The organism is Nitrospira japonica (assembly GCF_900169565.1).
Lineage (GTDB): Bacteria > Nitrospirota > Nitrospiria > Nitrospirales > Nitrospiraceae > Nitrospira_C > Nitrospira_C japonica_A.
On the sequence record NZ_LT828648.1, the window covers coordinates 3312365 to 3773737 of the forward strand.

Annotated in this window: 409 protein-coding genes, 6 tRNA genes, 5 pseudogenes and 4 riboswitches (2 of these 424 only partly in view); of the genes and pseudogenes, 153 read left to right on the plus strand and 267 right to left on the minus strand. The window is 58.5% G+C overall.

The window, feature by feature from the left end; all coding sequences use genetic code 11:
• The 20 genes from NSJP_RS15755 to hisH form a co-directional block, all read right to left on the minus strand.
• Positions 1-668: the 5' portion of a WecB/TagA/CpsF family glycosyltransferase gene (locus tag NSJP_RS15755; RefSeq protein WP_080887810.1), read on the minus strand. 91 nt of this gene lie to the left of the window's left edge; 668 of the gene's 759 nt are visible here — the first part of the coding sequence; its start codon is at positions 666-668; its stop codon lies beyond the left edge, outside the window.
• Complete coding sequence (locus NSJP_RS15760; protein WP_080887811.1) at positions 665-1867, minus strand: glycosyltransferase family 4 protein; 1203 nt, start codon at positions 1865-1867, stop codon at positions 665-667. The genes NSJP_RS15755 and NSJP_RS15760 overlap by 4 nt, the downstream gene beginning before the upstream one ends.
• Positions 1864-3243, minus strand: a complete 1380-nt coding sequence (locus NSJP_RS15765) for an O-antigen ligase family protein (RefSeq protein WP_080887812.1) — start codon at positions 3241-3243, stop codon at positions 1864-1866. Before NSJP_RS15765 ends, NSJP_RS15760 begins: the two co-directional genes overlap by 4 nt.
• A 27-nt stretch (positions 3244-3270) precedes the next feature.
• The gene (locus tag NSJP_RS15770; protein ID WP_172834391.1) at positions 3271-7467 is read right to left on the minus strand and encodes a glycosyltransferase; all 4197 of its coding nucleotides are present in this window, start codon (positions 7465-7467) and stop codon (positions 3271-3273) included.
• An 8-nt stretch (positions 7468-7475) separates the two neighbouring features.
• Positions 7476-8864, minus strand: a complete 1389-nt coding sequence (locus NSJP_RS15775; protein WP_080887814.1) for a nucleoside/nucleotide kinase family protein — start codon at positions 8862-8864, stop codon at positions 7476-7478.
• A complete protein-coding gene (locus tag NSJP_RS15780) occupies positions 8861-9559 on the minus strand; it encodes a class I SAM-dependent methyltransferase (RefSeq protein WP_080887815.1) in 699 nt (232 codons plus the stop codon). Before NSJP_RS15780 ends, NSJP_RS15775 begins: the two co-directional genes overlap by 4 nt.
• A 6-nt stretch (positions 9560-9565) precedes the next feature.
• On the minus strand, positions 9566-10903 hold the full coding sequence (locus NSJP_RS15785) for a lipopolysaccharide biosynthesis protein (RefSeq protein WP_080887816.1): 1338 nt from the start codon (positions 10901-10903) through the stop codon (positions 9566-9568).
• Between the two features lie 130 nt (positions 10904-11033).
• The gene (locus tag NSJP_RS15790; protein ID WP_080887817.1) at positions 11034-11549 is read right to left on the minus strand and encodes a tetratricopeptide repeat protein; all 516 of its coding nucleotides are present in this window, start codon (positions 11547-11549) and stop codon (positions 11034-11036) included.
• 247 nt (positions 11550-11796) lie between these two features.
• Positions 11797-12768: a GDP-L-fucose synthase family protein gene (locus NSJP_RS15795; RefSeq protein WP_080887818.1), complete on the minus strand. Its 972-nt coding sequence runs from the start codon at positions 12766-12768 to the stop codon at positions 11797-11799.
• On the minus strand, positions 12765-13775 hold the full coding sequence (gene gmd, locus NSJP_RS15800; protein WP_080887819.1) for a GDP-mannose 4,6-dehydratase: 1011 nt from the start codon (positions 13773-13775) through the stop codon (positions 12765-12767). The genes NSJP_RS15795 and gmd overlap by 4 nt, the downstream gene beginning before the upstream one ends.
• A gap of 131 nt (positions 13776-13906) precedes the next feature.
• Positions 13907-14683: a zinc ribbon domain-containing protein gene (locus NSJP_RS15805; RefSeq protein ID WP_080887820.1), complete on the minus strand. Its 777-nt coding sequence runs from the start codon at positions 14681-14683 to the stop codon at positions 13907-13909.
• A 76-nt stretch (positions 14684-14759) separates the two neighbouring features.
• Positions 14760-14836 (minus strand) — tRNA-Ile (locus NSJP_RS15810).
• A 146-nt stretch (positions 14837-14982) separates the two neighbouring features.
• Positions 14983-16791 carry an RNA polymerase sigma factor RpoD gene (gene rpoD / locus NSJP_RS15815; RefSeq protein ID WP_080887821.1) on the minus strand — a complete coding sequence of 603 codons (1809 nt, stop codon included), beginning with the start codon at positions 16789-16791 and terminating at the stop codon, positions 14983-14985.
• A gap of 2 nt (positions 16792-16793) precedes the next feature.
• Entirely contained in the window at positions 16794-18599 is a 1806-nt protein-coding gene (gene dnaG, locus NSJP_RS15820; RefSeq protein WP_172834393.1) for a DNA primase, read from the minus strand.
• Between the two features lie 204 nt (positions 18600-18803).
• Positions 18804-19148, minus strand: a complete 345-nt coding sequence (locus NSJP_RS15825) for a histidine triad nucleotide-binding protein (protein ID WP_080887823.1) — start codon at positions 19146-19148, stop codon at positions 18804-18806.
• Entirely contained in the window at positions 19141-19830 is a 690-nt protein-coding gene (hisIE, locus tag NSJP_RS15830; RefSeq protein ID WP_080887824.1) for a bifunctional phosphoribosyl-AMP cyclohydrolase/phosphoribosyl-ATP diphosphatase HisIE, read from the minus strand. The genes NSJP_RS15825 and hisIE overlap by 8 nt, the downstream gene beginning before the upstream one ends.
• Positions 19830-20615 carry an imidazole glycerol phosphate synthase subunit HisF gene (gene hisF, locus NSJP_RS15835; RefSeq protein WP_080887825.1) on the minus strand — a complete coding sequence of 262 codons (786 nt, stop codon included), beginning with the start codon at positions 20613-20615 and terminating at the stop codon, positions 19830-19832. The genes hisIE and hisF overlap by 1 nt, the downstream gene beginning before the upstream one ends.
• A 42-nt stretch (positions 20616-20657) precedes the next feature.
• Positions 20658-21398: a 1-(5-phosphoribosyl)-5-[(5-phosphoribosylamino)methylideneamino]imidazole-4-carboxamide isomerase gene (gene hisA, locus NSJP_RS15840; protein WP_080887826.1), complete on the minus strand. Its 741-nt coding sequence runs from the start codon at positions 21396-21398 to the stop codon at positions 20658-20660.
• A gap of 3 nt (positions 21399-21401) precedes the next feature.
• Positions 21402-22118: a hypothetical protein gene (locus NSJP_RS15845; RefSeq protein WP_080887827.1), complete on the minus strand. Its 717-nt coding sequence runs from the start codon at positions 22116-22118 to the stop codon at positions 21402-21404.
• Between the two features lie 29 nt (positions 22119-22147).
• Positions 22148-22756, minus strand: a complete 609-nt coding sequence (hisH, locus tag NSJP_RS15850) for an imidazole glycerol phosphate synthase subunit HisH (RefSeq protein WP_080887828.1) — start codon at positions 22754-22756, stop codon at positions 22148-22150.
• A 200-nt stretch (positions 22757-22956) separates the two neighbouring features.
• Here hisH and NSJP_RS15855 point away from each other — a divergent pair, with 200 nt between their 5' ends.
• The 9 genes from NSJP_RS15855 to NSJP_RS15895 all read left to right on the plus strand — a co-directional run bounded on the left by NSJP_RS15855 (position 22957) and on the right by NSJP_RS15895 (position 38110).
• Positions 22957-23841: an OmpA family protein gene (locus NSJP_RS15855; RefSeq protein WP_080887829.1), complete on the plus strand. Its 885-nt coding sequence runs from the start codon at positions 22957-22959 to the stop codon at positions 23839-23841.
• Positions 23838-25163: a hypothetical protein gene (locus tag NSJP_RS15860; protein ID WP_080887830.1), complete on the plus strand. Its 1326-nt coding sequence runs from the start codon at positions 23838-23840 to the stop codon at positions 25161-25163. Before NSJP_RS15855 ends, NSJP_RS15860 begins: the two co-directional genes overlap by 4 nt.
• A 170-nt stretch (positions 25164-25333) precedes the next feature.
• Positions 25334-27673, plus strand: a complete 2340-nt coding sequence (locus NSJP_RS15865) for a putative Ig domain-containing protein (RefSeq protein WP_172834394.1) — start codon at positions 25334-25336, stop codon at positions 27671-27673.
• 194 nt (positions 27674-27867) lie between these two features.
• On the plus strand, positions 27868-29946 hold the full coding sequence (locus tag NSJP_RS15870) for a putative Ig domain-containing protein (RefSeq protein WP_231989408.1): 2079 nt from the start codon (positions 27868-27870) through the stop codon (positions 29944-29946).
• 204 nt (positions 29947-30150) lie between these two features.
• The gene (locus NSJP_RS15875; protein WP_080887833.1) at positions 30151-31386 is read left to right on the plus strand and encodes a putative Ig domain-containing protein; all 1236 of its coding nucleotides are present in this window, start codon (positions 30151-30153) and stop codon (positions 31384-31386) included.
• Between the two features lie 177 nt (positions 31387-31563).
• On the plus strand, positions 31564-32148 hold the full coding sequence (locus tag NSJP_RS15880; RefSeq protein ID WP_080887834.1) for a putative Ig domain-containing protein: 585 nt from the start codon (positions 31564-31566) through the stop codon (positions 32146-32148).
• 152 nt (positions 32149-32300) lie between these two features.
• Positions 32301-33554 (plus strand): Ig domain-containing protein, encoded by a 1254-nt coding sequence (locus tag NSJP_RS15885; RefSeq protein WP_080887835.1) that lies wholly within the window; start codon positions 32301-32303, stop codon positions 33552-33554.
• Between the two features lie 67 nt (positions 33555-33621).
• Positions 33622-37077 carry a DNA polymerase III subunit alpha gene (dnaE, locus tag NSJP_RS15890; protein ID WP_080887836.1) on the plus strand — a complete coding sequence of 1152 codons (3456 nt, stop codon included), beginning with the start codon at positions 33622-33624 and terminating at the stop codon, positions 37075-37077.
• 64 nt (positions 37078-37141) lie between these two features.
• Positions 37142-38110 carry an acetyl-CoA carboxylase carboxyltransferase subunit alpha gene (locus NSJP_RS15895; RefSeq protein WP_080887837.1) on the plus strand — a complete coding sequence of 323 codons (969 nt, stop codon included), beginning with the start codon at positions 37142-37144 and terminating at the stop codon, positions 38108-38110.
• Between the two features lie 114 nt (positions 38111-38224).
• Here NSJP_RS15895 and NSJP_RS15900 read toward each other — a convergent pair whose 3' ends face one another.
• From NSJP_RS15900 to NSJP_RS15940, 9 genes are all read right to left on the minus strand, one after another.
• On the minus strand, positions 38225-39178 hold the full coding sequence (locus tag NSJP_RS15900; protein ID WP_080887838.1) for a 3-keto-disaccharide hydrolase: 954 nt from the start codon (positions 39176-39178) through the stop codon (positions 38225-38227).
• Between the two features lie 30 nt (positions 39179-39208).
• A complete protein-coding gene (locus NSJP_RS15905) occupies positions 39209-40345 on the minus strand; it encodes an SGNH/GDSL hydrolase family protein (RefSeq protein WP_080887839.1) in 1137 nt (378 codons plus the stop codon).
• 6 nt (positions 40346-40351) lie between these two features.
• Entirely contained in the window at positions 40352-41251 is a 900-nt protein-coding gene (locus NSJP_RS15910; RefSeq protein WP_172834395.1) for a phytanoyl-CoA dioxygenase family protein, read from the minus strand.
• Positions 41241-42347, minus strand: a complete 1107-nt coding sequence (locus NSJP_RS15915; protein WP_155970302.1) for a glycosyltransferase family 4 protein — start codon at positions 42345-42347, stop codon at positions 41241-41243. The genes NSJP_RS15910 and NSJP_RS15915 overlap by 11 nt, the downstream gene beginning before the upstream one ends.
• A gap of 335 nt (positions 42348-42682) precedes the next feature.
• Positions 42683-43060, minus strand: coding sequence for a response regulator (locus NSJP_RS15920; protein ID WP_155970304.1), 378 nt, complete (start codon positions 43058-43060; stop codon positions 42683-42685).
• Positions 43057-43308 (minus strand): hypothetical protein, encoded by a 252-nt coding sequence (locus tag NSJP_RS15925; protein ID WP_080887843.1) that lies wholly within the window; start codon positions 43306-43308, stop codon positions 43057-43059. The genes NSJP_RS15920 and NSJP_RS15925 overlap by 4 nt, the downstream gene beginning before the upstream one ends.
• A 22-nt stretch (positions 43309-43330) precedes the next feature.
• Complete coding sequence (locus tag NSJP_RS15930) at positions 43331-43750, minus strand: cupredoxin domain-containing protein (RefSeq protein ID WP_080887844.1); 420 nt, start codon at positions 43748-43750, stop codon at positions 43331-43333.
• A 166-nt stretch (positions 43751-43916) separates the two neighbouring features.
• The gene (locus NSJP_RS15935) at positions 43917-44621 is read right to left on the minus strand and encodes a response regulator transcription factor (RefSeq protein ID WP_080887845.1); all 705 of its coding nucleotides are present in this window, start codon (positions 44619-44621) and stop codon (positions 43917-43919) included.
• A gap of 16 nt (positions 44622-44637) precedes the next feature.
• Positions 44638-46041: a sensor histidine kinase gene (locus NSJP_RS15940; protein ID WP_080887846.1), complete on the minus strand. Its 1404-nt coding sequence runs from the start codon at positions 46039-46041 to the stop codon at positions 44638-44640.
• Positions 46042-46173: 132 nt separating this feature from the next.
• On the opposite strand from NSJP_RS15940, the gene NSJP_RS15945 reads away from it, so the two are divergent.
• Genes NSJP_RS15945 through NSJP_RS15955 form a run of 3 tightly spaced genes read left to right on the plus strand, consistent with a single transcriptional unit; the run spans position 46174 to position 49405 of the window.
• Positions 46174-47262, plus strand: a complete 1089-nt coding sequence (locus NSJP_RS15945) for a saccharopine dehydrogenase family protein (protein ID WP_080887847.1) — start codon at positions 46174-46176, stop codon at positions 47260-47262.
• On the plus strand, positions 47259-48794 hold the full coding sequence (gene amaB / locus NSJP_RS15950) for an L-piperidine-6-carboxylate dehydrogenase (protein ID WP_080887848.1): 1536 nt from the start codon (positions 47259-47261) through the stop codon (positions 48792-48794). The genes NSJP_RS15945 and amaB overlap by 4 nt, the downstream gene beginning before the upstream one ends.
• 14 nt (positions 48795-48808) lie before the next feature.
• On the plus strand, positions 48809-49405 hold the full coding sequence (locus tag NSJP_RS15955) for a VOC family protein (RefSeq protein WP_172834396.1): 597 nt from the start codon (positions 48809-48811) through the stop codon (positions 49403-49405).
• Positions 49406-49417: 12 nt separating this feature from the next.
• Here NSJP_RS15955 and NSJP_RS15960 read toward each other — a convergent pair whose 3' ends face one another.
• The 9 genes from NSJP_RS15960 to trmL all read right to left on the minus strand — a co-directional run bounded on the left by NSJP_RS15960 (position 49418) and on the right by trmL (position 56426).
• Positions 49418-49837, minus strand: coding sequence for a hypothetical protein (locus NSJP_RS15960; RefSeq protein ID WP_155970308.1), 420 nt, complete (start codon positions 49835-49837; stop codon positions 49418-49420).
• The gene (locus tag NSJP_RS15965) at positions 49834-50319 is read right to left on the minus strand and encodes a GNAT family N-acetyltransferase (protein WP_080887849.1); all 486 of its coding nucleotides are present in this window, start codon (positions 50317-50319) and stop codon (positions 49834-49836) included. Before NSJP_RS15965 ends, NSJP_RS15960 begins: the two co-directional genes overlap by 4 nt.
• A 143-nt stretch (positions 50320-50462) precedes the next feature.
• On the minus strand, positions 50463-50831 hold the full coding sequence (locus NSJP_RS15970; RefSeq protein WP_172834397.1) for a response regulator: 369 nt from the start codon (positions 50829-50831) through the stop codon (positions 50463-50465).
• A 91-nt stretch (positions 50832-50922) separates the two neighbouring features.
• On the minus strand, positions 50923-51783 hold the full coding sequence (locus tag NSJP_RS15975) for an aldo/keto reductase family protein (RefSeq protein WP_080887851.1): 861 nt from the start codon (positions 51781-51783) through the stop codon (positions 50923-50925).
• A 27-nt stretch (positions 51784-51810) separates the two neighbouring features.
• Complete coding sequence (locus NSJP_RS15980; RefSeq protein ID WP_080887852.1) at positions 51811-52539, minus strand: oxygen-binding di-iron domain-containing protein; 729 nt, start codon at positions 52537-52539, stop codon at positions 51811-51813.
• A 24-nt stretch (positions 52540-52563) separates the two neighbouring features.
• Positions 52564-52860, minus strand: coding sequence for a DUF202 domain-containing protein (locus NSJP_RS15985; protein ID WP_080887853.1), 297 nt, complete (start codon positions 52858-52860; stop codon positions 52564-52566).
• Positions 52861-52907: 47 nt separating this feature from the next.
• Positions 52908-54506, minus strand: a complete 1599-nt coding sequence (locus NSJP_RS15990) for a peptide chain release factor 3 (protein ID WP_155970310.1) — start codon at positions 54504-54506, stop codon at positions 52908-52910.
• A gap of 39 nt (positions 54507-54545) precedes the next feature.
• The gene (locus NSJP_RS15995; RefSeq protein WP_080887855.1) at positions 54546-55955 is read right to left on the minus strand and encodes a patatin-like phospholipase family protein; all 1410 of its coding nucleotides are present in this window, start codon (positions 55953-55955) and stop codon (positions 54546-54548) included.
• Positions 55956-55961: 6 nt separating this feature from the next.
• A complete protein-coding gene (gene trmL / locus NSJP_RS16000) occupies positions 55962-56426 on the minus strand; it encodes a tRNA (uridine(34)/cytosine(34)/5-carboxymethylaminomethyluridine(34)-2'-O)-methyltransferase TrmL (protein ID WP_080887856.1) in 465 nt (154 codons plus the stop codon).
• Positions 56427-56614: 188 nt separating this feature from the next.
• On the opposite strand from trmL, the gene NSJP_RS16005 reads away from it, so the two are divergent.
• On the plus strand, positions 56615-57940 hold the full coding sequence (locus tag NSJP_RS16005; protein ID WP_080887857.1) for a hypothetical protein: 1326 nt from the start codon (positions 56615-56617) through the stop codon (positions 57938-57940).
• A 125-nt stretch (positions 57941-58065) separates the two neighbouring features.
• Positions 58066-59898: a tetratricopeptide repeat protein gene (locus tag NSJP_RS16010; RefSeq protein WP_155970312.1), complete on the plus strand. Its 1833-nt coding sequence runs from the start codon at positions 58066-58068 to the stop codon at positions 59896-59898.
• Positions 59899-60152: 254 nt separating this feature from the next.
• Here the strand turns inward: NSJP_RS16010 and NSJP_RS16015 are convergent, their stop codons facing one another.
• Both NSJP_RS16015 and NSJP_RS16020 read right to left on the minus strand, forming a co-directional pair.
• Positions 60153-61304, minus strand: coding sequence for an ATP-binding response regulator (locus NSJP_RS16015; RefSeq protein WP_080887859.1), 1152 nt, complete (start codon positions 61302-61304; stop codon positions 60153-60155).
• A 293-nt stretch (positions 61305-61597) separates the two neighbouring features.
• Positions 61598-62239: a hypothetical protein gene (locus tag NSJP_RS16020; protein WP_080887860.1), complete on the minus strand. Its 642-nt coding sequence runs from the start codon at positions 62237-62239 to the stop codon at positions 61598-61600.
• 302 nt (positions 62240-62541) lie between these two features.
• Here NSJP_RS16020 and NSJP_RS16025 point away from each other — a divergent pair, with 302 nt between their 5' ends.
• The 4 genes from NSJP_RS16025 to NSJP_RS16040 are packed head-to-tail and all read left to right on the plus strand — an operon-like array spanning position 62542 to position 68844.
• Positions 62542-62985, plus strand: a complete 444-nt coding sequence (locus tag NSJP_RS16025) for a response regulator (protein ID WP_172834398.1) — start codon at positions 62542-62544, stop codon at positions 62983-62985.
• Positions 62979-66242 carry an efflux RND transporter permease subunit gene (locus tag NSJP_RS16030; protein ID WP_080887862.1) on the plus strand — a complete coding sequence of 1088 codons (3264 nt, stop codon included), beginning with the start codon at positions 62979-62981 and terminating at the stop codon, positions 66240-66242. Before NSJP_RS16025 ends, NSJP_RS16030 begins: the two co-directional genes overlap by 7 nt.
• 4 nt (positions 66243-66246) lie before the next feature.
• Entirely contained in the window at positions 66247-67461 is a 1215-nt protein-coding gene (locus tag NSJP_RS16035; RefSeq protein WP_172834399.1) for an efflux RND transporter periplasmic adaptor subunit, read from the plus strand.
• 21 nt (positions 67462-67482) lie between these two features.
• Positions 67483-68844: a TolC family protein gene (locus NSJP_RS16040; protein WP_080887864.1), complete on the plus strand. Its 1362-nt coding sequence runs from the start codon at positions 67483-67485 to the stop codon at positions 68842-68844.
• Between the two features lie 95 nt (positions 68845-68939).
• Here the strand turns inward: NSJP_RS16040 and NSJP_RS16045 are convergent, their stop codons facing one another.
• Positions 68940-69155 carry a cold shock domain-containing protein gene (locus NSJP_RS16045; RefSeq protein ID WP_080887865.1) on the minus strand — a complete coding sequence of 72 codons (216 nt, stop codon included), beginning with the start codon at positions 69153-69155 and terminating at the stop codon, positions 68940-68942.
• A 334-nt stretch (positions 69156-69489) separates the two neighbouring features.
• On the opposite strand from NSJP_RS16045, the gene lptF reads away from it, so the two are divergent.
• From lptF to lpxD, 5 genes are all read left to right on the plus strand, one after another.
• A complete protein-coding gene (gene lptF / locus NSJP_RS16050) occupies positions 69490-70581 on the plus strand; it encodes an LPS export ABC transporter permease LptF (RefSeq protein ID WP_080887866.1) in 1092 nt (363 codons plus the stop codon).
• Between the two features lie 2 nt (positions 70582-70583).
• A complete protein-coding gene (gene lptG, locus NSJP_RS16055; RefSeq protein WP_080887867.1) occupies positions 70584-71675 on the plus strand; it encodes an LPS export ABC transporter permease LptG in 1092 nt (363 codons plus the stop codon).
• A gap of 133 nt (positions 71676-71808) precedes the next feature.
• A complete protein-coding gene (fabF, locus tag NSJP_RS16060; protein ID WP_080887868.1) occupies positions 71809-73065 on the plus strand; it encodes a beta-ketoacyl-ACP synthase II in 1257 nt (418 codons plus the stop codon).
• Positions 73066-73112: 47 nt separating this feature from the next.
• Positions 73113-73412 carry an acyl carrier protein gene (locus tag NSJP_RS16065; protein WP_080887869.1) on the plus strand — a complete coding sequence of 100 codons (300 nt, stop codon included), beginning with the start codon at positions 73113-73115 and terminating at the stop codon, positions 73410-73412.
• Positions 73413-73421: 9 nt separating this feature from the next.
• Positions 73422-74534 carry a UDP-3-O-(3-hydroxymyristoyl)glucosamine N-acyltransferase gene (gene lpxD, locus NSJP_RS16070; RefSeq protein WP_080887870.1) on the plus strand — a complete coding sequence of 371 codons (1113 nt, stop codon included), beginning with the start codon at positions 73422-73424 and terminating at the stop codon, positions 74532-74534.
• Positions 74535-74540: 6 nt separating this feature from the next.
• On the opposite strand, the gene NSJP_RS16075 is transcribed toward lpxD, so the two are convergent.
• The 24 genes from NSJP_RS16075 to NSJP_RS16190 form a co-directional block, all read right to left on the minus strand.
• Complete coding sequence (locus NSJP_RS16075; RefSeq protein ID WP_155970314.1) at positions 74541-75062, minus strand: hypothetical protein; 522 nt, start codon at positions 75060-75062, stop codon at positions 74541-74543.
• Positions 75063-75403: 341 nt separating this feature from the next.
• A complete protein-coding gene (locus tag NSJP_RS16080; RefSeq protein ID WP_172834400.1) occupies positions 75404-77509 on the minus strand; it encodes an HD domain-containing phosphohydrolase in 2106 nt (701 codons plus the stop codon).
• Between the two features lie 105 nt (positions 77510-77614).
• Positions 77615-78535, minus strand: a complete 921-nt coding sequence (locus NSJP_RS16085; protein ID WP_080887873.1) for a hypothetical protein — start codon at positions 78533-78535, stop codon at positions 77615-77617.
• A gap of 54 nt (positions 78536-78589) precedes the next feature.
• Complete coding sequence (locus NSJP_RS16090; protein WP_080887874.1) at positions 78590-79930, minus strand: response regulator; 1341 nt, start codon at positions 79928-79930, stop codon at positions 78590-78592.
• Between the two features lie 43 nt (positions 79931-79973).
• Positions 79974-80420: a chemotaxis protein CheW gene (locus tag NSJP_RS16095; RefSeq protein ID WP_080887875.1), complete on the minus strand. Its 447-nt coding sequence runs from the start codon at positions 80418-80420 to the stop codon at positions 79974-79976.
• A 20-nt stretch (positions 80421-80440) separates the two neighbouring features.
• Positions 80441-80935 carry a chemotaxis protein CheW gene (locus tag NSJP_RS16100; protein ID WP_080887876.1) on the minus strand — a complete coding sequence of 165 codons (495 nt, stop codon included), beginning with the start codon at positions 80933-80935 and terminating at the stop codon, positions 80441-80443.
• 57 nt (positions 80936-80992) lie between these two features.
• Positions 80993-84403 carry a hybrid sensor histidine kinase/response regulator gene (locus tag NSJP_RS16105; protein WP_080887877.1) on the minus strand — a complete coding sequence of 1137 codons (3411 nt, stop codon included), beginning with the start codon at positions 84401-84403 and terminating at the stop codon, positions 80993-80995.
• Between the two features lie 51 nt (positions 84404-84454).
• A complete protein-coding gene (locus NSJP_RS16110; protein WP_080887878.1) occupies positions 84455-86329 on the minus strand; it encodes a HAMP domain-containing methyl-accepting chemotaxis protein in 1875 nt (624 codons plus the stop codon).
• Between the two features lie 61 nt (positions 86330-86390).
• Entirely contained in the window at positions 86391-86912 is a 522-nt protein-coding gene (locus NSJP_RS16115; RefSeq protein ID WP_080887879.1) for a chemotaxis protein CheW, read from the minus strand.
• A gap of 4 nt (positions 86913-86916) precedes the next feature.
• On the minus strand, positions 86917-87279 hold the full coding sequence (locus NSJP_RS16120) for a response regulator transcription factor (RefSeq protein WP_080887880.1): 363 nt from the start codon (positions 87277-87279) through the stop codon (positions 86917-86919).
• Positions 87280-87341: 62 nt separating this feature from the next.
• Entirely contained in the window at positions 87342-88079 is a 738-nt protein-coding gene (locus NSJP_RS16125) for a Tll0287-like domain-containing protein (protein WP_172834401.1), read from the minus strand.
• A gap of 462 nt (positions 88080-88541) precedes the next feature.
• On the minus strand, positions 88542-89294 hold the full coding sequence (locus NSJP_RS16130; RefSeq protein WP_080887882.1) for an adenosylcobinamide amidohydrolase: 753 nt from the start codon (positions 89292-89294) through the stop codon (positions 88542-88544).
• A complete protein-coding gene (cobD, locus tag NSJP_RS16135; protein ID WP_172834402.1) occupies positions 89284-90402 on the minus strand; it encodes a threonine-phosphate decarboxylase CobD in 1119 nt (372 codons plus the stop codon). The genes NSJP_RS16130 and cobD overlap by 11 nt, the downstream gene beginning before the upstream one ends.
• Positions 90393-91343, minus strand: coding sequence for an adenosylcobinamide-phosphate synthase CbiB (gene cbiB, locus NSJP_RS16140; protein ID WP_172834403.1), 951 nt, complete (start codon positions 91341-91343; stop codon positions 90393-90395). The genes cobD and cbiB overlap by 10 nt, the downstream gene beginning before the upstream one ends.
• Positions 91343-92107 carry an adenosylcobinamide-GDP ribazoletransferase gene (locus NSJP_RS16145; protein WP_080887885.1) on the minus strand — a complete coding sequence of 255 codons (765 nt, stop codon included), beginning with the start codon at positions 92105-92107 and terminating at the stop codon, positions 91343-91345. Before NSJP_RS16145 ends, cbiB begins: the two co-directional genes overlap by 1 nt.
• Positions 92104-93159 carry a nicotinate-nucleotide--dimethylbenzimidazole phosphoribosyltransferase gene (gene cobT / locus NSJP_RS16150; protein ID WP_080887886.1) on the minus strand — a complete coding sequence of 352 codons (1056 nt, stop codon included), beginning with the start codon at positions 93157-93159 and terminating at the stop codon, positions 92104-92106. The genes NSJP_RS16145 and cobT overlap by 4 nt, the downstream gene beginning before the upstream one ends.
• 7 nt (positions 93160-93166) lie before the next feature.
• On the minus strand, positions 93167-93703 hold the full coding sequence (gene cobU, locus NSJP_RS16155; protein ID WP_197685437.1) for a bifunctional adenosylcobinamide kinase/adenosylcobinamide-phosphate guanylyltransferase: 537 nt from the start codon (positions 93701-93703) through the stop codon (positions 93167-93169).
• A 337-nt stretch (positions 93704-94040) separates the two neighbouring features.
• Complete coding sequence (locus NSJP_RS16160; RefSeq protein WP_080887887.1) at positions 94041-95654, minus strand: cobyric acid synthase; 1614 nt, start codon at positions 95652-95654, stop codon at positions 94041-94043.
• Entirely contained in the window at positions 95654-97021 is a 1368-nt protein-coding gene (locus tag NSJP_RS16165) for a cobyrinate a,c-diamide synthase (protein ID WP_080887888.1), read from the minus strand. Before NSJP_RS16165 ends, NSJP_RS16160 begins: the two co-directional genes overlap by 1 nt.
• Before the next feature lie 284 nt (positions 97022-97305).
• Positions 97306-97510, minus strand: a riboswitch (cobalamin riboswitch).
• 52 nt (positions 97511-97562) lie between these two features.
• Positions 97563-97844 carry a MoaD/ThiS family protein gene (locus NSJP_RS16170; RefSeq protein WP_080887889.1) on the minus strand — a complete coding sequence of 94 codons (282 nt, stop codon included), beginning with the start codon at positions 97842-97844 and terminating at the stop codon, positions 97563-97565.
• 39 nt (positions 97845-97883) lie between these two features.
• Positions 97884-98552: a TIGR02466 family protein gene (locus NSJP_RS16175; RefSeq protein WP_231989409.1), complete on the minus strand. Its 669-nt coding sequence runs from the start codon at positions 98550-98552 to the stop codon at positions 97884-97886.
• Between the two features lie 165 nt (positions 98553-98717).
• Entirely contained in the window at positions 98718-99188 is a 471-nt protein-coding gene (locus tag NSJP_RS16180; RefSeq protein WP_080887891.1) for a hypothetical protein, read from the minus strand.
• Positions 99189-99251: 63 nt separating this feature from the next.
• Positions 99252-101567, minus strand: a complete 2316-nt coding sequence (metE, locus tag NSJP_RS16185) for a 5-methyltetrahydropteroyltriglutamate--homocysteine S-methyltransferase (RefSeq protein ID WP_080888635.1) — start codon at positions 101565-101567, stop codon at positions 99252-99254.
• A 375-nt stretch (positions 101568-101942) separates the two neighbouring features.
• Positions 101943-102148: riboswitch (cobalamin riboswitch) on the minus strand.
• 305 nt (positions 102149-102453) lie between these two features.
• Entirely contained in the window at positions 102454-103722 is a 1269-nt protein-coding gene (locus NSJP_RS16190) for an FAD-dependent oxidoreductase (protein WP_080888636.1), read from the minus strand.
• Between the two features lie 385 nt (positions 103723-104107).
• Between NSJP_RS16190 and NSJP_RS16195 the strand changes: the two genes are divergently transcribed.
• A complete protein-coding gene (locus NSJP_RS16195; RefSeq protein ID WP_080888637.1) occupies positions 104108-105106 on the plus strand; it encodes a methyltransferase domain-containing protein in 999 nt (332 codons plus the stop codon).
• Between the two features lie 464 nt (positions 105107-105570).
• On the opposite strand, the gene NSJP_RS16200 is transcribed toward NSJP_RS16195, so the two are convergent.
• The 7 genes from NSJP_RS16200 to NSJP_RS16230 all read right to left on the minus strand — a co-directional run bounded on the left by NSJP_RS16200 (position 105571) and on the right by NSJP_RS16230 (position 112745).
• Positions 105571-106164: a cob(I)yrinic acid a,c-diamide adenosyltransferase gene (locus NSJP_RS16200; protein WP_080887892.1), complete on the minus strand. Its 594-nt coding sequence runs from the start codon at positions 106162-106164 to the stop codon at positions 105571-105573.
• 9 nt (positions 106165-106173) lie between these two features.
• Positions 106174-106383: a cysteine-rich CWC family protein gene (locus tag NSJP_RS16205; protein ID WP_172834404.1), complete on the minus strand. Its 210-nt coding sequence runs from the start codon at positions 106381-106383 to the stop codon at positions 106174-106176.
• Positions 106384-106391: 8 nt separating this feature from the next.
• Positions 106392-108503 (minus strand): TonB-dependent receptor plug domain-containing protein, encoded by a 2112-nt coding sequence (locus tag NSJP_RS16210; RefSeq protein WP_080887894.1) that lies wholly within the window; start codon positions 108501-108503, stop codon positions 106392-106394.
• Positions 108504-108527: 24 nt separating this feature from the next.
• Positions 108528-108700: riboswitch (cobalamin riboswitch) on the minus strand.
• 118 nt (positions 108701-108818) lie between these two features.
• Positions 108819-109601 (minus strand): carbon-nitrogen hydrolase family protein, encoded by a 783-nt coding sequence (locus NSJP_RS16215; protein WP_172834405.1) that lies wholly within the window; start codon positions 109599-109601, stop codon positions 108819-108821.
• Positions 109598-110488, minus strand: coding sequence for an ABC transporter ATP-binding protein (locus tag NSJP_RS16220; RefSeq protein ID WP_231989411.1), 891 nt, complete (start codon positions 110486-110488; stop codon positions 109598-109600). The genes NSJP_RS16215 and NSJP_RS16220 overlap by 4 nt, the downstream gene beginning before the upstream one ends.
• Positions 110485-111537, minus strand: a complete 1053-nt coding sequence (locus NSJP_RS16225) for a FecCD family ABC transporter permease (protein ID WP_231989412.1) — start codon at positions 111535-111537, stop codon at positions 110485-110487. The genes NSJP_RS16220 and NSJP_RS16225 overlap by 4 nt, the downstream gene beginning before the upstream one ends.
• 98 nt (positions 111538-111635) lie before the next feature.
• The gene (locus NSJP_RS16230) at positions 111636-112745 is read right to left on the minus strand and encodes an ABC transporter substrate-binding protein (RefSeq protein ID WP_231989413.1); all 1110 of its coding nucleotides are present in this window, start codon (positions 112743-112745) and stop codon (positions 111636-111638) included.
• A gap of 88 nt (positions 112746-112833) precedes the next feature.
• Positions 112834-113025: riboswitch (cobalamin riboswitch) on the minus strand.
• Positions 113026-113211: 186 nt separating this feature from the next.
• On the opposite strand from NSJP_RS16230, the gene NSJP_RS16235 reads away from it, so the two are divergent.
• Positions 113212-114618: a hypothetical protein gene (locus tag NSJP_RS16235; protein ID WP_155970316.1), complete on the plus strand. Its 1407-nt coding sequence runs from the start codon at positions 113212-113214 to the stop codon at positions 114616-114618.
• Positions 114619-114862: 244 nt separating this feature from the next.
• Complete coding sequence (gene rpmB / locus NSJP_RS16240; protein ID WP_080887898.1) at positions 114863-115054, plus strand: 50S ribosomal protein L28; 192 nt, start codon at positions 114863-114865, stop codon at positions 115052-115054.
• Positions 115055-115138: 84 nt separating this feature from the next.
• Here the strand turns inward: rpmB and NSJP_RS16245 are convergent, their stop codons facing one another.
• The 22 genes from NSJP_RS16245 to NSJP_RS16350 form a co-directional block, all read right to left on the minus strand.
• Complete coding sequence (locus NSJP_RS16245; protein ID WP_155970318.1) at positions 115139-115453, minus strand: hypothetical protein; 315 nt, start codon at positions 115451-115453, stop codon at positions 115139-115141.
• 271 nt (positions 115454-115724) lie between these two features.
• Positions 115725-115799 (minus strand) — tRNA-Gly (locus NSJP_RS16250).
• A gap of 53 nt (positions 115800-115852) precedes the next feature.
• Entirely contained in the window at positions 115853-117064 is a 1212-nt protein-coding gene (gene tyrS / locus NSJP_RS16255; RefSeq protein WP_080887900.1) for a tyrosine--tRNA ligase, read from the minus strand.
• Positions 117061-117519, minus strand: coding sequence for a ComEA family DNA-binding protein (locus NSJP_RS16260; protein ID WP_080887901.1), 459 nt, complete (start codon positions 117517-117519; stop codon positions 117061-117063). The genes tyrS and NSJP_RS16260 overlap by 4 nt, the downstream gene beginning before the upstream one ends.
• Complete coding sequence (gene lpdA / locus NSJP_RS16265; RefSeq protein WP_080887902.1) at positions 117516-118943, minus strand: dihydrolipoyl dehydrogenase; 1428 nt, start codon at positions 118941-118943, stop codon at positions 117516-117518. The genes NSJP_RS16260 and lpdA overlap by 4 nt, the downstream gene beginning before the upstream one ends.
• Before the next feature lie 10 nt (positions 118944-118953).
• Positions 118954-119340: a glycine cleavage system protein GcvH gene (gcvH, locus tag NSJP_RS16270; RefSeq protein ID WP_080887903.1), complete on the minus strand. Its 387-nt coding sequence runs from the start codon at positions 119338-119340 to the stop codon at positions 118954-118956.
• 16 nt (positions 119341-119356) lie between these two features.
• Positions 119357-119779, minus strand: a complete 423-nt coding sequence (ndk, locus tag NSJP_RS16275; protein ID WP_155970320.1) for a nucleoside-diphosphate kinase — start codon at positions 119777-119779, stop codon at positions 119357-119359.
• 95 nt (positions 119780-119874) lie between these two features.
• Positions 119875-120903, minus strand: coding sequence for an S-methyl-5-thioribose-1-phosphate isomerase (gene mtnA, locus NSJP_RS16280; protein ID WP_080887905.1), 1029 nt, complete (start codon positions 120901-120903; stop codon positions 119875-119877).
• A 133-nt stretch (positions 120904-121036) separates the two neighbouring features.
• Positions 121037-121222 (minus strand): ribbon-helix-helix domain-containing protein, encoded by a 186-nt coding sequence (locus tag NSJP_RS16285; protein WP_080887906.1) that lies wholly within the window; start codon positions 121220-121222, stop codon positions 121037-121039.
• 204 nt (positions 121223-121426) lie between these two features.
• Positions 121427-123955, minus strand: coding sequence for a DNA internalization-related competence protein ComEC/Rec2 (locus tag NSJP_RS16290; RefSeq protein WP_080887907.1), 2529 nt, complete (start codon positions 123953-123955; stop codon positions 121427-121429).
• Positions 123956-123997: 42 nt separating this feature from the next.
• Positions 123998-125347 (minus strand): phosphoglucosamine mutase, encoded by a 1350-nt coding sequence (gene glmM / locus NSJP_RS16295; protein ID WP_080887908.1) that lies wholly within the window; start codon positions 125345-125347, stop codon positions 123998-124000.
• A complete protein-coding gene (gene folP / locus NSJP_RS16300) occupies positions 125340-126203 on the minus strand; it encodes a dihydropteroate synthase (RefSeq protein ID WP_080887909.1) in 864 nt (287 codons plus the stop codon). Before folP ends, glmM begins: the two co-directional genes overlap by 8 nt.
• A gap of 206 nt (positions 126204-126409) precedes the next feature.
• Positions 126410-128221 carry an ATP-dependent zinc metalloprotease FtsH gene (gene ftsH, locus NSJP_RS16305; protein WP_080887910.1) on the minus strand — a complete coding sequence of 604 codons (1812 nt, stop codon included), beginning with the start codon at positions 128219-128221 and terminating at the stop codon, positions 126410-126412.
• Positions 128222-128322: 101 nt separating this feature from the next.
• Positions 128323-128862, minus strand: a complete 540-nt coding sequence (gene hpt / locus NSJP_RS16310; RefSeq protein ID WP_155970322.1) for a hypoxanthine phosphoribosyltransferase — start codon at positions 128860-128862, stop codon at positions 128323-128325.
• A gap of 1 nt (position 128863) precedes the next feature.
• Positions 128864-130315 carry a tRNA lysidine(34) synthetase TilS gene (gene tilS, locus NSJP_RS16315; protein WP_080887912.1) on the minus strand — a complete coding sequence of 484 codons (1452 nt, stop codon included), beginning with the start codon at positions 130313-130315 and terminating at the stop codon, positions 128864-128866.
• A 1-nt stretch (position 130316) separates the two neighbouring features.
• A complete protein-coding gene (locus NSJP_RS16320; protein ID WP_080887913.1) occupies positions 130317-131258 on the minus strand; it encodes a bifunctional riboflavin kinase/FAD synthetase in 942 nt (313 codons plus the stop codon).
• A gap of 4 nt (positions 131259-131262) precedes the next feature.
• On the minus strand, positions 131263-132234 hold the full coding sequence (hemB, locus tag NSJP_RS16325; RefSeq protein WP_080887914.1) for a porphobilinogen synthase: 972 nt from the start codon (positions 132232-132234) through the stop codon (positions 131263-131265).
• Positions 132235-132238: 4 nt separating this feature from the next.
• A complete protein-coding gene (locus NSJP_RS16330; RefSeq protein ID WP_080887915.1) occupies positions 132239-132631 on the minus strand; it encodes a CBS domain-containing protein in 393 nt (130 codons plus the stop codon).
• Between the two features lie 39 nt (positions 132632-132670).
• Positions 132671-134233: a uroporphyrinogen-III C-methyltransferase gene (cobA, locus tag NSJP_RS16335; protein WP_080887916.1), complete on the minus strand. Its 1563-nt coding sequence runs from the start codon at positions 134231-134233 to the stop codon at positions 132671-132673.
• Complete coding sequence (hemC, locus tag NSJP_RS16340) at positions 134230-135177, minus strand: hydroxymethylbilane synthase (protein WP_080887917.1); 948 nt, start codon at positions 135175-135177, stop codon at positions 134230-134232. The genes cobA and hemC overlap by 4 nt, the downstream gene beginning before the upstream one ends.
• Before the next feature lie 103 nt (positions 135178-135280).
• Complete coding sequence (hemA, locus tag NSJP_RS16345) at positions 135281-136645, minus strand: glutamyl-tRNA reductase (protein WP_080887918.1); 1365 nt, start codon at positions 136643-136645, stop codon at positions 135281-135283.
• 2 nt (positions 136646-136647) lie between these two features.
• Positions 136648-137448, minus strand: a complete 801-nt coding sequence (locus NSJP_RS16350; protein WP_080887919.1) for a cytochrome C assembly family protein — start codon at positions 137446-137448, stop codon at positions 136648-136650.
• 63 nt (positions 137449-137511) lie between these two features.
• On the opposite strand from NSJP_RS16350, the gene rsmI reads away from it, so the two are divergent.
• Positions 137512-138315: a 16S rRNA (cytidine(1402)-2'-O)-methyltransferase gene (gene rsmI, locus NSJP_RS16355; RefSeq protein ID WP_080887920.1), complete on the plus strand. Its 804-nt coding sequence runs from the start codon at positions 137512-137514 to the stop codon at positions 138313-138315.
• Here the strand turns inward: rsmI and NSJP_RS16360 are convergent.
• The 3 genes from NSJP_RS16360 to NSJP_RS16370 form a co-directional block, all read right to left on the minus strand.
• Positions 138312-138554 carry a sulfurtransferase TusA family protein gene (locus tag NSJP_RS16360; RefSeq protein WP_080887921.1) on the minus strand — a complete coding sequence of 81 codons (243 nt, stop codon included), beginning with the start codon at positions 138552-138554 and terminating at the stop codon, positions 138312-138314. The genes rsmI and NSJP_RS16360 overlap by 4 nt on opposite strands.
• Positions 138555-138756: 202 nt before the next feature.
• Positions 138757-139518 carry a hypothetical protein gene (locus NSJP_RS16365; RefSeq protein WP_080887922.1) on the minus strand — a complete coding sequence of 254 codons (762 nt, stop codon included), beginning with the start codon at positions 139516-139518 and terminating at the stop codon, positions 138757-138759.
• 208 nt (positions 139519-139726) lie between these two features.
• A tRNA-Leu gene (locus tag NSJP_RS16370) sits at positions 139727-139813 on the minus strand.
• Positions 139814-139997: 184 nt separating this feature from the next.
• Here NSJP_RS16370 and NSJP_RS16375 point away from each other — a divergent pair.
• From NSJP_RS16375 to alr, 12 genes are all read left to right on the plus strand, one after another.
• Positions 139998-140279, plus strand: coding sequence for a Fe(2+)-trafficking protein (locus NSJP_RS16375; RefSeq protein ID WP_172834406.1), 282 nt, complete (start codon positions 139998-140000; stop codon positions 140277-140279).
• Positions 140280-140430: 151 nt separating this feature from the next.
• Complete coding sequence (locus tag NSJP_RS16380) at positions 140431-140898, plus strand: bifunctional nuclease family protein (protein WP_080887924.1); 468 nt, start codon at positions 140431-140433, stop codon at positions 140896-140898.
• 1 nt (position 140899) lies between these two features.
• Entirely contained in the window at positions 140900-141400 is a 501-nt protein-coding gene (locus NSJP_RS16385; RefSeq protein WP_080887925.1) for a bifunctional nuclease family protein, read from the plus strand.
• 34 nt (positions 141401-141434) lie between these two features.
• Positions 141435-141863, plus strand: a complete 429-nt coding sequence (rplM, locus tag NSJP_RS16390) for a 50S ribosomal protein L13 (RefSeq protein WP_080887926.1) — start codon at positions 141435-141437, stop codon at positions 141861-141863.
• Positions 141864-141917: 54 nt separating this feature from the next.
• Positions 141918-142310, plus strand: coding sequence for a 30S ribosomal protein S9 (gene rpsI, locus NSJP_RS16395; protein WP_080887927.1), 393 nt, complete (start codon positions 141918-141920; stop codon positions 142308-142310).
• Positions 142311-142391: 81 nt separating this feature from the next.
• Entirely contained in the window at positions 142392-143456 is a 1065-nt protein-coding gene (argC, locus tag NSJP_RS16400) for an N-acetyl-gamma-glutamyl-phosphate reductase (protein WP_080887928.1), read from the plus strand.
• Between the two features lie 17 nt (positions 143457-143473).
• Positions 143474-144697 carry a bifunctional glutamate N-acetyltransferase/amino-acid acetyltransferase ArgJ gene (argJ, locus tag NSJP_RS16405; RefSeq protein ID WP_080887929.1) on the plus strand — a complete coding sequence of 408 codons (1224 nt, stop codon included), beginning with the start codon at positions 143474-143476 and terminating at the stop codon, positions 144695-144697.
• Positions 144698-144926: 229 nt separating this feature from the next.
• Positions 144927-145700 (plus strand): 30S ribosomal protein S2, encoded by a 774-nt coding sequence (gene rpsB / locus NSJP_RS16410; protein WP_080887930.1) that lies wholly within the window; start codon positions 144927-144929, stop codon positions 145698-145700.
• Between the two features lie 196 nt (positions 145701-145896).
• Positions 145897-146493 (plus strand): translation elongation factor Ts, encoded by a 597-nt coding sequence (gene tsf, locus NSJP_RS16415; protein ID WP_080887931.1) that lies wholly within the window; start codon positions 145897-145899, stop codon positions 146491-146493.
• Complete coding sequence (gene pyrH, locus NSJP_RS16420; protein ID WP_080887932.1) at positions 146490-147215, plus strand: UMP kinase; 726 nt, start codon at positions 146490-146492, stop codon at positions 147213-147215. Before tsf ends, pyrH begins: the two co-directional genes overlap by 4 nt.
• Before the next feature lie 15 nt (positions 147216-147230).
• Entirely contained in the window at positions 147231-147794 is a 564-nt protein-coding gene (frr, locus tag NSJP_RS16425; protein WP_080887933.1) for a ribosome recycling factor, read from the plus strand.
• Positions 147795-147839: 45 nt separating this feature from the next.
• Positions 147840-148952 (plus strand): alanine racemase, encoded by a 1113-nt coding sequence (alr, locus tag NSJP_RS16430; RefSeq protein WP_172834407.1) that lies wholly within the window; start codon positions 147840-147842, stop codon positions 148950-148952.
• Positions 148953-149009: 57 nt separating this feature from the next.
• Here the strand turns inward: alr and NSJP_RS16435 are convergent, their stop codons facing one another.
• From NSJP_RS16435 to NSJP_RS16450, 4 genes are all read right to left on the minus strand, one after another.
• The gene (locus NSJP_RS16435) at positions 149010-150395 is read right to left on the minus strand and encodes an OmpP1/FadL family transporter (RefSeq protein ID WP_231989414.1); all 1386 of its coding nucleotides are present in this window, start codon (positions 150393-150395) and stop codon (positions 149010-149012) included.
• Positions 150396-150487: 92 nt separating this feature from the next.
• Positions 150488-153163: a hybrid sensor histidine kinase/response regulator gene (locus NSJP_RS16440; protein WP_080887936.1), complete on the minus strand. Its 2676-nt coding sequence runs from the start codon at positions 153161-153163 to the stop codon at positions 150488-150490.
• Between the two features lie 344 nt (positions 153164-153507).
• Positions 153508-153816: an MTH1187 family thiamine-binding protein gene (locus tag NSJP_RS16445; protein WP_080887937.1), complete on the minus strand. Its 309-nt coding sequence runs from the start codon at positions 153814-153816 to the stop codon at positions 153508-153510.
• A gap of 19 nt (positions 153817-153835) precedes the next feature.
• Positions 153836-154489, minus strand: coding sequence for a precorrin-2 dehydrogenase/sirohydrochlorin ferrochelatase family protein (locus NSJP_RS16450; RefSeq protein ID WP_080887938.1), 654 nt, complete (start codon positions 154487-154489; stop codon positions 153836-153838).
• Positions 154490-154755: 266 nt separating this feature from the next.
• Here NSJP_RS16450 and NSJP_RS16460 point away from each other — a divergent pair, with 266 nt between their 5' ends.
• On the plus strand, positions 154756-155199 hold the full coding sequence (locus NSJP_RS16460; RefSeq protein ID WP_080887940.1) for a c-type cytochrome biogenesis protein CcmI/CycH: 444 nt from the start codon (positions 154756-154758) through the stop codon (positions 155197-155199).
• A 167-nt stretch (positions 155200-155366) separates the two neighbouring features.
• Here the strand turns inward: NSJP_RS16460 and NSJP_RS16465 are convergent, their stop codons facing one another.
• Entirely contained in the window at positions 155367-155912 is a 546-nt protein-coding gene (locus NSJP_RS16465) for an HNH endonuclease (protein WP_080887941.1), read from the minus strand.
• 173 nt (positions 155913-156085) lie between these two features.
• Between NSJP_RS16465 and NSJP_RS16470 the strand changes: the two genes are divergently transcribed.
• Positions 156086-156418 (plus strand): Rieske (2Fe-2S) protein, encoded by a 333-nt coding sequence (locus NSJP_RS16470; protein WP_080887942.1) that lies wholly within the window; start codon positions 156086-156088, stop codon positions 156416-156418.
• A 1-nt stretch (position 156419) separates the two neighbouring features.
• Here the strand turns inward: NSJP_RS16470 and NSJP_RS16475 are convergent, their stop codons facing one another.
• Positions 156420-156881 carry a hypothetical protein gene (locus tag NSJP_RS16475; protein ID WP_080887943.1) on the minus strand — a complete coding sequence of 154 codons (462 nt, stop codon included), beginning with the start codon at positions 156879-156881 and terminating at the stop codon, positions 156420-156422.
• 477 nt (positions 156882-157358) lie between these two features.
• On the opposite strand from NSJP_RS16475, the gene NSJP_RS16485 reads away from it, so the two are divergent.
• Both NSJP_RS16485 and NSJP_RS16490 read left to right on the plus strand, forming a co-directional pair.
• A complete protein-coding gene (locus tag NSJP_RS16485) occupies positions 157359-157802 on the plus strand; it encodes a gamma-glutamylcyclotransferase family protein (RefSeq protein WP_080887945.1) in 444 nt (147 codons plus the stop codon).
• A gap of 92 nt (positions 157803-157894) precedes the next feature.
• Positions 157895-158221, plus strand: a complete 327-nt coding sequence (locus NSJP_RS16490) for a (2Fe-2S) ferredoxin domain-containing protein (protein WP_080887946.1) — start codon at positions 157895-157897, stop codon at positions 158219-158221.
• A 134-nt stretch (positions 158222-158355) separates the two neighbouring features.
• Here NSJP_RS16490 and NSJP_RS19885 read toward each other — a convergent pair whose 3' ends face one another.
• The gene (locus NSJP_RS19885) at positions 158356-158490 is read right to left on the minus strand and encodes a hypothetical protein (protein WP_269457728.1); all 135 of its coding nucleotides are present in this window, start codon (positions 158488-158490) and stop codon (positions 158356-158358) included.
• On the opposite strand from NSJP_RS19885, the gene NSJP_RS16495 reads away from it, so the two are divergent.
• Positions 158429-158884 (plus strand): MogA/MoaB family molybdenum cofactor biosynthesis protein, encoded by a 456-nt coding sequence (locus tag NSJP_RS16495; RefSeq protein ID WP_231989544.1) that lies wholly within the window; start codon positions 158429-158431, stop codon positions 158882-158884. The two genes, NSJP_RS19885 and NSJP_RS16495, sit on opposite strands and share 62 nt — an antisense overlap.
• 140 nt (positions 158885-159024) lie before the next feature.
• Here NSJP_RS16495 and NSJP_RS16500 read toward each other — a convergent pair whose 3' ends face one another.
• Positions 159025-159459, minus strand: coding sequence for a CBS domain-containing protein (locus NSJP_RS16500; protein WP_080887948.1), 435 nt, complete (start codon positions 159457-159459; stop codon positions 159025-159027).
• A gap of 162 nt (positions 159460-159621) precedes the next feature.
• Positions 159622-160554, minus strand: coding sequence for a PhzF family phenazine biosynthesis protein (locus NSJP_RS16505; RefSeq protein WP_080887949.1), 933 nt, complete (start codon positions 160552-160554; stop codon positions 159622-159624).
• 247 nt (positions 160555-160801) lie between these two features.
• Between NSJP_RS16505 and NSJP_RS16510 the strand changes: the two genes are divergently transcribed.
• Entirely contained in the window at positions 160802-161638 is an 837-nt protein-coding gene (locus NSJP_RS16510) for an aminoglycoside phosphotransferase family protein (RefSeq protein ID WP_172834408.1), read from the plus strand.
• A 104-nt stretch (positions 161639-161742) separates the two neighbouring features.
• Here NSJP_RS16510 and NSJP_RS16515 read toward each other — a convergent pair whose 3' ends face one another.
• Positions 161743-162981, minus strand: a complete 1239-nt coding sequence (locus tag NSJP_RS16515; protein ID WP_080887951.1) for a hypothetical protein — start codon at positions 162979-162981, stop codon at positions 161743-161745.
• A gap of 183 nt (positions 162982-163164) precedes the next feature.
• Here NSJP_RS16515 and NSJP_RS16520 point away from each other — a divergent pair, with 183 nt between their 5' ends.
• Positions 163165-163425 (plus strand): hypothetical protein, encoded by a 261-nt coding sequence (locus NSJP_RS16520; RefSeq protein WP_080887952.1) that lies wholly within the window; start codon positions 163165-163167, stop codon positions 163423-163425.
• Here the strand turns inward: NSJP_RS16520 and NSJP_RS16525 are convergent.
• From NSJP_RS16525 to NSJP_RS16540, 4 genes are all read right to left on the minus strand, one after another.
• Complete coding sequence (locus NSJP_RS16525; protein WP_080887953.1) at positions 163422-165383, minus strand: B12-binding domain-containing radical SAM protein; 1962 nt, start codon at positions 165381-165383, stop codon at positions 163422-163424. The genes NSJP_RS16520 and NSJP_RS16525 overlap by 4 nt on opposite strands.
• A gap of 154 nt (positions 165384-165537) precedes the next feature.
• Positions 165538-167439: a B12-binding domain-containing radical SAM protein gene (locus tag NSJP_RS16530; protein ID WP_080887954.1), complete on the minus strand. Its 1902-nt coding sequence runs from the start codon at positions 167437-167439 to the stop codon at positions 165538-165540.
• Between the two features lie 549 nt (positions 167440-167988).
• On the minus strand, positions 167989-169260 hold the full coding sequence (locus NSJP_RS16535; RefSeq protein WP_080887955.1) for a serine/threonine-protein kinase: 1272 nt from the start codon (positions 169258-169260) through the stop codon (positions 167989-167991).
• Between the two features lie 589 nt (positions 169261-169849).
• Positions 169850-170626, minus strand: coding sequence for a class I SAM-dependent methyltransferase (locus tag NSJP_RS16540; RefSeq protein ID WP_080887956.1), 777 nt, complete (start codon positions 170624-170626; stop codon positions 169850-169852).
• 208 nt (positions 170627-170834) lie between these two features.
• Here NSJP_RS16540 and NSJP_RS16545 point away from each other — a divergent pair, with 208 nt between their 5' ends.
• The 5 genes from NSJP_RS16545 (at position 170835) to NSJP_RS16565 (ending at position 174996) form a co-directional block, all read left to right on the plus strand.
• On the plus strand, positions 170835-171224 hold the full coding sequence (locus NSJP_RS16545) for a VOC family protein (protein ID WP_080887957.1): 390 nt from the start codon (positions 170835-170837) through the stop codon (positions 171222-171224).
• A 133-nt stretch (positions 171225-171357) separates the two neighbouring features.
• Positions 171358-171888, plus strand: coding sequence for a dihydrofolate reductase family protein (locus NSJP_RS16550; protein WP_080887958.1), 531 nt, complete (start codon positions 171358-171360; stop codon positions 171886-171888).
• A gap of 552 nt (positions 171889-172440) precedes the next feature.
• Positions 172441-173274, plus strand: a complete 834-nt coding sequence (locus tag NSJP_RS16555; protein ID WP_080887959.1) for an SdiA-regulated/phytase-like domain-containing protein — start codon at positions 172441-172443, stop codon at positions 173272-173274.
• Positions 173275-173487: 213 nt separating this feature from the next.
• Positions 173488-174516, plus strand: a complete 1029-nt coding sequence (locus tag NSJP_RS16560; protein ID WP_080887960.1) for a methyltransferase — start codon at positions 173488-173490, stop codon at positions 174514-174516.
• A gap of 180 nt (positions 174517-174696) precedes the next feature.
• Positions 174697-174996 carry a YdhR family protein gene (locus tag NSJP_RS16565; protein WP_080887961.1) on the plus strand — a complete coding sequence of 100 codons (300 nt, stop codon included), beginning with the start codon at positions 174697-174699 and terminating at the stop codon, positions 174994-174996.
• Here NSJP_RS16565 and NSJP_RS19775 read toward each other — a convergent pair.
• Both NSJP_RS19775 and NSJP_RS20165 read right to left on the minus strand, forming a co-directional pair.
• On the minus strand, positions 174993-175277 hold the full coding sequence (locus tag NSJP_RS19775; protein ID WP_231989415.1) for a hypothetical protein: 285 nt from the start codon (positions 175275-175277) through the stop codon (positions 174993-174995). The two genes, NSJP_RS16565 and NSJP_RS19775, sit on opposite strands and share 4 nt — an antisense overlap.
• Positions 175278-175328: 51 nt before the next feature.
• Positions 175329-175706, minus strand: a pseudogene (locus NSJP_RS20165) (transposase); the annotation flags it as partial.
• A gap of 288 nt (positions 175707-175994) precedes the next feature.
• Between NSJP_RS20165 and NSJP_RS16575 the strand changes: the two are divergent.
• Both NSJP_RS16575 and NSJP_RS16580 read left to right on the plus strand, forming a co-directional pair.
• On the plus strand, positions 175995-176810 hold the full coding sequence (locus NSJP_RS16575; RefSeq protein WP_231989416.1) for a hypothetical protein: 816 nt from the start codon (positions 175995-175997) through the stop codon (positions 176808-176810).
• A 104-nt stretch (positions 176811-176914) separates the two neighbouring features.
• Positions 176915-177673, plus strand: a complete 759-nt coding sequence (locus NSJP_RS16580) for a hypothetical protein (protein ID WP_080887964.1) — start codon at positions 176915-176917, stop codon at positions 177671-177673.
• A gap of 137 nt (positions 177674-177810) precedes the next feature.
• Here NSJP_RS16580 and NSJP_RS16585 read toward each other — a convergent pair whose 3' ends face one another.
• Complete coding sequence (locus NSJP_RS16585) at positions 177811-178158, minus strand: hypothetical protein (protein WP_080887966.1); 348 nt, start codon at positions 178156-178158, stop codon at positions 177811-177813.
• Positions 178159-178639: 481 nt separating this feature from the next.
• Between NSJP_RS16585 and NSJP_RS16590 the strand changes: the two genes are divergently transcribed.
• From NSJP_RS16590 to NSJP_RS16600, 3 genes are all read left to right on the plus strand, one after another.
• Complete coding sequence (locus tag NSJP_RS16590) at positions 178640-180145, plus strand: sigma-54-dependent Fis family transcriptional regulator (RefSeq protein WP_155970330.1); 1506 nt, start codon at positions 178640-178642, stop codon at positions 180143-180145.
• A 355-nt stretch (positions 180146-180500) separates the two neighbouring features.
• Positions 180501-181424 carry a hypothetical protein gene (locus NSJP_RS16595; protein ID WP_080887969.1) on the plus strand — a complete coding sequence of 308 codons (924 nt, stop codon included), beginning with the start codon at positions 180501-180503 and terminating at the stop codon, positions 181422-181424.
• Between the two features lie 94 nt (positions 181425-181518).
• Entirely contained in the window at positions 181519-182643 is a 1125-nt protein-coding gene (locus NSJP_RS16600) for a FecR domain-containing protein (RefSeq protein ID WP_080887970.1), read from the plus strand.
• Here NSJP_RS16600 and NSJP_RS16605 read toward each other — a convergent pair.
• The gene (locus tag NSJP_RS16605; RefSeq protein WP_080887971.1) at positions 182588-184459 is read right to left on the minus strand and encodes a CHASE2 domain-containing protein; all 1872 of its coding nucleotides are present in this window, start codon (positions 184457-184459) and stop codon (positions 182588-182590) included. The two genes, NSJP_RS16600 and NSJP_RS16605, sit on opposite strands and share 56 nt — an antisense overlap.
• 146 nt (positions 184460-184605) lie before the next feature.
• On the opposite strand from NSJP_RS16605, the gene NSJP_RS16610 reads away from it, so the two are divergent.
• A complete protein-coding gene (locus NSJP_RS16610; RefSeq protein ID WP_080887972.1) occupies positions 184606-184950 on the plus strand; it encodes a hypothetical protein in 345 nt (114 codons plus the stop codon).
• A gap of 59 nt (positions 184951-185009) precedes the next feature.
• Here the strand turns inward: NSJP_RS16610 and NSJP_RS16615 are convergent, their stop codons facing one another.
• Positions 185010-185549 (minus strand): DUF4136 domain-containing protein, encoded by a 540-nt coding sequence (locus NSJP_RS16615; RefSeq protein WP_172834410.1) that lies wholly within the window; start codon positions 185547-185549, stop codon positions 185010-185012.
• Between the two features lie 201 nt (positions 185550-185750).
• Between NSJP_RS16615 and NSJP_RS16620 the strand changes: the two genes are divergently transcribed.
• The 3 genes from NSJP_RS16620 to NSJP_RS16630 all read left to right on the plus strand — a co-directional run bounded on the left by NSJP_RS16620 (position 185751) and on the right by NSJP_RS16630 (position 187121).
• Positions 185751-186098: a 4Fe-4S dicluster domain-containing protein gene (locus tag NSJP_RS16620; protein WP_080887974.1), complete on the plus strand. Its 348-nt coding sequence runs from the start codon at positions 185751-185753 to the stop codon at positions 186096-186098.
• Positions 186099-186165: 67 nt separating this feature from the next.
• Positions 186166-186468, plus strand: coding sequence for a hypothetical protein (locus tag NSJP_RS16625; protein ID WP_080887975.1), 303 nt, complete (start codon positions 186166-186168; stop codon positions 186466-186468).
• A gap of 92 nt (positions 186469-186560) precedes the next feature.
• Positions 186561-187121, plus strand: coding sequence for a lipocalin family protein (locus NSJP_RS16630; RefSeq protein ID WP_080887976.1), 561 nt, complete (start codon positions 186561-186563; stop codon positions 187119-187121).
• A gap of 87 nt (positions 187122-187208) precedes the next feature.
• Here NSJP_RS16630 and NSJP_RS16635 read toward each other — a convergent pair whose 3' ends face one another.
• Together NSJP_RS16635 and NSJP_RS16640 are read right to left on the minus strand one after the other, a co-directional pair.
• Positions 187209-187931: a class I SAM-dependent methyltransferase gene (locus tag NSJP_RS16635; protein WP_080887977.1), complete on the minus strand. Its 723-nt coding sequence runs from the start codon at positions 187929-187931 to the stop codon at positions 187209-187211.
• Between the two features lie 125 nt (positions 187932-188056).
• Positions 188057-188260, minus strand: coding sequence for a hypothetical protein (locus tag NSJP_RS16640; RefSeq protein ID WP_080887978.1), 204 nt, complete (start codon positions 188258-188260; stop codon positions 188057-188059).
• Between the two features lie 220 nt (positions 188261-188480).
• Here NSJP_RS16640 and NSJP_RS16645 point away from each other — a divergent pair, with 220 nt between their 5' ends.
• Positions 188481-188906, plus strand: a complete 426-nt coding sequence (locus NSJP_RS16645; protein ID WP_080887979.1) for an FKBP-type peptidyl-prolyl cis-trans isomerase — start codon at positions 188481-188483, stop codon at positions 188904-188906.
• Positions 188907-189237: 331 nt separating this feature from the next.
• A complete protein-coding gene (locus NSJP_RS16650; protein WP_172834411.1) occupies positions 189238-190932 on the plus strand; it encodes an MASE1 domain-containing protein in 1695 nt (564 codons plus the stop codon).
• Here NSJP_RS16650 and NSJP_RS16655 read toward each other — a convergent pair.
• The 3 genes from NSJP_RS16655 to NSJP_RS16665 form a co-directional block, all read right to left on the minus strand.
• On the minus strand, positions 190929-191453 hold the full coding sequence (locus NSJP_RS16655; RefSeq protein WP_080887981.1) for a Slp family lipoprotein: 525 nt from the start codon (positions 191451-191453) through the stop codon (positions 190929-190931). The two genes, NSJP_RS16650 and NSJP_RS16655, sit on opposite strands and share 4 nt — an antisense overlap.
• 66 nt (positions 191454-191519) lie before the next feature.
• Positions 191520-191819: a putative quinol monooxygenase gene (locus tag NSJP_RS16660; protein WP_080887982.1), complete on the minus strand. Its 300-nt coding sequence runs from the start codon at positions 191817-191819 to the stop codon at positions 191520-191522.
• A 193-nt stretch (positions 191820-192012) separates the two neighbouring features.
• Positions 192013-192267 carry a hypothetical protein gene (locus NSJP_RS16665; RefSeq protein ID WP_080887983.1) on the minus strand — a complete coding sequence of 85 codons (255 nt, stop codon included), beginning with the start codon at positions 192265-192267 and terminating at the stop codon, positions 192013-192015.
• Between the two features lie 192 nt (positions 192268-192459).
• On the opposite strand from NSJP_RS16665, the gene NSJP_RS19890 reads away from it, so the two are divergent.
• Together NSJP_RS19890 and NSJP_RS16675 are read left to right on the plus strand one after the other, a co-directional pair.
• The gene (locus NSJP_RS19890) at positions 192460-192852 is read left to right on the plus strand and encodes a translation initiation factor (protein WP_080887984.1); all 393 of its coding nucleotides are present in this window, start codon (positions 192460-192462) and stop codon (positions 192850-192852) included.
• A 47-nt stretch (positions 192853-192899) separates the two neighbouring features.
• A complete protein-coding gene (locus NSJP_RS16675; RefSeq protein ID WP_080887986.1) occupies positions 192900-193574 on the plus strand; it encodes a dihydrofolate reductase family protein in 675 nt (224 codons plus the stop codon).
• A 41-nt stretch (positions 193575-193615) separates the two neighbouring features.
• Here the strand turns inward: NSJP_RS16675 and NSJP_RS16680 are convergent, their stop codons facing one another.
• Positions 193616-194275, minus strand: a complete 660-nt coding sequence (locus tag NSJP_RS16680) for a class I SAM-dependent methyltransferase (protein ID WP_080887987.1) — start codon at positions 194273-194275, stop codon at positions 193616-193618.
• Between the two features lie 256 nt (positions 194276-194531).
• Here NSJP_RS16680 and NSJP_RS16685 point away from each other — a divergent pair, with 256 nt between their 5' ends.
• Positions 194532-195602 (plus strand): cytochrome-c peroxidase, encoded by a 1071-nt coding sequence (locus NSJP_RS16685; RefSeq protein WP_080887988.1) that lies wholly within the window; start codon positions 194532-194534, stop codon positions 195600-195602.
• A gap of 111 nt (positions 195603-195713) precedes the next feature.
• Here the strand turns inward: NSJP_RS16685 and NSJP_RS16690 are convergent, their stop codons facing one another.
• Entirely contained in the window at positions 195714-198032 is a 2319-nt protein-coding gene (locus NSJP_RS16690; RefSeq protein WP_155970334.1) for a YncE family protein, read from the minus strand.
• 631 nt (positions 198033-198663) lie between these two features.
• On the opposite strand from NSJP_RS16690, the gene NSJP_RS16695 reads away from it, so the two are divergent.
• Together NSJP_RS16695 and NSJP_RS16700 are read left to right on the plus strand one after the other, a co-directional pair.
• Complete coding sequence (locus NSJP_RS16695) at positions 198664-198924, plus strand: hypothetical protein (RefSeq protein WP_155970336.1); 261 nt, start codon at positions 198664-198666, stop codon at positions 198922-198924.
• 209 nt (positions 198925-199133) lie between these two features.
• Positions 199134-199613 carry a nucleoside deaminase gene (locus NSJP_RS16700; protein ID WP_080887991.1) on the plus strand — a complete coding sequence of 160 codons (480 nt, stop codon included), beginning with the start codon at positions 199134-199136 and terminating at the stop codon, positions 199611-199613.
• A gap of 13 nt (positions 199614-199626) precedes the next feature.
• Here NSJP_RS16700 and NSJP_RS16705 read toward each other — a convergent pair whose 3' ends face one another.
• The gene (locus NSJP_RS16705) at positions 199627-199920 is read right to left on the minus strand and encodes a GYD domain-containing protein (RefSeq protein WP_080887992.1); all 294 of its coding nucleotides are present in this window, start codon (positions 199918-199920) and stop codon (positions 199627-199629) included.
• Between the two features lie 328 nt (positions 199921-200248).
• Between NSJP_RS16705 and NSJP_RS16710 the strand changes: the two genes are divergently transcribed.
• Both NSJP_RS16710 and NSJP_RS16715 read left to right on the plus strand, forming a co-directional pair.
• Positions 200249-200587 carry a DUF6010 family protein gene (locus tag NSJP_RS16710; RefSeq protein WP_080887993.1) on the plus strand — a complete coding sequence of 113 codons (339 nt, stop codon included), beginning with the start codon at positions 200249-200251 and terminating at the stop codon, positions 200585-200587.
• Between the two features lie 6 nt (positions 200588-200593).
• On the plus strand, positions 200594-201055 hold the full coding sequence (locus NSJP_RS16715; RefSeq protein WP_080887994.1) for a methyltransferase family protein: 462 nt from the start codon (positions 200594-200596) through the stop codon (positions 201053-201055).
• Between the two features lie 170 nt (positions 201056-201225).
• On the opposite strand, the gene NSJP_RS16720 is transcribed toward NSJP_RS16715, so the two are convergent.
• The gene (locus NSJP_RS16720; RefSeq protein ID WP_155970340.1) at positions 201226-201429 is read right to left on the minus strand and encodes a hypothetical protein; all 204 of its coding nucleotides are present in this window, start codon (positions 201427-201429) and stop codon (positions 201226-201228) included.
• Between the two features lie 1115 nt (positions 201430-202544).
• Here NSJP_RS16720 and NSJP_RS16730 point away from each other — a divergent pair.
• Together NSJP_RS16730 and NSJP_RS16735 are read left to right on the plus strand one after the other, a co-directional pair.
• On the plus strand, positions 202545-202784 hold the full coding sequence (locus NSJP_RS16730) for a hypothetical protein (RefSeq protein WP_080887997.1): 240 nt from the start codon (positions 202545-202547) through the stop codon (positions 202782-202784).
• Between the two features lie 53 nt (positions 202785-202837).
• Entirely contained in the window at positions 202838-203413 is a 576-nt protein-coding gene (locus NSJP_RS16735; protein WP_155970342.1) for a hypothetical protein, read from the plus strand.
• A 14-nt stretch (positions 203414-203427) separates the two neighbouring features.
• On the opposite strand, the gene NSJP_RS16740 is transcribed toward NSJP_RS16735, so the two are convergent.
• Positions 203428-203640 (minus strand): hypothetical protein, encoded by a 213-nt coding sequence (locus tag NSJP_RS16740; RefSeq protein WP_155970345.1) that lies wholly within the window; start codon positions 203638-203640, stop codon positions 203428-203430.
• A gap of 374 nt (positions 203641-204014) precedes the next feature.
• On the opposite strand from NSJP_RS16740, the gene NSJP_RS16745 reads away from it, so the two are divergent.
• Positions 204015-204395 carry a VOC family protein gene (locus tag NSJP_RS16745; RefSeq protein ID WP_080888000.1) on the plus strand — a complete coding sequence of 127 codons (381 nt, stop codon included), beginning with the start codon at positions 204015-204017 and terminating at the stop codon, positions 204393-204395.
• A 177-nt stretch (positions 204396-204572) separates the two neighbouring features.
• Positions 204573-205412 carry an alpha/beta fold hydrolase gene (locus tag NSJP_RS16750; protein ID WP_080888002.1) on the plus strand — a complete coding sequence of 280 codons (840 nt, stop codon included), beginning with the start codon at positions 204573-204575 and terminating at the stop codon, positions 205410-205412.
• Here the strand turns inward: NSJP_RS16750 and NSJP_RS16755 are convergent.
• Positions 205409-207073 carry a DEAD/DEAH box helicase gene (locus NSJP_RS16755; protein WP_080888003.1) on the minus strand — a complete coding sequence of 555 codons (1665 nt, stop codon included), beginning with the start codon at positions 207071-207073 and terminating at the stop codon, positions 205409-205411. The genes NSJP_RS16750 and NSJP_RS16755 overlap by 4 nt on opposite strands.
• A 149-nt stretch (positions 207074-207222) precedes the next feature.
• Here NSJP_RS16755 and NSJP_RS16760 point away from each other — a divergent pair, with 149 nt between their 5' ends.
• Positions 207223-208287 carry an adenosine deaminase gene (locus NSJP_RS16760; protein WP_080888004.1) on the plus strand — a complete coding sequence of 355 codons (1065 nt, stop codon included), beginning with the start codon at positions 207223-207225 and terminating at the stop codon, positions 208285-208287.
• A gap of 26 nt (positions 208288-208313) precedes the next feature.
• Here NSJP_RS16760 and NSJP_RS16765 read toward each other — a convergent pair whose 3' ends face one another.
• The 4 genes and pseudogenes from NSJP_RS16765 to NSJP_RS16780 all read right to left on the minus strand — a co-directional run bounded on the left by NSJP_RS16765 (position 208314) and on the right by NSJP_RS16780 (position 211940).
• On the minus strand, positions 208314-209507 hold the full coding sequence (locus tag NSJP_RS16765) for a cation:proton antiporter domain-containing protein (protein WP_080888005.1): 1194 nt from the start codon (positions 209505-209507) through the stop codon (positions 208314-208316).
• A 7-nt stretch (positions 209508-209514) separates the two neighbouring features.
• Positions 209515-210960: a cation:proton antiporter gene (locus NSJP_RS16770; protein WP_080888006.1), complete on the minus strand. Its 1446-nt coding sequence runs from the start codon at positions 210958-210960 to the stop codon at positions 209515-209517.
• A gap of 196 nt (positions 210961-211156) precedes the next feature.
• A pseudogene (locus tag NSJP_RS20170) lies at positions 211157-211512 on the minus strand (DUF1801 domain-containing protein).
• Positions 211513-211547: 35 nt separating this feature from the next.
• Positions 211548-211940 (minus strand): YciI family protein, encoded by a 393-nt coding sequence (locus tag NSJP_RS16780; RefSeq protein WP_080888007.1) that lies wholly within the window; start codon positions 211938-211940, stop codon positions 211548-211550.
• Between the two features lie 198 nt (positions 211941-212138).
• Between NSJP_RS16780 and NSJP_RS16785 the strand changes: the two genes are divergently transcribed.
• Both NSJP_RS16785 and NSJP_RS16790 read left to right on the plus strand, forming a co-directional pair.
• Entirely contained in the window at positions 212139-212558 is a 420-nt protein-coding gene (locus NSJP_RS16785) for a hypothetical protein (RefSeq protein WP_080888008.1), read from the plus strand.
• 145 nt (positions 212559-212703) lie between these two features.
• Positions 212704-213717 carry a glycosyltransferase family 2 protein gene (locus NSJP_RS16790; RefSeq protein ID WP_080888009.1) on the plus strand — a complete coding sequence of 338 codons (1014 nt, stop codon included), beginning with the start codon at positions 212704-212706 and terminating at the stop codon, positions 213715-213717.
• A 17-nt stretch (positions 213718-213734) separates the two neighbouring features.
• Here the strand turns inward: NSJP_RS16790 and NSJP_RS16795 are convergent, their stop codons facing one another.
• From NSJP_RS16795 to NSJP_RS19550, 3 genes are all read right to left on the minus strand, one after another.
• Positions 213735-214193, minus strand: coding sequence for an SRPBCC family protein (locus NSJP_RS16795; RefSeq protein WP_080888011.1), 459 nt, complete (start codon positions 214191-214193; stop codon positions 213735-213737).
• Positions 214194-214325: 132 nt separating this feature from the next.
• On the minus strand, positions 214326-214676 hold the full coding sequence (locus NSJP_RS16800; protein WP_155970348.1) for a hypothetical protein: 351 nt from the start codon (positions 214674-214676) through the stop codon (positions 214326-214328).
• 145 nt (positions 214677-214821) lie between these two features.
• Positions 214822-215046, minus strand: coding sequence for a hypothetical protein (locus tag NSJP_RS19550; protein ID WP_172834412.1), 225 nt, complete (start codon positions 215044-215046; stop codon positions 214822-214824).
• Positions 215047-215280: 234 nt separating this feature from the next.
• Here NSJP_RS19550 and NSJP_RS16805 point away from each other — a divergent pair, with 234 nt between their 5' ends.
• On the plus strand, positions 215281-216351 hold the full coding sequence (locus tag NSJP_RS16805) for a serine hydrolase domain-containing protein (RefSeq protein ID WP_172834413.1): 1071 nt from the start codon (positions 215281-215283) through the stop codon (positions 216349-216351).
• A 38-nt stretch (positions 216352-216389) separates the two neighbouring features.
• Here the strand turns inward: NSJP_RS16805 and NSJP_RS16810 are convergent, their stop codons facing one another.
• The 3 genes from NSJP_RS16810 to NSJP_RS16820 all read right to left on the minus strand — a co-directional run bounded on the left by NSJP_RS16810 (position 216390) and on the right by NSJP_RS16820 (position 218741).
• Entirely contained in the window at positions 216390-216959 is a 570-nt protein-coding gene (locus NSJP_RS16810; RefSeq protein ID WP_080888016.1) for a 2OG-Fe(II) oxygenase, read from the minus strand.
• 572 nt (positions 216960-217531) lie between these two features.
• Complete coding sequence (gene tmpT, locus NSJP_RS16815) at positions 217532-218170, minus strand: thiopurine S-methyltransferase (RefSeq protein WP_080888018.1); 639 nt, start codon at positions 218168-218170, stop codon at positions 217532-217534.
• A 181-nt stretch (positions 218171-218351) separates the two neighbouring features.
• Positions 218352-218741, minus strand: a complete 390-nt coding sequence (locus tag NSJP_RS16820) for a response regulator (protein ID WP_172834414.1) — start codon at positions 218739-218741, stop codon at positions 218352-218354.
• Between the two features lie 298 nt (positions 218742-219039).
• Here NSJP_RS16820 and NSJP_RS16825 point away from each other — a divergent pair, with 298 nt between their 5' ends.
• Genes NSJP_RS16825 through NSJP_RS16835 form a run of 3 tightly spaced genes read left to right on the plus strand, consistent with a single transcriptional unit; the run spans position 219040 to position 221147 of the window.
• The gene (locus NSJP_RS16825; RefSeq protein ID WP_080888022.1) at positions 219040-219474 is read left to right on the plus strand and encodes a VOC family protein; all 435 of its coding nucleotides are present in this window, start codon (positions 219040-219042) and stop codon (positions 219472-219474) included.
• Positions 219475-219481: 7 nt separating this feature from the next.
• Positions 219482-220090: a GNAT family N-acetyltransferase gene (locus tag NSJP_RS16830; protein WP_080888024.1), complete on the plus strand. Its 609-nt coding sequence runs from the start codon at positions 219482-219484 to the stop codon at positions 220088-220090.
• A 43-nt stretch (positions 220091-220133) separates the two neighbouring features.
• Entirely contained in the window at positions 220134-221147 is a 1014-nt protein-coding gene (locus NSJP_RS16835) for a zinc-binding alcohol dehydrogenase family protein (RefSeq protein WP_080888026.1), read from the plus strand.
• Between the two features lie 24 nt (positions 221148-221171).
• On the opposite strand, the gene NSJP_RS16840 is transcribed toward NSJP_RS16835, so the two are convergent.
• Positions 221172-221867 (minus strand): hypothetical protein, encoded by a 696-nt coding sequence (locus tag NSJP_RS16840; protein WP_080888028.1) that lies wholly within the window; start codon positions 221865-221867, stop codon positions 221172-221174.
• Between the two features lie 263 nt (positions 221868-222130).
• Here NSJP_RS16840 and NSJP_RS16845 point away from each other — a divergent pair, with 263 nt between their 5' ends.
• Positions 222131-222457, plus strand: a complete 327-nt coding sequence (locus NSJP_RS16845; RefSeq protein WP_080888029.1) for a YnfA family protein — start codon at positions 222131-222133, stop codon at positions 222455-222457.
• 20 nt (positions 222458-222477) lie between these two features.
• Here NSJP_RS16845 and NSJP_RS16850 read toward each other — a convergent pair whose 3' ends face one another.
• The gene (locus tag NSJP_RS16850; protein ID WP_155970351.1) at positions 222478-222813 is read right to left on the minus strand and encodes a hypothetical protein; all 336 of its coding nucleotides are present in this window, start codon (positions 222811-222813) and stop codon (positions 222478-222480) included.
• 214 nt (positions 222814-223027) lie between these two features.
• On the opposite strand from NSJP_RS16850, the gene NSJP_RS16855 reads away from it, so the two are divergent.
• A complete protein-coding gene (locus NSJP_RS16855; protein WP_080888031.1) occupies positions 223028-224044 on the plus strand; it encodes an AraC family transcriptional regulator in 1017 nt (338 codons plus the stop codon).
• Positions 224045-224081: 37 nt separating this feature from the next.
• Here NSJP_RS16855 and NSJP_RS16860 read toward each other — a convergent pair whose 3' ends face one another.
• On the minus strand, positions 224082-224684 hold the full coding sequence (locus tag NSJP_RS16860; protein WP_155970354.1) for a hypothetical protein: 603 nt from the start codon (positions 224682-224684) through the stop codon (positions 224082-224084).
• A 309-nt stretch (positions 224685-224993) separates the two neighbouring features.
• Here NSJP_RS16860 and NSJP_RS16865 point away from each other — a divergent pair, with 309 nt between their 5' ends.
• Complete coding sequence (locus NSJP_RS16865) at positions 224994-225173, plus strand: hypothetical protein (protein WP_080888033.1); 180 nt, start codon at positions 224994-224996, stop codon at positions 225171-225173.
• 111 nt (positions 225174-225284) lie between these two features.
• Here the strand turns inward: NSJP_RS16865 and NSJP_RS16870 are convergent, their stop codons facing one another.
• The 3 genes from NSJP_RS16870 to NSJP_RS16880 form a co-directional block, all read right to left on the minus strand.
• Positions 225285-225827: a P-loop NTPase family protein gene (locus NSJP_RS16870; protein ID WP_197685441.1), complete on the minus strand. Its 543-nt coding sequence runs from the start codon at positions 225825-225827 to the stop codon at positions 225285-225287.
• 73 nt (positions 225828-225900) lie between these two features.
• Entirely contained in the window at positions 225901-226398 is a 498-nt protein-coding gene (locus NSJP_RS16875) for a methylated-DNA--[protein]-cysteine S-methyltransferase (protein ID WP_080888641.1), read from the minus strand.
• Positions 226382-227842, minus strand: a complete 1461-nt coding sequence (locus tag NSJP_RS16880; RefSeq protein WP_155970357.1) for an Ada metal-binding domain-containing protein — start codon at positions 227840-227842, stop codon at positions 226382-226384. Before NSJP_RS16880 ends, NSJP_RS16875 begins: the two co-directional genes overlap by 17 nt.
• Before the next feature lie 436 nt (positions 227843-228278).
• Here NSJP_RS16880 and NSJP_RS16885 point away from each other — a divergent pair, with 436 nt between their 5' ends.
• The 5 genes and pseudogenes from NSJP_RS16885 to NSJP_RS20175 form a co-directional block, all read left to right on the plus strand.
• The gene (locus NSJP_RS16885) at positions 228279-229334 is read left to right on the plus strand and encodes an NAD(P)-dependent alcohol dehydrogenase (protein WP_080888642.1); all 1056 of its coding nucleotides are present in this window, start codon (positions 228279-228281) and stop codon (positions 229332-229334) included.
• Positions 229335-229352: 18 nt separating this feature from the next.
• Positions 229353-230357, plus strand: coding sequence for a catalase family peroxidase (locus NSJP_RS16890; RefSeq protein ID WP_080888038.1), 1005 nt, complete (start codon positions 229353-229355; stop codon positions 230355-230357).
• A gap of 26 nt (positions 230358-230383) precedes the next feature.
• Entirely contained in the window at positions 230384-231061 is a 678-nt protein-coding gene (locus NSJP_RS16895) for a hypothetical protein (protein ID WP_080888040.1), read from the plus strand.
• Between the two features lie 11 nt (positions 231062-231072).
• Positions 231073-231474, plus strand: coding sequence for a hypothetical protein (locus NSJP_RS16900; RefSeq protein ID WP_155970360.1), 402 nt, complete (start codon positions 231073-231075; stop codon positions 231472-231474).
• A gap of 35 nt (positions 231475-231509) precedes the next feature.
• Positions 231510-231644: pseudogene (locus NSJP_RS20175) on the plus strand (nuclear transport factor 2 family protein); the annotation flags it as partial.
• A gap of 20 nt (positions 231645-231664) precedes the next feature.
• On the opposite strand, the gene NSJP_RS16910 reads toward NSJP_RS20175, so the two are convergent.
• From NSJP_RS16910 to NSJP_RS16935, 6 genes are all read right to left on the minus strand, one after another.
• Positions 231665-232345 carry a hypothetical protein gene (locus tag NSJP_RS16910; protein ID WP_080888044.1) on the minus strand — a complete coding sequence of 227 codons (681 nt, stop codon included), beginning with the start codon at positions 232343-232345 and terminating at the stop codon, positions 231665-231667.
• Positions 232332-233588 (minus strand): hypothetical protein, encoded by a 1257-nt coding sequence (locus NSJP_RS16915; RefSeq protein WP_155970362.1) that lies wholly within the window; start codon positions 233586-233588, stop codon positions 232332-232334. The genes NSJP_RS16910 and NSJP_RS16915 overlap by 14 nt, the downstream gene beginning before the upstream one ends.
• A 111-nt stretch (positions 233589-233699) precedes the next feature.
• A complete protein-coding gene (locus NSJP_RS16920) occupies positions 233700-234575 on the minus strand; it encodes a lipase family protein (RefSeq protein WP_155970365.1) in 876 nt (291 codons plus the stop codon).
• Between the two features lie 23 nt (positions 234576-234598).
• Entirely contained in the window at positions 234599-235825 is a 1227-nt protein-coding gene (locus tag NSJP_RS16925; protein WP_080888050.1) for a hypothetical protein, read from the minus strand.
• A gap of 88 nt (positions 235826-235913) precedes the next feature.
• Complete coding sequence (locus tag NSJP_RS16930) at positions 235914-236522, minus strand: Tll0287-like domain-containing protein (RefSeq protein ID WP_080888052.1); 609 nt, start codon at positions 236520-236522, stop codon at positions 235914-235916.
• A gap of 208 nt (positions 236523-236730) precedes the next feature.
• Positions 236731-237981 (minus strand): PepSY-associated TM helix domain-containing protein, encoded by a 1251-nt coding sequence (locus NSJP_RS16935; protein WP_080888053.1) that lies wholly within the window; start codon positions 237979-237981, stop codon positions 236731-236733.
• Positions 237982-238250: 269 nt separating this feature from the next.
• Between NSJP_RS16935 and lspA the strand changes: the two genes are divergently transcribed.
• Together lspA and NSJP_RS16945 are read left to right on the plus strand one after the other, a co-directional pair.
• Positions 238251-238742: a signal peptidase II gene (gene lspA / locus NSJP_RS16940; protein WP_231989418.1), complete on the plus strand. Its 492-nt coding sequence runs from the start codon at positions 238251-238253 to the stop codon at positions 238740-238742.
• Position 238743: 1 nt separating this feature from the next.
• Positions 238744-239223, plus strand: a complete 480-nt coding sequence (locus NSJP_RS16945) for a hypothetical protein (RefSeq protein ID WP_080888055.1) — start codon at positions 238744-238746, stop codon at positions 239221-239223.
• A 34-nt stretch (positions 239224-239257) separates the two neighbouring features.
• Here the strand turns inward: NSJP_RS16945 and NSJP_RS16950 are convergent, their stop codons facing one another.
• The 4 genes from NSJP_RS16950 to NSJP_RS16965 form a co-directional block, all read right to left on the minus strand.
• Positions 239258-240049: a DUF72 domain-containing protein gene (locus NSJP_RS16950; protein ID WP_197685443.1), complete on the minus strand. Its 792-nt coding sequence runs from the start codon at positions 240047-240049 to the stop codon at positions 239258-239260.
• Between the two features lie 60 nt (positions 240050-240109).
• Complete coding sequence (locus NSJP_RS16955; RefSeq protein ID WP_080888057.1) at positions 240110-240373, minus strand: hypothetical protein; 264 nt, start codon at positions 240371-240373, stop codon at positions 240110-240112.
• Between the two features lie 335 nt (positions 240374-240708).
• Entirely contained in the window at positions 240709-241017 is a 309-nt protein-coding gene (locus tag NSJP_RS16960) for a carboxymuconolactone decarboxylase family protein (protein ID WP_080888058.1), read from the minus strand.
• 77 nt (positions 241018-241094) lie between these two features.
• Complete coding sequence (locus NSJP_RS16965; RefSeq protein WP_080888060.1) at positions 241095-241916, minus strand: class I SAM-dependent methyltransferase; 822 nt, start codon at positions 241914-241916, stop codon at positions 241095-241097.
• 218 nt (positions 241917-242134) lie between these two features.
• Here NSJP_RS16965 and NSJP_RS16970 point away from each other — a divergent pair, with 218 nt between their 5' ends.
• The 4 genes from NSJP_RS16970 to NSJP_RS16985 all read left to right on the plus strand — a co-directional run bounded on the left by NSJP_RS16970 (position 242135) and on the right by NSJP_RS16985 (position 244701).
• The gene (locus NSJP_RS16970) at positions 242135-243160 is read left to right on the plus strand and encodes an AraC family transcriptional regulator (RefSeq protein ID WP_080888062.1); all 1026 of its coding nucleotides are present in this window, start codon (positions 242135-242137) and stop codon (positions 243158-243160) included.
• A 37-nt stretch (positions 243161-243197) separates the two neighbouring features.
• Positions 243198-243506, plus strand: a complete 309-nt coding sequence (locus tag NSJP_RS16975; RefSeq protein WP_080888644.1) for a DUF1272 domain-containing protein — start codon at positions 243198-243200, stop codon at positions 243504-243506.
• A 150-nt stretch (positions 243507-243656) separates the two neighbouring features.
• The gene (locus NSJP_RS16980; protein ID WP_080888063.1) at positions 243657-244391 is read left to right on the plus strand and encodes an MBL fold metallo-hydrolase; all 735 of its coding nucleotides are present in this window, start codon (positions 243657-243659) and stop codon (positions 244389-244391) included.
• 124 nt (positions 244392-244515) lie between these two features.
• Positions 244516-244701, plus strand: a complete 186-nt coding sequence (locus NSJP_RS16985) for a hypothetical protein (protein ID WP_080888064.1) — start codon at positions 244516-244518, stop codon at positions 244699-244701.
• A gap of 14 nt (positions 244702-244715) precedes the next feature.
• Here the strand turns inward: NSJP_RS16985 and NSJP_RS16990 are convergent, their stop codons facing one another.
• The 4 genes from NSJP_RS16990 to NSJP_RS17005 are packed head-to-tail and all read right to left on the minus strand — an operon-like array spanning position 244716 to position 248393.
• Complete coding sequence (locus NSJP_RS16990; RefSeq protein ID WP_080888066.1) at positions 244716-245858, minus strand: ABC transporter permease; 1143 nt, start codon at positions 245856-245858, stop codon at positions 244716-244718.
• Positions 245855-246784, minus strand: a complete 930-nt coding sequence (locus NSJP_RS16995) for an ABC transporter ATP-binding protein (protein ID WP_080888068.1) — start codon at positions 246782-246784, stop codon at positions 245855-245857. The genes NSJP_RS16990 and NSJP_RS16995 overlap by 4 nt, the downstream gene beginning before the upstream one ends.
• A complete protein-coding gene (locus NSJP_RS17000; protein ID WP_080888070.1) occupies positions 246781-247770 on the minus strand; it encodes an HlyD family secretion protein in 990 nt (329 codons plus the stop codon). Before NSJP_RS17000 ends, NSJP_RS16995 begins: the two co-directional genes overlap by 4 nt.
• Positions 247767-248393, minus strand: a complete 627-nt coding sequence (locus NSJP_RS17005) for a TetR/AcrR family transcriptional regulator (RefSeq protein ID WP_080888072.1) — start codon at positions 248391-248393, stop codon at positions 247767-247769. The genes NSJP_RS17000 and NSJP_RS17005 overlap by 4 nt, the downstream gene beginning before the upstream one ends.
• Before the next feature lie 121 nt (positions 248394-248514).
• Between NSJP_RS17005 and NSJP_RS17010 the strand changes: the two genes are divergently transcribed.
• Positions 248515-250008 carry an RNB domain-containing ribonuclease gene (locus tag NSJP_RS17010; protein ID WP_080888074.1) on the plus strand — a complete coding sequence of 498 codons (1494 nt, stop codon included), beginning with the start codon at positions 248515-248517 and terminating at the stop codon, positions 250006-250008.
• Between the two features lie 226 nt (positions 250009-250234).
• A complete protein-coding gene (locus tag NSJP_RS17015) occupies positions 250235-250828 on the plus strand; it encodes a tetratricopeptide repeat protein (RefSeq protein ID WP_080888075.1) in 594 nt (197 codons plus the stop codon).
• A 6-nt stretch (positions 250829-250834) separates the two neighbouring features.
• Here the strand turns inward: NSJP_RS17015 and NSJP_RS17020 are convergent, their stop codons facing one another.
• From NSJP_RS17020 to NSJP_RS17040, 5 genes are all read right to left on the minus strand, one after another.
• Positions 250835-251665 carry a nucleotidyltransferase family protein gene (locus tag NSJP_RS17020; RefSeq protein ID WP_080888076.1) on the minus strand — a complete coding sequence of 277 codons (831 nt, stop codon included), beginning with the start codon at positions 251663-251665 and terminating at the stop codon, positions 250835-250837.
• Between the two features lie 54 nt (positions 251666-251719).
• Positions 251720-252112 carry a hypothetical protein gene (locus NSJP_RS17025; protein ID WP_080888077.1) on the minus strand — a complete coding sequence of 131 codons (393 nt, stop codon included), beginning with the start codon at positions 252110-252112 and terminating at the stop codon, positions 251720-251722.
• Positions 252113-252193: 81 nt separating this feature from the next.
• Positions 252194-253369, minus strand: coding sequence for a class I SAM-dependent methyltransferase (locus NSJP_RS17030; RefSeq protein ID WP_080888078.1), 1176 nt, complete (start codon positions 253367-253369; stop codon positions 252194-252196).
• Positions 253370-253546: 177 nt separating this feature from the next.
• Complete coding sequence (locus NSJP_RS17035; RefSeq protein WP_080888079.1) at positions 253547-254911, minus strand: glutamate-5-semialdehyde dehydrogenase; 1365 nt, start codon at positions 254909-254911, stop codon at positions 253547-253549.
• Positions 254912-254984: 73 nt separating this feature from the next.
• On the minus strand, positions 254985-256280 hold the full coding sequence (locus NSJP_RS17040; protein ID WP_172834416.1) for an NTP/NDP exchange transporter: 1296 nt from the start codon (positions 256278-256280) through the stop codon (positions 254985-254987).
• A 107-nt stretch (positions 256281-256387) separates the two neighbouring features.
• Here NSJP_RS17040 and ltaE point away from each other — a divergent pair, with 107 nt between their 5' ends.
• The 5 genes from ltaE to zwf all read left to right on the plus strand — a co-directional run bounded on the left by ltaE (position 256388) and on the right by zwf (position 261109).
• Positions 256388-257422 (plus strand): low-specificity L-threonine aldolase, encoded by a 1035-nt coding sequence (gene ltaE, locus NSJP_RS17045; RefSeq protein WP_172834417.1) that lies wholly within the window; start codon positions 256388-256390, stop codon positions 257420-257422.
• A gap of 37 nt (positions 257423-257459) precedes the next feature.
• Positions 257460-257771, plus strand: coding sequence for a hypothetical protein (locus NSJP_RS17050; RefSeq protein ID WP_155970368.1), 312 nt, complete (start codon positions 257460-257462; stop codon positions 257769-257771).
• 19 nt (positions 257772-257790) lie between these two features.
• The gene (locus NSJP_RS17055; RefSeq protein WP_080888082.1) at positions 257791-258576 is read left to right on the plus strand and encodes a lyase family protein; all 786 of its coding nucleotides are present in this window, start codon (positions 257791-257793) and stop codon (positions 258574-258576) included.
• A gap of 82 nt (positions 258577-258658) precedes the next feature.
• Positions 258659-259552: a phosphogluconate dehydrogenase (NAD(+)-dependent, decarboxylating) gene (gene gnd, locus NSJP_RS17060; RefSeq protein ID WP_080888083.1), complete on the plus strand. Its 894-nt coding sequence runs from the start codon at positions 258659-258661 to the stop codon at positions 259550-259552.
• 12 nt (positions 259553-259564) lie between these two features.
• On the plus strand, positions 259565-261109 hold the full coding sequence (gene zwf / locus NSJP_RS17065; RefSeq protein ID WP_080888084.1) for a glucose-6-phosphate dehydrogenase: 1545 nt from the start codon (positions 259565-259567) through the stop codon (positions 261107-261109).
• Positions 261110-261124: 15 nt separating this feature from the next.
• Here zwf and NSJP_RS17070 read toward each other — a convergent pair whose 3' ends face one another.
• Positions 261125-261472, minus strand: coding sequence for a thioredoxin family protein (locus tag NSJP_RS17070; protein WP_080888085.1), 348 nt, complete (start codon positions 261470-261472; stop codon positions 261125-261127).
• Positions 261469-262110 (minus strand): GDSL-type esterase/lipase family protein, encoded by a 642-nt coding sequence (locus NSJP_RS17075; protein WP_080888086.1) that lies wholly within the window; start codon positions 262108-262110, stop codon positions 261469-261471. Before NSJP_RS17075 ends, NSJP_RS17070 begins: the two co-directional genes overlap by 4 nt.
• 131 nt (positions 262111-262241) lie before the next feature.
• Between NSJP_RS17075 and NSJP_RS17080 the strand changes: the two genes are divergently transcribed.
• The 3 genes from NSJP_RS17080 to NSJP_RS17090 all read left to right on the plus strand — a co-directional run bounded on the left by NSJP_RS17080 (position 262242) and on the right by NSJP_RS17090 (position 266266).
• Positions 262242-264038, plus strand: a complete 1797-nt coding sequence (locus NSJP_RS17080) for a HEAT repeat domain-containing protein (protein ID WP_155970371.1) — start codon at positions 262242-262244, stop codon at positions 264036-264038.
• 13 nt (positions 264039-264051) lie between these two features.
• Entirely contained in the window at positions 264052-265614 is a 1563-nt protein-coding gene (locus NSJP_RS17085) for an HD-GYP domain-containing protein (protein WP_080888088.1), read from the plus strand.
• Positions 265615-265705: 91 nt separating this feature from the next.
• Positions 265706-266266, plus strand: coding sequence for an OmpH family outer membrane protein (locus NSJP_RS17090; RefSeq protein ID WP_080888089.1), 561 nt, complete (start codon positions 265706-265708; stop codon positions 266264-266266).
• Between the two features lie 55 nt (positions 266267-266321).
• Here the strand turns inward: NSJP_RS17090 and NSJP_RS17095 are convergent, their stop codons facing one another.
• Positions 266322-266690, minus strand: a complete 369-nt coding sequence (locus NSJP_RS17095) for a rhodanese-like domain-containing protein (protein ID WP_080888090.1) — start codon at positions 266688-266690, stop codon at positions 266322-266324.
• Between the two features lie 28 nt (positions 266691-266718).
• The gene (locus NSJP_RS17100) at positions 266719-267732 is read right to left on the minus strand and encodes a PA0069 family radical SAM protein (protein WP_080888091.1); all 1014 of its coding nucleotides are present in this window, start codon (positions 267730-267732) and stop codon (positions 266719-266721) included.
• 146 nt (positions 267733-267878) lie between these two features.
• Here NSJP_RS17100 and serS point away from each other — a divergent pair, with 146 nt between their 5' ends.
• Entirely contained in the window at positions 267879-269165 is a 1287-nt protein-coding gene (gene serS, locus NSJP_RS17105; protein WP_080888092.1) for a serine--tRNA ligase, read from the plus strand.
• A gap of 466 nt (positions 269166-269631) precedes the next feature.
• Positions 269632-270447: an alpha/beta fold hydrolase gene (locus NSJP_RS17110; RefSeq protein ID WP_080888093.1), complete on the plus strand. Its 816-nt coding sequence runs from the start codon at positions 269632-269634 to the stop codon at positions 270445-270447.
• A 37-nt stretch (positions 270448-270484) separates the two neighbouring features.
• Here NSJP_RS17110 and NSJP_RS17115 read toward each other — a convergent pair.
• A tRNA-Ser gene (locus tag NSJP_RS17115) sits at positions 270485-270574 on the minus strand.
• 26 nt (positions 270575-270600) lie between these two features.
• Complete coding sequence (locus NSJP_RS17120; protein WP_172834418.1) at positions 270601-271905, minus strand: OmpA family protein; 1305 nt, start codon at positions 271903-271905, stop codon at positions 270601-270603.
• Positions 271906-272520: 615 nt separating this feature from the next.
• On the opposite strand from NSJP_RS17120, the gene NSJP_RS17125 reads away from it, so the two are divergent.
• The 4 genes from NSJP_RS17125 (at position 272521) to NSJP_RS17135 (ending at position 273532) form a co-directional block, all read left to right on the plus strand.
• The gene (locus NSJP_RS17125; protein ID WP_155970374.1) at positions 272521-272721 is read left to right on the plus strand and encodes a hypothetical protein; all 201 of its coding nucleotides are present in this window, start codon (positions 272521-272523) and stop codon (positions 272719-272721) included.
• Positions 272722-272749: 28 nt separating this feature from the next.
• On the plus strand, positions 272750-272956 hold the full coding sequence (locus NSJP_RS19380; RefSeq protein ID WP_155970377.1) for a hypothetical protein: 207 nt from the start codon (positions 272750-272752) through the stop codon (positions 272954-272956).
• A 266-nt stretch (positions 272957-273222) separates the two neighbouring features.
• Positions 273223-273316: transfer RNA gene (locus tag NSJP_RS17130), tRNA-Ser, on the plus strand.
• Between the two features lie 140 nt (positions 273317-273456).
• Positions 273457-273532, plus strand: a tRNA-Phe gene (locus tag NSJP_RS17135).
• A gap of 160 nt (positions 273533-273692) precedes the next feature.
• On the opposite strand, the pseudogene NSJP_RS20180 reads toward NSJP_RS17135, so the two are convergent.
• Together NSJP_RS20180 and NSJP_RS20185 are read right to left on the minus strand one after the other, a co-directional pair.
• Positions 273693-274820, minus strand: a pseudogene (locus tag NSJP_RS20180) (tyrosine-type recombinase/integrase); the annotation flags it as partial.
• Entirely contained in the window at positions 274705-274971 is a 267-nt protein-coding gene (locus NSJP_RS20185) for a helix-turn-helix domain-containing protein (protein ID WP_080888096.1), read from the minus strand. The pseudogene NSJP_RS20180 and the gene NSJP_RS20185, both read right to left, overlap by 116 nt.
• A gap of 225 nt (positions 274972-275196) precedes the next feature.
• Between NSJP_RS20185 and NSJP_RS19385 the strand changes: the two genes are divergently transcribed.
• Positions 275197-275709, plus strand: a complete 513-nt coding sequence (locus NSJP_RS19385) for a JAB domain-containing protein (protein ID WP_155970380.1) — start codon at positions 275197-275199, stop codon at positions 275707-275709.
• 3 nt (positions 275710-275712) lie between these two features.
• Here the strand turns inward: NSJP_RS19385 and NSJP_RS19895 are convergent, their stop codons facing one another.
• From NSJP_RS19895 to fabD, 9 genes are all read right to left on the minus strand, one after another.
• Positions 275713-275841 (minus strand): hypothetical protein, encoded by a 129-nt coding sequence (locus NSJP_RS19895; protein ID WP_269457698.1) that lies wholly within the window; start codon positions 275839-275841, stop codon positions 275713-275715.
• Between the two features lie 73 nt (positions 275842-275914).
• Entirely contained in the window at positions 275915-276115 is a 201-nt protein-coding gene (locus NSJP_RS19390) for a major capsid protein (protein WP_155970383.1), read from the minus strand.
• 134 nt (positions 276116-276249) lie between these two features.
• Positions 276250-277401, minus strand: coding sequence for a zonular occludens toxin domain-containing protein (locus NSJP_RS17155; protein ID WP_080888097.1), 1152 nt, complete (start codon positions 277399-277401; stop codon positions 276250-276252).
• Positions 277401-277676, minus strand: a complete 276-nt coding sequence (locus NSJP_RS17160; RefSeq protein ID WP_080888098.1) for a hypothetical protein — start codon at positions 277674-277676, stop codon at positions 277401-277403. Before NSJP_RS17160 ends, NSJP_RS17155 begins: the two co-directional genes overlap by 1 nt.
• Positions 277673-278896, minus strand: coding sequence for a hypothetical protein (locus NSJP_RS17165; RefSeq protein WP_080888099.1), 1224 nt, complete (start codon positions 278894-278896; stop codon positions 277673-277675). The genes NSJP_RS17160 and NSJP_RS17165 overlap by 4 nt, the downstream gene beginning before the upstream one ends.
• A 125-nt stretch (positions 278897-279021) precedes the next feature.
• The gene (locus tag NSJP_RS17170; RefSeq protein WP_080888100.1) at positions 279022-279312 is read right to left on the minus strand and encodes a hypothetical protein; all 291 of its coding nucleotides are present in this window, start codon (positions 279310-279312) and stop codon (positions 279022-279024) included.
• Between the two features lie 120 nt (positions 279313-279432).
• Entirely contained in the window at positions 279433-280782 is a 1350-nt protein-coding gene (locus NSJP_RS17175) for a replication initiation factor domain-containing protein (protein WP_172834419.1), read from the minus strand.
• A gap of 1522 nt (positions 280783-282304) precedes the next feature.
• Entirely contained in the window at positions 282305-282697 is a 393-nt protein-coding gene (locus NSJP_RS20190) for a JAB domain-containing protein (protein WP_080888103.1), read from the minus strand.
• 628 nt (positions 282698-283325) lie between these two features.
• Positions 283326-284186, minus strand: a complete 861-nt coding sequence (gene fabD, locus NSJP_RS17190) for an ACP S-malonyltransferase (RefSeq protein WP_080888104.1) — start codon at positions 284184-284186, stop codon at positions 283326-283328.
• A gap of 200 nt (positions 284187-284386) precedes the next feature.
• Between fabD and NSJP_RS17195 the strand changes: the two genes are divergently transcribed.
• From NSJP_RS17195 to NSJP_RS17240, 10 genes are all read left to right on the plus strand, one after another.
• Positions 284387-285004, plus strand: a complete 618-nt coding sequence (locus tag NSJP_RS17195; RefSeq protein ID WP_080888105.1) for a DUF1579 family protein — start codon at positions 284387-284389, stop codon at positions 285002-285004.
• A gap of 56 nt (positions 285005-285060) precedes the next feature.
• A complete protein-coding gene (locus NSJP_RS17200; RefSeq protein WP_080888106.1) occupies positions 285061-286707 on the plus strand; it encodes a class I adenylate-forming enzyme family protein in 1647 nt (548 codons plus the stop codon).
• Positions 286708-286928: 221 nt separating this feature from the next.
• Positions 286929-300005 carry a non-ribosomal peptide synthetase gene (locus NSJP_RS17205; RefSeq protein ID WP_172834422.1) on the plus strand — a complete coding sequence of 4359 codons (13077 nt, stop codon included), beginning with the start codon at positions 286929-286931 and terminating at the stop codon, positions 300003-300005.
• Positions 300002-305431, plus strand: a complete 5430-nt coding sequence (locus NSJP_RS17210) for an alpha/beta fold hydrolase (RefSeq protein ID WP_080888108.1) — start codon at positions 300002-300004, stop codon at positions 305429-305431. Before NSJP_RS17205 ends, NSJP_RS17210 begins: the two co-directional genes overlap by 4 nt.
• A 24-nt stretch (positions 305432-305455) precedes the next feature.
• Positions 305456-306181, plus strand: coding sequence for a type I 3-dehydroquinate dehydratase (locus NSJP_RS17215; protein WP_080888109.1), 726 nt, complete (start codon positions 305456-305458; stop codon positions 306179-306181).
• Positions 306182-306256: 75 nt separating this feature from the next.
• Positions 306257-306898 carry an SAP domain-containing protein gene (locus NSJP_RS17220; protein WP_080888110.1) on the plus strand — a complete coding sequence of 214 codons (642 nt, stop codon included), beginning with the start codon at positions 306257-306259 and terminating at the stop codon, positions 306896-306898.
• A complete protein-coding gene (locus tag NSJP_RS17225) occupies positions 306895-307689 on the plus strand; it encodes a thioesterase II family protein (protein ID WP_080888647.1) in 795 nt (264 codons plus the stop codon). The genes NSJP_RS17220 and NSJP_RS17225 overlap by 4 nt, the downstream gene beginning before the upstream one ends.
• On the plus strand, positions 307686-308933 hold the full coding sequence (locus NSJP_RS17230) for an NAD(P)/FAD-dependent oxidoreductase (RefSeq protein WP_172834423.1): 1248 nt from the start codon (positions 307686-307688) through the stop codon (positions 308931-308933). The genes NSJP_RS17225 and NSJP_RS17230 overlap by 4 nt, the downstream gene beginning before the upstream one ends.
• A gap of 173 nt (positions 308934-309106) precedes the next feature.
• Positions 309107-309595, plus strand: coding sequence for a GyrI-like domain-containing protein (locus NSJP_RS17235; RefSeq protein WP_080888112.1), 489 nt, complete (start codon positions 309107-309109; stop codon positions 309593-309595).
• A gap of 6 nt (positions 309596-309601) precedes the next feature.
• Positions 309602-310285, plus strand: coding sequence for a DUF2461 family protein (locus tag NSJP_RS17240; RefSeq protein WP_080888113.1), 684 nt, complete (start codon positions 309602-309604; stop codon positions 310283-310285).
• 31 nt (positions 310286-310316) lie between these two features.
• On the opposite strand, the gene NSJP_RS20195 is transcribed toward NSJP_RS17240, so the two are convergent.
• From NSJP_RS20195 to NSJP_RS17255, 3 genes are all read right to left on the minus strand, one after another.
• Complete coding sequence (locus NSJP_RS20195; RefSeq protein ID WP_080888114.1) at positions 310317-311051, minus strand: 4'-phosphopantetheinyl transferase family protein; 735 nt, start codon at positions 311049-311051, stop codon at positions 310317-310319.
• A 730-nt stretch (positions 311052-311781) separates the two neighbouring features.
• Complete coding sequence (locus tag NSJP_RS17250; RefSeq protein ID WP_080888115.1) at positions 311782-312333, minus strand: YajG family lipoprotein; 552 nt, start codon at positions 312331-312333, stop codon at positions 311782-311784.
• A 474-nt stretch (positions 312334-312807) separates the two neighbouring features.
• Positions 312808-314790: an AIPR family protein gene (locus tag NSJP_RS17255; protein ID WP_080888116.1), complete on the minus strand. Its 1983-nt coding sequence runs from the start codon at positions 314788-314790 to the stop codon at positions 312808-312810.
• Positions 314791-315168: 378 nt separating this feature from the next.
• Here NSJP_RS17255 and NSJP_RS19555 point away from each other — a divergent pair, with 378 nt between their 5' ends.
• Entirely contained in the window at positions 315169-316824 is a 1656-nt protein-coding gene (locus NSJP_RS19555; protein ID WP_172834425.1) for a trypsin-like peptidase domain-containing protein, read from the plus strand.
• Positions 316825-317110: 286 nt separating this feature from the next.
• Here NSJP_RS19555 and NSJP_RS20200 read toward each other — a convergent pair whose 3' ends face one another.
• The 15 genes and pseudogenes from NSJP_RS20200 to NSJP_RS20215 form a co-directional block, all read right to left on the minus strand.
• Positions 317111-317356, minus strand: coding sequence for a PRC-barrel domain-containing protein (locus NSJP_RS20200; protein ID WP_172834426.1), 246 nt, complete (start codon positions 317354-317356; stop codon positions 317111-317113).
• Between the two features lie 93 nt (positions 317357-317449).
• Positions 317450-319717, minus strand: a complete 2268-nt coding sequence (locus tag NSJP_RS17270) for a GumC family protein (RefSeq protein ID WP_172834427.1) — start codon at positions 319715-319717, stop codon at positions 317450-317452.
• 125 nt (positions 319718-319842) lie between these two features.
• The gene (locus NSJP_RS17275; RefSeq protein WP_080888119.1) at positions 319843-322449 is read right to left on the minus strand and encodes a polysaccharide biosynthesis protein; all 2607 of its coding nucleotides are present in this window, start codon (positions 322447-322449) and stop codon (positions 319843-319845) included.
• Positions 322446-323603, minus strand: coding sequence for a DegT/DnrJ/EryC1/StrS family aminotransferase (locus NSJP_RS17280; protein WP_080888120.1), 1158 nt, complete (start codon positions 323601-323603; stop codon positions 322446-322448). The genes NSJP_RS17275 and NSJP_RS17280 overlap by 4 nt, the downstream gene beginning before the upstream one ends.
• 175 nt (positions 323604-323778) lie before the next feature.
• Positions 323779-325284, minus strand: coding sequence for a VanZ family protein (locus NSJP_RS17285; protein ID WP_172834428.1), 1506 nt, complete (start codon positions 325282-325284; stop codon positions 323779-323781).
• Positions 325281-326255, minus strand: coding sequence for an exosortase A (gene xrtA / locus NSJP_RS17290; protein ID WP_172834429.1), 975 nt, complete (start codon positions 326253-326255; stop codon positions 325281-325283). The genes NSJP_RS17285 and xrtA overlap by 4 nt, the downstream gene beginning before the upstream one ends.
• Before the next feature lie 267 nt (positions 326256-326522).
• The gene (locus NSJP_RS17295; RefSeq protein WP_080888123.1) at positions 326523-326813 is read right to left on the minus strand and encodes a PEP-CTERM sorting domain-containing protein; all 291 of its coding nucleotides are present in this window, start codon (positions 326811-326813) and stop codon (positions 326523-326525) included.
• Between the two features lie 127 nt (positions 326814-326940).
• Positions 326941-327462: a helix-turn-helix domain-containing protein gene (locus NSJP_RS20205; protein ID WP_080888124.1), complete on the minus strand. Its 522-nt coding sequence runs from the start codon at positions 327460-327462 to the stop codon at positions 326941-326943.
• A 208-nt stretch (positions 327463-327670) separates the two neighbouring features.
• Positions 327671-328741: a GNAT family N-acetyltransferase gene (locus NSJP_RS17305; RefSeq protein WP_080888125.1), complete on the minus strand. Its 1071-nt coding sequence runs from the start codon at positions 328739-328741 to the stop codon at positions 327671-327673.
• Positions 328742-328815: 74 nt separating this feature from the next.
• Entirely contained in the window at positions 328816-329442 is a 627-nt protein-coding gene (locus tag NSJP_RS17310) for a hypothetical protein (protein WP_155970386.1), read from the minus strand.
• A 455-nt stretch (positions 329443-329897) separates the two neighbouring features.
• Positions 329898-330905: a right-handed parallel beta-helix repeat-containing protein gene (locus NSJP_RS17315; RefSeq protein ID WP_231989419.1), complete on the minus strand. Its 1008-nt coding sequence runs from the start codon at positions 330903-330905 to the stop codon at positions 329898-329900.
• A gap of 66 nt (positions 330906-330971) precedes the next feature.
• A pseudogene (locus tag NSJP_RS20210) lies at positions 330972-331223 on the minus strand (hypothetical protein); the annotation flags it as partial.
• Between the two features lie 50 nt (positions 331224-331273).
• Complete coding sequence (locus NSJP_RS17320) at positions 331274-332179, minus strand: polysaccharide deacetylase family protein (protein WP_080888128.1); 906 nt, start codon at positions 332177-332179, stop codon at positions 331274-331276.
• Complete coding sequence (locus NSJP_RS17325; protein WP_080888129.1) at positions 332164-332820, minus strand: class I SAM-dependent DNA methyltransferase; 657 nt, start codon at positions 332818-332820, stop codon at positions 332164-332166. The genes NSJP_RS17320 and NSJP_RS17325 overlap by 16 nt, the downstream gene beginning before the upstream one ends.
• Complete coding sequence (locus NSJP_RS20215) at positions 332804-333838, minus strand: glycosyltransferase family 2 protein (RefSeq protein ID WP_080888130.1); 1035 nt, start codon at positions 333836-333838, stop codon at positions 332804-332806. The genes NSJP_RS17325 and NSJP_RS20215 overlap by 17 nt, the downstream gene beginning before the upstream one ends.
• Positions 333839-334046: 208 nt before the next feature.
• Between NSJP_RS20215 and NSJP_RS17335 the strand changes: the two genes are divergently transcribed.
• Positions 334047-335492, plus strand: a complete 1446-nt coding sequence (locus tag NSJP_RS17335) for a right-handed parallel beta-helix repeat-containing protein (protein WP_080888131.1) — start codon at positions 334047-334049, stop codon at positions 335490-335492.
• 130 nt (positions 335493-335622) lie between these two features.
• Here the strand turns inward: NSJP_RS17335 and NSJP_RS17340 are convergent, their stop codons facing one another.
• The 30 genes from NSJP_RS17340 to NSJP_RS17485 form a co-directional block, all read right to left on the minus strand.
• Complete coding sequence (locus NSJP_RS17340; RefSeq protein ID WP_080888132.1) at positions 335623-336339, minus strand: class I SAM-dependent methyltransferase; 717 nt, start codon at positions 336337-336339, stop codon at positions 335623-335625.
• A gap of 86 nt (positions 336340-336425) precedes the next feature.
• Positions 336426-337487, minus strand: coding sequence for a lipid II:glycine glycyltransferase FemX (locus NSJP_RS17345; RefSeq protein WP_080888133.1), 1062 nt, complete (start codon positions 337485-337487; stop codon positions 336426-336428).
• A gap of 76 nt (positions 337488-337563) precedes the next feature.
• On the minus strand, positions 337564-338340 hold the full coding sequence (locus NSJP_RS17350; protein ID WP_155970389.1) for a hypothetical protein: 777 nt from the start codon (positions 338338-338340) through the stop codon (positions 337564-337566).
• A 200-nt stretch (positions 338341-338540) separates the two neighbouring features.
• Positions 338541-339677: a glycosyltransferase gene (locus NSJP_RS20220; RefSeq protein ID WP_080888135.1), complete on the minus strand. Its 1137-nt coding sequence runs from the start codon at positions 339675-339677 to the stop codon at positions 338541-338543.
• A gap of 89 nt (positions 339678-339766) precedes the next feature.
• Positions 339767-341719, minus strand: a complete 1953-nt coding sequence (gene asnB, locus NSJP_RS17360) for an asparagine synthase (glutamine-hydrolyzing) (RefSeq protein WP_172834432.1) — start codon at positions 341717-341719, stop codon at positions 339767-339769.
• 1 nt (position 341720) lies between these two features.
• Entirely contained in the window at positions 341721-342851 is a 1131-nt protein-coding gene (locus tag NSJP_RS17365; protein ID WP_080888137.1) for a glycosyltransferase, read from the minus strand.
• 21 nt (positions 342852-342872) lie between these two features.
• Complete coding sequence (locus tag NSJP_RS17370; RefSeq protein WP_155970392.1) at positions 342873-344105, minus strand: O-antigen ligase family protein; 1233 nt, start codon at positions 344103-344105, stop codon at positions 342873-342875.
• Positions 344102-345289, minus strand: a complete 1188-nt coding sequence (locus NSJP_RS17375; protein WP_080888139.1) for a glycosyltransferase family 4 protein — start codon at positions 345287-345289, stop codon at positions 344102-344104. The genes NSJP_RS17370 and NSJP_RS17375 overlap by 4 nt, the downstream gene beginning before the upstream one ends.
• A 6-nt stretch (positions 345290-345295) precedes the next feature.
• The gene (locus NSJP_RS17380) at positions 345296-346519 is read right to left on the minus strand and encodes an SGNH/GDSL hydrolase family protein (protein ID WP_155970394.1); all 1224 of its coding nucleotides are present in this window, start codon (positions 346517-346519) and stop codon (positions 345296-345298) included.
• Positions 346520-346523: 4 nt separating this feature from the next.
• Positions 346524-347615 (minus strand): glycosyltransferase family 4 protein, encoded by a 1092-nt coding sequence (locus tag NSJP_RS17385; RefSeq protein WP_155970397.1) that lies wholly within the window; start codon positions 347613-347615, stop codon positions 346524-346526.
• Entirely contained in the window at positions 347612-349465 is a 1854-nt protein-coding gene (gene asnB, locus NSJP_RS17390) for an asparagine synthase (glutamine-hydrolyzing) (RefSeq protein WP_172834434.1), read from the minus strand. The genes NSJP_RS17385 and asnB (NSJP_RS17390) overlap by 4 nt, the downstream gene beginning before the upstream one ends.
• Position 349466: 1 nt before the next feature.
• Positions 349467-350294, minus strand: coding sequence for a DUF2334 domain-containing protein (locus NSJP_RS17395; protein WP_080888143.1), 828 nt, complete (start codon positions 350292-350294; stop codon positions 349467-349469).
• An 18-nt stretch (positions 350295-350312) separates the two neighbouring features.
• Positions 350313-351104, minus strand: coding sequence for a class I SAM-dependent methyltransferase (locus tag NSJP_RS17400; RefSeq protein ID WP_080888144.1), 792 nt, complete (start codon positions 351102-351104; stop codon positions 350313-350315).
• A gap of 18 nt (positions 351105-351122) precedes the next feature.
• Positions 351123-352586, minus strand: coding sequence for a glycosyltransferase (locus NSJP_RS17405; RefSeq protein ID WP_155970400.1), 1464 nt, complete (start codon positions 352584-352586; stop codon positions 351123-351125).
• Positions 352587-352684: 98 nt separating this feature from the next.
• Positions 352685-353593, minus strand: a complete 909-nt coding sequence (locus NSJP_RS17410) for a glycosyltransferase (protein WP_080888146.1) — start codon at positions 353591-353593, stop codon at positions 352685-352687.
• A gap of 56 nt (positions 353594-353649) precedes the next feature.
• Positions 353650-355794: an FG-GAP repeat domain-containing protein gene (locus tag NSJP_RS17415; protein ID WP_172834435.1), complete on the minus strand. Its 2145-nt coding sequence runs from the start codon at positions 355792-355794 to the stop codon at positions 353650-353652.
• Positions 355795-356040: 246 nt separating this feature from the next.
• Positions 356041-357393, minus strand: a complete 1353-nt coding sequence (locus NSJP_RS17420) for an ABC transporter ATP-binding protein (protein ID WP_080888147.1) — start codon at positions 357391-357393, stop codon at positions 356041-356043.
• A gap of 28 nt (positions 357394-357421) precedes the next feature.
• Entirely contained in the window at positions 357422-358678 is a 1257-nt protein-coding gene (locus NSJP_RS17425; RefSeq protein ID WP_080888649.1) for a class I SAM-dependent methyltransferase, read from the minus strand.
• Between the two features lie 38 nt (positions 358679-358716).
• Complete coding sequence (locus NSJP_RS17430; RefSeq protein WP_407938660.1) at positions 358717-359976, minus strand: DUF4910 domain-containing protein; 1260 nt, start codon at positions 359974-359976, stop codon at positions 358717-358719.
• Positions 359977-360073: 97 nt separating this feature from the next.
• On the minus strand, positions 360074-361333 hold the full coding sequence (locus tag NSJP_RS17435; RefSeq protein ID WP_155970406.1) for a class I SAM-dependent methyltransferase: 1260 nt from the start codon (positions 361331-361333) through the stop codon (positions 360074-360076).
• Positions 361334-361337: 4 nt separating this feature from the next.
• Positions 361338-361994 carry a PIG-L deacetylase family protein gene (locus tag NSJP_RS17440; protein WP_080888149.1) on the minus strand — a complete coding sequence of 219 codons (657 nt, stop codon included), beginning with the start codon at positions 361992-361994 and terminating at the stop codon, positions 361338-361340.
• Between the two features lie 5 nt (positions 361995-361999).
• Positions 362000-362782 carry a sugar phosphate nucleotidyltransferase gene (locus tag NSJP_RS17445; RefSeq protein WP_080888150.1) on the minus strand — a complete coding sequence of 261 codons (783 nt, stop codon included), beginning with the start codon at positions 362780-362782 and terminating at the stop codon, positions 362000-362002.
• 89 nt (positions 362783-362871) lie between these two features.
• Positions 362872-363597, minus strand: coding sequence for a hypothetical protein (locus tag NSJP_RS17450; RefSeq protein ID WP_155970409.1), 726 nt, complete (start codon positions 363595-363597; stop codon positions 362872-362874).
• Between the two features lie 281 nt (positions 363598-363878).
• Positions 363879-364139 carry a hypothetical protein gene (locus NSJP_RS17455; RefSeq protein WP_080888152.1) on the minus strand — a complete coding sequence of 87 codons (261 nt, stop codon included), beginning with the start codon at positions 364137-364139 and terminating at the stop codon, positions 363879-363881.
• Positions 364140-364163: 24 nt separating this feature from the next.
• Positions 364164-365015, minus strand: a complete 852-nt coding sequence (locus tag NSJP_RS17460; protein WP_231989421.1) for an ABC transporter permease — start codon at positions 365013-365015, stop codon at positions 364164-364166.
• 157 nt (positions 365016-365172) lie between these two features.
• The gene (locus NSJP_RS17465; RefSeq protein WP_155970411.1) at positions 365173-366312 is read right to left on the minus strand and encodes a porin family protein; all 1140 of its coding nucleotides are present in this window, start codon (positions 366310-366312) and stop codon (positions 365173-365175) included.
• A gap of 212 nt (positions 366313-366524) precedes the next feature.
• Positions 366525-367556: a Gfo/Idh/MocA family protein gene (locus NSJP_RS17470; RefSeq protein WP_269457699.1), complete on the minus strand. Its 1032-nt coding sequence runs from the start codon at positions 367554-367556 to the stop codon at positions 366525-366527.
• 179 nt (positions 367557-367735) lie between these two features.
• Positions 367736-368362 (minus strand): polysaccharide biosynthesis/export family protein, encoded by a 627-nt coding sequence (locus tag NSJP_RS17475; RefSeq protein WP_080888156.1) that lies wholly within the window; start codon positions 368360-368362, stop codon positions 367736-367738.
• A gap of 24 nt (positions 368363-368386) precedes the next feature.
• Positions 368387-369151: a polysaccharide biosynthesis/export family protein gene (locus NSJP_RS17480; protein ID WP_172834437.1), complete on the minus strand. Its 765-nt coding sequence runs from the start codon at positions 369149-369151 to the stop codon at positions 368387-368389.
• A gap of 22 nt (positions 369152-369173) precedes the next feature.
• Entirely contained in the window at positions 369174-369809 is a 636-nt protein-coding gene (locus NSJP_RS17485) for a UpxY family transcription antiterminator (protein ID WP_080888158.1), read from the minus strand.
• 694 nt (positions 369810-370503) lie between these two features.
• Here NSJP_RS17485 and NSJP_RS17490 point away from each other — a divergent pair.
• On the plus strand, positions 370504-371208 hold the full coding sequence (locus NSJP_RS17490) for a response regulator transcription factor (protein WP_080888159.1): 705 nt from the start codon (positions 370504-370506) through the stop codon (positions 371206-371208).
• A gap of 763 nt (positions 371209-371971) precedes the next feature.
• Positions 371972-372841: a hypothetical protein gene (locus tag NSJP_RS17495; RefSeq protein WP_155970417.1), complete on the plus strand. Its 870-nt coding sequence runs from the start codon at positions 371972-371974 to the stop codon at positions 372839-372841.
• 78 nt (positions 372842-372919) lie between these two features.
• Here the strand turns inward: NSJP_RS17495 and NSJP_RS17500 are convergent, their stop codons facing one another.
• From NSJP_RS17500 to NSJP_RS17510, 3 genes are all read right to left on the minus strand, one after another.
• Entirely contained in the window at positions 372920-373642 is a 723-nt protein-coding gene (locus NSJP_RS17500) for a hypothetical protein (RefSeq protein WP_080888161.1), read from the minus strand.
• A 136-nt stretch (positions 373643-373778) separates the two neighbouring features.
• A complete protein-coding gene (locus tag NSJP_RS17505) occupies positions 373779-374582 on the minus strand; it encodes a TrmH family RNA methyltransferase (protein ID WP_080888162.1) in 804 nt (267 codons plus the stop codon).
• Positions 374583-374605: 23 nt separating this feature from the next.
• Complete coding sequence (locus NSJP_RS17510; RefSeq protein WP_080888163.1) at positions 374606-374947, minus strand: hypothetical protein; 342 nt, start codon at positions 374945-374947, stop codon at positions 374606-374608.
• 176 nt (positions 374948-375123) lie between these two features.
• On the opposite strand from NSJP_RS17510, the gene NSJP_RS17515 reads away from it, so the two are divergent.
• Complete coding sequence (locus NSJP_RS17515; RefSeq protein WP_080888164.1) at positions 375124-375579, plus strand: helix-turn-helix domain-containing protein; 456 nt, start codon at positions 375124-375126, stop codon at positions 375577-375579.
• 199 nt (positions 375580-375778) lie between these two features.
• Here the strand turns inward: NSJP_RS17515 and NSJP_RS17520 are convergent, their stop codons facing one another.
• Complete coding sequence (locus NSJP_RS17520) at positions 375779-376972, minus strand: class I SAM-dependent rRNA methyltransferase (protein ID WP_080888165.1); 1194 nt, start codon at positions 376970-376972, stop codon at positions 375779-375781.
• Between the two features lie 243 nt (positions 376973-377215).
• Here NSJP_RS17520 and NSJP_RS17525 point away from each other — a divergent pair, with 243 nt between their 5' ends.
• The 5 genes from NSJP_RS17525 to NSJP_RS17545 all read left to right on the plus strand — a co-directional run bounded on the left by NSJP_RS17525 (position 377216) and on the right by NSJP_RS17545 (position 383313).
• Positions 377216-378877 carry an alpha-keto acid decarboxylase family protein gene (locus tag NSJP_RS17525; protein WP_155970420.1) on the plus strand — a complete coding sequence of 554 codons (1662 nt, stop codon included), beginning with the start codon at positions 377216-377218 and terminating at the stop codon, positions 378875-378877.
• A 254-nt stretch (positions 378878-379131) separates the two neighbouring features.
• Positions 379132-380376 (plus strand): glycosyltransferase family protein, encoded by a 1245-nt coding sequence (locus tag NSJP_RS17530; protein WP_080888651.1) that lies wholly within the window; start codon positions 379132-379134, stop codon positions 380374-380376.
• Positions 380373-381704 (plus strand): glycosyltransferase, encoded by a 1332-nt coding sequence (locus NSJP_RS17535; protein WP_080888167.1) that lies wholly within the window; start codon positions 380373-380375, stop codon positions 381702-381704. Before NSJP_RS17530 ends, NSJP_RS17535 begins: the two co-directional genes overlap by 4 nt.
• On the plus strand, positions 381701-382405 hold the full coding sequence (locus NSJP_RS17540; protein WP_080888168.1) for a mechanosensitive ion channel family protein: 705 nt from the start codon (positions 381701-381703) through the stop codon (positions 382403-382405). Before NSJP_RS17535 ends, NSJP_RS17540 begins: the two co-directional genes overlap by 4 nt.
• A 23-nt stretch (positions 382406-382428) precedes the next feature.
• Positions 382429-383313 carry an HAD-IIB family hydrolase gene (locus NSJP_RS17545; protein ID WP_080888169.1) on the plus strand — a complete coding sequence of 295 codons (885 nt, stop codon included), beginning with the start codon at positions 382429-382431 and terminating at the stop codon, positions 383311-383313.
• A gap of 40 nt (positions 383314-383353) precedes the next feature.
• Here the strand turns inward: NSJP_RS17545 and NSJP_RS17550 are convergent, their stop codons facing one another.
• The 3 genes from NSJP_RS17550 to proC form a co-directional block, all read right to left on the minus strand.
• Positions 383354-384208, minus strand: coding sequence for a TylF/MycF/NovP-related O-methyltransferase (locus tag NSJP_RS17550; RefSeq protein ID WP_080888170.1), 855 nt, complete (start codon positions 384206-384208; stop codon positions 383354-383356).
• A gap of 230 nt (positions 384209-384438) precedes the next feature.
• Positions 384439-384633, minus strand: a complete 195-nt coding sequence (locus tag NSJP_RS17555) for a cupin domain-containing protein (protein ID WP_080888171.1) — start codon at positions 384631-384633, stop codon at positions 384439-384441.
• Between the two features lie 73 nt (positions 384634-384706).
• Entirely contained in the window at positions 384707-385621 is a 915-nt protein-coding gene (gene proC, locus NSJP_RS17560) for a pyrroline-5-carboxylate reductase (protein ID WP_231989423.1), read from the minus strand.
• On the opposite strand from proC, the gene NSJP_RS17565 reads away from it, so the two are divergent.
• On the plus strand, positions 385620-386699 hold the full coding sequence (locus NSJP_RS17565) for a HEAT repeat domain-containing protein (RefSeq protein WP_080888172.1): 1080 nt from the start codon (positions 385620-385622) through the stop codon (positions 386697-386699). The two genes, proC and NSJP_RS17565, sit on opposite strands and share 2 nt — an antisense overlap.
• A gap of 14 nt (positions 386700-386713) precedes the next feature.
• Complete coding sequence (locus NSJP_RS17570) at positions 386714-387232, plus strand: hypothetical protein (protein WP_080888173.1); 519 nt, start codon at positions 386714-386716, stop codon at positions 387230-387232.
• A 114-nt stretch (positions 387233-387346) separates the two neighbouring features.
• Here the strand turns inward: NSJP_RS17570 and NSJP_RS17575 are convergent, their stop codons facing one another.
• The 7 genes from NSJP_RS17575 to NSJP_RS17595 are packed head-to-tail and all read right to left on the minus strand — an operon-like array spanning position 387347 to position 391885.
• Positions 387347-387790 (minus strand): type II toxin-antitoxin system VapC family toxin, encoded by a 444-nt coding sequence (locus tag NSJP_RS17575; protein ID WP_080888174.1) that lies wholly within the window; start codon positions 387788-387790, stop codon positions 387347-387349.
• Positions 387791-387794: 4 nt separating this feature from the next.
• On the minus strand, positions 387795-388058 hold the full coding sequence (locus NSJP_RS19395) for a hypothetical protein (protein WP_155970423.1): 264 nt from the start codon (positions 388056-388058) through the stop codon (positions 387795-387797).
• A gap of 22 nt (positions 388059-388080) precedes the next feature.
• Complete coding sequence (locus NSJP_RS19400) at positions 388081-388227, minus strand: hypothetical protein (RefSeq protein WP_155970426.1); 147 nt, start codon at positions 388225-388227, stop codon at positions 388081-388083.
• Entirely contained in the window at positions 388224-389162 is a 939-nt protein-coding gene (locus NSJP_RS17580) for an LPP20 family lipoprotein (RefSeq protein WP_080888175.1), read from the minus strand. The genes NSJP_RS19400 and NSJP_RS17580 overlap by 4 nt, the downstream gene beginning before the upstream one ends.
• Complete coding sequence (locus NSJP_RS17585) at positions 389159-390634, minus strand: COG3014 family protein (RefSeq protein WP_080888176.1); 1476 nt, start codon at positions 390632-390634, stop codon at positions 389159-389161. The genes NSJP_RS17580 and NSJP_RS17585 overlap by 4 nt, the downstream gene beginning before the upstream one ends.
• Positions 390635-390648: 14 nt before the next feature.
• Positions 390649-391281: a penicillin-binding protein activator LpoB gene (locus tag NSJP_RS17590; protein ID WP_080888177.1), complete on the minus strand. Its 633-nt coding sequence runs from the start codon at positions 391279-391281 to the stop codon at positions 390649-390651.
• A gap of 37 nt (positions 391282-391318) precedes the next feature.
• Positions 391319-391885 (minus strand): hypothetical protein, encoded by a 567-nt coding sequence (locus NSJP_RS17595; RefSeq protein WP_080888178.1) that lies wholly within the window; start codon positions 391883-391885, stop codon positions 391319-391321.
• Between the two features lie 151 nt (positions 391886-392036).
• On the opposite strand from NSJP_RS17595, the gene NSJP_RS19560 reads away from it, so the two are divergent.
• The gene (locus NSJP_RS19560; RefSeq protein WP_172834438.1) at positions 392037-392207 is read left to right on the plus strand and encodes a hypothetical protein; all 171 of its coding nucleotides are present in this window, start codon (positions 392037-392039) and stop codon (positions 392205-392207) included.
• On the opposite strand, the gene NSJP_RS17605 is transcribed toward NSJP_RS19560, so the two are convergent.
• Positions 392204-393589, minus strand: a complete 1386-nt coding sequence (locus NSJP_RS17605) for a caspase family protein (protein WP_080888180.1) — start codon at positions 393587-393589, stop codon at positions 392204-392206. The genes NSJP_RS19560 and NSJP_RS17605 overlap by 4 nt on opposite strands.
• A gap of 202 nt (positions 393590-393791) precedes the next feature.
• On the opposite strand from NSJP_RS17605, the gene acs reads away from it, so the two are divergent.
• From acs to NSJP_RS17620, 3 genes are read left to right on the plus strand one after another with little or no spacing between them, the layout of a single operon-like run.
• On the plus strand, positions 393792-395681 hold the full coding sequence (gene acs / locus NSJP_RS17610; RefSeq protein ID WP_080888181.1) for an acetate--CoA ligase: 1890 nt from the start codon (positions 393792-393794) through the stop codon (positions 395679-395681).
• Positions 395682-395726: 45 nt separating this feature from the next.
• Positions 395727-396191, plus strand: coding sequence for a hypothetical protein (locus NSJP_RS17615; protein ID WP_080888182.1), 465 nt, complete (start codon positions 395727-395729; stop codon positions 396189-396191).
• 40 nt (positions 396192-396231) lie between these two features.
• A complete protein-coding gene (locus NSJP_RS17620; protein ID WP_080888183.1) occupies positions 396232-396453 on the plus strand; it encodes a hypothetical protein in 222 nt (73 codons plus the stop codon).
• A 110-nt stretch (positions 396454-396563) separates the two neighbouring features.
• Here the strand turns inward: NSJP_RS17620 and NSJP_RS17625 are convergent, their stop codons facing one another.
• The 9 genes from NSJP_RS17625 to NSJP_RS17665 form a co-directional block, all read right to left on the minus strand.
• Positions 396564-397283, minus strand: a complete 720-nt coding sequence (locus tag NSJP_RS17625; RefSeq protein WP_231989424.1) for a riboflavin synthase — start codon at positions 397281-397283, stop codon at positions 396564-396566.
• A 282-nt stretch (positions 397284-397565) separates the two neighbouring features.
• A complete protein-coding gene (locus NSJP_RS17630; protein WP_080888185.1) occupies positions 397566-398735 on the minus strand; it encodes an MFS transporter in 1170 nt (389 codons plus the stop codon).
• Complete coding sequence (locus NSJP_RS17635) at positions 398732-399535, minus strand: hypothetical protein (RefSeq protein ID WP_155970428.1); 804 nt, start codon at positions 399533-399535, stop codon at positions 398732-398734. The genes NSJP_RS17630 and NSJP_RS17635 overlap by 4 nt, the downstream gene beginning before the upstream one ends.
• A complete protein-coding gene (locus tag NSJP_RS17640) occupies positions 399532-400815 on the minus strand; it encodes a carboxylesterase family protein (protein ID WP_155970431.1) in 1284 nt (427 codons plus the stop codon). The genes NSJP_RS17635 and NSJP_RS17640 overlap by 4 nt, the downstream gene beginning before the upstream one ends.
• The gene (gene ribD, locus NSJP_RS17645) at positions 400812-401933 is read right to left on the minus strand and encodes a bifunctional diaminohydroxyphosphoribosylaminopyrimidine deaminase/5-amino-6-(5-phosphoribosylamino)uracil reductase RibD (RefSeq protein ID WP_080888188.1); all 1122 of its coding nucleotides are present in this window, start codon (positions 401931-401933) and stop codon (positions 400812-400814) included. Before ribD ends, NSJP_RS17640 begins: the two co-directional genes overlap by 4 nt.
• Positions 401934-401990: 57 nt before the next feature.
• Positions 401991-404804 (minus strand): pyruvate, phosphate dikinase, encoded by a 2814-nt coding sequence (gene ppdK / locus NSJP_RS17650; RefSeq protein ID WP_231989425.1) that lies wholly within the window; start codon positions 404802-404804, stop codon positions 401991-401993.
• 38 nt (positions 404805-404842) lie between these two features.
• On the minus strand, positions 404843-405289 hold the full coding sequence (locus NSJP_RS17655; RefSeq protein ID WP_155970434.1) for a hypothetical protein: 447 nt from the start codon (positions 405287-405289) through the stop codon (positions 404843-404845).
• Positions 405290-405378: 89 nt separating this feature from the next.
• The gene (glyS, locus tag NSJP_RS17660; protein WP_080888191.1) at positions 405379-407556 is read right to left on the minus strand and encodes a glycine--tRNA ligase subunit beta; all 2178 of its coding nucleotides are present in this window, start codon (positions 407554-407556) and stop codon (positions 405379-405381) included.
• A 10-nt stretch (positions 407557-407566) separates the two neighbouring features.
• Entirely contained in the window at positions 407567-408478 is a 912-nt protein-coding gene (locus NSJP_RS17665) for a glycine--tRNA ligase subunit alpha (protein ID WP_080888192.1), read from the minus strand.
• A 260-nt stretch (positions 408479-408738) separates the two neighbouring features.
• On the opposite strand from NSJP_RS17665, the gene NSJP_RS17670 reads away from it, so the two are divergent.
• Together NSJP_RS17670 and NSJP_RS17675 are read left to right on the plus strand one after the other, a co-directional pair.
• Complete coding sequence (locus NSJP_RS17670; protein ID WP_080888193.1) at positions 408739-409173, plus strand: RrF2 family transcriptional regulator; 435 nt, start codon at positions 408739-408741, stop codon at positions 409171-409173.
• Positions 409174-409176: 3 nt separating this feature from the next.
• Positions 409177-409404: a hypothetical protein gene (locus NSJP_RS17675; protein ID WP_080888194.1), complete on the plus strand. Its 228-nt coding sequence runs from the start codon at positions 409177-409179 to the stop codon at positions 409402-409404.
• On the opposite strand, the gene NSJP_RS17680 is transcribed toward NSJP_RS17675, so the two are convergent.
• A complete protein-coding gene (locus NSJP_RS17680; protein ID WP_080888195.1) occupies positions 409385-409717 on the minus strand; it encodes a hypothetical protein in 333 nt (110 codons plus the stop codon). The two genes, NSJP_RS17675 and NSJP_RS17680, sit on opposite strands and share 20 nt — an antisense overlap.
• A 262-nt stretch (positions 409718-409979) precedes the next feature.
• On the opposite strand from NSJP_RS17680, the gene NSJP_RS17685 reads away from it, so the two are divergent.
• From NSJP_RS17685 to NSJP_RS17705, 5 genes are all read left to right on the plus strand, one after another.
• Entirely contained in the window at positions 409980-410384 is a 405-nt protein-coding gene (locus NSJP_RS17685) for a fibronectin type III domain-containing protein (protein ID WP_172834439.1), read from the plus strand.
• 131 nt (positions 410385-410515) lie between these two features.
• Positions 410516-412381, plus strand: coding sequence for a transketolase (locus tag NSJP_RS17690; RefSeq protein WP_080888197.1), 1866 nt, complete (start codon positions 410516-410518; stop codon positions 412379-412381).
• The gene (locus NSJP_RS17695; protein ID WP_155970437.1) at positions 412350-413078 is read left to right on the plus strand and encodes a Crp/Fnr family transcriptional regulator; all 729 of its coding nucleotides are present in this window, start codon (positions 412350-412352) and stop codon (positions 413076-413078) included. The genes NSJP_RS17690 and NSJP_RS17695 overlap by 32 nt, the downstream gene beginning before the upstream one ends.
• A gap of 137 nt (positions 413079-413215) precedes the next feature.
• The gene (locus NSJP_RS17700; RefSeq protein WP_080888199.1) at positions 413216-414202 is read left to right on the plus strand and encodes a multicopper oxidase domain-containing protein; all 987 of its coding nucleotides are present in this window, start codon (positions 413216-413218) and stop codon (positions 414200-414202) included.
• Between the two features lie 106 nt (positions 414203-414308).
• Positions 414309-414707 (plus strand): hypothetical protein, encoded by a 399-nt coding sequence (locus NSJP_RS17705; RefSeq protein ID WP_080888200.1) that lies wholly within the window; start codon positions 414309-414311, stop codon positions 414705-414707.
• On the opposite strand, the gene NSJP_RS17710 is transcribed toward NSJP_RS17705, so the two are convergent.
• Together NSJP_RS17710 and NSJP_RS17715 are read right to left on the minus strand one after the other, a co-directional pair.
• Complete coding sequence (locus NSJP_RS17710; RefSeq protein WP_155970440.1) at positions 414701-415000, minus strand: hypothetical protein; 300 nt, start codon at positions 414998-415000, stop codon at positions 414701-414703. The genes NSJP_RS17705 and NSJP_RS17710 overlap by 7 nt on opposite strands.
• A gap of 46 nt (positions 415001-415046) precedes the next feature.
• Entirely contained in the window at positions 415047-415562 is a 516-nt protein-coding gene (locus tag NSJP_RS17715) for a hypothetical protein (protein ID WP_080888202.1), read from the minus strand.
• Positions 415563-416007: 445 nt separating this feature from the next.
• On the opposite strand from NSJP_RS17715, the gene NSJP_RS17720 reads away from it, so the two are divergent.
• From NSJP_RS17720 to NSJP_RS17745, 6 genes are read left to right on the plus strand one after another with little or no spacing between them, the layout of a single operon-like run.
• Positions 416008-416880 carry a formate/nitrite transporter family protein gene (locus NSJP_RS17720; RefSeq protein ID WP_231989426.1) on the plus strand — a complete coding sequence of 291 codons (873 nt, stop codon included), beginning with the start codon at positions 416008-416010 and terminating at the stop codon, positions 416878-416880.
• A gap of 33 nt (positions 416881-416913) precedes the next feature.
• Positions 416914-418524: a DHA2 family efflux MFS transporter permease subunit gene (locus NSJP_RS17725; protein WP_080888203.1), complete on the plus strand. Its 1611-nt coding sequence runs from the start codon at positions 416914-416916 to the stop codon at positions 418522-418524.
• Positions 418521-420032 (plus strand): efflux transporter outer membrane subunit, encoded by a 1512-nt coding sequence (locus NSJP_RS17730; protein ID WP_231989427.1) that lies wholly within the window; start codon positions 418521-418523, stop codon positions 420030-420032. The genes NSJP_RS17725 and NSJP_RS17730 overlap by 4 nt, the downstream gene beginning before the upstream one ends.
• 16 nt (positions 420033-420048) lie before the next feature.
• Positions 420049-421548 (plus strand): efflux RND transporter periplasmic adaptor subunit, encoded by a 1500-nt coding sequence (locus NSJP_RS17735; RefSeq protein WP_080888204.1) that lies wholly within the window; start codon positions 420049-420051, stop codon positions 421546-421548.
• A 27-nt stretch (positions 421549-421575) separates the two neighbouring features.
• Positions 421576-423612, plus strand: a complete 2037-nt coding sequence (locus NSJP_RS17740; protein WP_080888205.1) for an ATP-binding protein — start codon at positions 421576-421578, stop codon at positions 423610-423612.
• The gene (locus tag NSJP_RS17745) at positions 423609-425000 is read left to right on the plus strand and encodes a sigma-54-dependent transcriptional regulator (RefSeq protein WP_080888206.1); all 1392 of its coding nucleotides are present in this window, start codon (positions 423609-423611) and stop codon (positions 424998-425000) included. The genes NSJP_RS17740 and NSJP_RS17745 overlap by 4 nt, the downstream gene beginning before the upstream one ends.
• A gap of 199 nt (positions 425001-425199) precedes the next feature.
• Here NSJP_RS17745 and NSJP_RS17750 read toward each other — a convergent pair whose 3' ends face one another.
• Positions 425200-425982: a hypothetical protein gene (locus NSJP_RS17750; protein WP_080888207.1), complete on the minus strand. Its 783-nt coding sequence runs from the start codon at positions 425980-425982 to the stop codon at positions 425200-425202.
• Positions 425983-426022: 40 nt separating this feature from the next.
• The gene (locus tag NSJP_RS17755) at positions 426023-426340 is read right to left on the minus strand and encodes a cupin domain-containing protein (protein ID WP_080888208.1); all 318 of its coding nucleotides are present in this window, start codon (positions 426338-426340) and stop codon (positions 426023-426025) included.
• Between the two features lie 205 nt (positions 426341-426545).
• Between NSJP_RS17755 and NSJP_RS17760 the strand changes: the two genes are divergently transcribed.
• Complete coding sequence (locus NSJP_RS17760; RefSeq protein WP_172834440.1) at positions 426546-428171, plus strand: tetratricopeptide repeat protein; 1626 nt, start codon at positions 426546-426548, stop codon at positions 428169-428171.
• 63 nt (positions 428172-428234) lie between these two features.
• On the opposite strand, the gene NSJP_RS17765 is transcribed toward NSJP_RS17760, so the two are convergent.
• From NSJP_RS17765 to NSJP_RS17785, 5 genes are all read right to left on the minus strand, one after another.
• Complete coding sequence (locus NSJP_RS17765) at positions 428235-428597, minus strand: PilZ domain-containing protein (protein WP_080888210.1); 363 nt, start codon at positions 428595-428597, stop codon at positions 428235-428237.
• A gap of 159 nt (positions 428598-428756) precedes the next feature.
• Positions 428757-430208, minus strand: a complete 1452-nt coding sequence (locus tag NSJP_RS17770) for an RtcB family protein (protein ID WP_080888211.1) — start codon at positions 430206-430208, stop codon at positions 428757-428759.
• A gap of 21 nt (positions 430209-430229) precedes the next feature.
• Positions 430230-430664: an archease gene (locus tag NSJP_RS17775; protein ID WP_080888212.1), complete on the minus strand. Its 435-nt coding sequence runs from the start codon at positions 430662-430664 to the stop codon at positions 430230-430232.
• A 258-nt stretch (positions 430665-430922) separates the two neighbouring features.
• Positions 430923-432068 (minus strand): M24 family metallopeptidase, encoded by a 1146-nt coding sequence (locus tag NSJP_RS17780; protein WP_080888213.1) that lies wholly within the window; start codon positions 432066-432068, stop codon positions 430923-430925.
• A 42-nt stretch (positions 432069-432110) separates the two neighbouring features.
• Entirely contained in the window at positions 432111-435455 is a 3345-nt protein-coding gene (locus NSJP_RS17785) for a DUF3971 domain-containing protein (RefSeq protein ID WP_080888214.1), read from the minus strand.
• A gap of 238 nt (positions 435456-435693) precedes the next feature.
• Here NSJP_RS17785 and NSJP_RS17790 point away from each other — a divergent pair, with 238 nt between their 5' ends.
• A complete protein-coding gene (locus NSJP_RS17790) occupies positions 435694-436995 on the plus strand; it encodes an MFS transporter (RefSeq protein ID WP_172834441.1) in 1302 nt (433 codons plus the stop codon).
• Between the two features lie 39 nt (positions 436996-437034).
• The gene (locus NSJP_RS17795) at positions 437035-437640 is read left to right on the plus strand and encodes a peptidylprolyl isomerase (protein ID WP_231989428.1); all 606 of its coding nucleotides are present in this window, start codon (positions 437035-437037) and stop codon (positions 437638-437640) included.
• Here NSJP_RS17795 and NSJP_RS17800 read toward each other — a convergent pair.
• From NSJP_RS17800 to NSJP_RS17825, 6 genes are all read right to left on the minus strand, one after another.
• Positions 437612-440713, minus strand: coding sequence for an efflux RND transporter permease subunit (locus NSJP_RS17800; RefSeq protein ID WP_080888216.1), 3102 nt, complete (start codon positions 440711-440713; stop codon positions 437612-437614). The two genes, NSJP_RS17795 and NSJP_RS17800, sit on opposite strands and share 29 nt — an antisense overlap.
• A 60-nt stretch (positions 440714-440773) precedes the next feature.
• The gene (locus NSJP_RS17805) at positions 440774-441826 is read right to left on the minus strand and encodes an efflux RND transporter periplasmic adaptor subunit (RefSeq protein WP_172834442.1); all 1053 of its coding nucleotides are present in this window, start codon (positions 441824-441826) and stop codon (positions 440774-440776) included.
• Between the two features lie 190 nt (positions 441827-442016).
• Entirely contained in the window at positions 442017-442787 is a 771-nt protein-coding gene (locus tag NSJP_RS17810; protein ID WP_080888218.1) for a class I SAM-dependent methyltransferase, read from the minus strand.
• 65 nt (positions 442788-442852) lie between these two features.
• Positions 442853-450058 carry a non-ribosomal peptide synthetase gene (locus NSJP_RS17815; RefSeq protein ID WP_080888219.1) on the minus strand — a complete coding sequence of 2402 codons (7206 nt, stop codon included), beginning with the start codon at positions 450056-450058 and terminating at the stop codon, positions 442853-442855.
• Positions 450059-450117: 59 nt separating this feature from the next.
• A complete protein-coding gene (locus NSJP_RS17820; protein ID WP_080888220.1) occupies positions 450118-459072 on the minus strand; it encodes a non-ribosomal peptide synthetase in 8955 nt (2984 codons plus the stop codon).
• A protein-coding gene (locus NSJP_RS17825) for a non-ribosomal peptide synthetase (protein ID WP_080888221.1) crosses the window boundary here: on the minus strand, positions 459062-461373 show its final stretch. 5602 nt of this gene lie beyond the right edge of the window; the window shows 2312 of its 7914 coding nt (coding positions 5603-7914); the start codon falls outside the window, past its right edge — the gene reads right to left on this strand; the stop codon is at positions 459062-459064. Before NSJP_RS17825 ends, NSJP_RS17820 begins: the two co-directional genes overlap by 11 nt.

Below are 461373 nucleotides of genomic sequence, written 5' to 3' on the forward strand. Positions count from 1 at the left end.
ATGAACCGATACATCCATTCGAATCCCATCCGGCACACCCAAGAGGGCGCGCGTTGGTACGTTCCGGCATAAAAGTCAAAGACCGCGCCAATGGACCCGATAACCGGCACCCGGAGTTGCCGCCTGTTTCGCTCGACCCATTTTTCCTGCTTCGGCGCGGTCATCCCGACCCATAGCACGTCCGGCCGAGCCTCGTTAATGTGACGGATCATCTTGCTGTTTTCGGCTTCATCCCATTCGCCGAATGGCGGAGAGAGCACCCCGCAGAGCGTCAGAGATGGAAACTCCATGACGAACCTGGCGGCGATCAAATCAAGTACCCGCTGTGAAGAGCCGAAAAAAAAGACCCGCCCTGCCCCGCGGGCTTGGAGGGCGTTTAACACGGCGGCGAAATAATCCAATCCGGCAATTCTGGGACCGATCTGGAGACCGGTGACGCGTGCCATCAACGATACCCCGACTCCGTCCGCCACGACGAACTCCGCTTGAACCAACGCCCGCTGAAAATCAGGATCATCGTGGGCCACCACCAGGGAGTGAGGATTTGCGCAGGCGAAAATCCGTTGCGATACGGACCCGTCGATCGCTTGCACGGATTCTTCGGTCAGCGCGGGGAGCGCTTTCCGATCGATGGGAACCCCCAGCAATACTCCGGCTTCTCGATTCATGACGCCTTCCTTGAGAGTTGAGTGTGCTCCCCCATCGCCGCCTCATAGACCGCTATCAGCATTTCGAAGTTCCGTTCTGCCGAAAACTTCGATTCATAGGCATGGCGTGCTCCCTGACGGAGCGTGGCACGATGGGAATGATCATGCCAAAGCGCCTGCACTTTCGCTGCCAGATCGGCTGCATTTCCTGCTTCAAATCGTGTTCCTGTGACGCCCTCCTCGACAATTTCCTCCAAACTTCCAATACGGGACGCAATGATCGGTGTCCCAAGAGCGTAGGCATCGGCAATCACCATGGGAAAGCCTTCGTACCATTCTGACGGCACGATCTGAAATGCCGCGCGACTGACCGTATCGATGACGGTTCGCCGGTTGCAAAAACCGAGAAATTGGATCGGCAAATTCTCTCGCGAGACATATTCCTCCAAGGACTTTCGCAAGGGACCGTCTCCGAGAACTCTCAATGGTACGCCCTGCACCGTCTTCCAGGCAGACAGGAGCGTATGAACGCCCTTCTCTTGGCTCAACCGGCCGACGTAGACGGCAAATCCTCCTTGGCCGTCACCCGGAACATGGATGTCCGAGACAAAGTTCGGCTTGATTGCGACTCGCTCTCGCGGCAAGCCGCCGGCGATCAGACGTCCGGCAGCGAACTCCGTGAGCGCAATGTAGCGATTCACGAGCGACCCGTACGTGTCTCGCCATCGATTGAAAAGCAACATCCAGACCAGGGCGCCCGTGGCGGGCAGCGATCCTCTGTAACATCGGTGACGCAGCGCAGAGAAGAGGCCGCCGCCTATACACTTTTCACAGGGAGTTCCGTTGCGAAGCAGAAGTCCCCCGGGACAGATCAACCGGAAATTGTGAAGGGTTTGCACGACAGGCACACCGTTGTCCCGGCAAGCGGCATAGGCGCTCGGGGAAATGATGGGGAACGTATTATGGAAATGGACGACATCCGGTCGGCTCTTGCGCAGAACCCATTCGAGGTCTTGATAGCTCCGGTCCGACCAGGCTGTTTCATGAGCCACTCTCAGCCTGCCGGCCAGACTGGAATCGTCGATGTCGTCGTTGAAGCGCTCGAAAATGGTCACGTCGATTCCATGTCGTCTCAGCAACGTCACCTCATTCTGGAACACTTGATCTTCGCCGCTTGGCGCACTCGACCGGTAGTGGTTATGCGCGACCAACACTTTCATGATTTCTCACCTATTGGATATAGCGTGTCGGCTGAAACCTGCACCATTTGGCTGGCGATACGTTTGGCCGTGGCGGCGCAGACCGTGATGGCGAGAAAGATCAGGAGGTTCGGATGCAAGACCTGAAATGTCGGACCGGTGAGACTTCTGATGCCCAGCAGCAGCAGCGCGCTCATCAATAGCAGCCAGGTCGGTCTCCACCATTGGCTGTCTTGGTGACCGAGTATCGAAGGACGGCACGCATACAGCGAGAAGCACGAGCAAATGAGCGCCGCCATCAATAGGCCGAGTCCGATCACACCGAGATCCACCAAGACCTCCAGATATGTGTTATCCACCGACGACACGTTCGCCAGCGCATCGATCGAGAGAGACCGGTGTCCGGCATAGTAGCCGTGGCCGACGAGCGGCGACGTGGTGAACGCACGCCAAATTTCAGGCCAGAACTCCGTCCGTCCGGACATGCTGACGAATACGGCCTTGGATTGACCGCGCAGGACGTACGCCTCGACATAGGTATAGGCTGCCAGGGCGACCAGACCGGCCGCCGAGATCATCATCAGCCCCAACACACGCTTCTTTCCAAACCAAAAGATCGCGACTGCTGCAAGCAGAAACCCAAGGAGCGACGTACGGCTGTGACCCAGATAGATCGTCAGCGCCCCCAGGCCCAACAGACATAGGGAACTCAGCACGCCGATGCCTCGCCCGTAGAGAAACGCCACCAGCCCGCCGACGCCGACCATGGCGCCGAATTGAGTCAGGGAATTCGGGTTAATTCTGGGGAATTGCCCCCAGTACTCATACGCCTGACTGCCTCGGCCAAACGTTTGTCTGACAAATGCGAGCTTCGGCTGTAGTACGCCTCCGACCAGAGCCGTGAGCACCAGAAACAAGAGAATCAACCACAACACCTGCAGGGCGCCGTCAATATCATCAAACGTGTTGAGGCTGACCGCGATGGCAAGGAACACCGACGCTGCCGCGAAGACCTCGAATCCTTTCCACAAGCTCAGCAACGGATTCACAGAATAGATGTACGAGCTCATGGCGAACAGGGAGAAAAAGAACATCATGGTCAGTGCGGCACAGCATCGAGAAAATGGAAACCCGCGGACGCTGAAAATCACCCACGAGACGAGACAGAGGACGATCAGGAGGCAGATCCGGATCACACGGCTCTCGTCGATCGCGTCAACCGAAAGAGTCGCTTGACTCTGCGCAGTGAGCAATACGGATGTGAAAAGACCGATCAACAGGAGGCTGACCACAGGAAGACGTTTGACGGAACACACCCACTCGTTCACCGGATGAAACACGGCCAATGAACCGACCATGACGAAGGAAATGGCAAAAATTGCAATATTGATAAGCATTGGATGACGTGCAGGGGCTTGGTTGCGCTATGAAGAGCCTGTGGTGTCCTTGCGCAGACGATCCCGGATTACTTGAATAAGCCTCTGTCGCACATCTCGGGGCGATTCAAGTTCGACGCCCCCGGTCTCATCCGCCAGAAGCTTCCGCCGCTGTTCTGCGCCGATGGCAAGGCGGATTCGCTCTACCCCGATCGCCGTAGCCAAATACCGGCTGTCATCGATCCCTTCCCGAAATCCCTCCCACTGCAGCGTCGGGATGGGATATGACAACGTCGGATAGGTCATGTTATGGGCTCGCCACTTCGGATCGGCCCAGTCATCCCAACCAAACGATCCTGTCTGGTACGCGTAATCACACGCGCCGTCGAATCCGTCGAGCCAAAGGGAGATGCCGTACCGTTCCCGATAGGTGAACGGCTTTTCTTCGCCGGCTTGAGGATCTCCGTAGGCCCAGGGCGTGATACCGACCCTCTTGCCGACTTGGGACGTCTTCACCGTTCCGCGCGGCAACACCGCAACGTCGAGCAGGCCGCTCAATGCCTCAAGGTTGCCGGAATTGAATGCGACGAAATTCTTGGCGCCCAGCTCATGGGCGATTTGAAACGCCTGCCGATTCTTCAGAAGTGTTTTCGCATCCTTCTCATCCAGATTGTAGACGTACAGATCGGAAAACCCGAAGGTATGGGCGGCCGCGAGCACCGCCATGAGCTTCCGCGAATACGATTGCCTGTCGGCAGCTTCCGTCACCTTCCAGTCGACATAGAGCAAGTCCCTTCCCTTGAAATCGGCTGCGCGCATCCGCTCCAGCGCGATAGACAGACTTCGCAGGTCGCGATCCGTCGCATAGTCGTGATCAATCGCGATATTCGTCAGGCCGTGTGCGCGCATATCGGAAAACTCGGCCTGGAGCTGCCCGACCGTCTTGGCTCTGGCATCCAATCCCGGCTGCCCCCTGTTCAACCAGGCGAGGTAATACAAGGCATAGTCGATAACCGGCTCGGCAAGTCGAACCGGCAGCACGTCAACCGTCAATCTTAGCTGCGTGGCAATCTGATCGTTCCCGCTTCTGAACGTAATCGTGACGTCCCCATCGTAGCGTCCGCCCGAGGCGTCCGGCGGCACCGTAATGCTGAGCCATACCTGCTGATTGGATCGGGCGGGGACGGTAAAAGGAAGCAGGCGATCGGCATCCTGCAGCCGGTCCACATTCTTGATCAGGTTGACCTGCTCCTGGTGGTCGACGCGCACAAGATCCGGGTCATGGAGCAGCAGCTCGGGAACCAGGATTTTTCCGCCTCCATGCTGTCGATGGATCGAGTCACTGGCCTGATACCACGCCTTGACCACTCGAATGTCGATAGCCGCAGGAGGGAGGCCATCCGCTCCCCCCGCCTTCTTCAGCCCGGTTGTCGCAATGGTGACCAGTTCCAACTCCCGGTCACCGGAACGGATCACGAAGCTGGCCGGTTCCGTTTCTCCACGAGCGGCCGTGACCATCAGACTTGTGTCGGGAGACGTATTCGGTACGGGATCGGAATACGGCAGGATGTACCCGTTGCTGATGGGTTCCGTCACCGTTAAGAGTTGATACTGGCGCGCCCCGACCGACCAGGCCTTGGGCCGAACGTGGGATGCCGTGTTGTCCTGGGTCGCTCCCACTATGGTCCACGTGGCACGGCCGTCGTAAAACTCTCCCCGATTCCCCTTCACGGTCAGCGGGTGGGATCCGGCCACGTTCTTGTATCGCTGCATCAGCCCGATACTGAGCGCGTCGGCAAGCGGCAATATTGGGAAGCATAGCAAGATCCCGATAAGAATTCCCAACAACCTGACTCTTCCAAGCGTCGCGGCTCGACGCGGGTCTGTCGCAAGCCGAAGGTCGCTCGAATCTACGCTGGGTGGCGCCTGAAGCGCACAAGACCGATACCATTCTTGGATGGTTTTCCACCTGTTATCCCAAAGATAGTGTTCGGCCACGCGCTTTCTGGCCTGCGCCCTCAGGTGCGAATACACTCTGGCGGTGCGGCATACGTCGTCGAGCGCGGCGGCCAGGTTACGCACCGTATCATCCGGATCCCCGACCGTGATCACACGGCCGCACTCGTTGGAAACCATTTCACCTGGTCCCCCATAGCCGAGGCAGACGACCGGAAGCCCATGCGCCAACGCCTCTAGAACAACCATCCCTCCACCCTCAAAGCTCGGGAAGAGAAACAGATGGGCCTTCTCCATTTCCTTCAGCGCAAGCGCGCGAGGCAGCCAATCGATGAATCGCACGCGATCGCCTATGCCGAGGGTTCGGGCCAGCTCTTGGAGAGCCGGGCGCTGCGGCCCCTTTCCGACAATCACGAGCACGGCCTTGGGGCGCGAATGAGCAAATTGTGCAAAGGCTCGCATTGTGAGGTGGAAGCCTTTCAACGGAACAAGACGCCCTATGCTGAGCACGCGAAACTCTTCGGTCGTATCTTTATCGACCTCAGCGCTATCCGGTATGGACTCGACGCCGATCGCCGGATGCGCCACGAATTTTCCCCGTCCCAGCAGCGACAAGGGGAACCGGGCGCCGACCGATCGATCGATCCCGACGATGAGCGAGGCACGCATTGCCGACAGGGCGAAACACGGATCCACCGACCGCATGAAGGACTGGAATGCCCTTCGGAGACGATCGCTTGCCAATGCGTCCCAGCTGAATGACAGCCTGGATGGAACCGTCGGATGGCTGCCAATTGGTCCCCACACGAATGGGAGCGGCAAAAAGGCGAGAAAGGTAAACAGCCAATCGTTGACGAACGTCACATGATGCGCCAAATCGAAGCGGACGGTTTTACAGAGACGCCGTGCAGCATGCCAGGCTGCGAATTGCCACAGATAATAATAGGTCCTCACTCCCCGTTGGCCTCTTTTCCAGAAGCTCGCCCAACGAGGCAAATCCACATAGACGAAATGCAACGCAGGATTTGGCAAAGCAGCCAGCGCCTGTTCGATCTTTTCGCGGTTATTGGCGCGAGTGATGACCCACACGTCGTTGGTTCGACTGATCGCCTGACACATGTTCCAACCCACGCCCGGCTCCGATCCAGCGTCCGGTTCGCACGCGTACGCCGCCACGAGAACTTTTTGCGGATGGGCTGCATGTCCCGCTTCCGTCAGCACGTGCTGGACACACTCGCGCAAGTATGCGGAGAGCCCCGATGATCCGGCGGATTCACGCGTCGACAGCATGGCCAGGTACAGCAGTGCGTACCCCTGCACGTCCCTGGAGGACACGCGAACGCTGCGGACCAGTGATCCGAGCATGGGATGACTGGACACGTTCAAGATCCGCCGCATCGCTTCCTTCGGAGTTGTGCGTTTCAACAGCCGTTCCACCATGAAGATTCGATGAAAGACATCCGCAAACAGCGGCCGTTCTGCGGATCCATATTCCCAATCGAAGACGTACAGGGATCCGTCGGCCAATGTCAGGGTATTCCACGGTGCATAATCACCATGGCTGTACGCGACCTTTGCGGTACGGTCGCTGAAAATCTCTCTCCACGCTTGCATGGCATGATGGAGAACGGCCTCGCTCTCCGGATCATTCATACCTGCGGCAAGTTCCATGAGCCCAAACGCCCGCTCGATCTGATGGATCGGCCGCTCTGCCCGATCCACGTCGCTCAGTTCCTTGAGAAACTGCGCCTCTTGATGCGAGATCCCGACGGGACTTCGACGTCCTGGGGCCGATGGTGCGCTCACGATGAGCAGGGTACTCTCGGGGCCATCCTCGATGGCCAGTACGTTCGGGATGATTGCGTTGGTAAAACCCACCCGCTTTAATTTCGACAGCATCGCCGCTTCACGGCGAAGAAGCGCTGCGACCCGATTGTTCGTACCCAGCTTGACATACGCCGTCACTCTGCCGGATTCCGTCACTTGGGCGGTCATCTTTCGATGAGGTCCCTTGGTGCCAGGAGAAAAAGACACAGTGAGACGGGAATTTCCCAACTTCGCCCGAATGATCTCTCTCACGGTGTTCAATTCAACCGATTGCTCCGCCGTTTCGGGAGCCGTAAATACGGCGCGTCCGATGGCGTCGGGCATGACCTGGACTATCTTCCTGACAAGACGACCGGGGAACGAAAACGGATGGTAGAGATGAAACGCATTCGCCAAGGTATCGTCATCCCCGACCCAGAGCTTCGGATCGGAGGAATGGGGAAAGCATCGCCATGACTGCATGATTGACATTAGATGTTACGCAATCGTGTTGCGCACTCCTGTACGAGCACATGTGAGATCCGAAGCACGACGTCTTCCGGGGTACCATCCGTTCGAACCGCGCACATATGCCCCCAACGAGGCAACTCTTCCTGATACTGGCGCATCTGCTCGGATATGGATTCAGACGACAATTCCGGTTTCCGTGCATGGACGACGTCCGGCTCGTTCACGAGTAGAATCGTGACATCTGGGTTCGGAACCAGCCTGGCCCCCAGCCTCAACAGCCAGGACGGCAGCGCGAAACCATACCGCTGCGGATTGACCACAACGTCGGCGAAATACCGCTCCCCGACAATCAGAGTCGTCCGGGCTTTGCGGGGATAGATGACGAGCCAGTATCCGACTGCGAAATCCATCAGGTAATACAGAAAACGAACACAGGACGTGACCCGGCCATACGCGGCATCCTGGGGCGGGGCAATGCCTTCCGATCCTCCTGCACTCCGGTCTGTGTCCCGCCTGCTGAGCTTGGGAAACAGGTTCGGACGCCAGTGAAATCGCCAGGTAGCGCGAAACGCCCGCTCAAGCTCTATGGGCAAGAGGCCGGCCACCGTTGATTTCCCGCTCCCGTCAGGTCCGATCAACACCACAAACAGACCGCTCGGCCGCAGGAATCTCCGAAAACGTCGAACCCATGAGAGCAGTTTCCCTCCCAGATAGGAAAGCAGGTGCGCCCGTCGAAATCGACTCTCCAATCCAGTTCGCAGCTGATTCAGTAGATCGGTGGCTGACTGGACGTCCTCGGTTCGGCACAGACTGTCCAATTTCTCGCGCCCTTCAACTCCGAACCATTCCGTAAGCGGTCCTTCGAGCTGCTTCGCGCAGTTCACGAGGCCCTGTTGCAGCCCCATGACCTTTTGTTGTGCGAAAGCTCCCTTCATTACCCGTTTGATCAGGGTGTACAGAACCTCCTTGTCGGCAGATAATCGAACGACACCGGAGATCCTGGCTCGCCCGTCAAGGAGTGCCGGAATTGGGACATGGTATCGGTTCACTCCAAATGGATCGCATAAACAGTCCAGGTGCAGGTACAGCCCGCGACGATCGGTAATTTTGAGAATATAGTAGTACCCGTGCAGGACGTCATAGTGGAGACAATGGACGATCTGAAGCCATCCTTCCGCTTCCATTGCACGCAGGATCGGGGTCACGACGGTCCGTGGATCAGCTAAGAAACCGATATCGACGTCGCCTGCGATCTCTCCCTCTCCATACCTGACCGGATGAAGGAGCGCGTACTCGACTCCGTCACGGTCGAACCTCGCCAGGATTTCGCACAGCGCTTTACCGCTCTCACCGGCGGGCGCCGCACTTCCCAACGTCATAGGAGCTTGGACTTGAACGGCGGTCGTCATGAAGCGATCTTGGGCGTTGCAACCACGATGATGGTGCCGGCCAACACCGGCACGAGTTTGAACAATGGCTGGCCGATCGCAAACTTGACCTTCTGTTTCCAACTGTAGGGAGGCTCCGTATAGGCCCCGTACATTTCCGCGATGTCGTACCCGTGACGCTCGAACAAATGGAGAAGCGTCTCCGGCGAATAGAAGCACACATGCTCGACATGCTCGACATATTGGCCGCTCCAGCGACGGAGCTGATAGTGCAGTCCGAAGGCGTTGTTGGTAGAGACGATGAAGCTTCCCGTCGGCTTCAGAAATCGCCTGACTCCTTCCAACATGGAACCGGGCTTGGTGATGTGCTCCAGCAGGTCTCCCGCCAAAACGATGTCGAAGGTCTCCTTGAGGTCGAGTTTTTCCAACTCTTCGGCATTACCCTCGTGGAGATGGCGGAAGCCCATCTCGCGCATGGTATCGAGACTCTTCCCGTCGAGGTCGACGCCGTGCAGTTCACCGGCCTCGTCACGCAGCATCCAATGGAGAAGACTCCCTCGCATGAGCCGATCCTTGAGATACTGTCCTGAGCTGCAACCCAAATGGAGCACGCGCCGACCGCGGCACCTTTCCTGGAGCAATTGGGTCCGAGACAGATACTGAGACAATGTGGTCATACGATTTTCACTCCTCTCGATAGCCCTTGCGATCTTCATGCGCCCTTATTCATTGGCATGCGCCAGTCGCGGCTTGTGTTCCTCACTTGCCGTGTGCATATAGCGAATTCGCAGGCTGCACAGCACGAAACATTGCGTCAGACAGAGCACGAGCATCGCACCGCCAAGGCCGTAGTGCTTAATGACGGGATAGCCGAGCACCATCGTGGCCAACGCACCCATCGAGCTGGCGAGATAGATGGACTTGGTATCCCCCACCACTCTCAACGCCGCGGTCGTCGGCCGCTGCAACATGCCCAAGAGGTAGTACCCTCCCCACCACCAGACGATCCATCCATATCCTCGATATGTCTCGCCGAAAAGAAGCGATAACCAATACTCCGACCACAAGCCGGCAATGGCGGCGAGAATGAGTACCGCCAAGGAACCGACGAGAAGAGCGCGGCGAAGATACCCGTCAAGCCCGGCACGGCCAAACCTGGCATACTCGGCGGCGGCCCGGACCGGAATGAGCGTTTCCATCGAGAGGAAAAGAATGTTGGCAGCACCCAGAATGGCGAGGGTCGCATTGAGTGCACCGACGGCAGAAACCGAGAGAACTGCGGCGACGACGTACAGGACCGACTGGCTTCCGAACCAATACGCCACATTGTTGGCAACCAGCCATTTCCCAAATTCCCAGTGCTGCCGTGCGACCGTCCCGGCAGTCTTCAACTGCGTGATCCTGAGTCTCATCACTCCTTCATGCTGGAAAATCCCGATGAAGAGGGCGGCTGCCGAGGCCGCGCTAACCATCCACAACGCCCCGGCGGCACTCAAGGTCGACGTCGTGGCGAGTAGGAACAATGCGCACAGACGGAACCCATGAGTGCAGAGGTCATTGAGGAGCGCGGATCCCGTGCGACGCACCGTCAGAAAATAGCGTCTGAGATAGTCCTGCGCGAGGACAAACAGGGCGGCGATGCCAAGAGGTACGGCCAGAGATCCCAGGGTCCAGTCGGGAATCGAGAGGGACAACAACACTCCCGGAATGGCAATCACGCCCACGCAAGCCAACCCGAATAGCAGTGCGACTTGCAGCACGCGGTCATAATAGGGCGCGGAGTCTTCGCACCCCAACCGCGGTCCACGAACCTGCATGGGAGAGACTATGAGCGCCATTTGAATTCCGGCCAGGAACACCAACACCCCCCATGCCAATACGAATCCACCGAAATCTTCAGGATTGAGATACTTTGCAAGGATCAGCGTTGTAAGAAAATTCGACGCGCTGACGAGGACTTGGTCGGCCAAGACCATGACACTCTCGCCGCGTCCGACTCCTGACACCGCATGGGGAATTCTCCGAACCGTCTCGGCCCACGAGCCCAATCGTGAAACCACCTACATGCTCCTCACTTTCCGTCATAGACGGCCGTTCGATACGACGGTCATCACCCCATCGATTGATAAGAGTCCGCACCGGCGAAGAACTTCGCGGTTGATTCGGCGGCACATGTGAATGGGAGACCGTTTAGCGAGTATGCCGCAGGAAACCTTCCCAGACCTGCAAGGCCTGTTTTGCCCAAGGATTGCCGCGACGAGACCGGTCGGTCGGATCCGACGGCTTCCTGACACTCAGCGCTCCGATTCGCTCAGCGACATCTCGAAATCCTGGATCCTCGCGCCGAAGCCACCGGTACGCTTCGAGCGCGTCGTCGGCCCGACCGAGCGATTCCAATGTCCGTCCGAGGACATACAGTAATTGCACGGTCTCCCGGGCCGAGGCGGTGGGCGATTTCAACGCCCTGCGGAAGGACGTGACGGCCTGTTCATATTGCCGAATCGATTTATGACACAATCCTATTTGAGCATAGGCTTTAAGTGCATATTGAGAATCGGCGGCGGCACGTTCGAACTGATCGATGGCTCGTTTGAAAAGACCGGCCTTCTTGAGCGCCACTCCGCGCTCGTACCATTCCGCGGCCTCGCCGGTTGCTTCGTTTAAGATTCCAGTCGTCGTTCCTTCGGGCGTCGTTGGTTCCAACATAGATATACACTCCGCGATATCCACTCCGCTGCTGGCATCTGTGTTCACAACAAGACAGATAGAACTCAGCAAGAGTCAGACCACGGCGCATAAAAGAGAAGCAGTGATGCGTCAAGGAGTTAGCCACCTATTTGCTTAGTGAAATGGCACGACTGAAGGGCAAATCGTACAAAGTTTGCCGAAAGTGTGCAGGAGAGAGGGGGAGACTCTGGACTCTGGACTCTGGACTTTGTCCTGACGTGGATCGCTAAAACTGAACTTCTCGGAGCGCGTGACGATTGTCAAAGAACCAGCGGATCGTCTTACGGAGTCCGTCACGAAGATTGTGTCTGGCTTGGAACCCAAAGAGTTGCTTCGCCCGGTTCACATCGAGACATCGCCGAGGTTGCCCGTTCGGCTTGGTCGTGTCCCATTCGATTCGTCCCTTAAACCCGACTTCATCGGCGATCAACTCGGCGAGATTACGAATCGTCACTTCCTCTCCCGTTCCCAAATTAACCGGCATGTCTCCGTCGTACGTTTCTGCGGCTGATAGAATGCCTTCCGCGGCATCCTCCACGTACAAAAATTCCCTGCTGGGAGATCCGTCTCCCCACAACGTAAAGGAGCTCCCGCCTGCCTCCTTGGCCTGGGCACATTTGCGAATGAGTGCCGGAATGACATGGGAGGTTTCAAGGTCAAAATTATCCCGCGGACCGTACAGATTCACCGGAAATAATACGATTGAATTGAATCCATACTGCTGCCGATAGGCTTGCGATTGAACCAGCATCATCTTTTTGGCAAGACCATAAGGGGCGTTCGTCTCTTCAGGATATCCGCTCCAAATGTCGTCTTCTTTGAACGGAATCGGCGCAAACTTCGGATACGCGCAAATCGTCCCAAGCGCGACGAACTTCTTAAGCCCTCGCTGGCGACCAATTTCAATGAGCTGGGTCCCCATCATGAGATTGTCGTAGAAAAATCGACCCGGGTTAGCCTGATTCGCACCGATGCCTCCCACGCGTGCGGCCAGATGAATCACCACATCCGGTCTGGCATCGGCATACAACTGCTGCACCGCGGCCATTTGAACGAGATCATACTGTCGGCTCCGTGGAACGATCACCTGCGAGCATCCCCGCTCCTGCAGCCGGCCTACGACGTATGATCCGAGGAAACCGGCGCCGCCTGTAACCACCACACGCTTGTTGTCCCAAACGCCCGACGACTCACTCATTGTTTTCTGGGCCTCACGCCTTCCAATCGTTCTTTTTCCGCAGCCAGATCGGCATCCACCATCATCGCCACCAGTTCGTCGAATCCAACCTTGGGTTCCCAACCCAACTCGCGCTTCGCTTTGCCGGCATCGCCGATGAGCAGGTCCACTTCCGTAGGACGATAGTATTTCTCGTCGATCTTCACGTGTTTCTTCCAATCGACACTCACCCGATCAAACGCCAGTTCAAGCATTTCCCGCACCGTGTGGGTTTCGCCGGTGGCGATCACGTAGTCATCGGGACTCTTGGCCTGCAGCATCATCCACATGGCCTGGATGTAATCGCCCGCAAAGCCCCAGTCTCGTTTGGCTTCAAGATTTCCAAGAAACAAGTCGTGTTGGATGCCGAGTTTGATGCGCGCCGCGGCTTTCGTAATTTTCCTGGTAACGAAAGTCTCCCCTCGTCTCGGTGACTCGTGATTGAACAAAATCCCGTTACAGGCAAATAAATTATACGCCTCACGATAATTGACCGTGATCCAATAGGAATAAACTTTGGCTGCCCCGTAGGGACTCCGTGGATAGAACGGGGTGGTTTCCCGCTGAGGAACCTCTAGAACCTTTCCGAACATTTCGCTCGAAGACGCTTGATAGAACTTCGGCCTGAGACCGGACTCGCGGATGGCTTCAAGAAGTCGAATGGTGCCCAACCCCGTAACCTCTCCCGTATATTCGGGAATATCGAAGCTAACCCGCACATGGCTTTGCGCCCCTAAATTGTAGATCTCGTCCGGTTGCACCGTCCTTAATATGTGATTCAGGGAACTGGCGTCGTTGAGATCGCCGTACACAAGGTGGAGCCGACGGTGCGGGACGTGAGGATCTTCATAGATCCCCTCGATACGACCTGTGTTGAACGAACTGGAGCGGCGGATGATGCCATAGACCTCGTACCCCTTCGCCAGCAGAAACTCCGAAAGATACGATCCGTCCTGGCCGGTGATACCGGTGATGAGCGCTTTTTTCACGAGTGAACTCCTGGGTTATGCCGGATTATTGATCGAATGATTCCCAAAGTCCACAGATAGAAATTTTGTCACGAAGATGACGACCGTCGCTGAGACGCTCGTTCATCATGCGGGCGGCAACGGATTCGCCGTCAGACGGATTCGCCGACTTCCAATGAATTATCTTTGGCGGATTCAGCCGGAGGCTTGCTGTCCGTCGTTGGCTCTGCTTCCCAGTAGAGCATCCGATGACAGTAGGGGCAGGTATGAAGGCCTTGGGAGCGCTTGACCTCCGCCACTAACTGGGGAGGAATTTGAAGTCGGCATCCCGCACACATGCCGCCCTTGATCGCGGCGAGAGCCTGGTCCTTCCTGGCAGATTTTAGCTTGGTATAGCGGTCGAGAAGCCCTCGCTCCACATGCGTCGCTTGTTGACGTTGTTGAATTTCGAGTTCGGCAAGTTCATGTGAAAGCCGCCCCTCAAGCTCATCAAGCACGCGCTTTTCTTGTTTGAATGTGTGTTCCACCGCTTCGACACGTTCCTGCGATTCCTTTATCGTCCGTTGCAGTTGCTCGATCTTCTCCATGCAGGCCAGCACCTTGTCCTCGATTTCGGACTTCTTCTTATTGGCCATCTGCAATTCGAACAAGTGCGCCTGATACTCCTTATTGGTCTTGATCTCGGACAGGCGCGCACGCATCTTATCATTGTGCGCGTCTTGAACCTCCACGTCGCGTTCGTATCCTCGACGCTCCTTGACCACGGCCTCCATCGAAACCATCGTCTCTTGGAGCACCTGGCGCGCATCGCGCAACGGCGTTTCGACCTGATGCATTCGATCGGGGATTTTTCGGCGTTGTTCGCTGATCTCCATGATGCGGAGATCCAGCTTCTGCAATTCGATGAGCGGGGAAAGATGCTGGTTCAATGCACTCCTATTTTCTTGTCTCTCTTCTTAAGAATAGCCAATCGACACCCCTATGTTTACCGGCCGCTGATCCTCTTGGTGGGCCCACTAGGACTTGAACCTAGGACCAGCTGATTATGAGTCAGCCGCTCTAACCACCTGAGCTATGGGCCCATGCCAACAGGCCCGGACAGAAGCCGGTCTCAGAAGCCCTCTGGTCGGCGAGATGCTCGGCCTCCGCATAACCCATCAGGACATCTGCCTTGCTCGATTCTAGGCCGCAGCGGAGGCGGAGTCAAATTAATGACGGCGCCATACCTCTACAAACTTTCGACAAAGCTTCGCAACTTCTTACTCCGACTCGGGTGGCGCAATTTCCTCAGGGCCTTGGCCTCGATCTGGCGGATGCGTTCCCTCGTCACCTCAAAATCCTGACCGACCTCCTCGAGGGTGTGGTCCGTCGCTTCGCCGATTCCAAACCGCTTTCTGAGCACCTTCTCCTCTCGCGGCGTCAGCGTTTCCAATGCGCTGTTGATCTGACGTTGAAGATCGTAGCGGATGGCGGCTTCCAATGGGGAAATCGCTTTCTTGTCCTCGATGAAATCGCCCAGGTGGCTGTCCTCCTCCTCCCCGATCGGCGTCTCGAGTGAAATCGGCTCCCGAGCGATCTTCAAGATCTTGCGTACCTTGTCCAACGGCAGATCCATTCGCTCGGCGATTTCCTCCGGGGTCGGTTCTCGTCCGAGCTTTTGCACCAAGTGACGCGACGTGCGGATCAGTTTATTGATGGTCTCGATCATGTGCACCGGAATCCGAATGGTCCGCGCCTGATCGGCAATCGCACGCGTGATTGCCTGCCGGATCCACCACGTGGCGTAGGTGCTGAACTTATACCCGCGCTTGTATTCAAACTTGTCCACCGCTTTCATCAAGCCGATATTGCCTTCCTGGATCAGATCCAGAAATTGCAGCCCGCGATTGGTGTACTTCTTGGCGATGCTGACGACCAGGCGCAGATTGGCTTCAACCAGCTCCGCCTTTCCGCGTTTAACCTTCTCTTCAGCAACGTCGAGGTGCTTGACGGCATCCTTAACCTCTTCACCGGATACAAGCGCTTCCTCCGTTTCCAGTTGACGTATTCTTGCCCGTGCCGCCTGGTAGACTTTTTTGACGTCCTGCAGGACTTCGTCCGATACACCCGTCTTGCGCTTGACCGTCAAGAAATCTTTGCGTTCTCGACAAAGCTTCCGCAGCAATTCCGCGCCGGGCTCACCACCCACGCCCAAACGCCGTTGACAGCTGACGATTTCCCGCTCGGCCGTGCGGATCTGAATGGCCATCTCACGGACGCGCTGGACCATGCGATCTTTGAGCACTCCGTGCAGATTGACGGCCTCCATCTTGTCGACGACCTGTTCACGAATGGCATCGATCTGTTTCTTGAATTTCTTCAGCTTGGCGGCATCCTTGGCCACCTGCCTTGCCTTCTCGTAGAGGCCCTTCAATGAGGTCGACACCTTACGGACGGCGTTCAAACCGTCCAGCGTCTTGACCCGCAACTCTTCATAATCCTTTTCTACCTCTTCTTCCTCGAAATCCTCTTCCGTTTCGACGATCGGCACGATTTCGCGGACGTCGATCTTGCCCGTCTTCAACTGTTCACGGAGGGAGAGGATGAATTCGATGGTCATAGGCATGCCATAGATGACAAAGGCGATGTCCCGCTTGCCCTCCTCGATCCTCTTTGCGATTTCGATCTCCCCTTCGCGACTCAGGAGCGCGACGCTGCCCATCTCCTTTAGGTAGAGGCGCACCGGATCGTCCGTCCGGCTCAGGGCGCCTGGCGTCAAATCGATTTCCTTCTCGTTCTCTTCGCCTCCGTCGCCTTCCTCGACCTCATCGCTCCCTTCCTCGCGATCTCGGCCTTTGGCCTGGCGCTCGCTTCCCTCCGGAGCGTCGACGATTTCGATGTCCATTTCTCCGAACATCGTCATGATGCTGCCGAACTGCTCCGATGACACGACCTCAGCCGGCAGCGTGCTGTTCAGCTCGTCATAGGTTAAGAATCCCTTTTCCTTTCCAATGGAAATGAGTTTCTTGACTTCTACGAGCAATTCTTGTTTCGCCATGCTTACTCCTTGACCAATGACAGAACAGGCGGCTGTCCGGCTTTCCGCAACCGCAGTTCGTTGACTTGCACATTGAGTGCCCGCGCCTCTTCCGTTCGTCCGTCGCGCTCCGCGACCTTGAGCCGTGCGATCAACTCCCGCAATGCTGATTCCGCATGTTTTCGATCGAGCCGATCCAGACAATCCTGCAGGTGGGCGCGCACGTCGTCAAAGTGCTGCTCCAACATGGATAGCTCCGTCGCCAGCGGACCACACTCGGGGTCCTCGACGACCGTGTCCAGCAGATGCCGCAATCCCACCCGGCCATCTTGACCGACATGCGTCAAGGCGCGCTCGACCAACGTTCGGCAGGCCGATACCGTAAATGTTTCCGGTCGGAGTCGTCTCACATCAAGGGGGGACAGCTGCCCCTGCAGAAGCAAATATACGACGTCGCGTTCTTCAGGGGCGCCCCTCCAGAGGGATGAAGGGCGCACCTGCGTTTTGTCGCTGGACGGCCGCCGTTTGTCCTGCGATGCCAATGCAGGATATCGGTCGATCAAGTGCTGTTGATTGATGCCAAGGCGCTCGGCCACGATTCTCATGCGTTCTTGACGCTCGATCGGATGTTCGCTTTTTTGTAAAATGCGCAGAACCTCGTCGACGCTGCGGATACGTCCTTCCACCGTACCGCCCTCTGCGGACTGCAGGCTGTGTTCCAGCGCAAAATCCAAAAGACTCGGAGCTCGTTCCTCCAGCCGTGCGAATGCCTCCGGACCAGACGATCTGACGAACGTGTCCGGGTCGTCGCCTACGGGAAGCGAAACGACTTTGACGCCGAGCCCGCTGTTCACGAAGAGATCGAGTCCTCGAAGAGCGGCACGGACACCTGCCGGATCGGGATCGAAGAGCAACACGACGTTCGACGCGAACCGACGCAACACGTGAATGTGATCGATCGTCAGAGCGGTTCCCAACGTGGCCACGGTGTGGGTCAATCCCGCCTGATGCAATGCGATCGCATCAAAATACCCTTCGACCACGATGACCGTTTTTGTCCGGGTGATGGCCTCACGCGCCAGGTCCAAAGCAAACAGCGTGTGCCCCTTCTTGAACAAGGGGGTATCGGGTGAATTCAAATATTTTGGAACTCCATCGCCAAGAACCCGGCCCCCGAATCCCACAATGCGTTTGCGAAGATCGGAAATCGTGAACATCACGCGTGCACGGAATCGGTCGTAAAAGCCCGACCCGTTGTCTCGAGCGATGATCAATCCGGCGGCGGCAAGTTCGGCTTGTTGGAATCCTTCCTTGGTCAGAGCCTTGAGCAGGCCATCCCATTCCCCCGGTGCCACGCCGATCCCAAAACGATCGATTGTGGGTTGTTCAATTCCTCGCGTGCGAAGATATTGGCGGGTCTCCGCACCTAAACGATCATCGCGAAGATTCCGCCGAAACCACTCGGCGGCGCTTCTGTTCAGTACCTCGAGTCGCCCGTTTTGAGCTTGGGAAGGTCCCGGAAGGTCGGTGTCCGGAATGTCGATACCCACCTTGTGCCCGAGGTCCCGAACCACCTCCGGGAAGCTTGCGCCTGTGATGCGGGTCAAAAAGGTGAAGACGTTGCCGCCGGCTCCGCAGCCGAAGCAATGAAAAATTTGCCTGGAGGAACTGACAGTGAAGGAGGGAGTCTTTTCTTGATGAAAGGGACACAGCCCTTTCAAATTCTGACCGCCTCTGACCAAGCTCACGTGCTGCCCGACAATCTCCGTGATGTCGACCCGGTCCCTGATTTGATTGATGATGTCTTCAGAAATCAGGCCTCGGCCCACGGGAGTCGCGGCTCCAGTTTCCCGCCTCAAGCCGGCGGGTCGTTCGAACGTAAGTGATCGAAAAAATTGACCGGTTACCCTAACAGACAGGAAGGAAATCTGTCAATGTCCGAGGACGGCAGTGAGGAGATCCCTCCAGATCCCTTTCGTCCCCCAGCATTATCATTAATAGTGATGTCCCGTGAGCCGGCGGTGAACAGGTGATCAACCGGGTGGCCAAGTCATGCGTCGTCCGCCCATCACATGAAAATGAAGATGCGGCACGGTCTGACCGCCGTCCTTTCCAGCATTGGTAACGAGCCGGAATCCCGCTGCCGTCAACCCTTTGAGGCCCGCGACCTGATTGCAACTTACCAAGAGCCGTCCGAGTAATGCCTCATCCTTCGCGTCGAGGACATGAACCGAATCAACATGCCGCTTTGGAATCACCAGCGTATGAACGGGAGCCTGAGGATTGATATCGTCGAAGGCCAAGGTATGATCGTCCTCATAGACCACCGCCGTCGGGATTTTCTTGTCGACGATCTTGCAAAAAAGACAATCACCCATGTTCTGCCCCTCCTGAATTCGCCGTTCTGAGCCCCGGCTTGCCGAAACGCCTCCCCAATTCTGCCAAAATCTCCTGCAGCGTGATGTCGTGATACCCGAGAACCATCAGCGCATGAAAGAAGAGATCCGCCGTCTCGTAAATAATCTCCTCTTTCTTCCCCCCTTTGGCCGCAAGGAGTACCTCGCCCGCCTCCTCCGCGACTTTTTTCAAAATCTTGTCCTGTCCTCCTTCAAACAGCTTCGACGTGTAGGAACCTGCTTGTGGATGGGCCCGACGCTCCTTGATGGTCCGTAATACCGCGTCCAAAATTCCGCCGGACGCCTCCGTCGTTCTTGCCTCTTGAGGACGCCCCTGCGAATCAAGCCTGGAAAAAAAACAGGCGCGCTCTCCTGTGTGGCACGTCGGCCCTACCTGTTCTGCTTTGACCAAAATCGTATCCCGATCACAATCGATAAACAAATCCTTCACGATCAGTTTGTGCCCGGAGGTTTCACCTTTTTCCCACAGTGACCGTCGGGAACGGCTCCAGAAATGGACCGATCTTGTCGCAATCGTCTTCCCAATCGCCTCCTGATTCATATAGCCCAACATGAGCACCGTTCCGTCCAGCCAATCCTGGATGACGGCGGGGAGCAATCCCTGCTCATCCAACTTCAAGCCCGTCATTGAATTACTGTCCATCACCGTCCGTCTTCCTCTCCCGAAACGATCCGTACGGAAACGCCCCGCTCTCGCAAAAACGCCTTGGCTTGAGGGATCGTGAACGTGCGAAAGTGAAAGATCGACGCGGCCAGCACTGCATCGGCTTTGCCGCTGACGAACCCCTGATACAGATGTTCCAGCGTCCCGACGCCGCCGGACGCGATGACGGGAATCGACACGGTCCCGGAAACCGCGGCGGTCAATCCCAGGTCATATCCGCTTTGCCGTCCATCCTGATCCATGCTGGTCAACAGAATTTCCCCGGCTCCGTAGTCTTCCATCCGCTTGGCCCATTCGACGGCGTCGAGCGCCGTGGCGTTTCGACCACCGTGCGTAAAGACTCCCCAACGAGTGCCGTCAGGATCGTGTTTCGCATCGATCGCCACGACGATGCATTGCGTACCGAACCGTTGGGCGGCCTCCTTCACGAACTCCGGCCGTTGAACTGCGGCCGTGTTGATGCTGACCTTGTCTGCACCCGCATTCAACAACGCCCGAATGTCTTCGATCGTCCGCACGCCGCCTCCGACCGTCACCGGCATGAAGACGCGCGCGGCCGTGCGCTCCACGACGTCGAAGATCGTCTTTCGGTTCTCGTGCGAGGCCGTGATATCGAGAAAACAGAGTTCATCAGCCCCTTCACGATCGTAAGCGGTGGCGACTTCAACCGGATCGCCGGCATCGCGAAGAGCGACGAAACTGACGCCCTTGACGACGCGCCCATCCTTGACGTCCAGACATGGAATGATGCGCTTGGTCAACATGCCGCCTCGGCCATTTTTCAAAAACCCGTCATGCCGGGCATGTCAGCGTCGATCTTGGCCGTTCGTGGCCGTTGCGGCGATGGCGGCACGAAGATCCAGCTTGCCATCATAGAGAGCTTTCCCGACGATCGCTCCCTCAATACGTGGCCCAAGGGTTTGGACCGCCCGAAGATCCTCGAGTTTGCTGATACCGCCTGACGCAATGACGGGAAAGGAGGACCGATCAACCACTTCCTGAAGTGCTCGAATATTGGGCCCGGCCAACATGCCATCGCGGGCGATATCCGTATAGATCACGGCGCCGATTTCGCAGCCCGACACCTCTTTGAGCACGTCAACGGCCAGGCGATCGGAAACGGCCGTCCATCCTTTGATGGCCACTTTCCCGTCTCGCGCATCGAGACCGAGAAGGATGCGCCGGGGGAACTCCTTGCACGCCTGCTCGAGGAAGGCACGGTCTGTCAGCGCAGCGGTGCCAAGTACGACGCGCGATACGCCGGCCTTCAAATATCGACGCACGGTCTGAATATTCCGAATGCCGCCGCCCACTTGTACCCTGACATCCACATGTCGCATCACCTGCTCGATCTGCGGAAGATTCCTCGGCTCTCCATCCACGGCACCGTTCAAATCGACGACGTGGATGACCTCCGCCCCCTGTTCCTGCCATCGACGGGCAACGGTAGGAATATCTTCCGAATAAACCGTCTCGGCCGCCATATCGCCTTGGCGCAAACGGACACAGCGTCCGTCCTTTAGATCGATGGCTGGAATGACGATCATGTCCTAGTCCCCCGTCGATCCGAACGGAAACACCTTCATGAGTTCCTCCACCCCGTAACGTGTCAGCTCATCAACGGTCACAAACCCCCAGCCATGATGGATGAAACCGGAGAAATCTTCCGTCATCGGCTTTTGACGTTCAAAGTAATTCCCCGCCCACAGCACATGTCCGTCCGCCGCGACCGCCTTGATCTCGAAGCCGACCGACGCCGGAGGATTCGCGCCAAGCCGGCTGCCTACCCGCTCTTGATACACGGACACCTGCCCCACTACTGCGGCGTCCGCGCCGACCTTTTTGGCCGCATCCGCGGCAGCCTGCTCCGGCAGAACCTGCGGCAGATCGCCTGCCTGATGCGTCGACGTTTTGGAGCCGGAGCTTGGGGCCGGCGAGAGAATCGTCACGCCCTTCAAATTCCGCAACCTGACCCAAAATAATTGCGTGATCTTGTCGGCCGCATAGGCCGGCACCACCATCGTTTGGTGTAATTGCGGTTCCGCGCTCATGGGAACACCGACCGAAATGTCGGAAGCTTGAGCGCCCCGCGGCGTCGACATGTATCGATTGCCCGCATCCCTGATCTGTGGCGTGTTCAGCGTTTCGAATGGAAGCAGCACCAGCGTGCGGACCTGATATCGCGGCAGACTGCCCGACTTCTGCGTCGTCACCTTGGCCCCGCTGCAGGCCGACCCGATCACAAGCGCCACCGCCGCAACCACCATCAGTATCCATGACCGACCGCAAACCCGCGTCACAGCCAACCCCCGAAATTCCTCATCAAACGCAACCCGACGGATTGGCTCTTCTCCGGGTGAAACTGGCATGCCACCACATTGTCTCGCCAGATGCTCGACGCAAAAGAGATCCCATATGTCGTCGTCGTTGCGATGATCGACGGATCCACCGGTTCGACAAAATATGAATGGACAAAATACCAATCGGCCCCGTCCCCAACTCCATCGAACAGGGGACAATCGGTCCGAAGAGTGACCTGGTTCCATCCCATGTGCGGAACTTTGACGGCCGGGCCGGCGGCAAACCGCCTCACTCTGCCGGGAATGATGCCAAGCCCTTCATGCCGGCCGAACTCTTCGCTCTCCGTGAACAGTAATTGCAGTCCCAGGCAGATCCCGAGAAAAGGCTTTCCCGACTGAACGCTCTTTCGAATGCTCTGCACAAGACCGTACCGTTCGAGGTTCGCCATGCAATCCCCGAACGCGCCGACACCGGGTAAAACGACCCGGCTGGCGTCGTCGATCACCCTGGTATTGCGTGTGACCACAGCCCGGTGTCCGACAGCCTCGAAAGCCTTGGAGACACTGCGAAGATTACCCATGCCATAGTCGATGATGGCAATCATGATTTCAGCCTCACCGCAATAGTCGACTCGTCAGCCGCAAAGGGTCTGTACCATACCGCAATCGTCCCGATCGTGCCACTCCCATACCCTTGGGCTTGCGTCGGTCCTTGCCTGCCTCGAACCCAATCCTAAGGCTGACTTGCCCCCTCATTGTATGGTACTGTCCGGTTTCATGTAAGGGACAAGGAAGCACTATCATCATGATCCGCGCAGCGATTCTCGGCGCAGGTGGGATTGCGCTCCTACTGCTGGCCGTAGTGTGTATCCCTCGCCATTTTCCACAGAATCCCGCGCCGCCGATGATTCCCGCCAGTTTTCACGCGAGAATCGAAAATGGGACGCTGACGCTCCGCGGCACACTTCCCACTACGTCCAGCTTGGGAAGAATCCTCCAGGGTGCGCATGCCCGATACGACGCCGCTCATGTTCAGATCGTTGATCAATTGACCGTGGACAGCAAGGTGTCGTCCGCGCGTTGGATCGATCCCTTACCCTCGGTGCTTCCCGTTCTCCAGCAGATGAACGGACGCGGCTCCATGATCATCGATGGTCGATCTCTGGTCATGAGCGGAAAGGTAGCGAGCGAACAGGCGAAGGCCAGCGTCCTGCGGGCTATTGCCCCGATCACCGCAACAGGCCTCGAATTGGAGGATCACATTCTAGCGGCCGCGGCACCTTCCGCACCCCCGGGTCCCGCTCGGCCGCCGCGAGCTTCGCTTCAATCGCGTCTGAACGCCGTCCTCTCTCACAACCGGATTGAATTTGAATCCAACCAAGCGAGCCTGACCGCCACCGGACGGGCGACGTTGGATGTCCTCGTGCCCATCCTGCGTGACGCACCGCCGCAAGCCGAAATCGAGATCGCGGGACACACCGACGGGTACGGCGCACCTGACTATAATTTGACCCTCAGCCGCCGTCGCGCCGAGGCTGTCCGCGACTATTTTGTGAAGCATGGACTGACGCAACACTTCACGCCCGTCGGATACGGCTCGACCAAACCTCACTCCAATGAGCGCACACAAGCCGCGCTCAAGAAGAACAGACGAATTGAACTGCAGGTGAAAGGGAACGGTGACGCATGATGACGCTCATCGGCCAGATCGCAGGATGCCTGATTATCGCGGCCGGAATCGGCGGCCTTGTCGGATGGTTCTTGCGTCAGCATTCCGTCCGTTCGCTCGATCAGCAGATCTACGATCTCATGACCGCCTTGCGGGTCAAGGAGCAAGCCGTGACCGCAGCCCAACTGGAACTCAAATCCAGGACCTCGACCATGCAAGGCTATGAGGGAAAACTCGCCGCAACCGAGGTCCTCTTGCAAACCGCCCAGGAGGAGGCCGCCGCACACAGCGAACGGATCAAACAGGTACAGGCCGAGTCATCCGCCGCGATTCAACGCGTCGCCTCCCTGGAATCCGACCTGGCCTCGTCTCTTCAGCGCTCCGTCGACAGTGAAAAGATGGTCCTCGCCTTCGAACAGGAAGCGCGTCAGGCCAATGCGGCCCGCACTGCGGCGCAACAGGCCTTGAGTGTTAAGGATGAGGAATTGTCCGAATTGCAGAACCGAGTGGCCGAACTGCAAGGTCTTTCGGCTGAGGCAGATCAGCTGCGGTCTCATGTGGCGGAGATCGAACCCGCTCAAGGCCGTCTCCATTGGCTGGAGGTACAGCTGAGCGAAAAAGAAAGCCACCTCCGAACGGCATCCCATGACGCCGAAGAACAACGCGCCGCCGCGGCCCAACGCGGGAGCGAACTGGACGTCTTGAAGAAACAGCTCGAAGAACAGTCTCAACTGCTGCGCGATTGGGAATCCAGACACGATAAGACTCTGCGGCAGCGTGCAACGGATGCGAAACTGATCGAGACACATCGTGAGACGATCGAGGAGCTGCAGTCCACCCTGGCGGAACGCGAACGGAGCGCGGAGACACAAGCCGAGAAAATTGCGGCACTCCAGCGGCAATTCGACGAACTGAGTCTGCTCTATACCACCCTGACCGAATCCCAAACAAAAGGAAAGCAAGACGACGCCGATCGATCCGGCACACGCAAGCGTCAAGCCGAAATGCGTGCGCCCCGGAAGGTGAAAGGACCATCGGAATCCATTGGGCGGCAACCGCTTCCCGCTGAGAATGACCAACTCACGTTGGAAGTCTCCTCGGGAGTGCAAGCGACCGAATCACGGAAGGACGATCTGACGAGAATTCGGGGCATCGATCCTGCCCTTGAGCAAGCTCTGAATAAATTGGGTACTCACAGCTTTATCCAGATTGCACGATGGACGAGCACTGATATGTCTCGTGTCGCCAAGCAACTCGCCACCCCATTGGATCAATCCAAGAGGCGCAATTGGATCGCCGACGCCAAAAAGCAACATCGTGAGAAGTATGGCGAACATCTCTGACCGGCCTGCTACTCGGCACATCAAACCCTTGCGAAATGTCCGTCAGCACTAGGAAATCCATCAAAATCGTGGGATTTCCCTTACATCTGTAGGGGTAGACCGCCTACGAACCTTCCCGTAATATTACGTCCATGTCATCTAGCTTACCTTCACGAATGAGGCAGATCTCAATGTCAGCATTCCAAGCATTTTCCGATCTTCGAACGATCACGTTTCTTTTTCTCGCCCTCATCTTCAGCTTAAATGGTTGCAATGACGTGTCAGAGGCACCGGCTCCACCTCCGGGGCCTGCCGCATTAGAAATTGCCTCGGGTTCCCCACTTCCCAATGGCAGCACGGGGATCCGCTATAGCACGACCTTGGCCGCTTCAGGCGGAAATCCTGCTTATTCATGGAGCTTAGCTGCTGGCTCACCTGCATTGCCCAATGGTCTCAGTTTGAGTCCGACTGGTGTAATCAGCGGCACTCCGACGACAATCCAAACCGTCACACCAAAATTCCAGGTGGTGGATTCTTCAGCGCCAACCCAGCAAATTGCGCAGAAATCTCTCACGATTTCGATCAATGCAGTGCCACAACCTACTATAAGTGCACCAGCCGTCCTCCCAAATGGCATCGTTGGACACGCGTATCCGCAGACACAATTGACGGCTTCAGGAGGAACTCCCCCCTATACCGGATGGACAGTGAACCCCGCATTGCCGGGCGGACTTGTTTTTAATACCTCCACGGGAACGATCAGCGGCACCCCAACAGCAACGAACAATCAATCGCATACTTTTACCGTCACGGACTCTTTTTCTCCGACTCCTCAGGATGGGTCGAGACAATACACATTGACGATCAGTCCAGCTCCACTGCCTTTAACGATCACCACGAACTCTCCGCTTTCGAATGGCACGGTGACCGTGGCATATGGCCCAGTGCAACTGGCAGCAACAGGCGGTACCCCACCGTTAACATGGAGTATCGCCAGTGGCTCTTTGCCTCCGGGTCTTCAATTGAATCAGAACACAGGCACGATTTCCGGCACCCCAACAACAGCTGGAACCTCTACTGCCACTATCCGGGTACAGGATGCGGGATCACCGCAGCAATCAGCTCAGAAGCCATTCTCGATCACGGTAGGCCTTCCAGGTCCACCGATTATCACTACGACATCGCTTCCCAACGGGACGTTCAACAATACGTACAATCAAACATTGCAAGTTACGGGAGGAGTATCTCCTCGAACATGGGGCGTTACCTCAGGATCTCTGCCTCCTGGCCTCGGCCTGAATGCATCCACGGGTGTGATTTCTGGCACAGCAACGCAAACAGGCACTTTTAGTTTTACGGTGCAAGTCACTGACGTCATTCCCCAGTCTGATTCCCAATCCTTATCCATTACGATCACCGCTCCGGCCCCTCCGCAAATCACCACGTCGTCGCTCCCGAACGGCACAGTGACCCAAACGTATCCAAGTACGACCTTGCAAGCGTCCGGTGGTACTGCGCCTCTGGTATGGGACCAAGTGGTTCAACCAGCCCTTCCGAACGGATTATCGTGGAGTGCAGCAACGCATACCATTACTGGCTCACCTCTGAATGGAAGCCAGGGCACGACCTCACATACGTTTTCCGTAAGAGATTCGACAAATCCATCTCAGACAGCGACCAGGACGTTGTCGATTACAATCAATCTTCCCTCGCCGCCCAACATCACGACAACCTCGGCTTCACTCCTGCCAAATGGAGTGGTAACGAATGCGTACAGTCGTACCATCCAAGCCAGCGGCGGAACTGGATCATTGAAATGGAGCATACAATCAGGTTCGCTCCCCACCGGCCTGAATCCGATTAACGAGTCGACGGGCGTGATTTCTGGCACTCCGTCCGCCCCAGGAACCTTCAATTTTACCGTGAGAGTGACGGACACTTTGAATCAGACTGATGACCAACCTCTTTCAATTGTGATTGGTCTCCCGGCCCCGCCCAACATCACAACGGCATCCCTGCCGAACGGCACCATGCTATCCGCTTATAATCAAACCGTGCAGGCAACCGGGGGAACCGGCGCCATCACGTGGAGCATTAGCACCGGTTCATTACCCACCGGATTGAACCCCATTAATCCCGCGACCGGTCTGATTTCCGGCACGCCACTGTTGGCTGGCACTTCAAATTTCACGGTCCGAGCCACCGATACATTGAATCAATTTGATGACCAACCCCTTTCGATCACCATTGATCTTCCTGCGCCGCCCAATATCACCACCACTTCGCTCCAGAATGGGATAGCCGGTCAGATATACAGTCAGCAGGTGCAAGCTCACGGAGGGATCGGAAATTTGACCTGGAGCATCAGCGCGGGAGCTCTACCGCCAGGTCTCGATATTGACCAAACGACGGGGGTCATCTCCGGTACACCGACCGACCCGGGAGTTGGACCCTTTAGCTTCACAGTACAAGTCACCGACACGGTTCCACAATCCGATACCCAGGCCCTGTCTATCACAATTAACCCCTGACCAATCTCCGTTCTACAGAAGTCACCTAATTCCTAGAACTTGGGAAAGGGCGAAGACATCACTTCGCGCCCGTCTTTTTTACGTCGGATATCGTGCGTCAACGACGACCTAGGGGTTTCTCTAGGTGCCTTAGGCATTCCCCTAGGGTACCGTCACGTCCATCCTGTACGTCCTCATCCACTGGAGTTGGGTTTGTGGGGCAACGAACCCGCCATATATTCCATCATCGAACTGATTCACCCCTCAGTACGTTGTTCTCGCTAGTTTTCTTTCTCTGCGTACTGACCTCGTGCAACGACGTATCCACAGCACCTGCTCCTCCGCCGGAGCCTGGCGCGCTCGCGATTGCATCGGACTCTCCGCTTCCCAGCGGCAGCCTCGGCGTCACCTACAGCACGACTTTGGCCGCTTCAGGTGGAAATCCCGGGTATGCATGGAGCCTCGCGGGGGGGTCACCATCACTACCCAGCGGGCTTGCCTTGAGTTCAACCGGAGTGATCAGCGGTAGGCCGACAACCATCCAGACGGTGACTCCCAAATTCAGAGTGGTGGACAGCACGACTCCAGCGGCCCAGGCAGCGGAAAAAGCCCTGAGTATTTCGATCAATGCGGTACCGCAGCCGACAGTGTCCTCCCCGGCTACGCTAGCCAACGGTATCGTGAATCAGCCATATCCCCTGACGACCTTGACCGCCACCGGCGGCACACCGCCCTATACCAAATGGTCGGTCAGTCCCGGATTGCCGAACGGCTTCGGCTTCAATGCTACCACAGGGACGATCAGCGGCACCCCGACAACCGCAAGCAACACGACGCATACGTTCACCGTCACCGACTCATTTTCGCCGACGCCTCAAGACGGATCACGACAATACACACTGATCATTACTCCGGCCCCGTTGCCCTTGACGATCACCACGACGTCCCTACGATCCGGAACACAACTCCAGACGTACAGCGATAATGTGGTGGCGGCGGGAGGTACCGCACCCTTGGCGTGGACTGTCGTGAGCGGGGCACTGCCCCCCGGGCTGCAACTGAACCAGAGCAACGGAGCGATTTCAGGCACACCGACGACTTTTGGAACGTTCACACCGACATTCCGAGTGCAAGACAGCGGCACTCCACAGCAATCGGCGCAAAAACAACTCAGCATAACCGTCAACCAACCGGCTCCGCTCAGTATCACGACCGGATCCCTCAGCAACGGCGTGCTGGGTCAACCCTATGATCAGACCCTTCAGGCCACGGGCGGTTCCGGAACCAGAACGTGGAGCTTTCAAGGCGGTAACATTCCCAATTTGAGCATCAGTTCCTCGACGGGCAGGATCACGGGAACTCCGACGCCGACGGGTAACTTTACATTTACGGTCCAGGTCGTCGATGCGCTGTTTATCGCGACAAAACAATTCACGATAGCCGTAACCCCGCCGCCGCCCCCAAGTATCATCGCTCCCACGGCCCTTTCAATCGGCACCGTCAATGTGCCCTATCCCAGTACGACTCTTCAGAGCAGTGGAGGCGCGCCTCCCTTGTCTTTCCAGCCGGTAGGTATGCCGTTTGGCCTATCATTCGATCCAACCACGGCGACGATCAGCGGAACTCCGACAAGCCCCGGCGCAACGGACGTCACGTTTACAGTTCATGACTCCACCATCCCCTTCAACCAAACCGGGAGCAGGTCGTATACTCTACGAGTCAATTCGGCCCTCACGATCAATAGCGATGACTCCACGTCGCCGCTTCCCGTCGGCACGACCAGTCGCCCCTATACCACCTCTCTCACGGCATCGGGAGGAACAGGACCGTCGACGTACTCCTGGTCCATAACCGGTGGGGGTCCCACGCCGGCTCCGGGGTTATCACTCGGCACAAACGGTACGATCAGCGGTCAACCGACGACGACTGGATCTTTTGCTCGAACATACCGTGTGCGGGACGGAAATGGAGTGACCGCCACAAAAACTCTCACGGTAAAGATCAGCACTGCACTGACGATCGAATCCGATGACGTGACCAAGCCTCTCGCCGTCGCCATCGAGACCAATATCTATGCGACAACGTTGTCCGCCTCTGGCGGAGTGCCTCCATACAGATGGGCGGTGAGTCCCACGTTGCCGCCCGGGCTCTCGCTGGAGCCAATTGCCGGTGTCATTGCAGGCATACCCGAACAGGGCACGGCCGTAACTCCACCCGCCAAATTCATCTTTACGGTGACGGATTCACTCGACCAATCGTCCCAAAAGACACTCACATTGATCATCGTTCGTTAGACCTCCGGCATCTGTGCTCCACATGCTGATCGGCATTGGCGTATCGTGTCGCAAGTGAGGCCCGGGGTTTCTCCAGGTATTCAAGGAAAGACCACCGGGGTAACGCGATCTCTGGCCATTCCTATTTTACCGACTAACTTTCCAGCTTGATCTGGATCCCGTAATCAGACTATGAATATGAGTTTGATCTAAGAAGGAGTTTGTATGACTGCGCTTATAGCCTCCGCACCGCGGCCCTCATTCCGACTACTCCAGCGGTCCCTCAGACTTGTTCTAGGAGTGCTGTCGCTGTCAGTCATGGCCGGCTGTAACGATGTATCGGAAGCCCCGGCTCCGGATCCGGGCCCCGGCGCCCTAACCATTGTTACCGCTTCGCTCCCGGACGCCACCGTCAGACAACCCTACTCCATCACAATAGGCGGCTCGGGCGGCATCACCCCCTATTCATGGGGCGTGACTCCTCCGTTGCCGGCCAATCTCTCGTTCAATGGAGCCAGCGGTGCGATCAGCGGCATGCCGGCCGCACAAGGTACAAGTTCACATACCTTTACGCTTCAAGACTCTTCGGTGCCTCCCCAAACGACCCAGAAGACCCTTTCATTGAAGATCAATCAGGCCCTGGTTCCACCGGCGATCACCACGCTGTCGTTGCCGGCCGGAACCGTGAACGCGCCCTATCCGCAGACGACACTCAATGCGACCGGAGGAGTTCCTCCCTTGGTCTGGCAGCCGGTCGGCATGCCCTTCGGATTGACATTCGACGCGGCCAGCCACTCCATTAGTGGAGTGCCCACCAGCAGCGGTACAGCAAACGTCACCTTTACGGTGAACGATTCCGCAGTCCCTTTCAATCAAACCGCAAGCGGGACACTCTCCATCACCGTCAATGTGGCCTTGAAGATCGACACGACTTCGCTCCCGGAAGGTTCGGTCAATCAAGGTTACGGACCGGTTCAACTGAACGCCTCGGGGGGCGGACAACCCTATTCTTGGACCATCGTCGGAGGAGCGCCGCCGGCTCCGGGCCTCACCCTCAGCTCGGGCGGCGTAATCACCGGTCAACCGACGACCAAGGGAGCATTCACCAATACCTATCGCGTGCAGGACAACAATGGAGCGGCCGTGACGCAGTCGCTGACCATTACTGTGGCCGAATTGATCATCGACACCACCGGACTGCCGACCGGGCGGGTTGGCGTGGCATATGGACCGGTGGCGCTGACTGCATCGGGCGGCACGCCACCTTATGTCTGGTCATCTTCAGTCGTCCCGGTCCTGCCATCTGGATTGCTGTTCGATCCCAATTCAGGAACAGTCAGTGGGGCTCCACTGGTTCCACAAATTAATGGAAGCCACACATTTTCCGTGCGCGATGCCGCCAATCGTACGGCGACGAAAGCGCTTGGACTAACCATCTTGGACTCGTTGACGTCGAGATAGGCAAAACAGAAAGGAGTCGTTCATTCCACTATGAGATCTGTGCGAGCCAACCACTTGAAATATTGGCCGGTTGGTGCGCATAACCTATCCGTGCACGATCGCGCATACAGGATATCCAGGTTGGGCATCGCGCTAGCGGCGACCGCTGCCTTCTGTAGTCTTCTCGGCTGTAACGACATGTCCAAGGCTCCACCGCCTGATCCGGTCCCCGGAGAACTTGCCATCGCGACCACATTTCTTCCCGATGGCGACGTGGGGGAACCTTACGTGGCTGCAGTAGGAGGATCCGGAGGCATTACACCGTATAAGTGGTCGGTATCTCCGGCGCTTCCCCCGAGTCTCACGTTCGACCAGACGAGCGGTTCAATCAGCGGAACGCCGACGACGGCTGCCACTACCACTCACACCTTTACGCTCCAAGATTCTTCCAATCCCGCCGACACCGTGCAGAAATCGCTCTCCCTTACCGTCGAACCTCCCCTGTTGGTCAACACCACGTCTCTTCCGGTCGGACGAGTGAACGTGCCGTATCCGGTTACCACATTAACCGCGGTGGGAGGCTTGCCTCCCCTAGTCTGGCAGCCGGTGGCCATGCCCTTCGGACTGACCTTCGATCCGGCTTCCCACAGCATTCTCGGAACGCCACTGACGAGTGGGACAACGAGCGTGACTTTTACGGTCCGCGATTCAAGTTCGCCGTTCAACAAGACAGCTTCCGCTACGCTCGGCTTGACGATTGCCCCCTCATTGACCAGCCGGTAGACCGTCGCATATGACTGCTCGCCTCGGTTGAGTCGCCTCTCCCTTCCTATACCTTTGTAGGGGAGACCCCATCCCGATCCATCCCGTAAGATGCACTCCTCAGAAAGGCATGGGGTCCTAACCCCGCCACTCCAGCATTGCGCTGAGAGACGATGGTTTTTTACTTGCTGGGTATCACCGTGCCATTGACCGATCGGCCGCACAAGATTCACATTACGCCCCCCGCGCGAACTGCAAGGGGCTTATGGGCGCCCTTCCTGTCCGTGGTCTGCCTGTCAGGACTGATCGGCTGCAATGACGTCTCCAAAGCTCCTGACCCGGCCCCCGGTCCCGGCGCATTGGCCATCGTGTCGCTTTCTCTGCCCGACGGCGTCGTCAATCAACCCTATGCGACCACTGTGGGTGGATCCGGCGGAATCACTCCCTATCAATGGTCGGTAAGTCCCCTCCTCCCCCGCAGTCTGACCCTCGATCCTTCGACAGGAGCAATCAGCGGCACACCTGAGATCGTCGGGACAACGAGCCATACCTTCGCCCTGCACGACGCGTCCAATCCGGCACAGTCGACGCAAGTCACTCTCTCTTTGACCATCAACGCAGCGCCGGCAGTACTGGCCATTACCACCACGTCACTCCCGAGCGGTACAGTCGGCCAACAGTACAGCAGGACGATCCAGGCCACGGGTGGAACCGCCCCGCTGTCCTGGAGTATTGTGGCGGGCGCTCTGCCTCAAAATGTGGCGTTCAATTCCCAGACAGGACTTGTGTCCGGCACGCCGACCGCCGTCGGTACATCCAACTTCACGGTGCGCGTCGTGGATACGACCGGACAAGCCGACACGCAATCCCTGTCGATCCTGATCAACCCATCGGCACCGCCCAACATCACCACGGCTTCGGCCCTACCGGGAGGCACGGTCGGCTTGCCTTACAGTCAAACCCTGGCCGCTTCCGGTGGAACCGGCACCCTGGTCTGGAGCCGGACGGTCGGATCACTCCCGGCGAATTTGGCACTCAATCCCGCCGGGATCATCTCAGGTACTCCGACCAATACCGGCACCTCCACCTTCACGGTGAGGGTAACTGACGCCCTATCACAGTCCGATTCCCAACAGTTCTCACTGACCGTGAGTGCCGCGCTGACAATAACCACCACTTCACTTGATAATGGCCGCGTCCGACGATCCTATGATGAGACATTGCGGAGTTCGGGAGGAACGGCTCCGTTTACCTGGACCGTGTCGCCGCCGCTTCCGGCCGGGCTTGTTCTGAACGCGGCCACCGGAAACATCTCTGGAACCCCTTCTTCCACCAGCAATGTGGTCTACGATTTCACCGTCCGGGACTCCACGACACCGACGAATCAGACCTTTACCAAATCCATCCGCCTCAGAGTCACCAACTAATCGAGCGCTTCTATCGATACCCGAGATCGGGTTTGACATCGACTGCTCCCGCTCATAGAATCCGCGCATGTCGTTCGTGCACCTCCATCTCCATACACAATTCAGTCTTCTCGACGGGGCCAACCAAATCGGTCCTCTCGTGCAACAAATTAAATCGTTCGGCCAACCGGCCGTTGCCATGACCGACCATGGCAATATGTTCGGAGCGATCGAATTTTATCGAAAAGCGAAAGAGGCTGGAGTCAAACCGATCATCGGATGCGAAGCCTACATGGCCCCGGGCAGCCGGCTCAACAAGGACGGAAGCCAACTGGCCCACAACGACTACTATCATCTCATTCTCTTGGCTCGGAACCTGACGGGCTATCAAAACCTGATCAAGCTTGTCAGTAAAGCATATCTTGAGGGGTTCTATTATAAGCCTCGGATGGACAAGGAGATTCTTAAGCAGCACCACGAGGGAATCATTGCCCTTTCAGGCTGTCTCAGCGGAGAGATTCCGTACCTGATCGGCCAGAAGAATATGGCTGAAGCCATGGCGGTGGCCGGTGAATTTCAAGAGATCTTCGGCCGTGATCACTTCTACTTGGAAGTGCAGGCGAACGGACTCGACCACCAGCGCATTGCCAATGCGGGCCTGATTGAGATTCACAAAAAACTGAATATCCCGCTGGCCGGCACCAACGACTGCCACTACCTCAAGAAAGAGGACTCCCGGCCGCACGATCTGATGCTCTGCCTTCAGACCGGCAAGACCATCAGTGATCCGAATCGTATGAAGTTCGACACGGACGAACTCTACGTGAAGTCCACCGAGGAGATCGCTCCCGCGTTTGCGGAATTTCCGGGAGCCGTCGCAAACACCTGCCGCATCGCCGACCACTGCGAACTGGAATTAGCCCTCAACAAAACCTATCTCCCGCAGTATACCGCTCCCGACGGGTATACCCGCGAATCCTATGTCGAACACCTCGCGACGGAGGGGCTCAATATTCGGTTGAACGATCGGCCGAGCCCTATCGCCCGAGCGCTCTATGAACAACGGCTGCGGGAGGAGCTCACCGTCATCTGCTCGATGGGGTTTGCCGGTTATTTCCTCATCGTCTGGGACATCATCCGGTTTGCCAGATCCCGCGGCATTCCCGTCGGACCTGGCCGCGGCTCTGCGGCCGGAAGTTTGGTGGCCTATGCCCTGCGGATTACGGATCTCGACCCCTTGGTCTATAGCCTACTGTTCGAGCGATTCTTGAATCCCGAGCGCGTCTCGCTTCCTGATATCGACATGGACTTCTGTATGGACCGCCGCGGTGAAGTGATCAATTATGTCGTCGAGAAATACGGATCCGACCATGTGGCGCAAATCATCACGTTCGGCACACTCGGGGCCAAGGCTGCCATCCGGGACGTGGGCCGGGTACTGGAAATGCCCTATGCCGACGCGGACAAAGTGGCCAAACTGGTTCCCAACCAGCTCAATGTGACCTTGCAGCAGGCCCTCGACACCGAACCGCGACTCCGCGAGTTGGTCGAAACTGATCCCAGAGTCAAGGAACTGATGTCGGTCGCCCAATCGCTCGAAGGCCTCGCGCGGCACGCGTCGACCCATGCGGCGGGAGTCGTAATTTCCGAAGGCCCATTGACCGACCATGTGCCGCTTTACAAGGGTGCCAACGACGAAATCGTCACCCAATATTCCATGGGAGACGTGGAAAAAATCGGCCTGGTCAAATTCGACTTCCTCGGCCTCAAGACATTGACCATGATCCGTCGGGCCGAAACTTTGATCAACGGGAGTCGTCCGGATCGTGCGCCGCTCGTGGTGGACCGACTGCCGTTCGACGATGCCGAGACCTTCGCGCTGCTCTCGTCGGGCAAGACCACCGGCATCTTCCAATTGGAAAGCTCCGGCATGCGGGATCTCTTGACGGGGTTCAAGCCTGACCGATTCGAGGACATCATCGCGATCATCGCGCTCTATCGACCCGGCCCGATGGATCTGATTCCGGACTTCATCAAGCGCAAACAGGGCAAGGTGCCGATTACCTATGAAACGCCGGAACTCGAGCCGATCCTCAAGGACACCTACGGCGTCATCGTCTATCAGGAACAGGTCATGGCGATCGCCAATAAGGTCGCCGGCTTTTCACTGGGACAAGCCGACATTCTTCGCCGGGCCATGGGCAAGAAGAAGCCCGAGGAAATGGAGAAACTTCGGGTCAAGTTTCTGGAGGGTGCCAAGCAGAACAGGATCTCGGAAAAGAAAGCCGAGAAGCTGTACGAGTTGATTCAGAAGTTTGCCGGATATGGCTTCAACAAATCGCATGCGGCCGCCTATGCCGTCGTCTGTTATCAAACGGGATATCTGAAGGCCCACTATCCGACCGAATTCATGGCGGCACTCATGACCAGCGACATGGGCAATCAGGACAAGATCGTGGGGTATTTCACGGAATGCCGGGATCTCGACATCAAAGTCCTGGGTCCCGACGTCAACGAGAGCCAGAAGGACTTTGCGGTGGCCGACGGAGCCATCCGCTTCGGGCTCGCCGCCATCAAGAACGTGGGGGAAGGAGCCGTCGAATCCGTTCTGGCAATCCGGGACGAGAGCGGCCCGTTCGCGTCGTTCTTTGACTTTTGTCGGCGGGTCGACCTGAGAAAAGTAAACAAGCGGATGCTGGAAGGGCTGATCAAGACCGGCGCGTTCGATTCGACCGGAGCGAAACGCGCGCAACTCGTCGCGGTGCTGGACCGGGCGGTCGAAGACGGCGCGGCGGCCCAGCAGGAGAGAGAACTGGGCCAAACGAACATATTCGGAGCGGAATTCCAACCCCAAGGCCAGCCGGCTCATTCAGCCAACCCCATATTGCCTTCGGTTCCCGAATGGGATCAGACAACGAGGTTGAAGTACGAGCGGGAACTCACAGGCTTCTACATTACCGCACATCCGCTCGCCCGCTATGAGGCCACGATCGGCGCCCTCGCGACCACGACGACAACGGGACTCACGGAACTGTCGGACGGCAAAGAAGTCAAGCTCTGCGGCATCATCGCCACCGTCAAATCCATGCTGACCAAGAAAGGTGATCGCATGGCTTATCTGTCGTTGGAAGACCTGCAAGGAACGGTCGAGGTCATCGCATTCCCCGACCTCTTCAAATCAGCGGGCGACTTGATCGCGCCGGAACGTCTGGTCCGAATCACCGGCACCATCGACCGAGGCGACAAAGGCACGAAGATCCGCGGTAGTCATATTGAACCCCTGGCCGAGGTCCAGACTCAAACGGTGAAGCGCGTACGCATCAGGCTGACCGACCGTCCGGATACCCAGGACCAACTGCCTCGATTGCTGGAGGTCTTCAAGCGCCACCCTGGAGGCGCCACCATATCACTGACGTTCCGGACTGAGGAATCCCTAGAAGCCGATACAGGCCCCCTTCCCAACCTTACCGTCACCGCCAGCGAACACTTCGTGGCGGAGGTCGAAGAAGTGCTAGGCAAAGGGGCCCTATCTTTGGTATCGTAACATCCGACGAGCAGGCCCGGGGGGATCGCCCTCCTGGCGAATATCCACAACCTCTTATCCGTTTATGCGCGACTATCTAGAATTTGAGAAGCCCCTCCGCGAAATTGAAGAAAAAATCGAAAAATTGGTGACGTCCGGCAGCACCAAAGCCAGTCACCAGGAAGAAATCCGCAAGTTGCGGATGAAATTGGCCCAGGTCGAGCATGACCTCTATAACGGCCTGACCCCCTGGCAACGCACGCAGTTAGCCCGACATCCGCAACGTCCCAGCACCCTCGACTATATCAATGAAATTTTTCGAGACTTTCTGGAGTTCCACGGAGACCGGTCGTTCGGCGACGATCGCGCCATCGTCGGAGGGTTCGCCCGGTTCAACGATCGCTCCGTGATGGTTATCGGCCACCAAAAAGGCAAGACCCTCAAGGAACGGATGCAGCGGAATTTCGGTATGCCGAATCCGGAGGGGTACAGGAAGGCCTTGCGCCTCATGAAGATGGCCGAGAAATTCAACCGCCCGATCGTCACCTTTATCGACACTCCCGGCGCCTACCCCGGAATCGGCGCGGAGGAACGAGGCCAAGCCGAGGCGATCGCCAGAAATCTCCTGGTCATGTCGAGACTGAGCGTCCCCATCGTTTCCATTGTCATCGGCGAAGGCGGCAGCGGAGGCGCACTGGCTTTGGGCGTGTCGGACCGGGTTCTCATGCTGGAGCATGGCGTCTATTCGGTGATTTCCCCCGAGGGCTGCGCGGCTATCCTCTGGGATGATCCGGCCAAAGTGCCGGATGCGGCCTTCGCATTGAAGATGACAGCCCAGGATCTTCAGGGTCTCGGGATCGTCGACGACATCATACCGGAGCCCATCGGCGGGGCCCACCGAGAGCCAAGAGCAGTCACGGACCGGGTCGCCAAAACTCTGACCAACTACCTGTTCCCGCTCACCGAGTGCTCGATTGCCCAACTGCTGGCTGAACGCGAGCAGAAGTACCGGCGCATCGGGGCGGTCAACGGGCTCGAAGCCAAACCTTCATAAGTTCTTCCTCTTCGTCCACTCTCCGGTGGGCTGATCTCGCTTGCTGAAAACGCTCGGTCGGACGGGCTTCCCATCACAGAATGGTGCCGACCGAGTGTGCAGGCCATTGATCGATTATCGCGCGGGGGTCAGCAAGATATTGCGGAAAGCGACGCGGCCGTGGTCTCCCTGAAGCATGATGGGGCCAGGCAGTTCTTCATGACTATCCAGAGCAGCGCCGGTAATCCCCGGGATGTCCGATTCTGAGATCACGCGCCGCCCATTCACCGCGACCGTGACATTCCGGCCTACGATCGTCACATCGAGTGCCTGCCATTCTCCCAATGGTTTCGCTTCCGAACTCGACGGACTCAATTGACCGAAAATGGCACCCGTCGTTCGAGAGGTGGCCGGCATTCCGGCATCGTTTCCGATCTGGACTTCGTATCGTCCTCGAAGATAGACGCCGCTTCCTCCTCCATCACGTAACTGAAATTCGACGTGGAGTTGGAAGTCGCTGAAGCGCAGTTCGCTGACCAAGTCAGTGCACGGACTTTCGTTGAAGAGAATTTCCTTTTCGACTCGCCAGCATCGGGGATCCCTTCCGCTTCGCGGGACCCAGCCAGACAAATCCCGACCATTCATCAGGGAGCGGGGATACTCCCAATCGGATTGTCCGGACGCATGAAGGTCCGGAGCCCGGATTCCAGTCCACTGTACTTGCGAGCGCGCTCCGCTTGCGACGCCCTCCAGCCGGTCGTCCACGAGCCGTGCTGTAAAGATGAGATGTTCTCCGGTGCCTGAGTGATGGAACGTCACGGTTCGGTCGTCAATGATGATATCGTAGATCGGGTCGGCGCCTCCGTAGAGCCAGACAAGACGGCCTTGGATCTTGTCGGCCGTTGTTGCGTCGATTTCCAACCAGGCCGAGGACAATCCGTTCGCTCCACGTGTCGTCAGGTCCCAGCGTCCCGTAAAGTCGACGCTTGAAGATGTCTGCGTCGGCGCCGCAGGCACGCGAATCGGAGAGAGCAGCTCGGCGATAACGCACGCCACTCCAAGGACTCCGATGCCAAGAAGTCGAATCATCGGGTCTGAAATCTCCTCCCAATAACGCGCCTACCGAACGAGCGGTGGCGAACCGGCCAGTTCGGCGGTGCGCCCGGGTCGTTTCGCCGTACCGACATCGAGCGAGGCGGCAGCCATGTAATCTCGAACCGCAGGAAGCAATGCCGCGCTCTGAACGCGGTACCCATTTCCATTCGCGTGTCCATCGTAGGGCAAATGGTAGAGTTCTTCCTTTGCGTATCCGGAACGCACGAACCAGGGAAGCGTCTCAACCGTCGGAATACCGATTGATCTGGCAAGATCCTGGATCCGTTGCACCTGACTCGATTGTCCAGGTTCCATCGGAGTTGGAACGCCGATACGTTGATGTGTGGGGTACACGTTAAACAGGAAGCGCACTCTTCGGTCGGCCAAGAAACGTTGCATTTTCCTTAATGTATCGGCGTAAAGACTCCACCGGGATTCATATACTTCTCGCTCGACATCCGGAGCAGGTGATATTTCCACCGTCTGCGACGGCGCGCGGGCATGGATCGCCCAGGCGGCCCTGACCTTCAACATGTAGTTAAACAAGGCGGTGTCACGCAACAGACCATACACCAACTTGAATCCGGGTTTGGACTTGAGAAGGCGGTTGCGTTCCAGTGCGACGTATTGCGGCACTGCTGCACCCAGATCGCCAATGTCGTTTTCACTGAATGTCAAGATGACCATATCCGGATCCAGCGCCATTCCGCGCCGCACAAACTGCATCTGATCGACGATTGTTGTTCCGGGAACCCCTCCATTGACAACCTCGACTTGGAAACCTTCCTTACGCAACTTCTGCTCAAGCAGCACGGACAACGTGTCGGAGTCATCGACGAATTCTCCGTACGTGCCGGAATCGCCGATGCAGAGGATGCGAACCGTATCGCTGGACTTTCGCCGATCGATCTCGGGCCCGCGATAACCGAGAGAATTGATTGTGACACGATAGTGCAAGCGAGGATGAGGTTTTTCGATAAGGCTTTGATTCGGCTCGAACATACCGGGCACACGGTCATATTCCGCCGCGGAAACCGTATGGACGCTTGCAACGGACACGTACCCGGAAAGTCGCAAAGCCCCCTCTGCCGCAAGGATCGTCACCAACGAAAGGCCGATCAGAAGAATGGCATAATGCGCGGCGGTCCTGAGAGCTCGCATGCCCGGTCAGACCATCCCCATCACTGATCGCATTTTTGCCACGATGCGGCGCGGGTAATGCATCATATGATTCATTTCCATGACCGCTTCGACCAACGAACGATTCATTATCTCCAAAGCAGGATGCCTCCGTTTTCTGACAAACCCGTGCTGGTAATTTCTCTTGTCCCCGAATCCCAACATCCGCTGATCTTCTTGAGTCAGATTGCCTAAAAACGCGGCATTGAGCACTAAGGGATGATAGCGATAATACTCGATGTCCTCGCGTTGTAACGCTATGGCAGGATCGTGATAATTCAGAAACACGGCCTGTCGGCTCTCTAAAACCGGCGTAGCCTGCCGATGGATACCAGACGTATCGAAAAGAAATGCGGATCCGGCCGGTCCGGTCACCTGGACAATCCGATCCGCTGCAATGCCGGCGAGTTCACGGTCGGGAACGAGCCGGGGATGCTGTTGTCGATGACTCCCCTTGATATAGGAGAAGGCACCCGACGAAACGTCCGTCAAATAGACGGCCAGCTTGATCTCTCGCGGAATATCCGAATTCATCTGTTGGTCGTACCAGGCATCTCCGTGCCAGCCGTGAAAGTCCGTTTTGGTCGGGAGCGACAACCACCCCTTGGCTTCCACGAGTTGTGTTCCCGGACCGATGTACTCATAGAGGATTTGTTTGACCAGGGGGTGCAGGGAGACATCTACAAACCCTTGGTCCAACGTCAAAACGTCCTGAATCATATGTCGAAACTTCTCCGTCCGCTCAAATCCCGGCACGTCGTTCCACGACATACGTTGAAGCCTGGTCTCGAAAGCCTGCTGCATCGATAGCAACTGTGCCGGCGGGATGATCACCGGAAGGCGAACAAGCCCATCACGCTCTAGGAGCGTCGTCAATTCATGTGCCATGTTCAACCTTGCCCGCATCGGACGTCTGCGTATCATACAGTGAAAGGGCCTGTGGCACGCGGGTCTCGTGAGAAAAACGCGCGACCGCGTCACCTCTGGCCGCAAGGGCAATCTCATTCAGGAGTGGCCGGCACTCAGCCAACGCGGCGACATGCCGCGCCACAGCCGAATAATCCCCGGCGGCGACCAAGAATCCGTTTTGTCCCGATCTCACGAACTCGGGAATTCCGCCGACGTAACTGGCGATCACGGGCAGCCCGCTGGCCATCGCTTCCAGAATCACCAATCCTGCCGCCTCCTCCCACAGCGACGGGCAGATCAGGCAATCCGCAGCCTGCATGTAGCGGCACACGTCGGCACACAGCCCAAGAAATGTCGTCCGTTCGCCAACGCCCAATGATTCGACCAATTGCTCCAACTTCTCTCGCTCGGGACCGTCGCCAACGATCCAGAGCGAGACATGCGAGGGGAGCAGTGCCAAGGCGCGCAGTGCCGCATCGACTCCCTTTTCAGGAATGAGATGCGCGACGACGAGCATGACAAATCGACGCTCGCACCCCAAGGACGCCCGTACGACCTTCTTGGTTTCCACGTCCGGCTTGAACCGATCGGTGTTGACAAAATGATAATACCGACGGGGATTCTTCCAAACCTTTTGGTTCAGGAGATCGGAGTGAACATAGTTGCTGACCGCAAAGACGTCTGAATAGGCCGAGGCGAACCATTTGTGGCTCAGCCGCTTCAGCACATTTGTGGATCGCACAAAGGAGCGAGGACGGGAATTGTGATCGGTCAGGATATGCCTGATCTTCGGCCTGAGGAGCTTGAGAAGCGGCACATACGGATTGATCGGAGGATACAAATTCCAATGGATGACTTGGACACGATGATCATCGGCCAGGCGAAGCAATCGCGCGAGCGCCGAAGCGCGGAATCTCCCTAAGCGAAGAGACGCCACCGGAAGGCCAGCCTTGCGGTACCGCATGCCATGGCTCTCGTTAGGATCGCGGGAGAAAACGGGAACCAGCAGTCCGCCGCGATTGGACAATCCCTCCGATAAGAGAAAAATTTGCTCCTCCAAGGAGCCGAATTTCATGGAAGGATTGAGATTGACGAGATAGAGCACCCTGGCGGCACTACGACAGGGATCACTACCTCGCTCACTCGCAATAGTAGCTTCACAGTTGCTGTTACCGTTCACCAAACGCCACTCCCATTCAAGACAGCACTATCTTTCTCCAGGCATGACGAGAGCCTGTGGAAGCCAGGAAAACCCTAACGATGGGATTCAAGCATCTCAGGTTGAAAGTTTCAAGACGCCAGAAGGGGGATACTCATTTTTTATGGGAGACTGTATACAATCGAGGACAGGAAGAATGGCATTTAGTGTAATCTCAATGGCTTATATCTCTAGCGTAATTGGAGTGACCATTAATACAGCATTTTTCGGCACTTCTCTTCGAGCATTCTCGGGTCGATCGGCTTGGCCAGAAAGTCTTGTGCACCAGCCTTGATGGCTTCCAACGAATCCGCCCGTTCAGCGGTCGCAGACATCATAATCACCGGAATCTCGGGATAGATCTTGCGGAGCTCTCCAAGTACCAACATTCCGTCCATCCCAGGCAGCCTCAAGTCCAAGAGCACAAGCTGAACAGGAGAACGGTGATGCTCCAGAGCCATGGTCGCCAACGCCGAATATCCGTCGGTCATCAAGACTGTGTCGTACCCCAAGGACTGAAGACGGTCCTGCATGCTCTCGCCGATACACCGGTCGTCTTCGACGATCATAATTCGAGCCGATTTACTCACTCCGACTCCATGGCCGCCGCCCGCACTCTCTTGAGCGTGTAGGTGAACCCCCGGCGACGAAGTTCGACATCCCCGCGACGGCTCAGGATATCCATGGCCAAAAACAGCTGCGCCCAACTCAGCTCCGGTACTTGGACGAGCATCTCTTCTATCGTAAAGCGGCGCCCGTCTTGGAGTCGGTCGAGGATCAAATCTTCGGGAAGACTATGATCGGCGTGTTCATAGGCGGCTGTCGATAAGGTGATCATGCCCCTCCCTCCCTGCTGCAGGTTATTTCACCGAGTGAGCCGACGGTCCGGACATCTCCGTGGCCGCCTGTGACTCTACAACCACCAGCGTCCCCCGCATCACCGGATGCAATTCGCAATGATACGAGTACCGGCCCGGCGGCAACGGCGCGATGGCAAAACTGTTCTCCGGTGGCACAGCCAGCGACTGAAAGACGCATTGCCCGTCTTCCTTGAGGCACTCGTCGTGCCGAATGCTGTGCGGCGAGGCAGTCGCGTTGGACCACCGGACAGGTATTCCCGCAGACACCACCGCCAATGGCGGCTCGTAGTAGGGAGCCGAAGATTCAAAGAGGATCTCGACGATTCCCGTATCGCCGGGACCGGTTCCTCCGATCACCGGATCCGAACCGATCAGAAATATGCCGGCCAGCAGCGTCAGACTGCGTAGATGTGCGTTCATGGCTGACTCCCTCTCTTGATTGAATCGGTGCAACGGCTGCATCGGCTGGAATAGAGTCTAGCTCTGGAGCAATAAAGTCTCGATATGTGAAGGATTCATTCCCCATAAGGAATGCATAAATATTGCGTTGATGCGATGAATTAGGAGAGAGAGCGGCAAAATAGGATCAGGATGATGCGTCCCCATCCTGGCAAAACCGATATCCGACACCAGGATCGGTAACGATGAAGCTGGGACGGGCGGGAACGAGTTCTATTTTCTTCCGAAGTTGGCCGATAAATACCCGAAGGTACTGCGCCTGATCCAGATAACCCTGCCCCCACACCGCCTGAAGGATCATGCGGTGCGTCAAAACTTTTCCTGCATGCTCGATCAGATATTTCAAGAGATCATATTCCGTCGGCGTCAACTTCACAGGTTGGTCGTCCAACAGAACTTCCCGTCGATCGAAATTCACACACATCCTGCCGGCGATGAATACCGGTCTTGCACTATGTGCGCCCGCAGCCCGTCTGAGCACCGACCGGATCCGGGCCAGCAGTTCTTCGGTCCCGAACGGTTTCGTCATGTAGTCGTCGGCACCGGACTCGAGGGCTTCAACCTTTTTGGACTCATCGCCGATCGCAGACAGCACGATAATCGGCACGGTTGCCGACGAGCGGATGCGCCGTGTCACCTCGACTCCGCCGATGTCGGGCAGGAGCAGATCCACGATCACTACGTCGGGTCGTCGGTAGGTGAAAGACCGCAGGGCTTCCTCGCCGCTCACGGCCGTCTCGACCGCATATCCCCTATTCTCCAAATTGACCTGCAATGACCGACGGATTTGAGGTTCGTCATCCACGACCAGAATGCGCGCCCCCTGCGCCATAAGATCTCCTATCGCATCAGGTCTCTGTCGATCCCGACGGTCCTCGAAGCGGATCCCTCGAAGTCGTCAGGGTAAACATGATCGTCGTCCCCTCAGCCGGCACGGATGTCGCCACAATTCGACCACCGTGAGCTTCCACGATAGCTTTGCAAATGGCCAGCCCCAAGCCGGTTCCTGGAATCCCGCCGTTCCTTGCGGACTGCGCGCGATAGAAACGTTCGAAGATCCTGGACAATTCGTCTGCCGGGATGCCCGCTCCGGTATCGGAAACCGATACTTCTATCGTATCCCCCGCAACAGCCGCCGCCAATCGAACCGAGGAGGAAGGAGCAGAAAATTTCACCGCGTTCTCGAGCAAATTGATGAGCACCTGCTGAATCTGCATCCCGTCGACGTATACGGGCGGAATATCGCTCGCCAGTTCGATCTTCAATACCCTCCCTTCCAGCACCGGGGCAGCCACCCGGATGGCCCCCTCAGCCAATTCGTCCAGCACGTGCCATTCGCGGCGGGACGGCAGCCCCCCGGATTCCAGCCTGGACATGTCGAGCAGATTGCCGACGAAGCGATTCAGATGATCCAACTGCTTGTCCATGCTGCGAACAAATTCTTGTCGCACGGGGGATGACTGTGCGCCGGGATCATCGCGAAGGCTGAACAACATCGATTTGATCGCCGTTAATGGCGTCCGCAGTTCATGGGACACCGACGAGAGCAGCGCCGACTTCATCGCGTCGCTCTGGCGCAAGGCTTCCACGATGGCTCTTTCGCTTCGTTGTAGCGCCTTCTCCGTCTCGATAAATCGCCAGATCAGTAGAGACGTCACCGTCACCACCAGTAAGACTGTCCACGTCTCCCATTGAATCAATCGTCGGGAACGTGCCTCGGAGTAACGCGTCAGCAGTTCGACCGCCGCATTGGCCGTTTCCAAAAGCACGGCATTGTCAGCGAGCAACTCGTCTCGTGCGGCCGCCCGTTCGGGCGAAGCCGTTTGAGTCCGGAAATATCGATCCGCCTTGGCTTCGAAGGACTCCAGCAGCCGGCGTTGGTCCAGGAGTCGCTCACGAATCTCGGCAGTCGGCGCGCCGCTCAAGATGACAGCTTGCCGGTCACTGCGCACGATCACCGTCCCCCCGTTCAGCAGCGTATCCAGTCGCTCCCCAAGAGTTCGACGCGTTTGATCATAGGTCGACGGAAGTTCCTGTGCCGAGAGCAGGAGTTCCTTCATGTGCCGTTCGAGCAGCATCCGCTGACGGCCGGCCAAGTCGATCAACAATGCATCGGAATCGAGGCTCTGCAGGAACGTCATCGTCAGCGGGACAAAAGCGAGCAGCGTAATAACCAATAACCCGAAGATGCCGGCGACGGTCCATTTGGCGGGGCGCGCGTAGTCAGCCGGAGCAAGCACGATATCGGCCATCCCGACCTCCAGATTGCCTATTGTAGCAGCGATATGAACCGGTTCACCACGCCCGCGCTGAATCCTGCATCAGGATCGATCCTGCGTGATGCCACAGATGAAGAGGAGTATACTTGAGAGCAGGAGGGCACTGTGCACCACGTGCTTGTCCTGGGCGCCGGCAAAATCGGATCGTTGATTACCTGTCTGCTGGCGGGACGTGACGATTATACGCTCTCCCTCGGAGACGTCACCCTAGACAGCCCAAAACGTCTCGTGGAAGACCTGGAACTTCCGCGGGTGACTCCGTACCTTCTCGACGCGCGGCATCCGGATAGTATCGGCGCATTTCTAAAGACGCATCCCGTGGATGCGGTGGTGTCCAGTCTTCCCTACTTTTGCAATCCACTCATCGCCGGACTCGCTCGCACCCATGACGTACATTACTTTGACCTCACCGAAGACGTCGAGGTCACTTGCCAAGTCAAGAGTCTCAGTGCGGGAGCGACTCGCGCCTTCGTGCCGCAATGCGGACTGGCCCCCGGCTTCATCAGCATCGTGGCGCACGACCTGATGACCCATTTCGAGAGTCTGGACACGGTCAAGATGCGAGTGGGAGCGCTGCCCGTTCATCCCAGCAATGCGCTCAAATATTCCCTCACCTGGTCCACCGACGGGTTGATCAACGAATATGGCAATCTCTGCTATGGCATCGAGCAGGGCGAGCGCATACCGCTTCAGCCCTTGGAAGGTTATGAGACCATCGAACTCGACGGTTTGCTGTACGAAGCGTTCAATACTTCCGGAGGGTTGGGCATGCTGGCCGACTCCTATGCCGGAAGGGTCCGCACTATGAACTACAAAACCCTCCGTTATCCTGGTCACTGCGAAAAGATCCATCTCTTGATGAAGGATCTCAAGTTGAATGAGGACCGCGACACTCTGAAACGCATACTTGAGCGGGCAATACCCCAGACCCTGCAGGATGTCGTCCTCATCTATGCTTCGGTGACAGGCACCAGGGAGGGCGGATTTTTTGAGGAGAACTACGTGAAGAAGGTCTATCCGCAATGCATCGTGGGGAGACCCTGGTCAGCCATTCAGGTCACCACGGCCTCAAGCGTCTGCTGCGTCGTCGATCTTGTCCTGCAACACCCCGATTCCTATGCGGGATTCGTGACACAGGAAACATTCGGCCTGCAGGACTTCCTCGCCAATGACTTCGGAGCCTGCTTCCGGTGAGTAATGCGCAAGACATACTGAGAGAACTGGGCATTCAGGGCACCAATGCCGGCGGCAGCACTGGAAGCGGCCGCTGGTGCGGCCCGGGCAATGCGCCGCTGCTTCAATCGATCAATCCCGCCACCGGAGATCCCATTGCCGGCATTCATCCCTGCAGGCTCCCCGACTATGAACGCATTCTCAAGGATTCCCTGGAAGCCTTTCAGCGGTGGCGGCTGGTGCCGGCTCCCAAACGCGGCGAGGTGGTCCGACAGATTGGCCAGATGCTGCGGGACAAAAAAGACCCGCTGGGTACCCTCGTCTCGTTGGAAACGGGAAAGATCAAGGCGGAAGGCGAGGGCGAAGTCCAGGAGATGATCGACATGGCCGACCTCGCCGTCGGACAGTCGCGTATGCTCTACGGCGCAACGATGCCGTCCGAGCGCCCGGCTCATCGACTGTCCGAGCAATGGCACCCGCTGGGGCCGGTCGGCGTCATTACCGCGTTCAATTTTCCCGTCGCCGTTTGGGCGTGGAATGCGTTTCTGGCAGCCATCGCCGGGGATACGATCGTCTGGAAACCCTCCCCGAAAGCGCCGCTGTGCGCCATCGCCGTACAGCACATCTGCAACCGGGTCATGGAACAACAGGGCTTGTCGGGCATCTTTTCACTGTTCGTCACGGATCAGCAGTCCCTCGCGGAAACGATGGTGCAGGATCGTCGCCTGCCGCTGATTTCTTTCACCGGCTCCGTCACGGTGGGACGGCACGTGGCCTCCCTGGTCGGTCAACGGCTGGGCAGAACCCTGCTGGAACTCAGCGGCAATAATGCCGTCATCGTCGATGAGACGGCCGATCTCGACTTGGCCACGCGTGCGATCGTGTTCGGAGCCGTCGGAACCGCCGGACAACGATGCACCACTACTCGCCGATTATTCGTACATGAGTCGCGAGCGGACGAATTGATCGCCAAGCTCGTCAAGGGCTATGGCCAAATCCCCATCGGCAATCCGCTGGAACCGAACGTGCTGATGGGCCCCGTGATCGATCGGACCGCCGTCGAGGCCTATCGGCAGGCGATCGAGGAGATCAAGACCGAAGGAGGCCAAATCCTTTATGGCGGGAAGGTCCTGCCTCGAGCCGGTCATTTCGTCGAACCCACCATCGTCCGCGCGCACAATCACTGGCCGGTCGTCCAGCGCGAGACTTTCGCACCGATTTTGTACGTCATGTCGTTCCACTCGCTCGATCAGGCCATCGAACTGCAGAACAGTGTCCCTCAAGGATTGTCGTCCGCCATGTTTACGACCAATCTTCGCCATGGCGAACGATTTGTCTCGGCTGCCGGCAGCGATTGCGGGATTGCCAATATCAATATCGGCACATCAGGCGCGGAAATCGGCGGAGCCTTCGGAGGTGAAAAAGAGACCGGAGGCGGCCGGGAAGCGGGATCCGATGCTTGGAAAGCCTATATGCGACGGCAGACCAATACGGTGAACTGGGGCACCGATCTGCCGCTCGCGCAAGGAATCAAGTTCGGCTCGTCGTCCTGAACAAAGAGGTGAGCATGGACCGGAATCTGGAACTGGACCGCCTGCTGGAAAAAATGGTCGCGGCCTACCTCCAGCGCAACGTGGCAGCCGCGACTCTGAAACAGATGTTGGATCGTGTCGGAGTCGGGTTTACGCCGGTCATCGATCATCTCACGCTCCGAACTGCGAACATCGACAAACGAGCCACCCCGTTCGTGGCCCTCGGTTATGCGTACGACGAAACGCTCGAATTCGACGACTGGTATGCCAAGGTCTATAGAAAGGACGGCTATCCGGCACTCTTCGTCGATCAGGCCTATCCCGACGGACGGGGGAAGACCAGCATCATTCCCGGATGGGTCGATCAGTTCGGAGACGAGCATTTCCACCACATTGCCGTGAGGGTCGAAGACATCGAAATCGCGATCGAACGGCTGAAAAGCCAAGGCATCGTCTTCGCCGGGAAAATCGTCGGTGCACAGGGAGAGCAGCTGCGCCAGATTTTTTCGGCGCCTGAAATGGTCGGTGGGCATCCCTTTTCGGTGTTGGAGCTGGCCGAACGCCACCGTGGTTACCGGGGATTTCTGCCGCCCCAGGCGGACAGCTTGATGAAATCGTCCACCGGACGCTAACCGTGCGTGCGCTCAGCTTCGCGAGCGACGCACCGGCAGAAACCACTTGGGCTTCATCCGGCCGAAATCCCTTCGGACGTGCGTCTTCAATCCTCTCTTGGAATCCAGCACGTAGGTTCCGTGTTCATCCGCCACGTAGACAGTCCAATGCCAGGAGGGGTGTCCGTCCTGAAGGCGCCATTTAATGGCCAGCAGCGCACAGGGAGGCAAAGCATTCCATGAGCGAAACGGCTGGGGAGACCGACCCGAACGCATTCCGAACCGGGAAAGCAGGCGACGGACGTGACCATGATCCGACCACAGGCGGGGATCGGCGGCGACGATGCCGGCGGAGCCGGCTACCCGTTTCGCCCGCCCATAGGATACCCCTGCGATCGCCGCCACGGCGGCAATCCCGCATCCGGTCGGCTCCTCTTGCATCACCGGTTTCACGACAGGTCGACCTTGAGCTTTCTTCCCCCTGACAGCTGAAATCCCCGGCTCGTATAGAATTTCATCGTCCGGTCAAACTGCGGCAGCGGAGGCGTGGTCACTTCGAGCCTGGTCCATCTCCTTGCTTCGCCATAGCGTTTGACCTCGCTCAGGAGCTCCGCGCCTATTCCCCGTGAACGATAGCCCGCGCGCACATAGAATTCAGGGATCGTTCCGAACCGTCCTCCCGCATAAAGTCCGTAGCTCTCATAAACAGTCACAAATCCCATCGGGTGACCGACCTCGGAACTCCGCGCCAGGAAGATCGCATAGGACCGGTCAGCCAACCACTCTCGTGTGCGAAGTTCCGTCCCCGCTCGATCGAATTCAAACACGGCCTCGCCGATCGTGGACATGATTTCACTCAGCAATTCGCCCACCATCTTGGCGACGTCTGCCGCATCAGCCTGATCTGCTCGCACAATAGATGCGTTCAACGGCATAGGGATCGCTGTCCGTCAGTCGGCCCCTACCCTAACGATACTTCCGACGAGGAGCAAGGTCGATTCAACAGGCCACCCGGCGGACTCTTTCAGCGCCGCAGTCGAGGATGGACGAGTGGAAATAGAAGCGCGCAGGAGGGAGGTCAGGAAGCGGGGTCGGTCAACCGACCAACGGTTTCGAGCAGACGGGGAACCGCGACGGGTTTGCTCAGCGTTTCATGCGCACCAAAGAATCGGGCCACATTACAGTGATCGGTATCGTGAGCGCCACTGGAGACGGCGACGACCTTGACCCGAGGGAATTTTTGATGAAGCATCCAGGTGAGTTCGAGAATGTCCATGTCCGGCATCAGGATATCCGTGATGACCAGATCGACCGCATGCCGCTGGAGATGAGCCAGCCCTTCCCGTGCTGAGGAGACCTCATTGACGGCATACCCGGCTCCTTCCAACGTCCGCCGGAAAAACTGTCTGGTCGCGGCTTCATCGTCGATCAGAAGAATGTCAGCCAAAGTGCCGTTCCTCACCTTGGCCGTTGTATCAAAAATGGAGTCTGACTGATACTGGCGGAGACGCCAGGTACCAGGATGGAGGGTAAAAACACTAACGATTTCCGATGGATTCGATTTCTCTGAGATCCGGATCCGTGAGCGTAAAATTCCGGCAGGCCAGGTCTTCCGCCATGTGTTGAAGGTTAGTCGTACCCGTCAGCGGCAACATCCCGATCTGCATGGCAAATCGAAATATCAACTGAGCCAATCCCATGCCGTAACGCCCGGCCATCGCCCTGATGTCAGGATCGATAGAAACCTCACGATTGGCCGTCAGGAGGGAAAAGCCTTGGTAGACGATATCCTGAGCCTGACAAATCTCCCGCACGCCCTTGTCCCAACCGAAGGCCGCATAGCAGCGGTTTTGTACCACCATCGGCTTGACCTTGGCTCGCTCGCATAGAAGAGCCAGTTGCTCGGACGTCACGTTGCTGATTCCGATCATTTTGACCTTCCCGGCTTCGTAGAGCCGCTCGAAAGCCGCCCAGACCTCCCAATCCTCCGGCCCCAGTCCTCGCCTCCCGTAGGGTCCGTGCAGAACATACGAATCCACGTAGTCGGTGCGCAGGTGCTGAAGCGAACTTTCAAATGATTGCTCCACTTGGACACTCACGGCGGCGCGCGGATCATAAGGGGTACGATGGTCCTGACCGTTGAGCGGCGTGAACTTTGTCTGGACGAACAGGCCTTCGCGAGACACGCCTTGCTCGGCTAACAGACCCAGCGCCTCTCCTACCCGCGCTTCCTCATAGTGAATGAGCTGATTGGCCGTATCGATTGCCCGGAAACCGGCTTGCACCGCCGTCACGACAAGCTGCGTGGTGGCCTCCTTCTTCCACGCAGTGCCATACATGAACGAAGGCAGGCGTATGCCGTTGTGCGCAATAACCGTGTCTTCAGAATTCTCCATCATGACAGCGCTCGGTGCCGCATTGCGGCGTCAGGGAGTGGCGAGTACGTCCTTCCATATCGCAGCGAGTTCACGCAATGCGCCCGCACCGTCGCCCGCCAAGGCGGAGCCGTGCATCGCTGCCAATGTCTTGGGGTTGAGCTCGGCCAACCGGTAGAGCGTCGGTTCCGTCAATGTCGAGTACGGAATATAGTTTGCCAGAGGTCCCTGCTGATACTCGACCAGTACTTTTCGGCACCGCTCAAGTACTTCCACGCCGGCCACCGGTTCCACGTTGCCGCTTTGATGGAAAAGGTCGGAGCAAAACAGGGTACGATTGACTTCCTCGAACAGGAGGCCGGCCTCCCAACAATGTGGGACATGAGGCGTACTGAGGAAGCGGAATCGGTATTTTCCGGTGCTGAGCACCTCTCCATCGCTCATACCTCTCGCCGGTCTGACGGCGAGGCAGTCGTCGACGCTGACCAGCTTGCCGACCATGCTGCACACAGCGGTTGCCTCGGAGGCGATTCCTTGCCACTCCGGCAACGTCCCGCACTCATCCGCTTCGAAATGACTGAAGCCAATCCAACGAAGAGCAGCCGGGTCGATGAGCGAGGCGACAGCCTCTTTCACCATGGGGAATAAGGCCCGAGGCCCCGTATGAAACAATAGCGGTTCCTCGTCCCGAACCAGAAATTGGCTGAACTGCAGGTCGAACGCCTCAATGAACGTCGTAAGCCGGAACACATCCGGAGCGATTTCCGTCACCTGAGCCATGGTTCCCTCCCGACAAGATATCCGTCAGCCGGTTCTTTCAATGCTCTGGGAAACGGTCGACGATTCCACCTCGCGGATCATCATCCGTTGGAACGTGAAGAACCGATGAATTCCGATGCCCAGGCACATGACTCCCGCGGCCAGAGAGACGCCACCAAGAACGTGGATGGCGGGTTGATCGGGCCACCACACGGCGGGAATACCCGCGATAAAAAACCCGAGCGCGGTTCTGATATACGCCAGGAGCGTCCGCTCATTGGCCAAGACCGTTCGCTGCCATGCCAGCCGGTCCCGCACTTGCGTCTCGGTTCCACCAGCCATTCCCCCTCCGACCCACCAAAGTCGCCGCCGCCTTCCTCCGCCCGCGCTCACCCCATCTCCCGCAAAATGTGTTCGGGATTGCGATCCCGACCGATGGATTTCATGAGAGTATCGCCGAACAGAACGACCACTCGATCGCGTTGGTCCTTTACCATCATGGAGGCGGACGGAGCCTTGAATGTCGCCGGATCACCCTCCAGCCAAGCGCTGCACGTGTAGGGCAACTGGTCGAGAATGGTTTCCACCCGGTATTCGTGTCTGAGCCGGTATTGTAAAACGTCGAACTGGAGACGGCCCACCGCGGCCACGAGTTGATCCCCTTCGTTGAGACTTCGCATGATCTGAACGGTCCCCTCTTGGGCCATCTGGGTCATACCTTTGTCGAAGGTCTTGCGTTTGCCGACGTCGGTCGGACGAATGCGGGCGAAGATTTCCGGTTGGAACTGCGGCAATGTCTTGAAATTGAATCCTCCGGACGTCGAAATGGTGTCGCCGATCGCGAAGATTCCAGGGTTGATGATGCCGATGATGTCGCCAGGGAAGGCCTCCTCGACCGTGCTGCGCTCCTGCGCCACCATGCTGTGGGGACGAGAGAGCCGGATCTCACGGTTCAGACGATGATGCTTGACCACCATGTCGCGCTCGAACCGACCGGAGCAAATGCGGAGAAAGGCCGTACTATCACGATGTTTCGGGTTCATGTTCGCCTGAAGCTTGAAGACATACGCGCTGAACGGGGCCTCAATCGGATCGACCGATATTTCGCCACCGCCGTCCAGGTCCGCCGGTCGCGCTCCCGGAGCGGGAGCCAGATCCACGAACGCATCCAAGAAGCTCTCGATCCCAAAATTCGTCAGCGCCGACGCAAAGAATACCGGCGTCACTAAGCCCTTAAGGAACCGCTCGCGGGAAAACTGGTTGCCGGCGATGTCCAGCAATTCCAAGTCATGCTCCACTTGCATCAGCGTCTCTTCGGAGACCCGGCCGCTCGCCCCCAAGTCTGCGAGCCCCAACTCGCTGACCGTCACCTTGGTGGCTCCCCCGTGCGCCGTTCTGCCGAACAATTGTATCCGGCTGTCTTCACGATTCACGATCCCGACGAAATCACTTCCGGATCCGATCGGCCAATTCACCGCGCTAGCTTGAATATCCAATGCCTGCTCCACCTCCGTCATCAGATCGAGCGGTTGACGGCCCGGTAAGTCCATCTTGTTGACGAGGGTCAGGACCGGAATGTTCCGCATGCGGCAGACCGCGAACAATTTCCTGGTTTGCGCTTCGACGCCCTTGGCCGCATCAATGACCATGATGGCGCTATCCGCGGCCGTGAGCGTGCGATATGTATCTTCGGAAAAATCCTGGTGTCCGGGCGTGTCCAGGAGATTGATGACCGCCTCCTTGTAAGGGAATTGCATGGCCGAGGCGGTGATCGAAATACCGCGTTCCTGCTCCATTCCCATCCAATCCGACGCGGTGACCTTCCCGCCTTTGCGGCCGCGTACCATCCCCGCCGTGCGGATCAACCCCGAATACAGCAGGAGCTTCTCCGTCAGCGTCGTTTTTCCCGCATCGGGATGGCTGATGATTGCGAAGGTCCGCCGTTGCGAGGTCGCGGCGGCCAAGACATGTTGAAGCGTCGATTCCATAGGTATGAATTGGATCGGCAGCATACCACACTGGCGGGGTTACTGCTCCAGGAAGGCGCGGATCATCGGCTCCTTTTGCATGACCACTTTTCTCGCGGCAGTGACCACCAAGTCGCGTTCACAGGGTGAGTCCAGCCACAATCTGGTGACGATCTTCCCCAGTCGTTCCACCACTGCGCGCGACGTCGTCAATGTCGGGTCTTCTTTCCGACAGCTCTCGGGGAGATCGCTCAGATCATCGCTCCACTGCGCGTCGGTATGACGGACCCTGACGAGCAACAGCTTTTCGACGCCAGGCAACAATCCTTCGCGCTGGGCGCTGTTCAGGAACAAAGCCCGGTAGGCGGCAACGCGTTCTTCCATGATCGTGGGAATACGTGAATAGTCGTAACTGAACAGGGAGAAACCTTCCCCAAAACTATTCAACCGCTCCCCGCCCACGTCGAATGGGAACGAACTGTCCAGCGCGATGATGAGTCCCCTGCGTATTTTTCCAGCCCGAATCTTCTTCAGAAAGACCATCGCCAGGGATTCGATCCCGGTGTTGTCCGAGAGGCCTCCGTCCCCCGCATGCCAATACAGATCCTGACCCTCTATCCGAAAGGTAATCGGTCCGATGAGCGGTGGGAAGGACATCGACGCGGCCACCGCCGTCGCCACCTGAATCTGGCAATGATCGAGTTCCAAGTCCTGGGGAGTGACCGATATGAGTGACTCCCACCGTGCCTTGAGGGCATCGCTCACCAATGGAGACTCGCGTTGGCTGTCCTCCGGCAACGCCAACGAATGGAACAGGTCATAGCGGGAATACTCCGCCGGCAGCGTGGATAGAGTGAACCGTCGTCCACTGTTATAGAGCGTCGTGTTCAGAATGAGGTACGGGACGTCCCCCTGGACTTGCCGATGCATGAGATCTTGAAACGTGGCGTCTCCCAAATAGTCCTCCCGGAGGATTTCACCCAGGGATTTGGCGGCCCATGCCGGATTGAACCACCTCAAACGGAAAATCTGGCGGCGAAGGAGCGGCCCCTCGAAATCCAGGCTCATGATCTTTTCAAATTGAGTAAAGAACTGCTGGTACTCCGGGGACAATTCGCCGTCGGGAGCCAGAATGGGAAGATCGCGCGGCGGTTTCTTCAACGTGTAGTATGCGGAAGCTAGGCTGCCGCCGGAGACACTGGATACATAGGAAATGTGCTTCAGAAGCGATTGCCGATCGGAACCTACGCGCAATTTCGCCAAGGCTTCCATGCCGCCGGCTGCAAACAGAGCGGCGCGACTTCCTCCCCCCGATACGGCCAGGCCGACCAATTGCTCCGTATCGGCCGGAGCCGACAAACAGGAACTCGCCGTGAGGCTCCTTGGGGCCGTGTAGACGGGTGAGCCGAAGCATCCGCCCGCAAGCGAGGCTACCGCCACACACAGTACCGCCGAAAACCTTCTGGTCATCGTAGCCTATTGTCCGCCGTGAAATCCTGCCTGCTTCCACGCTTCATATACGATCACCGCTACCGCATTCGAGAGGTTGAGGCTGCGACTGTCCGGCATCATGGGCAAACGAAGCCGCTGGGATTCGCCCACGCTCTCCAACACAGGTTCCGGCAGTCCCCTGGTTTCCGCTCCGAACAGGAACGCATCGCCCTCGACATACTTCACGGCATCATACCGTTGCCGCCCCTTCGTCGTGATAGCGAACAGGCGTCGACCTTCGAAACGTGCTCGACACTCCGTCCAATTAGCATGAACGCTGATCGATGCCCATTCATGGTAATCCAACCCCGCCCGTCTCAGTTGCCTGTCCTCGAGCGAGAATCCCAACGGCTCGACCAAATGAAGCCGTGCGCCAGTATTGGCACACAGCCTGATGATGTTGCCGGTGTTCGGGGGAATTTCCGGCTCATAGAGGATCACGTCAAACATGCTCGTGCCTTTCTGGCAATGGACACCAACCGGACATCAAGGAATTGTGGCTAGGGTATGCGACCCCCGCGGGCCAGGGCCATTCCGAGTGCCTCCTGCTCTTCCACACCGTCATGCTGCAGCGTGAGGAACATGCTGTCCCCGAATCCGCCAGTTGGAAAGATCAGGGGTCATGTTGATGACACACGATGAGCGGTACCGGACGAGCACCCAACTATCATGTTCCCCAGTTCATGACGCTTGCCGTCGCTCTGCTTCTCCTGCTCTCGGACGCCACGATATCCGGGGTCATGGCCGCGGACGAGGAGCCGACTCCCCTGGCCGGCGAGCCCTTCCACACCGAAGTGCTGGGCGAACCGGTCAAGGTGCCGCCGCGGGATCGTAAAAAGGTCACTGCGGCGAGCTTCGGCATATCCGTCCTGCCGGAGGGCCCGAAGTTCTACCAGGTTTTGCCGTTCGGCGCCATGTATCTATGGCGCAATTCCGACGACATGAAGCAGCGGTTCAGGGCAACCCTTTCCGGCCCGGTCAATGACATGACCATGAACGTCGGGTCCCATTCATCCAGCGGGTGGGAACTGCGACTCACGTTCCAAAACATGATCATCCCCGTGGGGCGCTCCGAGTATGTCGAAGCGCAGATCATCCGAGATGTCGAGGTGGAGTGGAACTATGTCTTCGGTGGAATCGGTTTGGCCTATCGAAAGCTTCTGGACCCGGGCCACCAGGACAATGCCTTTGAAGTTTCGCTGACATATGAGCCCGGCTACCGATGGTTCAAAGGAACCTCGAAAACCTCGTCGAACTTCATCGTACCGACCGACACCTATGAGGGCCGCGTCCATGCCAGGCTTCGTAATGATGCGTTGGAACGCAACCTCATGGAACTCCCTCATCGTGGCTACTCATTCGGCGGTGATTTCTATTACGGAAACCGGGCGCACTGGAACGATTGGGGCGGAGGACTGTTCGGTGTTTCGAGCGGACAGCAGGGAAAACAATACCTCATGGGCAGTGTGTTTGCGGTCAGCGCCACCCCCGTCCCGTTCATCGACAGTGAAAAACACCGCCTCATCGGCTCAGTCTATGGCGGAATCGGACAACATCTCGACCGTTTTTCCACCTTCCGCCTTCCCGGCAGGCCAACCGGCTATGAGTGGGAGGCGATTGCCTTGCCCATGCTTCCCAGTGTGGCGTTCAACGAGTTGTTTCCAACCCGCTACGGCATCGCTCACCTGGAATATCGGTACGAACCCATCTTTTTCATATATCCCTATGTCCGGGGATCATGGGGAATCGTCGAGCAGCCTCGCTTCAACCCGGACGGCACCGTCCGCAACATCATGGGATCGATGCCGGCGGTGGGAGGAGGTGTGGTCAGCGGTGCACCCTGGAGTTCTCAGATCGAGATCAACTATAGCTACAACTTCGGCATCTTTCGAGACCAGGGAAACGGTCAGTCCGCGCAAGGACGCAACGGATTCTTCATCTTCTGGTCCAAAGAACTCTCGTAGGGATCCAACGGTCGATACCGGCCGAATCCTTCCGATTGGTCGTGCCTCTCACTGCTCCAAGAAGGTTTCCGCAGAGCCAACCGGCGCGCCTCATCTGGTTTCGGTTGCCGCGGCTTCTTGCTATCATGAATCAAATGGACCGTAATCCGACTGAAATTTGCCCCTTACCCGCCGGCAACTCCGGCATTGCACACCAGCCGTTGCCCCGCCGCGCGATCGAAGCATCCTTCGTGATGGGATTGCTCGCCACGATGTGGACTTTCCCCGCCTGGGGGGAGCAACCCCGGACTCCCCCCGAGACGGGTATCATCGAACAAGCGCACGTCATATGGGAAAGTGGAGCCGTCGAACCGGCGCTGGATATCGTGGAACAAGGCATTCAGGATCATCCGGAAGCCATTACGCTTCAAAAACTTCGCGGGGATATCCTCGCGACTTCTCGCGGACCGCAAGAAGCCATTGAAGCGTATGATGCCGTTCTCGCAAGCGCACCGCATGCCCTCGACGTCAGATGGGCGAAGTGGGGGGTACTGGTACGATCCGGCCAAAGCGAAGCTGCCATCCAAGAATTGCAGTTCATCGCGGAAGACGACCCGCAGAACCCCTTGGTGCATTTGCGCCTCGCGCAAGAGCTCAGAAAGCTCGATCGGCTCGAAGAATCTCTGACCTCGTATCAGAAAGCCGTTGCGCTTGTCCCCTCGCTGCTCAGCTGGCGGCTGGCCTTGGCCCGGGCGCGTTTCGACCTCTTGGACTATCCGGGCGCCGAAGCCGACGTGCAGTATGTGTTGGAACGGATTCCCGCGGGATCCTCTTTGGAGCCCCCGGCCAAGACTCTGCTCTCCATTATCCACGGGACATCACAAGAGCGTGGCAGACGATACGACCCGGCGCTGGCCCCGAAGGAGATCGCCCCGGAACGCCAGAAGCAATGGGCGATGATTCGGGCTGACGCCTGGAGATTATACGTCGACGGCCACTACGCAGAAGCTGAACCGATCTATCGTCAACTTCTGACGCTCAACCCCAACGATCCTTCAGCCACCCATCAATTGGGACTCACCCTGATGCATCTCGGCCGATGTCGGGACGCGCTGACCGTCTTCGGTACGATGTTTAATTTGGACCCGAGCAACGAGGACTATGCCGATACGGTCTACCGCATGGGGCAATGCATGGTCGAGCTCGAACAATGGGAGGAAGCCTTCGCCCATTTTCAAACCTTGTACGATGCGGCCGTCGAATCCGAAGAGAACAACAAGGGCGCCGAACTCCCGCCCGACATGCGTGTGCTGGACAAGAACAAGATCAACCGGTGGCTCGACAAAGTACGTCCTCACGTTCCCGAATTGGCGCGGCAGCAGGTCGAGGAGGCGGTCGCTCATCGCCGTGCCCGTAAAGAGGCCCCACCCGGTCCATCCGAGGAGGAACTCTATACGAAGGTCATCGAACGGGCGAAACCGATCAAACCCTTGGAGATTCATGCCTCGCTGGTCGGTCGCGATGCGGATTTTAGCTGGTTCCGATTCGTCATACCGGCCGGGAAAGTCATGCGGGATGATTTTCCGACCGGGGCGCACGAATTTATCCCTTTGAATCCAGGAGACAGCTTCCTCGCCGTACAACAGGACATTTATCTGGTGTTCGGACTGGTATCCGCTTCATACGATGCAATCCCGCTGGCCGCACGATGCTTTATCGAAACATCCGAAATGACGAGTGAACAGCGGGCGATTACGCAAGACCGTGTCATGATGGCCATGAACGATCAGTCAGGCTACTTCAGGCTGCCGTCTCCGGCGTCCGGCTGGATGCCGGGACTGTACCGTTGCGGCCTGTTCGAAGGCGAACATACGTCGGCCGACACGCAGGTGGATGAGGTTCGGTTTCGGATCCTGCAGCCGTTGCAAATTTCACAGCCTGTCGAGCCGCTTCTCCGCAAATCGAACCAGCCTGGTTAATCACGGTCTGCCAGCCGTTCTCGCGACTCGAGAAGGCCGAGAGCCAGGCCACGTAACTCACACCGACTGGCAACGCTCATCTCAAGGCGCCGCCGACGCATCGCACGGCACGCTCGACAGCTGATCCTCGACTTATTCTGCTGGAGTTCATGAGTCAGACCGAGAGGAGAAACCGCACGGATGGGCCGACGGCACGCCCATCGGCAATACAGTGGAGCGATCTCGTACGTCTGACGAAGAATAATTCGAGACGGTTAGAATCGCGTCCCGCCGAGTTCCGGGGTATTGGGCGGAACGGACTGGGTAGCCGGGGGAAATGCCGGCGGATGAATCGGCAACGTAATGACGAAGGTGGTTCCCAGCCCCTCTCGACTCCCGACCGAAATGTGACCGCCGTGCGCATCGACCACGTCCTTTACGATCTTGGTGCCGAGTCCGGTTCCACCCGCCTTCCTGCTGATCACCCGGCCGGTGAAGAGCGTTTGCCTCACCTCTTCGGGCATCCCCTTCCCAGTGTCCTCAACCATGAGCACGATCGACTGAGTCCCGGAATCATGGCGTCCGCGGATGGTGATCGATCCGGAGGGAAGAACCTCCGGAACGGCATTGTGCACTAGATTGTAGAGCAACGAGTATAATCGGTTGGCGTCACCGATGATCGTCGGCAATGACTCGAGATCCTCGAGCCGAAGCGTAATTTGCTTCTGCTGAACCAACACCCGCAGTGTTTTCGCGACGCCGTCGGCAATCTTTCCAATGTGGCAGGGCTCGAGCCGTTGCGGCGCACTCGCAACCGCGACGTAGTCGGCGATTTCCTTCATGCGATCTTGGATCCGCCTGGAGGTGTTTCGCAGAAGCTGGAGTACTTCTTCGCACGTCTGATGGTGGCCGTCCAAGCGGATCGACGTGTGTTCCGGAAGCGACTTGAACAGGTCGTCGATCTCCTCCGCGAGCAAATCGGTGCCCGTGACCATCGGCATCAAGAGATTCTTCACATCATGGCTGATCTCTCCCAGCAGTTGCGTCATGTCACCGGCCTGCTCTCGACGCTCCAGCGCCAAGGCGAGAACGGAATCGATCTGTCCCGGCTCGAATGGCTTGGTGACAAAATCGACCGCGCCCTCCTTCATGGCCTCGACGGCTCGTTGAATGCTGCCGTATGCGGTCAGCATCACAACCGGAAGTGTCGGCCATCGCTTCTTGATTCGCTTCAGCGCGTCCATCCCGCTCAACTTGGGCATGGTAATGTCCAGGAATACGACATCCACCAACGCGGATTCCACCGCCGTCACCGCCGCCTGCCCGTCACCAGCGGTGATCACTTCATGCCCCATCCAGCGGAACCGCTCGGCCAGGCTCAACAGGATATCCGGTTCATCATCCGCTACCAGGATTCGAACGGGCATCGTCTCTCTTCACCTCCTTCACAACTAAAACACAGATGTGTGCCGCGGTCTCCGGACTTATTCTGGTTTTGAGGGATACAGCAAGACGCACGCCACGATCAGACAAGTCGATATCTCAAGCGCTTAGAGGGAGGTGAAAGAGAGAACGAGGCATTGATGAATCCGATCAGACTCGGGCGGAATCACTTTCGATCCAGCCATGGTCTGCATGAAACCGAGCAGAGACTCAGGCTCTTGAACCCGAGGTCATCCCGGAGAACGCGTTCGGCATGAGCGGCTTTACGCGTCGCCCGCTACTGTTTTCCGAATAGGGTGGTCTTGAATGGCCGGAACTGCATCGATTCCACATCCAGGAGATCGTATCGCCGCTTGATTACGGCCTTGTACTGGTCAAATGTCCCTGGATCGTCTGGGTAATCACGCCAAAACGATGGCTCGCCATTGCACGATAATCCAAAATGTCCGATGTAGACGAGTTCGCCCTGCTTGACATCGAACGTGCCACCGATCACCGCCCCGTTTTTCATGAGAGCGCTAGGACCCACGGTCCCGATCTTCACGTTGAACGTCGAAGCGGCTACCTCAATCGCATAATGCGTCAATGCATAGATCCCTGGTTCGATCGCCAACAGGTAGTTTACCGGCTCCGACTCTTTGAAATAGGGAGAACCTTCGATGAAAACATCCGGAACATCCCCGTCCACCACCGCCTGTAACGGGATCCGGTCGAATCCGAAACCTCGTAATTGCGCATAGCGATACGATCCGCACTTTAAGGCTCGTCCCCAGTTCACCGAGAGCACCACCGCTCCCTTGCGAGGATCCTGTGGATATGAACCCACCGGAACAGCCTGCTTTGGTTTCGGAAGAAGCGCCGGCGACGTACAGGCTGCCAAGAGCGCAATGACCGTGAGAGCGATCGCACGTCGAATCATCCGTCCTCCCTAAAATGAACGTTCCAAGACAACCGCATGGACGGGTGATTGTACCCTAGTGGGCGAAGCGGGTCGCGCTAAGGAAACAGCAGCCAAAGCACGAAGAGGACATCTCCAGATATCAGACGAACGCCTCTTGTTAGGGAAAATCTCCAGACACTCAGGAATTTTTCCCTAAATACCGTTCTTCCAATACTTCATCATTTTAATTCTGTACTGATCATAAGTATATGTTATGCATGCATTTTCATGGCAAGAATCATGTTGGCACCAATGGCATATTCCCTGCGTATGGTTGCAGCATGCCCCCTACTCCATCGCTCTTGTTGATCGACGATAGTTCGGGTGAACGCGAGCTGTTTCGTGAAGCGTTGCTCCGAACCGAACTCGAGGTCATGCTTTTCGCCGAACAGGACGCAGAGGCCGCCCTTCGCTTCCTCCTACATCGTGCAAGTCTCGGGGTTCCCCCTTCCGTCGTTCTGCTGGATTGGCATCTTCGCCGCTGGGGCGGCCAGGAGTTCTTGCGGCAGCTTCGGGCGCATCCCAGCATCGCGACGACCCCGGTCGTCGTACTCAGCACCTCGGACTCCGTCGTCGATGTCTCCGCAGCCTACGCGAACGGTGCAAACGCGTATGTCGTCAAGCCCAACACATTCGACGAACTGGTCCGATGCATCCACACCATGTGCCGGTTCTGGGTCAGCTGCAACGTATCGCCGCGCCTGGTTGAAGAAAGCCGATGCTGACCCGCGCCGCCCTCAAGAACCCCTACGCGGTTTTCGCCGTCTGCATGATTGCGCTCGTGCTTGGCGCGGTTTCCTACAAGAAGATGCGCGTGGACATCTTCCCCGAGATCAAGATTCCGACTATTCTCGTGACCACCTTCTATCGGGGCATGAGCCCCAGCGAGATGGAAGGCGCCATCACCCTTCGCATGGAGCAACGGTTCGTCGAGGCCAGTTACGTCGAACACATCGAGTCTCAGTCGCTGGCCGGCATGAGCTACATCAAGGTCTTCTTCCAGCCGGAGTACGGCATCGATGCGGCCCAATCGGAGCTCACGAGCCTCGCATACAGCATCATCAGATTGCTGCCACCCGGAGTGTATCCGCCTTCCGTATACAAATTCGGCGTTGCCAGCTTGCCGATTGGACTCTTATCCATCAGCAGCGAGAATCTCGGGCCGAAGGAGATCCGCGATCTGGCGTATTTCACGGTGCGAAATCAAATCGCCAATATTCCGGGCATCTCCTTCGGACCGCCGCTGGGGGGCAAAGTCCGACAGATCACCATATTCATGGATCAGCAGCGAATGCTGGCGAGAGGAGTATCGCCCTCCGATGTGGTGAAAGCGGTCAACGCCCAAAGCGCGATCATCCCGGCCGGCGACATCAAGATCGGCGACCTGGACTATTACGTCTACAGCAACAGCCTCGTGGACGTGGTGGAGAAAATCAACGACATTCCGATCAAAGTGGTGAACGGCACACCAATCCTCGTGCGCGACATCGGAACGGCCGCGGACAGCACCGCCATTCAGACTTCCGTCGTGCGGGTGAACGGTCATGAGGCGACGTATCTGCCGATCACCAGACAGGAAGGGGCCAATACCCTCGAAGTGACCGACGGCATCCGTGCCAAACTTCACAAGCTCACCGAAATCCCGGCCGGCGCGACGGTGAAATTCATCTACGACCAGTCGCTCTATATCAGACAAGCCATTGCCAATCTGCAAAAAGAAGGCTTGCTCGGCGCAGGGCTCGCCGGCTTGATGATTTTTCTGTTCTTGCACAGCATCAAAGCGGCGCTCGTCGTCGGCCTGGCCATTCCTCTGTCATTGACCGCCGCCTTGGTCGCGCTGTACCTGACGGGACAATCCGTCAACATCATGACATTGGGCGGTCTGGCGTTGGTCATCGGAACCCTGTTGGACAACAACATCGTCGTGCAAGAAAACCTTCACCGCCATCTGGAGATGGGCAAAGACGGACGTTCTGCGGCCGAGGACAGCGCCACGGAACTTACTCTGCCGATTTTCGTCGCCACCGTGTGCATTCTGATCGTGTATCTACCGATCATCTTCTTCTCGGGTATCATCAAATATCTCTTTGTGCCTCTTGCCATGACCGTGGCCTTCGCCATGCTGGCGGACTATGCGGTCTCAATGTCCGTCACACCGGTGGTGCTGGCCAAACTCTACTCCGGTGGCCATGAGAGCCATTCCGAGGCCGGTTCGGCCGGCGAAGGATGGTTTCGCTATATCCTCGCCGGCTATCTACCTCTGCTCGGCGCCGGACTCCGCTTTAAATCCGTCCTGCTGGGAGGGGCCCTCGCGGCGCTGCTGGCGGCCGGACTGCTGATCGTTCCACGGCTTTCGACGGAATTCTTCCCCAGAGTCGATGCCGGCAACTTCACGATGATCGTCGTGGCGCCGGAGGGATCGAGGATCGAGAAAACGACCGCGATCGTGGCCGATATCGAGCGATTGGTGCAGGAAACCATCCCTCAACACGATCTGGAGGAGGTCATTTCGAATATCGGCCTCTACTTCGGGGACGCAGCCCGCTTCGCGCCCAATACGGGCAGCCACACCGCCTTTATCCTGGTCAATCTCGTCACCGGCCATGAGGGGGCGACCGACGACTACATTGCGACGTTGCGGAAGAAGCTCGGGCAGTCCCTTCCCGGAGTAGAGGTCAGTTTTCAGACGGGGGGCATCATCAGTGACGTGCTCAATTTCGGCCTGCGCGCGCCGATCGACATTCAAGTGAAGGGACCGAAACTGAACGTGATCCGACCGGTCGCGGAAGAGATCCGTGAGCGGATTACTGAAATCCCCAATACCACCGACGTCCGCATCAAGCAGGGTAAGAGCTACCCCGAGCTTCACATCAACGTGGACCGCACGAAGTCCGCCTACTACGGTCTTACTCAGGATCGTGTGATCGTCGACGTTATTACCGGTATCAGCTCCAATCTGGCGTTGAGTCCCAACTACTGGCTCGATCCCAAGACGTCCAACGGCTATTACCTGCTAGCGCAATATCCTGAACAGTCTCTGACCGAAACGGAGGATCTCCTAAACATTCCGGTCATCGGCGCCCGGACGCCGCTGAATGCGACATCGGCCCTGACCACGGCCGGCTCCAGCGGCTCGACGATCGCCCTGCAGAATACGCCCTTCGCCGGGCGCAATCTCGACCTGTCGGCCGGATTTTATTCAACGGATGAGCGGCGGGGCCCTCCGGTGCTTCTGCGGGATGTCGCGGGACTCGAGATACGAACCGGGCCCGACAGCGTGGATCACTATGACTTGTCTCGCCTGGTCGATGTCCTGGTCACCCCGGTCGGCAACGACCTCGGGCGCGTCGCGGCCGACATCGAACGTGTGCTCGCCTCGGTCAAGTTGCCGAAGGATGTGACGATCGACATCAAAGGGGAAGTGGCCAATATGCGAGGGGCCTTTAGCAATTTCGCGCTGGCCCTGCCGCTGGCCGTTCTGCTGATCTATCTGGTAATGGTCGGACTGTTTCGCTCCATGATCGATCCGCTGATCATCCTGGTCGCAGTCCCCCTGGGATGGATCGGCACCGTGATGCTGTTGTTTTTGACCAACACGTCCGCAAACGTGGAATCCATGATCGGAACGCTCATGATGATGGGGATCGTGGTATCGAATAGTATCCTGCTCGTCGATTTCGCCAACCAAATGGTTCGGGCTGGCGCGACCGCCGAACAAGCGGTCCTGGAAGCGGGTAAACGCCGGATTCGTCCGATTCTGATGACCGCGCTGGCGACGATTCTCGGCCTGTTGCCCCTTGCCCTGGGATTCGGCGAAGGCAATGAAACGATGGTGCCATTGGCTCGGGCGGTCGTCGGTGGCCTGGCCGTCTCCACCGTCATGACCCTGCTGGTTGTGCCGGTGATGCATGCGGTGGTTCTCGGCCGCCGCGTACATCCGATCGTGTCGCCGACACCTTCCGCGACAGGAGAGGAAATCTGACGCTATGAGGTTTGTCTCGCTGAGCCTGTGCGTGTTTTCGCTGTTCCTGGTCGTCACCGCCTGCGGACGGGAGGAAGCGGCGCACAATCCCAAGCCGGCTTCCGGTAATTCCTACGAGCCGGATGCTCCAAACGCCGATGAGAACAAGCCCGTGGACGTACAGGTGACCAAGCCGTCCAAACAACTCTTGGTCTACTCGATTACGCTGCCGGCGAACATCGCTCCGCTGTATCAAACGACGCTGTACGCCAAGGTGTCCGGCTATCTGAAATGGATCGGGCCGGACAAGGGCGACACGGTCAAGAAAAATCAGGTGGTCGCCGTGATCGATGCGCCGGAGGTCGAAGAACAGTATCTGCAGGCGATGGCGGACTACAAGATCAAGAAAATCACGTTCGACCGCCTCATGAAGGTCTGGAACGAGGCTCCGGATGTCATTGCCAAACAGGACGTCGATGTGGCCGAGGCGGCGTATGAAGGCGCGAGAAATCTCATGCAGCAGCGGGCGGTGCTTCGAGACTACACGAAGGTCCGTGCGCCGTACGACGGCATCATCACCGCCAGATTCGCCGATCCCGGCGCGCTGATTCAAGTTGCCACGTCGTCGGCGACGACGGCCATTCCCCTCTTTACGATCATGGATCTGGATACGGTCCGTGTCTATGCCAGCGTTCCCCAAGACGAGTCGCCGTGGGTGGTGGCTGGAAAGACCAAGGCCTCGGTTACGGTCACGGAACTTCCGGACCGTTCATTCTCCGGCACCGTGACCCGGTCCACCCTGGCCCTTGATCCCTCGACCCGCAGTCTGCTGATCGAGGTGGACTTGCCCAACGGCGATCATGCGCTCAAGCCGGGAACGTATGCGGAAATGACCGTTGATCTCAGAGAAATTCCGGACGCGTTGGTACTGCCTCCCCTGGCCGTCACCAGCGGCCCGAGCGGCCACTCGGTCTTTATTGTGGAACAGGGCAAAGCCACGTCGGTCCCCATACGCACCGGCATTACGAGCGGCAAATTCATCGAGATTGTCCAGGGTCTGAATGCAGACGACGAGGTTGTCGTCGTCGGAAAGCGTCGGTTGCTGGAGGGCTCGCCGGTACACGCGAGCCCCTACCATTTGCCGGAAGCGGTGCCGGCACGACAGCGATTCGAACGCAAGTCGGCAGGGCTACCGCCGGCCGAATCAGCCACCGTCGATCAGGACAAGCGTCGTCCCTAGAACGAGCACCAAGGAGGCACCATGCGAACAGCATTTATCAGAAGGACCGGGCCGTTAGCCGTGCTGCTCATGTTTGGCATGTCCGCAACGGCGTGGAGCCAATCGTCGACCGAGCCATTTGAGCAAGGCAGTTTCCTCGCTCTGCAGCAGGCAATCGAATTGGCCTTGAAACATCACCCGGTCGTGCAAGAGGCGAACGCCAATTTGAAAGCATCGGAAGCCAGAACACAACAGACTCGCTCCATGTATTACCCACAAATCTTTGCCAATGCCGACACGGTGGCGGGGGCCGGACGGACGAACCCTCGCTTCCTAGTCGGAGGCGCGCTGCTACAGGAGAATCAGACCATTTTTACCGGCGGTGTGGTCGCCAATCAGCGACTCTACGATTTCGGATTTACCAGCAATTTAGTCGATTCGGCGAAGCTGGCGGAACGGGCCCAAGGCCAAGACGTCAACGCCAGACGGGCGTTGGTCATCGTACAAGTACAGCGCGCCTATCTCATCAGCCTGAAGCGGCAGCGACTCGTCCGCATTTCGGAAGAACGGGTCAGAGAACGAGGAATCATCACGGGCCAAATCGAAATCCTTCATCGACAACAACTGAAATCCAAGTTGGATCTCGATTTGATGCGGGTCGAGCTGGTCAATGCGGAATCGTCGCTGATCCGCAGCCGAAACGACCTCAAGTCCAGCTTTGCCGATCTGAACCGTGCGATGGGAGTCGCCGGCCGTGAGGACTATGTCCTTGAGGATCTTGCCGTCACGGTCACACCGCCGAAGCCGCTAGAATCACTGGTCAGCGACAGCCTATCCCACCCGGAAATTCAACGGCTCAAAGAACAGACCGCCTCGGCCGAGGCGAAATTGGTCGCGACGAAACGCCAATACCTGCCGACCATCAATGCCATCGGCAGCGGAGGTGCATTCGAACCTTTTGATCCGAGACAGAACCAGCAAACCGGCGGCTGGTGGATGGCAGGCGCCCTGATTTCCATGCCGCTCTTTACGGGATTCCTGATCGAAAACCAGGTTGTGGAAGCCACCGCGCAGAAGGAGGCCGCCGCAGCGGCGAGCATGAATATCGAGCAGGCGCTGACACAGCAGGTCACGAACTCCTACTTGGACACCATGACCTTTTCCCAGCAAATCAAGTTGGGCGAGGAATTGGTCAAAACGGCACAGGAAGCCCAGCAGTTGTCCAAGCAACGGTACAAGCTGGGCTTGGGATCAATCGTGGAGGTCACGCAAGCGGAGGTCGCCCTGACGGCCGCGCAAACACGCTTGGCCGAATCCCAATATGACTACAAGATTGCTGAGGTCACCTTGGCCTATGCGTCCGGCGGCAGCGCACAGCTACAAATCGATCCGACCGTCCGGTGATCAGGACCGGAACGAACCCCGCGCAAAAAAGGCCTGCCGGATAGCCGGCAGGCCTCGTCCAACATAATCCGAGAATCGAGTAAAGAGGTGCCGCGCTAGGATGCCACGGCCTGCTTCGCCACGTTGGCAGCCTGTGGTCCTTTGGCGCCCTGCACGATGTCAAATTCGACGTTTTCTCCCTCTTTCAGGGTTTTGAATCCTTCCCCTTGGAGTGCGGAGTAGTGGACGAATACGTCCTCTCCGCTATCAAGCCGGATAAATCCAAAGCCTTTACGGTCGTTAAACCACTTCACGGTACCTTTTGTCTTCACAAAACCCTCCTTTCCTCAACGGCTACGTAGGCTTACGCTGCCGTGCCACGACACGGTTAATACTTGCACCAAATAGGAATGATAAAAATAAGATGAAGAGGAAGGGACGGGGTCTTTGCCGAGAAAAGACAAATCGCTCACGAGACCCATCTTGGTTACAAACCGCGGAGCATGTACCATATGATTTTTGAACTTGTCAAGATAATCTTTACCGTCGTCCCCACGACGACATGGTCATCGGACTCGTCTTCCACCGGTCCTTCGCCGGTCCTTCGATAGACAAGCCCCAGCAAGTCGCCTATAGTGTCTTCCCATTTCGGGAATTTCGGCATCCATGCTGCTGTCCAAGCTGCTCGACCGCTACATTTTTACCGAACTCCTGTCTCCATTTTTGGTCAGTCTGGGCGCCCTCTGCTTCGTCATGTTAACGCGCGAATTGCTCCGCCTGGTCGAACTGCTCGTGTCCAAAGGCGTCGGCCTATTGGCGGTCTTAAAGGTGTTCGCCAACCTTCTTCCCTCTTTTCTCGTACTGACGCTGCCGATCGCGGGAATCATCGCTTCCATTACCGCCTTCGGTCGATTGTCCTTCGATAAGGAACTGGTCGCCATGCGCGCCGCGGGTCTCAGCCTGCTTCGGCTGGCGCGTCCCGTGTTTCTGTTCGCCTTTTTGGTATTTGTCCTGACCCTCTGGCTCGCCCAATGGGGCCAGCCCTGGAGTTCCACCAATCTCAAGAAGGTCGCGCTCAACCTCCTACGCGATCAACTGGTGCTCGCTCTGGAACGAGGGACGTTCAATGAGCCGATTCCCAAGATGATGATTTACGTATCGGATTTGGGAGACGACGCCTCGACGACCGGCATTTTCGTGTCGGACGAACGCAATCCGGACGACCCACGGGTCATCGTGGCGCGAGGGTACCGTGTCTTCGTCGATATGAAGACCAGCCAGGTGGCCCTCCAACTGCAGGATGGAGTGATTCACAGCCAACCGGACACCATCGATGAATATCAGCAGGTGGGATTCTCCAGTTATGACTTGAAACTATCCCTCAATCAAAGCGGCTACGCTTCTACCGAAGAACGCCCGTCCTACGAAACGATCATGGCACAACTGCGGGAGTCACAAGGACGCGACCCGTCGGCTCGGCGCCGGCTCATGGAATACTACAAGGATCTGGCGTTTCCGACCGCTTCCCTGGTCTTTTGCATCCTGGGAGTGCCGGTGGGCATCGTCTCCAAACGCTCCGGACGCATCGGAGGCTTTGCGGTGGGAGTCCTGGTCGTCATCATTTACTATGTGCTGAACGTCGGCTGCGAATTTCTGGTCACGACCGCCACCTTGTCCCCCTTCGCAGGCGCCTGGCTCCCGAATGGAATCTTCGGGCTCGTGACCGTGTTGTGGTTCTACAAGATGAGCCGGGAATAGCGATGACCATCCTGTTTCGTTATCTCCTACGCGAGTATGCCAAGATTTTCGGCATGTGCTTCGCCGGTCTCATGACCATCTACCTCGTCATCGATTTTTTTGAAAAGGTCCGGCGCTTCCTCCGCTATGACGCGAGTTGGCTGGACGTGCTCAGCTACTTCGCTTTGAAAGTCCCGGGGATTTCCTATCAGATCGCCCCGCTGGCCATCCTCATGGCCACCTTGCTCACGCTCGGCTTACTGTCTCGCAGTCACGAGATCACCGCCATGCGGAGTTGCGGCATCAGTCTGCCGAGGATCACCTCGCCCTTTCTCACACTGGCCATGGGGCTGGCCATGGTGCTGCTGCTGTTCAGTTCAACGGTCATCCCGCTGGCATCGAACAAAGCCGAGGAAATCCGCGCAATCCGCATCGAGAAGAAATCGCCGGCGACCGCCTTGAGACTGCCTCAGCCATGGGCCAGGATGGGAGCCGATACCATTCTGCAGGTGAAAAGTGTCGCCGTGGGCGGCGGCAGTCTCAGCGGTGTTCGACTGTTCCACTTTGACCCTCAATTTCACCTGATCGACATGACGGAAGCGCAAGAGGCCCGGTACGTCGATCAAGCCTGGACCTTGCATCAGGGGTTCCGTCGAATATTTCATCCCGACGGCGCGATCGTTCTGCAACCGTTTGAGCGCATGCCGGTCCCATTGACGCTGATTCCCGAGGATTTCACCACCTGGCTCGCGAGCGATTCCGAATCCATGACCTTCCGGGACATTCGCGAACACATCACGCGCCTGTACCACAGCGGCTCACAGATCACTCGGTTGAAAACCGACTATTACGGACGGATCGCCTTCCCGTTCGTGACCATTATCATGGTCTTGGTCGGCATCGCGTTGAGCCTCCGCCGCAGCGGCACGCGAGGGGGCAGTATGGCGATCGGCATCGGACAGGCTTTGGTCATCGGATTTCTCTACTGGACCACCCATTCCATTTCCATCGCGTTTGGACGAGGGGGCGCCATTCCTCCAATCCTAGCTGGATGGCTGACGAACGCCTTGTTTCTGAGCTACGGGCTGTATCTCATGCTCAAGGTGCGCTATTGAAGAGACAGCCGTGTTCTGCCATCTCTGGGAGATGGGAAATGGAGCCGGGCCGACCGTCGCCAAGGCAGGTTGACTCATCGTACCGCTTCCGGTAAGAACTGAGGCGACCGACGCGCTGAATGAAGGGACCTGCATGAAATCTCGCGTAGTTGTGACAGGACTGGGAATCGTCTCTCCGATCGGGATCGGAGTCAGCGAATTCTGGAAGTCCGCCCTCGACGGCCGATCGGGCATCTCGGCTATTTCCGGATTCGACCCGTTTCCGATGGACGGCTATCGTTCAAAGGTCGCAGGACAGGTGCGGGAGTTCGATCCGGAGCGCTATCTGGAACCGCAGTACGCCGATCGGGTCGACCGCTACGCGCAGTTTGCACTCGTCGCTGCCAAGGAGGCCCTGACCGATTCCGGGATAGCCATGAGCAAGGAAAATCCCCATCGGGTCGGGGTCATTGTCGGCGCAGGGATGGGCGGTATGGTCATGGGAGAGCGGGAGATCACTCAACTGTACCAGCACCAGCGCCCGCATCGGGTCCATCCAAATTTTATCCCCGTCATCACGCTCAACAGCGCGTCGGGAATCGTCGCCATGGCCACCGGCGCAAAAGGTCCGAATGTGACGATCTCGACGGCCTGTTCATCCAGTGCCCACGCCTTGGGACAGGCCTTGCATTGTATCCGCGAGGGCCGGGCGGACGTCGCCATTGTCGTCGGCGCCGACGCGAGTATCACGCCGCTCGTCTTCGCCGGATTCTGCTCGCTCCGGGCCCTCTCGACCAAATACAATGATCAACCTGAAAAAGCCTCGCGCCCGTTCGATTCGGGGCGGGACGGCTTCGTCATGGGCGAGGGAGCGGGCGCCCTCATTTTGGAGTCGCTGAGTCACGCCAGAAGGCGCAAGGCCAGGGTGTATGCCGAAGTCGCAGGCTACGCCGCAACCAGTGAAGCCTATCATATGGTGATCCCGCGCGAGGACGGCGAGGAGGTGGCCGCAACCATGCGCCTCGCGCTGGCGGACGCGGGAACGACTGTGGCCCAGGTCGATTACATCAACGCCCATGCCACCTCAACGTCGATCGGCGACGCCGTAGAATCCAAAGCCTTACGCCAGCTGTTCAAGTCACGAGCTGAGAACATCACCATCAGCGCCACCAAGTCGCTCGTCGGCCATACACTGGGTGCGGCCGGCGCGATCGGAGGGATCGCCACTGTCCTGACCCTTCACACAGGCCAGATCCATCCCACCGCAAACTACGACGACCCGGATCCGGCTTGCGCATTGCCCGGTATCAGCCGCAATCCGCAAGAACGGAAGGTCAAGACGGCACTGCTCAATGCCTTTGGCTTCGGCAGCAACAATGCCGCCGTGGTACTCAAACGGTATGCCGCCTAGGACGATCGCAAGGCACAAGCGATGTCGAACCTGATGGAGTGACGGACATGACTGACCGTGTCGTAATGGAGAAAATCATTGCCGCTTTGGCTGAGTATTTGCGGCGAGACCCCCTGACCATTCAGGAAAACTATCATCTCCGGGACGATCTTGGACTGGATTCCATGGCGGTCATTGAACTGCTGTACAAGATTGAAGAAAACTTCAACATTCAGATTCCCGACGAGGATCTGGTCGGGTTGACGACAGTCGGTTCCGTTGCCGAGTACGTCCAACATCGTCTGGCTCCCGCCAAACCCGTCGCCTCGGGGCCGGGAAAAGCCAAGACGAAAAAGAGCAAAGGCTGACGCAGGCTCATGGCTGTCCCGATCGTGTCGAATCCGTGCTCGCTCTCCGAGATTCATCAAGTCATCGGCGGAACCCTCCATGGCGATGGAGCCGTTGCATTGTCGGTCCTCACCTCGCTGAATGAAGCCACCCCGCACGCATTGTCTTTCGTCCTCAATGATAAAGCACTGAAAGGCACTCCGGAGATCCGTGCGGGAGCGCTTCTGGCGCATCGACACATTCCGGAACTGCCGATTCCCCATATCGTTGTGCCCAATCCCATGCTGGCATTGGCCCAGGTTGCACAGCGATTTTTTGTCAGACCATATAAGGCCCGGGGCGTCGCAACCGAAGTCATCCGTGGAACGGACGTCCGGATCGGGGCAGATCCCTCCATTTGGCCCTTCGTCACGTTGGGAGACGGGGTCACGCTGGGAGCACGGGTCACGCTGTACCCGGGAGTCTTCATCGGCGCGGGATCCAGCGTCGGCGACGACAGCCTCATCTACCCCAATGTGGTGATTCGCGAGGGGTGCACGATCGGGAACCGAGTGATCGTTCACAGCGGAACGGTCATCGGATCGGACGGCTTCGGTTACGTCCAACACGAGGGGCGGCACCACAAGATTCCCCAGCTTGGAGGAGTCACCATCGAAGACGACGTTGAACTCGGCGCTAACGTCTCGATCGATCGTGCGACGCTGGGCCAGACGATCATTCGGAAAGGCACCAAAGTCGACAACCTGGTCCAGATAGCCCACAACGTGACGATCGGTGAACATGCCGTTCTGGTCGCTCAGGTGGGAATCGCCGGGAGCACGACGATCGGACGCCACGTCATGATCGGCGGGCAAGCCGGTCTCGCAGACCACATTCAAGTGGGTGACCAGGTGATGATCGCCGCTCGAGCGGGAGTCAATCGCAATCTCGAGCCCAATCAGATCGTATCAGGCGCGCCGGTTATGCCCCATGAGACCTGGATGAAGGCCCAAGCCGTGATCCCTCGCCTGCCGGAGCTGCGTCAACTGGTACGAAGTCTTGAAGCGCGTGTCGCGCTCTTGGAAACACAAGTGGCGAAAGCCGGAACCGCTCGGACCAAAGGCGCGTCTCCGCGCAAGCCGGTCCGCCGGACAACTCGCTGACGCGGTCTAGTGGACGATTCCCCGCCAGAGCAATAGCTTTCCCCAATAGAACCCGGCCCACGGCATGAGCACCGCCGGAATCGCCTCAACCCATCCGCTCTGAAACGCCCAGATCGAACCGGCAAACAGCGATCCCGCACCGATGACATACGCAAATGGAACCAGCGCGCGCCCTGTGTGCCGGACCTCCTCGTGCTGAGGATCAGCTTTCCCCTTCTTGCCCGGCCTACTGACAATAGCCCGCATACGCGCGGCAAAAACCTCCGGAACCGTGGAGAGCAAATGGCGATGATATACGGTCTGCGCCGCCCCGCAGAGGCCTCCGAGGATCAAGAGCCCGGAACTGGCGACAAAGGTATTCCAGGTGTAGGACCCGCCGGTGACGAACTGATAGCCGAGTCCGCCGATCCCACCGAGCATGCAGACCAGCCCGAGAATGCCGGATGGAAGAAGAATATAAGACCGAACATAGTGTTTGGCCTGGGATAAAATGTCATCCTTTCGCCACACGGTCACAAGTTTTGGCACGCGCGGATACTCCTTTCTCTGACCGACACGAGATCATAGGAAGCAGTGCATCATAGCATTGCCCGTGTGATCGATGCATGACCGTGCCGCTGTCATCCATCCGTCTGATGAAAAATCATCGCGAACCCCGATCACTCAGACAAACGATCCGACCGACCGATCGATCGTCAACCCGGATCGAGGAGCTTGATGATAGAGAAGTCCGCGGACATGCGCACTATGCATGAACATAGCCTGTCGGCTATGGATGGGGGAAAAACCGCGAGAATATTAAGACGGCGTGGAGAGAGGCAGCGATGAAGGTTGCGAACTGCTTAGGCCGGGTGGATGAGAAGTGCGACTCATCCGGGAAGAATGTCCGCGATCGCCGCACGCCCCACCCGTCCGATGGTCACCCATTGTTCCGCCATCGGCACCAATGCGCAGATACGCCTGTCCAGGGCGGTCAAGCGCTTGGGGAGACTTTCGGCCTTGCGATAGGCGGCCACCAAGAGGAGGGATCGCAACCCCTGGAGGATCATCGTCATCATCCCCGCTTGGACACGATCCGCAATGTCATGCAATGCCTCGACCTGTTCGATAATGGGATCGAGCTTGGATGCGACGACAAACTCTTCCGAACCCGTCGGTTGGAGATCAGTCAGGGTCCGGCTTATGACGGGAACGCGGCACCGCACTTCCTCCAGAAACGATTCATCGACACGGTCCTGCTCGGTCAGAATTTCGCGCAGGACCTTCACCGTCAATTCGCCTCCCTTGGCCTCAGCATCATGAATGATAGCGTCCAGCACGTCCCTTGTCGGTTGAATCGAGCGAGACCGGACGCGCTGAAGATCCCGCAGTGCGGCCAGAAGCGCATCGCCTGATGCAACTGCTCCGGCCATCCGTCCGATGGCCTCGGATTCTGCTTCTCCCCGCTCTGACTCCTCTTGTGCGGGAATTTCTCCGACAAAAGAAGGCTCCTTCCTCTCATTCGGAGATGATGCCAGAGGCTCACGCGTTCCGGACGGCGCCGTACCCGCAATCTGACGTACCGCGTCGGCTATCCGATCAAGGCCCGTTTGCAGAGACACCAGGGCCGTTTGCATCGATCGGGGTTCCCGCCTCCCGGCCTCGTGAAGGATCGGTAGCAGGTTCATCGCCATGCGCTCGATCGAGCGCTGATGAACAGTCGCAGCCGACTTGGCGAGGTTCGTTAACGCCTGCAGAACAATCCCGTACAGTCTCGACTTGATCTCTTGGCTGGGTCTTCCATCCAATTGACGGAATGCCGCATGGATTTGCGCGAGCCATTCGCGTGCTTCCAATGCAAAAAGACCGATCATCTCATTGTCGAGCGAGACATCCGTTGACGGGGCGATATCGGGCGATGTCGGCGGAGGTGCAGGCTGTTCGATCGTCCCGGCCCGGCCCGGTACCACCCGGGTGGCCACCACCCCTTGAATGGCATTCGCAATGGCATCCAGACTCTCCAACAACGAGGAAAATTGAGTGGAGACTGACGGAACTGATTGAGACCGACGCTCCTCGGTACGGCCTGGCGGAAACTGAATTCGCGCCACATCCGGCGGTTCCACCGTTTCAATGACCGAGACCAACGGAAGTCGACTAAGATCCAGAAGCCGGTGATCAATCCCGCCGTCCTGTGCCGCCGTTCCCCTTCCAATCTCAACGACGGGGCGAAGGGGAAACTGCGCATTGATCTGCACGACGGTACCAACCTCTCCCGTAGTCAAACGAACCAGTGTTCCAAGCGGATAGGCCGATAGTTGTTCGACCAATGCTTTGACGACCTCGCGGGGGAATGCCGTTCGCTCGGCCACGATTAATTCCCTCACCGCCTCGTGCGGAAAGAATCGTCGACGATAGGGCCGGGGCGTCACCAGTGCATCGAACACATCGAGCACACCGATGATCTGAGCGAGCTCGCTGATGTTTCTGCCTTTCAGTTTGTTGGGATAGCCTTTCCCATTCCAACGCTCATGAGCTTGCCGGACGACCAATGCAAGCCATTCCCACTCGGCGCCGACCTTGCGAATCAATTGATAACCCAATTCAGGATGTTGTTCGATCAACGTCCGCTCGTCGCCGGTCAGCCGACCCGCTTTGGCAACGACGGATTGTGGAACCGCGAACAGCCCGATGTCGTGAACCAAGGCGGCGAGTACCAGTTGCTGTAGTTCCTTCCCGTAATAACCGAGTCCGGCCCCGACTTTCGCGCTGAGGATGCTGACGTTGATAAGATTGGTAACCAGGGGGGGACCAACCGGTCCGGCGAGAGCATGAATGACCAACTGGTCGTCGTCGCTCACGGCCTCGGCAATGGCATCCGCCAACGTTGAAAGCCGTGTGAGATCAAGTGCTTCATCCCGCTGTATTGTGGCCGCAATGGCGCCCAGTTGTTGCTCGGCGCTTTGGTACAGATCTGCACTGCGACGTTCTTTCATGCTGCGCATTTTAGCGGAGGGTTGCCGCACCTGTCTCTCGCGAGCCGCGACGAAACCGGATGGGAACTGCAGGGTTTGCGCCGCTTCCTATGAACAACGGAATGATCACGACAACGCCTGCCCGATAGCGGCTCGTTCCATTCTCCTCTGATCCGACCATCGATGCACGATCGCTCTGACAACGTCCAACCGGGCCGCGATCGCCTCGACCCGCACGGCGGCCAACCGGACGTGGTACTGTGCGGACACCGAGAGCAAACTGTGCAAACCGGAAAAAAACGAGGCCGCCAGCACGGCATTGAGATTCTGAGCCTCTATGCGCAATGATGCCACGCCCTGTAGACAAGGTTCCAATTCCGCACCCGGCGCCGATTCCGCCATCGACGAGATTTGAGCCGTCAAGCCGGGCATAGACTTGTCCAGGGCGCGAAGAAAGGCCTCTTCCGAATCGGACAGGCGCTGCAAATAATCCCGGACGGCCTCAACTCCGACCTGCTGCACCCCGGCTGTGATCTGAGCCTCCATTTGATCGATCATCGTCCTCACAATATTCCGCTCGGACGCGTTGCCGTCCTCTTGGGCAGACTGGAGTTGGCACAACGCTTGGAGAAATTCTTCCGGCGAGACGGTTCGTTGCGTTGCTTCATTGCTCTCTGACGTATCCTGGGCCTCGAACGATACGCCCGTCGCGTGCGTCAATGCGACATGAATTTGCCCCAATTGTTTGCACAGGGAAAGAAAATCCTGAACCGAGAACGACTTGAGGGGATCCTTGAGTGCTTCAATGAAGGGAATCGCGGCAAAACTGGCTTGTTCGACCTCGGGAAGATTGATCGTCGCGGCGGAGCCGCCCAGATTGGTCACTCCCCCGGCGAGAATCCCGATCAGCGCTTCGTGGCGTTCAGGAGCCGGCCCCTGTTGAAGTTCATCCAGAGCCACATGGATGTTCTGAAGCCACTCCTGAGCCTCTTGCACAAACAGATCGACGAGTTCTTTCTGGAAGTCGTCCGAGGTATCGCCCGCCATGAATCCAGCCTCTCACGCATATTGCCGGTCACCATCGATGAGGATTGCGTGCGATCAAGACCGCCGTACACTGTTTCCAAGTTGTGAGGCCAGCCCGGCAATCTCTCCCAACTTCTTGGCCATCTCTTCAAACCGCTTGGTTGCCTGCTGGGCGGATTGTTCGGTTTCCGACACGTGCCGGGTCAGCACCGCATTCCGCTCACGTTCCGTTTGCAGCAGGTCCTCCAGCTCTTTGGCCTTCGTGACGACTCCCCCGATTTCATGTAATTGTTGCGAGAGTTCTTCCGACCGCTGCTGTTCCCGAGCAAGCTGCTGCGCCGTTTCTTGTGAACGAGCCAGTGCCTTTTCCATGGCATTCATTTGTTCCACAAGTTGGGTTGCGGCTTGCCGTTCCGCCTGCAACGCCGACTCGAATTCCCGGGCTCGTTCGGCCGCCTTCTGCAACTCGGCTATGCGCTGCGTGTGCTGCTCCGCACGATTCTGCTCCTCATGCAAAGCGGCCTCGAGTTCATGAACGCGTTTGGCCGTCCCCTGCAGCTCCTCGGCCGTTCGCCTCAATGCAGCCGACTGCTCTTGCTCGGCATGCAGTCGCGCTTCCAGTTCGCTGACGCGGCCGTTGGAGAGCTGTAATTCGTTCGCCACGTGTTCAGCCTGAGCCGCACGCTCGTGCTCGACCGCCAGCTTGGACTCCAATTCCTGCAGGCGCGCCTGAAGTCGTTTCGCCTCTTCCTCTGATCTTCTGGCGTCCTCCGACGATTGCCGGGCTTGCTTTTGTCGCTCTTCGTCTTGGGCAGCCAGAACCTCCAACTCTCGAAGGCGCCCCAACTGGCCGTCCAGTTGGGCAAGCTTCTCTCCAAGCCGGGAGGTCTGATCGCGTTCCTTTCTGAGGTCGTCTTCCGCCTGCTTTAGTTGCGCCGCCATCCGGCGATAGGTTTCAAGTTGCTCTTGGCTCACGCGTGTCGCTTGGTCGGCCTCCGGGGAAGGTGTCGGCTTGACGGCTGGTTGAGGCGTTCCGGAGCTCGGTGCCTGCCGCTTGGCCAGCAGCTCAAGCACACGATCTTTCAAGGACGTTCCTTGGAACGGCTTCTTGAGCACACCGTCTGCTTTACACGATTCAGCCTGCTTTGCAACCTCATCGTTGACGATCCCGGAGATCAGAAGGACCGGTGTGCCGGCCAACGACGTCTGGGCTCGGACAAAGGCGCATACTTCGTACCCGCTTTTGTCCGGCATGATGACATCCGAAACGATGAGGTCCGGACATTCCTTGGATAGAAATGCCAATGCCTCTTCTCCATTCGCGGCGAGAGTCACACCCAGCCCGGCCTCTGTGAGCAGGCGTTCGGCTACTTTCCGAACCGCGATGCTGTCATCGGCCACCAACACTTTCGGCATGTCCCCATCCTTTCGCCCATCCGCTACGACTCAATACCGCCCTTCACGACTGTCCCAATCGTCTCAGAGCAACGATGTCGATGTCCAACCCGTCCCGCACAAAGCTTCCGATCGTTTCGATGTCGTTCCTGCGGCTCGGCCGAACTTCCGACGCGTCCACCGTGTGCAGAGAGGGGATTTCGGCGTCAATACAAATGGCCATCGGACCTTCGGCGTGGCGAGTAACCAGGCACAATGTAGACTCCGTCTCCCGCTGTCGATTCAACCGAGCTGCCAAATCGTACACCGGAAGCACGTCTTTGTCCCGTTTTACAAGAGAACCGACAAAGGGAGTTCGGCTCGGAACAGGCACGTCGCTTCCCCACGCGGAGATGCCGCCGACGTCCTCGGCTTTCGCCGCAAGCTTCATTCCGCCGACGGAGAACACGACGATGCTCCATGACTGCCTGGTCGCAACGGCCCGTTCTTGTTGTCGTGCGGCTCTCAGCATAGACTACGATCCTCCAGCAGTCAGGCTGCGAGACTGCGACCCGTCACCGGTCTGGACGGGAGCGTCCCTTCAGTTCCAAGTTCGCCCAGCACCCATTCCGGGTTCAATACAATCGCCAAGTCATTCCGATAGAAAATCATTCCCGTGACCCACGACCGCTCCTCGCAACGAAAATGGGGCGGAAGCGGCATGCAGTGCTGCCGATCCACGTCGATCAGTCCCACAACTTCATCGACGTGAATGGCACCATGCGAGTGCCCGTTGGAGAACAGTACGATCCGAAGATCAAGACTGGCGACATCTAATTTGGTGGAGAGTCGGGCGGCGAGATCTACGCGCCGATACGTCATGCCGACCCAATTGACGGTTTCCCCATGGCCGGCCTGCTCCTTGGTCAGAACGCCGCGCACCTCATCGGACGGCAACGCACAATACCGGATGCCGTACCGCACCACCAACAAACTGGCGACCTGCACGTTTGTGGTGGCCGCCTTGTAATGTCCCCTTAAACTCATGCGTGCAACATCTTTCTGATGGGAGCGGACAATTCCCCGGACCAAATCCGCCGTTGGTCATGTCTTTCTCGGCGAAATCTCCTGTCCGATCCACCGCTCCAATTCCTGAATCAGGGCCCGTTCTTCGACAGGCTTCGCGATATAGGAACTGGCCCCGATATTGATTGCCATCTGCCGGTGCTTGTCGCCGGCGCGAGTGGTCATCACGATGATCGGCGTCTGCTGGGTCTGAGGCCTACTGCGCAGCGCTTGAATCACCTCATAGCCGTTGAGCTTGGGCATTTCGAGATCGGTGAGGATTAACCGGAACTGTTGGGCCGAGGCCTTTCGAAGTCCTTCCTCCCCGTCCACGGCGGTCTCGACTTCATATCCGGCGGTTTCCAACATCCGGCCGACGAACTTGCGAATACTGAGAGAATCATCGATCAACAAAATGTGTTTGCTGTCGGATCGGGATTCAACCGTCTCTTCATATGGCGTTTCCGGCTCATGAATCCCGGATTCTGCTGTCGAATCCTCGAGCGCGGCACCTGCCTGGGCTCCGCCTGACACCAGACGTGCCGGATCGAGAACGAGGATGACCCGGCCTTCCGGATCGATGGTGGCTCCTCCAAAAGTCGATTGCGCCAGCGACTTCAGCGAAGCGATCGGTTTGATGACGATTTCTTGGCGGCCGAGCAATTCATCCACCATCAGGCCGACCGGTCCCACGCCGGTGCGGACGATGACGACGGGCTTGCCCGCTTCAACCGGACTGCCGGAACCATGGACCAACATGCGATGAAGAGGCTGAACCTCTATCGCTTCCTCTCCAATCTGTATGATCGTGCGATCCCCGACCTGCTGAAGAGAGCTCCCCGTCAACATGGTGACTTCCCGAACGCTCGGCAGCGGAATACCGTATCGCTCGCTTCCCGTCCGCACCATCAATGCCGTGGCAATCAGCAATGTCAGCGGGAGGTGAAGCGTGAACTTGGTTCCGATTCCGCGAACCGACTCCACGTCGATGTGACCGTTCATGCTTTCGATGACCCGCTTGACGACATCCATCCCCACGCCACGGCCGGCCTGATCACCAATCTGATCCGCCGTTGAAAAGCCCGGCATGAAAATGAACTTGATCGCTTCGGCATCGGACAGGCTTCTCGCCACGTCGGCACGAACCAATCCGCGTTCCACCGCCTTGGCGCGAATCTTGTCGATGTCCAACCCCGCCCCGTCGTCTTCGACTTCGATCAACACCGCGTTCCCTCGATGAGACGCATGAAGATAGATCGATCCGGCCGCGGGTTTCCCCTTGGCGACTCTGGCAGCGGCCGGTTCGATGCCGTGAAACACCGCGTTCCTGACCAAATGCACCAAAGGATCGACGAGCCGCTCGACCACGCCGGTATCGACTTCCGTGTGTTCGCCGGACGTAACGAGAGTGACTTCCTTCCCGGTCGCCCTGGCCATCTCCCGCGTCGCCCGCCGAAACCTCGTGAAGGGCGTTCCGATCGGCACCATGCGCGCCCGGGCAATTTCATCCCGCATGGCCAGTGTCAATTGCTGAAGTTGGCTCATGTCTTCATGCGACCGGCGGATGGATCCGCTCAGTTGGGACATTGATTCGGAAATATCCGCCGTCACTTCGCTGATCCGGCGAGCGAGAATGTTGAAATCATCGTATTTATCGAACTCCAGACTTCCGAAATCGCTCAGGCCCGGGAACAGCGATGTCCCGGTCCGTCCAATCCCGGATTCTGCACCGGCTGATCCCGATGAAGGCAGTGTGAACGTATGTTTTTCTTCAAACGAGCGGACCGAGTCCATCAATCGTCCCTTGAAGGCCAGCACCTGTTGCGACAGCTGCTCCAAGACACGAAGCCGCTGTTCGAGTCTTCCACGGCCGATGACCAGCTCACCGACGAGATTCAACAGTCGCTCCAACCGATCCCGGCTGACTCGAATGACCTCCCGATCCTCTGATCCTGCCTCCTTGCTCTTGCCTTCCGCCACCCGTGCCGTTTCACTCTCCGCCTGGTTGCTCTGCTCAGGAGACGGCATCATCGCGGCCGCTGTCTGCGTGACGGGAGCCGACACGGCAGAGCCCGCCGTGATCGGCTGTTCCAACCGCTTCAAGCCTTGCATGGCGAGTGTAAACCGCTGACGCACCATTTCGGCCAGAGTCGGATCACGTCGCATGAGCAACCGGACGACATCTACCGCCTTCAACAACATGTCCGCGTGACCGGGAAGAACCCTTACACGCCCCTCCCGAACCGCACCCATGAAATCCTCGACGTAATGGGTCAGGTCTCCGATGGATTGAAATCCGACTGTATAGGCCGATCCTTTCAGTGTATGTGCCGTGCGAAACAGCTGATTGATGAGTTCCGGGTTGGTGGGCTCTTTTTCGAGCCGAAGAAGCTGCGCCTCCAGGGACTCCAGATACTCCTGCGCTTCAGGTGCAAAATAGGACAGAACCTCCGGATCCAATTGCGGCAGGAGGTATTCGTCCGTCAGCTGCGGAGCTTCTTCTACAGCCTTCTCCACCGCCTGGGCCGGTTGCATCTCCATGACCGCCGTTGCAGTGTGGAGTTGTGGAGCCACGACGGCCGGGGCAGAGGTTGTTTCGATTAATGGTTTGCCTAGGCAGATGCAGCTCAGCGCCTCGGTAACGGCGGGAACATCTCGCTGAAGCTCGGCGATTCTCCCTTCATCACGCCGCATGAGCGTGCGAACGACGTTCATCGCTCTCACGACCGCGTCCATCAGAGCGGGAGAAGAAACGATCTTTCCCTCCCGCACGGCGATCAGGCACTCCTCGACATGGTGAGCGACGTCTCCGACCACTTTGAAGCCGATCGTGTGCGCTGAACCCTTCAATGTGTGCGCCGTTCGATACAGCGAAAACAACGCGTCCTGATCTTGAGGGGATTCGTCCAGGCGTTGAACGAGAGTATCGATGGTCTGCAGATATTCATCCGCCTCAGGAGCGAAATACGACAGGACATCCGCATCGATCGACGGCACGAGATATTGAGGTGACATCGGAGGCTGGCCATCCCCGCGCTCCGCCGCATTCTCCGCTGACTTCGGAATAAGACTTTCCACTTCCGATCTCCATCGTTCGCTGACGCTCAGGTCCTCTTGCCCACCCTGTTTGACGACGTCCAGCTGGCCTTGAAACGTTTCAATCATGCCTCGCAGCATGCCAACCGCGTTCGGCCAGGAGGATTCAGCAATCCCCGTCGACTGTTCGAGCACCGATTCGAGCAGCGCGCCGAGTGTCGCAAGTCCGGAGAATCCGTAGATCCCGGCGGCACCCCGAACCTTGTGAGCCCAGACGTATTGATTCTGAAGTTCCTGCGCCGTTGGAAGGGCGTCTCCCGGGGGATTCACGGCCGTCGCCAAAGCCAGTGCGGCTTCAGAGGCTTCCATGACGAAAATATCGATAAGGGCCTGTCGGTCCAGTTCGGAACTCATCCCGATCCTTTCTGACCCGGAGCGCCTGACGACGCTCCGGGATCCAGACGATTAGGCCAGTTTGAACTGTGCGACCGAAGAGGTCAGTCCGTCGGCGAGTTTGGCCATATCTTCGACGGTCATGCGCGCCGCATCAGTCGCTTTTTGAGTGGCCACGGCGCCTCCGGTGAAGTCCTTGATCGACCGACCCACCTGATCGGTAGAAGCGGTTTGGCTGGCCGCTGAACTGGCGATGGTTTGAGCCAATTCGGCGGAGCGCTGGGCGATGCCCGAAATTTCGTTGAACACTTCACCGGTCCGGAGTGCGGAAGCCGATCCTGCTTCCACCGCCTGAGTTTCCTGTTCCATCGCCACCACAGCATCCTGTGTTTCGGACTGAATGACTTTCACGAGATCGGCGATCTCACGCGTAGCCTGCGTCGAGCTTTCAGCCAACTTTCTCACCTGATCGGCGACGACGGCAAATCGGGCTCCTGCCTCGCCTGCTCCGGCCGCCTCGATGGCGGCGTTCAAGGCAAGCAGGTTGGTCTGATTCGCAATATCTCGAATCGTCGACACGATCTGGGAAATTTCCAGCGATCGGTCGCCGAGCGCCTTGACCTGTTTCGACATGCGTTGCACGGCTGATCTGATGCTCTGCATGTCCTGCACCGTCTCCTGCACCGCGACTCGGCCTCGTTCAGTCGCTTGCAACACCTGCTTCGCGGACTCGGACGATGCACCGGCTGTTTCTGCGACCTGACGCATTTGCGCAGCCAACTGTTCGACCGCGCTCAGGGTACGCACCGACTCGTCCGCTTGGTGCTTGGCCGTGCCGGCCATCTGTCCGGCGCTATCTCGAAGCGCGCCAGCGGACTTGTTGACGCGCTCGGCCGCTTCACGAACTTGTTTCAGCAGCTGTCCGAACCTCGCGATCATGAGGTTGAAACCGTCGGCAAGGTTGCCGAACATATCCGCCGTGACCTCGCCGCGCTTCGTCAGGTCGCCTTTTCCGACGTCAGACACCAGAACGAGGAAACTCATCAAGCGTTTCTGCATCTCATTGCGCTCGTCTTCCGACGTCACGAGCGCCGTAATACGGTCCAACATGGCATTGAACGACGACGCCATCTGTCCCAATTCGTCCTTTGATGCGATCTTTGCACGAGCTTGGTAGTTGCCGTTCGCGGCCAACTGGGCCACGCTGGCCACCTGACCGAGACCGAGCGCGAGTTTGTGGGCAACCCAATACCCGAGGCCCAAACCCAACGCCACGGCCACGAGACCACCGAAGACCAATACCATTGTCCCGTTCCACGCAAGGGCTTTTGCCTCGTCGTTGAGGTCGCCGGAGATCGCCTGCATGGTCTTGATTTGGTCCGCATGGCGATTGGTGACGACGTCATAGGTAGGCGCGATGCTGACCGTGAGCGCCAACTGACCCAACTCCCGCATCTGTTGCGCCTGGCTCTGCGTCAAAGACTTCGACTCGAAGCTCTCGGCGATGGCCGCGACACCCGCGTCCGCCTGCGAGAAGAACGCCGTGAGCGCTTCTTTCAGATCGCTCAATCCTTTGGCCTCATCGAGGCCGGAATTCGACACTCGCAGGGGCTTACCCTCATATGCGGCAATCAGGCTGTTCATCTGCTGCTTGTATGGGCTCAGCTTTCCCACGTCGGATTTGAAGTCTGCGGCGCGGGGCGCCTTCGACAACTCCTGAAGCGTCTCGTGATACTTGTTGACGTTGAACAACAACTGGTTGAAGTCGATCAGCGCGACCGTGTAATCGGTATAAATCTCGTCGGCTTGCTGACTGAGCTTTTTGTTCGTCCACACGCCGAGCGACGCCATGATCAAGATGATGACGCCGATGACGCCGAACGTCATCAGGAGCTTCGATTGTGTTTTCAGGTCCTCGAACCGCTGCATCACGCTAAACCGTGCCATGAGAACTCCTCCTTCTCTCCGATCCGTGTCCGCGGCCCCGCTCGGGGCCTGGTGCCCTGGGTTATCTCGCACTCTCGAAATGCGAGAGCACAGCCGAAGTTTCCAATACGCCTCTGAGTCGATCCTCCAGTTTGACGACCGCCGACACGAATGGGTTGGCCTCCCGTCCCGTATCCCTCGGCGCCGGCATGAACTGATCCCTGGAAAGAGTGCGAATTTCAGGAACTGAATCAACGAGCACGCCGACTTGCCAGGCGCCATGCTTCAACACGACGGCATACCGCAATGTGGCTTCGGTACCCAACCCGAACATCTGACGGAGATCGAGCAGCGGGATGACCGTTCCGCGCAAGTTGGTGACGCCGACCAAGCCGGATGGCATGCCGGGAACCGGGGTCACCGATTCCACGACAAAGACCTCCCGCACGTGCTGCAGATCCACCGTAAACATCTCTCCCCCCAGCGAAATAATCGCGGCCCGTACGCTGGGCGACCCGGCCGGCTGAGCAGCAGCGGAACCGGCCGGAAGGATTCCGGCCAGTGGCTGCCCCTGACTCGTGTTCGTCGAGGAGGACGTCGACATGGGGTTACCCGAGGACCCGCTTGACCGCGGCAAGGAGTTCCTCGCCTTTGAACGGCTTTACCACGTGAGCGTTGGCGCCCTGCTGTTGTCCCCAAAACTTGTCGCTCTCGTTGCCCTTCGAGGTACACAGAATGATCGGAATGTTCTTGGTGCGATCATCGTTCTTGAGATCCCGGCAGGCCTGGAATCCGTTGCGGCCCGGCATGACGACGTCCATGACGATCAGGTCCGGCTTCTCGTTGAGAATCTTTTCTTCCAACTTTTCCGAATTCGGATACGAGACGACGGTATGATTGGCTCCCTTCAGATATCCCTCGATCACCTGAAGTTCGGCGTACGAATCATCCACCACGACGATCTTGCTCATCTTGTGTTCTCCTTAGTGTTGATTACAGTTTACTGAACGTGATGCGTTGCTGCGGCAGGCCGTTACTTCAGCGGCAGCACGACGCTGATCGCTCCGGCCAACTCCCCTTCCTTCCAGCCTTCCTTCTTATGACCCGATACATCTCGCTCACCCTTCGGCGCACCGTGGCAGTTCAAGCAGGTGACTCCCGCATACTCCGGGTCCATCATGCGAAGAACCGGACGGCCGTCGACCATGGTGTTGCGAACGTACGTTTGCCCCTTGGGGTGACGGGGATCGCTGAACATCCGGAGCACTTCCGACTCGAAATCATCCGGCCTATTGGAGGGATTCCGGTAGTCAATCCCGGTCAGTTTCATGCGAACGCCGGATTTCTTGTAGAACTGCTCTCCGGTTCTTCGCGCGAAGACGGCGGGAATGAAACCTTTGAACGCGATACCCTGTTTATTGATGATCGGCTGTGCTTCGTTGATCACTTCTTTTTCCGCCTCGACGAGGGCAAGATACAAATTGGCCTGCGGAACGACATTGGGAATTCTCAGGTCGATTTTCGTCCGCTTCTTGAAGCGATCGATGACCTGCGCTCCCATATAGTCGCCGGTGAAGCCCTTGTCTGCCTTGGAGGCATCATTGATGTTCGCCATTTGCTCCGACACGACTCCGCGACCGATTTTCACCAGCTCGATCAAATGCTCGGCAATTTCTGATTCGTTTGCCGCCCAGGCGGATCCGCCGAAGAGGGTGACGGCCGCCGCAGCAACAAGGCACATAGTCCGACCACGGAAACATCTCGATTCCATACCGCCCCTCCTTGATTGGTTCATTGATTCAACGAATCCGGTTGAAACTTTCAGCGCTCCTGAACGACGTCGACAGGTCGCCGCAATTGTTGAAGGCAATCTAGAAATCCAAGATAAATTCTTGGCACTCGGGGGCCGTTTTGCAAAGACTATGCTTACGGGGACCCGGCTGAACTTGCCTTCCTGACTCAAGCTGGATCACCCGTCTTATCAATCACTTAAGACTCATCACGAGTGAGATGATCGAGGTGATTCGCCGCAAGTCGATTCATCTTGTGACAAAATGATGCCAATCTGGCAAAAAATGATCACCGAGAACGGCTCCGACATCGCTCATGGGAAAAAGTGTAGCAGACGCTTTCGATGCGTCAGTTCCGTGGGGGAGGTAAAAATGGACCCGGGGGAAAATACCTGAGGAGAGCCCGCACACGTCGTCGCACAATAGGCTGGTTCAAGCCCGGATCACGGAAGGGATGTCCGGCGCCACCGGAACCATCGGGTGAGTCCTTCCTCGACGCACCGAGCAACGAGGCGACCGATCATCGAACCGATCTGAGTATGGGTACCGCTGTAGCGGATCTTGTGCCCACCGAAACCATTAGAGGCCACCACGACCGCATCCGTGCCTGTGCCGGTGGCCGTGCCATGGCTGGCTGCGCTGGGGATGCATCGCCTGATCAGGACAGCCGTTTTGCTTTCCGTGGCGACTTGGACGGCCCCCACCATTGCCGACCCCGTCAACGTCGCATTTGTCACGAGAATGATATTGATCGTACCGTCACGTCTACGCCCGCGCGTGTTGGCGTCACGTCGTACCGGCTCCCCGGCTCTGACGGCGTTCGCAACTCCGACCGTACAAAAACATTCGACCCATATGCCCTCCTTCTCCTCTCGCCGGTGCACGAGCCGTGTCATCGGCACCGCGGTCATGAGTCCGACTACCGGCCGTTCCACACCCAATCGGTCCGCCAGGGCACCCAGAAACCGTGCCGGATCTTGCCAATCCGACATCGCCTTCGAAGCCCAAACCGTTCGTCTTCCGCTGGTCATCGGATTGGCAGCCACTTGATGGTTCAGAATGGAGCGAGCTCTCACCAACCCCCCTCCCCCCGGAGCAGATGACAGGACGCGATACATGCCGCCGAGACGGAGCACCAACGTGTCCAACACTACGCGATGCCTCACCGCCGATTGAGCAGGCTTCTTACCGGTCACGACCTGTCCCCAACAGCCGTCGCAGGGCCACTACCATTCGATCGTTTTCGGGTTCCGTTCGGATGGCAACCCTGATCGAACGGGTCGTGAGCCCCGGCACGCGAGAACAGTCTCTGACCAGAAGACCCTGTTGCCTCAACACCGCCGCCACGCCGGACGCCTGATGGAGATCCGGCAGCTCGAGCAGGAGAAAATTTGCCCGTGAAGGAAACACCCTGAGTCCGGGAATACCGGACAGACGCATCGACACGCGTTCGCGCTCGGCCTCCATGAATGCCAGCGAGCGCCGGACATATGGCCGGTCATTCATCGCGGTTTCCGCCGCCGCCTGCGCATAGCCATTGACCGACCATGGCGGCTGATGGCGTCGTAACACCTCGGCCAACGAAGGTGCGCAAACCCCGTATCCGATTCGAAGACCGGGCAGTCCATAAAACTTCGTGAAACTCCTCAGCACAATCAATCGCGGATATCGATGCAACACGGGAAGCAACGACAGGCTCTCACAGTATTCCATGAACGTTTCGTCGAGAATCATCCAGACACCGGACTGGCCTGCCTGGCGGACGAGTTCCTCCAGGTCGCCGGGTTCGCAGGCCTGACCCGTCGGACTGTTCGGATTGCAGAGGAACACCGCGGAGGCCCCTTGAGCCCGCCTGGCTGCCGACTGAATCCATTTCCCGGCTTTATCGAGCGGCGGTCGATAGCCGTCTCTTTTCCGTGCCGACAGCAGCTGCGCCTGCGCTCCCGCCAAGCTCAATGCGGCACCGTATTCTGAAAACGTCGGCCCCACAATCAGCGCCGAGCGACACTGCAAAACGCGAGGAAGAAGATGGATCAGTTCGATCGATCCATTTCCGATGACAAAGTGCCGTGGAGACAATCTCCATCGGGATGCAAGCGCTCGTCTGAGATTCCCGCATTCCGGGTCAGGGTAGTGCCTGATCAAACCCTCCGCTTCACGAGCCAACAACCGACGCACTTTTGACGAGGGCCCGAGCGGATTGATGCTGGCGCTGAAATCGAGCAACGAGGACGCTCGTCGTCCCAGCTCCATCGCGACGGCGTGGATGTTGCCGCCGTGTGTATCCGCGGCCTTTAAAGCCATAGGAATCCACATGCCGCAGCGAAGCCAAACAGATAGGCGACAGTCATCACATATTTGGCCTGGGTAATGTGCCTCACGGCCAACGGCTCGATGGCAGTACCCAAAAATGGCCGGGTCTGCGGAATGCCGTCGTAATAGTTGGTGCCGCCGAGTTGAATGCCGAGCGCACCCGCCATCGCCGCTTCCGGCCGACCGCTGTTCGGGCTGGGATGTTTATGGCCATCTCGCCAAAGCACCCCGACGCTCCGTCTCACTGGACCGGGACGTCGAAACACCACGGCGGTCGCGAGGATAATGAGCGCCGCCGTGATGCGTGCAGGAAGCCAATTGACCAGATCGTCCAATCTGGCCGAGGCCCAACCGAACTCCCGATACCGTTCGTCTCGATGTCCTATCAGGGAATCCAAGGTCGAGACCGCCTTATACGCCAACGCGAGCGGAGCACCGCCCAGGATCAAATAGAACAGCGGAGCGATAATCCCGTCAGATGCGCTTTCTGCAACCGTCTCCACCGTGGCTCTTACGATTTCGGGTTCCGATAGATGATCGGTATCGCGTCCCACGATCCGGCTCAGCGCCGCGCGGGCCTCCTGCCACGACCGGATTTTCAGCGGGTTGCTTACGCGAATGACATGATCGGTAAGATCACGCCAGGCAAGCGTGGTAAAGGCCATCCAGATTTCCAAACTTCGTCCGAGCCATTCGTGTACAACCGTTGCCGCCGTGATCATCGTCCAGGCGAGACCAAAAGTCAGAGACGGAAGGGCGCAGGCCAACAGCACGCCGGCCAGGCTGAGAGAGCCTCGTGCCTTGCACCATGGCCGGATGGTTGTTTCAAACGCTCCGATGAGACGACCCATGCCGCGGACGGGATGGGGCAACCATGGTGGATCGCCCACAAGGGCGTCAAGCAGACCAGCCAGCAGAAGATCGCTCGGCATCACGGCAGCTGCCATAGGAGAGGAAGCAACACGAGCATGCACAGTTCCACCAGCTCATTGGTCGTCCCCAGCGTGTCTCCAGTGATGCCGCCGAAAGCACGGCGATAGCTCCACGTCAACAATCGGCTCGCCATTGCGCCGACTCCTAACATGACCGCTGCGGGGTACAGACCGACGGCCCAGCTCAGAGAACCGGCCGCCAGGATGGTTGCGCCTGATGCCTGCCTCCAGGAAAGATGGGCCAGAAACGGCGCAGCTAGCCCTCCTTCGGCTCTGGCGTGGGTCGCTCCCCAGGCCCCGACAACCATCGCCCAACGTCCCATTACGGGCATGCAGAGAAGAGCCGGCAATCGTGCCGCATCGGGTAAGGCGGCTACTGCGGTGCAGCGCAGGACGAGCGAGAGAGCAAGACCCGTTGCGCCGAGGGCACCGATGCAGGGGTCTTTCATGATTGCCAATCGATCCGCGGGAGTGCGGCCGCCCGCAAGCCCGTCGAGCGTATCGGCCAGTCCATCCTGGTGAAGTCCCCGCGTCAAGGCTACCAAGAGGATCACACACAGAACCGCGGAGACGTCGCGGGAAAGCCGCTGCATCAAGAGAACATTCGTAACGGCGAGGATCGCCCCCAGGATAATCCCAACGAAGGGATACCAGACCATTGACCAAGCCAGCTCAGCCGGGCTGGGTTCATGATGGCGCCGGCTAAGAGGGACCGACGTCAGGAACTGCCATGCGATGATCGGCGACCGCAGGCCCGCCGTCATGAACTCCGCTCCGAGACGCCGGCTTCGCCGAACGTGGCCATTTCGGTGAGGATCTTCACGGACGCCTGAACCAGTCCCATTCCCAAACAGGCGCCAGTCCCCTCTCCCAGCCTTAATTCCAGATCAAGGAGCGGATTCAACTGGAGATGTTTCAGCAGCACGTCATGACCTTGCTCGACCGAACGATGCGCGGCAATGAGATATTGGCGGCACCGAGGCTGCAATCCGCACGCGATGAGTGCCGCTGCTCCCGCAATGAACCCATCGAGTACGACCGGCACGCGGAAGGCAGCGCATCCGACGATGAGTCCGGCCAAACCGGCAATTTCGAGCCCTCCGATTTTAGCAAGTACGTCCATCGCATCGGTCGGATCGGGTCGGTGGAATGCCAGAGCGCGTTCGATTACTTCGACCTTGGCCTGACGAGCACGCTCGTCGATACCTGTCCCCCGTCCCGTCACAGAGTCCGCCACGGATCCGGTCATGACCGCCGTGATCGCCGCGCTCGCGGTGGTATTCCCGATTCCCATTTCGCCCGTCCCGATCAATCCCGCGCCCTCACCGGCCGCTGCGGCAGCCAAGTCGACACCGATCGCGCAAGCTCGTTCCGCAATGTCCCGAGGCATGGCGGCTTCCCTGGCCATGTTGCGAGTGGACTTCATGAGTTTTCGGTCGAGTAGCCCCGGCAATACTTCGAAGTCATGGGCCACTCCGATGTCGACGACACGTACTTCGATGCCTGCATGTCGAGCCAGTACGTTGACACCGGCACCGCCACGGAGGAAATTTCTGACCATCTGAGCCGTCACGTCCCGCGGATACGCGCTCACGCCTTCATCCACCACACCATGGTCCGCGGCAAAGGTATAGAGAATCCCGCGCGGCACGGCAGGCTTCCGTTCTCCGGTCATCGCACAATACCGGACGGCCAATTCCTCCAGACGCCCCAAGCTTCCCTGAGGCTTAGTCAAACGATCCAACCGACGTTGCGTCTCGGCCGCGGCCGAATCGTCGATGTTTCTCACCGAGGCGATGGCTTCCTGGAGCGTCATAGATCCTTTATTTCAATCGAACACTGAGTCCGCTTACCACGAGATGCGTTTCGTCGGACTCGTCCGCGATCAACTGATTGATCGTGCCGGCGACTTCTCTAAACCGGCGGCTGACTGCGTCCCCGGGGACGATCCCCATTCCCAACTCATTCGCCACCAGTACGATCCGCGCTCTCGTCCGCCGCGCAGCACCGAGAACGCCTTGCATGTCCTGAACGATTCCGGCGTCCACTCTTCCCTGTCCGAACTGGTTCGACAGCCACATGGTGAGACAATCCACGACGATCACTCGGTGCTCCCGGCCATGCCTCTCAATCCACCCGGTCAAATCCAAGGGCACCTCGGCGGTCACCCATGACGCCGGTCTTGAAGACCGATGACGGGCAATCCGTTCCGCCATCTCTTTATCCAAGGCCTGACCGGTTGCGACGAACGCTCGAGATACCGTCGGTCTGACTCCCTTCGTGGCAAGCCGGAGGGCTGCCTCACTCTTACCGGATGAGGCGCCACCGAGAACAAAGATGAGTTGAGATTTACACCTCACCGTCATTCTCATCGGATACCGCAATGCTTTGTGCATCGGGCCAGCCGCCGGAGGCGAAGGGAATCGCACCATTGATCGTCAGTCTATGCATATGAACCGATCGAGAGGCTCTCCTATCAGTCAATGGGATCTGAGATCCGAGGTCCTAATTCACCCGTACTGACCTTTTTGAGACACACAGGACACAAGCAGTCCCGAAACCGTTCCGCGATCCACTTCATCTGCGACCTAGTAATTTCCAACCCGCCACACCAGCACTGATATCCGCCGCAAGCAAATATGGCACTGCAATTCTCGCAGACCTTGTCAACCAACCCTCTCAACACTCGACCTCCGGCTATCCCGTGATGCCGTTTCGAAATGGATCTGTCAATTCCCCGCTCTCCCTCCACGTCCTTCGGTGCCTAGACACAGATGCCGAATGGGTAATACGTGCAATGCGCCACAACAGTTCGCAATCGAGATGCTCGCGAACCATCGTCGCGAGCCGGTCGTATTCCTCCTGCTTCGTCGAAACGCGTCGCGCGTTGGTTGGTTGGGCCAGTCCTCTCCGGCGTCGCAGAAAATCCAGCATCCGCGCCCGAATCACTTCGTTGTCGAATACACCGTGCAGCATGGTGCCCACGATCGCGCCGCCGGCGCCGATCGCTCCATCGGCAGCCGCCTCCCTCCGTCCATTTCGAGACACAATTTCAAACGCGCTCGCACCAGAACGCGTCGGTTCGATCATCCCCATGTGGATTTCGTATCCCGCCACGTCCCGGTCGTCCATCGTGCCATCGGTCAGGAAGGATGGGGTCAGGATACGAGCCCGAACCTGCGCAGTCATCTTCTCTCGTTCGAATCGCGTCCGAAGAGGGAGAAGTCCCAACGCCGACACCCGCTGTTCACCGGACTCGACCCCCTGGAGATCCTCGATGGTCTCCCCGAGCATTTGACAGCCCCCGCAGATCCCCAAGACCGGTGCGCAACGATCGGCGCGCGCCTTGATCGCCTCGGCGATCCCGCTTGCTCGAAGCCAGGCCAGGTCGAAGACCGTGCGCTTCGAACCGGGCACGATCGCCAAATCAGCTCGTTCGACGTCCTCGGGCTGATCGACGAATCGCACCACGACACCGGCCTCATGCTCCAGACTCAAGACGTCGTCATAGTTGGAAATGCACGGCAGACGAACCACGACGATATCGAGTTCGTTGTCGTATGGCCTGCGACGAGCGGCGCGATCTTCGAGCGAGACTGAATCTTCCTCGGCAATACGGAGGTTGGGAACATGGGGCACGACTCCCAGCACCGGTTTCCCGGTACGTTCGACGAGAAAGTCCAACCCGGATTCCAGCAGCGACACGTCGCCGCGAAACTTATTGACGATAAAAGCAGCTACCCTCGCGCGCTCGTCCGGTTCCAGCAGTTCCATCGTCCCGACAAATGAAGCGAACACGCCGCCCCGGTCGATGTCGCCAACCAAGAGCACAGGCGCGTCGGCCAGTTTGGCCACGTGCATATTGGCGATATCGCGAGACTTGAGATTGATCTCGGCCGGACTCCCCGCCCCCTCGATGACCACCACGTCGTAGCCCGCCCGCAATCGGCCGAGCGACTCTTGGATCACGTCCGAGAAACGGGGTTTGTACTCGTGATACTCGGCGGCTGTTAGGCTGCCAATCGACCGGCCGAGCACGACCACCTGGCTCTTCCGCTCTCCTTCCGGTTTGAGCAAAATGGGGTTCATGTCCGCTGTGGGCATTATCCCCGCCGCCTCGGCTTGCACGGCTTGGGCGCGGCCGATTTCACATCCATCGGCCGTGACAGCGGAATTGAGCGCCATGTTCTGGGCTTTGAATGGAGCCACCCGCAGCCCTTCGTTGCGGAAGAGGCGGCACAGGGCCGTAACGAGGAGGCTCTTCCCGACCGAGGAGGCAGTCCCTTGAACCATGATCGTCGAGGCGTTCATCACGTCTTCCCGGCATGGGCGAGGCACGCGCGAACGAGGCCCTGCGCGGCTTCAGGATTGGAAGCCCAGTGGGCGTGTACGTAGGAGGCAAGCGTATTGCCAATCCGATATCCTTCACGCAACACCTCACCGCCATAGCGGGGACGAAGCACGTATGACCGATCGACGGTCGAATCGAGATGAAAATCCGAATAGCGAAACTGATGTCCTCGAAACCGCAATCCGGCAGCACCCAACGGCGTCGCGTCCTGCGTTTCCACATCAACGTAACCGAGCGCTTGGAGACGATCGCACATCACGGCCTCACCAGGAATCAGTCCGACCATGTCATGCGGCCGACCGTCGAGGGTACGAATGCGGTTCGACAGGTACATGAGCCCGCCGCATTCGCCATACACGGGCTTTCCGGACGACGCAAAGACGGCGATGTCCTTGCGCATCGAAGCATTCTTGGAAAGCGTATCGGCAAAGACCTCCGGATAGCCCCCGCCAAAATAGAGGCCGTCGACGTCGGGAAGCCGGTCATCATGGATGGGAGAAAATCGGACGAGCTTGACACCGAGACGTTCCAAGCGTCGGAGATTATCCTCATAGTAGAAGTGGAAGGCTTCGTCAAACGCGAGTCCGATCCGGCAACAAGGGGCCGGCCCAGAATCGCCTAGCCTTTCAGTGGACTCACAAGGAGGCGCGTCTTGGGCGAGGGCCACGATGGCATCGAGGTCGCACCAGCTTGCAGCCTGTTTGCCCCAGGCCTCCAGGATGCGGTCCGGCACCGCTCCTTCTTCGGCCGTTTTCAGACCAAGGTGCCGCTCAGGAAAGGCCAAGGCACCATCATCCGGCAACCCTCCGATGATCGGCAACGAACCATCCATTGCGGCGCGCAACATTTTCAGATGACCTCGGCTGCCGATGCGATTGGCAATCACCCCGGCCACGCGAAGCGCTCCATCGTAAGTTTGAAACCCGCGGGCCAAGGCGGCGATGCTACGAGCCATGCCGGATGCGTCGCAGACGAGTAGGACCGGAGCCTTCAGCCATTTGGCGATTTCCGCCGTCGATCCTTCATCATGGATCGGCGAGGCGCCATCGAACAACCCCATCATGCCTTCGATTACCGAGATGTCGGCGTCTTGCGAGGTGCGCACGAACGTATCGATCACCGCCTCACGTCCCATCATCCACCCGTCGAGATTGTGGCAGGTGACGGCCGCGGCACGCGTGTGATAGGTCGGATCGAGATAGTCCGGTCCGCACTTGAAGACGGCGACGCGAAAACCCCGTGCACGCAAGGCCCGGATGAGTCCCACCGTCACGGTGGTTTTTCCGACATGGCTCGCGGTGCCTGCAATCACGAGTCGCGGTATCATCAACTTGTCACTCCCCACGAAGCCCTGCCTTCCAAGCCTGAACCGCCTGCGAGTCTCCTTCCACCCCGACAGTCACTGATGCGGCCGACGAGATGGCCCGGCGAGCACATCAACGTGTCTCGGGCGATCGAGGTCGCCGAAGCCCAATCGCCGGACACTCGGACGCTGGTGTGAGATCGTAACGGCTTGATCGGATGTCGGCATCAGTACCTCCCATTCCCGCACGGGAACAAGAGGTCACATGCCCGGAGGCAGACGTCATCTCCGTTACCGCGCGGAGAACCATAGCCTTGGATGCTTGGGTAGGTCTCCTGGCTCGTGAGTGTCGAAAGGACGGCCCTTCAACACGGCCCTCAACCTTCCTCAACGCGCATGTTGAGTGGTTAGGAACGGAGGGCGGCTCCTCACATACAGTGGCGGGTCCGCGCCGGTCTTGCACCGGACTTCCCTGTTACGCCCTTGCGGGGCACCCAAACACGATTCAAATCGGTTCTGTAGCACCGGCGGGAAACCGTTGTCAAGGCAGGAACACCGCCCCTGACTATACCGGAATGTCCCGCACGCCGTCATGCGTCGAGTATCGCGACTGGTAGGACAACTTCACCACATCGCCGTCCTTTACGGGCGAATCTTCCGTGCCGATCCGCCTGTTGACGATGATCACTACCTCCCGATTCATCATGAACGGCAGCACGGCTCCGAACCGGTCCTGATTGGACTCCAGCAATTGTTTCACCGTCGCCGCTTGAGAAGCTTCGACGTCGATGTCCTGCTTACCCACTGCGTCGCGCAACGTCAACCCGAACAGCAAGACTTTGATCATGGACGCCTCGGTTCTGGTTCACGCCGCCGAACGGGCTCATCACGCTTCACGTTTGCTCAGAATTGGATCGAGGTTGAAGGCGATGCTAATACGGGGCGTGTGTCCCGTATAGACGTTCACTGCGTGAAACAGCCATCCGGGGAACAACAGGCATTGGCCGGCCGAGGGAGCCAACGACACACTCGTTCCCGCGTCATGGAGTTCGGGCACGCTGTATCGAAGATACGGCGCCAGCATGCGCGGCAGGCATCCCCTCGGATCGAAGAGTCTCAATTCTCCCCCGCATGGTTCTTGGGGGATATCTCCGGTGTCGACATAGTACACGCCGGACCAGAAACTCCCGGGGTGCGGATGAAATGCATTGCTCCCTCCCTGCCGCTGCACGTTGGCCCAGACCTCGGCCACTTGCCAGCCGAGCCGTTGCTCCCCGTGACCGGACTGTCTCGACAACTCCGTCATATGTGCAGCGATCTTCAGCACCGGATCAAACAGCTTGCCGAGCATCTCTCCAGCCCAATCCAGCATCGACAGATCGTGAGGAGAGGACCAACCCACCACCTCGGAATCCCGATGCGCCGGTCTTGAAGCCTCTCGTTCAAGAATCACGCGCGCGAGATCAGCATTGAGACAGTCGTGTTGGGCGACCGTGAACACCAATACCGGTGTTGCGAACAGCGGTTTGATGGCGATTTCGAGTTCAGTGGACATGCCGACAACCGATCCCATTTAACGATCGTGGCCAACGGCTCGATCAACCGGATGCCGAGAATAGGTCCGGCATCCGGACAGACCATGTTCACGATATGGGCAGGTCCATACCCAACAGCCCCCCCACACGTCCCAAATCGTGTTCCCCGCTCGCAACGCTTTCGTTCAAAATATGTAAGGATTCCTTTCGGCTTCATCAATGATTCGATGCGCCAACACGAATCCTTCGGCATGCGCTTCTTCGATGGTCGTATACCGAGACTCATGCTCATGGACGATTCGTCGTGTCCAGGTTCGTTGCTGGTTTCTGATCTTCACCACGCGCAGATACGTGCCATCCGAGTCGAATTGGGACGGGCTGGACCACACGTCATAATTCTTGTACCGCCGATGAAGAACCGTCTCCGGCATGGCTTTCCGAAAAACCAACTGTGGGGGAACGACGGTGCCATGGTTGATATGGTCAAGCTCCCACCCGGGACCGAGCTTGTTCCGGGCTGACTGAACGGCCTGTTCGACCGCGGCGTCCCGCCCGGGACCGCCAAGACTCAGTCCTTCCGCTTTCCAAACATGATAGTCAAAGCGATCTTCATCCAGCGGTTTGGCACCATACGTGGACTCATCGATCGGCATCATGCCCCCCTCTCGGCCTCGTTACTTTTCATGGCTCGTGCGCGCAAACGATCGCGGAACAGCCTTTCAGCCGACGCGCTCCTCGCCGAACTGCCGACGAGCCACTCGCGCGGCCTCAACCATATTGCGGAGCGCCGCCTGGACTTCCGGCCACCCTCGCGTCTTGAGCCCGCAGTCCGGGTTCACCCAAAGCCGCGTGGCAGGGAGCACCTTGCCCGCGCTGATCAGCAGATCCGCCATCTCCTCTTTCGTCGGCACTCTGGGTGAATGAATGTCATAGACGCCCGGACCGATCTCATTCGGATATTGATAGCGGACAAAGTCGCCGAGCAGTTCCATTCTCGAGCGCGAAGTTTCGATCGAGATGACGTCGGCGTCCATCTCGGCGATCGCCTCCAAGATGTCTCCGAATTCCGAGTAACACATGTGGGTGTGAACCTGCGTGTCGTCCCGCACCCCGCTCGTGGCCAACTTGAAAGCGTCGACGGCCCAGCGAAGATAGTCTTTCCATTCCCGTCGTCGAAGAGGGAGACCTTCGCGAATGGCCGGTTCATCCACCTGGATCATTTTGATACCTGCTTGTTCCAGATCGACGACTTCCTCACGAAGAGCCAGTGCGATCTGCAGGCACGTATCCTGCCGCGGTTGATCATCTCGGACGAACGACCACTGAAGGATGGTGACGGGCCCGGTGAGCATCCCTTTGACCGGACGTTTCGTGAGAGTCTGGGCATAGGTGGACCATTCCACCGTCATCGCGCACGGTCTCGAGACATCTCCGAAAATGACTGGCGGTTTGACGCAGCGCGATCCGTAACTTTGCACCCAACCGTTCTCGGTGAACGCGAAACCGTCGAGTTGCTCGCCGAAATACTCGACCATGTCATTGCGTTCGAATTCACCGTGCACGAGGACATCCAGTCCGATGGCTTCCTGTTTGGCGATGCAGGCACGAGTCTCTTCCTTCAGGAATTTGTCGTAGTCCGGGACCGGCAATGTCCCAGCCCGCCAGGTGGCGCGGGCGCTGCGGACGGCGCCGGTCTGGGGAAACGATCCTATGGTCGTAGTCGGAAACAGCGGCAATCGAAATCTCGCCCGCTGCCGTTCGGCTCGCGCCGGAAACGGCGACGTGCGCCTGAACAATGCTTCCGTGATCCCCCTCATTCGCTCGCCTACATGGCTGTTGCGAACCATCGGGGACGCCAACCTGTTTGCTCGCGCGGCTCGGCTGTCGAGAAATGGTTGTCCGGAAGGGGTCAAAGATCCCGCCGCATCGGCAAGCACGCGCACTTCGTTCAGCTTTTGAGCGGCGAAGGCCAGCCAGCTTTTCATCGTGCTGCCGAGCTTCTGTTCGCCGGCCAGATCCACAGGCACATGCAGCAATGAACAGGACGGCGCCACCATGACACGATCCGGCCCGATCATCTCAACGGCCTTCCGGATCGTCGCGTGAGCGGCATCGAGGTCCGTGCGCCAGATATTCCGACCGTCAACGAGACCCAATGACACATGCATGGTTGCCGGCAAGGCACCGAGCACGGCGTCGAGCTGGTCCGGCGCTCGAACGAGATCGACGTGGAGTGCGTCGAAACCGGATCCCGCGGCAAGCGGCAGGTTGTCCTCCAAGGCTCCAAAATAGCTTGCGAGGAGGAGGCGGGGCCGTCCCGGACATGCCGCGAGCCTGGTCAGGGCCGTCCGATAGGCCGCCTTTGCCTGATCATCGAGTTCAAGGGTCAAACAGGGTTCGTCGATCTGAACCCACTGAATCCCCTTCTCCGCCAGGAGAGCGAGCAACTGCTCGTACATCGGGATCAGTTGGTCGAGGAACGCCAATGGGGTGAGTCCCTTCGTTTTCCCCTGTTCCATTTTAGAAAGCAGGAGAAACGTCACGGGACCAAGGAGGACGGGACGGAGGCCGCCACCTGTCGTTTCCGCTTCATCGATCTCGCCGAGCAGTTTCGAAGCGTTGAGAGCAAACGTTTGTTTGGATGCCAGTTCCGGAACGATGTAATGGTAGTTGGTATCGAACCATTTCGTCATTTCGAGCGCGGGCACGTCCATCCCCTCGCCACTCTCCTGTAATCCTCGAGCCATCGCAAAATATCTGACCAGCGGATCTTTGATCGCCCGGTAGCGTGCGGGGATGGCGCCGACCATCACGGCCGTGTCCAGCACCTGATCATAGAGAGAGAAATCTCCCACAGGAATGTGGTCGATGCCGGCCTGTTTCATGAGGGACCAATGTCGGCGCCGGAGACCGGCGGCACATTGCTGCAAATCCGCCGCGGACGTTTTCTTCGACCAGAACGATTCGAGCGCTTTCTTCAGTTCACGTTCAAAACCGATACGTGGGTACCCAAGACAGGTCGCGAGCACAGACATCATGACGGCTCCTTTCGGAAACGCTGAAGGTTGCGGTTGTGCGGCACCACGGATGGAATCGGCTTCCTGGGCATCGAAGGGCGTTCGACATGCTCGGCAGATTCAACGCGCATCACGGACTCCTCCATTCGGCGCCTTACGGCGGACCTAACGGACCCGGATGCATGACGCAGGGAGGAGAAGACGTATGGCAAGACGAGATCTGCCGCGAAATGGGCAGACGCGCAGGCGACCGTCACCCCCACGGGCGATCATCAAGGAGGCACTATAGGGAAGTGGTCGTGAACCAAGAACGGAAGGAAGGAAACGATCCGAACCAGCTCAGACCTACGGTCCTCCCTCGAGGCATCCAGGTCAAACCGACATCGGTTGTCTCTCCAATGTCAGACGCTGGCAGGTCTTCGGGCTTGCGAGCATGTCGGCTAGTTGCCGATTCCCTACTCTCCACCGCTTCCCAACTCCCGAGAGTCAGTGCGAAGGTGGAGTCGTTCTCGCTTACCGCTGCGGGGCAGCCCCGGATTCACACCGGGTTCCCTTTTGATCCCTGACATAATCAGAGAACCAGCATGGTCGGCAGTCTATAGTCGCGCGGAGACGATGTCAAGAACGGCAACGGACAGATTTTCTGACGACCTATCGGCCGAACACCGCAGTTCATCGGCGGCGTGTATACGATAGCGGATCACCGTCCGCTGCAACTGCGTGTGGGAGGAGACCATGAAAGAACGTGTATCGAGGCAATTCCCACCAAGCTGATCACAATGTGGACAGGAGCGACGTACTACAACGCCATATTGCTTACCTGAATCTAGAATTCTTGGGTGGAACGTCAAGCTTGAGCCGAACGCCGCGATGACATTGCTCACACGGGATCATGACAGATCGACTATTGAGATCGTTCGTGCGACCGGATATCGGGAAATAGCCCCGCCGCAATCAAGCGATCAATCCCGCTAAACGGCGATACAGTGCGCAACCCTGCCGTTGTCGATAAAACCTGATAGCGTAGCCGTGCGTTTCGATCTAGAGTCTGAAACACACGATCGCGGAGGCGGGCCACCACCGGATTCCCGGTATTCCAATAGAACACTTGTTGATCGGCCAAGCGTTGCAGCATGTTCACTTGCGGTCGCCTGGCACGTTCAAATGCACTCAATCTGGCGGCCGAATAGTCCTTGTCAGCAAGACAGCTTGGGATGAGATCGGCTAGCGTCATGGCATCGACCATGGCCTGCATCCGCCCCTGCGATGCGTGGGGATTCATCGCATGGGCGGCATCACCGATCAGGACGGCTCCATTGGCCACCCATCTCGGCGTGCGCACCCGACAAGTCGGCAGATATCCGACCTGACTCCACTCGTTCAAATTCCGAAAGAGCCTGCTAAACTGCGGTGCGATCTGGCTCCAGGTCTGCTGGAGCGCAGGGATACCACGCTGTTTCACGGCTTCCATCGAATCTTTGGGAATCATGTATAAGATGTATGCCTTCTTTCCAGTGACCGGAAACAGTCCCAAGATGGTCTTATTCCCAACGTAGTAGGACGTGTCCGCGATCTGATCGTCCGACTCCAGTATCGCAATCAGATATCCATCCCCATAGAGATGCAGATCGACGGGGATCTTGAGAGCTTCTCGCACTTTCGAAAACGCTCCGTCAGCACCGACGACAACCTTTGCACGAATCGTGAGTGGGCCATCCCGTCCTTCAGCCGATATTCCGACAACCCGCTCGTCCTCGCGTATGAGTCCCGTGAAGGAGGTTCCGTAGTGAAGTGCCACGCTCTTCTGTTGCTGTATTGCCGCGATGATCGCATGGTGTGCTACGTTGGCAAGGGTCACGATGGCGCGGTTATACGGTGGCGGCAAGTCGCCATAGTCAATGCTGCAAAGACGCGTGCCCCCGGCTCGGCAAAAATGAAACAGCCGCACGGACAGCGTAGCATCGGCCGGCAGTGACGATAAGACGCCCAAACGGTCGAGAACCGCTTGCCCGTTTGGTTGGATAATCTCACCCCGCAAACTCTTGGATGGACTGCCTGCCTGATCGACCACCACTGTGCGAATGTTTTGCTTTGCCAGTGCCAGGGCTAAAACGGCACCGCCGCCACCCGCACCGACAATCGCTACGTCCGTTTCGATCATTCCCTTATTCATGGCGAGATGATACTCCACGGGCCGGAACTCGATATCTTTTCTCGTTTCTCATGGCAGCGGCGTTCGCGAACAACTACCAAATACCACACTCCAAATACCTTGCGCAGCTCTATTCAAGGCTACCATCTGAAACATACCGTCGAACGGATCGGTCTCATTAGGATCTGCTCCGCATCTTTGAGGACTCCTTGAAATGAGGAACTCAGCCAGCTTCCCAAACCCTTCGCTTTGACTTAACCGCTCTGCCGAGGCTAATCTACACCACTTTTCGCCTCTGTTGGCACATCAATAATAGGGACGGGATAGGTGTTCTTTAGATTGCTCCCGCCACTCTCTTGCACTGTGAGTGGACGTGAATGACATCACGCTTCTTGAGACATTCGACATGATGAACATGTTCATATTGGTGATCGTCTCTCTTCTGGTCTTATTGCTGATCGGACTCGTGCTGTACTTGCTGTTTCCTCGCAAGTATCACTCCGCCGATTCTGTCGCCAATTCTTATGATGACTGGACCAATGACGGCATTCTGGAGTTCTACTGGGGCGAGCATATTCACCTGGGGCACTATGGCTCTCCGCCCCACAAGAAGGATTTTCTCAAAGCCAAGTCAGACTTTGTGCATGAAATGGCACGTTGGGGTGGGTTAGACAAGCTTCCCGCCGGCACGACGGTTTTGGACGTGGGCTGCGGCATTGGCGGAAGCAGCCGCATTCTAGCACGGGACTATGGCTTTGCCGTGACAGGAATCACCCTCAGCCCTCAGCAAGTCAGGCGCGCTCAAGAACTGACCTCCCCGGAGGTGAACGCCCACTTTCAGGTCGATGATGCGCTGGCCCTTTCGTTCCCTGATGCCAGTTTTGATGTGGTCTGGTCGGTCGAGGCAGGACCGCACATGCCGGACAAGGCACGGTTTGCGCGAGAGTTATTGCGCGTTCTGAAACCGGGTGGAATTCTGGTTGTTGCCGATTGGAATCAGCGGGACGACCGCCGGGTTCCACTCAACTTCTGGGAAAAGCCAGTGATGCGGCAACTGCTGGATCAGTGGTCTCATCCGGCGTTTTCCAGCATCGAACGGTTCTCAGAATTATTGGAGGAAACCGGACTGGTGGCGGGTGAAGTCACCACGGCAGATTGGACTGCCGAGACCTTACCCTCCTGGGTCGATTCGATCTGGCAGGGAGCTGTCCGCCCGGCAGGGCTCGTTCGGTTTGGCATGGTCGGGGTAATTAAATCATTGCGAGAAGTGCCTACGTTCCTGTTGATGCGTCTGGCATTTGGGACAGGGTTGTGTCGCTTTGGCATGTTTCGGGCCGTGCATGCCAATGTCCCTGCGAGTGAGATATTGTCTACACAGACGGGCAACAGGTGTGTCCGATCATAACTGGCGTTTGATGCCCCAAGAAACTCATCACTGAGCTCAGGTTCTTACAGGACCCGCGAAGGCTCCATTCTCGGCACAGTCAAAAGTGTTTCGTCGCGGCGGCTCCGGTTCGCAGCATTGAACAACTAGACCAATAATATCCAGATCTATTTCCTCTCCCTCTCTCAGATCCGGGTGTGCTTCCAGAATGCCATGAAGGATCAATGCCGGATGCTCTGATAACTTCATCAAGGTCGGTCATCGCGTGATCATCCATCGCCCGAAACTCACCCTCGCACTCATCGACACGCCGCAATACAGAGGCCCGCGCAGTCGGATCCCATAGCCGATCCTCCCACAGTCAATCACTCGGGCCGAGAATGTTTCATCTCCGACTGCAGTCGGATACCAACCCCTATTCGTCAGACCGATTTCTTGGAGTGGCAATTCTTCCCACGTCATGCCTGAGGGGATGCTTTTGCTTTCTAGTCCGTCTCATCGGCATTGCGCTGCCAGAGGAATTCAGGCTCTCCGCGCTGTTTGGCCGCCCATCGAGCCAGCACGAACAGGGCGTCGCTCAGGCGATTCAGAAACTTGTTCATTTGCGGATCGACGGCCTCTTCTTTGGCCAAACGAACACCGATGCGCTCGGCCCGCCGGCAGATCGTTCTGGCCTGATGGAGCGTCGCCGAGACCTTTCCCCCTCCGGGCAGGATAAACTCCTTGAGGGGGGCCAGGTCTTTCTGACACCGGTCGATCATCCGTTCAAGCCGCACCACATCCGGCGCGGTGATGGTCGGCATATTCTTGAATGACTGACCGGGGGCCGTCGCCAGAATGCTGCCGAGATCGAAGAGCTTGTTCTGTATCCAACGAAGGTCTTCTTCAAGCTGCCTGGCCGAATCCGTAGCGCCGCTCGATTCGTCGTTCATCGCTCGGACGAGACCGACCGATGCGTTCAACTCATCCACCGTGCCGTACGCCTCCACGCGCAAGCTGTCTTTCCAAACCTGCTGACCGCCGGCCAGCCTTGTCTGCCCCGCGTCCCCCGTTCTCGTATACACCTTGGTAATTCGCATTCGATATCCTCATGTGGGTGAGGAAGGATCGGACACCGATCCCTCCTCACCGGCCACGACGTTCGTCAAACACTCACGGCAGAGGCAGTCCGTAAACGCCCGCTCGATCCGAACCATCTGCCGGTCGGTGATGCCCATCTGCCCGCACCAACAGCCGTATTGCCCGCACTCGAAGGAGCGGCCACAGCGTTCACAGATCTTCCAGACAGGACCTCGCACAGCCCCCTCTAGAGCGGGACGTCGAAATTCACCCTGACGCCTCCGAACACCGATCGGATCGGAGTTCCGAAGAACAACACTTCTTCGTACTTCTGATTGAAAATATTATCGGCCCTTCCATACACTTGAATGCTCTTCGTGACATTATAGGTCGCGGAGGCGTTGAAGACATAGAACGAGGGCACGGACTGTTGATTGCTCACGTCGTTGAAGCGTTGACCTGCGTACCGCCCCTCCAGATTGGCTCTGAACGCTTCGACCGGCTGGTAGCTCAAAATCGTGGACCATTGATGCAACGGCCACTGTGGCAAGCGGGTATCGGCATTGTTCGTCAAATTTTCCGTGCTCGTGTAGGTATATTGGAACTGCAAATCAAGACTCTTGATCCACGGCCGGTCGCGCACGAGCTGCAGCTTCGCGCTCGCCTCGACACCTTCCGCTCTGGCTGCGCCGATGTTCTGAGCACAAAATCCAAACGTCGTAAAGCCACATCCGACCGGATCGAAAACCGACAGAATCAGATTTTGATAGCGGTTCCAAAAGTATCCCGCACTGAGGACTACACGATCGTTGAACAGATACTGCTCGAGGGCCGCATCCATGCTTTTGCTCTTCTCCGGCTGTAGATTGGGATTCCCGAAATCCGGAAAGAACAGTTGATTGATGGTCGGCGCCCTGAATCCTGTCCCATAGCTGCCGCGCAGCTTGGTACCAGTTTCCTTGATCAAATAGCCTCCCGTGAAGCGGTAGGTCGTCGCGCTGCCGAATACATTGTATTCGTCCTGCCGGATGCCCGCCGTTCCGAACAATCGATCCCAGAGATTCAATTTAGCCTCGGCAAATCCGGCGTTGCTACTGATGTTCTTGCTCGGGATCGTCGTGGTGCCGGCCAGCGTATCGAAATTTTCTCCGATCTGTTCGCGGAATTGATACCCCGCGGTGACGGCGAGGGGTTTGGCTATCTGGAAGTCATGCTGCCATTCGATGCGGTTGCTGGTCGTGTTGATTTGAGAGTTGAACGGAAAGGGCACGCCCTCTGCCCCTGTTACGAGATTGCGCTCGACCGTCCCGGACACGGTACTGAGGCTTTCGGTGGCCCGCGCCAACGTCAGTTTTTGGGACCACCAATTCGTAATAGGCTGCATATAGCTGCCCGAATACACATACTGCTGACTTTGCGTCTTGGCACCGAGTATGTCGGCAGGGTCCGAACCGAAGGTACTCGGGTTGAAGGCAAATCCGTCCAGGTTGGTGATGCTGTTCATCCAACGAAAATTGAACTCCAATCGGCCGTCTTTTGGCAGATCGACGCCGAGCCGAACGGACCCTTGCCAATTGTGAAATCCGTCCCGCTCGCTTGCTCCCCGCCGATAGTTGATGGCCGAGAAACTCGCTGCATCCCAGCGGGTCAGCGCCGCCGCGACATCGAACGCCCCTTTCTTTCCTGAAATGTTGGCACCCTCACGAATCGTCGTAAACGAGCCGTACTCGACGAACGCGCCGATGTTCGGCGTGTCGCGCCCTCGCTTGGTAGTAATGTTGATCACGCCGCCCATGGCATCTGAGCCCCACATCATGCCCTGGCTGCCTCTCAAGATTTCAATCCGCTCGATGTTGTCGCTCGTCAGGTTGGCAAAATCATACGAGCCGAGCGTCGCGCTATTGACGATCGCTCCGTCGATCAACACCAGCGTTTGCTCGGGTGTCCCTCCACGCATCCGCACGCCGACGGTGGTCCCAGGACCTCCGCTTTGAAAGACGGCCAGTCCCTGCGCCCAGCGTAACGCTTCCGCGACGGTTCTCACTCTGCGTTGTTCCATCTGCTCGCCGGTCATGACTTCCACCGCGCTGGTGACTTGCTTGACGGGCACTTCCGTCTTCGTGGCACTGACGATGACTTCCGGAGCTTCGAGAACCGTTGATCGATCGACTGGCATACTTTCAGGAGGCGCAGCAGCGGGTTCCCCGGCTTGGTCAGGTACCGGTGACTCGGCGGAAATAGGACCTGCCCCCTGGCCAGGTATTGGCGCTTCTTCGGCGGAAGCGGCATGGAGGGGAACGAAAATGCCCAGTGCAAACACGAGCGCTCGAAACCCGAACGAAACGGAACACGGCGACATGAGAACCTCCCTTTGGCTCGAAGGGTGCTACTTCCTCCGTCAGTTGGGTCTCCTGACTCACGGATCGACGTTTCCCTGCGCCTTCCCATGGAACGACGTCCACAGTGGCGTTGCGGCAGGGTCACTCCCCGTTTACAGTGGCGGCACCGTGATGGATTCTCACCATCTTCCCCGGCGCTGACGGCGTATGTTCGACTGGTCCCTTCTTAGAATACTGTTACGCACCCACACGTTTTTGCAGAAGGAGCGGGTGCAACGTCCTCCTGCGCGCATGCAAACGATCTTCTCTCCAGGATTCTCACGTGCTCCATGTGATCAGCCCGGAAGATAGACTGTTTGATATGCGGCTGACAGCGGTTTCATTGCGACGAAGTCCCATTCACACGTCAGGACGGCGGAACGATCGGATGTATAGGACAAAATTCGCTTCCCGTTCTTCACGGCAAGACTCGGGGCTTTCAAAAAATCGAGGGTCCGCTCCGTACCGGTGCGGTTGCAAACAATCAAAGGAAGGCCGGTCTCTTCGGTTCGTGCTTCCCATTCACCGTTCGGACCATGGATGCCCGGACCCCACGAAGCAGGTGAAATGATCATTTGCGCTCCGTCCGTCTTGAGTGCATCCGTCAGATGTCTCGTATAGACATCGCTGCAGATCGGGAGACCGACCTTGACGCCGTCGCATTCCACTGCAGCGACGCGGTCGCCGGGCATCGACCACGATAGAGAGTCACTCTTGACGTTGATCTTGCGATGCCTGCCGATAATCCGACCGTCCGGGTCGATGACAAACACGGAGTTGTAGAGCTTCCGCCCTTCTCGCTCCGGAATCGCGAGAAACACCGTACAGCGGAGTGTTTTCACGAGCTGGCAGAACCGCTGCATCCATGGATCCGGCTGCGGTTGAATCCACTCGGTTCCGACGACCTGTGGAAACTGCAGCCCGCACACCGTAAGCTCGGGCGTCACAATCCACTGTGCACCGGTCTTAGCCGCGAGTTTCACGGCTTCGACGGTGACAGATCGATTGCGCTCGATGTCCCCCGGTACCAGGAGAAGATGGAGCAATGCGATCTTTCGACGATCGATTCCAATCATCATGTCACCATGTCGCGGCTGGGCAGCGTGACGCGTGGCAGCCCTGAAACAGGGTGGCAATCCACAAGAACCCGGCATCGATACACCGCTTCCAGCACGTCCCGCTGAACCACCTCGGAGGGAACGCCAAGCCGGACGACTTGTCCCCGATCAAGGAGCAGCACCCGGTCGCAATACTGGCTGGCCAAGTTCAGATCGTGGGACACCAGCACGATCGTCAGACCCCGCTCCTGTTTCAGCCGGTGCAGCAGGACGCAGATGCCGACCTGATGCTGGAGATCGAGAAAGGCCGTGGGTTCGTCCAGCAACAGCACACGCGGCTCTTGGGTCAGAGCTCGGGCAATCACCACACGCTGCCGCTCCCCGCCGGAAAGTTCCGTCACCCGTCGTGTCGCCAGTTTCCAAACATCCATTGTCACCATCGCCTGCTGCGCGATGGCGCGATCGCCCGGACTATCCCATCCGAATCCCAGATCCCAGGGCGCCCGATGCCGATGAGGGAATCGTCCCATCAGGACCGTCTCGGTGACGGTAAAGGGAAACGTCTGAGACGTGTCCTGTGGGACAAATCCGACGTCCCGCGCCACGTCTTCCTGCCTCAACTCAGTCAGCCGATTTCCAAAGAGTCTGATGGTGCCCTGTTGCTCCGGAATAATCCGGGCAAGCAACTTCAGCAACGACGTCTTACCAGATCCATTCGGCCCGACAATGCCCAGCATTTCACCAGGCTTCACAGAGAAGCTGACATCGCGCAAGGCCCACTGGGGCGCATCTGGGTCCATGCGGCCGTAGTGAAACCGGACCGAGCGGGCGTCATACACCGGGAACGGCCCTCTGTCGACGGACTCCGACGGCTCGCTGCTGAGATCATGTCCCGGATACGCAGTCACGACATTCGATCTTTCCGCCAGGCCAGAAGATAGACGAAGAACGGTCCGCCGACCAATGCCGTCATGATGCCGACCGGCAACTCCGAAGGCGACACGACCGTCCGAGCGAAGGTATCCGCAACCATCAAAAACGTGCCGCCGATCAGGGCGGAGGCCGGCATGACGAGACGATGATCCGCCCCGACCATTAGACGTACGGCATGGGGAATCACCATGCCAATGAAGCCCACCATGCCGCTGACAGAGACGACGGCCCCGGTCATCAGAGCCGAAAACAGGAGAATACGCCGCTTCGCCAACTCCGTGTCGACCCCCAGCGATCGGGCCGGTTCTTCCCCGTATGCCATGACGTTCAGCACGTTGACCTGCCCAAACAACAGAGTCAAACAGACCGCGGCGTAGAGAGAGAACACCAGCAGCGTCGGATATGCCGGCGCCATGAGGGACCCCATGAGCCAGATCATCATGCCGAAGGAACGGTTGGGATCCATGATCGACGTAATGAACATGATCAGCGCCGAAAAAATCGCATTGAGAATGACGCCGGCCAACAACACACTGTGGATGGGCAACCGATCGTAACTTGCGGCCATCCGATACATCAGGGCCAGCGCCACCACGCTGCCCGCGAATCCACAGAGCGGCAATGCCGACATGGCCATCACGGTCGTCCCAACGCCGAACAGAACGGCGACGGATACGCCGAGCGCGGCGCCGCTCGAGACACCGAGCACGTACGGATCGGCCAACGGATTGCGCAGCAGCGCCTGCAGAGCCACTCCGACCGCCGCCAGGCAACCACCGACGAGAAACCCCAGGAAGATTCTCGGCAGACGCACCTGCAGCAGAATCGTCGCCATCACATCCGACTCGCTCCGACGATCGCTCGTGGCTTCGACCATTCGGGCAAAGATGCGCGCCATTTCGTTGAGACCGACAAACTGCGTTCCAAATTGGAGACACAGCAGGGCCAGGAGCGCGGCCAGCACCAGCAACATTCCAATGACCGCCGTCCAACGGCCTGCGCCCAGTGTCGACTTTCGAAACACTTCATCGTCGGCGAACGCGGCGGGTGCCGTCTTCGGTTCTGGTACTGGAGGAGGAAGGCCAACCGATGCGGAGGGCGAAGAATGGTCGGATGGCGACATCATGGCAAGGGAGCGGCGTTGTCCGAGAGAGAAACCTCGGGATGAATCGCTCGCGCCAGGAGCTCCAACCCTTCGACCACACGAGGGCCGGGACGGTTGAGCGCATCCGACGACACCTCACGCAATTGCCGGTGTCGGACGGCAGACAGACTGCTCCAGCGGTTCCATTCGTTCTGCTCGCTCTTTGGAACGCTTTCCACAGGACCGACGGGAAAAATGATGACCTCCGGGTCTTCCTGCAGCACCGTTTCAATGCTGAGCGTCGGATAGGGGGACGCAGCGCCATGCGCCACGTTGATCCCGCCGGCCAATCCGATCATCTGGTGAATGTAACTTCCGGGACCGACCGTGATGAGCGGATGACTGTTCAGCACGTACAGCACGCGCTTCTTGTTCGATGCCGCGATCTGTTTCGCAACTGCGGCAATGCGTTCTCGCATCCGACCCGTCACCTCATCGGACACCTTCGTCTTATTGAATATTTTCCCCAAACTTTGAATCTGCATCAGGATGTCGTCGACGGTCTTCGCGTCCATCAGAAACACGGGAATTTTCAACTCTTCCAGCTTGGCGACGACATCGGATCGGAGAAACTCCTGCGGCGCGACGATCATGTCCGGCCGAAGCGCGATGAGCGCTTCAAGATTGTGTCGCGCATAACCCACCTTCGGTTTCGACAGGGCGGCTGCCGGGAAGTCACACAGTTCCGTGACGCCGACGATTTGCTCGTCAAGACCGAGGGCAAAGAGCATTTCCGTAATGCTCGGTGCGAGCGAGACTACCCTGCTCGGCGCCTTTGCAATGTAGAGTTTCCGTCCGGCGTCATCCACAAACGTTCGCGGCGTGATATTCGCCATGAACGGCATACCGGTTAGGATCCCTTGCTGGCGGCGCGGCATCATCGCACTCTCGGCTTCCTGAACATCGACGACTCCAAAGACGAAGAGAACCAGGCACAGCCCGAACAGGAGGCAGGACCTGAAGACTCCGGCTTGGCCAAACAGTCTTTGTGCGACGGCCTTGGCGGGCGAGCAGACCGTGCGCTCCGCGTCCAAGACACCAGAGGATGACCGCGAGGGCCGGCAGGTTCGAAAGGTCCGTCGTGGCAAAGTCAAAAAAAATCCTCAAGGTCTAATGATGACCCTGAGGACTGCACCCGCTTCTTCATCCTCGTCTGCGCCCCAGCCCACGAGGGAACAGTTGGTATTCCTCCAAGCAGGTATTCTGGCTCATGGTTCGCCCTACTCCCCGCGCCTTCCCATCCGATGAATCGGACAGTGGTCTTGGCGGGTTTCGTCCCCACTGACAGCGGCGGGACCGCGAGGGATTCGCACCCTCTTCCCTTACCCGGAGGCTATGTGAGCGGGCACTCTAGGAGACAGGGACAAAACTTGTCAAGTTCATTATTGTCCGCATGATGAGCGGCAATTAGCTCCCGGCCCTAGTCAGGAACGAATCTACGCCGAAATAGCCAACAACCAGAGCAATTCTTGTGGGATACGGCCGGGCATGAGCCTTGCTGTTTGGGGAATGTTCACCAGAAACGGTCTGAAACCATCCTCTGCAGGCGACTCGATGAAACACCTCCTGATTGCACTGGCGACTCTCTGGATTCTCTTCCAAATCACCTCATTGATCGGACTCTCGAACAATCCGTCGGGGGTGACTCCACTAACCCGCCTGGCCGAGCCTCCCGCGGTCCACCTGACCGACCCCTATCACAACGCCTATTTCTTCCTCTTGGGACTGGCCTCGTCCGCTGGACTCGATCCGGGGAAGGTCGGTTATGAAATATGGGTCGAAGCACGCGAGACGTCGGACGGTCGTCGGTTCGATTACGACAAACCGGAACGACTCGACTTACAAGTGTCGCATCCTCTCGGACAAGCGTTTCCCAACTGGGACACAGAGGATCCGATCATGGCATTTCGCGACAAGAACGCTCCGGTCAAGGCTTGGACGTCGCAGCATGGTCTTCTCCTGGAGCGATACGAGCATTGCCTGGACATGTCGTTTGAGGATCGGGGGTTCGGCCAGCGGGCAACGCCCAGGTTCGCAGAAGTCATGCTCGCCCACCGACTGTACATTGCCGATGGATTCTCACGCTCCACGACTGCCGGATTGGACCGTTTGAACAAGGAACTGACGTTCTGGCGAATGGTGTTGCGCGAGGCCACGACGCCCGACATGACGGTCGCCGCACAATTCGTCGTTCAAGACGACGCCAAATTGATTTCGAGGATGGTTTCACGACCAGCCGTAGACAAGACCCTTCTGCTGACCGCTTTACAACTCATGGTTCCGCTGACGTCGTCCGAATATTCCCTCCGTTGGCCGATTCGTCATCAACTGGCTGTCGCCGGCCGCGAGACGCAAGGTCGACTCGCTCCGGCAAAGGATTCGCTGGTCTCGAGCAATCCGGAACGTGATTGGCTTATTGCCACCACACAGCTCCCGGACAATGCCTTCGCCAAGATCGAGCATCCCCGGCCACCCTCTTTTCTCGGTTATTCTTTGGGCAGCCGACAGACGGATGAAATGTATGCGGGATACTATGAAGCGATCACGAAAGCCTCGGGGACCGGAGAGGGATCGCTGCCGACCTTGCATCAAATCTCCGGCAACGTCCATCGAGGGTTTCTGGAGAGCCTGGTCAATCCCGCACCGGTCGAACCCGATTGGAATATCTTCCGCCATCAATTGATGGAAACCGACGCCAGGCTTCGTCTCGCATCGTTGCAGATCCAATTGCGACGGCCGAGCGGCACGGCCGCGGTCCCGACCAGACTGGCGGAGGTCGGGTCGCAATACTTCGATCCCTTTACGGGACTACCGATGCTGTGGAGTCAGACGCAGCAAAAAATCTACAGTGTCGGGAAAGACCGGCTTGACGACGGGGCGGATGCGTCGTTTGACATCACGGCTCCTGCGCTCGTCGGCCTGTCACCCAAGAGCTCCACGGGAAAGGATCCGCAACTGTAATTCCCCTCCATCCACTCTCCGACCGTATCCCGCGCAACGCGGATCAGTGAGCGCCATCAAAAGCGGGAATCCAGACAAGGGCTTCCTTTGCGTATTGAGTCTCGATGATGGGGATCCGCTTTCATAGGCATGACGCAAGGTGAAACTGACTCACGACCCACCGCTGCACAGACTTGTCACATCCATCGGCTCTGTGGTAAATTCCCTGCTTGTCTGTCACTTGACTTAGCCCAAGGAGCCTCCCGTGGCATTTGCATGCGATATCTGCCTCAAACGGCATCAGACCGGTAACAACGTGAGCCATGCGAACAACAAGACGAAACGTTCGTTCAACCCCAATCTTCAACGGGTGAGGGCCATCGTCGACGGATCGACGAAACGCATTCGCGTCTGCACTCGCTGTCTGCGGAGCGGTTTGGTCAAGAAAGCCGTCTAGCCGCCGATCTCGAACCCTCCGAGGGTCCCCGTCCCGTCCCTGATCTCAAGACACTTCGGGTTGGCCTCTAGGACTGGTCCCTCCCTACGGAGCGGACCAGAGCACGCGGCCGGAACGGTCGCTGAGCTTGATCGCAAGGGGCTCGTCGGGCGAGAGCGCCAGCTTCTTGCTTCCATCTCTACTGGTAAGGATGAACCCGACTTCTCCTTGAGGATCGAGTCCAAGACCCGCCCGTGCCTTGCCGCTTGAATCCAGGAGAAGAAACTCTTCCGCATTAATGCCCTTCGCCTTCTCGGCACCAGCGCTGCTCGAATCGAATATGATCCCGGTCAACGCCGATCCCACGACATTTCCCAAGAACACCACTGCAAGTAGAAGGAAGTATTGACCACGGGTCACGGCAAATCCTTTCTGTGACAGGGACATGTCGGCTGAGACAGGGAGTTGATTGGCCATGGAGACGGCTGGAACAGGCCCGGGGATCAGAAGTAAGTACGGTTGGAGCGGGCGATGGGATTTGAACCACACTCCGTCGCCGGATCGGCTCTGATGCCTGCCTCCCGGCTCCCACTGAGGGGGTCATCCCCCTCGTGCACTCCCCACGAAAGGGGCGCACCCCTTTCGAAATCCCCGTCGTGGGTCCAAATCCTTCGAAGCGCTGGAACACGTTTGGAGCGGGCGATGGGATTTGAACCCACGACAACTAGCTTGGGAAGCTAGGACTCTACCACTGAGCTACGCCCGCTCGCTGCCTCAGATCCTACGCCGCGGCGGAGATTTAAGTCAAGGAAGCCGCTTCTATGGCAGGACTTCAATCAGCGCAAACTTTCTCTTTCCCACTTTGATCCGGTAGGTGCTCCCGGGATTGAGCGTCAGCACGGCATTCGCATCGCTCTGCTTGACTCCCTCGACCTCGATCCCGCCCTGGATGACGAGGCGGCGCGCTTCGCTCTTGCTCGCCAACAGCTTGGTCATGGCAACGAGATCGACAAGGCCGATCGTGCCGCTTGCGCCAAGGTCATCTTTAGCGACCTTCACACGCACATCCGGTTCGCTGGGAAACTCCCGCTCCTGAAATTTCAGTTGGAACGCTTCGCGGGCCGCGCGCCCCGCCTCCTGTCCGTGATAGAGCGTGACGATATGCTGCGCCAGGCTCTGCTTGGCTTCCATCGGATGCGACGTCTTCACCGAGGCCAGATCCTCGGTCGTCAGCACCTCATAGTACCGGATCATCAGTTCGTCGCTGACCGACATGATTTTCCCGAACATTTCGCTCGGCGGATCCTCCAATCCCACATAGTTGCCGAGACTCTTGCTCATCTTCTTGCCGCCGAAGATTCCTTCAAGCAGCGGCATGGTGATCACGGCTTGAGGTTCCTGGCCATAGTCACGCTGCAGATCTCGTCCGACGAGCAGATTGAACTTCTGATCGGTTCCTCCTAATTCCACGTCGGCCTTCAGAACGACCGAATCATACCCTTGAACCAGGGGATAGAGAAATTCGTGGACGCTGATGGGCTTTTGCTCCTGATACCGCTTGTGAAAATCGTCTCGCTCCATCATGCGGGCGACGCGATAATGTGACGCCAGCTCGACCAATTCCGCCGCGGACATCGTGCTCATCCATCGACTGTTGAATTCGATGGTTGTCCTCTTGGGATCCAGCAGCTTGAAGATCTGCCTTTCGTAGGTCGTGGCGTTGTCCCGAACCTGATCCTTGGTCAATGCCCTCCTCGTTTCTGACACCCCGGTCGGATCCCCGATCATCCCCGTGAAGTCGCCGATCAAAAAGATCACCTGATGTCCGAGGTCCTGAAAATGCTTCAACTTGTGAATCAGAACGGTATGGCCGAGATGCAGATCGGGCGCGGTCGGATCAAAGCCGGCCTTGATCCGCAGCGGCCGATTGGCCGCCAACGCGCGGCTGAGCTTGGATTCCAATTCGGCCTGTTGAATCACCTCGACCGTCCCGCGAAGAATCAAATCGATTTGCCGGACCAATTCACTCATGCGGAAACCCTTCCGTCACCATCCGGCGGCCAGATGGTCACCTGGATCAGATTCTTGATTCTGTCGAACTTCTTTTTTCCGATGCCTTTCACGTCGCGCAAGTCCTCGACGCGGCTAAACGGCCCGACATCTTGCCGATATTTCATAATCCGTCCCGCCAGAACCGCTCCGATACCCGGAAGTGATTCCAGATCCTTCTCCGTTGCCCGATTCAAATCGATCTTCCCGACTCCCTTCGTCGGCGAAGTCCGTTTGACCGGTTCGGCGCCCTCCGTGATCGGTACCGGAATCGGAGCCGCACCAACCGGTCCTTCGACATGGAGCGCCGGTGCAGCCTCGTCCGGCAGGACCCGCACGCCATCGGGCTCTGGCTGTGGGAGCGTCCATCCGATCCAAAAAATCACGCCCATGGTGAGCGCAACCATGGCGCACTTGATCAAGAACGAGACAATCATCGATTCGCCCGCTTTCGGACCTGATGAATCGCTCCGCGCCCCGAATCCTCCGCCGCCTCCATCATGCCTTCCGCCATCGTCGGATGCGCGTGGATCATGTCGGCGATCTGATTCACATTCGCGCCGATCTCCATGGCCAGCGCAGCCTCATGAATGAGATCCGCGGCATGGGATCCGATGATGTGGGCCCCGAGTATCCGGCCCGACTCGCTTTCGGATATGATCTTGCAGAATCCGGTCGTCTCTCCCGTTGCTTGAGCCTTTCCCGTCGCCACAAACCTGAATCGTCCGACTTTGACGGCGGCATCTGCGTCCAGTCCATTCGCCCGCATCCGTTCTCGCGCCTGCGCTTCCGTCAGTCCGACTCGGCCGATTTCCGGCAGCGTGAAAATACCGGCTGGAATGACCTCATACCGAATCGTCGACCGATGGCCCATAATGTTCTCGACCGCCACCTTGCCCTGCGCCGAGGCCACATGGGCCAGCATTGCTTTCCCGACTACGTCGCCGATCGCATAGATGTCGGACACAGTGGTCTCCATGCGCTCGTTTACCAGAATCTCGCCACGACGACCGAGTTCCACTCCGGCCTCCTCAAGCCCGAGGCCGCGGCTGTTGAAACCCCGTCCAACGGACACCAGAAACATGTCCGCGACGATCTTCTCCCCGTTCTTGCAATGAACCGTGATGGCAGATTCCCCTCGCTCGACTGAATCGACCGTCGTCCCGGTCATCACCGTCACGCCGCGCTTCTTCAGCTCTCGCGCCATCGTCGCGGAAACTTCCTCATCTTCGAGCGGCAAAATGCGATCCACCAACTCCACCACGGTGACTTCCGTCCCAAGTCCACTATACAGGGTGGCGAATTCACAACCTTCAACTCCGCCTCCCAGAATCAGCAACCGGCGAGGAATGGTCGAAAGATCCAGCAGTTGCCGGCTGGTGACGATCACTCTTCCGTCTATCGGAAACTGGGACGGATTGGGCCATGAGGAGCCGGTGGCAATCACGACGGCGTCGGCCTCGAGCGTCTGTTCAGTCCCGTCATTGAGGGCAACATGCACCATGCCCTTGCCCCGTATCGTCCCGACTCCTTCCAGATGCCGAATATCCCACGACTTGAAGAGTGTAGCGATCCCCTTCACCAGAGTCTCCACGACCTTATTCTTTCTCGACACCATGCGGGCCAGGTCGTACGCGACGTTCCCCTCGAGGACCAATCCCATCGACTCGGCATGTTTGAGCTTGTCGCCGAGTTCCACGACGGCCAACAGCGCTTTGCTCGGAATACACCCCCAATTCAGGCAAACGCCGCCAAGCGCCTGAGCCTCCACGACGCTCACACGGGCGCCGAGCTGGGCCGCGCGGATTGCGGCCACGTACCCCCCGGGGCCGGCGCCGAGGATCACGATGTGCTTGGGCATGAGAGAAAACTTAGTGTTTCTGGCTTGCGAGATATGATTCGTACTGGGACGAGGTCATGAGCGATTCGACCTCATCCGAGTTCGAGAGGTGCACGACAATCATCCATCCCTTGCCGTACGGATCACTGTTGACCAGCTCGGGATGATCTTTGAGGTCGGCATTGACCTTGGCAATCGTCCCGCTCACCGGGGTGTAGATCGTCGACGTGGTTTTGGTCGACTCTACTTCCCCGATCTGTTGGCCGGCGGTAACGACCGCTCCGGCTTTGGGCAGATCGACAAATACGATGTCGCCGAGGGCATCTTGCGCGAAATGGCTGATCCCGACCGTACCGTCGGTCTCTTTCACGCGAACCCACTCATGCTCTTTATGGTATCGAAGATCAGGCGGTATCATTGGTTTCCGAATCCGGTTATCCCACCACGCTCATTTCGGGGAAAAAGTAGGCGATTTCTACCCGAGCCGTCTCAGGAGAATCCGAGCCGTGCACCGCATTGTACTCAATGTTGGTCCCGTGCTTCGCGCGAATCGTGCCCTTGTCGGCCTTCGCCGGGTCGGTCGCGCCCATGAGCTCCCGATTCTTCTTGATGGCATTTTCGCCCTTCAACACCAGCACCACGACCGGACCGGACGACATGAACGTGCAGAGGCTGTCGAAAAAGGGTCTGGCACGGTGCACCGCGTAGAATCCTTCCGCAATCCCTTTTCCCATGACCAGCATTCGCATCGCGACCGGGCGCAATCCGGCTTGCTCATACTGCGAGATGATGTCTCCAATCGCCTGTTTTTTCACCGCATCGGGTTTGATGATTGCCAGTGTTCGCTCGCTCATTATGAAACGTCTTCCTCCGGTCTAATTGTGGCGAAGTTGAAAATTTCTGCGCCATTATAGGGGCGCTTCCGGTCAGTTTCAAGACGTGACGCCGCACATCAGGAAAAGTGGCGGAGCACCTCGTGAGGCCTGAAGACCCCTCGCTCCGTGATGATGCCGGCGATGAATTCAGCGGGGGTCACATCGAAGGCGGGATTGTACACCGATACACCCTTTGGAGCGATGATGCGATCGCCAAGCATGGTCGTCACTTCCTGCGGGTTCCGCTGCTCAATGGCGATGTCGTTCCCGGAAGGAGTCTTGAGATCGATGGTCGAATAGGGGGCGGCCACATAGAAGGGAATACCATGCGCCCGAGCCAGCACCGCGACCGAGTACGTCCCGATCTTGTTGGCTACGTCTCCGTTGGCCGCGATCCGATCCGCGCCGACGATACAAAGTTGTACTTTTCCCTGCCGCATCATGATCCCGGCCATGCCGTCCGTGATAAGGGTGACCGGAATACCATCCTGCATCAACTCCCAGGCGGTGAGTCTCGCCCCTTGAAGAACCGGCCTGGTCTCGTCGGCGATGACTTGAATGCGCTTTCCCTCCTCCCAAGCAGCCCGAACGACGCCCAGAGCTGTCCCGTATCCGGCTGTCGCCAGCGCCCCGGCGTTGCAATGCGTGAGGATCGTCTGTCCGTCCTCAATCAAGCGAGCACCGTGCCGGCCCATGGCTTTGCACAGCGCGATGTCCTCTTCCAAAATACTCTGAGATTCGCGAACCAATCCGGTCTTGATGGCGGAAAGCGGCTGGGACCGAAGCTCATGGAGCGTTCGCTTCATTCGCTCGATGGCCCAAAAGAGATTCACGGCAGTGGGCCTGGTGGCAGCAAGGAGTTCGCAAACTCCGCTAAGATCGTTTTCAAGCTGGAAATAGTTCTCGGCTTCGCTCAATTGGGCCCCAAGGGCCACCCCCATGGCAGCCGTCACGCCGATGGCCGGCGCCCCTCGAACCTTCAGTTCTCGGATGGCCCGGGCAACCGATTCGACATCCCGGCATTCGAGAATCTCGACATGCTCGGGCAGTCGACTCTGGTCGAGCAATCGGATCGCTCCCTCGTGCCAGCATACGGTTGGAACCATGACCTCTTGTAGCGAGAACGATGTCCCAGTGCAAGAGGCACGCGGTTTTAACAATATGGCTCGTCAGAAATGCGGATCGGCTTGTCTGGAAATCAGGACCGCGGGGGGGACGCTAGGGGGAAAGACCTGAGACCTAACGGCTATTGACCTTCTTGACCATAGGAAGGACGTTACTGGCGTCGTCCTCGGGCTTGGTCAATTCACGTTCCAGCATAGCTCGAATGAACCCGCTGGTGGTGTATCCCTGCTGTTTGAGGGCATCGAGCTGGGCTTTCAATTCAACCGGTAACTGGATGACGATTCGTACGAGTTTCGGCATTGCTCACTCCTTGAAAGAGATCCCGCCCCCGGAAAATCATCTCCCGGAGTGCACACGCTATGCCTTGATGGGGTTATTATCGCCACGAATGAAATTGAGGACTTATAGCAAATGGCCGATTTTTGTCTCTCCAAGGAGGCAGCCAATTTCGTCAAGTCAACCACGGAAGTGTACGGTGATGTACGTGAACCTTTGCAATTCCGTTCAGATCCGCTGGCCCCACTGATTCCACAGGCGGTTCCAGTTGGCCTCTTCAGAACCCCACAATAGGTTCGGGGTTACGCGTTGAATCCGACCAGCCTGCGTCGTTCGCACGACGAGGCCTGCCTCTTTGGTATTGCCCGTAATCCACACGCCCCCATCCCGATCCGTACGAAGGATCGGAATGCCCTGCGCGCGATACGAGTCAAGCACCGCGGCAGCCGGATGGCCGTAAGAATTATATCGTCCCACGGAAATTACGGCATACCTGGGCCGTAAGGACCTGATCCACTCACGATTCAACGAGCTCAGGGCTCCATGATGCGGCACTTTCAACACTTCCACCGGATTCTGGTACCCTGCGTGCATTCTGGACAGCGCCTCCTGTTCGACGTCGGCCGCAAAGAGGAAAGAATGCCCCTTACAGTCGAATCGCGCGACCACGGAATCGTTGTTGAGGCGTTGACCTTCTTTCCGTCCGTGTAACATCCAAGCAGGCGGCGCCGATTTGGGAGGATTTTCGATCGAGATCTGACAGCCGTCGGAAAACGGGAATTCTTCTCCCGCATGCGCACGCCGCTCCGACAAACCCCGTGCGGCCAGCGCCTGTTCCAAGCGCCGGTAAAATGTTTCCTCGCGGGCGACTCCCGTCCCCCAATATTGTCCCGCGGAAAAGTGCCGGAGGACCCATGCCAACCCTCCGACATGATCCAATTGAGGATGTGTGGCGATGACATGATCGATCGTTCTAATACCTCTGTTCCATAAGTACGGTCCCACGATCGCGCGTCCCATATCGAATCGCTCAAAGCTGGCCCCGCCGTCGATCAATACGACTTCCCCGTCCGGAAGCTCGAGTACGGTGCTGTCCCCCTGCGCCACGTCTAAAAACATGACCCGAAACCCGTCACCCGTCCACGCAAGGCGCGGAGACCACACCCACCACAAGATGAGCATCGCCATCGCCCAACAAGCCGCTCGCCGCATAGGAAACCGATTCTTCGCAATCAACATCGCCATACATCCGTAAAACAGCAGCATGGACGGGGCGAAAGGAGCCGCAACGTGCCAGTCGGCGAACGGCACCCCGGCCGTCCACCGCAGCCCGTCGACAAACACCTCCATCACACGTTGAAGGATCGACGCCAATGGCAGTTCAGTCCCACCCATGAGGAGGTACCCAACCGCCGAAACCAATCCGATGGGGACTAGGACGAATCCCATCACGGGAACCGCAACGAGATTCGTGACGACACCCAGCCAGGGGAATTGATTGAAATAGAATGCAACGAGAGGAAACGTGACGATGGTCACCACAGCGCTCATCACGACGGCGTCTCTTCCCCATCGCAGTCCGGCCCGGATCGGTGTCCGGTCAGCCTCGACAGGTGGTTCCTCGGACTCCACCCATCCCAACCACCAGGCGATTGCCAGGACGGACAAGAACGAGAGCTGAAATGAGATGTCGTAGATCGTTTGGGGATCGTGCAGGACGATCAGCAGCGCCGCGAACGCCAGAGCATGAAAGACCTTGTGGTCGTATGCCAGCCATCTGGCCAGCAAGGCCACGAGTACCATCACCAACGAGCGCACCGTGGCGAGTTCGGCGCCTGCAAGGCCGGCATACCAGACGACGGGAGGAACGGTGGCCGCGGCGGCAAGGCGCGTCGGAGTGGCGTGCCGCGATAGTCTGAGCAGCCACTCCGAGGGTAGCCATAGCAATGCCCGTCTCACCGACACCAATATCAGGAGGGCGACGAGCCCGAGGTGGCTGCCAGAAATGGAGAGAAGATGCACCGTTCCGGTGGCCATGAACTGATCGCGGAGATCGTCGTCGAGATACCCGCGATCACCCAGAACGATTCCCAGGAAGATTCCCAACTCAGGTTGCGTGAGGCTATGGATCGCGGATGTCCGAACATCTGCGCGCCATTGATCGAACCGGTTTCCGATTCCCCACCATCCGTGCGAGCGTCCGGACTCGACCAGAACGACCCCGTCCGTTCCGGACACCGAGGCGACCGCCTCGATCCCGTGCTGTTCCAAATACGCGCCGTAGTCGAATCCTCCAGGATTCAGCGTCCCATGCGGAGGTCGGAGCTTCGCGAGAAAACGGACTCGGTCGCCACAGAACATCTTGCGATCGGGGCCTCGCCAGGTCACTCGGATCCTGGCAGGCATTGAGCTCCCGATTTCCGTGTCGTCGGGCTGCACCATGAGCACCGAACGATCGGGCCCCTGTTGGACTGGCGCAACGATCCTTCCGGATATTTCCCGCGCCTGGTCGCTCCATCCGGAAGTCAGGCCGGTGTGTGTCGCGCCCTCGACCATCACGGACCAATACATCATTCCGGTCAGCAATGCTGCGAAGAGAGAGGTCAGCTTCCGGCCGAGAACGGGATCAGTCCGGCCATGCAGTGAGGCGGCGATGGCCAGCAGAATCAAGAAGCAGGAAATGGAAAGAGGGAAGTAGGAGACCACCGATCCGAGGGCGAGACCCGCGATCAACGCGGCGGTCAGTGCTGGCAGCATGAACTCCCGTCAAGGACAGGCAACCCTGCCCGCCAAGAGCGACTATCCGATATGCGTTTTCACCATCTGGGCCAATCGATCCGCCTCTTGCCGGATGAACCCGTCCTGCTCGCCTTCGATCATGATTCTCAGCAGCGGTTCTGTTCCGGAGTATCTGACGAGTATGCGGCCGTTTCCATTGAGTTTTTGTTCACTTTCGCCGATCGCACGCTGCAACTCAGGTATCGAATCCAACTCCGGTTTCTTCGAAACCTTGACATTGAGCAGGACCTGAGGAACCGCTGTCATCGCCTTGGCCAGTTCGGATAGAGGCCGTTGCGTGCGTTTCATCAGCGACAGTACCTGCAAGGCGGAAATGAGGCCGTCTCCGGTCGTATTGTGGTCGAGGAAAATAAAGTGGCCCGACTGCTCCCCGCCGAAGTTATAGCCGTCCGCCAACATCCGCTCGAGGAGATACCGGTCGCCCACGGCAGTCCGAATCAGGGTGATCCCCGCTTGGGCCATGGCCTTTTCCAGTCCAAAGTTGCTCATGACCGTTCCGACGACGGTCTTCTTGGCCAGGGCGCCGTGTCGGTGGAGATCCAGGCTCAAAGCGGCCATGATGTGATCGCCGTCGATGACCTTGCCTTGCTCGCAGACGAAGATGGCACGGTCGGCGTCTCCGTCGAGCGCCACCCCGAGATCCGCTCCATACTGCAGCACCGCCTGTCGGAGCGAGTCCGGGTGAACGGCCCCGCACCCGGCATTGATATTCATTCCGTCCGGCTTGTTGCCGATCACCTCGACCTTTGCGCCGAGTTCTCGGAGCACCGTCGGAGCCACTTTGTAGGCCGCCCCATTGGCGCAATCGACGACCAGCTTGATACCCTGAAAATCCAATTCCTTGGGCAACGACCGTTTGACGAATTCGATATAGCGCCCCTCGGCGTCGTCGATGCGAAAGGCTTTGCCGATCGCGTCGGCGGTCGGGCGCAAGTGGGCGATCTCGTTGGAGAGAATCAATTGTTCGATTCGGGCTTCCATGTCGTCCGGCAGCTTCAACCCGTCGTTGGAGAAGAACTTGATGCCGTTGTCCTGATAGGGGTTGTGTGACGCGGAGATCATCACCCCGGCATCCGCTCGAAGGCTTCGGGTCAGGAATGCGATGGCCGGCGTCGGCATCGGCCCGACCAACAGGACATCCACGCCCATGGAGCAGATGCCGGACGTCAAGGCAGATTCCAGCATATACCCCGATACTCTCGTATCCTTGCCAATGACGATTTGATGACGGCCGGCCCGCCGCATGAACAGGTGGGCGGCCGCCCGCCCCAACTGCATGGCCGTTTCACTGGTCATCGGCTCGAGATTGGCGACCCCTCGAACTCCGTCTGTGCCGAAGAGTTTACGCATGTTGTTCCCGTAATGATGCGTGCGGCCGTCTGGCTATCGCCGTGGCGACTTTCACCACATCCCGCATCGCCTGAACGTCATGAACGCGAAGGATCCGAGCGCCGTGCTCTACCGCTAGGGCCACCGCCGCCGCCGTCCCCCACACACGATCGTCCACCGGACGATCGGTGAGCTTGCCAAGGAACGCTTTCCGAGAGACGCCGACCAACACCGGACAATCGAACTGTGAGAAGGTCCGGAGCCCGGCCAGCAGATCCAGGTTATCCAAGAGGAGCTTACCAAATCCGATGCCTGGATCAAGAATGATGCGGCTTCTGGAAATCAGCTTGTCGGCCGCGCACCGCAGTCGTTCCTCAAAAAAGGCCGACACGTCTTCGACGACGTTTCGATAACCAGGCGCCTGCTGCATGGTTCGAGGAGTGCCTTGCATGTGCATAAGGACCACGCCGGACCGGTTTCGTGCAATCACGTCCGGCATGGCCGGATCACCGCGGAGCGCGGTCACATCATTGACAATGACCGCCCCGGCGTCGATCGCTGCCTGCGCAACCGCTGCTTTCGACGTATCGACCGAGATCGGAATCGCCACCACTTTTGCTACTGCGGCAACGACGGGAATCAGCCGGCGCCGTTCTTCCGCTTCGTCAACGGGGTTCGATCCCGGCCTGGTCGATTCGGCCCCGATGTCCAATAGGTCAGCCCCTTCCTCGACCATCTGGACGGCATGAGCCACCGCAACCTGCGGATCGATGAACCGGCCTCCGTCGAAGAAGGAATCGGGCGTCACATTGAGAATGCCCATGACCAGGGGATGTTCCCGCCACCGGATTACCCGGTCTCCCGCATGCAATTCCATAGTCTCGTTTACCTGCCGGCAAGATTCTGACGATGTGGAACCGTGCAAAACCGTCGCATGCACAGCCTTGCACATCGGGTCATGAAATACAATCGTGCGACATCATGGTGGACATGATCCGCCCACCACCAGCGTATTGATTCCGCCGGTCGATCGTTTTCGGCTGCCCCAGTGCCCCTGAAGCAGCCAAAAAACGTCGGCGGAGTTTAGGCAGGAACCGTCTGCGAAGAAGACTGCATCAGAATGTGGTCGATCTCGGGCGCGTCGAGCACCTCTTTTTCCAAGAGCGCTTCCGCCAGCGCTCTGAGACTCGACATATGCTCGGTCAAAAGCCGCTTGGCACGCTCGTAGTTTTCGGTGACGAGCCGCTTGATCTCGAGGTCGATTTCCAATGCCACTTGATCGCTGAAATCCCGTTTCGTCGTCAATTCCCGGCCCAGGAAGATTTCCTCTTCCTTGCGGCCGAACGTCAGAGGTCCGAGCTTTTCGCTCATTCCCCATTCGCAGACCATCTTTCTGGCCAAATCGGTCGCCCGCTCGATGTCGTTGCCGGCGCCGGTCGTCACATGCTTCAAGATCAGTTCTTCCGCAACGCGGCCCCCCATGAGAATGGCCAGGTTGTTGTAGAGGAACTCCTTGGAATAGTTGTGACGGTCGTCGGTCGGCAACTGCATGGTGACGCCCAACGCCCGGCCCCGAGGAATGATCGTCACTTTGTGCACGGGGTCGGTCCCGGGCAGGAGTTTGGCCATCAACGCGTGGCCGGCTTCATGGTAGGCCGTCGTGCGCTTTTCTTCGTCGCTCAAGATCATGCTCTTGCGCTCCGCGCCCATGAGTACCTTGTCCTTCGCCATTTCAAAATCGACCGTCGCGACTTCTTTCTTATTCTGTCGAGCCGCCCAGAGCGCGGCCTCATTGACCAGATTTTCCAGGTCGGCGCCGGAGAAGCCCGGAGTGCCCCTGGCGATCTTCTCCAGTTCGACATCTTGGGCGATCGGAACTTTCTTCGTATGCACCTTGAGAATTTCGCTCCGTCCCCTCAAGTCAGGACGATTGACCACGACCTGGCGATCAAATCGGCCCGGCCTGAGCAGCGCGGGATCCAACACGTCCGGCCGGTTCGTGGCGGCAATGAGGATGACGCCTTCCGTCGTATCGAAGCCGTCCATTTCAACGAGCAACTGGTTGAGAGTCTGCTCCCGCTCATCGTGACCGCCGCCCAAACCGGCTCCTCGGAGCCGGCCGACCGCGTCGATTTCGTCGATAAAGATGATACACGGCGCGTGCTTCTTTCCCTGTTCGAACAAATCCCGAACCCGTGATGCGCCCACGCCCACGAACATTTCTACAAAGTCCGACCCGCTGATGCTGAAGAACGGCACCCCGGCTTCCCCGGCGATCGCCTTGGCCAACAAGGTCTTCCCGGTACCGGGAGGCCCGACGATCAGGACGCCTTTGGGAATACGGCCGCCGAGTTTCTGGAACTTCCTCGGGTCCTTGAGGAATTCGATGATTTCCAGCACTTCTTCCTTCGCCTCATCGATTCCCGCCACATCCGAGAATGTGACCTTTTTTCGCTCTTCCGTCAGCATCCTCGCCCGGCTCTTGCCGAACGACAGCGCCTTGTTGCCGCCGATTTGCATCTGGCGCATCAAGAAGAACCACAGACCCAAGAACAACACAAAAGGCCCCCACGTCACGAGAAACGTGATGTACCAGGGACTTTCGTCGGGCGGCTTGGCCTCGATTTGCACGCCCTTTTCCCGCAGAACCTTCACGAAATCGGGGTATTCCGCCGTATAGGTCCTGATGCGGGTCTTGTCCTTCAGCACGGCGCTGACATGGCTGGACTTGATGATGACTTTTTCGATGTCACCCTTGTCGAGTTTCGCCATGAAGTCGCTGAAAATGACTTCTTCTTCCGGCGCATGGGTGGGCACACTGAACAGATTAAACAGCAGAATCATGAACAGGCCGACTACGACCCAAAAAAGAAGATTCTTCGCCCTGGAGTTCATCCGGTACTCCTTGTGGGATCACCGTCAAGTGGTGAGAAATACTCTGAACTTTTGAGATGTTACCATAGGGCTGCCGAGAGTGACAACCGCCGGCGGATTCCCTATTCCTGCTCTCCTTCCATGTCCAGGACAGCCAGGTAGGGCAAATTCCGATATTTCTGTTGGTAATCCAGCCCGTACCCGACCACGTATCTGTTGGGAATCTTGAACCCGACATACTCCAATGCCACATCAACCGTCCGGCGCTCGGGCTTGCTCAACAACGTGCACACCTTGATCGATTGCGGCTTCTTCTTAGCCAGCGTCTTGATCAGATATTGGGCGGTAAGTCCCGAGTCGACGATATCTTCCACCAACAATACCTCCTTGCCCTTGATGTCTTCGGTCAATTCCGTGACGATCTTGACCTTGCCGGAGGTCTTTGCCCGGGATCCATAGCTGGTCACGACGAGAAAGTCGACGCGCATCGGGATTCGGATGGCTCGGGCCAGGTCCGCATAGAACGCATAGGCCCCTTTCAGGACCCCGACCAGCACAAAATCCTTTCCGGCGTAGTCGGCCGTAATCTGTTTGCCGAGTTCCTTGATGCGCGCCCGCATCTCTTCCTGGGTCACGATCGGCCGACCGAAGATTCGCTCCATCCTATCGCTCTCCTTTTTCATTACCCCCGCCGATCATAGTGACCAGAAGACAGCGTGTCGACCGATCTCGAACCAGGAACCGCTCATCCCGTCGAATGCCGGGGATCCATACAATGCCGTCGGGGGCCGCCAGTACAGGATGGACGGTCCTCTTGTCCCTCGGAAGTTTCACGTCGGTGAACAAGTCCTGGAGTTTCTTGCTTTTGCCCTTCATGCCGGCAGGCTTGAACCGATCGCCGGGACGCCACCCCCGTAGCACGAGAGGGGTTCCCACGAGATCCGCGTCGAACACGGCCCGGTTCGCCATTTCAGCTCGAAGAAACGGTTCGGCTTCCTGCCTGCTCAGGAGTTGTACATGAAATTGCGTATTGGTGCCAGCCCAAGCCACGACGGACGGCACCGCAACGGGCACTTCGATGGCTTGAAGCATGCCGGGCGCCGAATGCGTTCCCCGTGCGATTGAAAACCAGTGTCCCTGACGCATGAGACGAACATTTCGGTGTGGCACACAGACCGGGCGCCGGCCACTCAGAACGAATCGCCTGGCCGCTTCGACCACGCGAGCACCGGGTGCCCGCCGGATATCATCGAGGTTCCGCAACACCATCCGCAGGACACGCCGCTGCAACGCAGGATGCAGGAGCGCAAAGGCTCGCCCGTCCATTCGAACTCCGCCATTGTCGGGCGAGGTGACGAGGGCGGACAGATGTTCGCGGGTTACCTGATCCAGGTACCGCTCATCTTCCCGCAACAATTCAGCCGATTGCTGAAGATGCGTGACGATCTTGGGAGACAGGCTCGACAAGATCGGCATCAGCTCGTGCCTGATGCGATTGCGCTTGTAGCGCTCCGTGGCGTTGCTGGAGTCCTCCCGATAGCTCAATTTCTCCTGCTTGAGATAGCTCAAAACCTGTTTACGCGTCACCGCAAGGAGCGGTCGAATGACGGTGGAATCGCGGACAAACGGCATGCCCGCCAATCCGGTCAACCCCGCTCCGCGCAACATCCACAGCAGCATCGTCTCCGCCTGGTCATCGGCGGTATGGCCGACGGCAATCCGGTCGGCTTCGATCTCCTCCGCTAACCTCTTCATGGCGTCGTAGCGGGCCTCGCGGGCCAGCGCCTGCAATGAGGACTGGCCGGACCGCTTCGCGACGGCAAGCCGTAGGACCCGCAACGGCAATTTCCGACCTTTGCAGAATGAGATCACACTGGCTTCGTCTTCGTCGGACTCCGCTCCACGAAGCCGATAGTTGACGTGGACTGCCGTGAGCCGCAGCCGCCATTTCGGCGCCAGCCGCGTCAGGACCGAAGCCAATGCCGTGGAATCGGGTCCGCCGGAAACGGCAATCAACAGGTGTTGTCCCGGAGAAAAGAGTCGCTGTCTGCGAATGGCGAGAATGACATGCTTGAGGAAGGCCGTCCTGGCCGGTCGAACCGACCGCACCGCCACGTTACGGTACCTCTTCCGCGCGTTTCAGCCGTTCCCTGGCCCGCGCGGCATCCTGATCGATCTGTTCTACCAGCGCCTCCGCCGTGGCGAAGCTCCGATCTTCCCTTAGATGCTCCACGAATGCCACGGTAAGCGGACGCCCGTACAAGTTCCGGTTTTGATCCAACAGATTGACCTCGAGCAGCCGCTCGCCTCCGCCGAACGTCGGCCTGGTCCCGATGTACGCGACCGCATCATAGGTCGCGCCGTCCTGCATGGCACGAGCCGCGTAGATGCCGTCCGGTGGAACGACCCGGTGCGCGGGAAGCCGGAGATTGGCCGTGGGCCATCCGAGCGCCTGTCCGCGCTGCGATCCCGGAATCACATCTCCAGTCACGGCATACCACCGGCCCAACAACCTGGCGGCTTCCTCCATCCGACCGGTTTGAATCAACTGTTTGATCCTTGTGGAACTCACGACCCCACCGTCCGACGTGACGGGCGTAAAGGGATGAACGGTAAATCCGAACCTCTTTCCATAGTGTTCCAGATCGGCGATCCGACCAGCTCGCCCCTTGCCGAATGCAAAATGTTGCCCGACGAAGATTTCGGAGACCTTCAGCCGCCGGTACAGCACCGACTCGGCAAACTCCTCCGGACTCATGGAGGCCAGCGAGGGACTGAACTCGACGAAGACCACCTCATCGATTCCGGCAGCCTCCAGCCGAGCCAATTTCTCCTCGGGGCTCGTCAGGAACCGTAGATCGACGTGGGGAGCCAGGACCTTCACGGGATGCGGATCGAACGTCAGAACCATCGCCGTGCCGCCGGCCCGTCGTGCCGCGTCCACCACCGTCCGAAGCAGGGCGCGATGCCCAAGGTGATGACCGTCGAAATTGCCGATCGTGGCAACGGGATACGGCCTGGGCTGCGCGTCGCCTAATCCCCGCGTCACCATCAACATGGCGTCAGTCAAGCAACCTGACGGCGTCTTTTGCGAAATACGTGAGGATCAGATCGGCCCCCGCCCGCTTGATGGCCAGCAACGATTCCATCATCGCGCGGCGCTCATCGAGCCAGTCGGCCTTCGCCGCCGCCTTGATCATGCTGTATTCGCCGCTGACCTGATAGGCGGCAATCGGAAGATCGGTGAAGGCCCGTGCCGCGGCAATGATATCGAGATAGGGCAGCGCCGGCTTGACCATGACGATGTCCGCGCCTTCTTCGATGTCGAGCGCGATTTCCCGCAAGGCTTCGCGGCGGTTGGCCGGATCCATCTGGTAGGACTGGCGGTCGCCGAACTGGGGGGACGAGGCCGCCGCGTCCCGAAACGGCGCATAGAAGCACGAGGCGAACTTGGCCGCATAGGCCATGATCGGCGTATCGGGAAAACCGGCTGCGTCAAGTTCCGTTCTGATGGCGGCCACGCGCCCGTCCATCATGTCCGACGGCGCCACGATATCGGCCCCGGCCTGTGCGTGAGTCCGCGCCATGGCCCGCAGACAGTCCAAGGTTTCGTCGTTGACGATCCGCCCGTCCTTGACGATGCCGCAATGGCCGTGACTCGTATATTCGTCGATGCAGACGTCGGTCACCACGATCAGATCCGGCACCTTGTCCTTCACCGCTCTCACCGCCCGTTGCACGATGCCGTCGGGATCGAATCCCGAACTCCCCCGCTCATCCTTGCGGTCGGGAATCCCGAACAGGATGACCGCCGGAATGCCCAATCCGAAGATCTCACCCGCCTCCTTGATCAGGAGATCGATCGAGCAGCGGAACTGACCCGGCATCGAGGCAATCTCCTCGCGCCGTCCTTGCCCCTCGACGATGAACATGGGGTAGATGAGATTGGAGGGGGACAGCGATGTCTCGCGGACCATCCGCCGGAGCCCGTCGCGCTGCCGAAGCCTGCGCAGCCGCTGGATGGGAAATGCCATCGTGTTATTTCCTCGGCAGGTTCGTCAGGAAGACGACCAGATCGCGCACGGAGATCATGCCGACCAGTTTCCCCTCTTTCGTGACGCCCAAATGTCGAAGATGGCTCTGCGCCATCAGATCATTGGCATCGAGCAATGTCTTGCTCTCTTCGATCGTCATGATGGGCGCCGACATGATCTGCTCGACGGTGGTCTTATGCGTGTCCGCCCCGGCCGCCACCACCCGGCGCACCATGTCGGTGTCGGTGATGATCCCGATGATTTCTTTCCCGTTCGTGACGAAGAGGCTGCCAATACCGCGGTCTCTCATGATGCGCCCCGCGGTTTGTACGTCGGTATCGCGCTCCACGGTCACGAACTTGTCCTTCGGCACCATGAATGATTTAACCGGAACCATAAAGAAAGCCCTCCCAATGAAAATTAACGATCCATACCATTATGGCGACGCCGAGGCGACCTGCGCAGAGCCGGCGAAATGCCGCACGATCGCCTCTGCCAATGCGGGCACCGTATTTTCCTCCGGAACGACGGCGACGGAAAAGCCGTATTCTGCGGCGGTATCGGCAGTGATTGGCCCGATGCATCCTATCGGAACAGGCTCCATCAGGCGCTTGGCCGCCGCGGCCCCTCCCATGAGATCCACAAAATTGCGGACGGTGGACGAGCTCGTGAACGTGACCATGTGAATCCTGCCGCTTTCGATCTCCTCCTTGAACCAATCCAGCGCCGCAGTAGGAGCAACCGTCCGATAGACGGGAATGACGTCGACCCGGGCCCCCATCTCCGTCAACCGCTCCGGCAGAATTTCGCGCGCGGCTTCCGCCCGGGGGATCAGCACCCGCGTCCCGCGGATCGCCTCCTTGCCGAGCGCGTCCAGAAGGCCTTCCGCTTGGTACTGTGCCGGAATCAGATCCGGCACGATTCCATGGACTTCCAACTCGCGCGCGGTTCTCGGACCGATCGCACAGACGCGAAGATGGGACAGGGCGCGCGCATCCTTGCCCGCCGCGCGCAGACGATTCATGAACGGAGCGACTCCGTTGACGCTGGTCAGAATGAGCCAGCGATAGTCCCCCAAGCGGCGGATCGCCTCATCCAACGTCTTCCAACTATCCGGCGGCACGATTTGAATGGTCGGTACGACGACCGGCTCCGCTCCGTAGGTGGACAGCACCTGCGTGAATTCGCCGGCTTGGCTTTCTGGACGAGTGACGGCGATCCGCTTCCCGAACAGCGGCCGTCGCTCGAACCAGTTTAACCGGTTGCGCAATCGCACGACGTCACCGATGACAATCACGGTCGGCGGTTCAAACTTCGCCGCCTCCGCCTTCGCCACGATGTCACGGAGCGTGCCGCTGATCGTGCGCTGATCGGCTCTCGACCCCCATCGGATGGCGGCGACGGGCGTATCCGCCGCGCGTCCTTGTTCCATCAACCGTGCAACGATCGCCGGAAGTGTCTTCATCCCCATCAGGAACACGAGCGTGCCCGGGAGCATCGCCAGCTTCGTCCAGTCCAGATCCGTCTCAGGCTTGGAGGGATCTTCATGGCCGGTAACGACCGTGACCATCGACGCCAGCGTGCGGTGCGTGACGGGAATGCCGGCATAGGCCGGCACGGCAACGGCTGCACTGACCCCCGGCACCACCTCAAAGTCGATCCCGGCGGCCGCCACCGCTTCGGCCTCCTCCCCCCCACGGCCGAACACGAACGGATCTCCTCCCTTCAGACGGACAACGACTTGACCCGCCTTCGCCCGCTCGATGAGAACACGGTTGATGTCCTCTTGTTTCTGATAACGCCCGCGACCTCTCCGACCGACATAAATGCGCTCGGCCCGTTCGGAAACAAACCGGAGCAAGGCGGGGTTGGCGAGATAATCGTACAGAACCACATCGGCCTGCTCAAGACACGCTTTCCCTTTGATCGTCAACAGGCCGGGATCCCCCGGACCGGCGCCGACCAAGTAGACTTTTCCCGATGACGCGCCGCTCGTCATGCTTTGCCGTAAATCGACTGGAGGATTCTGTCGCCTCCGCGAGCCAAGACCCGTTCCCCCACGCGAACTCCGAGAGACTCCGCCTCTTCCGCCGCACCCTCGGCTCGTTCACGGACGATTTCCTTTCCGTCCAGACCGGCTACGAGCGCGTCGATCGACACTCGGGCCCCGTGCATCGTCGCGTACGCGGCGATCGGAACCTGGCAGCCCCCCTGCAAGCGGCGAAGGAGCGCCCGTTCAGCCATGACGGTCGTCCTGGTTTCCCGATCTTCCATCCCGCTCAACAACGAACGGACAAAGTCGTCATCCTCCCGGCCTTCGATACCGAGCGCGCCTTGCCCGATGGCCGGAAGACAGGTCTCAAAATCCAGGAGTTCGGTGATTTCTTTCGCCCATCCCAAGCGCCGGAGTCCGGCCGCCGCCAATACGATCGCGTCATACTGGCCTTCGCGCAGTTTTCGCAACCGCGTATCGAGATTCCCTCTGAGCATCTCGATCGAAAAATCCGGTCTGACCCGCAGCAATTGCGCTTGGCGGCGGAGACTACTCGTTCCGATCCTCGCCCCATGCGGCAGATCCTTGAACGACCGGCCATCGCGGCTGATCAACGCATCTCTGGGATCTTCCCGACGCGGAACGCACAGCAACGCCAAACCGGGCTGCAATTCGGCCGGAACGTCTTTCATGCTGTGTACGGCCAGATCGATCTCACGGTGCAGCAGCGCTTCCTCGATCTCTTTGACGAAGAGTCCCTTGCCGCCGATCTTGGCCAGAGGCACATCGAGGATTTTGTCTCCGGAAGTCTGAATGCGGCGCAACGTGACGTCGACGTCCGGCGCGAGTTCCTTCAACCTCGCTTGCACCCATTCACTCTGGCAGACGGCCAATTTGCTGCCTCTGGTACCGAGCACGAGTCTCGACCGGGCCTGCGTCAGGGGCGTCATACCTTCCGCTCGCGGCTGCCCGGCGTAACTCCAGGCCCCGTCCTTTCCGCCGCTCCATCCGGCGCGGGCTTACGCCGGGAGTTCTCCTGTTGTTGTCGGCGGATCACGGCGTATTCCTCCCCGTCCGTTGCGTTGGCTCCGTTTCCTCGCCGGCCTCCTTGAGCAGAGTGGAGGCCGAACCGTTGACTCCCTGCAATTCCGCGTCGGTCAAGTTGAAGAACCGCCTGGCCGCTTCGACGAATGCGGCCCCGTCGGCGGATGCGACCTCCGTTTTCAACGTGACCATGGTATGGTGAATGAGCTTGTTGACGATGGACGAGGCCATGCCCTCGACCAATTCTCGCTCCTGCGGCGACAGGTGCGCGAGCCGGCCGATGGCCTTCTCGACCTCCGACCGCCTGATATCCTCCGCGCGCGTCCTCAGCGCCACGATGGTCGGCGTCACTTCGAGCGAGCGAAGCCACTGCTGGATGATTCCGACTTCATCGACGACCATGCGCTCGGCCTTCTCCGCTTCCTGGACCCGCTCGCCTTTGTTGCGCTCGACGCGCAACTTCAGATCGTCGATATCGAAGAGAAACGCATTGTCCACATGACGTACGGCCGGATCGATATTGCGCGGGACCGAAATGTCGATGAGAAACATCGGCCGGTTCATTCGCTGCTTGACCGCCCGCTGCACGTCCTCGGCGCCGATCAGATAATGCGCGGCTCCGGTCGATACGAGCACGATGTCCGCGGAGGCCATGTCCTCCCGAAACTGCTCGAACAGGATAGCTGTGCCGCCGAAACGGTCGGCCAGCTCGATTCCATGCTGCGGATTCCGGGTGGTCACGCACACGTTGCGGACGCCGTTTGCGATGAAATGCCGGGCCGCCAGTTTCGCCATTTCTCCGGCGCCGACCAACAGCACCGTCTTGTCGCTCAAGTCGGAGAAGATTTTCTTCGCCAACTCGACCGCCGCGTAGCTGACGGACACGGCCATTTCCGAGATCTTCGTCTCCGTCCGTACGCGTTTCGCGACGGAAATCGCCTTCTTGACCACTTTGTTCAGAATCAAACCCGTGGCCTTGTGGGCAAGAGCGGCATCAAACGCGTCCTTGATCTGCCCGAGAATCTGGGATTCCCCCACGATCATGGAGTCCAGACTGGACGCAACGCGGAACAAATGAGCAATCGCACGGTCCCCGGTCTGCCAATAGAGATGCGGCGTCAACTGCTCCGACGACAAGGACATGTGCGCATCGGCCAGAAACTCTTGAATGCGGCCGTAGCCCACGTCCAATTCATCGACGACGGCATACACTTCGACGCGGTTGCAGGTGCACAGCAGCATGCCTTCGCGCACGCCGGAATAGGAACACAATCTCCCCAGCGCTTCGCCGAGCCGGCTTTCCGGAATCGCGAGCTTTTCCCGGATCTCCACCGGGGCGGTCTTGTGGCTGAGTCCGACGACGACGATATGCATGGTCAGGACACGGCTCCGGAACTCTTGATGGCCACTCCAACCAACGTCAGAATCACGCAGGCAAATCCGATGATCGTCAAATACGCCGCCCGCTTGGCCCGCCATCCCACGGTCAACCGGCCCACGAGCACCACGAAATAGAACAACCAGGTCACGATGGCCCATGTCTGCTCGGGATTCCAATTCACATACGCTCCGCGGGCGAACTCGGCCGAGATGGCGCCGGTGACGATCCCGAGCGTGAGCAGCGGGAACCCGAACACGATCGACTGTTGATTGAGTTCATCCAGAAAATCCAAGGCGGGCAGCTTGCTGTAGAGTACGTTGAAACGCTTGGACTTGAGAAGTCCGTCTTGAATCAGATACATGACACCCGCGACAAAGGCCACAGCGAAACCGACCGTTCCCAGCATGCTGAGAGTGACGTGCACCCACAAGGTCCGGAATACCGGCTGTAGCGTGGGAGCAGTTTCCGGCAAGGCAGCGGCGGAAACCAGCGACACCAGCGCCAGGGGGAGAATGAAGGACCCCAGGACATGTAATCGATGCCGAAACTCGACGACGAGGAAAACCAGGATCAGCATCCAGGAAAAGAACGACAAGGCCTCCTGAAAACTTGGCGGCGACGCGGTTGTCCCGACCATCCTGGCCACCAACGCCAGCGTATGGGTGACGAAGCCCGTTGCCGTAATGCTGAGCGCGACCGTGGACAATGCTTCAGAGCGCCGCAACAATAGGGCGAGAAATACCATCGTCGCCGTAAAGTACAGCGCCATGGTGACCATGAAAAACACGGCGGCCATAGCGGAGCTATCCTCGCAACTTGTAAGGGCAAAACCCTGACTTTTAAACGGAGAATTATATCGATGAGGGCAGAAGGGAGTCAACCAAAGAGCTCGCGGATAAGCCCCGCCCCGGCAACTCCGAAACCGGGAACCCTGTATGTTCTCGGCACTCCCATCGGTGATCCCGACGACATTACCATCCGCGCACTGCGTGTCTTGAAGACGGTTCCGATCATTGCGGCGGAAGATCCTCGGGCTACCCAGGCGCTGTTGGCGCACCACGGCGTCACAGACGGGATCGCCGGTACCGTCACGAGTTATGGGCCGGGAAACCTCGAAGAAAAAATCCCGCTGCTTCTTCGCCGGCTCGAATGCGGAGAGGACGTCGCGTTGGTTTCAGATTGCGGAATGCCGGTGATCCACGATCCCGGCTGCAACCTGATTGCGGCAGCCCAGCAAGCCGGGATGCCGGTAACATGTCTTCCCGGACCGTCGGCGCTCACGGCGGCAGCTGCTCTGTCCGGATTCTCCGCCGACCGTCTCGTGTTCGACGGACGTCCGCCGAGGGCCCGGCGGCAGCTCATACCGTTTCTTCGGCAGCGGTGTAGGGATCGAAGCGCCTCGATCTTCTTCGTCGAGGAACGGGACCTCGCACCCATGCTCGAAGTTCTCGCCGCCATATGGCCGGTCAGGATGATCGTCCTAGCGCAGAACCTGACGATGGAAGACGAATCGATTCGACGAGGAACGGCGCGCTCGCTGCTCGAATTGGGAATTCCCATACTTCGGGGAATACACAGGAAACTGAACACGACCCTCGTCGTGGAAGGCACGACAACCACGCTGCGGCCGGCAGGCCGGCGGAAGGCCGGGAGGTCCGCCTAGTCGTCTCCGCCTTTGCGGATGACGACACGATGCATCTGCTCGGTCTGCTCCTGTGAGACGATCGTATGACCTTCGTTGCGAAGGCTTTGAGGAACGTTTCTGATCGGCTCACCGTCATCCAGGAGGATGGCCAGCACCTCGCCCTCCTCCATGGTATCCAGCTTGAGCTTGGTCTTGACGAAATTAAACGGACAGCTTACGCCTCTGAGATCCAGTTCCGCATCCGGCCGCACTGTCATATCGACCTCGCTTCGCGCAACTCAGTCATCATTCGTTTCACAGCACGGTGATCGGCGTCGCATCCCCAAAGAGGATGCCCGTCTCACTGAGCCTGTTCCATGGAGTTGAACGAGGCCACGTTGTCGTCGGGTCACTTCCAGGAAATAAAAAGGGGCAGCTTGCGCTGCCCCTTTCGACTTGTACGACTCGGCTCGAACCGGTTTACTGCAGACCCTTGACGAGGTTCGGCTTGGCCACATCCGTTCCGTAATCAGACTTGTTCGGCATCTTGGTCTCAGGAGCCACGGTGTTGTAGCCCCAGCCCGGCTGTGGTTCGCAGTTCCAGCAGGGCGCCGCACCGGTGAACTCGCTGACGCCAGTGGTCACGGTGCCGGTCGCAGTGCCGGGCAACACACCACCCACCGGTCCTCCGGACACGCTTCCGCTGTTCGTATTGATCCCGCGCTCGGTCATCGGATTCGGGCGCTGCCCGAGTCCGCCGAAACCGGCCAGCTTCTCATTGCCGCGAAGCACGGTGACCTCACGAACCAACTTGCGACCAGTGCCGTAAGGCTGGTTCGCACTGGTCTCTTCAACGGCCATGATCATGACGTCGTCCCCGGTCTCGATGGTTCGCATCTGATCCATGTTCGTCCGGTCATCGAGATAGACCGTCCGATACACCATGGATCCTGCGCCAGCGCGTCCCTCATCGTGAGAGCTCCCGCCGCTTTCCAGATGCAGCTTCTTGCCGGGAATATCGATGCCCAATATCCGGCCATACACCGTTTCAGGCTGCGACAGCCGATCAAGGAATTGCTGACGATCGAACGTGGTTACGCGGGTGCTGGACCCTGACACGTCACCCACTCCTTCGCCGACGCCCATACCGGACTGGTTGGACTGCAAGCGTTCCTGGGCCATGGATACACTCACGGAGCCGACAAGAAGAACTGCCGCTCCTAGTGCCAACACGTTACGCATGTGCTGCCTCCTTGGTGAGTTAGAGATAAGTAATGAAGTAAATGACGGACGCAAAGGACGAAAACTCTCGAAACATGAAGATGTTGAAATACGTATGATCATATCCCTAGCGGGCGGACTATAGGCCACATCCGAACACAAGTCAAGGGGGATCTCGTTCCTTGGAACGCGAGATGTAGCGTATTGAGCCTCACTGCTCCCGTCCATCTGGTGCCCGGAGGGAGGGTCGAACTCCCACTCTCTTGCGAGAACCGGATTTTGAGTCCGGCGCGTCTGCCAGTTCCGCCATCCGGGCATCACGTGTCTGCAACAAATCGAAGGGCGCCTCTTCTAACATGACGCCATCCAAGGGTCAATCATCCGTTATCTGTCTCTACACATAGTCGGCCCGTGCACCGCGTCCCTCTTTCATCCGATCAACTCGGATGCTAGAATCTCTCACGAGGGCCGTTTCTTTTTTTGAGGAGGATGTTGCGATCATGACCGAGGTGCAATGCGTCACGTGTGGACAAAGCGGAGAAGCGATCACCGATCCCCTGTTCATGGGGAAACTCGAAACGGAAATCAAATCCAAGGTGTGCAAGCCCTGCTGGAAAAAGTGGGAGGCCATGCGAGTGATGGTCATCAACGAATACCAGGTCAATCTCGGGGACGAGAGCGGCCGCGAGCTGGTCAAGAAGCAGATGAAGGCTTTTCTGAAAATCGGCGGCGAGCCGACGGACACGAGCAAGTTGGACCAGAATTATCGACCGCAATCGTGAAGCGATCTCCCGACTCTCCTCGACGATCGTTCCGCCGTGCTCGCCGGATTCTTCCGAGATCCGGCCGACTTCGTTGACAGGCCAAAAACGGAAATGATAAAGTCCCCTGCTTCTTGTCCGTTTTCGGAATCGAAAACGGCGGGAGGTCATTATGATCACGCAAATGCACCTCAAAGGGTTGATGTTCGACCCATATAATAACGCCTACATCGTGGTGCTCCGCGATGAGGACGGTTCCGAGATGCTGCCGATCTGGGTCGGAAAATCCGAGGCCAACTCGATCAGCATGGCCTTGGAAAACGTGGGCCCGCCCCGCCCGATGACTCATGACTTCATGAAATCGTTTCTCGATGCCTACGATGCCAAACTTCTGAGCGTCGTCATTACCGATCTGGCCGACCACACGTACTTCGCCAAGATTCACCTGATGTATGGCGATTCGGAATACACGGTCGATGCGCGCCCGAGCGATGCCATCGCCTTGGCCCTCCGTTCCCAGGCCCCGATCTTCGCAAAGGAATCCGTGCTGACGAAACAGAGTTCCGAGGAACTCGAGCAATGGCTGGAAAATCTGAAGCCGGAAGACTTCGGCAAATTGGACTCCGGAGAAGAGAAGTGAGATGAGCCAGAGCGACGTGCCGCAGAACCAGCCGCTCGTGGAGTATCAGATCGACCGCGTGGTCGACGAGACCAGCACCGAAACCAGGATCGTGGTCCTCTCCCGAAAGGACGGCGATCCCGACGCGTTTCCGATCTGGATCGGCGCAGCCGAGGGTCACGCCATCAAGCTGGCATTGGACGCCACCGTCACCCCGCGCCCGATGAGCCACGATCTGATCAAGAGCTTCGCGGGGCACCTGGGCGTCACGGTCCACCGCGTGGTCATCTCGGACGTCCGGAACAGCACGTACTATGCCTCCGTCCATCTGGGCAACAACGGAGTGGAGCGTACGCTCGACGCGCGGCCGAGCGATGCCCTGGCGTTGGCCGTGCGGGTGCAATGCCCCATTTATATCGCGCAGGATGTCCTGTCGCGGCGGAACACGGCCAACCTGGACGCATGGCTCGTAAAGTTGGAGTCGAAGCGCATCGGTGCGCAGCCCGAAGTCCGCGAGATCTGAATCATTACTTCGACCTGAAGGAGCGAAACGAACAATGTCGACGTATCTACAAAATCCGATGGACGTGCAGGAAAAATGGTATCTGGTCGATGCGGAAGGTAAGACCTTGGGACGCTTGGCGGCTCGTGTCGCGGCCATCCTCCGCGGCAAGCATCGCCCTACGTTTACGCCCAACGTGGACATGGGCGACCACGTCGTGATCGTGAACGCGGAGAAAATCCATCTCACCGGCGACAAGCTGGAAACGAAGCTCTACCGCACGCATTCGGGCTACCCCGGCGGTTTGAAGACGTCGACGGCCAAGCATGTGTACCGCAAAGACCCCACGCGGTTGCTGACGTCGGCGATCGAAGGCATGCTGCCGAAGACGCCGCTGGGCAAGCATATGGCGAAAAAGCTCCGCGTGTATGTCGGCACCACGCATCCCCATCTAGCTCAGCAGCCGGAGACGATCACGCTCTAACCCACATGGAAACGACTTCGATATTCTGCTAACTCAAGAAGGAGGCACGGCAGTATGGCAGCGGCAATGCAATATGCGACGGGACGGCGGAAATGCGCGATCGCGCGCGCCTGGGTGACAGGAACCGCCGGCGATATTACGGTCAACGATCAACCACTGGAAAAGGCCTTTCCACGGTTGACTCTCAGGCAGATCATCCAATTGCCGCTCGAACTCGCCGGCGTCTCGGGAAAGTTTTCAATCAAGGCGACCGTGCACGGCGGCGGACCGACGGGACAGGCTGGCGCGCTTCGCCATGCCATCGCGAGGGCGCTCGTGGAATTGAGCCAGCCGCTTCGCGCGCCGCTCAAGAAGGAAGGACTGCTCACGCGAGACTCGCGCGTCAAAGAACGTAAGAAATACGGCCAAAAGGGCGCGAGAAAACGGTTCCAGTATTCCAAGCGCTAAATTGCCGGAGCCGGCATCGAAAAAAGGGAAGGCTCGCGGCCTTCCCTTTTTTATGTCCGCCGTCGTGCGCGCGAGAAACACATGAAGAAAATCCGCGTCGGGATCGCAGGAGCCAGCGGCTACGCCGGTGCGGAACTGCTGCGACTGGTCGCGCTCCATCCGCAACTCGAGCTGGCGACCGTCACCTCGGAAAAATCGGCCGGAACGGCCGTGGGCTCGGTCTTCCCGAGCCTGGCCGGCCTCGTCAGCCATTCGTTTCAGTCCCTCGCCCCGGAGACCTTGCTGGCGGACGCGGATGCCGTCTTCCTCGCGCTGCCCCATACGAAATCGCTCGATCCCGTCGCCGCCTGCATGAAAGCCGGCAAGCCCGTCGTGGATCTCAGTGCCGATTACCGGCTGAAAAATCCCGCCGTTTACGAACAGTGGTATCAGACTCCGCATCGCCATGCGCACCTCTTGAAAGATGCGGTCTATGGCCTCCCGGAATTGCATCGCGACGCCATTGCCAAGGCACGGCTGGTCGCCTCGCCCGGCTGCTATCCGACGGCGGCGATTCTGCAGTTGGCCCCGCTGTTCGCGCACGATCTCGTGCAACCGGACACGATCGTGATCGACGCCAAGTCCGGCATCTCGGGCGCCGGACGAAGTCCCGCTCTGCTGTACCACTTTCCGGAGGCCCATGAATCCCTGGAGCCGTACAAGATCGGCCAGCACCGTCATATTCCGGAAATTGAGCAGGAGCTGAACGCATTGCTTCCGGGGAATCCGGCCTCGAACAAGCCGGCGTCGATGGTCGCCTTTACGCCTCATCTCGTCCCGATGAACCGCGGAATCCTGAGCACCGCCTACTGTCGCCTGAAACACCCCGCAGCGCTGGCCGACCTGCGCGCGCTCTACCGGACGTACTATAAAGGAGCCTCCTTCGTGAGGCTGTCCGACGATATCGTCCCCAATCCCCGCTACATCAAGGGATCGAACTATTGCGACATCGGCGTCTATGCCGACCAACGCGCCGGATGGGTGGTCACGGTTGCCGCCGTCGACAACCTCGTCAAGGGCGCGGCCGGCCAGGCGATTCAAGCGATGAACCTCATGTTGGCGCTGCCAGAAGACATGGGCCTCACGGCTCCCGCCGCCTACCCCTGATCCGAATCGTCACCTCCATGTCCACGGAAACCGCCAAGTCCAAGCACAGCCAGGGCGTCACGGCCCCCAAAGGGTTTCGTGCGGCCGGAATCCATTGCGGCATCAAGAAGCCCGGCCTGCTCGATCTGGCTCTCGTGGTCTCGGATCGGCCCGGACCGATCGCCGGAGTGTTCACGAACAATCAGGTGGTCGCCGCGCCGGTCGTCCTCGACCGTCAGCATTTGCGCAACGGCGTGGGACGCGCGATCCTGATCAACAGCGGTAACGCGAACGCCTGTACGGGGCCAGCGGGTTTGGCCGCCGCCCGCCGCACCGCCGCGGCGCTGGCAAAGCGCTTGAACGGTCCGTTGCACGAGGCATTCATCGGATCCACTGGCGTGATCGGACGCCGCTTGCCGGTTGAACGGATTCTCCGGAGTCTTCCCGAGTTGGTTCGGCAACTGAGTCCCCGCGGCGGGTTGTCCGCCGCGAAGGCGATCATGACCACCGACCTTCGTCCCAAGTCGGCGGCACTCCGCGCCGATATCAATGGAGCTGTCGTCACGATCGGCGGCATGGCGAAGGGTTCCGGCATGATCCATCCGAACATGGCGACGATGCTCGGCTATCTGACCACGGATGCCGCGATCGCGAGCAGGACCCTGCAGACGGCCCTGATTGAGGCGGTGAACGCCTCGTTCAATTGCATCTCGGTCGACGGTGACACCAGTACCAACGATACGGTGCTCTGCCTGGCCAACGGTCTGGCCGACAACCGCGTCATTCGGGAGGGCACGGCAGGCTATCGCCGCTTTACCGACCTGTTGACGGAAGCCTGTCGAACGCTGGCCCTGGCGATCTGTCGCGACGGTGAAGGCGTCACCAAGGTCGTCAAGATCGAGGTCGCGGGCGCGCGCACCGTGGAAGAGGCCCGCCAGGTTGCCCGCACGATCGGCACCTCCAATCTCGTGAAAACGGCGTTTTTCGGCGAAGATGCCAATTGGGGCCGGGTAATGGCCGCCGTGGGACGGTCCGGAGTCCCAATCGTTCCTTCGAAAATCGCCTTGTCCTTCGATGGAATTGCCATGGTCAGCAAAGGCGTCGGACTCGGTCTAGCCGCCGAACGCCGCATTGCCCGGGTCTTTCGGCGCAAGGAGTTCACCGTCCGGGTGGAGTTGGGCCAGGGGCGCCACGAGGCGCAACTGTGGACCACCGACCTGTCCTTTGATTACGTCCGCATCAACGCCAGCTATCGCTCATGAGCGGACGCGATCGTCCCACGTTCATCTTGTAATGCCAGAAACAATCTGCTACTGTTCCAAGGCTTTGGGGCCGAAGAAGCAAGCTGCCGGTACGCGTATTTCTGCGAGCCGGACCACGAAACAAATTCACATCGACGCGAGGAAGCGTCGCTCGGCTTGAGAATAAGGGGGCTGGTCCCCCTCGCTGGTTTCGGCCGGCGCTCTGCAAGCCTTGAGGGGAGGTGAAGGCATGGGAGTGATCGCGATCAAGGAATTGTTGGAAGCCGGTGTCCACTTTGGCCATCAGACCAATCGGTGGAACCCGAAGATGAAGAAGTTTCTCTTCGGCGAGCGGAACGGTATCTACATCATCGACCTGCAGCAGACCGTCACGCGCATGGACGACGCCTATGCCTTCGTCCGTGACACCGTCGCGTCGGGCCAAACCATCCTGTTCGTCGGCACGAAGCGTCAGGCCGCGGAAATTCTCCAAGAGGAAGCCGTGCGGGCCAACATGTTTTACGTGAACCAGCGCTGGCTCGGCGGCATGCTCACCAACTTCCAGACCATTCGCCGCAGCATCGACAAGATGAAAAAGATCGAGGGCATGCTGGCCGACCCGGCCCAGCACGGCCTGACGAAAAAGGAAATCTCGCAGAAGCAAAAAGAACTCGTCAAACTGCAAAAGTTCCTCACCGGCATCAAGAACATGCGCGGCCTTCCCGGCGCCGTGTTCATTCTCGACACCAGGATCGAGCGGATCGCGGTGCAGGAGGCCACGCGCTTGGATATCCCGGTCATCGCGATTGTGGACAGCAACTGCGACCCCGACCATATCACCTACCCCATTCCGGGCAACGATGACGCCATCCGCTCCATCAAGCTGATCACCTCGAAGATCGCCGAAGCCTGCATCGAAGGCAACCATCTTCGGACCCAGCGCGAAGAAGCGGAGTTCCAGTCGAGCCCGGCTGGAGACGACAAGGTCGGTACCGCCACGTTGGCCGCGGCTCCGGCATCCTGAGATCGCGGCACCCTTCTCCGCGGGATATTCAGCAGCACGTTGCCGTGTCCGCTTTCCGATCCGGAACGCCGGGGGTCTCACGTCCCTCCGCGACGGAACCGGGACCGGCCTCGCGCCGTGCGCGGCCGCCGGGCCGGACCGGCAGGATTGGACAACAGTTTCACTTCATTCACCGTCGAGCAAAGGACTGTCAAGCATGGCTGGTTCAAGTCAACTCGTCAAAGAACTCAGGGAGAAAACGGGTGCCGGAATCCTCGATTGCCAAAAGGCGCTCCAGGAAAACGGCGACGACATCGAAAAGGCCGTGGACTATCTGCGGCAGAAAGGCCTCGCCGCCGCCCAGAAGAAGGCGGGCCGCGAGACCAACCAGGGCCTGATCCATGCTTACATCCACATGGGAGGCAAGATCGGGGTGCTGATCGAAGTCAATTGCGAAACCGATTTCGTGGCGCGCAACGAGGAGTTCAAGGCCTTCGTCAACGATCTCGCCCTGCAGATCGCCGCGGCCAAACCGCAATATGTCCGGCGGGAGGACGTCCCGACCGCCACCGTCGACAAGGAGCGCACGATCTATGAGGGCCAGGCCAAGGAAATGGGCAAGCCGCCCGCCGCATGGCCCAAGATCGTGGAAGGCAAGCTTGAGAAATTCTTTCAGGAGAGCTGCCTGATCGAACAGGCGTTCATCAAGGACCCGGCGGTGACCGTGAAAGACCTGCTGTCGCAGAAGATCGCCAAGATCGGCGAGAACATGAACATCCGGCGCTTTACCCGCTTTCAATTGGGCGAATCATGACCTCGACCAACTATCGGCGCATCCTCCTGAAAGTCAGTGGAGAGATGCTGGCCGGTGAGCAGGGTTACGGCATCCAGCCTTCAGTCCTGGAAGGGCTCGCGTCGGAGATCGCCTCCGTCGTCGCGCTCGACATCGAAGTGGCGGTCGTCATCGGCGGAGGGAACATCTTCCGCGGCATCGCCGCCAGTGCCAGCGGCATGGAGCGCGCCTCGGCCGACTACATGGGCATGCTGGCCACCGTCCTCAACGCGCTCGCCCTGCAGAATGCGTTGGAACGCGCCGGCGTCATGACCCGCGTCCAATCCGCCATCGAAATGCGCCAATTGGCCGAGGGATATATCCGACGGCGCGCGATCCGCCACCTGGAAAAGAAACGCGTCGTCATCTTCGCCGGTGGAACCGGCAACCCCTACTTTTCGACCGACACCGCCGCTGCGCTCCGCGCCATGGAAATCGGAGCCCAGGTCATCATGAAGGGCACCAAAGTCGATGGCATCTACGACGCGGACCCCGTGAAAAATCCCAACGCCAAGAAGTACCAGGAAATTTCCTTCCTCGCCATCCTGAACCAAAATCTGAAGGTCATGGACGCGACCGCCATCAGCCTGTGCATGGACAACAGCTTGCCGCTGATCGTCTTCAGCCTCAAGCAGCAGGGAAATTTCAAGCGCGTCGCCACGGGCGAGCCGCTCGGCACGCTCGTCACCGCCGAGCGCCACTAACGATTGGGAGCCGTTATGTCGAACGCCGCCGAAATACGACAAGCCGTCACGGGAAAGATGGACGGTGCGCTGGAGCACCTGAAGCGGGACCTGGCCGGACTGCGGACAGGCCGCGCGTCCATCGCCCTGTTGGACAACGTCCGGGTGGACTATTACGGAACCATGACGCCGCTCAGGCAGGTCGCCAACCTGTCGACGCCCGAGGCGCGCCTGATCACGATCCAGCCGTGGGAGCCGCAGCTCATCAAGGAAATCGAAAAGGCTCTTTCCGTGTCGGGACTCGGCGTCACGCCCTCCAACGACGGAAAGATCATTCGCGTTCCGCTTCCCCCGTTGACGGAAGAACGGCGGAAGGAACTGACCAAGATCTGCAAGAAGCACGGCGAGGACACCAAGGTTCACATCCGGGGCTTTCGACGGGATGCGAACGAAGAGTTGAAGAAACTGCAGAAAGATGCCAAATTGACCGAAGACGAGCTCAGAAAATCCGAAGCCGACATTCAAAAGCTGACCGATCAATACACGCAGAAAATCGACGATGTCATCAAGAAAAAAGAGCAGGAGATTCTGGAAGTATGACGCGGCGGCATTGCTCGGCCTGCCGCGTTAAGAACGACTTCGATCGTGCTCACCACCTACGCTCACATCGACCTCGCCGCCCTCGTCCATAACCTTACGCAGATCCGACGATACCTTTCCGGAAACGCCGCCGTCCTGGCCGTCATCAAGGCCAATGCGTACGGGCATGGCGCCGAAGAAATGGCTAAGACGCTGGTGCGCCACGGCGTGTCCCATCTCGGCGTCGTGTCGGTCACCGAGGGGCGTGCGTTACGGGAGTCCGGTATCACGACGGATATCATCGTGCTCGGTCCCACCTTCGACGAACAACTCCCCGACGCCTTGCACAGCCGGCTGACGCTCGTCGTCGGCGATCGGCCGCGATTGACCGCCTTGGCCCGGGCCGCCGCCGAGAAAGGCTTGTCCGTCCCCGTTCATCTGAAAGTCGAAACCGGCATGGGCCGACTCGGCTTCTCGGTGGACGAGATGCCCGTCGTGCTCGACTCGCTTCGCAACCATTCTTCCCTCAGGGTCGAAGGGCTGATGACGCACCTTTCGGATGCCGACGGAAAGACGTCGGACTATACCGAGCAACAACTCGCGACGTTTCATCAGACGCTGGAGCTTCTTGCGGCCCGCGGGCTTCATCCCCCGCTGATTCATGCGGCCAACAGCGCGGCAATCGTCCGATACCCCACGTCACACTTTTCCTTGGTGCGGCCCGGCATCATGCTGTACGGCTATCATACTCTCCCTGGCTCCGTCCCCGCCCCGTCGCTCAAGCCGGTCATGACGTTGCGGACCACCATCGCCCATTTGCGGACGGTCAAACCGGAAACCTCCATCAGCTACAACCGCACATTCGTTGCGGCGCGTCCGAGCACGATCGCCGTCCTACCGATCGGATATGCCGACGGATACAGCCGCCGGCTCTCCAATCGCGGAGCCGTGCTGATTCATGGTCAGCGCGCTCCGATCGTCGGAACAATCTGCATGGACATGACCATGGTGGACGTGACGGACATTCCGGCGGCGCAGGTCGGCGACCAGGTCATCATTATTGGACATCAGGGCCGGGACACCATCGGGGCCGACGAGATTGCCGAATGGACCGCCACCATTCCCTACGAGGTCCTCTGCGGGATCGGTCCCCGAGTACCGAGAATTTACGGCTCGTGATCATGCAGATCACGAGCCGTTGCTGCGCATGAACCGCCATTTCCAGCCGCCCTCACTCTAGAACAACAGTCGCAAGGAGAGCCCTCCGGTGTGCAGTGTCGTCCTATACGTGCCGTTCACGGTTGGATTCCGGTTGCCGGCGATCGTCCTCGGCTCGTAGAGAGAAGCCTGGTAGGACAGATCGAGTCCGATGCCTTTCATGCTGAGCGAGCCCGCCCCGGCCTTTCCGCAACGGATCAATCCGAAGAGCGAACCGCCCGCGCGGCACAGAAATCCCACCCCGCCTCCCACGATATTCACGTCCGCAGAAGGCACCCCGGGATCGAACGACACGTCCGGCATCTGCGTTTGCTGATTGGTATAGCCGGCGCGTACCGCCACATCCCACGCAGGCAAGGTCTCCAGCGCAAGCCACTTGTATTCCGTACCGACCATCACGGCATAGGTATTCTGCCAATTCAGCGGTTGAGGAATTGTCGCCCCGTTTGCCAGATGGACATCAAGATTCTTCACCACACGCCAACCGACCCGATCGACATTGAGTTCCACCTTCCATTCACGGCTGGCAGCGCGATAGGGCCAGAAGGCCACGGCACCGGTGATCACCGAGGGCAACACCAATGTTGCCGTGGCGTCGGACACCTTGGTTCCGTTGGCCAGCAGGGCGCCCGAGAGATGCAGTGTCGCCTGACTTCTATAGACAAACCCGATGTTGACGAGGGGCCGTCCGTCTGAGTTCCGCAGCGCCGTGTAGAGTAGGCCCGCGTTGAAACCAGCCGCAGTATCGGCGCCCGACAACTCGATTCGAGCCCCGGCTGGAATGCCGAATCCTCCTGGCCAGATCGATTGCCGTTCGACTTGTCCCTCCCCCACCAACTTCGAAAATGTGTAGATATCGACTCCCGCTCCCAACGACAGATCACGAGTCAGCCCATAGGCCACCGTGGGTTTGATGTCCAGCAGCGGAAGCGTGTTGAAGATCGTCGCGCTACGAAAGGGTCCGTCGGCAGGCCAACGCATCAGCGACCCGAACGGAGACGTCACACCGATCCCCGCCGATAACGGCCCCAAGGCGGTTAGTCCGAGATCCTGAACATTTGCGGTCAGATAGACGTGAGCAGGCGGCGGCCAAGCGACATTGCCGTTGCGATCTCCGGTGGCCGTCACACCGGTCGGTCCGGTAAACTGGGTTGTGCCACCCGAGAGCAGCAATCCTCCCATGAACTCGACACCGTGCAGGTTGGTGAGTCCGGCCGGGTTGTAGTGAATGGCCGAGGGATCGTCCGCTTGGGCAGAGAAGGCATTGCCCATGGCGGAGGCCGCTGTGCCCTGTCCTTGTATGCGAGGCACCTGGGCCGACGCCACGCGGGAGGAAACGGCCAGGTCGCATAACCATAGTAGCGTGCATGCCAGTATAGTGATCGCCCCGGGCCATCGACCCACTCGACCTCTTCTGCAACCTGATGGGTATCGAGTCCGGTCCAGCGGACGACCTCCGGCTTGCTCCACGACGGCCTGCCTCATCCGGCGGCTCCCTAGCGCGCAGGTTCGCCGGTCCCAAACCAGGTGTTCACCACCTGTTCCAATTCACCGGCATGAAACGGCTTTAACAGATAGGCTTGGGCGCCCATCCCGATGGCCCGCACGGCGGTATCTCTGCCACCCGACGCCGTCACCATGACGATCGGAACCCGCTGATCCCGCTGACGGATCCGCTTCAGAAGCTCCATGCCGTCGATCGACGGAAGACCGATGTCCAGAATCATTCCCGAGAAGGTTTCCCGGCAGACCGCCTCCATCGCCTGCAGTCCGTCGCTTTCCGACCGAACGTCGTAGCCCTTGGCCCGCAGGCGGTCTTCGAGATACTGGCGAATATCGGAATCATCATCGACGACCAAGACCGGCGCCGTCCGATTGATCGCCCCTTTCACCCGCGTGTCCTGCGGAGACCAGAGGGGAAGCGTGACCGAAAATTCCGCCCCCGCGTCCTTGCCCGTTCGCGCCTCGATGGCACCCCCGTGCAATTCGACCAGCATGCGCACGATGGAAAGCCCCAGCCCCAATCCCTTGGTCTCGGTTCGCGCTTTCAGCTTGAAAAATGGATCGAAGACCTTATCGATGAACTCCGAGGGGATGCCCGGCCCGGAATCCTGAACGGAGATCTTGGCGGCACGCGGCGGCTCCGTCGTGACCTTGACGGTGATGCGTCCGGACTCCGGCGTAAATTTCACCGCGTTCTGGACCAGGTTGGTGACAATTTGGAACAGCCGATCCCGGTCGGCCCAGACGATCAACGGAACGGAGGGATACAGGGCCTCCAGTCTGTGCCGCTTCGCTTGGGCCAGCGGCCTGAGCTGCTCCACGGCGTCGGACACGACATGAGCCAGATCGATTTCCTCCGGAACCAACTCCAGCCGCCCGGTCTGAATCCTGGTCTGATCGAGGAGATCGTCGATCATGCGGATGAGCCGCTCGGAATTCTCCAGGACTCGGATCAAATATCGCTGCTGCTTTTCGTTCATCGGCCCGGTCAGTCCATCCAGCATGTTCTGTAGAAAACCTTTGATCGAGGTCAGCGGAGTTTTGAGTTCGTGGGACACGTGCGAGAGAAACTGGGAACGCAGCCGGTCCGCTTGCTCCAATTCGGCGGTGCGTTCCCTGACCTTGGCTTCCAACCCCACGTTGAGCTCTTCGATTTGGCGGTACGCGGAAGCGTTGTCGAGTGCGCCGGCCGCCTGATGGGCAAAGGTGACCAGGAGTTCGAGATCCTCGAGCGTCAGACAATGTTCCTGCATGCGGTCGACCATCAGACACCCGAGGATGCGGTCTTTGGCCTTTAGCGGCACGACGATGAACGCCTTGGTCCCGATCAACATCGCCAGCTGCTTGGTCGAGGGATGCAGGCGTCCCCACACCGTCCGGATATCACCGATCAGCAGCGGGGTTCCACGCAACAGCACCGTTCCCTCCGGACTTTCGGGATCCGACACAGGAATGACGCTGGCGCGGGCCCGAGCCGTGACCTCGGGGGACACACCGACGAGCCTCGCGTCCTTGGTGACCTGCCGCTCCTGGTCGTAGAACGAGATCATGGCTCTGTCGAAATGCAGGTCTCTGGTGAGGGTCTCCAAGACTTGCTGGAGCAACACCTCGCGGTCGAGCATGGAGTTGAACAACAGTCCCGCCTGATGCAACACGGTCAGATGACTGATCTTTCTCCGGAGCTCCACCCGAGTCTGTTCCTGCTCCAGATAGGCTTCACGAAGCTCCTCGTGGCGGGACTCCACATCGGCGATCTGTTCCTTGATCAACGCCTCCCGGTGGCGGCTTTGCCGGTGCAGCCGCCGATTGATCAACGTTCCGGACACGAACACCGGCAGGAGCGCCGCAAGAGTCAGCTCACCGACGCTCACCCCCGGAGCCCAAGATCGCATCGCGGCCGCCGTCAGCACGCCGGCCGCGGCTCCCCAGATATGCCAGGCGACATGGCGGCTTGACTGTGGCTGCCATCGCACCTCCCACTCGCAGTGCTCGTCGCCCCGAACGATGCACGATCGATCCGTCACAGTGGACGGCGGCAACCGATGCAGCATGGCGGGAACCATGGCCAGCCGTCCCTTCACGGACTCGCAGATCTGCGCCGCGCAGGCTTTTCGGTACGGCCCGAATTGCTCATAGACCCGTTGCGTCAAGCTCACGCGCAGCACCGCCGACGAGTCCGTCACCGTCACCACCGAGTATTCCAGGCCGCGGGCGAATTTCTTGGCGTAATACGGATACATCCGATGAACTTGCGCCAGGCTGAAGGGCCGTCCCAACGCCTGCACCAAGGGAGAGATGTGCTTCTCGCATCCGACGTTCCGATAAAACGCGGGATCCTCCGACAGCTCCCGGCCAAACTCTCTCAGGTACGAGGTGAATTCGTACGAGTAGCTGTTCCAGACGTTACGTAACTGGTCGAGCGTCACGTGGTGCGAGGGATCGCGCAAGCGTCCATTGAGCAACCGGCACAACTCCTCGATCGCCAGCCGTGCCGCCTCCTTTCCTTTGGTTCGCGTCACCCACTCTTCCAGGTAGTCGACATTGTCGCGGATGACGATGCCGCTCACGTCCCGAATCGGTTCTCCCTGCGCATCGACGCCGAACGGCACGAAGTGCATGGTTCTCCGTTCCAGAATCGTATGGTCCTGTGACAGCAAGTGAATCGACATGGCCTAGCTTATTCGGATTCCGAACTGTATCACAGACACGCGGCCCCTCGCGGCACTATCGTGTAGCGCCCGAACCCCTCGACCAGGGCCGTTGTGCTCTAATCGATTAGGGCCGCCGGTACAGGGATGCCTCACGACGAACGCGCATTACGCTTGCGGTTCTTCGCATTACGCAAAGGACGTACCCTTGCGGCTCAATTTCCAGCCGATAGAATCGGCTGAATCTCGCTTGATTCACCGGGAGAGGAAAGGAAAGGATCTTGTGAGGCAACTGGTCAGTATTGATTGAGATACAAAACGGGCGGGAAAGATACAGCGCTCATGCCGTCACAACGAATGTCCCGTCAGGTTCGCACTCGGCGCTTCAGCCGGCGTTCCACACTCTTCACTTTGCCGGACAACCGGCCGGAATGACCTTTGCGGAAATCGATCTTCACCGAACAGGAAATCCGGTTACAATCCTTCTTCATGCGCTCATAGCACTTCTTCACCACGGCCATGACCTCGTCCCAGTCCCCTTCCAGGACAGTGCCCATCGGATTCAACCGATAATCGACGCCGCTCTTATCGACGATATCCAATGATCGGGCGACGTACTTTCCCACGCTCTCACTCTTACCCAGCGGGGACATACTGAACTCCAACAACACCATGGCCGTCACTCCTCTTGTTTCAGGATTTCGCCGGGCTTTCGGTCTTCTGCTGAGACCGGTGGTCGATCCACACCTTCGGATACTGAACCTTGCCCAGCAATCGGAATCCATCCAGCGCTTCCCGTAACATCGTCCGCCGTTTCTCGACGTCCGGCTGATCCCTCTTCGCCTGTTCCCGCAGCTCACCCAGCCAATCCAGAAAGGCCGAGAATTCGCTGTCGAGAATGCGTTCCAAATCCTCTTTCATGAAACCGGAGAGCGCGGGAGCCATGCCGCTCGTGCTGATCGCAATGCGCATGTGTCCCGTCGCAACCACCGCCGGCATGATCGCGCTCGAGGCTTCGGGAAAATCCACCGACCACAACAGCACCTTCTTCTCGCGGGCCTTGGCAAACAAGGACCTGGCGAAGTCCCGATCCCCGCGCACCATGTTCAGGATCAGAATGGTGTTTTCCATGTCGGACACGCGGAAATGGCGCCCCCGGTGAACCACCTTTGCCGATGCCGCCAGTTGCTTCAGATGATCGTGCAGCGTGGGGGCGACGACGGTCACTTTGGCCCCGGCGTCCAACAATCGCTGCGTTTTCTCCGCCGCCTCCTCGTCGCCGCCGAGCACCACCACGTGATAACCTCTGACATCGAGCGACAAGGGAAAACCCGGATTCGCAGGCATGTGTATCCTCCAATTCTTTCTTCCGGATGCTCACAACGGTCGTCCGGCAGGCCACCGCGCTTCGGTGCGCCACAGTCCATGCAATGCGAGAACGACGCCGGAAGTCGTGTTCAGCACGCTGGTCGCATCATACAACAGACACTTTTCCAGCGTAAACCTCGCCCTCCCCTTTTCCGCTGAGCCTCGGTATAATGCGCCGCGCGCCGGGCGAATTGTTTGCCGGCTCGTGATCGGAACCATCAAGAAAGGCACTCCTCGTGGCGGCAATGACATCGAAAGCAATCGGCATGGCCACCGGCATCATCGGACTGGCGGCCATCGCAGCGTGGCTGGGCCTGGCCCATAGCTGCGATCCGCAAAGCGGCGAACCGGTGATCGGCGGACAGGTCCAGATCTCTCCGGCGCTCGCCAATCAGGTGCGCCCAACAGACGTTCTATTCGTGATCGTACGCCGTCCCGGCGGGCCCCGTCCGATCGCGGCGAAGCGGATCGACCAGCCGGTGTTTCCCGTGCCGTTCGAAATCACCAACGCCGACGTCATGGTTCAAGGTTCGGAATTACGCGGGATGGTGGACGTGGTGGCAAGGCTCGATCGGGACGGTCAAGCCGGCCCGGCGCAACCAGGAGACATCGAAGGACGATACGCGAAGAATCCGACGCTGCCGGGCGGGCGAAACCTGGAAATTATCTTGGACTCGGTGAAGCAGTGAGAAAGGCCTCTGAGAGAACGCCGCGGGAAGCTATCTGAATCCGCCAGACTGTTCAAACGCATTGTCGGCAAGGCCGCAGCAAGCGAATGTCCGAGGCGTACTCCCCTCGTACGTCGAGGACTTGAGCGCAGCGAGAACGATGCCGACGATGTGTTTCAACAGTCTGCTTAGGGGCCGGAGGGATCGGCGTCCAGCTCCATATTCCAATACAGATAGTCCCGCCAGCTTTCAGGCGTGTTTCTGATTCCAATGGTAATCGTGACGATCGGACTCCAGCGCGGCTTCACCGGCCGTTTCATCAGGCGCATGCCGGCTTCATCCGGCGTACGACCGCTCTTGCGGTTGTTGCACCGCCAACAGGCGGTGACGATGTTCTCCCACGTCTTTCGGCCGCCCTTGGCGATGGGCACGACGTGATCGAAGGTGAGTTCTTCCGTCCTATACTTGGACCGGCAATATTGGCAGGTATAGCCGTCTCTGGTAAAAATGTTGATGCGCGAGAACTTGACCGCCCGATGACTGTCCTTCAGACGAACCAGCTTGAGCAGCCGCATGACCGACGGCAGCTTGAAGGAGATCGAGACTCCGTGGACCTCGCGATCGTACACCTCCAGCACTTCGACTTTTCCTTGCCAGAGCAGCGCAATCGCTTTTTGCCAATGGACGACACGCAGGGGTTCATAGGTGGAGTTGAGCAGGAGGGTCATTTCCATTCGGAAACCTCATTCCCAACCGAGGCTCCTTCGTCAAGAAGGCCTTGTGCCGGTCTGGGTACGCTCACGTATGTCTATGCCATAAGGCAGCCGCTAAATCAAGCTCCTGGCCGTTCCGGGATGCCACAGCCCTTTCCGGCCCGTTTGGCAGAAGTAGGAGACGAGTAACCACGATGTCGGATTTCGTCACAGTCGCGACGGTCGATCAGATTCCGCCGGGAAGCGGACGAACCGTCGAAGTGCACGGCGTGCGGATCGCGCTCTTCAACGTCGATGGGACGTTCTATGCGGTGGACAATACCTGTCCCCATGCGGGCGGACCGCTGGGCGAAGGGTTCGTGTGCGGCGATGCCGTCGAATGTCCCTGGCACGGATGGAAATTCAACCTTCGCACCGGCGAACGGTGCGGTAGTCCCAACATCACCGTCGCCTGCTGTCTGGTTCAAGTCGCTGACGGAACGATTCAGGTCGCGCTGCCGCCTGACTTCAATCCGCAAGGAGCCTGACTCAGGCCGGTCCGCGCGCGCCGGGGAATTGCGGTACGGACGGCCCGGAGGGATCCGTTTGGTCCGGCTCCTTGGGCGTCACCCCGTCAGCCGGCAGGGACGCCGCATTCACCTTCTTCAGCGAGAGATTCGCGTGCCAGATGAACTCGCGTTCGAACCACTGCCCGCTGACTCCCTGATCGCGCAGTTGCACGCGGATTTCGTACAGGTCCCCGTCCACCTGCTTCACCCGCCACTCGCCGAGCCTGGCGTTCAGCCCGCGATCCTTCATGGACCGCACATGCTCGGTCATGGCCTGCAGGATGGTGGGATACCCCAACGCGCGGTGGGTCTGTACCAAGGCCAGCGCGTCGGCGCTCCGCCGATCGATCATGGGATTGACGACGGGAGGCTTCGTCCAGATAAAGTAAGCCGCCCCGAGCACCAAGACGACGACGGCGAGATAGTGAAGCGCTTTGACCATAGGAAAGACGTTCGCATCATAGGAAGCCGGTGTTCGGGAAGTCAACCAAGGGACACCATTTGGCAAGAGAAAGCTCGACATACGAAGTTCGAAATTCGAAACCTTGGATGAGGACAAAATTCCAAAACACCAATTGCCAAATACCAAAAAAGAAAATCAGAAATTCGAAGCTCGAAATTCGAAACCGTTCGGATTTAAGAACTTGGGCTTTCGAATTCTCCTCTTGAGATTTGTCGCTTGGGTTTCCGGTATCGGTTTCGAGTTTCGTGCTTTGGATGTCGAGTTTGGCCTCTGGATTTTGGGATTTGTAGCTTCGACTCGTTGTTTGTTTCGGATTTCGAGCTTCGGATTTCGAGTTTCGGCTTTGGTAGCCCAGCAGCTTGTGCGTTCGAAAGGCGATATGTTACAAGTACCCGTTTGGCGATATCGCATCGCTCGATGCATGCATCCGGCATAATCTGAGGCGTTGGACCATCCATGAAATTTTTTCTCTACGGCGACAATGTCAATCCGACCCAGCTCAAGCGTCGGGCTCCGGAACACCAGTTCGTGACGCTGGCCACGCTCCCGGAACATACGATCCAGTTCGGCCGTTGGTCGTCCCAATGGCGATGCGGTCTGGCCAACGTGGCGCCCTCACCGGGGGAAAAAGTCTGGGGCGCCGTCTTTGAAGTGACGGAGGAGGACATCAAGCTCCTGGACCAGTTCGAGGAGGACGTGCCGCAGGGTGCGTTCCGCCACGTGCAGGTGACCGTGCACGACCAGGCGGGCGAGAAAATGCTCGTGACCACCTATGCCGCCGAATCGATCGGCAAATTCAAGCCGAAGGACCATTATCTCGATTGGGTGTTGAAGGGACTGAAACACTGGAAGTTCCCGGATGAATGCATCGAACAGTGGCAGCTGTACAGACCGAAGTAAACCCGGGAGCCTATGGCTTATAGCGTATAGCAGGCTGGAGGACGGACCGCTGTACGTGCCATACGCCATTCGATCTTAAAGAAGGAGCACTCATGCCGAAGCCGAAATATCACATCGTCGTCTGCACCAACGCCCGGCCTCCGGGTCACCCAAAACCCTCCTGCGGCAGCCAAGGCTCGGCGCAGTTGCTCATGGCGTTCAATATGGGCCTGATGCAGCGTGGCGTCATGCCGGGGGAAGTGCTGGTCAGCGGGTCGTCCTGCCTCGGCCCCTGCGAGCAGGGCCCAACGGTCGTCGTGTATCCGGATGGCACCTGGTATTCCAAAGTCACGGAAGCGGACGTCGCCACGATCCTCGACGAACACATCAAGGGCGGGAAGCCGGCGGCCAAGCTCAATCCCGACGCCGTCTGGAAATAGGAATACTCTCCGAAAACTCTAGGATGATCAAAACGCCATCCAGCTAGGCCGCAGCGAGCGAGGATACGAGGCATACTCTTTTCGGTATGTCGAGTGTCCGAGCAACGCGAGAACGACGCTGGAGGACGTTTTCATCATCCTCCATGGAATATGACCAGCCACGCCGCCCACGAACACAAGTCCGAAGCACCCAGCCAGATCGGCTGCATGGTGATCACCTGCAGCGACACCCGCACCAGGGACACCGACACCAGCGGACGTCGCATCATGCACCTGCTCAAGGACGCCGGCCACACCATCGTGGACTATTACATCGTCAAGGACGAACCGGCCAAGATCAAAGCCAAGATCAAAGCCGGCACCGCCAACAAGCGGATCCATGCCATCATCATTAACGGCGGCACCGGCATTTCCAGGCGGGATTCTACTTTTGAAGCCGTGGATGGAATGTTGGAAAAGCGGCTGGACGGATTCGGCGAAGTCTTCCGTTATCTGACGTACCAAGAAATCGGCTCACCCGCAATCATGAGCCGGGCAACCGCCGGCATCATCAAAGGCCGCGTACTGTTTTCGACGCCGGGATCGGAAAATGCCGTTCGCCTGGCCATGGAAAAGCTCATCCTTCCCGAACTGGGTCACATTCTCCAGCAGCTGCGCAAATAAACGCCTTGGCGGGGACTTCGCCGGCGGTGCCTGCCGCGTGCTGCTCTATGTCACCGACGTCATCATGGACCTGAAAACACGCCGGGCGCTCTACGAGCGCCCCGCACCGAGCACGAAGGTACCACCGTCTTCAGCAGCCGCTAATCCTGTCCGATCTTTGGTTCGGAATACTGCTCCACCTGCGGGATCTTCGACTGCGCATAGCGTTTGTAATGCATCAGCAGATCGCGCACCGAGACGATGCCGACGATGTTCCCGTTCTGCGTCACCGCGAGATGGCGCACGCCCAGATCTCCCATCATGTCCTGCGCGTCGTCCACCGATTGGCTGCCTTCAAGGGTACACACCGGGGAGGTCATGATTTTTTGGACGGTCAGCTTGCCCAGCGGCTTGCCGCTGGAGACCGCGCGCCGGACAACGTCGGTATCCGTCACGATGCCGACGAACTGCTTGCCCTTCTTCACCAAGAGCGCCCCGATGCGGGACGACTTCATGGTTTTGGCCGCGCTGACAACCGAGGTCGTCGGACCGACGCTCTTGACCGGCTTCTTCATGATCTTCGCCACTGTCGACATGCCCACTCCTTTCGTTCGATGAATCTCGAACCAGTTCCGGAACCAGTTACTGCCCTATTCTATCCGCAACGGACCGGAACCTCAAAACCTCTTGTAGAGACGAGCACGATATTACCTAAAAACTCTCTCCGACAACAGCTGCTCTCGACAGGAAGCTCCACTTTAGAAGTTCAACGTCCCTTCAACAACCATGACGCACTGCCCCCCCACCTTGACCGTCTGAATCATGTCGTCGTCCGACTCTACCTGCACCAGAATCCGCGAAGGACGCTCGATTTCGTACCCCTGCTCGATCGTGATCTCGGTCATGGGGCCGACATCGACGACGCCGTGCTGCACCAAGTAGGAGCCCAGCGCGCCCGCGGCGCTACCGGTCGCGGGATCCTCCATAATGCCGATGGACGGCGCGAACATTCGCGCGTGAACCGTGGCAAACGGCTCGACCGTCATCGTCGTGAACACCATGAGGCCGTTGGCGCCGAACTGCCGGCACAGCTCGATGATCGCCGACGAATCGGGCCGGATCGATCGGACTGCCGTCAGGGTCCGCACCGGCACCATCAAGACCGGCAGACCGGTTGAAACGACCACGAGAGGCCACTTGGTGTCCGCGATCGTGTGTTTGGCAATGCCCAGCGCATTGGCGACTTTATAGAGGTCTTCGGTGTCGTCGACGGTCTCCAGAAACTGGGGCGCCGGTTGTGTCATCACGACGCGGAGCACGCGGCCGTCCCGCACGTGCAGATCGACGGGAAAGAGTCCGATGTTGCACTCCTGCACGACGCGCGTGACCGGGTCGGAGGTGGCAATCAACCCCAGCGAGGTCAGGACGAACATGGTGCCCACGACCGGATGGCCGGCGAAGGGAATCTCTTGCGTCGGGGTGAAGATGCGCAGCCGCACGACCGCTGCAGGATCGAGGGGAGGAAAGACGAACACGGTTTCGGACAGGTTCATCTCCCGCGCGATTTGCTGCAATTGGTCGTCCGACAGCCCTTTCGCGTCGGGAAACACGGCCACCGGGTTTCCGCCGAAGGGTTGGGTCGTGAAGACGTCGGCTTGGTAGAACTTCAGCGAGCGGCGTCCGGAATCCATAATGGCGGCACTGTAGGTCAGAGGCGATAGGCCTGTCAAACCGTCGCGTTGGGATTCTTTGGGAACGGAGCGGAGGGACCGTCGGAGGAGCCGTGGGAAGGACCAGCCAGACGGCCATCAAAGCCAATTGCCGACCTTGATGGCTGTCGATTGGTTTTGACAACCCCGACATACGACGTGCCATACTCCCGATTCCATCGTTGAATTGGATCTGATCAACTCGTCTACCATCAGAAGTGACGGCCGTGTGACACGCATCCACGATAACCAACCACCGGATATTTCGTACTACTGCGACAAGTGGACACTGTCCTTCCCCATTCGACTGGCCCAAACTCCCACCAGTGCTCTCTTTCGTGTCACCCGCCTGGATCAGCAAGCGATCCTCAAGGTCCTGACTCCAAAAGGCCGGACGCTTGAAGGGAATGGTTCCAGTGCCCTGAAATGCTTTCAAGGACCAAGAGCCGTCAAGCTACTGGACTCCGATGACGGGGCCATGTTGTTGGAACACCTCGACGGAGGCGAACTGTCACACCTGGTCAAGCAGGGGTCGGATGCTCAGGCCGCACACATCATCTGTGACGTATTGGACGCCCTTCACAGCTATGCAGGAGAAACTCCCGCTGGGATACAAGGGTTGCACCACGAATTCCAGTCGTTATTCACACGAGCACGAGGCGAGAAACCGGATTCCATCTTCCGGAGAGCGGCGAAGGTGGCGGAGACCCTCATCGCGACGGAATCGAACAGAAGGCTGCTTCACGGTGACATTCATCATGGGAATATCTTGAAGAGTTCATCGAGGGGATGGGTGGCCATCGATCCGCAAGGTCTATTCGGCGAAAGAACCTATGACGTGGCAAACTCATTCTTCAATCCGGACGAAGTGCCTCACATGGTGGGAACCAGAGAAAGAATCGACCTGCTTGCGACAATCTTTTCCGAACGCTTACAGGTCGATCGGCTGCGAATCCTTCAATTTGCCTATGCTCATGGCAGCTTAAGTGCCTCTTGGCACATTGACGACGGCGAAAGTCCGCAGTGGCGCCTGCACATGACATCGCTCATAGAGAAACTCTTGTAAGAAGATTTGGAGGGAAATTCGAATCTCGAAATACGAAACGTCAACTTCTAAAAATACGAAATTCGAAGCACGAAACTCGAAAATGGAAAACTGGAACTTACGATCTACGCAGTAATGGAGTAGTTTTCGTAGGACTGCACCAGCGGATTGGACACGTAGTCTTCCACGTAGTTCTTCACCAAACAGTTTCGCCACAGGAGCCGGTTAGCGAACCTCGTGTCGATCTTATGCAGCACGGATACTTTGACGCCGGTTTTCCTCGTAAACTGCTCCGGGCTGACGCCGCCGATATCCGTATAGAGGCCCCGGCCTGACTGCATCATGCACTTCGGCACGTGGATGCGCTTCTGCGTCGTGACGCTCCTGGCGATGTCGTCGAACGTGAGCAGGACGGAGCAGTCCGAATCCCCTCCCAGGGTCGCGTTCGGCACCATCAGGAACCTCGCGCGGTTCTTCCGGTACATGTTGAGGATCTTGTAGACGCTCTTCGCCATCACGACCGTGTCCTTCTTTTCCAATTCAAGCGAATCGAACGCGCTCACGATCCGCTTGCGGTTCATGAAGGCCGTGATCGGCGCCTCGGTTTGAATCGTCTGGACGTTGGGCAGTCCCAGATCGTAGAGACGCCTGGCCTCGTCCGGCAGATACTTCCTCCCCTGCCGCATCAAATCCGCGGTCGGCTCCTTGATGCCTTTCACAGGTGTGAGGCAGCCCATCCAGAGCACGCACTTCTGATTCACCGCCGAGATGGCTTGCGCGTCCTTCGACATCGTATGGACGTCGAACGAATAGAAGTTCGCCGACGAAACCGCCGGCCCGTCCAGCACCTTCATCAGATGCTTCACCGAAGGGGCATGGGGCATGAGCCGCTGGCGATAGTCGCCGAGCGTGATGACCGACAGCTCGAAGTTGATGCGGCCCGGATATTTCGCGGCCAACTGATGGATCTTGGGCACCTGCACATAGCCGACCGTGAAGAACGTGATGTTCTTGTCCGTGGAGGTCAGAAAGTCCTCGACCCACTCCATGGCCTTGGGATGAAGGAACAGATCCGTCCACTCCATGTACTCGTTGCCGCCGAGACACCAGAACTGCATCGGGTCCGTCGGCTTCTTGTTGAGGTAGTCGATGATGAACTTCCAATCCTCGTCGGTCGTCTTGGGCGGGTCCAGCGTTTCGCGGTAGGAGTGATCGATCTCGTAGCAGAACTCGCACTTCACCGGACAGGTCTTCCCGAGGCTGATGGGGATCTTGCCCCCTTCCAGCTCTCGGATGAGCACGTCGCGGTAGTCCTTGTTCTTGAAGACGGGCGGCGCCTTGAGTATCGGTATGATTGTCGCCATGGCGTCAGATCAGATTATCACAGGGTGGTCAAAAAGGCCGTCAACAAGGCAGCAGCGAGTGAAGGTCCGAGGCGTACGTCCCTTGGTACGTTGAGGGCCTGAACGATGCGAGAACGAAGTTGGCGGCATTTTTCAACACCCTGTAGAATTGATTCCTTATCGGATACTTGTCACACTGCAAACATGGACGAGGAGGCAATTTATAAAGAAGTGGCCCACGCGCTGGAACTTCTTGGGCTCACGCTTCCGACGACCAAGGAAGAACTCGAACGGGCGCGTCAACTACAGCTCTCCACCTGGAACCCGTCCCGCTATGCCAATCTGACCAACAATCCCAAACAGTACATGAAGAACTACAAGAGAGCCGAGGAGATGACCAAGAAGATTGAAGCGGCCTACAGTCTCCTTAGCGCGGTCTTGGTTCCCGAGGATGAATCGTCCTAACTGCCCGCGCCGTGACTCATCACCCGGCTCATGCCCTCTTTTCCGTCCTCTCCCTCGCCCATGGAAACGGGCCACGTGACCAACCCCGAGACACTATCTGACGCTCCCACCGTCTGCCGCTGCGCGTAGATCTGCGGCAGCCTGTTCGTCCCGAACTTCGAGATATAGAGGAAGACGTGCTCGCGGGCGTTCACGCGGACGGCCCAAGGCTGAAAGTCGTTCTTGTAGAACTCCTCGCAGAGCTGCATCGCATCCATGCAGGAAATCCCCACCGGCTCGTTCAACGTGTAATAGTAGTCCAGCGGGAGGTCGTACTCCTCCTGCTTGTGGATCGTAATGCCGAACTTCTCCGGATTGCGCACCATCGGCGTGTGCCGGTAGGCCACGAAATAGAACAGCTCGACCGAGTGGATCACGGGCTGATTGTCGATCACGAACTGCCTGGTCTCCAACGCCTCGTCCATCGTCTCGCCGGGGAATCCGTAGAAGGCCATCACGTGGTTCCAGATGCCGGCTTTCGCCGCCTGATGCAGATTATTCTGGATCACGCTCTTCTTCGCATGCTTGTCCATGAGATTCAGCACGCGCTCGTTCGCCGACTCCATGCCGTAATAGAGGGTGCAGCAGCCGGCCTTCGCCGCCAGATCCCAGACGGCTTGATCTTGCAGCGTTTCCTCAAAACGGATCAGCGTGGTCCACTTGATGCCCACATTCTGGTCCACAAGTATCTGGGACACCCTCTTGAAGAGGGCCGGCGGATAGGATTCGTCTGCAAACAGGAAATGCCGGCACTGATACTTGTCCCGCAACGCCTTGACCTGCTCAACGACCAGCTGCGCCGTCATGCCCCGGTATTGATCGAAATACCCCTGCCCATGGTCGCAAAACGTGCAGCGCCCCCAGTAGCACCCGCGCGTCGCGAGGTAGGGAATGATCCGCTCCGGCACGAAATAGAGATCGAGCGGAAAGCCGTCAAAGTCTGGCAGCGGCAAGGCCGTCGTCTTCTCCGTATAGACTTCCTTGTTCTGTTGAACACCTGCCGCCGTCCGATACATGAGGTTCGGAACGGACGCGATGTCCCGCTGGCCGTTCAATGCTTCGATCAGCCAGAGCAGCGCATGTTCACCTTCATAAAGGATCGCTGAATCAAAGACTTCCCCGAAAAACCTCTCGTGATTCGGGAGCTCTTCCTGGAGACGCGTGATCACGTTACCACCGACCACGATGTGCACGTTGGGGAACGTCTCCTTGATCATCTTACAGAACGTGAGTCCCGCGATGAGCTGCATCTGCGTGCCGATCGAGATGCCCACCACTTGCGGCTTCTCCTTGCTCACCGACGGAAGCACCAGCTGGTTGCAGATGTCGCGGTAGACGTTCACCTGCTCGTCGTCGAGACAAGCGAGGAGTTCCTTCGAGACGCCCGGCCTGTACCCGAGGTTGCTCTCCATTGGATAGAACACCAGCGAAGCCGGATAGTAGGCGGAGGAGATGAACTGCATCGTTTCCCGGAATGAGTTCAACGCAGCCTCGAGCTTATCCGCCTCGTAGAACTGCTGCCCACGCACGACGTTCTTGGCCTCCTCTGCCCGCGCCGCGAGGTCGAACACGTCGAGCGTCATCACCTGCTCCAGGATCGACAACTGGCCGGCCTCGTGGTCCGTCAGCTCTCCCCGCTTCTCCTTCATCTGCAACGCCTTGAGGTGCATGGCCTGCCGCGCCCTGACCCAGATCAGGAACTCCGTGGTGAAGAAGTGGTCGTACATCTCGATGTTGATGTCACGCTGCACGACGGTATGCCCCGCTCCGCGGAGAATGGCGGTCAAGCATGGCAAGGCCAGATAAGGCGCCGTCGGCACCCACTCAGGCGGAAACAGCAGCATGACCTTCGAGGTCTTGTGGTCTTCCTTCTTGATGGGCGTTAGCCCGTCGATCTGTACTAAGCCAGTGGTGCTCATGATGTACCAGTTATCATGCTACCCTACGGGATGTTCAAAAAGGTCTTGCAGCAAGGCCGCAGCAAGCGAGGGCACGAGGCATACTCCGTTCTGTATGTCGAGTGTCCGAGCGAAGCGAGAACGCTGCTGGAAGCCTTTTTCAACATCCCGCACGTCACATCTTACCTGCCAGCGTCGGCTGGACGCCCGCCGTCTTCACTGCCCGGTATTGTAAGTCCGGCAGTTTCACAAGTCCGAATTTGCAAATGTACAAGAAGATATATTCCCTGATGTACAAGCGCAGATCCCAGCCCGCGTAATGATTGCGTTCGAATTCCTGGAACACCCGCTCTGCTTCTTCGATGCTCAGGCCATTCTTCACGGTGAAATAGTAGTCCAGCGCCAGGTCCCAGTCCGGGTTCTTGTAGGCCGTCAGGCCCCACTTCTCTGGGTTCTTGGCCACCGGGTTGTGCCGGCCGAGGTCGAACGTGCCGAAGCCGAGTGAATGGACGTAGTCCTTGTTCTGCTCCAGGAACTGCACCGACTGCCAGGCTTCATCTCGCGTTTCGCCGGGGAACCCGAAGAAGCCCATGCAGTGGTTCCAGATACCGGCCTCCGCCGTGTACTTGAGGTGCTGCGTCATGATCTCGGTCGTGGTCGCCTTGTCCATCAGCTTCAACACCCGCTCGTTGCCGGATTCATAGCCAAAGTGCAAATAACGGCAACCCGAGTCTTTTGCATCCTGCCAGACGGCGTCTTCCAACAGGCTCTTCTCGAACCGCATGTGCGTCGTCCAGAAGATGTCCATCTTGCTGTCGACCAGACCACGAGCCAGCTTGCGGAAGAGGGCCGGCGGATACGACTCATCGGTGAAATGAAAATGCCGGGCGCCGTATTTGTCTCGCAGATGCTTGATTTCTGCCAGCACGTCCTGGATTTTCTTCGATCGGTAGCCGGCCGTATAGCCCTCGCCATGGTCGCAGAACTCGCAGCGGCCCCAGTAGCAGCCGCGCGTCGCCAGATACGGAAGCGTCCTCGTCGGCACGAAGTATTTTTCCAGCGGTAGCCCGTCGAAATCCGGCGGAGGCAGCTCCCCCATGTCCTCGGCATAGCTCAGGGTCGAGACATGGACGCCCTTGTCGTCCTTATAGATGGTGTTGGGCACCTGAGAGAGATCCCACTTGGCTCCCACGGCTCCGACCAGTTGGACGAAGGCCGTCTCCCCTTCATAGACCACCGCGCTGTCGAAATATTGGAACAGCGGCGACTCCGGCAGGACATCGCGCAGCCGCGTCACGGTGTTCCCGCCGATCGTGATGTGGATGTCGGGAAAGTGCTGCTTGATGAGCGCGCAGAAGGTCATGGACGAGAACATCTGCTGTTGGAGAACGATGGAGATGCCGATCACGTCAGGCTTCTCCGATTCGATCGCCGGCTTCACGATGTGATCGAACACGTCCCGGTAGACATTGACCTGTTCGTCATGGACTGCGTCGATGACCTCGCTCGACACGAAGACCTTGTATGACAGGTCGGTCTCCATCGGCGGCATACAAATGCGGGCCGGCGCATAGACCAACGAAATGACCGACGTGACTTCACGAAAGACTTGAATGGCCCATTCTAACCGATCGATATCGTAGAACTTATCATCTCCACGTACGATGCTCTTCGCTTGCTCAGCCTTCTTGATCAGTTCGTCGATTCTCTGGCGGGTGAGGTCACACAACGCCATCTGTACGTCCATTTCGCCATCGGTCAGTTCGCGCTTCCTGGAGAGCTTGCGGAGGCGGTCGAGCTGTTGGGGAACCTTGCGGAGGACCTTCTTCAAAAAGTCCTCGCTGAAGTACCAGTCCCACATCTCCAGATTCACGTCTTTCTGGATGACGGTATGGCCGGCTCTCCGAAGCACCGCAGTGAGGGATGGAAGGCTGAGATAGGGTTCGGAAGGATACCAGTCGGGCGGGAAGATGAGCATGACCTTCATCTTCCGGCCGCTGACTTCGAAGGAGGTTTTGCGATGGAGCTGGATCAACTCATCGGACGCCCGTTGACCCTTGGAGTACTCAATCCGCATACCGGCCTGAATCCCTCGCTAAGAATGGCCCAAACTGCTACAAAGCCAATAGGTTAGCCCAGGAAGTGGACATTGTACGGGGGGTGGAGAAGGAGATGCAAGCGGGAGACTGGGAGATCCCGCTACTTTCGCTGGACACGGGCCTTGTTGGCCGCCGTTCGGCCTCGTGTTCGCTTGGCCCATAAACTCGGTCCGTTCGCAATGTGAACGGACCATCAAACATATGTGCCACCCACTACGCGGGTCGCTCCACTTCGTTAACGGCGGAAACACAAGGCCCAATAGCCACGAAAGTAGCGGCACCTCCCCCCTCGCAATTTAGAAAGGGGGAAGAAAAAGGCTGTGCTCGCACACCTGCCCGGTGTGGCGTTCCCCGCTGCGGGCGCTCGGTGAAAGGCGCGTCTTGGCGCGCCGGGGCGGGAGGGTGAAAACCGTCGCCCGAGGTCGGCACCACCCGAAAGCTAAGTGGGGCTTGAATGCTCCCAGGAGGTGGCGTGGAAGAAGAGACGGCGGAGACACAAGCCAGAATGGTCGCGAAACTTTGGAGGTTCAACCTTTTGCCACTGCAGCATCATAAACTCGCCGAATGGCAGCATGTATTTTTGATCTCGGCACTTGCGACGCGATCACTTCATAGTAGCCAATCTCCTCGTTCAGAATATCAGCGATCGCGATTGCGTCCTCAGACTTTCTGATCGAGGTAATCATCGAAGAGAACACATCCATGGCTGCAAAGCGATTACACTTTACTGCCGCTATTAGTGTGGCAGCGATTGCAGCTGCTTTTATAGACGGCTCCTCTGCATGATCAAAAATGGCCTTCATCTTATTAGCAACGACCTCTGCATAGGAAAAGCTATAATTTCCAATCGCTGACTCAATTATCTGTCTGTAGGAAACTAGGACGCGATGGAGGGATGGCGACAGATGCCTAGCCAGCACAGGCAGTACTTCTCTGGGAATGCGATCAAATTGCTCGATGAATGTCTCTGGCTCGCCTGCAAATCGAAGAAGAACAACCATAAGCTTTTCGAGATTTTCCGTTTGATACTGCCCCCGCTCTGCAAGACCAGTTATCTCCTGGATGATAAGCTCGTATTCTTGATCGGGGCTAGCTCCAGGTGACTTCGAGGAGACATAGCTCAGGACCGCGTCTAACAAGCTTCCAACTGATTGGTATCGATTATCGGGCTGCTGTTGCGTTGCTTTCTCAATGATATAGGTCAAACCAGAAGGAATTTTGCTTCGCTCTATTAGCGCAGGTGTCTCCTTTGTGAGCATTTCATACAGTGTTTTTCCCAACTGATAGACGTCTGTCCTTGCATCCGCACCGCGGCTCCCACCGGGTATTAGTTGCTCAGGCGCACAGTACACACGGGTACCCAGAAAAGCTGCTGTTTGAGTGAGAGTGGTAGTATCTCTAGGATCTAACTTTATCAAGCCGAAATCCGAGATAACCACATTTCCATCCATCATTCGCATAATGTTATCTGGCTTGATATCTCTATGGGTGCCCCCTGCATTGTGAATTGCTTGTACTCCCAAGCAGATTTGTTTGAATATATTTAGCGTCTCCTCTTCAGATAGTCCCTTAATGATTTCAGCAGAAATCGATTGTTGAGCGAGGGGCATCGTGAAATACGCAGGCAAATAATCAGTATTTTGAGAAATGACCTGCATTACATGGGGGTGATTGACGCTGGCCATGAATCGAACTTCTCTTGCGAAGCGCTTAATCATTGAATCGTCATCCGAAAAGCAAAGCTTCAGGGCCACCACTTCTCTCGCTGGTACAGTCTCCACCTGATAAACGACACCCATCCCCCCTGCCCAATACAGGCAAGAATGTGATACTTGGAATCTATGATCTCACCCGGCTCGTACACTTCTAAAAGCCTACTGTGTATTGTCTAGCTAGAGCTATGTACCAAGTATCATGTTCTTTATCAGGCTGCAACTTAAGAGGGTTTGAATAAGGTCTCAAGAATCGTTACGTTGCGGGAAAGAGGAAAGGCGTCAGGAACCATTTCGCGCAGCCTGGTAGCTTCTGCGGGAGCGATGCTTTCGTCGTAGTCCAGGCTCCCATTAAGAAAACAGGATGCGCATCTTCTCCCATCCATTGAGGCAAGAGATGCTCAATGCGCTCCTTTAGAAGTGCCCTTGCGGAACAAGAAAAGGGGACAGGGAACAAGAAAAGGGGACAGGCTACTTTTCTAAGTCCTCAAATCCCCTAGCGCGGCCGAACGCCGATGCGATGATCAGCACGTGAAGACGACCATGAAGGCTGCTCGCCAGACCGCAACTCTTCTCAACGCCTCCGCCGCCGCCCGCCAGCAGTCTTAACTATCAACCCCCAAACACTCCCTTGCTTTCGCGGCGCACCGTGCCGCCCCGATAGGTGCTGCACTCCTCACGGTTTCCATCCGGACAGCACGCAGCGCTGAGCGACCAGCGGGACGAAGCTCGGGACATCCTCCGACACTGCTGTCATGACCGTATCAGCCAGTCGGGGGTCCTCAAAGCACTCGTACACGTCGTCGAGAAATCCCCCGCGCAACAACGGATCATGCAAAAAGGCCTGTCCGTGACCAGCCACGACTTCCAAGGGATATTCGCTGACGACAATGCGTTCGAAGCCGAGCTTGTGCAGCCAGCCACGACCTTCTTCAGCAGACGGTCGTTCAGCGATATAGGCTTCAAGCCGACGTCGTTCGGTGCGTAACTGCCGCACCGCCATTTCCTGATCAACTCGCCGCCACAGCGAATCGAACGTGCCAAGCGATGGAAACGTCACGACGATTTGCCCGCCCGGTTTCAGGTGTGCTGACAAACCCTCGAGCGTCGCAAAGCGATCGGGACGGAAGAACATGACCGACAGGTTCCCAGTGATTCGATCGAAACTGGGCAGGTTTGCTGGCAGCGAGCGCACATCAAGACACTGGAAACTTAACCACCGGAGCTGATCCCCTTGAATCATCCTCGCACTCGCCACCTGACGCGCATTGACATCGATCCCCAGCACCTGTCCGGAAGGACCGACATGCTCGGCAAGATAGAAGGCAGGAATTCCGTGCCCCGAAGCCACATCCAAAATCGTCGCTCCTGTAAACAGATCCAGGTGCTTGAGCAACGATTCGGCGAACGGCGTCGACCAGTAATCATGCTTGGGAAGAGACCACGCCCCCATGGCAGCCCTTTCATAATGATCCGGATAGGTGAGAGCCGGCTCGTAACGAAGGTTTCAACGATATGCAGAGGATGCGCCTATGCATGCCTGCGATGCAACAGATTCGCGGAGGGGAAGATAAAGGGGTCCAGCCTGAAAGACGCTCAATGCCTGTCCTCTACTCCTTCCTTACCTTGCTCAGTGGTCCGGTTTAATTTAATCTGCCGTGATGGGACGACGATACGATCATGTTGATGTAAGAGTGCGTAGTCTGAACAAGGTCCGTGAATTTTACAGGACCATCTTGCCGGCGCTCGGATTCACGCACAAGGTAGACCTCGATGGCTGGCTACAGTTCGAAGCCGCCGATCATGTCGAGGCGAGGGAGTTTTTCGGCGTCACGGAATCCGCCAGCCATGTTCCGAACGAGTGCCGCATTGCGTTCTGGGCCGAGAGCACAAACGAGGTCGACAGGCTTGCAGATATCGTTATCCGAGCAGGTGCTCGCAATGTCGAAGGCCCTGGTTACGATGAAGGCCTAGGATACTACGCGGTCTTTTTCGAAGATCCCGATGGCAATCACCTTGAGATTTGCCATCGAGAAGAAGGATCCAGATGACTGTACCCGAGACAAGAAAAGGGGACAGACAAGAAAAGGGGACAGGCTAGTTTTTCAGCAGCATCGGACGACGAACCATCAGAAATAAGAAGCCTGTCCCCTTTTTAGCCCCAGTTAAGGAAAGGAAGTCGGTATGGCTAAGCTCGTGTTCGGAATGAACCAGTCCCTGGATGGCTACGTCGATCATATGGCGTTTGCGCCAGGCCCCACCCTCTTCCGCCACTTCATCGAGGAGGCTCAGGGGCAGGCAGGCAGTGTGTACGGGCGCCACATGTATGAAATCATGCGTTACTGGGACGACGATCATCCTGAATGGAGTGCAGATGAACATGCCTTCGCGGCGGCGTGGCGGAACCAGCCGAAATGGGTCGTCTCGCGCTCGTTGAAGTCGGTCGGCCCGAACGCCAGGCTTGTTGGGGATGATATTGAGGGCGCGATCCGCAAGCTGAAGGTCGAGTGCGACGGGGAGATCGAGGTTGCCGGGCCGAACTTGGCGCGAAGCCTCACCGAACTTGGCCTGATCGATGAGTATCGCATCTACCTGCACCCCGTCGTACTTGGTCACGGCAAGCCGTATTTCGCGGGACCCCGGCCGCGACTTCGCCTTATGACGAATGATCGGATGGGCGAAGATGTGATCAGATTGACCTACGTTCCTGCGTAGCCAAGAAAAAAGGGTTGGACGCCGACGCGATGATTGAGCATTTCGCGGCGGTAAGCCGCCCGGCGGTATGAAGCCTATCTTCTCAGCTAGTTTGATCACAGTATGGAAAACGGATGTTTATCCGACTGCATACAATCTGGGCCGCGAGTGGTACGGCCAATCGCAGAGGGATGGAGAGAGCAATAGAGGTGAGCAATAGCAAATCATGGAGACCAATCGTTCCGCGCATGTGCCTCATCAAATCCATCATTGTCGCCTCTAACTCCCTGCGGCTGACCGAACGAGGTCCTGCTGCCTTTCTCTCCCGCACCCTCTGTTCTGTGCGGTCACTCAGTACGTCGACGGCATGCAGAAAAGGTTCATGTGGAGTTGGTGAGTCTTTTCTTGACAGCAAAATGCTGGTTTCGAAGACAAGAAAAGGGGACAGGCTACTTTTGTAACTCCTTGGTTATTTGAAAAACGGAGTCAGGAACTATTTTCCGGCGCATGGCCGCTCGCGTCTTCTCCGTGAACTAGACGTGATGGACGAGAAAAACTAGAATAGCCACACTTGTGAGCCGAAAACTCGAACTGATTCGTGAGGAAAAGCTCTTCCGCCTTCTACCGGGCAGGACGAAGCATAGCCGGCTGGAAGCGAGCGGAGTCGCACTCGTCGACGACACCACTGCGCTAGTTGTGTTCGACAATCTCAATCAGGTGGCGCGGATCAATCTTTCCCTCAAGCACCACGCGACTAACACGCTTCTACCCGCCCCAAGCTTAGGATCGGGATTCGAGGACATCAGCATCGACCAACGACACCGTAGAGTGTTCTGTCAGGTCGAGTCAGTGGAGGACTTCGATGGGCTGCTCCGAGGATTTGTGGCTGAATATGATGAAGGCGCGCGCTTCATCCGCTGTACCCGGCTGCCTTCCCCGCTGACAAAGCACAACAAGGGCTTCGAAGGTCTCGCCCACATGTGGCGCGGCCGCAGGGAATACCTGTATGCGCTCTGTGAGGCCGGTCACAACGGCAAGGGTCGCATCGAAGTTTTCGTTCGCGCCCGGGATGGTGGCTGGAAGGCCTCGCACCGGATCCTACTGCCCCCAAAGGCTGAGTTCGAGGACTATGCGGCTCTCGCATATCGCGACCGCCGGCTTGCCGTGGTCTCGCAGGCCTCCGCCCGCCTGTGGGTCGCTCAGATCGATGAAAAGGCCCGAGCAGTGACGCCTGAGTCGGAGGCCGTCTACCGCTTCCCTAGCAAGAGCTATGGCAACGTTGAAGGCATTGCGTGGCTCGACCGGCACACCCTTGTGGCTGTCTCCGACCGGAAGAAAAAACGGCAGCCCGGTCGTTGCTCAGACAAGGATCAAAGCATCCATCTTTTTCGGATCCCCGCGAGATAGCCGCGCCATCACATACAAGCGTCCTCAGAAAACGCTGCGCTAGCGCCCGGACGCCGAAAACTTCCTCATCGCCGCCGCCGGCCATCCCCGCCGGCAATCGGATCCGACTCCCCTCTCCGCTCAGCAAACGTATAGATACGCTTCTGCCATTGCGCTACACTGTCGGACCTACGCGCATAAATGTGCTGGGCCGTCACATCGGAGACTATCACCATGCCTGCTACTTCCGTCAGTCACGCAGCAATTCCACCTCATGCGCAACTGGTGCAAATGGCCACGGCGCATTGGGTATCTCATATCCTCTATGTTGCCGCCAAGCTGAGTCTCGCCGACCACCTGGCTAGCGGACCGAAGCGCGTTGACGAATTGGCAACGGCCACGAAAACCCACGCGCATTCTCTCGGCCGATTGCTGCGAACACTCGCACACCTCGGACTCGTTACGGAACACGGAACCCAATTCACCTTGACACCGCTCGGTGAAGCGCTCAAGACCGGCGCTCCGGGCGGAGCTCGTTCGGCAACGCTCACGCTGGCGAGTCCGTGGATGACGGGCGGATGGGAACGCTTGATGGAATCGGTTCAGACCGGAAGATCCGGCTTGGAACAAGCCCTGGGCATGCCTATTTTTGACTGGCTGGCCCAGCACCCCGATGAGGCTTCACTCTTCAGCGAGACGATGGTCAGTTTCCATGGCGCCGAACCCGCGGCGGTGGCCGCTGCGTACGATTTCGCCAACATGACGGCGATCGTCGATGTCGGCGGAGCGACCGGCAATCTGTTGGCAGCCATTTTGGACAAGTATCACGGATCACGCGGCATTTTGTACGACCTTCCACATGTCGTGCGTGATGCCCCAAAATTAATTCAGGCACGCGGTCTTGCTGATCGCGTCACCGTCATGCCCGGCAGTTTCTTTGAGCGAGTGCCTGAAGGAGGAGATGCGTACCTGCTCTCACACATCATTCACGATTGGAGCGAGGAGCAGTGCCTCACGATCCTAGGCCATTGTCGGCGCGTCATGAAGCCGACCGCCCGTGTGTTGATTATCGAGATGGTGTTACCGGCCGGCAACGTCCAGCACCCGGGAAAGATGCTCGACATGATGATGCTCGTCGGACCAGGCGGCCAGGAACGAACTGAACCTGAATATGGCACCCTGCTGAATAAAGCGGGACTTCGACTGACCAAAGTCGTACCGACGGATTCAGCGGTGAGTGTCGTAGAGGCCATGATCAAATAGACCAATCACCGACGCGGTGAGTCAGCACATGAAGACGCCTAGCGAGGACGCGCGCCAGACCGACGCGCTCCTCATGCCGCCGCCGACCGCTCCCGCAAGCAGTCTTATCAGACGACTTGATCACGATCACATCCAACTTCCAATTCATCCTCGTTTCGCTAGTCTAGAGGGGAGGTTCCTATGATCGCTGTCATGGTGCGGTTCCAGTACGACACGGAATTCAACGAGGCACATCTACAGCAGATCGCCGAAGGGGCTCGCAGCAAGTTTCAAGGCATGCCGGGTCTTCGGTCTAAGGCCTTTACCGTTGATGCAGCCAGGCGCCAAGCTCTCAACTTTTACATGTGGGAGTCAGAAGACGCGGCACGGAAGTTTTTCTCGCCTCAAATGATTGATGCGGTCGCTAAAATCTACGGCGTTCGGCCGAGTATCGATTATCTGAAGCTTGCCACTCTCGTTGAAAACCCGTCATCGGTTTAGGAGAGAGAAACGGGGCCAAGATAAGGGACAGGCTTCTTTTCCGCCGTCTTCGACGGCCGTCCCCGTCTCCGCAAGGTTGATTCCAACCCTAGTGCGGCAGCCGTAGCCGTTTGCCACGCCTCTTCCCCGAACCGTTGCTGTCGATTGACGCAGAGGCGTAGTTTCGTGAGTTCGTGCTCGAAGAGCGGCTGATCAATCCATTCAAGCCAATTCTTCGGCGTCTCGATGGGTATCGGATCGCTGAGCTGCGGGAACCGCAAGCTGGACCACGGCCAATCCATCACGCAGTCCGCAAGCCCCGATCGGACCGGATTACGCAGTACATACCTCATGACAGTGAGAAGATGCGCATCTTGCTGGATCGGGAAACTCTTGAACCTCCCCTGCCACACATGTCCATGCGTTCGATAATGTCGGTGATATCGCCGTACATGGCTGGTCATCCACCACTGCATGGACGAACTGAGAACCGCTTCAGCGGCCGGCTGCACAACCACATGGAAATGGTTGGGCATGACGCACACGCTCAGAACCTTGACGGGGAATTTCTCTCTTGCCCGAGCAAGCAACGCGAAGAAAGCGGAATAGTCACCATCTTTGTGAAAGACCGCCGTCCCACCATTTCCTCGATTTAAAACGTGATAGGCATATCCACCCACTTGTCCACGCGGGATTCGAGGCATGGAGGCGGACAGTATGGCAACCACCATTTTCGATGCAAGACAAAGTAGCCTGTCCCCTTTTTGAGCCTCTTGTCCCCTTTTTGAGCCTGTGGCTCGCTACCACTTTTATTTAGAACCTTTCTCTGACGGCTTCGACAAACCAGTAGTAGCGACAGCCGAGCATTCAATAGAAGACCTATGGTCCGGTCTCGGCTATACGGAGTTGACAGTATTCGCATGGCGCAGTCATATCATTTCCTGCAGCAGATAGTAGGAGCTGACTCCGTAGATCGCTCCGACTCATTGAAGGGCAGCTATCTAATGAGGGAGGCGGACATGCACGAAGAATCACGCAAACAATCGGACCGTGATCAATCCTTGTCGAGGCGAGGATTGCTTATAAGGGCTGGGTTAATGAGTGTTGGAGCTTTGCAAGGATCCGGTCTTGTGAATGGTTTGACCTCAGACGGGCTGGCAGAGGAACACCAGGACTGGGTGTACCGGGTCCAACGATCTCAGGATTCACCAAGCATGGGTGAATTGATGAATATTCTTAGAACTCAACCGGGCGGGGCTGATGCCCTTGAAAAGGCTCGTCGTGGAGGGGCCAATATTCCAGGAGAAAATCCGAGCTACCCGAAATTGGGGAAAAGTCCCGATCCTGTTCCGTCTCCGAACTTTTCGGTGAAATTTTCATTGGGGCACCTGAAGGAAGGAGAAAATCTGATGAGGTTTCAGCAGGTATCCATTCTGGAGAATGGAACCGTCAGGCTTCTCAAAAGTATGGATAACGGAAACTTTACGCCCTCAGGTTTTGGGGCCTCAGGCACGCCTGAGGTCTTTATTCAATTTAGACCGCCTGCCGACGGATGGTATCTCTTTAATCTGCGAGGTGTAATTGACGCCTATTGGCAAGTGTCCGCCGCGCTCAGATGGAGTTACTCGCTCTCGGGCGCCGAGCCTATCCAAACATGGACATATGGAAAGAGTCGTCAGCCAGGCATCCGATCGTTCCCCGCAGTGTTTTGGTATAGCCCGACCAGCGCTCCCACCTCACCCCCCAGATTGCAGTTTTCCTTATCAGAGACCTATCTTGACTTTGTGGATGCAATGGTGGCTTGGATTCCATATGTTTCGCAGTCCAAGAAGTAGGAGTCACAGACGCTGAAGAGATCGGAGCCCTTGCGCATTTCTCTTGAACATCGTCATAGCACGCAGACATTGATGACGAACGACCACGAAGAAAGGAGCCCACGATGAACCAGGTTCCTCTAATGACTACCGATGAACACGCGCAAATGTCCCGTCGAACGTTTTTCAGAAAAGCCGGCTTGATTGGGATTGGGGTATCGTTGATGGACCTGGCACCCAAGGTCTTGTTACCAAGCGCCCGAGCAGAGAGAACACTCGCATCGAGTTCTCAGTCAGATCCGCAAACGACGCAATCCAGACTCAGGACTCGCACAGAGTTATTGACGATTCTCCAAGGTCACCCCGGTGGGGCTCAGGCTATTGAGACAGCGCGTAGGCGAGGAGCAAACTTCTCTCTGGGAACCAATCCGACCCAACCACCACAGGTGCAGGGCACCCCACCCGTGACTTTATTTAGCTTCTCACTTTTGCTTGTTCCGGGACAATTGCAAGTAGGACAGAGCTGGGTCATGTTTCATGTGGTGGACATCCTCAAGAATTCGGCGATAAATCTCCGCGTTTCCAGCACCAAGTCATGGGCTTCCTTTCAAATCGATTTCCCTAAGAATGGCTGGTATCTATTGAACATTGAAGGACTTCAAACTTCTGGTGGAGCTATTTCAGCCAGGTTGGTCAAGAACGAGCAAGGCGGGCCAATAGTTCAAACGTGGTCGTACCCGTCCGTTCCCGGTACGAGCGAGCAAAAACCCATTCACCGATCGTTCCCTGCAATGTTTGAATACACAGGAGGAACAAAGGGTGCGATCTTATATCTCGATAATGGCAGTTTTTCCTTTGTGCAATTTAGTGCAGAATCCCTTTAGGCTAAATACACGAGGTTGAATGGCGCAAGAAAAGGGGACAGGCTACTTTTCTAAGTGCTCAATCCCCTACCCGCACTCGGACTTCGACGCGATGATTCTGCATCGCCGCAGCGCTTGAGAGAAGCCAGCTTGTCCAATTACCGATCCCGTCGAAAGATGATCGTTGAGGCGTTTTGCATCCGCTGTCCATTTTCAGATTTTCCCGTATACGTGATGGTTCCCCCTGAAAAGATTGCACCGGCAGGACACTTCTGTGCCCCGAGTGTCACATCTGTTAACTGAACGGCTTTCGTCTTGAGCCTGCCCCTCTGATCAGGCAGCAAATTTTGTTCTTCTGCAACTTTATCGAGCGCAATGTTTGTGGTGATACGGCCCGCTATACAGGTGTAGTGCCCTGAACCTCCTACACTCGTATAAGAAATGCCGCTGTCATGATCTTCGGCAATCAATGTCAATTGAATATTCTGCCCCTCCTGGACTTGCACGGTCTGACCACTTCGTGTAACCCGGCTATCCGCTATCCCCCATTGGATCGCAGGCGGATTCGTATCGGCATTGCGGGGGTCCGCTGATTTGCACGCTGACCCCAGAAGCGAACATGCACACAGGCACGCACACCATCGAATCACTCTAGACGATGCCATTCCTAAGCTCATCCTGGCTTTCTCCTCCCTCACTGAGAACATCTTCCCTACGCAATAAGGACAAACGAAAACCTCTCCACCTGGGATGAGGTTATAGCGCCAGACTTCCATATAAGACAACAAAAGAGACAGGATAGTTTTCTACACTGCTTCCCTGCTAGGAGCATCGTATGCGATCCGCTTTCTTGCTTTACAGCCTAGTCGAGTGACTGGCCTATGGAACGTCCAAAAGACTGGACGATGGGATTGTGAGTGAAAATTGCCGCTGATAGAATACCCCCCAAGAGTCCTGCCCGCTTCATCACCGCGTGTGGTTTGCTTGATGGATCCTTCATTTCGGCCCTCTCGAGAACAACTTTCGGCACTGTTGGCCATCAGTCGTCTTCTGACCTCCTCGGTCGATCTTCCGTCCCTACTCAAACTGATTGTCACCTCGGTGACAGAACTTCTTGAATGTGAAGCGAGCAGTCTGTTCTTGATCGATGCAACAGGCGAACAACTCATACTCAGCGTAGTGACAGGCCCGGTCGGCGGTGAAATCAAGGAACTTCGCATCGACGTTGGTGAAGGCATCGCAGGATGGGTTGCGAAGAATCGAAAGAGTCTGATCGTCAATGACGCCAAGCATGATCCCCGGTTTTCTCCAGCTGTGGACAAAGCAACAGGGTTTCAAACCCGTTCAATTCTTGCCGTGCCTTTGATGGATCACGGACAAATTGTGGGCGTGCTTGAAATACTCAACACGGCCAAGGCCAAACAGTTCGATCAATCGGATGTGGACCTTTTGTCGGCGTTTGGGTCATACGCCTCCGTGGCATTGAGGAATGCCGGGTTATTGGCCACGATGCGAGAGGAAAGCCAGATACTCAAGGGGTCGGCAGACGAACGGTATCGGACACTGATTGTGGAAAGCCCTCGTATGCATGAGGTAGTGGACACGTTACGAAGAGCAGCCCGGAGCAATAGCACGGTATTGTTGCTGGGAGAAAGCGGCGTGGGAAAGGAAATCCTGGCTCGATCCGTCCATAACTGGAGTCCTCGGGCGAGTAAACCATTTGTGGCCGTCAACTGTGTTGCATTGTCGGATCAATTGCTTGAAAGCGAATTGTTCGGGCACGAGAAAGGCGCCTTTACCGGCGCCCACCAACAAAAGAAGGGCTTGTTGGAGGTCGCTCAAGGCGGAACGATCTTTCTCGATGAAATTGGCGATATGAAGCCGAATCTGCAGGCGAAGTGGCTTCGCGTCTTGCAAGACCGGGAATTTGATCGTGTAGGAGGGACACAACCCATCAGAGTGGACGTTCGGGTCATCGCAGCAACAAATCAAGACCTGAAGGAGGCCATCAAAGACGGCCGATTTCGGAAAGACTTGTTCTTTCGCTTGAACGTCGTCACCGTGACGACTCCGCCTCTGCGTGAGCGACGGGATGACATTCCAGCGCTTGCGAGGTTTTTTGTTGGCCGGTATGCCAAAGACATGAAGCGTCCACACGTGTCCATTGATCCAAAGGCCATTGAAGCGCTGCGTCAATATGACTGGCCAGGAAACGTGCGCGAACTGGCCAACGTCATCGAACGAGCGGTGGTTCTCGCAAGCCGGGATGTTATTTCTGTGGATGACTTGACCCTCGAGGCAATGGAGCCGAATGCCCGACCCACGGAAGAACTGATGGACCTTCCGTTCCACAAGTCGGTCGAGCACTTTAAACGCATGCGGTTACAAACGGCTATTGCCAAAACCAGGGGAAGCAAAACCAAAGCTGCTCAGGCTCTCCAGCTTCAGCCGACCTACCTCTCTCGCCTATGCAAGCAAATGGGAATTTCATAATCTGCGACGTGACCCCGTGGCTCAAGGAATTGATACCCGCCAATTCCATGATGGAACCTTATCTGATTTCGTAAGATATTATCTGTTCGGATAGTCATACAGACACCTCGCCGCTGGCTTCTCTGATCTCACCCCTCGGCTCTGATCCTTCTCAGATGACCAGACTTCATCCGGTGATTCGGTGATTTGATGTGGGATTCTCCATTGAATCCCACTCCTTCCCCTATGCTCCTTGTTCCAACTCACCATCAATGAATGTTTGCTCGTGCTGACGTTGTGCGAGTGGCATGGCAGTTGCGCATAGGACGAAGCAACTGCAGCAGAAGGCTCAGCATTCTAACCAGGAGGGATTGCCATGAAGACACTTGCCAACATGAATGTGGTTTCGAGAAAAACGCAGCAGGGACTGGTCAAGAAGTTCACGAGACCGGCCCAGTTGGTTTTTGTATTGGGGGTGGGATTGAACTTGTTGGGGTGTGGAGATGGGGGCGACGGCGCAGTTTCTGCACAACAGGGAACAGGCACGGCTTTCGTTGCGCCGACCGTGTTCCAGGCTGCCGGACCAACCGTTGCCTCGATTCAAAACACCGTCGATCAGTACAGGACTGCTCTGGGAGCAACAAACAATGGCAATACGCCCGGGCCGCTTCCCACGAACAGTGGTCACCGTGAAATCAATTGGGACGGTGGAGGCGTCGATACGACAACGGCGCCAGTCACGCCATTCACCACATTCCTGAATACGCGCGGCGCCCAGTTCACCACGCCGGGCACAGGGCTTTCGCAGGCTCCCCCTTCTGGCGGGCCCCAAGGCGGCCTGGCGACGCTCTTCAACAATCCAAGCTACGGCACCATCTATAACACGTTTAGCCCTTTGCGACTGTTCACTCCAGTGGACAGCAATATCACCGAGGCGCTGTTCTTCGTACCAGGTTCCAATGGAACTGTGCCGGCAAAGGTCAGCGGTTTCGGCATCGTGTTCACGGACGTTGACCTGCCCGACGGGAGCGGGCCTAGCAATACGAACGGAGGCCGCAAGGCCAGCACCCAAATCGAGTGCTTCGGCATCAATGGAGAGCTCCTCTTCAGTAATGTTGCTCCGGCCTCGCCGGGAGATGGAAACCTTTCCTTCATCGGTATCGTCTTTGCCGACGCGCGAATCGCCAAAGTCCGGATCACGAGCGGCGATGCCGCGCCAGGGCCCAATGACGATGGGACACATGACATCGTCATGATGGATGACGTCCTTTATGGCGAACCGCAGCCAATACACCCGTAACCGATGTCGGCATGCCCCACGGGATCGATTGATCTTGTGGGGCATTCGCTCTAATAATAGAGGCAGCTTGCGGTACTCTATCAAGGAGATTGCCATGGCTGTCGCCGCGTCACGCTGGGCCGGATCCGGGTTTCTCCGATGCCCATTCCATGTATCGTGGAGGACGCTCGCAGCGATCATTGTGTGCACGTGGAGCCTGGCAATCTCTGGACAGGTCTTCGGCGGTGAGTCCGCACCCGCGATCCTCGGCGTGTTGGCCGGAGAGGTCACGATTATCCCGCCGGAAGGAGGGGACGCGAAGCCGGTATCAAACGGCATGACCGTCGCCGTCGGGACTAGAGTACAGACGGGCAAGAAGTCCACCGCGCTGGTCACGTTCCTGGACGGGAGCACCCTCACGGTCCAGCCCGAATCAGATGTTGCAATCAAGCAAGCGGACATCGGCAAGACACGAGCGCGTGTGACCGTCGGAGTCAACGTGGGCACCGTCTGGGCCCGCATTGTCAAACTCGTCGACCCGGAATCGTCGTTCTCTTTGCAGTCGAACACGGCGACGGCGACCGTGCATGACGGTTTGATCGGCTCCCGTCAAGAGCCGGACAACACCTTCACGTGCTGGACCAGAGCCGGCGATCTCTGGGTGCTCGAACCCACCGGCCGTGTCAGGGCCATATTGAAACCGGGTCAGATGGAGACAGTGAAGGCCGGGGCCCCAGCGAACCCGCAGGCGTTTTTTTCCAATCACAGCGCCTTGCGGATCGAGACACCGGTCTCCGTACTGCCGGTCATCCTGATGCCGGACCGAGCCAGGATGGCGGGCTTTACCGACCCGGACACGGACGTGAACCAGGTTTTCGGGTCCTATACAGGGCTGGACGGCGAAGGCCATCGGGTGGTGGAAGTGCCAGCGGGCGTGCCGGGACCCTTTACCCTGATTCTTCAGGGAGAACAGGACGGGCCGTTTCTGATCCGCATCGGTGCGCTCTACAAGGGCGTGCCTGTCGACCAACATCAAGTGAGTGGCACATTGCAACGGGGCGCTCGGCTCGCGGCCCAGCTCACACCGCAGCTGGAAGGCATGACCAACGACGCAAAAACCGCAAAGGTGTCGGGCGTCATGATCGGACCGCTGGAATCCACGAACATGCAGCTCCCCGGCAAGGTCAGAGTTTCGGAGAATCCTTCAACACATCCTGCTCCAGCAGCTCATAGACCCTGATGGGCTCGTCACGCCCTCTCAGCGTCACCTGATCGATCGGCCGATAGACGAACCGGTCCCCCGCGGCATTCCGCGTAGCGTCGGTCGTCAGCACGTGCGTGCCAAATTCCTTGTTTAGGTTTTGCAGGCGAGAAGCGACATTCACTGCATCTCCGATGACTGTGTAGGCCAGCCGTTCCCGCGAACCCATGTTCCCGACCACCATGGGACCGGTATTGATGCCCACCCCGATATCCAGAGGCGGTAGGCCGTGCTGCGACCACGATGACCGAAGTCCGTCGATCTCGCGGACCATGTCGAGTGCCGCCTGACAGGCAAGAGCCGCATGATCCGGCTGCTCTCGAGGAGCATTCCAGAAGGCCATGACTTCGTCTCCAATATATTTGTCAAGCACACCGTCGTGACGGAAGATGATATCCGTCATGGCCGTCATGAAATCGTTCATGAAGGACACCACGAGGTGCGGCTCCATGGAGCGAGACAGCGTTGTGAATCCACGAAGGTCGCAGAACAGCACCGTCATGACCCTGGTTTCTCCTCCGAGCGTGACCTGTCCCGGCTGTTGCAGCACCCACTGGCTGATCGAAGGCGAGAGATAGCGGGACATCAGGTCCTGAACCAGTTGCCGTTGACCCTGCTCGAAAAAAATCCGGTAGCCTTGAGTGGCCGTGAACCCCAGGAGCACCGCAGCTGGCGGATAGACCATATTGAGGAGCAGACCTCTATCGAACGACATGCTGGCGCCGACGAGATAGAGGAACAACGATGCCGCCAGGCCGCTAATTCCGTTAAGCGGGCGCGCGGCGACGGCAAAGATGGCCCCCGTCAATGCGGCGGCATAGATCAGTAAGACGGTCGTCGTCCGGGACGAGGGCAGCAAATATCGTTCAGCGAGTAATGTGTCGACGGCGCTCGCCTGGACTTCTACACCCCACATGCGGGTCGTGGATGTCGTCGGCGTGGCAAACTCATCAATACCGCGAATGGTCAGACCCAGCAGCACGATCTTGTCCCGGACGAGACTCTCGTCGAATGATCCGTTGATGACGTCCACAAACGGTATGATCGGAAAGCCTCTGCTCACCCCTGGAGATGACGGCGGACCGGAATAATTGATCAGCATCCGTCCGTTGTCGAGCACCGGGATCGTCCTGCCGGCTGCATAGATTGTGGCGCTCGTGGGGTCTTGATCCAGTATATTGGCTCGTCGGATGAAGCGGGAGATGATCGCAAGCGAAAGGGAAGGAATCACCTCCTCGCCCGACTCCAGCACGAGCGGAAGGCTACGGACGACGGTATCACGATCCGTCGTGACATTGACGGATCCCTCGGCCACGGCCGCGGCCGCAATGCGCGGCGTAGCCCGGACGAAGACGTCAAAGACCTGGACGACGCCAGGGCGGGGGTGAAAGACGCCCGGGCCCTGGCCCTCCACGGGAAAGACGACGTTGCCGGCGCGCGAGATGGCGTCAATCAGGCCGGAGTCCTCCGCTCCGGGAGCATCGAAAAACAGGTCGAGGGCAATGACACGGGCGCCTGCAGACCGCAACCGGTCGACCGCCTGTGCATAGAGCGCCCGCGACCATCCAACGAGAGGCCCGTGTCGGGGCAGCAGCTCTCGATAGCTCCGTTGGTCGATGCCGACGATCACAATGGATCCGGAGAAACTTTCGTTCTGATCGGTGAACAGAAAGTCGGTGCCGCGCAATTGAGCGTTGGCGAATAGCCCACTGAGAAACGCACCGGTTAAGAGACTCCCCACCAGGAGCGAGAGAAAGGCAGCGACGGCAAATTGCTTCAGGCTGGGTGCTGGCATCGCGCCATTTTAGAAAACCAGCCCCGTCCGATCAATCGGGGGACTTGATCGGTTCAACCGTCTCAGCTAGAAGACGATGCTTCCGCAAGCTATAGATGGATAAAAACCTGAGTAATTGGCCCCCAGATGAAAGGAGCAGAAGACAGATGATCACTCACCTTTCAGCACAAGCTTCAACGATCGGGTCGGCCCTGCTTGCCGGGTGCGTCCTTGTCATGCCAATGGCGCTGGCATCGGCAAAAAGCAGCAAGTCGTCCGTGGTGGTTGTGGACGCCACACAGGGGCCGGTGCCGTCAGTACAGGCAGAAGCCGTCCGCTTAAAACAGGCTGGCGCTGAGTCGGTCCATGTCAAACTGGAGAACATTTCCGAACTTCACGATCCCCAACTCATTCCGCTTATCGAAGGCGAAGTGCAGGATATGCTCGCGAAAAATGGCTTCTCGCCAAAACAGATCTCATTCGAGCGGTGTCCCAAGAGCTGCCCTCGTTAGGAAACGGCATCGCGTGACGGAACATGGATTCCTTCGCGCCGGCGTGAGGACGAGTGGGCTTATCGCTTCTTGGCAGGAGGATACTTGGTAAACGCTTCCGCGACTCCGTCCTTGACGAGCTGCATATTCTCCTCCGATTCACTCTCCAGTGTGCTCACGATCCTGGCACGCCACACCAATTCATTCTTGGAGGATTCCGCCAGGTCCACAACCAATGTCCCCTCCTCATAATCATAGGTGGTCACACCACCGCCATAATACCCGGCACGCCAGCCGTATCGTGGCCCATAGGGGCCGGTGCTCTCGATTTGCTGTTTCTCTTTCACACCGACCCACAAATGCACCAATAGGTCAGGACGAGCGTCCAGGCCTACCCGATGCAGACCTTTTGCGGTCATCTGTTCAGCCACCACCCCTTCGATCTGCTTCCGAAGAATCGCATTATTCAGCAGACCTCCCTGATCCGTGTCTGTCAGACCAGTGAACGCAAACGTGCGAAACGCGGTAAAGTCGGCCGTCGGATCCGACGTGGTCTGAACATTCGGCCCGGTACAGCCTGCGGCCGCCAAGAGCCACACACAGACGATCAAGATTCTCATAGTATTGGTCTCCATTGACGAGGGGTCGCGCGACGCATGATCGCAGAACATGTCAATTCATGCAAATAGTCGCTCATGCGGGAAGATAACGGAGCCGCTTGAATCGCCGAACCAGCGCAGCGGATAATAGCTTTGGACCGACCGGCGCCTGTGGCCGGCCATCTATTTATTTATCTTGTTGAGATAAAGGAGGCGAGCGTCATGGCATTACTGATCACCGCCGAATGTATCAACTGCGGAGCCTGTCTGCCGGAATGTCCGAACGAGGCCATCTTCGAGAATCGCAGCGACGCGGAAGCGAAGGGGCATCATGTGGGCGACGATCAGGGAGTGGGAGACGGCATCTATGTGATTACCCATGATCGCTGCACCGAGTGTGTCGGCCATTTTGACGAACCTCAATGCGCGGCGGTCTGTCCAGTCGACAACTGCTGCATCTCCGATCCTGCCTACCCGGAAACAACGGATGTCTTGCTGGAAAAGGCAAAGACACTCAATCCTGACAAAGCCATCGATCCGGCAAAAGTGTGGAGCGGCGTGCGGAACTGATCCCGGCTGAAGTACGAAGCGAAGAACCTCTACCTTTCTTGCTTTGGCAGAACCGGAACGATCAGTCATGGCTGATAAAATTCCAAAAGTGATTTCAAGTGCTACCGTCATCAAAGCGTTGGCCAAGGTTTTTGCGTTCCAAGCCATCGAAATCAACCTATTACGGTTGCATGCAGGAATATCCGATGCCAAATGGAAGGCGCTCAAGACCGAAGCCTTCAAGAAAACGTACGCGAAGCAACGCTCCTTTTATGAAGATCGCTTGATGGGTGCGTTCGCTTTGGAGCGTATTTCACAGTCTGAACGTGAGACAAGACTCCTGGAACTCTGGCTCAAACAGAGTGAGGATTCCCCTAAAGACGAACCCTGAACCAGTGCTCTCACCATGAGAGCACTGGCCTTTCCTGTCAGTGCCGTGTCTCCCGTGTCACAGCCCGTGCAAAGGAGATTCGAAGATCGTTCATGAGGACTCTCCAATCGCTCGGGATCGGCTGCATCTTTCTCGCGGTTGCTGCTTGCGGCGGCATCGAGCACCGGGAACCCCTCACGACGGTGGCGACGGTCGATCTATCCCGATATGCCGGTACCTGGCATGAAATTGCGCGGCTGCCCATGTGGTTTCAGCGGCACTGCGTGGATTCAAAAGCGATCTACACGAGTCGTCCCGACGGCACGGTCGGCGTGCACAACGAATGTACGACTGATTCCGGCGGACTTGATCAAGCGGACGGTGTGGCGACCGTAGTCGATCACAATACGAATGCCCGTCTCGCCGTGGTCTTCGACAATTTCTTCTCGCGGCTCTTCGGTTCCTCACGTCAAGGCAACTACTGGATTCTCGATCTTGATCCCGACTATCGCGTTGCGATGGTGGGCACGCCTGATCGCCGATATCTCTGGATCTTGTCTCGTACACCTGACCTTGACGAACCCGCTTACGAGCACCTCGTCGCAAAGGCTCAAGGGCTTGGGTTTCCCGTCGGGGACCTCATCCGGACGAGACGTCCCCTCCATAACCCGTAATCCGTTTCGCGGGAACGCAGAAAGAGGAGCGATTGGGGCAAGAAATGCTAAGGAGAAAGAGGGCCCACGGGAACGTGCAGCCTCTGCTCAAGCCGTCGCTTCCATATATAAGGATTGTGGCTTGTACTCAGAGCCGTCCTCTTTGACCTCGAGGCCGAACGACTGCCAGTCAGGGATCGCGCTGTTATTGAAGCTCCGCACTCGAATATTGCCAAAGCCATTCTCTCGAAGCAGGTGAGCCAGGTTGCATTGGTCATACATCCATTGATGGGTCTCCCCTCTCGCGCGCGCATCTCCTAAGAGAAGATTTTCAAGCGCTCTCCGGAGGAACGGCTGGTGTCTCGTCCCATACGCCTCTCTTCGAACCATTTGTTCAATCATCTCTGAAACGTATCGTTCATGATCGCAAGCCGAACTGGGATCGTCCTTGACCTGTGCGACATGCTGCAAATAGGCACGAGCCAAATACTCCAAGTCCGGGACCACAATTCGGTGAATGCCGCCGGAAACCAAGACTCGTTTGACTTCCTGCAAAAATACAGGAGCCTTGCTCCGGTCTATATGTTCGAACATATGGGAATGGTACACCGCATCGACGCTGCGATCGTGAAACGGCAAGCCCTTCCGAATGTCATGAACCAGAATTGAGCGGTCCAACCCGCGAAGCTTGTTTCGCCTGTCCTCGCCCAGAACGATGGGCGAGCACAATCTAAAAAAATAGTTACTCTTGATCGTCAGATAAATCGACCAATCGATATTGATCGCCTTCGGGCTGGTCTTGGTGCCGCAACCTAAATTTAAGACCTTCATAAAGATCTCATCATTCTCTTACCGGTTGAGGGGTCGCTTGGCGCTTCCGACACTGTGACCGGCTTCAGGAATGCGAAGACGCCCGACAGCGTCTTGGTCGATTGCCACGGGACAAGCTCGTCCGATCAATAACGCCCAGGCTGGCTCCGGCTATACGGATCCATGCTTGAAGCCGGCGGACGTTCGTCGAAACGATACTGGCCCGACTGCGGCGACCGCATATCGAGATTGTGCGAGGGGCGATTTCGATCGGATGGATCATTGGCACAGCCAATGATCATGGCACCGGCCATGAGGGTCAACGAGAGCGTGCAGAGAATGCGAATCATGCTGGACCTCCTTCGTCATGTGGAGTTACTTCATCTTGCCATATCACTCCACGACCCCGATAGTGTTGATGGTGACGGACAAGATAAAGGGACAACTCGTCCCATACAGATGGTGCAATAGCCCTGCCTAGGGGTTTGAACAGTGGGATAGATAGTGTGCGCTGCGTACAATCCACTTTAACCATCACAATCCACTGCATGCTCAGAGGAGGGTTTACTCATGACTGAAGCCGCATCACATGGAAAAGTGATCTCCCTGGAGTACACCGTCAAGCTGGAAGACGGCCAACTGGTGGACACGAATGTGGGACAAGACCCTCTGACCTACACGCAAGGCGCCAATCAGATTATCCGGGGCGTCGAGGCGGCAGTGGAGGGCATGGAGATCGGACAAACCAAACAGGCTATTGTGCCTCCAACGGAAGGCTATGGCGATCGAGACCCAAACGCAGTCCATGAAGTGCCAAAAGAGAAGGTGCCTCAGGAAGCCAAGGTCGGCACCATGCTGCATGGGAAAGATTCGAGCGGCCGTAAGATCCAACCGACTGTATCGGCAATCAAGGACGATACAGTGATTCTAGACTTCAACCATCCGCTTGCGGGCAAGACCCTTCACTTCGATCTGAAGGTGCTGAACATCAGCTGATTGGAAGTGAGTCAGCGCACAACTCCGATTTGTTCCCTGACAAGTCGGACTCATTCTTACGGTTTCGCACAGTGTTCATACACGTATTTTGTGACTCCCATTCAACTCAACCCTCTTGCTTTGCTGACTCCGCAGTCCTAAGATTTGGTGCCGCGTAGACAGCCGAGCACGGATACGGGCCTCATTTCTGTTTAGGGTGAAGGCACCTATGCTCGCCATCGAGCAAGCATTATCCGGAACGCGTACCTCTCATCCCCTACCTCGTATTCGGCCTCTCCCCCATTCTGTGGTTGGTTTGTCCCTTCTGCACACAGGGAGTCGCACCCAGATCGTGGTCCTGTTGTGCAGTCTTGTCGCAGGCTATGTTCTCGCCGGAAAGCTTGGCCTTCAACTGGCGACTTTTCATCCCAGTGCCACTCCGGTATGGCCTCCTACTGGAATCAGTCTGGCGGCCTTTCTTCTGCTGGGATATGGGGTGTGGCCGGCGATTTTTCTCGGAGCGTTTACGGTCAATGTCACCACGGCTGGTTCGATTGTCTCCTCTCTCGGAATCGCGACTGGAAATACCCTGGAGGGGCTCGTCGGCGCCTATCTGATCAACCGATTGGCGAACGGTCGCAAACTGTTCGAGCAACAAGGCGATACGCTGAGGTTTGTGCTTCTGGCGGCTCTGATCAGCACCACCGTGAGCGCAACGTTCGGAGTCACCACGCTCTCCCTGGGAGGGTATGCAGCCTGGGAAAAGTATCGTGTGATTTGGACGACCTGGTGGCTCGGCGATGCCGTTGGCGCGCTCATCGTCACCCCGGCAATCATTCTCTGGGCATTGGAGCCGTCGCTCAATTGGGATCGCATCCGACTGCTGGAAATAGGCCTCTCAATCTCGCTGCTCTGCTTCGTCACATCGATTGTGTTTCAGAGCAGCCAGGCAATGACCGGTCCTAACTATCCGCTCGCCTTCCTTACTCTCTCTATCTTGATATGGGTGGCGGTCCGGCTAGGGCCTCGTGAGACCGTCACCGCCATTCTGCTGTGTGCTGGGATCGCCATCTGGGGCACGTTGCGAGGCTCCGGTCCCTTTGCCCGTATCGATCAACATGAAAGCTTGTTGCTGTTACAGGCTTTTATCGCCGTCATTGCCGTCACGGCATTGGTATTAGCCGTCGGCGTGTCCGAACGTCGACGCGCGGAACAGGATCTTGATGAGTTGAACCAAACCCTGGAACGAAGGATTCAGGATCGAACAAGCACCCTCCAAGCGACGGTCGAGCAGCTTCAAGAGTTCGATCGGCTGAAAAGTGCCTTTGTCGGCGTCGTCTCTCATGAATTACGGACCCCGCTGACCTCGATCATGATCCTTTCGGAGAACTTGCTGGGCGAACTGGCGGGTCCATTAAATGAGAAGCAGGCGCACTATGCCTCCCGAATCCAATTCAATGCAGACCGGCTCAGGCACATGTTGAATGAATTGCTGAACCTGTCAAAAATTGAATCCGGCAAGGTGGAGCTTCACCCAACGGCGCTGTCGCTTCACGAACTACTCGCCGAGGTCGTCGAAGTTTTACAGCCTCTCGCTCAGCAAAAGTCGATCGCAATGAACATAGCCTCCATGGAGAGTCTCCCCAACGTTCGCGCGGATCGGGACAAACTCTACGAGGTGCTCGCCAATTTACTCGAGAATGCGATTAAATTTACGCCATCGGGTGGCAGTGTTCATATCGGGGCAGAGGTCTTGGACGATCGGCATATCAGGATGAACGTCTCGGATACAGGGTGTGGCATCTCCGAAGAGCATCTCCCCAGGATCTTTGACAAGTTTTATCGGGTACAGCCGAACTCTGGGACCGGATCTGGCCTAGGGCTCGCCATTGCGAAAGGGCTCGTGGAGTTGCATGGGGGAACCCTTGGAGTGGAGAGCGTTCTAGGAAAAGGGACTGACTTCTACCTCACTCTCCCCTATACAACCTCTCCTTCCTTCCCCCGTGCAACAATAGACTCGACCGGCAGTCGGGATAGCCTAGCCTAGTGGACCGACAACGGGGAGGACGGAACGTACTGAGGATCGATATTCTCCCACACGTTGTGCTTTCCGCTGGTGTCCCAGCCTCGCATGTACAGCAGTAACAGCACCGGCTCGGTTTGGAATCGTTCAGCCGTCACTCGTCCGGCCACCGTGACGCGTCCCCAGTTTTGATAATTGGACGGAAGCTGTTTCTGCGGCACCGCGACCCAATATTCCCCGGCTTCCGGACCGCTCAGACTCGGCGGGCGATGAGGCTTGTAATCCTGATCGAGCGGGCGATTCTTGAGGTGCAGGAACACGTACTGTTCGTTCTGCTCCTCTTCGACAATGGTCCCTCCCAAGAGCACGACCTTTCCCACGTGGGCCGGCAGATCGGAACTCAGACTCGTCAGCGTGACGCTCGTATCGGCCATCCAGATATATCGCCGCGGCACGGAAGAACACCCGATCGCAACCACGACGCTGACAACTACGACGAGAGAGGAAGTCCATCGATAGAAACTGGTACGGGCGGTCATCGTCATGCTTCTCCTTGAGCGATGAAAAAAAGACGGCACATTCTAGTGAGTCCGACATGCACAGTCCAGGTACTATCTCACGGCAGAATATCGTCGGATATCCGCCTCGGCGGCGAGATGCCCCGTCAGCCCCACAATCGCATTCTTCAGGTGTTCGGTGGCAAAATGCGCCTGCTCGTCCACAGCACTCTCCCACTCTTCGACGGACACAAATTCTTGCGGATCCGATCGGTTCTGAAGAAACTCATAACTGATACACCCCGGCTCCTTGCGGGTCGCATCGACGAGCGCGATCAGAATCGCGCGGACCTGCTCCACGCTGCTCGTCTTCGCAGTCACTCTGGCCAGCACTCTCACTCGATTGTCCGGCATGTCATTTCTCCGTTGATTGGTTATTCGATACTTCCCGGCTTTCTGGCGGGCCAGCCTAGTCTGAACTCAGACGATGATCAAGAAGGAAGAAAGCCGTGGCATCAGGTCTAAGGACTGTCCTAAACAATTCGGAGAGCGGGACGAGTAGGAAAATAGGGCGGAAGACAATAGTGAAGGAAGGGACCACACCGGCTCAATACAACGGCTTGCCGGTTCCCGGAGGGTTAATTTTCTCAACGTGCATAGCGCCGACGCCGGCCTGTGCCTCTGCATCCCCTTTTTTTGCCGACTCCATGAATTCACGAAAGGCAGTGGGATAGTCTTTGCGGTCAAACGCGGCGATGCCTCGCTGAGTATCGGCGTAGGATGGGATGCAATACAGGCAGAGACCGACCACAACGAACAGGCCAAGAGCCGATCGGATCTCCGATGCTCGATGCCCCACCATGGCCTCCAACGCAAGTGCCGCTCAAAAGGAGAGGCCGTGATGCTACGCTTCCCCTCATCTTCTGGTCAAGCAAACCGGGTGCGAGACAAGAAGGTAGGCTGGCTGCATGGGACTTGATGGACATGGTAAAGTCCGATCCGTCCTTTGCGAACGATTCGAGACAGCGTGCCGACCCTGAGCACAAGGCCGTGGATGAAAAATAAAAAGCCCATTCCTACACCTGATGAACCGTTTCCATGGAAGAGTCCGTTTGCGGCACTGAAGGATGCAATACCTCCGTCGCCAACCGAGTCAGCTGCCCGCAAGCCGGTTGATAGGCTGGCACCCGCTCCAACACGAAATCGTGGGCGTGTGGATATCCTTCGTTCAACCGCACATCGAGGCAGTAAGACCGTGACCGTGATCACAGGTTTTGTCGGCATCAGCCAGTCCGAAAAGGAGCGCCTGGCGAAAGCAATGCAAAAGGCTTGTGGCGCGGGAGGCACCGTGAAAGAAGGACGGATCGAGATTCAAGGTGATCACCGTGACGCCGTCGCACACATCTTGAGCGACGCGGGCTTCCGTCCCGTCTTCGCCGGAGGCTGAGCCGCTTTACATGCCCTGATCCATTTTATAGAGAGGACACATGAGTCATGCGTAAAGTAGTTGTCGGCGCGATGGTTTCCATGGACGGCGTCATGCAGGCCCCCGGCGGACCTGAGGAAGACCCCACCGGCGGCTTCACGTTCGGGGGCTGGACCGCTGTACTGGGAGACGATCCGGTTTTCGGCGAAGCGCTCGGGAAGTTGTTCGATGAGCCGTTCGACTTGCTGCTCGGACGACGCACCTATGAGATCTTCGCCGCCTACTGGCCCTACGCCGAGGGCGGGCCGTCCGACGACATCGCCAGGATTTTCAATCGCGTCACCAAGTACGTGGCGACGCGCAAGGGCATGGACCTGACCTGGAACGGCTCCAGAACACTACGCGATGCCGTCAAGGATGTGGCGAAACTGAAGCAAGAGGATGGCCCGACCCTCCTCACTCAAGGCAGCACGGAGCTCGTGCACGCGTTGCTTTCCGCCGGCCTTGTCGATGAGATCTGCACCTTCACCTTTCCCCTGCTGCTCGGCAAGGGCAAACGGCTGTTCAACGCCGACAGCCAGCCACGCACATTCAAATTGACGCACAGCGCCGTTTCGCCGAACGGACTCGTCGCCGCGACGTATGTGCGCGGTGGCGAAGTGAAGACAGGGACCGTCGGCGGGCCTGTCGAGCCCTCGACCGCCGAACTGGCACGCCGCGAGAGGCTGAGGCATGAAGACTAAAGCAACACGGATGATCCCGAAGCTTGTCTGTTAAGCATGGATCATGCGCGACCCGAAAACAACGCGGCACATCCCACAACTTCAACAGTCACTGCGTTCAGATGCTCTGACAGGATCGATCTCAATCCTTGGAGGTCGTCTCCATCGTTCGTAAAAATCCCCTTCGAGTTGTAGAAGGCCATCAGTCGTCTCGCCGCCCAGCTCTTGTCCACGCCCTTGGATAACAGCGTAGCCCCGAACATGACTCCCCCACGATTCAACAACGGTTTGAGATGCCGGAATACGGCGCTCTTCCTTTTGATCGTCCCCGGCAGGCAATGCAGTAGGTACGTCATGCTGACGGAATCGAAACGCGGTATCTCGAGGCCGATCGGATCGAGTACGTTCGCCCGATAGACTTCCGGGCGGTACCGGGCCACCCGAGTGGCGGCCGCATCCAGGCACGTGGGGTTCAAATCCATCAAGCCCAGCCGCTTGCGATCGTTCGGAAAACGGCAACGATCGAGAAAGTAGCCGGTGCCCACCCCGACATCGAGATGATTTCCCGTCACATGCCGGTCGTAGAGAGCAAGAATTCGCGCCGAGGGACATGTCCAAATCAGCCGATTCGAGAATCGCAACACCAACCAGTCGTAGATCGCCAGCGTTGACTTCGAATAGACGGCTTGGCCGGCCTCGACTTGTTCCGCTGTGATGCTCATGGGGATTTCCTCTCGTCCTGCATCGTCCTGGAGGCTCCTCCGTCAGATCTTTTCACCGACATAGACCAGCCCCCTCGACGAAGACCAACCGGAAGGCACGGTAAGTTCTCATGGCCGCAAAGTCAAATGAAGGTCAGAGGGCTTGGGGCGCGGCCGGGATCTGAACCCATTGTGGAATTTGCGCGGACCGAGTACCCTCCCTAGGCAATCCTCTTCTCCGGTCTGAACGACATGGTTCACCACTAAGGGAGCCCGAATGCTGAACAGACTAACTTTGGGATGCATCCTTGCAGCGGTCCTGTCGCTCCCTGGAGAGACAAGAATACCCACTGCGAGCGCAGAACCACTTGCCGCCTGCACCGCCGTGAGCACGCCGTATCAGTTGAAAATTCCTTTCGGCCTCGAGGACGACGTCAAACAGTATCTGCCCGCGGACAATCCACTCACCGTCGAGAAGGTGGAATTGGGCAAACTGCTGTTCTTCGATTCACGCCTCTCCCGTGACAATACGATATCCTGCGCAAGCTGCCACAAACCGGAGCTGGCCTGGACCGATGGGACAAAGCTTTCGATGGGCATTGGCAACCAGCTCTCCTCTCGCAACAGCATGACCGTCATCAATCGCCTCTACGGCCGCGCCCAGCTCTGGCACGGTAAGATGGCGACCCTGGAAGACCAGGCGAAGAATCCGTTGACCAAAGCTGTGCGGATGGGTATGCCGACTGCCGACGAGGAAGTGGCGAAGCTGAACGCCATCAAGGGGTATCGGGAGCGGTTCCAAAAGGTGTTCTGCACCAATGCGACGATGGATGGAATCGCCAAGGCAATCGCGGCGTTCGAAAGGACCATTCTCTCCGGCAATAGTCCGGCCGATCGATTCGACATGGGCGGCGAGGACACGGCTATCTCGGAGTCAGCCAAGCGAGGGCTGGCTGTCTTTCAAGGCAAAGGTCGATGCACACGATGCCATTCCGGGTTTAATTTCAGCGACGAAGAATTCCACAATCTGGGTATCGACTGGGACCGGAACAGCGCCGACCTCGGAAGATATAGTGTCGAGAGACATCCCGGCACCGTGGGCGGATTCAAGACGCCGACCCTGAGGGAGATCGCCAGAACGGCGCCGTACATGCATGATGGACGCTTTGCGACGCTCGAAGAAGTCGTCGAATTCTATGACCAAGGCGGCATCACGAACCCGCATCTCTCAAATCTCATCATTCCGCTCCGGTTGACGGCGCAAGAAAAGAAGGATCTGGTCGAATATATGCGGGCGCTCAACGGGGACGGATGGCAAGTTGCTGGGCCGACTGAATTTCCTCAATGACCGCATTTCAGTCCCGGGCAGGAAAACCGTTTCGAAGTGCGCGCCCGCGACATACTCCACGCATCCACATCCTGAATGAGCGGCAGAGATCAAGTCTTTATCCGGCAAGTCCTATTCCTTGACTGGAACTCTTAAAATGACAACATCCCCTTCAAATGTCCTGAATGCCAGACCGTTAGCTCCCCAACGAATAAGACTACTCGTATCTATAAATCCAAATGGACAATTTAGTCCTTGAATCTGATTCGACGCGATAGGGTGAAAGCTGACTTGATCATACGCAAGAAGGTTAATTGGCCCGCAGCTTCCAGCAGTGCTCGGCAAGAAGAACGTTCGACCAATCGTTACATCGGGTCTCACTAGAGCTCCTCCAGCTGGAGTACCTGGAAACTGGCCTAGCACCACTCCTGAACCAGGATCGATGATGTGCCCCGTATCCGTATAAAGCATGTTGCCGTTAAACTGCAGATCTCTGACAATAGCTCCCGGAGAAATGTTTGCTACCGTGGAAAGAGCCAGGCCGTCGCTGGTAATTGAGAACCGAAACAATTGAGGACTCGCACCATCGAAAGCGTATAACACGCTTGGTGAGTTTGAGAACTCAATGAAGTCGGCTAGAATCCTCACACCGCCCGGATTGACTTGCTGGACTATGTTGGGACGCTGTATCCCGTCATCATAAATGACCAATTCACTAAATCGTGGGGTGCAGCCGGAATGGTACTTGGATACCGCTATTGCATTGGGGACCCCCGGAAGAGGTTCGATATCCCCAACCACAACCGCACCACAACCAGGTACCGGATTGGAACCAAGGGGTATGAGGAGTTCGGCCATAAACCCAACCAAATCGACTCGTCGGATCGCCGCCTCCCCATCTAACCCGACATAGAGCAATTGACCGTTATGCGAGATTGCGAGCTTGTTGGGCTGATTGCCCACGTCAATGGATCGCCCTAATGCTCCTGTCGAAGGATCCAGACTTATGATCTTGCCAGGATTTCCCGGAACAGAGGCATAGATTGTGTTCCTTGCTTCGTCATATACGAGATCGTTCGTCTTGAGTGCCAATTTTCTGATTTGTACACCTTGTGAATTCTCCACACCATCGACCACGGAGCGCACGAGTTCTTCCGTCTCGGTTTCAGTCTGACCCCCACCCTGAACGATCAACGTTCTCTTTATTTCACCGATGTTCTGTGCGAACCAAGAAGTTTCCTTCCCACGGACAATAGCTGTATTGGTCTCTGGAACCAGGAGAACCTGTGTTCTTTCCATTTTCAACGTCTTCAAGAACTCTCCAGCCACAACTTTGACATTCTCGAAACCTACGGCTTGAATTTCATCCGTCAGATCGAAGGGCTCTCCAGCAACTGTCACTCGCCTTCTGTTCAAAGCGACAAATGGATTTCCGAGTGGCAATGGAAAATGAACGGCTCGGTACGGTACCACTTGGGAAGTCAGCGTGTCTGTGGAATCATTGCTTCCATAAGCAGTGATTCCGCTCGCATCTTTCAAGATGTAAGCTTCCTCCGAACGTCCATTGTTCTCGGGATTGCTTTGACGGACTACCGTGGTCTCAAGATTATTGATGACTTTCGTACCTGGTACGGCGAACGTATTGCTGAACATCTGTACTGATTTCCCGATTGTTGATGTCGTCTTCTGATATTCCCAGAAATTCCCTTGTCTAAAGGGAAAGAAATTCCCAATGTCCCCTGGTCCCTGTGTCGTTTGTCCGATTGCTCCTGTAGAGGCCACATATCCCGCGATCTGTGCGTTTCCGTTTATCGCTGCCTTGACTAACCGCACCGCCTGGTCAACTGACGTGACGGTCCCCGTGCCCTGCAATGCGGCGATTAATCCAACGGCGTTGTGGATGTCGGATACTTCCTGAATGGTGAGATTCGTCAATGATCCACTGCCCAGTGCCTCAAGGATTAGCTGACATGCCGCTTCAGATACGGGGCTGATATCAGCAACTGTTCCAACGACGAACGCGCGCATCTCCTTTCCACCCGGACCAGCTACTCGAACGATAAAATCGTTTGCAGGTTGCAACCCAAGGGTGGCGAGATTGAACGCATACCGTCCTCCCAAGGTTGTGGTGGTTGACAACACATTGAAGGTCGTCGCAGTGGAATTGAGTCTTGCTAACTGAACAACCGTGTTATCGGGTACGTTAGCGAGCCCTGTTAGAGCAGCATAGGCCTCTGAGACAAATACATCTCCGAAACCTTTCTGCCTAAAGAAAGCTATCTGCCCGGCCGGTGCTTGGACTGATCCTGAAACAACATTTAGAGAAGGTGCCGCGACAGCCGGTGCTCCTGCATCACCACTCTCACTTCCTCCGCCAGAACAGCCCGAAAGAGATAGGAGGAAAGCAGAAATGAGAATGGGCTGAATCGCAATGAGACTGCACCTGTCCATAGCGGTTCAACTATTAGGCTTGTGAACACAGAACTTGTCAACGGTAGGAACAGACTCTTTAGTAGGGGAATCCTACTACGAATGGTGAATTAAGCAGTATGAAAAGGCCAGCATGCTCCCTCTTGGCGTCGCCTGCACTTACACTTGGGGACCCAGAACCAAGGAATGGGGGCAATCCGCTCTCACCGTCGCGGTGATCGATGTATCGAAGCCTACAATGGTGTGCGCCAAGACCTGGTTCAGCAAGGTCTTCTCTTTTAATGACAAACTGGCGGGCCAAATGCGTCTCAGATTCCCGGCATCGGTGACGCAGCCATGTTCACATTCGAAGCTCGTTCGTCTAATGCCATGGCAGAGGCCTATTTTAAGGGAAAAGACCTGATTCTATCGGTCACATTCCATCGAGGCGACTCTCTGCAAAACAAGGATACGCTCAGTGCTCTTCTCAAGTAAGCAGCAGCGAGGCGATAGCCCAATGCTGTCTCCACAGAGTTGAAACGGAACGAAGTTTCCGCAGGCATTTCAGCCTCGGCCGCCCTCAGTGCTGGATTTTGTCAGAAGCCGGTCCTACAATCTGGCGGGCGCTGGGCTCAACTTCGTTCCGACTCGTCCGAAAGGTGGCCCCTTCTCAATGGCGTTCTACCAGCCAAACACACGGGATCAGCCGCGTGACCCGACTCGTCCGGTGTACGGCAATTTAAATCCGGTTGCACCGGATGGAGGCGACTATCACAGCATCGAGGTGAAAGCCACTGACCCTGATGCGCGATACACGAAACCTTGTCCCGGCGATCCACCGATTGTGACGAAGGAGCCGTTCGAAGCCGCCTATGTGTTGCACATTCTGCGGGGAAAAAACACCTACAATAGGGAAAGTCCCTTCTCGCCATAGGATATGGGGGCTGGCGGGCTTCTGACCGATCGGAGTCGACGAACGTTGAATAAAAGAGCACCTATCAAGGAGCCGCCGCGCAAGCGGCCGCCAGTTAAGGAACCGCCATCGCCAGAACCGCCCGTCAAGGAGCCGCCGCCGATACCCGATCACACACCTCCGCCCATCGGCGATCCACCAGCAGAAAAAGAAAACAGACAGGAGGTCACGTGGACTTCGTTCAGCAGACGATAGCATTGGCACGAAGGAACGTGGAGGCAGGAGGCCGACCATTTTCCTGTCTGATCGTTAAAGAGGGCACGATCCTGGCCGAAGGCGTGAATTTAGTGGCGCAAACCCATGACCCCACGGCCCATGCCGAGATTTGCGCGATCCGGACCGCGACGGCCCGGCTCCAGACGGAGCATCTTACGGGCTGCGAGTTCTATATTCTGGCGCATCCCTGCCCTATGTGTCTGGCGGCGATGTACTATTGCAGCCCCGACCGTGTCGTCTTCATCACGAAACGCGACGACTATGCCGCGTTCTACCGGGACGACCGCAAGTACATTTCATTTGAGACTTTCTATGAGGAGTTCGCCAAACCGTGGGATGAGCGCCGCTTGCCCATGACACATCAGGCGCACCCGGAAAGCCTCTCCGTCTACCAGCGCTGGAAAGAGCTGAACCAGGCATCGTTGGGAAAATAGCCCGTCGAGATCGTTACGTCAGCCCACCGATGATTCCACGGAATTCGTCCTCGGTAAAGGCCTTCACCGTCTGCGTTCGGAGATTCCCTTGCGAGCCAAGCCACAATAGGTGCTTCGCAAGCGTCGCATCATCGGGCACATCGACAATGGCCAGCATATCGTAGGATCCCGTCGTAAGATAAAATGCTTTGATGTCCCCGCCCATTTCCTTGAGCGTCTTCCTGCCAAGATCAAGCCGTTTTGCCGCGTCTTTGACGTTCCGAATACCCTGATCCGTCCACTGTGATTGAATGATGTACGTCGGCATAGGACCTCCTTTGCATTATGTGACGAGGTGAGCGAACGAGTTTTCCGCGTATCCGCACTTGAGTCTGCATCGTGATTTCGTTCACGATATCCCCATGGCACGGATGGGCTCTGGTGTAACGCAATAGATCCGGTATGGCAAGGAGTACGCTTTCCCTTTACGAACTTGTTCAACTGGTCGTCGTACCGCTGTCTGACCTTGGATGTGACGGGAGATCATCTGCTGATGAATTCCGAGACGGCTGCCATGAAGCCCGCGATCAGTTTCCCGGAGGCGCATCCATACTGGTCCGGTCTGGTGCTTGGCGCGGTTACGATTCCCGTTCCTCGTGCTACCCGAGCCGCTCGCTCAGCAATGGGCGGCGCTCTTGCTCGCCATGATCGGGGGAGCCTATGTGGGATTCGCCGCGCGAGACGGCCGGCCCGGCGCGAACCATATTGAGTTGGCCGGCGGCCTGCTCTTCGCCGGCATCGGGCTCGCAGGTCTGCACTTCAATCCCCTCTTGATCGCCGCAGGCTATGTCGCGCACGGGTTCTGGGATCTTGTTCATCATCGTCATGGTCCGTACGCGATCACGCCGCGTTGGTACATTCCATTTTGCGTCGTCTATGACTGGATTATCGGAGCGTTTCTGCTGATATGGTGGGGGGTGAGATTGGTGAGGTGATCTCGCATGCTCACGAGGCTCGAATTAAGAATACCTCCGGTGGCGCTCGTATTTCTGTTTGCCGCGCTGATGTGGGTCGTGTCGATCTATTCGACGTTTACCTTCGCATTGCCATGGCGATCGGCGCTTGCCGCTCTTGTAGGCATCGCCGGGTCCGCGATCATGCTATCCGGCGTGTTGTCGTTCCGCCGGGCAAAGACCACCGTCAATCCGCTCACGCCGGAGGCCGCGACGACCATGGTCACCTCCGGCATCTACCGCTTCACCCGTAACCCGATGTATCTCGGATTTCTTCTGGTTCTCACCGGCTGGGCGATTTATCTGTCGAACCTGCCGGCCTTCGCGCTCCTTCCCCTCTTCGTGTGGTACCTGAATCGATTTCAAATCGTGCCAGAGGAAAGAGTCTTGGGCGTCAAGTTTCCCCAAACGTTCACGGCGTACACGACGTCTGTCCGCCGATGGATCTGATCGCGGCCGGCTAAGTCTGGCTGGCTTGAATCTTATAGTGTTCCGGATCGCCTGAAGCCGCTGCTCATGGAATGTGCTGAACCTAGGGAGGAACTGCCGACATTGTCGCGCTGCCCACCGCTCCTGGCGTTACGGTGAGAGAGATGGAGACGAGGTCACGTGCGATGAGTTTACGGCGCCGACGCGGAGATGACGTTGTCTGGTGCCTCGGGCGGTTGCAGAGTCACGAGGCCTTCCAGCGGAGGTTCCACCTTGGCGAGACGGATCACCCCGCTGAGCACTAAAAGATGGAGGACCTTCTCCATTCTCAACCGTTTTTCACGAAGGAGCTTCCCTGTGATCGCCTCGCGTGCACCCTGTACGATGATCGCCATATGCCCTCTCCTCAGTTGATCGACGCGCTGTTGATACATTTGCACGTCGTCTACTGTTGGGCAAGATAAACAGTCCTTCGCTCACTGTGTCGCGACACTTCCTTTCTACCCTCATCGGCCTCTTGCAGCCTGATGGGCTTCACGACGTATCCGCGCGTCCTCAGTGCCGGGTCCAGACAGAGCGGCGCCGCTCCATCGTCTGTAACTCGCACCAGACGCCGGACAGTCTTAACGGCCGGTATAGTTGTGTTTCATGATACGCTTCGGCTTCGAGCGGAATTCTCGCTGAGAAAGAGCGGAGTCCTGTGAGGCAGTCGAAGTCGGCAGGACGCGCTGCCGTATGCGGAATCGTGCCAGGCATTTTCTGCATCGCCATGGGTAGAACCCGAACAGCCAGGGCACGAAGTCTTTGGTCTTGCGGCCTCGCCGTTCCAATACCATGGCACCACAAGAAGGGCACGACGCGATCTTGGCGGACATCATGAGCATGACTCCGAGGCAAGCCAGTATGGCAAACACCAATATGGCGACGCACACCAAGAGGAGGAACATAAGCAATACGACACGGTCGTCAGTAGCTGCATGTCCGCTGCACGACGAGAGTTCGGCGATTTCATTGAAGCCTAATCGGCCTGATTACTGGCGCCACCATATGACATCTGCTCGAGGCGGGAAAGCTAGGGAAGTCTCTAGAGAGGTCACGCGCCTGGAATGGTCACTGTATCACGGAAGAACACATCAAAGACAACAATCAAAGACGCGGGCTTTAAACCCTCGCCTGCATGATACGAGTAGCTCCTAGGCCTTCTTCTTAGCATGGAGTCTTGATGAGGCTCGATGCCCGCTTTCGCGGATATGACGTCAAAGGAACTTGCCGCACCATGTAGCTCGTGCCTCGTTGACATCACTTCAGAGATACGACATATGCAGGCGCGATGGCGACCACCACGCAAATGCTTCGTGGCCATCGCGGCCAAGAAGCGCCCACGCGGAACATTCTCGCGGACCAGCGCATAGCCTTCCCGTTCATCTCGCGTCTGATCCACGTTCATAACGGTCACACAAAGAGACCGCACTGTTTGAAATCACGCCGCCACTCCTTTAGACTCCCTCGCATGCGAAAGCGATACACGCCGTCGGAATGGATGAGAGCCACTGAACAGGATCCCGGGTTGCGAGGTCTTTCTCCGGCTGACGCCGCAACACGCCTGAACATCACAGAACAGGAAGTTGGAGAGCTGGTGCTCAGCGGCACGCTCAATGTTTCGGACATCTGTGAAGATGGCGAGGTGGTGAACGTCGTCATTCCGGAGCGTGATATCAAGCGGTACGCCGCTCAGTCAAAGACGACCTAGCCAGCCTCTCCCCTACTGTCTTTCATATCCTTGCCGTACAACAGGTGCTCGACATGACCCGTCAGATGGTGTTCTTGCGGCCTCGCTATTTCAGCGGACAATTGTTGACAGCCGAAGACCTGGCGACGGAACAGGATTACCATCGCGCCATACAGCGGTTCAGGAATCTCTACACGCATGGGTACGGGATCGTTTCAGGATTGTCCGTTCAGACCGGCGGCAATGGCACGTCGGTGACGGTAGAGCCTGGCTATGCGATCGATGGATTCGGGAGAGAGATTTGCGTGCCGACGGCGCTCACACTCAGTTTGCCCGATGATGCCAAGAGGCTGGCAGTCTGCGTGGGCCATGCAGAAAGTGAAACTGGACCGATTGCCGTTGCCGGCACTCCGCCGGGGATAGATCTCCCGGTCGACCCCTCGAGAATAGAAGAGGGATTTGACATCGCCTTCAGGCAGATTCCTCCGGGTAAACTGAACCACGCGCAAATCGTGGCTCACTTACAAGGCGCTTCCAGGGAATGGATCCTCTTGGCGATTCTTCGACGCGATGGGAAGCGGTGGCGCCGCGCTCCGTTGGCTACAAAGCCTCACAGTAAGTCTCAGAGTACACTCCGCAGGCGGACCTGAGAGTGGAGGTATCCTCAGCCTTGTAGCCTGCCACCTCGCACCATATCCACAGCGAGACCGATCACATCGCCAAGAATCAGATTTCCAACCATCCACCAAGACATTCCTGCGCCGACCGCCAATGCTGCCTCGAGAATAGTGTGCACGAGATCGTGCTTCATTCCCTTGTTCATCATTACAGTGACGCCACTATTTTCTCGAAGGTTTGTCATTTCAACCTTCTGCATGAGCATTAGCCGTGCCGTATTGTTTCATTTTCGCAAGACCCTCCAAACCCCATGATTCAAAGGACAATTATCTTCTCGAACCTTCAAGTTGGCGGACGCAGGATTTGCTGTTGAGCGGACTACGCACGTTGAAACAGGTGCGCCTGGAATCTGATTGGATTCACTGAAGAAGATTTTTAAGCGAAACCGAAACCTGAGTCATGATCTTGCTCCGGACATTCTGTCCCTCATGGAGAACATGACCGTCCCTTCCGATTGCCATTTACAAGAGTTTCAAGACGTTGTCGATCTCTCGCCGGCGGCATGAGCCTTGCGAATTTTGACTCTGATCAAGTGGTCGTTAAGAAAGAGGAATCGTGGCGAAAGGAGATGTCATGAAGAATAAAGTGGTGATGTTTGAAATTCCAGCGTCGGATTTCAAAAAGGCCAAGGAGTTTTATGAAGCGGTGTTCGACTGGAAGGTGGAGTTGTGTGGTGACGAAGGTGCCATGGCGCTCACGACAGCCGCGGACAAGGAGTACAATCCGACTGAACTCGGGGGGATTAACGGCGGATTTTACCGACGAAAGTCCAAATCCGACCAGCCATCTTGCGGAGTGGAAACGGAATCGATCGATGAGACACTCGAGGCGATAAAGAAAGCAGGAGGCAAGGTGGTGACCCCGAAGCATCCCATCGAGGAGTGGGGTTTCATGGCCGACTTTGCCGATCCCGACGGAAATGTTCTCGCGCTGTGGGAGAAGAAAAAACAGTAGGGCCGCAGGTATCCACCAGCGTCTTAGAAAGTGAAAGTAGCTTCTGACGCGAGGCCATTGCGCTGCTACCAATTGCCATATCTGACCTGGCAACTTCCCTAGTTCTCAACCAGAATCTTTCCCCTATACTTGGGCGGCCTGGGAATCTGCACTCCATTGTGAACAAGGAGAACCGTCATGCCATACGTGACAGTCGGAAAAGAGAACTCCGGCAATATCGAGCTTTACTATGAAGACCATGGATCCGGTAAGCCGGTGGTGCTGATCCACGGATACCCACTGAGCGGCGCCTCCTGGGAAAAACAGGTCCCGAGGCTGCTGGATGCCGGATACCGCGTCATCACGTATGATCGCCGAGGATTCGGCAAATCCAGCCAGCCGACCGGGGGCTATAACTATGACACGTTTGCGGATGACCTACACACGCTGATCAGGTCTTTGACCCTGCGAGACTTCTCGCTGGTCGGCTTTTCCATGGGCGGAGGGGAAATCGCCCGTTATTTCGGAAACTACGGATCCGACGGCGCGAGCAAGGCCGTCATCATCGGAGGCATCCCGCCGTTCTTGCTCAAGACCGCAGACAATCCCGAAGGGGTCGACGGCGGTGTGTTCGACGGCATCAAGAAGGCGGTAGCCGGAGACCGCTATGCGTTTTTCAGCGAGTTCTTCAAGAATTTCTACAATACGGACCTGCTCCTCGGGAAACGCGTCAGTGACGAAGCCGTGCGCGCCAGTTGGAACCTTGCAGCCGGTGCGTCGGCCACCGCGAGTGTGGCCTGTGTGTCGACCTGGATCGAGGACTTCCGGAAGGATCTGGCGGGCCTGGATGTGCCGACGCTCGTCATCCACGGTGACAATGATCGCATCGTTCCGCTTGCCGCCTCCGGACAACGGACGGCTGCCCTCGTCAAAGGGGCCCGCCTGGTGGTGGTGAAAGGAGGGCCACACTGCATCACCTGGACTCATGCGGAGGAAGTCACGGCCGAATTGCTGAATTTCCTGGGTGGAGAAGGCTAGCGTTTCCCGTCGTAGCCGCGATCGCGCCACCGCTGCAGGAGTTGGATGCGCTTTTCGAGCTGATCCAACGTGGCTTGGTCCACCCGGCTGCCGGTGCGGGAAATGAGTTCGGCATTCAAGCGCCGGTGATCGATGCCCGCCATGCGAGCCACGCTTCCCACCAGCAGGCGATGAAGATCTCTCAGGTCGCGCTTGCGATCGTGCAGGGGAACTTCGGGAACCGGAGCGGCCGCGTCGTCCGTTCGGGCCTCATCGTCCCCGATAAGGGAGTCGACCCGGGCGACGGCATGCAGCGGAGCATATTCTTTGACCGAAACCGTCACCCGGTCGAACAAATCCCGCTGGCCGGCCGGCATGATCTCCTCGAGGACGTGATCGCGCTCCGCCTTGATCTGCCTGGCATACCGCACCAACACCGGGTCCTTGGGCAAGTAGAGCCATGCCCGTTGCGGCGCCGGCACCTGCGGCTGCATGCGGACGAACCGCCCGACGACCTGGCGAAAATACATTTCGGTCAGGACGTTGGTCCCGTACACGCCCACTCGTAACCGCGGAATGTCGACACCTTCACTCACCATGTTCACCGCCACGAGCCACTGCTGCTGCGACCGCTCCGCGAAGGCCGTGATGGTCCGGCTGGCCGAAGGATCGTCCGAAACCGCGACGGCCGCCTTCGTCCCGGTCCACCGCTCCACGAGCGCGGCCACCCACCGCGCATGGTCTTGATCCATGCTGACGATGAGCCCCGCCGCGTCCGGATGCTCCTGCTTACGAAGCTGCGTCAGCTGCCGGTGCGCGTCCGCCACCACAGGACCCAACCAGCTGTCCTGAAGCAACGCTGTCTTCAAGCGCTCACGTTGACGCTCGAAGGTGAGGCCGTCTTCAAAGGTCGCCCGGTGCTCGCGCCCCTCCGAAAGCCAACTGAGGTCGCCTTCATAGCTGGGAAATAGGATCGGACGGCACACTCGGTCCCGGATGGCTTCCGTATAACCGTAGGCGAAGTCGGCACGGCTCTCGCCCTGCTCGTAACGGACAAAGGGGATGGGATGATTGTCCGAACGAAACGGCGTTCCCGACAACACCAGGCGAAACACCGCCCCGTCGAACGCCTGGCGCAACGCCTTGCCCCAGTGACGGCCGTCCGCCGCATGGTGCAACTCATCGAGGATCACGAGGGTGGATCCGGCGGCGCAACCCCGTTGGAATACATTCGGGGCGAGGGCCACCTGTTGATACGTGACGACCGCGCCGTGATAATCCGCGGCCTCGCGGGTCTGTTCATTCGTCAGCGCCGGATCGAGATGCAAGCCGATCGTTCCGGCCGCGTCGGCCCACTGGGTTCGCAGGTGATTCGTCGGACAGACGACCAGGATCCGCCGCGCCCTGCCCGAGAGCATATAGTCGTGCGCCACCCGCAGGGCAAAGCGGGTCTTCCCCGACGCCGGTGTGGCCATGGCCAGAAAATCCGCAGCAGGATGCGACAGCACGGCCTCCACGGCTCGTGCTTGCCACTCTCGAAGGGCGGCGGTCCAGGTAGCGAGAGACCGGACGGCTCGCGTCCGACCCGAGGGATGCTGTGCCAATGCTTGCTCTCGTTGCCGAACGATGGAGGTGACGATCACATCAGGTTGCGGCAAGGAGCCGGCAAACCGAAGGGGCATTGTAACGGTTTCGCCCAAAGTCGCAAGAGCCGAATGGACTGGCCATCGACCGCGGGAGAAACCGCCGTTAGCTCACATTCTCTAGGACCACCATCAGACCCGTGCTAGACTCCGCACAGTCTCCTCTTGCCATCCATCACGGTGAATACATGAACGCGGAATTGCTTCAGCTGGCACAGCGGATGCCCAAGGCCGAACTGCACTTGCACATCGAAGGCAGTCTGGAGCCGGAATTGTTGTTCCGTCTCGCCGACCGGAACGGCATCCGGCTCAACTATCCGGATGTGAATGCCTTGCGTGCGGCCTACGCCTTCAACAATCTGCAGGAATTTCTGGACATCTATTACATCGGCATGTCGGTCCTGCGGGAGGAGGAAGACTTCTACGACCTCACGTGGGCATATCTGGAGCGGGTTCATCGGGACAATGTGGTGCACGTGGAGATCTTCTTCGACTCGCAGGCCCATTTGGATCGCGGGATTCCGCTGGAGGTTCAGATCGGCGGCATTCGCCGTGCGTTGCGGGACGGTCTGGCGCAGTTGGGCATCAGCTCCAAACTGATCCTGTCATTTCTACGTCACCTGCCCGAAGCCCATGCCTTGGAGACCCTCGCGCTGGCCCAGCCGTTTCTGGATCAGCTGGATGGGTTCGGGCTGGATTCCTCGGAAATCGGCCACCCACCGGAACAGTTCGCGCGAGTCTTCGCCCGTTGCCGGGAACTCGGCTTTCGGGTGACGGCTCATGCCGGAGAGGAAGGGCCGGCAGAATATGTCCGACAGGCCTTGGATCTCTTGCGCGTGGATCGCATCGATCACGGCAACCACTCGCTGGATGATGCCGCGCTGGTGCGACGCCTGACGGCGGAAGGCAAGATTCTCACCGTCTGCCCTCTGTCCAATCTCAAGCTACGCGTGGTGCAGACCATGGATCGACACCCGATACTGACCATGCTCGAGCGGGGGCTGAAGGCGACCGTCAATTCGGACGACCCTGCCTATTTCGGCGGGTACGTGAACGACAATTACCGTGCACTGATTGCGCACCTGCCGGTCACCCGCGAGGACCTGTACCGACTGGCGCGCAATTCTTTTGAAGGGGCATGGATCAGCGAAGAAGCGAAAGCCACGTACCTGGATGAACTCGACAGGGCATTTGCGACAGATCGACGAGGCGCCCGTGACATGTCGCGGCGCGTGGCAGGCCGCGCAATCTGACCTTCCTTCGACCCTTCAGGGTGTGCTCACCTCTTCCTCGTCGGAACCAACGGTGAGTCCCAACGACTCCAGCGAATTCCAATCGCATTCAGCCATGGCGTCATGACCATCGTGGTCGCGACGACAATGATGCCGATGGAGAATTGAACCGGCGTTTCTGTGCCGAGCGCGAGTAACGTGCCAAGGACCACGAACGCGAATTCGCTGCCTTGGGCCAGGAGAAAAGACATGCGAGCCGCCGGACCATGTTGCATGCTCATTGCACGGGCGGCCAGATATAACACGACGATCTTGATCACGACGATGGCCACGATGTGAAGCAGGATTTTTTCGACATGCCCGCTCAGCACATTGAAATTGACCGTCAGTCCCACCGAGACAAAAAAGAGGCCGAGCAAGAGATTCTTGAGAGGCAAGACCTCTCCTTCCAATCGATGCCGATACTCCGAACCGCCCAGTGATACACCCGCGATAAACGCTCCCATGGCCATCGAAAGACCGGCCGCAGAGGCGAGCCACGCGCTGCCGAACAGGGCGATGAAAAGGACGGCCGTGAATGTTTCCTCAAAATTTGGGCCCGCCACTCGGTGCAGAAGCCGAGGCCAGAGGTACCGGCCAACGGCGTAGATGATGACCATGACTCCCACCGCATAGACGGCATCCCACCATACGAAGTGTTCTGCTGATCCGGTACCGGCAAACACCGGCAGCAAGGCAAGAATCGGCACCACGGTCAGATCCTGAAATAACAGCAAGGCCAGGGCCGCCTGTCCATATTCCTGCTCCAGTTCGCCCTTCCCTTTCAGAAGCTGGAGTACGAGCGCTGTGGAGGAGTTGGACACGACGAGTCCCAGCAGGAGCGCAAGGGACCAGGAAGGCGAAAAGAAGCGCCAATACAACATCATCGCCAGACCGGTTCCGATCAGCTGAGCGGTTCCGAGGCCAAAGGCATAGCGTCGCAGCGACCAGACTTTCCGAGGATCGACCTCGAGCCCGATCACAAAGAGAAAGAATGTCACGCCGAGTTGCGAAATGTCCGCTAGGCGTTCTACCTGGCTGGCATTGAGTACATGCGATGATCCCAAAATGACCCCGGAGAGCAACAACCCCAGTTCGGGACCAATCCCAAGCCACCGGGCCAGAGGAATCATGACGGCACTGATGGTGAGCAGCAACGTGATGGCTACGACCATGTGCGGCAAGGACAGATAGGGGTTCACGCTGCTCCTACGTTCGGCTCGGAGACGAATCAGACACCGAATCTCGAGGGACCTGCCGCCCGAACCATTCCGTCAGCACCGGTCCGAGCGTGGCGGTGAGGACCATCAGCACGATGACGGCATTGACAACCTGCTCGCCGATCAATCGTTCGCCGGCGGCATTGATGGAATTATACGCAGTCACAGTCGCGGCGAGTGTCGCGGCGAGTTGAGGAAGCGAGAGCGCCCACATCGACAGCCGTTCAGCTCGACCGTACCGATAGACCCAACCCGTGAGGTATGCCGCCGCGAATTTGCCCAAGCACAATACGATAATGATCCCGATCACGAACGACAGGCCGGTGGAGAAAGTCCGAAAAAATGCAGGAAGATCCAAGGTCGCGCCAACGGCCATCAGAAAGGCGGGAATGAACAGACCCTTCCCGAGGAACTCAATCTTTTCCCGCGCGGCGCCGTGGTGGAGCACCTGATTGACCGCAATGCCGCAGAGAAACGCCCCGACGATGTCTTCCAGGCCGATCAATTTCGCTCCGACGGCGCAGATGACTATGACCGCCAGAATAAATTGGAACTGTCCTATTTCATCCGCATGGTGGATGCGAAAATAGTAATTGCCGATTCGGGGAATGGCCCCCATGACGAAGACGCTATAGACGGCCAGAGAGCCGAATAACCCGAACAGCGCACCCCAATCGAGAACCCCGCTCATGTGCACGGAGAGGCATACCGCCAACACCAACAGGGCTGCGATATCGGTAAAAATGGTCGCCCCGATCGTGGTCAGCGCGAACGGCTGGCGCAGCAGTCCTAATTTGTCAATGATTGGAAAGCCCAGCAGGGTATGGGACGCGAGCAGTGACCCGATCAACACCGACGCATTGATTCCGTAGCCGAATGTCAAGCCGAGCGCGAACCCTCCAATCATGGGCCCCAAGAAGGTGGCGATACCGAATAGGGTCGACGGCCTCGCATATCGTCGAAAGTCGCTCAAGTTGATTTCGAGGCCGCAGACGAACATGAGAAACACGCGACCCAGCTCGCTGAAGAATTGGCCCACCTCCCCCACCTTGAGAATCAGGGCCAAACCATAGGGCCCCAGCAACACGCCGCCCAGGATCAACCCGAGCATGCCCGGCAACTTGATCCGTTCAAACTGCTGAGGCAGGAAGACGAGGGCAATAAGCACGACGGCGAATCGGTCGAACGGCCGGCCTTGACGAAAATATTCCATGACCAATCCTCGCTGCCATTCTACGAGGAAGGCCCCGAGCGCAATGATGATCGAGAGAATGATCAAGCCGTCCCAGAGCGTGAGGCCAACCACCGCATTCGCCAGCCGGCCCGCTATGGTGGTGGAAGGAGATATGTGTGAGTTCGGTGAAGAGGGAACGCCGGCGGCGGCGTGGGTCGGTAATTTGTTTGTGGTGCCGCTGTCCGTCGTCTCGTCGGCCATAGGAAGAGTCTTCGCGGCTGCCGGAACGCCTACCGGTTCTGCGGGGTCACGCACGTCGATTTAGGCGGGGAGGATATACCAGTCGTGGACAAAATTCACAACTGCCTGCTTGAGGTCTTGGACAATAACCGTTGTTCAAATAAGTACAGTTTTCCCCGGATCCCGGGAGAGGAGAGGGACTTGCGTGGTGATCGGATTAGATCTTGGCTCGCGACTTGTTCAAGGTAACAGCGGCGCGAATGAGCGCCTTCAACGCCTGCTCATCTATCTTGTCACCCTCGTGAATGTCGATGGCACGCCTGGTGTTTCCCTCAAGACTGGCATTGAAGAGGCCGGAGGGATCTTGTACCTCTCGCCCGTGCAGATCATTCCCTCGTGCGACCACACAGGAACGCCTCTCCACTTCCATTCCTCGACGACTTGGGGGTCGGCTTGTTTGATCAAGACACGGAGCCGGCTGAGCATCGTGCCTCGCCAGTCGCCTAGTTCCTTGATTCGTTCGTCTATCAGCTGTGAAGGAGACTTGCGTTTCTGCATCCGACTCTTTTTCATGTCGCGTTCCGATCTCCCCGGTCCCGCCTACGTCTTTAACGGACGATGCCCCGACGCCGTTCACTCTCCTGAATCATCGGCGTGAGATCGAGTGCCGGACGGATTTCCCACCGGCCCATCCGGAGACCGGGATGATTCGAGATCAGCTGGACCGCATGATTCGAGTCCAAGGCTTCGATGATGAGCAGTCCGCCAAGAATCTCCTTTGTTTCTGCATAGGGACCGTCGGTTACGGCCACTTTTCCTTTCTGATACTGCAGGCTCACCGTGCTGTCCGGCCCCTGAAGGCCATCTCCATAGACCCAATTCCCATTACGTTTGAGCGTCTCGTCATAGGTGAAACAGCGATCGATCATGGCCTGCTGTTCCTCTGGGGACAACCTCCCCCATTGTTCCGCATCCAAGTAGCCGAAGCACACATATTTCATGGTCTCACCTCGGTTTTGGTGTATTGCATGATGTCACGCGAAAATCTGCGTCGTACGATAGCACGAACGGCCGGCGGCTCTCTTCATATGCCTTGCCGGATCCCATGGAATTTCTGCTGCTGCTTAGGGGCGTTCCTAGTCAGGAATGATCCACATCTGACATAGAATTAAAGAATATATTGAGGATCGGAGGATGCCATGGATCAGTGGATTTCCAAGGACACCTTGCATTGGATCTATGCAGGGTCCGGGCTCTTACTCTTGGTGATTGCAATCGCCGTTCCATGGGTGTTGATTACCATGCCACGGGATTCATTCTCTCACCCTAACCGGCATAATTGGCTCGACCGAAAACCCGCGGCAATTCGTGTTCCACTGCGGATCCTCAAGAACGTGCTCGCTCTCACGCTCATTGTCGTCGGCATCGCCATGTTTCTCACTCCCGGTCCCGGCATCTTTCCTATCTTGCTTGGGATCTTTCTTGCTGATTTCCCAGGCAAGACCACACTTCAATCGCGGGTCGTCCGCAAACCAACCGTGATGAATAGCCTCAACTGGCTGCGACGCACATTTCACCGTCCCCCGCTCCAACTGCCGCCAAAGAAACTGGCTGCCTGAGTATCGCTTCGCCCATATAGCGTCCGCCGCCTTACTCTCACGCCCAGAGTTCAATGATAGCCCTTGAAACGCCGGGAGAATTGGCGGATTATCCCTGCCAACAAGGGAATGAAGGCTCAGGCGGAACACTGATTCGGGAGACATCATGAATCCGTTGGTCAGTGTGGTCATCCCAACCTACAATCGCGGATGGTGCATTGAAAGAACGCTCGAGTCTGTTTTCGCGCAGACACACAAGAACATCGAAGTGATTGTCGTCGATGACGCTTCAACCGACGATACCGCTGAACGACTCGCCCCGTTTCTCGACAAAATCACCTACATTCGTCATTCCACCAACCAAGGCATTGCCTTGCAAGCCGAGGGAGGCCCCGCCCGCAACACCGGCATTGGCCGGGCGACCGGCGACTACCTTGCCTTTCTCGACGGCGACGACCTCTGGGAGCCGGATAAACTCGCCGTGCAAGTGCAAGCCGCCGCGCGTTTTCCCCAGGCCGGTCTCATCGTGGCGGACGGATTTCCATTTTCCCATGAGGACGGCACGATTCTCCGTTCGTCACTGTTACACGACTACGGCGATGACTTCTGCGGCTCGCTTCCTGAGGGCGCGGTCGTCGAAGCGGACCTATACCACCGCCTGCTTCGAGGCTGCGTCATCGATACGCCCTCACAAGTCATGGTGCCGTCGAAGGTTCTCCAAACGGTCGGGAACTTTGCGCAGCATCGGGCGGACGACTACGATTTTTACATACGGCTCGCAGCGCAATTCAAAGTGGTCCTGATCAAGAAACATCTGGTCAAGTACCGGGTGCATACGGGTAACGTCTCGGGGCCTGTGGCCATGCAGTTCTTTCAGTTTACGCAACCCAATCTGTTGATCAGAAAAAAACATCTCAAAGTCTGTCGCCCGGAAGTTCGTCCACTCGTCAAACAGCAAATCAAAGAAGGTCTGGTGACCGCGGCGGAAAAGGCCCGCGACGAGGGATTGCGGGGACAGAGGCGCTGGGCATCCCGCTTCCTGTGGCGTCTCTTGATGAAGAACCCGTTCGAACCCGGCTCCCTCTACGTCGCCCTTTCATTGGTAGGCCTCTGGACTCCCGGATGGGTCTTGGCCACGTTTCGGCCGGTCACCCGAAGAATGCTCCGCCATCTGGAGTAACCCGACCGGACACCGCGTTAATTCCAATTGTCGATCTTCGTGTCATTCGGAGACGGTTTGCCCTTGCCGGTCTCAACGAGCTCCCTGAGACTCAACAGGAACGTCGCCCATTTCATGCTGCAATGGGCGGTGAACTCATTCGCCTCGCGCCAATTGTTATGGCCGAAGAGCACGATGGTATAGTCACCGTCCTGGGACAGATTGAAGATCACTTCAGTGTCCAGCCATTCTTCCGGCCCTGCCGTAAGGCGCCATTGCACTTTCCTGTTCGGCTCCAGCGCGACGACGTCCATAGCCATGCTGCCTATTTCCTTTCCCGCAGTGGAAAGGAACCGGACTCTGATTTGTTCTCCGACCTTCGAGGAGCTGGAGGTGTCCTTGGTCCACCAACCGGCGATGCCCTCAACCGTCGACAGCGCCGCATACACCTTGAAAAGAGGCGCCTTGATTCCAATCTTGTGCATGATGTTCGCCATATGACCTCCATCAGGTGTGTGTGAATACGATCAGGTCCGCTGTCCATCCGCTCAACCGGGCTCTCTCTTTGTCGAACAAGGACTTTGAAATCGACATGGGAAGCCAAACGGCTGATCGGAAAGGACATGGATTCAGGTGCTGGACCTGCAACCCACCCAGAAGAAGGCTGACGAGAGGGTGCCGAGGATGGCAAAGAACACCATCGGCTGCCATTTCCCGTGAAGAACGCTGAGAGCGGCAAGGGCAACGACGAGCGTCCAGCCCTTCGCGAATTTCAGCAGGCGTGGCTGCAACGGGAATTCGTCAGGCTTTCCCGACGTCCGTCCCACCGCCACGGATGCGACCAATCCGATGATGATCGCGACGTACAACCACATCTCGATGTCCGACATCATTGAAAATACGACGACCACGGCGATGACCATGGGAGTCCATGCAATCAACCGGAAGGAATACGCCGTTGTTGGGTTTGCGGTCGACATCCCTCGAGCTTCTTCCGCCCTGCCCGCCATCGGTTACGATCTGGCTTGAGTGAATGTACGCACGTTCTCAGAACCCTGACAAGGGAAAAGAGGTGCGGAGGGAAAGAGATGCAGAGGGAATGAGCCGCGGCCGACCCGGCGCGATCTACCAGTCGGCCGGATGATATTTGAAGGAGTTGCTCTTGCGTGATTCCTGGCGGGCCATTGCCCCGCTGGAATCATGACCGGCCATCGCCTGACTTATCGTATTGCTGCTGATCACCCTGTTTGCGCGCTCCACCTGCAGATCCTGCCACACCATCTCCAGAAGCGAGCGAATCGTTTTCAGCAAGGACCTCGCACTGTCAACGACGACTGGAGTATCCATCATGTAACCTCGCCAACAAGAGTTCAGATCGATCAACCGCAACGCATTGTTGGCATAGGGTACCCCGAGGTATTGCTCTGCGATATACCCATGTCGAACGAGAACACCCACACAAAGGAGGGGGTTCGTTGCCCATGTGAATCAATGCCCAATAGACCGGTAGCATCCGAAGAAGTAGAATGGCCCGGTTTTCGGGCTCGCACGTCTCACAGATTGTCAGCTACGAATTGTTCGTTTATGGATGCGAGGCTAGCGCAAGTCCTGCAGGCCTATATCGAGCCTCCAGCCTGTCGAGTCCGGGACGTGGCGGTGTCGTTCGCCTATCGGAACGGCACTGACAAGGAACTCCACGCCGGTATTCTGAGACAAGCCGGTCAATCCGCGTCACATTCCATTCACGTCGACTCGCGCTATTCGGTCCAAAGCATCACAAAAAGCCTGACGGCCGCCGCGGTTCTACGCCTCGTGCACTCGGGCCTGCTCACGTTGGACAGTCCGCTGGCTCGATGGCTGCCGGATGTACCCCACGCCGCCCGCATCACTCTACGACAATGCCTTCAACATACCAGCGGACTCCCCGACTATGGCGCGGTGCCTGAATACCATCAGGCAGTGAACGCACAAGCAGCGCCGTGGTCATTTGCCGAATTCCTGGAACGAACCCACGCCGAACGATTGCTCTTCGAACCGGGCCAAGGATGGCGCTACTCCAACATCGGCTACATGGTGGTCCGCCGGCTGGTCGAAACCGTATGCGGGGAGAGTTTCGCGGAGATTATCTCGAAGAAAGTCTGTCAGCCTCTCGGTCTGCAGCACACCTTCGTCATCGGGGATCGAGAAGGCTTTCAGGCATTGGTACCGGCGTATAGCGTCTCGATGTCGCCGGATGGACTTCCTGTCGACGTCCGATCGCGGTATGACCCGGGCTGGGTCGCGACCGGCGTCGTCGCCTCGACGGCCTCCGATCTCGTTCGGTTCTTTGACAAGCTGCTTGCGGGCGATCTCTTGCCCGGTGTCTTGCTCGAAGAGATGCGCAGGGTCGTGCACGTCGGCACCCCATCCTCCCAACGATGGGTCATGCCGAGCTATGGGCTCGGTCTCATGGCCGATCCGCAGTCTCCGTACGGGATCCTATATGGTCACAACGGCGGCGGACCCGGGTATACGTCAACGGCCTTGCACGTGCTGACGCCGGCAGGACAGTCGGTTACGGTGGCGGTACTCTCCAATACTGAGAACTTCTACGAGGTTGAGCTCATGGCTTTCACGCTGATCGATCAACTCACCCGGGGCCGTCTCAAAACATGACGTGCGATTGGCGCCGTTTCGATCGTTCACCACACATCTTACTTGTACATGACATCCGTGCGCAGCACATACTTCTGTCCGCTGCCCACGACTGCACCCTCGTGCCAAATCTGGTGCAGGAACACGAGTGCCATTCCGGTCTTCGGCTTGACTGACAGATAGGGACATCCCTGAAAGGCTTGCTCCATATCGGCAAAGAATCGCGTTTCTCCGCCTGTCATTCCCTCATTGAGATAAATCATGAACGTCAGCTGGCTTTCTTCAAAACTCGTCACTCGAAAGTACGCTCCATCGCGATGCGGTTTGAAGGTTTGTCCCGGCCTATACCGGTAAAACCGCCACCGTTCGTTCAATCCGACAAGCAGATGACCTTCTAATTCATGCGGCAGAAATGGTTTGGCCTTATGAAACAGATCCAATGCCAAGGCCATATCATCCAGCAGAACACGCTCGTTGTTCCGCACGTCCTCCAGCACGACATCGGCAACCTTCCCGGGCTCATACATAAGGCTCTCGCTGCGCCTGATCAGCGACATACATTCATCACCTGTTAGGAAGTCATGGAGCAGCAGCACCTTGCCAGGATCCACCTCTTCAATAGTCACCATGCCCCCCTCCTCAGCTGAAAGCCTTCCGGTATTCCCATGGCTGCCTCGAACGGCACATACCTTAGCCGCCGACGACATAGATCGGTGACAACGACCGCAAACCTTGTGCCACTCCTCGCTTATGCCAGAGGCTCGAAAATTCAATGAGCACTGAGGACAACGGCGATGTTACTGAATCGAAAGAGGTACTGGCTGAATGTGATTGAGAAGAGCCTCGTCCGCTCAGGACAGGAATACCCACGTCGCTGAGAGGGCCAACACGAGGTTTATCCCGAGAATGGGGTAGATGGCGATCAGCAGAAAGCTCGACTTGGCGGTTGGTCCCGAATAAAACAACGTACCCGATATCGCCAGAGGAGCCGCCCTTGCCCTCGAATCACGTTATGCAACAGCTCGAGGGCGGTTCCGGAAAACCCGAGCTTGGAGTACGCCTCACCGGGATTCGTGATCATCGATTCATGAAATCGTCTCGGCGCGAACACCATCGCCGACGCAGTCAACGAATTGATGAGTTGAAAGACCCAAAAGGTAATGCCGCTTAGGCTGAACAGAGGTCGCCCATGAGCCGGCTTTTACTTGCGCTTCAACAGCCAGACATTCTCTTTGGCGGCGCATTGCTCGGCCAACTTCCCGGTTGCGTGAGCGCTCGCAAGCAGTCGGAGGTCGTAATGGTCGGCGTAATGTCGCTGTACCTCCTCATCGCTTACCGAAAAGGGAGGTCCCTCCATCAGCCGTTGGTCGTAGTAGTAACAGATGACCAATTGTTGGGACTTGCCTGTGATTTCCATGAGATGCGCCGCATACCGATTCCGCATTTCTTCGGGCAGAGCCACCAAGGCGGCCCGATCGTAAACGGCATCGACCGGGCCAAGAATCTTTTTCGATAGCCTAAAGATATCGCCCACGAATATGTCGATATTGTTCGCGCTCCACTGCTCGAGTTCGCCGACTTTCGAGATCTCCGGTTGCGCACCGAGCTCGGTGAACAATTGCTCGATGGCCAACTGACTCAGCTCGGCTCCGACGACCCGATAGCCTTTGGAGAGGAGCCACGAAATATCCAGCGTCTTACCGCACAGCGGAAGGAAGATGCGCCGCCCCTTCGCGAGGGACAGCTCACCGACATGGCTGACCAACAGCGGATTGACCTTACTCTCGTGGAAGCCGATTCTGTTTTCCTCCCACCGCTGGTGCCAAAAACTATGCTCCATGATGACTCTCTCTCCGTCCGGTTCATGACCTATGAGACGTCGCGGCCCGCACGAATGCGGACCACGAAGGAATTCTTGAGGTTTGCCGCCAGGATTGTCAAGAGTGGTCTGCGGTCACAGGGCGGGAATCGTCACCCGGTCGCGACAGTGGCAGGAGGCAGTGGCAGGACTCGTCCGCCGCTTAGCGGCCTGGAGTTCCGGCACGGTTTGCGAGCACCTGCTGAAGGCTGGTGATCAATTCATCTTCTTTCACAGGTTTTTGCACATAGCCGTCGGCCCCCAGGCTGCGCGCCTTTTCCTCGGCCTCCCGCGGATCACGGCCAGTGACCACGATGACCGGGATCCGGCTCAATCTGGTGTTGTGCTTCAACCGTTCGAGGACGCAAAATCCGTCGCCGGCCGGCAAACCCAGGTCCAATAGGATCGCTTGAGGCTCGTGGCGCAAGGCAGCATTGGTGGCTTGCATCCCATCGGCCGCCCATACAGGGTAGTATTGATGGGTGCGGAGCATCGTGCTCAACAGATTCCAGCTATCTATCCCATCGTCGACGACGAGGACTGTAGTTTTCATTACAGATGTCATACTCCACCTCCGCTATGTCAGAGCTATCGGGTTCTGTGTTCTGTTTCTCCGTTCCATTGGTTCACCCCGCTCAAGACAAGCGTACCTGACGGATTATTTTTTGCCAGCCTAGAAAGGAGTACCTCGAAAGGACTGCGGCAGGACTACGGATGGTCCGGTCGAAACCCTTCTATTACTCGCCATTTAGAAGACCGCACTCCTGGCTGTGCGTTGACACGTGCGCCTGCGCACAGTAGCCTACCGGCGTCTCAACCCTAGCGCACGTCGTGTTGGACAGGGGTGATCCGTGATTCTGAACATTGACCACGTGACGATAGTAGTACGGGACCTCGCCGAGGCCAAAGCTTTTTTTGGTCTTTTGGGGTTCGTCCAGGACAAGTCCGTGGTGATTTCCGGCGATCGATTTTCCCGCTACATGGGCGTGCCGCAGATCGAGGCGGAACACGTCACGCTGGTGTCGGCGCAGAAACCCCGGTTCGAGATCCAGCTCTTGCGGTATCTCAAGCCGGAGCAACTGGCGGAAACGGACGTCAAGAATCTCGCAAAGCCCGGCTTCAATCATATCTGCTTCGCGGTCACGGACTTGGACGGAGAAGTCCGGCGGTTGGTCGACCGGGGCGTGGTCTTGAGAAACGAGGTGATGGACTTTCACGATAGAAAGTTGGTGTTTCTCTCGGGTCCGGAAGGAATCACGGTTGAACTGGCCGAATGGCACACATGAGTTCGTTGTGAGTCATGCACGATCCACGAGGGAGATCAGATCGGCAAGACCCGGCGACATATCCGGCATCCTGGAGCTGCAGACGGAATACTTTGTCGGAAATCTGGACCGCGAGGCGCGCAAAGGCGGCTTCATTTCTTCAACGTTTACCCGCCGGCAATTCGAGGAGATTGCACAGGACGTCGCCCTCCTCGTCGCAGCAGAACACACTCGCATCGTGGCATACCTCTGTGCGGCCAGCGGCGACTACTATCGGCAATTTCCCTTGCTGGAAGCTCTCCGGCAACGGGCGTCGGACATGATCTATCTGGGCCGCCGGTTGGACAGCTATCGATCCTTTATTTACGGTCCGGTGTGCATCGCCCGCTTGCAACGCGGACGCGGCCTGCTCGGCGACCTCTTCGAGCAATTGCTCCGCGTGGTTCCTACGGCCTATGACATCGGAATCGCGCTGATCTCGAAAGATAATCGCCCGTCGTTCGAGGCACATGTGAGGAAACTCGGGATGACCGCCGTCGGCGACTACGAATTCGGCGACCACCGATACGACGTCGTGGCCTTCACCGTTCCCCGCGCGCCGCACCAGTCACCTGTTGAATCACCTCGCTCGGCATAGACCGCTCGGTCCCGAAAACGTAGAATGACACGAAAGGAACCCCATGAAAGCCGTCGGCTATCGCCAGTCGTTACCGATTTCGGACCCCTCCTCGCTCCTTGACGTCGAACTGCCGGATCCCCGTCCGGAAGGCCGCGATCTTCTCGTGAGCGTCAAAGCGGTGTCCGTCAATCCCGTCGACACGAAGGTCCGCATGCGGTACAAGCCGGCATCCGGAGAAACCAAGGTCCTGGGTTGGGACGCCAGCGGAGTGGTCCTCGAAGCGGGACCCCACGCGACGTTGTTCAAGGCCGGAGACGAAATCTGGTACGCGGGCTCCATTGCGAGGCCCGGCACCAATTCGGCGCTGCATCTCGTCGACGAACGCATCGTCGGGCGTAAACCCGTTTCTCTGGATCACGCGCGCGCGGCGGCGATGCCGCTGACCGCCATCACGGCCTGGGAGCTGCTCTTCGAGCGGTTCAACATCCAGCCGGGGAAGCACCACACCGGCGACTCCCTCCTGGTGGTCGGCGCGGCCGGAGGAGTCGGCTCCATCCTGGTCCAATTAGCCAGACATCTCACCGGCCTGACGATCATCGGGACCGCGTCCAGAGACGAAACCGCACAGTGGGTACGGCAACTCGGCGCTCATCATGTCATCGACCATAGCAAACCTCTGTCAGCGGAACTTCGCCGGGCTGGGCTGGCGCCTCCGACCCACGTCGCCGGCCTGACCCACACGGGCGAGCACTATCCGGAGATCGTCGAAGCGCTCGCCCCTCAAGGGCACCTCGCCTTGATCGACGACCCCGACTCCATCAACATCGACCTCATGAAGCGTAAGAGTCTCTCCCTCCACTGGGAATTCATGTTTACGCGCTCATTCTTCGGCACCCACGACATGATCGCGCAACACCGGCTGCTGTGCGAGATCGCCGATCTGGTCGACGGAGGCGCCGTACGGACGACGTTCGGCCAGCATTTCGGGACCATCAACGCGGACAATCTCAAGCGAGCCCACACGCTGATCGAAAGCGGAAAAGCAAAGGGGAAAATCGTGCTGGAGGGATTTTAGAACGGAGGCCGGATGGACGGCGCGCTAACGATCTCCCATCCGATTCGATTCGACTTCGAGCGAGACGAGCCGGGCAATCAATATGACCAGGTAGAGCTGCCCGATCAGCGCTTCCAGCATGGCAAGAGAACGAGCAACCGGGTTAACGGGCGTCATATCGATGAAGCTCGACGCGGTCAGGACCGAAAAACTGAACATGCCGAGTTTGGAGTTGATCTCCGGATCGATGTGCGACACCTCATCGGTCAATACGAACGCGGAGGGATCATACAGCGCGATCATCCGATAGGCCTGTGTCCACATCATGCCCAGCAGCAAGTACACGACGACGGCTCCCTGAATACGACGAATCGTGACACGCCCGCTCCGCAAGACAAGCTTCAGGACGAGCCAGGCGAGAATAGCGATGGCCACGAGCGACAGGACGGACTGAACGTACCCGATGCCGTCCCCGGGAACGACCAACCGCAAGCCGCGGAGGAGCAGTGCCGCGCCGGCCAGGACGACGAAGATGCCCGTCGCCCTTTGCAGCCCGAGGACGGCCAAGATACTGAGGACGATCCCCGTGACCGTCACGATGTCGATCAGGAGCTTCGCCCATCCGCTCAATGCTTCTATGGGTTGAAGGACGAACAGGTCGGCGATGAGGAACCCCAGAAGTACGGTGAGGCTCGCATCCGCTGGCATCAGATCAGACAACCGGTTGAAGAATGCTTTCATAAGATAATCCGTAGGAGAATGCACCCACTTTGGCGCAGGCTATTGTAGCAGCATTTCTCGCACGTCTCTTTACTTTCAGGTGCCTAACTCGACCGCCCTCTTGCCGGAATAGCTGACCCGTCCCGTTCATGGCTTCGGCATTCGTCTTGCGCGACCTGCTTGCTTATGCGGGATTGGGTACCACTTGAGTGTTCGTCCTTCCCGCGTTATATGTTCGATACGGCCGTGCTACGCAAGAAAGCGCAGGACATACGGAGACACACATGCTGATCATGCAATCGATTGCCTTGTTCCTCCTGGCAGGGCTCTTCGAGATAGGAGGCGGATACCTCATCTGGCACTGGTGGCGAAACGGAGGTCACTGGAGTTTCGGACTCTTGGGTGCGGCCGTCCTGTTTCTATACGGGATCGTGCCGACGTACCAACCCGCACACTTCGGCCGAGTCTACGCAGCATACGGAGGCTGGTTTGTCGTGTTGTCACTCCTCTGGGCATGGCAGGTAGAGCGGATCGCACCGGACCGTTTCGACTTGATCGGCGGATTCGTCTGCCTAATGGGCGTGGCCGTGATCATGTATTGGCCGCGGTAACCTCACCTCCGTAATACCCGTCACCACGTCAGAGCCTGCCCCTCCGTCATCGGCAGCCGCCCTTCCGTCTCCGCACACTTCGTCCACGGATGCAGCGCGGCTCCCACGCCGGCCCCCAGCATGCCGAAGGGCAATGCCACGACAAACAACGGCAGTCCGATCCCATACCCGACCCATTGCAACGGCACGCTTTCACGTTTGGCACCCGTCTCGACCACGGCTTCCGCCGGATAGAGGGGGAACGTACCGTATTCGCTGCCCAAGCTGGCACTTTCGCCGACGGTCCGGCACCGTGCGTCGCTCAGCGCGGGAAAGAAAACCACTGCAAGCATGAGCACAATTGCGCCGATCTTCATCCTGTCCCTCCGATTCTTCATCGTGGTCATCATCCCCATGCGAACAGAGCTGCCGGCTGAATCATAAAGCCGGCTGCGTTCTCTATCAACCGGTGTGGAAGACGGCACATTGCCGCCGAGCCGGTGGCCATGGCATAGTGGCGGCTGTTCCCTCCGCATGTCGAGAACTCATGTCGAGCACTGCGGATAGTGATCCTTCCAAGGCCGACTGTCTATGGACGTGTTGTCTGAAGTGCTGAAGGCCGTCAAACTCGACGGCGCGGTCTTCTTCAACGGGGAGTTCTCGGCACCCTGGTGCGCCCGGGAACCGGATTCCGGCACCATGGCCTCGTACCTCTCCGTCCGTTCCAAACACATGGTGATCTTTCATCTCGTGACCGAAGGCCAGGCCTATGCCCGCGTCGAACAGGACGGCAACCGGTTATCTCTTTCAGCCGGCGACATCGTGATGTTTCCGCACGGGGATGCGCATCTCATGGGAAACGGCCCGCCGATCGCCCCTACGGACAGTTCGGAGCAGTTGCTTCGGGTCCTGTCCGAAGGCCTCACGCTTTCCCGGGCCGGCGGAGGCGGCGAACTGACGAAGCTGATCTGCGGATACATGACCTGCGAACCGCACCTCAGCCAGTTGTTCCTTTCCGGGCTCCCCTCGATCGTCAAGGTGAACATCCGCGATCACGCGTCGGGACAATGGCTGGAAGATACGCTCCGTTATTCGGTCGACCAGGCCGGAGCCTCCGGTCCGGGCTGCGCCGCCGTCATCGCCAAATTGTCCGAGGCGCTGTTCGTCGAAACGCTGCGCCGGTACATCGCGAGGCTGCCCAAATCCCAGACCGGCTGGCTCGCCGGCGTACGCGACCCTCAAGTCGGAAAGGCGCTGGCGCTCCTTCATCGACAACCGGCATTCCCATGGACCATTGCTTCGCTCGCAAACGAAGTCGGAGTGTCCCGTTCGGTGCTCGCCGAGCGATTCAAGCACTATCTGTCGGAAACGCCCATCGGCTATCTCACACGTTGGCGATTGCAGCTCGCCGCACAGCTCTTGACGTCGACGTCCAAGAGCGTCGCCGAAGTGGCGGGCGACGTCGGGTATGAATCCGAACCGTCCTTCAATCGGGCATTCAAACGGGAGTTCAGCCTCCCGCCCGCCCGCTTCCGCACCCAGGCCAGGCCTCCCAGCCGCTCCCCGTCCGCCTCGAATCAGCGATCCGTCGGCCAGAAACGCAAGTGATTGTACCGGTGCGTCAAGGAGAACTGGCCCGCGCGCGTCAGCGCAGCTGCTGGATCGACGCATCGAGCGGCGTCAGAGGATGGCCTTTTCGGCCGATAGCGGTGGCTTCCAGCGCGCGGCCATACCGGGTGGTCGTTCCGTGGCCTTCGACTTCCACGTCCATATTCGGCCGTAACGACGCGGGAAAGTCCCTCCCGACGTCCGGCGGTAGACGCACCTGTGTCTCGTCCGACAGGAGCATCCCGTTGACGCCCCCTTTAATGTAGTCGTAGAGCAACACCTCAATGGTGCCGGCGGCTCGCATTTCGTTGGCCGTCGGCCTCGCCTCCGCCGGAGGAATGGGAAGATCGAGCCGATAGGGAATGGTGAAAGACTTGCCGTCCGTGACGTTCACGATGACGTCCGGCGTCACCAGCGGCGAGTTCGCACCACGCCTTCCATGGACCCGCACGTGGTCGCCCGGTTGAATGATTTGGATCAGCCCTTCCGCCGCGCGGGGCGTGACATGCATTTGCGCCCCATCGCGAAGCAGGAGTCCGTCCACAATCCCACGAGGGTGTACCAGATAGCGATCGACGATCCCCTCGGCCACCGGCGGCTCGTCCACGGACGGCGGCTGCTTGCCCGCAACAAGGTGCATGGCGGGCTCATGGCGAAACGAAGGTTCGGTCCCGCTTCCATCCGGGGGAAAAGCCAACAGCAGCGCAATCCCTGTTGCGATGAAGGAGACTGCCGCGAGGCATCTTTGATATCGCACAAACGGCATGACGATTCTCCCAGTTCTGCCCCATGCCCACACGGACTCTTTCCATTGTGGCGCAAAGCCTCGGCGAGCATCAAGCCGGGACTTGCGACGTCGGTCATCGTGATGCATTGCCCCTGTGAGAGCCACACCATCATGGATCCTGTCGTCCCGAAAAAGTAGAATGCGAGCGACAGTGACAAGGACATGCGTGCCGAAAGAGACATGATCCATTTCGTTCACCATCCACGCACGGCCACCGTCAAGAATGCGTCCGCCGATAGACTCGGCGAACCCCGCTCCCTCTATACGGCTTTTTATTTTCCGTTTTCGGAGCGTGCGAACATCCGCTTCGATACGACGGCGGAACCCAATCTCAACGAATAACCGCGCGAGTAGAGATATCCAAGCCGCCGGTGTCACCGGCATGCGCGTGGGTGCCGATTCTCATGATGTCGTGAGTTTGGCGGCCGGCAGCCTACAACGGCGAGGTCCTCATCAGGCTGTTTCGCCGTTGAGAAACCGACAGACGGATTGTACGAGTTCGTCGATCGTCTTGGTCCCGTCGAGTCGCCGGACAGGACAAGGCAATCGTTTCAGCCATTGTTCGTGACGCGGCAGACTTCGTCCCGGCATCGTGCCGGCGTCATAGGCCGCAGCCCATTCCATAAACGCTTCATGCTGGTCGTGTATCGCACCGCCCGGAGCGAGTGCTTCTGTGCCAAACCGCTCTTTCTCGCGCCAGCGCAATCGTTCGATTCGCACGTGGACCGGCGCGGCGAGGAACACGACCGCATCAAACAACGGGATCAACGGATCGCCCCATCCGTCAAGCGAGCCGGACAGGACGCAGCCGGAGGACTGAACACTCTCCAACTTTTCCCTGATCAGGATGATGCGATCTTCCACAGGACGTTTCTCACGGTATGGCGGAGTCGTCGGCAGCCAATAAAAATCTTCCGTGTCCAAGCACGCACACTTCAGCCGCGTAGCCACCGACAGACCAAGTGTCGTCACGCCTGTGCCCGAACCGCCCATCATATGAACGATCCTGTTCATACCCGCCAACCCGCGCCGCGCGTGTTATCCAATACAATGCTCGCTTGAGTCTTCATCACGGCAACAGCCGTCCCTGCGCCCCTTCGAGTTCGAGCAATCTGGCTTTGACGTCCAGCCCGCCGGCAAAGCCGGTCAGTTTTCCCGAGGCACCAATGACGCGGTGGCAGGGCACGACGATGGACAACGGATTCTTGCTATTGGCCAGCCCCACTGCCCGCGAGGCCGAACCATTTCCGATCGCGAGGGCCAGACGGCCATAGCTTTGCGTCTGGCCGTAGGGAATGCGGAGCAGCTGCTGCCATACGCGTTTCTGAAAGGCCGTCCCTCGCATCAGGAGCGGCAACTCGAAGGTCGTTCGCCTGCCCTGAAAATATTCACTCAATTGGCGCCCGGCTTCGACGAGGACAGGATGACGCACGTCCTCGCGCATGTCCTCGAGCCTGACGCGCATCGGCGTATCCCCTGGCCAGAGCACCGCGATGAGGCTCGCTTCGTCCGCCACCAGCTTGAGTCGGCCGACCACAGTCTCCATGTGCTTATACCGCAGCATGATTCGCCTCCTCTTCCCGAATGGCCGTGGCCTGTTCATTCCAGAGACAGACGGCCGCGTAACTCCGCCAGGGTCTGACGGTTTCCACGTTGAACCGTGGATGAGCCTTGATAAAGCGGTTCAAGATCAGATCGGCGGACGGAAAGGCGTCCGCGTCGCCGAGCGCTCGTAACGCCATGTATTCGGCGCTCCATGCCCCGATACCCTTGACCATCCTGACGGCACGTTTGAAATCGTCCGGATCTTGCGCCGGGTCGAACCGAATCATTCCGCCGGCGACGCGCGCGGAGAACTCGCGAATCGCCGCGCGTTTCAGTCCGGTTATTGCCACCGCGTGCAGATCCGATTTTGCAAGAATGTGCGGCTTCGGAAACAAACGGATGCGATCGCCGGACACGGGATGTCGAACCTCTTCACCATACGTTGCCGCCAATTGATTCATGAGCCGCGCAGTATGCGCCACGGAAATGACCTGCCCAAGGATGGTGGCGATCGCCGTTTCAAACGGGTCGAATCCACGAGCCAGTCTCGCTCCGGGATGCCTTCGCCGAAACGTCGAGAGGATGCCCGCCTGCGCAAACACCTTGCCGATCACGGCCGGATCCGAATCCAGGTCGAACATGTGCCGGATGCGCTGCACGACTCTGAGGAGGCATCGGGTGTCCGACAGACAGATCTCGAGTGCGAGTTCCGGGTTCCGGCCGTCCGGTCTTATCCGAAAGTATCCCGTCGTTTCCATGCCGTCGACCGTGAACACCCGCGAATAGGCGTCTCCTTCGATCGCTTCGATGCCGGCGACGTGATGCCGCCGATAGTAGTCGAGCAACGAGCGCCAATCGAACGGAGGCCGGTAGGCTAACCCCAGCCGGATCATCGAAGCAGCCTCCACTCCCTTTGTAGATGACCGCAGCGCGGATGGGGGACGATGGAACCGCTTCTTCACGGCATCGTTGAATCGGCGAAGCGAGCGGAAGCCGGTGGAAAAGGCAATCTCCGTGAATGGAAGCGGGGTCTCCACGATCAGCTTTCGGGCAAAGTTGAGCCGGCTGCCGTCGTGGAGCTGCTTGGGGGTTTGGCCCAATTCTTTTTCGAACAGCCGTCGCAGATGTCGAGCCGAGACGCCCAGCCGGTCGGCCAGGACCTCTTCGCTGTGCTGTTCCAGAACTCCCTGGGCCAGGAGCTTGAGGGCCCGCTCGACGGTGGTCTGTTTGCCGTTCCACGCAGGGGACCCCGGAGCAGATTCAGGCCGGCATCGCAGGCAAGGCCGATAACCGGCCCGCTCGGCCGCTTGCGCCGTCTTGAAAAACAGGACATTTTCGCGTTTGGGGCGGGCCGGACAAATCGGCCGGCAATAGATCCCCGTCGTCTTCACGGCGACGAAAAACTTGCCGTCGAAACGATGGTCTCTCGCCAGCAGGGCTCGGTAGAACGGATCGTGGCTATTCATGCTCCGCCTCGCAAAGGTCCAATGGTCTTGTCCATCGTCCAGACTGTAGACGAATGGGTTCCGATACACTCGCCGGATTCGGACCTCTACGCCGGTGTATTTAAACTTACTCGGCCGCCCGATTGCCAGTTGCAATCCTTCTTTTCCGGTCACCGTTCCACCGGTCTTACATCGCGATGGACCCGACCTGGGGTCACGGCATACACTGACTGGGAAACGTGTTTGCAAGGAAGGATTTCCGGCAAGCCTACGAATCGAAACCTATCAGCGGCAAAAACGTGCTCCGCATTGCCGAGTCATAAGAGATCCGCCGACTCAATTGTGACTGTCCTGACAGTCGATGATGCGTGCAGCGAGGCCTTGCAGCGATACATGGCGCAGACGATGGAAGATGACCTTGCCTATCGAAGCGCTGCAGGAGCATACTGCCATAAATATGTACAAGACCAAAGCCTATGGAGCAGCCGCAGCCACCTCATCGATGGCTGCCCTCACGATTCCGCGACGCGATCCCGGCGAACGGGACGTTCAGATCGACGTCCTCTTCTGCGGTATTTGCCACTCCGATCTCCATCAGGTTCGAAACGAGTGGAAGAGCGTAGCGCCGACTGTCTATCCCTGCGTCCCCGGCCACGAGATCGTCGGCCGTGTGGCGAAAGTCGGAACGGCGGTCAAGAAATTCAAGGTCGGTGATCTTGCGGCGGTCGGCTGCCTGGTCGATACCGACCAGACCTGCCACGAATGTCAGGCCGGCCTGGAACAGTTCTGCGGGAATCTGACCCTGACCTACAATTCACCGGACAAGCACCTCGGAGGCGTCACCTACGGCGGCTACGCCGAGAGCATCGTCGTGGACCACCGATTCGTCCTGCGCATCCCCCCGAACCTGGACCTTGCCGGAACCGCCCCGCTCCTCTGCGCCGGGATCACCACCTATTCGCCGATGCGCCATTGGGGGGTGACCAAGGGGAAGAAGGTGGGTGTGGTCGGGCTGGGCGGACTGGGCCATATGGCCGTCAAGTTCGCTCATGCGCTGGGAGCCCATGTGGTGGTCTTCACCACATCGCCCAACAAGAAGGACGACGCGCTCCGCCTCGGCGCCGACGAAGTCGTCATCTCCCGCGACGCGAACGAGATGAAGAAGCAGACCGGCAGTTTCGACTTCATCCTCGACGCCGTATCCGCCGACCACGACATCAACGTCTATATTGAGCTGCTTCGCCGCGACGGCACCATTACCCTCGTCGGTGCGCCGGAGAAGCCGCTCGCGGTTGCGGCCTTCGGTCTCTTGTTCGGACGTCGCAGCCTATCCGGTTCTCCCATCGGCGGCATCCCGGAAACTCAGGAGATGCTCGATTTTTGTTCCGCTCATCACATTACCTCGGACGTCGAAGTCATCCCCATCCAAAAGGTCAACGAAGCCTACGACAGACTGCTCAAGTCCGACGTGAAATACCGCTTCTCGATCGACATGGCTTCTCTGAAAACCTAGAACCGCGGAGGAACTCAAATGAGGACCACATGTGTCGCGACCGCCGCGCTGGCGGCTGTGCTTGCGCTCCCCGCCTCGGGGTTCGCGGAAGAAACATCGGCCGCTCAAGTATCCCTCCCCGAACAACTGGTGAATGCCTTCAACGCCGTGTTCGGAGCCCATCCGGGTCTGCGAGCCAACCATCCCAAAGGCGTCGTCCTCGAAGGCTCTTTCACGCCGAGTGACAAGGCGGCGTCCGTGAGCAAAGCTGCTCACTTCGCCAAGCAGGCCAAACCGATTCCGGTGACCGTCCGCTTCTCGGCCGGGTCGGGGTTGCCGACCGTCCCGGACACCAACGAGATGCCCCGCGGCATGGCCATTAAATTTTCCCTTCCTGACGGGTCACAGACGGACATGGTCGTGCTCTCCTACAACGGCTTTCCCGTCTCCACCGGGGAGGACTTCAGGGATTTTCTCCTGGCCATTGCGGCAAGCGGGCCTGACGCCCCGAAACCCAACGCCTTGGAGAATTTTCTGAACGGTCATCCGGCAGCCAAGACGTTCGTGCAAACCCCCAAGCCGCCGCCTGTCAGCTACGGTACCCTGCCCTATTTCGGGATCAACGCGTTCAAGTTCACCAATGCGAAAGGAAAGACCGCGCTGGTCCGCTATCAACTGCAGCCGATCACCGGTGTGCAGTACCTCACAAAGGAGCAAGTGTCCGCGAAGGGACCGGACTATTTGAGCGATGAGATTCGGGACCGGGTCCGCCGCGCTCCGGTCAAGTTCCACCTACTCGCGCAAGTGGCCGAACCGGGCGACAAGACGGACGATCCGACGGTCGTTTGGCCTGAAACGAGAAGAACGATCGACTTGGGAACGCTCACCATCGTCAAAGCGGTGGAGGACAGCCAAGCTGCGGAAAAGAAATTGCTCTTTGTACCGGGAGCCCTGACACCCGGCATCGAAGCGGCCGATCCGATGATCGCTGTCCGGTCGGCGGCCTATATCGTATCCCTGTCGCGCCGCGCCCAGCCCCAGTAGGATCGGCCTCGCGGGAGCCATAGCCGGTGAACCGGGAGACGACGCACACGCCGCCGATTCGCCTGTGGCTCCTCTTCATTATTCTCTTGCTGCACGGATGCTCGTCCAAAGGAACGCCCACCGGCGTTCATTTTCCCGTCACCAGCGGATCCCACCGGCTCCTTCCGGCCGCTGAGCAATCGATCCTTCTCTGGGGAGCCCCCGACGTCACACACGTGGCGGTCGAATGGCTCCGGTCGCATCACTATACACACGTCGTCGTCGCTGATGAGAATCGGGTCCGCGAGGCGAAGGACGCTCCGCCCGGATCCGATCGCAAAGCGGCGCTCACCCTTGGGGAAAATATGCATGCCGAATTTGTGCTGTTATTGGACCGGGAGACAAACAAGGAAGGAACGTTGATCGAGCCGCATTGCGGGGCGCGCTTCTTCGTCGAGGTCACATTGCGGGGTCTCTCGGTGAACAACGGCGAGACCGTCTTGCAGGCTCGGGCCCATTACCCGCAGTGCGTTGAACTGAGCGGCCGGATTGCTCGAAGCCTGACATGCCAGACGTTCGCCACTGCGTGGGGATTTCGCCCGTCGGGTCAACTCGATCTTCCGTCACACCTCATGTGCACGGCAGGCCAGACGGCGCCGATGGCAAATCGTCCAGCCGGAGAAATCCCGAACGAACGTCGGGCGTTGCCGGGCGATACGCCATGACGCATCAGTGCATGAGCAGCAAAATAAATGCTCACACGATGGCGCGGCTGGTCTCGTGCCTGTGGCTGGGATTGGGTCTCTTGCTCACCGGCTGCGAATCGGAGCGAAGCAGGCTGATGACGGAGAAATATCCGACGTACCCCGATGACATCAAACGAGCCATCGATCGTGGGTATCCTGTTCGAGGCATGAATCACGATCAGATCTATCTGGCGTTCGGGGAGCCCATATGTAAGAAGGCCATCGAACACAAGGGGCGGCCGGTGGAGGTGTGGTTGTATCCCCCAGGCGGACGAGACCCCTGCCTGACGGCAGAGTTTCGCGTCTATTTCGAAAATGGAGCGGTCTCGGACTGGGCCAAAATGACGGAAGCCTCGCGCTTCGCGGATCCGCCTGGAGGTCTTCCGCCCTGACGTAGACTTGAACAGACATGTGATACCGGCGGATCACGGCCAAGAACGGGATGCGATTCGACAACCGCTATTGCTGGGTGATGCGCTTCGAGGGTGCCGTCATCGTGGAGGTGCGGGCCTATCTGGACTCGGCATTGGTGCAGAGGCTGATCGACGAGAACCCGCTCTGAGTACGAGAGAAACCCGCCGGTTACTGAACTTTCGTCATTTTCTCCGGGAAAAAATACTTCTCGAACCGTTCTCGCGCTTTTCTGTAGTCGTTGTCGGTCACGTACTGCAACCGGTAATTGAATCGGCACTTGCGGTCTTTTTCGTATTGGTAGACGTCCTGCATGAAGGGTACGATCTGGTCGAGATCCGACGTGTACTCCCCTTTCGCCAGACTGGTGTCCAGACCGGACGGGATGTCTCCGATCACGCGGATGGATTCCTCACCGTTTTGAATGCTGGCCTCGATCAGGACATTGTCCTTCTGGCACAGCGTATATCCGCGCTTCATGTTTTCCACCGCCTCTTGAAATCCGTCTCGTGACGCGGCCTTTGCGCCGACCATGCCCTTCACTTCATCGACCAATGCCGTCACTTCCGCGAGACGCTTCTCCAGGCGGCGGCTGGTTTCCGCGGCGTCGTCGAGCTTGGCCTGAAGGCCCGGGTCAGTTCGCGTGGACTCCGTAGTAGGGGGCAGCGCATCAGATTGGGCCGCAGATTGGGAAACGGACTCGGGAACGGCCGCCGATTGACGCGTGTCCGGTTGGCCGTTCGCGCCGTTGTCCGTGACTTGGACGAGCAGGACGGCAAAAACGAGCAGGAGCACCACCTGCACCAGGGACAGACCGAGGACGGGATCCGTGCGCGGGTCAGTTCTTGTCACCGGAATGTTCCTCGGCCACCCGGACCCGTAAAAATGACATCACGTCCCGCATGGTGGTCTCGATCGTTCTGCTGGCCTCGAGGCTCGATTGAATGGCCTTTTGGACGTTGAGCAAACCGTTCTTGACGTCGGCCGACATCGAAGCGGCCGTGATGTCCTTCAGTTCCGTTTCGAACGCGGCCAGCCGACCGGAAACCGATGCAAATGACGCGCGTAACGACTGCAACCCGTTGAGCTGACCGTCCAGTTCCGCACGACTCCGCTCGAAGGCCGTCGTCATCGAAAGAAATTGTTCGGTTCGCTCTTTGAGGGTGTCAGACAATTCCTTCACCGCCGCTTCGACTTGCCCGACCCCTTCCGCTCCGTACAGGGACTCTCCGAACGACGCCACGGTTTCGGCGGTCCTGGTCAATCCGTCTTCCAATCGTTGCGCGGCCGCTTCAAAGCTTTCTCCACGCCTTCCCATGACGGTGATGAGCTTGCTGACTTCGGCCGTGAGAATTTCCTGGGGCATCTGCATGGTGGACAGCCGGCTCAACATGTCCTTGACGGACGATTCCAGCCCCGCGGTCATCGTCTTCCCCATCGCGAATTGTTGTTCGGCAAGTTTTTCACGAACGTCGGACAATGACCGCACGAGATCATGCAAGGAGCCGCGCAGATCATTGGCGGCGAGATCTCTGAACGAAGAGATCTCCATGTTCGCTTCGGTGATTTCGTGCAACAGCGTCGACACCCGCTGATCGATGCTGTCCTGCACGTCGAGAAGCCGGTCGGTCAGCGTGTCCTGGAAATAGAGCGTCAGCAGACGCAGCACCATGCCGGCACACGTCAGGACGAGCGCGTAGCCGAAGGCGGGAAGAACCGCCTCCGCGGTCAGCTTGGGAGCCGGCCATAGGATGAACGTCACAATGAGAGCCAACAGCGCCCAGAGAAATCCCATGTAGTACAAGGAATCCGCAAACTGGGCCGTATTCTTCTTCTTGACCGAGTATCCATAGCCTGCATAGCCGACGAGGAGTCCGATCAAGGCACCGAGCGTGACGGTCGGGGAATATTGTGACGCGGCGGAGTACCAGAGGACGACACCACCCACGACGGTCGCGCAGACCCACGCGACGGCAAGCTTTCTATTACCCCGTAACGTCGGGTGAACAGCGGAATGGACTTCGTCCACCTCGTCGACCTGTGGCGTCGGCTCCGGATCTTCCAGCGGCATGGCTGGTAATCTTCTCATCATCATCGGTCTGCTCCCTGTTCTCCGGTCGTCGTCATTTGTTCATTATGTGACATGGCCATGGCTCTACTACTAGGGACTTCTCTAGGGCCTAATGGGCGGCGTTCGGTCAATCGCTCACGGCACCAGTTGTTTGATGCGCGCCAGGTACGTGGCCATGAAATGCTCCGGCACGTCTTGGATGCTGAGATTCTTGAGATTGTTCCAGAACGACAGGACCGACGAATGCTCGGCTTGATGTTCGGCATAGTACCGGTACCGCTTCCCGTCTTCCAGCACCACCTCCGGCCCGAGATGCTGGAACGGGCCTTCGTCCAGCACGGCAAAGACTTCAAACGGCGGCAGCAGCGGCACGGGATCCTTGTCATTGACGTAGCGGATCAGCGGCAAGGATCCGTACTTGCGGACGCCGGCCCGATTCGTGACCTTCGGCTGTCCAAAGGTCACGGCCTGCCCGAGCCTGATCCCGTCCTCTTTCAGCAACATCAACACGACCACCGCCGCCGCTCCCCCGTAACTATGGCCCGTCACCCTGGTTTCGTAGTCCGTCTTCAGAAGGGGCTTGGCGAACTGATAGACCTGCAGCGCCGCGTCCCCGAACCCTTTGTGGAGCGGAATCTGCAGCCGAGATTCGACGACTTTGTTGTAATCCACGTCCGCCCGGATATTCACCAGGTTCGAGGTGCCGCGGATCACGATCCACTGCACACGCGCCGCATCATCCACCTCCACGTACGCCTTGACCCCGGAAGCGAGCGGCGGGCTGACACTGACGCGCACCGACGTTCCGCTCTGCTGCCGGATCACCTCGTCCTGTTGATACGCCAGATCGGCCCGCTGGGCATACTGGAGGACTCGTGAGAAATCTGGAGGCGCGGACGGAACCGACTCGATCGGCTTGTGCGATCCGCACGAAGGAAGACCGGCCAGGACCAGCCCCACGACGGCCAGGGCGAGTCCCGAGGGGACCGTGAAGACACGCGTCGACTTCATGGCGGATCGTCCTCCTTTTTGCGTCACGGTTTTCCTTCTTCAAACGTGTCAGGCGGATGCACGCGCAACTGTTGTTCGAGTGTCAGCAGCCGTCTCGCGTCAAGATAGCCGAGCACCTTCGCCCGGGTCATCCTGGTGCGCCCCTGCTCCATCTCCTGCACGGCTGCCGCGAGCTTCTCCTCGGAGGGCTGAGTCGTCTCCCCGCCGCTGCTGCGAAGCAGACTCAGGAGCTTCAGCTCGCTCGCCTTGACCTTGGCCTGCTCGATCAACAGCGTCTTCCTCGTGTCATTCTTGACCTGGACCAACGCCGCGGTCTGCTCCTCGTTGATTCCGATCCTGCCTCCGTGATCCAGAAAGTAGTCGAAACCGGTTTGATGCGCGGGAGTGCCATGCGGTCCGCCGGAATGGCCCGACCGCGGCTTGTCGGACGCCGTCCGCATATGGTGCTGCTTGAGCTCCGCCAGTTTGGTCCGCTGCTGCTCCGTCAAGCGTGCCTGAATCCGATCGGTCACCTGGAACAGTGTATTGAACAGCACGCCTTCCGTCTCTCCGGTCTTTTGCATTTTGGCGCGAATGACCTCCGGATCCACGTCCGGCCGCATGACGAGTTCGTCGGCTTCCACTCGGCTCAGATCGATCTCGGTCCCGACCCTCAGCACTTCCCGCCTGGCCTCCTCCAACCATGATCCGATGTCCCGGACCTGAAGGTCGTCCAGCACCAGTTCACGGCGAAATCCGTTGTAGACCTGGCCGACGCCGTCCAATGACAGGAGACCGATCTTCGTATTGAAACCCTGCGACACTCGAAACACCATCGGCGGATGCATCAATTCCCGGACCTTGGTCGCTTGCTCCGCCGTCAACACGGCGCGGAGCGCGGTCAGGGTGTCGATGAAGAGATTCAACTCGTCGGTTTCAATGCCGCCGGTGAGGGCGTTGGCCGTCCGGTATTCATGCTCCTGGAGCAGCCCGCGCCGCCGCTTCTCTTCCAACTCCTGGAACATCCCGACCAATACCGCCTCCTTCAGCCACATGTCCGTCTTCACACGTTGAACCAGATCGGCCATGGCCTGCTTCTGCTGGGACGTCAATTCGAGGCTGTGTCCCAGATGCGCGTAGGATCCGGCGATCTGCTCGACCGCGCGAATCATCCGAGGACCCGGCGTGAACTCCATCTCCGGTTGTGTCTGGGCCAAACCCTCGTGACAGGTCATCCCGATCAACAGGACCGCGAATATCCAGTGTTTCATCGCTGCGCTCCTTTTGCAGGTGCAGGAACCGGACGACCCGACGGAATCGCCTGCCGCGTGGAATGACCGCAAGGTCACGTCCTCGGGGCTACTTGTGACTGCTCTGCGAAAGCGGCATGGTCACCAGAATGCCGCCCATCACGTCCCGCAATTTGAAGTCCTTCTTCGGGCTGTTCGGATGCGCATTGTGACAACCGATGCAGGTCTGAGAGACTGCCTTGTCCGGATAGAGCGCCTGGAAATAGGATGCTCCGTCCTGGGTAACGACACCGGTGTACGGCCGCCCTCCATCGACCATGATTTCCGAGAGCCCCGTTCGCTCGAAATCCGTATTGGCCCGGTTGTCCTTGTTGATCGGCCACTGGCTGAGTAACCGCACCCGAATCCCCCTGTCGTCTCCTCGCATCAACAGACCTGCCTCCTTGAGAAACTGAGCCGGCAGCGGCAACATGCCCCGCTCTTTCCAATGCTCTGAAGCAACGGCCGTGCCCCGGACTTGCATCCGTTCGACAATTTCGGTCGTGTAGAACGTCCGGTCCGCCTGAATCACGCTGTGCACATAGTCCGTTGCCGCCGTGGCCGGAATGCAGGGCGGCTCGGGCAGATTCTTACCCGTGGCTGACGGAAGGCCCTGTCCCGATGCCCACATGAGCAGCATTCCGATGATGAGGCCCAGTCCGAATCCCTGTGCTCGCATGATTCCATTTCCTTTCCCGGCCGCTGCAGGTGGGAATTGCGGCTCGTCCGTCATTCGTGCGTTCTCACGGGATGCCATATTAGGCCTCTCACGACATTTTCCCACCGAGCGGGCCGATGGTCCATGGGGATCAGCGGCAGGGGTTCAGCGACAGAGAGAAGGCGCCACGTCCAATCATTCAGCCAATGCCTTGACGGCACGACGACGATCAGGCATCAGAGACGGACAAGGTGGACAGCCGGTCGCCAAACTCCCCGACCAGGCCCCTCCGCACTCGAACGGCAACCCAAGCCAGGCAAGTACCGACGAACAATGAGGTGATGTCGACGGCAGCCAATCCCCATTGACCGTCTGTCACCGTCGCCAGCAGGTGGCTCTTCGTCGTCAGCAGATTGAGTCCGGGCAGCAGCATCAACAAGACGCCAGCGGCTGCCAATAGGTCGCGCCAGGCCAGCGCGCTCTCGCCTCGCAGCGCACCAAAGCCGACGCAGATGGCCCACACGCTGAAAAAGGCACGAACCTCCCAATCCGCCCGGTGCGGCACCACGGCCGGCAAGACACGATTGATCCAGAAGAACGCGGCAACGGCAACCAGTAATCCAGCCACCACGCCGACGGCAAGTCTGTCCGCTACCTGTACAGCGAGCGGATCGGATCGATCGCCCCGGCCCCTTCGACGTTTGGCGGTTCGAATCGCCAGGCCCGTGGCAACCACGAGGCTTGACGCGAACCCCATCAAGAAATAGCCCCATCGGCTCACCACGCCGCCGAATCTGCCGAAGTGGAGCAAGCCGGCCAGCGAGGCACCTGCCTCTCCCGATTCCGGGGTTCCGCCGGCGAGATAGATCGACCAGAGCACGACCAGGCCGGTTATCGTGATCGTCGCCAGGAACGGTAGCATGAGAAGGCCGATTGCGTTGTGAACGTCCGACCAGGAGCGCAGGGAGACCGTCCGAAATCCGGCCATGAACAGATCCGCAATGAATCGCCGGCGCCTGATCAATACGCCTGTGATCGCCGCCGCCCATATGGCAATCGCGGCTGCACCGACCATCCATACGCCGGCCAGCCCGGCCAGCAATCCATAATGAAAGTGATAGAAGAGATCTCCCCCTCTAGTCTCCCTAAATACAAGGAGGTTTCCAGTTGCAGGATCGATCGATTGGCCGGTAAACGACCGCTTGTCTTGCCATTTGATCAACTGCACCAACCCATCGCCGCCCGACCCGTTCAGGGGCGACTCCATAAAGAGTTCGGCCGTCCGGAATTCAGGTGAAAAACCGACCGGCCCCGATGCAGTCGTAATCTTCTGGATCTCGGGCTGCAGCATCCAGTAGGTGATCTCCTCGTCGAACACCGCCAGGGTGCCCGTCGCAAAGACAGAGAAGAGGATCCAGGCTGAGAACAGGCCGATCCAGGCATGCGCCTGATTCAACCATTGCGTCACATGGTCTTTCATGATGCCCGCCGAAGCCCCGGCTCGCCGCTCCCAATGAGCAAATCCGTCAAAGATCGGCCCCTCCCGCTATAGTAGAGCGAGGGGGAAGTGGCTTGCAAACGGCATCGATCCGTCATTCTCCGTCGGCATGCTGGCGAATGCGCTGCTGATATAGTACTGTCTCCGAACCCGGCGGGCCGTCCTCTTCGTGGACAAAGAAACTTCCCGGCCGCGAGACCCACATGAGGCGAGATCGGGCGAGGGCCATGACTTCGACACGAACTAGGGCGATGCGCACGCTATTGATGCTGCTTCTGTTGCTCTCCTGTCTCGGATGCGACCAGGTGACCAAGAAGCTGGCGCGTACGTACCTCGCGTTTCATCCTCCCGTATCCTGCTGCCACGACGTGGTGCGATTGCATTATGCCGAGAACGCTGGCGCATTCCTCGGCCTGGGGTGGAATCTATCCGAGGACATGCGGATTTTGATCTTTCAGATCGCAGTCGGCCTCTGTCTCTTCGCATTGTTCGTGGTCCTGCTGAGGTCGCACCATCACCCGTCCAGCTTCCTGGTCGCCTGGACCCTGATCTTGAGTGGAGGCATCGGCAATGTGCTGGATCGCCTCCTGCACCACGGCCGGGTCACCGACTTCATGAATCTCGGCATCGGTTCGCTTCGCACCGGCATATTCAACGTGGCGGATGTCTGCATCACGGTCGGCGTCGTATGGCTGTTGCTCGCCCTCAGGTGGGAAGACGAGCCGCGCGCCGAAGCAAACTAGCATGGGGCAGATACGTCTTCGACCGGACCGGACAGCACGAACAGCACGCCTGTCGGCGTCGATCATCGTATGGCTCGCCTGTACGATGGGATGCGACGGCAACCGTGCGACCGGACCGGCATTTGAAGACGTCCTCCACCTAGGGCCGGAAACCGCATTGCTCTATTTCTATCGACCGCCGGTCCCGGACGGAGACCAAGCTCCGCAGTGGGTGTATGCGTTCGATCAGATCATCCGGCTGGATGACGGCGGGTACAGCTTTCACGCCGTGCCGCCGGGCCGGTATCTGATCTCGTTGCGCTCCCAGTCAGATCCCACGGCCGACTGGTACGACTTGGCCGCGGGCCGAGCGACGTTTCTCAAGTGGAATCGCGCCAAGGCCGGCGGTCAGCCTACCCTGATTCCGGTCGACGAGCGCCGGGCGATTGAGGAATTACCGCAGTGCCGGCTGATGCAGCACGATCCGTCCGGTCGACCATAAGTCCGCCGGCTTCGAAGCCCGAGCAAAATTCACCCTATCGAGCGCGGACTGATGGCTTCTCGATGAGACCCATGAACGTCTTGGCGTTCGCGACCGCGTGACCTTCGGCGTCGTTGTTGAAGTAGACGTACGCGTCATAACCGTCCCGAAGGTAGCCCTTCACTTTGCGAGCCTCCTCATCCAATTCGCGCCTGGTGTAGTTCGACGCAAAGAGTCGGGAGCGTCCGTGGAAGCGGACATAGGCAAAATCTGCCGTAACCACATCCCGGCGCGGATACCGCCCTGAGTCTCCGATGCACAGCGCGGCCCCCAGACGGTTCAACAACCGGTAGACGCCGGTGGAGAACCACGATTCGTGACGGAACTCGCAAACCAGCCGCAGACGCGATGAGCCGCGCCGGACCATTTCCAGGAAATCTTTCAATCGATCGTCGTCGCGATGGAAGGATTCCGGAAATTGAAAGAGAATGGGGCCAAGGTGCGTGCCCAGCGATCGAGCATGGCTGAGAAACAGACGCCACGGATCTTCGACGTCTTTCAGGCGCTTGACGTGGGTGATGTACCGACTTGCTTTGACCGAAAAGATGAAGTCTTGCGGAACTTGTGACGCCCACTTTTCGTACGTCGAAGGCTTCGGCAAGTGATAGAAGGAATAGTTGACTTCCGTGGTGGGGAACTGCCCGGTGAAAAACTCCAACCACCGGGCGTTCGGTAACCCGACCGGATAGAACAGGCCTTTCCAACTTCCATACGTCCAACCCGACGTTCCGACAAGGATCCGTCCGCTCTCTCGCCTATGCCGAACCGTCCGCATCTTATCGCCCATGATGCGGAAGCCCGGAGCATCAGGCCACTGGGAACATCGAGAGTCGACGCGGACAGTCCGTTAGCGATAGGACATGGCGTGCTGCTGTTCCGCCACGGCGACGAGCATCAAGGCCCGTCCGTCCTGCAGACCCATGGCATATCGTTCAAACACAGTCGGAGCGCAATCCCGATAGAGGCTGGAGTGATCTTCACTCAGTAGCGCATCGCGGAGGCCTTCCGCTTCCGCATGCCATCCTTCCCGTTCAATGGGCTGAGCGGCCCTTGCCTTTTGCTGCCGACACCATTCGATACGAGCCTCGACGGATTCAGTTGCCAATGCCATGGTCGCCTCCCTTTCTGCCCGGGTGTTCAATAATGATGTTCATTTACGTTCACCTCGTCGCCCGGGCTGCCGCACTCGAACCAGTGAATCGCAAGGAAAGTACCAGACCATGGGCGATCCTTCGGCTCCCTATGATCCTGTAAGACAGGCGCTATTTCGAGGGCTTATGCGGTGAGCGAGCGGATCTGCGACTGTTCATCCGTAGCCGCTAGTTATTTCCCTAGTGGAGCACCCCTGCAGGTCGGCAGCCAAAACCCTACAGATTTCCCCTATTCCACACAGGGCGGCCGGTCTCCTGTCGTATCCGGCCGCCCTCGTGGTGTCCTCATTCCGCTTCAGGCCCCCGCCAGCGCATGTGTGCCGTGGGTGACCGCTCCGCCTGCGCGCAGCGCGGCAGCCGCCAGGATCGCTTCGGCAATCTCCGCATCCGACGCCCCACTTTCCCGCGCCTTGTTGGTATGGAGCTCGATGCAATAGGGACATTGAGTGGTGAGTGCCAGGGCAATCGCCATGAGCTCCTTGTACTTTTTGGGGATGGCTCCGTCGGCCCAAGCCGCCTTGTCGAAGGTCCAAAAGGCTTTTGCCGTTTCAGGCGCGAGAACTTCCAATTGTTTCAATCTGCCCAGATTCTTGATGTCGTACATGGCTGCCTCCTTATGATGCGTTCGGAATGATTGTGTCGTACGTTCCTTCGGATTTGCTCGTTGCTCTTTGCAAAATCTCACGCTCGAATACCGACTACCTCCAAATATTCGGCGAATACCGTCGTGCACTCCGCGCCGGCCCTGTTATGTGAAGCCCACAGCGCTTCGAGTTCCGTACGAAGACGCTCTTGGCCTTCGGCATCGAGCGAAGCGAAGGCCCGATTGGTCGGGCCATAGTAGAGGCGAAACACGTCCACCACCTCAGCTGGAGAGAACGGATAGGTGAACGGATACAGACGCCGGGTCAGAGAGAGGTCCGAAAGGCCTGCGCCGAGCCGTTCGCGAACCACGGATTCCTCTCCCCACAAGACCGGCGAGGGCATGCCGGACGGGGCGATGAACTTGGAGATGGTCTTGAACATCTGTCCCACGAACCCTTGCGGCGTCCAATTACCCATGGCGATGGTGCCCCCGGGCACGCAGACTCGGAGCAATTCGCGGGCGACCAGCTCCGGCTGCGGGGCGAACATCGCGCCGATCAGACTCACGACGGCGTCGAAACTGCCGTCCTCGAACGGCAGCGCCTCGGCGTCGCCTTCCTCGAACCGCGCGGTCAGTCCTTCCGCCTGAGCCCGTGCACGCGCCCGGTCGATCAGATTGCTCGCGATGTCGACTCCGGTCACGTCCAACCCGTCCTTTGCCGCGATCAACGCCAACTGCCCGGATCCGCATCCCACGTCCAGCACCCGGCATCCCGGTGCGAGACTGAGCCGCTCGTAAAACTCCCGGGCGCCGCTCTCCATGTAGCGCGAGAACCGGTCGTAATCCCCGGCCATCCACATCGCCTTGAGTCGATTCTTGAGTTGATTCCCTTCCGCAACCAGTATGCCGTTCGACATGATGTCCTCCTTTGTTGATGAGAGTGGTGCGCCTCTGCGCCGCCTGCGTGTTCGCCGCTTCAACGCATGAGCGCACTATAGGAGAAGAAGGCGCCGGCGTCTTATCCGGGAGTCTGGTTCTCTTGACAGCGCCGTGATAGGCTACGGCCCGCTTGCGCGGGCGTCCGGAATCATTTGCCGAGAATCCGGCACCGCAACCACACGCGCCGGGAATTCCTATGGATGTCCTGTCCGAAGTGCTCAAGACCGTGAAGCTCGACGGAGCGATTTTCTACACGGCCGAATGCTCCGCGCCTTGGGGCTTTCGCTCGCCGCCCGGGCGGATCATGGCCTCCTATCTGTCACCGGAGCCCAAACACGTCATCGTCTACCATTTGCTGACCGAAGGCCGCGGCTATGCGCAGGTCGAGGGAGACGGCACGCTGCTTCACCTCGATGCGGGCGATATCGTCGTGTTCCCTCAGGGAGATCCCCACCTATTGGGAAACGGCCCGGCCGTCGAACCGATCGACAGCTCCAAGGAGTTGCAGCGCATTCTTTCCGAGGATCTCAAGATCGCCCGGTGCGGGGGAGGTGGAGAGGTCACGCGAATCATCTGCGGCTACATGACCTGCGAACCGCAACTGAGCCGCATCTTTCTGGGCGGCCTTCCTCCGGTCCTGAAGGTCAATATCCGCAAGGACGCGTCCGGTCAGTGGCTGGAAAATTCCATCCGCTATTCGGTCGAAACCGCAGATACTTCACGGCCTGGCGGCGAAACCGTGCTCGCCAAGCTCTCCGAAGTCCTGTTCATCGAAACGTTACGGCGCTACATCGCCCAGCTCCCGCAGGCGGAATCCGGATGGCTGGCGGGAGTTCGCGATCAGGAGGTCGGCAAAGCGCTGGCGCTGTTGCATCGCCAACCGGCCCATCCCTGGACGATCGCGACGCTGGCAAGCGAAGTGGGTACGTCGCGTTCGGTGTTGGCCGAGCGTTTCCGGCAGTATTTGTCGGAGACCCCGATCGCCTATTTGACTCGCTGGCGCCTCCAGCTCGGCAGGCAGATGCTGGCCTCCACCAATCACAGCGTGGCGCAAATCTCCGGCGACGTGGGGTATGAATCGGAACCGGCATTCAATCGGGCATTCAAACGCGCGTTCGGCCTTCCGCCCGCCCGTTTCCGCAGCCAGTCGAGGTCGTCACGAGGACCAGCGGACCGCCATGCCGCGACGCCCGATCGTCCCGCCTCCGTCCGGCGCCGATAGAAGATCCCGCAACGACGTCATCCCCAATGAGGCCTCCATGCTCGAACTGAGACCAACCTGCGAACAGTGCAACCGCCCGCTGCCGCCTCATTCACTCGAGGCGCGGATCTGCTCCTATGAATGCACGTTCTGCGCAGACTGCGTGGAACGGATCTTAGGCAACGTCTGTCCGAACTGCGGCGGGGGCTTCGTACCCCGACCGGTCAGGCCAGTGAGGAATTGGAAGGGAGACAATTTCCTGGGGAAAGATCCGGCCGGTACCGTCGTTCGACACAGGCCGGTCGATCCCGTCGCCCACGCCACGTTCGCGAGTGAACTCCGGTTGATCCCCCCGGAAAATCGTTAGTCGGGGTGATTCCGCGCTCGTTGCCCGTCCGACCGCTCACGGGACGCCCCTCGCGCTGAACCGTGGACTCGACCGACTGGAGCCAGTAGAATGGCCGCGTTTTTCCGGGGAACAAATCGGCACTCACCGCCTGTGCAAAGGAGTCGGACCATGCCCGAGCGTGGAACCTACGTCGTCACGACGTTGCTGGACGTGAACGAGGTGCAGAACGTGGATGACCGCGGCGAGAGTCGAACCTACCTCGTCGCCGACGTGGCGTCCCGCAAAGCCATCATCATCGATTCGATCATCGAAAACGTCGAGCGGGATTTGACGCTGGTGAAGGAACTGAACCTGATTCTGGCCTTTGCAGTGGAAACCCACATTCACGCCGATCATATCACCGGAGCATCGCTCATCAAGGATCGAACCGGCGTCCCGATCGTCTATGGCGGGGGCGCCGAAGCAGTGGTCACAGGAGCCGACCTGTTTCTCCACGACGGCAAGGACCTTACGTTCGGAGCGACCTCGATCAGAGCCCTGGCCACGCCCGGGCACACCGACAGTTGCACCTCCTATTGGCTCCCGCGCGGAGTGTTTACGGGAGATACGATGTTCATTCGGGGGAACGGCCGCACGGATTTGCAGGGCGGGTCCTCCAAGAAACTGTTCGAATCCGTCCGCGCCAAGCTGTTCACCCTCCCCGACGAGACGGTCGTCTATCCGGGACACGACTACAACGGCCGCGTGGCTTCGACCATCGGAGAGGAGAAACGGTTCAATCCCCGCCTCAACCTGTCCATCGACTTGGACACCTTCGTCGACATGATGAACAAACGCCGGGCGCCGTTGCCGGAGAAAATCGACATTGCCGTGCCGGCCAACATGAAAGCCGGCCGCGTCTGATCGGCTGGCCAGGCATCGGCTTCCCCCCTTCACCCCCGCCCACCGTCCACTTCCAGAACGGACGGACCGGCGATGCGGCCCCACGGCCCGGTCCGCGTATCATTGATAAGGAAAGGAGACCCGCATGCGATTCGTCAAGGTCAAGGATGAAGAACGGGCCGGAGAGGTGGCGATCAATCTGGATCTCGTGCGCGAAGCCCATTTCGGAGGCGGCTTGCTGCACATCTATTTCGAGCGCAGTTCGAGCTCCCAGGACGATATGACGTTCACCGGCGAGAATGCACAGAAGATCTGGGCGGCGATGGGCTGACGGAACGGCTTAAATCAATCGAGCGTCTGTCTGAAGCGTGTGACGCCGATCGTCAATGCGACCGCGGCGAACAACGCAACCTGCCAGAGTTGCAGCAGGACTTCGTCGACCCCATTGCCCTTGAGGAGGATCCCCCGGACGATCCGCAGAAAATGCGTGAGCGGAAGAACTTCGCCGATGGCCTGCGCCCAGGCCGGCATGCCGCGGAACGGAAACATGAATCCCGACAACAGCAGGGACGGCAGGAAAAAGAAGAACGACATCTGCATGGCCTGCAGCTGGTTCTGCGCGATCGTGGAAAAGGTGATGCCGACCGCGAGATTGGCGGCGATGAAGACCAGCGCCGCGAGGAGCAGGAGCACGAGATTGCCTTCCATGGGCACCCCGAACAGAAAGCGCGCGGCCAGGAGAATCAGTCCGACCTGGACGTAGCCGACCAGAATATACGGAATGATCTTCCCGATCATGACTTCGAACGGCCGCGTGGGCATGGACAACAGATTCTCCATCGTGCCTCGCTCGCGCTCCCGCGTGATCGCCAGACCGGTGATGACGACCATGGTCATGGTCAGTACGACGCCCATGAGGCCCGGCACGATGTTGTAATGCGTGACCGCCTCGGGATTGTACTGCGCATGGACGCGCAACTCGACCGGGTCGTCCTGCCGCGCCAGAAACGCCAGCGGCCCCTTGAGATCATGCTGGAAAGCCGAGTTCACGAGCATCCGGAGCGAACCGATCGCGTTGCCGGTGGCGGCGGGATCCGTCGCGTCGGCTTCGACGAGGACGGCCGGCCGGTCGCCCCGCCACAGATCGCGGGTGAAATTTTCCGGAATCGAGACCACAAACTGGACATCTCCCCGCGCGATCGCCGCGCGGGCCTCGGCTTCCGTCCGCAACTCCCGGACGAATTCGAAATAGTTGCTGTGGCGAATGGCCTCCAACAGACTGCGTCCCTGCGGCCCGCGGTCGGCCAACAGCACCGCCGTCGGGAGATGCTTGGGATCGGCATTGATCGCCAGTCCGAAGAGAATCAACTGGATCAAGGGAATCCCGATCATCATCCCGAACGTCAGCCGGTCGCGGCGCATCTGGACGAACTCTTTCACCACCATGGCCCAGAATCTCGCGGGCGAAAACAAGTTGTGCGCCGTCATGACGAAAAATTGTCCTGTGAACTGCCCATGAGGTGGATGAAGACGTCTTCGAGTCCAGGGCCGATCCGCCGCCAATCGTAGTCCGCCGTCTTGAACGGAGCGATGGCCTCCGAAAGCGCCCGGTCGTCGTCCCCGCTCACGTGCAACCGGTTGCCGAACGCCACCGCCTGTTTGACGCCGGACCTGGCACGGAGCGTGGTAGCGAGCCGATGCAGATCCGGCCCCGCCACGAGCCACGTCGTGAGGCCGGCATGGTCGATCACTTCTTGCACGGTTCCATGGGTGAGCAGCTTGCCGTAGGCGATGTAGGCCAGTCTGTGGCACCGTTCGGCTTCATCCATATAATGGGTCGTAATGAGGCAGGTCAGGCCCTCGGCGGCCAGATCGTGAATCTGCTCCCAAAACTCGCGCCGCGCCTTGGGATCGACTCCGGCGGTGGGTTCGTCAAGCAGCAACAGCTTCGGCCGATGTATCAAACAGGCCGCCAGCGCAAGCCGCTGCTTCCACCCTCCCGACAGTTCGCCGGCCAACTGCTGCTGCCGCTCGAGCAAACCCAACCGTTCGAGGCTGAGACGGACGGCATTTCGCCGATCAGGTATGTCGAACATCCGGGCGACGAAATCCAGGTTCTCCGCGATGCTCAGATCCTCGTAAAAGCTGAACCGTTGGGTCATGTAGCCGACCTGTCGCTTGATCTCCCGGCTCCCCCGGATGACGTCGTAGCCCAAGCAGGTGCCGCGGCCGGCGTCCGCGCGCAGTAGACCGCACAGCATGCGGATGAACGTGGTCTTCCCGCTCCCGTTGGGACCGAGAAAGCCGCAGATCTCGCCCTTGCGCACCTGCAAACCGATCCGGTCGACCACCGTCCGGTCGCCGAAGCGTTTGGTCATGTCCTGCACGTCGATGGCCAGCTCGTCCCGCGTCATCGATCGCCTCCGATCCGGACGTCCACCGGCTGGCCGGGGTGCAGCTTCGCCGCGACCGACGGATTGAACCGCGCTTCGATCATGAAGACGAGCTTGGATCGGCTTTCCCGGCTGTAGATCACCGGAGGGGTAAATTCCGCCTTTGGAGAAATATAGTTCACCGTGCCGACGAACGGCTCCGCGACCCCGTCGACGGACACGCGAACGGACTGTCCCGGCTGCAACGTTCCGACCATCTCTTGTGACACGAAGGCCCGAACCTTGATGTTCTGCGGCGGCAGGAGAACGACGACGGGGCGCCCCGCCGCCACCCACTCGCCCTCCCGATACAACGTCTCGAACACCAGGCCGGCCTTCGGCGCCTGCTGCTGCTTCTGCGAGAGCTCCCACGCGGCCTTCGCGAGCGCGGCTTCTCGCGCGCGCACCTCGGCTTCGGCCGCCGCGATCTGGTCGCTGCGGGAACCGGCCTGCGCCGTGTCCAGTTCCGCTTGTAGCTCCGAAACCCGATGGCGGTCCTGATCCCGCGTCGCCCGCGTTCGGTCCAGTTCCAGCTCGGATGTGGCGCCCGGCACGCGGCTCAAGGCCTCCTGCCTGGTGAATTCCCGCTCAGACAACCGGACCGCGATGCGGGCCTGTTTGAGCTGCGCCTTGATCACGTCGATTTCCGAAGGACGTTTTCCCTTCTTCGCATCCTCCAAGGTTGCCTTGGCTTGAGACAGCCGGCGTTCGGCTTCCTCCCGCGCCGCTTGTTCCGGTTCCCCGTTCAGACGGAAGAGGCCGTCCCCCTCCTTCACCTGTTGCCCCCGCTGTACCGCCAGGGATTCCAGGGCTCCGGCATACGGAGACGCCACATAGACGAATTCTCCTTCGACGTAGCCTTGGACCAACGTCGGATCCGGACGCGTGCATCCTTGAATTCCCGTCCATAACGTAATCGCGACAACGGTCCGCAGGACAATCCGTGCGATCGACCGGGAGTCCGTCATGACAGCCTCCGTGAAGTCCCGGCGAGCAGTCCCTCGAAGATGACCGACATGATGGCGCTGTAGCCCTGATCGGGCGTCAGACCCAGCTCGATCAACTTGGGGGGATTCATGACCGCTCGAACGGTCCCGAGCAGAATTTCCATGATCAGCGGCATCGGAATATCCCGCCGGATGACGCGGGCTCTCCGTCCTTCGCTCAGCAACTTGCCGAAGTGCCGCCGGATAAGCTCCCGGCGCTTCTGCTCCACGACCTCGAATAGATGAGGGGCATCGCGCTGAATGTCGCGCACGAACGGTGCCTGAATCTCCTGGGTATGGGTCTGCACCGCCGCGACCAGACGGCGTAAGGCGCCGGGAACGTCGCCCCGGCTAGCGGCCGTGATTCGGCGCAGATCGGCTTCGGCGCACCGGAACTTGTCCAGAATCACCGACTCGACAAGCGCCGTCTTGCTGGGAAACAGACCGTACAGGGTCTTCTTACTCATTCCCAGTTCATCCGCCAATTCGTCCATCGTGACCCGGCGGAACCCCTGGCTCAGAAAATGACGGCGGGCGGCGGCCACGACTCGCTGTGTCGCGGGGGCATTCGGGAGCTGACGCGAAACCGGCTTGCGGGTCGGCATGGTTCACCAAGGAAACTAGAATAGTACTACCAGTTTCCTGACACCGGCCGCAAGCGCCGCACGGGCTGCCAAGAGCCCGCAATTCGTGTTATAGAATGCCGTCGGTCATGGAGGACACCTTATGGGCACCCATCGGTCCGATCTTCGCGGCATTGCCAGACGCGCCATGGTTGAACGGGATTTCTACCCCGACTTCTCGCCCGCGGCGCTGGGCGAATTGGCCAGGATTTCCGTCCCGGCGGACGGCACGGGAGATCCGCAGGTACGCAATCTGATCCACTGGCAATGGGTCTCGATCGACAACGATGACTCCCGGGATCTCGATCAGCTCACCGTCGCCGAGGTCGCACCGGACGGCCTCGCCTCGATCCGCGTGGCGATCGCCGACGTGGACGCCCTGGTCGCGAAGGATTCGAGCCTCGACGCCCATGCGTTGCACAATACGACGTCGGTCTATACGTCGGGAGGCGTGTTCCCCATGCTGCCCGACAAACTCTCGACCGATCTGACGTCGCTCAATGAGCGCCAGGATCGCCTGGCCATCGTCGTGGACATGCGCGTGGCGGAAGACGGCGAGGTGCTCGACTCGCGGATCTACCGCGCCATGGTCCGCAATCACGCGAAACTGGCCTACGGTTCCGTCGGCGCCTGGCTGGAAGGCACGGGTCCCGTGCCCGATGCCGTCAAGGCAGTCGAGGGCCTGGACGCCCAGCTGCGGCTGCAGGACCGGGTCGCGCGCCGGCTCAAGGCCAGACGCCACCAGGAGGGCGCACTCAGCCTCGAAACCCTGGAGCCGAAGGCTGTCTTCGACGGCGAGCGACTGTCGACCGTCCTGGTCGAGCGTAAAAATCGGGCCAAGGACCTGATCGAGGATTTCATGATCGCGGCCAATCAGGCTTCGGTCTCATTTCTGAAGGCCGAAGGGCTGCCCTCGTTCCGACGCGTCCTCCGATCGCCGGAACGCTGGCAGCGTATCGCGGAGGTCGCCGCGAGATGGAATGAAGCGCTGCCGGCCGAGCCTGACGCGCGCGCGCTGGAAGCGTTCCTGGTCAAACGACGGGAGGCCGATCCCCTGAGATTTCCCGACCTCTCCCTCGCAATCGTCAAGCTCATCGGCCGGGGAGAATACGTGCTGGACCGTTGGCAGGACGGCTCATCCGAACACTTCGGTCTCGCGGTGAGAGACTATACCCACTCCACCGCGCCCAACCGCCGATTTCCCGACCTCATCACCCAACGGCTCATCAAGGCCGCTCTGGCGAATGCGTCACTGCCGTATCGCCCCGACGAACTTCAATTCCTGGCGGATCACTGCACCAGAAAGGAAGACGACGCGGAGAAAGTCGAGCGGCAGCTCCGGAAATCGGCCGCGGCGCTCTTACTCGAATCGCAGATCGGCCGGCGCTTCGATGCCATCGTGACCGGCGCCTCGAATAAGGGCACATGGGTGCGCCTGCTCGATCCGCCGGTGGAAGGGAAATTGATCTCGCATGCCGGAGGGCTCGATGTGGGCGACATCCTCCCGGTCGAACTGCTGCACACCGACGTCGAGCACGGTTTCATCGACTTCGCCCCTGTCGGCCCGGCACATAATTCCAATCGGTCGTCACACTGATTACATGACAGGCGTGGCTGCGCCGACTTCCGGCATGACATTTCAACCAACGCACGGTCGCGCGTCCGCACGTCATCGGCCGGTGAGAGCCATCCGTAGATCTCCCCGCTTGAACTTCGCGCATCAAGCTGAGTAGGATTCGGCTTTACCGCTCCGACCCATTCACTCACTCTGAGCAGGATCACTCGCGATACTGACCGGTGAAGAATGTGGTGAGATTGATTTCATGGTTAAACCATTCTATTCGCTTCACCTGCCGTGGCTGCTGTGCTGTCTGCTGACGTCCTGCGTCTTTGACGATTCGTCGCCCGACCGTTCCAGCCCCACTCTTCCTTATGAAGAGTCCACGATTTCCATTCCCGAAATCCGCAAGGCGGCCGAACAGGGTAATCCCGACGCCCAGAACCGGTTGGGCATGCTCTACAGCGAAGGCCGCGGGGTGCCTCAGGATTACATCCAGGCGAAGCAATGGTTCGACAAAGCGGCTGAGAAAGGACATCCCGGGGCCCAGGTCAATCTCGGCACCTTGTACTTCCAGGGAAACGGGGCGCCCGAAAGCGAACAGATGGCCCTCTCCTGGTTCCGCCGGGCGGCGGCGCAGGGAGACGCGCTGGCCTTTGCCAAGCTCGGCTTGATGTATGAGCAGGGCCGTGGCGTTCCCCAGGACTTCATTCAGGCGCACATGTGGTACAACCTGTCGGCGGCGCATGGGGAGAAGAGGGCGATCGAGCGCCGGGACGCGCTCACCAAACAGATGACCCCCGCCCAGGTCGCCGAAGCGCAGCGGCTGGCTCGGGAGTGGACACCAAAGCAGAAGTAGCCGGGCCTATCCCCGCCCGCCTTCGCGCATGGCCTTCGCCAGATTCTCGGGCGTGCCGATATCCAAGGGACTCTCGCCCGGCAGGTGCACGGACTGCACCGGGATACCCGCCGTCAACGCAGCCTGCAACACGACTCCCATCGCCACGTCGCCGCCCGGATCGTTTGCCTTGCTGGTCAAGCGGGAGAAATCGCGTGTGGTCTCGGGGGACCGCAGGAACCGATGAAGGAATTCCGTGAAGACTCCCGTCCATACGGCACATCCCCACCCATACGACAGCATGGTGGAGGCCGGCTTCATCTCGATGCGGCGGACCAGACCGTCCTCGTCCGTTTCCACCATGTCCCAGGTCCGCACCTCCGCAATACGATGCAGGCCCAGAACGACGGCCGCACCGGTCCGCTCTTGCCGCTGGATCAGCCTGGCGTAGACATCGGAGGGGCCGAACAGGATGTCGGGAAATCCGAATGCGATCCGGTAGCGGGACACGAGTGGATAGGCTCGATCGATCGTGTCCGGCGGGCCGAGCGAGTCGGAAATGACCACGTAGGCCATGGACATTCCCATGGAAGCCCCGTCGCGAAAATAGTTCGGGATATCCCACTTGCCCGAGCGGATCACCCAAAAAGCTTTGGCAATCCCCGCGGCTCGGAACTTGTCGAGCAAATACTCGGAGGCGACCTTCGGTCTCGCCAGACCGCTTCGCTCGTCCCGGACACACTCGATCGGCAAGAGTTCCTTGCTGCAGGGCAACGGCTGAAGCCGCGTGGCCAGGCCGGCCGCCGGAATCAGGCCAACGACTTCGCCGGCATCATCGCATGATGTCGTTTCACTCATCGAACAGCCCTCTTGACGGATCCGGCGGACACGGAACCGCCGTTCGGCGATCGCCTAGGGTTGAAACGAACGGGTCTGATGGTCTCGGTTACGGACGACCAGCGACGGACTACCGGCGTCATCCACGCTCAAAACTAACCTGGTCTTACCATCCTTGTCGCGAACGGCCACTCCGGTATCCCTCGCGATTCCCACCCACACGCCGCTGATGTCCTGCTCATCGCGAAGCTGGAGATAGGGCTGACCATCCGCTGAAAAAGCCATGACCCCTCTCGTACGGCCTTTGCCGTCGACCAACTGGAATTCCTGCGCGCGCACGACCTGAAAGGTTGTTTGATCGGACGGTTCCGCGTGGCCCGGCACACCGGTCAACGTCGACGCTGCGAAGCCGCCGATCGCGCCCGAAAGTATGCTCGCGACAATGATGCCCTTGCTCGATTGAACCATGCCTGTCCTCCTTGTGTTGAACGGCGCCTCGGCGTCGCTCCTAAATATCCAACGGATAGAACCGGCACGTGACGCGCACGATCATCCGCCGACGATTTCTTGATAGTAGGCTTCCAGCATCGCGGCGCGCGCCGGTTCGACGATCACCAGTTGGCGCCGGTCGAACGTGTTGGCACAATACACATACCGACCCTCGTCGAACTGCCCGTACTCCGCATGCAGTTGCCGTCCGTCTGCTTCGGAGCGGGTCTGTTCCCTGATGACGATACGACCACTCAACCTCTGCCAAACCGATTGCGCCGACGGATGGTGATTTTCATAGAGCGGCGCGTCAGAACCGGCTGCCGGGGGACCGGCTGACGGACTGAACGGAGACCCCTCGTCAGGCTCCGGCGTTTCGTTCCACTCCACCGTGGCATCTCCGTTTTTCCGCATCGTGTAGAACGGCCCGTCCTCGGCAACCTCCTCCACGAGGTTATAGCGGACGGGGCGAGACGGTTCGGTTTGAACCAACCCGCGCGCCGCCAGGGCCCGTTGAAACGGGACACGCCGCGACAGCTGGCGCGTCTTTTCAAGTGCGACCATGCGCCCATCCGCGGCCAGAAGCGAGCAGAGTCCGTCGAGCCGGGGACCGATCCCCGTCCGCTCCTCGAATTCCCGCTGAACGGCGGCATCCCGATCCCGTTCGAACGTCCTCCAATCGAGACTCGGCAGGCCGGGATCCTGCTCCGCCTGCACCAACGCATGGGTCGCTACTACCAGATCAACCGTCACCGACGGGCGTCGCTCCACGATGTCGAGGCACTCGAATCGAACGTTCCGCAGGCCGAGCGTCGCCGCCTGCTCTTCGGCCCGACGTACCGATGTCGTCGACCGATCAACCCCGAGGAATGAAACGTGAGGAAACCGTCTGGCGTAGAACGTCGTCAAAATACCGGGGCCGCAACCGAAGTCGAGGACCGATGCCGCGCGACCGATCCGCTCCGCGGTCAACGCTCCGACCGTCAAGTAGTACTCATACCGCTGGCTGTACAGGACCGGAAGAATTCGAGGTTCGGCCGTCGCGTCGTAAAAGGCGATTTCGGCGGCGCCGGTCCCCTGCCGCTTTTGCTCAATTTGGCGGTGAAGGATCGAGAGGTCGTCGGCGGAAAGAGTTTGCCGCTGCCAGTGGAAATAGGCCTCGTCGGAGTCGAACCGCCGAAGCTTCCAAAACTCCAAGTGCGCGTTGAGCGCTCGTTGCAGCGAGTCACCGATCATCGATCCTCAAAGCGCCTGCTCACAACGGCACCATTCTCACCCACCCACCCTGGCGCAGAGACGCGCCACTCCTCAAGCAAGGCCGCAAGGAGCAAGGACCACGAGGCGTACGCGGTGAGGGTACGTTGAGTGGTTCGAGCGACTGAGAACGCAGCCAGAGAGCGTTTCAGCAGGCGTTCATGGTCGCTTCAGCATGATGGCGTCAAAATAGGCTTCCGGAACCGGGTGCGGCAGACGCAACTGGCCGCTGCCGAACGTCACGTACTTCTCGCAGGTCAGTTGCTCGAGTCCGACCGGTCCCTTCGCATGAAGGCGCGACGTGCTGAGACCGATGTCCGCACCGAGCCCGAACCCGTCGCCTGCGTTCAGCCGAGACGACGCATTGACCATGACCGAAGCGGCATCGACCTCGCGCGTAAATCGCATGGCGGACGCGTAATTGGTGGTGGCGATGACGGCGGTCAGCACCGGTCCGTGCTGGGCGATGTGTTGCAGGGCCTCGTCCAGGCCGGTCACCATCTTGACGGCCAACAGGCGTCGTTCGAACTGCGTCGTCCAGTCTTCCTCCGCGGCCGGCTTGATGGAAGTGTGGCCGCTCATGGCCATCTGTCCCATCAATGCGATGGTCTTCGGACACCCGCGCACTTCGATCTTGAATTCATCGAGGAGCCGGTTGATGAGCGCCGCCAAAAACTGCCGGGCCACCACCTGCTGGACCAGCAGCGTGTCGAGCGCGTTCGACGCGCCGGCCAGCTGTGCTTTGGAGTTGATGGCGATGTTCTGCGCCATGGGAATATCGGTGTCGGCATCGACGTAGAGATGATTCAAGCCTCCGTCGTGACAGAGTACCGGCATCCTGGCTCCATCGAGCACCGCCTTGCGCAAGCCCGGACCGCCTCGCGGGATGATCGCGTCGAGATGTTTGCCCGCCCGAATCAGTTCGACCGCCACCTCTTTCTCCTGACGCTCCACCAGCACCCAAGCGCCCGCCGGCACGCCTTCCCCCTGCGCGGCTTCCTTGAGTCCTTTGCCGATGACCTCGTGCGTCAGCGCCCATTCCGGTGCGCCGCGGAAAATGCAGGGATTGCCCGCTTTGAGACAGAGCGCGATGGATTCGACGGTGACCAACGGCTTTCGTTCCGAAATCACGCCGATCACCCCGATGGGCACACGCACGCGCGAGACCTGTAGCCCGTCCGGCCGTTCCCATTTGGCGGTCACCGCGCCGACCGGATCGGCCGAGTCCGCAATGGTCCGAAGACGCTCCGCCATCTCCTTGATATCGTCGGCCTGAATGCGCACTCTCGCGACCGCTGCCTTGAGAGGATCCTTGTTCGATTCGCCTTCGAACGACTTGCCCAACGCATCGACGTCCCGATCGTTGGCGGCGAGGATTGCTTCGGCATCCGCTTCGATGCGGTCGGCCATGGCTCGAATAGCCTTGTCTTTGACCGGTCCAGGCAACAACGCGACGGGTGGAGCCATTTTTCTAATTTCTTTCAAGAGTTTATCGACATATATCTTCACTGGAACTTCAGGCATCGGATCCTCCGTATCCTAAGGTCTTGCTGCGCGCCGGCGAACTATAGCACGCGATTTTTCAGACAGTAAACCGTCACCCCGTCGCTTCGGAGGCGGCCGTTCCGGCCCGTCGTCTTCGATCTTCCTGTCGTGCAAGCGACCATCCCAACCAGGCCCAGCAGCAGGCGATTGGAACCAGTATCCACGAAATCTGCGCAGCCGACACCCCGAGAGCCTTCACGGCATTGACGACCCACCCGGTCACGGCATCGCCTCCACGCGAGACCGCCGTATCGATGAAGTTTTTCGCTTTGTATTTCTCCTCGCGGGTGACGACCGTGAAAAGCACCTCACGGGCCGGCTTGGAGACGGCATATTCCCCCACACGCCGAACGACCGTAAACAGCGCGTAGAACACCAGCACGGGAGCCGCCCCGATCAGGGCAAACCCTGCGGCGCTGGCGAGAGGCAGGGCGACAAGCGCCGCCGCCAATCCAAGCCGGCCGATCACCTGGCCGGTGACGAACAGCTGCGTCAGGAACGTGATGACATTGACGGCAAGATCGATCGTGGCGAAGAGTCTGGTACGGCCCTCCGGAGAGGGAATCTGCTCGCTGACCAGCCGCGTTTGCTCCAGATAGAGAAACGTCGCCGTCGTGGTGAGGCAAAACAGATAGAGACAGATCCCCAGCAAATACGGCGAGGAGACGGCCAGTCGAACTCCCTCCCACATGCCGCCTCCGAGCGGGTGGCCAGACTGAACGCCCTGGACTCCCGGTCGGGCCGACGCCCATTCGTGCAGGCGGTAGATACAGAACCCGCAGCCGGCGAGAAATCCCGCCGACACCAGCATCAGCCACGGGATGGGCGCCAGATAGGTGACGGTCGCGGCCAAGACCGGCCCGCACATGGCGCCCGTACTGCCTCCGGCGGCGATCACCGCGAACAACCTGGCTCCTTGAGAAGGCGTAAAGAGGTCGGCCATGAAGCTCCAAAATACCGAGACGACGAACAGGTTGAAGACGGACAGCCAGACGAAGAACATGCGCGCGACCCACGAGGGCGTCGTGTGGCTGATCATGAGCAGAAAAAAGCCGATGAGATTGGCCCCGAAAAACGTATAGACGCTCAGCAGCAGGCGATTGCGTGGCACATGGGAGGAGAGATAGCCGAACAACGGCGTCACGACCAGCAGCGTGACAAACGTGGCAGTCATCATCCAGGGAAGATGCTGGACACCGCCTTCGATCGCCATCTCGTCCCGCACCGGACGAAGAATGTAGTACCCGCACAGCAGGCAGAAAAAGTAGAAGAACGACCATGCCACCGGCACGATCTCCTCGGATTCCGCCCCGGTTACGGCTTGAATGGTCGAGCGCAGATGCGTCACAGGGCGGCATCCTGACGGGCGCGCTCCGAGGGTGCAAGCGGAAAATCGACGGACGAGGGTCGGACCGGGACTTTTTTCCCGCCCTCCGCTGTGGTATGCACTCAGGGATGACGTTGATCGACCTTCGCAGCGACACGGTGACCAAACCGACCACGGCGATGCGGAAAGCCATGGCACAGGCCGACGTCGGCGACGACGTCTATGGAGAGGATCCGACCGTCAACAAGCTTCAGGATGCCGTCGCGGCCCTACTCGGGAAAAAGGCCGCCCTCTTCGTCCCCTCCGGCACCATGGCCAATCAGTTGGCCATCCGCGTGCACACGCAGCCGGGGCAGGAAGTCATCGCGGAAAGCAAGGCCCACATCGTCCGGTATGAGCAGGGAGCGGCCGCCGCCCTCTCGGGCGTGCAACTGCACTGCATCCCCGGAGACCGCGGGCTCGTGGGCGCCGATCTCGTCGAAGCCGCGATCCGGCCGAGCGATCCCCACACCGTTCGAACCGCGCTGATCTGCCTCGAAAACACACACAACGGCGGCGGCGGCACGATCTATCCCCTCTCGACAATCGAACGGATCAGAGCCGTCGCCGTAGACCGCCGGATCCCGATGCATCTGGACGGTGCGAGGTTGTTCAATGCGGTGACGGCAACCACGCTGCCGGCCGCATCCTATGCCCAGCATTTCGAAACCGTTTCACTCTGCCTGTCGAAGGGATTGGGCGCGCCGGCCGGCTCGCTCCTTGCGAGCAACGACCTCGCGCTCATCGAGCGGGCCCGCCGGTTCAGGAGAATGTACGGAGGCGCCATGCGCCAAGCCGGCGTGCTCGCCGCCGCCGGACTCTATGCGTTGGAACATCACGTCGCGCGTCTGAAGACGGACCATGACAATGCCAAACGCCTCGCCAGGCGGCTTCAGCACATTCCCGCCATCACGATCAGTCCGCAGCACGTCGAGACGAACATCATCGTCTTCGACGTCCCGGGCCATCGCCTCGCGCCCGCCGCGCTCGTCGCGGCCCTCAAGCAGGAAGGCGTGCTGATCAACGCGGTCGGCGGAACGAGTTTCCGCGCCGTGACCCATCTGGACGTCTCGACGGAGGCGATCGATCAAGCCGCCGACGTCTTCGCACGCGTACTCAGGTGACCACCGCGCATTGACAGTGCCGCCACCCAAATCTAGAATGCCTGACGTCGATGCGGCCGGACTCGAAGATACCGAATCTATCCGCCGCACCGACGCACTCTCGAAGCCGAAAGGAATCATGCCGCCGCTGGAAGCCGTGTCCTTCGCCCAGATCAGCCGAATCCTCGAATTGACCGACCGTCTCGGCCTGAACCGTGAATGGGTGGAAATTCCTCTTTCTCCTGAACGACCCGGCCTCGTACGGCGACTGACAAATGGAAAGCTTGAGATCGTGGTCGACGCGGACGAACCGTTCGAACACTGGCTCGCTTCCCTCGAAACACGCATTCTCGAGACCCAGCGATCATAAGAAACCGAGGCCGTACGTGATGGACACCGACCCAACCAAGACACTGCCGAGCCGTGAAGAGCTGCAGGCCGAACTCCTGGACGTTCCCGAACCGCCCGAGCAGCCGGAGCCGGTCGATGAACCGGGATTCGAAGAACTCGTACAACTGGCGCTGCGCCATGCGAAGGGACGCAGAGGGGGCGATCTCGTCAGCGTCATCCTCATCGGTTCCGGGGCCCGGCGCTCCGTCACGGCGCACAGCGATATCGACCTGATCGCGTTGGTCAAGGGTCAGGCCGATGCGCACGAGATCGTGCGGGTCGCGGCCCGGCTGGCGGACATCCGCTATTATGGACATCGGGATCTGGAAGACGAACTCGCCTATTCGCCCCGCCTGCCCCCGCTTCTGCGCAAGAGCCGGATCTTGTTCGACCATGACGCGATCGGCGCCAAACTGATCGATCGGGCCAACCAGCGGTTCCGCCAGGGACCGGCTCCCTCCAGCGTCAACGAACAAATTCGCCTGAAGGCGCAGTGCCTGCACTGGCTCGGCAAAGCCCAGGATCTGGCGGACAAGCCCGCCACGGCCAATTATCTGATGATGATGTTCTTCGACGAATACTCGAATGCGTTCTTTCGTCTGAAGGGCCTGTGGTTGACTCCCCCGGCCGATCTGCTGCGCTTCATCTCGTCCCGCGATCAATCCCTGGGTGAATTGGTCGGCAAGTTTCTTACCGCGGGCACCCTTCCGGAGCGACTGAATATCGGGCGTGACTTGGCGGATCTGCTGTTCCGGGAGGTGCCGAACCCCGCCAGAATCGACTGACGGCGCGACACCGTCCCGCCGCACGGCACGCACGGCGTCGGCTCATCGACGGCCGATCCCGCGAACGAACAACGAGAAGATCATGGAGCTGGGATTCATCGGGCTCGGGAAGATGGGCATGAACATGGTGACCCGTCTGCGCCGCGATCAACACCGCGTGGTGGTCTACGATCGTTCGGCCGACCTGGTCAGCCAGGCCACGACGCACGGCTGCATCCCCGCCTCCTCGCTCGCCGACCTCACCGCACAATTGAATGCGCCGAGAGCCGTCTGGTGCATGGTGCCGGCCGGAGCGCCGACCGAAGAGACGATTCGGGCGCTCGGAACCCTGCTGAAATCCGGCGACACGATCATTGACGGAGGCAACACGAACTTCCATGACGACGTCCGCCGGGCCGACGAGCTCAAGGGCAAAGGCATCGCCTACCTCGACGCGGGAACCAGCGGCGGCGTCTGGGGCCTCGAGGCGGGATATTGCCTGATGGTGGGAGGAGACAAGGCGGCGGTGGAGCGCCTCGCGCCCGTCTTCACGACCCTGACTCCCGAAAACGGATGGGCTCACATGGGCGCCGTGGGATCCGGACATTACGTCAAGATGGTGCATAACGGTATCGAGTACAGCATGATGCAGGGATATGCCGAGGGGTTCGAATTGATGTCGAAGAGCGACTATCGCCTCGATTTGCCCCGCATCGCCGACTTGTGGATGCAAGGGAGCGTCGTCCGGTCCTGGTTGTTGGAATTGGCCGCCGGCGCCCTCAAGGAAAATCCCAAGCTGGATCATCTCAAGGGCTTCGTGCAGGACTCGGGGGAAGGGCGCTGGATGATCGCGGATGCCATCGAAAAGGGAGTGCCGGTTCCGACGCTGGCCTCCGCCCTCTTCACCCGGTTCCGCTCCCGTCAGGACGATTCATTCGCGGAAAAGATGCTGGCGGCTCTGCGCAACGCATTCGGCGGACACGCGGTCAAACGGTAACCGGTCTTTGCCATGTCTCCTGTCGTCAAGAAACTCGACGCCAAGCCGGCTCCGGAAAGCCCGTCGCCTACCGAACCCTGTACGCTGGTGATCTTCGGCGGATCGGGAGACCTGGCCCGGCGCCGACTGATTCCGGCTCTGTATAATTTGCTCCTGGACGGACTGCTCCCCGAGAAGTTTGCGGTGCTGGGGCTCGGACGCCGGAGGATGTCGGATGAGGAATACCGATCGTCGCTGCGGGAAGGCGTCGAGAAATTTTCACGCCAGGCGCTCGACGAAGCGAAGTGGGCATCCTTCGCCGAACATCTCTTCTACCTGGCCGGAGAGAACGACGCTCCCGACACCTTCACCGCGTTGAGACGGCGCGCCGAAGAACTGGAGCGGACCTTCGACCTGCCGGGCAACCGTATTTTCTATCTGAGCATTCCACCCAGCTCGTTCACGGCCGTCTGCGAAGGGCTCGCCCAGGCCGGACTCGCCACTCCTCTGTCCAAGGCCCCGCCCTACTCGCGCATTATCGTGGAGAAGCCGGTGGGCCGGGACCTGAACTCGGCCAAAGAGATCAATGCCGTGACCGGCCGCGTGTTCGACGAATCCCAAATCTTCCGAATCGACCACTATCTCGGCAAAGAGACCGTACAGAATCTCATGGTCGTCCGGTTCGCCAACAGCATCTTCGAGCCGGTGTGGAACCACAAATATATCGACCACGTACAGATCACGGTCAGCGAGGCGGAGGGAGTCGGTACCCGCGCCTCCTATTATGAAGAAGCCGGGGCCCTGCGCGACATGGTGCAGAACCACATTCTGCAGCTCCTCTGCCTGGTCGCGATGGAGCCGCCCTACTCGCTCGATCCGGACGTCGTCCGCAACGCCAAGATGGAAGTGCTCCGATGTCTGCGCCCCATCGTCGGCGACGATCTCAAGCGCTGCACGGTCCGCGCGCAGTATGCGGCGGGCACGATTCAGGGCCGGGCGGTTCCAGACTATCGCCGCGAGAAGGGGGTGAACCCGAACAGTACGACGGAAACCTACGTCGCGCTCAAATGTTTCGTCGAAAACTGGCGTTGGTCGGGCGTGCCGTTCTATCTGCGGACCGGCAAGGCGCTGCCGTCGAGGGCCAGCGAGGTCGCCGTCCAATTCAAGGAAATCCCGCGGATCTTGTTCAACGCCGACGTGCAGCAACCGCAGCCGCCGAACGTATTGACGCTCCGGATCCAGCCCGAAGAAGGCTTGTCGCTCCGGATCGTGTCGCGGGTGCCCGGCACGAGAGAGCAGACCGTGCCGGTGGAAATGGAATTTCGCTACGGTGAAGTGTTTGGACAGGCGTCGCCGGAAGCCTACGAACGATTGCTGCTCGACGTCATGACGGGGGATGCATCGCGATTCATGCGGCGCGATGCCGTCGAAGCCTCGTGGGCTTGGATTACCACGATCTTGGAAGGTTGGCAGCAGCAAGGCTCCCGCCGGCTGCCGGAATACCGGCCCGGGACCTGGGGCCCGGCGGAAGCGGACCGACTGATCGAGGAAGACGGAAGGCTCTGGCGCACGCTCTGACGAGGCAGGTTCCTGTCAGGAGTCCAAATCCCCCGCTCCATGCGCATCGAGGAGCGTGGTCAACTGCGCGAGTAAGGCCTCCCTGGTGCCGATCCCGCCGATGAACCGATCAAATCGGCCCCTTCGATAGAGTGCCAGCACGGGAAGCGACGAGATCTCCAGCTCGGCTGGGATCTGATGGTTCTCCTCCACATTCATCTTAACGACGAGCAGCTTGCCCGCCGTTTCCTCCTGCACTCCGACGAGCTGGCGCAGCAAGGCACGACAGCTTCCGCAACCGGGCTTCCAGAATTCCACCAATACGGGCACAGTCGCTTCTTCCACCAGGCGATCGAACGTTCGATCCGTGACATCGGTGATCATGTGCCGCGCCCCGGAGCATCGGGACAGACCCGCTGGAATACCCGGTCGAACAGCAACTCGGCGAACCGCCGATATCCCGCCGTCGTCAGATGCAGCCCGTCGTTCGAATAGGACGCCGCAAGCCGCCCCGTGTCGGGCTCGGCCGTCTCAGTAAACAGATCGACGGCGATGAGCTGTTTGGAGTGGGCATACGCCAGGATCAGCTCGTTCAACTGCCGGCGCCGCTGCAGATGATCTTCGATCCAGGCTGCCGCGTCCGGCGCACCTCCGGCGTCCTCGATCCGAACGGACGGCACCGTGACCGGCACCGGAATGATCTGTTCGGCGCGCGACAGTTCGTACATGGTGAGCAGATTCCGCATGATGTCCGACGGCTTGGCGTTCCATCCGAGATCGTTGGTGCCGCCAAGGATCACCACGTAGCCCGGCCGGTGTGCCAGCACGTCCTGCCGGAATCGCATCGCCATTTCACTGGTCAGCTCTCCGCAGTTGCCGCTCACGCGAACCTGACTCGACGCACCCAGCCATCCCTGCAGAAACTCTCCGTACGGCGTGTCCCGTCCGGTCGGATGGGTGCGGGTGGGCGATTGAAATCCAGCCGTCAAACTGTCCCCGAAGCAGATGATGAGCTGCGCCATGCCGACCTCCGACGGCGGAGTCTACCGTTCCGCTGAAAAGGCCGCAACCATTCGCATGCCGTGGTGAAATTTCAGGAAAAGAATGGTGATTTTCTTGACGAAATCAGGGATGACGGATAGGTGTACAAGATATGTCCGATCTCCAACGAGCCCAGGAAATAATGGCGGCGGCCATGGCCACCAAGGCCGCCGACGACCCGGAGATCGGCTCCCTCAAACGTGTTCTCAAACTCCTGGACAAGACCGCCAAATCGAACCGGACCTACGGGTCGAACAATCCCGTCGCCCAGAAGTTTTCCCAGCAATTATTCGAGGAGATTTCCACTCACCTCTCCAACTACACCAAACTGACCGTTCTCGTCCAACGATCGGCATTAGTGTGCCGTGACCAAATCGTCTACCAGCCAGAATCCGACGGCGGCAGCGAGAGCATTGCCTTCAAGCTGTACTCGGACGGCGTTCGGGAAGTCGCGCTGTCGCAAGGCATGACCCAGGAAGAGTTGAGCTATTTTCTCGACTCGCTCTGGGGAAACAACGAACCAGGAGCGGAAGACGATGATATCGTCACACGCCTATGGTCCAAGAATCTCTCCACCGTCACGCTGGTGACGGCCGAGGAGGTGGCCAAGGCCTCGGGCGGCCATGAAGGCTTTCTCGTCCTGGACGCCGGCATGTCGTCCGAATCCACCTTGCGAGAACTGCTGGATCGGGAGCGAGCCAGAACCAAGTCTCGGGAATCTAGCACGGCAGCCGGCGCTGCCTCGGCCGGCGCCGAAGGCAGCAGACGACTCTTTAAGTCGAACCTCATCGGTTACGAGGTGACCGACGAGGAGATCGCGACGTTGGCCAAGGAAATCGACGCGGAAACAAAGCGGGACGCCACGCTCTACGTGCTGGACATGGCGACCGCCATCCTGGCGTCGGAAAAATCCTCCGTGCTGCTGACGAAACTCCTCGGGCTGTGGGGCAGCGTCGTGGATTCTTTGCTGGCGCAGGGACGGTGGACCATCCTGGAAAACGTTTTGGGCGTGCTTCACGACACGGGAGCGGTCCGTCCGGACCTCAGCGACGAGCACAAGGCGCAACTGACCGCCCTCTTCAACGGTCTGGGACAGCCGGAACGGTTGAAGGCGATTGAATCCTATTTGAACAGGACGGCCGGAGCGGATACCGAAGGGCTGTCGACGATCCTGCTCATGATGAAGCCCGATGCAATCCAGGGTATCTGCGGGCTGATGGCGGTGCTGGAGTCACCGGCCCATCAGGCCATCGTCGCCGACACCTTGCTGACGCTTGCCAAAGACCATCCGGAATCCCTGCTGCGGGGGCTGTCAGACCGCCGGCCTATCTATGTGCGGAACCTGATCGCCATCCTCGTCAAGCTGAACAATCCGCGCTTCCTCGAATCCATCGAGAAGCTGGTCCGATACCCGGACGCGCAAGTACGCAAGGAGGTCATCAGGGCCATGAGCGTATTCCGACCGAACGGCAACGGCGCCAAACTGGTGACCTTCGCCACGGATGCCGACGAAAGTGTCCGTGTAGCCGCCTTCAAGCTGCTCATGTCGGGGCAATATACGGCCCCATTCTCGCTCTGGTCTCCCATCGTCTCCTCCGAGGAATTCATGGAGCGTTCGTTGAGCGAACGCCGGCTCATCTACCACGCGGTCCGCGCCACCTGCGGCGACGAAGCGATTCCTCATTGGTCGCAGCTCTTTACGGAATGGCATTTTGCGAACCGGAAGAAAAAGGAAGAGTTGGCGCTCCTGGCCGCGGAGGCCATGGGCAAACTCGGAACCCCGGCCGCCGTCGCCGCCTTGGAGCTCGGGCAGAAGAAAGGGGCCGCCGGCGTACGGCAGGCCTGCGCCATGGCGCTGACCCACATCAACAAACACCGGGGCAAACCGCCGATAGCGGCCGCCTCGTGAGGAGCATCCCGTCGTGAGCGATCCCAAACCCGCCGAGACCCAAGCCTCCGGCGATCAACTCCAGCCGTTTTTGACTCACGAGAAATCCCTCTCGCACAAGATCGCCCAGGGGTCGGAGGCCGGGGATATTCTCGACCAGCAGATGGTGATGCTGGGATTCCAGCTCATCACCCAGCTGAATACGCTGATCAAGACCTCCCGCATTCATGGCCGTACGAACTCGGCGCTGGACAAGCCGGTCGAGGCGATGCTGACGATCGTCCACACGCTGACGCACGATCAACCGGTGACGCTCCGGCTCCAAAACGATTTTCTGTTTCTGGGCGACAGCCACCTCAAAGTCAACGCCCAACAGATGACCGTAGTCTCCAGCGTCATCGACGCGATGAACAAGTGGAAGATCGGCGGCTTTACGTTCACCGCCTCGGTCTCCTCCAAGGATCTCAGAGAATTCGCCCATCTGTTCGTCACGCTCGACCCAATGGCCAAGACGGTCGAGGACTTTCGGCAGGAACTCAAGCAGCTCGGCATCGGGAGCGTCGAGATCGAAGACCCCCGTGAGCTCGTCCTGAAAGAAGACGCCGGTACGACCGGGGCCCCTCCCTCGCAAGCCGAACAGAAGGAGCAGCACAAAGCCAACGCCAAATCGGCCTATGGGAAGGCGGCGGGCGCCCTCGGGCACCTGTCCCAATCCGCGCGCGACGGAGGGACGCTCAACTTCAAGCAGGCCAAACGGGCGATTCAGAACATCGTCGACCTGATGATGCACGACGAGTCCACCCTGCTCGGCCTCACCAATCTGCGCTGCCACGACCAATATACGCACAATCACTCGGTCAACGTGGCGTTGCTTTCGATGGCGCTGGGCAACCGCGCCGGGTATCCGAAAGCCGAACTGGCCGACCTCGGCATGGCCGCCCTTTTCCACGACGTCGGAAAATGCGCCATTTCACTCGACGTGCTGAACAAACCGGGCGAGTTCAGCAAGGAAGAGTGGGACATCATGCGGACGCATCCTACGGAAGGCGTGCTGACGCTCATCCAGCTACGCGGCCTCGGCAACGTCCCGGCCCGCATGGCCTCGGCCTCGTTCGAACATCACATGAACTTCGACTTTTCCGGTTACCCGAAACTGGCGGTACCCTGGACGCAGAGTCTCTCCAGCCGCATCGTCACGATCGCCGACTGTTACGATGCGATGACGTCCTCGCGGGTCTACCGCCGGGAGCCGATGTCGCCGGCGAACGTCTTGAAGTTCATGTTCAACAAGAGCGGACAATCCTTCGATCCGGTACTGCTGAAGCTGTTCGTCAATTGCGTGGGCATCATCCCGATCGGCAGCTTGGTCATGCTGGAGTCCGATGAATTGGCCGTGGTGATCAAGACGCCCGCGGACAAGGCCAATGCCGAGCGCCCGGTCGTGAAAATCATCGCCGATGTCCAAGGCAATCTCAAAGAGGACGGGGCGGACGTGGATCTGAGCCTCCAAGACGAAACCGGCGCCTACCCGAACAGCATCCTGCGTCTGGTCGACAACACGGAATATAAGTTCGATACCAGCCGGTATTTCGTCTAGCAAGATCCGCTCCCTTGACAGCGTGCTGCGCCCCCGCTATTCTCGCCAGTTGAGTTCGGCATCGGCTTCTCACCATCAAGGAGTTCCCTATATGTCTAGACCGACCACTCTGATGCGGCAGGCGGTGCTTCCGTTCTGCGCCGCAGCCCTGCTCTGTCTCTCTTCGGTCCCGGCGGGTGCGGCCGAAGCATTCAAGATGGGCGTCATCGATCCTCAGAGCGTATTGGAAAAATCCAAGGCGGGCCGGCGCGCCCTCGACGGGCTTAAGGAATATGTCTCGACCCGTCAGAAGCTTCTGTCTCGCGATGAAGAGGAATTGCGAAATACCGAAAAGACGCTGAAAGAATCGGCCTCGAAGTTCAGCGAGGCGGAAAAGAAGGAAAAGGAAACGCAGTTTCGAAGCAAGATCCAGGACTATCAGAAGCGCGCGCAGGAGTTTAATCAGGAACTGCAGGGAAAGCAGAAGCAACTCGTCGATGAATACATGAAGAAGATCGCCGCCGCGACCCAGACGGTCGCGGAAAAGGGCGGCTTCTCCCTGGTCGTCGACAAGGGCAGCGAGCAGACCGTCAAGATCGTCATCTATAACAAGGACACGATCGACATCACCGAGCAGGTGATCAAAGAATTCGACCGGGTCAATCCCAAGTAGCAACCGGCGGCGCCTGACGGGACCGCCGATTCGGAGACCCCGTTACGGCGCCACGCTACGACCCCATGGGGTAGCCGGCCTCCTTCCACGCCTTGATCCCCCCGTCCATCGACGTCACGTTCGAGTATCCCATCTGTACCAGCGCATCCGCGGCCAGTACCGATCGAAACCCTCCGCCGCAATAAAGAATGATCGCGGCATTCTTGTCAGGCACGATCGTTTCGATGTCGCGCTCAATGATGCCTTTCCCGAGATGGCGGGCGCCCTTCGCATGGGTCTGTTGAAATTCGTTGTCCTCCCGCACGTCGATGAAGTGCGCGACCTCGCCGCGGTCCACACGGTTCTTGGCCTCGGCTACCGTGCATTCCTTCACCCGGCGGCGCGCGTTCTCCACCAGTCTTAGAAACGATTCGTTGTGTTTCATGCCGGCTCCTTGTGATGCTGATGATGACTCAAAATAGCACAGTCTGGGCCGCCTCGGGACGACGAAACGTCCGCGGAACCGTCTCGTGGTCGAGAGGGAAAAATCCCGCTTTCCGCTTGGATAGCGCGAACAGCTGTTCCACCATGTTCCAGTAGGTGCCGGTGCCGTGGTGACGACGGAAGTAAGCGCCGTCGGTCATCGCGCCCGAACGGACTTCCTGGATACGGTGGACGATCTTCGCCTTCCGATCTGGAAACGCCTCACCGACTCTCTGGAGGAACACGTCCTCGACCGGACCGGAGAGACGCACCAGCGTCGACATGGCTTCGGTCGCGCCGGCTTCCCTGGCGCGTTCGAGCAGCTCCGGAATATCCTCGTCGTTCAAACCGGGGATGATCGGAGATACCGAGATGCCGGTGGAAATACCGGCATCTCTCAGCGCGGCCATGGCCTCGAATCGCTTGCGGCTCGAAGGGGCATGCGGTTCGATCTGGCGGGCCACGGCATCGTCCGCGAACGGGATGCTGAAATAGACCCGGACCCACGCGTCCCGTCGAAGCCGCTCGAGCACATCCAGGTCGCGAAGCACCAGCACCCCTTTCGTGATGATGCCCACGGGGTTTCTGTATTCCGCACACACATGAAGGCAGGATCGGGTGAGTTCGAACGACGCCTCCGCCGGCTGATAACAGTCGGTGTTTCCGGAGAAGACGATGATGTCCCCGTCCCAGGACGGTTTGTCGAACGCCCGCCGGAGCAGCGCCGGCGCCTCCCGTTTGACCACGATCTTGGATTCGAAATCAGTCCCGGCGCCAAACCCCCAGTACTCGTGAGTCGGTCGCGCGTAGCAATAGGCGCAGGCATGGAAACAGCCCCGATAGGGATTGAGGCTCCACCGAAACGAGAGGTCCGGACTGTCGTTGCGGCTCAGGATTTCCCTTGTCGCATCCTCAAACATCTGAAGCCGGCTGGTGGGAGCGGGTTCGAGATACTCCCGATGACGGGATTCGAAGGGATTGGGTGGGTTGGACATGGCACGCATGAACCATCGTCGCTTTCCGGGGCAGGCGCTGTCAACCGGAGCGAAGCACGGGTCGCGAGTCAGAACCTGCCACCGAACCGGCCCATTGATTGACTCCCACCGACCTCGATGCTAGATTCGTCCCGTTCGCAGGATCTCCCCATTCCATGCACGATCTACGTCTCCTTCGCGATCAACTCGACGACATCCGCGCACAGCTTGGCGCGCGAGGAAATGACGTGCAATGGGACAGCCTTCGAAAGCTCATCGACGAACGTCGAACGCTCACCGCCTATGTGGAACAGTTGCGCCATGAGCTCAAAAAAGGCTCGGACGCGGTCGCGCAGCTCAAACGATCCAAACAACCAGCGGACGAAGCCATTGCGTCCATGAAGGCCGTCGGCGAGCGCATCGGCCAGGGCGAGACGGATTTGCGGCAGGTCGAGGATGCGCTGAAGGACTTGGCGCTGCGCATTCCCAACATCCCCCACTCCACGGTGCCTTCCGGCAAAGAGGCGGCGGACAATGTGGAAGTCCGCCGGATAGGCTCGCCTCCCTCGTTCACTGCCCGTCCGTACAGCCACTGGGAGCTCGGCGAATCGCTCGGGATTCTCGACTTCGAGCGAGCGGCCAAGATCGCCGGAGCGCGGTTCGCGGTCCTCACGGGAGCGGGAGCCAGGCTGGAGCGGGCCTTGATCAACTTCATGCTCGACTTGCACACGGCCCAACACGGCTACCGGGAGGTGCTGCCACCCTTCATGGTCAACCGGTCGGCAATGACCGGCACGGGGCAGCTGCCCAAGTTCGAAGAAGACCTGTTTCGGCTTTCCGAAGAAGACTACTTTCTCATTCCGACCGCGGAGGTGCCGCTCACCAACCTGCACCGCGAGGAAATCCTGAACGAAGCGCAGCTGCCGATCCGGTACACGGCCTATACGCCCTGTTTTCGACGAGAGGCGGGATCCTACGGGAAGGACACGAAGGGCCTCATTCGTCTGCATCAATTCAACAAGGTGGAACTCGTCGCCTTTACGATGCCTCAGGAATCCTCAACGGAATTGGAACGGCTGACGGGCCATGCGGAATCCATCCTGCAACAGCTCGGGCTTCATTACCGCGTCATGTTACTCTGCAGCGGCGACATGGGATTCTCCTCCGCCAAGACCTACGACATCGAGGTCTGGCTCCCCTCGCAAAATCAGTTTAGGGAGATTTCTTCCTGCAGCAACTTCGAAGGATTTCAGGCAAGACGGGCCGGCATCCGGTTCAAGGGTGCCGCCGGCAAGAAAGACGCCAGGACCGAATTCGTGCACACTCTCAACGGTTCGGGCCTCGCCGTCGGCCGCACGGTGGTCGCCATCATGGAAAACTATCAGCAGCCGGACGGCTCGGTACTGATTCCTCCGGTCTTGAGACCATACATGGGAGGTCTGGAACGGATCAGCCGTGAATAGCCTGCCGGAAGCCGTGCCCAGATGAGGTACACCGGAACAATGTACTTTTCATCGTCAGGGACATCGAAGGCAGTGAAAATGAACCCGGCTGGCAGAGGGCTGGAATTAAGCAGCTGGTCGGTGCTGATCGACGTCTCGAACCCGATGGTCCGTATAGAATCGCTTGTTGCAGACTTTACAACGCCATGGGAAGAGACCGAATAGTCCACGGATGAAGTCCTGCCAGTGCCGCCGGCTACAGCGGTAACAGGACGGAGACGCGCATAACGGACAGCTCACCCCATTTCCGAATACCTGTCGGCTTCTCATGGCGGTGCCTTTTGGCGTGAATCTGAACATACCGACCAAGACTACCTCGCATCCTGGATCTGTCAACTATAAGTGAAGTTATACGCATGGGATTCCCCTCATTCTTCCAAAGGCCCGATGCCTGAATCCGCATGAACGATTTGCTCAGGAGGTTCTTATGCCGGTGGTTCACGTCGTCGGCAGCGGTACCGCACTTCATTACCGGGAGTCAGGCGACCCGGACAACCCCACAATAGTATTCGCCCATCCGCTGATCTGGGGCGGCGACTCGTTTGGCGAGCTGCTGGCAGGACTCACCGACGAGTTTCACGTGGTCACAGTTGATATTCACGGTCACGGTCTCAGCGGATATCGGGAGACGATGACGCTCGAGGAGATGACCGAGGACTTTTATCACGTACTACAAAGCCTTCACGTACCAAAAGTCTCATGGCTCGGCTATTCGATCGGCGGGATGATCGGCATGCGGCTGGCGATTGCGCATCCCGACGTCCTCGATTCGCTCGTTCTGGTGGCGACAACGGCGCGACCGGATCCTTCCACGATCAAAGCCGCCACTTTCCATCTGTGGAAGATGTTCCGGGACGGACATCGCAAGGACATCGTCGATTCGGCGATGAAGTTTTTCTTCGCGGACCGGACCTATCGCGAGCAGCCGGAACTGATTGCGAAATGCAGAGCCAAGTTCGTGGGCATCACCGACGCTCAAGGAATGTTCGCCGCGGCACTCGCGGCGTTCAATCGGTTCGACATTGGAAGCCAGATACGAAGGATCGCCACCCCGACGCTGGTGATCGCGGGACGCGAGGATCCCGCCGCGACGCCGGCGCTGGCGGACTCCATCGCCGCGCAAATCCCCAAGGCCAAACTGGAAATTGTCGAGGGAACCAGTCACTTAGTCGGGATCGAAAAACCCTTGGAAGTCACCGCATTGGTGCGCGGGTTTCTGAGGACATCCACTCAGGTCAATTGATCGACTTGAATCGCCGAGAATCACCGTCCGTGATTGATGGCGGAGGGGGCGAGATTTGAACTCGCGGACCCCTTGCGAGGTCTCCGGTTTTCAAGACCGGCACGTTCGGCCGCTCCGTCACCCCTCCATCCTCTTCTTTCGGACCTTCGCCGTTCAGGGTTTGATATCGCCGGCAATCGTGCTCAGATCTTTGGGGAACAGCACGATCTCGATCCGCCGGTTCTCCGTGCGCCCCTCTTCCGAGGCGTTGTCCGCCACCGGCCTGGTGTCCGCAAAACCGACGGCCTCGAAGTTTTCCGCGCGGACCCCGCCCTGCTCGATGAAATAGCGAACGACGTTCGTCGCCCTGGCCGTGGACAATTCCCAATTGGTCGGAAACTTCTCCTTGAGCTTTCCACCGATCCGAACGTTGTCCGTATGGCCTTCGATTCTGATCTCCTTGTCGTGGACGTCCTTCAGCACGTCCGCCACCTGCTTCAAGACCTTCAGTCCTTCGGGCTTGACCTGCGCCTGCCCGGAATTGAAAAGCACCTTTTCGACCATGTTGATGGTCAACCGGTCGCGAACCTGCTTGATCTTGATGTCGCCCTTGTCGATTTGCGACTGCAGGGACTTGGTCAAGTCCTCCTGGGTCTTCGTCAGCCGCTGAATCTCTTCTTCTTTCGCAGCCCGTTCCTTCTCGAGCCTCGCCTTTTCCGCCGCAAGGGCGTCTTTTTCCGCCGTCAATGCCTCCCCGCCCTGGGTCAACCGCCCGACTTCGAGATCCCGCTGGGACAACCGTTGCTCGAGATCCTTGGCCCGATTTGCTTGCCCTTCCAGATCGCCCGTTCGCTTTTGTAGATCGGATAGCTGCCGATCCAGATCCTTCGCCCGGGCGGCATCTGTTTCCAACTCTCCCATGTGTTTCTGAGCTTTGGCCAGCTCGTCGCTGATTCCCGTGGCCCGGGCAATCAGCAGATCCTTGTCACGTTGCAGCGACGCGACGGTATCCTGCTCAGCCTTTAGTTTGTTCTCCAGCTCTTGACTAGTTGCATTGTAATCATGTTGCAGGTTGTTGAGCTGGACCTGAAGCTGATTTCGTTCCCTCTGTAGACTCTCGTTCGATCGCTCCATCCCAGTCGTTTCGGTGCGGATCTTTCTGGCGTCGTTTTCAAGCGCGCTCCGGCTGGCCAGTGTCGAATCCAAGTTGGTTTGAGTTTCGTTGAGATCGCGTTTAAGCTGAGCACTGGCGCCTTGTGATTCGAGGAGGTCGTTTGACAGCTTGCTCTTGTCCGCCTCAAGCGCTGAAATCTTCGTGGACGATTCCTTCTTGAACATGTCGAAGTCGGCCTTCGTTTTCTCAGACGCTTTGCGTGCTTGATCCAGCTCGGCCAAGGTCTGATCATGCGTTCCCGAGCTGACGCATCCGGTCGATACCAGAAATCCGACGGAACAGAGTACGAGAAGCTTTCCGTTCATGATTGCCCTCCCCCGGTGAACGTTGGGCCACTTATAGCGAGGCCCAAAGAGAATAGCAATATCGCCAGGTATACCTTGTCTTCCATTCTGTTGAATCTGGCGACTCCGCCTCCCACACACCCGCAACCAGCCCATTCTCCTCCGGCAGTCTGGAGAGGGGGACGCCTGGTCGAAAGATAGGCTACCTAGGCGTTTTACTATCTTGCCTCTTCGCCCTGACGCTTGGTTAAATAGGGAGGGCGAAGGTGTCTGCTTTGGTATGCCCACCCCGAAGCAGCAAGAGGTCTTTGCTCCCTCCTGAAGGACCTGCCTTCGCCCTGTATATTCCACGGTGCTCCCCCTTTATATACGGCTCACATCGCGCATAGCGGCCCACTCGAATGAAGCGAGGCTCGACCGATTGCGCAAAAACAATAGTCGACAATAGCTTTCACTATAGTTCGTAAGATATTGTCCTATCAGCACTTTACAATCCATTAAATAGCCGCATTTTTCTTCCCATCCCTTCTTTAGTTCTGCCTCACCTACCTCCAAGGTATGTTCAACCGCTCTGCGCTGCTGCAATATCTCCCCATCGCCGCGACGGCATCACCGGCAACGAGAGGGAGGATGCTCATGCAAAAGCAAGTCGGCAAGATCGGCGCGATACGACGGGAACTGCGGGGCAAGGCCTGTCCGTGCTGTGGGAGCCGAACCTATCAACTAGTGCTCCGCAGCGACCTCCCCGCGCAATCCGGCAAATTATTCGCCCGCTGCACCCAATGCCATCGCCCCCGGGGCATCGACGAAGATCTTGGCCGTATTTTGTGGATGTGACCTTCACCCGCACCGAGGAGGACTGATCGTGAGCCTGCTTTTCACTCCGGTTCAATCGATCAAGCAGCGACTTGCCCGCCGCCGCCAGATGCGGATCGCGCTTCAGATGCTGGCCGTCAGCGGGGTGCTGCGACCCGGCGACAGCGAACTGCGATACACGGTTCCTCTGACTCGTAAACGGCTGGGATCTGCCCCCTACTCTCGCTCGATGTCCCACGTCCCAGCCGCTAGATAGTTTCGACAGCGGGAGGATCCTGAGCTGCCGGTTTCGCGCTTTCATTGTGTGGCCGGAAAGACTCGAGTTCACCCGCCAGCCGCAGGCAATTGCACACTGGCCAGTGACACCATGCTTCGCAGTGGATGCCCTGGCTGCAAACCACCCAAGACGCTTGTACCCTCTCACCCGCCTGAGGTATGATCACGCCTCGCTCGCCGGCAATCCGTGTCATCGAGTCGATCTCGACCAGACCGGGAACCCGCGTACAAATCGAATGTCTCGGGGGAGAGGTGGCCGAGTGGCCGAAGGCGGCGGTTTGCTAAACCGCTGTAGGGGCTAAAACCTCTACCGAGGGTTCAAATCCCTCCCTCTCCGCCAAACCACATTCCCGTGTCTGCCCGTTCATGCAAGCACAACCAAAAGATGAAACGGGCAGCCAGGTATCTCCAAAATCTGAATGTGGCACCTTGATTTTATAGGTCCGATTCTGTAACAGTTCGCATTCAATCCTACGCCTCGCCGAGGTAGCTCAGTTGGTAGAGCACAGCCCTGAAAAGGCTGGTGTCGACAGTTCGATTCTGTCCCTCGGCACCATTTCATGCGGATTTGGAGATGCTTCTACGTAGGATGGTGGCAGGCAAGTGGCACCAAGTGGCACTTGAATACCATTTTCTCCGCTCAGCACCGCTTTCGTAAACGATTCCAACCTCGTTACCGCATCCCGCAATCGAACGTTCCAATCATGAATGTAATACTTCGCTGAACCTGGAAGCGGTTCTCCCTTGAGAGTCTGAATCACTGCATAGTCGACTCCGCATTGTGTTAGCCATGTGGTGAACGTGTGGCGAAGATCATGGAAGTGGAGATCGTGAACTCCTGCCCGCTCACATGTTCTCATCCAGGTGTGTTTAATTGAATTACCGTCCTTCCACTGGCTGAAGAAGCGGCCTCCGATTCTTGGCGAATTTCCGAACAACGATTCATAAGCCAGACCATTCAGGGGAATCAATTTGGGGACACCTTTGATTTTCGACCGGCCAGGAGATGGAGCGATCCACCAGCCATCCCCTCGTTTGAGCAACCATTCCTCATGAATCTCGATAAGTTTATTTTCACGGAGTCCAATTTGAAGTGCCGCCATCACAAGCCGCCATATATTGATGGAAGCCGACTCACGGATCTTTAGCAACTCCCACGCCTCGACGATCCTTTCGCGCTTTACATATTCAGGAACCGGCAGCCGCTTGAGACGATTCTTATCGAGATGATCCATATCCACTGCCAAATTCAAGACAGCCATCAGGGCTGCGCACTCTCGTTCGATGGTACCGGAAGCCACGTGCCGTTTGTTACGTTCTGGACCAATCAGATCAGACCGCCGTTTTTCCAGATAGGCCAATCCATCCTCAAGCCGAATATCCAATAGCCGTTTGTTTCCAAAGTGTGGAACGAGATGATGCGTAAGTGCGGTCTGGTTCCGTCCGTCATTGTCCGGTCTCTTTGCTTGCAGATATTGAAGGTACATCGGAACAAACTCAGCAAAGGTCGAAGCGGACGACTCACGACTACGAGACGAAGCCGACCCCCTCACCTCATGCTCAACGCAATTGTCATGAATAGCGTTAATAATTGTACGTGCACTTTCTCGTTCCTGGTCAGTAGTCAAATTACGTCCAAGAACCGGCCGATACCGTTTGCCGCGATACCAATAGGTCAGCACCGAGCGCGTACCGTTGGCACTCTGAATCCGGCGAATGTTCATGGCATTACTTCTGAGAGGGAGAAATAAACAGCGGATTCCGATGATAGACCTTAGGAGAGATCGGGTCAACCGTGGACTGTTGCCTACCTGTTTCTGCAATTTCTCGCGTGACACAACCATCTCTTAACACTCCGATCCATGCCTCGAGATCTTCCTTCACGAACATTATTCGATGACCGTATCGGATTCGAGGGATATCCGTGCGCTGATAAAGTGTCCGCTTAGACAATCGGAGAAAACGTGCTGCCTCAGATATTGTCATGAGCGTCATTTTTTCTCCTCACTACGGGGTTCTCCAATCAAGCGACGATTCCCCGCGGTGGCGGGCCCGACGCTGAAGAGCAGTGGATCAGGCCTTTCCGAACTCTCTGAAGCTGCCTTCATCCGTACAGGCCTGCCCCCTGCGAGCGCGCCGGCACCCGCGTTCTCCTCCTTGGGTGTCCCACCCCCGTGGTTAGTGCGGGGTGGGACACACATTGTTGCAAGGAGGAAACCGATGGACCCGGCACAACCGCAGCAGCCACTCAGTCGCACACGCCTTCTGAATCGCACTGGGACGTTCGCGCCGTATCGCGTTCCGAAATATCGCATTACATTAGTCTGTGAAGAAGCCGGCCCAGAATCCTCCGGGCCCATTCAAACCTCGTCTGGGGCTGCCCTGCTCCTTCGGTCGTGTTTTCATGGGCTCGATCGCGAACAGTTCCTCGTCTGTGGTCTCGACGCCAAGCACCACGTCATCGGCATTAACATTGTCTCGATCGGTTCATTGACACTCTCGATTGTGCATCCCCGAGAAGTCTTCAAACCGCTCATCCTCATGAATGCTGCGGCCTTCGTCTGCGCCCACAATCATCCGTCCGGGGATTCAACTCCGAGCGAGGAAGATCGGCTCTTGACCCGACGGCTCCGTCAGGGGGCGGACCTTCTTGGCATCACGCTCTTGGATCATCTCGTTCTCGGTGAAAACCGCCATTACAGTTTTACGGACCAAGGCTGGCCTGGAAGTTGAGCTTTACGCTCGTATCAGCCGCATTACCCAGACCACGGCTGACGCCGTCAGGGCAAGGCCAATGACCGCCCCACCCCAGGCCACAATGTCTCCGGCCAACATCGCTCCAAGCTGATTGATTTGCGCTGCCATCCGTGCTCCCTTCTGCTTTCCAAGAGCTGACGCAACCGGCCGGTCTGCGCCAGACTCTCAGGGCTGTGCCGTGTTATCTAACCAGCGCTTTCACGCGCTTGTAGGCAAACACGGTCAACGCCACCCCGATGAACGCCACACCCCAGGCGATCAGATCCGCTTTCACGTTCGTGATCGTCGTAGTAGATGTCGCATCCACCGGGAAGACCTGCGCAAACGCCGGCAGGGCCATCAGCAGGAGAATCAGCATCCCGATCCCTACTCGTATCTTCATAGTCGCCACCTCCTTTCTGTGCCTTATTTGGTCTCTCCCAGGAGCAGCTTCACAATCACGCCGACTGTAAAGCCTCCGAGAAAGCACGCGGCACTCCAGTACACCATCGCGTCAACGGCGGCTTGCGTCATGACTTACCTCGGCTCTTCTATCTGCCCTATCGCCCTACTCGTCGGATCAGTTGCCGCTCGCTCCGTCGTAAGCCTCTCCCCGATCGATGAAGCCGGTCGTGTGGGTGTTTTCGTCACGGACGGAGCCGTGGGTGCGGAGAGTGAACTTGCTCCCGAAGTCACCTCGGCTGTCGGGACATCGGTCAAGACCGATAATGCTGTTGACGCGCCTCCCCATAGCACTCCCGAGCCTTTGAGCACCTTCCCCCCTCGGGAGGTGATTGCCTGCACGGTCCCGCCAGATTCGGCCGCAATCTCATCGACCGTAAGGAGACGGCCATCCTCCGCCACCCATAGCCACTCATGGCCGTCAAGTCGAGGGTCCGTCATGCCACCCTGAATCCGAATTGGATGAATGTCAGACAACCGCGGGGATACATCCATCCGCATCCAATCTGGCGGCTTCGGCGTGTGCGTGGCCAAAGTAGGCGACACTGTCGATCCGCTGCCAAACGTGCCGCCGCCGAAGACAAACCAGCCGGTCGCGACCGAGAGCCCGATGGCGCCGAGGATGATCGAGGGAGACCTGAGAATCGAGCGCACGTGTCGCACCTCCTTGGTCGACGTGGCATAGGAACCGTAGTAGGCATACACTTTCGGATCGTATGTGCCTGTGAAGCCGCGAATGACTTCCAGCTCCTCGGGATTCCCTCGTACAAACGCCTGATAGCGGTTTCTGAAACCGAACCGATCCAAACGGCGAAACTTCGTCGTCATCTCGATGACACGGGTCACGCCCGAGGTCACTTGTCGGTAGTCTTGGCAGATCAAGAGCACATCGATTCCGTAATGCCGATGCGTTTCCAACCATCGAAGAATCTCGCCATTGAGTTTCTGCTGTGCCCGAAAGACGGTTTGGCACTCATCCACAAACACGGCGGAGCCTGGGTCCACCTTCGTCAGGCCATCCAGTACCTCGGCGCTGGTCTGCCAAATCGTGATCTGGCGCTGCAGGTCTTCCAGCGGCACGCCTTCGAATTTCGCCAAGCGATCCAGGTAGAAGCCATCGACATTGACATAAATCCGTCGACCCTTCCGCACCCACGGCAAGAGGTACTCCGCCACGGCGTGATAGCTCTTGCCGGCGCCCGGCACGCCTTCGAGGAGTTCAATCATTACGAGCCCCACCGGACAAACGGCACCGATTGCAGTGTAAACCGGACCAGCATCGCGGTCGCGATAATCGCCACGGCTTGGGCCATGCCAGTGGCCCCAAGGATCCAGGCGTATTGGGCGGGGATGACTGGGATCGTAAGGCCGCCGGTGCCAATGGACGATAAGATGGAATCGGCCGGCCCCAGCACCGAATCCCAGGCATTGAGCGCAATGTCGGTCAGCTTGGCGAGCATGTCGAGGAGCCAGCAGTAGATCAGATTCAGGATGGCCGTCATGATCCCCCCACGAAGATGATGCGATAGGCCGCAAAGCCGGCCCCCGCGATCGTCAACGTCCGCAACACCGTAAAGACGGCCGCCCATTGATTGAAGTCGACCTGATGCGTCCCCCAGGTCGACGAAGAGAACGTGATGGTCGGCAGAGCCTCAGGCCACGTCAGCGATTGAAGCAGCGACAGAGTTCCGAGTAACCCTGAGCCCTGCCACGTCGTGAGATGGGCTTGGAGGATGGATCCAAAGGATCGAGGGTCATGATCCCCGGCGCTGCAGCTGACCGAGGCCGTGTCCTGAGTGGCCTCCGTCGTCGAGCCATCAGGATTCGTGGTGGTGGTCGTGGTCGTCGTCGTCGTTTGGGTGGCTGGGACGGTCTGGGTGCCGGCGGGCTTCGGGGCATTCGGATCCACCACTGCATCGGTCGGCGCCACTTGCCCGACCGGCTTGACCGTGGTCGGGATCTCACTGGGCGAGACGGCCGTACTCGTCGTGGTCGAAGCCGAGGTCGGCGAGACGCCCTGTCCGAGTGGCGAAGTATTGCTTTCAATCGACTTCGGATCGGAGGCTGGGAGCGCACTCACATAGTCGGCAATCTGCTGTTGGTTGGCCGTGCCCACCCCAGTCCGCACAAGATTATTCGCGGTGCTCCCATCGTAGACATAGCGAAACGTCTGCACACAGGTGTTGCGGGTGCCACTCCAGGCTTCACCGAGGTTTGAAAACCAGGAGAGCGGAAACGCCACTGGCTGCACATTCAAGCCGCACGTCGCTTGGGTCTTGTTCGGAATGGCCACCGTCACGATCTGCCCCTGTCCCGCCGTGCAACTGGGGTAGACACAGGATTGCGCGGGTTCCAAGACCGCGCCGTTGGGAAGCACGGTACCGGTCCCATTCTGAAGGTTCGAGGGCGCCGCTCCCTGCTTCACGGCCGTCAGTTCCTCTGGGGTGTAGTGCATCTGATAGAGTGCGAGACCGACCGAGACACCTAAGGCTGCCCAACCGACCGGACCCGTCACGAGCCGGATGGCGACCGAGGCGGGCGAGGTCACCGCTGCCGCTTGGGCCACGGTGGAGATCAATGCCGCCCGGTTGGCCCCCAGATAGAGGAGTTTGGAAGAATCACTCGCCACTCGGACATACCCGGTGGCACTGATCAGAGCCAAGGCCGGGGTGACGGCCCACATCCAGGCCAGCACCCCGATCCCGAGCAGATACGCGGTCAAGGCTACGAGCGCCCGACCCCGATGCCGGTCATGAAGAGGAGGATGAGCATGCAGACGAACAGAAACTGCTCTGGTACGCCCGGATCGGTCCATGTCATGCCTGCCTCCCTTCATGCTGGTCTCGCCTACTTCTCCGGACCTTTGGTCCCAGGCGCAGCAAGTCCCGGTTGATACCCCGTGACATCGAGAAACCGCTGCCCTTTGAATTCCCGGAGATTCACGGTGATCTGACAGGGTTTCATCTTGTTCGCCTCCATGAGTTTGTAGAGATGCTCATGGTCGTCCGAAATACTGGCTTCGAGGGTGGACGTATCCTCTTCGAAGTAGAGGACGGCATTCCGAAAGATCCGTTTGCCGTCTTGACTGGGTCTCGCTTTGACGCCCATGACCACACAGTGCCCACTGAATCGTGACATCTCACCGCTCCCTTCCGTCCCATCGAAACCAGCCTTGCTGGAGGTGGGACCATAAAAAGACGAACACGGTGCCACAACTCCGACACCGGCCCCGCAATCGAGGCCCGCACATGTAGAGCCTTAGGGTGCCGTGCTCGCACAGCCGGCAGCGAAGCCGTCGGTCGGCTTCCACCACCGGACCTTCTTCAGGACTTGCTGCACGTCTTGGCCGGAGGCCAAAAACGCGTAATGCTTTGGACGCCATCGTTCCACTCCTTCGATAATGGTGCTCACCAACCAGCGCTCCCCCGCTTCCGGATGGACACACAACAATCCGAGCATGGGCGCGAGACTTTTCGCCGCCCATTGCTTCACGTCTTCAATCTTTTTCACGGCTTTGACCACGTCGAGCTTCGCGCGTTGCATGCCCTCGGTCAGGACCTTCCACCAGGCCAAGAGAGGCGCGTGATAGCGATCCTTCGGATCGTCCTCACGGGTGCAGTCTCGGAAATCCACGGCGGTGCGAAACACCCCAACGATGTAGGGCTGAAAGCGATCCTGATCGAGAACGGACAAGGCGAGGCCGACGGCTTGGGCCCGTTCGTCCTTCCATTCCATTTCCCACCGCACCCATGGACCCTCCACGACGATGCCTTTGCTCTGTTGTTGGGCGGCTTTGTCGTAAATGCGCAAGTACGTATCGGACTGACGCGAACCCATGCAGAGGGTTGTCCCAGTTTCTTCGCCTGAGCCGACATCGAGTCCCTCAATCAGTTGGGACTTCCTGAAATGGGACACACACTGCCCGGCCACGACCGCGTCATAGACGGCCTCGACATCGATGACCCCGCTGCGATCGTCAAGGGCCACATCGATGCGGCCGAAATGCCCCTGTTTCATGAACACCCATTGCGCGACTGCCTGAAACTGGTCATAGGTCCACCCAGAAAGGAGTTCTTGCGACAGATCCACATGCACTTCGAGCGGTGCACGTTTGGCACCCGAACCAATCCGACCCAGCCCGCCGGCAGAGCCGCGACACATCCAACCGCGGCCGTAGCCCAGAAAACCTTTCTCATCGGGAACCCAGTCTCCGCCGACCAGTCGCATGGTCTCTTCGACACTTGCGTTGGGAACCGTGAAGCGCAGCCATCCGAGGGAACAGGTCCAGCTCATGGTCTCCTCCGTGTCCTCTTCTGGAAATTGCGCCCCCGTTTTACCGTCCGGGGGCTTTGGGACTCGACGCGCCGCCGGCTGGCGCCGCCGGCTGGCGCCGCCGGCTGCGCCGTCCTTGTCATGGCTCCCCACAGAGGTATCAAAACGCCGTGACCCATTCAGAGCCATGGCTCGCCGCACTTCATCGAGATCGAAGAGTGCCATGCGACACAGCCAGTGGACGGGAATCTCTCTTCTCCGATAGGCTCGCTGAACGGATTTCACGCTGACCCCTAGTACACTGGCCAATTCCTTCACGTTCAACAATGCCTTCATCCGCATCCCCTTTCTCGCACCAAACTCTTGCGCGGAGCTTAGTGAATCATGGCAGTGATGAATAGGACCCAGTTCAGCCCAGATGCGTACTCCTAGGGACAGATGGGGACACGCAGGCGAACCTGAGCGGGGAAATAAAGCAGAGCATTCCGAAGTAAAGCAAACGAGACGGCTAGGGCCGGAAGGTTAGCACTACCATAGGTGAGTAACCTTGGAACGAGAAAAGGCCGAATTTGGGCAAGAAATACGTATCGATACTACGGTTGGATGGATGTGCAGACTAGGGTGAAAAATTAAAGGACTGGCGTTCGCCAAAACATTCTCAGCTCAAAAAAGGACAAGGCCATCGACTCGATTGTGACGAGCCCGTTGCAGAGACTGTCACGTCTCCCCCGAAAGGGACGACACCTTAAAGTTGAGGTTTCCTGCCAACAATTGGGCGATGCGTAAACAAACGTTGGACGTATTCAAAAAGAACTACGTTCACCTGGAGAAGCATGACCTACGCGGCTGCGACAGCTGGAGGCGAGAACAGCCGGTTGAGGCGACGGATATCGGATCTCTCACTTAACAAGCAGTCGTCGGAGCCCTCCAACCAAAGTCTCAGGCCCATACACCATCGAGAACTCGCCGCGGACGCCAAGACACGTTCAGGTCAATAGCCCGCAAACCTGTCGGTACTACCCCCAGGCTATGAATTGAACGATCTCACTGCCAGCTTCCGGCCAAGACCGTCTGTACATCCTGTGGGCGCTGCTCGATCGCTTGGTTCCAGGTCAGGCCACTTTGCTGCGAGAAGCTCGCCTTTGCCTGGATCAACTGATCGACCTGCGTGTTCACTTCCAATGGCTATTTGGCATTAGACCACGGGATCTTGCCTTCGATCAATAATCGCCGCCGGGATCATCAAGACGGCCAACGCTCATGTGCCAGCTGGCGCACGTCCAGTAGTATGGTTCGCCAACGCGGGCCACTTGGGAACCTACAGCTAACAAAGGCATTTGAGAACCTGATGGGCGAGTGCGTACGCTTGGCAAAACTGAAACAGCTGCTCACGGGGAAGGGCTTTATCGTATTGAGCTCTCAAGCGACATTGCTGTCTTCGAATGGGAGGAATATAAGCGAGTCAGCGGTATTAGTGAGACGGTGGCAAAGAGCCTTGCTCGAATTGCTGGCAAAGCGGGATCGGATATCGTCCGGTTGGAGCAGACAAATGGCAACGATTCGAAATCGAAAAGGGTTCAGATTGCTGGCGAGAGGTCTCTTTTTCAGACATCGTAGCTTGGACCAGACCCATATTTGAAAAAGGCCCGGTTTGCGATCGACATAGCGAGGCAACACCTGCGGGCTGGCGCTTCGTTCCAGATCCGGACACCGGAGAGCCAAGAGCCATATGCCCCTCGTGTTACTCATTGATTCAAGTTGAAGCCGCGAAGTAACCCCTATTCAAATGCGTTTCCCAAAATGGCCCCATTGACGAAAAGAGGCTACATTAGGAAAGCGACCCTAAATAGGCCATCCCTCATCCGCAAAGCTGTATTTCGCCCGACCAGTGAGACTGAGATGATCCAACAGGGACCATTCCCAGAAGATCGGCCGCTTCCCGCAGTCGCTTCGTCAGAGTCCTATCCTCTAAGCTCGGCGTCACATCTCCCGAGGGATGGTTATGGGCACAGAGCCACACAGAGGCGTTCATCAGTATCAGCGGCTTAAAGACTTCACGGGGATGGACAATAGCCAACGTTAAAGACCCGATCGAAACCAGGTTGATTCCGATAACACGATGCTTTGCGTCAAGCCCAACAACGATGAAAAGCTCACGATCTAGGCCGGTAGAATGCGGCCGCAACAGCGCTGCAGCCGACGTCGAAAAATGCACGGCCAAGACAGTTCCTTCTCCGCTATCTTCACACACTAAGGCTACGCGATATCGAGGCGCCCGATACTCGCTGACTTAAGTCGCATTGTTTGATTGCGATTCGCTTGCGACTGTCTGCTGCTTTGGGTTCTGTTGCATCGCCGTTTCTCCTTGAAAGATGTTGTCCCACCCCGCACAACAACCGGGGGGTGGGACAAACAAGGAGAACGCGAGCACAGCGCTCTCGCAGCAGACAAGCCTGAACGGCTTTATCGCAGCAAGGCGTGTTCGATGCTCTTCAGCGAAGGGTTCGCCGCTATGCTTTCCGGCCTGTTACCACAATATGAGCCGCACCGTGAAGTGTGACACCGCTTTTACCAGCGTACGCTTTCGCAGAAATGAGCCGCAGCAAGATACAGACCTCAGATATCAGCTCTTATTTGTGCAATCGGGCGGCCTACTATTGGTCGTTTGAGAGACGCCCTATCGCTGTCAGTTTTGAAGACGTCCGTCACCTTGACGCAATGGGGATTCTGCCCCGATTGCTTTGTAGAGACGACAAACGTCATGCGATTAAACCGCTTCGCGAGACGGTCTGGTTGGCAAGCTGAACACAAAGAAATGAGGTGGTACAAACCGTCCGGCTGGTCAAATCGCAGCATTTAACACTAGCCGCAATCGCACTCTACGGCATTACCGACTCGCGCATGCGCTTTAAACAGTCCTCAATGAGGGGTGTCAGCACAGGCGACGTTGCGATCTCACGAACTGCCAGCGGCCCGCTTCCGCTGAGATACTGAATCGTTTCGAGCCATCGGACCGTGCTGACGACCTGCTTAGCCAGCCACGTTCGCATCACATCTGAGCGGTATGGCTGCGCGGAGTAATTGGACACGACTGGTATACATGGCTCTCGCAGGAGGCACCCTTCAAGATACTCCCCCATCCGATCGTCCACTCCCGCCATGAGCGGACAATGAAATGGACCGCTGACCGCCAACGGTATCACGGTAGCGGCCTGTTGGAGACTCAAGCGCTGCGACAGTCGTTTAATGCCGTCTTTCGTCCCCGCTACCACGATCTGCCTCGGCGAGTTGTCGTTCGCCACATATACCTCGCTCTCGTTGGTCGACACCTCATGCAGTAGCTGATCGCGCTCACCTACCAGTGCCACCATGGCTCCATTTCCGTTATGCTCGGCCATGAATGCACCCCTCGCTTTCACGAGTTGGAGTGCCTCCTCGAAGTCGAGCACTCCAGTAGCGTGAAGTGCATTAATTTCCCCAAGACTATGACCGATCATCACATCTGGAACGATTCCATCGTTCGCGAGGGTGTCCTCATAGAGGAGTTTATTCACGACGAATACGGCCGGCTGCGTGAATTCTGTACGGGTGAGCCTTGGACCTCCCGCAGCGCAGAGATCCTGGAGCGAATAGCCAAGTATTCTGTTTGCACAATTCACCACGTCTCGATATCGAGGAAATAGGGTTGAGCCCATTCCGGCTCTTTGCGAGCCTTGCCCCGCAAACGCGACAACAAGCATCCACTTCTCCGAATCGCGGCGAGCTTACGAGCCGCAACAATAGCATGTCAATTCAGCTGTTTCGTCGTGCCGCTCATGTTCGTTGTTGACTTGACCCTACGGAAGGCGTATTAGGCACTGCGCGCCGGCTGAACTGCCCCAATCTACTGAGCGCCTCTGCATCGCCTGTCTCGTGAAGACCAACCGGAAGGAGGACTAAAATGACGACACAAGCCGAGATGCTAATGGCATTACACGAGTTCGTTGGAGAATGGGACGTAACTCAGAAGATATGGAGCGGCCCCAATGCCACGCCATCGATTAATCGCGGAAAAACCAAATGCACTACTTTGCTGGGAGGAGCCGCCACTCTGATGATCACGGAGATGGAGACCTCCAATTTCAAGGGTGTCGCTCTGATGACGTACAACCCAAAGCTCGGGCGCTACGACATGGCATTCATAGACTGCATCAGCGACGAGGGCATCGCGCTGATGCAGGGCGAGCACAAGCCGGCCGCCGCCGCCGATCATCTACGAGCGGAGTTTGGGAAAATGGCGACTCAGGCAAGGGAGTGGAGGATGGTAGGAGTGGGCGAGGGGGGCGAGGCTGACGGCGTTGACGCGCTGGCCGCGAATGTCACCTCGAACGCCGTTCCTGCTTGCTTGTCCGGCTCGGTTGTAAAGGAAACGGCGCTGGCCGAGAACGTCAGCGCAGACGACCTCGCGCCAACATTCCGCATGGTCGAGAACAAGATCTCGGACGATCATTGGGTCCTCGACTTTTTCTTGGGCGGCACTTTAGTGCAGCAGAATTCGTTCGTTCGCGCGGGCCACTGAGTTTCCGAAACGTATTCAGTTCCACCCTCTGCAGTACCTGAAGGCAGGTCTCAGTGATGCCGTTCCTGTCAAATGACATTAGGAACCGCCTGCGCCTTGATCCGAATCTCGGGGCCGGTAACTTCCTCCATCACGCATTGGCGGTGAGCCTCCAGAACGATCTTCCGCTCGTATTCAGTGCGACACCATTCATAGTCCCGGGTGGTGGCTCTCGAAGCGAGCTGTCCATCACGGAGCTCGCCTCAATCGCGCGGCAGTACTCCGCATGGTATCTGCGCCGCGGGGTGGGACCGACCGATCCCGTCGCTCTGTACTTCGAAGACAGCCTTCAGTGCTTGATTCAGTACCTCGCCGTTACAGCAATCGGCGCCGTGCCGGTCCTTACGAATGGGATGATGGACACAGCTGTTGCCGCGCGGCACTTCGAGCGCGTCGGGGTCGTCGGCGCCATGACCGACCATGCCCGTCTGGCCACGCTTGGCGCTCATCTCGATGTCGGGCGGCTTAAGTTCATCGACTGTCTTGAGGAGGTCGCCGGTGTTCATGCGATTCCGCTCCCTTCTTGGTATCCCTTCAAGCATAACAATGACGATCCAGTAATGATCACGCACAGTTCCGGAACCACCGGCGTGCCGAAAGCCGTTGTGCTTCAGCACGGAGGCTGGTTTCACGGCGTTCGACAGCTGCTCGGTCTCGACCTGGCACAAGGCGCGAGCCGCTACCTCTCGGCACTGCCCGTCTCTCACAACGCGTCGATCGCCTATGCGATGCACGCGATCCTCAACGGAGCCGCCTTCATGTGCATACCGAGCCTAGACATCCAAGCGCTGGCGCGCGAGATTGCCGACTTTCGTCCCGCGACCGTTTTAGCGTTTTCGCACTCGTTTGTCCGGCTTGCCGAGCTCGATCGAAGCGGCTTCGACTTCAGTTCTGTGACGACCTGGATCAACAGCGGAGACGCGGCCCATGAGCCACATATTCGTCGTCTCGTCGCAAACGGCTATCATTATCGCGGAACTGAACGCGTCGTCGGCTCCCAATTCGTCGACGGATTTGGCGCGTCGGAGCTGGGCCACTCGTCGCTTCGGGTGATTCACACGCCGTACACTTCGAATTACGATCGGTGTATTGGTGTCCCACAGAGCTGGGTGGACGTGGCGGTGTTTGACGCCGATGGCCGGCGAGTTCCGACAGGCGTCATTGGACAGCTAGGCGTCCGCTCTCCAAGCGTCACGCCCGGCTACTGGAACGACTCGCTGCTCACGTATCGCAGCCGATTGCACGGCTATTGGCTTACGGGGGATCTCGTCTACCGTGGGGCAGATGGCTGCTATTATCACGTTGACCGCACCTCAGACATTGTTAGGACGGCAAGAGGGCCTCTTTATAGTCTCCAGACGGAGGAATCCGTTCTTCAGGCGCACGGCCATCAGATTGCCGACTGCACTGTGGTCGGCGTCGCTGCTGTTGATGGAGGCGTCGAGGAAGCCGTGCTGCTCGCTATTCCTATCCCAGGCACCGCGATCGACGTTTCCGAGCTACTAAGCACCATCAATCGGGCTCAGGATAGTCTAGGGCGACCGAGACTGGCGCGCGTTCAGAGTTCAAGATGGAGCGATATCCCGCTTGGGCTCACAGGCAAGGTACTAAAGCGAGCACTGCGCAAACGCCTCGCTCCCTTTGGCAACCAGATAGGGTCGTAATAGCGGCCAGCGATGGAGGCGCGAGCGCGATGCAGAACCGACATCGGAAAGGTGCAAGGGGAGCCGCATCGCGAACTGACGAACAATGCTTTTCACGTGCGTTACAGCATTCTGGTCATGGTGCCTGGAGGCGGCTCGCCTCGCCGCTTGCCAATGATGCGGCCCGGCGGCGACTACATTCGCTCGCCGCTTGCTATGGCGCGACCGAATCGACCCTTTTCGTGGCTGCCGTCCTGATCCTGTTGAGCCAGTATTTAGGAACGGACGAGGTGAGCCTGACCGTGATCGCGCAGGGCGCAGACGGTCATGCGTGCCCCCGAATCGTCCGCGTCGACTGCCCTGGATCGCGCAAGACAAGCGATCTAGTGCAGGACGTGCGTATCCAACTGGCGGCAGATGCGAATATGCCGTCGCATGATTCGATGCTTCCCTGCGCCGTTATCCTGGACACAAACTACGTAGTGAACACGTTTTCTGGTGTTCTGGCGTTCGAATTCTGCTCAGACAAGCCCTCGGGCTGGCTCAGCCTGCACCATAGATCCGGCGCGTTCGCCCGCTGGCTTGTGCATCAACTCGCGCACCACCTAACTCGCGTCATTGCGAGCTGCCTGTCGAATCCGACTCTGCCGCTCGCTCGAGCACGGCTGCTCGAAGATTCTGAAGCCGCCGCCATGATGGCCAATGGAACGGGGCCGCGACGAGAATATCCGACCAACGTGACGCTGCTGCGTCTCTTTGACAACCAGGTTTTCACCGCTCCAGACCAGATCATCGTGATCGATCCCTGCGATGCAAATGGACCAAGCGGTGTCTCCAATCGCGTCCTAGATGGGCGTGTCCGCAGCTTGACGGGGCGCCTCGCAGCGCTCGGCGTCGGCGTTGCGATGCCCGTCGTCGTTTACGTGAGACGGTCCGTGGACGCTCTGGTCACATTCCTCGCCATTCAGAGATTGGGCGCGGCCTACGTTCCTCTCGACCATTCGTATCCGACGGAGTATCTGCGGCTGATCGTCGACGATACCCGTGCACCCGTCGTCATTACCGATCACGCGCTGGATCCGTCGGTGGTGCCGCCGACTACACATCTAATCGCGGTCAGCGACGACGCCGGCGAACGGCCGGTGATTGCGGAACACATCGGAACGACAACGCCGTGCTTGATCATGTACACATCCGGGTCTACAGGACGTCCTAAGGGCGTCGTTCATTGCCAGCGACAACTGATCAATCGGCTGCACTGGATGTGGGAGACCTATCCGTTTTCAGATGGAGACGTCCTTGCACAGCGCTCGTCGATCAGCGTGATGCCATCTATGTGGGAGTTGCTCGGCGGTGTGTTAGCCGGCATTCCGACGGTAATTGTACCCGATGCCGTTCTCCGTGACCCGGTCGATTTCGCGGCTTTTCTCGCGCAGCATCGTGTCTCCTTCATCACGTTGACACCGACGTTACTCAACCTCCTGCTCGATGCGCGCGAGCGCGCACCCGCGTGGCCCGACCGTCTGCGCATCGTTATCATTGGCGGGGAGCCGCTCACAAATGCGCTGCTACGACGCTTTCACGCCATTTTCCCGCGCACGCTGCTCGTCAACGATTTCGGCGCTACGGAAGTGAATACGATCCTGCACACTGCCTTCCCTCCAACGGAGCACGGCGTTGAACACGGGCGAGGATTTCGCCCGATAGCCAATGTCACGACGGTGATTCTCGACCCGTACATGCGGCCTGTGCCCTTCGGCGTGGAGGGCGAGCTTTGCGTTGCCGGTGCCCCCGTCGCGCTGGAGTACCTAAATCGTCCCGACCTGACTGTGGAACGCTTTGTCGAGGCATCTCCCAGTGACGGTGCAATGCCATCTCGCTTCTACCGCACTGGCGACATGGGGTACATGTTGCCCGATGGAATTTACATCACGGGCCGGCGAGACCATCAGGTCAAAGTCAATGGGATGCGCCTCGAACTTGGCGGAGTTGAGCGCGTACTCTCTGACCACCCGTCCGTGGGGGAATGCGCCGTAATACACCGCGCCCTACCCGATCGCACCTGCCTCGAGGCGTATGTGGTGGGCCGCAAGGGGCACACTCGGTCCGCAGTAGACCTCCGCGCGTTCCTCTTGAAGCGCCTGCCGTCACACATGGTGCCTCAGCGGATCGCGTGGACCGAGTCGCTGCCGCGCCGTCCGAATGGGAAACTCGATCGGATTGCGCTCTGCGCTTCACCTCCGACGGAACCTGTGCGGACGCCGGCTGGGCCTGACGGTCCAGAGCGCATACGCGCGCTCGTTCGCGAGGTTGCCGCTAGCGTGGTCGGGGTGGACGCGAGCGCGATCCGTTGTGACGTCGAACTCGTGCTACTCGGCTTCGACTCAATCGCGACGATCGATTTCGCACGTCGGCTCTCAGACAAACTGCAGCGGCCTATCTCAGCGGTGATGGTCTATGACTACCCAACGCTCGACGCACTGCTCTCGCAACTGTGCGGCACCCCCGAACCGGCTGTCGCCCGGGCGGCCCCCGTAGTCAAAGACCATGACTCGATTGCAATCGTTGGGATCAGCGGCCGCTTCCCAGGGGCAAACGACATTCATCAATTCTGGGGCAACCTGTGCGCCGGTATTGAGAGCATTTCGACGCAGACGTATGGCCGATGGAATCCAGAGGCAGTCTACGATCCTGATCCGGCCCGGGACCGCCGTTCGTACAGCAAGTGGGGAGGCTTTCTCGCTGGAGCCGACAAGTTCGATCCAGAGTTCTTCGGGCTCTCCCCAGCAGAAGCGCGGGCCATGGATCCGCAGCAGCGTCTGTGCCTGATGGAGTCATGGCGGGCGCTCGAGGACAGCGGCTGCGCAGGCCCCGGCCTCGAACACCAGACAGTCGGTGTGTATGTTGGGGCGCGCGCGAGCGACTATGCCGCGCTGATCTCTGCCAGCGGAGGCGCACCCGATGCCAATACGCTGCTGGGAAATGATATGTCACTGTTGGCCGCGCGCATATCCTACTTCAACAACCTGCGCGGCCCGAGCGTGGTTGTTGACACCGCGTGCTCCTCCTCGCTGGTGGCAGTGCACCTGGCGTGTCGAAGTCTGATCGCTGGCGAGTGCACAGTGTCGTTGGCCGGCGGCGTCTGCGTCACCAACGACCCGAGTTTTTACGTGGCGACGAGCAAGCTTGGCGTGTTCTCTCCGACCGGCCACTGCCGCGCGTTCGACGAAGCCGCCGACGGATTCGTGCACGGCGAAGGTGTCGCGTTCATCGTGCTCAAGCGTTTGAACGACGCTCTTGCCGACGGCGATCACATACGCGCCATTATCCGAGGAACGGCCGTGAATCAAGACGGCCGCTCCAATGGAATCGTCGCGCCCAATGGGCGGGCACAGTCCGAACTTCAGACGTCGCTTTATCACCGGCTCGGCATCGATCCGGCAACGATTGGTTTCATAGAAGCTCACGGCACGGGCACGCGCCTAGGAGATTCGATCGAGGTCGAAGCCCTGATGCGTACCTTCCGCCGGTTCACCTCGCGACGGCAGTTCTGCGCGATCGGATCGGTGAAGACGAACATTGGTCACCTGACAGCAGCTGCGGGGATCGCCGGGCTCATCAAGGCGACCCTGTGTCTGTACCACCGCCAGTTCGTTCCATCCCTTCATTTCCATCGGCCCAATCCGCTGCTTAACCTGGCCGATTCGCCGTTCTTCGTCGCCACTGCGCACACTGCCTGGAATGCCGATAAGGGATTGCTCCGGCGCGCGGCGGTCAATGCGTTCGGCATTGGCGGCACCAACGCGCATTGCGTCCTCGAGGAGTCGCCTCACCCGCCGAATCCTGATTTACCAAAAGGCGGCTCATGGGTCTTTCCGATGACGGCGGCGACGCCGGCCGCGGCCCGGCACCTTGTTGTCGCATTCCTGCGCTGGATCGACGAGGCTGGCCGAGGAGCCACGCTCCGAGACATCTCGTATTCGCTGCTCTCCGGTCGGAAACTGTTCCCGCACGGCTATGTGTTCGTTGCTCGCAGCCAGGAGGAGCTGCGATCGCTCGCTCGCCACGCGCTCGAGGCAGATGGCTCATGCGGACTGCGCGCCGTGACGCCTTCGCCGACGGCAGCTACCGCAGGGCCACCGCTTGCTTTCGATCCAGCCGTCATGTCTTTCGAGAAGGCCTGCAGAATTGCCGATACAATCACACGGGGCGTCGATGATGAGTGGCGGGAGCTATTCGCCGGGGGAACATCGCGTCGGATCCCATTGCCAACCTACCCCTTCGCCCAAGAGCGATTCTGGATCGATGCGCCACAGGACGCCGTGCCCAATAATGGGTCACCGTGTGAAGGGCGGGCTGATCCATGTCGCACGATCGCGAACGCGGTGGCGCAGGTCCTGGGCGTCGACGACGCGAGCGTCTCTTCCGGTCGGTCGCTGCGCGATTACGGCTTCGATTCGGTCCGGTCGATCACGCTCAAGCTCAGCCTCGAACGAACGCTCGGGTTCAGCGTCCCGCTCGAGTTGCTCCTAGGCGACTGCTCGATCGCTGATCTTTCCGCCAGGCTTTTCGAGAACACCATCGCTGCAGATGCTCATCCTCGCTGGGTGGAGTCGGGAGAACCAAACAGACCGTTCCCTCTGACCGAATTGCAGGCTGCCTATTTCGTGGCCCGGCGAATCCCAGACTACGCTGGCGTCGGCGCACACACGTACCTGGAGTTTTACGTCGAGCGTCTCGATCTAGAGCGGCTCGAGAGCGCTTGGCGCCGCCTGGTCGCACTGCACCCGATGCTGAGGGCCGTCATCGATCGGGATGGAACCCAGAGAGTTCTGGCTGAGCTGCCCGATTTTGATTTTGTTCGCTATGACGTGCAAGGCGACCGCGCCCGCCTCGACGAGCACCTCGCGAAGGTTCGCCGCGAGATGTCGCATCGGGTATATCAGATTGCGGAGTGGCCACTATTCGACATTCGCATAACGACAGGCGCCGCGGGTCCGGCGCGGGTTGACGTCAGTATGGACTCGTGGATCGTCGATGGCCCCAGCGCCAGCCTGCTCTTCAGGCAGTGGCGCATGCTCTACGAGGGGCGGGAGATTCAGCCACCGCGAGCGACATTCCGCGACTTCGTCATGACGATGAAGCAGTTCGAAGGCAGCGCGGCGCACCGACGGTCTCTTGAGTATTGGAAAAAGCGGCTGCGCGAGCTGCCGCCTCATCCACGACTGCCGTCTCGTCGGCACTACGCGGGGCGTCCAGTGAATGCGACGGACGAGCGTCGTCGGCTGCACGCGCTAGTGCCAACAGCGGTCTGGCAGCGCATCAAGGCAGCGCTCGTCAACGCCAAAGTCTCGCCAAGCGTCGGGCTGCTCGGCCTGTTTGCGGAGCAGGTGCGCGACGCCGGCTGGGGAGACCGCTTTTCGCTGGTCCTCACGCTCGACGGGCGTCTCGCCCTGCATCCGGACATTGACGAAGTAGTGGGCCCATTCACGTCGACAAGCATCTTCATCGTTGACGACCATGCCGACCTATCACTGCCCGAAAGATTGCGCCGCTATCAGCGCCAGCTATGGCAGGACCTCAATCACCGTTACGTGGGCGGCGTCGCTGCGCTACGCGACGCGACGCGCGAGATGCAACAGCGATTGAACGTCGTTTTCAGCAGCACGCTGTGGTCTGGCGCACAGTCGGCTGACGCTCCAACATGGTTGTCCACCGCCGACTTCGAAGTCTCGCAGACCCCCGGTGTCGATCTGCACATGCAGGCGTACGAGCGGGCGGAGGGCCTCCATCTCGCCTGGGACGTTGCCATCGACCGATTGGAGCTCGGCGATATCCAGCCAGTCTTCGATGGGCTCACCAGGCGCACTTTGCAGCTCGGCGACGCCACTGAGGCGGCATGGGAGGCCGACGCCGAAGTCCTCGCTCAGCGACGGGAGCTCATTGGGTGGGCCACCACCACTGGCGAGCAAGATGCTCCGCTGACTCCGCTGCAGCAGTCGTACGTCGCGCATCGCCTAATGCACCCTGCTGAGCCGCTGGCCACGGTGTACCGCGAGTTCGAGCTGGTCTCGTTCGATGCCATGCGGCTCCAGCGCGCCATTGATGTCGTGATTAGGAACTCATCGACGCTACGCTCGGTCTTGCAGCCCGACCGCGGCAGGCTCGTTGAGTTCCCCATTGTTTCCTATCCAGTACGAGTCGAGGACCTCCGTGGCCTGGACCCTGAAGCGATTCGCTCCCGCCTCAACAGTGTGCGCGCCGAGATGGAGAATAGCCTTCGGCGAGGACGCTGGCCTCGCTTCGCCGTGCGCGCCTGGCAAGTAGAGAGCGATGTGGCGAGATTGCAAGTGTTGCTCGATAGCGTCGCTTTCGATGGGTATAGTGTCGGGCTATTTTACGACCAACTTTTCCGTGGCTACTATGACGAGGATGAAACGGGGACGCCGTCGTCGGCATTTCGTCACTACGCCACAGCGCGTGCGCGGTACATCGAGACTGCAGCCTATCAGGCAGACCGGCGCTATTGGGCCAACAAGCTTGCCACGATCCCGTCGGGGCCGACGTGGCCGTGGCCGAGGCCACCCGACTCATCGCCGTCGCTACGCCTTGAGTTCACGTTCGACCGCTGGGACGCTTTGCGCCAGAAAGCTCATGCGCGCGGCCGGAATCCCGCAACAGTCCTCCTCGCTACTTACGCAGAAGCACTGCGGCGCGCGACCAATGACGACGCTTTTACAATTGTCGTCGTGGACTACCATCAGCGCGAGGCATTCCCGAGCCTAAAAGCTGATTATGGCGACTGCTCGACGGTGTCATGGCTACCGTGGAGTGCAGCAACGAGATCCTTTGAGCAGCGGCTCAGCGATCTCGAGAACGAGCTGAGACGTGACAATCTGCACGGGTGGGGCAACCCGTTCGAAGCGCTGCGCGCTGGCGGGAGCGCGGCCGATCTCGGCCGTCGCTTTCCAGCCGCGTTCACGGACTGCCTCAATGTCCCTGTTCTCAACCATCCCCAGGTGAGTGAGTGCATCGCCTATTCGTCGACGCCAGGGATCGACATCGACCACGTCGTCGTCCGCTCGGGCAATGGTGTCAAATCGACTTGGCAGATCAGCCAAAATCTCATGACCGCGGCCGAAGCGGCGCGCATACTCGAACAGTACCAGCGGATCCTAGCGGAGCTCGCCGTCGATGAGAGTGCATGGAAACGCGCAGCGTCGGAGCTGGCCCCACCACCGCCCGCCCTGCTCGCGCCAGCTTTGTTGCCCGAGGCGTGGAACCAGACCGATGCAGACTACGATCGCACGCAGTGCATTCATCGACTGTTCGAGCAACGTGCGTCAGAGGCCCCCGATCGCGTGGCACTGATCGCGGCTGACGGCGAGCTTACTTATGGGCAGCTCGAGCGACGCGCGAACCAGCTCATGCACTTCTTACGAACACAGCAGATTGGTCGTGGCGCGCTCGTCGGCCTTCTCATGGAGCGGTCCCTCGACACGGTCGTGACTCTGCTTGCGATCCTTAAGAGCGGCGCCGCGTACGTGCCGCTTTCGCTCAGCGACCCGCCGGTGCGCATCGCATCGATCATCCAGCAATCGGGACTTTCGCTTGTCGTCACGCAGACCCGGTATGCATCGCTCGTCGGCGCGTCCCGAACGATATGCTTAGACGCGCAGGCGTCCGCCATCGCGCGCGAGAGCGTTGTCCCCTTCACTGGGACACGCACGCGCGCAGACGACGTCGCCTACGTTATTTTCACGAGCGGGAGCACCGGCCAGCCAAAGGGCGTCGTTGTTCAGCATCGGCCGGTGGTCAACCTCATCGGATGGGTCCACAAGACGTTCGGCTTTGGCCCTATTGACCGAGTCCTATTCGTCAACTCGCTCGCATTCGACCTCTCTGTTTTCGACATATTCGGAATGCTCGCGTGCGGAGGGTCTATTCACATTGCCGACGATTCGGAACGTGCTGACGCGGCCCGCTTGGCCGATATCCTCCTAAGTGGATCCATCACCTTCTGGAACTCGGCGCCCGCATATATGCAGTTCCTCTTACCTAGCTTGAGAAGCCGGATAGCCGCCGAACCGCCCGAGGTGCGCCACGTTTTCTTAAGCGGCGACTGGGTCTCGGTCAGCCTCGTGGGCGAGGTACGCGAGTCTTTGCGCGTTGCGCAGCTGGTCGCGCTCGGAGGCGCAACCGAAGCGACGATTTGGTCGAACTACTTCGTCGTCCCCGAAATCGATCCTAGATGGTCGAACATCCCGTACGGTAAACCCATCCAGAATGCGCGCTACTACATTCTCGACGAGCGCCGGCGCCCTTGCGCCACCGGCCAAAAAGGGCACTTATATATCGGCGGCGAGTGCCTGAGCGCGGGCTATCTCCATGCGGAGGAGCTCACGTCGCAGAAATTCGTGCCGGATCCATTTCACGAGCGGCAGGGCATGACGATGTATGCGACAGGTGATCTCGCCCGCGTCGGAAGCGACGGCAACATCGAGTTCCTCGGCCGAATGGACAACCAGGTCAAACTCCGGGGATTCCGCATCGAGCTCGCCGAGATCGAGACCGCACTTACCAAGGCAGGCCTCGAAAGTGCCGTCGCCGTCGTTCGCGAGGAGAAGGCCGGCAATCCTTTTATTGCTGCCTTCGGTGTCTCGCATGACGACGAGGGATTCATCACAGACGATGCATTTTGGCAACGGCTCCGCGATCAGCTTCCCGAATACATGATTCCGTCGCGCGTATGCGTGTTGAAGACGCTACCCACGACCGACAACGGCAAGGTCGATCGCAAGCGCCTCAGTCAGGAGTCCTGGATGGAGTTATTGGCGCACGCGACGCAAAAACCGCATGCCCTCGACATCGCGAACACGAGTGGGCCCGGTCGCGCTTGTCTCGTCAAACTGCTGTGCTCCACGCTCGGAAATCTGTTGTCGCTCGATCCGACGAAGTTCGACGGCAGCACAGACCTCGCCGCGCTCGGTGCGAACTCGCTCCACTTTGCGGTCCTCGCTGAACGACTTGGTGAGGCGATGGGCCGCCCCGTCAATCCGGCCACGCTGTTTCACTGTGCGACCATCGACGCCCTCATACAAGCCGTAAGTGACCCCTCGTTAACACGGTCGGTTGCTCCCGGAGTCATCGCTGCTGACCTCGACGCTGCGCGGACGCCCGCTGACCGGCTCACGGAGCTATCGATCATCGGAATCCATTGTCGTATGCCGCACTCCGACGGTCTCGATGCATTCTGGACCAACATTGTCGCCTCCCACGACTGTATCGACCCAATCCCACCCGACCGATGGGATTGGAAGACCCATTACGGCGATCCGAATGGGGAAGGCAATGTCACGAGCGCCCACTGCGCCGGCTTCATTCGCGATATCGACTGCTTCGATGCGGCGTTCTTCGCGATCTCGCCTCGCGAGGCCGAGCTCATGGATCCGCGCCAACGTCTTTTGCTCGAAGGCGTCTGGAAGACGCTCGAGGACGCCGGCTACCGCCCGACTAGTCTTCGCGGCCAGCCGATCGGCGTGTTCGTCGGTGCTCTCGGCGATGAATACGCAGCCCTGCTTCAGCAAAAGGGTGGGGCACTTGATCGATTCTCGCTGACCGGATCCGCCCGCAGCTTTCTCGCGAATCGAGTGAGCTATTATTTCGGCTGGCACGGCCCCAGCGAGGTCATCGATACGACCTGTTCCAGTTCGCTGGTCGCGGTCCACAACGCTGCCCGTGCGATTCAAAACGGGGACTGCTCGATGGCGATCGTCGCAGGCATCAACGTCATGATTGATCCCATCCCGCATATCAGTCTGTCCAAGGTAGGCGTGCTCTCGGCAGACGGCGCATGCAAGACCTTCGACACGAGCGCGAACGGATACGTCCGGGGTGAAGGTCTCGGAATTGTGCTTCTCAAATCCCTTGCAGACGCCGAAGCTGACAAGGACCATATCTATGCTGCAGTCTGCGGCACGGCAGTCAACCATGGAGGCCGCGCCAGTGCGCTCACCGCGCCCAATGCAGGAGCGCAGGCCCGAGTGATCGTGGAGGCTCATCGCCGCAGCGGTCTGCATCCACGGCAAATTGGCTATATCGAGGCGCACGGCACTGGCACTCCGCTCGGAGATCCCATCGAGATCGAAGGGATCAAGGAGGCGCTTACAACGCTCTACGGCGACCGTAGAGAAGCGCTTCCGTCTGAGAAACACGTCAGTGTGGGCTCCGTGAAGACGAGCATCGGCCACCTTGAGGGCGCGGCCGGGATCGCCGGGCTCCTCAAGGCAGTCGCGGCCCTCCGCTATCGGCAGCTGCCGCCCACTCGGCATTTGACCAAGCTGAACCCTCGCATCGAGATCAATGGCACGCCGCTATTCTTCCACACCGATGCCCGGCCATGGAGCGCGCACCTAGATGCGAGCGGACGGCGCCTGCTGCGCGCCGCCGGCGTCAGCGCCTTCGGATTCGGTGGCGTCAATGCACATGTCGTGGTGCGCGAACATGAATTTTTGCTGAAGGAGACGGGATTGGGAACCGCAGCGCGCAGCATTATTCCGTTGTCCGCCGAGACGAAACAGCAGCTGGCCGACTATGCACGTGCACTGTCTGCCGCACTCACCACAGTTGATGGCGCGCGAATCCACGATGTTGCATACACACTTGCCGTGGGTCGGGAATCCTTCTCCCAGCGTGCCGCGTTCGTCACGAATTCCATTCAGGAGTTGGTTCGTCAGCTAACCGCATTTGCGTGTGGTGACCATGCCATCCCCGACGTATGCATTGGCAGCGGCCTCGAGGATGCAGACCGCGCATCCGCGGCGCCGTCAATCTATGCGCCGAGCGTCCCTCACCAGACAGATCCGACCGCGGTTGCGCAGGCATGGGTGCGTGGACACACGATCGATTGGCGCATGCTCTATGCCGACATGAATTACCGGCGGATTTCGCTACCCACCTATCCGTTCGCACGCACCCGGTACTGGCATCCGGCTCTGCGCCCTCAGGCTGAGGACCGGAGTCGTGCTCTCCTCGTCGAATCGTCCACCAGCTCCGGTCGGGCCTTTCGGCTGTATCTAGCGCGGAACGAACGCTTCGTCGCAGATCACACGATCAACAGCACGCCTGTCCTGGCTGCATCCGCGTATGCTGCGCTCTCCGACGCAGTCGGGCGTCGCATACTCGATTCCGACACGCTTGCTATTGCTGACGTCGTATGGAGCCGGCCGCTTCGCTTTACCGACGACGAGCCGAAGCCTATTGACATCACTGTCAGCCCGCATGGTGATGGGCACCTGCTTTCGTTTCAAGCCTCCTCCAATGGGGAACAGGTCGAGCTCTGCTCGGCGCGCCTCGACGGCGCGCCGCCTCGACGGCGGGAACGCGTCGACATCGACATAATAAAGGCACGCTGCGGCGTGCAGCTTTCAGGCACCGCTTGCTATCGCCGGCTGCATGATGCCGGCTTGCGATTTGGTCCTTCGCTGCGGGTAATTCAGTCCGTTTGGTGTGGGCCGTACGAGGCGATCGCGCGCTTGGCCATCGAGGACAGCGATCTCGCTGTGGCATGGCAATGGGCCGAGCGTTTGAATCCGGCGCTCCTGGATGGTGCTTTCCAACTTTCGGTGCTGCACGAACTCCTTAATTCCGATGGCTGCGCACCCGCCTCTCTAGCGCTTCCGTTTAGCGCGAAGCGGATCACGCCTTACTCTGCGTTGCCGAGCCAATGCTATGCGTTCGTCCTTCTCGACAAGACTAGCCGCACGGCGAGTTCGGTCCGCAAGTGCGAGATCACGCTCCTCTCAGATGTGGGAGAGCCTTTGGTGCACATTGAACAGAGCACAGGACGACCTCAGAAACGGCGCGAGTCCGCTCAGTATGCTCGCGTCTATCGTGAGTCCTGGCAACGTGTCGCGGCACCGCTGCCGCGCAAGGACGGCGCAGCAATCACACGCCACTTGTTCGTCGGGCTTCCGGCGCTCGCCGATGCGTTTAGCCGCGCGGGCCATGGCGTCCTAGCAAACGCCATCCTCGCAAAGAAGTCGACAGCGTCGATGTCGTACGGGGCTGCTGTGCCATGGCCGAGCCTACTACGCCAGTTTGACGGGGTTACCCCCGGACGACTCGTCGTGTGGTACGACTCTGTCGGGCTTATGTCGCTGCCTGCGAACGATCAGGTTTGCTTCAGTTTCGACACGATGTTCGAGCTATCGAAGCAACTGCTGGCATTGCGCCTGCGTAAGCCCTGTTTCGTCATCATCTCTTCCGTATCGGCCGCCGGACGAGACGAGTCCCCGACGGTGGGAGCTCTGTCGGGATTTGCCAGAGCGGTCCGGAGCGAGAACCCCCTGCTTAGGCTGAAACTTGTGCAATGGGTGGGCTTGAGCGAAGCAGAGCTTGTTGGCAGATGCAAGGAGCTTACTTACATTGTCGACGGGCTGTGCGCTTGGGCACCCGATGCCACCGAACACAGGATTGATCTTCGGACGAGCGCTTACGAGGTGAAACGATTGACAGCGGATTATTCTCCGTGCCTCTCACAGGGTCTGCACGTTCGTCCGGGTGGGGTATACGTTGTCACGGGCGGAGGCGGCGGCATCGGGCAGAGAATTGCCCGACGCTTGGTCGAGTGCGGGGCGAAGGTTGCGCTCATCGGCCGATCGGCCGAGCCGCAGACTGCGGTCGTGGAACCGTCGCTCTCGGCGGCGGCTCGCTATCTGCAGGCCGACGTCACTGATGCGGTTGCAATCGCAAAGGGCCTTACTACCGTGCGCGCTGAGCTCGGGCCAATTCGCGGTGTGTTCCACTGCGCTGGCGTCGCAGGAGGACAACTGCTACTGCATCGACCGCTCTCGGCTGCGCGTCATGTCCTGGCTCCAAAGGTGCTCGGAACAATCAATCTCGACGAGGCAACACGAAATGATCCGCTTGACTATTTCGTCCTCTTCTCGTCGCTTGCGTCCGTGACGGGGCCGGTCGGCGCCAGCGATTACGCATATGCGAATCGCTATGGCGATCTCTTCTCCGAGCATCGCAACGCAATGATTCGAAGTGGTCAGCGGCAAGGCGTGACGGTGTCTGTCAGCTGGCCGCCGTGGTCCGATGGCGGGATGTCGTTGCCCCCACGCGAGATCGACCACCTGCGATCAATGGGATTAACGCCGATTGGCAGCAACAAGGCGATTGAGGTCCTCGCGGCATGTCTCGCCGCCGGCGGCGGCCACTTTATCGTCGGCTGCGGCAACGGAGCAGATATCGAACGGTTTTTCTCCACGAGTATTTCACCAATGACAACACATGAACAGGAGGCACGCTCGTGACCTCGAGGCTGACAGCAACCGACGTCGACCGTGCGATTCGGCAGGCGATCTCGATCGAAACAAAGATTCCGGAGGACCAACTCCGTGAGGACGAGCCGTTCGAGCGCTACGGCATAGAATCCGTAATGAGTGTCGCCATCGTCCGCCATCTTGAGGACAGGTTCGGCGAACTCCCGAAGACGCTGCTGTTCGAGTACCAGACGTTGCGACACTTGACCAACTACTTTCTCGAGGAGCAAGGAATCGAGACCGCGCCTACTCAGTCGATCCCCGCGGCGCCGCGGCCGAAGGAGACGCACACCGGTGACATCGCCATCATTGGCATCAGCGGTAGATTCCCGCGCGCCGCCAACCTGCAGGAGTTTTGGGCCAACCTGCGCGAGGGACGTGACTGTATCACGGAGATCCCTGACCGCCTTTGGGACTGGAAGCAACTCTACGACAAAAAGCCCAACACGGAGAGGAAGTCGTACGCTCGATGGGGTGGATTCCTCGACGACTCTGATTGTTTTGATCCGTTGTTCTTCAACATTCCAAACCTCGTGGCCGAGGCGATGGATCCTCAACAGCGGCTGTTCCTCGAGGTGGTTCACCACACGCTTGAGGATGCGGGATACACCCGCGAACTCCTCCATTCCAAGCGGGTCGGCGTCTACGTCAGTGCAATGTGGAGCGACTATCAGCATTACGGCACACAGGACGCGTCGACGGAGAGCTCCTTTGCGTCGATCGCGAACCGCACCTCGTACTTCTTCGACTTCCACGGGCCTAGCATAGCTCTCGACACCAGCTGCTCCGGTTCACTGACGACGGTCCATCTCGCCTGCGAGAGCCTGCGCAGCGGCGAGACCGACCTCGCGATCGCCGGCGGAGTGAATATCACCACGCATCCGCACAAATACCTCGCGCTCAGCCTGCTCGGATTCGCGTCGACCGATGGCCGGTGCCGCAGTTTCGGTGCCGACGCAAACGGCTACGTTCCGGGTGACGGCGTCGGTGCCTTGCTCCTCAAGCCGTTGGTCGATGCGATCGCCGACGGCGATCGAATACATGCCGTAATCAAAGCAACAGCGATCAACCACGGTGGCCGATCGAGCGGCTACACTGTTCCCAGCGCCGAAGCCCAGTCGGAGCTGATCGATGCGGCGCTCCGCAAAGCCCGAATCAATCCGCGGACGATTGGGTACGTCGAGGCCCATGCGCCGGGCACCGCTCTCGGCGATCCAATCGAAATCAGGGCATTGACAGACACCTTCAGGAGATACACGAACGACTCCCAATTCTGCGCCATCGGTTCGGTCAAGTCGAACATCGGTCATCTGGAAGCCGCAGCGGGATTCGCTGGCATCGCCAAGGTCGTGCTGCAGATGCGACACCAGGAGATAGTGGCAAGTCTTCATTCAGACAAGCTAAATCCTAACATCCGATTCGAGGCCACGCCGTTCTTCGTTCAACAAAGCCTTCAACGCTGGCAGCTTCCACGCACTGGCGGCAACGGATTCGAAGCGCAACCCAGACGGCGGGCCGCCGTCAGCTCCTTCGGTGTCGGTGGGGCGAACGCTCACGTCATCCTGGAGGAATATCCCGAACCCGTCGTGTTCCGCCCCACCCGCGCTGAGCAGCTAGTCGTTCTCTCTGCGAAGACCGATGAACGGTTGCGCGTTGTCATTCAAAATATGCACAGTCACGTCGTGCGCGCGCTCGCGCCTACTGAATCTCACGTTATCGCCGGTCCGCTGACTCGTGACTGGGTGCTCGAGCTTTTGAGCAACGTGAGCCATGTCCGCGCCTGCTTGCTTGACGACGCAGATTTGCTGACCGACATTTTGAGTCAGCCTACCGACCAAGACACGCTGATCGCGTGTGTCCAAGACCAGCTCGGTATCGCGCTCGACCGAAAGTGGATCGAGCGCGCCACCATCGGGGAGCTCTTGGCGTCGCTGGACCATTCGGCGTCGGAGGCTGCGGATGGGGATTCCAGGCCGGCTTACTTGGAGCAAATCGCTTACACGCTCCAGGTCGGACGGGAAGCGATGCGGCACCGTTTCGCGACGCTCGTCGGATCCCTGCCAGAGCTGGCGGAATCACTGCGATGCTTCTTGGCGAACGAGCCGACCGAACTCACGTGGACCGGACACGTTCCGAACACCGCCGCGAACATCGCTTCACGATACGAAGAATCGGCATACGTCTCGCGCCTCGTATCCGCAAAACGTCTGGAGCGACTCGGGGCGCTGTGGTGCAGGGGCGTCGACATTTCCTGGAATGAGATGTACACGACGCCGAAGCCGCGGCGGATCGCGCTGCCACAGTATCCGTTCGCACGCGAACGCTGCTGGGTCGAAGGAGCTGCAGCACGGATCAGCGGCGGGAGCATCTCGACGCCGCCGGTGCGTGACCATGCACATCCTAATCTCGAGACTCGTGTGCAAAGCAATGGAGCCGAGATTGAACGGCTGATGTTTCGTCCGCGCTGGATACCCGTTGCGTCGCTGCCGACTCAAGAAACGACTGTCTCGGACGCGCAGCCTGGCGGGGCCGTGCTATTAGTCTATCCGATCGGCGCCGAGTTCCTCGTCGATGCGTTGAAGCAGCTTCTTCCCCCAAGTGACATCTATGAGATCGTTCTCGAGACGCGCACGGAGCTGGTCTCGCCGACCAAGTGGACCGTAAGTCTCTCTGACGCGGATGCTATCGGAGCCTGTCTCGAGCACATTGAGGACCTCCGCACCGTTTATTTTCTCGGCGGCTATCACGACGACGAATGGCACCCAGGGACAATGGCTGCGTTCCAGCGCTTGCAGCTACAAGGCGTGAGATCGCTGGTCCGCCTGGTTAAGGGACTCGAAGGCCGGCGCCGAGCCGGCTGCAGCATGCCGCGGCTGAAGGTCTTCGCGAACCGTACGAATCGCGTGCACTCGGCTGAGCGCATACAGCCCTTCACCGCAGCCGTATCCGGAATTGCACGCTGCATCGCGCGCGAGTATCCTGAGCTCTCCCCCGAGATCTTCGACCTCGATATCCGCGCGTCCGATGCCAGCCGTCATGCACGCTTGTTGGCTGCACTCCATACTGCCATTACGGGCGTCGCAGGCTACACCGAGGCGTCGATTCGCGACGGCCAAGCCTTCATCCGCCAGATCCATCCGCATGCTATCGAGGAGATTCAGGCGCCTGTTTTCAAACACAACGGCCTCTACGTAATCGTTGGGGGCGCAGGCGCTGTCGGCAGAGTGCTGAGCCGCCAACTCGCCTCACTCGCGAGAGCGCGGCTCATCTGGTTGGGACGCCGTCCCTTCGACGATTCGGTCGCAGCGCAGGTGACCGAGCTGGCGCACGTGGGCGGACAATTGAGCTACATGACTGTAGACGCGGCGGCAGTCGACCAACTCGAGGCCGCGTTCGACGAAATCGAAGCGAAGCACGGTGATATCGACGGCATTCTCCATCTTGCGATGGTCCACGAAGTGGCGCGGCTTTCGGAACTCACTGAAGAGCAGATCGCCCGCACGCTCTCATCCAAGTCCGAATCGACGTACGCGTTGTACTCGGCCCTGCGCCACCGCGACATCGGCTTCGTCGCGCTCTTCTCATCGGCGGAGGCGTATGTCGGCAACGTCGGCTGGGGGGACTATGCGGCAGCGTGCTCGGCGCAGGACGCGTTCGCGCTGTATTGGGCAGACAACGCAGCCTATCCGGTCGTGTCGATCAACTGGGGCTACTGGGAGGGAGGTGACCCCGAGATCGGTGCTATGCTCGAGGCCAAGGGCGTTCACCCGCTTAAGGCTGGCCAGGGTGTCGCAATCCTCGAGCGCGTCATCGGCCGTCGTTCCTCGCAAACCATTGCCCTGGACGTCGACGGCGTCGTACTCGAACGGATGGGGTTCGTGCCACACACCACTCGTCGACCGAGCGCCGACGGCGCAGTCACAATGGCGGAGACAGTGCCCGCCCCGGAGCCGCCCTCACGCACGCCTGTGACAAAGGACGAGCCTGGGTCACCGAGCGATGAGCCCCTCATCTCGGCATCGATGCCGGGAGGAGCTCCCGCTGTGCTTCCGGACGAACACCAACTGAGCTATGCGCTGTCCGATCTGCTGTCGACGGTCCTGAAGATCAGCCGCGCGCGAATTGATCCGGATACCGACCTCATCAACTATGGCATCGACTCGCTCACGGTACTCGCCCTGCAGAAGGCATTGGAGGCGAAGGCCGGGACTCTCCCGGCGACGCTGTTCATCACCTCGACGACGTTGCGGGCCGTCGCTCAACAATTGCTGCAGCAGCATCCTGCCGCAGCCGGGGCGCTCGTTCCGCTGCCGCCGGCACCGTCGTGTGTCGGCGCGCCGACACCTACGGTCGCCGGCAGCCCGGCGCCAAGCGGCCGAGCAGCCGCCGAGGCATATGTCCTTGATCGGCACCCTCCTCCGGATGTCTCGGACTATCTCGCACAGTACGGCGCAATGTACCGAGACGGTCGGCTGAAAAAGGCGTGCGAGATCGGGCCTAAGCTGGGCCTTCCGGTGGCCGCCTCTGGGAGGCCTGAGCTCAAGCACCTGCTGATGAACACGAAGTCATGCAATGCCGTCGAGCTTTTCACTATCGGAAGCGGTGCCCCGGTTGTGCTCCTGCCCGCCGTCGCCCTAACGGCTCCCATCTGGACGCATCAGCTGTCGTCGAGCCTGACGAGCACGATGCAGTTCATCGCACTCCATCCGCCTGGCTACGGCGCAACAAGTCCCATTCGGGACTGCACAACCAGAGGCATCTCTGAGGTTTTCATGGATATGATCGACGTGCTGTCACCGGAACGGCCTGTCCACTTAGTCGCCTCCTGTCTCGGTTGCATCTCGGCGATCTACATGACCAGGTCGTTCCCCGACCGGGTGGCGTCGCTGACGCTAGTCGGCGCCTTTCACGATACGTCAGAAATGGTGGTGGGCGATCCTAGCCAGCTCACGACAGAACAGTTCACCGAGATGCTCACGACGGCGGTCGACCGCGTGAAAGCCGACTTCGCCGAAGTGAGCCAGCACCAAGCCGATGGTGGCGTCGTAACGGGTGCATCACCGGCGTTACTCCTCGATAGCTTCTGCGCGAACGCATTGATCGCAATGCGATACCTCAGCGAGATGCTCTCGCTGTCGCCGCTGCCGTGGCTCGCCGGCATCAAGGCGCCGACCCAGTGCATTGTCGGCTCGAACGATCGCATCGTCAGTACACGCCATTCTCGAGAGATCGTGGCAGGAGTGCCCGGTGCAGCACTCGTGGAAATCGATGGCGCTGGTCATTTCCCGTACCTGACCCACAGCGAGCAGTTCAATTCGCTGCTCGATACATTCATTTCGAAGCATGAACGTCGCCAATACGACCGCTCGATCGGCAGCCGCAACGCCAGCACAACGCTGGCCGCGTCACAACTGTGACATTACCAAAGGAGGGAGAGAACCATGCAGAAATTCTCGAGTCATCAGGTTTGGGCGACAGTGTCGGGAAGAGATCGCGATGACATCATGAAGCAGATCGATTCGCTCGTCTGCTGGGGCGTGCGCGCGATCGAATTCCGCGTAGATTTGATTCCCGAGGCGCTATGGGATTCAATCCTTGGAATCGGAAGCCTACCCGTTCCGTGGTGGGTCGCACACTTCGGCACGGGCAAGGACGCCGACACGGCCAAGACGGCAATCGCTGAGACGCTTCGGAGCGATGCGGAAGGCGCGATCTTTCATTCACGGTGCGAGCACCTGTCGGACCTGATCGCAATGTGCCAAAAGGCGGGACGGCCCTTCGCCGCACCGTATCATAGCCAAAATCCGATGACCCGGAACGAAGCGATCAGGGAGTTCGAGTATCAGGCGACTCTCACTCCGGCATTCCGCAAGATCGCCGCGCGCGCACGCACGTACGCTGAGGCCGCCGCCATCGTTGACGCGACGCATACTGCTTCGAAAGCGGGTGGTTCGCCGGTTGTCGGAGCTGTATTCGGTCCGCAGCGCTGGGCGCGCATCGCGTTGCCTCACGCCGGTTCGGCAATCACCTTTATCCTCGCCCACGCAGTTGAGAACGAAGTCGGAGGAGATGACCAGCAGCTTCACCTGGGGGACATCCATCATCTGTCCGCGGTGAAGGACCTGCTCGCCATCCAACGCGGCGCGCATGCGTCCACGATACACTGATGCTTCGACCTCGGGACAACGGTGCGGATTCCGAGGTCCCGAGCAGCAACTCGATGTGAGACCAGGGATGGAGCAATGAGCGCCAAGACTAAATCGAAACGACCGCCACTGACGGCCAACATAAGCATCGACGAATTTCGAGCCTTCTACTGGTATCTGCACGAGCTGGTCGAATTCTGTCGGAACAACGGCCTGCCGACGGGCGGCCAAAAGCTCGCCGTGGTCTCTCGGATCGAGCGTTTCATACGTAGCGGTAAGCGCACGGGACTGGCCGAGTCCACGTCAATCAAGCGCCGCGTCAGCACAGCTCCGCGCGAGCTGTCCATATTGACTGTCGTGGGCAACGACTTCAAATGTGACGTGACAGCGCGCAATTTCTTCAAGTCCGTCATCGGTGAACACTTTCATTTCACGGCGCACGTCAATCGTTTCCGACGCGAACGGCTACGCAGAGGTATTCGGACCACCTATGGCGACCTTGCGCGCGAGTGGTTGGCCGAGCATGAGCGGCGAAAGGATCCGCGCTACAAGTCGAAGATTGAGCGTTCGTGGCAGTACAATCAATTCGTCCGCGACTTCGCTGCGGACAAGCTGCGAAACAGGGGAAAGGGAATGCGCGGAGCCGCGAAGGCGTGGAACGAGATTCGCGAGCATCGGGGGCCGCACACCTACGCGGAATACGTAAGAATTACCGAGCGCCGGCAGCCACCGACATGACGATCGCGACGACTGGCCGCTCTCAGTCAGAAGTTGCTCGGGAGTGGATTGGGCTAAGCCGACCCGCCCACAAGTCGCGGATGCATCTAATCGCATTCCCGTACGCCGGTGGAGGAGCCTCGGTGTATCGACGTTGGCAAAACGATCTCGCCCACGCCAAATGGCTCGACTTCACAGTTCTCCAATTGCCCGGCCGTGAGACGCGCATTCGGGAGCGGCCGCACAACGATCTGGCGCAGCTTCTCAAGGAGCTCGAGTGGGCCGTCGGCGCAGCAGTGGATCGGCCTTATGCGCTCTTCGGATATAGCATGGGAGCACTGCTTGCATACGAACTCGCCGTTCGTCTCGCCGAGAGCCACGCCGCGCCCGAACGTTTGCTGGTCGCTGCACGATGTCCTCCGTGGAGAAACAGGCATCGGCCAGCGGCCATCCCGTCACGTGATGCATTGCTTGCATGGGTTCGCCGTCTCGGGGCAACAGCCACCGAGCTGCTCGATACAGACTTGTTCATCGAACGTTTCTTGCCTACACTAGAGGCCGATATCAGGATCGTCGATGGATTCGCTCGGGACGTGCCGCAGATCCTCCCGTGCCCAATCGATGCCTTCAGTAGCGACGATGATGCGGAGGTTTCCATCGACGACATGCGATGCTGGGAAACCGCCGCTGGAAGCGGTTTCCGACTTCATCGGCTCGGAGGCGGTCATTTCTTCCTGCACCGCTCTCACAACGAGCTGATCGCGCTCATCAATCAGATCCTTGGCAGTCATGCGAGCTCTGGAGGGCGATGATGGATCGGTCGACACGGGTTCTGGTAGTGGGAGGCGGTCCTGCCGGCTCCACCACAACTACACTTCTGGCGCAGCGCGGGGTTGACGTCATCCTCGCCGAGCGCGAGCAAGGCGCTCGATATCACATTGGCGAATCGCTATTGCCGTCGTGCCTGCGCATCCTCGACCTTCTCGGCGTCAGAGAGAAAGTTGAGCGCCATGGCTTCGTGCGAAAGGACGGTGGCTACTTCGTTTGGGGCGAACAACCATGGGAAGCCGCGTTCGGCTCGTTGACGACGCCGCTGTATGGTTTCCAAGTTGTTCGGTCTGAATTCGACAAGATTCTTATCGATCACGCGAGTAGCCAGGGCGTCAGCGTCCTTGAAGGTCACGAGGTTAAGCAGCTCGATCTCGTCGACGGCAGGCCCGTTGCAGCCCCTGCCGTCGACAGCGAGGGCAACAGAGTGCGGTTGACGTTCGACTTCCTAGTTGACGCTACTGGACGCTCTGGTCTGATGGCGACGGGTTATCTCCGCAATCGCTATTATCACAAGGCATTCATGAACGTGGCCACGTGGGGATACTGGCGGAAAGCGAAGCGTCTTAGCGTCGGGCCCCAAGGGGCGATTGCCACCTGCTCGATTCCGATCGGCTGGATCTGGGCAATCCCCTTGCACGACGGCCAACTGAGCGTCGACGTCGTCATGCACAAGTCGAAGTTCAAGCCGCTTCGACAGCACCTCAGCCTCGAAGGCGTCTACCGCCACGCACTCGCATACAGCGAGCTCATTCAGGATCTCATCTCTGGCGGAGAGCTTCAGCTGCCGCTGCGAGCCGAGACAGACTACTCCTACACGGCGGAGGAGTTTGCAGGGCCGGGCTATTACCTTGTGGGTGATGCCGCTTGCATCCTCGATCCGCTGCTTTCGACCGGCGTCCATATGGCAACTTTTTCCGGTTTGCTGACGGCCGCCAGCTTGTCGAGTGCCATCTCCGGTGATGTGCCCGCTAGCGACGCCACGCAGTTCTACAGCGCGTCATATCGACGTGCCTACCTCCGCATGATGGTCGTCGTCGCGTCGTTTTACCAGACACACCGCGGAGCCGAGGCGTATTTCCGGCAGGCGCAGCAGCTCACGAGCCATGACTACAGCGGTGCCGAGCTCGCCCATGCCTTCTTGCACATCATCTCCGGCATTGAAGACCTGAAGGATATCGAGGATGTGGAGCCGCAGCGGTTGCTTGAGGCGCTCACAAATGTATAAGGAGCACTACTCGTTCATTCAGCACAAAGAGAATTGGACGTCCATGTCGCTGCAGGACATCAATCGAGCCCGCAACAGGATTGACGCCCGAGACCGCCGTCAATGGTCTGTACGTCATAACAGAGCCCTGTCTTGGGTTGGCGCGCAGTAAAGCGAGGGATGCGAGGTAAGCCATGACCCAGAGGCCGAACGTTACCGATGAGGATGAGATTCGGATCGTTGGGATCGAGGTCCGGACGAGCAATCGTCTCGAGAGCGACCGGAAGACGGCGCGAATTCCCGGTTTGTGGCAGCGATTCTATCGCGAGCACATAGAGGACCAAGTTCCCCACCGCGTCGCTGACGAGTTCATCTACGAGGCGTACATTGATTACGGGAGTGACCACAACGGCGAATACTCCGTTGTGCTTGGTGTCCAGGTCGACTCCTTCGACAACGTTCCCCCTGGCATGGCCCGTGCCTTGCTACCGCGCTCGCGATATCTGGTGTTTCCGGCCGTCGGTGAGATACCCAAGGCCGTGCAACACGCCTGGGGCAACGTGTGGAATCATTTCACGACGCAGGCCGAACATCGACGCTCGTTTCGCGGCGACTACGAGAAGTTGAAGAAGGACGACAAGGGTGGCTTTGCCGAATGTAACATCTACATTTCGGTCGTTTGAGCGATCATGGCTTCTGTCAGGTTTCCTGATGATACCCTAGCGTTCCTTCATGAACTGAAGGACAATAACACGCGCGAATGGTTCTCCGCCCACGTGCAGGATTACCAACAGTGCTGTGTTGAGCCGGCCAAGGCGTTTGTGATAGCCGCGGGGCGCGAGCTACGAGAACTGATTCCTGGCATTCACGCAGAGCCGAGCATCATGGGATCCATCTTCCGGATGAACCGGGATGCCCGTTATGCGAAGGAAACGCCATATAAGACGCACCTCGATTTCTGGTTCTGGGAAGGCGAACGGAACCAAGCAGTCTCCGGCATGTTCGCCCGTGTTGCGCCAGATTTTTTGGGAATCGGTGCGGGATGCCACGGCTTCGGCAAAGAGCGCCTGCCGATGTTCCGCCGAGCCGTTGCCGACCCGAGGCAGGGAGCTCGTCTGGCCGAAGTCGCCCGGACCGCCGCGGAGAAGGGCTATGTACTAAAGGGCAAGGCCTACAAGCGCTACCCGAGGGACTTTCGCACTGACGGTCTGGCCGCTGAGTTTCTTCTTTACGGCGCGCTTTACGTACACGTCGACGAGCCGGTCCGGTTGGTGACTCGAAACGGTGCCATGCTTGAGGCCTGCGTCCGCCACTGGCGCGAGCTCGCCGCCTTGCACGAGTGGATCACTGAGTTCGTTCAGTACGCGCGTTGAGCGATGGGGGATCCAGTAAAGCAAGCCCGGTCTACCCGAAACGGTGCCAGCCGAGAGTGATGTCGCCGTCGGTTTCTCCGCTACGACGCACGCACACAGCGATTACGTGCTCGGTGGTTGGTCGGAGCTGAGCGAAGTGCCAAGCTTCTGCCTCATCGGAGAGTAGCGGATCGATTTCTAGGCGCGGTCGGCGACAGGGCTCGAGTGTGAACCAAAAACGATCGAGCGGAATCGCTAGCCCCAACCCGCGCGCCTTAGAATAGCTCTCCTTGAGAGTCCAAAATTCGAAAAAGCATCGCGTTCGTTCGCTAGGAGGCAGCGATTGTAGAACCCGGGCCTCGGCTGGCGCAAAGAAGCGATCCGCGACCTCGATTGGAGCCGGCCGTGAGAGTGATTCGACATCGACCCCAACTGTCAGTCGGTGCGTGACGGCCAAAACGACGAGGCCACTCGTGTTTGACACGTTAAAGCGTAGCGCCGAGGACGGGCGCGCGATTTCCGGGCGGCCATGAGAGGTAGCAACAAATGTCCAGTCCCTCGGCGCAATCGGCTCGTATCGAGAGAGCACTTGACGAACGAGAACGCGCGTTGCGAGAAAGGTCAAACGATCGCCCTCGAACCGGAATCTCCGCATGCGCTCATGCTCATCGCTGGAAAGAAGAGCTTGCGCCGACGCGACGAGGCCGTTGCGCTCAAGTTCGCTAGGCTCGGAGCACCATACGTGCACCTCACCTGCTAGGAGCCGTCGACGCATCAGCCCATCCATAACATTCCTAAACGATTTCTAGGAAGGCAAACAGTGTTCGGAAGGAACAGAGTCAAGCAATAGGATACAAGAAATCAACCGCAGCAAGTGTGACACCCGGCGCTCAATCTTATCAATAGATCTCCGTGCGTCATCACGGAGTTGCAGTGCCTTGACCTCCTCGCCGGGCTGAAAATCGAAGGCTGGTTCAGCGGTTTCCTGGATCCTTTTGCAGCCGGGCGTTCTCTCCTCCAGCTGCCCAGGCGTTTGAGCTGGCTTACGCGCAGATGGGCCGTATTTCGCATTCGAGGCAAGAGCAATTGTCGTCTACCCCGTGCGGAGAAATGCAGTCTTTGCTCCGAGAGATATCAAAGGACCTCTCCGATCGAAAGCTCGCTTCGGATGAACACCACGCCATCGATGCACCGCACATGGACCGCTCGCGCGTGTACGCTGTCACTTCCGCTGCTTGATCCTCTCAAGTTGGAACTTGTCCTCCGCCGCCTGTTTCCTCCTTGGAATTTCCGTTAGTTCCCACAACTGTCCAACCAGCGGCCAACACGCTTCGAAGTAGAAATATTTAGATCCCTCTTAGACACAGACGCCGATTTGGAATCTGCAGAAAGGATCTTCGTTTCTCCCAGTACGCGGGACACGCGGATCCGAGTTTCAAGAAATGAATCAGTGAAGGGATCTACTCGTGCTATTGCAAACTGTGAGGTAGAAAACAAAAACGGTCGAGCTGCCAAAGCTACTGGGAGAAAATCTTGCGAACCTGATCATCGCGGATGAATTTGTCATACCCCGACAAAATCATCTCATTGATTGACGGAGCATAGTCTGATGCCTCTCCAAATTTTCCCGTTGTTTTTCGATCTGCCAAGTATATTTTGTTGAGGAGTTCCGATCCGTCCGCTTTACGGCTAATTTTATACCGAATTGAATAGCTCCAATCCACACTATAGCCAAGATCATCTGCCTGGAATTCAAGAATGTCACCGGACAACACTAAAGGATTATTATCTCCAAGCCGAAATCCCGTCTTCTCAAGTTCTAACGCAGTCGCTCGTTGGACCAAATCAGCAACGTTCGCAGCTACGTAAATGCTTCCGATCGCAGTACTTTGAATTTGGTTGGGCGCAACTTTTCCAGTATTTGCTGGTACATATTGAAATGATCCTACATTTGCCCGTCCTTCATAGCGCGCAAAATTTTGAGCAGTATAATTCACAGGAATTGTTGCGGCACATCCGGCAAGCGACATCATACCGAAAACAAGGGTCGTAACAATTGGGCAGCGCATTCAACACTCCTCTAAGGCAAGGTTTTGTGAACACTGGCAATTGCATTCCTAAAGGCACCCGAGTGTACGCGGCCAGACATATCCGGTCAATAATTGTAGTGATAACTAGATCCCCCTGCGAGACGTACAAATCGCGCCAGCGGTGCTGTCAGTCTCGTTGCTCAGTCTGTCCAATGACGACATCTGAGATAGATTTCCTCCTCAAGATGTGAATTGACTCTCTCCTTCGCGAGAAAGAAATGACTCTACCATTAACGAAATACATGTATTTCGAGCGAATATGCTTCCAATTAGGCATTGACAAAGTGCTAATGTCTCAACCCCCGATTAGCGGCCCATTATCAGGTAGGCTGTTTGAGGGTGTCAAAGCACAACCTTTGGATGGATTGCAGGCCATGAGGATCTATGCTGTCGGTGGCTATGAATTAATTCGGAGCAGAAGGCCTAGGCAAAGACCTGAGACGTTGCTTTTCTCTATGTTGATGACTGCCCTAATCGTTCCGGGTCATAATCAATCACCTTCCCCTCTCGATCAAATACGATCCCCTCACTCTGATGCATCCGCCGACCTCTTAGGATAAGCTCTTGAATCGCATGAGAAACCTGACTCGCAGGGCACTTTAATTTTTTGGCTAAATGCTGATGTACCCCTGGTTTCCAAGGTTGCTTGGGCAAGGACTGGTCAACCTTATCAATAAATTGTTCATCCAATTCCGCCGAGGGTGAGCAGAATACCGGCAATGTTACCTCTGAAATCTTGCTGAGTGCCCTTATGGAGTAATAGTCTGCGATGGCAGAAAAAAAGCGCCTGCATAAACTCCGTATGGCCGATTTCGTTCTCACCGTACCTGGTTCAATTGACTTAGACATTCTGAGAAAGTCTTCTACAAGCGCTCTGTCAATCTTACTTACGTCAAAGCGCATAAGTTCTTCGAGAGAAAATGCGAAGGTGCCTGCCTGTTTTGCGACAGCAGCAAGTGCAAAAATATTCCTGTAAGTAGCCAGAAATCGCTCGCCATGCCGTCCTGATGGCCGACTTTCAATCAACAGATCTTCTATTTTCTTTACCACTTCCACTATCGCTGGCCATATTGGGAAAGGAAGCGTTTCGTTAAATACCGCAGCATATGAAATCGGATTACGCATAAACTTTGACTTTAGAATTGCCGCCTGCGAGGGATTTTTCTGTACTAGCGCGACCTGTGCCGCAGCAACAAACAATGGAGTTACCATACGAGATAGAGGTCGACCGATGTTGCGGTAATAGTTCTTTCTTCGCTCGTAAAACCATTGTTGCTTTTCAAGCACTTGCTCAATATCACGCTGAATCTTATCGGTTGCGTGCAGGGATGCTAATTCCACATTACTTTGATTATTAGTGGCTCTTATTATGCTATCCCGTACCACGGGATCATTTGAAACAATGACTTTCACAAGGATTGCACGTTGATCGGCTTTAGCTTGAGAAGTTGCAAAGTATCTGAAAATGCTTTCAGTAGTCTGGAGTCCATTAACGATTTGAATATCATGCATCTGTATTGTTTTTGCATACTGAGTTGCCGAGGTTGCGAGAATAGTTACTCCATTATTTAGCCACCAGAAGTCCGGGCCAAGTCTTCTCTTAAGTGATTCGGATATGTCCTCGTTAACCCGATTGCTTCCCAGATAATCCCTCACATTAGAATCGAATAAATAGCGGCGCAACTGGCGTTTCTCGTCCGTAACGAAACGAAAATAGTCATCAATGCGGGCAAGAACCACATAGCTACCTTGATGATGTGTCAGGGATTCTATTATTGGAAGATCAATGGAAAATTTCTTCAACCTTCTAAAGCTTTTGACGATTTCTGCAGCACCAACAAAGGTAAACTCCGCAAAGCAGTTGCTGTACAGCTCAGTACATTGCTCTTCAATTTGTTTAGCACGGCCTATTATCTCCTGTGGAATATTAGCTGTCTGACCTCGCGTACAATACGAAACATTGAACCTCAGTGTGGGACAGGAAGCGGCAAGCCTTCTATAGGTCAATTGAAAGACTGACCTGGCATTCAACAACTGCGCTGAATATCGTTCCTTCAACTTCAAATTATCTTTCTCGAAATCCAGGATTTCTGGAATGCTCGCCGCCAAGGAATTCATTGGTGAGAGCTGAAATGAATCATGATGTTTTGCGGTAATAATCCATACTTCGATCACTACTTCACGTCGAGGAAGCGCTAGTTGATCCAAGTCTTGAACTAGGTAGCCATTAACAAATGTAAAAAATCCGTCAATTCCTCCATCCTTTTCGCCGTCAACCCAACCAGCCTCAATCTCCTCCTGTGATAGATCGTAATCTTTCAGAATTTGCTCGCATCCTAAATATTCGAACACTTCTCCTCGATCATTGGAAGGAAGGTTTTCTGCAATTCTATTGTCGACAATGCCATCCAAAAGAATGGTGTCATTTTTCGGCATAGGTTTACCTCCCAGGAGAAGCGGTAAAGGAATTTACCTCTGGCCCTCGATAATAGAGGGAAGTTAGGGTTGAAAATTACACGTATTTTTGTTCATGCCTTTGTAGAGATTACCTTACTCACAGGGCGTTATGGCTTTGTGCATGAAATACGTTTGAAGCCTAATTTGCTTGAAGATTGAGATTTGGAGTATACATACTCCGCACGTGCGGGGGGAGTTATTGAATTTCTGCCAGCGATCCTGCGGCAGTTGCGCAAAAGTAAACCATATGCGCTCTTTGCTCTACTTGAATGTACTTTTCACGATGTGTGTATATTGCAAAAGGTCGAATACCTCTGCACGTGCCCTTAAAAGCAATCCTTGGTTTTTTCAGCTTCTATGGACACTCAGTTAAAAGCCAGCCAGGATACCATAATCTCTCTTTTCGCCGCGTTAAGAACTCCCCGGGATGTCGCAAAACTTTTGGAAGTGCCGTACGGGCTTCTGATCTATCATTTACATAAGACCCCACCGTCTACTCGATATATAAGTTTTGCAATACGCAAGAGAGCTGGAGGCGAGAGAATAATATCTGCTCCAGGGACAGCTCTTAAGATCCTGCAAATTAAACTAAATTATGTTTTAAAAACAGTGTACAGACCGAATTCATGCATCTACGGGTTTATTGTGAATGGTGGGATTGTAAAAAATGCCAGCGTTCATGCTAATAGGAGATTAGTTTTTAACCTAGACCTAAAAGACTTCTTCCCGTCCATTCATTTTGGAAGAGTCAAAGGAATGTTTTCCTCACCGCCATATAACTGCCCTTCCGAGGTCTCCACGGTACTCGCCCAGATCTGTTGTTTACCCAAAACTTATCCGTCCTTGGCTCCATATGCACAGCTTCCGCAGGGCGCTCCTACATCTCCTATCGTGTCCAACATGGTTTGCAGTTCGTTGGATAGCCAGCTACTAAGGCTTGCGAAGAAATACAAGTGTTCGTATAGCCGATACGCTGACGATATAACATTCTCTACAAATTTGCCCCGATTTCATGAAGCTATCTTAGTGGAAAGCCAAGCCGAAGAAGGCAGGATCAGCGTAACGGCTGGGAGTGAACTGAAAGCGATAATTTCAAGCAACACCTTCCGAATAAATGAAAATAAGGTACGGCTTCAGCGCGCAATGCAAAGGCAAAGTGTGACTGGACTCACTACAAACAAGTTTCCCAATCCTCCAAGACGTCTTATTAGACAAATCCGAGCTATTCTTCACGCCTGGACAAAATATGGTTATGAAAATGCCCAGAACGAGTTTCGATCGCGATATTTCAACCGCACGCGCAATCCTAATAAAATGGCCCCAGAATTGAAGCACGTTCTTCACGGAAAAATAAACTATGTGGGAATGGTACGAGGTCAGACTGACCCACTATACCTCAGCTATTTGAAGCAACTGAAGGCATTGGCGCCGGAACTGATAATTAGGCAGGTCATAGATGTGATGGATGCGTTGTGGGTACTCGAATCCGATGGCGCATATGCGCAAGGTACCGGATTTAGCCTCAAAGGCTATGGAATTGTGACTTGCTACCATGTGCTGAGAGCGCGCACCAAACTCTTTAAAGCTAATACACCTGCCAAGAAATATAATATTGAAGTAATCATTCAGGACCAGGAACTAGACATCGCGGTTCTCGCAACAGATGGTCCACAGGGACCTGAACTGCTGCTGGAGGAAGGGGAACGCCCTCGTCAGGACGACTGGATTTTGCTAACTGGCTACCCAAGCTATTCAGCGCATGCGACCGGTGTCGTTAGACGAGGAAGAGTGACGGGCTACTATCAATTCTTTGGAACGGAGCGAATGCTTATTGATACCCCTATAGTCTATGGAAATAGTGGGGGTCCGGTCTTGAACCAATCGAATAAAGTCGTTGGAATTGCCGCGAAAGGCCCTGTGTCATTGAACGACGCACAGAAGACTGAAAAATTCGAAGTCATACCTATAAGTATTCTGCGAAGATTAGCTCCCCCAGCACCGACTGCTCAGTAGTCATCGGTGCCACCGTTGGCACCTGAATCTGTAACCCATTGATATTCTATGTCAGAGGTTGTCACTTTTTGCATTCCTTCTTCCTTTCAACCTCTTGTTTATTCTTATTTTCATCACGCCCTGAAAAGGCTGGTGTCGACAGTTCGATTCTGTCCCTCGGCACCATTACTCCTGCCTAGAGTACTCCAGGGATAGATCGTCTCTCGTCCGAATAAAAAAGGGGACTGCACTCCGATGAATGCAATCCCCTTTGACCAAAAAATTAGGAACGGATACGTTGTGCGATTTATCCTTCGCGTGATGACAGGTGGCTTTGACGTCTGCTCCTAACCGGCCTCTCGGATATCCTCAGTTTGATCCATCCGTCCCGCACTTCGAAGCTTCTCCACGGTAGCCGAATAAGTCTCCCCGTCTTCGCAAGAATCACGTCCGCGTGGCTGATCTCTCTCGTATCCGAATCTAGGATAAGGCGCTTGATATAGCCCCAGTTTTGTCCGTTTGTCGTTTGAACTGTCCAGTTTTCAATACTCACAACTCCCTCCTTTTCATCGGGTCGGCCCCGACTCTCACTTAGGACGATCAGCCGACAATGGGAGCGCGATCTCTTTGCTCAGATGGACATGGACTACATCTTGTTACTCTTGACGTTCAGGTACTCATAATCCTCCATATAGGAGGGCATCGATTGACTCTTTACTCCATTGAGAATCACATGAGTCGTCGTCACGGCATGTAGAGAACCCAACGCTCTCCGAACCACTAGCTTGGGCGTAGAATCAGCCCGCACGACGAGCACCAGAAGATCGGCCTGCTTGGCCAATACGTTCATTGTGGCCAAAGGGAAAATGGGTGGAGTGTTCAGAAAGATGTGTTCGAATCGCTCTCGGAGCTTAGTAAGAATGCTTGAAAGTCTTCCGGTCTTCAGTAACTCGTTGGAATTCACGGATGAACTGCCGACCGGCATGATACAACAGGGAACATCGCGGAACTCAAACAGACAATCATCCAAGGGAATGTCTCCAGTAAGACAATCCGCCAATCCGCCCTTCGGCATCGTTTCAACATACCGGTTCAGCATGGGAGATTTAAAATCGCAATCCAGGAGCAGCGTACGTTTGCCAAGGTCTCGCGCCATGGTATAGCCAAGATTAATCACCGTCGTGGTCTTTCCCTCGCCCTTGACTGCACTGGTCACAGCAAGGACGGTTGACGGCTCGTTGCTTCGAATGAGAGACAACCGGCTGGCCGCCACGCGGTACTGTTCCGCGATTGACGAATCAGGGAGCCACTTGACTACGAATCCATCCGACAGGAATGAATCTGGTGACGACTTGCCGATCCATTGCCTCCCAACGACAGGAGTTGTATCAATCTCATCCTCTAAGTCGACGGTGCTCGGCAGTCTCTGTCTTACGGGGAAGAAGCGCCGCCAGCTGACCCGATTAAATTCCAGCATGAAATCCGGTATTGCGGCAAGCAGTTGCGGTCCTAGCATTTGTTCGATTTCCTCAGGGCGTTGAAACTGCGGGTTCATTTGCTCTCTTAGCACGGCCGTTCCGATACCGATGGTAAACCCAAAAAGAAGACCGAAGAAAATAATCAGAGGTTGATTGGGTTTATATGGAGATCGAGGGAAATTGGCCGGTTCAAGGATTCGAAATTGCGCTCCTTTCTGTCGTTTCTCCAAATTTTCGGCCACCCGCGCATTGAGACGCTTTTCGCCCAATGTCAGATAGTTACCCTTCAAGTTGTCATAGTCGCGCATAAGGGTGAGGAGCTTTTGCTCAACGGCCGGAGCCTGCTCGACCCGATTAACATAGTCGTTTCGCTCAACCGAAAGTGAGTGCTGACGCTGTTTGAGCACGGCCAGTTCGCTGGTCGCCTCGCTGTATTGCTTCTTCAGATCCTGGAGATAAGGGTCCATCACCTTCTCGGCAGCCTTGATAGCATCAGCGCCGTAGGCTGCCATCAATTCCGCCTCGACTTGACGTATCTCTTCTCTAGTCAACGGCACATCGGGATAACCGTCCCAAAACTCTGCTTTCAACTTCGCGAGCCTTTCCTTGAGATCCTTAAGTCTTCGGAAGAGCGGGTCCGGTGCCGACATGCCACCTGGCAGCGTGGGGCTCAACTTTCCGAATCTCCCGTACTCCTGAATTGCTTTTTCTACCTGAGCCATTCGATCGGAGACCCGCTGAATATTTTCATTCACCGCCTTCAAATCGCCGTGTAGTCGATCAAGCGCCCGAAGATTAGACTCGTTCTGCTGCGGAAGCTGTCCCATGTGCTTTGATTTGAACTGAGCAATCTCATCCTCTTTCTCTTCCAGTGCTTCTTTGGCTCTTGCGACTTCAACATCAAGAAATTCCGTCGTAGCTTCAGCAAGATGTTCGCGCGTCTTGAGATTTTCCTCAATGAATGCTGTCGCAATCGCTGAAGTCACCCGCATGGCCATATGCGGATCTTCGTCCTGAAAGGAAATGGTCAGTGCATCGATGCTGCTTTTCCCAGCCACCAGAGTAGCGCCGGGCATCTTGGCAACCAGTTCCACCTTGATACCGCTCTTGACTCTGGCTACGGCTGCATCTGGTCCGGACCTCTCCATCTCATCAGGGAACAGGTTGAGGTCCTCAACGATCTTGCGGAGCAGCGAACTGCTCATAATTTGTTTCTGTATGACAAAGATGCGCTGTTCCAGATTTCCCTCGGCGACACCCTGAACATATTGATCAGCGATTCGTTGCTCTTCGACGAGGATCAGTGTTTCGGAGCGGTACATTTTCTGAGACAGGGTGCAGAATGCGATGGCGGCACCGAGAGAAAACACCACCGATACGATGATGCCCCATTTGCGTCGGGTCATAACATCCCAGTATTCACGAAGCTTGAACATTCCTTGCTCCCTAAACTGGGAGTCCACGCTAATGGTTGTCATTGTTCATTCTCGCTTAGGACTTTCTACGCGTTGATTGTGATGTGAGAGAACAGGAAAAAGGATGCAAGACACACTCGTGCGCTTCACGGATGCAATGTGACCGCCGGTGCATCTCCACGACGAGTTGGCTGTGCGGACAGCACCTGACCATTAAGCAAATTGTCGGCCGCAAGAAGAGGAAGATCGTCCTGTGCTTCCACGGGACGGAAAGTCGGAACCAGTTCGTGCAATAGATCTAGGGCGCGACTGGAAAGGCATAGAAGAGCCGATGTTTCAAGTGCAGTCAGTCTTTCTGTGAAATGAACCAAGTCTACCGACGGCGCGGGGCGAATACGGAATACTTTCTCAATTTCAGCGGGTTCTTCGGTCTCCCCTTCTCCCAGCAGCTCCTCTTCCAGCTTCTCCCCGGGGCGCAGACCCACGAAACTGATCGGAATCTCGTCACCAGGCACGAACCCTGATAACCTGACCAAATTTCTGGCCAGATCGAGCACTTTAATCTGTTCGCCCATGTCCAACACGTAGATCACACCCTGCTCCCCAAGCGAGGCTGCCTGGAGCACAAGGTGAACGGCCTCGGGAATCAGCATGAAGTATCGCTTCACCGCAGGATGTGTGACGGTGACGGGCCCGCCATTTTGGATCTGCTCCTGAAACCTCAGCAGCACACTACCGCTACTCCCCAGAACATTACCGAAACGGACTGTAAGGAAGCGGGTTGTACTTCGTCTGGCAAACTCCTGGACGATGAGTTCGGCCACACGTTTTGTGGCTCCCATGACACTGGATGGATTCACGGCCTTGTCCGTCGAGATCAGAACGAATCGTTCTACGCCAAAACGGTCAGCCGCCTCACACGCAAGCCGCGTTCCCATACAGTTATTCTTAATAGCCTCTGCAGGGTTCATTTCGACGAGCGGGACATGCTTGTGAGCGGCGGCATGGAACACAATATGCGGACGAGTTTGCTCCATGACCTCGGACAGCCGACGAGCATCGGTGATATCCCCGATAACGGGCCTGATCGAAGAAGCACACCCGCTATCGTCGAGTTGCTTACTGATTGTGTAAAGGCTGTTCTCATGACGCTCATAAAGGACCAAAGTCTCGGGTCGCAATGCACAAATCTGCCGGGCGAGTTCCGATCCAATCGATCCGCCGGCCCCGGTAAGGAGCACACATTTTCCGCTCACCATGTCATGCAGCGCATCTGTGCATAGCCGAATCGGGGCTCTCGCCAACAGGTCATTCAGGGACACGCTGCGTATCTGACTGAGAACGCTCTTTCCAGCAACAAAATCCTTCACGCCGGGTAGCGTCTTGATGGATACCTTGCACGATTCCAGTTCTGAAATAATTCGCCGCAACAATGACGGCTCTGCGTCAGGCATAGCAACGACAACCTCTTCCGGTCTGTATTCGGCTATGATTTTCGGGATGTCTTTCAATGTTCCGAGCACTTTGATTCCGTGGATCCGCTGATTCAATAGAGATGCCTCATCATCAACAAAACCGATAGGTTGATAGCGGTACGATGCCCGTGTCCGCATCTCTCGTACGATGCGTTCGCCTGAATCACCTGCTCCTATGATGAGGACCTTGTTCTTGTTTCGGTACAACACCTGCTCCCTCAGTAAACGGCGAGGAAGACGGACGCCTGCAATGAAACCGACGAGCAACACACTGTCGATCACGAAGATAGATTGAGGATACTCCGTCATTGCCATTCCCCATCGAACCAAGAAATAGAAGGCCATGGTGCTGGTTGCAACTCCGATGAGGATGTTCCGCAAATCCCAAATGCTGACGTACCGCCAAAGTCCTTCATTGAGGCGAAAGGCAACGAAGGCCGCTGCCCTAATCACAACCAGCCACGGTAACGTGGCGAGGAACCTTCTTACCTCCTCTGCCGGGATGGCGCCGTCGAACCTCAGCCAAAACGCCAGATAGTTCGCCAGAATAATCAAACCGATATCCAGCGCCACAATGAGAGGACGGCGCCATTGGACCACGCAGCTTCTTATCCACGTACCGCAAGACCATGCGCCGTGGCTTCCGGAAGACGACAATCCTGGCAGCTCGAATACCACCAATGGTATTCTCAGAATATGCAGGAAAGATTGAGCCATGATGGCAATGTCCAGCATCAGGGAGGCGTGTCTGACATACAGTTTCGCCAGTCTGAGTTTTTCTGGAAGAATCTTGTTCCGGTAGTCGTGCTCAGGCCGATCAGCTTGCTGGAGCAGCGTCGCCTCGTCGATGTACTTCAATGATGCCAGATCCGTCAGTCCCGGCCGGATTCGGAGAATTTCACCAAAGTCGACGCGGAACAGCTCGACATAGCGCGGAACCTCCGGACGGGGACCTACAATGCTCATGTCGCCCTTGAGGATATTCAGCAGCTGTGGGAGTTCATCCATCTTCGTTCGCCGCAATAGCCTTCCGATCCGCGTGATTCGCGCGTCGTTTCCAAGTGTGATCAAGCCGCCTCTACTCTCGGCATCATCCACCATGGTCCGGAATTTCAGGATAGAGAACGGGCGGAGGCCGCGACCGATCCTCGTCTGCCGAAAAATGATCGGGCCCCGCGAATCAAGTTTGATCAGGATTGCCGCAACCATCCAGAGGGGCCAGCTTGCAAGCACCCCGAGAACCGCAACAATTACGTCAAACGCGCGCTTCATCATCATTGCCGAGTCTCCTGGATGATGTCCCTCACCGTCGAAATGACTCGCCGAACGTCTTGCTCGGTCATTTTTGAATAGAGCGGCAACGAAACGAGACGTTGAAAAGCAGCATTGGCCGTGGGGAAGTCGGAGGCACAGTAGCCGTAGGTGTCTCTGTAATACGGGTGAAGATGAAGAGGGATAAAATGGACGCTGCTGCCAACCTGCGCCTGCTGCAACCGTTCTATGAAATCATTCCTGCCGATGCGCAAGCGACCGAGGTCGAGCTGGATGGCATACAGATGCCAGGCGTGCTGTACGTGCGCTTGCGCCGCTGGAAGGGCGACCTCGGGCACATCGCGCAATCCTTCGTTGTACCACGCTGCGATCCGGTCGCGTGACTTCCAGAAACGTTCGCACTTTTGCAGCTGGGCAATGCCTAATGCTGCAGCCATATCCGTTAAATTGTATTTGAAACCGGGAGACAGGATCTCGTAGTACCATGATCCATGAGCCGTATAGCGGTTCCATGCATCACGACTCAATCCGTGGAGACTCATCGTTCGAATCCGTGAAGCGACGCCGGCATCATTGGTGACAACCATCCCCCCTTCCCCCGTCGTAATATTTTTTGTCGCATAAAAGGAAAAGCAGGTGATGTCCGACAGGCTACCCACCATCTTGCCTCGGTACCACGCCGGAAGGGCATGCGCTGCGTCCTCGATTACGTATAGACCGTGTGCCTTGGCAATCGCATGAATCTCATCCATTTCGCATGGATGCCCGGCAAAATGTACTGGGAGAATCGCTTTAGTCCTCGGAGTAATCGCTTCTTCGATGAGTTTTGGATCAATGTTAAGAGTATTCTCCGTACAGTCGACCAACACCGGCTTGGCCCTAAAATAGGTCACCACTTCGGCGGTGGCCGCAAACGTCATGGTCGGAACAATGACTTCGTCTCCTTCCCGCACGCCAATCGCTTCGAGGGCAAGGTGCAGCGATGCAGTGCACGAATTCACGGCCACGGCATGGCGGGCACCTACCATGGCAGCGAACTCATTTTCGAACTGCCTGGCCTTGGCTCCAGTGGTCAACCAGCCTGAACGGATTACCTCCACAACGGCGTTGATCTCTTCTTGGCCCAAATCGGGCACATGGAAAGGCAGGAAGTTCGCCATGTGAATTTCTCCAATAAGTAGGTAACGCCACCTGCTCCGCCACTCATTGGCGCCGAAGCATGGAGGGGAGACTGGCTAAATGTCGGAGTGCAATGTGGAAGATTGAGCTAGAAACGATGCCTGACGCAGCAGGAATACAACGTGTCGATGCGAATGCGTTGAGAAACGCCGAAGGCTAGACCACGCAAGATGGTGAGGGGAGCAACACCACAGCGATCGCTAAGGTAGACGCTCCAACCAACATGAGTAAGGGGTCCAGTGGTGCGTTGAATGTCAACACGCGAAGTCCTTGAGCTAGGAAGAACCCAAGCAAGCCAAGGCCGAGAGACAATAATCGTCCAGGGCCATGGGGCAATTCTAGAAACGCAAACCTGCTCGCGATTCCCAACGGGAAAATCAAGACCGAATAAACCAACCACTTGAATGTCTCCCCTAGGCCACGAATGAGCATATCGCTGACGGAGAGTTGTTGCTGGACGACCATCCGCGCATGCTCTCTACCGTTGACATACAGCATCGTCACTCCGTCGCGATAGACCGCCACCAAATGCTGCACGGAGCGATCGAGGGGAGAGTCTACGGTCGTTAAAGCGGGGTGTGCGCCGTTACGTCCCGACACCGGTGTACGTAACCGAAACACGATCTCCCTATTTTGCTGTGCGAGAGTAAAGTTTCGATCATATGGATCAATCGAGTAAGAGACGATTCGAGCCGGGCCACCCTGGTTTAGCTCGCCGGACGCAACCCAGGTCTCCAGCGATAGCTCTTTCTGATACGTAAGCGGCATGTCGGCGAGTTTTTGAGGGGCGATGAGAGAAGACGCCCCCGACCCGCCTTTGAACAAAAGTCCGTTAGGACTCAGCCAGGTGTACTTCGCCTTCTCACTGATCTGGAGATCGATCGGAGGCCTCAATGCGGATCGATCATGGACAATCGTTCCATGCTGCTCGGTGAAATCGTAATAAAAGACCAGGTCCTCCTGGATTCGTTTCGTATGCGCATCGACCCCATATCCAGCAGAAAAGTTCGTCCAGACTGCATCGGCGGTTAACGCCCGATCATATAAAGCGGCCAGATATATCGCACCCTGCCAGGGACGGTCCAGGGTTCCCTCGTTCCCGAGAAACAAACGATAGGAGGAGTTCCAGTTGCGAAAGTCACGGGGCACGGTCAAGGGCATCCCGATTGCCACGGCTAGTAACACAACATACACGCCCGCCATCGTTCCTGCCACAGGCCTCCTCCAAACGCGCTGCCAACGACTGGCCTTCAATGTCGGAAGAGCCGCTAGGAAAAGCACTCCTGCGAGACCTCCCACTACGCCGCCCAACCAATTGCAAAGAATGTCTGCTACGGAAGGTGCACGTGGAAGAAACACCTGCGCCGTCTCTACGAAACCGCTGAGCAACACTGAAACGCCGGAAATAAGTAATAGTTTGAACCGCCAGCCACGCGAGTACGTTTGAGGTAACAGAACGATCAAGAAGCCGCAGGGAATGAAATAGAGAATGTTAGTCCAGATATCCCATAGCGTCACGCGGGAAATACCCGAGAATCCCTCGAACTTGTCTTGGTAGATGGACCTGAATGAATCGGCGTCGCCAAGAGAGAAGGTGAATGGTGCTAGGCCGAACAGCACGATATACAGCACATATGCGATCAGCAACCCCACTACGATCACGGGGTAAAACCCCACAGTTGTACAGAAAGGGGAGCGATCGCCAGAACCGAAAGCGAGACAAGAGCCATGACGGCGGCTTGCTTCATGACATGAGAACCACGATCACTGTTAGCAGAAGACCCAAGGAATACGACGTTCTTGGTCTCCTCCCATCGGAGAGCGCACCAAAACAGCAGCGGCATGGTAAGACCATAGATGGTATAGCTGAAGATTCGATGGTCTGCGCCTTCGGCGACGCCCATGTAATCGCCCATAATAATGCCATAGGCCCGGATACCATTTGCGATCATCAATATCACGGCACTGATCCCCAGAAAGGTGAAGCGGCGAACTGGTTGTTGATAGACCAGTGTCGCAAAGGCGTAGCTGAGGGCCAAGCCGGGGAGCAGATAGCGCAATCCACCGCAGTCGGGTGCAACCTCCCAAGTGCCTGATGCGATCGTAATCCGGTATTCTTGAATGAGATAGGGAACGTCGACGAGCCGGAGTCCTCCCAAGATGAACAGAGTCGTGAAGTCCTGAAGCCACGGCTCAATCGAAGTTCCGACAGGCAACATGAAGATGAGAAGCCCTAACGGCCATGAAATAGCTCGAGCAATGGTTGTTCCCAGAAGAGTCCAGACCAGACCTGGCAATGATGCAATGACCGCCAGCTGTTCCAGCCAAATCAGGTTTAGGCGGTGTCCCACCAACCAAGCAGCACCGATTGCAGAGAGTGCGACGACCCCCCAAGCACTGGGTTCTGGAGTCAGAGGTAACCACGCTTGCCGGCAGCACCACACTAAATAGCCAGTCACGGGCAACATGAGAAACCCGTGTGCGAACGTTCTGGAGCTCGACCAGGCGGCTACCAACGATTCCACTGTGGGCCAGAACAAGCCAATGACGCAGACCGTCGTCGCTAGAACGATCAGTCCTATCACTTGCCATTCCCTGGAGGCCAGCCTGACGACCGCCGCGGGCTTGATCAATCGAGCATCCATTGATGACCTAACCGCCCGAAGATGTCATGAACAGGTCTTCCTTCCTTACTGTTCAAGGAAGATTGCCAGGAGGGCGATTGTGTTTGAGCAGCGGAGGGAAGCAAACAGAATCTCGGAAGAGTAACCGGCTACAGAGAGGAAATGGGCCCTCTCGCCGTCCATATCGCAGCGAGAGGGCACCGCCTGAAGTCCCGACATCTGAGAATTGCGAACACTCCTCACCCCACCGGCGCGTACGGATGGGACTCGAGAAATTTACGAGCGTGTCTTCCGTTCACGCCAGAGTACCAGACCGATGAACCCTCCGGCCGCGAACAGGAGAGTACCGGGAACGGGAACGCTCTTCGTAGGATAATTGTTCTGGCTATTGCCGATATAGTTCCGCAAGGTGCTCGCCAACCAAGCGAGGAAGCTGTTTGAGTCCCAGGTAGCCATCGCACCAGATGACCCCCAGGCTGGAAGGGAGCCTGCAGCCTCCGCCTGCGGAGCGAAGAGGCCGATCGACAGAATCACGACGAGGAGTATTCCCAGCAATGCATCTCTCATATGTCACCTCCTAATAGAGAACAATTCAAAAGTGCAAAGTGACTGTTTACACCGAACCGCTTGACTTCATCACGCGGGCTCATTGTCTTCTTCTTCGTGGTCGCCCGTCAAGAAAAATAGGGTAGTACTACTTAGTTGGAGAACCGTGGGCACTTGAGCATCGGGAAGCCTGAGCGAAGCATTCCGCGGGTCCACAAAGAGATACGGAAGATGTCGCTGTAACGCTGGCCGCTAACGCAACAGCGGGAGAATCGATGTGCCCCTTGGCACCCTTGACCCATCGAAGCCGAGCGGAACGAGTCGACAAGCCTTCCCGCTCCCAAACGTACCGGACCATGCCAGGCGTGACACTGACGCCATCCAGCGTCATTTGTCGAGCGAGCCGCACATAGCTGACGGTCGGATTCGAGTGAGTTTTCAAGAGGATTTGCCGCTCCATCAAAGCTGGCGTACGGTTGGGCATGACCGGTTTACGACGGATCTTTGGCGCCAACCCGTCTCTGCCCTGCGTGTTGAGGGTCCTTCTCAGCGCGTAGTACTGGGATCGGCTGACTCCGGACAGCCTGCAAGCTTTGGCGACGTTCTTGAGTTCAGCGGCTATGGCAAGGATGCTCAACTTCGCCCTGATCACCCGTTCCCGGCTTGTCATAATTACACCTCAGTAGACGGCAACCCGATGTTCCCATCTTCATTGACCGCCGACAGTTCTGTGCGCAAATGTCGTGGATTGTTCACAGATCTTCCACCAAACTCACGAGACTCTCCTCAACCGAGACAGTCCGAAGAGGAGTTTTTTGAATAAATTGCAGATTCACGACGACGAGAAAGCAGAACGCGAGGCATTCGTCGCAACATTGCTAGTGATGTGTTTGGGATTGAGAATGTACCTTCACTCGTCCGGCACGAAACTCGGAAGGGGTCAGCAGATTGCCCAGCCGTCCCTGGAAATGCTGAGCAACCGCGTGGCCGCGCTGCGCAATTTCCCTGGCGCAACGAACCCACGCGTACTTTGATATCCTAAACCACGGAACCTGGATCGTGGTTCCACCATATTTTCTCTTGTACTCTCCACCACCGCCCATGTCATATAGTTGATTGCCCAGCTGTTTGCCGATTTTCATCGCGTGCCACTGAATTGCCTCATTAGGCCGCAATAGCCGATCCTCCCGTCGACTCGCTCCTCCCCAGAAATACATCAGCCCATTCAGATGAGGAAAAATACCCGTGGCGATGCTGCGGCCACTTCGATCGCGCGCACGGAGCAACAGAAGATTCCCCGTGGGAAGAATATGCTCGATTAGTCGCCGCACCCGTTCGACTTTGTAGGGAGGCACCAGCCTCTGTCTGGCAAATACATCCCCCAATTGCTCGTAATACTCGTCCGCAAAGGCCGAATCATGTGCTTGCTCGATCGAAACCCCCGCCTTTCCGGCTTTTCGGATACAACGTCGACACGCGCTAGTCATGTTCATGAACAATGCATTCTCATCGCGAGTCAGATCTATTTCGTAACTCGTGTAGATCCGATGTTGGGTCTTAAGGTCATGAAGATCGCGTACGGTGATGCTGCGGTCCATCATTTCCAAATGCACGCAGCCAAGATCGTGGAACGCAAAATCAATGAGGGCCTGAATGGCCTTGGTCCGGATCGCACCGCTCGAGAGGTTAAGCCCCATGTAATCGCTACTCCATCCGGGAAACGGACTACCCAGTATTCGGAGACCGAGTTTTGTGACAATCAGCCCGGTGAAATAGCCTACGGTGCTCCGGCCGTCTTTCAACGCTCCAATGACCGGCTCCCCGCCTTGAGTCTCGGAGAGAAATGTCAACCACGTACGTGTCTGATAGATCGTTCGTTCCTGATGATTGTCGGTCGTGAGTGCCCAATCATTGGCGCGGGCATCGATTCGCTCGATTCTATAGGCCATACGCCTCTCGTGCAGGGAATCTCCTCGGCTGGGCGCGATACAGACCAAAATGTCAGGTAATAATCTAGGCAGGACTAGCTTCGGCCATTGGTATGAAAAATCTTATGCCAGAGCCACCTTCGCTCGAGCGCATTTCTCTCCGCCGTCGTAATGACGTGTGAACCTCTGACATGGCGGACATAATCGAGCAGTGTCCGGACCGGGACGAACCACCCGTTCATGCGGCTGATGCGTTCCAGAAGAAATTTGAATCGGCTGTTCAGTTCGCCATTGACAAAAAAGCCCGAGGCCAGATGCGTATACATGATGCAGGCGCCCCCTTCCAGGGCCAATCTGTCTTGATTGGACTCGCACAATGTTTCGGTGAAGGAGTCAACTCCGCGCCCTTCCGAGGCGGCAAACCAATAATTCACGTAAGGCCGCAGGGCATCATGATAAGGCATGACAGGACATGCCTTTAGCGTGTTGATATCATCCAAGGTGAAGTTGCGAACATATCTGATGTTGTCTTTGCAGAGATCGCCCCAAAACAGAGGGCTTGTTTCAATATGGCCTTCAAACGTCTGGCTTTGACCGTTCGGACGCAGATGAAGCAAGTCATAAATGACTCGCTGAATTCCCGATAAGCGGGCACGCCCCCAATATATGCCCTCATAGCATCCGGTATGATTGGCGAAAGAATTGGGATAGTGGTTGAACAAGCGACGAAACGTCTCAAGGCCTCGCCGCGTCTCCTCTCGTACGGACGTATGATAGGTGACATTGTGGAGCGCGATCTCAAAGCCGTCGTCCTGCAGGTCCTGCATCCATCGGAGATAAGGCTGATCCTCGCACGTAGTGCCGCCTATCCGAGGCGTGCAGTTGCCTTTGATGGGCCAGACGGCCTTTGTAGTACGCAGCCCCAGGTCTCCTATGAAAGAATAGAGCGCCGCTACGTTTTCGACGGTGTCACAATCGGGATCGTCGAAAATCGTGAAGGCAAAGTCTTTTCCGTCAGGCCACACTATCCTTTGAGGCATCGTTGCCCGTGGTCACGCATACGATATCGGATCCGCAGTTGAGCACATCACGACTGTTTCGCCGGATGATTTTCTGATGTCGTGCCAAGTCAGGGCAGTCTATGCTCGGTAGGGATAGGCGTCAGAGGGGACGGTTCTCAAGGAAATACATACTCATAGGCACCGATATCGTGCTGCGCACCCTGAGGTCGGCGAACTCTGGCAAAATCATCTGTCACCTCGCTCAATGATGTACCCGTGTCAATCGCAGGACTTCCTTGTTGCAGAGAAAAATCATGTGAGGCCGCATTTTTGAACTTTGGATCGATCAATAAGTTGGTTAGCAAGACCATCCCTTTGTCCGTTCCATCACTGGAAATGTTGGTTGGATTTTGATAGACGATGTTGTTTGTGATCGCGGTATCTGTTGGAGCGTTGCTGAGCAGAATGCCAAACCGTCCATTGTTAACGATCGTATTGTTATACACTTTGGCCCCGGTCAGGCTTCCGTTCGCTGCATCGATGTTGATGCCTGCGATCTCGTTCGCATAGCTGATATTGTTGTAGAGGATATTCCCATTCCCTCCTCGCAGGACCGCAAAGCCGATGTAGTTGTTGTACGCGATGTTGTTATAAATCTGATTCCCCGTTCCAGAACTGGTGAAAAAACCGGCTGACCATCGATCGGGGTCGAGGTCCTTGCTATTGTCGTGGAAGATGCTGTTGCGAACTACATTATTGAACACGTTCCCGCTGGGCGTGTCATAGAATTTTCCGCCGTTGCCCGCATTGTTGTACACCTCGCACCCATCGATCAAATTACTGTCGGTCGTGATATAGAACCCGTGGAAGTTGTCGTCGGGGACGCCGTTGGTATAGCCATTGTCGTGCACTTTGAGGTTGATAAATTCATTAAATCGAGTCGCCCCGTTGGAATTGAACGACAAGATGACGCCATTGGACTTTCCATTCTTGATTTCACCGTTGGCGAATCGCACGTGGTGCGCGCCCCCGTTGAGGCCAATGACATCGCTCTCCGCATTGGACCCGTCGAAGATAATGCCGTCAAAGATCACATACTGGATGTAGGGATGAGCAAGATTGACTACCGCCGGGCCAGCTCCGGGTCGCATCGTCACAACCTGGCCAGGTACGGCCGCAATCATGACCGGCTTGTTCCAGGAACTCCCGCTAGGAATAGTACTCTCATTGCTATCGAGTCTCTCTGCGTACGTTCCACCTGCGATGTAGAGTGTATCGCCAGAAGTCAATACACTGATTCCATGGCGAATTGTCTGGAAAGGACTCGTCCGTTCTCCTGAGTTTGAATCATTTCCCGTTGTAGCGACATAGTAGACTGAGCCGTTGGATTGACTAACGGATTGGGATGAGTCGGACGGTGCGCAACCTCCCAGGTAGACGATCGCGAGGATGATCACTCGGGCGACGGCATGATCGCAGACTATCCTCAGGGTTGCAGTCATCCGAGCCCAAAAGGGATCATTTCAACGCAAGGGGCATGGGGGAGGATGAATCAAGAAAGTCCAGAAGTCCGTTTACGGATTGAGCCTCGATTGACACTAGGAAGCTCGAACTCAGGCCAAACTTGGGAAGCGAGCATATCCTGCATACGCTGTCCTCCAAATTCATGCACAAATGAGTTGAAGCGCCGTTCAAAATATCTCCGGCCTGCTCCTTGGTGCCATCGGACACTCAACGGAAGCGAGATCGGAATCTCCTCAAGTTCCCATACGTCGAACTCATAGGGATGGCAGTAAAAGACGAACGGAGCAGTCTTCATCACCTGCCGCGCCAGCGAACGAGTCAGAAACCCGGGCAGCAGTCGATGGTATCCCCCGCCGCCGACAGGCCAGTTTTTCCCTAACATCTGAAACGTCGCCAATGGAGCCTCTTGAATGGTACGACCGTTCGCCAGCTTCACACGCACCGGCGCACCTGGCCAATCAGGAATTCCATACCGGACGACTCGAACCGGCACAACACTGGAATCGTACTGAAAGCCTGCTTCCGCCAGTGCATCAAATGCCCATAGAGTGTTTTCGACTATCGAAAAGTCCGGAGCGCGATATCCCACTACAGGCTCTCCGGTAATCTGCTCCAACAGATCCTTTGACCGCCGAACATCCGCCAGAAACTCGTCTGGTGACAACTGCGCAATCTCCATATGTCCATATCCATGGCACGCCACTTCGTGCCCATCGGCTTGGATTTCCTTGACAAGATAGGGAAAACGTTCGGCGAGTTTGCCAAGTATAAACATCGTTGCCCGCACGTTCGCGTTACGAAGAATCCGGAGCACACGCCGCGTATTGCCCACAGCCCGGTCCGTAATCGGAAGATCACGATTCCAGGTCGATTGCGGCCAGTCCTCGACGTCGATCGAGATGACCGGAGGCCCGCAGGTCAAGGTTTTACGCATACGTGGTAATCCATGCCGGCGCCCGGAATTTTTCTCACTTCCACGGAACGGAATCCTGCGGCCTTGCAGAGCCTCTCGATGTCCGATTCGGTATAGAAGTAGACGGGGCACCGTCTGAGACGGTAACGCACTCTCCTAAACGGCGTGCGAAACCAATGTTTGCTAGGAAAGGAGATAACGGCTGACCGTCTAACAACCGGTTTTAGTGCGGTTAAAAAGGAAGCGGCATCCTCGACATAGTCCATCACGCCCATGACAATCGCGTGATCATGAGGTGTCACTGGTGCTCCGGGAAATTTGTCCTCTACCAAAATGCATCGTTCGTCGGCAAACCCACTGTTTCGAACACGAAGACGTCCAAGAGTCAGCATGTTTGGCGCCGGATCTATGCCCGTCACCAGGGAAGCGCCACGCTTGAGCGCCTCAGTGATGTAGGGTCCTGATCCACATCCGATATCCACAATGGATTGCCCTCGTATGTTATCGAGAGCATCAAAAGTGAGTGTGTATCGTATGAACATGTCGCTTCGGAAGGTGCAGTCGACCCAGCGCATGAATGCATTGCGCTTTTCATCGTAAATCGTATCGAACGTGTCCGCGAAGCCGTTAAAGAAGGTCGCAGCACTAGGTTCTTGACGCATGACATTCTCCTTTCATGTGAGACGGGGACGAAACCACGGGGCGACGGCTGCTCACAGCCGCCCAGGTAAAACCGGTGGCATAAGCCGTATGTATGATCGAAGCGGCGACTGGCACGAGAAGGCCGATCCTCCACCCACTCGTTCGCACTAGACCCACACCTACTGCGGTAAGGATTCCTCCGTAGATAAAGGGCAGAAACGCTGCGGTCAGCCGCCACCAACTAGGGAGCAGAAGTCCTCCAACCAAAGTTATGCAGGAGAGCAACAGAAAACACGGAGGAACAATCTGCCGAAAAGCCGATGGAAGACGGTGTTTTCTTAGCACCGCCACACGCCAATAACCATATTGGAAATATTGTCGGAATAGCTCAGACGGCGTTTCCCGCACGAAGTAAGTACATTGCGCTTTGGGTGAAATGAAGACTTTTTCTCCATGCAACGCGACACGATAGTTGAGCTCATCATCCTGATTGCGAATTAAACTCGGATCATACAGCCCGATCTTGTCAAAGACGGCCTTACGAAACATGGGAAAACAGGCGCCCTCTGCATATCCCTCGTAGTTGGGATATCTGTGTTTTGCATTACCGATCCCAACGGGGTGCGCCATGACCGCAGCGACGGCACGCCCAAATAGTCCCCGCCCCTTGCTGATAATCGGTCCTCCAACGCAACAGGCCTCGGGATGGGCGGCTAGAAGTTCGGTGCAGGTACGCACGTATGTGGGCGCATACTCCGTATGGGCACCCAAGATGGCGACATGCTGACCACGAGCTGCCTCAATACCGATGTTGAACGCGCAGGGTGTAGAACGGGAGGGATTGTCGACGACTCGGAGGTTGGTATTAGGCTTCGCGAGTCGCGCAAGGATTTCCCGAGTTCCGTCATCAGACATTCCATCGACGACCACCACCTCGAAATCCGTGGGCGGGAAATCTTGAGCAAGTATCGAGCGTATGCAAAGCTCTATGTACCGGCTCTCATTCCTACAAGGAACGATGATTGACACTAAAGGCATTGTATTCACAGCAATTTTCGGTATGCTGAGTCGTACAGAGTGTAGGTAATTTGCAACAATGCGCTGTTAAGGTTCAGGCTCGGATCGTGGCTTCCCCCATAGCAATTGCTATAATACCCAAAGAGAGGATGTGGCATTGATTTTGCTCCTGAATCGACAGGGCTAGCCCCCTAGCCGATCTCGTGGTTATGGACTACAGGAGTACGATATGCACAACCCATCCTTCACGAATGAACCATGTTCGCACCGCGCCAGATACTTTCAAATGAATGTGACGCCTTGGCTTGAAGAGTCGAAGAGAAGTCACCTCACACGGATCGCCAGGCTCGGCTGCATTCGTGTGTTTGTCTTGGGGGTTACTTTGTTCGCCGGAACAATCGCTGAGGCAGCAACCTATTACGTAGCGACCAATGGCAGCGACAGCCGTACGTGCGGTGTTGCGACCAATGCCTCCAATGCAAAGCGTACAATTGGGAGCGCGGTTGGCTGTCTTATGCCTGGCGATACGCTCTACATTGCCGGCGGAACCTATGTTGAGAGACTCGATAGCAACTCAATGACGATTCCGGCAGGGACATCATGGACACAAGCAGTCAAAATTGCGGCTTCACCTGGCCAAGTTGTGACGATGCGACCCGGAGCTGGCCCGGCGGTAGTCAATCTTGCTCATCCCTACATCCAGTACGTGATCTTTGACGGCATTATCTTTGACGGCTCTAATACCGGAAGCGATGTCATTGGTCTTAACGGGGGCGCGCACCACGTGCGATTCGCCAACAGTGAAATCAAGAATGGCAGGTACAATGGCATCATTTTGTCCTTCAATTATAATGGAGCGGCGCGATTCAATGAATTTATCAACCTCAAAGTGCACGACAATGGCTATACCAACGGCGTCCCCGACGACTACTTCCACGGGTTCTATATCACGACCGACAGTAATTTGATCGATGGGTGCGAGGTGTACAACAATGCGGGCAACGGCGGAAAATTCTATGACACGCCCAGCGGGAACGTGTTCAATAATGTAGTTCGCAACAGCATCTTCCACGACAATAGCAAGGACCTCGACCCCGATCGATGGTCAGCCGGTTTTTTCACCAGTTCTGGAACGGGGAATCAGATTTATAACAACATCGCGTACAACAACTACATCGGCTTTGCGGTCCTGCGGGGAGGGAATGGGAATATCCTCTACAACAATATCAGCTATGCGAACGAGATCGCAGGCATCAACATCGATGCAGCGAACGGAAGCCTGACCGGGGCCAAAGTGTATAACAATACGATCGTTAACAATGGACGGTTTGGCATTCTGCTCAGCAACGCTCCAACAGATACCGCGATCACAAACAACATCGTCTATCAAAATCCAACCAACATATATAGCGATGGAACCGATAAGAGGACCGTTTTAAAGACAAATCTATTAGTCGACCCAAAATTTAAGAATGCTGCAGCCAGAAATTTTTCCCTACAGACAGGCAGCCCTGCGATTGATGCAGGCACTGCATTGAGCGAGGTGACAACCGATTTCTCGAAAGTTCAAAGGCCGCAAGGTTCCAGCTACGATATCGGAGCATTTGAAGGTGGTGATGGCCCCACGGCCGATACAACCCCTCCTCTTCCTCCCACCAACGTACAATTGTTCTAGAAAACCATAACCGCATAGTGGGGCCCCATGCGTCAGTGAGGATGTTATACGCTGACGTCAGCGTTAAATCTCTCACACTGACGGATGTAATTCGCAGCGATTCTCCCAGCTACTTCTATAGACACTACAATCATTTCGACACGCAATATTGGAAGCTTGTCCAATTTGCCCCGACTGTGGAGTCTTCTCGGACATCAATAAGAGTTCCACCCGCTTGCTCAACAATACTCACAACTTCAAATCTTGTCATGGAATGGACTTCGAATCCGTATTTTGCTCGACGGTATCGGTTCACCCAGCTAGGGGGAATGATGCGAAATGCAAAGCCTTTGACTGTTGTCGCAGGTTCCGCTGGCAACTGGAAGATTAGTGCACCTCCTGGTGCTAACACGCGCAGAAATTCCTTGAGGTAGTTTTTAGCAAACGCTGGTTCCATGAGGTACAATGTTCCCATGCTGCATATGTAATCGATGCTGCCCGTTTCAAATCCACGCAAATCGTTGGTCAAATTAAGCAGATACTGACACTTGGATCCATGGCGGTTGTGAGCTTTTGCAATATTAATGATTGACGGAGCAATATCGATTCCGAACACCTGATCAAAATACTTGGCCAATGCCTGGGTAGATCTACCCAGGCCGCAGCCAAAGTCCAGCGCTCTGTTATGGTTCAGTTTGATGCCGAGGCTAGAAATATACATGATCAGGTGGTCAGTCTCGCTCAGCCCAAACGAAAAATATTCATCGAGTTTCGACAGGCGTCCTCTGAGGCTTGCTGGGAGCATCGCAAGCAGAGGTTCTGTTTTTCCCAGTCTGTCCATACTGGACTGCATTTCCTGAAGATCCATTGTCTGCTCCTTGAAGTGGTGGTGTTCATCAATTACATGCTCTGATGAGCCTTTACCAGACCTACTAATGCCCAGACTTACTCACCCTATGATCGGTCGGCTTGGTATCTCACTAGAGTTCGAATGATCGGTTTGAGGACCTTCTCCGCTGCGCGTGTCGCTCGAGCCAAGAATGGACGATAGACTTTAGTCCGCGGTGCATGCCAACTCTGCTCCATTGGGCGAAACCCACGCTTGAATTGTTCAACGCCCGACGAGACAGTGTTAACAAGGTCGTATGTGGCGACACGTCGTTTCATTGCTTCGAGAATTGCGTGCCAATGCAGAAATTCAGCTGGACGACGCTCACTGAATTCTCTGCGGAAAGCCCCTGCCAAATAATAAGCAGTTTGGCCTGTATACAGGATATAAATTGCGCCTACCAGAGTGTCCTTCCACCATGCTTGCATGAGACTAACCCCTCCTTTGGGTGCAAACCATTCCCAGGTTGACCGCATGCTTGCGTAGGGACGAGCACTGTACCCCTTTTGCATTGCCTGCTGCGCAACCAATTCGTAGACTTTGTGAAACGTTGCCTCATCTGCGGTGGTTCTTAGTTCAAATTCACTGGAAAGTGATTTGCGAATGTATTGTCTTGTCCGAGGGCGGAACGTCATCAGTACTTCCGCTTCACTCTTTCCAGCAAGATCAACTGTGACGGGAGTACTGCTAAAACGGTGGCTGCCGAACATCGGTGGGTCTGTAAACCCGATTTCATGAAGGCGTGAGAGTAGGACGGAATTCTCGGTCAATTCGTGTGGATAGACCTGGGCATAAATTGCTCGGCTTTCAACGCAAATCTCGTCGAGCCTAGCCATTAAGAGTGACCAGCTCTGTAATGACGGAATCGACGGCAACGGTCCATGGGGGATGATAAAGATCCGCCATGGCAACCAGGGTAGTTTGGTGACCAAGAATCCGACTCCAGCACGAATCACCCCGTTAATCTCACACACCAAAACGTGAGGAGTAAATCCCATGCTTTGATAAGAATGCAGCCAACCGTATGTTTGAAAGAAATGAGCCCCAGGCAGGTCAAAGACGTATCTATCCCAAGCCGCGAAGTCTTTTTCGCTTGCGCACAGGCGAACAACGACTGTATCTGGCATGTTTCTATGAGTGACAACGAGCAGTATCAGAGGCGTCTTGTTACGAGTACTTCACGGCACTTGTATTTGAACTTGCTCACTGCTTATCAGTGAGTGTCGCAAGTAGCCCGGCCGTCTTGCGCAAGGATCGGTTCATCGGGCGAAGTGCCAACAATCTATTCACAGTCCAGAACGTCAAGCGGTTTGTAAAGGGGCGCAATAAAGGATGGAGCTCAAAAGCTCTATGTACTGGTTGTGCGCTAAATCCAACTTTCGTCTTAAACGCGTGGAGTCCTTCGGCACTCGTCCCTGGCTGGATTGAACTTGCACCGTAACTTACAAGCCTTCTACCCTCATGAACTAGGTATTGCGAAAGTACCGTATACATCAAGATGTCGTTCGGCCTGAATTCCAGGAGCGCATCTCTTGAGAAACAGCCTTCAATCTCGGCCCAATCATCCACTTCGGTAATGGACAAAAAGGCCGCCAGCAGGTTGTCCTTCCATGCACCGACGAAGACATGGGCTCGACATTGAGCCCGGACGCTGAAGCGTTTGCGAAAAGCATCTTCGGTCCCGTCCGCAAGGCCCACGCGCCGCCGCGTATCAGAAAAGGCAGGTAGGCCGTGCTGGATTACATCCTCAGCTGTTAAGGGAGCGACTCTCAATTCCTTTAACGCGCGCCGCACATTGCGCCGCATGCTTGGAGCAAGTTTTTCAAGCGAATATCCTGGGTCTTCACAGATATAGAGCCATGCGTTAGGCGGATGCTCAGCGCTAGTTTTCATCAAGTAGCTAGCAACGCCCGCCCGTCCTTGCTTGATGACCCGTCTGACTTCGCCGGGATCGGGAGAGTCCAAACAGAAGGTGGGCATGCGCCCGAGCGTATGATTCTCAACTTGGACCCAAAATGTCCCATGCGAACCAGTGACAATTCTGGCACCCTGCCGAGATAATATAGACCCGTATTCAGGCAAAGTGACAGTTGTCCTGCGGCACCTTGCTGTGGATTCAGGAGGCATACGGCTCGAATTTGAGCTGAGACCGGTCGGTAGATCCCGGGGCTGCGCGAACTTTACAAGCGGCTGTGCAATCGGGATAGCTCTGGGATTGATTCGCCGCCCAGAAGAGACAGATAGACATTGCGAACCTGCTCCGCTATGTGGGAGAGACCTAAGCTTGCAACGAGCTCCCGACCATTGCTTCTTTCTCTGGTTTGTAGGATCTCAACTACGGCATCACCAAAGACTCGAGGCTCTCTTGGTACTACCCGAGAAGGTCTTACATCGGCCAATCTCTCAGCTACGTCACCTACAGGAGTAGAGACGATAGGCAGGTTGCATGCTAGGGCCTCCTTAACCATATTGGGGGACCCCTCTACGAGACTGGCGAATAGAAGAACGTCGGACGCTCGATAGTACAGTGGCATCCGAGATGGTTCGACATTCGAGATGATCTTTAACTCGGCAGTGGGAACTTGACGTCGTACATTCGCCATCGCGGCTTCGACGAGTTCAAGCCCTTTCAGTTTCTCCCGGTCTCCCCCTATGCTAAAGAGAGCAATAGGTCGATCTAGGTCCCATCCTAACTCTTTGCGAGCTAGATGTTGTGGTCCGGGCTTGAATAGTTCGAGGTCAACTCCATCCGGTATGACGAATGCTCGACGCCGCCACCATAAAGTTTGGTGCAACTCTTCACTTACGCAGATTACTTCAGAAGCCCACACAGCGGCCAAATTGGACAGCAGGAATCCGAGATACTGACGCAACAAGGGAATTTGTGGTCGGAGTAGCAGATCTCCTCCGCAAAAAGTTACTACGGACGGCCTCCCCGACAATGTCGACATAAAGCCCACGATAGTTCCATTTCTGCCATGAATGACATCTGGCTTAATGCTGTCAATCAGCCGTCTTAGCTTCAACCATTTCTTGAAGCACTGACTCAACGAAAGACTGGTTCCAACGTCAAACGTTGTTATCCTTACTCCCACATTTTCCAGAGAGTTTACCTGGCGATCGACAAACACACCTGCTGGAGAGCATTGTTTTTTCACACCCCAGTGATTGGATACAACTAGTACATGTATCTCACGTGCGGGTATGGCCTGTTCGTCCCAGCCAACCTGCGATGATACGGCGATCCCTTCGTCCACAGATGATAGGCTCAGCGTACTTTCACTGTTCTTGGACACGTGTTGATTAGTGTACGGCATAGTTTGACGAATGGAGCCACAAGGGCGATTTGCAAATCTACGAGTCAGAAGGAGAGCAAGACCCTCAGGCCCGCAGGCAATTAGTTGACCTAGTTCAAATTGAGGCAAGGCACGGACATCGCCGGAAATTGATCGGGCTTTCGGCTTATTGCCAGTTGCAAGGAAAGTAGCATGATGATTCGTTGGTACAGTCCTTGTCGCGAAGTGTCGTGAGACTGTTTCCCATCACAGAAACCCTCGATGATGGGGCGATAGACCTCAGGCCTGAAGAACTCGGAAATCCGGCTGGCTCGACCGAGGAGTGCCTCCTTTAGCCGTGTTTTAAAATCGGCATCGACCCACCTGTCGACCGGTACTCCGAATCCACACTTGGACTTTCGAGCAACGGCAGGAGGTAGCCATCGCTTGGCAACTTCACGCAAGATGATCTTGCAAGTTTTGCCATGCACTTTGAGGTGGTAGGGAAGGCAGAGGCCGAGCGCAAAGAGATCTTCGTCCAGCATCGGCACCCTGACCTCAAGACTTTCCTTCATGCTCGCGTTGTCAACCTTGAACAGAAAGTCGTTACAAAGCACCAAGCGGACATTGACCTCGGTCGCAAGCGCAGACAATCGTTCAATTCTTGACGGTGTCTTGCGAAAGACATAATCCCATCGCGGTTCAAACAAGCGTCTGATCGAATCGACTTTACCCTCGTCCCAAGACAAACGCTGCAGCTCCTTACCGCGAATCCATGAATAAAGATCCTGGATGATGGCGATATCGTCAACGCCAGAAAATTCACGCAGTCGGCTCGGGATGTGTGGGGGGATTAAGCAGAGCCGGGAAAATGGAGTCAATACAGCGGCCCCGGCCCACCACATCGGCGAAGGGATGAGCTGGAGTCGGGCAATCCTAGCGAGTTGCCAGTAGAGATTGTAGCCGCCGAATCCCTCGTCGCCTCCATCTCCCGAAAGCGCTACGGTTACATGTTGTCGCATAAGCCGGCACACGGCGTTCAGGGCGAAGATCGACGTATCGGCAAATGGCTGGCCCGCATGCGACAGCAGATTCGTAATACGGGTCCAAGTTCCTTTTTCTCCATCCATGTCGAGGACGGTGTGATCACTTCCGATATGGTTCGCGACCGATTTCGCTGCCCAGGTTTCGTCATAGGCGTCGTCAGAAAAACGCACGTTGAAGGTTTGTAGCCCTCCGCCGATGGCTTGCTGTGCCGCGGTGCTGACAAGGGAAGAATCGATGCCCCCGCTTAAGAGGCAGCCGAGCGGAACGTCGCTATCCAACTGCCGCTCGACCGACGAACGCAGCAGACCTTCTACCCTCCCGGCTACTTCGTCTGTTTGCATCGTCGGATCGGGCGCGACTGTCCAACGATGATGGCGCTTAATCCTCCATGTGACTTTCTGATGTTCCATCCGTGCCTCGAGGAGTTCACCTGCGTCGAGCGCCCGGATGCCTCGGTAGAATGTCTCCGGCGCCGGAATATAGAACAGTGCCGCATAGTCGTAGACCGCCTGCCTATCGATCCGAAGATCCATACCAGGCAGGTTTCGCAGTGCATTGATTTCGCTTGCAAAGGAGAGCCGCTCTTCTTCGGGTGCGTAAAAGAGGGGTTTGATGCCGAAGCGATCCCGGGTGAGTACCAGACTATGGGATCGAGTATCATAGAGTGCGATCGCAAACATTCCACGAAGGACATTGACAAACTCCGTTCCCATCTCCTCATACAAATATGGGATGATTTCCGAGTCGGAATGCCCTGTGAAGCGATACCCTTTCCCCTCCAACCGCCGGCGCAGTTCACGATGGTTATAGATCTCTCCATTGAACACCGACCAGATGGTTCCACCCGCGTTGCTCATCGGCTGCTTGCCTGCAGGAGACAAATCAATGATGCTCAGTCGTGTGTGCACCAGTGTGGCATCCGGCAGCGATAACAGACCGTCACCATCCGGGCCCCTATGGCGCAAGGCTCGCACCATGCTCCGAGCCACTACTTCTGCATTTTCCCGATGCCCAATCCATCCCCCGATGCCGCACATCTCATTCGTCCTTCCAACCGGCCGCTTTATAGGCATCCAGCGTACGCGAGACGAGTCCATGAACGCTGAAATCCCGTTCCGCCCTTGCACGAGCATTTTCACCCATCGACTGACAGAGCAGTTGGTCCGTGAGTAGTGCGGCCGCGCGGTCGGCCAGAGCGGCATCGTCCCCAGGCGACACGACGAAGCCCGACGCGCCGTTCTCGATCAAATGCCTAACATCTCCCGCATCGGTCGCCACCACTGCTCTTCCTGCAGCCATAGCCTCCATTACGACATTCGGACATCCTTCTGCGTCAGAGGTATGGACCAGAAAGTTCGCCTTTGCCAAGAGCGTCGGAATGTCACGCACCGCTCCAAGAAACTCCAGGCAATCGGCCACGTGGAGTTCTTGCGCCTGCCCTTCTAGCATCTTGCGTAAGGGTCCCTCCCCTGCGACTTGAACCATGAATCGAAGCTTCCTTCGTTTCAGTTCCCGTACCATCGTCAACAACCGATCCCATCGCTTGATGGGCAGAAGAGACCCCACACTCAGAATAAGCGGCACTCCGCCTAACGGTGGCGGCACCTTGCTAAAGAGGTCCAGATCGACGCCATTGCGAACAACCGACAGTGTCCCGGGACGAAATATGCCAGTCGAGCGCCAGATGGTTTCTGCAGCTTGCAGATTGTTGGAGATGTGATGACGAGGAAACAGCGAACTCAACCTACCGAGCCACGGACCAGCCTTATTTTGTTCGAAGAGAAAATTGCTCCGGATAGATCCAAGACAGATAGCCTGTGTACCTACGGCGGCGTAATACGCCGCAAAGTTCGTATAAAAGGAATAAGAATGAATCACTTCCGGACTCAGTCGTCTCACGAGCGATCGACAATAGGACAGTTTGGCAGATGCGCCTGCTCCCGTCGGAACCGGATGGATGGGAACCTCCAGCGCGGCAAGGTCTGAAAGATAGATGTCGTTTGGACTTGGGTTCCAGAGCATCACTGCCGGCCGATACCGCTTCCGATCGAGAATCCGGAGGAGGTAGCACAGTTGACGCTCGAGACCTCCGCGTCCCAATTGTCCGACAAGATAGAGAAGTCGGCATGAGTGAGGCCGTAATTGAGGATCGCCAAATTCCATCATCATGGAGATTGTACAAATCTACGCCTATCCGGCCCCTTGAAGCTCAAGGGACCGCCCGCGTGGAGCCTGCAACACCGCACGATCTGTCTGGCCCAAGCTCGCTGCGAGTGGTGTGGCCAATGCCACGGTGGCGACCGGCATCATAAAATCGAAATCTCCGCTCTGAACAAACAGCAACGTGTAGATGACAAGTGGCTGGGAAAATGGACCTTCTGGTGTGGATCCTAGATCTTCAAGGAAGGTCACACGAGCTGCCTGCAACAAATAGCAAGAGAACAACACTAGAGGAATGATTCCTGAAGCTTGAGCAAGGAAGAGAAGACAATTGTGGGGTGTAAGATAGCGGCCCGTGTCCACCATTGCACCTGTATGAGATTCCCCGACCCCTACCAACGGGGAACCAACAAAACTCTCTAGCACCAATGGCCATACCGCTAAACGACCTGTTTCCTCCGTACCCCTTGCCCCATACGAGCGGACAGCTTCCCCAAAGAGGCCAAGCTCGACTACGATCCCGGTCAGGCACGCCAGCATAAGGATCGGGAGTAAACCGTGTTTCAACAGATGACGGCCTGCGATGAGGATCGCCACGACCACCGCGACCAGAGTAGCCCGACTCACAGCTAGCGTGACCATATACAGACAAACAGAAGCCGCAAGCCAGGAAAAGAGGCGAGCAAGGTTCCGCTTCGTGAGAAATGCGAGCACCGAAAAATACACGGCGCAGAATCCATACCATTCTGCCATTGAGTTGGGATTGGCATAACCCACGGCCCTATCCAACCCTAGCCGCTGATAGCCTCCAGCTAGGGCGAAAATTTGGATGAAGGGGATAAAAGCTATCCCAATAAAGAACGCGGCCCAGGCAAATCTCCGGAGAAAATTGGTCTTTAGCGCAAGAGATTGAACAACTAGAAGTGTGATCCCCCACAAGATGAACGAACGAACCGTGCCGAGCAATGGCTCGTCATGGACTACTAGTTGAATTAATACATATGTGGCCGCGCAGCTCAGCGGAAAAGCTGCAAGGTGGATCACGGTTAGAAATCGGAAGCGTAGTTGAAAGACACACAAGATCAGAAGAAGAAGCAAGAAGCCCGTCCCGAGGTTGCTGACGAACAGGCCGAATGCCGCGCCCAAAAGCGTATAGAAGAGATACGTGTAATAACCCACTTCAGTAAGGATCGAAGGCACCGGAGTGGGCTGATTCCAAGCAGAAGCGCCTTCCTCATCGAATGGAGTAGAAGAGTGAGTCATTCTTTCACTCCCAAGCGCGAGGTGAGGACATGCTCCAATCGTTCAGCACTTGCGGCCCAGCTATAATGTGTCCTTACGTACTCGACGCCAAAAGCACCGTTCAACTTCAAGGTTGCTCGATCTGCCATCAGCTTCCGCAAACAGGATGTCAGAGAATCATGTGACTGCTGTTCGAACAAATGGCCGCACCCCGCTTCCGCCAGCAACTTGTTTCCTCCAACGTCCGACCCAAGAAATGGGATCCCGCATGCCAACGCCTCGACGATGGCATTGGAGAAATTTTCATACCGGCTTGGCATCACGAGGAGGTCCATGGCGCGATACCAGTCTGCGAGTCGACCATGCGGGACGTCAGGTTCAAGGTGTACGAGCCCTCGAGCCAATTCGCATCTGAGGATGGCTCTGATTGCGCTCTCCTCTTCTCCGCTCCCCACAATTAAGAGTCGAGCATGTGGGGAAACGCGGGCAACCTCGCGGAACGCCGTTGCCAGCAGGTCGACCCCTTTGATGTGTATCAGCCTACCGACATAGCCGATAACGGAGCACTCCTCTGCCCATCCAAGGCTCTGACGAACCGAACGGGAATTCGGGAAAAATGTTCGGCTATCCACTCCCAGCGGGATTTCGATTGCGTGGTCGCCGAGAAACGTTCGGATTTGCACCAAGGCATCCCCGTTGGCGCACACCGCGTGCACTTGCCGCAAGACGGGGGCGAGTTCCTGGGATACAGGTCCCGGTAATCGGAGCACTGTTGGTCGAAATCGCGAAGCCAGGCGGGCGAGTTTCGAGCTACCATGCACATAGATAGCGTCAAACTCAGCCCAGCGGTTTGCGAAGACGTGTTCGGCACGTCGCTGAAATCGGCTTTCGTGCCACCGATGTATGCGCCAACAGATCCCTCCGCGCATCCGGTCCCACTGGTGTTTGAGCAGACTTGTCGATGGAATCCATGATCCGATCGACAGTAGTTGCGCTTGGCCAAATTGTCGGGACCACCACCCTGCCAGTGGAATCGGTGTGACGCCAGGCGGCAGACTGAAGGGGTACTGCCCGCTGGGATTGGCAACAAAGGCGGCCGTGACTCGATGTCCTCTGGTGCTGAACGCGGAGAAAAGGTTGCGCGTAAAGTTTTCTCCACCGCCTCGGAGCACCCCCAACTCAGAATGGAGAACGAGAATGTTCATGAGGTCTTATCGCTCGCTCTTGCTTAAGGGCACGAGATCGTTGTTGTGAAGGAAGGCAAATAGTTCTTCTGCCGCTAGTCGATGCCCCTCATGATTCCAATGACCGCCCTGACTTGATCCAAAGCCGTGTAGAAACACTCCCGTCTTATGATGATAGTCTCGAAAGATCGGCATGAGCTTCAGCATCATGATGCCTTCCTGTTGTGACAGTTCATCGAGAATGCGATCCGGCTGGTCGAAATCAAACAGGTCGCCATACTTATCAGTTAGTTCCTTTGCCTTATGAGGGTGAACCTGTTCCGCATTGGACAGAGTAACAAGGAGGAACCTGCCACCATCCCCTTCGACCGACGCTTTGAACTCGTGAATGATGCCCTTAGTGATGGCCACAGCCTCCTGCCATCGCGAACTCATCTCAGGGCGATAGATGTTGAGGTCAGAGAACTCGTCAGGTTGGATCGTGTTGGTTCTGACATCGCTACCTGACGTGCGTCCTTCGAAGTTCATGTGCCGCAGCTGCTCTCTGAGGAGAAATGCCCGCTCGGACACCAGGCTCACGAAGTAGGAATGACGCGCCAAAGCCTGAAACACGCGCTTCGTCAGCGTGAGGTTATGTTCGTACTCTTCGAAGAGCGAACGGTCCAAGACGAGATTCTTGTTGAGGTCAAACTTAAAATAAAATGAAATGTTGTCTTGATTCAGATATCTCGAGTTGTCATGAAAGTCGTTGATGGTCGTAAAGGCGAGGACAACCAAGTCCGGGTCATATTTGGCACCGAAGTTCAAATACCTCATGTACGCATCGGCGGTTCCAAATCCTGATTGCCCGAGTGCAAGCACCTCAAAGGATTCGGATCGTGCATGCTCATTCAGCTTGCGCTCCAAAATGGCGGAGAATGAATCAGCCAGCGGGACTTGCAAAGCTTCGACGTAAGAATCTCCGAAGACGAGAATACGAAACGTCCCTGCCGGCTTGCCATACGTCCGCTCGTAATCGCGAAATCCGTGCGAATTGAAATAGCCTTCGGAATACCCTTCCTTTGTATGGCGATAGAATGCATTGGGAATATAGGTCGTCCCTAGCTGAGGGATGAACCGGAGATTGGATCTTGTATTGATCTGCACCACAGCCAATCCGGTCTCAATCGTCACCCCAAGCAAGACCAGGGCGACAAGACACAGCGCTAAGCCAGCCGCGATTTTTCGTGGTAGAAAGGCCCGTGTGATCATGTTGCTACGCTTGCAAGGAAGCCCCCGAGACGGCTGCTTCAAAGGCCTCCACGACTGCCGCATCACTGTGATACTGGGTCACGTATCGTTGCGTATGAACGGCGATGTCATCCCGTTGGTCTGCCGAAGCGATCAGTCGTGTGATGTCCCTTACAGCTCCCACGACACCGTTCGACATCGCACCGAGACCGTATCGTTTGATAATGTCGTCCGGATCAATCTCCAGACTCACGACAGGAGTTCCGCTGGACCACGCTTGCAGGAATGTGTTGGGAAATCCCTCACTGCTCGACGTTGAAAGAAGCACGGCGGCGTTCCGAATGATTCCTTCGGCATGTTCAGGCGATACCTGCCCGCAATAGTTGACGTTCGTGAGATCCCGCAGGCGGTTCATGATTTGCTCGCTATAGCCGGCTGTCGTGCCAAACGTGCTTTGCCCGCCGCAAAGGACGAATCGCAGTGCCGGAGCCTTCCTGGCGATTTCAATCAGCAGGTCTGGCCGCTTGTGTCGGCGCAACATGCCTATCCAAGCCACATACTTCTCTCGCATCGCATGGGGCTTTACCGGTGCTCGCGCTCCCGCAATACTTCGTACGATGTATGCCTTGCTGCGCCATTTTGTCGGCAGCCCGGAGAGTTGCCGGCCATGTTGCAAAAAGAGTTTCTCGACTTGGGCCAGACCCCAGGCGTACAAAGGCCATAAGCGGCGTCGGCGCGTGAGGGCTTCACGGGGTTGGATGTCCGTGTCAAACCCCGCGGAAAATATTGTCCGCACGTTGCTTACTCTTGCCAGTTGAACCATAGGGCCCAACAGAGGCTGGGCGCATCGCAGATAGAACCAATTGGGTCGTTCCGACCTCAAGAATCGGAAAAGGGCTGGGAGGTAGGGTCCAATGCCGATCCCAACATAGTCCACACCATCAATCGTTTCCCGTCTTCCTCGTTCCAAACGATGACGCGTTCCGACTTTCACCGACCAACCGGCTGCGGCCAATGCGCGCGCGAGCAACCACTGTTGGCGTTCGGCACCACCGACTGCGGACGGATCTCCCGATGCGTACTCATGGATGCCGTCATTAACGAAGGCGATCTTCATAAATGGACCGATCGCGCCATCGACCACGCGAGGAAGACGAAGGGGTTCCAAAGCTCTCGTCCGATTCCCCCTTGCGACAGATTGAGTCTGTGAAGGCGCCGAAGATACCTGTAGTCAAGACACGATAGGTGGGCTTCGCCCCAGTCCAGCGCCGTTTCGAGCGCTACTCTCCACTGCTGCGCCAGAAAACGATCCAGTGGCACGTCAAATCCATGTTTCGGTCTGTCCCACACCTGCCTTGGGAGAATACGACGGGCGATCGGAATCAGGAGCGACTTGAGCTGTCCGCCCACAATCTTCTGATCCGCGTGAAGTGGGACAATACGATCTATGACCGTTTCGTCCAGATAAGGAACGCGTACCTCGAGTGAGGCCAGCATGCTGGCCCGATCCGTCTTCACTAGGCAGTTTTCACTCAGATACGTTTCAAGGTCTGCTCGCATCAGGACATCCGTGTCGATGTGAGGGCCATAGCGTTTGGCAACGCGTTCCCATGGCTCAAAATAATCTGAAACTTCGGCCGCCTGGTAACAGTCAAATGAAAGAATTTGGCGTAAATCCTTTCTGAATACTGGAAAATCACCATATCTGACCCAGGACCATCGGAAAAGGTCTCTAGGAGGCAACATTCTCCAATATAGATGCGCCATGCCGCGGGGCCTCCACGATAGAGCGCATAGCATTCGTTCGAAAGCTCGATGGCCCGGGAAGCGCGAGTGCCGGCCTTCGCGCCACAAGTATTTTGGGTAACCACCGAAGACCTCATCGCCCCCGTCCCCCGAGAGGGCCACTTTCACGTACCCCGCCGTCATTTTGGACAAGGCATACGTTGGAACAAGTGCCGGATCGGCAAATGGCTCATCAAGCTGGCCCAGCACCGTCAGCAACATTTCGGAACCCAGGTCCTCTGCAGGAAGCACCGTATGATCCGTGCCGAACTGTCTTGCAACGAGACCGGCAATGGATGATTCATCGGCGGCAGCATCTCTGAAGGCAATCGAGAAGGATCGGACAGGCTTTTGGCTTTGCCGAGCCATGAGCGCCACAATCAGTGAGGAATCGATACCTCCGGAGAGAAATGCTCCGATCGGGACATCGCTGACCATTTGGCGCTTCACGGCCTGCTCGAGTAGCGCTTCTAGCTCGAATTCATCGGGAGAACGTGCTGATAGATGCGCAGAGGGAGGCTTCCAATAGCAATCGATTGAAGGCTTTCCCATACCGACGCGCCATTGAAATCGCCGTCCAGGTTCAAGCTTGTATACGTCGTGAAAGATCGTGCGAGGGGATGGAATGTAATCGAATGTCATCAGATCTCGAACCGCGACGGGGTCGATCTGTGTGAAGCCATTCAGTGCACCGAGAGACTCGAGCGTGGATGTGACGATGAGAGCACCATCTCGGCAGGTCCATGAGAGAGGCTTGATCCCCACACGGTCACGCGCTCCGAACACCACCTTCTCCATACGGTCCCAAATCACGAACGCAAACATGCCGTTCAAGTGGTAGACGACGTCTACCCCCCAATGGCGATACCCCTCCAAAAGGATTTCGGTGTCGGACTCTGTTCGGAATACGGCCCCTTCACGCTCGAGCAAACGCCGCAATTCTAAGAAATTGTAGATCTCGCCATTGAAGGCAACGACGTAGCGTCGGTCATGGCTCTCCATCGGTTGGTAACCAGTCTTGAGGTCAATGATGGACAGCCGACGGTGAAACAACCATATATCTTTCTCACGCCATTCGCCGCACGCATCCGGCCCCCGGTGAGCCATCCGAATTGAAGCCGCCCGTGCGACATCGACGTCATATATGGGCTTGTCCTGAAACAGCGCAATAAATCCGCACACGTCAAGACTCCATGGACGAAACAACATCCCCGACCGAACGCCAAACGACCTTCTGATCATTGGATGCGCGCGCGATCAGTCGTAACAGATGCTCTCTGACAGTGGCGATCCCGCTTTCCTGGCAGGATGTATCAAGCTCCCAATAATGCGTAGCGGCGCAAAATACTCCGTCCACTCGAATCGCTTGATCGAAAATACACTCATTGAGGCGAAGACTTGCCGAAGGCGTCACCGGATTGCCTGCGATTTCTTTATGGTCGCCCAGATCGAGTATCCAGGGCACACCCAATCCTCCTCGGGCACGCCACCGGCGGAGTCGAAACCATGTGATCCAGGTTGCTGGTGAAAATGGAGACCACCCCGAACGTAGTCCCGCTACGCCCCCCAAATTCAATCTCTCGCGCGCGATGGCATGCAAGCCTTGTTTCCCGATGGCATTTTTGGGCGGCACAAATACTCGAACAGGCGCACTGAGCAGATCCTCTAGATACGCACGTCCGTGACGCACGCGTTCGGAAAGGTCCCGTCCATCGGCAAATTCCAGTTGGGAATCGGGCTGATCATGGTGATAGCCATGAAGCATGGCCTCGTATCTCCCTGCTGCGATGCCATCGCGGAGATAGTCGACCAATGCCTGATTCTCATCGAGTGGATGAATGGACCATCGCCTGCGGTACTTCTCCGGAACGCCCTTGCTGGATCCCGCACGGCAGAAAGGAATAATCGCCAGGGAAACCGGCCCGTGCTTCGTCACCTCACCATAGGCGCGCTCCAAGTCTTCCGGAGCGGTGAAAAAGCTCGTATCGTCGTCACGTATGCAGAAGTGCACGGTCGTTCAACAGGGGGGCTACGGGAGCTTTTCTGCAAGAACTATCGTAGTGGACCCGAGATGGTTGAAAGGCCAAAACTGCAGATAGGACACCACTTCTGCTTTCCAATTGCCACATCCACGCCAACTCTTGGTCCCTGTGGTAAACCATGAAATGGCATATCCATTGCGTCGCAGCGTGGAGAGCAGTACATCCGAGGGAATCTCCTGGACGTCAAAGTTCATTTCATGTTGTGTCCAATCACCCGGATCCAGCCGGAAGGAGGGTTCCTCTATCGTCACCCTATTCCTTAAGAACACATAGTTCATTAAGGCATAGGTCCGCGAGCGGGCCTGTTTTATACCACCGTTCTCAACGCGAATAAGAAGTTGGCCCCCCGGCCTTAGGACCCGATACAATTCTCTCAGCGCATACTCCCATCCGACGATGTGTTCGAGAACGGACTGTGAAAAGATGAAATCGAAACTGTGATCCTCAAAGGGAATCCGCTTTAGGTCCGCGACATGATACTCGGCGTTCTGCGGCGCCGCGGCTCGGGCGAGGTCCACCGCTATATGTGAAATGTCCGCTCCGAAAAAACGTGTTTCAGGGTGTCGTCTTGCAAACCAGTTGGTGATACAGCCTGGACCTGAGCCGGCTTCCAAAACGAGGTGTCCTGGTCGACAGGCGCTCTCAATGATTCGTTTGACATCAGCCTCGACGGCGAGACCGTCATGGCTGGCATGCCACTCCACCATCATGCGGTAGTAGGTCTCGTTGGAGTTGAGCACTTCCTTGACGCGGGCATCATAAGCGGTTTCGTAAGTCATTGGGTTCTCCTTGAACTATCACTCCTTCTTGCCGGGCCGCGCAGATCCCTCGCTCCAACGCTCTTCGTCAAAGTAGCGTTGCAAGCTTTTCGGAATGTCAACCGCACCGCGGATGAACGGATGATCTGCAGGCCTGCCTTCGAGCGCCTTGGTCAGTGCAACTGTCTGTCGTTCCACCGAAAACTCCTCACAGATTTTCCTGTCAGGAACGAGCGTGGAGAGCGTATGCGTAGACCATGCGCGCAGCACTCTCTTCAAAACACCGACGATCTCCTCGCTCGACTCCACGTCCGCAATGATGGGAGACTTGAGGCGGCGCAAGATAGAAGTCGTTTCGTCCGAGGGCAGCACCCCGATGATGGGCCGCCCCATGCGAAGGTATTCGAAAAGCTTTGCTCCCACCAACAGCTCATACCCCCTCATTGTCGGTATTCTGCCGAGAACCAGAAATGCGTGGGCTTCACGCTGTAACCTAGCTACTTCGCTGTACGAGACCGGCCCTCTCGTTTCGATAAGGTCGGCAAGGCCCAGGCGATCGCCTACTGAACGAAGGGCCTCGGTGCCTTCTCCGACAAAGAGCAGACGGAGTTTGCAGGCGTCGGCTGAAGCCGTATCCTTCAGCATACGAAGCGCGTCGAGAAGTGTCTCGAATCGATATGAAGTCAGTGTGCCCGTGTAGAGGATCGTGCACCGTTTACAGTCCGGCTCGACGAACTCCTCGATGGCGCCTTCGTAGCCATTCGGGATGATGTGAACTTTTCGATAGTCTAGGGCCATAGGATAGGCCCGCCAGTAGCATTCTGCTTCCGTCGCATACCGAAACACGACAGCCTGCGATCCCTGCAGTAGCTCAAACATGCGTTTCCTGTCTCGGCGCACCGCCCAATCGGGCCTCCGGGATTCAAATTCGTTGTAAGAAATCGTCCAGGAGTCTCGGAAATCGAGGACGTAGGGAATCCCCGTCTGCTTGGATGCCGCCTGAGCGACGTAAAAGGAGGTCACCGGTCCGGCGGTGGCCCAAATGACCCGCACGGCTTCACCGCTACACGCGCTGACGGTCGCTCGCACTGCCCGCTCGATCCAAGGAGCGGCCATGTCCGGGTGATAGCACCACGCTTCGAGGTTACGGGCGGCGTCTCTGATCCATGACGGGAACGTGCCCTGATCGGTTCCCTCTTGATCCGAGGGGATGTCAGGATTCTGATTCTGGCTCCGCTTATGTCGGGACCGCCAAGCCTGGAGGGCTTGCCACGCACCATACCCTTTCACTCGAATAACCTCGGTCTCACGGGGAACCAATTTCAGCAGCTCTGGATCATATCGCTCATATTGACCTGGCACCGCGGAAATGACGGTGGTCTTCCAATTCATCTTCTGAAGTTGTCGGACAAATCGAAGTGGCCGATAGACGCCCGCATTCCCCTCTGGAGGAAAATCATGTACGATCATGACCACGCTGTTCATGCCGGGACCAGAATCCATGGGTGTATGGACCACGTACTACTAGTTCGATGAGACGTATACCTCAAGACGGGATTACCCGAATCACTGACGATGCGGTTTCAAGGAAGATCGAGCATCTATCCGCTTTGATCTTCCAACCATCGCTTTGGTCCCTTGGTCCGCAGGATCTGTACCACCTCGTTCACAAACTCCTTTCTCGATGTCACTGCGCCACGGACCAGTTTGTAGCTGATGGTCAATCGAGCACGAAGTCCGACTGGAGCACGCCACACGGCGGCCAAACGCACACACAGCCGCTTCCAATGGCTCAAGTGAAGCTTGCCGCAGGTCGTGGGATCGAAGAACATTTGCCGATCCTTGAGCGTGGTTAAGCTGCTGTACGCTCCCGCGTGCATCCGTCTGAAGTACAGCGGTTCAGAAATTTCAAAGTATCGGCCATAGAGACAGAGCTCGATGAGCAGATCGACATCGGCCCCTGGATAGCTGCCAAGGGGAGCGATCATCCTCAACACATCGGTACGCATTAGTCCATAGATCGCGTTGGCTCTTCCGATCTGAAGGGCTTGTCGATACCGCACGGCCGGATCTTGAGAGCGCAAGTCCAGTTTATCCTCGTAAGGTTCCAGCTGGTTTCCGTCCCCGTCGATGAGAATTGTCTTCGGATAACACAACACGACATCGGGATGAGCGTTCAGCACTTCAATGCATCGTTCGAGGGAGGTCGGGGCAAACACATCGTCCGCGGGCGCCCAGCGAAAGTACGGCCCGGCTGCCAGGGCGATCAGTCGATTGTAGTTCCGAGCGGCACCGAGGTTGGTAGAATTCCGGAAGTATCGAATCCGTTGATCTTGCTCGGCATATTCGCTGCAGATCTCCTTCGTGCGATCGGTAGAGGCGTTATCCGAGATCACTATCTCGAAATCATCCACCGTTTGCGAGAGGAGTGAATCCAGCGACTGACGCAAGTAGTGCTCGCCATTGTAAACCGGCATGCCGACGGTGACGCAGGGAGACTTTCCAATCATGGTGCGGGCGTCACGGGTGGGATGTTGTACTTAGGAGGTCAGGACGGGTGCGTTGACTACGGTACCTGTATGGCCAGATTCTCATAGACCACGACTTGACTATGCCCCCACCCGATCGAGATGATATCGAGATCACCATCCCCGTCGATGTCCGTGGATAGAGCGCCATCGTGATGCTCATCGCCGGTATGGACGAGATGAGGAGTCCACGAGTGGCCCTTTCCGTCGAGGTTCTCAAATACGAGCAATCTGGCAGTTTCGGAAGCCTTGAGGTTATGTTCGCCGACAATGACGTCGAAATCTCCGTCCCCGTCCATGTCGATGACATCGAGACTCATCGGACCAATGACCTCGGCGATGTGGTGTTCCTTCCAAACATCGGTCGCGTTGGGAGGTTGCTCGTACCATGCCAGCTTGCCTGGCACACTGATCGCTTCGAATCCCACGACGGCGTCCAGTCGTCCGTCGCCGTTCATATCAACTAAGCGGTTTCTATCAGGATTGCCCTCCTGCTCCGCGACCCGTTGCGGCTGCCAGCGAAACCAGTTGGTTCCCAGGAACTGATCGATCATCCTGAACCGTTTTCGATATTGGGGACATTCATTGCACAACCAGTTGGTCCCAAGGAGCAGATCGATTGTGCCGTCTCGATCGATATCCGCGGCAGTGATTTGCTCGTCTTGAGAGGTCCTCGAGAGCGTTCGCCACCGCCACTGCATCTTCCCTGGGTCAGAAGGAACGGTCAACATTTGGATTCCCCGGCCTGCTTCATGCCAGGATACGGCAACCTCAAGCATCGCCTGATTGCTGTAAGTGGCCACCGCTGTCCCTTGAAGGAAATCCCCCTGGCCGGCATCAATATTCTCAAGCACCGTGAAGGTCCCCCTTCCGTCGTTGCGGGCCCACACGAACTTCGAATTGGCTTCCGAGCCCTTCCCTTTCGTTCCCAGGACATCGATGTCCCCGTCTCGGTCGAAATCATAGACAGCGGCCATGTTATTGAGTGGCCACCCTATGAGCTGTCGGCTCCAAACCCCTGCAGGCTTGCCAGGATTCCTGTACCACCACCCGCCGGTTATCAGGTCCCGCTTGCCGTCCCCATCGACGTCTGCGCTGTCGACGAAGACCGCACGCCACGGTCTGTCGGCATCGATGACATGGCGGCGCCACTTGTCCAAAGTTGGCTTTGCCGACGAGGCCTGCACGCTCTTGTTCAACCAGACATCGATCCGCGGAGAATCCCAGCGAAACGGTTTGCTTAGGATATCAATATCTCCGTCTCCGTCGAGGTCAGCCACCTTGGTTTCGTGATTGTCCATCCCTGAAGCCATCACGGACTTTGTGAAATGGCCGGCGCCGTCGCCAAAAAAGATCCACATTCTAGCACTTGGATGATCGTCGGCTTCGGACCACTGACGCATCTCCGCGCAGAACACATCCAGGTGCCCATCGCCGTTGAAGTCGGCCACTTGAAGACTGTGTCCATGAATCACATCTTCGCCGAGCAAGTCGTGACCAACCCATTGCCCGTCCGTCCACTCATACCATTTCAACCGTCCGATGCCGTCTCCTGTCACAAACACGACTTCCGGCCATCCTCCTTCCTTCACCTGACCCACTGCCGTACGCGAGAAAGTTTGTGTTGCGTCAATCATTTGGGTGGCAAACTGAGTCCCACCCAGATGCTTCAGCCATAGCCCGCCTCCCACGATGTCCACAATGCCATCTTGGTCCAGATCGAAACTCACCAAGCCCTCGTAGTTTCCCGAAGGCCAGGAAAAGATTTCCGTATATTGCCAGGGCTGGGTAGTTCTTGGATCATCAGGAATTTCGGCAAGGAAAAGTTTTCGAGCCTGTTGGTTCCAGAAGACGAGTTCCGGCTTTCCATCCCCGTCAAAATCACCGGTGATCTGGTCGTGATGATTTGCATGCCCGGAATTCTTGATTTCTCGTCGAGTCCACGGTTGATGAGGCGCATAATAGGGATATGGGTTCTCCCACCACCATACTTTGTTGTCTCCCCCGTCCGCTCCAAAGACGATATCGAGATCGCCGTCTCCATCGATGTCCAACCAGGTTCCCCCTGCTTCAATTGGAAGAGCAGAACTATCGATGACATACTTGGTCCAACCGAGTGTCTCCCGGCGGTACCAGACGACGGACGGTCCCACCTCTCCGGCAGCAATGACGAAGTCATTCAATCCATTTTTGTCGATATCCAATATCAAGCTTGCCGTTTGCGAACGAGATGGACCGGACGGAGGAATGATTCCGGTCTTGCTGGAAAGGTGCGTCCACTGAGAGGTTTCTGGTGCCTTTGTTAGTTTCGTGCCCGCTCCGGCTACAGCAGCGAAGAAGATGGCCCCGACCAAGGCCAGTAATTTGAAGAAGCGGCGAAGAGCCCCTGGTGGGGATTTTATGGCCTTGAGGCACACAGAGCTCAACCGTCACTTCAATATGTCTGGCTGACAGTCGGTGTTCGACACTTGAGTCTCTAGCTCGTTGGTGTGTTCGTGCCCATCGCCCAGCGGTCCCCACCTGCATGGAAAAACGACGAGGCCGAACTTTCTTTCTACTCCCCTCCCGGACCCATAGTAATCACGAGCTTCGACATCGAAGCTTGCGCATCGGTCGATCTTGTCATGCCAACGAGGACCCACTCCGGCCAACCAAACGGATAGGTAGTATTGGGACGGCATTAGGGTGAGGGAATCAACCTCCAAATCGATAAATCCGTCGCCCGGTGATAGGAGAGGGACTTCATATCCCGAACTCCATGTGTTCAAGCTGGCAATCATGGTGCCCAGTTCATTGTAAATTTCAACGCCGAAATACGGATACGACACCGGTTCTGTCACCGTATAGTGAAGCCGAAGAGCCATGCGTTCTCCCGTTCGCACAATCTCTTGACCGGAGTGACCATTCAAGAATTCGAGGCCCGTATATCGAATTGCTCCCCCTGCCTTCTGCCTTTCCATTGTCCGAAGATCTTTATAGGCATCCTGTTCGCTGCCGAAGCTCGCCAGATACTTCTTGACCACGTCCGAAGTACGACCGTCTTCTCTGATCCGTCCCTCATCAATCCAAATCGTGCGTGAGCAGTGGTTTTCTATCGCCGCAAGGTTGTGGGAGACGAATAACACCGTTCTTCCCTTTTCGCGTAACGCTCCCATGGTTCCAAGACATTTCTTCTGAAATCCGGCGTCACCCACCGCTAGGACTTCATCGATCAGGAGGATGTCAGGCTCCAAATGCGCCGCGACGGAGAACCCCAATCGAACCGCCATGCCAGTCGAATAGTGCTTCACCGGCGTGTCGATAAATTTTTCGACCTCCGCGAACGTGACGATGTCGTCGAACTTCCGCCTGATCTCGGTCATCCCCATCCCCAAAATCGCTCCATTCAGAAATACGTTTTCTCTTCCGGTGAGTTCCGGGTGAAAACCGGTGCCGACCTCCAACAAGGTTCCAATCCGACCCCGCAATTCAACCCAGCCGCTGCTTGGTTCCGTAATTCTGGACAGGAGCTTGAGCAATGTGGACTTACCTGCTCCGTTCCGGCCGATGATGCCGACTATTTCGCCGTGCTGTATCTCGAATGAGATATCTTTTGCCGCCCACAGTGACGGCTCAGGGTCGCCTGAGCCCTTCAACCGTCCATTGCCCAGGCCGCGAACTGTTCTCAACGGATAGGTAGCGACTTGCATGATGACGTCGCGCAATGATTGATAGGACTGAGCGGCCGAACCCAGCCGATACTGTTTACTCAACGCCTCCGCTTTGATTGCAATCACACCCATGCGGTCGTTCCTCTTCTTGTCCACGCCATTACTCGTACACCTGGACCGTGGGCACAGGAACGACGAACTTTCCGCCCCATTCTCGAATATAGGCCAACTGGTCCATGATTTCTTCTTTGATATTCCAAGGCAAGATCAGGACGTAGTTCGGTCTCGAATCCCGAATTGTCTCCGGACTGTGAATTGGAATCCTGGTGCCTGGCGTATGCTTGCCTTGCTTGTAAGGGCTCCGGTCAACCAGATAGTCAAGAAAGTCCGTTCGGATGCCGCAATAGTTCAGGAGCACGTTTCCCTTTGCCGGCACCCCATAGCCTACGATGGTTTGTCGTTCACGTTTTAACCGCACCAGACACTCCAGCAGGTTACGCTTGGTGTCTTCAACCTGTTTCCTGAATGAAGCATAGTAGTCCATGGTTTTCACCCCCCAGGCTTCCTCCTTGGCTCGAAGCCTCGCCACCTGCTCTGTCGGCGGCTTCACTCCGGCCGAGCGGTGACAGGCATAGATTCTCAGCGAGCCGCCGTGCGTCGGAAGTTCTTCCACGTCAAACGGGAAGAGTCCCTGGCGCAGAAAGATCTCCTCAACCGCCGTGAAAGAGAGATAGGAGAAGCGATCGTGGTAGATCGTATCGAACTGATTGCCCTCGATGAGTTTGCAGAGGTGCGGAAATTCCACTACAACGACCCCGTTTGGCTTTAGAAGAAGCTTTAACCCCGAGACGAAGTCATTGATATCCGGGACGTGGTCCAAGACATTGACTGCCAGCATGAGATCCGCCTGCTTGCCTTCATCGCGTAAACGGCGGGCGGTCTCGACACAGAAGAACTTCGAGACGGTCGGAATTCCCTTGCCAATGGCCACCTGGGCCACATTTACTGCAGGCTCGACCCCAATCACTGGAATACCCTTCTCCATGAAATACTGGAGGAAATAGCCGTCGTTGCTTGCCGCCTCGATGACTTGACTGGTCGACCCCAGATTGAATCTCTTCGTGAGCGCGTCGGCCGAGGCCCGGACGTGCTGCAACCATGAATCAGAATGCGAAGAAAAGTATGCGTACTCGGTGAAGATATTTTGGGGAGCGACATACTCTGGAAGTTGTACGAGGAAACAACGGTTGCAGACATAGGCATGCAACGGATAAAACGGTTCCATGTTGTCGAGTTGATGACGCTCGATATAGGTTTGACAGAGGGGAAAGAGGCCGAGGTCGATGAACGTATGCAACGACCTTTCTCCACAACCACGGCATAGCGCCGAGTCAACGCTTTCGTCTTGTTCGTTCATGTGCTTCTCCTCCTCCAGGACAATCTCCGGGGCATTAATCATTCGTGTACTTTCACTAAGCCGCAGGCCGTCAGGGAATCCGCAGCTTGTTTGATCTCGTCAAAGCTGAAGCCCGACATCTCAGCTATATCGAGCAGTGAATGCATTCCGTCTGATTGGTTCAGGACCCATAGAACGGGAAGCTCCTTCACCTTGCCAACACCATTCAAGTCGCTGGTCATGCGATACAATCCTCGCTTGCCCAATTGCGGTTCGCATTTCGGATTCAAGTTCTGATAGGTCTTGTTCGCTTCTAGAATCGAGAGAATATCGAGGCATTTGACATACGAATCGGAGAGTGATTCCGGCTTGACACATTGAAGATTGTCCGCCGACGTATGGTATTCGGGGAAGCGGCCGCTCGGCGCCCGCCTCAAATTCCCCACCGGAAGATTGAAGCCGGGAGAACAGTATTGTCGTTCGTCGTATCCATGGGGATAAAAATCGAGGACTTCATGAGGCAGGCCGGAATGTCGAAGAACATGGACCGCGGCCCGATCAATTTCGGCGGTGCCCTGGCGACTTTTCTTATAGGTTGAAAAACCTGCGTCTCCGAGCGCAGTTAGCACCAAGCCGTGTTTGATTCGGGGTACGATGGCCTCATTCCGCGCCAGCCAGGTGATGGAGCCGATCTGAACGGGAATGAAGAGAAATCGATAGGAGTACCGTCGTGAGGACTCGGTCAATGCGCGGGCCAGGAAACAGGAAATGGCGATGCCCGACAGGTTGTCATTGCACATCGACGGATGGCAGACATGCGTCGAGATCAATACTTCGTCAGGCTGGTCTCCCGGCAGATAGTACTCTCCATACGTGAGGTGTCCGTCGGCTAGAGTCGAGTCGATGCAGACCTCATATTCTCCATCGTCCAGGGAGAGATACTGATTATGACTGAGAGAAAATCCCCAGTCTGGCTTGTAATAGGATGTTCGCAGAGGCACCCAGTCCGGGTGTTCCGGAAGGGTATAGAGGTGGGGTTTCAGATCCGCTAGGGACAACGTGGCCCGCACGGGAATACTGTATCCCCACACATGCAAATTCGACTTGCGAAAGTCGACCACGCGTTCCCCTTTGGCGTTCTTGATGTATGCATCGGTAATGTTCCATTCTTTCGGCACATTCCAATCGAACACCTGAGTCCCGCTTGGAACCTCGTGGATCTGCAAGGGCACGTTTCTGCCAATGATACTCAGAGTTTGCCGCACTCCGTTTCCCGTGAGGCTGCGGCACAGCGGATACAACTCGGTGATCAACTCCATGAGCGCACGGCCAAGTTCACGCTGATCCAGAGCCTGCCGCAATTGGCTGACCTGCGGGAGTTCCGAAGAGAGGGTAAATGACCCGTCCATAGACTGACTATTCATAGATCGCCACCTCCGGAATCGGCACGATGAACTTGCCACCCCATTCACGAATGTATGCCAACTGCTCCATGATCTCGTTCTTCAGATTCCAGGGGAGAATGAGCACGTAGTCCGGCTGGGTCGTTCGAATCCTGTCTTCCGGATGAATCGGTATGTGGGTTCCCGGTGTATACTTCCCTTGCTTGTACGGATTACGATCCACCGTGTAGTCTAGAAAGTCGGTACGAATTGCACAGTAATTGAGGAGCGTGTTTCCCTTCCCGGGCGCCCCGTACCCGGCTATGCGTTTTCCCTTTCGTTTAATTTCGATCAGGGTTTCCAACAGACGCCGTTTGGTATTCCCCACTTGGTTTCTGAATGAGCGATAGTGCTCCAATTTTCCGAAGCCTGCCCCGAACTCTCGTGTACGTAAGGTTTCAACAGCGGCTGAAACGGGCATCGAGACAGCTTCCGTGTGTCTCGCATAGATGCGAAGTGACCCCCCGTGCGTCGGCAACTCTTCAACGTCAAAGATCGTGAGACCGTGGGCTGCGAACAGTCGCTCTACGGTACAGAATGACAAATAGGAGAAATGCTCGTGATAGATCGTGTCGAACTGATTGCCCTCCATCAATCGCATAAGGTGCGGAAACTCCATCGTGATGACGCCGGTCGCTTTCAACAGAAGCTTCATGCCGCGGACAAAATCATTGAGGTCAGGAACGTGGGCCAGCACGTTGTTGCCGAGAAGAAGATCCGCGTGGCTATTTGAAGCAACGAGTTCCTTGGCGGTCTCTGCACCGAAGAACTTCGTCACCGAAGGGATTCCCTTCTCTATGGCAACCTGTGCCACGTTCGCAGCCGGTTCGATGCCCAACACAGGAATGCCTTTCTTGGCAAAGTACTGCAGGAGGTAACCGTCATTGCTGGCAATCTCTACGACGCGACTCGCAACGGAGAGACCGAGACGCTTCACCATGGCTTCGGTATAAGCCTGCGCGTGTTGGAGCCAGCTGTTTGAATAGGAAGAAAAGTAGGCATATTCCGTAAAGATATCCTGAGGAGCGATGTAGGCTTTCAACTGGACCAGGAAACACTTAGCACATACGAATGCATGTAGCGGATAAAACGCCTCCATATGGTGCAACTGATGTGGCTCGATGTGAGTCTGACAAGGCGGCGACATCCCCAGATCGACGAATGTGTCCTCGAGCGGGGCGCCACAAAATCTGCAGTGACCGTTTTCCGGATGCATGTGCGTGACGATCGGCATATTGCTACCGAAGAACGAGCTTGCGACAGTGGAAAGCTTCAGCATAGGCCGTTGGCGAATTCGCTTCCACACCACGAATTCTCATCATGGCCCAAAACGTGTCCTCGGTGAACCAGGCCTTGGATCTTTGGGTGGCAAAGTGTCGCATGAGATGAATCACCTTGGTCTCACCGATCCGCTTATCGAGTGGCACGAACACGTTTGGCGAGCCTAGATCCCCGTCGTACTTAGGAATCTCGTACTCAAAAATGAGATGCCGTCGCCACGTATTCCACGTGAGATCGGATATGATGCGGTGGTCCTGATGAAGGTCATGACGATAGTGAGTAAAGATTACGTCGGGATCCCAGTCGCGTTTTAACCGTTCAAATTCCTTCTTGATGGCCGCAAGCTGTGACGGAAAGAAGCTTTCTCGAAATGTTCTCACCGACACGGTTTTTCGCGGAACTCCGCGCAGATGATCGGCCGCACTCGCCTCGGCTTCACTCCTTCGTCTCCGCCCTGCGCTGAAGACGATCCAGCCGACGCTGATCTGGGGAAAAGTCTCAACCAAGCGGATAATGGTCCCCCCGCACCCGATCTCGATGTCATCCGGATGCGACCCCAGACAGAGCACCGTGATTCCCGGCTTGTTTGCGGTCTCCAGCGAAGACAACAGCATGGGGCTCAGTCGTTCTTTCTCCACACTTCCCAAGGGGCTCGCCCCTGCGCATAGATCTCGTCCAAGACCTGCTTGTCCTTGAATGTATCCATGGCGGCCCAGAACCCGTCGTACCTGTAACCGATCAACTGGCGATCCTTGATCAGGCGCCGAAAAGGTTCTTGCACCAATTCCTCGCCGGGAAGAAGATAGTCGAAGATCCGACGCTTGAAGATGAAGTATCCCCCGTTGATTCGGAGGCTCGTCTTGTTCATTTCCTGAATGGTCTCGACCACGCCGTCGGCGTCAGCGGACACCAAATGATAGCTGAGTCTCGGGGTGATACTGGCAAAACTTGCAACCTTATTCATTTTCCGGAAATGCGCGAGTTGAACCGGCAAGGGGAGATCGGTAAGACCGTCGCTGTAGTTCGCCAGGAATTCTTCATCATCACCGAGGTACTTTTCAATGGCTTTCAAACGCTGACCGATATTGGCATTCGCTCCAGTCTCGACGAACGTAATGCGCCAGTCCTGAATATCGGTATTGATGAGGTCTACCTTTTTCCCGCCCTCTGACATGACAAAATCGTTGGAAGCACATTCGCTGTAGTTGAGGAAATATTGCTTGACGACGTCAGCTGCATGCCCCAGGCACAGAATGAACTCCTTGTGTCCGTAGTGGGCGTAATACTTCATGATGTGCCATGCCACGGGACGATACCCAATCGGCACCATCGGTTTCGGAATGTTCTGGGAATATTCCCTGATGCGAAGTCCCAGTCCTCCGCAAAACAGCACGACCTTCATGTCACGAGTCTCCGCTTGGCAAGTTTTGTGTTTCGATCCGAATGCTCTTGCTCATCGAAAATTCACAACGTGTTCAGACTTCGAATCCGTCACGGGACGCGTTCCAGCCACGCTTCACGCCAGAACACATATTCCGATCGCGGACACAATTTCATGAAATCTCCGTGACATGTCGCACCATCCAGCAAAATGCAGGGGCTTTGATCGGCCATGTGGATCATCTTTCCTGTCCGCTGATCGATCAACCGCAGCGCTCGAATCGCGACCCGATATTCGCCCTCGCAATAACGGAACATTCCGACGTCGAACCGCAACCCTCTGGTTCTGCAGTTCGCATCCAATGTGTTGACAATTTCTTGGGGAGGCCTGACCTTCACCAGATCGCCTGGTTGGAGCCGCAGATCATCATTGGGGGTTTTCTTCAATGGTCCCCCCTCCATGGAGGGATAGCAGGCCCCTCCCCGCTTGTCCTGCACCCAACTGAACAGACCCAACAGTAGCGCTCGCACCACTTCCATGATCCGGCGATTACCGCTTCTGATATCAGCCACAAAATGGCGCAGATCCCACCATGCCATCGAGAGGCTCGCCCGCTTCATCTCGGTAATGAGGCACATGTAGACTGGTTCCCCTCCCATTCCCGGGGTATCGTCCGCGCAGGCAGCCTTTCGAACTCTGGCCTCCAGTCGTACAAAGTCAGGGTCTCTTGGAAGGCTGCCATTTCCATTCCCGCGGCCCTGAGTTTCGATGGCAATCGCCGCTGATTGACCGGGAGCGAGGGCTGGCTTAATCCATTGTTCTTTCCAGAAAATCATGCACCCTGCTTGGCAACCGCCGTGGTCCATCCCGCTGCACCGTACGCCATCCAACAGGACGGTCTCCTTGACACGACGGAAACCAGCTTTATCAATGGTGTCGCAAGTTTTGGTGGCACGTTTGCAGATTCTGAAGCGCTTGCCGATGCAAGCGAGCATCTCGGGCATGAAAGGCATCCCGTCTAGAGTGCCACGGTTGTCCAGGGTCCCTAGGATCTCCCCGGCACTCTTCACTTCAACCCAGTCGCCGACCACAAACTTGTTGGCCATAAGTTGTCCTTTTAGAAATGTGCCCGCCCTTTTACGTCGTTCTGTAGGGCTAGTACGCCGCCCAGAGCGATCGCATATCCGTAGAGGGCCAATCCAAGAAGTGGGACACCGCTGCCCCACGCAAGCGCCGGATGGAGGACAAAAGAGAGTCCGGTCCATGGAATCCCGATGGACTGCATGAGCAGAAGCCAGCCGGATAACACAAGACTCAGGGTTCCTGCCGCAGCGGCTAGAAACGTGGTTTTCTTGTAACTGGACCTATGGGGGGTCATTCGATACTCAAGTCATGAGGGTTGCTAGATTACATCCGCAAACGTCTTTTCCATTCGCCTGAAATAGAATGCGCCGCCTACGAGGAGCAGCAACGTGGCCAGAGTGGATACGGCAATCATCGGACTCGGCGCCTCCGTTGTTCCAAGAAGCGCCCACCGAAACCCTTCCACGACTCCGACCATGGGATTGAGGGCAAAGAGCGTCCGCCACGGTTCGGAGAGAAGACTGCTTGGATAAGCGATGGGCGTGGCAAATAGCCAGAGCTGAGTGAGAAAAGGGATGGTGTACCGGACGTCGCGATACTGAACATTGAGAGCCGAAAGCCACAGCCCTATTCCCAATGCCGTGACAAAGGTCAGGAGCACCAAGAGGGGTAACCAAACGACGTTAACGGTCGGATACATGCCATAAAACAGCATCATCCCGAGCAGCACGACAAATGCGATGATGAAATCCACTCCACCCGATATCACAGCGGCAATCGGAACAACGAGACGGGGGAAGTATACCTTTTTGATTAAGTTCGAACTGGAAACTAAACTATTCGATGACTCGGTCAGACCATTAGCAAAATATGCCCAGGGAACCAGCGCGGTAAATGCAAAGAGTGGATATGGGATGCCATCAGACGGCATATTCGCCAGCTTTCCGAAGAAAAGACTGAAGACAGCCATGGTCATAACCGGCTGAATCACGGCCCATGCGGCACCCAACGCAGTTTGTTTATAGCGAATCTTGATGTCTCGCCAGGCGAGGAAGTACAAGAGTTCGCCGTATTGCCAAAGCTCTCTGATGTTCAGCGCGCGCCATCCGCGCGATGGCTCGATGCGTCTGAAAGGCACCGCTGCAAGACTCATATTCTCAGATGCATCCACCGTTCAGATCCTTTTCTAATGTTGGAGGATGGTCCTGCTTCAATACAAACGCCGTCCGGGCACACGGATCAAACGGATGCCCGTCGTCTTCTGCCCCAAAACCTGGTTCTTTGCGAATCGGATGATCGGATGGATGCAAGCGGACAGTCGGTTCCTGCTATTTCCACATTGCCTGGACCGACAACATCACTACACTCCGCTCGACCAGATATGGCAAGGCTCCGACCTGATTGAGATCGAAGTAGGTGTAGGTATATGAGAGCGATGCAAAAGTGTCACGAAGAAACATGTACCGTAGTTCGCCGGATGCTCCATAGGAATAATATTTTGTGCCCTTGATCGGAGTCGTTTCGCTGTAACCGGCGTTCCCGCTCCCTAGGAGACTGACATCTCTCGCAAATCGGTGCACCACGAATACCGACGCCGTATTGCTGACGAGTGCTCCTCCCGTACCGAAGAAGGCGGGAGCGATATCGCGCGATGCTCTGACCTGAAGCTGCACGTTCTGTTCAAGGGCATGTGTGACCTCGAATCGGCCCGTTGCAAATGCAGAATTGCCTGGTTCGACGACCTTGACCCCCGCTGCCACCTTCGTGATCCAACCGGGAGCGAGTTTGGAATTGTATTCTAGTTCGCCTCCTCGGGCCAAAAAGTTCAACGTCGGTCCTGCCCCCGTCTGGCTCAATTGGTATTGTCTGTAGCTCAGGCTCAGCGTATCCCCCCGTGACAAGTGCAGACTCGGACCCAGGGCCCAATCATTCACCTTCGTATCGAAAAACCCCACGCCTCCCGTCGGACCTGTGACGAAAAGAGTCCCGACTGTGAAGATCGAATTGGTGTACTGCCCCTTCAGATCGACGGTATCCATCATCTGGAACGTGGCGACGGCTGAAGCGATGTTGGAGAATGTGTTGGCTCGAAACGCTTGGATGCCTCGGCTAAACGTATCCGCCGGTGCGGAGGTAGTGCCACCCGTCACAAAGGCGGGAGGCTCAGGGGTATAGAGAAACGTATCGGACAGTTTCAACGTGGACCCGCGGAAAACCTGGCTGACCCAGCCGTCGAGATTGGCAACGCCGGCCACATCCGTCGAGAGGAATCCCAAGTCTTTGTTATAGGCGAACATGTTGGCAGTGCCCCCGGCGGAAAGAGTGGCGTCGACCCTCTTTTCGCTCTTGCTCTTAATTTCAAGCCGAGGAGAGAGCGTCGTAACAAAGTCATCGAGTGGCAGGTCTGCAGGCACTAACGAGCGGGGAGCAAACCACACGTTGGAATCGTACCGTTCTGAGACGCTCATTGATGGAATAATACGTGTCTCTGCATAGGCCACCGGTTTTCCCAGCCCATGATTCAGGATGGTCTCTAGGATCAGGAGGAAGAGAAGCCATACCTTTTCAGGACATGCTCGTGTGGAACCATCATGGTACGACAACGGTGTCACCGGATAGGATAATCATATTCCCGGATTCACCTTCCCCACCCCGCAGATCCGCCCAACTATTCATGGCGCTATCCCACCGTATCCGCAACGGGAACTGTACCGGTCAGAATGACCTCACTCCGCGTCCCTTGACTTTGCTTACACGCCTCAACCACCTTCAGAGTTCGTATCCCGTCTTCCAGTGTGCACGTCTGATCAAAGTTGTTCCCGTCCAAGATATTTAGGAACTCTCGCGCGACACTCAAAAACATGTCGTTCCGCTCGATCGAGAAGTATTCCGTTTCCCATCTCAACTCCGGCATTCGACTCAGTCGCAACGCATCAGGAGCAAATAGACACTGAATGGTGCCTTCTTCGCCGGTCACGACAATGTGCTGTTCATGGGGGCGCCCGAATGAATCCATATGAAACGTGACCAGGACCTGGTCGGCATAGCCTGCCACAATGTCCACGACATCGTCGGCTTCTCTTTCCAGATTTGATATTTTCCCCGTGCGGGCAAAGATCCTGTCAGGCATCCCGAAGATCCAAAGCATGAGGTCGATGAAATGAATCTGCTCCAACAATACACCGCCATTGAGATCGTGTTTGGCACTGGAGAGGGCTTGCTCAGCCTGCACCGGATTAACGTGCTTTGCGTGCGCGCTCATCACAAACCGTGCATGTCGCGGGACGCCGATTGCTCCCGCGCTAATCAACGTCTTCAACTGGCGAACAGGTGTCCACCACCGGTAAGGATAGTCCAAGAGGAGTTTTCCGCCCTGCTGCAATCGAGTTTGCAACGGATTGCAACTGTCGACATCGGTGGAAACAGGTTTTTCCACCAACACCGGCAAGTCAAGATCCAGTACAGCCCGAGCTTGCTCTACATGGCACTGCGTTGGAGAGCATACCGCAACTCCAGTGAACTCTGAGGCACGCGAAAGTGCGTCATTGAGACTTGTGAACTGATGAATGACCGGCACCTCTTTGATGATCTCTTCCAGTGGATCAGGACGAGTATCCATACACGACACCTGGCATCCCAGCCGATGCAGGTTTCTGGCATGGCGGCGGCCGACCATGCCGCATCCTAAAATCAGTATGTGGTGAGATTGCACGGAACGAATCCCTCTCCCATGATTGCTAATACTTTTTTGCTTGGCTGGAGTAATGGAGAATCCTCCGTGTCGGCGGCCCAGTCATCCGCGCTCCGCGACAATCCGGTTCTGTCAGACAAAACAGGAATTGCGCGCTTCCTCTTGGATCATGTTTGGCCGGTGGTAAGGAGGAGCTGTCTCTATGGAACGACGACCGTGTCGCCTGAGAGCAGGATCATATTGCCGGACTCGATCCTTCCGGCCACTACATCGTCATACCGCACTGGAATATGAATCTCGCGCAGTTTTTGATCCCCGTTCGACTTCAATCGGACGACCTGCATCTTGTTCTTTTTTGCAAAATCGGTGAATCCACCGGCCAATGAGATCGCCTGTAAGACCGTCGCGTAGGATTTTAGCTGATATTTTCCTGGCTTCGTGACTTCACCGACTACAAATACAGCATAGCTATTCAAGTCCTTCACACTGACGGACACGCTGGGATTGGCGATGAATGGCTTTAGGCGTTCTGTGACGCGCTGCGCCAGAGCATCCGTCGTCAAACCGGCCGCCTGCACCTCACCGATAATCGGCATGGAAATGGCGCCATCGGGACGAATTGCCAGAGTCTTCGTCAGTTCTAGATTTTTCCACACGGCAATCTCTACGACATCCTCGGGTCCGAGAAGGAATTGTTGAGGAGCGTCATACTCTCGCTCCTGAATGGTCGGCTGCGCGCATCCCGGCACTCCTCCAAATGAGGCTGCAACCGCAGCCAGAAGTATTACTGCTCGAAGGCATATTCCTCGTCGAATCATTTCATGCATAGTGCGAGGAAACCGTCCCGACTGTTAGTTAGGCCTCTGCCCCGGAAACACCACCATCGTTTCGCTCGGAACCACCACGGTGTCACCTGCCTTCAATTCCAGGTTTTGCCCGATTCCTCCGCGCAGCACGATGTCGTCGTAACTGGCGCTCAGTGTTCTTGTACCGTTACCGTTCTCATCGAATCTGAAAATCACCACTTGGTTTCGTGCTGCAACCGGGGTAAATCCCCCGGCGATCGTGATCCCCTGGAGTAAAGTGGTCTTACTCTTGAGTGGGTACTTTCCCGGCTTTAGGACCTCGCCAAGAAGAAATACGTTATAGCTGTTCACCTCTTTCACGCTAATGGCCACCACCGGATTTTGGACATACTCCTTCAGCTTCTTGGTCAACTCATCGCCTAGTTGCGACGGCGTCTTTCCGATGACCACGATGTCACGAACGACAGGCAGAGAAATTCTCCCATCAGGTCGAACTTGCACGACCCTCGAAAGGTCTGGATTCCTCCACACACTGATTTCCAGAATGTCTTCGGCTCCGATCAGATAGTCGCCGGTCACAGCGTTGAACAGCTTTTCTGCCGCATCCACAGCAGATCGGGTCCCGTCCGCGTAGGCCGGACTCTCCACTTTTTCGATACTGACCGGCGATACATGCAGCACCGATGCATCGGTTCCCATTTTTGCGGTCGGAACCGATGACGCCGTCCCTGACTGCGCGTTTCCGGAAACGGCTGCCGAGCATATAACGACTGCCAGACCCATCGATACGGCGGTGTAAAGATGCGTCATAATGCCTCTGAGATTGTTAAGGTCACAATTGATGCGACCCGAAACGTTCGTTGTACCGGTCCGGGCTCCTGTCTCTGGATAGACCACTATAGTGGTAAGGCTGGTGTTGATTGGATTCAGGAAGAACATCACCCGTACTGACAGGAACGATGCATGACGCATCAATCTCGACCGCCACCGCTTGCTGAATCAGACTGATGCTGATCACGATCCGACAATGCTTATCTTGTCGGACGACGCGTCCTTTCACTCCTTGAAAGGGACCACTGACAACCTCCACGAGCATTCCCTCCTTCAGAAATGGATGGACGGCGTACTGGTATTGCGCGCGATTGTTCATTACGATCATCAGTGATTCGATTTCAGGAGCGGGAATCGATTCGGGACGGCCATTGCGGCCAATTATGCGGACTACACCTGTGGTCTGAAGGACCGGCAGGCGGGCGTCCAATGAAAACCTCGCAAAGCAGTACCCACTGAACAAAGGAAACTCGATCTTTTTCTTCCTATCCGTCCACTGTCGTAGCCGCGTCATCAAAGGCAGGAAATTTTCGATGTCCCGCCTGAGCAGTTCATCGCGCACGACTTTCTCATGGCGTGATCTTGTCTGGAGCGCGAACCAGCGTCGGTCATCCACTTGCTCCGCCTCACTTTGCATCACGCTCCCTCCATTCTCCCATCGCCCTCTCAGCGCTTCGCCCTTTCGGCCCCATCACGCGTTCGAAGGGCCTAACCATTGACCGCGGGCGGATTGTGCAGGAGATCGACCGGTTTGACATCGGACTGTTGTGCTTCTACTTTGGAACCCTTCGTTAGATAATTGTTCCAGGATGATCTAGGGGCCTCTCACACAAGAGTGCCCCCTAAGATCAACTCCTAGTGGTTCCATTCCCCTGGACGGCCATATGTCATTCAGGTGGAATTGCCGCAAAGTTCTGTCGGATCAGCCCAAACAGAAGCCGCAGAGCACTTCTGTGCTGCGTAGTTCCCATTAGCTCGAAAGAGTCCCTTTCATTCAGCGGCCGAGTTTGACATAAGGATACCTGTCATTCTGTCAAAGCGGCTACTGGCAATGATTATCTGGATTCACGCGATTTAGTAGTTGATAAAACCCGCATCAGATGTCGATTTGCACCGTGTCAAAAAAACATGAAGACAGGGCCGTTTGTCGTGGCCAGGAACATGTGGACGAGGGCTTTTTGTCCAGTGTGAAACGGGGCGATGCGGATCAGAGTCACCAGACAGCGCTGACACGAACATGTTGTCCTCCGTCTCTCGAGCAATTCTGGTTCAATTCCATTAATACATATGCCTAAGGGCGTCATATATAACTTGTTAGGTGAGGGAGTGAGATGACTCAGATCAGCAAGGGCGTCCTCGTGAAGGCGCTAATACTCAGCGACAATCACATCACGCGCTCAGGATTACGGCGGATTCTGGAATCGCATACAGGATTTCAAGTGTTGGGGGAAGGCAGCGTGGGGAGCACCAATATCGTTGAATCTCTCGTCCGCCAGCATCCTGAGGTGATTCTCCTCGACCTTGATCCCAATGGCATCGATGCCCTCGGGTTCCTTCGCAATCTGGAACGACTCACCCGTTCTTCCTCCGTGATCATCTTATGCGACCTGGGAAATGATGAACTGGCGCGCAAGGCATTGGCGCTGGGCGCTGCAGGTATCGTGCTGAAAATGCAGCCTCCGTCTGCCTTGATCGCAGTTATTCAAAGTCTCAGCGGTTCTGGCAAAGAGGACTTCGAGAGCAGAAGACCGGTCAAGCAGACCGATGCGGTAGGGTCAACGGGACCAACTCATCATGCATCGCATACTGTGGACAGGATCGGAAGTCTGACGACCAGGGAGCGAGAAATCATTCGCCTGATCGCCGCAGGGCTCAAGAACAAGGAGGTCGCAAGTCGGCTCCGGATCAGTGACATCACCGTTCGTCACCACCTGACCAGTATCTTCAGCAAGCTCGACGTCTCAGATCGACAAAAACTATTGATCCTCGCCCATGAGCATGGTCTCGTCGAACTGGCTCTCAGTCAGAATGCTTAGCCTTTGAGACTTCCTATTTCCAAACTCTCTTCATATGCTCTTCAACGAGATTAGGATCGCACCAATACCTGAGCGACCCACTGCCTGTCGATCCCTCCCCCCTTGCGCTGAATCGTTCCGCCTGCTTCAATAGCATAGGGTTTTCCACGCGGCGAGGCGGCCATGCTCAACCAGCCATCAGAATTTAAGCAGGGCCCCAAGGTGTGGATTCTCGCCTTTCTCCTATTGGCGCTGCTGATCGCTGCCTACGTCGTGTTTGAAGACTGGATTTCTGGACCGAGCTACCCGCCGCGCAGTCCAGTCGTGCCTATCCCACGCCAGCATCCGAATGAACCGGCACCGCCAGCCCCCTCGACATTGCCATAATAAAGCGGAATGGTGCAGGATACTCTCATCGACAGGGGTTTCTCCGAGTGGGACCTCCTCCTAGGGTGGTTTATGGTTGAATGAGGCTATGCTGGGCGCTCTATCGAAGCAATTGATTGAAAACTCTCCATGCCGTCCACTCCCACTCCCGCAATATCCTGCACCCTTCCTGCTGCATCAGCGCCTTGCTAGAACGACAACACCGATTCTCAGGGGAAACTTCTGCCGAGATGGGCACGGTAGAAACAAGCGTTTCTTTGAGCCGGTTACTGCAGAGCAAATGCTGTAAGGAGCGGCGGTGCGTTCGGCATGGCGCGTCATTAGGCAAACCACGGCATTCCTTTCGTTAAGCATGGGTCTTCTACCTGCTGCGTGGGCAGAACCCGTCGCACCGAGTGTGCACTGGGGCGCAATCGCGTACCCCGATCAGGAACAAACGCTCGTCGCAGGCATGACGTTCAATCGCTTCACCGAGTTCAACGGGAAGGGCGAACGATTCAATGCCATACAAGAGTCTGCCGGACTCAATTTCGCCACGGTCAGTTGGACCGAACGTCTCAAGAAATTCCCGGGTTGGAGCACCAACCTGACGGTCGGGGCAGGGCCAACCCAGGCGAATCCGACGCTGTACTTGCAGAATGACGTCACGCACCAACTGTTCGGGAATTCATCGGTCCCGGTCACGAAAGAACGAGAAGCGACTGATTTCATGGTCAACGGAACGCTCACGCGATGGGCCAAGCTCTTTGGGGAACGCGAGGTCGGTTTTATGAGTCTCGGATTTGCCGCGGGGTCACTCTACCAGGAAGCCTTCGCCCAGATGGGACTACGCCGCCTCTCGCTCGCCGAGGCGCTGGAGCCGGTCGTGGGAACCAGCACATTCTTGCGGGGATTCTCTCAGTTCGTCCGATTTTCCGGTATGGGACGATACGGCCAGCTTTTCGGTGGTGCAGCCTTCCGCGATGCCACGGTCGCCGCTCAAAACTACCTCGGGCAGGTTTCGATGTCGATCGCCTCCTATGGCGACAGTGACGAGATGCCTCCCCGATGGGAATTGGAGTTCGCCTTCACGATCGATTCAGGTTTGTTCGCCGATCCCAGTGGACACTCAATCGAGAGGCGATTGGGATCGGTAGCGCTCCGTTTCCCGTATGGATTCCTGGAAACGTGGAACGATGGGATAGGAGGGACTGACAGCGGGCCTACCTTCGGTTTTCAGATCATGATCGATCTGCGCAGGATCTACAAACAGGTGACGGCGCCTTAAGAATCCAGCGTCCGTTCTAGCAACAGGCGACGATCGTCTCCGAGTGAGCTGCAGGCTCAGGTTGGAGTCTGCCCAGAATCAATAGCAGTCGGTACGAACCGCTCCGCCGACCACGGTGCTCGTGCAGGAGACGGGAGGAGACAGCGGCGCGACCGGCATGCCCAATCCAGGCTGAACCGGCTTCACCACCACGGGATGCTTGGAGACCGACAGTGACACGGACGGTTGCGCCTGCCCGCTTTCCCCGGCCAGCCCCACGAGGGAAAACTCGCGTTCACGCGGGCGCTGCTGTTCGGCCGCGCGAGCTTGCTCCCTGGCTTCAATGCGCGCTACGGCTCGTTTCGCGCGAACTTCCGGCTGTTCGCTCGCAACCTCGTCAGGGTGACTGAGCCGGAGGAGTTCCGCTTCGATCCCGTCGAGACAGCGGCGAGCACTTTCCGGATAAGGCGCTCGTTGACAGGCTGCGGTTCTGATCCCTCTCAGCCATGCTTCGTGGTCGGGCCTCGTCCACAGCCGGCGGAGTTCATCGGCCCCCTTCGCTCGGGCCAGCTCGATACGGAAATTGTCATCGCGCGTCAAATGATCCCCGCGAAGTTTGGCGAGGGTACCGTCAAGCGCGAGCGCGCATCCCTTCCGGCTCTCTGGTCCCGGCAGCCGATCGCAGCTTTCCTTCATGGGGCCGCGAAGCCAGGCCCGCGTTGCAGCAACATCCTGCACATTGCGTTCTGCAGGCGTAGGCGTAACCCCTGTGCATCCGGTGATGACAGCGAACCCGAGGACAATGCCGATGCCTCGTCTCATGCTGTTCCCTCCTTCAGTGCAGACAGGACCAGGCGCGAACTGGCCCATCTTACCCTTGATGCACAGGGATTGCGAGTCGTAATGTACCGACGAAAGATACTGTGCGTTGGAAGAACTGCTTTTTACGTCAGGAAGATTACTGTTTCGGAAGACGCTGCAGCACGTGCGCCGCGATGGCAACCGTGGAGGCGACATTGAGCGACTCCATGTCTCGGCTCAACGGGATGGTCACACGGCGAATGGCGAGTCTCTTCGTGTGCTCGGACAGTCCCTGTCCCTCGCTGCCCACGGCGAGAAGCAGACGCGGTGGCACATGTTCGATTTTTTCCAACTCCACGACGCCGGGGCCGCCGACCTCGGCGGAGAACAGACAACAGCCCCGACGCGTCAATGGGATCACCGAATCAGTCATGAATACCGGAAGGCACAAGAGCCCTCCGCTCGTCGCCCGGACGACCTTCGGATGAAACCGATCGGCCGAATCGGGCGTCAACCACAAGGCGCTCACACCGAGAGCCGCGGCGGTCCGAATGATCGTGCCGACGTTCAGCGGATCCTGAATGCCCTCTCCGTAAATGCCGAACAACGTCGGACGGTCCATCACCTCTGCTTCATTCCACTCGGGCTGGCGCGCGACCGCCAGAATTCCTTGAGCCGTATCGAGGTTGGAGATTCCGGCAAAGAGGCTTTCGGAACAGGTGTAGGACGGGCAGGCGGCGGCAAGGCGGACTCGGAGATCGCGGGGCTCTTCTCCGTCACGATACGCCGGTGTCGTGACGACGAAGCGGACGAGGGACGGATGATGGGCAAGGAGATCCCGAACCGCCTTGGCACCTTCGATCACGAAGGTGCCGTCGGTTTCTCGAGCACGTTTGTCCCGGATGAGCTCTCGAATGTGCGCGGTCTGCGCTCGGGTCAGTGGAGGGATGACGGAGGACACCCGACCTGGCCGTAGGCGTGCGCTCAGCGGCGTTTCCGCCCCGAGGCTGCCTCTGCGGCCCGGATACGTTGCGCGCGGGCTTTGGCCCGCTTCAAGGCAGTCAGTTTGCCGCGCGTGCGATCGTCTTCGTGCTGCAACTGTTCGAGCTGCGACTTCAGATGAGCTTTTTCCTGGCGATGAAGGGTTGCGCACTCCTCCTTCGACAGTTGGATCCAGTCTCCCCCGGTTCTGGCCCTCTTGATTCGTTGATCCAATGATTCGCGAAGCTGCTTCGACCTCATGGACAATAGGGACTTCAACGCCTGGCGCCTGCGCTGAACTTCTTCCTCTTCCGCCATGATTCCACGGATATCTGTTCCCAACATGGCTACCTCCTCACCCGCGACGAAATTGATGATGTGAGCGTCATTGTACCCGATTTGGAGGCCTATCTTCCACTACTGGGATGGCCTCGCAACCTCATGAAATCCCTGTCTCTGCCTAGGAAATGGCCCAGCGAGTGCGGTTGCGTGAACCTGTCCGTTTCAGTATGATCCGCCGTATGGGGGTCGGCGCATACATTCAAGCCTGGAGACTGTCCCGCGGCCATTCGATCGAGGCTCTGGCAACCGAAGCCCAAATAACTTCCTATACCCTTGAAAAGATTGAGACTGAGGAGGTCGATCCCGGCACCTCGACCCTCGAGGCATTGGCGGGCGCGCTCAAGATTCCGGCAGCCTGGCTGTTTACTCACCCGACCAGCTTCCAGCACCTCTTTGCGGATGACGAAGGAGTCGAGATTCCCTCTGGTCCGGACCCAGTGACGGAACGAATCCTCACGGGCTCCCGCATGGACCGCTCGCTCTTTATCTTGTTAACCGCCCTCATCCAGAGTGCCGAACCGAAGCTCCTCCGAGCCGCCGAAATGAGCCTGCGAAGCCTGGTCAAGCAGTCGAAACAAGCGACGGTTCCCTGGCAGAACCGGCCGTCGGGACATTTCGAACCACCAAGTGATTGAAGGACGCTGAAACGGGCCTTCGGCTGCGTTCTCGCTTCTCTCGGAGGCTCGACATACCAAACAACGTATGCCTCACCCCTCCCTTGCTGCGGCCTTGCCGAAGAAACCGTTTGAGCGTCCTTAGCTTCGAATTTCGAGACTCGAAATTCGAAACTCTGATCGAAGTTTGGATTTCGTGCTTCGGATTTCGAATTTGGGCTCAGAGCACTTGCATGATGCAGCACTTCAAGTAGCGCGTCTCGGGCATCGCGGCCAGAATCGGATGGTCATCCGCCTGTCCCCGCTGTGCCAGTAGACGCACTTCTCGTCCTGCGTCCCTTGCCGCCGCACGGATAGTCTGCCAGAAGTCCTGCTCCGACACGTGGTGTGAGCAGGAACTCGATATGAGAAACCCTTCCGGCTTCGTCAATCGCATCCCGAGAAGGTTGACGTCTTTGTAGCCCGCCAGCGCTCGCGGCACCGCCTGTCGGCTTCTCGCAAATGCGGGCGGATCCAGCAACACCAGATCATAGCGGCGGCCGGACCGGTCCAACCGGCGCATCTCTTCGAAGGCGTCGGCCTGTCGGTAGGTACACCGGTCTGTGACCCCGTTCAACTGGGCATGATGCCGGGCGGAGGCCAGCGCCTCTTCTCCCACATCAAGCCCTTCCACGGACGCAGCGCCCGCCAGTGCCGCATGGATGCCGAAGGCGCCGGTATGACAGAAGACCTCCAGGACGTCGGCCTTCGGCGCAAACGTCGCCGCTTCCAGGCGGTTTTGCCGTTGATCGCAAAACCATCCGGTCTTCTGGCCACGCGCGAAATCCACGATGAACCTGGCCCGGCCTTCATGCACCTCGATGGTCGTGTCTCCCCCACCCATGAGAAACCCCGTCTCCATCGGCAACCCTTCGAGCACCCGGCTCTTGGCGTCATTCCGTACGTACACCCGCTTCGCTCCGCTCTCCTCACATAAGATCTCGGCCAACCGCTGCTTGCGCCGGTCCATGCCGGCCGAAAGTGTTTGAAGCACGAGCACGTCCCCATAGCAGTCGGCGATCAGTCCGGGCAAAAAATCCGCCTCACCGTAGACCAGCCGATAGGCATCCGTACCGGACACGAGGCGCTTCCGCAGACGGACGGCTTTTCCGATCCGCTCTCGCCAGAATGCATCATCGACCGGCTCATCCTGGAACGTGAGGATCCGCACGCGGATTTTCGAGGCGGGATTATACAGGCCTCTCGCATAGAATCGGCCGTCCGGATGCGCCACATCGACGAGGTCCCCTGCTGCGACATCGCCGCTCGCCGGCTGGACGAAGCCGGCATAGATCCAGTAATGGCCCGGCTCCGACCGGTCTTGTCTCCGGGCGAGCATGAGTTTCGCCGCCGGCTGTTCGTGTGAGATTTTCATGGCTTACTTATCCGACGACGCGCGCGCCGCGTCAAGTCCTCGAGCGCCGAGGTCGCAGGTCGGTTTGCCATTACAAGCACTGCAGCGTGTCATGATGAGAGCTGGATGCCCGTTCCAGGGCATGACGCAAGAGAAACCGATCGCCACCAGCGCCGATGTTCAACTTGACGATTGGACGACGCTATGGTTTGCTGCAGGCAGATACACGACGTTTACGATGCACAACCCGATGAGACACGCGACATGAACGAAAAAGAGACGGCGACGATCGGCTCGGCGGTGATTGAACGGCTGCACCAGTTGGGAGTCCGCCATATTTTCGGCATTCCCGGCGACTACGTCTTGAGCCTGTATCAGTTGATCGAACGCTCACCTATTCGCCATATCGGCACGACCCGGGAAGACTCCGCCGGCTTCGCCGCCGATGCGTATGCGCGCATCAACGGCATCGGCGTCGTCTGCGTGACCTATTGCGTCGGCGGACTGAACACCGTCAACGCCATTGCCTGCGCCTATGCGGAGCGTTCACCCGTCGTGCTGCTGACCGGATCACCCGGTCTGTCCGAGCGGATCAAGATGCCCTACATGCATCACATGGTGCGCGAGTTCTCGACGCAGCGCGACGTCTTCGAGCGGATGACGGTCGCCGCCGTCTCGCTCGACGATCCGATTACGGCCGAACGCGAAATGGATCGGGCATTTTCAGCGCTGCTGCGCTATCGTCGTCCCATTTATATAGAAATCCCCCGCGACCTGGTCCATACGCCCTTGGCGGCACCGCTGAAACCCCTGTGCCTGAATGACGAGCCCAGCGACTCCGGCGCATTGGAGGAAGCCATCACCGAGGTCAAGGCCATGCTGGCCTCCTCAAAACGGCCGGCGATTCTGGCCGGAGCCGAGATCGGGCGGTTCGGCCTTCAAGATCACCTGGCCCGTCTGGTCGAACGGCTCAACGTCCCCATCGCCTCGACGCTCTTGGGTAAATCGATCATCCGCGAGGATCATCCGTTATACGTGGGAGTCTATGGAGGCCTGATCGCGCGTGACGAAGTCCAGCGGTTCATCAATGACTCCGATTGTCTGCTGATTCTCGGCTCCATCCTGTCCGACATGGAAGGCCTCGACGCCGACTCTCCGTTGTTGTCGCAAGGACGGACGATCCATGCGACGGCCGACCGCGTATCGATCAAACACCACCGGTACGATTCGATCCGGTTCCAGGACTTCGTCCAGGCCTTGAGTGCTCATCCGTTCCCGGGCTTCGCGGCGCGGCCGCTTCCTCCTCCCCTCCCGGTGGAGGACAAGCCGGTCGCACCAAAGGAACAGGTCTCGCTTCGCGGACTCTTTCGCCACCTGGACAGCGTGCTCGACGCCAAGACCCTGATCGTGGCGGACGTGGGCGAGTCTTTGTTTGCCGCAGCGGATCTTCACGTCCATCGGCGGTTCGAGTTCCTGTCGCCTGCCTACTACACTTCCATGGGGTTTGCGGTTCCGGCGGCGGTCGGAGCGTCGTTCGCCGATCCGAACGTCAGGCCGATCGTCCTCGTGGGTGACGGCGCCTTTCAGATGACCGGGACCGAACTCGCCACCGCGGTGCGCTACGGACAGGTCCCTATTGTTATTGTGCTGAATAATCGAGGCTATTCGACCGAGCGAGAGATCCTGGAAGGGCCCTTCAACGACGTGCACGAGTGGCAATATGAGAAGGTCTGCGACCTGATCGGTGGCGGAGTCGGTTCCAGAGTCAGGACTCAGGAGGAATTCGAACGAACCTTGGCCGCTGCGCTGGCCGACTCAGGCCGGCTCCATGTCCTGAACGTCCTGCTCGACCCGGCCGACCGGTCTCCCGGGATGGTCAGGCTGGCCCACCGACTCGCCAAGCGGCTGTCCACCGATCGGCCCTAGGGTCCCACCAGCCGGCCCTGGCCGAGTCAGCCGCCTGTGTGTATGGTTCTTCCCCCATCCCTTCACTTTTACTTCGTGTCCCTAACCCAACTATCCCGATCTTCAAAGACCTCCAGGTGGCATGCGGGCTGCAAATGTGACGGCCTCGGTCGGTCCTGGGAACCGTGTGCCGAGACCTCTCGCCTCTCACGGTCAAGCATTGAGGGCCCTCCGGACGGTACCGGTTTCCGATCCCTTGCAACGAAGGTTTGGTCTTGTCGGACTTCTACCAAAACGGCGTGGTCACGGTGCTCCATCGTCTGGGCCCCTCGAACGTGGCGCAGCTGGAACGGGAACTGGCGCGTCATGGCAGCACCCATCCCATCGCCCTCGTCCTCCCCTGCCTGTACGCCGAGCTGGCCAGACCGGCGCTGCGTCACATACTGGACACGCTCAGCGGCCTGTCCTATCTCAATGAAATCGTGGTGTCTCTCGATCGGGCATCGGCGCTGGAATTCCGCCTGGCCAAGCAGTATTTTTCGGCGCTGCCTCAACGTGTCCGCCTCATCTGGAACGATGGCCACCGCATCCAGTCGCTGCTCAAGCTGTTCGTCGCCAAGAACCTCGATATCGGCCATCCGGGAAAAGGGCGAGGCTGTTGGATGGCGTTCGGATACATCCTGGCCCGCAACGAGAGCCAAGTCATCGCCCTCCACGACTGCGACATCGCCAGCTACAGCCGGGAATATCTGGCAAGGCTGTGCTATCCGATCGCCAATCCCAACCTGAACTATGAATTCTGCAAGGGCTATTACAGCCGCGTGACCGACCGGTTGCACGGGCGGGTCACCCGGCTGTTCATCACGCCGCTCATCCGGAGCCTGCAACAGCTCGTGGGCCCCCACCCGCTCCTGACATTTCTCGACAGTTTCCGCTATCCCCTGGCGGGCGAGTTTGCGATGGTGCGCGATCTGGCCTGGACCAACCGCATCCCGGGCGACTGGGGGCTGGAAATCGGCGTCCTGGCGGAGATCTATCGCAACTGCGCACTCCGCCGCATCTGCCAGGCCGACATTGCCGACACGTACGACCACAAGCATCAACCCCTTTCGGACAACGATGCGGATACCGGCCTGCTCAAGATGTGCGTGGACATCACCAAGTCCCTGTTTCGCAACCTGGCGAGCGAAGGAGTCGTGCTCTCCGACAGCGTGCTGAAGACCTTGCGGGCCACATACGTGCAGAGCGCGCAGGAAGCCATCAACCGGTATGAGAACGACGCGGCCATCAACAGCCTGATGTTCGACCGCCATGAAGAGCGGACCGCGGTGGAGGTGTTCCTGCAGGGCATGAAGCTCGCCACCGAGGGATTTCTCGACGATCCCCTGGGCGTTCCCATGATTTCCAATTGGAGCCGTGTGACCCATGCCATTCCCGACGTCTTCGACCGCATGATCGAAGCGGTGGAAGAGGACCATGCCTGGGATCCCACGGCCGAACCGGCCGTCACACCCCGATGAGCCACGACCGCATCCCACTGGCGCCGGCGACGGAGAGTCGCCTGCGGGAGATCGACTTCGCCGACATTCTCGTCGGCATTCCCAGCTACAACAACGCCGCCACGGTCGGCCATGTGGTTCGCGCGGTCGCGGCCGGCTTGGCAAAGTATTTTCCCGCCAAACGCGCGGTGCTCGTGAACGCCGACGGCGGCTCCTCCGATGATACGACCGCCGTAGTCGCGCAGACGGCGGTGGACCATCGCCAGCTCTTGATCGCCGACCGGCAAAGCGTGCTCCACCGGATCGTGACGCCCTACCACGGCATCCCCGGCAAGGGCAGCGCGTTCCGGACCATTTTCGAGATCGCACGGCAGTTGAACGCCAGGGCCTGCGCCGTGGTCGATGCCGATCTGCGCAGCATCTCGCCCGAATGGATCGAGATGCTTTTGCGCCCGACCGTGGAGGGAGAATTCGACTACGTCGCCCCATTCTATCTGCGCCACAAATACGACGGCACCATCACCAACAGCCTGGCCTATCCACTCACCCGCGCGCTGTACGGCAACCGGATCCGCCAGCCGATCGGAGGCGAGTTCGGATTCTCCGGCGCCCTCGCGGCCCATTATCTGGATCAGCACGTCTGGGAATCGGAAGTCGCACGGTTCGGCATCGACATTTGGATGACCACGGAGGCCATCGCCTGCGGCGCCCGCGTGTGCCAAAGTTTCTTGGGCGCGAAGATCCACAACCCCAAAGATCCCGCATCCGATTTGTCCGACATGCTGCGCCAGGTCGTGGGGTCGTTGTTCGCCTCCATGGAACGGCACGTCACGGGCTGGTCCGCGGTCGTAGGCTCGCATCCCGTCCCGCTTTTCGGCTTTCCCTACGAAGTCAGCGTGGAGCCGGTCCACGTGGACGTAGACCGCATGGTCTCCTATTTTCAGCAGGGACTGACCGACCTGGCGCCGCTGTGGCGGGAGATTCTGAGCCACGCCACCTTCGAACACCTGATCGATCTGAACGGCCAAAGGGGAAAAGACTGCCGTATTCCGGATGAACTGTGGAGTCACATCGTCTTCGACGCAGCCGCGGCCTATCACCATCAGGTCCTGCCCCGCGAACACCTGCTGAAATGTCTGACTCCGCTGTACCTGGGCCGGACTGCGTCCTTCGTGCTCGCCACGATGGGACTCACGTCTGTGGAGGCGGAACGAGCCATCGAGCAGCTCTGCGCGACCTTCGAGGACCGCAAACCCTATCTGCTCGAGCGGTGGGAAGAACGGCCGTCGCGATGGACCGGCACGGCCGGCGTTGACCACGACGGCGCCGGAGTCGGGAGGCCGTCATGAACACCTTTATTGAGCAAGCGCTGATGGCTCCCTTGACCGTGCTGGCCGGTTACGCTACGGCCATCTTCCCCAACCTCATCGCGATGGGCATCCTCCTGCTGGCCGGCCTGCTGGCCGCTCGCGGGGTTGGCTTCCTCGCCGAACGGTTGCTGCGTGTCCTCGGCTTCGATCACCTGTGCAACCGGGTCGGCGTCACGGCGGCGTTGCTGCGCGCCGGGGTCAAGACGGATCCCTCGCGCCTGGTCGGCCGAGGTCTCCACTGGACCGTCGTCCTCGTGACCGGCGTGGCGGTCGTCAGCGCGCTCAACCTGGCTCCCATCAACCAAGTTGCCCAGTCGCTGTTGGCCTACGTGCCCCGCCTGATCACGGCGAGCATCATTTTGCTGGCCGGCTATGTCGCCTCGAATTTCGCGTCCCAGGCGATCCTGATCGCCGCGGTCAATGCGGGCCTGGCACCCGCCCGATTGCTGGCGACCTGTTCGCGCTGGGGACTTCAACTGCTTGCCGTGGCCATGGCGCTCGAGCAGCTGGGCATCGCCGAACAGATCGTCGTGGTGGGCTTCGGCATCACGTGGGGCGGACTGGTCTTGGCGGCGGCCATTGCATTCGGGTTCGGCGCAACGGACCTGGCCAAGGCCTTCCTCGAGAAAAAGTTGCTTCCGACCAGGACCGACGTGCCGGACGACCTCCGCCACTGGTAGTCATTCGCACAAGCTGGACGACGATGATTTCAAGCCTCAGCCACGACGGTTCCGACACGCTCCTGGAGCGGCCGGTTACGCAGTTCGTCCTTTTCACCGACCTGGACGGCTCGCTGCTGGACGGCATGACCTATTCTTTCCATGCGGCGATCCAGGCCCTGCGCGAGGTCCGGGCCCGCGGCATTCCGCTGGTGCTGGTGTCGAGCAAGACCCGCGCCGAAATGGAGCCCCTCCGCGCGCGCCTCGACCATCGGGATCCCTTCATCGTGGAGAACGGCGCGGCGGTCTTCATTCCGCAAGGCCGTTTCGACTTCCCGATCGAACGGGCACGCAAGCGATCCGCCTATGACGTCATCGAATTGGGATTGCCCTATCACATGCTTCGGGACGTGTTGAAGCAGATCGAGGAGGCGGTGGAAACACCGCTGCGCGGGTTCGGCGATCTCTCGGTCGGCGAGATCATGCGGGTGACGGGGCTGTCGAAGACGGACGCGGAGCTGGCCAAGCAACGCGAATACGACGAACCCTATCTGGTCGAAGGCCCGCCGAGCCTCGTGGCGGAAGTCTGCCGGCAAATCATCATGAGGGGCCTGCACTGGACCAAAGGCGGGCGGCTCTTTCACTTGACGGGTCGGAACGACAAGGGCCAGGCGGCGGCTCTGCTGCTCCGCTGCTATCAACGGCAGTTCAGGCTGCAGGAGGGACCGATCCGCATCGAGACGATCGGCATCGGCGACAGCCTCAACGATGCGCCCCTCCTGACCATGGTGGATCACCCGGTCCTGGTGCAACGGCTGGACGGCACCTACGATCCTGACGTACGCGTGCCGGGAATGATTCGCGCGGACGGCATCGGCCCGGTGGGATGGAACCGGGCGGTATTAGACATTCTGGACCGCCATTCCTGACGCGGATCAGCCCGATCTTACTCGGGCCCCATGATTCGCGTCATACTTCAGAACAGAACGCCGGCTGTGACGCGCAAGCCGCAACAGAGTTGTGCATTTCCAAGGCTGAAGAGCGCGCCAGCACAAATATTTTCCCATACGGCGGATAGGTCCCGAACTCCTTGGCTTGAAAATAGGGATGAGCCTGAAGGAATTCATCGAACGCTCGTTTCTCGCCCAGACTCCTGTCCGCCAGAGGGAACCAGTCGTCAAAGACAATCACTGTCTCATCGACGATCAACGGGGCACAGAATTCCAAGGCAGTTTTCGCCGAGAGATACATGTCGCAATCAATCATGATGACGCTGGCCTTGGTGATATGCTGTTTCGCCCGTAAATCTGTTGTGAGCGTCGACTCGAAGAACCCTTTCGTCAAGACGACTCTTTGAAAATTGATCTTCTCCCAATGCAATACCTGCATGGTGAACGCATGCTCGGATTTGAACGAGCCGGGACGCCAATGCCCTTCATCATCGTAACTGGCCTCCACGGGCAATCCCTCGAATGAATCGAAGCCCAATAACCGCACATGCTCGAGACCGAGGTCTTCCAGCACACGATGCATCTGGGTCAGAGACGTGCCGTTGTAGACGCCAAATTCCAGATAATCTCCCAGCGAGCCCGGACCATACTTATCGGCTAAATACGTGAGAGCCTCACGATACTTGCTCCTCAATGGTTCTTCCATGACCAGCTTGTCTCGTGCCTGGATGGTGTTCCGTAACTTGACGTAATTTCCACAAGCCTGAAACGGCGTGTATTGCAGCCAATGCTCACCCTTTAGCAGGTGGTACAAACCGATGAGCGTTCTGTCTACCAGTCTGGTCGCTGCCGAGAAGGTCGTTGGAAATTGCATGATGGCCTCTGGTTGATTGCGTCTGAACCGGCTGAAGTGCCGACCTAAATAATGGATGATACGGCAATCGTGGCGGCACGACAGCTAGCAATTCCCCTCGCTGCCTCGCCCCTTGCGTGAGTATGACGTGAATAAGAAAAGGAGGGAGCTACGCGTGAGTACCTTTTCTCTGCCCCGTTGTGGAAGTCACCACTGAAACGGGAGAAAACTTGGAGTGCGAGAAGGCGCTGCTACGTCTTAGACTTTGTCGCGAACACGGTGGCGTCGCAGGCGACGTACTTGATCTGTTTCATCGGAATGATGACGACTTCTTTGGCTGAATCCACTTCCAGCACTTCCATGTCGTCGCTGATCGTATGCCGGATCGCGTCCTTGACGACCAACTCCTGGTTATCCACGAACACCACCTTCACCCAATACTGCACGATCCCCTCCTCCTACGATGTGAACCATCTCGTACCGCTGCTCCGATAGACGGCCGCGACCAGGCTCTTGCTCTCATTGATGCTCCAAACCCAGCTCGGCCGATCGCGTCGTCGCGGCCTCGACCGCCGACGTGACGGTCGCGCGAAACTGTCCCAATTCCAAGGCGTGAATACCCGCGATCGTGGTTCCCCCCGGGGACGCCACCCGATCCTTCAACAGGGCCGGATGTTCGCCGGACGACAGGACCAGCCGCGCGGCGCCGGCCACGGTTTGCGCGGCCAGCAGTTGGGCCGTCTGGCGCGGAAGCCCCATCTTCACGCCGCCGTCCGCCAGCGCTTCTATCAAGATGTACACGTAGGCCGGTCCGCTCCCGCTCAACCCGGTGACCGCATCCAACAACCGTTCCGGCACCACCACGACGTGACCGATCGTTTCAAAGAGGGATCGGGCCGTCGCCAACTCGTCACCCGGCACTTCCTCATCGCCGGCGATGGCCGTGACGCCCTCCCGAATGGCGGACGGCGTGTTGGGCATGGCGCGGACGATCTTCTTGCGTTTCATGCCCCGCAGGTGCCGGGCGATGCGCGCGATGGGATAGCCGGCGGCGACCGAAACGATCAAAGTCTTGTCCGGCAGAATGTCGGCGATCTCGTTCAAGACCTGGTCGAGCACCTGCGGCTCCACGGCCAGCACGAGCAGGTCGGCTTCGTCGGCCGCCTCCGCGTTCTTGGCCGTGGTCGCCACGTGATATTTCCCGCTGATGACGTCGCGCGCGGCCGGATCGATGTCCGATGCGATGAGATGCGACGGAAGAACTAGCTTCGCATGGAGCAGGCCCGCGATGAGGGATTCGGCCATATTGCCCGCACCGATGAATCCGACTCTCGCGGTATGCTGCAGCATGCGGCGATTATACTGACGCCGTTCCGAACCTTGCAACTTTGTCAGCTTGCCAGGACTGCGCCTCGTTCGATACAGTAGCTGCATGCCAACCCGAATTCTCCTCGGCACCTTGGTCGTCCTCGCTCTGCTCCCGGTTCCGAGCTGGGCCCGCCGCGAATCCTTCACCGAGCAGCAGAAACTGCAGGTCAAGAAGATCGATCGGGTGCTCCTGGAGGTCATCGCCCTGACCGACAAGGGACCGGCCGATCCGGCGCCGTTCCTGGACTTGATCTCGAAGCGGCTGCGCGAACTCGGCTACACCGTGGTGGCCGATCCGGCTCAACCGCACGACGTGCTGGTGCAGGTCAAATGCGAACAGCGAAAGACGTGGGAAGGCACGACGAAAATGGGCAGCGATGCGGACCTTCCAGATTCACCGTCCCGTTTATGGAAGGGTCCCGCCTGCCAACTGGTCTATTTCCTGGACGGCAAGAAAATGGGCTGGCACAAGGAAGTGCGGACGGAATTTGCGGACGCCGAACCGGCGGCCGTCGCGGCAAAAGCCGGCGACGCCGGAACCTATGCGATGAATCATCTCAGAGAGCGGCTGGACGACTACGACTTTCCCACGCTCATTACGGCCGAATGGGGGCAGGAAGAACGCCTCTTCAAGTTGTATGACGATCCGGCGACGCCGTCGGCGCGGAAGATCAGGCTGGTGAACCTGTTCGGCTACCTGTTCTCAAACGATGCGGTTCCGCGTCTGCTGGCCGGCCTTAAGGGACCCGATCTCGAAATCGCCAAGGCATCGGCGCTGGCGCTGGGTAACATCGGCCAGAAGGATACCGTCCCGGCCCTGGTGGAGACGATGAAGACCGGCCGTCCGGAGTTGCGGCCGTCTGCGGCCAAAGCCCTGGGCATTCTTGGAGCCCTGCACGGCGACTTCACCATCGTCGATCCGCTCCTCGAGACGCTCAAGTCGACGGACGACGTCGCGCTCAAGACCGAAGTGGTGTGGGCTTTGGGTAAACTGCCGGACCGGCGCGCGCACGAACCGCTGCTGGCACTTCAGAAATCCCTCTACAATGTGCGAGAGAACGACGCCGACCCGAAGATGGTCAAGCTGAAAGAAGCGGTGAACTGGACCATCAAACAGATCGACACCTGGGAGTATCTGCAGTAGCCGGGATCCCGCCAATGCCTTCCATGCTCGCCCAGATGCGGATCAGTCTCGTCGTCGCCCTTTGCACGTTGCCCCATGCACAGGCGGCCTGGAGCCAGGTGATCGGGGAAGCCGCCGAGTTGGATCGTCTGCGCGCCCGCGCGGAGGAAGCCATCGGCAACGACGACCCGGACGGCGCCGCGCTCAGCATGGGCCGCGCCGCGCTCATGGCGAAGCAACTGAGCAAGAGCCATCGGGACGATCCGGCGGCCGCAAAACTCTATCAGGGAGCCGAACCGCTTTTCCGCGCGCAGGAACACGGTTATCGGGCTATTGCGCTGTTCCGGCGGGCCGGGGGGCAATTACCGGCGTCGTCGGGCGTCTGCGGCAGCTTGGCGCTGGCGCAGGGCAGCCTGCAGCAAGCCCTCGTCTTGCTGGTGCCCGACGAGCAGGCGCCGGCCGACGTGCGGGAACGCACCAAGAAACTTCGGGAAGCGGCCGACGACTGGGTCACCGTCGTCGCCTCGATGATCAGCGACTATCAGTGCCCCTGATCCCGTGAAGCATCGGAAAGAGCTTATAGCCTATGGCCTATAGCTCGAACCAAGACAAAGTCCCCGCCATCGCAGTCCCGTAACTGCCATAAGCTATACGCCAGACGCTGTTCTCTAGTCCTCTTCAGGATTGATGACGTGCAGCCCCGCGGTCTTGCTGGCCGCGAGCAATTGAACATCCGCGCTGACGACCGTCAGGCGGAGCGGCTTGAGTTCCAACGCCAATGCCAGATGCATGACCTGCTGCGCGCGAAGAAACGGATATTCCATCACCAGTTCCTTGGTGGCCAAATAGGTCTGCGTCGTCGGCACGATGAACTGGAACAGGCCTTCCATGGATTCGCGCTCGAACTTGTGGATCACGGAGTAGCAATCATCTCTCGTGATCTCGCCCTGCTGGGCCCGGTTGGAAAATGACGAATACAATTCCGTGACGCTCCACGTCGGCAGAATCGCCACTTTCCCGCGCTTGACCATCAGCTTATTGACGATGCGGGTCCCGCGCTCCATGCTGTAGCGCTTCACGAGAGCCGTCGAATCGAAGTAGTAGTACGGCATGGGCTCAAATCCTCCCCTTCAAGATAACGGCGGCCAGGGGACCTTGCAGCTTGGAGAGCCGGTCCTGGAGTTCATCCAGCGGGACTTCCTCATAGCCTTCCCGGCGAAGCTTGTCGGCGAGATTGCCTTTGTTGAACAGCACGGTGTCTTCCTTGAGCCGATCTCCCAGCCGGCGCTTGGCAAGACGGCTCGGTACCCGCTGTTGTGTTGCAGTCAACCCGCGCCCCCGGCTTCTCGGCGCCCGGCCACTTACGCTCAATCTACTCATACCTGCGCTCTCCCTCCTGCTATTAGTGCGTTGCTGCTGCCGGTTTTTGGCCGGCTCCCTCACGCGGACAGCCGGCGGGGCGGGTCGCCTCCGCCGGCAGTTCGGATTCTCCATAAATATGCCCGGCGATCGCTTTGGCCACGTCGGACGACAACTCTTGCTGCATCACGCGAACCGCCTTGGCCGTTGTCCCTTGATCTCCACGACCTCAAAGTCGCCGCACCAGCGGACGTACATGAACTGCGGATCTCGCACGTCGATCGGCCAGACCCGGACGAACCCGCGCAACAGCAGTTCCGGTGCATGACCTCCCGAGGCGGAGCTGGAAACGGATTCGGTCGCAGGACGATCCACGATCTGCAAACCTTCCCGGATCAACCCCTCGCTCAAGGCCCGTTGCGCGGCCTGGGTCTGATCGCCCGTCACGTCGATCGCGAATAATAGATTCGTCGCCAGGAACTGCTCCAGTTCCATCGTGAGCTCATTCACGCGGTAGGGCGACGCCATCCCCTGTCCGCTTGGCCGGACGACGCGGAGATCGGCATTATAGGTTTCGCGAATCACGAGATTGTGGGCCGCCCGCCGCAATCCACGGACCTTGGCCAGTTTGTCCGCGGACCGGTGCGCGTCATCGACGTCCGCCTGAATGCCGCGATCCAATTCGGTGATTTTCTCCATGAACGCCGTCTCGGCCTGCGAGCGCTGCATGACCGCCAGGGCATAGTGCACCTGCTTCTTCGAATCAAACCATCGATCCGCGATCCTGACGTTTTCAAGCACTTTGTCCGTCGAGACCTTGGTGAGGTTGTCGATGGTCAGGCGCCGCTCGTCGCGGCTCTGTCCCCGCTGCTCGACGACCAAATACGACTCCCAATCCTTCGCCTGGGCGGACACTTCCGTCTTGAACACGCGGGCCAGGGCTGCATAGGCCTGATCTTCCGCCACCGCGCTTCTGTCTGATTGACCGACCCCGGTGAGATATTGGTCCGCCGAATAGTCGGGGCTCATGCCGTTGACCCAGGCCGGCTTGGCTTTTCCGCCGAAACATCCGACGAGCAACAGGGCGGCCGCGCAGATGACAAGCACCGGCATCCGGTCAATCATTGCACCACCCGCTGAATCAGAAACACCGTTTGCCCGGGGGACAGGGAAAGGGACCGGCTTCCCGGAGGCCCCTCTCCCGTAAAACCGGCGCCCCTGACGTCATAGTGACCGGGAGACACCCAGCGCCGGGCGAGATGGATTTGATCGGGCAATGTCCGCCAACTGCGCTTATCCGATTCCTCCGAAGCCACCGCATAGCCATGCGCGATCAAGCTGACCAGTAGTCCGACCCAATCGGCATTTTTTTGCCCCGCGGCGCTCTGCGATCCTCTGGTCGCGGCTTCCGCCATCGCATATTTTGTGGCCGCCCTGGCTACGGCTTTGACGGCGATGCCCGGCAGCCGTTCCGACAAGGATTTCTCCGCAAGGGCCGTCACCTGATGCACCGGCTCGGTCTTGACCAAGACCGGATCCCCTGACGCGGCATTGAGTGTGACTATGTCTACCGGCACCTGTGTAGGTTGTGGAATCAACTTCGGCAACGCCACGCGAACGACGCGCCCGTTCAAGCCGTAGAGGACGCTGTCCTTGGCTCGGTTCTCCGGAGTATTCGGATTGGTCAGCGCCCGGTTGATCAGGACCAATTGGAGCGCATCCATACTGATGGGCAGATCAAGAAACTGGTCCTCCTTCCGGGGTGCGCGGCCATTATAGCTGATCACGACCACTTGGGCGAGATTCTGCTGCGCTTGAACGGACTGCCACGGCACACCCGGAAAGGCCCGCTCGTAGGCGGTAAACTCCGACGTCAAATGCAATCCGTCCGTCGTTCTCAACAGATCGCTCTGCAACTGCCTTGGTTCTCCGACCCGCGACCAGCCCTTCATTGAGTCGTAGGTTTCGTAGGCCTTGCGATAGGCAATGAAGGCGTTGTTCACGTCGCCGGTACTTTCGTAGAGTATACCCGTGAGATAGCGCGCAAAGCCGTCCTCCCGATAGGCGCTTTTATCTTTGACGCGATCGGACAACACGTTCAGACGATGATCGATGCGCCGGGCCTCCACCAGTGATTCTTGCCAGAGACCCAGCATGGCGTAGTTGAGCGCCTTCACGACATTGAGCATGACCTGCTCGTAGGGATCGCCCTCATACGGCAGCGCGTTGTCGTTGGTCAGGAACGCGGCGGTTTCCGTGCGGACCTTTCTGGTGTAGAGGCGTTCGACCTCGTCGTCCGACTGTTCCAACAGGAGGTTACTCTGCTTGTAGTCGCCGGCGAGATGCAGCGTCATGCCCCGATCCATGCCGTACAAGACGCGGCTCTTGTCGCCATATTCGTCTTCCGCTTCTTTGATGGCCGCGTCCGCGCGCTGATAATCGTGGACTAGCAAGCTCTTGTCCGCCTGAACATAGTGCTTGCCGAACGAACCGCATCCGCTTGCGGTGAGGAGTATGGAGACGGTGAGAATGGTCGAAAGACAAACGCCCCACCGCGCAGGATCCTGTACGGTGGGGCGTGAGACGAAGCAGCTCAACGGACTTCTGGCTGTCAGAAAACGGTGCGTTTTTTCTCGATCACTTTCTTGATCTTTTTCTGGCCAAACCAGACCTTGGCATTGCTTTCCAAGTCAACCATCTGAAGATCCACCTGGTAGAACATCGCTTTGGTGCCTTCGGCTTCATCGAGAATCGTGGCGATGGTGCCCTTCATCATATAGTCTGCGCCGATTTCCTTGCCGGGCGCCTTCTGCGTGTCTTCCCGGGCATACATCGCCTGTTCCTTCCGCTCATTGCGCACTTCGTCGCGTTCACCCTTGTTGGCCACAAAGGTCACTTTTTGGGAGTTCGTCAATTCGCGCTGGAGATCCGTGACGAAGGTCTGCACGTTGATGTGCTCGTGGCTGTTGTTGAGCACCGTACCCACCACCACGACCGGCTGACGGTTCTTGGCCGCGCTGAAGTTGCCCAGCCAGGGATAATCGAGAGCCTCCTTCACCATGGCTTCCGCCACCATGCGGGAATCGGTATCGTTCCAGCGCCCGCTGAGATCGGTCACCACACCGGTATCCACGCGGGTCACTTTCGTCTCGCTTCCACAGCCGGCCAGCGTCAGGAACCCGAAACAGAGCACGACCGATCCTACTGCACCGGCAAAACCCCGCTGCCCTATACTCCCCATCATCCCTCCGCCCGCTTGATACGATTAGCGACGTGCGCGATCAATGATTCGCGCGCTTGTCTTCTTCCTTCTCAAGACGCTCGAATGCCTTGTCCGCGTTCTTCCGCACGTAGTCCCTGACCTCCGCGTTCAGTTCCTTGGCATGCTCCAGGTTGTTCTTCATGTCTTCCAGATTCAGCTTGGTCAGGACGTAATAGGTGCCGGTTTTTTCGTCCTTGTAGCGATCGATGGGCCGCACGCCGCTCAAAGTAGTCGTGGTGATCGTCTTGATCGCCCGCTCGACGTTCTGCTCTTCCGACATCCGGGTGAAATCGCCCGCCGTCGTCGAGGCCGCATAGTCTCTCATGAGATAGCCGGTATAGGTCTCGAATGTTTTAGCAATCTCGGCGCGCCCTCTGTTCTCTGCCGTATCCCAGGCCAACGGTTCATTTCTGACCCCCGTCACGGATCCTACGCCGAAAAACGCCTTACTGTCCTTTTCGCTCATCGCGCCCGACCCCTGCTTGACCCACTTCGGAGGACCGCCGCACGCGGCAAGCCCGACGATCAGTATGAGCGCGACCCCACCACCGGCCAATTGTGAAAGGATTCCACGCGGCTGGCTCATGCGACTTCCTCCTTCGCGGTTAATCGACTCATCGGGCGTTCGAATAGCGAGAAATCGAGCGGATTTATGCTAACATGCACGACCTATTGAGTCAACGCGCAGGATCCCGAGAGTGCCCATTTTTGAGCCCTCGGAGAAGAGGAAACAGACTATGGCGGACGTACAAATCGAAGATGGTATCATCCGAATCGTTGGATTGGACGTGCAGGATCCTAAAGCGGCGGCGGTACTGGCGGAGTATCCTCAGGTACGGTGGGCAGAGATCACGAGACGCGCGCTCAAGATCGGCCTGGGTTACTTGAAAGGGGGCGGGAAGGATTAAGGCTTCCCCGGCTGCGACCGGTTGCCCCGCGCGACGGCTTCGCGGGCTCGCACGTGATTGCCGCCGAGTTCCAGGTACCGTTGAAAGGCTTCGATCGCCTTCTGATCGTTTTTCAGTTCGTCTTCGTACAGAACTCCGAGCGAAAAGTAGACGTCCATATAGGCCGGATTGACCGCGAGCGCATTCAACATGGCTTGTTCGGCTTCCTGGTACTGTCCCCTCTTTTCGTAGATCAATCCCAGCGTATAGTGCGAGTCGGGATTCTTCGGCGCATGCTGCACGGCCAGCGTACCGGCGGACAGGGCCTCGTTGAGGTCCGGCAGGACTTCGAGCCGCACGTAACTCTTCAACACGTACGCATCGCCGTATTCCGGATCGTATTCCAGCGCACGGTTGAGGCGATCCAACGCTTCGTCCGCCGACTTCCCGGTCTGCAGCAACGCAAACGCCTGCTCGTACTGCAACTTGGCCGCCTGCTTGCGCTCGGCCGGCGACTGCGGTTCTCCTCCGAGCCTGAACGCCGCCTTGCGGCCTTCGATGAGAATCGTGTCGCCGTCCCCTTCGAGCTGTGTGAACAGCGGGTGCTGGGCTCCCTTGGATTGCTCCTGGATCTGCTGGATCGCATAGTGTCCTAACTCCGACGCCATCAACCATCCGTTCTTGTCCAGGTCCGCGGCACCGGCTAACCCCGCGGCAAGCACCTGAACGAACAGACTGCGATCCTGCGTCCTGACAGCCGTCTCGCCTTTATCCCCGGCAGTCAAAACTTGAACCGCCCGCTTTTCCTGATCGTCCTCCGGCGTGATCCGTCCTTCCAGCGACAAGGGCTGTGCCGCGCTGACCTCCCACCCTCGCACGGCGACGTCCAGCAGCAAGAGCGTATGTTTCGAGGCGGTGCGCCGGCTGAATTCCTTGAGTTGGTCGAACGTCACCGCCTTGGATACGTTGTTGGGCTGCGCGTCCCACGGAACCAGATAGCCCGCTTCGCTACCCGATTGGTCGCGCGCCATTCCGGCATGGCCAGCGAAATAGATGACCAGACGGTCCTGACGCCCGACCTTGCGCGGAAGAAAATCGGACAGCAACTGCTGGAGCCGCCGAAAGCTGGCCTCGCCGTCGTACAGCTCCACGACCTCTTCAAAACCAAGCCCGCGCAGGGCCTGGGCCATTGCTTTGGCGTCTTCCCGCGCGCCGGGCAGCTTGGGCGCCACGACGTAGTTCTCGATGCCGATGACGACCGCCCAGGACTTGTAATACAGTCCTTCCGGCTTTCCCATTTGCGCCCAGGCGGAGAATGTGGAGGACGTCACCGACGCGAGAAGCAGGCAGGAACACAGCGATCGAACGAAAAAGCGGACGCGACTGGCAAACCGTGGCGACATAAGCAAGAACCGGCGTGGAACCACTCTGAAAATTTAGCCTACTCTCGCATTCCCGTGACTGTCAAGAAACACTCCGGCGAAAGACAGGCCACGCCGATCACCTCCGCACCGCCGCGTTGCGGATTGCATAGTTCCCCGGACCAAGGTATGGTTGTGGCCGATTCGCACGGCGGACTCGAACGCCAGGCAGGAGCGCGCGACTATGGCGGATAACATCGATACCCTCCTGAAAGAAAGCCGGGTTTACCGGCCGACGCCCAAGACCGTCTCCGCAGCCCACATTCAGGATTACGAGACCGCATACAAGCAGTCAATCGCCGACCCTGAAGCGTTCTGGAGCGGCATGGCCGAGGAATTGGAATGGTTCACCCCCTGGAAGACGGTGCTCGAGTGGAACTACCCCTGGGCCAAGTGGTTCGTCGGCGCGACCTGCAATATCGCCTATAACTGCCTTGATCGCCACGTCGCGACCTGGCGCAAAAACAAAGTCGCGTTGATCTGGGTGGGTGAGAACGATCAGGAACGGATCTTCACCTACGCCGAACTCCATCGGCAAGTCAATCGCTGCGCGAACGCGCTGAAGAAGCTCGGGATTCAGAAGGGCGACCGCGTGACGATCTACCTGCCCAAGATTCCGGAACAAGTGGTGGCGATGCTGGCCTGTGCCAGAATCGGCGCGATCCACAGCGTCGTCTATTCCGGATTCAGCGCTCCGGCCCTGTCGAGCCGCATCAACGACGCGGAGGCGAAACTCGTGATTACCGCCGACGTGGGGTTCGATCGAGGCAAGATCATCAATCTCAAACCGGTCGTCGACGAGGCCGTGAAGAGTTGCGCCACGGTGGAACACGTGGTGGTGGTACGCAGACAGACTCCTGGGCCGGCGTTGTCCGCCCCGAAGGAAATCGATTGGCACGACTGGCTCCGGCATGAGACGCCTCACTGTGCCGCGGAGCCTCTCGACGCCGAAGCGCCGCTCTATATTCTGTATACGTCCGGCACCACCGGCAAACCGAAGGGCGTGGTCCACGTGCACGGCGGCTACATGGTCGGCACCTATGCCACGACGAAGTATGTCTTCGATCTGAAGGACGACGATGTGTATTTCTGCGTGGCGGATCCCGGCTGGGTGACAGGTCACAGTTATATCGTGTACGGCCCCTTGCTCAACGGCGCGACCATTTTGACCGCGGAGGGCAAACCGGACTATCCCACCCCGGGCCGGTGGTGGGACTTGATCGAACGCTACGGCGTGTCGATCTTCTACACGACCCCGACCGCCATCCGGTTGTTGATGCGCTACGGAGAAGATTGGCCCAAGAAGTCCGACTTGTCCACACTGCGCATTCTGGGCAGCGTCGGTGAACCCATCAATCCCGAGGCTTGGGAATGGTTCCATCGCGTAACCGGCGGCGACAAACCCATCATGGATACCTGGTGGCAGACGGAAACCGGATCGATCCTGATCACGCCGCTTCCCAGCGTACCGCTGAAGCCGGGATCAGCCACGAGACCGTTCCTCGGCATCGAAGCCGACGTCGTCGATCGGCAGGGCAACAGTCTTCCCCCGAATGCCGGCGGGTTCGCCGTGATCAAGAAACCCTGGCCTTCGATGATGCGGACCATCTATAAGGATCCCGATCGCTACAAGGTCTACTGGACGACGATCCCGAATTGCTACACGGCCGGAGACGTCTGCCACAAGGACGCCGACGGCTACATGTGGTTCATGGGCCGTGCCGACGACGTCATCAAAGTGGCGGGCAACCGGCTCGGAACCGCGGAGGTGGAAAGCGCCCTCGTCAGTCACCAGGCGGTAGCCGAGGCCGCGGTGATCGGCAAGCCCCACAAGACGGTGGGCGAATCCATCAAGGCCTTCGTCATTTTGAAGCAAGGGGAAAAGGAAACTCCCGAACTCATCCACTCCATCAAAGAGCAAGTCAAACACGAACTGGGAAAGATCGCGGTGCCGGCTGAGATCGACATCGTGACCTCGCTGCCCAAAACCCGATCCGGCAAGATCATGCGGCGGGTGCTCAAAGCGAAGGAACTGGGACAGGATCCCGGCGACATTTCAACCATCGAAGAGTAACGCATCGCGTTCCCGAATATTGGTTGTGACCAACAGGAGGCCGGTATGATGAAGTCCGTGAATCTTGCGCCGATGGCGATTTTCGGCGCGGTATTGTGGTTCTGCCCGACGCTCGCTCCCTCACCCGTCTTCGCCGCCGACAAGGACAAGCAGACCAAGGCACCGAAGGCTGCCCCGCAAGCCAAGGCCTCCAAGCCCAAACAGGACAAATCGAAATCAGCTGACGCGGCGGGCACGACGAACGCCTGTTTCGGCATGGCGCCCAAGATCGAGAAAGTCGCGCCGGATGAAGGAAAGGCCGGAGACAGCGTGACCATCAAGGGATACCAGTTCGGTCCGGCAAACTGCCTGCGGGGCGTCTCGTTCGGACCGGGACGGCCGGCCAAATTTGCGTTCAAGAACGACACGACCGTCACGGCAACCGTTCCGTCCGGCGGACGAAAGGGACTCGCCATCCTGACCGTCACGACGGCATCGGGAGAGGACTCAAAAGCCTTTCTGATGAAGTAAGCGTTCCGCTGACCGGCGGACGGCCGGCGAGCGTCCAATCATGAAGTGGTCGAGAAAACCGGGAGAGCCGATCTATCAGCGGCGGCACATGGTGGCTCTCCTCGTGGCTGTCTGCCTGCCGATCGTCCTGGTCCAGCTCTATAAAGTTTACATCGGACCGATCGGCTTCTTTGCCCAACTGACCGTGGCGATCGTCGTGTCCGTCTTTGCCGGCATCGGCCTCTACCTGCTCTACAACTCCTCCGCTCGGAACGAGCCATAGCCGATCCGATCGCGATGACACTCGCTCGCCTCATCTCGCGGATTACCAGACGTTCCGTATGGAGTAAGAATAGAAGCACGCAGGCTGCGAGCAGCCAAGCCCATCGCACTCTAGATGAGCCCCTTTTTCTTGAGGTAGTCCGTATCGATGGCGGGAGTCGGCTTGGACAGTTGGCTCCGATCCTGGAGCAATCGCTCGACGTACTTGCCGATCAGGTCCGATTCCAGATTCACCGGATCATCGACCTGCTTGAGGCCGAGCGTCGTCACCTTGGCGGTGTGGGGAATGATCGCGACCGATACGGCATGGTCGGCCACCTCGTTGATGGTCAAACTGACTCCGTCCACCGTGATCGAGCCTTTCATGACGCAATAGCGCAGCACCTCCGGCGGCAGATCGATCGTGACGACGATGGCGTTCGCGTCCGAGCGGCGGCTGCGAACCCTGCCGATTCCGTCCACGTGGCCTGCCACGAGATGACCGCCGATGCGCTCGTTCAGCTTCATGGCCCGTTCCAAATTCACCGGGGCGCCCGCCGCGAGACGGCCGAGCGTCGTGACCGAGAGCGTTTCCGGAGAGACCTCCACCGCGAACCAGGCTTCATGACGTTCCGCCACCGTCAAGCAGGCGCCGTTCACGCTCACGCTGTCCCCGACCTTCAAGTCGCTCATGACGGCCGTCGCGAGAATCGTCATCCTCGTGCCGGCGAGCGTCTTGTCGACGGACCGTATGGCGCCCATTTCTTCGACGATTCCGGTGAACATGACAGGATATTGAAAATGGCCCCTTCTCACCCGCGCACCCCGGCGCGCCAAGACGCGCCTTGCCACGGCGTCGTTCCCGCTTCTCGTCCAGCCTCAACGTCCCTAGAAATAGTACGCCTCGGCTAGCCGCTCGCTGCGGCCTTGCCGGAGGCCATCTTGAATATCCTGGAGAAGCAGAAACACGGAGCCTATTCCCCTTTTTTACTAAATACCTGCTTCACGACATACACGAACACGACGATCAGGACAAGAACGCCCAACACCGTGACGACGCCGATGACGATATCTCCCGTCGAATGTTCTTCCATCACCGGCATTATAGTCGTTTCGTGTTCAACCTGTCTCCGATCACGCCTGTCTCATCGTAATCCAGAAGGCCGACGCCGCCACGAGTTGCAGGCCGGCGATCACGGCGAAGGCGCCGGCATAGCTCATCACGGCGATCAGAATACCGGCCAGGAGCGGCCCGCTCGCGTGTCCGATGTCCATGATCGTGCCCTGCATGCCCATGCCCGCCCCCAGCGTCTTGAACTCGGAGCTGTCCGCCACGAGGGCGGAGGATGAGGACGAGACCACTGCCTCACCGAACCCAAACCCGGCGGACAGAACCAGGAGGAGCGGAAAGAACGAAACATGCGGGATGCAAACGAACGTGGCGGCGCAGATCATCAATCCCAGCACGATGAGCGGCTGCCGCCCGATGCGGTCGGATACCCGTCCCATGATCGGCTTGGAAAAAAACGACGTGAATGCCTGCACGCTGAACAGCAATCCGACATCCCCGGCATTTAACCCCACCGACAGACCGTACAGCGGCAGGAATGCCATCAAGGCGCCGTTGGCAATCATCTTGGCCGCGTCCGTGGAACTGGTGATCAGCACCTTCTTGTTTCTCGAGACCACCGTAAACCCCTTCCACATCTCCGCCGTGACCGCCGACAGTCCCCTTCCCTGCATGCGCGGGGGCGCCACGTTCAGCCGCAGGCTGTAAAAGAGGACGATCGCGGCGCATCCGAACACGCCGGCCGTGACGAACGCCGCGGGGAATCCCGACGTATAGACCAGATAGCCTCCGATGAAGGGCCCCAGCAAGGCACCCGACTGCGTACAAGCCGTATAGGTGCCGAGAGCTGCCCCGCGGCGTTCCCGATAGAGTTCCGCCACGGTCGCCAGGGCGCTCGGCGCGAAGATCGCCGTCGCAAGTCCATGCGCGAACCGCAATGCGGTCAACGCGTTCAGGTCCGTAATGAACGGATACAGGAACGGGGGAAGGCCGAAAGCCACGACGCCGATCCGAAGCAGGATCGTCCGGCCGTAAATGTCGGACAGGGCGCCGGACGGCAGCTTGAGGAGCACGCCGGTCAACGTCGACACCGACACGATCAATCCGATCCGCTCAGGCCCTGCGCCGAGCGATTCGGCAAATAGCGCCAGCACGGGCATGCGCACCATGTTGTAGCTGATAAAACAGAGTACGCCGACCGTGCAGATCAGGACGAAACTTCGCGCGGACGTCATGGGACCATCCCGTCATGCGGACGCCCCGGGACTTGCGCCGGATCCGCGAGGGCGCGCTGCAGGAACGCGACGTCGGCGGCGTCCAAGGCCGGGGGATCCATGGCTTCGGACAAGACGCGATCGGGGTGCCGGCGCATCTCGACGCCAAGGCGATTGACGGTGTCCAACCCTTTCGCCAACTTCTTTTCCACCGTGCTACCGATGAGCGGGCGCAGGAGCGACAGCACCCCGGAGACGAAGCGGTTGTCCACCTTCATATAGGACACCATCGTCGTGTCCATCGACTCGGTTCCCTCAGGTTCCCGCACGACTTTGGTTCTCAAGAGCACCACGGCCTTGCCTGTCAGGCTGGGCAGCAGCCTGCTGTGGTGGGTTCCTTCAAGATAGTAGATCCGCGACGAGCGATCATGATAGACGAGATGGACCAACCCTTGAGTCCCCTCCCCGTCGTCGCCCCAATACAAGCCGGGGCCGCGAATCTCCGACTTGTACAGTCCCAGATCCAGACGGTTGATCAGCGCCGCCGCCGTCGGCGGTCGGTCGAGCAGATACGTATAGAGGGTCTCCGTCAGCGCCGTCCGCACCGGGCCGATCTTGTTGGCCGTCGTATAGTCGTCGACGACCGGCTGCAACCGGCAGGTCCAGTCGGCATCGACTTTGTCGATGGGAAACGTTAATCCGGCGTGGTCCGCCTGCAATGAGCAGGTCTCCGAGCGGGCTTGGCTGACCGGCCAGCACGCGACCGTGCCGATCACGACGGCGGCAAACAGCGGCGCCGCGCCGGGCGGGAGGGACATCATGGCGTCTGCGTCGAAATGGTCAGGTGGATGGAAAACAGCTGCCGCGGATCGTCGCGCAGCCGCATCTGCCTGAGCAGGTGCTCCACCGACGGGGTCACGAGCCCTTCGAACGACACCTTGCCGTTGGTCGAGACGGTCAACGGCTTCGTCACGTCGATCATTCCCTCATTGAGGAACAGGCTGTAGCGCCGGATCCGCTCCGTCGTCACGTCGATGCGATCCGGCGCGACGATCGTCGCGTCGAGCTTGGCATACTCCCGGCGGCGGATCGACTCGTCCCGTTTGCTGACCAAATCGTCGGCAAAGGCGGCGATGGGATCGGTGGCGTCGAGCCGTACCCAATCGAACGGCTGAAAGTGGCTGGCCTCGCGAACCACCGTCAGTCTCGCGGGCAGTGGATCGCGCCGCTGGCGATTGAGCCAGGCCGCCAGCTCGGGCAATTCCTCCCGCGGGAAGTAGTGGCCGCCGGCCACCGGATGCTCGCCCTGATGTTCCCGGTATACATGTGGGTAGCCCAGTGCCGTCAGTTCGCGGGAAATCGACCGGCTCAGTTCGACCGGCATGACCTGGTCCTTTTCGCCGTGGATCATATAAACTGGGGTATTTCGCAGATTCGCGAGGAAGGGCATCAGCACCTGATCCAGCCCGCTCGCCATCGGGGCGATACCGGCGAACAGCGGCGCGTGGTGCATCCCGATCAGCCATGTGCCGATACCGCCATTCGACATGCCGGTGAGGAAAATCTGGTCGGGATCCACATGATACCGCCGCCGCACCTGCTTGATGGACGCGAGAACGAGCGTCTCCGCCCGTTTGGTGAACCACGCGCCCCCCGGATACGTCGGACAGGCGAGCAAATATTCATCCTCCAGGCGAGCCCTCCATCGTTCAAGATAGGCCTCGCCGGTAAATCCGGCACCGTGCAGGCACACCACCAACGCATAGCCTTTGGACGGTTGATAGGTGAGCGGAATAGACAGCGCGAGCTGATAAGACCGGCCGTCGACGACGACCTGCTCGTCCGGCAGGGTGCCGATGGGCTGCGACGAATACGGATATTCCGTTTGGACGATTTGCGTAACGGTTTCGATCGACGCGTCAGGGCGTGCCGTGATCGCCCGCAGCAGCCGTTCCGCTTCGTCGCTATTCTGCGAATCCAGATACTGGAAAATCAGCGGAGCCAGCGCGTCGGCATCCGCGGCCCGGGAGCTCGGCTCACTCCACAGGCCGAGGGCGGTCAGAGCGGTAAGAAAGACCAGCGCGAGCGTCCACGGGGTCACAAATCTCCTTCGACCAAAAAATCCTCGCCGAGAGATCGGATTTTCATGCCGCGCAGCCCTGAAGCCGATGCGAGCCGCACCGGTCCCCGACCGCCGATGAGTCCCATGGCATCAGCCCCCCCCAGTAACATCGGGGCGACGTACAAGCATACGTGATCGATGAGCTTCCCGCGAAGCAGCGATGCGTTGATTTCGCCGCCGCCTTCGACGAGCACCGACGTGATTCCGCGGTGGCCCAACGCTCTCAACAGCGCCGGCAACGACACCTGTTTCTCGGCCGACGGCAGGATGAGGATCTCGATTCCAAGCTGTTCGAGGGCTCGACGGCGGGATACGGAGGCAGCCGTCGTCGTCGCAACGAGCGTCTTGGCGGTTTCCTGCTCCGAAAGCACATGGGCGCCAGGCGGCACCCGGAGGGTGCTGTCGACCACGACACGCAGCGCCTGCCTATCGGCAGGCGCGAGCAAACGCGGACCCGTTCTGGCGATCAACGACGGATCGTCTTTCAGCACCGTGCCCACGCCGACCAACACCGCATCGACCTGCGTGCGTAACCGATGCGCATCTCTGCGAGACGGCATGCCGGTGATCCACCGCGATCGACCGGTGGACGTCGCAATCTGCCCATCCAGCGTCATCCCCGCCTTCAGAATGACATACGGCCGCCTTGCAGTGACCCAGTGACTATAGGTTCGGTTCAGCGCTTGAGCCTCTCGCTCCTTCACGCCAAGGGTGACCGGAAGTCCGGCACGCCGGAGCGCCGCGACGCCTTTGCCGTCGACCAGCGGATTCGGGTCGGTCGTCGCGACGATCACGCGCCGCAAGTTGGAATCGAGCACAGCCGGGACGCACGGCGGAGTGCGTTTCTTCGTATGGCAACAGGGTTCCAGAGTGATGTAGAGATCCGCCCCTTCGGACAAGGGGCCCGCCTCGAGGAGGGCGAGAATTTCCGCGTGCGGCAGGCCGGGACGAAGATGAAACCCTCGGCCTACGATGCGGCCGCGCCTGACCACCACAGCCCCCGCCATGGGGTTTGGGCTGGTCGTCCCCCGTCCCTTCTCCGCCAGACGAAGCGCCAGGGACATGTACCGGTCGTCGTCCGCGGGGTTAACTCGCATGGCTGACGAAGACACGCGGGTTAATCAGGCGACTCTTCCGTTCAACCATGCGACCGATCATCGCGTCTTCTTGCGGGCCGTTTTACGGGCCGTCTGGGAACGGCGCGAGGATCGCGCCGCGCTCTTCGGTTTCGCGCGCGACGCAGCAGAAGGTTTGGCGGCTTTCTTGGCATCCGCTTCGGCCAACGCGGCATGAGCCGCGGCAAGCCTGGCGATCGGCACCCGGTAAGGCGAGCAACTGACATAATCCAGCCCCAGTTCGTGGCAGAACTCGACCGAGCTCGGATCCCCTCCGTGCTCTCCGCAGATGCCCAACTTGATCTGAGGACGAGTCTTCCGGCCCGCCGAGATCGCCTGCTTCATCAGCGCGCCGACACCCTCCCGATCGAGGACGGCGAAGGGATCGGACTCCATGACATTGACGGTCTTGTAGTGGTCGATGAATTTTGCGGCGTCGTCGCGGGAAAAGCCGAACGTGGTCTGCGTCAAATCGTTGGTCCCGAATGAGAAAAATTCCGCCTCTTCGGCGATGCGGTCGGCGGTCACTGCGGCGCGGGGCAACTCGATCATGGTGCCGACGAAATAAGACAGCTTGACGTTGTACCGCTTCATGGTTTCCTGCGCGACTTCACGGACCAAGTCTTTTTGAGACTTCATCTCGGAAACCATGCCGACCAACGGAATCATGATCTCCGGCACGATCTTCTTGCCTTCCTTCGCCAACTCGCAGGCGGCTTCCATGATGGCTCTGGCCTGCATCCGCGTAATCTCAGGCATCGTGATCCCCAGCCGGCAGCCGCGGAGCCCGAGCATGGGATTGAATTCGTGCAGTTCCTCGACGCGGGCGAGCAGCCGGCGTTTTTCCTCGAGCTTGGCGCCGTCCCCTCCCGTCAATTCCAGTTGCGCGATCTCCACCATCAATTCTTCCCGCTTCGGGAGAAATTCGTGCAGCGGGGGATCGAGGAGCCGGATGGTCACCGGAAATCCCTGCATCTCGCGGTAGAGGCCGATGAAGTCCTGCTTCTGCAGCGGCAGGAGTTGATCGAGGAATTTTTCCCGTTCTTCCTTCGTCCGGGCCAGGATCATCTTCTGCATGATCGTGATCCGGTCCTCCGCGAAAAACATGTGTTCCGTGCGGCAGAGGCCGATGCCCTCGGCGCCGAACCCCCGCGCGATGTTGGCCTGCTCGGGCACGTCGGCGTTGGCGCGCACCCGCAGAGTCCGGAAGCTGTCGGCCCAGGAGAGAATCGTGGCGAACCGCTGGAACTTGTCCGACTTTCTCGGATCGAGCTTGCCCTGGATCACCTGGATGATCTCGGATTCCACGACGGGAATATCGCCTTCATACACGTTGCCCGTGGATCCGTTGATCGACAAATAATCGCCTTCGCGGAACGTCTTGGCGCCGATCTTCACCGTTTGGGCATCCAGCACTTCCACGGATTCGCACCCTGCTACGCAGACTTTGCCCATCTGGCGGGCCACGACCGCCGCATGGGAGGTCATCCCGCCACGGGCGGTAAGAAACCCGGCCGCCGCGTTCATTCCGTGAATATCGTCCGGACTCGTCTCCTGTCGGACCAGCACGACCCGGGTTCCCGCCGCCTTCATGTCCACGGCGCGATCGGGCGTCAGGGCGATCTTACCGGCCGCCGCGCCGGGACCGGCCGGCAATCCCTTACCCAACGGATTGGCCTTGGATTCTTCTTTGGTATCGAAAATAGGATAGAGATATTGCGCCAGCTGATCCGCTCCGATCCGTTGAACCGCTTCCTGCCGGGTGATGGCTCCCTCTTTCACCATGTCCACGGCAATCTTGACGGCCGCGATCCCGGTGCGTTTGCCGACGCGGGTCTGCAGCATGTAGAGCTTGCCTTCCTGGATCGTAAACTCCAGGTCCAGCATGTCGCGGTAATGTTTCTCGAGCTTCTTGTAGGTATGTTCCAGGTCCTTGTAGGCCTCTGGCACGTTCTTCGCGAGCGCGTTCACGGGCAGCGGCGTGCGGATGCCCGCCACCACGTCTTCACCCTGTGCGTTCATCAGGCATTCGCCGAAGAACGTCTTCTCACCGGAACTCGGGCTCCGGGTGAACGCGACGCCGGTCCCGCTCGTCTCGCCCATGTTGCCGAACACCATGGCGACGACGTTCACCGCCGTCCCCCACGCATCGGGAATGCCGTACAGCCGGCGGTACGTGATGGCCCGCGCGCCGAACCAGGAGGAGAAGACGGCGCTGATGGCCATCCGCAATTGCTCCAGCGGCTCGTCCGGAAAATCCTTCTTGGTTTCCTCTTTAACCAGCGCCTTGAAGCTCGCGACCAGCTCGCGCAGGTGTCTCGCGTCGAGATGGGTTTCGTGCGCGACGCCGACTTCGGTTTTCTTGTGCTTGAGAATGGCCTCGAAATGTTCGCGCGGGACGCCCATGACGATGCTGCCGAACATCGACACGAACCGGCGGTAGCTGTCCTGGGCGAACCGGTCGTTGCGGGTCTTGGCGGCCAGACCTTCGACGGTCTTGGTGGTCAAGCCCACGTTCAGCACCGTGTCCATCATTCCCGGCATGGAGGCGCGCGCGCCGGACCGCACCGACACCAGCAGCGGGCGCTCGGGATCGCCGAATCCCATGCCCATGGATCGTTCAATCCGCTTCAGGGCCTGCAAGGCCGCTTCCCACATCCCGGGCGGATACTTTTTCCCCAGCTTGTAATATTCGACGCAGGCTTCGGTCGAAATCGTGAAGCCGGGCGGAACGGAGATACCCAGATTGGTCATTTCGGCCAACCCCGCGCCTTTTCCGCCGAGCAACTCTTTCATGTTCGACGTGCCCTCGGCTTTGCCGTCCCCGAAGTAGTAAACGTATTTCTTTGCCACGCGTGCCCTCTCCTTCCGCTCCACGACCCGTGGAGAATTCATGAACTGCGCGGTGCGGCCGCCTCCAATTGAAGCCGATAGCGGCTTACGAGATAGCGCCTCGCCCAGAGACCGAATAAGAGTACGGCCCCGACGAACAGCGCGAGCGCCAGCAGCCGAAAATCAGGCCGGATGCTTTGGTCGAAATAGTACCGTCCATCGGGACCCTGCCGAACTTTGAGATCGCTCGCCAAGTGGTGCGGCGCCCCGGACGGATCGGCCAGATTGATCCATTCGGAACACAGACGGACGGGTTCCGAAGCGCCGGGCACCCTCTCCCAGGTCAATCTCAGACAGACATCTTTCGTGGCATTGAAGAGATCCGGCGTCTTGACCAACTCGTCGAGGTTCACACCACTGACCCAAACCCCGAAGATCAGAATGCCGTTGCAGAGCACGATCAAGCCGAGCGTGACGAGCATCGTATACTGACGCACTTTCGCCACCGGCGCGCGAGACTCCCGGGACGCAGGTTCGCCAGGTTCGATTGTGGGGTACGGTCGCTCCATCCCCCTCACCCAGGGACACAAGCCGTCTAACCACCTTGTACCATAATACGCGAAAAGTCGGCGAACGACTTGAAAAACTCATCCACCGTTTTCAGCAGCGACAGACGGTTGCCGCGGACGGCCGGATCCTCGGCGTTGACCATGACCCCTGTGAAGAACTCATCGATGACCGGCTTCAATCGCACGAGATGGCCCAAGGCCCGGTCGTACCGTCCCTGTTTCATCTCGACTTCGAAGTCTTTTCGACGCTCGTCCGCCTGCCGGTGAAGTGCCTCCTCGGCCGGATGGCTGAACAGGGCCGGATTGACCGGCTCTCGATTCCACTGCTCCTTCTCGACGATCCGGGAGGCTCGTTTGAATCCGACGATGAGCGGATCGAACTCGGGCTCGAGCGTGACAGCCTGCAACGCCTGCATTCTCCGGAGGACGTCCGCCAAATCGAGCGCGGTTCCTGACACCGCCCGCAACACCGCGTCCATGACGTCGTCCCGCAAACGATGCACGGTACGGCCATAGTGGCGTACACGCTCGAACACGAAGTCCGTGATGCGGCGCACACTCTGCTCGGATTCCGGCGTGCCTTTGAAACCTTCGGCAACGACAAGAGCCCGAGCCTCCTCGATGGCACAACGCAGATCCAACCGGAGTCCTCCCTCCAGCACGATACGCACGATCGCTGTGGCATGGCGGCGAAGCGCAAACGGGTCCTCGGAGCCGGTCGGCACGAGACCGACGTGAAAAAACGCGGCGATCGAGTCGAGCCGGTCGGCCATCGACAGCAGTTGCCCCGGCAGCGAACCCGGCAGTTCCCCTTCGAGCGCCTTGGGTAAATATTGTTCACGAACCGCCTGCGCCACCGCGGCAGACTCCCCGTCGTGACGGGCATATTCTCCGCCCATGATCCCCTGCAACTCCGGAAACTCGCCGACGATGCCCGTCAGGAGATCAGCCTTACACAAGGCCCCGGCCCGGCCGCAGATGCGTCCCAACTCGGCATCGCCGGGATCGGCCTGCGCCGCGAGAAATTCGGCCAGCTTCCTGACCCGCTCCTGCTTCTGGCCCATCGTTCCCAGCTTTTGATGGAACGTCACGCCCGCCAGCTTTGCGACGCGCGCCCCAAGTCTCACCTTTCGATCTTCGTCGAAGAAAAACTTCGCATCGGCAAGCCGGGCGGCCAGCACACGCTCGTTGCCGGCGCGAATCAGCGACAGATCCTTGATCTGAGTATTGGCCACGGCGATGAAGTGCGGAGCGAGGGCGTCTGTGTTCTTGTTCCTGACCGAGAAGAATCCTTGGTGCTCCTTCATCGAGGTCATCAGAATGTCCGACGGCACGGCGAGATAGTCCGGCTTGAACCCGCCGATCAAGGCCTGCGGCCATTCGGTGGTGAAGACCGCCTGGTCGAGCAGCGACTCATCGGCGTGCAGCGCGAAGCCGGCCGTCGCGCACAGCCGGTTCAGTTGCGATTGAATCAGGGTCCGTCTCCGCTCGGGATCGACCAGGACCCCGCCCCGTTCCAGTGCCGCCTCGTAGGACTTGGCGTCGCGCACGATGATGGGGCGATGGCCCGCCTTCACCCGATGGCCGTAGGTTCGATTCCCGGCCGTGAGGCCCGCGGCCTGAATCGGCAAAACCGCGCCCGCGAAAACCGCCAGGATCCACCGTACCGGCCGCGCGAATCGAACGCCGCTCTCGTTCCACTTCATCGCCTTCGGAAACGTCAAACCGCCGACGAGTTGCGGCAGCAGTTCCTGCAAGACGGCCTTGGCGGGACGCCCCGCATCCTGCTTGACCGCAAACACATATTCGCCTTTGGGTGTAGCCCGTACCTGCAGCGATTCGACGGCGATGCCTTGACCGGCGGCGAATCCCAGGGCCGCTTTGGTCGGCTGCCCGCCGGCGTCAAAGGCCACCGCCTTCGACGGGCCCATCGCCTCCTTGACCACCGAAGCCTGCCGGAGCGCCAGCCCGTCGACGATGAGCACGAGCCGCCGCGGCGTCCCATAGCTGCGGAGGGCGCCGTAGGACAGGCGGGCCTCTGTCAGAGCCCGGGTCGCCTGCTCCTTGAGATGTGCGAGGGCCGGAACGATGAAGTGATACGGCAGTTCCTCGGTGCCGATTTCCAGGAGCAGTTCGCCGCCGTCGCGGCGAGCCGGGGACTTGGCAACCTTGGTCGCTGATGGGCGTGCGGTGTGTTTGTTCATTGACCGTGACCTACTTGTGACCACGGGAACCGGCCGTCTTGGGCCGGCGCTCGATCAGCGGATGTCCCATGGCGGCCCGTTCCTCGATATACCGCTCGGCGCACTGCTTCGCCAACGCGCGCACCCGCCCGATATAGCCGGTCCGTTCCGCGACGCTGATCGCGCCGCGCGCGTCGAGGAGGTTGAACACATGGGAAGACTTGATGCAGTAGTCATAGGCAGGGAGTGCAAGCCGCCGGTCCGAGTGGCCGAGCAGCCGCTTGCTTTCGGCTTCGTAGGCCTGAAACGCACTCATCAGCATGTCCACGTTGGCTTCTTCAAAGTTATACCGCGAGAACTGCACTTCGGATTCATGATGGATGTCGCCATATTTGATCTGGTCGGTCCATGCGAGGTCGTAGACGTTGTTCACTTGCTGGAGATACATTGCAATGCGCTCGGTGCCGTAGGTGATTTCGCCTGTGATCGGACTGAGCTCGATCCCGCCGATTTCCTGGAAGTAGGTGAACTGCGTGATCTCCATCCCATCAAGCCGGACCTCCCAGCCGAGGCCCCAAGCTCCCAGCGTCGGCGATTCCCAGTCGTCCTGGATGAACCGGATGTCGTGCTGTTTCGGATTGATTCCCAGCCTGGCGAGACTTTCGAGATAGAGTTCCTGAATATTATCCGGCGAGGGCTTCAGCACGACTTGGTACTGATAATAATGCTGCAGCCGGTTGGGATTCTCTCCGTATCGCCCGTCGGTGGGACGACGGCACGGCTGCGCGTAGGCCGCCCGCCAGGGTTCCGGACCGAGCGCGCGCAGAAACGTGGCGGGATGAAACGTGCCCGCTCCCATCTCCAGATCATAAGGCTGATGAATGACGCAGCCTTGATCGGCCCAAAATCGGTGCAATGTAAGGATGAGATCCTGAAAGGTCACGAAGAGTCACGCCCCGATGCCGATAACCAACCTCTCGATGCTCGAGCCGACGGTCGAAGCTATCAAGAATCGAGCGGCTCTGTCAATAAACCTCCTCTATGATCAATGAGTTGCGCGTTCATCCTGTCTCCCCATTTCGTACGAAATCCGCAAAGAGTGCCACGTTAGGACAAGCCTGGAAAGACGGCCGCAACCTTGACTCAATCACCCTCCAGGCCTATCCTGCCATTCTTGACTAAGTCACTTTATTTCCAGCACAGATGAAGCTCTCAAAAAAAAGTGAGTACGGCCTGCGGGCGCTTCTCGAATTGACGCTCGCGAACGGCAGCAAGACGCTACAGCGCCACGAGATCGCCGACCGCCAGGGCATCCCCGTCGAATTTCTCGAGCAGATTCTGTTGGCCCTCAAACGCGCGGGCCTTTTATCCAGCCGCCGAGGAGTTCGCGGCGGCTATGTCCTGATCAAGCCGCCGAGTCAGATCACGCTGGGACAGGTCATTCGGATTCTGGACGGTCCGCTCGCTCCCATCGGCTGTGTCAGCAAGACCGCCTACCAGAAATGCTCGGACTGTCCGTACGCCGAAAAGCCCCGATGTCCCGTCCAACACGTAATGGGAACGGTGCGCGACGCGATTGCCGACATCCTGGACAACTACACGCTCGAAGATTTCTCAGCCGGACAACAAAACGGATAATGGATGGATCCGGAAACGTTCCGCCGGATCTGCATGGTCTTCGACGGATTGGTGGTGGGATTCGGACTGTCACGGGTGGTCAGGGAGTTGGACCTGGCCTCCTCCCTGACCACTTACGGCATTCTGACGATCGTGATCCTTATCAATGCCTATCTGTTGTTCCGGTTCTTCCGGGATTGGGATCGGGAGTTTCCCCCCGTTTCTACTTCTTCTACTTCACTTCAATCGTGACGACGGATTCCGCCGCCAGCATCTTATGGTCGTCCGTCGCCGCCACGACCTTGATTTCGTGTTTGCCAGGGGCCAGATTGGTGAAGGTCCCCTTGAATCCCTTCTGATACTGCCCATCGAGATAGACATGAGCATGATGGGCTTTGACGCCCTTCGCCAATTCGTACTTGAGATCGACGGAGGCGCCGTCGACGCTCGCGCCGTCGGCGGGCGCCGTGATCGTCACCTTCGACCCGTCCTCATCGCCCGCCAATACCGCCGAGGCCGCGCCGTTCACGGCCAATACACCTACCAACACGATCGCACACGTCATCCCTCGCATCCTCGCCTTGCCTCCCGTTGATGAGAATTGAATCGCGACGGTCGTCTCGATGGAGAGCGACTGTTCGATGGTCTATACCGGAGCGCCGTTCAGCGAGTCAAACCGGGAATCAGGTCCATCGGCGGCGGGTAACAGACAGTATGTATTCCCATTCATTGACTCGCCCCCGAATCCTTTGCTAGCCTTCCCGCTGCCGATCAGCCATCCGTCTCGACAGGACCGCCCCCTCACCTCCATTCGACGAGAGGTTGTGATGACCACCCTCCTCCCGACATCCGGTTTCCCGTTTCGCACCGTTCAGGCCGTGCTGTTGTCGTTGATGCCCGCCGCGCTGAGCGCGTGCGGACAGGGCGGCGGAAATACCATGGGGGCCGTTCCGGACACCGGCGGATCCGTGTCGTCACTGAGCGTCACCCTGGCCTGGGATCCGGTTCCCGATCCCGCGGTGACGGGATACATCATTCATTACGGACGCTCGTCTCCGAATCAGCGCGGATCCTGCCGGTATGAAGCGTCGCTCTTCGTCTCGCAACCCAAGGGAACCGTACATAACCTGCGCCCCGAGACACGGTATTATTTCTCGGTCAGTTCGTACAACGGAGTCGAAGGGTCGTGTTCGGAAGAAGTGTCGACCATTACTCCCGCCTCGCCCGCATGATCGCCGGAGACCTCGCGTCCGACTTCATTGACTCGTCCGCCTCGGGTTTGCTAGCCTGAGTTTTCTCTTCTTGCCGCCGCGCGCGAGTGAACGCACGAGAGCGCCCGGCGGAATTCCAGAAAGGAGTTTCAATGGCCAGCCCGAGCCTCACCCCCGATCTCCTCACGACGCTCCATAATAAAGCCACGACGCTCCGGATCGAAAGCGTTCGGGCCACCAGCGAGGCCGGCAGCGGACATCCGTCGAGTTGCTGCTCCGCCGCGGACATTGTGTCCGCCCTGTTCTTCCACGTCATGCGGTACGATCCGAAGAACCCCAAGGCTCCCAACAGCGACCGATTCGTCCTGTCAAAGGGACACGCCGCTCCGCTGCTGTACGCCGCCTGGGCCGAAGCGGGTCTGTTTCCGGTCAGCGAGTTGCTCAAGCTGAGAACCCTGACGTCCGACCTCGAAGGCCATCCGACTCCCCGGCTCCCGTTCGTGGACATGGCAACCGGCTCGCTCGGCCAAGGACTTCCCGTGGGCGTCGGTATCGCGCTCGATGCGAAATTCGTCGACAAGCTGAGCCGCCGCACGTACGTGTTGATGGGGGACGGAGAATCCGTCGAAGGCTCCGTCTGGGAAGCGGCGGAAATAGCCCGCCAGTATGCCCTGGACAATCTCTGCGCCATCATTGATGTGAACCGGCTCGGACAGAGCGACCCGACGATGCTGCAACATGATATGGATGCCTATCGCGCCCGCTGGTCCGGCTTCGGATGGCACGCGATAGTGATCGACGGTCACGACCTCACGGCGATCGTCTCGGCCTTCTCGAAGGCCGCCGAGACAAAAGGGCGCCCCACGGTAATTTTGGCCAAGACCTTCAAGGGCCGGGGCATCTCCTTCATGGAGGACCATGCCAACTGGCACGGCAAGCCCATCCCGAAGGGCGAGGACATGCAAAAAGCCGTCGACGAATTGACCAAGCAATTCAAGCCAAACGGCACCCAGGTCGTCATCCCGAAGCCGGTCCCGCCCACGACTGCTCCTGCAGCCGCGGGGACCATGCCGGCTTCTCCCTATAAGATCGGTGATTCAGCCGCGACACGAGAGGCCTTCGGCGTAGCGCTCGAGGCGATCGGGGCCGTCAACCAGCAGATCGTGGCGCTCGATGCCGATGTGAAAAATTCGACCTACACCGAAAAATTCGGCAAGAAATTTCCGAACCGATTCTTCGAAAGTTTTATTGCGGAGCAAAACATGCTCGGCGCGGCGGCCGGACTCGCCGCCTGCGGGAAAATTCCCTTCGTCGCCACCTTCGCCGCCTTTTTCACCAGAGCATACGACTTCATCCGCATGGCCGCCATCAGCGGCTCGAACATCAAACTCGTCGGCACGCACGTCGGGGTCAGCATCGGAGAAGACGGACCGTCGCAGATGGGCCTTGAGGACATCGCGATGATGGCCGCACAACCGGGGGTGACGGTCCTCTATCCGTCGGACGCCACCAGCACCTACCGGCTCGTCGAAGCCGCCGCGGCCCATAAGGGCATGGTGTATCTGCGCGCCGGCCGGCCGAAGGCGCCCGTGATATACGGGGCGGACGAGCGGTTCCCCATCGGCGGATCGAAAGTCGTCCGCCACGGTCAATCGGACGTCCTCACCATCGTAGCGGCGGGCGTCACCCTATTTGAAGCGCTCAAAGCCCACGATCAATTGAAAGCGGCCGGGATCTCCGTACGCGTGGTCGATCTGTACAGCATCGTCCCCATCGACCGCACCACGCTGCTGGATTGCGCTCGCTCGACGCAGGGGCGGATCCTCACCGTCGAAGACCACTACGCGCACGGCGGACTCGGCGATTCCGTGCTGGGCGCCGTCGGCGCCGAGGGCATCCGCGTGCACAAGCTCGCCGTGCGGGTCATCCCTCACAGCGGGAAACCCGAAGAGCTCGTCGATCACTTTGGCATAGGAGCGCGCTCCATTGTCGAAGCGGCAAAGCAAATCATCAAGTAACGGGGAGGCTGCGGCCCTTCCGCCGGGGATCGCACACATTCCCCTGCTCAATATCCTGTCCGACACGGACCGTCGTCACATGCTCGGCGAGCTGTCGGAAGCCCGCTACGGTAAAGACGATTACATCTTCCGCGAAGGCGATCCCACCGAATACTTCCACATCGTCAAAGAAGGCATCGTCAAGTGCGTCAAGTCCTCGCCCGAGGGCAAGGAATGCACGTTGAAAATGTTGATGCCAGGCGACCTGTTCTGTTGCGACGCCGCCGCCTTCGACGGAGCCTGCCATCCGGGCGCCGCACAATCGATGGGCGACGTGAGCGTCTTGAGGATGAAAAAGACCGCCTATTTCGAATTGCTTCGGCGCAGTCCCGACGCCGCGCTCGAAGTCATCAAATATCTGGGCGCCCGGCTCAACGAAGCGCAGGAGAAAGCCAAGTTGCTCGCCTTGGACCGCACCGATCAACGCCTGGCGGCCCTGTTGCTTGACCTGGCCGAACGCAGCGGCGTTCCGGATCCGCAGGGCATCAGGCTCGCCGTGCGTCTCACCCGTCAGGACATGGCTGACATGATCGGCACCACGACCGAAACCGCCATCCGCATCATGAGCCGGTTCAAAAAGGACCGTCTCGTGGCCGGGACGGCAAACCGGTTGATTATCAAGGACCTCGCGCGCCTCAAGTCCTTCGCATCCGTCTAATTTCACGCGCCTGTCGGGTATTTTCCAAAAACATGACGAATATCATGTTTTTGCTTCTACCTCCTTCTGTATCCTGCCGGCACAGTTCGACCCTTTTTTCATAACCTGGCTGTCATCTCCAAGAAGGAGGCCCCAATATGGAGACTCGTCGTCCGCATCCGCATCCCATCCTCGCCGGTCTTGCCGCCTGCCTGCTGATTCCGCTTTCGCTCGATGCGACTCCGGCCAACGCCAAGACGCACGAAGTTGCGATGACGGCGGTCGAGACCGATGTCGTCATCGACGGCAGCGGCGAGAAGTACGCCGCCTGGACGTTCAACGGAACGATGCCCGGGCCCGTGATTCGCGTCACGGAAGGCGATACGATCAAGTTCACGCTCACGAATCCCGCGACGAACAAATATCCGCACGCGATGGACTTTCATGCGGCCGAGATCGACTTCTTGAAGAACTATCGCGCCATCAATGCGGGCGAAACCCTCACCTATTCCTTCGTCGCCAAGAAACCGGGCGTCTTCTTCTACCACTGCGGCGCGCCGCCGATGATCCAACACGTGGCCCGCGGCATGTTCGGCGCCGTCATCGTGGATCCGAAGAATGCCAAAGCCTGGCCGAAAGCCGATCGCGAGTACGTGCTGGTGCAGTCGGAACTGTACAAGAATCCGGACGACGTGCAGGCCATGTTCGACCGGAAGTTCGAGCACGTGATCTTCAACGGGGGGGTCTTCAAATATCATCCGTTCGTCACCGGTGGCGGCAAACTCGACGCCAAGCCCGGCGAGCGGGTACGGATCTTTTTTGTGAACGCGGGTCCGAACGAATTTTCGGCCTTCCATCCGATCGGCGAGATTTGGGACAGCGTGTATGAGAGCGGCAACCCGGCCAATAAGCTGAGCGGGGTGCAAACCTACGTGGTGGGCCCGGGCGGCGCGGCCGTCTTCGACGTGGTCGTGGAATCGGCCGGCGCCTATCCGCTGGTCACACATTCTCTGACGGGCGCGCTCCGTGGAGGCATCGCCGTGCTGGTGGCATCGCCGGACGCCGGCTCGCAACCCCTGATGCCGATGGTGCCATGGAAAGTGTTGGTGCCCCAGACTGAAATCACTCCGGTCCCGGTGCCGTAACGGTCCGGAGGGACATGAACCCGGCTGTCATGAACCGGCCGGGAAGCGGCGCGGCCTCCATCTCAAGAGGTCGCGCCGGCCGTCTTCTCCACAAGGAGTCTATGGAATGAATCGGAATGGTCTGCAATCCCGCGTGAAGGTGCAGGTGCTTTGGCTCATGCTCTGTTGTCTCTCCGGATGGCCGCTGCAGAATGCTCAGGCCGGTTCACCCGTTCATCGCATCTCGCTCCAAGTCGGCGGGCCCGGCTGTGCCATCCAGCAGACCGTCCTTTCAAAAACGCTCCTGGTCCTCCCGGGGGTCATGGCCGTGGATTGGTCCTTGCTGCCCGACCATGCATTGATCGATCTCGATGCCCGGTCTATCACCGAGCAGGATCTCGTGGCCGCCGCCGCGCAGGCCGCGGGTCCGTCCTGCGAAGTCCGGCCAATGGCGTCCTGCATCAGTCCCATGCCGGCCGGCTCAATGACAGCCAGACCGATCGAATCGGCTGGACCTCTTCAATAAACGACTGCCGGACGACTCCCCTTCACCAGCAGCAGCAACCGTTCCTGTTGCAAGGGCTGATCGGGATCCCGGGTATAGTGAGAAGGATCCGCAGCCACCTCCACCTTGCTCAAAGGAATCGATAATTGCTGCCGCATATGCGGCACGTCGGTGTCCAACGCCAACGCGACGAGTTGATCGGTACAGCCCGTCACTTCGGCATTGAGATCCCGAGCATCGTCGAACTGCACGCTGACTCGTTCCTCCGGATTGATCCACTTGCGGATCACTTCGGCTTTTTCCAGGTTACTCATCTGTATCTCCTCCATTTCCCTCTTCCTTCCTTCAAGCACTCCCTTTTCAGGCCGCTCTGTAGCCTTCCGTCATCTTCGTTTCGACGGATTCCACGACTCTCGACCCGATGATGGAGCCCCAGATCGTCGTTCCAAGCGACAGAATACCCCCGATCGCGACGAACCACGCGACGAAGGAGACGATGTCGGAAGGCGGCACGGTTTCGGCCAACATGGCACCCAGACTCATGGCAGTCGGCGGCAACACCATCAGGATTACCGTCAGCAGTCCCCACAGTGTCAATCCATGGAAAATACTTTCGACATAGCTTGACGAATCGGAAACCCACGCTGCAACGTAGCCCCCGATAAAGGCGGCGGCAAGCCACGCGACACCGCTCCATGCGAGCACCCAGTATGCCGTCGAGCCTTCCGGTAAAGACCCCGAACCGACATATGCCATTCCAAGTCCCAGGGCACTGACGACGATATGGAGTCCCAGTGCAACGGACAATCCCGCCCCCACGGCCGGCCATCGAAACAACACCAGTTTCGAGCGATCGCGAAACGATAAAAATAGCATGGTGCGCCTCCCACACTAGGGTTTCGGAGAGGTTGTGGCTCAACAAATATCCATACTCATGAGGCATGGTCCGTGCCTTTCCAGCAACGGAGGATACTTCAAGCAAATCGACGCGCGCTCTCCCCCCAGACGAGACGGAATTTCTCTGTCTCGTCCAACCTGTCCTCTTGGCCATTGCGTTCAGTTCCATTCCAATTTTCCGCACACCCACCGCGAGTCACACACACGCAGGGGGTAACGACATCGAGCGATATCGCACCCACCGCACGTGTCGGCTCCACTCATGCACCGACCTCGCCAGAGCCTCGCGATTCGTCACGGTTCGCTTTTCAGGGAAAACCTACGATAGGCCGCTGAGATGCGCGAGATCTCGCTTGGCCTCAAAGTTGCTCTGCCCTTGATCGACATCCGCGCAACTCATTCTCCCATCTCGGAACGGAGCAGGATGATGGACTATGTGAAGCCGCACGACGTCGTGAAAGACATGGTAAGCACGGGCGCGCTCAAGCTGGATGTGCCGGCCTCGCACCTCGTAATCCGCGGAGCCCTGGCCGGAGCCTACCTTGGGATCGCAACCAGCATGGCCGTGACGGCGGCGGTCGAGACCGGTAGTTGGCTGGTCGGATCGCTGCTGTTTCCCATCGGACTGTGCATCGCGATTTTGCTGCGGACCGAAATCATCACCGGAAGCTTCGCGCTGCTGCCCTGCGCGACAGCGGCAGGAAAGGAGAACGCCTGCGTCAGTCGGGTGCTCGTCAACTGGGGATGGGTGTTTCTGGGCAACCTGCTCGGCAGCGTCGTCTACGCGGCCATGCTGGCCATCGTGCTGACGACGGCGGGAGACGCGGGGCTCTCCGCAACCGGCACCAAGCTGATCGCCATCGCCGAAGCCAAGACCAATTACTACGCGTCCCACGGCTCGGCCGGCATGCTGACCGTGTTCACAAAGGCGGTGCTGTGCAATTGGATGGTGAGCCTCGCGGTCGTGTTCGCGTTTGCGACGACCTCCCTGTCCGGCAAGATCTTGGCCATCTGGGGTCCGACTCTGCTCTTCTTCTCGCAAGGGTTCGAACACGCGGTCGTCAACATGTTCGTCATTCCGGTCGGCATGTTGCTGGGCGCGCACGTCACGCTGGCGGACTGGTGGATCTGGAACCAGATCCCGGTCACGCTGGGCAACCTGGTCGGTGGAATGGTGTTTACGGGCTTGGCCATTTATTTCACCCACCGGACTCCGGCGACGGCTCCTGTCGTGCAGGCCCCGGTGGAATCCGCCACCGTGCCCGAACATGGACGCGGATATTCTCCGTCATTCTGAGACGGTCTTTCTGATGATCGTGGAGACGGTTCGATGAACGATGCGTCACCCTCCTCCGGATCTCGCGACGCGCGGCTGTGCGGATGGCCGTTCATTCTGTTCAACGTCGTGTTCGGCCTCGCGCATATGATCGTCCTGTTCAACGCGGGGTCCTACGTGGCGCTGCTTCCGCACGCGGCGGGAGATCTGGGCGGGGTGCTTCCGAGCTTCGGCACCTGGGCGCAAACGGATTTCATGATCGCGCTGGCCCTGGCGTTTCCGATCGCCCGATGGCTGGCGGCGCGCTTCGGCGAGGGGCGGGTCTTCGTGTGGGCCTTCGTCGTGTATGCCGCAGCCTCCGCATTGTGCTCCATCGACGTCTCCATCTCCGCATTCGTGCCGGCACGCATCTTTTTGGGACTGGCCGGCGGGTTGACGCTTCCACTTGGCCAGTCGCTGCTTCTCCAGGAATATCCGGACCGGCTCAAGTCGATGGGCCTGGCAATCTGGGGTCTGTTCACCCTGATGCCGCTGACCCTCGGATTCGCCGCCGGCGGATGGATCGCGGATGAATGGGGTTGGCGGAGCCTGTTCTATCTCAACATCCCGCTTTCCCTCGCCGTGTCCGGATTCACGGCGGCCCTGCTGCATCGGAGGCCGTTCGAGGTTCGCCGCGAGCCGTTCGACTTCGTGGGATTCCTGCTGTTGGCCGTGATTCTCGGAGGTCTGCAGACCATCCTGAACGAGGGCAACGATTTTGACTGGTTCGACGACCCCTTCTTGCGGATCGTGCTGCTGATCGTCGTCGCCGCCGTTCCCATCTGGATCGTGTGGGAACTTGGCGAACGCCAGCCCGCCGTCGACCTGCGGCTGTTCAAGAACAGGAACTTCGCCGTCGGCGTCCTGTGCCTGACGCTGGGATTCCTCTCACTGCAGGGGTTGCTGTCGCTGTTCGTCGTGCAGTTGCAGATGCTCATGGGATACTCTTCGACGCTCGCCGGCATGGTGTTTCTGCCCATGATTCTCCTGGGCATCCCGATGATCGCCATCATGCACGAAGTGGCCAAACACGTGGACGTCCGGTTGCTGGCCAGCGTCAATGCCCTGGGATTCGCGGCCACCTATTATTGGATCGGCCTCTTCGACGATCCCCAGTCCTACGATCAAATCTTCTGGCCCATGGTCTTGGCTGGCGTCTTCCTCGGCTCGTTCTTTACTCCCCTGACGGTGTTGACGCTAAAGGGCCTGTCCGGCGACCAGATGTTGCGGGCCGCCGAAGCGGCCAACATTCTTCGGATCGCCGCCGGCGCGCTCGGCATCACGTGGCAGGGCGTCGTCCTGTTTCGGCGCCTCCCCTTTCATCAGTTGCAGTTGAGCGATCACTTCGGCGGCCGCACCTCCGCAAGCTACGACGTGCTGCAGCCGATCGTGGAAAAACTCCAACAGGTCGGGCTCGATCCGGGCATGATCGAACGCAAGCTCCAGCTGATGATGAAGCAGCAGGCCGGCATTCTGGCTCTGAACGATGCTTTCCTTCTTTCGAGCTACCTCTGCCTGGGACTGGCTTTCCTCGTCTGGTTGGCGAGGCCTACGCGGGAACCGGCGGTAAGCCGCGCCGAGACCGTCAGAGTCGTGCGTTCGGAAGAACTGATGGAGCAGCCGTGACGCGTACATTTCGCACGGCCATGCGAGCCGGCTTTTCGGCCGTCGGCGCGTATGCCCTCCTGATCACAGCCGGGTGCGCATGGATTCCCAAGGGAGACCCTCCGGCCGCCTATCTCGACACGCCCGAGCTCAAGGAGACGCTTGAGGAAGTCTCGAACCGGCTGCAGAACTGGCCGGACGACCGCTGGTGGGAACAGTTCAAGAATCCGGAATTGAACGGCCTGATGGGGCAGGCGTTGAAAGACAATCCCGGCCTGAAGGCCGCTTCGGCCAGACTGCGCGAGGCGCAGGCGCTGGTCCGCGTCGAAGGCGCCAGACTGCTGCCGTTTCTGGAAGCCGACGCCTCTCTCACCTACGAGCGCATCTCGCAGCACGGAGTTTTCGCGGCCTTGAATCCCGAAGTCGCCGGCGCGCACATTCTCCTGGGCGTCATCAACCCGCTCAGTCTCCGATACGAGTTCGACTTCTGGGGCAAGAATCGCGCGACCATCGAAGCGGCGCTGGGGCAAGCGGCCGCCGAGGAAGCTGAGCAGGCCGAGATCCGCCTCCGCCTGACCGCCGGAATTGCCCGCGCCTATTTCCGCGGCCAGGCCCTTCACCGGCAGCTCGAATTGGTCCGCTCGATCGTGGAACTGCGACGGGGACTCCGCCGGCTCGCCGAAACGCGATACGAACTCGGCCTGGACACCGATTTGGCGGTTAAGCAAAGCATCGCGGAGTATGAAGCCGCTGCCAAGCGCCTGTCGGGCGTACGGGATCAGCTCGACGTCCAACGCCACCTCCTCGCCCGCCTCATAGGCAAGGGACCGGATGAGGCGCTTCGCTTCTTCGGGAAGACCGGCGTCACCATTCCCGAACAGATTCCGGTCCCGGAGCATCTGTCGATGGGATTGCTGGTACACCGGCCCGATCTGGCCGCCGCACTCTATCGTGCCGACTCGGCGGCCAGAATGGTCAAAGTGGCCAAGACGCAATTCTACCCGACGATCGATTTGACGGCCTTCGCCGGGTTCAACGCGCTGACGCTGACGAAGGGAGCCGACAAGCTCGCCAATTTTCTGTTCAGCGGCCAGAGCTTTTCCTATGGCATGGCGCCCGGCCTGCGCCTGCCGATCTTCGAAGGAGGCAGGCTGCGAGGCGAACTGGCCGCACATCGCGCGGAATACGACGCCGCGGTCGAACTCTACAACGATACCCTCCTCGGTGCGTTGCGCGAAGTCGCCGACAGCCTCAGCGCCTGGCAGTCCACCCGCGAGATGCTGGACTCCCATCGCCGGTTGGTCACCGCGTTGAGCGAGGACTGGCGCCTGGCGAAAGTGCGGCTGGTTTCGGGGCTGGACGACGACCGGGAAGTCCTGCGTCATCGCTATCCAGTGCTGGAGCAGGAATACGCGATGCGGGCTCTCGAGAGCGACCAGTTGGTCTCCGCCGTGGATCTGATCGAAGCCCTCGGCGGCGGATATCGCAACGACGACGTGAGCAAGCGGCCGGCGCAGCAGGCCGGCTGAGCGTGGGGCGAGGACGATGACGCAGGACTCTGGAACAGACGACGTTTCGCTTCGACGGCAGCGCAACCGGCGGCTACTGGCCGTGACGGCGGCGCTGGTCCTGGCCGGCGCGGCCTACGGCACCTACTGGTGGACCGTATCGAGCCACTGGGTCCAGACGGACAACGCCTATGTGACGGGAAACCTCGTGCCGGTCGCCGCGCAGGCGACCGGCATCATCACTCAGGTGCGCTTCGAGGAAACCCAATTCGTGAATCGAGGCGACGTCCTGGTCCGTCTCGATGAACACGAAGCGTACGCGGCATTGGGGCGCGCCCGTGGGCGCCTCGGTGAAACGGTCCGGCGGATCAATTCGCTGTTCCTTACGCAGCGGCAGGTGGATGAAAAACTGGCCGCCCGGCGCGCCAGACTCGAGGTGATCCGCCACGATGCGGAGCGGTATCGCAAGGCTTCGCCGACGGGAGCCGTCTCCAAACAGACGCTGCAAAACGCTCTCGACCATTTGCAGGCCCTGGAAGCGGACGTCAGGGAAACCGAGGCGGAATACGACGCGCTGGACGCGCAGATCGGCGGCACGACCGTCATGGAACATCCGGCGGTTGAATTGGCCAAACACGAATTCATCGAAGCCCATCTGGAATATGCCCGCCAGCGGATTCTCGCGCCCGTATCCGGGTATGTCGCCAAGCGCAAAGCCCAGGTCGGCGACCGGGTGAAACCCGGCGCCAATCTGATGACGATCGTGCCGCTCGATCACCTCTGGGTGGAAGCGAACTTGCGTGAGACCGAGTTAGGCGATATCCGGCCAGGCCAGCCGGCCGAAATTCGCGTCGATCTGTACGGAGACAAACATACGTTTCACGGGACGGTCGAAGGCTTGGTGCCGGGCACGGGAAGCCCGTTCGCGCTCCTGCCTCCCGACAATTCCACCGGCAACTTCATTCACATCATCGAACGCGTGCCGGTCCGCATCGCCCTGGCAGCCGACGAGATCCGCGAACATCCCGTCAGACCCGGACTGTCCACGGTCACCAAGATTCGCGTCGGCGAGCCGGGCCAATCGGTCTGGTCTTCGTTGGCCAAGGCCGATACCGACGAGTACCAGACGGACGTCTACGGCGACGAGTTGACGAGCGCCGAATCCGTGGCCCAGGGAGTCATCGCCGGCAACGTGAGAACCGTCGGCTCGAACTCGGGACCAACCGCGGCGATCGCCCGGGCAACCGAGGATGAGGCGCTCTCTGCGCAAGCCCCTACCACTCGCTCGGACCTCGGCATGACCGACCGCTCCGGCGAGCATCCGCTCCGCCGGAATGCCGGAGAGGACTCCGGGACGGTCATCCCCTCGACCGTGCCGCCGAGGAGCCCGGATTTGGGCGAGGCGCAGCGTCCGCTTTCTCCGTCCATCGGTGCAGGATCGGACCGGTTTGGTCAGCAAGCCAGTCCTCCGGCCTTCAGCCGGCCGGCCGGCGTTCCCGAACGAGCCGGAAGCCACATGAAGTCCACCGTCCCGTGACAAGTTGGGGAAAGCAGCCGAACCACCATGGTGTCCGATACTCTCGATCGCGCGGCGCCGGCGCAATTGACAAGGCTTCTCGGCGCTCCTTACGATGATCGCAATGATCACCTGGAGCGGCACATTCTGATGTGGCGACGAATCTCCGGACTGTTCAACGATCTTCCCATTGCCCGCAAGCTGCTCCTGACCTCCCTCATTCCGCTCGTCGCGTTTCTCGTCCTCGGATTGGACGCCTATGAACGGCTCGAAGCCTTGACCGAACACGAGGAACAACTCGATCGCGTGTACGTGGCGCAACGAGCCGCCGCGGAATACATGCGGATGATCGTGGATTATGAAACGGGCTTCCGCGGATACGTGATGACCAGGCAGGAGGCCTATCTGGTCCCGTCGAGGAACGCGCATCAGCACCTGCCTTCTGTCGAGCAGACGCTGCTCGGCTTGATCCGTCCTCACAAGCTTCAGTACGAGGCGGTCGAACAGGCCCAACGCCTGGTCAAGCAGATGATGGAGGAGAAGGAAAGCCTGATCCAACTCGTGAAGGGCGGACGGACGGCCGAAGCGTTGCATTACATCGAACAGAGCCGCGGCCGTGCCCTCATGCAACTGATCCGCGAACACATGGCGCGCTTCGACCGTCTGGAACAGGAAGCCCTGAACGACGCACTGGCCAACATGGCCAAATCGCGCAATCAGATGGTCGCTCACATCATGGGCGGCATCGCGGCGGTCCTCGTGCTGCTCATCCTGGCCCTGCAGCTCATCGCCCGCTCCATCACCGGTCCGCTGATCAGCCTGGCCAAGTCGGTCCGGTCGTCCGACGCGATTCTCCCCGCCGACGTGCCGGTCCTGCCGCGACAGGACGAGTTGGGCGAATTGACCCGCGTCATGAACACCATGAGCCGGCAGGTGCGCGAGCACCTGGCCAGCGTTCAGAAGAATCAGGCCGAACTGCGTGACCTCAATCAGAATCTCGCGGCCTCCGAGGACAAGTACCGCAACATCGTCGACCATGCCCCGTTCGGCATTTTTACCACGTCCGGCATGACGGTCACGTTCAGCAACCGCTACAACAAATCCCTGGCCGGCATGAATCCGGACGAGGCGGGCGAACCTGAAGCCTTCCGTCACTGGATTCATCCGGACGACCGCGACCGCGTGCTGCGGGAATACGAACAGGCTGTCGCCGACGGCATGCCCTATGAAACGGTGTTTCGGTTTGTGCGTCCGGACGGGACCATTCGCAAGGTGCTCAGCCGGCGTATTCCGATCAAGAACGAGGATGGCCAGCCCACGATGTATCAAGGGTTCAACGTGGACGTCACGGCGCTCGACGAGATGCAGACGCAGTTGAGCCGCGCCGAACGGCTCGCAACGCTGGGTCAGGTGGCCGCCGGCATCGCGCATGAGATCCGCAATCCGCTGGTTGGCATCGGATCCACCGCCTCGCTGCTGCGCGATGAGATCGATCCGTCCGACCCGAAACGCGCCGATCTCGACATCATTTTGAACGAGACCAGACGGCTGGACCGCATCGTCAACCAGATCATCGACTATGCGCGGCCCCGGGACCTGGTTCCGGCCTCGTGGCTGTTCAAAGATGCCGTCGAAGACGTGTTGAAACTGCTGGACGGCAGGATCAACACCCAGCACATCGCCGTGACCTACCCCTCGAACCGCGCGACCACGGTCTACGCGGATCGTGACCAGATCAAACAGGTCCTGCTCAACCTTTGCCACAACGCATTGGACGCTATGCCGGACGGCGGATCCCTGCGGCTCGACGCGACCGAGGTCCCACGCGACGACAAACCGGGCGCGTTGATCGAGATTGCCGATTCCGGACCCGGCATTCCGGAGCATGCCTTGACACAAGTGTTCCAACCCTTTTTCACCACCGGCAAGCAGCATGGGACCGGCCTGGGACTGGCGATCTGTCGCAACATCGTTGAAGCCCATGGCGGCGACATCGCCCTGATCAGCCAGAGGGGAAACGGAACGACGGCCCGGCTCTGGCTTCCCCTGAAGACATCGACGACCATCATGAGGGAAATCCTATGAACGCGACCATCTTTGTCACCGACGACGAACCGGCGATCCGCTCCGCTCTCGTCAAGCGCATCACCAGACGCAACCATCGGGTCACCGCCTTCGCCTCGGGCGAAGACCTCGTGCAGGCACTCGACCATGAAGTGCCGGACCTGTTGCTGCTCGACGTCAAGATGCCCGGCCTCTCCGGATTGGAGGCGCTGAAGATCTGCCGGCAGAAAGCGCCGTTCTCACTCGTCATCATGCTCACCGCCTACGGAACCGTTCAGGACGCCGTCGAAGCGATGAAGCTCGGCGCCTACGATTTCGTCATCAAGACCGTGGATCTCGAAGGGGTGGAACAGGTGCTGGACCGGGCACTCGAGCTGCTCGCCCTCCGCCGTCGCATGAGCTTCCAGTCCGAGCAGGACATGGGCCAATATGCCCTGACCGAGCTGATCGCCGACAGCAATGCCATGCAGGTGCTCCTGGCCCAGATCAGGGAAATCGCCCACAACCCGAAGAGCACCGTGCTCATGCTCGGAGAAACCGGCACGGGAAAAGAATTCGTCGCGCGCGTCCTTCACCATAACGGCAGCCGCTCGGCCGGCCCGTTCATCGGCGTCAACTGCACGGCTATTCCCAGGGAGCTGTTCGAGAGCGAGTTGTTCGGCTATGAGCGCGGCGCATTCACCGGTGCAAATCAGCGCAAGCTCGGCCTGCTGGATCGCGCGGAAAGCGGCACCCTGTTCCTCGACGAGATCGGCGATTTGGACCTGGGTATGCAGGCAAAGCTTCTGCGGGTGCTTCAAGAGCGGACCTTCCGGCGGCTCGGCGGAACCGACGACATCGCGGTGGACTTCAGGCTGATCGCGGCAACCAACCGGGATCTCAAGAAGGAGATCGCCGCTGGTTCCTTCCGTGAAGATCTGTACTTCCGGCTCAACGTCGTGGCGCTCGAACTGCCCCCGCTTCGCCAGCGGACGGAGGACATCCTTCCGCTTTGCATGAAAGCCCTGCTCCATTACGGCAAGGAATTCGGAAAGGACGTCACCGATATCGACCAGGAAACGCGAGCCTTGCTGGAGCGATATTCCTACCCGGGCAATATCCGGGAACTCCAGAACATCATCGAACGGGCGATGATCTTCTGCCAGGGGCGGACTCTGACCGCCAATTATCTGCCGCGCGAACTCCACGACCAGGCCAAGCAGACCACGACGACGGTCGTGCGCGGAGAGGCTCCGTTGATTCGGGTCGAAATGGAGGTCGGCAAGCAGACGCTGGCCGAGATCGAGGAGTCGGTGATCGAGGAGACGCTGAGGCTGGCCGACTACAACAAGAGCCTGGCAGCCAAGCAACTCGGACTGACACGGTTTGCGCTCGACCGTCGGTTGAAGAAAATCGATAAGGATCGGTAGGGTAGTGCAACACCGCTATAGTGTATTACAATGTATCATGACGTTTGAGGTTAAAGGAGGCACCCGGAGGTACCCATGGGTACGTATAGCGCATTGATGAAGGATATCGAACAAGGTTTGGAGGAGATTCGCAAAACGCAGGGAAAAGTCGTGGAAATTACCAGGACGGGAAAAGTGATCTCTGAGCCATTTGTCCTGTTCAAAGATGAGGGGCCTCAGGAAGCTCCAGCAAATACGTGACGTTCATGTTTTGAATTTCCGAATATTTTAAGACCAGCAAGTTTCCAGGGGTGATCGGTTTCCAATAAAATTCCACCGGCTTCGCAGGCTCCCTCCTAAACTTCCCCCGCTCGGCATCAATCAGGAATATATCGCGCAGCGCCCCGCTTTCTTCCGTGGTGAACGCTTCGACAAATCCGCGATATAGTCGCGTCTTGTCCTTCTCTTCGATCGGAATTCTTGTCAGGGCCTCCAGGCGTACGTAAACCCTCCCGCCTTCATGCTGAACCGGAATCTTCACATCACGCCCAAGCAGCGTGTAGACCCACTCATTTCGAAAACGCAGGAGCCAGGGAACCTTGACGTCGAGCTTGTACGTCCATACGAACCATCGGAATCCATGTCCGACGGCGAACGCTCCAAGCAGCACACTCGTATAGTACCCGCCCAGATGCACTTTGTTTTGATAGAGCGTCCTCGTTATAGCGGATAGTTGGTCGTCATATTGCCCGACGAGGATACGGTATGCGACTTCAAAGGTCAGCGTCGTATGAATGAATCCGTCATGCTGCAACCACTCGAATCCCAGCACAGCAACCAGGTGCAACGGCAGGGAATAGAGAATGGCTCTGGCAATATCATCGGTCCAACTTTTGGGAAGGACATGGCGAGTGAACGTGCCGGCATAGTAACTCGCTCGTAACACGTAACCGGGAAAAGCCATCACGAGGATGACCAGCGTGATGAAGGCGATGTTTGTCATATCATCTGCGCGCGGTGGTTCAAAAACCACGGTCACGCGTTTACGGATTCGGCGCGACGAAAACCAAGACCTTTAATCGCTGGCCGCTGTCGTTCTTGACTCCGTGTTCCTGCCCCGCAGGCGCCAGCGTTCCCTGACCGGAGCGAAGGACCTGCTGCTCCCCGCCCACCTGAAACGTCCCCTGCCCTTCGAGCACCAAGTACACTTTGTCCTGCTCGCCATGCACATGCCCCTTCTGTTCCTGCCCTGGCTCGAAGCAGTAGACATCGCAGAAAAATCTCGGCGTCTGAAAGATATTGTTCTTCTTCATCTTCTCTTGGCTAAACTGTTGACAATCAGACAGATTGACGACCTTCATTCGAGAGGCTCCTTCCGATGGAGGAAAAATATTTTGATTTCAGAACTGATGCGCATGGCGACGCGAGTATAGCCCGTGACGCCCGGGAAATCAGCCGTCTTCTCATCCCGCTTTGACCGGCTCCTCACGTTTCGGCTACCCTGAGCGGACTGCCATGAATCGAGCCGAGCGACGACGACAAGATTCGTTGAGGGGTTCCAATGATGTGACGCCCTGGCTCAACGAAGGCAAGGCGCATCATCAGGCCGGCCGATTGGCGGAAGCGGAACAGGCCTATCGCCAGGCACTCGCCATCGCGCCCCGCCATCCGGACGCGTTGCACCTCCTCGGCCTGCTGTCCTACCGGATGAACCGGCTGGACGAGGCTCTCGTCCACTTATCCGCCGCGGTCGAGCAGCAGCCGGCATCGGCGCTGTACTGGTTTAACCTCGGCGTGGTGGCACAGAAGGTCGGGAGGCTTTCGCAAGCCGTGACGGCCTATCAGAAAGCCGTCTCGCTGAATCCCCGCCACATGGAAGGTTTGATGAACCTCGGCAATGCGCTCCGGGATCAGGGCAGTCCGGCAGCCGCGATCGAGGCCTACCGAAAGGCCCTTTCGATCAACCCGGCGCATCCGGAGCTGCATAACAACCTGGGTGTCGCACTCAAGGAGCAGGGAGCAGTCGACGATGCGATCGGCTCATTTCGCCGCGCACTGGAGATCAAGCCGCAGCATGTGGAAGCGCTGAATAACTTGGGTCTTGCCCTGATGGAAGCCGGTACTATGCGGGAGGCCATCGCGTCCTTTCAGGCGGCGCTGGCCGTGATGCCCGGCTATCAGAAAGCCCTCTACAATCTCGGCATCGCCTTCATCTGGGTTGGCGACGATGAAAAGGCCGTGTCCTGCTTTTCGCAAATCGCCAGGGCGCGACACGACCATGCACAACCGCCGACGGAACAAACCGCGTATCGATCCCGCGTCAAACACGAAGTCGAGCAGACGCGCCATCTTCTCGATCACGGCCTGCTCGTCGAGGAATATCGACCACATCTCGCTTCACTGATCAGACTGCAGCACCTCCTGGATGAGAACAAGGATCCCGGCAACCGCCTCGCCGTTCCGGCCGGCACTCTTGCTTCGGTCGCGCCGGCGTTCAATCGCATGTTGCGCTGCGAACCGCCTCCACGCACCGAAGGAAGCGCCCTCAACAGCGAACTCGACGTCGCGACGGTCGAAGCCCGTTATCTCGGCAAGCGGCCCGAAACCACGTTCGTCGACGGGCTCGTGAACGATCAGGCGTTGGAAGCGTTGCGCCGATTCTGTTGGGAAGCGACGATCTGGAAAAAGGATTACGAGAACGGATATTGCGGGGCCTTCCTGGGCGACGGGTTTGCCTCCCCGCTCCTGCTGCAGATCGCCGAAGAGCTGCGCCTGAAGTTTCCCCGAATCTTTACTCATCACCGGCTGACGCAGGCTTGGGCGTTCAAACAGGATAGTGCCAGGCGGGGACTCAATATCCACGCCGACGCGGCGGCCGTCAATGTCAACTTCTGGATCACGCCTGATGAGGCGAATCTCGATCCGTCATCCGGCGGGCTGGTCGTCTACGACAAGGAAGCACCCAAAGACTGGAACTTCAAAGACTACAATAGCGACCGCAACAAGCCGGCGATCCTGGCCTGGCTCAAAGAAGTGGGCGCCGCGGCAATCAAGATTCCCTACCGCGCGAACCGCGCCGTGATCTTCAATTCTGACCTTTTCCACGAGAGCGATCACATCGCCTTCAAGGACGACTACCTCAGCCGCCGCATCAACATCACGCTGCTGTACGGCCACCGCTTGAAGGCGTAGCGATTTCTGGCGCCGATGAAAAATGTTTGCGGATAATTCAGGGAGACTTGAACGGACAGCGGATCAAGCGGCTTGGGAGTCTCCGTCTGCAGCAACTCGCTGGTAGGGATGCAGCTCGAGTTGGGTGACGGTGTGCTGCAGGCGAGCCCATTCTTCCGGAGCAAGTGTCACGAATTCCAGACCGAACTGGCGGGGGCGGCTCCATCGGACGACCGCTTCCTGAGCCCTCAACGGCGGCTCGTCCTCCGAAACCTGGATGCGAAGTTCCAGCGACGTACCGGGCCGCACTTCAACGGCACTGTCGATCCGGCATCCGCGCAGCGAGAGATCGACCAGCGCACCGTCTCCCCCCACGATGTTCAACGACGTGAACGAACTGCGAAACCGGACCGGAAATCGCTGGTTCTGCCGTTGTTCTTGTTCCATACTCAGGACCTCTTCATCTCCGAAGGACTCTCACGACGGGCGTTCAAACAGGTTGCTCAGCAAGGCCGCAGCGAGCGAAAAGGCGAGTCGTACGTCATCTGGTACGTCGAGCCTTTGAGTGATGCGAGAACGAAGCTGACGGCCTGTTTTCAACGCTCGTCACCCTTTAATATTGCCAATCGGCCTAAGTTCCGCCACCTTTTTTGTGATTCCGGCGCGATCGACTGTCTCGACCACCTCGGAAATATTCTTGTAGGCGAAGCCCGCTTCTTCCGCGAGTCCCGACATCGATACCGCCTTCACCACGATCCCCCGCTGTTTCATCTGTTGTTGAAGTTGCTCGCCCCGGACCGACTTCTTGGCCTGCGCGCGAGACATCGTCCGTCCGGATCCATGCATCGTGGAGCCAAAGGTATCCCTCACGGCTCGGTCGGTACCGACCAGCAAATAGGAGCCGGTTTCCATCGATCCCCCGCAGATGACCGGCTGGCCGATCTTTCGGAAGGGCTCCGGCAAATCCGGATGTCCCGGCCCAAAGGCCCTCGTCGATCCTTTGCGATGTACCAGCAGATCGCCTTCGGCGTAGCGTTCGACCTTGGCGATGTTGTGGGCCACGTCGTAGATGAGCTCCATGCCCAGTTCTTCGGCCGACTGGCCGAAGACGGCGGCAAATGCCTCACGGATTTGGTGCGTGATGACCTGCCGGTTCGCGAACGCCGTATTGGCAGCGCAATTCATGGCCGCGAAGTAGTCTTGGCCTTCCTCCGAACGAAACGGCGCACAGGCCAGTTGCTGATCCTTCACCGAGACACCGTATCGGCGCATGGCTTTCTCGAACACGTTCAGATAGTCGCTCGCGACTTGATGGCCGAAGCCACGCGAACCGCAATGGACCATGACCACGATCTGATCGTGACCGGTGATGCCGAGCGCGGCTGCGGCATCCGGATCGAACACCCGGCCATTCGACACTACCTGCACTTCCAGATAATGATTGCCCGATCCCAATGTTCCGAGTTGATTGATGCCTCTGGCCAGCGCACGATCGGTCACCTTCGAGGGGTCCGCGCCGCCGATGCATCCCTGCTCCTCGATCTTTGCAAGGTCCCGGTGCCATCCGTAACCTTCCTCGACGCACCAGCGCGCTCCCTTGGTCATGACCTCTTCGAACGACGGGCGATTCAATCGGACGAACCCACCCGCTCCCACGCCGGCCGGTACACGACGGAACAATTCGGTCATGAGCCGTTCCAACCTCGGCTGCACGTCGTCCAGCGTCAAATCCGTCCGGATCAGCCGCATCCCGCAGTTGATGTCGTACCCGACGCCACCCGGAGAAATTACCCCGTTGCGGACGTCGAAGGCCGCGACTCCGCCGATCGGAAACCCGTAACCCCAATGTCCGTCCGGCATGCAAAGGGCATAGCGTTGGATGCCGGGCAGGCACGCGACGTTCGTAACCTGGTCGAACACCCCCGAGTCCATGGAGCGAAGCACCGTCTCGGTCGCATAGATGCGCGCCGGCACGAGCATGCCGGACTTTTCCGAGACGGGGATCTCCCAAATCTCATCCGTGATGCGATTGATCAGCATGTCCGTGTTCAGTTTCATGATTGTCTCGAGGAATCCGACCTACACGTCCAATACGACCCGCACCTGCCAGAGACCGTCAGTCTGACGCAACGCATAGAGATGCTTCGTCACTCCCTTCACATCGTTGTGAAGTTCCTGCCGTTCACGATCAACCGGACTGCCGATCAACCGCGCCGTCAGCACCCACTGCTCGCCTTTCCTGACCATGGTCAGCGGCGCATCGTGGAAGACGACGCCGGCCGCATCCTTCCAATAGACGATGTCGGAGAGCCAGTCAAACAGCAATTGAGGCAGGTCTGTGGCCCGGCGTTCGATCCTTTGCTCCCATGACGAACCCACCGTCGCCGGATTTGCCAAGGCCGTGAGCAACGCCTGCGTCGCGGCGCCGAAGATGGCTTGGACCGAGTCGCCTTCGGCGTCGAACGCCACATCTGCCAACGCCACATCGTCAAGAAATCGAAAGGAGAAGGTCATGCCAGTGGGAACCAGGGAAGAAAACGCAGCAACGGATGAGAGGCCAATCAAGGCCAGCAGTGTGTTGACAAACTACGCGATGACCTTGGAAATGGCGTCGCCTCTGAGGTCACTGACGCTATCAGCGTGCCGTGCAGGCTGTTCAGAAAGGCCGTCCAGCAAGGCCGCAGCGAGCGAAGATGCGAAGCGTACTCTTTGCCGTACGTTGAGCCTCTGAGCAATGCGAGAACGCAGCTGGCGGACTTTGTCAACAGCCTGCTAGCCCAGTTCGAAAGTCTTGGGGAAATCGGTCAGGTTGCGGCAGCCGTCGCTGGTCACGAGCACCATGTCCTCGATGCGGACGGCGCCCAAGCCGGGATAATAGAGCCCCGGTTCGACCGTGACGACGTGGCCCTCCTGCAGCAGCGACCCGGTGCGGCTGATGCGCGGAGCTTCGTGGATGTCGAGTCCGACTCCGTGGCCGGTCCCGTGGAAGTAGCCCTGCATGCGGCCGTTGACCAGACCGGTCTTGTAGCCGGCCTTCTCGAACCGGTCGCAAATGCCGCGGTGGATCCTCATCCCGTCGGCTCCGTCCTTGATCTTCGTGATCGCCTCTTCCTGCGCGTCCTTCACGGTTTGATAGAGCCGGACGAGTTCCGGACTCGGCGTGCCTCGGACGACCGTGCGGGACATGTCGGCGAAATAGCGCGTCGTGGCGGAACGCGGAAACACGTCGAAGATGATGCTACGGTTCGCCGGCAACGGCCCGCTGCCTTCGTTGTGCGGATCGCAGGCCTGCTCGCCCCCGGCCACGATCGTGTGCTGGGCGACGCAATCGGCTTCCATCAATTTCACGTTGATCAGCTTCTTGACCCGCTCGGAGGTCAACGGGGAATCCTCGAACCACAATTCGTTCTTGACGATCGTCGCGCGCCGGAGCACGGCGTGAGCCGCAGCCACGGCGGCCTCCGTGGCGCGCTGCGCTTCCTCGATGTGCCGAACCTCCTCGGCGGTCTTCACGACGCGCTGCTCGTAAAACGGATCCGGCTTCGCGTGGACCTGGTATCCCAATTCCTGCAGCCGGGTCGCGTGACGGAAAGGAAAATTCCCCGGCACGAGCACTTGCTTGATCTTGGCGTCGCGCAGCACGACGTGGACGATGTCGGCGCTGCCGGGAGAGGCGACCCCCTGATCGCGCGCCCGCTGTTCGATTTCCGTATAGGACAGCACCCGATCGACCGAGGCCTGGCTTTTCGCCCGGTCTATTTCCAGATCGTTCATGACCAGCAGGCGTTCCCCCTTGATCTCCAGATAGATGAAGGGATCCGGCGCGATGAATCTGGTCGCGTAATAGAGGTTGGCATCCGTCTCGCTGGCGGCGATAAAGACGACGGCTTTGTGTGATTGCGATGCGGATCGAGACATGGTTGATTACCCGCTGGACCTTAGCATGGGGTCCGAAACCGGTCAAGGCGACGGCGCCGGCACGTCCTTGGGCGATGCCTTGTCCTCGTCCGGCGTCATGAGATCGATCGGCAGCATGACCGTGTTTTTCAACACGTCCACGGCGAGTTGGCCCAAGCCGGTCAGCCCGGTGGCGAAGGACTTCATCGGCATGTAGGTCACCTCGGGATCCTCGATGCTGCCCTTGACGGAAAACATCGCGGTCGCCACTCCTTTGCGGTCGCCGGCGAACAAGCGCCCGAACAAGGGAATGGTCTTGAGGAACTGCGAGTAGGAACCGAAGGGGCTCACGGCCCAGACCATATCGCCCTGGTCGGTCGGCAGATCGTAATTGCCGGCCGCGGTGATCTTCACGATCGGGCTGTCGATGATCATGTTTTCCGTTTCGAACAAGCCGTTGCGCACGGTCACCGTCGCGGTGATTTTGTTGTACGGCAGCCCTTCCTTTTCCAGATCCACTTTGCCCTGAAGAACGGCCGGCAGATTCAGAATGCTGATGATCTTCCAGGTCACCCGTTCCTTGGACTTGAAGATGTGGCCGTTCTCGATCAGGATGTCGGCTTTGCCGTTGAGCGTGGGATAGACGCCATGGGGGTTTCTGCCGTGCCCGCGGATGGTCCCCGTGATGCGCATTTGTCCGGTCACCCCGCCCTCGTGTTTTCCCGCGAGCTTGAGGATGTCGCTGACCGGCACGCCGGTGGCCCGCACGGAAATTTCCGCTTCCGCCGGTTCGTGCCGGGGCAGTTGCACGGCGATGCGGCCGGCGATTTCTCCGTCGGTCGACTGGCCGGCGATCCGGTCGACGTCGAGGACGCCGTCCTGGATCGTGATCCGGGCCGAGAGCCCGCCGAACTTGAGATGCTTGTAGTGCCCGCGAGTGATGGCGGCCGTCATGGCGACCCGACTCGTCGCCCCGAGGGTTTCCAGAAATTCCCGCATGGGCGAGCGTTCGCCTTTGGGGATCAGCAGATCCAAATCCATCTGGTTGGATTCGATCTTCCCGGAAATGGCCGGCTTCGTCGCCCAATTCCGGATCATCGCTTCCATCGCCACGTCGCTGTCCATGAGCCGGAATGACAGGCGCTTGAGTTCCGCCGCATCGCGATTGAACTGCAGCCGCACGTACAAATCCTGAATGGGACCGTCCGCGCCGCGCACGTTGACGAGGCCGTTGCTGAGAGCCAGCCATCCGTTGGTTTTCCACGTCCGCCAGTCGGCGTCCTTGCCCTTCACGTCGAGCGATACTTCGACGTTGCCCGCCTCAAATCCGCCCTTGGTGATCCACTCGGGCACCCGGGAAAGGGACACGGTTCCGGTCGCCATCGACGCCTCGACCGACACGCGCTCGCCGAGACGGATCTTGCCCTTCACCGGCAGGCGCAACGGCGGCACGTCCGCTTCGATTTGCGTCAGCGTCAGGCCGCCTTTCTTCTCGACGTGCCCTTCGAAATTGATGGTGGCGGCCGCGCCGACCGGTTTTTCCAGGACGTCAGGCCAGGTGACCTTTGAGTCCGTGAGTACGATCTCGCCCCGCATTTCGGGCGCCGTCGTCAGCCCCCTGAGCGCCACACCGACGCTGGCCAGGCCTTCGACCATTCCCTTGGGAATCTGCTTGACCGGCAACAGCTGCGTCATGTGCAGGGAATCCCCGGTCACCCGCACGAGCAGGTCGCGGAACGAGCTCGTGCTGCCGCCCGTGATCCCGCCCTGGACCTGCACCGTCAGGTCGCCCAGATGGCCGCTGACTTGATCGAACTGCGTCTCCCCTTCGGCCATGACGAATCGCCCGTGAATGGCCGTCATCCGCTCCGGGAGCGCCGGGTGGCTGAGACTGACCTGCTGCGCGGTGATCTCTCCGCCCGCGAACGTGACGCCGCCCGACTGCGTCAACGGTCCGACCAGCCGGAACGTGGGCTTGGCCGTCCCTTCCACGTCCCGAGCCTCTCCCAACGTCTTCGACAATTGTTCAGAATTCACGGTCTTCGAGAGGAACTGCAGCAGATCCGATGCCGCCATCGTGCCCACAATCTCCATTTCCATCCAGGGCCCCGATTCCAGGAACGACACCAACCCCTTGCTGTCCACCATGCGGATTGCGCCGTACTGGCCCGCCAGGTTCGTCACCCGAATTCGGCCCGCCTCGACGAAGACGACCGCCGAGAGGTCCTTGGAAGGGACATGGCTGTCGCCGATGAGCGCCTCCCCTTCACGGATGCGGAACTCTCCGGTCACGGACAACTGCGGGCCTTCTCCGTACGAGCCGGTCACGGTCGCCGAAGCGACCTCCACCTTGCCGTTGATCCGCCGGTCTTCGATCAGGGCGGGCAACTGGGGGTGAAACCATTCAGGGGGAATGCGTTTCAGCAGATCGCTCAGCTGCACCGGTACCGCCGAAAAGGTAAGAGAGAAGGTCGGCTGCGTCGTCAAGAGGCCGGACAGACTCGCCCGGCCAGTCGCGGCGAGCGGATCCAGATTCGCCGTCAGGTCCGACATGACCACGTCATAGCCCGCCACGCCGGGAATCAATCGGATGCCGCTTCGCACGGTGACCATGCCCTGCACGTTCGGAGGGACCGGGCGAGGTCCGAAAAAGTCCGCCAGCTCGCGCAGGCTCAGTCCCGCCGCCTCCACCATCCCCTCGAATTGGAAGAGAAGCGGCGGCCTGGTGGTTTCGCTCATCTCGATCGTCTGCTGATCGGCTCTTCTGATGGCGCCCGCCATCGACAGCGACGACCGTTGCTGATCATGAGTGTGGTCGGCCGAGATGTGCACGTCCGCCTGATTGCGTTCCAGGTGGATGACCAGCGCGGCTTCGACGGATTCCAGCTTCACCGTGCGGACGCCGTCCGGTCTGGCCTCGTCGATCACGATGATCGTTCCGTCGATCACCGTGGCCTCCTTGATACGGAACATACGGGTCATGAGTTGGAGCGCTTCGTCGTCGCTCGTGGGAATGGGGTTGGTACGATCGAGCACGTTCCAGTGACCGGCGGCGTCCCGCCGGAGCGTCAGCGTCGGCTCTTCGATCGTCAGCCGCTTGCCCACGATCTGTTTGCGGAGCAGCGGCACCAGCCGCAGGACGAGATCGAGCTTCTTGGCCGACAGAAAGACCTGATCGGAATTGCGTTCGTGGATGACGACTTGCGAAAGTTCCAGCCGGATCTTGGGAAAGACGGTGAACTTGACACGATGCACGTCGATCTTCCGCCCGAGGTTCTGCTCGAGCTGCCGCAGGAAGAAGTCTTTGAGATAATCGTCGCCCGTCAGGTAGGGGGACAGAAGCAGGAACGTGATGCCGCCCACGACGACCAGAACAATGAAGGCGACCACCACGCGTGTGCGCGACACTCAGTTTCTCCAGAAATCCGGCAGGGATTTGTCGGCTAGATGCGTCTCCGCTCGCGTCGCGGCAGCCTGCGCACGACTTATGCGAGGTTGGAATCATCTTACCGGACGCCGGCCAAGAAATCCACCAAGTCCGCGTCGGATTTGAGATTTTTCGCGGTCTCCACGAGAAATCTTCTGGTGCGGCCACTGCGGGGCCGGTATAATCCGCCCGCCCCACCCCGACGGACGGACCGCCCACGTGACCAGACACTCCATCACATCGACACCGATCCGCTGGCTCATTCTCGGACTCCTGTTTCTGACCAGTGTGGTGACCTACATCGATCGCGTGAACATCTCGGTCGCGGCCCGCCACATGATGCCCGCGTTCGGGTTGACCGATCAGGAGATGGGCTGGGTGTTCTCCGCCTTCGTGGCCGGCTATGCGCTCTTTCAAATTCCGGGTGGATGGTTGGCGGACCGGTGGGGCGCGAGAGCAGTGCTCACGGGCGCGCTGCTCTGGTGGTCGGTTTGCTCGGCCTTCACCGCCTTGGCGGCCACCTCGGTCCTGGCCGACGTCGCCGGCATTCTCGGCGCGCTCATCATCGTGCGGTTCCTACTCGGCGTCGGTGAGGCCGTGGCCCTGCCCTGCTTCAATCGGGCCGTCGCCAATTGGATGCCAGCCGACGCGCGCGGCATCGGAATCGGCATCGCCATCGGCGGCATCGGCTTGGGCTCGGCCGTTACGCCCCCCATCGCCGCCTGGGTGATGGTCAACTGGGGCTGGCACATTGTCTTCTATCTCTCCGCAGCCGTCGGCCTGGCCATGGCGTTGATCTGGTGGACGCTGGCCCGTAACGATCCGGACGAGCATCCGTGGGTGAAAAACTTGTCGACGAACGGGCCGGCGGAACAGCCGCTTCACCCGCAGCCTCAGTCGGACGATGCCGTGCCCTGGCGTCGATTGGCTCGAACGCCGACGGTATGGTGGCTGGTGCTCAGCTACACCTGCCTGGGGTACGTGGCCTACCTCTATCTGTCATGGTTCTACCTCTATCTCGTGAACGTGCGGGGGTTCGACGTGCTGCGCGGCGGTCTCCACGGCGCCGCGCCATTTCTGGCCATGCTGATCGGCTGTCCGGCCGGAGGGTGGGTCACCGACCGTTTAGCCGCCCGCTATGGTGTGACGGCCGGGCGGGGGATCGCGGGAATCGGCGGCATGGCGGCGGCCGGCTGCGCCATCATCGCCGGCGCCTTTGCCGTTTCTCCGTTGATCGCGATCGCAAGCCTCTCCGTCGGCGCCGGTTGTCTCTACTTCACGGTCGGCGCCTATTGGGCGTCCACGACCGACCTGTCAAAAGCCCACGCCGGTACCCTGTCCGGCCTCATGAATACCGGCGCGAACGTCGGCGGAGCCATCTCGCCGGTCCTCACACCCTGGATCGCCGGGCATTGGGGGTGGCCGATCTCCCTCGCCGCAGCCGGCTTCGTCGCCTTCACCGGCGCCGCGTTGTGGCTCAGGATCAAGCCCGGGGACGGACTGAGACATGTTCAATGTTGAATGATGTATGTGGAGTTCGCGACGCGTTGGTCCGACTCCATGGCCATGTCACGTGAAATATTGCGCATTCACCAGTACAAACCGGGCTTGCCTCCGGCAAGACCGGCTTGTTACATTCGGCGCGTGACGATGGAATTCAAAAAGATCGATCCCCGAGCCACGATCACGACCAAGTTCGGCGAGATCAAGATCCGCTTTTACCCCGACGCCGCCCCTCGGCACGTCGAAAACTTCATGAACCTGGCGAAAATGGGATTCTTCGACGGGACCACGTTTCACCGGATCGTGCCGGGCTTCGTCATTCAGGGCGGCGATCCGTTGAGCAAGACAGCCGACCGACGCAGCCATGGATCCGGAGGGCCCGGCTACTGGCTGAACCCCGAACTGAGCGACAGGCCGCACAAGCGTGGCGCCGTCTCCATGGCGAAGACGCCGCGCGACGGCAGCAGCACCCGGGACTTCAACGACAACGGATCGCAGTTCTTCATCTGCCTGGACGACAACAGCGGCCTCGACCGCCGCTACAGTGTTTTTGGGGAGGTGTTTCGAGGATTGGACGTGATCGACAAGATCGCCGCCCTCCCGCGCGATGAATTCGACAATCCGCTCGAGGCGGTCACGATGACCGTGACGGTAAAAGACTAGCGCCCGCCGCGTCCCGCCGATCCGTTTGCTCGCCGCTCCAGGATTTCTTCCTGCTGGACACGATGGCATAGCCGGCCGGAACCAGGAACAGCGTGACGATCGTGGATACCAGGAGTCCGCCGATCAATACGACCCCGATTTGCCGGCGGCTGGCCGCCCCGGCGCCCGTCGCCAGGGCCAGCGGCAGCGCGCCCAGGATCGTCGCGCTGGTCGTCATGAGAATGGGGCGCAAGCGCAACGTCGCCGCTTCGATCACGGCGTCCGTGCGGTTCATTCCCCGCTCGCGCAGCTGATTGGCAAACTCGACGATCAGAATGGCGTTCTTGCTCACCAGGCCGATCAGGATGACCAGGCCGATCTGGCTGTAGATGCCGAGCGTGCCCTTGGTCAACCAGAGCGCGATCAAACCACCGGTCACCGCGGGCGGCACGGCCAGCAGGATGGTCACGGGATCGCGGAAGCTTTCGAACTGGGCCGACAGCACCAGATAGATGACGGCCAGTGCGAGTCCGAACGTGAAGTACATGTTGCGGTTGCTCTCCGCATATTCCTTGGCCTCCCCCGCATAGGTCACGCGCATACCGGCGTTGACCAAACTCTTCGCTTCCCGCTCGATGTAGGTCAAGGCATCGCCCATGGTAAAGCCTGCGGCGAGTCCGGCGCTGAGCATCACGGCCCGCATGCGGTCCACGTGATTGAGCGATTCGGGAGCCGACTCCTCCTTGACGCTGACCACATTGCTCAATTGCACGAACTCCTCACCGTTGCCGCGCACGTAGAGGTCGCTGATGTCGGACGGTTTTTCCCGGTGGCGGTCGTCCACCTTGACGATCACGTTGTATTGCCGCCCGTTTCTCGAAAATGTGCTCACGGCGCGCCCGCTGAGCAGCGTTTCGAGCGTGCGGCCGATCACGGACACCGACACGCCGAGGTCCGCCGCCTTTGCGCGATGCGCTTCGACGGTCAGATGGGGCTTGTCCAGCATGAGATCAATCTCCGGCGCAACGAAACCCGGATGCTCCGAGAGCTTGCCCAAGAACATCTTCGCCGTCCGCTCCAATTCCTGAAAGTCCACGCCGCCGATGACAAACTGAAAGGAAGCCTTTTCGGATCCCTCGCTGATGGGAGGCGGATTCATCAAAAACGCCTTCACGCCGGCCAGCTGCGGCATCAGCACGTTCAATTCGGACACGATCTCCTGTTGCGAGCGGGATCGGTCCCTCCAATCCTTCAGGGTGACCCAGACTCCGGCGCGATTGACGATGGTCGGCCGGTCCCCTCGGCCCACGACGGTATAGGTCGTGTCCACCTCCGGGATTCTCTTGATCATGGCCTCCAATTGCTCCGCGTAGGTATCCGTATAGCGGATGGTCGCCCCTTGCGGAGCCGAGAGGTGTCCCGCAAACCACCCCACGTCCTCCATCGGCGCCAATTCGGACGGAAGACGCACCATGATCAACAAACTTGCGAGACTCGCTCCCACGCCGATCACCAGAATCGCGACATGCATGCCCATGGCCCGGACAAGTCCCTGCCGGTAAGCGCCCATCACCCGTCCCCAAACCCGCTCGCCGAACGTCAGCCGGGGCGACTCGGCTGTCGCCCGAATCAGCCGGCCGGTCATCATGGGCGTCAAGGTGAGCGCGATGAACCCCGACAACAGCACGGCGGAGGCCACGGCGATGGCCAACTCGGCAAACAGGCGTCCCACGATCCCGGTGAGAAATGCGATCGGAATGAACACCGTCACCAAGGAAATCGTCGTCGCGATCACGGCGAACGAAATCTCCTTGGTTCCCTCCACCGCCGCCTGGATACCCGGCATGCCTTCCGCCATGCGCCGGTGGATGTTCTCGAGCACGATGATCGCGTCGTCGACCACCAAACCGACCGCCAGGACCAGCGCCAGCAGGGTCAGTACGTTCAGGGAACAGCCGGTGAGGGCCATCACCGTGAACGTGCCGATGATGGAGGCCGGAATAGCCACCGCCGGCACCAATGTCGCTCGCGCGTTGCCCAGAAAACCGAAGATCACCAGCGTAACCAGCACCAGCGAAATGCCCAGCGCAACGTACACCTCATGCAGGGAATGCTCGATGGAGACCGTGCTGTCCCATGCCACCGTCAGCGCGATGCCGTCGGGCAGGGACGCCGCGATCTCGGGCACCCGTTCCTTCACCGCCCGTGCAACCGCGAGGGCGTTGGATTTTGACTGTTTCATGACGGCCACGCCGACGCAGGGCACGCCGTTGATCCGGCTCAGCTTGCGCGTGTCTTCCGCGGACAGCTCCACGCGGGCCACATCGCGGATCCGGACGGGATAGCCGTCCCGGTAGGCTACGATCAAATCCCCGAACTGGCTCTCGGTCTGCAGCGTGCCCTTCAACGACACACCGAACTCCATGCGGTCGCTTTCGATGCGGCCGGAAGGAATCGAGGCGTTCTGGGCGCGCAACGCTTCTTCCACGTCCTGAACCGTCAGCCGTCGCGCCGCCAGCATCCCCGGGTCCAACCAGATGCGCATGGCGTAACGTCGTTCCCCGTCCATGAACACGCTGGAGACGCCGGGGATGATGACCAGCCTGGGTTTGATAAAACGATCCGCGATGTCCGTAATCTCGAGCTCGGAATGGCGGTCGCTCGCGACCGCCAGCCATACCACTTCGGTGCCGTCCGACGCCGCCTTGCTCACGATGGGCTCTTGAATCCCCAACGGAAGCAGGGATCTGACCGAACTGATGCGATCTCGCACGTCGTTCGTGGCCGAGTCGAGGTTGCGGTCAATATCGAATTCCAGCGTGACCGTCGAGACTTCTTCCCGGCTGTTGGACGTAATGGACCGCAGTCCCTGGACGCCGCTGAGCACGTCTTCAAGGGTGGTCGTCACGTTCGTCTCGATGATGGACGCCCCGGCGCCGGGATAGACTGTTCGAACCGACACGACCGGCGGCTTGATGTCCGGATATTCACGGACGTCGAGGCGGAGATAGCTCAAGATGCCGAAGAGCACCAGCAGGAGCGTCATGACGACTGCAAAGACAGGCCGGTGAATGGAGAGTGTTGAAAGACGCATGTGGACTTGTATGGCGGGAAGGCCGTCAGGACCGCCGGCGTTCTGGCCGTTTCCGGATCGTCACCTGGCCACGACGGCCATGCCGTCCTGAAGTTTGTGGGTGCCGGTGCGGACGATCTGATCCCCGGCGGAGAGTCCTTCTTTCACCTGGACCATTCCGCGCTCATGCGCGCCGGTCACCAGTTCGGCCAGGCGGGCCGTCCCGTCTTGTATACGGTAGACCATCGACCGGTCGCGCTGCACGAATACGGCCTCCTCCGGAATGAGCACGGCGCGGGCATCCTGGCCGAGCATGACGTTGACCGTGGCGAACAATCCCGGGCGAAGCCGGCCGTCCTGATTCGGCACGACCGCCCTCACCGAGATCGTGCGGTTCACCGAATCGACCCGCGGATCGATGGCCGTCACTTTCCCCTGGAAGGTCACCCCCGGAAACGCATCGGTCATCACGCCGACCGCCTGGTTGCCGGACAGCCGGCTCAGCCACACCTCCGGCACTTTGAAGTCCACGTGCAGCGTCTGCAAATCTTCGAGATTGACGAGATCTTGTCCGGGCTGCACATAATCTCCGACCGACACGCGGCGCAGCCCTACCGTGCCGGCAAACGGGGCTTTGATCACACTCTTCTTCAAGCGCGTACCGAACAACAGGCTGTTGGCAGCCGCAGCCTGCAGGGCCATCCTCGCTTCGTCCACCTGCTGCGCCGGCACGATGGTGGTCTGTTGCACCGAGAGCCGCTTGAGCCGTTCATACGTCAACTGGGCGAGACGCTCCTGGGCGACGGCCTGGTTGGCCTGCGCCTGCAATTCGTCCTGGTCCAGTTCCACCAGCGGCGCCATACGATCGACCAACTGCCCGTCAGAAAAATGGATCCGGCGGACGATGCCGGGAATCTCCGGGCGGATCGTGATCGACGCGATCGCCTGCAACGTTCCGACGGCCTGAATCGACTCGTTGATCGCCCCGACCTTCGCTTGGACCACTTCGACCAGCATCGACTTGCTCGAGGTTTCCCGAGCGACCGCCGATTCGTCGGTGGAACGGTCCCATGCACGCACGACCAAGACGACCGCCACAGCGGCCACTACGAGGAGAATCGATAATCCCTTCACACTCATCTCCGCCGGTCTACCCCACGATTCGCGGCGCTGCCCAGGCGAATCATGGCGCCATTGTGAGCCTTTTCTTTTGCCAAATGCAACGATCGAGCCGGTTCTGCGGAAGCTGGAACGGCGTCTCGGCCCCGACCAGTCTCCGATGCTGCATGCGCGAGGTGCGCAGCCCGATCCCATACAGGCGGATTTAGTTAGCCCGGCTCAGCGAGAGTGCCGGCTCCTCTTCTCTGCGGCACTCCCACAAACTCCATGAATAGTCCATAGAGATGACTTGATACTCCGTCCGTTTGACGAATCCCGAATACTGTCCGAGCATCAGTTCCTCGACCGGGCACGAATAGGCGATCAGTACCCGGCGCCCGGTCGTTTCTTGGAACCGGCGAAGATTGTCCGCGACGCCCCGGAAGACCGGCCCGATGAACGGGCGGTACATGTAAATGAGCAGATCGTTCACGGGGAATTCGAAATCGAGTGCATTGGCGCAATTGACCCGCACGTTCCGACAGGCGGCGGCGCAGTTCGGATTGGAAAGATACCGCTCGATGTTCGCCGTGGCCACCTCGCTGTGCAACGGTGACAACTCGACGCCGATCACTTCCTTGAACGGCAATTGGGCGGCGACGATCAAGGCGCGGCCTTTCCCGCATCCCAGGTCAATGAAGGAATACTCCTTGAGATCGAGTCCCTTCGTCGTGTTGTGCAAAATGTGCCGAATGACGATCTCCCTCGACGGAACATAGGCGACTGCCAGACTCCTGGCCGTCTCGTCCGTAATGCCAGCCTCCGACGATTCGGCTTCCCCGGAGGTCACGACTCCGTATTTCCGATCGAAATCATCGGCCGGCTTCCGACTCAAGACGTACAGAATGACCTCCTTGAGAGTTTCCCAGAATCCGAACACTCGATAGGTGTTGAGCACGATCTGGAACTTCTCGTCGCTACCGGGATTGAACTGCATGCGGCTCCTTTCGGACACCCTGACGCGCTCGTGATCTCCATCCGCCTGGCACGCCTGATCGGCCTTTAGTGTTCCTGCCGAACCTCCGCGTGGCGCGTCAGAATCTCGCTGATCTGTTGATGAACCTGAATGCTCTGGACCGCGTCCATGTGCTCGCCCACGATCGTTTTGGTTTCCACCGGCCCGCTGGTGCAGCCGGTCCAATCGACGGGGGCCCCTCCCCGCTTGCTCAGCGTGGCGCTGGTCCACCAGGCATGAATCGGCGTCCTTAGAGGATGCCGCGCGGCCTCGCGCAAGACGCGGACGGTCTCGCAATCCAACGCATAGGCGACCTTCAGAGCGGACACGGAGGCGTCGGACTCCTCGCGGGACAGCAGACGGCGGTCTTGGGCCCATCGGATCGCATACGTCACGCGATCCTCTTCGCCCAGCCGCTCCAGCGCGTCCGTGAGCGCCCGCCGTTCGGCGGCAGGCAGGGCCAGAAACATCTCCTTCCGGTCTCCCTGTATATAATGGAGGAGGTCCTCCCCGATCGAAGCTCCGGATGCCGCCGCAATTTGGGGCTGCGTATCGAGAATGCCGAGAAAGGCCGGCTGCCGTCCCTGCTGTTCGAGAAGCCGCGCCACGGCCAGGGCAATGGCCCCGCCGTTGGACCATCCGAGCAGGTGGTACGGCCCCACCGGCTGCCGTTCGAGGATGATGGCGGTGAAGCGTGCGGCGATACCGTCAATCGACAATGCGTTCCACTGCTCGGAAAAGATCCAGCTCAAGGCCAATCCGTAGACGGGCCGGTCTTCCTCCAACGCATAGGCGAGCGACTGATAGGCCGAGACGTGCGTTCCGGTCGGATCGAAGCAGAACAGCGGCGCGCTCCCGCGCCCGTCCTGAAGCACCACGAACGGAGAAGAAGCGGCCTCGGCTTGACCGGAGATCCGCTCCGCCAAGGCGGCGATCGTCGGAGCCTGGAAAAGATCGAGCAGTGCGATCGGTTTTCCGACCAGCCGTTGGATGCGGGAAACGAGCTGCACCGCGGTCAATGAGTGGCCGCCCAGGTCGAAAAAGTTGTCGTGGACGCCTACGCGATCCAGGCCGAGGACTTCCGACCATTCGCCCGCAAGCTGCGCCTCCATCTCCGTGCGGGGTGAAACGAACGTCTGCTGCGGATCCCGGCCGGCCGGCTCGGGCAACGAACGGCGATCGATTTTGCCGTTGGCATTCCGGGGCAATGAGTCCAGCATCACGATCGCCGACGGCATCATGTACTCGGGCAGCCGCTCGCGCAGGAAATCACGGAGCCCATCGCGAGTGGCACGGCCCGCGGCATAGGCAACGAGCCGTTTGTCTCCCCTGGCATCCGCCTTGGCCACGACCGCGGTCTCGTGGATGTCCGGATGCTCCATCAGCTGCGACTCGATTTCTCCCGGCTCAATCCTGAACCCTCTCACCTTCACCTGATGATCGATCCGGCCGAGGAACTGCACGGTACCGTCGGGCAGATAGCGGGCCATGTCGCCGGTCCGATACAGGCGCGAGCCCGGTTCGTCGGAGAAGGGATGCGGCACGAACACGCCGGCCGTCTTGGCCGGATTCCGCAGATACCCCCGGCCGACGCCGGCTCCAGCCACGCACAACTCCCCCGCAACACCGACCGGCACCGGTGAGAGGGAGGGCGACAAGACGTACACTTCAAGATTGGGCACGGGTCTGCCGACCGGCATCGAGACGACCTGTTCGTCCGGACTCTCGGTGATGCGGTGCAAGGTGACGTCGTCCGCACATTCCGCCGGACCATAGGCATTGACCAGCGGAATCAACGGATGGCGGGCCAGCCATCTTCGGCACAGCGGCCCGGGCAGCGCCTCTCCCGTCGGCAGAACCATCCGCAGACGTTCGAGACCCGGCCGTTGGGCGGCCGCCGAATCCGCCGCATCGAGCATGCCCTGCAGAAGCGCCGGCACGGTTTCGAGAATCGTGATTCCCGCGCGTTCGACGTGGCGCAACAGCCGCTCCGGATCGTGGGCGATTTCATCGGACACGATGCAGACCTGTGCGCCGCACAAGAGCGGAGCCAGGAATTGCCAGACGGAGATGTCGAAGCATTGGGACGCGGTTTGGGCAACCACGTCGCCGGCCGTCAACGGCAGGGTCGAGACTTTCCCCCAGAGGTGATTGAGCATCCCGCGATGCTCGACCACGGCGCCTTTGGGCGAGCCGGTGGATCCGGAGGTATAGATCGCGTAGGCGGCCTCCGCCGCATGCCTCGGTACGCTCGGACCGGGATCCGCGGTCGCCGATCCCTGGATCCATTCCATCGTGAGCACGGCCGGCCTCGTCCCCTCCGCCAACATGTCCAACACCGGCTTCACTCGCCGGCGATGACTGTCCGTGGTCAACAGCACGGCGGCTCGGCTCTCGGAAAGCATGTGCGCCAGACGAAGATCGGGGTGCGCCGCATCCAGCGGCAGATATACGGCGCCAACTTTGAGAATTCCCAGCAGCATCGCGAGAAAGTCCACGCCTCGATCGCCCAGAAGCGCCACGACCGTTTCCGGTCCCGCTCCTGCAACTCGCAATGCATGGGCGACCCGGTCGGCCTGCCGGCTCAGTTCGCGGTACGTCACGCGCCGTTCCCAACACGATGCCGCCGTGGCATCGGGGGTCGCCGACGCCTGATCCTCGAACAATTGAGAGAAGGACCGGCCGGGCACGCGAAGCGGCGGGCCGGCATTCCATTCGGTCAACAGGCGGCGCTCTTCTTCACCGGTCAACAGGCGCAGTTCTTCGAGCGCGGCATCGGGCCTGGCCACCATGTCCCGCAGGATCAGCTCGTAGTGCCTGAGCATGCGTTCCACGCTGTCGGCGGAGAACAAATCGGTGTTGTATTCCATCGAGGCCGTGAGTCCGCCCTCGGTTTCACACAGGGTCAGCGTCAGATCGAACTTGGCCGTCAACGGCTCCGCATCGACCGCGGCGATGCGCAGACCGGGCACGGCCAGCTCAGACGTGGGCGCGTTCTGCAATTCGAACATGACCTGGAAGATGGGCGAATAGCTGACGTCGCGAACCGGCTGCAATACCTCGACCAGCTTTTCGAACGGGACGTCCTGGTGAGTGTAGGCACCGAGACAGATTTCTCGGACGAGCGCCAAGAGCTGGCGGACCGTCTGGCTTCCCGACAGGTCCACCCGCAGCGCCAACGTGTTCACGAAGAAACCGATGAGCCCTTCGATCTCGCTGCGCGTTCTGTTGGCGATGGGCGACCCGACGATGAGGTCGGCCCGGCCCGTGTACCGGTACAGCAACGCGTAAAAACCGGCCAGCAGGGTCATGAACAGGGTCACGCCCTCGCGCCGTCCGAGTTCGGATACCGCCGCGGACAATTCCGGCGACACGGGTATCGTCAGCGAGGCGCCGCGCGAGGTCTGAACCGGAGGGCGCGGGCGGTCCATCGGCAGGTTCAGCGGCTCGAGGCCGCCCGCCAGCCGATCCTTCCAGTAATTCAGCTCGCGCTGGAGACGCGCGCCGGACAGCCACTGGCGCTGCCATACGGCAAAGTCTGCGTATTGAACCGGCAATTCGGGCAGCGACGCCGGTCTGCCTTGAAGCTGGGCCACGTACAGTTCGGTCATTTCCCGCACCAAAATATGCGAGGACCACGCGTCGGACACGATGTGGTGCATCGTCAGGAGCAGCACGTGCTCCTCCGCGTCGAGCGTGAGCAACGTGACACGCAGCATCGGCCCGTAGGCCAGTTCGAACGGGCGCTGCGCTTCGGACGTGGCGAGCCGCAACACCGCCGCCTCGCGCTCCGAACCGGGCAAGTGATCGAGCGAGACGACCGGAAGGGGAATCGTCTGCGCCGGCGCCACGAGTTGAACCGGCTGCCCTTCCGAAAGAGACACCGTGGTCCGCAGGATTTCATGGCGGCGGACCAACTCATTGATACTCCGCTCCAGTGCCGCCGGATCGAGAATACCGGACAACCGCAGCGCGATCGGAAGATTGTAGGACGCGCCGTCCGGGTCCAGCTGGGTCAAGACCCACAGGCGCTGCTGCGCGAACGACAACGGAATCGCCCCGTTGCGCGCCGCCCGCGACACCGGCGGCACGTCCGCATCTCCGGCCTGAAGCCCGGCGGATTCCACCGCCTCCCCCAACTGGGCCACCGTGGTCGCCTCGAACAGGGTCCGCAGCGGCAGGTCCACGTGAAAGACCGACCGGACCCGCGCCATCACCTGCGTCGCGAGCAACGAATGTCCGCCGAGATCGAAGAAATTGTCGTAAATCCCGATCTGCTCCCGCTTCAGAATGGACCCCCAGATGCCGGCCAGCATCTCTTCCGTCGGATTGCGCGGCGCCACGTACCGCCGGCTCGAGGCCAGATATTCTTCGGGATCCGGCAGGAGCGTCCGATCGACCTTTCCGTTCTGATTCAACGGCAGCGCCGGCAGGCAGACCATCGCCGAGGGAATCATGTAGTCCGGTAACCGTTCCTTTAAGAATTCTCGCCAACCGGATGGTTCGCCGCTGGTATCCCCCGGCACGACGTAGGCGGCCAGGTACTTCTCGCCCGCCCCGCTCTGGCGCGCCGTCACGACCGCCTGCCGAATGCCTGGATGCTCGGTGAGACAGGCTTCGATTTCTCCCAATTCGATGCGGTACCCCCGGAGCTTGATCTGGAAATCCGCGCGGCCGAGAAACTCAACGGCACCGTCCGGCAGAAGACGCGCGACATCCCCCGTCTTATAGAGCCGCCCTCCCGGCTCCGACGCCAGCGGATGAGGCACGAACCGTTGGGCCGTGAGATCGGGCCGTCCGAGATACCCGCGCGCCAGCCCCGCTCCGCCGAGGTAGAGATCTCCCGGAACACCGACCGGCACCGGATCGAGCCGCTCGTTTAGGATGTAGGCTTCGGCGTTGTCGATCGGACGGCCGATCGGCACGGTCGCGGAGAGCCTCGCGTCTTTGTCCTGTTGCTCGACGGAAAAAGTCAGGCAGCCGATCGTCGTCTCCGTCGGTCCATAGTGATTCAGCAGGCGGCAACGACCGGCCGCCGCCACATGATCGGCGAGCGCGTGCGGCAGGACATCGCCGCCGAGAACGAGCAGACGACGGGGCAGCACCTCGGAACCGTCCGCCGTGGCGAGCAATGCCTGGAGATGGGCCGGCACGATCTTGAGGACGTCGATGGGATGCGCCGCGCAATAGTCCCCGAACTTCAGTCCGTCGGTGGCCGTGTCATATCCGATCACATGCAGACAGCCGCCGGACGCCAGCGAGGCGAAGATCACGGTGTTGCCCAGGTCGGCTCCGAGCGTCGAGACGGTCGCATAGTTCAGATTCGCCTCCGCGTTCAACGCGCGGCAGATGAAATCCGTGTAGTTCGAAACTCCAAGGTGCGTCGCGGCCACGCCTTTCGGAACACCGGTCGATCCGGAGGTATAGATCACATAGGCCAATTCCATGGGATGAACCGGCCGATCCGGATTACCCGTCGCTTCTTGCGTGAAGGTCCACTCGTGGAAATCCAGACAGTGAGCCCGTATCCCTGAGGCCGGCAACCGCGGCAGCCATTGCTCCTGCGTCAGCACGACGGCAATGCCGGCCTGCGAGATCTCGAACGTCAGGCGCGCCGGAGAATTCTCCGGATCGAGCGGCACATAGGCGGCGCCGGCCTTCAGCACCCCCAATAATCCCGCGACCATTTCGACCGAGCGCTCGACGCACAGGCCCACGAGCGCGCCGCGCCCGACACCCATCCGGTTCAACCCATGCGCGATCTGATTGGCCTTGGTGTTCAATTCCGCATAAGTCAGACGACAGTCTCCGCAGACGACGGCGACGGCATCGGGACGCGCCGCCGCTTGACGTTCGAACACACTGTGGAGGGGCCGGGCTGCCGAGAGCGGATGCGCGGCCCCGCGGCCTCCCTGCAGCAATCGACGCCGTTGGGAGTCGCCCATTACGGGCAGCAGCCCGACGGCGGTCTCCGGCTGCGCCGCCGCACCGGTGAGTACTGCCGTTACGGCCTCTGCGAGAACCGGAAGCGCCGCCGAGTGAACCGATCCGGGATCAGCCTGCAGGCACAGGCGGATCGATCGGCCTCGCGTCGTACAGATCAGGTTGAGCTTGAGCGGCTCGAACCGGACGCCCGCTGGATCAAACGAGAACAACACGTCTCCGATATGCGCGAGCGGTCCTCCGCTATCGAACTCAAAGCCTGCCAGCTCCGACGTTGCGGCTCCGGCGGCATCGGTTTCGCTCTCCCACGTCAAATATTCCTGCCACTCGCGCGCGCGGTTCCGGTCGGACACGGCCGAGTCGATCAGATTCTGAAACGGGCGATCCGGATCGATCCGGCATCGCAGCGGCATCCACTTGGCAAAGAGTCCCATCCCGGACTCCAGCTCGTCGTATTTCCTCCCGTCGCCGAGCAGCCCCATGAGAAAGGTGCGCCGGCCGCCGACCCGCCAGAGCACCACCTGCCAGGCCGCCAAGATGAGCGCCTCAACGGGCGTCTCGCGCCGTTCGGAAAGAGTCAGCAACGATGCGGCCGCGTCCGCATCCAGTTCCCAGGCGAGCGTCTTGGCCGGCCAGCCGGAAGTGGTTTCCACGCCTCGCGCCGCATGCTCGAACGGCAGCGTGACGGTAGCGGGATCGGCCAACAGTTCCCGCCAGAAGCGGCGGCCCTGGGCCGCTTCCTCGTCCGCCAATAATTCGTTCTGCCATTCGGCGAACTGCGCGTACTGCACCGGCTCCTCGCCCGATTCGGTCACAACATCCCTGCCGTAACCGGCGGCGATCTCGCCGGCCAGATTGTGAAGGGTGCGAATGTCGGCGCATAGGGCCGGAAGACTGATCAGGAGCCAATGACTCCGGTTCGACAACCGGCACAACGTGCACCGGAAAAGCGGCCCACGGTCCCAATCGATCGGCCGGCGCCGGTGCTCCTCCAAGATTTCATCACGTTTCACAACCTGCGCCGCGGGACCAACCGCCTCGACGTCGACGACGTCCCAGGCCGGGTTGCCGTCCTCGGCAATCACCTGCAGCGGCACTTTCACGCCAGGCTCCCGGCAAAACAGCGTCCGGAAGGCCTCGTGTCTCGCCACCGCCGACTCCACCGACCGTTTCAACCGCGTCCCGTCCAAGGCGCCGTCGATCACCAATGTCCCTTGGGCATAGGCGGCGCCGAACGTCTGTTGAAGCGTCCACAGCCGTTTTTGCTGGGGCGAAAGCCGGAACCCTTGTACGTCGATGCTTGGTTGCATGATGCTCTATACCTCGTGGTCTCTTTGCTTGCTGCGGCCTTCAGGGAAACGGCGCATCCTTACGCATTCACCGTCTGGACATCCCGCCGATTGATCATCTCTCCCATGGCCACGACGATTTTTCTCGGCCCGACGAAGGGCGCGCGGGCGTGAGCCACCAACATATTGTCGAGCATGAGCAGATCCATCTCACGCCACGGAAACCGCACGGATGTCCGCTCGTAGAGCTCGCCGATTTCGGCCGCGATATCGTCCTCGATCGGAGTCCCGTCGCCGAAGTACACGTTGCGCGGAACCCGCTCGATGCCCAGTACCTCGATCAGCGAATTCCGAACCGCCGGCTCCAGGTAGGACACGTGGTGCAGCTGGATCTGGTTGAAGAATACCCACTCGCCGGTCTTTGGGTGCTTGAGGATCGCGGGACAGACCTGTCTGGTTCGCAGCCCTCCGTCCGGCGTCCAATCCCATTCGACCCCGTGCTGCCGGCACGTTTCCTCGACCGCCGCCTTGTCCTCGGTGTGAAAGAAATCCTGCCAGCTCACGTCGAACCCCGGCGTGAAATTTCTGACGTACATCAACGACCGCTCCTGGAATTTCGCGCGGAGCTCGGGCCGGAGCCTCTCGTACATTTTCCGGCAGTCCACGATCGGGGTCTCTCCGCCTTCCCGCGAGGCCTGCACGCAGAAGAACGACTGCTTCAGCGGCCAGCGATGCAAGTGCGAGCTCTCGTTGTGAAAAAGAATGGCCTTGTCTGCCGGATAGGGCGTAGATCCGTAGACGTGGCGTCCGGCCTTCTCGCGCGGCAGATCGCCGTACTCGCTGAACAGCGCGGGGCAGAGGGCCTGTGCGACCTGTTCGAAACCCTCGATGCGCTTGAGCGCGAATCCACGGAACAGGATGGCCCCGTGCGTGAACAATTCCTGTTCGACCTTCGCCCGGTTGTCCTGCGCCCAGGCGGCCAGATCCACGTCCTCGACGGCCGGCTGCAGCACCAGCGGCAGCGTCTGGTCCGGCGTCAGGTACCGCCGCTCCACCAACGTGCGCTGGGCGAGATTCACCGCCTTCGGTTGAATGCTCTTGAACCGCTTGAACTTGCCATCCTCGCGCTGCTTGGATTCGATCATGGCGGACTCCTTTTCTGTATGAGAGAGCACCTCGAGCGCGGACAGTCGGGCTTCCGGCTGGGCAACGATGCTGGCCAGCAGCGTCACGAACCGGTCCGACAGGCCGGCGATCGTCGAAGCCTCGAAGAGATCTGTGCTGTATTTCCACAGACCGGTCAGTCCCTCCTCGGTGTCTTCCATGAACAACCCGAGATCGAACCGCGCGACCTCGCTTTCGAGTTCGAGCGCACCGACCTCCAAACCGGGCAATTCCATGGTGGGCGGCCGCACGTTCTGCAGCACCAGCAGCGCTTGGACGAGCGGATTTCCTCCCAGGTCGCGTTTGAGCTTCAGCGTTTCCACGATCTTTTCGAACGGCAGGTCCTGGTGAGCATAGGCCTCCAATGCCGTCCGGCGCACTTGGGTGAGCAACTCCAGGAACGTCGGATTGCCGCCGAGGTCACTGCGAAGGGGCAGGAGATTGACGAAAAAGCCGACCAGTCCTTCCGTCTCCTGGCGATTTCGGTTGGCGACGTCGGTCCCGATCAGGATGTCTTCCTGGCCGGTCGTGCGGAACAACAGGGTATTGAACGCGGCCAGCAGCGTCATGAACAGCGTCACGCCTTGTTTACGGCTCAGCGCGCGCAGCCGCTCGGCCTGCTCCGCCGATACCGTGAAGACGTGGCGCGCGCCACGGAAGGTCTGCACGGGGGGGCGAGCCCGATCCACCGGCAGTTTCAAGACCGGCGGATTCGCACCCAACCGCTGCTTCCAATAGGCCAGGTGCGCGTCCAACACGGGTCCCTGCAACCATTGCCGCTGCCATCGAGCGAAATCCGCATACTGCACCGGCAACGGCGGCAGCTCCGCCGGCGCCGTGCTTTCCGCCGCTTGCCCGACATGCGCTTGATAGAAGACCGCCACCTCATGAGCCAGCAGCGTCATCGACCAGGCGTCCGCGGCAATATGATGGAGCGTCACGAGCAGGACGTGCTCCTGCTCCGCCAGATGCAACAGGCGGGCGCGGATCGGGCGATCCTGCTCCAGCCGGAACGGCCGGCGAACTTCCCGGGCGGCGGCCTCCCGCACCGCCTGATCCCGCCGGTCCTCCGGCAGCCCGCTCAGCTCGTCCAGCGGCAAGGTCAAGCCTTCCGCAGCTCCGATGATTTGCGCCGGTTTGCCGTCCACCTCGCGGAACGTGGTCCGTAACGTTTCGTGTCTGGCGATCACCTGTTCGAAGCTGTACGACAAGGCGGCCAGATCCAGCATGCCGGACAGGCGCAGGGCGAAAGGCAGATTGTAGGACCAGCCGTCCGGCTCCATCTGCGCCAGGAACCACAGCCGTTGCTGGGCGAACGACAGGGCGAGCGGCCCCCCGCGTTCGGCCGGCGCGAGCAGCGCCGGCGGCGCGCCGGCGCGGCCGGCACGGGCCTGTTCGATGACGGCGCCCAGCGCCTCGACCGTCGGCGCCTCGAACAGGCTCCGGAGCGGCAGTTCGATCTGAAACGAGGAACGGATCCGCGAGACGACCTGCGTCGCCAGGAGCGAATGGCCGCCGAGTTCGAAGAAGTTGTCATGGATGCCGACATGCTTGGCGCCGAGAATTTCCGCCCAGATACCGGCGAGAATTTCTTCCACTGCCGTGCGCGGGGTTCCCTCGCGGGGCGACTGATCGCCTTCCTCCGGCGCCGGCAACGCCTTTCGATCGATCTTCCCGTTCGGCGTGAGGGGCAGCGCGTCGAGAAACATCACGACGGAGGGAACCATGTAGTCCGGCAGCGCCTCGGCCACGAAGGACCGGAGCACCGCGGCGTCGCGGGCGGCGCCTTCGCTCACGACATAGGCAACCAACCGCTTGTCTCCCGGCCGGTCCTCCCGCGCCGCCACGACGGCTTCCCGTACGAGGGGATGCTGCGCCACGCGCGCTTCGATCTCGCCCAGTTCGATGCGATAGCCGCGGATCTTGACCTGATGGTCCCGCCGCCCCAGGAATTCGAGCGTCCCGTCGCGGCGAAACCGCACCAGGTCGCCGCTGCGATAGAGACGCCGGCCCGCGTCGGACGCGAACGGATCCGGCACAAAGGCGGCCGCGGTCCGCGCGGGATCGTTGAGATAGCCCCGGCCGACTCCCATCCCGCCGATGCAGAGTTCACCCGCCACCCCGATGGGCAGCAGTTCCAAATCGGGTCCCAGCACGTACAAACGAAGATTGGGGATCGGCCGGCCGATCGGAATGTATCCGCTCTCCGATTCATCGGGGACGACCATGGTATGCAGCGCCACGTCGTCGGCGCATTCCGCCGGACCGTAGGCGTTGACGAGCGGCACGGACGGATACCGCGCGAACCACTTCCGGCATAATTCGGGCGACAGCGCCTCCCCTGTCGGCAGCATCCAGCGCAGAGGAAGGTCCATGGATTCCTCTTCGAGAAGACCGCTCATCAGCGAGGGCACGATTTCCAAGACAGTGACGCCCTTGGCGCGCATCTCACGCAGCAATGCCCGCGGGTCCTGCACCACGGTGCTCGGAACGATCTCCACGCGCCCGCCGCACAGGAGCGCCGTGAGGAATTGCCACACGGAAATGTCGAAACATTGCGAAGCGGTTTGAGCCACGACGTCGCGGCCGGTCAACCGCAAGGCCGGAATCTTGCTGAGCAGATGATTGACCATCGCTCGCTGCTCCACCATTGCGCCCTTCGGCACGCCGGTCGAGCCGGACGTATAGATGACGTACGCCAGATTGGCCGGCGCCGCGTTCACGACCGGATTGGAATCCGATGACCGTTCTTTCTCCAACTGCTCCAACGTGGAAACGGGCGTGCTCAGCCCGGCGAGGGACGTCGCCCGGCCGATCCGATCGACATAGCGCTCGGTCGTGACGATCATCGCCGCCCGGCTGTCCTGCAACACTTGGGCAAGACGCCGTTCCGGATGTCCGGGATCGAGCGGCAGATAGGCCGCCCCGGCCTTGAAAATACCCACGATCATTACCAGCAGGTCCAACCCCCGCTCGTTCAAGATGCCCACCAGGCGGTCGGGGCCGGCACCGCGCGCGAGCAGCGCGTGGGCCACGGCATTCGCCCGGCGGTTCAACTCGGCATAGGTCAGGCTCACTCCCTGACAAGCGGCAGCGATGGCATCGGGCGTCTTGACGGCTTGCGCCTCGAACAACCGGCTGAACCGGTCATCCTCAAGTTCGACCTCCTTCGTGACGCTCCATTCCTCGGTCAGCCGCCGGCGCTCCTCGTCCGCGATCAACGAGAGGTCGACCAATCGTGCATCCGGATTCGCGACCATGCATTCGAGGAGATGCTTGAGATGGTCCAGCATCCGCTGCACGACTTCGCGCTCGAACCAGCGGGGCTGGAACGAGAGCCGGACGCCCAATTCACGGCCGGGATAACCGACGACGGTCATGGGATAGTTCGTATGGACCCGGTCGTGGTCATACGCAATATCGACCGTGCCCCATTGCTCGCCGAGGCGCGGGTCTTTCGGCGCGTTCTCGAACACCAGCAAACTATGGAATAGCGACTGTCCAGCCGCCATTCCTCCCCAGCGCTGAATCTCGATCAGCGGCGGATACTCGAACTGTCTGATCCGATAGTTTTGCGCGAGCAGTTCTTTCAGCCACTCGACAAGAGACATCTCAGAAGAAACTCGAACTTTAAGCGGTAAACTATTGATAAATAACCCGACAATAGACTCGACACCGTCCAGATCCGTGGGCCGACCCGCGACCGTCACTCCGAACACCACGTCACGCTGTCCGTTATAGCGGGCCAACAACAGCGCCCATGCCCCCTGGACGATCGTGTTCGGCGTCAGTTGGTGCCGCGAAGCCAGCGCTTGCAGCTGTTCGGTCGCCCGGGTCGACAGCTCCATATACACGTCGTCGACCGAATCTTCTCCGCCCGACGCGCCGGCCCGCTCGATACCCAGGGCCGTGGGACCAGAGCAATCTTTGAGTTCCGTCCTCCAAAACGTTTCCGCAGCGGCGAGGTCCTGCTTCTTCAACCACGCGATGTATTCCCGATAGGGTGTGACGGGCGGCAATTCCACGTCCCTCCCCTGAAGAAAGGCCTGGTAGTAGGCGCGGAAATCCATCATCAACAGCGAGAAACACCAGTCATCGGTGAGAATATGATGGAAGCTTCTGACGACCGCGTAATAGTCATCCGCCAGCCGGACCAGATGAATCCGCATGAGCGGCGGCTTGGCCAGGTCGAGCCCTCTCGACAACTCGGCCTGCAGCAATTCCTGCAGCCGTTCGCCATGCTCCGACTCCGGATGCGTACGCCAATCCAATTCTTCGATGACCGAGGACAGATCGACCGTGGTATGCACGGCTTGGAGCGGCTGCGGAAGGTCCTTCCACATGAAGGACGTGCGGAGGATTTGATACCGCTGAATCACCCGGTGCCATGCGCGCACGAACAGGTCGCGATCCAAGTGACCGCGCCACATGTACCGCTGTTGCATCAAATAGATTCCCGATCCCGGATTCATCAGCGTGTGAAACAGCATCCCCTCCTGCATCGGCGAGAGCGGATAGAGATCTTCGATCTGCTCCCAGTCGTCGCGGAGCGGCGCCAGGTCCTCACGGCTGACGGCGACGAGCGGAAACATCCCCGGCCCCCCGGCGTCGGCCGCCTTGACGGGAGCCGTCTCAGCGGCGGGCGACGAAACATTCTCGGGTTTGGCCGCGCCTTCGTTCGGAGCCGTCGCAGGCCCTGCCGCGACGGCCGCGGCTTCGGCGACGGTTTGACATTCGAACAGCTGCTTCGGAGTCAACTTGACGCCCTTCTGATTGGCTCTGGCGATCACTTGGAGACTGCGGATCGAATCTCCCCCCAGCGAGAAAAAGTTGTCGTGAATCCCGATGCGCTCCCGGCGCAGCACGTCCGCCCAGATACCGGCGAGAATCGACTCGATCTCGTTGCGGGGGGCCACGTAGCCCACCGAACCGGTCGCCGCGTCCTGCGAGTCCGGCAGCGCGGCCCGATCCACCTTTCCGTTACGGGTCAAGGGCCAGGATTCCATCACGACGATCGCGCCGGGCACCATATATTCCGGCAGTGTCTTGGCCAATCGATTGCGCAGCTCGGCGACGTCGATTGGTGCGTTCGCCGTGACGTAGGCCACCAGCTGTTGCGATCCGCCTTCCCCCTCGCGCACGAGGACGACGGCCTCGGACACGCCTCCCTCGCTTCGCAGTCTGTTTTCGATTTCTCCCAACTCGATGCGGAACCCTCTGAGCTTCACCTGATAATCCACGCGACCGATATATTCGATCGTTCCGTCCTCGCGCTCGCGCACGCGATCGCCGGTTCTGTAGAGCCGTCCTCCCGGCTGTTCTCCGAACGGATCGGGAATGAATCGGTCCGCGGTCAGATCGGGACGACGGAGATACCCGCGCGACAGTCCGGCTCCTCCGACGTACAGTTCCCCCGGCACTCCGAACGGCACGACGTTCATGTCATGATCGAGGACATAAGAGCAGGCGCCGGCAAGCGGACGCCCGATCGGCACCACCGTTTCGTCGTCGGACCAGCCGTCCAGTCGATTGGCGATCACGCCGACCGTCGTCTCGGTCGGTCCGTAGTGATTGACGACGGCGCAATCGGGCGCCAGCGCTCTGACCTTGTTCACGAGTTCGGGGCGCACGCGTTCTCCGCCGAGGATGAGGCAATGCCTGGGAAGGACGTGGGCCGGTTCGGCTGCTTCCAGAAGCCCGCCGAGATGGCTCGGAGCGATCTTGAGGACCCCGACCCGATGACGATGCATGTACGACGCCATTGCATCGGGGTCGAATCCCCGATCCGCCGACAAGACATGAAGGGTACGCCCGGAACACAGCGCCCCGAAGATGGAGGTATGGCCCAGGTCCGCCCCCACGGTGGACACCGTTGCCAGGCTTGCATCGGGGGGCAGCACCAGCCGATCCAGGACGGCCCGCACATACGCGACGAGTTGCCGGTGCTCTACCGACACCCCCTTGGGTTCGCCGGTCGAGCCGGATGTATAAATGACGTAGGCGACGTGCTGCGGGCTCGCCGGCGAGGACTGAGTCTGCGGCGAGGCGGTCTGCACGGCCGGCCATTCGCGATCCAATGGAATACAGGTCACGGCGATCCCGTGGAGCAGCTCCATCCACGCGGAGTGCGTCAGCACGACTTCGGCGCCACTGTCACGCAGCATGAACGCGACCCGCGCCTGCGGCAGCTTGGGGTCGATGGGAACGAATCCCGCTCCCGCCTTGAGGACCGCGAGCAACCCGACGATCATGTCCAGTGACCGGTCCATGCAGAGTCCGACGAGACTCTCCGGCCCGACATCCATCGTACGCAGAACGGACGCCAGCGATTCGGCGCGCGCGTCGAGATCGCGATAGGTCAACGACTCCCCTTCGTACACCACGGCGGCCCTATCCGGCTCTTTTCGCGCATGCTCGGCAACCATCTCGTGGATACAGACGGCAGACGCGGCCGGTCCGGACGCGGTCCGCGGCGTCGACGGCTTCCGCCGCTCCGCCTGGGTGCCGGCCGAGAGCTCGAACAGCCGGGCCGTCGGTGCCGCCAGCATGCGGTCCAGCGACGCCGTGAGATCGGTCAATAAACGGCGGACGACCGCGTGCGTAAACCGGCGGCGCGCATAGGACGCAATGAGCCGCAACTCCTCTCCCGGCTCCACCATGAGCGAGAGCGGATAATTGTTCCGGCCGGTCGTGAGGAGATGTCCCGATTCCGTTCCGTCGTTTCGACCGCTCTTGAGCGCACTGATCGTCACGCCGGTGGCCGGCCCTTCGGACTCTTGCTCCGGATAACTCTCGAACACGACCAGCGTCTCGAACAGCGGACGCCCTGCCGCGATGTCGCTCCAACGCTGGATCCTGGCCAGCGGCGTCCATTCGTACTGGCGGATCGTGCTGTTGTGCACCTGCAGCGCGCTCAGCCACTCCGCGATCTTTTGATCTCCGGATACCGCGACTCTCACCGGTATGGTGTTGATGAAGAGACCGACCATGTTCTCGGAGCCGGTGAGTTCGACGGGACGTCCGGACACCGTGGCCCCGAACAGCACTTCCCGCTCACCGCTGTACCGGTTGAGCAGCAGCGCCCAGGCCCCTTGAATCAGCGTATTGACCGTCACCCGTTGCTGCTGGGCAAAGGCTTGCATCGCCTGCCAACGCGACGGATCGACCCGCACTTCCTGCTCCGCGTAGAGAAACCGCTCGTCCGACGCCGCGTCGTCGGGCTCCGGCAGCGCCGGCGCGGTGGGAACGCGGAATCCGGCGAGTTCGGCGCGCCAGAACGTCTCCGCCGCGCGCTCGTCCTGCCGGTTTCTCCAGGCGATGTAGTCGCGATAGGGCCGCGACTCGTTCTGCCGCGGCGTGCGGCCCTGCCGCAGCGCTTCATATATCGACAGGACGTCCTGCAGCAGCAGCGACATGCTCCAGCCGTCCAACAGAATGTGGTGATGGCTGTTGAACAGATACCAGCGGCGTTCCGAAACCGCGATCAGGTGCAGCCGCATCAACGGCGGCACCATGAAATCCATGCCGTTCTGCCGGTCCTTGGCGAGGAGCGCTTCGACGGCCTTCTCGCGATCGGCCTCGGACAGGCCTCGGAAGTCATGCCGATGAATCGGCATCTCCACGTCACGACGCACGACCTGCAACGGCCGCTCGACACCCTCCCACACGAAGGCGGTGCGAAGGATCGCATGCCGCCGAACCGCCTCTTGCCATGCCTTGACGAAGAGGTCTTCCTGCAGATCGCCCTGCAGCTGGTATCCATACTGATACCAATAGGGATCGGCTTCCCCTTCGGCGACACGGTGAAACAGCAGTCCCTCCTGGAGCGGGGACAGGTAGTACATCGCTTCGATCTGTTTCTTATCTCGCATGGCTCTCATCCATTCTCCCCAGAATTGTGTCCAGCGCGTCCTGGCCGATCTCGACGTCGGGGAAATCCGACGGCGTATAGCCTCCCGCCTCGGAAGACGTGCAATGGTCGATCAGCGTTTGCAGGTGGTCGAGATAGGCGCGTCCCAGACGCTCGATCGTCGCCCGCCGGTAGCGGTTTCCGCTGTAGCTCCACGTGAGACTGAGCCGGTCGCGGAGGATTTCCGCGTTGACGGTCAGTTCGTACGGCAGCCTGTTTGCCGGCCCATGCTCCTTGCCGACCGATTCCTGCGCCAGGTCGAACATCGACCGCTCGGCCAACGCGCGGTCCAATTGACCGAAGTAGTTAAAGCAGAGGCCGGAAGCAGGACGCCCGCGCAACACCGCTCCGGTTTCGTCATTTCGGAGATAGCGCAAGACACCGTAACCGACTCCGCGGCCCGGGATCCTTCGCAGCTGTTCCTTGATCGATTTGACGGTGTCGCCCGCGTCCCGCCCTTCCACGCGCAGCACGACCGGATGGATCGCGGTGAACCATCCGACGGTCCGCGAGAGGTCAAGCTCGGGGAACAGATCCTCGCGCCCGTGCCATTCCACGTCGACCGACGTCTCGGCCCGGCCGGTCCATGCGGCAACCGTTTGAGCCAACGCCGTGAGCAGGAGATCGTCGATCCGCGTGTGATAGGCGCCGGCCACGTCGTACAAGAGCGCCCTGGTCTGCTCCGCTCCGAGTGTGACCGTGACGGCTTCGACCGAGGTTTCGGTTCGTGCGCCGTCCGGATGGTCCACGGGAAGGGGCTGCGCCGTGCCGGACGTCTCGGTCAACCAATAGGAGGCCTCGGACGACAGGCCGTTCGACTGTGCGTATTCCGACAGCTTGAGCGCCCATTGCTTGAACGAAGTCGTCTTGGCCGGCAGTTGCGGAGGCTGGCCGTGAAGGCGCTGCAGATAGACCTGCTGCAGATCCTCGAGCAGCACGCGCCACGACACGCCGTCCATCACCAGATGGTGTACGACGATCAGGAGGCGTCCGGCCTCCCCTTTCCCACGATCGAACCATACGACCAACAGGAGAGGGCCGCCGCTCAGGTGCACCCGCGTTTGCCATTGCTCGGCGAGCGCCTCAAACTGCTCGTCGAACTCGTTCTTCGACCAGGCCGAAAGATCGATCCGGTGAACCTCCACATCGGATTCCGGTTCCACCCGTTGCCGCCAACCCTGAGCGCCCCGGTCGAATCGGGCGCGCAACATGTCGTGGTGGCGCACCAAATCCCGCATCGCCTCGGCCAAGACCTGATGATTCAACGGCTGTTTGACCTCCAAGAGAATCGACTGGTTCCACCGGTGCGGATCGGCGAAATCATGTTCAAAAAACCAGTGCTGAACCGGCGTCAGCGGCACATCGCCCGCCACCGGTCCCTGTTCGGGAGGGAGCATAGCCGGGCCGGCTTCGGTCTGCGCGTCCCGTGTCGCAACCTCCGCAAGTTCGGCCGGAGTCTGATATTGGAACAACTGCCGTGGAGTCAGCGTCAGTCCGAGTTGTTTCGCGCGCGCAATGATTTGCAGCGACAGAATCGAATCGCCGCCGAGTTCGAAGAAGTTGTCGCGGCGGCCGACGCGGGGCTGGGCCAGCACCTCCGCCCAGATCGTGGCCAGCACGCGCTCCGTCTCCGTGGCCGGCTCCTCGTACGCCTCCGCCCGGGCCCCCGCCCCCTCCGGCACCGGCAGCGCCCGGCGATCCACCTTCCCGTTCGGCGTCAGCGGCAGCGCCGCCAACACCACCACGCTCGGCACCAGCGCCTCCGGCACCTGCGTCCCCACCCACTGCCGCAGCATGTCTCCCGTGACCGCCTGCCCCGCCCGCGGCACCACATAGCCCACCAACCGGGTACTCCCCGCCGCCGTCGCCTGCGCCACCACCACCGCGTCCTGCACCGCCGGATGCTGATACAGGCAGCTTTCGATCTCCCCCAGCTCGATCCGCACGCCCCGGATCTTCACCTGATGATCCAGCCGCCCCAGATACTCGATCGCCCCGTCCGGCCGATGCCGCGCCAAATCCCCCGTCCGGTACAGCCGCCGCCCCGGCTCCGGCCCGAACGCATCCGGCACGAACCGCTCCGCCGTCAGCCCCGGCCGCTGGTGATACCCCCGCGCGACGTTCACGCCCCCGATGTACAGCTCGCCCGGCACCCCCGCCGGCACCGGGACGCCCCGCCGGTCCAGCAGATAGATCTGCGTATTGGCGATCGGCCGCCCGATCGGCACTGGCTCCGCCGGCGCCGCCGGCGCACAGCTCCACA

What these genes read in the sequence shown, in the direction of transcription:
- NSJP_RS16630 (WP_080887976.1), top strand. Translation starts at nt 186,561, where the DNA reads ATGAGGACTCTCCAATCGCTCGGGATCGGCTGCATCTTTCTCGCGGTT.
- NSJP_RS17775 (WP_080888212.1), bottom strand. Translation starts at nt 430,664, where the DNA reads ATGACCTTCTCCTTTCGATTTCTTGACGATGTGGCGTTGGCAGATGTG.
- NSJP_RS17485 (WP_080888158.1), bottom strand. Translation starts at nt 369,809, where the DNA reads ATGCAAAGTGAGGCGGAGCAAGTGGATGACCGACGCTGGTTCGCGCTC.
- NSJP_RS16865 (WP_080888033.1), top strand. Translation starts at nt 224,994, where the DNA reads ATGCGTGCCGAAAGAGACATGATCCATTTCGTTCACCATCCACGCACG.
- NSJP_RS16925 (WP_080888050.1), bottom strand. Translation starts at nt 235,825, where the DNA reads ATGAAACACTGGATATTCGCGGTCCTGTTGATCGGGATGACCTGTCAC.
- NSJP_RS15855 (WP_080887829.1), top strand. Translation starts at nt 22,957, where the DNA reads ATGATCCGCGCAGCGATTCTCGGCGCAGGTGGGATTGCGCTCCTACTG.
- NSJP_RS15760 (WP_080887811.1), bottom strand. Translation starts at nt 1,867, where the DNA reads ATGAAAGTGTTGGTCGCGCATAACCACTACCGGTCGAGTGCGCCAAGC.
- mtnA (WP_080887905.1), bottom strand. Translation starts at nt 120,903, where the DNA reads ATGGTTCCAACCGTATGCTGGCACGAGGGAGCGATCCGATTGCTCGAC.
- NSJP_RS16485 (WP_080887945.1), top strand. Translation starts at nt 157,359, where the DNA reads ATGAAATTTTTTCTCTACGGCGACAATGTCAATCCGACCCAGCTCAAG.
- NSJP_RS16465 (WP_080887941.1), bottom strand. Translation starts at nt 155,912, where the DNA reads ATGGAAATGACCCTCCTGCTCAACTCCACCTATGAACCCCTGCGTGTC.
- NSJP_RS16665 (WP_080887983.1), bottom strand. Translation starts at nt 192,267, where the DNA reads ATGGTGGGGCATCGAGCATCGGAGATCCGATCGGCTCTTGGCCTGTTC.
- NSJP_RS17020 (WP_080888076.1), bottom strand. Translation starts at nt 251,665, where the DNA reads ATGAGTGAAACGACATCATGCGATGATGCCGGCGAAGTCGTTGGCCTG.
- NSJP_RS16930 (WP_080888052.1), bottom strand. Translation starts at nt 236,522, where the DNA reads ATGCGAGCACAGGGATTCGGACTGGGCCTCATCATCGGAATGCTGCTC.
- rplM (WP_080887926.1), top strand. Translation starts at nt 141,435, where the DNA reads ATGTCGACGTATCTACAAAATCCGATGGACGTGCAGGAAAAATGGTAT.
- NSJP_RS17215 (WP_080888109.1), top strand. Translation starts at nt 305,456, where the DNA reads ATGCAGAAATTCTCGAGTCATCAGGTTTGGGCGACAGTGTCGGGAAGA.
- NSJP_RS17010 (WP_080888074.1), top strand. Translation starts at nt 248,515, where the DNA reads ATGGGCACCCATCGGTCCGATCTTCGCGGCATTGCCAGACGCGCCATG.
- NSJP_RS17125 (WP_155970374.1), top strand. Translation starts at nt 272,521, where the DNA reads ATGCAAAAGCAAGTCGGCAAGATCGGCGCGATACGACGGGAACTGCGG.
- NSJP_RS19555 (WP_172834425.1), top strand. Translation starts at nt 315,169, where the DNA reads ATGGACACTCAGTTAAAAGCCAGCCAGGATACCATAATCTCTCTTTTC.
- NSJP_RS19895 (WP_269457698.1), bottom strand. Translation starts at nt 275,841, where the DNA reads ATGGCAGCGCAAATCAATCAGCTTGGAGCGATGTTGGCCGGAGACATT.
- NSJP_RS16760 (WP_080888004.1), top strand. Translation starts at nt 207,223, where the DNA reads ATGAACGCGGAATTGCTTCAGCTGGCACAGCGGATGCCCAAGGCCGAA.
- NSJP_RS15995 (WP_080887855.1), bottom strand. Translation starts at nt 55,955, where the DNA reads ATGACCAGAAGGTTTTCGGCGGTACTGTGTGTGGCGGTAGCCTCGCTT.
- NSJP_RS16685 (WP_080887988.1), top strand. Translation starts at nt 194,532, where the DNA reads ATGCTGAACAGACTAACTTTGGGATGCATCCTTGCAGCGGTCCTGTCG.
- NSJP_RS15845 (WP_080887827.1), bottom strand. Translation starts at nt 22,118, where the DNA reads ATGGTGGTTGCGGCGGTGGCGCTTGTGATCGGGTCGGCCTGCAGCGGG.
- NSJP_RS15955 (WP_172834396.1), top strand. Translation starts at nt 48,809, where the DNA reads ATGGACCGGAATCTGGAACTGGACCGCCTGCTGGAAAAAATGGTCGCG.
- NSJP_RS19390 (WP_155970383.1), bottom strand. Translation starts at nt 276,115, where the DNA reads ATGAAGATACGAGTAGGGATCGGGATGCTGATTCTCCTGCTGATGGCC.
- NSJP_RS16030 (WP_080887862.1), top strand. Translation starts at nt 62,979, where the DNA reads ATGCTGACCCGCGCCGCCCTCAAGAACCCCTACGCGGTTTTCGCCGTC.
- NSJP_RS16580 (WP_080887964.1), top strand. Translation starts at nt 176,915, where the DNA reads ATGAACCAGGTTCCTCTAATGACTACCGATGAACACGCGCAAATGTCC.
- NSJP_RS16035 (WP_172834399.1), top strand. Translation starts at nt 66,247, where the DNA reads ATGAGGTTTGTCTCGCTGAGCCTGTGCGTGTTTTCGCTGTTCCTGGTC.
- NSJP_RS17425 (WP_080888649.1), bottom strand. Translation starts at nt 358,678, where the DNA reads ATGAACGAACAAGACGAAAGCGTTGACTCGGCGCTATGCCGTGGTTGT.
- hemC (WP_080887917.1), bottom strand. Translation starts at nt 135,177, where the DNA reads ATGACGCCCCTGACGCAGGCCCGGTCGAGACTCGTGCTCGGTACCAGA.
- NSJP_RS16770 (WP_080888006.1), bottom strand. Translation starts at nt 210,960, where the DNA reads ATGGCCGACGAGACGACGGACAGCGGCACCACAAACAAATTACCGACC.
- NSJP_RS17075 (WP_080888086.1), bottom strand. Translation starts at nt 262,110, where the DNA reads ATGGCGCAGCTCATCATCTGCTTCGGGGACAGTTTGACGGCTGGATTT.
- NSJP_RS17420 (WP_080888147.1), bottom strand. Translation starts at nt 357,393, where the DNA reads ATGGGTGTGATTGCAATCAAAGCGGAGGCGTTGAGTAAACAGTATCGG.
- NSJP_RS16780 (WP_080888007.1), bottom strand. Translation starts at nt 211,940, where the DNA reads ATGAAATATGTGTGCTTCGGCTACTTGGATGCGGAACAATGGGGGAGG.
- NSJP_RS16820 (WP_172834414.1), bottom strand. Translation starts at nt 218,741, where the DNA reads ATGAAAACTACAGTCCTCGTCGTCGACGATGGGATAGATAGCTGGAAT.
- NSJP_RS17430 (WP_407938660.1), bottom strand. Translation starts at nt 359,976, where the DNA reads ATGGAGTTGATCACCGAGTTGTATCCGCTGTGCCGCAGCCTCACGGGA.
- NSJP_RS17320 (WP_080888128.1), bottom strand. Translation starts at nt 332,179, where the DNA reads ATGCGTAAAACCTTGACCTGCGGGCCTCCGGTCATCTCGATCGACGTC.
- fabF (WP_080887868.1), top strand. Translation starts at nt 71,809, where the DNA reads ATGAAATCTCGCGTAGTTGTGACAGGACTGGGAATCGTCTCTCCGATC.
- NSJP_RS17445 (WP_080888150.1), bottom strand. Translation starts at nt 362,782, where the DNA reads ATGAAGGTCGTGCTGTTTTGCGGAGGACTGGGACTTCGCATCAGGGAA.
- NSJP_RS15875 (WP_080887833.1), top strand. Translation starts at nt 30,151, where the DNA reads ATGACTGCGCTTATAGCCTCCGCACCGCGGCCCTCATTCCGACTACTC.
- NSJP_RS17710 (WP_155970440.1), bottom strand. Translation starts at nt 415,000, where the DNA reads ATGAGTAACCTGGAAAAAGCCGAAGTGATCCGCAAGTGGATCAATCCG.
- NSJP_RS17160 (WP_080888098.1), bottom strand. Translation starts at nt 277,676, where the DNA reads ATGACGGCCATCCTGAATCTGATCTACTGCTGGCTCCTCGACATGCTC.
- glmM (WP_080887908.1), bottom strand. Translation starts at nt 125,347, where the DNA reads ATGCGTAAACTCTTCGGCACAGACGGAGTTCGAGGGGTCGCCAATCTC.
- NSJP_RS16790 (WP_080888009.1), top strand. Translation starts at nt 212,704, where the DNA reads ATGAATCCGTTGGTCAGTGTGGTCATCCCAACCTACAATCGCGGATGG.
- NSJP_RS17225 (WP_080888647.1), top strand. Translation starts at nt 306,895, where the DNA reads ATGACGATCGCGACGACTGGCCGCTCTCAGTCAGAAGTTGCTCGGGAG.
- NSJP_RS16920 (WP_155970365.1), bottom strand. Translation starts at nt 234,575, where the DNA reads ATGAAGTCGACGCGTGTCTTCACGGTCCCCTCGGGACTCGCCCTGGCC.
- NSJP_RS16490 (WP_080887946.1), top strand. Translation starts at nt 157,895, where the DNA reads ATGCCGAAGCCGAAATATCACATCGTCGTCTGCACCAACGCCCGGCCT.
- NSJP_RS17090 (WP_080888089.1), top strand. Translation starts at nt 265,706, where the DNA reads ATGTCTAGACCGACCACTCTGATGCGGCAGGCGGTGCTTCCGTTCTGC.
- NSJP_RS17410 (WP_080888146.1), bottom strand. Translation starts at nt 353,593, where the DNA reads ATGATTGGAAAGTCTCCCTGCGTCACCGTCGGCATGCCGGTTTACAAT.
- NSJP_RS20195 (WP_080888114.1), bottom strand. Translation starts at nt 311,051, where the DNA reads ATGGATGGGCTGATGCGTCGACGGCTCCTAGCAGGTGAGGTGCACGTA.
- NSJP_RS17230 (WP_172834423.1), top strand. Translation starts at nt 307,686, where the DNA reads ATGATGGATCGGTCGACACGGGTTCTGGTAGTGGGAGGCGGTCCTGCC.
- NSJP_RS16195 (WP_080888637.1), top strand. Translation starts at nt 104,108, where the DNA reads ATGATGAACATGTTCATATTGGTGATCGTCTCTCTTCTGGTCTTATTG.
- hisF (WP_080887825.1), bottom strand. Translation starts at nt 20,615, where the DNA reads ATGTTGACCAAGCGCATCATTCCATGTCTGGACGTCAAGGATGGGCGC.
- serS (WP_080888092.1), top strand. Translation starts at nt 267,879, where the DNA reads ATGCACGATCTACGTCTCCTTCGCGATCAACTCGACGACATCCGCGCA.
- NSJP_RS17700 (WP_080888199.1), top strand. Translation starts at nt 413,216, where the DNA reads ATGGAGACTCGTCGTCCGCATCCGCATCCCATCCTCGCCGGTCTTGCC.
- NSJP_RS15780 (WP_080887815.1), bottom strand. Translation starts at nt 9,559, where the DNA reads ATGAAGATCGCAAGGGCTATCGAGAGGAGTGAAAATCGTATGACCACA.
- NSJP_RS15940 (WP_080887846.1), bottom strand. Translation starts at nt 46,041, where the DNA reads ATGGCCGATATCGTGCTTGCTCCGGCTGACTACGCGCGCCCCGCCAAA.
- NSJP_RS16530 (WP_080887954.1), bottom strand. Translation starts at nt 167,439, where the DNA reads ATGCGGATTGAGTACTCCAAGGGTCAACGGGCGTCCGATGAGTTGATC.
- NSJP_RS16545 (WP_080887957.1), top strand. Translation starts at nt 170,835, where the DNA reads ATGGGACGACGATACGATCATGTTGATGTAAGAGTGCGTAGTCTGAAC.
- NSJP_RS17500 (WP_080888161.1), bottom strand. Translation starts at nt 373,642, where the DNA reads ATGAGACGAGGCATCGGCATTGTCCTCGGGTTCGCTGTCATCACCGGA.
- NSJP_RS15885 (WP_080887835.1), top strand. Translation starts at nt 32,301, where the DNA reads ATGGTTTTTTACTTGCTGGGTATCACCGTGCCATTGACCGATCGGCCG.
- hpt (WP_155970322.1), bottom strand. Translation starts at nt 128,862, where the DNA reads ATGGAGCGAATCTTCGGTCGGCCGATCGTGACCCAGGAAGAGATGCGG.
- NSJP_RS16615 (WP_172834410.1), bottom strand. Translation starts at nt 185,549, where the DNA reads ATGAGAATCTTGATCGTCTGTGTGTGGCTCTTGGCGGCCGCAGGCTGT.
- NSJP_RS16160 (WP_080887887.1), bottom strand. Translation starts at nt 95,654, where the DNA reads ATGAACGCCTCGACGATCATGGTTCAAGGGACTGCCTCCTCGGTCGGG.
- NSJP_RS16860 (WP_155970354.1), bottom strand. Translation starts at nt 224,684, where the DNA reads ATGCACCTTGTTGCGGGCAAGCAGCCGCCGTCCGTGGACGAGCCGCCG.
- NSJP_RS15865 (WP_172834394.1), top strand. Translation starts at nt 25,334, where the DNA reads ATGTCAGCATTCCAAGCATTTTCCGATCTTCGAACGATCACGTTTCTT.
- NSJP_RS20215 (WP_080888130.1), bottom strand. Translation starts at nt 333,838, where the DNA reads ATGCCTTTAGTGTCAATCATCGTTCCTTGTAGGAATGAGAGCCGGTAC.
- hisA (WP_080887826.1), bottom strand. Translation starts at nt 21,398, where the DNA reads ATGATCGTCATTCCAGCCATCGATCTAAAGGACGGACGCTGTGTCCGT.
- tyrS (WP_080887900.1), bottom strand. Translation starts at nt 117,064, where the DNA reads ATGAGTGAATTGGTCCGGCAAATCGATTTGATTCTTCGCGGGACGGTC.
- hemB (WP_080887914.1), bottom strand. Translation starts at nt 132,234, where the DNA reads ATGGCATTTCCCATCCAGCGGCTGCGCAGGCTTCGGCAGCGCGACGGG.
- NSJP_RS16675 (WP_080887986.1), top strand. Translation starts at nt 192,900, where the DNA reads ATGCGTAAAGTAGTTGTCGGCGCGATGGTTTCCATGGACGGCGTCATG.
- NSJP_RS16980 (WP_080888063.1), top strand. Translation starts at nt 243,657, where the DNA reads ATGCCCGAGCGTGGAACCTACGTCGTCACGACGTTGCTGGACGTGAAC.
- NSJP_RS16975 (WP_080888644.1), top strand. Translation starts at nt 243,198, where the DNA reads ATGCTCGAACTGAGACCAACCTGCGAACAGTGCAACCGCCCGCTGCCG.
- NSJP_RS17345 (WP_080888133.1), bottom strand. Translation starts at nt 337,487, where the DNA reads ATGCCAGATACAGTCGTTGTTCGCCTGTGCGCAAGCGAAAAAGACTTC.
- NSJP_RS19775 (WP_231989415.1), bottom strand. Translation starts at nt 175,277, where the DNA reads ATGGATTGGCCGTGGTCCAGCTTGCGGTTCCCGCAGCTCAGCGATCCG.
- NSJP_RS15765 (WP_080887812.1), bottom strand. Translation starts at nt 3,243, where the DNA reads ATGCTTATCAATATTGCAATTTTTGCCATTTCCTTCGTCATGGTCGGT.
- NSJP_RS16475 (WP_080887943.1), bottom strand. Translation starts at nt 156,881, where the DNA reads ATGGTCAAAGCGCTTCACTATCTCGCCGTCGTCGTCTTGGTGCTCGGG.
- NSJP_RS16965 (WP_080888060.1), bottom strand. Translation starts at nt 241,916, where the DNA reads ATGTCGAACGGCATACTGGTTGCGGAAGGGAATCAACTCAAGAATCGA.
- NSJP_RS16800 (WP_155970348.1), bottom strand. Translation starts at nt 214,676, where the DNA reads ATGTCGACCGCAAACCCAACAACGGCGTATTCCTTCCGGTTGATTGCA.
- NSJP_RS17780 (WP_080888213.1), bottom strand. Translation starts at nt 432,068, where the DNA reads ATGTCTCGATCCGCATCGCAATCACACAAAGCCGTCGTCTTTATCGCC.
- NSJP_RS16810 (WP_080888016.1), bottom strand. Translation starts at nt 216,959, where the DNA reads ATGGTGACTATTGAAGAGGTGGATCCTGGCAAGGTGCTGCTGCTCCAT.
- NSJP_RS16360 (WP_080887921.1), bottom strand. Translation starts at nt 138,554, where the DNA reads ATGACAGTGCGGCCGGATGCGGAACTGGATCTCAGAGGCGTAAGCTGT.
- NSJP_RS15770 (WP_172834391.1), bottom strand. Translation starts at nt 7,467, where the DNA reads ATGCAGTCATGGCGATGCTTTCCCCATTCCTCCGATCCGAAGCTCTGG.
- glyS (WP_080888191.1), bottom strand. Translation starts at nt 407,556, where the DNA reads ATGAACAAACACACCGCACGCCCATCAGCGACCAAGGTTGCCAAGTCC.
- NSJP_RS16180 (WP_080887891.1), bottom strand. Translation starts at nt 99,188, where the DNA reads ATGATGCCGATCGATGAGTCCACGTATGGTGCCAAACCGCTGGATGAA.
- rpsI (WP_080887927.1), top strand. Translation starts at nt 141,918, where the DNA reads ATGGCAGCGGCAATGCAATATGCGACGGGACGGCGGAAATGCGCGATC.
- NSJP_RS15905 (WP_080887839.1), bottom strand. Translation starts at nt 40,345, where the DNA reads ATGCGAGCTCTCAGGACCGCCGCGCATTATGCCATTCTTCTGATCGGC.
- NSJP_RS17595 (WP_080888178.1), bottom strand. Translation starts at nt 391,885, where the DNA reads ATGAGCCAGCCGCGTGGAATCCTTTCACAATTGGCCGGTGGTGGGGTC.
- NSJP_RS17765 (WP_080888210.1), bottom strand. Translation starts at nt 428,597, where the DNA reads ATGGAACAAGAACAACGGCAGAACCAGCGATTTCCGGTCCGGTTTCGC.
- NSJP_RS16990 (WP_080888066.1), bottom strand. Translation starts at nt 245,858, where the DNA reads ATGACGGCGCACAACTTGTTTTCGCCCGCGAGATTCTGGGCCATGGTG.
- NSJP_RS16805 (WP_172834413.1), top strand. Translation starts at nt 215,281, where the DNA reads ATGGATGCGAGGCTAGCGCAAGTCCTGCAGGCCTATATCGAGCCTCCA.
- NSJP_RS17220 (WP_080888110.1), top strand. Translation starts at nt 306,257, where the DNA reads ATGAGCGCCAAGACTAAATCGAAACGACCGCCACTGACGGCCAACATA.
- lspA (WP_231989418.1), top strand. Translation starts at nt 238,251, where the DNA reads ATGCGCACGCTATTGATGCTGCTTCTGTTGCTCTCCTGTCTCGGATGC.
- lptF (WP_080887866.1), top strand. Translation starts at nt 69,490, where the DNA reads ATGCTGCTGTCCAAGCTGCTCGACCGCTACATTTTTACCGAACTCCTG.
- NSJP_RS15790 (WP_080887817.1), bottom strand. Translation starts at nt 11,549, where the DNA reads ATGTTGGAACCAACGACGCCCGAAGGAACGACGACTGGAATCTTAAAC.
- NSJP_RS17635 (WP_155970428.1), bottom strand. Translation starts at nt 399,535, where the DNA reads ATGATGTCCCTCCCGCCCGGCGCGGCGCCGCTGTTTGCCGCCGTCGTG.
- rpsB (WP_080887930.1), top strand. Translation starts at nt 144,927, where the DNA reads ATGGGAGTGATCGCGATCAAGGAATTGTTGGAAGCCGGTGTCCACTTT.
- NSJP_RS15985 (WP_080887853.1), bottom strand. Translation starts at nt 52,860, where the DNA reads ATGGCTGGTGGAACCGAGACGCAAGTGCGGGACCGGCTGGCATGGCAG.
- NSJP_RS16610 (WP_080887972.1), top strand. Translation starts at nt 184,606, where the DNA reads ATGATCACTCACCTTTCAGCACAAGCTTCAACGATCGGGTCGGCCCTG.
- NSJP_RS16605 (WP_080887971.1), bottom strand. Translation starts at nt 184,459, where the DNA reads ATGCCAGCACCCAGCCTGAAGCAATTTGCCGTCGCTGCCTTTCTCTCG.
- NSJP_RS17570 (WP_080888173.1), top strand. Translation starts at nt 386,714, where the DNA reads ATGCCTTCCATGCTCGCCCAGATGCGGATCAGTCTCGTCGTCGCCCTT.
- NSJP_RS19550 (WP_172834412.1), bottom strand. Translation starts at nt 215,046, where the DNA reads ATGATGGATACTCCAGTCGTCGTTGACAGTGCGAGGTCCTTGCTGAAA.
- NSJP_RS17340 (WP_080888132.1), bottom strand. Translation starts at nt 336,339, where the DNA reads ATGGATCTTCAGGAAATGCAGTCCAGTATGGACAGACTGGGAAAAACA.
- NSJP_RS17325 (WP_080888129.1), bottom strand. Translation starts at nt 332,820, where the DNA reads ATGCGTCAAGAACCTAGTGCTGCGACCTTCTTTAACGGCTTCGCGGAC.
- NSJP_RS16550 (WP_080887958.1), top strand. Translation starts at nt 171,358, where the DNA reads ATGGCTAAGCTCGTGTTCGGAATGAACCAGTCCCTGGATGGCTACGTC.
- NSJP_RS17050 (WP_155970368.1), top strand. Translation starts at nt 257,460, where the DNA reads ATGCCTGACGTCGATGCGGCCGGACTCGAAGATACCGAATCTATCCGC.
- NSJP_RS17110 (WP_080888093.1), top strand. Translation starts at nt 269,632, where the DNA reads ATGCCGGTGGTTCACGTCGTCGGCAGCGGTACCGCACTTCATTACCGG.
- NSJP_RS16945 (WP_080888055.1), top strand. Translation starts at nt 238,744, where the DNA reads ATGGGGCAGATACGTCTTCGACCGGACCGGACAGCACGAACAGCACGC.
- NSJP_RS16960 (WP_080888058.1), bottom strand. Translation starts at nt 241,017, where the DNA reads ATGTACGACATCAAGAATCTGGGCAGATTGAAACAATTGGAAGTTCTC.
- NSJP_RS17675 (WP_080888194.1), top strand. Translation starts at nt 409,177, where the DNA reads ATGGATCCGGAAACGTTCCGCCGGATCTGCATGGTCTTCGACGGATTG.
- NSJP_RS16385 (WP_080887925.1), top strand. Translation starts at nt 140,900, where the DNA reads ATGAGCCAGAGCGACGTGCCGCAGAACCAGCCGCTCGTGGAGTATCAG.
- NSJP_RS16005 (WP_080887857.1), top strand. Translation starts at nt 56,615, where the DNA reads ATGAGCGGTACCGGACGAGCACCCAACTATCATGTTCCCCAGTTCATG.
- lpdA (WP_080887902.1), bottom strand. Translation starts at nt 118,943, where the DNA reads ATGCCCAAGCACATCGTGATCCTCGGCGCCGGCCCCGGGGGGTACGTG.
- NSJP_RS16375 (WP_172834406.1), top strand. Translation starts at nt 139,998, where the DNA reads ATGACCGAGGTGCAATGCGTCACGTGTGGACAAAGCGGAGAAGCGATC.
- NSJP_RS16900 (WP_155970360.1), top strand. Translation starts at nt 231,073, where the DNA reads ATGAGCAGCAAAATAAATGCTCACACGATGGCGCGGCTGGTCTCGTGC.
- NSJP_RS16450 (WP_080887938.1), bottom strand. Translation starts at nt 154,489, where the DNA reads ATGCCTGCGAATCCGGGTTTTCCCTTGTCGCTCGATGTCAGAGGTTAT.
- NSJP_RS17235 (WP_080888112.1), top strand. Translation starts at nt 309,107, where the DNA reads ATGACCCAGAGGCCGAACGTTACCGATGAGGATGAGATTCGGATCGTT.
- NSJP_RS17280 (WP_080888120.1), bottom strand. Translation starts at nt 323,603, where the DNA reads ATGGCGAACTTCCTGCCTTTCCATGTGCCCGATTTGGGCCAAGAAGAG.
- NSJP_RS15930 (WP_080887844.1), bottom strand. Translation starts at nt 43,750, where the DNA reads ATGAACGCACATCTACGCAGTCTGACGCTGCTGGCCGGCATATTTCTG.
- tsf (WP_080887931.1), top strand. Translation starts at nt 145,897, where the DNA reads ATGGCTGGTTCAAGTCAACTCGTCAAAGAACTCAGGGAGAAAACGGGT.
- NSJP_RS15900 (WP_080887838.1), bottom strand. Translation starts at nt 39,178, where the DNA reads ATGATTCGACTTCTTGGCATCGGAGTCCTTGGAGTGGCGTGCGTTATC.
- NSJP_RS16320 (WP_080887913.1), bottom strand. Translation starts at nt 131,258, where the DNA reads ATGTTGATGGTGACGCGGGGATTAGGCGACGCGCAGCCCAGGCCGTAT.
- NSJP_RS16285 (WP_080887906.1), bottom strand. Translation starts at nt 121,222, where the DNA reads ATGCCGAAACTCGTACGAATCGTCATCCAGTTACCGGTTGAATTGAAA.
- NSJP_RS16915 (WP_155970362.1), bottom strand. Translation starts at nt 233,588, where the DNA reads ATGATGATGAGAAGATTACCAGCCATGCCGCTGGAAGATCCGGAGCCG.
- NSJP_RS16955 (WP_080888057.1), bottom strand. Translation starts at nt 240,373, where the DNA reads ATGGCATTGGCAACTGAATCCGTCGAGGCTCGTATCGAATGGTGTCGG.
- NSJP_RS17100 (WP_080888091.1), bottom strand. Translation starts at nt 267,732, where the DNA reads ATGCGTGCCATGTCCAACCCACCCAATCCCTTCGAATCCCGTCATCGG.
- argC (WP_080887928.1), top strand. Translation starts at nt 142,392, where the DNA reads ATGAAGAAAATCCGCGTCGGGATCGCAGGAGCCAGCGGCTACGCCGGT.
- NSJP_RS17305 (WP_080888125.1), bottom strand. Translation starts at nt 328,741, where the DNA reads ATGGCCTATAGAATCGAGCGAATCGATGCCCGCGCCAATGATTGGGCA.
- NSJP_RS17255 (WP_080888116.1), bottom strand. Translation starts at nt 314,790, where the DNA reads ATGCCGAAAAATGACACCATTCTTTTGGATGGCATTGTCGACAATAGA.
- NSJP_RS16595 (WP_080887969.1), top strand. Translation starts at nt 180,501, where the DNA reads ATGAAGACACTTGCCAACATGAATGTGGTTTCGAGAAAAACGCAGCAG.
- NSJP_RS16085 (WP_080887873.1), bottom strand. Translation starts at nt 78,535, where the DNA reads ATGGCGGGCGATACCTCGGACGACTTCCAGAAAGAACTCGTCGATCTG.
- ftsH (WP_080887910.1), bottom strand. Translation starts at nt 128,221, where the DNA reads ATGAACTCCAGGGCGAAGAATCTTCTTTTTTGGGTCGTAGTCGGCCTG.
- NSJP_RS17575 (WP_080888174.1), bottom strand. Translation starts at nt 387,790, where the DNA reads ATGCCGTACTACTACTTCGATTCGACGGCTCTCGTGAAGCGCTACAGC.
- rpoD (WP_080887821.1), bottom strand. Translation starts at nt 16,791, where the DNA reads ATGGCGAAACAAGAATTGCTCGTAGAAGTCAAGAAACTCATTTCCATT.
- NSJP_RS16125 (WP_172834401.1), bottom strand. Translation starts at nt 88,079, where the DNA reads ATGGAATCGAGATGTTTCCGTGGTCGGACTATGTGCCTTGTTGCTGCG.
- NSJP_RS17545 (WP_080888169.1), top strand. Translation starts at nt 382,429, where the DNA reads ATGATTTCAAGCCTCAGCCACGACGGTTCCGACACGCTCCTGGAGCGG.
- NSJP_RS19385 (WP_155970380.1), top strand. Translation starts at nt 275,197, where the DNA reads ATGGACCCGGCACAACCGCAGCAGCCACTCAGTCGCACACGCCTTCTG.
- NSJP_RS17005 (WP_080888072.1), bottom strand. Translation starts at nt 248,393, where the DNA reads ATGCCGACCCGCAAGCCGGTTTCGCGTCAGCTCCCGAATGCCCCCGCG.
- NSJP_RS15935 (WP_080887845.1), bottom strand. Translation starts at nt 44,621, where the DNA reads ATGGCGCAGGGGGCGCGCATTCTGGTCGTGGATGACGAACCTCAAATC.
- NSJP_RS16575 (WP_231989416.1), top strand. Translation starts at nt 175,995, where the DNA reads ATGCACGAAGAATCACGCAAACAATCGGACCGTGATCAATCCTTGTCG.
- NSJP_RS17605 (WP_080888180.1), bottom strand. Translation starts at nt 393,589, where the DNA reads ATGTCGCCACGGTTTGCCAGTCGCGTCCGCTTTTTCGTTCGATCGCTG.
- NSJP_RS16145 (WP_080887885.1), bottom strand. Translation starts at nt 92,107, where the DNA reads ATGACGGCGGGCCTGCGGTCGCCGATCATCGCATGGCAGTTCCTGACG.
- tmpT (WP_080888018.1), bottom strand. Translation starts at nt 218,170, where the DNA reads ATGGAGCATAGTTTTTGGCACCAGCGGTGGGAGGAAAACAGAATCGGC.
- NSJP_RS15990 (WP_155970310.1), bottom strand. Translation starts at nt 54,506, where the DNA reads ATGGAATCGACGCTTCAACATGTCTTGGCCGCCGCGACCTCGCAACGG.
- NSJP_RS17175 (WP_172834419.1), bottom strand. Translation starts at nt 280,782, where the DNA reads ATGAAGGCATTGTTGAACGTGAAGGAATTGGCCAGTGTACTAGGGGTC.
- NSJP_RS17335 (WP_080888131.1), top strand. Translation starts at nt 334,047, where the DNA reads ATGCACAACCCATCCTTCACGAATGAACCATGTTCGCACCGCGCCAGA.
- NSJP_RS16350 (WP_080887919.1), bottom strand. Translation starts at nt 137,448, where the DNA reads ATGGCCGCCGTGTTTTTCATGGTCACCATGGCGCTGTACTTTACGGCG.
- NSJP_RS16540 (WP_080887956.1), bottom strand. Translation starts at nt 170,626, where the DNA reads ATGGGGGCGTGGTCTCTTCCCAAGCATGATTACTGGTCGACGCCGTTC.
- NSJP_RS20205 (WP_080888124.1), bottom strand. Translation starts at nt 327,462, where the DNA reads ATGACAAGCCGGGAACGGGTGATCAGGGCGAAGTTGAGCATCCTTGCC.
- NSJP_RS15975 (WP_080887851.1), bottom strand. Translation starts at nt 51,783, where the DNA reads ATGATGGAGAATTCTGAAGACACGGTTATTGCGCACAACGGCATACGC.
- NSJP_RS17685 (WP_172834439.1), top strand. Translation starts at nt 409,980, where the DNA reads ATGACCACCCTCCTCCCGACATCCGGTTTCCCGTTTCGCACCGTTCAG.
- NSJP_RS17540 (WP_080888168.1), top strand. Translation starts at nt 381,701, where the DNA reads ATGAACACCTTTATTGAGCAAGCGCTGATGGCTCCCTTGACCGTGCTG.
- rsmI (WP_080887920.1), top strand. Translation starts at nt 137,512, where the DNA reads ATGAGGGCAGAAGGGAGTCAACCAAAGAGCTCGCGGATAAGCCCCGCC.
- NSJP_RS16065 (WP_080887869.1), top strand. Translation starts at nt 73,113, where the DNA reads ATGACTGACCGTGTCGTAATGGAGAAAATCATTGCCGCTTTGGCTGAG.
- NSJP_RS17270 (WP_172834427.1), bottom strand. Translation starts at nt 319,717, where the DNA reads ATGTTCAAGCTTCGTGAATACTGGGATGTTATGACCCGACGCAAATGG.
- argJ (WP_080887929.1), top strand. Translation starts at nt 143,474, where the DNA reads ATGTCCACGGAAACCGCCAAGTCCAAGCACAGCCAGGGCGTCACGGCC.
- NSJP_RS16190 (WP_080888636.1), bottom strand. Translation starts at nt 103,722, where the DNA reads ATGAATAAGGGAATGATCGAAACGGACGTAGCGATTGTCGGTGCGGGT.
- NSJP_RS17520 (WP_080888165.1), bottom strand. Translation starts at nt 376,972, where the DNA reads ATGAAAATCTCACACGAACAGCCGGCGGCGAAACTCATGCTCGCCCGG.
- NSJP_RS16935 (WP_080888053.1), bottom strand. Translation starts at nt 237,981, where the DNA reads ATGAAAGACCATGTGACGCAATGGTTGAATCAGGCGCATGCCTGGATC.
- NSJP_RS16640 (WP_080887978.1), bottom strand. Translation starts at nt 188,260, where the DNA reads ATGATTCGCATTCTCTGCACGCTCTCGTTGACCCTCATGGCCGGTGCC.
- NSJP_RS16680 (WP_080887987.1), bottom strand. Translation starts at nt 194,275, where the DNA reads ATGAGCATCACAGCGGAACAAGTCGAGGCCGGCCAAGCCGTCTATTCG.
- NSJP_RS17720 (WP_231989426.1), top strand. Translation starts at nt 416,008, where the DNA reads ATGATGGACTATGTGAAGCCGCACGACGTCGTGAAAGACATGGTAAGC.
- NSJP_RS17035 (WP_080888079.1), bottom strand. Translation starts at nt 254,911, where the DNA reads ATGCCTGAAGTTCCAGTGAAGATATATGTCGATAAACTCTTGAAAGAA.
- cobT (WP_080887886.1), bottom strand. Translation starts at nt 93,159, where the DNA reads ATGACGCTCCAGGAAGCCATCGCCTCGGTGAGAAACATCGACGATTCG.
- NSJP_RS17745 (WP_080888206.1), top strand. Translation starts at nt 423,609, where the DNA reads ATGAACGCGACCATCTTTGTCACCGACGACGAACCGGCGATCCGCTCC.
- NSJP_RS17350 (WP_155970389.1), bottom strand. Translation starts at nt 338,340, where the DNA reads ATGCCCACCTTCTGTTTGGACTCTCCCGATCCCGGCGAAGTCAGACGG.
- NSJP_RS16690 (WP_155970334.1), bottom strand. Translation starts at nt 198,032, where the DNA reads ATGGACAGGTGCAGTCTCATTGCGATTCAGCCCATTCTCATTTCTGCT.
- gcvH (WP_080887903.1), bottom strand. Translation starts at nt 119,340, where the DNA reads ATGATACCGCCTGATCTTCGATACCATAAAGAGCATGAGTGGGTTCGC.
- NSJP_RS16695 (WP_155970336.1), top strand. Translation starts at nt 198,664, where the DNA reads ATGGCGTTCTACCAGCCAAACACACGGGATCAGCCGCGTGACCCGACT.
- NSJP_RS15910 (WP_172834395.1), bottom strand. Translation starts at nt 41,251, where the DNA reads ATGGCACATGAATTGACGACGCTCCTAGAGCGTGATGGGCTTGTTCGC.
- NSJP_RS17015 (WP_080888075.1), top strand. Translation starts at nt 250,235, where the DNA reads ATGGTTAAACCATTCTATTCGCTTCACCTGCCGTGGCTGCTGTGCTGT.
- NSJP_RS17550 (WP_080888170.1), bottom strand. Translation starts at nt 384,208, where the DNA reads ATGCAATTTCCAACGACCTTCTCGGCAGCGACCAGACTGGTAGACAGA.
- NSJP_RS17815 (WP_080888219.1), bottom strand. Translation starts at nt 450,058, where the DNA reads ATGCAACCAAGCATCGACGTACAAGGGTTCCGGCTTTCGCCCCAGCAA.
- NSJP_RS16365 (WP_080887922.1), bottom strand. Translation starts at nt 139,518, where the DNA reads ATGCGTAACGTGTTGGCACTAGGAGCGGCAGTTCTTCTTGTCGGCTCC.
- NSJP_RS17440 (WP_080888149.1), bottom strand. Translation starts at nt 361,994, where the DNA reads ATGCTGTTGTCTTCGCTGGAGACCGCAAACAAGCCGGGAATCACGGTG.
- NSJP_RS19560 (WP_172834438.1), top strand. Translation starts at nt 392,037, where the DNA reads ATGGCGGACGTACAAATCGAAGATGGTATCATCCGAATCGTTGGATTG.
- NSJP_RS17480 (WP_172834437.1), bottom strand. Translation starts at nt 369,151, where the DNA reads ATGACGCATCTTTACACCGCCGTATCGATGGGTCTGGCAGTCGTTATA.
- NSJP_RS16090 (WP_080887874.1), bottom strand. Translation starts at nt 79,930, where the DNA reads ATGCCGAAAGTGTTGGTGGCCGATGACAGCATCGCGGTTCGGAAAGTA.
- NSJP_RS16600 (WP_080887970.1), top strand. Translation starts at nt 181,519, where the DNA reads ATGGCTGTCGCCGCGTCACGCTGGGCCGGATCCGGGTTTCTCCGATGC.
- cbiB (WP_172834403.1), bottom strand. Translation starts at nt 91,343, where the DNA reads ATGCCGAGCGATCTTCTGCTGGCTGGTCTGCTTGACGCCCTTGTGGGC.
- NSJP_RS16840 (WP_080888028.1), bottom strand. Translation starts at nt 221,867, where the DNA reads ATGAAAGCATTCTTCAACCGGTTGTCTGATCTGATGCCAGCGGATGCG.
- NSJP_RS17370 (WP_155970392.1), bottom strand. Translation starts at nt 344,105, where the DNA reads ATGACTCACTCTTCTACTCCATTCGATGAGGAAGGCGCTTCTGCTTGG.
- NSJP_RS16995 (WP_080888068.1), bottom strand. Translation starts at nt 246,784, where the DNA reads ATGACGCGGGACGAGCTGGCCATCGACGTGCAGGACATGACCAAACGC.
- NSJP_RS15895 (WP_080887837.1), top strand. Translation starts at nt 37,142, where the DNA reads ATGCGCGACTATCTAGAATTTGAGAAGCCCCTCCGCGAAATTGAAGAA.
- cobA (WP_080887916.1), bottom strand. Translation starts at nt 134,233, where the DNA reads ATGACGAGCGGCGCGTCATCGGGAAAAGTCTACTTGGTCGGCGCCGGT.
- NSJP_RS15980 (WP_080887852.1), bottom strand. Translation starts at nt 52,539, where the DNA reads ATGGCTCAGGTGACGGAAATCGCTCCGGATGTGTTCCGGCTTACGACG.
- NSJP_RS15965 (WP_080887849.1), bottom strand. Translation starts at nt 50,319, where the DNA reads ATGCCGTTGAACGCATCTATTGTGCGAGCAGATCAGGCTGATGCGGCA.
- frr (WP_080887933.1), top strand. Translation starts at nt 147,231, where the DNA reads ATGTCGAACGCCGCCGAAATACGACAAGCCGTCACGGGAAAGATGGAC.
- proC (WP_231989423.1), bottom strand. Translation starts at nt 385,621, where the DNA reads ATGCAGCTACTGTATCGAACGAGGCGCAGTCCTGGCAAGCTGACAAAG.
- NSJP_RS16445 (WP_080887937.1), bottom strand. Translation starts at nt 153,816, where the DNA reads ATGGTGTTGTTGGAGTTCAGTATGTCCCCGCTGGGTAAGAGTGAGAGC.
- NSJP_RS17365 (WP_080888137.1), bottom strand. Translation starts at nt 342,851, where the DNA reads ATGATGATGGAATTTGGCGATCCTCAATTACGGCCTCACTCATGCCGA.
- NSJP_RS16845 (WP_080888029.1), top strand. Translation starts at nt 222,131, where the DNA reads ATGCTGATCATGCAATCGATTGCCTTGTTCCTCCTGGCAGGGCTCTTC.
- NSJP_RS17295 (WP_080888123.1), bottom strand. Translation starts at nt 326,813, where the DNA reads ATGAGAGATGCATTGCTGGGAATACTCCTCGTCGTGATTCTGTCGATC.
- NSJP_RS17800 (WP_080888216.1), bottom strand. Translation starts at nt 440,713, where the DNA reads ATGCGTCTTTCAACACTCTCCATTCACCGGCCTGTCTTTGCAGTCGTC.
- NSJP_RS16715 (WP_080887994.1), top strand. Translation starts at nt 200,594, where the DNA reads ATGCTCACGAGGCTCGAATTAAGAATACCTCCGGTGGCGCTCGTATTT.
- NSJP_RS17770 (WP_080888211.1), bottom strand. Translation starts at nt 430,208, where the DNA reads ATGAAACTGAACACGGACATGCTGATCAATCGCATCACGGATGAGATT.
- NSJP_RS16500 (WP_080887948.1), bottom strand. Translation starts at nt 159,459, where the DNA reads ATGTCGACAGTGGCGAAGATCATGAAGAAGCCGGTCAAGAGCGTCGGT.
- NSJP_RS16565 (WP_080887961.1), top strand. Translation starts at nt 174,697, where the DNA reads ATGATCGCTGTCATGGTGCGGTTCCAGTACGACACGGAATTCAACGAG.
- NSJP_RS16755 (WP_080888003.1), bottom strand. Translation starts at nt 207,073, where the DNA reads ATGCCCCTTCGGTTTGCCGGCTCCTTGCCGCAACCTGATGTGATCGTC.
- hemA (WP_080887918.1), bottom strand. Translation starts at nt 136,645, where the DNA reads ATGCATATCGTCGTCGTCGGACTCAGCCACAAGACCGCCCCGGTGGAG.
- ribD (WP_080888188.1), bottom strand. Translation starts at nt 401,933, where the DNA reads ATGCGAGTTAACCCCGCGGACGACGACCGGTACATGTCCCTGGCGCTT.
- NSJP_RS17630 (WP_080888185.1), bottom strand. Translation starts at nt 398,735, where the DNA reads ATGACGTCCGCGCGAAGTTTCGTCCTGATCTGCACGGTCGGCGTACTC.
- NSJP_RS16850 (WP_155970351.1), bottom strand. Translation starts at nt 222,813, where the DNA reads ATGAAGATCGGCGCAATTGTGCTCATGCTTGCAGTGGTTTTCTTTCCC.
- NSJP_RS17690 (WP_080888197.1), top strand. Translation starts at nt 410,516, where the DNA reads ATGGCCAGCCCGAGCCTCACCCCCGATCTCCTCACGACGCTCCATAAT.
- NSJP_RS19395 (WP_155970423.1), bottom strand. Translation starts at nt 388,058, where the DNA reads ATGAGTAGATTGAGCGTAAGTGGCCGGGCGCCGAGAAGCCGGGGGCGC.
- NSJP_RS16660 (WP_080887982.1), bottom strand. Translation starts at nt 191,819, where the DNA reads ATGCCGGACAATCGAGTGAGAGTGCTGGCCAGAGTGACTGCGAAGACG.
- NSJP_RS16735 (WP_155970342.1), top strand. Translation starts at nt 202,838, where the DNA reads ATGACCCGTCAGATGGTGTTCTTGCGGCCTCGCTATTTCAGCGGACAA.
- NSJP_RS20220 (WP_080888135.1), bottom strand. Translation starts at nt 339,677, where the DNA reads ATGCCGTACACTAATCAACACGTGTCCAAGAACAGTGAAAGTACGCTG.
- NSJP_RS15795 (WP_080887818.1), bottom strand. Translation starts at nt 12,768, where the DNA reads ATGAGTGAGTCGTCGGGCGTTTGGGACAACAAGCGTGTGGTGGTTACA.
- NSJP_RS17240 (WP_080888113.1), top strand. Translation starts at nt 309,602, where the DNA reads ATGGCTTCTGTCAGGTTTCCTGATGATACCCTAGCGTTCCTTCATGAA.
- NSJP_RS17515 (WP_080888164.1), top strand. Translation starts at nt 375,124, where the DNA reads ATGGGGGTCGGCGCATACATTCAAGCCTGGAGACTGTCCCGCGGCCAT.
- NSJP_RS17055 (WP_080888082.1), top strand. Translation starts at nt 257,791, where the DNA reads ATGGACACCGACCCAACCAAGACACTGCCGAGCCGTGAAGAGCTGCAG.
- NSJP_RS17820 (WP_080888220.1), bottom strand. Translation starts at nt 459,072, where the DNA reads ATGCGAGATAAGAAACAGATCGAAGCGATGTACTACCTGTCCCCGCTC.
- NSJP_RS17450 (WP_155970409.1), bottom strand. Translation starts at nt 363,597, where the DNA reads ATGATTTTCTGGAAAGAACAATGGATTAAGCCAGCCCTCGCTCCCGGT.
- NSJP_RS16950 (WP_197685443.1), bottom strand. Translation starts at nt 240,049, where the DNA reads ATGGGCGATAAGATGCGGACGGTTCGGCATAGGCGAGAGAGCGGACGG.
- NSJP_RS16460 (WP_080887940.1), top strand. Translation starts at nt 154,756, where the DNA reads ATGACATCGAAAGCAATCGGCATGGCCACCGGCATCATCGGACTGGCG.
- NSJP_RS17715 (WP_080888202.1), bottom strand. Translation starts at nt 415,562, where the DNA reads ATGCTATTTTTATCGTTTCGCGATCGCTCGAAACTGGTGTTGTTTCGA.
- NSJP_RS16625 (WP_080887975.1), top strand. Translation starts at nt 186,166, where the DNA reads ATGGCTGATAAAATTCCAAAAGTGATTTCAAGTGCTACCGTCATCAAA.
- NSJP_RS15880 (WP_080887834.1), top strand. Translation starts at nt 31,564, where the DNA reads ATGTCCAAGGCTCCACCGCCTGATCCGGTCCCCGGAGAACTTGCCATC.
- NSJP_RS16080 (WP_172834400.1), bottom strand. Translation starts at nt 77,509, where the DNA reads ATGAAAGAACGTCGCAGTGCAGATCTGTACCAAAGCGCCGAGCAACAA.
- NSJP_RS15925 (WP_080887843.1), bottom strand. Translation starts at nt 43,308, where the DNA reads ATGATCACCTTATCGACAGCCGCCTATGAACACGCCGATCATAGTCTT.
- NSJP_RS17740 (WP_080888205.1), top strand. Translation starts at nt 421,576, where the DNA reads ATGGTGTCCGATACTCTCGATCGCGCGGCGCCGGCGCAATTGACAAGG.
- NSJP_RS16645 (WP_080887979.1), top strand. Translation starts at nt 188,481, where the DNA reads ATGACTGAAGCCGCATCACATGGAAAAGTGATCTCCCTGGAGTACACC.
- asnB (WP_172834432.1), bottom strand. Translation starts at nt 341,719, where the DNA reads ATGTGCGGCATCGGGGGATGGATTGGGCATCGGGAAAATGCAGAAGTA.
- NSJP_RS17705 (WP_080888200.1), top strand. Translation starts at nt 414,309, where the DNA reads ATGAATCGGAATGGTCTGCAATCCCGCGTGAAGGTGCAGGTGCTTTGG.
- ltaE (WP_172834417.1), top strand. Translation starts at nt 256,388, where the DNA reads ATGACGTTGATCGACCTTCGCAGCGACACGGTGACCAAACCGACCACG.
- NSJP_RS16855 (WP_080888031.1), top strand. Translation starts at nt 223,028, where the DNA reads ATGGACGTGTTGTCTGAAGTGCTGAAGGCCGTCAAACTCGACGGCGCG.
- folP (WP_080887909.1), bottom strand. Translation starts at nt 126,203, where the DNA reads ATGGAATTGCATGCGGGAGACCGGGTAATCCGGTGGCGGGAACATCCC.
- acs (WP_080888181.1), top strand. Translation starts at nt 393,792, where the DNA reads ATGGCGGATAACATCGATACCCTCCTGAAAGAAAGCCGGGTTTACCGG.
- NSJP_RS16620 (WP_080887974.1), top strand. Translation starts at nt 185,751, where the DNA reads ATGGCATTACTGATCACCGCCGAATGTATCAACTGCGGAGCCTGTCTG.
- lpxD (WP_080887870.1), top strand. Translation starts at nt 73,422, where the DNA reads ATGGCTGTCCCGATCGTGTCGAATCCGTGCTCGCTCTCCGAGATTCAT.
- NSJP_RS17435 (WP_155970406.1), bottom strand. Translation starts at nt 361,333, where the DNA reads ATGCCGATCGTCACGCACATGCATCCGGAAAACGGTCACTGCAGATTT.
- NSJP_RS16590 (WP_155970330.1), top strand. Translation starts at nt 178,640, where the DNA reads ATGGATCCTTCATTTCGGCCCTCTCGAGAACAACTTTCGGCACTGTTG.
- NSJP_RS16120 (WP_080887880.1), bottom strand. Translation starts at nt 87,279, where the DNA reads ATGAGCAAGATCGTCGTGGTGGATGATTCGTACGCCGAACTTCAGGTG.
- NSJP_RS17735 (WP_080888204.1), top strand. Translation starts at nt 420,049, where the DNA reads ATGACGCAGGACTCTGGAACAGACGACGTTTCGCTTCGACGGCAGCGC.
- NSJP_RS16290 (WP_080887907.1), bottom strand. Translation starts at nt 123,955, where the DNA reads ATGCTGCCAGCACTGACCGCCGCGTTGATCGCGGGTCTCGCCCTCGGA.
- NSJP_RS16835 (WP_080888026.1), top strand. Translation starts at nt 220,134, where the DNA reads ATGAAAGCCGTCGGCTATCGCCAGTCGTTACCGATTTCGGACCCCTCC.
- NSJP_RS17030 (WP_080888078.1), bottom strand. Translation starts at nt 253,369, where the DNA reads ATGATCGGTGACTCGCTGCAACGAGCGCTCAACGCGCACTTGGAGTTT.
- NSJP_RS16020 (WP_080887860.1), bottom strand. Translation starts at nt 62,239, where the DNA reads ATGATTCGACGTGCGATCGCTCTCACGGTCATTGCGCTCTTGGCAGCC.
- NSJP_RS16200 (WP_080887892.1), bottom strand. Translation starts at nt 106,164, where the DNA reads ATGCGAATTACCAAGGTGTATACGAGAACGGGGGACGCGGGGCAGACA.
- NSJP_RS17465 (WP_155970411.1), bottom strand. Translation starts at nt 366,312, where the DNA reads ATGAGCGTCTCAGAACGGTACGATTCCAACGTGTGGTTTGCTCCCCGC.
- NSJP_RS17580 (WP_080888175.1), bottom strand. Translation starts at nt 389,162, where the DNA reads ATGATTGACCGGATGCCGGTGCTTGTCATCTGCGCGGCCGCCCTGTTG.
- NSJP_RS16720 (WP_155970340.1), bottom strand. Translation starts at nt 201,429, where the DNA reads ATGGCGATCATCGTACAGGGTGCACGCGAGGCGATCACAGGGAAGCTC.
- NSJP_RS17565 (WP_080888172.1), top strand. Translation starts at nt 385,620, where the DNA reads ATGCCAACCCGAATTCTCCTCGGCACCTTGGTCGTCCTCGCTCTGCTC.
- NSJP_RS17000 (WP_080888070.1), bottom strand. Translation starts at nt 247,770, where the DNA reads ATGACGGACTCCCGGTCGATCGCACGGATTGTCCTGCGGACCGTTGTC.
- NSJP_RS17400 (WP_080888144.1), bottom strand. Translation starts at nt 351,104, where the DNA reads ATGACTTACGAAACCGCTTATGATGCCCGCGTCAAGGAAGTGCTCAAC.
- hisH (WP_080887828.1), bottom strand. Translation starts at nt 22,756, where the DNA reads ATGATTGCCATCATCGACTATGGCATGGGTAATCTTCGCAGTGTCTCC.
- NSJP_RS17170 (WP_080888100.1), bottom strand. Translation starts at nt 279,312, where the DNA reads ATGTCACGATTCAGTGGGCACTGTGTGGTCATGGGCGTCAAAGCGAGA.
- NSJP_RS16175 (WP_231989409.1), bottom strand. Translation starts at nt 98,552, where the DNA reads ATGTCCACTGAACTCGAAATCGCCATCAAACCGCTGTTCGCAACACCG.
- NSJP_RS16165 (WP_080887888.1), bottom strand. Translation starts at nt 97,021, where the DNA reads ATGATACCGCGACTCGTGATTGCAGGCACCGCGAGCCATGTCGGAAAA.
- NSJP_RS16210 (WP_080887894.1), bottom strand. Translation starts at nt 108,503, where the DNA reads ATGTCGCCGTGTTCCGTTTCGTTCGGGTTTCGAGCGCTCGTGTTTGCA.
- NSJP_RS17725 (WP_080888203.1), top strand. Translation starts at nt 416,914, where the DNA reads ATGAACGATGCGTCACCCTCCTCCGGATCTCGCGACGCGCGGCTGTGC.
- NSJP_RS17380 (WP_155970394.1), bottom strand. Translation starts at nt 346,519, where the DNA reads ATGATCACACGGGCCTTTCTACCACGAAAAATCGCGGCTGGCTTAGCG.
- NSJP_RS17670 (WP_080888193.1), top strand. Translation starts at nt 408,739, where the DNA reads ATGAAGCTCTCAAAAAAAAGTGAGTACGGCCTGCGGGCGCTTCTCGAA.
- NSJP_RS17620 (WP_080888183.1), top strand. Translation starts at nt 396,232, where the DNA reads ATGAAGTGGTCGAGAAAACCGGGAGAGCCGATCTATCAGCGGCGGCAC.
- NSJP_RS17080 (WP_155970371.1), top strand. Translation starts at nt 262,242, where the DNA reads ATGTCCGATCTCCAACGAGCCCAGGAAATAATGGCGGCGGCCATGGCC.
- NSJP_RS19885 (WP_269457728.1), bottom strand. Translation starts at nt 158,490, where the DNA reads ATGATGCGACGTCCGCTGGTGTCGGTGTCCCTGGTGCGGGTGTCGCTG.
- NSJP_RS16750 (WP_080888002.1), top strand. Translation starts at nt 204,573, where the DNA reads ATGCCATACGTGACAGTCGGAAAAGAGAACTCCGGCAATATCGAGCTT.
- NSJP_RS16535 (WP_080887955.1), bottom strand. Translation starts at nt 169,260, where the DNA reads ATGGGTGTCGTTTATCAGGTGGAGACTGTACCAGCGAGAGAAGTGGTG.
- NSJP_RS16870 (WP_197685441.1), bottom strand. Translation starts at nt 225,827, where the DNA reads ATGATGGGCGGTTCGGGCACAGGCGTGACGACACTTGGTCTGTCGGTG.
- NSJP_RS16730 (WP_080887997.1), top strand. Translation starts at nt 202,545, where the DNA reads ATGCGAAAGCGATACACGCCGTCGGAATGGATGAGAGCCACTGAACAG.
- NSJP_RS16740 (WP_155970345.1), bottom strand. Translation starts at nt 203,640, where the DNA reads ATGCAGAAGGTTGAAATGACAAACCTTCGAGAAAATAGTGGCGTCACT.
- NSJP_RS16330 (WP_080887915.1), bottom strand. Translation starts at nt 132,631, where the DNA reads ATGGTTCCGGTTAAATCATTCATGGTGCCGAAGGACAAGTTCGTGACC.
- NSJP_RS15775 (WP_080887814.1), bottom strand. Translation starts at nt 8,864, where the DNA reads ATGACGACCGCCGTTCAAGTCCAAGCTCCTATGACGTTGGGAAGTGCG.
- NSJP_RS17615 (WP_080888182.1), top strand. Translation starts at nt 395,727, where the DNA reads ATGATGAAGTCCGTGAATCTTGCGCCGATGGCGATTTTCGGCGCGGTA.
- NSJP_RS16110 (WP_080887878.1), bottom strand. Translation starts at nt 86,329, where the DNA reads ATGGCACGGTTTAGCGTGATGCAGCGGTTCGAGGACCTGAAAACACAA.
- NSJP_RS17120 (WP_172834418.1), bottom strand. Translation starts at nt 271,905, where the DNA reads ATGAACGGAAAGCTTCTCGTACTCTGTTCCGTCGGATTTCTGGTATCG.
- NSJP_RS17195 (WP_080888105.1), top strand. Translation starts at nt 284,387, where the DNA reads ATGACGACACAAGCCGAGATGCTAATGGCATTACACGAGTTCGTTGGA.
- NSJP_RS16520 (WP_080887952.1), top strand. Translation starts at nt 163,165, where the DNA reads ATGGACGAGGAGGCAATTTATAAAGAAGTGGCCCACGCGCTGGAACTT.
- NSJP_RS17315 (WP_231989419.1), bottom strand. Translation starts at nt 330,905, where the DNA reads ATGATTGCGGCCGTACCTGGCCAGGTTGTGACGATGCGACCCGGAGCT.
- NSJP_RS17680 (WP_080888195.1), bottom strand. Translation starts at nt 409,717, where the DNA reads ATGACGTGTGCGATCGTGTTGGTAGGTGTATTGGCCGTGAACGGCGCG.
- gnd (WP_080888083.1), top strand. Translation starts at nt 258,659, where the DNA reads ATGGAGCTGGGATTCATCGGGCTCGGGAAGATGGGCATGAACATGGTG.
- NSJP_RS16215 (WP_172834405.1), bottom strand. Translation starts at nt 109,601, where the DNA reads ATGATGATTGGAATCGATCGTCGAAAGATCGCATTGCTCCATCTTCTC.
- NSJP_RS16890 (WP_080888038.1), top strand. Translation starts at nt 229,353, where the DNA reads ATGAGGACCACATGTGTCGCGACCGCCGCGCTGGCGGCTGTGCTTGCG.
- NSJP_RS17385 (WP_155970397.1), bottom strand. Translation starts at nt 347,615, where the DNA reads ATGAAGATCGCCTTCGTTAATGACGGCATCCATGAGTACGCATCGGGA.
- NSJP_RS17795 (WP_231989428.1), top strand. Translation starts at nt 437,035, where the DNA reads ATGGCCATGTCACGTGAAATATTGCGCATTCACCAGTACAAACCGGGC.
- NSJP_RS16655 (WP_080887981.1), bottom strand. Translation starts at nt 191,453, where the DNA reads ATGACGATGACCGCCCGTACCAGTTTCTATCGATGGACTTCCTCTCTC.
- NSJP_RS16885 (WP_080888642.1), top strand. Translation starts at nt 228,279, where the DNA reads ATGTACAAGACCAAAGCCTATGGAGCAGCCGCAGCCACCTCATCGATG.
- fabD (WP_080888104.1), bottom strand. Translation starts at nt 284,186, where the DNA reads ATGCTTGTTGTCGCGTTTGCGGGGCAAGGCTCGCAAAGAGCCGGAATG.
- NSJP_RS17490 (WP_080888159.1), top strand. Translation starts at nt 370,504, where the DNA reads ATGACTCAGATCAGCAAGGGCGTCCTCGTGAAGGCGCTAATACTCAGC.
- NSJP_RS17590 (WP_080888177.1), bottom strand. Translation starts at nt 391,281, where the DNA reads ATGATGGGGAGTATAGGGCAGCGGGGTTTTGCCGGTGCAGTAGGATCG.
- NSJP_RS16235 (WP_155970316.1), top strand. Translation starts at nt 113,212, where the DNA reads ATGAAACACCTCCTGATTGCACTGGCGACTCTCTGGATTCTCTTCCAA.
- NSJP_RS16560 (WP_080887960.1), top strand. Translation starts at nt 173,488, where the DNA reads ATGCCTGCTACTTCCGTCAGTCACGCAGCAATTCCACCTCATGCGCAA.
- NSJP_RS15860 (WP_080887830.1), top strand. Translation starts at nt 23,838, where the DNA reads ATGATGACGCTCATCGGCCAGATCGCAGGATGCCTGATTATCGCGGCC.
- NSJP_RS19890 (WP_080887984.1), top strand. Translation starts at nt 192,460, where the DNA reads ATGAAAAATAAAAAGCCCATTCCTACACCTGATGAACCGTTTCCATGG.
- NSJP_RS16495 (WP_231989544.1), top strand. Translation starts at nt 158,429, where the DNA reads ATGGTGATCACCTGCAGCGACACCCGCACCAGGGACACCGACACCAGC.
- NSJP_RS17455 (WP_080888152.1), bottom strand. Translation starts at nt 364,139, where the DNA reads ATGACCCCCCATAGGTCCAGTTACAAGAAAACCACGTTTCTAGCCGCT.
- NSJP_RS16115 (WP_080887879.1), bottom strand. Translation starts at nt 86,912, where the DNA reads ATGTCGACGTCCTCCTCGACGAACACGAGTCAGGGGCAGCCACTGGCC.
- NSJP_RS17810 (WP_080888218.1), bottom strand. Translation starts at nt 442,787, where the DNA reads ATGCAGTTCAATCCCGGTAGCGACGAGAAGTTCCAGATCGTGCTCAAC.
- NSJP_RS16515 (WP_080887951.1), bottom strand. Translation starts at nt 162,981, where the DNA reads ATGGCGACAATCATACCGATACTCAAGGCGCCGCCCGTCTTCAAGAAC.
- trmL (WP_080887856.1), bottom strand. Translation starts at nt 56,426, where the DNA reads ATGTTTGACGTGATCCTCTATGAGCCGGAAATTCCCCCGAACACCGGC.
- NSJP_RS15915 (WP_155970302.1), bottom strand. Translation starts at nt 42,347, where the DNA reads ATGAAATTCGGCTCCTTGGAGGAGCAAATTTTTCTCTTATCGGAGGGA.
- NSJP_RS17475 (WP_080888156.1), bottom strand. Translation starts at nt 368,362, where the DNA reads ATGCATGAAATGATTCGACGAGGAATATGCCTTCGAGCAGTAATACTT.
- pyrH (WP_080887932.1), top strand. Translation starts at nt 146,490, where the DNA reads ATGACCTCGACCAACTATCGGCGCATCCTCCTGAAAGTCAGTGGAGAG.
- NSJP_RS16795 (WP_080888011.1), bottom strand. Translation starts at nt 214,193, where the DNA reads ATGGCGAACATCATGCACAAGATTGGAATCAAGGCGCCTCTTTTCAAG.
- NSJP_RS17155 (WP_080888097.1), bottom strand. Translation starts at nt 277,401, where the DNA reads ATGATTGAACTCCTCGAAGGCGTGCCGGGCGCCGGCAAGAGCTATCAC.
- NSJP_RS16170 (WP_080887889.1), bottom strand. Translation starts at nt 97,844, where the DNA reads ATGATCAAAGTCTTGCTGTTCGGGTTGACGTTGCGCGACGCAGTGGGT.
- cobD (WP_172834402.1), bottom strand. Translation starts at nt 90,402, where the DNA reads ATGGCTTTAAAGGCCGCGGATACACACGGCGGCAACATCCACGCCGTC.
- NSJP_RS16040 (WP_080887864.1), top strand. Translation starts at nt 67,483, where the DNA reads ATGCGAACAGCATTTATCAGAAGGACCGGGCCGTTAGCCGTGCTGCTC.
- NSJP_RS16105 (WP_080887877.1), bottom strand. Translation starts at nt 84,403, where the DNA reads ATGAGTTCCGAACTGGACCGACAGGCCCTTATCGATATTTTCGTCATG.
- NSJP_RS16380 (WP_080887924.1), top strand. Translation starts at nt 140,431, where the DNA reads ATGATCACGCAAATGCACCTCAAAGGGTTGATGTTCGACCCATATAAT.
- zwf (WP_080888084.1), top strand. Translation starts at nt 259,565, where the DNA reads ATGTCTCCTGTCGTCAAGAAACTCGACGCCAAGCCGGCTCCGGAAAGC.
- NSJP_RS17095 (WP_080888090.1), bottom strand. Translation starts at nt 266,690, where the DNA reads ATGAAACACAACGAATCGTTTCTAAGACTGGTGGAGAACGCGCGCCGC.
- NSJP_RS16745 (WP_080888000.1), top strand. Translation starts at nt 204,015, where the DNA reads ATGAAGAATAAAGTGGTGATGTTTGAAATTCCAGCGTCGGATTTCAAA.
- NSJP_RS17200 (WP_080888106.1), top strand. Translation starts at nt 285,061, where the DNA reads ATGCCGTTCCTGTCAAATGACATTAGGAACCGCCTGCGCCTTGATCCG.
- NSJP_RS16970 (WP_080888062.1), top strand. Translation starts at nt 242,135, where the DNA reads ATGGATGTCCTGTCCGAAGTGCTCAAGACCGTGAAGCTCGACGGAGCG.
- NSJP_RS17755 (WP_080888208.1), bottom strand. Translation starts at nt 426,340, where the DNA reads ATGAAGGTCGTCAATCTGTCTGATTGTCAACAGTTTAGCCAAGAGAAG.
- NSJP_RS16440 (WP_080887936.1), bottom strand. Translation starts at nt 153,163, where the DNA reads ATGTCGATTCACTTGCTGTCACAGGACCATACGATTCTGGAACGGAGA.
- NSJP_RS17535 (WP_080888167.1), top strand. Translation starts at nt 380,373, where the DNA reads ATGAGCCACGACCGCATCCCACTGGCGCCGGCGACGGAGAGTCGCCTG.
- NSJP_RS16100 (WP_080887876.1), bottom strand. Translation starts at nt 80,935, where the DNA reads ATGAGTTTAAGGGGACATTACAAGGCGGCCACCACAAACGTGCAGGTC.
- NSJP_RS16525 (WP_080887953.1), bottom strand. Translation starts at nt 165,383, where the DNA reads ATGAGCACCACTGGCTTAGTACAGATCGACGGGCTAACGCCCATCAAG.
- NSJP_RS17525 (WP_155970420.1), top strand. Translation starts at nt 377,216, where the DNA reads ATGAACGAAAAAGAGACGGCGACGATCGGCTCGGCGGTGATTGAACGG.
- NSJP_RS17275 (WP_080888119.1), bottom strand. Translation starts at nt 322,449, where the DNA reads ATGATGATGAAGCGCGCGTTTGACGTAATTGTTGCGGTTCTCGGGGTG.
- NSJP_RS15825 (WP_080887823.1), bottom strand. Translation starts at nt 19,148, where the DNA reads ATGGGTGATTGTCTTTTTTGCAAGATCGTCGACAAGAAAATCCCGACG.
- NSJP_RS16880 (WP_155970357.1), bottom strand. Translation starts at nt 227,842, where the DNA reads ATGAATAGCCACGATCCGTTCTACCGAGCCCTGCTGGCGAGAGACCAT.
- NSJP_RS16785 (WP_080888008.1), top strand. Translation starts at nt 212,139, where the DNA reads ATGGATCAGTGGATTTCCAAGGACACCTTGCATTGGATCTATGCAGGG.
- NSJP_RS17250 (WP_080888115.1), bottom strand. Translation starts at nt 312,333, where the DNA reads ATGCGCTGCCCAATTGTTACGACCCTTGTTTTCGGTATGATGTCGCTT.
- dnaE (WP_080887836.1), top strand. Translation starts at nt 33,622, where the DNA reads ATGTCGTTCGTGCACCTCCATCTCCATACACAATTCAGTCTTCTCGAC.
- NSJP_RS17405 (WP_155970400.1), bottom strand. Translation starts at nt 352,586, where the DNA reads ATGGATTCTGGTCCCGGCATGAACAGCGTGGTCATGATCGTACATGAT.
- NSJP_RS16705 (WP_080887992.1), bottom strand. Translation starts at nt 199,920, where the DNA reads ATGCCGACGTACATCATTCAATCACAGTGGACGGATCAGGGTATTCGG.
- NSJP_RS16985 (WP_080888064.1), top strand. Translation starts at nt 244,516, where the DNA reads ATGCGATTCGTCAAGGTCAAGGATGAAGAACGGGCCGGAGAGGTGGCG.
- NSJP_RS16015 (WP_080887859.1), bottom strand. Translation starts at nt 61,304, where the DNA reads ATGCCCGTTCGAATCCTGGTAGCGGATGATGAACCGGATATCCTGTTG.
- NSJP_RS16025 (WP_172834398.1), top strand. Translation starts at nt 62,542, where the DNA reads ATGCCCCCTACTCCATCGCTCTTGTTGATCGACGATAGTTCGGGTGAA.
- NSJP_RS17070 (WP_080888085.1), bottom strand. Translation starts at nt 261,472, where the DNA reads ATGATCACCGATGTCACGGATCGAACGTTCGATCGCCTGGTGGAAGAA.
- NSJP_RS16010 (WP_155970312.1), top strand. Translation starts at nt 58,066, where the DNA reads ATGAATCAAATGGACCGTAATCCGACTGAAATTTGCCCCTTACCCGCC.
- NSJP_RS16095 (WP_080887875.1), bottom strand. Translation starts at nt 80,420, where the DNA reads ATGCTGAGAGCCGCACGACAACAAGAACGGGCCGTTGCGACCAGGCAG.
- NSJP_RS16470 (WP_080887942.1), top strand. Translation starts at nt 156,086, where the DNA reads ATGTCGGATTTCGTCACAGTCGCGACGGTCGATCAGATTCCGCCGGGA.
- NSJP_RS17375 (WP_080888139.1), bottom strand. Translation starts at nt 345,289, where the DNA reads ATGAACATTCTCGTTCTCCATTCTGAGTTGGGGGTGCTCCGAGGCGGT.
- NSJP_RS16635 (WP_080887977.1), bottom strand. Translation starts at nt 187,931, where the DNA reads ATGAAGGTCTTAAATTTAGGTTGCGGCACCAAGACCAGCCCGAAGGCG.
- NSJP_RS20185 (WP_080888096.1), bottom strand. Translation starts at nt 274,971, where the DNA reads ATGACGCTCATGACAATATCTGAGGCAGCACGTTTTCTCCGATTGTCT.
- lptG (WP_080887867.1), top strand. Translation starts at nt 70,584, where the DNA reads ATGACCATCCTGTTTCGTTATCTCCTACGCGAGTATGCCAAGATTTTC.
- NSJP_RS17750 (WP_080888207.1), bottom strand. Translation starts at nt 425,982, where the DNA reads ATGACAAACATCGCCTTCATCACGCTGGTCATCCTCGTGATGGCTTTT.
- NSJP_RS17510 (WP_080888163.1), bottom strand. Translation starts at nt 374,947, where the DNA reads ATGTTGGGAACAGATATCCGTGGAATCATGGCGGAAGAGGAAGAAGTT.
- hisIE (WP_080887824.1), bottom strand. Translation starts at nt 19,830, where the DNA reads ATGGACAGTAATTCAATGACGGGCTTGAAGTTGGATGAGCAGGGATTG.
- metE (WP_080888635.1), bottom strand. Translation starts at nt 101,567, where the DNA reads ATGTCTGTGCTCGCGACCTGTCTTGGGTACCCACGTATCGGTTTTGAA.
- NSJP_RS17025 (WP_080888077.1), bottom strand. Translation starts at nt 252,112, where the DNA reads ATGGTTCAATCGAGCAAGGGCATCATTGTCGCGAGCATACTTTCGGGC.
- NSJP_RS16505 (WP_080887949.1), bottom strand. Translation starts at nt 160,554, where the DNA reads ATGGATTCCGGACGCCGCTCGCTGAAGTTCTACCAAGCCGACGTCTTC.
- NSJP_RS16260 (WP_080887901.1), bottom strand. Translation starts at nt 117,519, where the DNA reads ATGATTGTCTCGTTCTTGATCAAGTGCGCCATGGTTGCGCTCACCATG.